The organism is Saccharopolyspora hordei (genome assembly GCF_013410345.1).
Lineage (GTDB): Bacteria > Actinomycetota > Actinomycetes > Mycobacteriales > Pseudonocardiaceae > Saccharopolyspora > Saccharopolyspora hordei.
Genome location: NZ_JACCFJ010000001.1, coordinates 3178205 through 3639577 on the forward strand (window position 1 = coordinate 3178205; position 461373 = coordinate 3639577).

Genomic DNA, 461373 nt, shown 5'->3' on the forward strand with positions numbered 1-461373 from the left:
ATGCCACCGTTCGCGGGGCAGGGGATGTGCTCGGGCTTCCGGGACGCCGCCAACCTGGCGTGGAAGCTGGACCTGGTCCTGCGCGGCCTCGCCGCTGACGCGCTGGTGGACAGCTACCAGGACGAACGACGTGCGCACGTCCAGCACGCGCTGCGGATGTCGGTGGACCTGGGCAAGGTCATCTGCCAGACCGACCCCGGCGCGGCCCGGGACCGCGACGAGGTCATGATCGCGGCGCGCGAGCGGGGGACCAGCGGCGTGCGGCCGCGCTCGTCGATGCAGCGGCTGACCACGGGGCTGCTGGCCAGGTCCGGTGGGCCGGCTGGTGGGCTCGTGCCGCAGGGGACCGTCGCACGGGCCGGTGCATCGGGGTGGTTCGACGACCTGGTCGGGTACGGGTTCGTGCTGCTCGTCGACGGAGGCGCGAGCGATGTCCTGGCCGACGGCCTACCGGCTCCGCTCCGCGACCTGGACGTGCGGGTGGTCCGCGTGCTGCCCGCCGGGACGCCGGTGGCGGACGTCGGTGACGACGCTGTGGTCGACGTCGACGACGTGTACCTGCCGTACCTGTCGCAGGCGGGTTCGCGAGCCGTCCTGGTCCGCCCCGACTTCTACGCGTTCGGCGGGGTCGACGACGCCGCGGGGCTCGCGGCCGTGGCGGACGAGCTGCACACCGGTCTGGCGGCCGCCGCGGTGACCGGCTGAACCGGGTGACCACTGGCCTCGACCTGGAAGGCACAGCATGATCCGACACACGTGGCCGGACACGGCACTCCCGCCGCCGGCTCCCGTGCCGCTGAGCACCTCCGACGAGCGGATCCCGCTGCAGCTGCGCCGCGAGCTCGACGCCGCGTGCGCGCGACCGGCCGCACAACAGCCCGCGTGGCCGGACGCCACCGCGGTGCACGCGGCGCGGGCACTGCTGGGCGCGGCGCCTCCCATCACCTCGCCCAGCGAGGTCCGGCTGCTGCGCCGCAGACTCGCCGCGGTCGCGCACGGACGGGCGTTCGTGCTGCAAGGCGGGGACTGCGCGGAGACGTTCGAGGAGAACACCGAAGAGCACATCTCCGGGACCGTGCGGCTCCTCGGTGACATGGCCGAGGAGCTGTCCAGCACCGGTCTTCCGGTGGTCACGATCGGCCGCGTGGCCGGCCAGTACGCGAAACCGCGCTCGAAGCCGGTCGACGTGCTCGGGTTGCCCGTCTACCGGGGCGACATCGTCAACGGGCAGGACCCCGTCCCGTCGGCGCGCCGGCCCGATCCGGACCGGCTCGTGCGCGCGCACTCGCACGCCAGCCGAGCCATGAACTACCTCCGGGCCCTGCGGCCGGTCACCGGGGACGTCTTCGTCAGCCACGAAGCCCTGCTCCTCGACTACGAACTGCCGCAACTGCGCGCCGATCACCCCAGCGAGGGCGGACCCGCCGAGGTCTTCGCCACCTCCGGCCACTTCCTGTGGATCGGGGAGCGGACCCGGCAGCTGGACGGGGCCCACGTCGCGGTGGCGGCGCTGCTCGCCAACCCGGTGGGCGTGAAGATCGGCCCCGGCACGACCGCCGAGGAGGTCGAGCAGTACGCGGACCGGCTCAACCCGCGGCGCGTGCCCGGCAAGCTGACCTTCATCAGCCGGATGGGGCGCGAGAACGTCGGTGAGGTCCTGCCGGGCCTCGTCGAGCGGATCAGGGAGTCCGGCCATCCGGTGGTGTGGGTGTGCGACCCGATGCACGGCAACACCCACGAGTCCGAGTCGGGGTACAAGACCCGGGACTACGACGACATCCGGGCGGAGGTGGAGGTGTTCTTCGAGGTCCACCGGCAGCTGGGCACCCACCCCGGGGGCGTGCACCTCGAACTCACCGCCTCCGACGTGACGGAGTGCCTCGGGGCCTCGTCAGGAGTGGCTGACGCGGATCTCGCGGCCCGCTACGAGACCGCCTGCGACCCGAGGTTGAACCACCGCCAGTCGCTGGACCTCGTCCGCGTCGTGGCCGCCCTGTTGGGAGGTGCTCGTCCCGGTCCACGCACCGTCCGGGAGGCTGCCCGACGTCGTGCGCGGTCTGCAGCTGATCGGCAACCTGGACGGCCTGCTCGTCACCGTGCCGCACAAGATCGCGGTGTGCGCGTTGGTCGACCACGTCAGCCCGGCGGTGGCGGTCTCGGGCAGTGCCAACGCGTTGCGGCGTGAGCCCGACGGGAGCTGGTCCGCGGCGAACTTCGACGGCACGGGCTTCGTCGCCGGCCTCGTCCACCGAGGACACGATCCCGCCGGGCGGACGGTGGCGGTGGTCGGAGCGGGTGGTGCGGGCAGCGCCATCGCGGTGGCACTGCTCGAGGCGGGCGTGGGCGGGCTCCGCGTCTGCGACCGTGACCCCGCTCGCCTCGCCGCTCTCCGCGACCGCGTGGCAGAGCGGTGGCCGCGACCCGTGGTGTTCAGCGACGAGCCCGACCTGCGGGGTGCCGACCTGGTCGTGAACGCCACCCCGCTCGGCCTGCGCGAGACCGACGAGCTGCCGTTCTCCCTCGACGACCTGGCACCGCACGCGGTCGTGGCCGACATCATCATGACCCCGCGGGACACCGAGCTCCTCGCCCTCGCGGCGGCCCGCGGGCACCGGGTGCACCACGGAATCCACATGCTCCGCCACCAGATCCCCGCCTACCTGCAGTTCTTCGGGTTCGGCGACGCTCTGAGCGCCCGGTCCTGACCTGGCGCGGTCGAAGGCGGCCGCAGCGGAGGTGGGAGCGGGCGCCGGTGGCGCACCGCGCCGGGGGCGGAGCCGGCCCGACACGCGACGGCCCCGGCCAGGGGGCCTGGCCGAGGCCGTCGCTTCCGGCGCAGCGGGGTCAGGTGCTGGAGGTCTCGGTGGAGCCTTCGATCACCTTGCGCTCGCCACCGTGGCCGACCTGGATCCGCCGCGGCTTGGCGTGTTCGGCGACCGGGATCGTCACGGTCAGCACGCCGTCCTTGTAGTCGGCGGCGATGCCGTTGAGGTCCACGCCCTCGCCCAGCATCAGCTGGCGGCTGAACGTGCCGCGCGGCCGTTCGGCGGCCAGGTAGCTCGGCTCGGTCTTCTCGCCGCCGCCGTGCGCGGTCGTCCGCTCGGCCCGCACCGTGAGCGTGTTGTTCTCCGTGGTCAGGTCCAGCGAATCCGGGTCCACGCCGGGCAGGTCGAACTCGATCACGTAGTGGTCACCGAGCCGGTAGACGTCCATCGGCATCGCCTGGGGTGCTCGTGTCGCGGCGAGCATCTCGTTGGCCAGGCGGTTGAAGTCCCGGAACGGGTCGAACTGCAGCAACACACTCCCCCCTTCCTGAAGGCAGACTGCGTCAGGCCCGCGATGCAGGGATCGTCGGAAGAGGTGTTCTCGAGCTCTGCGATCTCACCCCCCTCTCCAGAGGCGCTCGATCCAGGCACCACCATTCTGGCACCGGCTCAGACCCCGCTTCAACCATCTAAATCACCTGGTCGGGTGACATTTCGGGATGGCATCGGACGTGACAGGACGAAAGTTCTTGTCGCGGTACCAACAGTTTTCGTGAGTCGACACTCAAAAGCGAAACGGTTGCACGGGATCGCGAGCGAGTGAGATGAGAGTGGTCGTGTGGTGGTCGTTCTCGCGTTCCGGATTCGAAGATGGCCGGGTCGACCGCGTCGCGGTCGAGGTCCACTGCGGACCGGGCGGCGCCGGCGCTGCTCCGCTGGCGCCGCCGTCCGGAGGTCAGCTCGCCGCGGCGATGAGCTCGCGGACCTTGGCCAGCTGGTACCGGGACGTCTCGTCGGCGGACTCGTCCTCGGCGAAGACGTTCGAGCAGATGATCGCGCCCTCCCGCGCCAGGAACCCGGACGCCGCGAGCGCGGTGAACAGCTCGGTCCAGTCCACGTCGCCGTCGCCGATCTTGAGGTGCTGGTGCACGCGGGCCGGGTTGCCGGGCGGGTTGGTGATGTAGCGCAACCCGTGGGAACGCCGGTGGTCCATGGTGTCCGCGGTGTAGACGGCGCCCAGCCGGTCGCCCAGCTCGGGCAGCAGCGTGCTGGCGCGGTCGCCGTAGTGGAAGGTGTGGCTGGCCACGTACACGAAGCCGATCGCGGGGTTGTCCAGGCCGCGGATGATGCGCCAGGCCTCCAGCGCGTCCTCGACGAAGTCGTCCGGGTGCGGGTCGATGTTCACCTGCACACCCGCCCTTTCGATGACCGGCAGCAGCTCCTCCATCGAGCGGTAGAAGCCCGCCTCGGACTCCTCGGCCCGTTCCGGGCGGCCGGAGAACTCGGTGTTGATCACCGGGACATCCAGTTCCCCGGCGATCTCGATGATGCGCTTCCAGTTGCGCACCGCGGCTTCGCGGGGCAGCTCGTCCGGCCACGACCAGCGCTGCACCGGGAGCAGCGAGCAGATCCCGACGCCGGCGTCCGCGGCCCGCTTCTTGACCTTGGCCAGGTAGGCGGCGTCGACGCGTGGGTGGGAGAAGAACGGGATGAAGTCCGGGTGCGGGGTCAGCTGGATCCACTCGTAGCCGGCGGCCGCAGCGACGTCGAAGAAGTCGAGGAAGTCGTGGCTGGCGTGGTACGGCGTGGGGTCGAGGGCGATCTTCACCATCGCACACCTCCTGGGTCCGGTGATGTCGTTGCGGGAGCGCCGGGTCCGGTCGTCGGCCCGAGTGGTCGGTCGTCAGCGCGGCGGGACCTCGCGCGAGGTGGCGCCGACGTCACCCGTCGGCGCCCGCTGTTTGTCAGTTTGTATGGACAAAATCGCCGAGTCAAGTGCGGCGTCGCACCGGCGTGTCACTGGAAGCGGTCAGCCGGGCGGCGGGCGCGGTCCGAGGCGCGCACCATCCGCTGGCGTGCGGGGGCCGCCTCCCGGGTGTGGTCAGGCGTCGCCGCGGAGGGAGAGGTCGAAGGTGTAGCGGGAGGCGCGGTAGACGTGGGTGCCGTACTCGACGACCCGGCCGGACTGGTCGTAGGTGGTGCGCTGCATGGTCAGCAGCGGTGCGCCCACCGGTTCGTCGAGCAGTTCGGCGTCGGCTTCCTCGGCGACCCGCGCGCCGATCGACTGCTGCGCCGCGTGCAGCTGCACCCCGGCGGAGCGCAGGAGCTGGTAGAGCCCGTGCTCCTCGAGCTGGTCGTCGGTCGGTTCGACCAGTCCGGCGGGCAGGTAGTTGCGCATCCGGGCGATCGGTTCGCCGCGGGCGGAGCGGACCCGTTCCAGGTGCAGCACCTGGTCCTCCTCACCGATCCCGAGCAGGTGCGCGACCTCGGGGGAGGGGGTGATCACCTCGTTGACCAGGACCTTCGTGGTGGGTTGCTGGTCGACCCGGCTGAGGTCGTCGAAGAGGCTGCTCAGTTCCAGCGAGCGCTTGACCCGGTTGAACACCACCTGGGTGCCTGCGCCGCGCTTGCGGACCACCAGACCCTTGTCCACCAGGGAGCCGATCGCCTGCCGGATGGTCGGCCGGGACAGGCCGAGCCGGGCGGCCAGGTCGATCTCGTTGCCCAGGCGCGCGCCGACCGGGAGAGCGCCGGAGTCGATCGCCTCCTCGATCTGGCTGGCGACCTGGTAGTAGAGCGGGACCGGGCTGCGGTGGTCCACGGTGATCTGGGTGGCCGGGTCCCAGGTGGGTTCTGGGCCTCGGCGGCGCTGGCTCGCGGTCACCTCTGCACGATATCAGGACCATTCGACGTCTATAGGTAAGTATGTACTGACAAAGTCTTGACATGGGTTCGGCGCACCGAGTAGACAGGGAGCAGTCAGGTGCTCCGGCCGCACCCGCGGCCCGCGTCTTCCCCGGAGGTCTCCGCTATGGGCAGCCCGTTCGACGTCATCACGATGGGGCGGATCGGGGTGGACATCTACCCGTTGCAGACCGGCGTACCCCTGCCGCAGGTCGAGACCTTCGGCAAGTACCTCGGCGGCACCGCCACCAACGTCGCGGTCGCGGCCGCCCGGCTCGGCCACCGCAGCGCGGTGATCAGCCGCACCGGCGCCGACCCCTTCGGCGAGTACGTCCACCAAGCGCTGCGGGACTTCGACGTCGACGACCGCTGGGTCACCGCCGTCGAGCAGTACCCGACGCCGGTGACCTTCTGCGAGGTGTTCCCGCCCGACGACTTCCCGCTGTACTTCTACCGCCAGCCCAAGGCCCCGGACCTGGAGATCCACACCGACGAGCTGGACCTGGACGCGATCGCCGAGGCGCGCGTGTTCTGGATGACCGGCACCGGTCTGGCCGAAGAACCCAGCCGGTCGGCGACGCTGGCCGCGCTGCGGCACCGGGCCAAGCGTGGCATGACGGTGTTCGACCTGGACTGGCGGCCCATGTTCTGGCCGGACCACGACGAGGCCCGCAGCTGGTACCAGCAGGCCCTGCCGCACGTCACGGTGGCGGTGGGCAACCTCGACGAGGTCGAGCGCGCGGTCGGCGTCCGCGAACCCCGCGAAGCCGCCGCACGGCTGCTCGACGCCGGGGTGGAGCTCGCCGTCGTCAAGCAGGGGCCCGACGGCGTCCTCGCCCGCACCCGCGACACCGAGGTGGTCGCGCCCCCGGTGCCGGTCGAGGTGGTCAACGGGCTCGGCGCGGGCGACGCCTTCGGCGGTGCGCTCTGCCACGGCCTGCTGGAGGGCTGGGAGCTGGAGCGGACCATGCGCTTCGCCAACGCCGCCGGGGCGCTCGTGGCGTCGCGCCTGGCCTGCTCGTCGGCGATGCCCCACGAGCACGAGGTGGAGGCCCTGCTGTCCCCGAACCCCGACCGCTCGGCGCGCAGCGCCTGAGCGGCAGAGAGCGAGAACCGTTGTCTCCATTGACCATCACCGACCTCACCCGGGTGCGCGCCACCCACCCGGAGGCGATCGCGGAAGCCGCGGCCGCCCGGACCCGGCGGCCCCTGCTGGGCGAGCGCGGCCGCCTGATGATCGTGGCCGCGGACCACCCGGCGCGCGGAGCGCTCGCGGCCGGTGGCGACCCGCTGGCGATGGCCAACCGGGCCGACCTGCTGGAGCGGCTGTGCGTCGCGCTGCAGCGGCCCGGCGTGGACGGCGTGCTGGGCACCGCGGACATCCTGGAAGACCTGCTGCTGCTGGGCGCGCTGGAGAACAAGGTCGTCATCGGTTCGATGAACCGCGGCGGCCTGGCCGGGGCGGACTTCGAGCTCGACGACCGGTTCACCGGGCACCGCGCGGTCGACATCGAGCGGCTCCGGTTCGACGGCGGGAAGCTGTTGCTGCGCATCGACATGAGCGACCCCGGCTCGCTGAACACCCTGTGCGGGGCGGCGAACGCCGTCAACGAGCTCGCCGACCGCGGGCTGATGGCGATGGTCGAGCCGTTCCTGTCCCGCCGGGTCGACGGCAAGGTGCGCAACGACCTGTCGGTGGAGGCGGTCGCGCGCTCCATCGCGATCGCCTCGGGCCTCGGCGGGACGTCGGCCCGCACGTGGCTGAAGGTGCCGGTGGTCGACGACATCGACCAGATCGGCCGCGCCCTGGAGACGTCCACCCTGCCGACCGTGCTCCTGGGCGGCGAGGTCTCCACCGACCCGGCGGCCACCCACGAGCGCTGGCACAAGGCACTGCAACTGCCGAACGTGCGCGGGCTCGTCGTCGGCCGGACCCTGCTGTACCCGCACGACGACGACGTCGCCGGCGCCGTCGACGCCGCTGTCGACCTGCTGTGAGCTCGGGAGGAAGTGCTGTGACCAACGACCGCTTCTACTGCCCCGCCGGAACGACGGCGCGAGGCGAGTACACCACCTACGTGGACCCGGAGACGGCCGGCTGGGACTACTCGTCGCTGCGGGTGCTCGAGCTCGACGCCGGTGACGAGCACGAGCTGGCCACCGGCGACAGCGAGTGGATCGTGCTGCCGCTGTCCGGCGGCTGCACGGTCACCTGCGACGGCGAGACGTTCGAGCTGGCCGGGCGCACCAGCGTGTTCCACGGCGTCACCGACTTCGCCTACGTGCCGCGCGACGCGCAGGTGCGGATCACCAGCGCCGCGGGCGGCCGGTTCGCACTCACCGGAGCCCGCTGCGAGAACCGGTTGCCGGTCCGCTACGGCCCGGCCTCCGGGGTGCCGGTCGAGCTGCGCGGCGCCGGGCAGGCCAGCCGCCAGGTCAACAACTTCGGCGCGGCGCACGTGTTCGAGGCCGACCGGCTGATCGCCGTCGAGGTGCTCACCCCGTCCGGGAACTGGTCGTCGTTCCCGCCGCACAAGCACGACGTCGAGCGCGAGGGCGAGTCGCAGCTGGAGGAGATCTACTACTTCGAGATCGCCGACTCGCACGGCACGCCCGGCGTCGGCTACCAGCGCGTCTACCCGTCCGGCCCGGACCGCACCACCGACGTCCTGGCCGAGGTCCGCAGCGGTGACGTGGTGCTGATCCCGAACGGGTGGCACGGGCCGTCGATGGCGGTGCCCGGCTACGACATGTACTACCTCAACGTGATGGCCGGCCCGTCCCCGGAGCGTGCCTGGCTGATCTGCGACGACCCGGCGCACGCGTGGGTGCGCGACACCTGGGCCGAGCAACCCGTGGACCCGCGGCTGCCGCTGTACACGGCACCCGAGCAGACCGCAGTGGAGGGACGATGAGCACCCGGCGGTTGACCGTCGCACAGGCGTTGGTGCAGTTCCTGGCCAACCAGTACACCGAGCGCGACGGAGAGCGGCAGCGGCTGATCGCCGGCTGCTGGGGCATCTTCGGGCACGGCAACGTCGCCGGCATCGGCCAGGCGCTGCTGGAGTCCGAGGGCGCGATGCCGTACCTGCAGGGCCGCAACGAGCAGGCGATGGTGCACGCGGCCGTCGGCTACGCCCGGCAGAGCGGCCGGATGTCGACCTACGCGTGCACGACCTCGATCGGGCCGGGCGCGACCAACCTGGTCACCGGGGCGGCGCTGGCCACCATCAACCACCTGCCCGTGCTGCTGCTGCCCGGGGACGTCTTCGCGACCCGCCCGGCGGACCCGGTGCTCCAGCAGCTCGAAGTGCCGCACGCGCGCGACGTCTCGGTCAACGACTGCCTGCGCCCGGTGTCCCGCTACTTCGACCGGATCTGGCGCCCGGAGGCGCTGGTCCCGTCCGCGCTGGACGCGATGCGGGTGCTCACCGACCCGGTGGAGACCGGCGCGGTGACCCTGGCGTTGCCGCAGGACGTGCAGGCCGAGGCCCACGACTGGCCGGAGGAGTTCTTCGCCGAGCGGGTGTGGCGGGTGCACCGCCCGCAGCCGGACCCGCAGTCCGTCGCCGAGGCCGCCGAGCGGATCCGCGCCGCCGAGCGCCCGCTCATCATCGCCGGGGGCGGCGTGCACCACAGCGGTGCGGAGGACGCGCTGCGGGAGCTCGCCGAGAGCACCGGCATCCCGGTGTCGGAGACGCAGGCGGGGCGCGGGTCGCTGCGCTACGACCACCCGTGCGAGCTGGGCTCCATCGGGCACACCGGCACCGCGGTCGCCGACGACATCGCCCGCACCGCGGACCTGGTCATCGGCGTCGGCACCCGCTACTCGGACTTCACCACCGCGTCACGGACGCTGTTCGCCCACCCGGACGTCCGGTTCGTCAACGTCAACATCGCCTCGGTGGACGCGCACAAGCAGGCGGCCACCCCGGTGATCGGCGATGCGCGTGCCGCGCTGGAGCAGCTGACCGCCGCGCTCAGCGGGCACCGGGTGTCCGAGGACTACGTCCGGGAGTACCGCGCGGGTGCGCAGCGGTGGGCCGAGGTCGTCGAGCGGACGACCCGCGGCGCCGCCGGGGACGAGCGGCCGGGCCAGGCCGAGGTGCTCGGCGTGCTCGACGAGGTCCTCGACGACCGGGACGTGGTGATCAACGCGGCCGGGTCGATGCCCGGCGACCTGCACAAGCTGTGGCGGGCCAAGGACCCGCAGCAGTACCACGTCGAGTACGGCTACTCGTGCATGGGCTACGAGATCCCGGCCGCGATCGGGGCCCGGCTGGCCGACCCGTCGCGCGAGGTGTTCGCGCTGGTCGGCGACGGCACCTACCTGATGATGCCGACCGAGCTGGTCACCGCGGTGCAGGAAGGCATCAAGATCACCGTGGTGCTGGTGCAGAACCACGGCTACGCCTCGATCGGCGGGCTCTCGGAGCAGGTGGGCGGAGAGCGCTTCGGCACCGCCTACCGCTACCGCGCCGACGACGGCACCTTCACCGGCGAGCCGCTGCCGGTGGACCTGGCGGCCAACGCCGAGAGCCTCGGCGTGGACGTGCTGCGGGCCTCCACTGTGGACGAATTGCGGGACGCGCTGCGCGCTGCGCGGGCGTCCGAGCGCCCGACCGCCGTGCACGTCGAGACCGACCCGGCCAAGGCGTCGCCGCCGGCCGAGGCGTGGTGGGACGTGCCGGTGGCCGAGGTGTCCCGCCGCGAAAGCACCCAGCTGGCGCGCAAGCGCTACGAGGACCAGGCGCGAGCGCAGCGCCACCACCTGTGACCAGAGATCGTGAGGACATCCTTGTGAAGACCATCCAGCACTTCATCGACGGCGGGATCGCCGAGGGGACGTCGGGCCGCTACGGCGTCGTGACGAACCCGGCGACGGGGGAGCAGACGGGCCAGGTCGCGCTCGCGGACACCGCCGAGGTGGACCGCGCGGTCGCGTCGGCGGCGAAGGCGTTCGCCTCGTGGAGCAGCTCCTCGCTGGCGAAGCGGACGCAGGTGCTGTTCGACTACCGCGAACTGCTCAACGCGCACCGCGACGAGATCGCCTCGCTGATCACCGCCGAACACGGCAAGGTGCACTCCGACGCGCTGGGCGAGGTGGCGCGCGGACTGGAGATCGTGGAACTGGCGTGCGGGATCCCGCAGCTGCTCAAGGGCGAGACCTCCACGCAGGTCTCCACCCGGGTGGACGTGGAGACGATCCGGCAGCCGCTGGGTGTGGTCGCCGGGATCACGCCCTTCAACTTCCCGGCGATGGTGCCGCTGTGGATGTTCCCGCTGGCCATCGCCTGCGGCAACACCTTCGTCCTCAAGCCCAGCGAGAAGGACCCCTCGGCCACCCTGCGGCTGGTCGAGCTGGCCAGCGAGGCGGGCCTGCCGGACGGTGTGCTCAACCTGGTGCACGGGGACAAGCCGGCGGTGGACCGGCTGCTGGAGCACCCCGACGTCGCGGCGGTGAGCTTCGTCGGCTCGACCCCGATCGCCGAGCACGTGCACCGGACCGCCAGCGCCCAGGGCAAGCGGGTGCAGGCGCTGGGCGGGGCGAAGAACCACATGCTGGTGCTGCCCGACGCCGACCTCGACCAGGCCGCCGACGCCGCCGTGTCGGCCGCCTACGGCTCCGCCGGCGAGCGCTGCATGGCCGTCTCGGTGGTCGTCGCGGTCGACCCGATCGGCGACGAGCTGGTCGCCAAGATCGCCGAACGGGCCCGCAACCTGACCGTCGGCCCGGGCACCGACCCGGCCTCGGAGATGGGCCCGCTGGTCACCCGCGAGCACCGCGACAAGGTCGCCTCCTACGTCCCGAAGGCCCGCGAGCAGGGCGCCGAGGTGGTCGTGGACGGCACCGAGCTGGAGGTCGAGGGCCACGAGAACGGGTTCTTCGTCGGGGTGAGCCTGCTGGACAAGGTCACGCCCGAGATGGACGCCTACCAAGACGAGATCTTCGGTCCGGTGCTCTCGGTCGTCCGGGTCTCCAGCTACGAGGAGGGCCTGGCGCTGATCAACTCCTCGCGCTGGGGCAACGGCACGGCGATCTTCACCCGCGACGGCGGTGCCGCCCGCCGCTTCAAGCTCGAGGTCCAGGCGGGCATGGTCGGCGTCAACGTGCCGATCCCGGTGCCGGTGGGCTACCACTCCTTCGGCGGCTGGAAGGACTCGCTGTTCGGCGACCACCACATCTACGGCACCGACGGCATCCACTTCTACACCCGGGGCAAGGTCACCACGACCCGCTGGCCCGACCCCAGCGACGGCGGCGTCGACCTCGGCTTCCCCAGCAACAGCTGAGCCACGGGCGGACCTGCGCCGCGCCCGGCCCCACGGTCGGGCGCGGCGCCGCTGCGTCCGTTCAGCGGGCTGGGGGTGCGGTGGTTCCGCGGACGACCAGCTCGGGCCCGAGGACGACTTCCCGGGGTTGCCGCGCGGGGTCCTCGAGCCGCTCGACGGTCAGCCGCACCGCGTGCTCGGCCATCCGGTGGACGTCTTGCCGGATCGTGGTCAGGTCGACGTGGGCGAGGTGCGAGATGTGGCTGTCGTCGTAGCCGACGACCGAGATGTCGTCCGGAACCGTGACCCCGGCCTGCGCGAACGTGCGCATGAGCCCCAGCGCGCAGCGGTCGTTGCCGGCCAGGACCGCGGTGGGCAGCTGGTCGTCGCCGAGCAGCTGGTGCGCTGCCTCGATCCCGGCGTCCTCGGTGTGCGCTCCGGGGACCACGCGCGCCCCGTCGGCCAGTCCGTGCTCCCGCATGGCCGCCAGGTAGGCGCTGCGGCGTGCGGCTGCGCCCGGCCCGTCGCCGCCGTCGACGTGGACGATGCTGCGGTGCCCGAGCTCGACGAGGTGGTCGACGGCCCGCCGGACGCCCTCCTCGTCCGAGGTGCGGATGCTGTCCACGTGAGCGCCGCCGGCCGGGCGGCTGATGACGGCGACGACCGCGCGGCGCCCGAGCACGTCCAGCTGCTGGTCGTCGGCGCGCGGGCCGAGCAGGATCAGCGCTTCGCAGCGGTGGCTGAGCAGCGCCTCGACCGCCTTGCGCTCGTCGCGGGACGGCGCGGTCGCCGACAGCAGGACCTCGTAGCCGAGTCGTTCGGCCTCCGGGTAGACGGCCTCCACGAAGTCGGCCTGGAAGGGCTGGTGCACGGTGAGCATCACGCCGAGCGTGCGGCTGCGCCTGCGCGCGAGCATCTGGGCCGCGGTGTCCGGGCGGTACCCGAGCTGGTCGGCGGCGAGCAGCACGCGCTGGCGGGTGCTCTCGCTGGCGCCCGGCTGGTTGCGGAACACCAGCGACACCAGGGCGCGCGACACCCCGGCCCGCCGGGCCACGTCCGACATCGTCGGTCGGCGGCCTGGTGTGCCGTCGCGCTGGGTGGGCTCGTCGGTCATCCCCATGATCTTGCCGCATCGGGTCGGCCGCGGTTTTTGCCAGAACGTCTTGACATTTTCCTGTGATGGCCACCATAGTGGCCGGTACTAGAGCGCGCTAGTAGAGCGCGCTAGACCATCTCACCAGGGCGAACGAGCTCAAGACTGACCAGGTGGTGGGCCGGGGCGCGGGGAGCGCCGGGCAGCCCACGCCGATCGAGGAGGGCCCGATGACAACGACGTCCCGACCTGACGTCCGCACCGTGGCGGGCAACCTGTGCCTCGGCTCCGCGCCGGATTCGTGGGGCGTGTGGTTCCCCGAGGACGAGCACCAGGTGCCCTACACGCGCTTCCTCGACGAACTCGTCGAGGCCGGCTACCGGTGGCTGGAGCTCGGCCCGCCCGGTTACCTGCCGCTCGACCCGGAGCGGCTGGCCGACGAGGTCGGCTCCCGCGGGCTGCAGGTCTCCGGCGGCACCACGTTCGGCGCGCTGCACCGCCCGCAGGAGTGGGAACTGGTGCTGGCCGACGTCCGCAGGGTCGCCGCGCTCACCGCGGCCGTCGGCGCGCACCACCTGGTGTTCATCCCGCCGATGTACCGGGACGAGAAGACCGGCGCCTTCACCGAGGCGCCGGAGCTGTCGGCGGAGCAGTGGGACGTGCTGGGGAAGGCGGCGGACGAGCTCGGCAAGATCCTGTTGGAGGACTACGACGTGCGGTTGTGCGTGCACCCGCACGCTGACAGCCACATCCAGACCCAGGCGGAGATCGAGCGGTTCCTCAACGCGACGGACTCCCGGTACGCGAACCTGTGCTTGGACACCGGGCACGTGGCCTACGGCGGCGGCGACAACGTCGATCTCATCCGCCGGTACGCCGAGCGGATCGGGTACGTGCACATCAAGCAGATGGACCCGGACGTGCTCGCCCAGGTGGCCGCCGAGGGGCTGTCGTTCGGGGAGGCGGTCAAGCGGGGCGTGTGCGTCGAGCCACCCGCCGGCGTGCCGAACCCGGCGGAGGTCGTGCGGGAGCTGTCCGAACTGGACGCGGAGCTGTTCGTGATCGTCGAGCAGGACCTCTACCCGTGTGCCCCGGACGTGCCGCTGCCCATCGCGGTCCGCACCCGCGAGTACCTCAACGGCTGCGGGCTGACCGGCAGCGAACGGCCCCGGACCCGGTGACCCGCTCGGATCCCGGAGCCGCGCGCCGCGGCCCGGTTCCGCCCACGAAGGAGAACGACCCGATGCCCGAAGCGCACACCGACGTGCCGACACCGCCCTCGACCGCGCAGGACACGCGCCACTCGCGCCGGCTGAAGGTCATCACCGTGGTGGCGACCTTCGGCGGCCTGCTGTTCGGCTACGACACCGGGGTCATCAACGGTGCGCTGCCGTTCATGCAGTCCGACCTCGGCCTGACTCCGCTGACCGAGGGCCTCGTCACCAGCTCGCTGCTGCTGGGTGCCGCGATCGGCGCCGTCATCGCCGGCAGGCTGTCCGACGCCCGGGGACGCCGGCGCACCATCCTGGCGCTCGCGGTGGTGTTCCTGCTCGGCACCCTGGCCTGCACCCTCGCGCCCAGCGCGCCGGTGATGGTGGCGGCCCGGTTCGTGCTGGGCCTGGCGGTCGGTGGTGCCTCGGTCACCGTGCCGACCTACCTCGCCGAGGTCTCGCCGGCCGAGCGCCGCGGGCGGCTGGTGACCCAGAACGAGCTGATGATCGTCACCGGTCAGCTGCTGGCGTTCACCTTCAACGCCGGCATCGCCAGCGCCCTCGGCGACTCCGCGCACGTCTGGCGCTACATGCTGGTGATCGCCTCGTTGCCCGCGGTGGTCCTGTGGTTCGGCATGCTGGTCATGCCGGAGAGCCCGCGCTGGCTGGCCTCCCACGGCCGCATCGGCGACGCGCTCGACGTGCTCCGCCAAGTCCGCTCCGCGCAGCGCGCCGAGGCCGAGCTGGCCGAGGTGCAGCGGCTGGCGCAGGAGGACGAGCGGGCGCAGACCGGTGGCTGGGCGGACCTGGCCGTGCCGTGGATCCGGCGGCTGGTGCTGGTCGGGATCGGGATCGCCGTCGTGCAGCAGGTCAGCGGCGTCAACACGATCATGTACTACGGCACCCAGATCCTGCAGACCTCGGGGTTCACCACCAACGGCGCCATCGTCGCCAACATCGCCAACGGCGTGATCTCGGTGCTGGCCACCTTCGTCGGCATCTACCTGCTGGGCCGGGTCGACCGGCGGCCGATGCTGCTGGCCGGTCAGCTGGGCACGGTCACGGCGCTGCTGCTGCTGGCGATCGTGTCCTCGACCGTGCCGGAGGGGCTCACCCGGGGGCTGGTCGTGCTCGGCCTGACCGTCTTGTTCCTGGCGTTCCAGCAGGGCGCCCTCTCCCCGGTCACCTGGTTGATGCTGTCGGAGATCTTCCCGCTGAAGATGCGCGGGTTCGCCTTCGGCATCGCCAGCCTCACCCTGTGGCTCGCCAACTTCGCCGTCGGCCTCACCTTCCCGGTCCTGGTCGACGCGCTGGGCATCGCGCCCACCTTCCTGGTCTTCGTCGGGATCGGCGTCGTGGCGATCGGGTTCGTCGCGAAGTTCGTGCCCGAGACCCGCGGCCGGTCCCTGGAGGACCTGGAGACCGAACTGCGCGCCCGGTACTCGTGACCGCTGGCGGCAGCAGAGCAGTGCAGTGACGATCGCTGGTGCAGCGATCCCGACACCACGGATGCGAGGAACTCATGTCCGAGCACGACCTCCGCGTCGGCCTGGTCGGCGCCGGGAGGATGGGCGCCGACCACGCGGTGCGCGTCCACGAGCGGACCAGCGGTGCCCGGCTGGTCGCGGTCGCCGACCCCGACCTGGAGCGGGCGCAGCAGGTGGCCGAGGGCCTCGGCGCACGCGCCACGCAGGACCCGTACGACGTCATCACGGCGTCCGATGTGGACGCTTTGGTGATCGCATCGCCGGGCGCGGTCCACGAACCGCTGCTGCTGGCCGCGATCGAGCGCGGTCTGCCGGTGCTGTGCGAGAAACCGCTGACCCCGGACGCGGAGTCGTCGCTGCGCGTCCTCGAGGCGGAGGAGAAGCGCGGCCGGCACCTGGTGCAGGTCGGGTTCATGCGCCGCTTCGACGCGGAGTACGTCGAGCTGAAGCGGCTGCTGGGGTCCGGTGAGCTGGGGCGCGCGCTGCTGCTGCACTGCGCGCACCGCAACCCGTCCTCACCGCCCGGGTTCACCAGCCAGATGATGGTCTACGACTCGGTGGTGCACGAGTTCGACACCACCCGGTGGCTGCTCGACGACGAGATCGCCGCGGTGTCGGTGCGCGCCCCGCGGTCCACGGCGCAGGCGCCGGAGGGCCTGCTCGACCCGCAGCTGGTGACGATCGAGACGGCCGGCGGTGTGCTGGTGGACGTGGAGATCTTCGTCAACTGCGGCTTCGGGTACCAGGTGCGCTGCGAGGCGGTGGGGGAGCGGGGGACCGCGCTCGTCGGCGCGGACAGGGGTCCGTTGGTCCACCGGAACGGGCAGTGGGGCGGCGCGGTCACCGCGGACTTCCGCGATCGCTTCGGCGCGGCGTTCGACCGCGAGTTCCAGCGCTGGGCCGACGCCGCCCGCCGCGGTGAGGTGGACAACGCGGGCGCGAACGCGTGGGACGGCTACGCCGCAGCAGCAGCGTGCGAAGCCGGCGTGCGAGCGCAGACCGCCGGCCAGCGCACCGAGGTGGACCTCGTCGAACGCCCGGACTTCTACGCCAGGTCCTGACCACGGTTCCCGCGCCACCACACGAGGGCGTGCCAGTTCCCGGGCGGAACCGGCACGCCCTCAGCGTGCTTCCGGAGCGTCCACATCGGACGCGGAGCGTTCCGGGCGCTACTCCTGGAGGAAGCGGGCGTAGCGCCGTCGGTGCTTGGGCTGGACCAGACCGTGCAGCGCGAGCGAGAGCTGGGCGCGGACGTAGTCGTCGAAGCTGTAGGTGCGCTCGAAGTACCAGTGCTTCAGCGCCCAGGCGTGGGCGACCAGCAGCAGGTTGTAGGCGACCGTCTCCGGTTCCACCGGCCGGAAGACACCGGCCTCGATGCCGTCGCGCAGCAGCCTGCTCAGCGGCCGGCTGGTCTCCACCTCGAGCTCCTTGATCCGCTCGCGACCGGCCTCGTCGAGCGACTTGCTCTCCCGGTAGGTGAGCACCGTGGCGTGCCGGTGGCGGTCGATGACCTCGCAGTAGCCGCGGAACGCGGCGGCCAGCCGCTCGACCGGGTCGTCCCCAGCGGCGTCGATCGCGGCCGGCACCGCGACGGCGAAGTCCTCCAGGACGTTGACGATGACCGCCAGCAGCAGCTCGTCCTTGCTCCCGAAGTAGCGGTAGATGAGCCCGACGCTCACGCCGGCTTCCGCGGCGACGGCCTGCATCGACACGGCCTGCGACCCCTCGCGCTCCATCACCCTCGCGGCCGCGTCGAGCAGCTGCCGGCGGCGCTGCTCCTTGCGCGCGTTGCGGGCGGCGAGGTCGGGGTCGAGCAGCGTCGCGTCGTCAGCTGCGGCTGAGCTCATGTCCGGCACCTCCTCCAGCAGTCCCACGTCCATCCAATCACACGAATCGCGCTGTGACGGTTGACACCGCCGACCGTGATGAACCAAAGTTCACCACGAATGAACCGATGTTCACAACCGAGGAGCGAGCGGCATGGCTGTGGCGGAGCAGGAGTTCGACGACGTCGTCTACGAGGTCCAGGACGCGGCCGCGATCGTGACGATCAACCGCCCCGAGCGGTACAACGCGTTCCGCGCGCAGACGGTGGACGAGCTGATCACCGCGTTCAACCTGGCGTGGTCCGACCGCCGCGTGCGCGCCGTGGTGCTCACCGGTGCGGGCGAGAAGGCGTTCTGCACCGGTGGGGACGTCAAGCAGCGCGCCGAGACCGGCGACTACGGGCCGAGCGAGCTCAACCGGTTCCGCATCGGTGAGCTGCACAAGATCGTCCGCGACATCCCCAAGCCGGTCATCGCCGCCGTCAACGGGGTCGCGGTCGGCGGCGGCCACGTGCTCCAGGTGCTCTGCGACGTCTCCATCGCCGCCGAGCACGCCCGGTTCGGCCAGGCCGGACCGAAGGTCGGGTCGTTCGACGCCGGGTTCGGCTCGGCCTACCTCGCCCGCGTCGTCGGCGAGAAGAAGGCGCGCGAGATCTGGTTCTGGTGCCGGATCTACTCCGCGGCCGAGGCGCTGGAGATGAAGCTGGTCAACAAGGTCGTCCCCGGCGACGAGCTGATGGCCGAGGCCAAGCGGTGGGTGTCGGAGGTCGCGGCGCTCAGCCCCACCGCCCTCCGCTTCCTGAAGCAGTCCTTCAACGCCGACACCGACCACCAGGCCGGCTTCAGCAACATGGCGATGACCGCGCTGGACATGTTCTCCACCTCGCCGGAGGGCATGGAGGGCGCCAACGCCTTCGCGGAGAAGCGGGCCGCCGACTTCGCGCCGCACGTCCACTGGCACTGACGGCGCCGCGCACCGACGAGAGGCGAACATGGACTTCGGGTTCGACGACGAGCAGGAAGCCTTCCGCGCGGAACTGCGCAGGTGGGCGGAGAAGGTGCTCGCCCCGCACTACCAGTCTGACGACGCGGCGGCCGTGTTCCGCCCGCAGCTCGCCGCCGACATGGCGAGCATGGGCCTGACGGGGCTGCGCATCCCCGAGGAGCACGGCGGCCAGGGCGCGAGCGCGGTGGTCGCCGGGATCGCGGCGGAGGAGGTCGGCCGCGCCGACTTCAACGCGGGCTACCTCATCATCAACACCGCACTCATCAGCGACATCATCGTCCGCCACGCGACCGCGGAGCAGCAGGCCGACTGGCTGCCGCGCATCGCCTCCGGCGAGACCGTGCCGTGCATCTGCATCACCGAGCCCGACCACGGCACCGACGCGGCCGCGCTCGAGCTCAAGGCGGTGCCCGACGGTGACGGGTGGCGGCTGCACGGCGAGAAGACGTCGATCACGCTCGGCATGGCGGCCGACCGTGCCGTCGTGCTCGCGCGCACCGGCGGGCCGGGCGCCCGGGGCGTCAGCGCGTTCTGGGTCGACCTCACCGACCCGGCCGTCTCGCGGACGAAGTTCGACGACCTCGGCAGCCGGGCGATCGGGCGCGCATCGGTCCGCTTCGACGGCGTCCCGGTGACCCGCGCCGAGCTGATCGGCGCGGAGGGCGGCGGGTTCGTCTCCGTCATGCAGGGGTTCGACTACTCCCGCGCCATCATCGGCCTGCTCTGCCTGGGCGCGGCGCAGGCCTCGCTGGCCGAGGCGCTGCAGTGGGCGCGGGACCGGGAGGCGTTCGGCCAGCCGATCGGGAAGTTCCAGGGCGTCAGCTTCCCGCTCGCGGAGTCGGCGACCTACCTCCGCGGCGCGCGGCACGTCTGCTACGAGGCGCTGTGGCTGAAGGACCACGACCGCGAGCACAGCACCGAGGCGGCGATGGCGAAGTTCTGGGCGCCGAAGCTCGCGACCGAGGTGATCCACCAGTGCCTGCTCACGCTCGGGCACGTCGGCTACTCCGCCGAGCACGCGGTGGGGCAGCGGCTGCGCGACGTCATCGGCCTCGAGATCGGTGACGGCACCGCGCAGGTCTCCAAGCTCGTCATCGCGCGCGGGCTGCTGGGCCGCGCCCACGCGCCGTGACCGCCGGCCACGTTCGACGACCACACCAGGAGGGACAGCATGGGAAAGCTCGAGGACAAGATCGCGATCGTGACCGGCGCGGGCCAGGGCATCGGCGAGGCGATCGCGACCAAGCTCGCCGCTGAGGGCGCGACGGTGGCCGTCACCGACGTCGACGAGGCCGCGGCGACGGCGGTCGCCGAGTCGGTCGGGGGCGTCGGCATCCGTGCCGACGTCACCGACCGCGAGTCGGTGGACGCGATGGTCGCGCAGGTGGTGGAGCGGTTCGGCCGGATCGACGTCCTGGTGAACAACGCCGGCTGGGACAAGGGCGAGGCGTTCCTGGACTCCGAACCCGAGACCTGGGACCGCGTCGTCCAGATCAACCTCTACGGCGTGTTCAACACCTCGAAGGCGGTGCTGCCCATCATGGCCGAGCAGCGGTCCGGCCGGGTGGTCAACCTCGGCTCGGACGCCGGTCGCGTCGGTTCTTCCGGTGAGGCCGTCTACTCCGCGGCCAAGGGCGGCGTGATCGCGTTCAGCAAGGCGATGGCCCGCGAGATGGCGCGCTCGCAGGTCGCGGTCAACTGCGTGTGCCCCGGCCCGACCGACACCGCGCTGTTCGCCTCGATGGGCGGCGAGAAGCTGCGCGAGGCGCTGAAGAAGGCCATCCCGTTCCGGCGGCTCGGCCAGCCCGCCGACGTCGCCGCCGCCGTGGCCTTCCTCGCCTCCGACGAGGCGGCTTTCGTGACCGGCCAGACCGTCAGCGTCAGCGGCGGCCTCACCATGGCGTGACCGGGAGGTCCTCGTGTTCACAACCCTGCTCACCCCCGACCGGATCGCCCGCGAGACGGCGGCCGGCCACTGGCGCGACCGCACGATCACCGACTTCCTCGACGAGAACGCCTCCACCGCACCGGACAAGACCGCCTTCGTCGACAGCCGGGGGCGCATCAGCTACGCCGAGCTCAAGCAGCTCGTCGACCGCGTCGCGCTGGGCTTCCTCGAACTCGGCGTCGGTCCGGGGGACGTGGTCTCGTTCCAGATCCCCAACTGGATCGAGTGGGTCGTCGTGCACTACGCCGCCAGCCGGATCGGCGCGATCAGCAACCCGCTGATCCCGAACTACCGCGAGCGCGAGGTCGGGTTCATGGTCTCCCTGGCGCGCTCCAAGCTGGTGGTCGTGCCGCGGGCGTTCCGCCGGGTTCGACCACGCCGCGATGGTCGAACGCCTCCGCGGCGACTGGCCCGCGCTGGAGCACGTGCTGGTGATCGGCGAGCCCTCGTGGGACGAGTTCATCACGACACCGTGGGAGGACGTCCGCGACCCGGCGGTCCTCCCCGCCCTGCGGCCCGACCCCAACGACGTGACGCTGCTGATCTTCACCTCGGGCACCACCGGTGAGCCCAAGGGCGTCATGCACACGCACAACACGATGGTCGCGGCCAACGACCCGCTTCCCGAGCGGCTCGGCACCACACCGGACTCGGTGTTCCACATGGCCTCGACGCTGGCGCACCTGACCGGGTTCCTCTACGGCGCCCGGCTCAACGTGCAGAACGGCGCCACCTGCGTGCTGCAGGACGTGTGGGACCCGGTGGAGTTCGTCGACCTGGTCGAGCGGCACGGCATCACCTGCACCTCGGCGGCCACCCCGTTCCTGCACGACATCCTGCGCGTCCCCGACCTCGCCGAGCGGGACCTGTCGTCGCTGACCCGGTTCTGCTGCATGGGAGCGCCCATCCCGTCGGCGGTGGTCCGCCAGGCCCGCGAGCGGCTGCCCGGGCTCGCCGTGCTCGGCGGCTGGGGGCAGACCGAGGAAGGCCTGGTCACCCTCGGGATCCCCGGTGACCCCGAGGACAAGATCGTCGAGACCGACGGCCACCCCTGGCCGAACATGGAGGTCCGCGTCGTCGACCGCGAGGGCGAGGTGGTGCCGCCGCGGACGGAAGGCGCCCTGCAGGTGCGCGGACCGTTCTTGTTCGTCGGCTACGCCGAGCGGTTGGAGCTGACGCGGGAGCTGATGGTCCCGGCCGACGACGGCCGCGGCGACTGGTTCGACACCGGTGACCTCGCCCACCTCGACGAGGACGGCTACCTCCGGATCACCGGGCGCACCAAGGACGTCATCATCCGCGGCGGCGAGAACGTCCCCGTCGCCTACGTCGAGAACGTCCTCTACGAGCACCCGGCGGTCGAGGCGGTCGCCGTGGTGGCCGTGCCCGACCCGCGGTTGCAGGAACGCGCCTGCGCCTGCGTCGTGCTCAAGCCCGGAGCGTCCGGCTTCGAGTTCGCCGAGATGCAGGCCCACCTCGCTGAGAAGGGCGTCGCCAAGCAGTACTGGCCGGAGCGGTTGGAGGTGCTCGACGAGCTCCCGCGGACACCCAGCGGCAAGATCCAGAAGTTCCAGCTCCGCGCGCAGGTGGTCGACGGGCCGGCGGGGTGATCGCCGCGACGGCCCGCGCCTGACCGGAGCACGGGTTCCCGGGTCGGAGCCCGACGCCACGGACCGTCCGCATCGGACGATTCCCGGGCTCCGCCGGGGCACCGCGGGGACGGGTCTGCCACGGGCGACGCCGTCCCCGCACGGGGGGTGGGCGCGCGAGGAGGGAGTGGCTGGACACACCCTCCTCGCGCGCTGGTGACCGGGAGCTCAGGCCTCTCGCGCCCCCTCCTGGGCTCGGGCGAGGACGCGCTCGACCTGGTCGGCGGGGCAGCCCAGCGATTCCAGGACCTCCCTGGTGTGCTGGCCGAGGGTGGGCGGGGCCGTGCGCGGGCGGGGGCGCCGCCCGTCGAAGGTGAGCGGCAGCGCGATCTGCTCCAGCTCGCCGACGACCGGGTGGTCGACGCGGTCGACCATCCCCAGCGCCGCCGTCTGCGGGCACTGGTACACCTCGGCGAGGGTGCGCACCGGTGCCACCGGGACGCCGTGCTCCTTGCACACGGCGAGCCAGTGCGCGGTGCCGGCGGTCCGCAACCGCTCGCAGATCGCGTCGTTGACCTCGTCCCGGTGCTCGACCCGGTCCGCGTTGGTGGCGCAGTCCGGGTGCGTGGCGAGCTCGGGGCGCTCCAGGGCGGTGCACAGCGCCCGCCACTGCGCGTTGTTGCCCACCGCGATCACCAGGTGCCCGTCCGCGGTCGGGTAGGCCTGGTAGGGCACCAGGCTGGGGTGCCCGGAGCCGAGCCGCGGCGGGTTCTGGCCGGTGGCGAAGTACGCGGTCGCGAAACTGCCGTGGAAGGCCAGCTGCGACTCGTACAGCGAGGTCGAGACGTACTTCCCCCGCCCGGTGCGGGCGCGTTCGACGAGCGCGGCGAGCACCCCGGTCAGGCCCCACATCGCGGCACCGAGGTCGCCGAAGGCGAACCCGGCCTTGACCGGCGGGCCGTCGGGCTCCCCGGTCAGCGACATCAGGCCGGCGGCGGCCTGCACCACCATGTCGTACCCGGGTTCGTCGCGCAGCGGACCGGTCTCGCCGTAGGCCGAGAGGTGCAGGGCGACCAGCCGGGGGTACCGCTCGACCAGCTGCGGCCCGTGGAAGGCGCGCGCCAGCGAGCTGCCGGGCCGGAAGTTGTCGATGACGACGTCGCTGCGCTCGAGCAGCCGGTGGGCGATCGCCTGGCCGTCCTCGGTGGTGAGGTCGAGCGCGACGGAGCGCTTGTTCCGGTTGATGGCGAGGTTGTAGGTGGCGTCCGGGCCCCGGAACGGCGGCCCCCACGACCGGGTGGGGTCCCCGCCGTCGGGGTGCTCGACCTTGACCACCTCGGCACCCATGTCGGACAGCGCCTGGCTGACGTAGGGGCCGGCGAGGATCTTCGACAGGTCCAGCACGCGGATCCCGGCCAGCGGGGCGGTGCTGTCCTGCTCCGCGGTCACCGGGCCACCTCCGGGTCGACGCCGTCGACGATGGCGGGCAGCGCGTCGAGCGCGGCGGTCGGGATCTCCTCGGGCGTGAACAGCCGCTGCAAGAACGCCTCGGCGACCAGGGTCTTGCGCTTCCCCGACCCCGCCTTGGCCTCCCAGCCCGCCTGCTCCACGAGGAGCGTGGCCATCACGGCCTGGCACAGCGCCTCGGTGTAGTCGCCCACGGCCATCTCCTGCTCGTCGCGACCGCGCCCGAGCAGCCGCTCACCCCGCTCCCGCAGCGCGCGCCAGTGCTCGGCGAGACGGGCGACCAGCGGGACCTCGGCGAGACCGGCGCCGGTCAGGCGGTCCAGGTAGGTGTCGGCGAGGACGCGGTGGGCGGAGTGCAACCGCATGCAGCGCAGCACGTCGAGGGCGACGACGTTGGACGCGCCCTCCCAGATGGAGCCGAGCTGGGCGTCGCGGACCAACCGGGGGTTGACCCAGTCCTCGATGTAGCCGTTGCCGCCCCGGACCTCCATGGCTTCGGACGTCACCCAGCGACCCCGCTTGCACACCGAGTACTTCGCCGCGGGGGTGAGCACGCGGGCGAGGACGCGGGCCGTCTCGTCGCCCGCGTCGCCCTTCTCCAGCTGGTCCCCGATCTCCAGCACCACGCCGAGCGAGGCCTCCACGTCGAGCTGCAGGCCCAGCAGGGTGCGCCGCATCAGCGGCTGGTCGAACAGCGGCTTGCCGAACACGACGCGCTGCCGCGCGTGGCTGATCGCCTCGTGGACGGCGCGGCGCATCAGCGCGGTGGACCGCATGACGTTGGAGACCCGCGAGTGGTTGACCATCTCCAGCATCTGCTTCACGCCGCGGGTGAGGTCGCCGACCGGCTGCGCGTAGGCGTCGTCCAGAGTGACTTCACCGCTGGCCATGGAGCGGGTGCCGAGCTTGTCCTTGAGCCGGTCGATCCGGTAGCTGTTGCGGGTGCCGTCGGGGCGCACGCGCGGCAGCAGGAACATGCCGAGGCCTCGGGTGCCCTCGCCCTGCCCGGGAACGCGGGCGAGGGTGAGGATGACGTCCGCGGTGACGTTGGAGCAGAACCACTTGCGGCCGCGCAGGGTCCAGTGGGTGCCGTGGTCGGTGGCCACCGTCGCGGTCTGCCCGAGGTCGGTGCCCCCGTCGACCTCGGTCATGAACATCGCGCCGGTGGCGTGGTGCTCGGGGTCGGTGGAGGTGAGCGCCTCGATCTCGGCGCGGAAGGTGTCCGGGTCGAACATGCTCAGCACCCGGGCGGCCGAGTCGGTCATGTTGATGGGGCAGCCCAGCCCGTACTCGGCCTGGGAGAACAGGTAGGACAGCGCGTACTTGACGACGTGCGGGGCCGGCCCCGGCCAGCCGAGCACGCCGCGGTGCGGCAGCGCGGCGAGACCGAAGCGGCAGAACCCGATCTCCACCATCCGCTCGTAGGCGGGGTGGAAGACGACCTCGTCCACGCGGTCGCCGCTCGGCGAGAACGGCCGCAGCACCGGGGGGTTGACCTCCGCGGTCGCCGCGAGCCGGTCCAGCTCCCCGGCGGCGAGCTCACCGAGCTCGGCGAGCACCGGTTCGACGCGGGCCCGGTCGTCGGGTGCCAGGTAGCGGTCCAGCAGCGGGCGCAGCGCGGGGTCTGAGTCGGCGAAGTTCATCCAGTTCCCTCCACGGTTCGTGTCACTGCGCGGGAGCGCGCGCAGCGCTGGGGTGCGGGGTGGTGGTCCGGCGCAGCAGCGGCACCACAGCGGACAGGGTGATCGCCACGTAGAGCAGGCCGAGCCCGACGACGGACCAGATCGTGCCGGTGGTGGTGAGCAGCAGCTGGCAGAAGAACGGCGCCGTGCCGGAGAACAGCGTCGCGCAGAGCTGGTAGCACAGCGAGATCCCGGTGTAGCGGACCTCGGTGGGGAAGGCGGCGGAGAGCACGCCCGCCATGACCGCGTAGTACATCGCGTGCGGGACGGTGGCCAGCGCCATGCCGACGGTGGCCCACCAGAACGACCCGGTGTGGACCAGCACGAACAGCAGCGGCAGGAAGACGACCTCCGGCAGCAGCATCCAGAACACGGCCCGCCGCAGGTTGACCCGGCTGCCCAGCACGGCGCCGAACGGCTGCCCGACGACCTGCACGGCCAGCGCGATCGCGACGACCACCAGGAACGTGGAGCGGTCGAACAGCGGGGCGTCACCGCCGGTGGCCCAGGACAGCGCGAAGGTGCTCTTGACGTAGGTGAGCGCGACCCCGGCGATGCAGGCGCACGTCCCGAGGGCCAGCAGGCCCGGGTACCGCGTCAGGACCACCTTCGCGGGCAGACCCGTCGCCTTCCTCTGCTCCAGCAACCGGGCCATCTCCGGGGTCTCGCCGAGGCGGAGCCGGACGAACAGCCCGACGACCACGAGCACGGCCGAGGCCAGGAACGGGACGCGCCAGCCCCACGCGAGGAAGTCCTCGTCGGGCAGCTGGGCGACGGCGAGGAACGCCAGCGTCGCCAGCAGGTTCCCGACGGGCGAGCCCTGCTGGGCGAAAGCGCCGTAGAGCAGCCGCTTCCCGGGCGGAGCGTGCTCGGTGGCGATGAGCACCGCGCCGCCCCACTCACCGCCGACCGCGACGCCCTGCACCATCCGCAGGACCACGAGCAGGACCGGTGCGGCGGCGCCGATCTGGGCGTAACCGGGCAGCAGGCCGATGGCCACGGTGGCCGCACCCATCATCGCCAGGGTCACGATGAGCGCGGACTTGCGGCCGTGCCGGTCCCCGAGGTGCCCGAAGACGAGCCCGCCGAGCGGGCGGGCCAGGAAACCGACCCAGAACGTGCCGAACGAGGCGAGGACACCGACGGCCGCGGGCGCCCCGGCGAAGAAGACCTCCCCGAAGACCAGGGCCGCCGCGGACCCGTAGATGTAGAAGTCGAACCACTCGAGGGTCGTGCCGGCGAAGGCGCTGAGCCCGGCGCGGCGGGCGTCCCGGCTCATCCGGGACGCTGCTGGGTGCTCGACCATGGCGGCTCCTCTCTGAGCGCTGCCTCCTGGAGCACCGCCCGCCCGCGACCGGCGGGGGGCAGTGACCGGGAACACCATGGCACCCCGGATCAGGTTCGGTCCAAGTCCGATCGACAGCTCCAGTGAGTCGCGCTGCGACTCAATCCGCGGGGGTCGGCAGCACCTGCTCGGCGAGGTCGAGCACCGCGCGCAGCACGGCGGAGTCGTCGCCCTGCCGCCAGACGAGGGAGACCGGGAGGACCGGTGCCGGCTCGGCGAGCGGCACGAAGGTGACGTGGTCGAGCCGGATGCTCTGCGCCGCTTCGACGACGAGCGCGATGCCGACGCCGGCGCCGACCATGGCCAGCAGGCTGAAGGAGTCAGGGGCCTCCTGCACCACGGTGGGCATGAAACCCGCGTCGAGGCAGGAGCTGACGAACAGCTCGCGCACCTCGGAGCCGCGCCCGGCGGGGAAGGCGACGAACCGCTCCCCGGCGAGCTCGGCCAGCTCGATCTCGGACCGGCCGGCCAGCGGGTGCACGTCGGCGAGGGCGACCATCAAGCGGTCCCGCCGCACCAAGCGCGAGGCGAGTCCGCGGGTGCCCGACACGGTGGCGAAGCCCAGGTCGAGGGTGCCCTCGGCGATGCGCCCCGTGGGCTCGCCGGAGTACCAGGGGCCGCGCAACGTCATCTCCACGCCCGGCAGCTCGGCAGCGACGGCGCGGGTCAGCACCGGCAGGGTGACGGCGCTGCTCGCGCCGGCGAACCCGAGGGAGACCGCGCCGACCTCGCCGCGCCCGGCGGCCCGGGCGGCCCGCCGGGCGACCGCGGCGGCGGCCAGCGCGTCGCGGGCCGGTCCGAGGAACGTCCGGCCCGCCGCGGTCAGCTGCACGGACCGCGTGTTGCGCTCGAACAGCGCCACGCCGAGGTCCTTCTCCAGCTGCCGGATCTGCTGGCTCAGCGGTGGTTGCGTCATGTGCAGGCGGGCGGCGGCGCGACCGAAGTGGAGCTCCTCGGCGACGGCGACGAACGCGGAGAGGTGCCTCAGTTCCATCGCGACCCCCTGGCAGGTGCCGTAGTCACCTCGCTTCCATACCACTGACCACGTCCTCGTTCCAGGGGCCCTCGGCGCGGGGCGCGTCGTTCCGGTGCGGTTCCGACCGTGGCCCTTCCGGCGTCGGCGATCTAGGGTCGTCCCCGTGCGTGCCCGGCGATGGCCGAGCGCGCGGACGACGGACACGACCCTGGCGAGGAGCAGCTGTGGCGAACACCCGTACTCCCGAGCACGCGACGACCACTGTGGACGGCGACGGGATCGCCACGGTCACGATCATCGGCGCCAAGTCGCTGAACATCCTCAGCAGCGCGGTCATCGCCGACGCCACGGCCGCGGTGGAGGAGCTGGCGGGCTCCGACGGCGTCCGGGTGCTGGTGCTGCGCGGCACCGGCGACCGCGCGTTCGTCGGCGGCGCCGACATCGCCGAGATGGCCGCGCTGGACCGCGACAGCGCCGCGGAGTTCATCACCGGCCTGAGCGGGCTGTGCGAGGCGGTGCGGCGCTTCCCCGCGCCGGTGGTCGCCCGCATCGCCGGGTACGCCCTGGGCGCGGGCCTGGAACTGGCGGCCGCGTGCGACCTGCGGATCAGCAGCAGCGACGCGCGCTTCGGCATGCCCGAGGTCGCCGTCGGCATCCCGTCGGTCATCCACGCCGCACTGCTGCCCAGGCTGGTGGGCAGCGGCCGCGCCGCGTGGCTGACGCTGACCGGTGAGCAGATCGACGCCGCCACCGCGCTGTCGTGGGGGCTCGTGCACGAGGTGTGCGAACCGTCCGATCTGGACGCGGCGGTCGGCCGCCGCGCCGAACGGCTCGCGGGCTTCGGCCCGTCCGCGCTGCGCCAGCAGAAGCGGTTGCTGCGCGCGTGGGAAGACCTCCCGGTCGACGAGGCGATCGCGGCCAGCGTCCCGGAGTTCGCCGCCGCCTTCGACACCGGAGAACCGCAGCGGTACATGACCGACTTCCTCACCCGCAAGCGGTGACGACCGTCCGCCCGCGACGCGGTGGGCGCGCCGCGGGCGGACGTGCGCCGCGTCCGCTCAGCCGTCCCCGGCTCCGCCCGTTCGAAGGTGGTGCCCCACGCTCCCGGTGACACGGTGGCCGCGTCCCGGGTCGGTGACACCGGTGACCGGGAGACGTCGTGGCCGCGGCCCGGCTGCCCGACGCGCTCTGGCCGCCGGGTGGACGCGGACGCCCGGCCAGCCGTGCGGTGAGCCCCGGCCGTCGATATGGCGGGGATAACGCGGGCTGCCAGGCTGCACGCGCCGTGTGGCAACGCGGTCGTACGTCGTCGTTCGTGGGAGGTGCCATGGCAGCGCCCAGTTCGGTTCCCGTCGCCCAGCGCGGTGATCTCATCTCGCTGGCGGACCTGGACCTGGGGCAGATCAGGGAGATCGTGCGCAACGGGGTGGCGTTCGCGCGTGGTGAGCGAACGGGTGAGCCGCTGGCCGGTGCCGTCATCGGCATCTACTTCCGCAAGACCTCCACCCGGACCCGGACCGCGTTCTCCGCGGCGGCGCTGCGGCTCGGCGCGCGCACCGTCTCCTACGGGCCGGACGACCTGCAGACCAACACCGGGGAGACCATCGAGGACACCGCGCAGGTGCTGTCCCGGATGCTCGACGGGCTCGTCTGCCGCACCGCCGGCAGCACCGAGGAGCTCCGGGCCCTCGCCGCGCAGCCGAGGATGCCGGTCATCAACGCGATGAGCGCGCACGAGCACCCGACGCAGGCGCTGAGCGACCTCGTCACGATCGAGCGGCAGTTCGGCGGCGTGGACGGGGCCCGGGTGCTCTACGTCGGGGAGGGCAACAGCACCGCGGCGGCGCTCGCGTTGTCGCTGCCGCGGTTCGAGGGCACGGAACTGCACCTGCTGACCCCGCCCGGCTACGGGCTGCAACCGCACGTCCGGGCGCAGGCCGAGTCGTTCGCGGCGGGGTCCGGGTCCGTGCTGCGGGAGAGCCACGACGTGGCGGACCTGCCCGCCGGCGCCGACGTCGTCTACACGACGCGGTGGCAGACCACCGGCACGACCAAGGCGGACCCGGACTGGCGCGCGGTGTTCGAGCCGTTCCGGGTCGACGAAGCGCTGCTCGACCGGTACCCGGAGGCGCGGTTCATGCACGACCTGCCCGCGCACCGCGGCGAGGAGACGACCGCAGCCGTGCTCGACGGGCCGCGGTCGATCGCCTTCGACCAAGCTGAGAACAAGATGTACGGCGCCATGGCGGTGCTGGAGTGGGCGCTCAGGTCGCGAACCTGAGCTCCGCCTTGGCGGACCTGCCGACCAGGCGCGGTGGCCGGGCGGCTTCGGCCGCCCGCACCTCGTTGTGGTTCAGCTCCGCCGCGAACGTGCGCAGCAGCGGCGGGAACCGGTAGCGGAGGTCCTCGGTGTCGGGTCCGGGGACGCCGTCCAGCAGGTGCACGTCCACCAGGCTTTCGATGAGGCGTTCCGCCTCGTTCGGGTCCAGTCGCAGGAGGGCGCACACGTCGTGCAGACCGAACTCGCTGGTGTCCAGCCGGCCCAGCAGCCGGAACATGCGCGCCACGTCGGGGCTCAACCGCTGGTAGCTGGCGTGCATCCGGCTGCGCAGGCGCTCCCCGCCGTGCTCCAGGTGGTCCAGCCGGGTCCGCGGTTCGGCGAGCCGGTTCACCAGCCGCTGAACGGTCCAGTGCGGCTTGGCGATGAGCTTGTTGGCCGCGATGCGCAACGCCGCGGGGAGGCGGCCGCACAGCTCGGCGAGTTCGGCGGTGGCACGCGGTTCAGCCCGGGCCCGGTCGCCGAGCAGCTCGGTGAGCAGCTCCACCGCCTCCTGGTCGCGGACCGGCCGCAACCGCAACCACAGCGCGGTGCCGACCAGCTCGGTGATCTGGTTCTGGCTGGTGACCACCGCGGTGCTCCGCGGTCCCGGAGGCAGGACGCGGTGGATCTGCTGGTAGGTCGCGACGTTGTCCAGCAGCACCAGGGCCCGCCGCTCGCGCATGAGGTCCTGGTACAGCGCCGTGGCCGTGTCCAGGTCGTCGGGGAGGTCGGACGCGGTGGTCCCGAGCTGCCGGAGGAACTGCTGCACCGTCTCCAGGGCGTCGGACTCCTGCGGCTCGCGGCAGCACGCGTGCAGGTTCGCGTACAGCACGCCGCCGGTGAACTCCTCGGCCTTGCGGTGCGCCCAGTGCACGGTCAGCGCGCTCTTGCCGATGCCGGTGCAGCCGGTGATCAGCGCGACGGTCGGCCCCGGCGCGTCGGCGAGCTCGTCCAGCGCGGCGATCTCGGCCGCCCGGCCGTGGAACGAGACGACGTCGGCGGGGAAGGTGTTCGGCCGGGTCACCGGGCGGGTGGGTGGCCGCGGCCGGGTCGGTGCCTGGATCGCCGGGTCGTCGTTGAGGATCGCCTCGTGCAGTTCCTGCAGGATCGGGCCGGGTTCGAGGCCGATCTCCTCGATGAAGTGCTGGCGGCCCTGGCGGAACGTCTCCATCGCCTCCGCGCGTCGCCCCGCGCGGTACTGCGCGAGCATGAGTTGGGCGCGGGTCTGCTCCCGGAGCGGTTTCTCCGCGACCAGCGCGGTGAGCTCGCTGATCAGCTCTCGGTGCCTGCCGAGCTGGAGGTGCAGCGCGGTGCGCTCCTCCTGGACGGCGAGCTTCTGCTCCTCCAGCCGCTCGGCCTCCAGCTCGACGACCGCGGAGCTGATGTCGCACAGCGCCCGCCCACGCCACAGCGCCAGGGCTTCGTCGTAGCGCTCGGTGGCCCGCACGATCTCGCCGCGGTGGGTGAGTTCTCGCGCTTCCGCGACCTTCGCCCGGAACGACAGCAGGTCGACCTCGTGCTCGGCCCGGCGCAGCAGGTACCCCGGAGAGGAGGTCAGCAGCACGTCGTCACGGAAACCGGCGGCGCGGAAGGCCTTCCGCAGTTCCGCGACGCAGATCGCCACCTGGGTCCTGGCCGTCGCCGGAGGGTGCCCGTTCCAGACCGCTTCGGAGATCCGGTCGATGGAGACGACCCGGTCGGCGTTCAACAGCAGCATGGCGAGCACGATTCGTTGGCGAGGCCCGCCGATGGAAATCCTCCGTTCCGCGAACTCGAGGTGCAAGGGCCCGAGCAGCCCGAATTTGAGACGATCGGTCATGAAGACTTCTTCCTGTTGTCCGTGCGCCACGAACAACTTGCCGTACCAACGCATTCCCCCCCCCCTGGAGTGCCCTGGAAGGCACGTGTTGATCCTATCGGGTGGAAGTGCGCATCCATTGCGATTTCACGACGTTTGTGCCGCCGCAGTTCCTGCCGAACGGTTGCCGACGTTCCGGACGGATCGGTCATGTCGGTGCGTGGGGGCGGTTCGACCTGGGGGGATGCCGACCGGGCCGGTGTGGCGCCCGGGTGCCGGGACCGGCCCGGCGATAAGGCATCGATAACGAGACGAAAGAGGGAGTGGCGAAAAGTTGACAACCAGTGGCGAGATCGTCGACGATGTGGCACTCGCCGTAGCGTCGATCGACCAGATGCAGTCCTGGCAGTCGGCTGGTCGGTTCAGCGCGGTCGACCTCGTCCGGTTCCACCTGGACCGCATCGACCGGCTCAACCTGCGCGGGCCCGGGCTGCGGGCGGTGCTGGAGACCGACCCGCAGGCGGTGGCGATCGCCGAGGAGCGTGACGCCGAGCGGCGGCGCGGCGAGCTCCGCGGACCGCTGCACGGCATCCCCGTCCTGGTCAAGGACAACCTCGAGACCGTGGGCGAGCTGCACACCAGCAACGGCAGCACGGCGCTGCTGGGCCTGCGCCCGGCGCAGGACGCGACGGTGGTCGCGAAGCTGCGCGCAGCGGGCGCGATCGTGCTGGGCAAGACGAACAAGAGCGGGTGGACCAGCGGCTCGGCGGGGTGGAGCCCCCGCGGGGGCCAGGGTCGCAACCCCCACCGGCTGGACCGGTCCCCGCACGGCTCGAGCTCGGGGTCGGCCGCGGCGGTGGTCGCCGGGCTGTGCGGGTTCGCGCTGGGCACCGAGACGATCGGCTCGATCCTCAGCCCGGCCGGGGTCAACGGCGTCGTCGGTCTCAAGCCGACCGTGGGGCTGACCAGCAGGGCGGGGATGATCCCCGGCGTGCCGAGCCTGGACACCGTCGGGCCGCTGTGCCGCACCGTCGCGGACGCGGCCACCGTGCTGGACGTGCTGGCCGGGGCGGACCCGCGTGACCCGGCGACGGCAGCGGCCGCGGGCCGGCCCCGCGGCGGCTACCGGGCCTGCTTGGACGCGGACGCGCTGGTCGGCACCAGGATCGGCGTGGCCCGCGAGGCGTTCTTCGGGTACGACGACCACGCCGACGCCGTCGCCGAGGACGCGGTCCGGGCGCTGGCGGCCGCGGGCGCGACCGTCGTCGACCCCGTCGAGGTGCCGAGCCTGTCCCGGGCCACGTCCGACGAGCGCCTCGTGCTGGCCCAGTTGCAGGAGGTCAAGCACCACCTCGACGCCTACCTCGCCGGCGCACCGGGCGAGCACCCGCGCAGCATCCGGGAGCTGATCGAGTACAACCGCGCGCACGCCGACGTCGAGATGCCCCACTCCGGTCAGGAGACGCTGGAGATGGTCGACGAGCTCAGCGGGGACCTCACCGACCCGGCATACTCGACCGCCCTGGCCGCCATGCGCCGGTTGTCGCGGGACGAGGGCATCGACGCGGTCCTGCGCGAGCACCGGCTGGACGCCCTGGTTGCGCCGACCGGCGGGCCGGCGTGGAAGATCGACCTGGTCAACGGCGATCCGCCCGCACGGGGCAGTGCGCTGCTCCCCGGGCTCGCCGGGTACCCGGCGATCAGCGTACCGGCGGGCGCGGTGCGCGGGCTGCCGGTCGGGGTGACCTTCCTGGCCGGGGCGTGGTCGGAGCGGACCCTGCTGCGCATCGCGCACGCGTTCGAGCAGGTCCAGCCCGCGTTCTTCCCGCCCGCCTTCACCCCGCCGTCGGTCGGCTGAGGGGGAGGGTGGCTGGTCAGGCGGCGTCGGTGAGCAACCGTCGCAATTCGGAGATCTCCGTGGTGAGCGCGTTCAATTCGTCCCGGATCCGCTGCGTTTCAGCGGCCAGCTGACGGGTCCTCTCGTTCTCCGCGTGGATTTCTCGGGCGAGCCGATTTCGTTGAATGCTGGAATACCCGAACAGGGCGACCAGCAGGGTGGCGGACACGATCAGCAAAGAGAGGACACCGGTGTCCAGAGCGCCCATCCTCAATTCCTTTCCACGGTGGGTTCCGCGCCCGCCGCAGCGCCGTTGCGCGAGCAGCCGCATGCTACGCCCCGGCCGAGAGGGCCTCCGCGGGCGTGGTGCGCTGCAGAAATGCGCACGATAACGACCCGAAAAACGTGCTGCCTAGCCTCGCCGGGAAAGCGAGGACTGCGTGGTGCGAGGAGTTGTGGGTCGGCATGGATGATCTGGTGGACCGCGACCGGGACGGGCGTGCCACCCTGGCCGAGCTGGTCGAGCGCAGCGCGCGCCGCGTCCCGGACGCGGTCGCCGTGCGGTTCGGTGCGGAGGAGCTGACCTACCGCGCGCTCAACGAGCGCGCGAACCGGTTGGCGCACCGGCTGATCGCCTCGGGGGTGCGGCCGGGTGACGTGGTGGCGCTGGCGCTGCCGCGCACGCCGGAGTTGGTCGTGAGCCTGCTCGCCGTGGTCAAGTCGGGCGCCGCCTACCTGCCGGTCGACCCGGACTACCCGGCGGAGCGGATCGCCTTCATGCTGGCTGATTCCGCGCCCGCCCTGCTGCTCACCACCGACGAGACCGAGCCCCGGGTGCCGGGCTCGGCCGCGCGGGTGCTGCTCGTCGACGAGTCGGCCGACGCCGGGTTCCCGGACTCGGACCCGGAGCCGCTCGCCACGCCGCAGCACCCCGCGTACGTCATCTACACCTCCGGTTCCACCGGGCGCCCGAAGGGCGTCGTCGTGCCGCACGCCGGCGTGGTCAACCACATGCGCTGGCAGGCCGCGGAGTGGGGGCTGCGCGAGGACGACCGGGTGCTGGCGCGCACCGCGATCAGCTTCGACGCGGCCGGGACGGAGGTGTGGCTGCCGCTGTCCGTGGGTGCGTCGCTGTGCCTGGCGCCCGCCGACGTCGTCCGCGACCCGGAGCGGCTGCTGGACCTGGTCGTGGAGCACGAGGTGACCGTCGCGCAGTTCGTGCCGTCGCTGCTGGCCGTGGCCGCGGGCGTCGACCTCGGCGGTCGTCGGCTGCCACTGCGCCTGCTGTTCGTGGCCGGTGAGGTGCTGCCACCCGCGCTGGCGGCTCGGGTGGTGGAGACCTGGGGCGTGCGGCTGGCGCACCTCTACGGGCCGACCGAGGCGTCCATCGACGTCACCTCCTGGGACTACGACCCCGCCGTCGGCGACCGCCCGCTGCCCATCGGGCGTCCACTGTGGAACACCCGGGTGCACGTGCTGGACGAGGCGCTCCGGCCGGTCCCGCCCGGTGAACCGGGCGAGCTCTACGTCGCGGGCGTCCAGCTCGCGCACGGTTACCTGCACCGGCCCGGCCTGACCGCGGAGCGGTTCCCGGCCGACCCGTTCGGGGCGCCCGGGGAGCGGATGTACCGCACCGGCGACCTCGCCCGCTGGAACGGCGACGAGCTGGAGTTCCTCGGCCGGGCCGACGACCAGGTCAAGATCCGCGGTTTCCGCGTCGAGCTCGGTGAGATCGAGTCGCTGCTGACCGGCTTCCCCGAGGTGGCCCAGGCCGCCGTGGCGGTGCGGGACACCCCGGCGGGTGAGCGCGCGATCGTCGCGTACGTCGTGCCGCGCGCGCCGGTCGCGGTGGACGCCCTGCGCCGCCGGGTGGCTGCGGTGCTGCCCGAGCACATGGTGCCGGCGTCGTTCACGGTGCTGGACGCGATGCCGTTGGCGCCCAACGGGAAGGTCGACCGGCACGCGCTGCCGGACCCGTGGGCGCAGGCCGGTGACGCGGGGGAGGCGCCGCGCGACGCGCGCGAAGCGGCGCTGTGCGAGCTGTTCGCGGCGACCCTCGGCGTCGAGCGCGTCGGCGTGCACGACAGCTTCTTCGAGCTCGGCGGGCACTCGCTGCTGGCCACCCGGCTGGCCGGGGCCATCCGCACCGGGCTGCGGGTCGAGGTCGCGGTCCGCGACGTCTTCGAAGCACCGACCGTGGCCGCGCTGGCCGAGCGCCTCGCCGGCGCGGCGCGCACCGCGGCACCGGTCGTGCCGGTCGAGACCGGACCGGCGCTCTCCGCCGCGCAGCAGGGACTGTGGTCCCTGCACCGGCTGGAGGGGCCGAGCCCGACCTACAACATCCCGCTCATCGTGCGGCTGGAGGGACCGCTGGAGCGGTCCGCGCTGCGCCAAGCCGTGCAGGACGTGGCCGACCGGCACGAGACGCTGCGGACGGTGTTCCCGGAGGACGACGGGCGGCCCCGCCCGGAGCTCGCCGACGTCGCGGTGGACGTCGAGTTCCTCGACGTCGACGAGGACCGGCTGGAGCAGGAGCTCGTGCGGCAGGCCCGCCACGCGTTCGACCTCCGGACCGAGGTCCCGTTCCGGGTGCGGGTGCTCTCCCCGGGGCCAGGGCGGCACGTCGTGCTGCTGCTGGTGCACCACATCGCCGCGGACGGCTGGTCCGAGCGCCCGCTGGTGCGCGACCTCGCCGACGCCTACCGGGCCCGGCTGGTCGGTGAGGCCCCGCAGTGGGCCGCGCTGCCCACCGACTACGTCGCCGCGATGCGCGGCCGAGAAGCGGCGCTGGGATCGGCGGACGAGGCCGACAGCGCGCTGTCGCGGCAGCTCGCGTTCTGGGTGGACCAGCTCGCGGGCCTGCCGGAACTGGTCGAGCTGCCCACCGACCGGCCGCGCCCGGCGGTGGCCACGCACCGCGGTGACGTGCTCCGGGTGCGGCTGGACGCCGAGCTGCACCAGCGGCTCGCGGAGCTGGCGAAGGCCACCGGCACCAGCACGTTCATGGTCGTGCAGGCCGGCCTGGCCGCGTTGATGACCCGGCTCGGTTCGGGCGAGGACGTCCCGCTGGGCACGCCGGTGGCCGGCCGTGACTCGTCCGATGTGGACGACGTCGTCGGTTACTTCGTCAACACGCTGGTGCTGCGCACCCGCACGCACGGCGACCCGTCGTTCCGCGAGCTGCTGGAGCGGGTGCGGGACACCGACCTGGCGGCGTTCGCCCACCAGGACGTGCCCTTCGACCGCGTCGTGGAGGCGGTCAACCCCGCCCGGTCGCTGTCGCACCACCCGCTGTTCCAGGTGATGCTCACCTTCGAGACCCTCGCCGAGGCGCGCCCGCGGTTCCCGGAAGCGCAGGCCGAGGTGGACGAGGTGCCGATCGGCGTCGCCAAGTTCGACCTGGACCTCCGGGTGCGCGAGCACCGCGACGCGGCGGGCGCGCCGGCGGGCGCGGACGGGATCATCGAGTACAGCACGGACCTGTTCGACCGCGACGGCGTGGCGCTGCTGTGGCAGCGGCTGACCCGCGTGCTGCGCTCCGCCGTCCAGGACCCGGACGCCCGGCTCACCGAACTCGAGCTCCTCGCGCCGCAGGAGCGCACGCACTTCGTCGGACCGGAACGGATCACGGTCCGCGGTACCCGCGTCGACCCGCACCGCGTGCGGGACGAGCTGCTGGGCCACCCCGCGGTGCGGGACGCCGCGGTCGTCGGGCTGGACGACCGGCTCGTCGGCTACGTCGTCTCGGACGGCGTGCGGCTGGAGGACCTCCGCGGCTACCTCGAGCGGCGTGTCCCGTCGTACCTGGTGCCGGCCGACTTCGTCGCGCTCGACGAACTGCCGCGCGACAGCCGGGGTGCGGTGGACGTGGCCCGGCTGCCGGAACCGGTCCGCGAGGCGGCGGTCCGCCGACCGCGCACGCCGCGCGAGGCGCGGCTGGCGGAGCTGTTCGCCGAGGTGCTCGGCGTGCCGGAGGTCGGCGTCGACGACGGCTTCTTCGACCTGGGCGGCGACAGCATCGTCGCCATCCGGTTGGTCAGCCGCGCGCGCAAGGCGGGGCTGGTGCTCACCCCGCGCGACGTCTTCGAGCACCGCACCGTCGCCCGGCTGGCCGCGGCCGCCCGCGAGGACACCGGCCGACCGGTCACCGCTCCGGCGCCGGACGCGCACGGGGACGTGCCGCTGACGCCGATCATGCGGTCCCTGCTGGAACGCGGCGGGGACATCGACGGTTACCACCAGTCCGCGGTCTACCGCGCACCCGCGGAGATGACCGAGGAGCACCTCGTCACCGCGGTGGACGCCCTCGTCGCGCACCACGACGTGCTGCGCATGCGGTTGGCCGGGGACCGGTTGGTCGTCTCCCGCGACGTCGGACCCGGCCTGGTGCGCCGCGTCGACGCCCGGGGGCAGGACCTCGACGAGGTGGTGGCGCGCGAGACCCGGCGCGCGCAGGCGGACCTGGACCCGCGCGCGGGGCGGATGCTCCAGGTCGTGTGGCTGGACGCGGGCGACGAGCCCGGGCGGCTGCTCGTCCTGGTGCACCACCTCGCCGTGGACGGGGTGTCCTGGCACGTCCTCGGCCCCGACCTGCGTGCGGCGTGGGAGGCGGTGCGGTCCGGGCGGCCGGTGCGGCTGGACCCGGTCGGCACCTCGTTCCGGCACTGGGCGCAGGCCCTGCGCGAGGCGGCCGAGTCCCGCCGGCACGAGGTCCCGATGTGGACCGAGGTGGTCGCCGAGCGGTCCGAGCCGTTCGGCGAGCTGGCGCTGGACCACACCCGCGACGTCCGGGGCACGGCGCGGACGCTGACCCGCGAGCTGCCGGTCGACCTGACCCGGGCGCTGCTCACCGACGTCACCGCCGCGGTCCGCGGCCGCGCGAACGAGGTCCTGCTCGCGGGGCTGGCCGCCGGGCTCGGCGCGGTGCAGCACCGCTGGGGCACCGGCGAGGGCCGGGTGGTGGTCGAGCTGGAGGGCCACGGCCGCGAGGAGATCGCCGACGGGCTGGACCTGTCCCGCACCGTCGGGTGGTTCACCAGCGCCTACCCGGTGCGGCTGGACGCCGGGGTGCGCCGGCTCGAGGAACTGGCCGACGCCCGGACCCGCGGCCGGGTGCTCAAGCGGGTCAAGGAACAGCTGCGCGCGGTGCCGGACAACGGCATCGGCTACGGCGTGCTCCGCGACGAGCTCCCCAGCTGCACGCCGCAGATCGGCTTCAACTACCTCGGCCGGTTCAGCACGGGCGAGGCCGACGCGGACTGGGCGACCGTGGGGGAGGCGCTGGGCGGCGGTGCCGACGCGGGGCTGCCGCTGTCCTACCCGCTGGAGATCGACGCCGTCACCGAGGACCGCCCGTCCGGCCCGCGGCTGAAGGTCACCTGCACCTGGGCGGGAGAGCTGCTCGACGAGGCGCGCGTGGCGGAGCTGCTGGACGCGTTCGTCGAGGCCCTGCAGCTGCTCGGCGAGCAGCGCACGAGCGCCGGCCTCACCCCCTCCGACCTCCCGTTGGTGTCGTTGTCACAGAGCCAGGTCGAGCAGCTGGAGCAGTCCGGCCCGGTGCGCGACGTGCTCCCGCTCGCGCCGCTGCAGGAGGGGCTGCTGTTCCACGCCCTCTACGACGACCAGGCACCGGACGTCTACGCGGTGCAGGAGGTCTTCCGCGTCGACGGCCCGCTGGACGCGGCCGCCCTGCGCGAGGCGGTGGCGGGACTGCTGCGCCGGCACGACAACCTGCGCGCCGCGTTCCGCTACGAGGGGCTGCCGCAGGCGGTGCAGGTCGTGCCGGACGAGGTGGAGCTGCCCTGGCAGGAGGTCGACCTGTCCGATGTGGACGACCAGCTCGCCGAGGTCGAGCGGCTGACCGCGGCCGACCGGGCCCGGCGCTTCGACCTGACCCGGCCGCCGCTGCTGCGCTTCACCCTGCTGCGGCTCAGCGCCGACGAGCACCGGCTCGTGGTCACCAACCACCACATCCTGTTCGACGGCTGGTCCATGCAGACGCTGCTGGACGAGCTGTTCGCCATCTACCGCAGCGCGGGCGCCGAGCTGGGGCGGGTCACGCCCTACCGCGACTACCTGGCCTGGCTGTCCAGGCAGGACCGGACCGCGAGCACCGCGGCGTGGCGCGAGGCGCTGGCGGGCGCCGAACCGACCCTGCTCGGCGCCGGGGGCAGCGCCGTGGTCACCCCGGAGCAGGTCCTGCTGGACCTGCCCGCCGACTTCGCCGAGCGGCTCCAGCAGTGGGTCCGCGGTCGCGGCCTGACGCTCAACACCGTGGTGCAGGGCGCGTTCGGCCTGCTGCTGGCCCGCAACCTCGACCGGGAGGACGTGGTCTTCGGCAGCACCGTGGCGGGCCGCCCGTCGGACCTGCCCGGTGTGGAGTCGATGATCGGCATGTTCATCAACACCGTGCCGGTGCGGGTCCGGCTGCGCGCCGGGGAAGCGCTGGGCGAGCTGCTGACCCGCATCCAGGCTGAGCAGTCCCGGCTGCTCGACCACCACCACCTGGGGCTCAACGAGGTCCAGCAGCTGGTGGGCGCCGGGGAGCTGTTCGACACGCTGACCGTGATCGAGAACTACCCGCACGAGCCCGGCCAGACCTGGAGCCCGGCACCGGGCATCGAGCTCACCGGCCTGGAGGACCACGACGCCACGCACTACCCGCTGACCCTGTCGGTCATCCCGGGGCAGACCCTGCGGCTGCGCTTCGAGTACCGGCCGGACCTGTTCGAGCGGGCCGGCGTCGAGCGGCTCTCCGACCAGATGTTCGCGCTGCTGCGGGACTTCGTCGAGCGGCCGGACCAGCTGGTCGGCGACACCGGGGTGCTCCCCGAGGCGGAGCGGCTGCAGGTCGCCGGCGCGGCGGACGAGGCGGTCGAGCCGCAGCAGGCGGCCCGGGCGCCGCGCACCCCGCAGGAGGAGATCCTGTGCGGGTTGTTCTCGGACGTGCTCGGCGTGCCCGAGGTCAGCATCGACGACAGCTTCTTCGAGCTCGGCGGGCACTCGCTGTCGGCCATCCGGCTGCTGAGCAGGGTGCGGTCGATGTTCGGCGTCGAGCTGTCCCTGCGGCACCTGTTCGAGAAGCCGACGGTCGCGGCGCTGGTCGAGGAGTTCGGCACCGCCGACGACACCCGGGTGGCGCTCGAACCCCGCCCGCGGCCGGAGCCGATGCCGCTGTCGTTCGCGCAGTGGCGGCTGTGGTTCCTGCACCAGCTGGAGGAGAACAGCGCCACCTACACCGAACCGCTGCTGCTGCGGTTGTCCGGGCCGCTGGACCGCGACGCGCTGCAGCTCGCCCTCGCCGACGTGGTCGGCAGGCACGAGACCCTGCGCACCGTCTACCCGGTGACCGACGGCGTCCCGCACCAGGTGGTGCTGAGCCCCGAACGGTCCGCACCGGACGTCGAGTTCGTGCGCACCGACGAGGCCGGGCTCGCCGAGCACCTGCGCGACCTCGGCCGCTACAGCTTCGACCTGTCCCGCGAACTCCCGCTGCGCGTCTGCCTGTTCGAGCTCGGCGAGCAGGAGCACGCGCTGCTGTTGCTGCTGCACCACATCGCCAGCGACGGCTGGTCGGACGCGCCGCTGAGCCGCGACCTGTCGACCGCCTACGCGGCGCGGTTGCGGGGTTCGGCACCGGACTGGGCACCGCTGCCGGTGCAGTACGCGGACTACGCGCTGTGGCAGCGGGACCTGCTCGGCGACGAGGACGACCCGCAGAGCCTGGTGTCGCAGCAGCTGGCGTTCTGGTCGGAGAACCTGGCCGGGCTGCCGGAGCGGCTGGAGCTGCCCACCGACCGGCCGCGCCCGCCCGTGGCGTCCTACCGGGGCGACGAGGTCGAGTTCGAGATCAGCGCCGAGCTGCACCGCGGCCTGCTGGAGCTGGCGCGGCAGACCGGGACCACGTTGTTCATGGTCGTGCAGGCCGGGCTCTCGGCGCTGCTGACGCGGCTCGGCGCGGGCACCGACATCCCGCTGGGCAGCGTGATCGCCGGCCGTTCCGACGAGGCGCTGGAGGAGCTCGTCGGGTTCTTCGTCAACACCCTGGTGCTGCGCACCGACACGTCGGGGCGGCCCACGTTCCGGGAACTGCTCGGCCGGGTGCGCACCAACGACCTGGCCGCCTACGCGCACCAGGACGTCCCGTTCGAGCGGCTGGTGGAGGTGCTCAACCCGCCGCGCTCGATGGCGCACCACCCGCTGTTCCAGGTCATGGTGCTGTTCCAGAACAACGCCGAGGCGGAGCTGGACCTGCCCGGGTTGCGCGCCAGCTTCCACGACATCGGCTCCGGTTCGTCCAAGTTCGACCTGGACTTCGACTTCCGCGAGGACTACGGCCCGGACGGCACCCCGCTGGGCATGGCCGGGCTCATCGAGTACGCCACCGACCTGTTCGACCGCGACACGGTGCGGGCGATGGGCGAGCGGCTGGTCCGGCTGCTGTCGGCCGTCGTGGCGGACCCGGACCGCCGCGTCGACGACATCGACCTGCTCTCCGCCGCCGAGCGCCGGGCGCTGCTGCCGGCCGTGCCGGACAGCGAGCAGCCGGCGGCCACGATCCCCGAGCTGTTCCAGGCGCAGGCGCACCGCGTCCCGGACGCCACCGCGCTGGTCTTCGAGGACGCCCGGCTGACCTACGGCGAGCTCAACGCGCGGGCCAACCGGCTCGCGCGGGTGCTCGTGGAGCACGGCGTCGGCCCGGAGCACGTCGTGGCGCTGGCGCTGCCGCGCTCGGCCGACCTCGTGGTGGGCCTGCTCGCCGTGCTCAAGGCCGGTGGTGCGTACCTGCCGGTGGACCCCGGCTACCCGGCGGACCGGATCGCGTTCATGCTCGCCGACGCCTCGCCGACGCTGCTGCTCACCGACGTGGCGACCGCGCTGGACACCGACGTCCCGCGGCTCGTGCTGGACGAGCTCGACCTCACCGGGGGCGACGCGAGCGACCTCGAACCGGTCGCCGGTCCGGACAACGCGGCCTACATCATCTACACCTCGGGCTCCACGGGCCGCCCGAAGGGCGTGGTCGTGCCGCACCGCAACGTGCACCGCCTGCTCACCGCCACGGACCACTGGTTCGGCTTCGGCGAGCAGGACGTGTGGACGCTGTTCCACAGCTACGCGTTCGACTTCTCGGTGTGGGAGCTGTGGGGTCCGCTGCTGAACGGTGGTCGCCTCGTGGTGGTGCCGCACCTGGTCAGCCGCTCGCCGGGGGAGTTCCTGGAACTGCTGGTGCGCGAGGGGGTCACGGTGCTCAACCAGACCCCGTCGGCCTTCTACCAGCTCGCGCAGGCCGACCAGGAGGACCCGGAGCTCGGGGACCGGCTGGCCCTGCGGTACGTCGTCTTCGGCGGCGAGGCGCTGGAGCCGGCCAAGCTCGCGGGGTGGTACCAGCGCCACGGCGAGGACGCCCCGCGCCTGGTGAACATGTACGGCATCACCGAGACCACCGTGCACGTCACGTACTTCCCGCTGGCGGCGGCGCACACCACCGAGTCGCGCAGCCCGATCGGCGAGGGCATCCCGGACCTCGGGCTGTACGTGCTCGACGGGGCGCTGCAGCCGGTGCCGCCCGGTGTCACCGGTGAGCTCTACGTCTCCGGCGCCGGGTTGGCGCGCGGCTACCTCGGCCGCGCCGGGTTGTCGGCGGAGCGGTTCGTCGCCGACCCGTTCGGCGGGGCGGGGTCGCGGATGTACCGCACCGGGGACCTGGTGCGGTGGAACGCGGCCGGTGTGCTGGAGTACCTCGGCCGCGCCGACGACCAGGTCAAGGTCCGCGGGTTCCGCATCGAGCTGGGCGAGATCGAGGCGCGGGTGCTGACGCACCCCGCGGTGGCGCAGGCCGCGGTGGTCGTCCGGGAGGACAAGCCGGGGGACAAGCGCCTGGTCGGCTACGTGGTGTCCGCAGAGCAGGTCGACCCGGCCGACGTGCGGCGGCACGTGGCCGCGGCGCTGCCGGAGTACATGGTGCCCACCGCGGTGGTGCAGCTGGACGCGCTGCCGCTCACCGCCAACGGCAAGCTGGACCGCAAGGCACTGCCGGCACCGGACCTGTCGGTGCTGGCCGGTGGCCGCGCACCGCGCGACCAGCGCGAGGAGGTCCTCTGCGGACTCTTCGAGGACGTGCTGGAGGTCTCCGGGGTCGGCATCGACGACAGCTTCTTCGACCTGGGCGGCCACTCGCTGCTGGTGACCCGGCTGGTCAGCCGGATCCGCTCGGCCTTCGGCGTGGAGGTGCCGCTGCGCGCCCTGTTCGAGACGCCCACGGTGGCCGGGCTCGCCGACCGCCTGGACGCGGCCGACCGCGCCCGGGCGGCGCTGCGGCCGATGCCGCGGCCCGAGCGGATGCCGCTGTCCTACGTGCAGGAGGGGCTGTGGTTCCTGTCGCGGCTGGAGGGCCCGAGCGCGACCTACAACGTGCCGCTGGTGCTGCGGCTGACCGGTGAGCTCGACATCGCCGCCTTGCGCACCGCGTTCGCCGACGTCGTCGCGCGCCACGAGTCGTTGCGCACCGTCTTCCCCGAGCACGACGGTGCCCCGCACCAGGTCGTGCTGCCGCCGGAGCAGGCGCAGCCGGTGCTCGAGGTCGTCGAGGTCGACGAGGCCGAGCTGGACGAGGCGCTGCGCGAGGCGTCGCGGTACCACTTCGACATCACCGCCGAACTGCCCATCCGCGCCTGGTTGTTCCGCCTCGGTGAGGACCGGTACGCGCTGCTGCCGCTGATGCACCACATCATCAGCGACGGCTGGTCGGAGTCGCTGCTGGGCAACGACCTCGCCACCGCCTACGCCGCGCGCCTCCGCGGTGCCGCGCCGGAGTTCCCGCCGCTGCCGGTGCAGTACGCGGACTACACGCTGTGGCAGCGCGAGCTCCTCGGCGACGTGACCGACCCGGGCAGCGCGATCAGCCGGCAGATGGCGTTCTGGGCGGAGGAGCTGCGCGGGCTGCCGGAGAAGGTCGAGCTGCCCACCGACCACCCGAGCCCCCCGGTGGCCAGCTACCTCGGCGACGAGGCACCGCTGCGCATCGACGCCGAGCTGCACCGGGCCATCGACGAGGTGGCGCGCCGCACGGGGACGACGCAGTTCATGGTGATCCAGGCCGGCGTGGCCGCGCTGCTGACCCGGCTGGGAGCGGGCACCGACATCCCCATCGGCACCCCGGTCGCGGGCCGCACCGACGAGGCGCTGGAGGAGCTGTTCGGGTTCTTCGTCAACACGCTGGTGCTGCGCACCCGCACCGACGGCGACCCGACGTTCCGCGAGCTGCTGGAGCGGGTGCGGGAGACCGACCTGGCCGCCTTCGCGCACCAGGACGTGCCGTTCGAGCGGATCGTGGAGGCGGTCAACCCGACCCGGTCGCTGGCCCACCACCCGCTGTTCCAGGTGATGCTCACCTTCGAGAACTTCGACGAGGTCGAGGTGGAGCTGCCCGGGCTCGAGGTGGAGCTGGAGGACGTCGTCGCGGGCGTGGCGAAGTTCGCGATGGACATCCGGTTGCAGGAGCGCTACGCGCCGGACGGCGCGCACGCCGGGATCGTCGGCGAGATCGAGTACTCCACCGACCTGTTCGACCGCGCCACGGTCGACGCCTTCGGCGAGCGCCTGCTGCGGCTGCTGCGCAGCGCCACCGCCGACCCCGGACGACGGCTCGGGGACCTGGACGTGCTGGCGCCCGAGGAGGTCCCGGCACCGGACGCCCAGCAGCTCGTGCTCGACGAGGCCGGCCGCCCGCTGCCGCCCGGCGTGGTCGGCGAGCTGCACGTGGTCGGCCCCGACGGAGCGGTGCCGACCGGCGCCCGCGCGCGGCGCCGCGGTGCGGAGGTCGAGGTCGTCGCCCGCCCCGGCCGGTGGGTGCGGGTGCGCGGGATCGGGGTGTCCCTGGACGAGGTCGAGCGGGCGCTCTCCGAGGCGGCCCCGGTCGCGGTCATCACCGACGCCGACGGGCAGCTCGTCGCCTGCACCACCGACCCGGCTGCGGTCAGCGCGCACGCCGGAGCGGTGCTGCCGGAGTACGCGGTGCCGTCGCGGTACGTCGCGCTGGACGCGATCCCGGTCGACGCGGCCGGTGAGACCGACCACGCGGCGCTGCCCGCGCTGTCGCGCCGCGCCGCGCGCACGGCGCCGAAGTCGCCGCGCGAGGAGATCCTGTGCGGCCTGTTCGGTGAGGTGCTCGGGCTGGGTCGGCCGGTGGCGGTCGACGAGAGCTTCTTCGAGCTCGGTGGGCAGTCGCTGTCGGCGATCCGGCTGCTGAGCCGGATCCGCGCCACCTTCGGCGTGCAGCTGTCGGTGCGCGACCTGTTCACCGAGCCCACCGTGGCCGGTGTCGTCGGCCGCCTGGACGCCGCGGCGGACGCGCCCCGCGTCCCGCTGACCGCCAGACCGCGGCCGGAGCGCGTCCCGCTGTCGTTCGCGCAGCAGCGGCTGTGGTTCCTGTCCCGGCTGGAGGGCCCGAGCGCGACCTACAACGTGCCGCTGGTGCTGCGGCTGACCGGTGACCTCGAGGTCACCGCCCTCGAAGCCGCGGTGCGCGACGTGTTCGAGCGGCACGAGAGCCTGCGCACGGTCTTCCCGGAGGCGGACGGCGAACCGCACCAGGTCGTGGTGGACGCCTTCCCGGGGCTGCGGACCGTCCGGGTCTCCCCGGAGGAGCTGACCGAGGTGGTGACCGCGGAAGCGCAGCACGCCTTCGACTTCACCGCCGAGTGCCCGCTGCGCGCGACGCTGTTCGAGGTCGGCGAGCGGGAGCACGTGCTGCTGCTGTTGCTGCACCACATCGCCACCGACGGCGGGTCGGAGGAGCCGTTCGCCCGCGACCTGTCCGCGGCGTACGCCGCGCGGCTGCGGGGCGAGGCGCCGGGGTGGTCGCCGCTGCCGGTGCAGTACGCCGACTACACGCTGTGGCAGCACGAGCTGTTCGGTGCCGAGGACGACCCGGAGAGCCTGCTGTCGCAGCAGCTCGCGCACTGGCGGGAAGCGCTGGCGGGCTTGCCGGAGGTCCTGGACCTGCCGACCGACCGGCCGCGGCCGGCGGTGGCCTCCCACCAGGGCGAGGAACTGAGCTTCGTGCTGCCCGCCGAGCTGCACGCGGACCTGCTGGAGCTGGCGCGCAAGACCGACACGACGCTGTTCATGCTGGTCCAGGCCGCGCTGGCCGCGCTGCTGACCCGGCACGGGGCGGGCACCGACATCCCCATCGGCACGCCGGTGGCGGGCCGGGACGACGAGGCGCTGGAGGACCTGGTCGGGTTCTTCGTCAACACGCTGGTGCTGCGCACCCGCACCGACGGCGACCCGACGTTCCGGGACCTGCTGGGCCGGGTGCGCACGGCCGACCTGGCGGCGTTCTCGCACCAGGACGTGCCGTTCGACCGGCTCGTGGAGGAGCTGAACCCGGTGCGCACGCTCAGCCACCACCCGCTGTTCCAGGTGATGGTGGTGGTCGAGAACGACGCGGAGAACAGCTTCGCGCTGCCCGGCCTGCGCACCGAACCGGTCGACGTCGAGATGTCCGCGGCCCGCTTCGACCTCGTCTTCCACCTGCTGGAGCGCCGCGGTGGCGGGATCAGCTGCGACCTGGAGTACGCGGTCGACCTGTTCGACCGGTCCACCGCGGCCGCGCTGGCGCGGCGGTTGCGGACGCTGCTCGAAGCGATGGTCGCCGACCCGGACGCGCGGCTGAGCGAGGTGCCGCTGCTCGACGCAGACGACCTGGCGGTCGTGCTGCCCCCGGTGGCCTCCGCGCCCGCGGCGCGGGAGATCGCCGTCGCCGGCCTCGACCCGTCCATCGTGGACGGTGGTGTCCCGGCACCGGCGGAGGTCGCCGGCAGCGCCTCGGACCTGCTCGGCTGGCTGGACTGGGACGAGGTCGAGGAGGTCGTGCTGTCCCACGACCTGCTGGCGCAGGTGTGCCGAGTGGCGCTGGAGCAGGACTTCCTGCCGGCGACGCTGCGGCGGCTGGTCGGCGTCGGCTCGACCGGGGAGCCGGCCGACCTGGCGGCGTTCCGGGACCGCTTCCCGGGCGTCACCGTCGAGTCCTGGCGCGCGTGGCCGGAGACCGGGGTGGTCACCACCGGCGAGCACGGGGCCGAGCGCCCCGCCCCCGGTGTCGCGGTGTACGTGCTCGACGAGCAGCTCCGCCTGGTCCCGCCCGGGGTGTTCGGTGACGTCCACGTGAGCACCGCCGGGCTGCGCGACGGGGTGGAGAACCCCTTCGGCACGGGCGGTCCGCGGATGCTGCCGACCGGGGAACGCGCCCGCTGGCGCGCGGACGGGACGCTGGAGTTCCACGTCGAGCGGACCGTGGTCGAGGCGACGCACGAGGAGCGCGAGCCCACGCCGGAGGAGCAGGTCCTGCTCGGGCTGTTCGCCGAGGTGCTCGGCGTCGAGGAGATCGGCCTGCACGACAACTTCTTCGCCGCCGGCGGTCACTCGCTGCGCGCCACGCAGCTGACGGGCCGGGTCCGCGCCGCCTTCGGCGTGGAACTCCCGGTGCGCGCGGTCTTCGAGTCGCCGACCGTCGCCGGGCTGGCCGCTCGGCTGCCCAGCGCCGGCGGAGCCCGCCCGGCGCTGGAGCGCAAGCCGCTGCCGGAGCGCGTCCCGCTGTCGTTCGCGCAGCGGCGGCTGTGGTTCCTGCACCAGCTCGAGGGTCCGAGCCCGACGTACAACATCCCGCTGGTGCTCAAGCTCTCCGGGGAGCTGGACGTGGCACAGCTGCAGCGCGCGTTCGCCGACGTGGTGGCCCGGCACGCCAGCCTGCGCACCCTGTTCGCGGAGACCGACGGCGTGCCGCACCAGGTGGTGGTGGACCGCGAGCCGGTGTTCGAGGTGGTGCCCACCACGGCGCTGCAGGCGGACCTGGTCGAGGCCGCCCAGCACGCCTTCGACCTCGGGTCCGAGCTCCCGGTCCGCGCGACGCTGTTCCGCGAGGACGACACCTCGCACGCGCTGCTGGTGCTGCTGCACCACATCGCCGCGGACGGTGGTTCCACCGGACCGCTGCTGCGCGACCTGGCGACCGCGTACTCCGCCCGCGTCAACGGTCGGCAGCCGGACTGGGCGCCGCTGCCGGTGCAGTACGCGGACTACACCGTGTGGCAACGGGAACTGCTCGGCGACGAGGAGGCGCCGACCGCGCTCGCCGAGTCCCAGCTGGCCTACTGGCGTGAGCAGCTGGCGGGTGTCCCGGACCGGCTGGAGATCGCCGCCGACCGGCCGCGCCCGGCCACCGCGAGCCACCGCGGTGGAGCCGTGGACGTCCACCTCGACGCGGAGTTGCACCGGTCGGTGGTGGAGTTGGCGGTGTCGTCGGGTGTGACGGTGTTCATGGTGTTGCAGGCGGGTCTGGCTGCGGTGTTGTCGCGGTTGGGTGCGGGTGTGGACGTGCCGATCGGGACGCCGGTGGCGGGTCGGTCGGATGCGGTGTTGGAGGAGTTGGTCGGGTTCTTCGTCAACGACGTGGTGTTGCGGACCGATGTGTCGGGTGATCCGTCGTTCGCGGAGTTGTTGGCGCGGGTGCGGGAGACGGACCTGGCGGCGTTCGCGCACCAGGAGGTGCCGTTCGAGCGGTTGGTGGAGGTGCTCAACCCGGTGCGGTCGTTGTCGCACCACCCGCTGTTCCAGGTCATGATGACCGTCCACGACGCGGGCGCCGACGACCTCGACCTGCCCGGGCTGCGCGCGGAGGTCGAGGGCCTGGACACCGGCGCGGTCACCATGGACCTGTCGCTGGAGCTGCGGGAGACCTTCGACGCGGCGGGGGAGCCGGCCGGCATCGAGGGCGACCTGGAGTTCGCCGCGGACCTGTTCGACCCGAGCACGGCGCAGCGCATCGTCGAGCGCTTCCAGCGACTGCTGCGAGACGCCGTGGCCGACCCCCGGCGCCGGACCTCCGAGCTGGAGGTGCTGTCCAGCAGCGAGCACGCGCAGCTGCGCGCCTGGAACGACACCCGCCGCGCCGTGCCGGACCAGACGTTCGTCGAGCTGTTCCAGGCCCGCGCCCAGGAGACCCCGGAGGCGTGCGCGCTCCTCACGGCGACGCAGCGGCTCAGCTACCGCGAGCTCGACCAGCGCGCGAACCGGCTGGCCCACCACCTCGCCGGCGCCGGCGCGCAGCCCGAGACCGTGGTGGCGGTGGCCCTGCCCCGCACCCCGGACCTGCTGGTGACGCTGCTGGCGGTGGCCAAGACCGGGGCGGCCTACCTCCCGGTCGACCCAGGCCACCCGGCGGAACGGCTCGCGCACGTCCTGCACGACGCCCGGCCCGCGGTCCTGGTCACCGGCGGCGCCGTCCAGGTCCCGGCACCGGCGGGGACCCGGCGGGTGCTCCTCGACGCGGTCGACCTCACCGCGGAGAGCCCGGAACCGCTCGCTGTGGCGCGGGATCCGCAGCACCTCGCCTACGTGATCTACACCTCCGGCTCGACCGGACGTCCCAAAGGCGTGCAGGTGACCCGGGGGAACCTGGACAACTTCCTGGCCTCGATGCGCGAGGACGTCGGGCTCACCGCCGACGACCGGATGCTCGCGGTCACCACGGTGTCGTTCGACATCGCCGGGCTGGAGCTGTACCTGCCGCTGGCGGTCGGCGCCGCCGTCGTGCTCGCCGACGAGGACACCGTGCGCGACCCGCAGGCGCTCGGCACGCTGGTCGAGCGGACCGGCGTCACCCACGCGCAGGCCACGCCGTCGCTGTGGCAGGCGCTGGTCGCGGGCGCGCCGGAGGCGGTGCGCGGTCTGCGGGTCCTGGTCGGCGGCGAGGCGCTCCCGGCGCCGCTGGCCGAGCAGCTGGTCGAGCTCGGCGTCCGGGTCACCAACCTCTACGGCCCGACGGAGACCACCATCTGGTCGACGTCGGCGACCGTGGACCACGTCGACGGCGCACCGCCCATCGGGCGGCCGATCGCGAACACCACCGTGCGCGTGCTCGACGCCCACCTGCGGCCGGTGCCGGTCGGGGTGCCCGGTGAGCTCTACATCGGCGGCGCGGGCGTCGCGCGGGGCTACGCCCACCGCGCCGGGCTCACCGCGGAGCGGTTCGTCGCTGACCCGGCCGGTGCCCCGGGGGAGCGCATGTACCGCACCGGCGACCTGGTCCGGTGGCGCGCGGACGGCCGGCTCGAGTACCTGGCCCGCGTGGACGACCAGGTCAAGGTGCGCGGGTTCCGCATCGAGCTGGGCGAGGTCGAGGCGTGCCTGGCCGACCACCCCGACGTCGCGCGGGTCGCGGTGGCGGTGCGCGGTGCGGGCGCCGACCAGCGGATCGTCGCCTACCCGGTGCCCGAGCCGGGGGCGGTCCCGGACGTCGACGAGCTCCGCGACCTGGCACGGCGCCGGCTGCCCGAGTACATGGTGCCCGCGGCGTTCGTGGTGCTCGACGAGCTGCCGTTGACGCCCAACGGGAAGCTGGACCGCGCGGCGCTGCCGGAACCGGAGTTCACCGGCACCGGACGCGCGCCGCGCACCCGGCGCGAGGAGGTCCTCTGCGGACTGTTCGCCGAGGTGCTCGGCGTCGACGAGGTCGGTGTCGACGACAGCTTCTTCGACCTGGGCGGTCACTCGCTGCTGGCCACCCGGCTGATCAGCCGGGTCCGTGCGGAGTTCGACGCCGAACTGCCCATCCGGGAGCTGTTCGTGCACCCCACCGTCGCCGGACTGGCGGGCGCGCTGGACGCGGCGGGCGGTGCGCGTCCGCGGCCGGTCGCCGGGCCCCGCCCGGCGCGCGTGCCGCTGTCGTTCGCGCAGCACCGGCTGTGGTTCCTGCACCGGCTGGAGGGGCCGAGCGCGACCTACAACATGCCGTTCGTGCTGCGGTTGTCCGGTCCGCTGGACCTCCCGGCGCTGCGCGCGGCCTTCCACGACGTCGTCGCCCGGCACGAGAGCCTGCGCACCGTGTTCCCGGACGCCGACGGCACGCCGCACCAGCTCGTGCTGTCCGAGGCGGAGGCGGTGTTCGAGGTCCGGGAGGCCGGCCCGGAGCAGGCCGAGCGCGAGCTCGCCGACACCGCGCGGCGCCCCTTCGAGATCAGCACCGAGCTGCCGGTCCGCGCCACGGTGTGGCGGACCGGGGAGGACGAGCACGTGCTGCTGCTGTTGCTGCACCACATCGCCGCGGACGGCTGGTCGCAGGGACCGCTGCTGCGCGACCTGTCCGCGGCGTACGCGGCGCGCCGCCGTGGTGCCGCGCCGGAGTTCCCGCCGCTGCCGGTGCAGTACGCCGACTACGCGCTGTGGCAGCGCGAGCTGCTGGGCTCCGAGGACGACCCGGACAGCCTGCTGTCCGACGAGGTCGAGTTCTGGCGCGGCGCCCTGGCGGACCTGCCGGAGCGCGTCGAGCTGCCCACCGACCACCCGCGCCCGGCGGTCGCCTCGCACCGCGGTGACCTGCTCGAGTTCCACCTCGACGCGGAGTTGCACCGGTCGGTGGTGGAGTTGGCGGTGTCGTCGGGTGTGACGGTGTTCATGGTGTTGCAGGCGGGTCTGGCTGCGGTGTTGTCGCGGTTGGGTGCGGGTGTGGACGTGCCGATCGGGACGCCGGTGGCGGGTCGGTCGGATGCGGTGTTGGAGGAGTTGGTCGGGTTCTTCGTCAACGACGTGGTGTTGCGGACCGATGTGTCGGGTGATCCGTCGTTCGCGGAGTTGTTGGCGCGGGTGCGGGAGACGGACCTGGCGGCGTTCGCGCACCAGGAGGTGCCGTTCGAGCGGTTGGTGGAGGTGCTCAACCCGGTGCGGTCGTTGTCGCACCACCCGCTGTTCCAGGTCATGCTGGACCTGCAGGACGGCGGCGGTGAGGTGACCGTGCCGGGCCTGCGGGCCGAGCTCGAAGGCGCCGCGACCGGGGTCGCCAAGTTCGACCTCGCGTTCAGCCTCGAGGAGGGACCGCACGGACTGGACGGCGTCGTCGAGTACGCCACCGACCTGTTCACCGCCGACACGGTCCGGTCGATCGTCGAGCGCTTCGAGCGGCTGCTCACCGCGGTCGTGGCCGACCCGAGCCGCCGGATCGGCGAGGTCGACCTGCTCGGCGACGACGAACGCGAGCGCATCCTGACCGAGTGGAGCGGCACCGGGCGCCCGGCGGAACCGCGCACCTTCCCGGAGCTGTTCGCCGAGCAGGTGCGCAGGCAGCCCGACGCTCCCGCGGTGGCGTTCGAGGGCACCACCCTCGACTACACCGAGCTCGACCGGCGCGCCAACCGGCTGGCGCACTGGCTGGTCACCCGGGGAGCCGGGCCGGAACGGCTGGTCGGTGTCGCGCTGCCACGGTCGGCGGACCTGGTGGTCGCGCTGCTGGCGGTGCTCAAGACGGGGGCGGCCTACCTGCCGATCGACCTGTCGTACCCGCGGGAGCGCGTCGAGCACATGCTCGCCGACGGTGCACCGGAGTTCGTCCTCACCGACACGGCCGGCGCCGACGCCCTCGCCGGGAGCGGCATCCAGCTGGTCGTGCTCGACGGCGAGGACACCGCGGCGGCGCTGCCCGGCATGCCGAGCACCGAGGTCACCGCCGCCGACCGGGGCGACCTGCCGCCGTCGGCCGCGGCGTACGTGATCTACACCTCCGGCTCCACCGGCCGGCCGAAGGGCGTGGTCGTGACCCACGGCGGCATCGCGAGCCTGCTCGCCGCCCAGCGCGAGGCGCTCGGCGTGGGCAGCTCCAGCCGCGTGCTCCAGTTCGCGTCGCTGAGCTTCGACGCGGCGGCGTGGGAGATGTGCATGGGTCTGCTGTCCGGTGCCTGCCTCGTGCTGGCCCCGGCGCACCGCCTGCTCCCCGGCGAGGCGCTCGCCGAGCTCGTCGCCGAGCAGCGGGTCACGCACCTCACGCTGCCGCCGACCGCGCTGGGCGTGCTGCCCGACGACGCGCTGCCGCCGGGGACGACGCTGGTCGTCGCCGGTGAGGCGTGCCCGCCGTCGCTGGTGGCGAAGTGGTCGCCGCAGCGGCGGATGGTCAACGCCTACGGCCCGACCGAGACCACCGTGTGCGCCACGATGAGCGCGCCGCTGTCCGGGGAGGTCGCGCCGCCGATCGGACGGCCGATCACGGGCTCCCGGGTGCACGTGCTCGACGCGGGGCTGCGCCCGGTGCCGCCCGGCACGGTCGGGGAGCTCTACGTCTCCGGCGCCGGGCTGGCCCGCGGCTACGCGGGCCGTGCCGGGCTGACCGCGGAGCGGTTCGTCGCGAACCCCTTCGGGGCGCCGGGCGAACGCATGTACCGGACCGGTGACCTGGTCAAGTGGACCGCAGCAGGCGAGCTGGAGCACGTCGGTCGCGCCGACCAGCAGGTGAAGGTGCGCGGGTTCCGCATCGAGCTGGGCGAGGTCGAGGCCGTGCTGGACCGGCACCCCGGTGTCGCCCGCAGCACCGCGGTGGTGCGCGAGGACAGCCCGGGGGACAAGCGGCTGGTCGCCTACGTCGTGCCGGACGGTGCGCGGCCCGAACCCGCCGAGCTGCGGTCCTTCACCGCCACCCGGTTGCCGGACTACATGGTGCCGTCGGCGTTCGTGCTGATCGACGAGCTCCCACTGCTGCCGAACGGCAAGGTCGCGCGCGGGCAGCTGCCCGCCCCGGACTTCACGGCCGGCTCCGGCACCGCACCCCGCACACGGCGCGAAGAGGTCCTGTGCGGGCTCGTCGCGGAGGTGCTCCGGGTGCCGTCGGTGGGCATCGACGACGGGTTCTTCGAACTCGGCGGGGACAGCATCCTGTCGCTGCAGCTGGTGGCACGGGCCCGGCGCGAGGGCCTGACCATCAGCCCGCAGGACGTGTTCCGCTGCCGGACGGTCCGCAGGCTCGCCGAGGTCGCGGGTCCGGACCAGCACGCCGAGGAAGAGGCCGGCGCCGGGGTCGGGGAGTTCCCCGCCACGCCGATCATGCACTGGCTGCGCGAGCACACCGAGGACTTCGCGGGCTTCAACCAGTCCATGCTGGTCAGGGTGCCGGCCGACCTCGGTGCCGACCGGTTGGCCGCGGCGGTGCAGGCGCTGCTGGACACCCACGACGCCCTGCGGCTCCGGCTCGGCCCGGAGTGGCGGCCGGAGGTGCTGCCGGTCGGCGCGGTCCGCGCGGGCGACCTGATCGAGCGGGTCGACGTCGCGGGCCTCGACGCCACCGCTCGTGCCGAGGTCGCCCGGGAACGCGGCGACGCCGCCCGCGACCGGCTGTCCCCGGCCGACGCGGTGGTGGCGCAGTTCGTGTGGTTCGACACCGGACCGGAGGAGCCCGGGCGGCTGCTGGTGGTCGTGCACCACCTGGCGGTCGACGGGGTCTCCTGGCGGGTGCTTCTGCCGGACCTCGCGGCGGCCTGGTACGGCGGCGAGGGCGCGCTGGAACCGGTGCGGACCTCGCTGCGCACCTGGGCGCACCGGCTCGCCGAGGAGGCCGTCAAGCCCGAGCGGGTGCGCGAGCTGGAGCTGTGGAAGGACGTGCTCGGTGCGCCGGGCACCCGCCCGCGGCCGGGCACCGAGTCCGACGAGCTGGAACGTGCGCTGTCCACCGCGGACACCGAGGCGCTGCTCACCGCGGTGCCCGCCGGGTTCCACGCCGGGATCGACGACGTGCTGCTCATCGCGCTGGCCATCGCGGTGCTGCACGTGCGCCGCGCCTGCGGTGAGGCGGACACCGGCGTCGTCGTCGACGTCGAATCGCACGGCCGGGAACCCGTGGTGGGCGGCGACCTGTCCCGCACGGTGGGGTGGTTCACCACCCTGCACCCGGTGCGCCTCGACCCGGGACCGGTGCGCACCGACGAACTGCTCACCGGCTCGGCCGCCCTCGGCCAGGTCGTCAAGCAGCTCAAGGAACAGCTGCGGGAGGTCCCGGACCACGGCATCGGCTACGGACTGCTGCGCCACCTCAACCCGCGGACCGCGGGCGAGCTGGCCGGGCGGCCCACGCCGGAGATCGGGTTCAACTACCTCGGCCGCTTCCAGGGCGGGGACGACCCGCACGACTTCGCGATCGTCGACGACCTGCCGACACCGGCCGGGCGGGACCCGCGGATGCCGCTGCCGCACGCGCTGGAGGTCAACGCGGTCACCGAGGACACCCCGGACGGGCCGCGGCTGACCGCCACCTGGACGTGGGCCACCTCGCTGGTCGACCGCTCCCGCGTCGCGGACCTGGCGGACGCCTGGGCGGCGGCGCTGCGCGCCCTGGTCGAGCACGTCGCCGACCCCGGCGCGGGCGGCCACACCCCGTCGGACCTGTCGCTGGCCACCCTGAGCCAGGACGAGATCGACGAGCTGGAAGCAGAGCTGGGTCTGGAATGACCCCGCAGAGTCCCCCGCTGCCGGGGTGCCCGGCAGCGGGAACACTCCCCGCGGCTGCGGCCGGGGGCACGGGATTGGAGCATCGATGAGCCGGTCGCGGCTGGAGGACGTGCTGCCGCTGTCGCCGTTGCAGGAAGGGCTGTGGTTCCACGCCCTCCGCGACGCCGACGCCGACGAGGTGTACAACACCCAGCTCGTGCTGGAGCTGGCCGGGGAGGTCGACCCGGAACGCCTGCGCGCGGCGCTGCGGGGGGTGCTGGCGCGGCACGCCAACCTCCGGGTCGGGTTCCGGCAGCGCAAGGACGGTCAGCCGATCCAGTACGTGGTGCGCGACGTCGAGCCGGCCTGGGAGGTCGTCGACCTGACCGCGGCCGAGCTGCCGCGGTTCCTGGCGGCCGACCGGGTGCGCCGCTTCGACGTGCGCACCCCGCCGTTGCTGCGGTGCACCCTGGTGCGGTCGCCGGACCGGACGAGCCGGCTGGTGATCACCAACCACCACCTGCTGCTGGACGGCTGGTCGGCGCCGCTGCTCATCGACGAGCTGTTCGCGCTCTACCGCGGGGAGGACCTGCCGCCGGTCACGCCGTACCGGGAGTACCTGCGCTGGGTGTCCGAACAGGACCCGGCGGAGTCCGAGCGGGTCTGGCGGCGGGCGCTGGACGGGCTCACCGAGCCGACCTTGGTCGCCGCGCCCGGCCGGCGGCCGCGGCTGCCGGAACGGGCGTGGCTGGAGCTGCCCGCCGCGGACGTGGAGGCGCTGTGCCGGCGGCACGGCCTGACGGTCAACACCCTGGTGCAGGGCGCGTGGGCGGTCGTGCTGGGGCAGCTGACCGGGCGGCAGGACGTGGTGTTCGGCGCGACGGTGTCCGGGCGCCCGCCGGAGCTCCCCGGCGTGGAGACGATGATCGGCCTGTTCATCAACACGCTGCCGGTGCGGGTCCGGCTGGACCCGGCGGCCTCGGTGCTGGACACCCTCGTGCGCCTCCAGGACGAGCAGTCCGCCCTGCTGTCCCACCAGCACGTGAGCCTCGCCGAGGTGCAGCGGATCGCCGGGGGCGGCCCGTTGTTCGACACGCTGCTGGTGTTCGAGAACTACCCGCTGGACTCGCTGGCCGACGCGGACCGGTCCGAACCGCGCATCACCGGCGTGGACGGCGGGGGAGCGACGCACTACCCGCTCGGGTTGGTCGTGGCGAAGTCGGACGAGACGCTGCGGTTCCGGCTCGACCACCGGCCGGAGGAGTTCGACGCCGACGAGCTGCTGCAGCGCCTGCGCCGGTTCCTGGACGCCGTCGAGCGGGACCCGCACCAGCCGTTGGGACGGATCGAGCTGCTGTCGGCCGACACCCGGCACCGGCTTTTGCACGAGTTCAACGACCACGAAGCCGCCCCCGACGGTCCGGACCTCGTCGAGCGGTTCGAGCAACGGGTCCGGCAGGCCCCGGACCACCCGGCGGTCGTGCACGCCGGCGGCGAGACCAGCTACCGCGCCCTGTCGGAGCGGGTCGACCGACTCGTGCGGCACCTCGTCGCCGCGGGCGTCGGGCGGGGCAGCCTGGTCGCCGTGGCGGTGCCCCGCTCGCTCGACCTGGTCACCGCGCTGCTCGCGGTGGTCAAGTCCGGCGCCGCCTACGTCCCCGTCGAGCCGGACCACCCGGCCGAGCGCATCGCGCACGTCCTCCGCGACGCCGCCCCCGACCTGGTGCTCACCACCGGCGACGTCGACCTCCCGGTCCCCGGTGCGCTGCGCGTCGACCGGCTGCCCCCGGTGCCGGAGGGGGCCGGGAACGCGACGCCGGGGGGAACGGGGGACCCGATCCCCGCGGGAGACGCGGACCGGGCCACGGGCGCGGATCCGATGTACGTGCTCTACACCTCCGGGTCGACCGGGCGCCCGAAGGGCGTCGTGGTGCCCCGGAGCGCGGTGCTGCACCGGTTGGCCGGCATGCAGCGCGCGTACCGGCTCGACCCCACCGACCGGGTCCTGCAGAAGACCCCGGCCGGGTTCGACGTGTCGGTGTGGGAGTTCTTCTGGCCGCTGGTCGAGGGCGCCACGATCGTGCTCGCCGCCGACGGCGGGCACCGCGACGTCGACCACCTGGTGTCGGTGATCCGCGAGCGGCGGGTGACGACCGTCCACTTCGTCCCCCCGGTGCTGCGGATGTTCGTGGAGACCCCGGGAGCGGCCGAGTGCACGTCGCTGCGGCGGGTCTTCACCGGCGGCGAGTCGCTGCCCGCCGACCTCCAGCACCAGGTCCGGCAGACCCTGCCGGCCCGGTTGCACCACCTGTACGGCCCGACCGAAGCGACCATCGACGTCACCGAGTTCGACTGCGACGACGAGCCGCAGGACCCCGCGCCGATCGGCCGCCCGGTCCCGGGCGCCCAGCTGTACGTGCTGGACGCGGCGCTGCGGCCGGTCCCCGTCGGCGCGGTCGGTGAGCTGTACCTGGCCGGCACGCAGCTCGCCGACGCCTACCACCGGCGCGCCGCGCTGACCGCGGAGCGCTTCGTGGCCAACCCGTTCGGCCCGCCCGGCAGCCGGATGTACCGCTCCGGCGACCTCGCCCGCCGGCGCGACGACGGGGTGCTGGAGTTCGCCGGCCGGGTCGACGACCAGGTCAAGGTGCGCGGGGTGCGGATCGAGCCGGGCGAGGTCGAGGCGGTGGCCCGGGAGCACCCGGACTGCCGCCAGGTCGCCGTCGTGGTGCGCGGCGAGCGCGGCCGGGAACGGCTGACCGCCTACGTCGTCGGCCCGGCCGGCGCGGTGCGCGAGCACCTGCGGCGCCGCCTGCCCGACCACATGGTGCCGACCTCGTTCGTCGAGCTGGACGCGCTGCCGCTGACCACCAGCGGCAAGGTCGACCGCAAGGCGCTGCCCGCGCCGGACGAGGACCCGCGCGGCCGGGCGCCGCGGACGCCGCGCGAGGAGGTCCTCTGCGGGCTGTTCGCCGACGTGCTCGGCGTGCCGCGGGTGGCCGCCGACGACAGCTTCTTCGAGCTCGGTGGGCACTCGCTCCTGGCCACCCGGCTGGTGAGCCGGATCCGGACGGCCTTCGAGGTGGAGCTGTCGGTGCGCGCGGTCTTCGAAGCACCGACCCCCGCCGGCCTGGCGGCCCGGCTGGACGGCGCGGCCGACGCGCGCCCACCGGTGCGGCCGGTGCCGCGCGACGGTGGCGTCCCGCTGTCCTTCGCCCAGCAGCGGCTGTGGTTCCTCCAGCAGCTCGAAGGGCCGAGCGCCACCTACAACGTGCCGATGACGTTCCGGCTGTCCGGTCCGCTGGACCGGGCTGCCCTGGAGGCCGCGGTCGGTGACGTGGTGGACCGGCACGAGAGCCTGCGCACCGTCTTCCCCGAGGTCGGCGGGACACCGCGCCAGCAGGTGGTGGACCACCGCCCGGTGCTGCGCGTGCACGGGGCCGGCGACCTCGACGCCCAGCTGGCCGAGGCGGTGCGGGAACCGTTCGACCTGGCCACCGAACCGCCCCTGCGGGTGAGCCTGTTCGTGCTGGGCCCGGACGAGCACGTGCTGCTGGTGCTGCTGCACCACATCGCCAGCGACGGCCGGTCCGGCGGACTGCTGGCGCGCGACCTCGCCACCGCCTACGCCGCCCGGTGCGAAGGGCGCCGCCCGAGCTGGTCGGCGCTGCCGGTGCAGTACGCCGACTACGCGCTGTGGCAGCGCGACCTGCTCGGGCGCGAGGACGACCCGCAGAGCCTGGTGGCGCAGCAGCTCGCGTTCTGGCGGGACCAGCTCGACGGCGTCCCGGCCGAGCTGGAGCTGCCGACCGACCGGCCCCGCCCGGCGGTCGCCAGCAACCGCGGCGACGGCGTGGAGTTCGAGCTCGACGCCGCCGCGCACCGCGCACTGTCCCGGATCGCCCGGGAGCACCACGCCAGCGTGTTCATGGTCGTCCAGGGGGCGATCGCGGCGCTGCTGACCCGGCTGGGCGCCGGGACGGACATCCCGCTGGGCACCTCGGTGAGCGGTCGCGCGGACGAGGCCCTCGACGAGCTGGTCGGGTTCTTCGTCAACACCCTGGTGCTGCGCACCGACACCTCGGGCGACCCGAGCTTCGTGGAGCTGCTGGACCGCGTCCGGCGGACCGACCTCGCGGCGTACGCGCACCAGGACGTGCCGTTCGAGCGGCTGGTGGAGGTGGTCAACCCGGAGCGGTCGATGTCCCGGCACCCGCTGTTCCAGGTCATGCTCGACTTCCACCGCGACGACGGCGCGGAGTTCGCGCTGGCCGGGCTCACCGCGCAGCGCGAGCGCAGCAGCACCGACGTGGCGAAGGTCGACCTGACCTTCCACGTCGAGGAGTCCTGTGGCCCCGACGGTGAGCCGGCCGGGCTGCAGGGCGTGCTCGAGTACGCCACCGACCTGTTCGACCGGCGCACCGCCGAGGCGATCGCGGCCCGGTTGCTCCGCGTCCTGGACGCGGTGGCGCACGACCCGAGCACCCGGATCGGCGACCTCGACGTGCTGCCCGCCGACGAGCGGCACGCCCTGGTGCACGGCTGGAACCAGACGCGGCGCGAGGTGCCTGCGGCGACCCTGCCGGAGCTGGTCGAGCAGCAGGTCCGCCGCACCCCGCACGCGCCCGCCGTCGCGTTCGGCGACACCGTCCTGGACTACGCCGAGCTCAACCGCCGGGCCAACCGGCTGGCCCACCTGCTCCGCGCGCAGGGCGTGGGCCCGGAGCGGTTCGTCGGCATCGCGCTGCCCCGCTCGGTCGACCTGGTGGTCGCCCTGCTCGCGGTGCTCAAGACCGGCGGCGCGTACCTGCCGCTCGACCCGTCGCACCCGGCGGAGCGCCTCGAGTTCGTGCTCGACGACGTCCGCCCGGTGCTGACGCTGACCGACCGCAGCTGCGCCGAGAGGCTGCCGACCAGCGCTCAGTGCCTGCTGCTCGACGTGCTCGACCTGTCCTCGGTGGACGACTCGGACCCGGTGCGGGAACTGGACCCCCGCAGCGCCGCGTTCGTCATCTACACCTCGGGTTCCACCGGCCGTCCCAAGGGCGTCGTGGTCCAGCACGACTCGCTCAACCTCTACCTGGCGTGGGCCCGCTCGGCGTACCCGGCCGTCGCGGGCCGTGCGCTGGTGCACTCGCCGGTGTCGTTCGACCTCACCGTCACCGGCCTGTTCGCGCCGCTGACCACCGGCGGCTGCGCGCAGCTGGTGGAGCTGGACGAGTCCGCGCGGATCACCGAGCAGCCCACCTTCGTCAAGGCCACGCCCAGCCACCTGCCGGTGCTGTTGACGCTGCCCCCGGAGTGCTCGCCGACCCAGCAGCTGGTGCTCGGCGGCGAGTCGCTGATGGGGGAGGTGCTGGAGCAGTGGCGGGCCCGCCACCCGGGGGCGACCGTGGTCAACGAGTACGGGCCGACCGAGACCACCGTGGGCTGCACCGAGTACCGCATCGAGCCCGGGGACCCGGTGCCCAGCGGGGTGGTCACCATCGGGCGGCCGGTCTGGAACACCCAGATGTACGTGCTGGACGCCGCGCTGCGCCCGGCCCCGATCGGGGTGGCGGGGGAGCTCTACATCGCCGGTGACCTGGTGACCCGCGGCTACCTGAACCGGCCGGGGCTGACGTCGACGAAGTTCGTGGCCAACCCCTACGGCCCGCCCGGGTCCCGCTTCTACCGCTCCGGCGACATCGCCCGCTGGAACGCCGACGGGCTGCTGGAGTTCGTCGCGCGGGTCGACGACCAGGTCAAGGTCCGCGGGTTCCGGATCGAGCTCGGTGAGATCGAGAGCGTGCTCAACCAGCACGAGCACGTGCGGCAGGCCGCGGTGGTCGTGCGCGAGGACACCCCCGGCGACAAGCGCCTCGTCGCCTACGTCGTGCCGGACGGTGACTGCGACCCGGCAGCGCTGCGCGAGCACGCCGCCGACCGGCTGCCGGAGTACATGGTGCCGGTCGCGGTCGTGCTGCTGCCCGAGCTGCCGCTCACCGCCAACCGCAAGCTGGACCGCGCGGCGCTGCCCGCGCCGGAGTTCTCCGGTGACGCCGGCGGGCGCCGCCCGCGCGACGTGCGCGAGGAGCGGCTGTGCGCGCTGTTCGCCGAGGTGCTCGGGGTGGAGCAGGTGGGCATCGACGACGGGTTCTTCGAGCTCGGCGGGCACTCCCTGCTGGCCACCCGGCTGATCAGCCGGGTCCGCGCGGAACTCGGCGTGGAGGTGGGGATCCGCCAGTTGTTCGAGTCGCCCACGGTGGCGGGCTTGGCCGACGCGCTCGGCGCCGCCGAGCCGGAGCGCGCGCGGCTCGCACCGGTGCCGCGGCCGGACCGCGTCCCGCTGTCGTTCGCCCAGCGCAGGCTGTGGTTCCTGCACCAGCTGGAGGGGCCGAGCCCGACCTACAACGTCCCGCTGCTGCTGCGGATGTCCGGTGACCTGGACCGCGAGGCGCTCGCCGCGGCGGTCACCGACGTCGTCGCCCGGCACGAGAGCCTGCGCACCACGTTCCCGACCGTCGACGGCACGCCGCAGCAGCGGGTCCACGACCCGGCTCCGGTGGTCGTCCACGAGGTCGACGACCTGGAGGCGGCGGCGCGCCACTGCTTCGACCTGGCGCACGAGCCCCCGATTCGGGTGTCGGTCGCCACCGGCGGACCGGGCGAGCACGTGGTGCTGGTGCTGCTGCACCACATCGTCGCGGACGGCGGGTCGCAGGGCCCGCTCGTGCGCGACCTCGCCACCGCCTACGCCGCGCGGCTGGCCGGGCACGCTCCACAGTGGTCCCCGCTGCCCGTGCAGTACGCCGACTTCGCCCTGTGGCAGCAGCGGGTCCTCGGCGACGACGAGGACCCGCAGTCGGCGGCCGGGCGGCAGCTGGCGTTCTGGCGCGAGGCGCTGGCCGACGTCCCGGAGCGGATCGAGCTGCCCACCGACCGGCCCCGCCCGGCCGTCGCGAGCTACCGCGGGGACGCTGTGGAGTTCACCGTCGACGCGGCGACCCACGACGCGGTCACCCGGCTCGCCGCGGCGCACGACGCCACGCCGTTCATGGTCCTGCACGCGGCGCTGGCGGCGCTGCTGACCAAGCTCGGCGCGGGGGAGGACGTCCCGATCGGCACCGCGGTGAGCGGTCGCGGTGAACCGGAGCTCGAGGAGCTGGTCGGGTTCTTCGTCAACACCCTGGTGCTGCGGACCGACACCGCGGGCGACCCGGGCTTCACCGAGCTCCTCGCCCGGGTCAAGCAGGCGGACCTGGCCGCCTACGCCCACCAGGACGTGCCGTTCGAGCGCGTGGTGGAGGCGGTCAACCCGCCCCGGTCGCTGGCGCACCAGCCGCTGTTCCAGGTCGCGTTCGCGCTGCAGGGCGACGAGGCGGGCGAGGGGCTGGAGTGGCCCGGCCTGCGCGTCGAGGTCGAGGGCGCCGGGGCGGGCGCGGCGAAGGTCGACCTCGCGCTGAGCCTGCGGGAGGCCCGCGCTGCCGACGGCGCGCCCGCCGGCATCGACGGCGTGGTCTCCTACCGCACGGACCTGTTCGACGAGGCCACCGCGCGGTCGATCGCGGACCGGTTCACCGCGCTGCTGCGCCAGGTCGTCGCGGACCCGGGCCGTCGACTGTCCACGGTGGACTTGCTGACCGACGAGGAGCGGTCGAGGGACGCGGTGCTGCCCGCGCAGCCGTGGGACCAGCCGACCTTCCCCGAGCTGTTCGAGCGGCAGGTGGCCCGGACACCGGACCGCACCGCCGTGGAGTTCGACGGCGGCGCGTGGACCTACGTCGAGCTCAACGAGCGCGCCAACCGGTTCGCCCACCACCTCATCTCGCTGGGCGTCGGACCCGGTGACGTGGTCGCGCTGGCGTTGCCGAAGTCCGGTGAGCTGGTGCTGGCGATCGTCGCCGTCCTCAAGACCGGCGCGGCCTACCAGCCGGTGGACGTCGACCACCTCGGCGAGCGGACCGACCGGCTGCTGGCCGAGGCCACCCTCGTGGTGTCCACCTCGCAGGTGCGGGTGCCCGGGACACCGCTGCTGCTGGACCGCTACCTCGCCGGTCCGGGCTTCGCGGACCAGCCGGTCGAGGACCCGACCGACGCCGACCGCAGCGCCCCGCTGCTGCCCACCTCCCCGGCGTACGTCATCCACACCTCGGGCTCGACCGGACGGCCCAAGGGCGTGGTGGTCTCCCACGCCGGGTTCGCCACCCTGGCGGACAACCAGGTCCGCGGCTACGGGGTGCGCGAGGACAGCCGGGTGTACCAGTTCGTGTCGCCGGCCTTCGACGTGTCGGTGGCCGAGCTGTGCATGGCGCTGCTCTCCGGCGCCTGCCTGGTGGTCCCGCCGCGCACCACGACCGGCGCGGAACTGGCCGCCGAGCTGGACCGTGCGCGGATCACCCACCTGCTCATCCCGCCGTCGGTGCTCGCCACGGTGCCGCGGGTGCCGCTGCCGCACCTGCGCTGCCTCATCACCGGCGCCGAACCCTGCCCGGTGGAGCTGCTCGAGGCCTTCGGCCGCGACCGGACCATGATCAACGCCTACGGGCCGACCGAGGCGACCGTCGACGTCACCTGGGCGCACGCCACGGCCGAGGACCACCCGGTGCCCATCGGCCGCCCGCTGCGGGGAGTCGCGGTCCGCGTCCTCGACGCGCACCTGCGACCGGTGCCCACCGGGGTCACCGGTGAGCTGTACGTCGCCGGCCCCGGCGTCGCGCTGGGGTACCGCGGCCGGCCGGGGCTCACCGCGGAGCGCTTCGTCGCCGACCCGTTCGGCCCGCCCGGCGGCCGGCTGTACCGGACCGGTGACCTGGCCCGGTGGCGCGCGGACGGGCAGCTGGAGTACCTGGGTCGGGCCGACGACCAGGTCAAGGTGCGGGGCTTCCGGATCGAACCGGGCGAGGTCGAGGCGGTGCTGGCCGCGCACCCGGACGTCGAGCAGGCCCGGGTGGTGGTGCGCGAGGACCGGCCCGGCGACCGGCGCCTCGTCGGCTACGTCGTCTCCTCCGCCGCGCCGTCGGACCTGCGGCTGCACGTCCGCCAGGCGCTGCCCGAGTACATGGTGCCGTCGGCCGTCGTGGTGGTGGACGAGATCCCGTTGACCCGCAACGGCAAGCTCGACCACGCCCGGCTGCCCCGCCCGTCCGTCGCGGTCGACGGCGGCCGGACGCCGCGGTCGCCGCGGGAGGAGGTGCTCTGCGAGCTGTTCGGCGAGGTGCTCGGGGTCGAGCAGGTGGGCATCGACGACGGCTTCTTCGACCTGGGCGGGCATTCGCTGCTGGCCACCCGGCTGGTGGGCCGGATCCGCGAGGTGCTCGGCGCGGACCTGGGCGTGCAGTCGGTGTTCCGCTCGCCCACGGTGGCCGAGCTCGCCGAGCACCTCGACGGCGACGGCGACGGCTTCGACGTGCTGCTCGAACTGCGTGGGGGCGAGGGCGCCCCGCTGTTCTGCGTCCACCCCGCCACGGGCCTGTCCTGGTGCTACTCGGGGCTGCTGCGGCACACCGGGATGCCGCTCTACGGCCTGCAGCTGCGCGGCGCGGACGGCAGCGCACTGCCGCGCACCCTCGGCGAGCTCGCCTCGGACTACGCCGACCAGGTGCAGAAGGCGCGCCCGCAGGGCCCGTACCACCTGCTCGGCTACTCGCTGGGCGGCAACATCGCGCACGCGGTGGCCGTCGAGCTCCAGTCGCGCGGTGAGCGGGTGGGCCTGGTGGCGCTGCTGGACTCCTCGACGGCGGACGTCGGCCTGGACGAGCGGGAGGTGCTGGCGCGGCTCTTCGACGACGTCGTCGGGGACGCCGACCGCGGAACCGCCGACGACCAGCGCGCCCGGATCGCCGCGGCGCTGCGCGACGGGGCGCTCAGCGCGCTCCCCGCCGAGCGCGTTCCGTCCACAGTGGATGCGATCGTCAACGCCATCCGCCTCGCGGCCGGACACCGCCCGGCGTTGTTCGACGGTGACGTCCTGCTGGTGACCTCCCGGTCGAACCCGGACCTCAGCGCCGAGTGGGCGCCCCACGTCACCGGCCGGGTGCGGACCGAACGCCTGGACTGCACCCACGACGAGATGCTGGACCCGGGTCCGCTGGCGACGCTCGCCCAGCTGCTCGCCCGGCACCTGGACGCCGAGTAGCGGCGGTGCGGCAGGGCCCCGGCTCCGCGGGACCGGGGCCCTGCCGCACGCGTGCGGGCGGAAGGCGCTCGATATCGCGGCGATAAGGCCGGCGCCTAGTTTTCGGGGCATGCTCGACTCCTTCACCGTCGAGTCGCCGTTCGTGCGGCGCGCACGGCGCTCCGACCACCGGGTCCGGTTGTTCTGCTTCCCCCACGCCGGTGCCGGCGCGGCCGCGTTCGCCGACTGGCCGGACCTGCTCCCTCCCGAGGTCGAGCTGATCGCGCTCCAGCTCCCCGGCCGCGAGGACCGCATCGGCGAACCGCCGCTGACCGACTTCGCGAAGGCCGTGCGGACCCTGGGGCTCACCGTGCGCCCGTACCTCCGGGGACCGTTCGCCTTCTTCGGGCACAGCGGAGGCGCCCTGCTCGCCTTCGAACTGGCCCGGGCGCTGCACCGCCGTGGCGGTCCGCAGCCGCTGCACCTGCTGCTCAGCGGGCAGGCCGCGCCGGACGAACCACCGGTGGCCGAGCCGATCCACGAGCTCCCCGACGCGGAGTTCCTCGCCGCGCTCGGTGCGCTGGGCGGCACCCCGCGCTCGGTCGCCGACGACCCCGAGCTGATGCGGGTGCTGCTGCCCGCGCTGCGCGCGGACTTCACCCTCGGCGAACGCTACCGGTACGAGCCCGGACCACCGCTGGAGGCCGCGATGACGGTCTTCGGCGGCCACGACGACGACCGAGCCCCGGAGCACGCGTTGCGGCCGTGGCAGAAGCAGACGAGCGGCGCGTTCCGGGTCCGGACGTTCCCGGGCGGCCACTTCTACCTCAACGAGCAGGCCGCCGGGCTCACCGCGGAGATCGGGCGGGTCCTGCTCAGCGACGAGCAGTGAGGAGGTCCAGCTCGATGTCCGACGAGTTGATCGCGGAGCTCACCGAGGTGGTCCGGGCGCAGCCCGGCGTCACCGAGGTCGCCGGCGCGGTCCGCAGGGAAGCGCGGACCGCGGTCACCGAGCGTCCCGAGCGCACCGAGGCCCGGCCCGGGGCGGCCGCCGAGACCCGCGGCGACGACCTGCCGGTCGCCGAGGTGCACGGGGGCGAGCTGCCGGACGACCCGGACGCGCCGACGACGCTGGTGGAGGCCCTGCTGCTGGCCGCCGAACGCGCGCCCGGCCGGGGCGTGCACCACCTCGCCGCGGACGGCACCGAGAGCTTCCAGAGCTACGCGGACCTGTTCACCGGGTCCTGCGAACTGCTCGCCGGCTTGCGGGAGGAGGGCCTGCGGCCGGGTGACTCGGTGCTGTTCCAGTTCACCGACAGCCGCGCCTTCTTCACCGCGTTCTGGGCGTGCGTGCTGGGCGGCTTCGTGCCGACCCCGTGCGGCGTGCCGCTCGGCTTCGACCGGGAGAACGCGGGCCTGCGCAAGCTGCGCAACGCCTGGGAGCTGCTGGAGCACCCGGTGGTCCTCACCGACGCCGGGCTGCTCGACGCGCTCACCGGGCTCGACTGGGGGCTCACCGCGCGCAGCGTCGACGAGCTCCGCCGGCCCGGAGCGCGGCCCGAGCCCTTCGCCGCCGGACCCGACGACCCCGTCGTGCAGCTGCTCACCTCGGGCAGCACGGGCGTGCCGAAGTGCGTCCGGCACGCCAACGCCAGCATCATCGCGCGCACGCTGGCCAGCGCCGCGGCCAACGGCTTCGACGAGCACGACGTGTCGCTGAACTGGATCCCGCTGGACCACGTCGGCGCCGTCATCATGCACAACGTGTCCAACGTGGTGCTGCGCAACGAACACGTCAACGTCGAGACCGACGCGTTCCTGGCGGACCCGCTGGCCTGGATGGACTGGGTGCACCGGTTCCGTGTCAGCGTCACGTGGGCGCCGAACTTCGCGTTCTCGCTGTTCAACGACAACGCCGAGCGGATCGGCGACCGCGACTGGGACCTGTCCTGCCTGCGGCACGTCTGCAACGGCGGCGAGGCCGTGGTGACGCGCACCGCCCAGCGGTTCCTGGAGCTCCTGCGCCCCTTCGGGCTCCCCGCCGACGCGCTGCTGCCCACCTTCGGGATGTCCGAGATCGCCTCGGGCACCATCTACTCGACGCTGTCCGGGGACGACCCGGCGCAGGGCACCATCAGCGTGGAGAAGGCCTCGCTGGGCGGCAGGTTGCGGGTGGTCGAGCCGAAGGACTCCCCGGACGTGATCACCTTCACCGAGGTCGGCCGCCCGCTGCCGGGGCTGCGGCTGCGGATCGTCGACGACCAGGACCGGCCGCTGCCCGAGGACCACGTGGGACGCCTGCAGTTCTCCGGCAGCACCATGATGACCGGCTACCACCGCAACCCGGAGGCGAACCGGAAGGCCTACACCGCCGACGGCTGGTTCAACAGCGGTGACCTGGGCTTCGTCCACGAAGGACGGTTGACGCTGACCGGCCGGGACAGCGACCTCATCGTGGTGCAGGGCGTGAACTACCTCAACTTCGACATCGAGTCGGTCGTCGAGCAGGTCCCGGGCACCGAGGTGACCTTCGTGGCCGCCTGCGGTGACTCGGCGGGCGGCGCCGAGACCGACAAGCTCGTGGTGTTCTTCGTGCCCACCACCCCCGACGTGGCGGCCACGGTGGCGCGGATCAAGGCCCGGCTGGCCGAGGAGATCGGGCTGCAACCGCACCTGGTGGTGCCGGTCGAGCGCGACCGGTTCCCGAAGACCAACAGCGGCAAGATCCAGCGCTCCCAGCTGCTCAGCGACCTGCACGCGGGGGCGTTCGACGACGCGCTGCGCGACCTGGCCGACTCGCCCGACGAACCGGTGTCGCCCTCGGAGTGGTTCTTCGAGCGCGTCTGGACCGAGCAGCCCGCCGTCGAGTCCGGGCGCGGTGACGGCGTCCGCGTCGTCTTCGCCGACGCCGCGCACGAGGAGCGGTTCGGCCAGCACACCGCGGTGGTGGTGCCGGGCACGCGGTTCGCCCGGGACGGCGCGCGGTTCTCCATCAACCCGGAGAACTCCGACCACTACCGCGCGCTGTTCGAGGTGCTGGCCCGCGACTTCGGTCCGGTCGACACCGTCGTGCACGCCTGGGCCGCGGCACCGAGCGGGTCGCTGGACGCCGGGCTCCGCGTCGGTGTGCAGTCGGTCCGCCGGCTGATCGCCACGCTCGCCACCGTGCCGCACCGGCCGGACGTGCTGGTGCTCACCGCCGGCGGACTGTGGGTCCGCGACGGGGACGCGGTGGACGTGCCCAAGGCGGCGCTGCCGGGACTGGTGCGCACCGCCGTCGCCGAGGGAGCGGTGCGGTCGCTGCGGCAGGTGGACCTGCCCGCCGGAGCTCCCGAGGAGTGGGGCGAGATCGTGCGGGCCGAGCTGTCCGCGGCCCCGGACGCCGACGTGGTGGCGCACCGCGCGGGCACCCGGCTGGTGCCGAAGCTGAGCCCGGTCCGGTTGGACCTCGACACCGCGCCCGAGCTGGTCCAGGGCGGCGTGTACGTCATCACCGGAGGCCTCGGCGGCATCGGCCACCAGATCGCCGAGTACCTGTTGGCCACCTACCAGGCGCGGCTGCTGCTGGTCGGCCGCAGCGCGCTCGCCGAGGGCTCGGTGAAGGCCGAACGGCTCGCCGACCTGCGCACCCTCGGCGAGGTCGAGTACCGCTCGCTCGACGTGGGTGACGCGGTCGCGCTGCACAGCGCCGTCGCGCAGGCCGAGCGGCGGTGGGGCCGTCCGCTCTCCGGCGTCCTGCACCTGGCCAGCAACGACGTCTCGCACCAGTGGGAGCGTCTGGAGGAGCACACCGTCGCCCGCGCCTCGCGCCGGGAGTTCGCCGAGGCCTACCGGGCGAAGGTCCACGGGACGATGGCCATCGCCGAGGTGCTGCAGGACCGGCCGGACGCGCTGCTGGTGCTGTTCTCCTCGGTCAACGGTGAGTTCGGCGGCAGCTCCTTCGGCGCGTACTCCTCGGCGAACAGCTTCCTCAACGGCTTCGCCGACCACTGGGGGCGGGAGCGAGGGCGTCCGGTCCGCTGCCTGTCGTGGAGCATGTGGACCGACAGCGGGATGAACCGCGGCAGCCCGTCGGCGGCCGCGGCCTCCCGCGGGTTCCTGCCGATCGACGACGCCGGCGGGCTGGCCTCGCTGCTGGCCGCCCTGGGCCAGGACCGGGTGAACCTGCTGATCGGGCTGGACCGCCGCAACGAGCACATCGTCTCCGAACTCGCCCCGGAGCACCTGCGCAGCGCGGAGGTCGTGGTCGCCCACGCGGGCGAGCCGCAGGACGAGCAGGCACTGCGCGCAGCGGCGGCACCGGTGCTGGCGCGCTGCCCCGTCCCGGTGCGGTTCCTGCACGTCCCGGAGGTCCCGCGAGACCCCGCCGGCGAGGTGGACGAACCCGCGCTGCTGGCGATGGCGCGGGCCGCGGCCGAGCGGGGGCGCCGCCGGTACGTCGAGCCGGAGACCGACCTGGAGCGCCGACTGGCCGAGATCTGGGGCGAGGTGCTCGGCCGGGACCGGGTCGGCCGGGACGACGCGTTCTTCGAACTCGGTGGCAACTCCCTGCGCGCGGCGCAGCTGGTCGCCCGGATCAACGGAGCGCTGCCCATCCGGGTCGCGGTCCACCAGCTCTACGACCACCCCACGGTCGGCGGCCTGGCCCGGGTCCTGGAGAGCACGCACTGACCGAACACGTTTCGCAGAGAGGGAAGCAAGACATGACGAACCCGTTCGAAGACCCCGACGGCCGCTACCTGGTCCTGGTGAACGACGAGGGCCAGCACTCGCTGTGGCCGACGTTCGTCGAGGTGCCCGCGGGCTGGACGAAGGTCTACGGCGAGGACACCCGGGACGCGTGCCTGCAGTACGTCGAGGAGAACTGGACGGACTTGCGGCCGAAGAGCCTCATCGAGGCGATGGGCGGCTGACCGGGGCCAGCCGCGGCGATGCGCCGGGGCCCGGGGCGTTGGACCCCGGACCCCGGCGTCCTGCTGTCCACCGGATGCGAGGGCCTCGGGTCCGCGATCCCCGTTGGGGTCGCACGTCCGGTCCCGGTGGGAAGCGCGCGACGGGGCTCGGGGACCGGCGCGCGGGGTCCGGGCCCGTCGCGGACGGGCGCGGGCGCGCGGTTGCCCGGAGGGGATGCCCGCTCGCGCGGTGTCAGCGTTGGGTCGCGAGCTCGTCGGTGGGGTCGACGTGGTAGACCTGCTGGACCCAGCTGGGTTGGTAGAGCGAGTCGAGGTAGCGCTCGCCGAGGTCCGGGGCGATGGTCACCGCGGTGACGTCCGGGCCCACGTCGTTGGCCGTCAGCCACTGGGTCGCGCCGCTGATCACGGTGCCGGTGGAACCGCCGAACAGGAAGCCCCGGCGGGCCAGCCGGTGGCAGGTGCGCACCGTGTCGATCTCCTCCACCAGCACCACGTCGTCCACGAAGGACTCGTCGAGCAGCGCCGGCCGCACCCCGGTCCCCAAGCCCGGGATCATCCGCGGCGCGGCCGGGCCGCCGAAGGTGACCGAACCGACCGCGTCGACCGCCACGATGCGCACGCCCGGGCGGAACCGCTTGAAGTAGCGGGCGCAGCCCATCAGGGTGCCGGTGGTGCCCGCGCCCACGAACAGCACGTCGAGGGTGGGGAAGGCCCGGTCGATCGAGGGCGCGGTGGTGCGGTAGTGGGCCGTCCAGTTGTCCTGGTTGGCGTACTGGTTCAGCCACACGTACCGGTCGTCGTCCGCGCAGAGCTCGCGCACGTGGGCGATGCGGGCCGCGAGGTAGCCGCCTTCGGCGGCGGGCTCGGTGATGGTGTGCACCTGGGCGCCGAGGGTCTCCATCAGCTGCTTGGTCGCGAGGTTGCACCGAGCGTCGGTCACGCACACGAACTGGTAGCCCTTGCTGGCCGCGAGCACGCTCAGCGCCACGCCGAGGTTGCCGGACGAGGACTCGACCAGGATGGAGCCCGGGCGCAGCGCCCCGGAGCGCTCCGCGGCGGCGACCATCGACTCGGCCGCTTTGAGCTTGATCGAGCCGGCGAAGTTGAACCCCTCGCACTTCAGGTACAGCGGGACGCCGACGGAGGGCCGGAGGTCGACGTAGAGGTCGTCCTCGTTGAATTCGTGCGGCTGCGAGATGATGGGCACCGAGCTGTCTCCGTCTTGTCCGAACGAACCTGTGTTGCGGGTGCGTGGAGCGGCGCGGGCGGTGCGAGCCGCACGCCGCGCCCAGCGGGCGCGTGGAGGCCCGGCGGTGCGGGGCCGCTGGGGCCGCACCGCCGGGCACCCGGTGCCGTCATCCGTAGCGGCGGAGCTCCGAGAAGAAGTCGGGCACCACGGTGGGCTCTCCGTGCGCCATGACCTGGTCGTAGACGAACTTCCCCACCGCCAGGTCGAGCACGCCGAGGCCGAACGGGGAGAACACCACCGGCCGGTCGGCGGGGACCTTGAGCTCCCCGGCGAGCACGTCGTTGATCGTGCCGTCCACGAAGTCCCGGTTGCCGGTCCGCTGCTCGGCCAGGTGCGGCGAGGTGTCGGCCTTGAGGCAGTGGTCGACGTCGTCGACGACGTTCACCGACGACAGGACGACCTCCGGGGACAGGTCGCGCAGGGACACGTGCAGCACCAGCGGGGCGTGCTCGAACCACGCCGGATCGTGCACGTGCGGCGTGCCCGCCACCGTCGCGAACACCACGAGGTCGGCGGACCGGATGAGCGACTCAGCGCTGTCGTGCACCACGACCCGCGGACCGTCCTCGACCCGCTCCAGGTAGGAGGTGAAGCCCGCGGTGTGCTCGGCGGAGAGGTCGTGGACCCCGATCTCGTCGAAGGTCCAGCCGGTGCCCTGCAGGTACTCGTGGATGTAGCGGGCGATGAGGCCGACGCCGATGAACCCGATTCGGCGCGGGCGCCCCCGGTCCCGGCTCAGGTGGTCGGCGGCCAGCGCGGCCGAGGCCGCGGTGCGGGTCGCGCTGATCACCGAGCTCTCCAGGCAAGCGAACGGGTAGCCGGTGTCGTGGTCGTTGAGCACCAGCACCGCCGAGGCGCGCGGGATGCCGGCCGCGACGTTGTCCGGGAAGCTGGAGATCCACTTGATCCCGTCCACCGCGGTGTCACCGCCGAGCGAGGCGGGCAGCGCGATGATCCGGGAACTGGGCCGGTCGGGGAAGCGCAGGAAGTACGACGGCGGGTTGACCGTCCGGCCCGCGCCGTGCAACCGGTAGGCCTGCTCGACGATGTCCACGACCTGCTCGTGCCGCCCGGCGAGGGCGCTCTGCACCTGGGCCCCGGAGATGACGGTGAAGGCCGGTACGTTGGCTGATGTCGACATGGTGCTCCGCTCGGGTTCTCGTGGTGGTTCAGGACGGCGACACCGTCGGCGAGCAGCTCGCGAGGCTGACCGGTTCGCCCATGGCGACCAGCACCTCGCGCGCCCCCTCGTACGGTTCGCGGCTGTGCGCCTGCGCGATGTTGTCGACCAGCATCAGGTCGCCGGTCTGCCACGGCTCCCGCCGCGTGTGCTCCTCGTAGACCTTGTTGAGCAGCGCGACCACGTCGTCCTCGATGGGCGCGCCGCTGCCGTAGCGGCTGTTGAACGGCAGGCCGTCCGGGCCGAACTCCATGAGCAGGTAGTCGCGCACCTCGGGGTCGATCGTCCACTCGTTGAGGAACGCGACCTGGTTGAACCACACCCGCGCGCCGGTCTTCGGGTGGGTGATGACGGCCGAGCGGCGCTGCTTGGTGCGCAGGCCGTCCATGGCGTCCCACTCGAACTCGATGGCGTTGTCCCGGCAGTAGCGCTCCACCTCGCCGCGGTCGTCGGTGCCGAAGGCCTCCTGCCACGGCACGCCGACCATCTCGTTGTAGTTGCGCACCAGCTGCCAGCCCTCCCGCTCGAAGCGCTCGACCAGGTCGGCGGGCAGCGCCTCCAGCACCGCGGCCGCGTCCGCGACCCCGGTCACCCCGCCCGAGGCCGGCGCGCCGAGGCAGCCGAACACCATCAGGCCCGGGAAGGTCAGCGTGTAGCTGAGCTCGTGGTGCATGCACATCGGCTGGTTCGGCGGCCACTTCGAGGACGAGTAGACGCCGTCCTCGTAGCTCCAGCGGCGGGCGAACGCCTCGCGCTCGGGCAGCAGCGGGCCGGCCACGTCCCGCGCCACCCGGCCGAAGGCGGCCGCGTCGGCCAGGTGCAGGCCGCGCACCAGCAGTGCGCCGTGCTGGTCGACGAGCGACCGGATCCGGTCGCGGTGCTGGGCCACCCACGTCGTGGCCTCGGGGGTGCCGTCGACGTGCACGACGGCCGGCCTTCCGTCGGCGAGGTGGACGTCGAGTTCTGCGGCGGACATCGCTGGTTGCCTCCCAGGGTGGTCAACGGACGGGGTGGACGGCGGTCACCGCCTCGGCGGCGTGCGTGGCGAGGAAGTAGTGGCCACCGCCGGAGATCTCGTGCCGGTCGACGTGCTCGGCGACCACGTGCCAGCGCCGGTGGTCGACACGTCCGGCGTCGTCGCGCGCGGTGACGACGGTGAGCGGCGCGGACAGGCGTCGCGCCGGGGGAGCGGTCTGCAGGTCGGCCAGGTATTGCGCGGCGACGCGCACGTCGTGCCGGTAGGCCTCGGCGACGTGGGCGGCGTGCTCCGGGCGCAGCTGGTCGAGCTCGTGGAACGCGGGCTGGGCGCTGAGCCGCCGCTTGAGCTCCTCGGTGGACAGCTCGCTGATCTCGGCGACGTCCGCCTGCAGCACCTCGACCGGGTCGAGGTCGCGGGCTCCGACGAGCACCTGGTGCACGCGGGTGCCCTGCTCCTCGAGCTGCAGCGCGGCGTGCACCGCGAACGCGGCGCCCGCGGAGTGGCCCCACAGCGTGACCGTCTCCAGGCCGAGCTCGCCGATCTCGGCGACGACCTCCTTGACGGTCTGCTCCAGCCCGGCGAAGGACCCCGCGTCCGCGCCGACGTCGTGCCCGGGCAGCTGCACCGCGTGCGTGCTGATCCCCGCGGCCCGCAGCGCCTGGGCGAACGCGTGGAAGTTGACCGGGCCGCCCCCGGCGTAGGGGAAGAGCACCAGCCCGTGCCGCGAACCGTCCGCGGTCGCCAGCCGCTGCAGCACCCCGGAGCGCTCCTCGCGGCGCCCGTCGATGAGCGCGGCCAGGTCGGCGAGCACCGGGGACCCGGTGACGTCCCGGAGCGTGATCGTGCGGCCCAGCTTGAGGATCAGCTTGACCGCCGACAGCGAGGTGCCGCCGCGCTCGAAGAAGTCGGCGTCCCGCCCGATCTCGTCGACCGGCAGGCCGAGCACCTCCGCCCACTGCTGCGCCAGGTGCCGTTCGGTCGGCGTCCGCGGCGGGACGTGCCGGGTCACCGGGGTGCGTTCGGCGGCGAGCGCGGTCAGCGCCTTCTTGTCGGTCTTGCCGTTGCCGGTCAGCGGCAGCGCCTCGCAGTGGTGGAAGTGCTCGGGGACCATGTAGTGCGGCAGGCTGCGGCGCAGGAACTCCTTGAACTCCTCCGCGGAGAGCCGGTCGGCGCCGGTGTGGAAGGCGACCAGGTGCTTGCCGGCGGCGTCCTCGGTCACCACCACCGCGCCGTCGCGCACCCCCGGCGCGCGCAGCAGCTGGTTCTCGATCTCGCCGATCTCGATGCGGAACCCGCGGATCTTGACCTGCGCGTCACGCCGGCCCAGGAACTCGACCTTGCCCTCCGGCAGCCACCGGCCGAAGTCACCGGACCGGTACAGCCGCCGGCCGGGCCGGTGCGGGTCGGTGCCGAACGCGGCGGCGGTGCGCTCCGGGTCGTTGATGTAGCCGCGGCCGACGCACACCCCGGACAGCACGATCTCGCCCGGTGCCCCGAGCGGCACCGGCTGCAGGTGCTGGTCCACGACGTAGACGTGGGTGTTCTGCACCGGCGGGCCCAGCGGCACCCGGTCGCGGACCGGGACCGCGGTCATCACCTCGTGGTTGGTGTCGTCGGAGGTCTCGGTGAGGCCGTAGACGTTGGCGAGCGCCACCCCCGGGTAGGCGGCGAACCAGCGCTCGGTCAGCTCCTTCTTCAACGCCTCCCCGGTCACCGACACGCACCGCAGGTCCGGCAGCTCCCGCGGCGAGTCCTCCAGGTAGGACAGCACGGTCTCCAGGTAGGACGGCACGAGCTGGGCGATCTGCACGCGGTGCTCGACGAGCGTGTCCACGAACCGCTGCACGTCCAGGATGACGTCCTGCTCGACCAGCACGGTGCGTCCGCCGACCAGCAACGCGCTGACCAGCTGCCACAGCGAGATGTCGAAGCACTGCGGGGCGGTCTCGCTGACCACGGCTCCCTCGCCGATCCCCAGGTCGTGGACCTTGGCGAAGAGGTGGTTGAGCATGCCGGCGTGCTCGCACATCGCGCCCTTGGGCTCGCCGGTGGAACCCGAGGTGAAGTAGACGTACGCGAGCTGGTCGGCGTCGACCGGCACCCGCGGGTCGGTGGTGTCGCCGTCGACGTCGCTCAGCAGCAGCACCTCGGCGGTGACCTCGGCGCGGTCGAGGTGGGCGGTGCGGCCGGCCTCGGCCAGCACCCACCGGCACTCGCTGCGGCGCAGCGTCCGGGCGATCCGCTCGGCGGGGAAGTCCGGCTCCACGGGGAGGTAGCAGCCCCCGGCCTTGAACACGCCCAGCACGGACGCCATCCAGTCCAGGTTGCGGTCGGTCACCACCGCGACGACGTCCTCGCGGCCCAGGCCGCGGTCGAGCAGCGCGTGCGCGATCTGGTTGGCGCGCTCGTTGAGCTGCCGGTAGGTCCACGCACGGTCCCGGTGGACCGCGGCGATCGCGTCGGGGTGGCGGCGGACGCGCTCCTCGACGAGCTCGTGCACCCGCGCGTCGGGCAGCTCGCGTTCGGGGCCGGCCAGCTCGACGAGCTGGAACCGGCGTTCCTCGGCGGACAGCAGCGTTCCTCCGGCGTGCGCGGCGTCGAGGTCGGTGGCCATCAGCTCCAGCGCCGCCCGGTAGTAGCCGCTCATGCGGTGCACCTGGTCCGCGCTGAGGCGGTCGGTGCGGTACCGCAGCGACAGCACGGCCGATCCGGCGTCGAACCCGACCCGCAGCGCGAACTCCCCGACCTCGCCGGAGGTCCCGGTGAGGTCGAGGACGGTGTCGAACAGCTCGGCGGGGTCCTGTGCCAGCTCGGCGGGCAGGTGCGCGCGGAGGTCGTTCTCCGCGCGCCGCGCGCGGTGCACCAGGTCTCGCCACGAGCCGGTGGGCAGGTCCAGCGAGCACGGCACGGGCGAGTCGGCGAGGTACCCGGTGACCACGTGCTCCTCACCGGTGACGGCGGCCAGCACCTTCACGTGCGCGGCCAGCACCACGGTCCCGACCGGCACGCCCAGGGCCTCGGCGGTCTTCCGGAGCGCCGCTCCGGGCAGCTCGCGCTCGTGCACCTCGACGCCGGGCTGCGGGTCGGCGTCGGGGAGGAACCAGGGTGGGATCGGCGTGCAGGCCCCGCTCTCCAGCGTCCGGGACCAGAATGCGCGCCGTTGCGCGGACGACCGGTTCAACCGAGGTTCTCCCTCCACTCAGGACTGGCCAGTCGACGCTCGCCGCGTGGCCTGTTCGCCGCTCCGCCGGGGCTGCCGGCGGGTCAGTCGAGGACGTAGCCGTCGTCCGCGCGGTGCCGCCGCGAGGCGCGGAAGTCGGCCAGCGAGAAGCTGCGCTGCAACCACCGGTCGCGGCCGTCGTAGCGCGGCCGGAACGCGGTCCGGCCGTGCACCGTGACCCGGTTGTCCACGATGGCCATCGAGCCGGGGGTCAGGTAGTGGGTGTGCGCGTGCTCGCCGAAGAGCTCCTGCAGCTCGTCCATGGCCGCGCGGGCCCGGTCGGTCAGCGGTTCCGTCGCGGCGAAGTCGATCTGCAGGTCGGGGTCTTCGGGCGCGCCGGTCAGCGCGGCGTGCGGCGTGGTGTCGCCGCTGGTGGACCCGAACGACGGCGGCGGCGCGGTGACGAACTCCGCGCTGGACAGCGCTTCCCGCGCCGAGGGGGTGAGCAGGTCGAGCACCTGCCGGATGCACGCGGTGCGCAGCCCGGCGACGCCCTCGTGGTCGGAGCGCAGGCAGGACAGCATCACGAAGTCCGGCCGGTGCGGGTGGAAGGCGTTCTCGGTGTGGAACGACAGCAGCGCCGAACCGGCGTTGCCCTGGAACTCCTCCTTGCCCGGCACCGGGACCACGTCCTGCACGAGCGCCCCGGACTTCTCCGGGCGGAACGAGGCCGGGTCGCCCAGGCCGGCGGCGAACATGATGAGCACCGCGGCGGGCACGGTGGCGGTGCGCTGCACCGAGCCGTCCCGGGTCGGGGTGTCGGGCACCCCGTCGGGGCCCAGCGGCAACCCGCTGACCACGAGCGCGCCGGTGGTGCCGGTGTCGCGGCGGAACCGCCGGAGGGTGGTGCGCACCGAGACGGGCAGGTGCTCCCACGCGTCGCGGGCCGCCGCGATCCACGCGGCGTCGTCGACCTTGCCGTCGGCGACGGGGAGCAGGTCGAGGGCGACCCGTTCGATCTCGCGCGCGTCGTGCGGTTCGATCACCGCGGTCTGCGGCGGGACCTCCGCGCGGACTGCCATCGACATGATCCACCTCCGGTTCGGCAACGATCGCCGGTCCGCACTTCGCGGCGACGCGCCAGCGAACCTAGGCAGGCCGCGTTTTGGCTCGATATCGAATCCTTTTCCGATATCGAGCCGATAAGCCGGGTCGCTACGCTCCAGCGGCGGAAACCGCAGTGTCCTGGGGGTGTCGTTGCTGGACGTGAACCGAGACGGGCTGCCGAGGCCCGGCCGTCGACCGGCGGAGCCGGCGTCATGACGGCGGCGGTCGAGGTCGAGGGGCTGGTCAAGGAGTTCGGCGACCGGCGGGTGGTCGACGGCGTCGACCTGACCATCCCGGAGGGCACCGTGCTGGGTCTGCTGGGCCCCAACGGCGCGGGCAAGACCACCACCGTCCGGATGCTGTCCACGCTGATCCGGCCGGACGGCGGCCGGGTCCGCATCGGCGGCTACGACCTGGTCAAGCAGGCCAACCAGGTGCGCAGGCTGATCGGCCTGACGGGGCAGTACGCCTCGGTGGACGAAGGCATCTCGGGGCGGGAGAACCTGTACATGATCGCCCGGCTGCTGGACTTCCCGCGGCGGCGCGCCCGCGAGCGGGTCGACGAGCTGCTGGAGCGGTTCGACCTGGTCGAGGCCGCGGAACGGCCCGCGGGCAAGTACTCCGGCGGGATGCGCCGGCGGCTGGACCTGGCCGCGAGCATGGTCGGCGACCCGGCGCTGCTGTACCTGGACGAACCGACGACCGGGCTGGACCCGCGCAGCCGCAACAACCTGTGGGACGCCGTCCGCGACCTGGTGCAGACCGGGACGACGGTGCTGCTCACCACCCAGTACATGGAGGAAGCCGAGGCGTTGGCGGACTCGATCATCGTGATGGACAGGGGAAGGGTGATCGCCTCCGGCACCAGCGGTGAGCTCCGCGCCCGGGTGGGCGGGCAGGTGCTGCGCGTCCGCACCGCCCGGCGGGAGCACCTGGACGAGCTCGTCCGCAGGCTGTCCGCGATGCGTGTCCGCAACTTCCGGGTGGACCAGGAGAACCGGCTGGTGTCGGTGCCGATCGTCAACGAGGCCGAGCTGACCGGGGTGGTCCGGCTGCTGGCCGCGTCACGGCTGCCGATCGCCGGGCTCGACACGCACCTGCCGAGCCTCGACGAGGTGTTCCTGACGCTGACCGACCAGCCACGCGAACCCGACCCGGACGCGACGGTCGTGCTGCGGAGGGTGTTCTGATGGCCACGCCCGTCGGCGGCCCGCCGCCCCGCCGTCCCCCGGTGCCGCCCGGCCGGCCGGGGCCGCCGCGTCCCGGCCCGCCGCCACCCAGGCCCGGGCCGCCCCCGGCACACGCCCAGCCCGCCCACCGGCAGCCGGGACCGCGCCCGCCGCGCGGCGCGGCACCGCCGCCCCCGCCGGAGAGGCCGTCGCGGATGCGGGAGGTCTCCGGTCGGGTCGGTCCGCGCGCGGCGCTCCGGCACACCGGCGCCATCGCCCGGCGGAACCTGCTGCAGGTCGTGCACGACCGGGGCGCGATCCTGGACGCGACCCTGATGCCGATGATCTTCACGCTGATCTTCGTGTACGTCTTCGGCGGCGCCATCGCCGACGACCACGGGGACTACAAGCAGTACCTGCTGCCGGGGATCATGGTGCAGACGGTGTCGTTCGCCTCCCGGCTCACCGGGGTGACGCTCAACGTGGACGCCAGCCGCGGGGTGATGGACCGCCTGCGCGCGCTGCCGATCGCGCGGTCCGCGGTGCTGTCCGCGCGCATCTCCGCGGACATGTGCCGGATGCTGCTCGGCCAGGTCGTCATGTTCGTGTTCGGGCTGGTCATCGGCTTCCGGGTGCAGACCGACGTGCTGTCCGCGCTCGGCGCGATCGGAGTGCTGCTGGCCTACGGGTTCGCGCTGTGCTGGATCTCGGCGTTCATCGGGCTGACCATCAAGAGCCCGGAGACGGTGCAGTCGGTGGGCTTCATCTGGACGATCCCGCTGCAGTTCGGCAGCTCGATGTTCGTGCCGCTGGACACGATGCCCGGGTGGCTGCGCGCCTTCGCGCAGGTGAACCCGACGACGCTGGTCACCGACACCTGCCGCGGCCTGTTCCTGGGCGGCCCGGTGGCGCCGTCGGCGCTCGGCGCCTCCCTGTGGATCGCCGGCATCCTGCTGGTCTTCGTCCCGCTGTCGGTGTGGAAGTACCGGCGCTACACCTGACCGACGGGCGCGACCGCCCTGTCAGCACTGAGAAGAGGAGGACGACGTGGCGCCAGCCATCCGACTGTTCTGCTTCCCGCACGCCGGCGGCGGGACGGCGGCGTACCGACCGTGGGTGGGTGCGCTGGGGCCGGAGATCGAGGTGGTGCCGGTGGCGCTGCCCGGCCGCGAGGCGCGCATCGCCGAGCCGGCGCACCGGAGCATGGACACCCTGGCGGAGCTGGTCACGCGGGAGCTCGCGAGCTCCCTCGACCGCCCGTACGCCTTCTTCGGGCACAGCATGGGCGCCGGGCTGGCCTGGGAGGTCGCCCGCCGGACCGGGCCGTTGGGGGTGATCGCCTCGGCTCGGCGCGCGCCGCAGCTGCCGACCCGCCGCCGCCTGGTGTCCGACCTGCCCGACGAGCAGTTCGTCGCGGCCCTGCGCGGCCTCGAGGGGACGCCGCAGGCGGTGCTGGACGACCCCGAGCTGGTGGAGCTGCTGCTGCCGACGCTCCGGGCGGACTTCGCGGTCAGCGAGTCGTTCCAGGCCCCGGAGGGCCGGAAGCTGCACTGCCCGGTGGTGGCGATGGCCGGTGAGGACGACTCCGAACTGGACCGCGACGAGCTGGAGGCCTGGCGGGACGCCACGACCGGACCGTTCCGGTCGCGCTGGTTCCCCGGCGGCCACTTCTACCTGGCCAACGGCGCCCCGGACGTCCTCGCCGAGGTGCGGGCGGCCGTCCTGGAGTTCGCCGGACGCGCGCAGGCAGTCCGCCACGGCTGAGGCTCGGGCGTCCCCGCCACGGTCAGTCCGGGCGGTGGCCGAGGGCTGCGGAGATGCGCTGGGCGGCCCTGCTGACCACCTTGACCAGGCCGCGCATGCGGGCCGCGGGCATGTACGGGCGGGTGGCCGAGACGCTGATCGCGCCCACCAGGGCTCCGGTGGCGTCGCGGACCGGGGCGGCCACGCAGCGGATGCCCGGCTCGTTGTCCTCCACGTCCATCGTCACCTGCGACTCCGCGTACTCGCGCATGCGGGCGACGAAGGCCTCGACGTCGCCGGTGGCCAGCGCGGGCTCCACCGGGGTCTCGGCCTGGTAGAGCTGCTCCCACTCGTGCGGTGAGTCCAGCAGCAGGGCCATGCCGACCCCGGTGCGGGTGAGCGGCATCCGGTGCCCGATCCGGGACCGCATCTCCGCGCCGCGGGAACCGGGCAGCTTGTCGAGGTAGAGCACCGAGGAGCCGTCGCGGACCGCGAGGTGGACGGTGTCGCGCAGCTGCTCGGAGAGCTCTTCGAGCACCGGCCGGGCCACCACCGGCAGCGGGTTGCCGTGCAGCGCCTGGAACCCGAGCTCGATGAGCGTCGGCCCGAGCGCGTAGCCGTCCCGCCCGGACCGCAGGTACCCCTCGCGGACCAGCAGCTGCACCAGCCGGTGCGCGGTGCTGCGGCCCAGGCCGGTCCGTTCGACGAGGCCGCGCAGGTCGGTGGCGCCGTCGGCCACCGCGCGCACGACCGCCAGCCCCCTGGCCAGCGTCTGGGTGCCCGGAGGCGGGGGAGGGTCCTCGGTGGTCATGGCCGCGATCCTACATATCGGGACCGTGTTCGCATAATCGGGAACTGTTCCGCACAGTGGTCGGCCATGACCGACACCCGCCGCACCCCGAGCCTGATCGCGCTCGACTGGGGGACGTCCGCACAGCGTGCCTGGCTGCTCGACCGCGCCGGCGGGATCCTCGACGTCCGCCGGCCGGACCAGGGCCTGCTGGCCACCACGGCGGGCATCGACGTGCGCGACGCCCGCGCCCGCGAGCGCGCCTACGAGGCGGCGTTCTGGTCGGCCTGCGGCGACTGGGTCACCGCGCACCCGGACCTGCCGGTGCTGGCCTGCGGCATGGTCGGCAGCGCGCAGGGCTGGGCCGACGCCGGCTACCGCACCGTGCCCGCCGACCTGCGCTTCGGTGCCGACGCGCTCGTGCGGGTGCGGCACCGAAGCGGCGTCGCCCACCTCGTGCCCGGCCTGCGGGTGCCGTCCGCGCACGGCGCGCCCGGCGACGTGATCCGCGGCGAGGAGGCGCAGGTCATCGGCGCCCTCGACGCGCTGGGCGAGCCCACCGCGGCGCTCACCCTGGTGCTGCCCGGCACGCACGGCAAGTGGGTTCGGGTCGAGGAGGGCAAGGTCCTCTCGTTCAGCACGGCGATGACCGGCGAGCTGTTCGGCCTGCTCACCGAGCACGGCATCCTGGCGCGCACCGCAGCGGAACCGCGCCGCGACGACGCGGCGTTCGCCCGGGGGCTGCGCGCCGGGCGCTCCCGCGGCCTGGCGACCGAGCTCTTCGGCGCCCGCCCGCTCGCGCTCGACGGACTGCTGGACCCGGCGTCGGTGCCCGACTACGTCTCGGGCGTGCTCATCGCCGACGAGGTCGCCCACCACCTGCCGGCCACCGACCGGGACCGGGTGCTGCTGTGCGGCGCCGAGGACCTGTGCCGACGCTACGAGCAGGCGCTGGCCGCGCACGGCGTCACCCCGACCGTGCTGACCGAAGACGTCGCGGCGCGCGGGCTGTGGCAGATCGCGCGCTGGACCGGACTCCACCACGACGCACAGGAGCAGCAATGGCAGTGAACGGCAGCGGTCTGATCGCGATCCTGCGCGGGGTCACCCCGGACGAGGTGCTCGCCGTCGGCGAGGCGCTGGTCGAGGCGGGCATCGACGCGATCGAGGTGCCGCTGAACTCGCCGGACCCGTTCGCCTCGGTCGAGCGGCTGGCCGGCTCGCTGGGCGAGCGCTGCGCGGTGGGCGTCGGCACGGTGGTCGACGTCGCCGACGTGCCGCGGGCCCGCGACGCGGGGGCGCGGATCGCCGTCGCCCCCAACGCCGACCCCGAGGTCATCACCGCGGCGCTGGAGGCGGGCCTGCGGCCCTACCCCGGGGTGGCGACACCGACCGAGGCGTTCGCCGCGGTGAAGGCCGGGGCCCGGCACCTGAAGTTGTTCCCCGCCGACGCGGTGGGGGTCGCCGGGATGAAGGCGTGGCGGGCGGTCCTGCCCCCCGATGTCGAGATGCTGCCGGTCGGCGGGGTCGACGAGACCAACCTCGCCGAGTGGGCGGCGGCCGGGGCGGGCGGCGCCGGGCTCGGTTCCTCGCTCTACCGGCCCGGGGACACCCCCGAGCAGGTCGGCGCCCGCGCGGCCGCGATGCGACGCGCGTGGGACAGCGCCACCGCCTGAACCCCAGAAGGCGTGCTGAGAGAAGGAAAACGCACCAGATGAAGATCACGTCAATGACGACACACCAGGTGCCGCCGCGCTGGCTGTTCCTGAAGATCGAGACCGACGAGGGCGTCGTCGGGTGGGGCGAGCCGGTCCTGGAGGGCCGCGCCGACGCGGTCGCCGCCACCGTCGCCGAGCTCTCCGACTACCTCATCGGCCAGGACCCGACCCGCATCGAGGACATCTGGACGGTGCTCTACCGCGGCGGGTTCTACCGGGGCGGCGGCATCCACATGAGCGCGCTCGCCGGGATCGACCAGGCGCTGTGGGACATCCGCGGCAAGTCGCTCGGGCTGCCGGTGCACGAGCTGCTCGGCGGCCGGGTGCGGGACCGGATCAAGGTCTACTCCTGGATCGGCGGCGACCGCCCGGCCGAGACCGCGCGGGCCGCGCGCGAGGTGGTCGACCGCGGCTTCACCGCGGTCAAGATGAACGGCACCGAGGAGCTGCAGTACCTCGACAGCTGGGCCAAGGTCGACCAGTGCGTGGCCAACGTCGCCGCGGTGCGCGAGGAGGTCGGGCCCGACATCGGCATCGGCGTCGACTTCCACGGGCGCGTGCACCGGCCGATGGCCAAGGTGCTGCTGCGCGAGCTGGAGCCCTACCGGCTCATGTTCGTCGAGGAACCGGTGCTCTCCGAGCACCTGGACGGGGTCGCCGACGTGCTGCGGAACTCGCCGATCCCGATCGCGCTGGGCGAGCGGCTGTACTCGCGGTGGGACTTCAAGTCGGTGCTGGCCTCCGGCGCGGTGGACGTCGTGCAGCCCGACGCCTCGCACTGCGGTGGCATCACCGAGGCCCGCAAGATCGCGCACATGGCCGAGGCCCACGACGTGGCGCTGGCGCTGCACTGCCCGCTGGGCCCGATCGCGCTCGCGTCCTGCCTGCAGATCGACGCCGGCTGCTACAATGCGGTGATCCAGGAGCAGAGTCTGGGCATCCACTACAACACCTCCAACGACCTGCTCGACTACCTGGTCGACCCGTCGGTGTTCCGCTACGACGACGGGCAGGTCGCCATCCCGACCGGCCCGGGCCTGGGCATCGAGATCAACGAGGAGTACGTGGTCGAGCGGGCCGCCGAGGGCCACCGCTGGCGCAACCCGGTGTGGCGCCACGCCGACGGCTCCGTGGCGGAGTGGTGAGCGCGATGACCGAGACCACGACGACCCCGACGGCGCGGGCCGCCACCGCCACCCGCGCCCGGGTGTTCATCGCGGTGCTGCTGTTCGGCACCGTGGTGATCAACTACCTGGACCGCTCGAACCTGTCGATCGCCATGCCGGCCATCGCCAAGGAGCTGGAGCTGTCCACGGCCCAGCAGGGCCTGCTGCTGTCGGCCTTCGGCTGGACCTACGCGGCGATGCAGCTGCCCGGCGGCTGGCTGGTGGACCGGGTCCGGCCACGCCTGCTCTACCCGCTGTGCCTGGTGCTGTGGTCGCTGGCCACGTTGTTCATGGGCGTGGTCGGCGGGTTCGTCGCGCTCATCGTGCTGCGGCTGCTGGTCGGCGGCTTCGAGGCGCCCGCGTACCCGATCAACAGCCGGGTCGCCACGGTGTGGTTCCCGGAGCGGGAGCGCGCCACCGCCATCGGCTTCTACACCTCCGGCCAGTTCATCGGCCTGGCGCTGCTGACCCCGGTGCTGTCCTGGTTGCAGGCGGAGGTGTCGTGGCACTGGGTCTTCATCCTGACCGGCCTGGTCGGCATCGCGTGGGGCGCGTTCTGGTACGCCAGCTACCGGGAACCGCGCGAGTCGCGGGCCAACGCCGCGGAGGTGGAGCTGATCCGCTCCGGCGGCGGCCTGGTGGACCTGGTCGACGAGCAGCCGCGGCGGGCCCGGATCACCCGCGGCGACCTCGCCACGGTGCTCGGCAGGCGGAAGCTGTGGGGCATCTACCTCGGCCAGTTCTGCCTGACCTCGACGCTGTGGTTCTTCCTCACCTGGTTCCCGACCTACCTGGTGGACTACCGCGGGATGGACTACATCGAGACCGGGTTCCTGGCCTCGCTGCCGTTCGTGGCCGCGCTGGTGGGCGTGCTCGCCTCGGGCGTGCTCTCGGACGTCCTGCTGCGGCGCGGCGCCTCGCTGGGCCTGGCGCGCAAGGCGCCGATCATCGTCGGGCTGCTGCTGAGCACGCTGATGGTGGGCGCGAACTACACCGACTCGACGGCGCTGGTGATCGTGTTCCTGTCGGTGGCGTTCTTCGGCAACGGGCTCGCCTCGATCACCTGGTCGCTGGTCTCGGCGCTGGCGCCGGAGCGCCTGCTCGGGCTCACCGGCGGGATGTTCAACTTCATCGGCAACCTGTCGTCGATCGCGACGCCGATCGTGATCGGCTTCCTGGTCACCGAGGACAGCTTCACCCCGGCCTTCGGCTACATGACCGCGGTGACCGTCGCGGGCATCCTGTCCTACGTCCTGCTCGTCGGCCGGGTCGAGCGCGTTTCCGAGCGCTGACCGGCAGTTCCGGGGCCCGCCCGCGCGGGCCCCGGAACCCGAGGGCCCGCGACAGGACGATCTGCGCGGCGGAGCTCGCGAGCTCCGCTCCCGGTCGCCGCAGTTCCCGGACAGCGGCCACAGTGGACGAACCCGGGCGAATTCTTCGCGGTATCAAGGAAAGACCCGCTGCGCGAGCTGGCGCGGCGAGGCGTTCATGTGCTCCCTCCTGTTGACGCCCTGAGGCTGTCCGGAAGGGTCAACGTTCCTTCTGGGGCTGATCGGCGCCCAGAAGTCCTTTTGTTCAAGCGGTCTGCGCCGCTTCACGGCTACCCGCCGTCATCCAACCCGTGCAGCTGCCGGCTGATCGCGCTGCCGGGTCAGGTCTGCGCGACATCCCCGCCGGATCGAACCGCCTTCCTCCTGTCGAGCGCCTCCCGCCGGAAATGATCTGTTGACCATCCTCTCACCTTGTGGCAATACTATCCGCACATTGAGAGTAGTTACCACGGTATGAAAAGGATGCTGCATGCGCGCGTCAGTGCTGGGGCTCGGCGAGGCCGGGAGTTTGTACGCGATGGGCCTGGTCAAGCAGGGGTGGGCCGTCTCGGGCTACGATCCGGCCGACCACGCCACGCCGCCCGGGGTGGTCAGGGCGAGCACCCCGGAGGAAGCGGTCGACGGCGCCGAGGTGGTGCTGAGCCTGGTGGGCGGATCGGCAGCGCTCCCGGCGGCGGAGTCGGTCGCGGCGTTCCTCCGGCCGGACGCGGTCTACGCGGACATGAACGCGGGCGACCCCGCGGTGAAGAGGCAGGTCGCGGCCGAGGTCGGGGAGGGCCGGTTCGCCGACGTCGCGGTGATCGGTTCGGTGCCGACCCGCGGCGCGGCCACGAACGTGGTCATCAGCGGAGCGGGTTCGCGGGCGGCCGCCCGCGCGTTCGCCGCTCTCGGCGCCGAGGTCGAGGACATCGGAGGCGGGCCCGGCGAGGCCACTGCGCGCAAGCTGCTGCGCAGCACGTTCATGAAAGGTCTTGGCGCGTTGATCGTGGAATCCGTGGCCGCGGGCCGCGCGGCCGGGGCGGAGGAATGGGTGCGCGAGCAGATCGCCGCCGAGCTCAGCGGCGGAGCTGGTGCGCTCGACCGGCTGCACGGAGGCACGTGCAAGCACGCCGCGCGGCGCACCGTCGAAGCCGATGCCGCGGCGTCGCTGCTCGACTCGCTCGGCGTGCGGCCGGTCCTCACGCGCGCCACCGCTGAGCTGCACCGGGGGCTGGCCGATGCGGCGCTCGCCCCGGTCGAGGACGTCCTGGCCGAGTACGCCGGGCTCGCGGTGGCCAACATCGGCGACGCGCGGGACCGGATGGGCGTGCTGGACGGTGCGATCCGCTCGCTGTGGAAGGGCGCGCGGCTGGTCGGGCGGGCTCGCACGGTCTGGGTGCGCAGCGGCGACAACTTGGCCGTGCACCGGGCAGTTGCGGCCGCCGAGCCCGGCGATGTGCTGGTCGTCAACGGGCAGGGCGACACGAGCCGGGCGCTGATCGGCGAGCTGATCGCCGAGCGCGCCAAGGCCCGCGGGGTGGTCGGCATGATCATCGACGGCGCGGCGCGCGACGTCGTCGAGCTGGAGCGCATCGGCTTCGGCGTGTGGGCGCGCGGTGTCTCCGCGGCCGGGCCGTACAAGCACGGTCCGGGGCAGATCGACGTGCCCGTCGCGGTCGGGGGTGTGGTGGCCCGCCCCGGTGACGTGGTCGTGGCCGACGACGACGGGGTCGTCGTCGTCCCGGCCGCCGAAGCCGTGGCGGGTCTGCTCGGGGGCCGCGCGGTGGAGGCCGACGAGGCGCAGCGCCGCGCCGCGATCCTCGCCGGGACCGCGTGATGACCGGGGTGTGGGCGCTGGTCGCGTTCGTCGGCGTGATCATCGTCTGGAACGCGGTGTTCAAGCGGAACATCGGCGAGGCGATGATCCTCGGGTTCCTCGCCGTCTGCGCGTTCGCCCTGATCGGCGGGGTGGAGGACGGCGGCTCCCCGCTGGGGGCCATCGGTGCCGCGGTGCTCGAGGCGATGCAGGAGGAGGTCACCTTCGCCGGGCTGGCGTTCGTGTCCATGAGCTACCTGCTCACCAGGACGCCGGTGCTGGACAAGCTGATCGACCTGCTGAACTCGGTGCTGGGGCGGCTGCGCGGCGGGCCGGTCTACACCGCCACCGTCGCGGGCGGCATCTTCGGCGCGATCGCCCACGTCGGTGCCGCGGTGACCGCCGCGGTCGGATCCGTGACCGTGCCGTGGATGAAGCGCTCCGGCGTCAAGCCGGAACTCGCCGCCACGGTCGTGGCGGGCGGTGCGGGCATGGGTGTGACCTTCCCGTTCTCCTCGACGATGTTCATCCTCGTCGGCGGTCTCGCCGCCCAGGGCATCATGCAACCCGACGAGATCGTCAAACCGCTGGCGCTGGCCGGGCTGTGGTGCCTGGGCTACCGCCTGGTGCTGGTGTTCTTCCTGGTGCGCCGCCACGGCATCGAACCGATCGCGGCCGCGGACCGGATGCCGTTCGGGCGCAGCCTGCGCAGCGGGTGGACGTCGCTGCTGCTGTTCGTGCCGATCCTGATCCCGCTGCTGCTGACCCGCGGCCCGATCGCCGAGCTGCTGGGCGCCCACTCCGGCGTGGGTGACGAGCTCAAGAAGCCGGTCGAGCTCGCCGACGGCACCACGCTGCCCGCGCAGCCCTACGAGATGCCGGACGTGATCAGCCTGATCACCTGGATCCCGGTGCTGATGATCGCCCTGGTGCTGGTCCTGGGCCGCAAACACCTGCCGCGCAGCGCATCCGCGTGGTGGTCCACAGTGGCCAGAGCCGCCCCCTCGTTCGGCGTCATCGGCATCACCATCGTCGCGGCGTTCTCCGCCTCCAACCTGCTCGCCGACCTCGGCCTGGCCGACCAGCTCAAGGCCGTGCTGTCCGGCCTGCAGGCACCGGCCTGGATCATGGCCATCGCGATCGGCCTGATCATCGTGGCCATCGCCATCCCGCTCACCGCCAGCGCGACCATGGCAGCGGTGGGCCCGGTGGCGGTCGCCGCGCTGGTCGGGGCCGGGATCCCGGCACCCATCGCGGCCGCCGCGGTGCTGATCTTCGCCTCCACGGAGGGCGCGTCGCCGCCCTCCGGCGCCCCGATCTACGTCGCGTCCGGCATCGCCCGCGTCGACCCGGTCAAGACCTTCCTGCCGCTGCTCAGCTACTACTGCCTGCCGATCCTCGGCATGGGTGTGCTGATCGCCATCGGCGCACTGCCCGTCTGACCCCGATCCTGTGGAGCCCTCATGAGTTCGACGACGAACGCGCAGGCACCGGCACCACCGGCGTCCCGCCCGACGCGCATCGCGACCGCCCTGTTCGTGGTCTCCGCGGTGTTCTTCCTGCTCGCCGGTGCGGCCATCGTGATCGGGCAGATCGCGACCCTCGCCGTCGGCGACGCCGCGGCGGCCCGCCACTGGGCCTCGGCGCTCGGCCCGTACGCGTTCGGCGGTGCGTCCGTGGCCGGCCTGCTCTCCTTCGCCCTGTCCTACCGGAGCGCGGTCGACGGCGGGAGCGAGGCCGACGATGCCTGAGGTGAATCCGGGTGCGCCCGCGTACGCGCAGCTGCGCGGGAACACCCCGCCCGGGTCCAGCTGGGGCGTCTTCCGCGACGACCCCGAGCGCGGGATGGCCAACTTCGCCGGTCCCGCGCAGGTGCTGGACGCGGTCGCCGCGGTCGATCGCGGGGCGGTGTTCTCCCTCGACCACGCCCTCGACGCGTTCGACCCGCCCATGGCCCGGGCCCGCAAGGCCCCGCACCACGAGCTGCTGTCCAGCCACCCGGAAGCCCGCGACGACGTGCTCCGCGAGTTCTACCCGCAGGCCAGCTCGCAGGTGGACGGCCTGCGCCACCGGCGGGCGTCGGGCCACGGCTTCTACGGCGGCGTGGCCGACGAGGACATCCGGCCCGGCAGCCCGGCGCTGGGCGTGCAGCGCTGGGCGGAGAAGCCGATCGTCGGGCGCGGCGTGGTCATCGACGTCGAGGGCCTGCTCGCCGCTGAAGGTCGGCCCCTCGACCACCGGGCCGGGCCCGCTCTGGACGTCGAGCTGCTGGATCGAGCGCTGCACGCCCAGGGCGAGCGGGTGCGGCCGGGCGATCTCGTCCTGGTGCACACCGGATGGGCGCGCTGGTTCCTCGATGCCGACCGCGACGTGCGCGGCGAAGTGCGCGCTGCCCGGCGGGCGACCGGGTTCCGGCAGAGCGCGGACCTGCCCGCCTGGCTGTGGGACCACCAAGTCGCCCTGTTCGCCACCGACACCTTCGCGGTGGAGGTCCTGCCGGTCGTCCCGGACAGCCCGTACCGGGACTCCGCTCCCGAGGACGCCGGGATGATGCACCAGGAGCTCATCGCCAAGCTCGGTGCGCCGCTCGGGGAGCTCTGGAACCTCACCGACCTGGTCGCCGACAGCCGCCGCACCGGCCGGTGGGACGCGTTGCTGGTGGTGAAGCCGCTGCACCTCGTCGGCGGCGTCGGCTCGCCGCCCAACGCGACCGCCCTGCGGTGATCCGGCGTTCGCGGGCATGTTCACCACTGTGTGGAAAGATGGGGAGGAGGTTCCGACCGAGGGGAGCGCCCACCCGCCCATGGAAACGGCGAAATCACCGGCGACCAGCATGCGATCGCTCGAGCGGGCCATCGACGTCCTGGAGGTGCTCGACACCAGTCGGCACGCCTTGCGGCTCAGCGACATCGCCCGCCGCGCCGACCTGCCCGTCGCGACCACCCAGCGCATCCTCAACGTGCTCGAAGCGCGCGGCCGGGTCGAGCGGGACGCCACCGGTTACCGCCCCGGGGTCGGGTTGATCTTCGGGGCGCACGCCTACCTCACCAGCAGCCCGCTGATCACGGCCGCCCGGCCGGTCCTGCAGGACCTCGCCGCGGAGACCGGCCTGACCGCCTCGCTGTTCAAGCGCATCGGCTGGTCCCGCGTCGTCCTCGCCCGCGTCGACGGGGCGCGCCCGCTGCGCTACGAACTCCCCATCGGAGAACGGCTCCCCCTGCACCTCGGCGCGGGCAAGGCCCTCGTGGCCAACATGGACCCGGACGAGCTCGACCAGTTCCTCGCCCAGCTCGGCGACCGCACCCGAGCCGACGGGACCGCGATCGAGCAGGACGAGTTCCTCGACGACCTCAAGCAGATCCGCGACCGCGGCTACTCGCACGCCCGCAACGAACGCGAACCCGGGATGGCCTCCGTCGCGGCACCGGTCGCCGAACCCGACGGCAGCACGACCGCCGCGGTCCAGGTCTCCGGCCCGCAGGACGCCATCCCGTCGGATCGCCTCCCCGGCCTCGGCATCGAGGTGCAGCGCGCCGCCTACGCCATCGCACGCCGCGCCTTCTGACCGGCCGTTCCGGGGCCCCGCCCGCGCAGGGCCCCGGGGCGATCACGCGAAGCCCGCCGTGTTGTGCGGGGCGTAGGCCTCCTCCAGGTGCTTGGCCTCGTCGTCGTCGAGGGTCACGTCGACGGCGGCGATCGCGTCCTGCAGGTGCGCCAGCTTGGTCGCGCCCACGATCGGCGCGGAGACCACCGGGTTGCGCAGGACCCACGCCAGCGCGATCTGCGCGGCGGAGATCCCGCGCCGGCCCGCCAGCTCCTGCACCCGCTCCACGATCGTCCGGTCGCTGTCCAGGTAGAGGGTCTTGCCGAACTCGTCGGTCTCGGACCGCGCCGTCGAGGCGTCCCACGGGCGGGTCAGCCGCCCCCGGGCCAGCGGGCTCCACGGGATGGAACCCACGCCCTGGTCCGCGCAGAACGGCAGCATCTCCCGTTCTTCCTCGCGGTAGAGCAGGTTGTAGTGGTTCTGCATGGTGACGAACCGCGTCCAGCCGTTGCGCTCGGCGGTGAACTGGGCCTTGGCGAACTGCCAGGTGTGCATCGAGGAGGCCCCGATGTAGCGGGCCTTGCCCGCCTTCACCACGTCGTGCAGCGCCTCCATGGTCTCCTCGATGCGCGTCTCGTGGTCCCACCGGTGGATCTGGTAGAGGTCGACGTGGTCGGTGCCGAGCCGGCGCAGGCTGTTGTCGATCTCGGCCATGATCGCCCGGCGCGACAGCCCGGCGCCGTTCGGCCCGGGGCGCATCCGGCTGCGCACCTTGGTGGCGATCACGACGTCCTCGCGCGAGGCGAAGTCCTTCAGCGCCCGGCCGACGATCTCCTCGCTGGAGCCGTTCGAGTAGACGTTGGCGGTGTCGAAGAAGTTGATCCCGGCCTCGAGCGCGGCGCGGATGATCTCGCGGCTGGGCTCCTCCGGGAGGGTCCAGGTGTGGGTGCCGCGGTCCGGCTCCCCGAAGCTCATGCAGCCCACGCAGATCGACGAGACCTCCAGGCCGGTCGTTCCGAGTCGGGTGTAGCGCATGGTCGTCCTCCTGCTGTCGAGAAGTTCTGCTCCAGTACCTACCGCTGCGCGGGCCCCCGTTCAACTCGCTTCCGGCCCCTGCGGGGGAGGGGTTGACTTCGGCCGCGAGCCCTGCACCGTTTCCGGTGCGCACGAGGTCGGTGCACTCGTTGGGCATACCGCGCGATTCGGGCGGCTCGGCGCGCAGGTGCGTCCGAAATGGACCGATCGGGCGGAAGGCGTCGAACGACGTCGTGTTCATCCGATGTGGACCAACCGCGGACGTCGGGGCGGAATCGTCGACCTATGAGTAATGCCACTCTCCGCCGGGCGTTCGTGGACGTGCGTTGCCGGCGCAGGCAGGGTGGCGGACGGGAAGAGCACCACGTTCGATGCGCTGGCGCCGGTGAAGGCGTCGCGGGAGGTACGCAGCATGGCCGAACCGGGTCGGGACGAGTCGGCGGGCGAAGACCCGGTGCGCGGGGAGAACCCCGAGCAGGAGGGCGCGGCGCAGGCCGAAGACCAGGTCGAGGCGGGCCAGGCCGAATCGACTGAGGCGGGCCAGGCCGAATCGACTGAGGCGGGCCAGGCCGAATCGACTGAGGCGGGCCAGGCCGAATCGACCGAGGCGGCCCAGCCCGGGACGGCCGAGGAGGCGCCAGCCGCCCCGAGCCGCGGCGGCAAGAAGGGACTGCTCGTCGGGCTCGGCAGCGGTCTGGTCGTGGGGGCCGTCGCCGGGCTGGCGGTCGCCGGGCTCGCCAAGCCGGACTTCCTCGTCGGACCGGGCGCACCGGACGACACGGCGTCCGCGGTCACCGCGGCACTGGCCAGCAAGAACGCCAGCGGCCTGGCGGAGAACTCGTGCCGCAGCACCGACGGCAAGCTGGCCCCGCAACTCCCGCCGCAGGCGTTGCAGCTGATCCAGTCCGCCGAGCAGTCGGGCCCGCCGCGCCGCTCGCTGGACAGCGAGGCGCTGACCCCCGTGGACCTCACGCTCACCGCGCAGGGCCAGACCCAGACCGTCCCGATCGACGTCGTCCTCGGCGTGACCGACGGCGAGTGGTGCATGAAGGGCATCGCCGACCGCCAGCAGTAGCTGCTGGTGCGTCCGCCGCCCGCACACCTAACGTGTGCGCGTGGAACGACGTCAGCTCGAGTACTTCCTCGCCGTGGTCGACCACGGCGGCTTCACCGCGGCGGCCGCCGCGCTGCACGTGGCGCAGCCGTCGCTCTCGCACTCGATCAAGGTGCTGGAGCGGGAGCTGGGCGCGGAGCTGTTCCACCGGCTGCCGCGCAGCGTGCGGCTCACCTCCGCCGGTTCCGCGCTGATCGACTTCGCCCGTCGGGCGCTGCGCGAGATGGAGACCGGGCGGGCCGCGGTGCGCGAGGTGACCGGGCTGATGGCGGGCCGGCTGGACCTGGTCACGCTGCCCACGCTCGCGCTGGACCCGCTGGCCCGGGTGATCGGCCGGTTCCGCGCCCGCCACCCGCAGGTCCGGGTGCGGCTGAACCAGCCGGAGTCCGAGGACGACGTGCGCGCCGCCGTGCGCACCGGGGAGGCCGAGCTCGGCCTGGCCGACGCGGTGCCGCGCCCGGTCGACGACCTGGAGAGCGTCCCGGTCGGCGAGCAGGAACTCGTCATCACGATGCCGCCGGGCAGCACCCCGCCGCCGGACGGGCGGATGACCGTCGAGGAGCTGCTCACCAAGGAGGTGGTGACCGGGTTCGAGGGCACCCTGGTGCGCGATCTCCTGCGCGCGGAAGCCGCGCGCCGGGGCACCGAACCCAACGTCGTGGTGGAGGTGGGTCACCGCGAATCGGCGCTGCACCTGGTGGTGGCCGGTGCCGGGTGCGCCGTGCTGCCGCGCCCGCTCGCGCGGCTCGCCGAGCTCGAAGGGGCGGTGCTGTGCTCGATGGACCCGGTGCTGAACCGCCGCATCGACCTGTTCCACCGCCCGGGGAAGCTGTCGCCCGCCGCGCAGGCGTTCCTGGAGATGCTGGCATAGCCGGTTTCTATCGCCAGGCGTGAAATTCGGTATTGGTGTCGATGGGTGGTGTGGTTTCCAATCGTCGGCATGACCCACACCACAAGCTTCCCCGCCGATCCGCGCCCGAGGGTCGTCACCCTCGGCACCGCAGGAGGGCCCCGCTGGTGGTCCGGCGAGGACGCGGGCAAGCGCGCGGGCATCGCCACGGCCGTCCTCGTCGGCGACCGCGCCTACCTCGTCGACGCCGGGCACGGTGTCGGACGGCAGCTGAACCTCGCGGGCATCCCGATCAGCTCGCTGCGCGCGGTGTTCCTGACCCACCTGCACTCCGACCACACCGTCGACCTGGCGAGCCTGGCGATCTTCGGCATGTTCGCGCTGGCCGAGGACCAGCCCGCGATCCGGATCATCGGACCGGGCGACCGGGGAGCGCTGCCGCCCGTCGCGCCCCGCGCGGTGGTGCCGCCGTCCCCGGTGTTCCCCGAGCAGCCGACCCCGGGCACGGCGGCGATGTTCCACCACCTGATGGCCGCGCACGCCACCGACCTGAACGACCGGGTGCTCGATGCGCTGCGGCCCAGCCCGCTCGACCGCTTCCGCGCCGAGGACATCCGCATCCCCGAGGGCATCGGCTACCACCCGAACGACAACCCGACGCCGGAGGGCGTGCAGCCGTTCGAGGTCTACGCCGACGAGCTGGTGACCGTCACGGCCACCCTCGTGCGGCACCCGCCGATCGCCCCGGCGTTCGCCTTCCGCTTCGACACCGCGCACGGTTCCGCCACGATCTCCGGTGACACCGCGCCGTGCGAGAACCTGGTCCGCCTCGCCCGCGACACCGATCTGCTGCTGCACGAGGCGATCGACTTCGACTGGGTGCACCGCACCTACGCGGGCGGCGGTCCGACCGCGCAGGCCTCGATCGACCACCACACCAAGTCGCACACCAGCCCGGAGCAGGCGGTGGGCATCGCCAACGCCGCTGGTGCGCGAGCGCTCGCCCTGCACCACCTGGTGCCCGGGACCGCGCCCCGATCGGTGTGGGAGGCCGCGGCCGCCCGGTGCCGCGGCGCCTTCTTCGTCCCCGACGACCTCGACGTGCTGCCCTTCGGCGCTATCTCGCGCGAAGGGGTGGTCGCATCGTGAACCCGCAGACCGCCGAGCCGACCCGCGAGTCCACATCGGACAGCCTGAACACCCGGGAGATGCGGCGCATCCTGGCGTCGAGCTTCATCGGCAGCGCCATCGAGTTCTACGACTTCATCCTCTACGCGACCGCCGCCAGCCTCGTGTTCGGCAAGCTGTTCTTCGCCGGGATGCCGCCTGCGGTGGGCCTGTTCGCCTCGTTCAGCACGCTGGCCGTCGGCTACGTCGCCCGCCCGCTCGGCGGCGCGATCTTCGGCCACTTCGGCGACCGCCTCGGCCGCAAGGGCGTGCTGATCCTGTCGATGGTGCTGATGGGCGCGGCGACCACCGCCATCGGCCTGCTGCCGACCAGCGCCCAGATCGGCGTCGTGGCGCCGACCCTGCTGGTCGTGCTGCGGCTGGTGCAGGGTCTGGCCGTCGGCGGCGAGTGGGGCGGCGCGATGCTCGTGGCGCTCGAGCACGCCCCGGCGAAGCGGCGCGGGTTCGCGGCGAGCTTCGCCAACATGGGCGGGCCCGCCGGTGCCGTGCTCGCCACGCTGGTGGTGGCCGCGTTCTCGGCGCTGCCGGACGCGCAGTTCCTCGGCTGGGGCTGGCGGGTGCCGTTCCTGCTCAGCGCGGTGCTGATCGGGATCGGCCTGCTGATCCGGGTGAAGGTGGCCGAGACGCCGCTGTTCCTGGACCTGGAGGACAGGGCCGAGCGGCGGAAGATCCCGCTGCTGGAGGTCGTCACGCAGTACCCGCGCAACCTGGTGCTGGGCATCGTCGCCGGGATGAGCTCCTACACTGTGCAGGGCTTGATGACGGTGTGGGCGGTGGCGCACGTGATCGAGCTCGGCGTGGACCGGACCGGCGTGCTCAACGTCAAGGCGGTCGGGGCGGCGCTGACGGTCGTCGGGATCTGGTTCGCCGCCCGCCTGTCCGACCGGTTCGGCCGCAAGCCGGTGATGCTCGCCGGGATGGTCGCCGGGGCGGTGCTGGCGTACCCGATCGTCCTGCTGCTGCAGACGGGCGAGCTGTGGGGGTTTGCCATCGGCCTCTTCCTGGCCAACGGCATCGTCCAGGGCGTCATCTTCGGGCCGTTCGGCGCGTTCGTCGCCGAGCTCTTCCCGACCCGGATGCGCTACACCGGCGCGTCGCTGGCCTACCAGACCGCCTCCACCCTCGGCGCCGGGTTCACCCCGGTGATCGCCTCCGGGCTGGTGCTCGCGGCGGGCGGCGACCTGTGGCTGGTCGCGCTGGTGTGGGCGCTGTCCTTCCTGGTCTCGGCGGCCTGCGTGCTGGCCGTCCGGGAAGGCCGCGACGTCGACCTGGCGGGCGAGACCAAGTAGCGGAGCCGCCCCGGGCGACCAGCTCGGGGCGGCCGCCTACGCCTGGTCGCGGTGGTCGTGGTCGCGCTGGAACTGGCGGAGGGCGTCGAGGGTGGCCGTGCGGTGGCGGCGGGCCGCGAGCTCGATGTCGAGGGGGTCGGCGCCGTTCTCGATCAGGGTGATCAGGCGGTCGTGCTCGGCCACCGATTCGACCGCGCGGCCCGGGACGAAGCTGAAGGTCGAGTTGCGCAGCAGGCGCAGGCGGCTCCAGCCGCGGCGCACCAGGTCGGTGATGTGCTCGTTCGGGCAGCGGGCGAACAGGACCGCGTGGAACTCCTCGTTGAGCTCGGTGAAGCGGCGCGGGTCGAAGTGCTCGAGGCACTCCCGCATCCGCTGGTTCACCGCCCGGGCTTCGGCGAGGTCGGCGGCGGTCAGCAGCGGGGCGGAGAAGCCGGTGGCGGCGCCTTCGACGACCGCCAGCGTCTGCATCGTGGTCACGTACTCGCCCTCGTCCACCAGGGCGACCTGGGCGCCGATGTTCTTCTCGAAGGTGACCAGGCCTTCGGCCTCCAGTCGGCGGATGGCCTCGCGGACCGGGACGACGCTGACGCCGAGCTCGCCGGCGATCTGGCTCAGCACCAGCCGGTAGCCGGGCGTGAAGCGGTGCGTGACGATCCGCTCGTGGAGCCACTCGTACGCCTGCTGGGACTTGCTGGTGACGCGGCCGGTGGTCATGGTTCCTCGCTTCGCTGATGTCCGCTCCATCTTGCCCGAGGCGCCTCGTGCGTCCCGCTCCCTCCGCGCGCTTCGGCGTTGATGTCAGATACGTCATCATATACGATCCTCGGCATGACGCACGACGATGTCCGTTCTGCCAGCGATGGACTCGCCCGGCACCCGCTGGTCGGGCGGCCCGGCAAGGTGATCGCGCTGCACCTGAACTACCCGTCGCGGATCGCCCAGCGCGGCCGGGCGCCGGCCAAGCCGTCGTACTTCCTCAAGCCGGTGACCTCGCTGGCCGCCTCCGACCAGACCGTGCAGCGCCCGCCGGGGGCGGAGCTGCTGGCCTTCGAGGGCGAGATCGCGCTCGTGATCGGCACGACCGCCCGCCGGGTTCGGCCCGAGGAGGGGTGGAAGCACGTCTCCGCGGTGACCGCCGCCAACGACCTCGGCGTCTACGACCTGCGGACCGCGGACAAGGGCTCGAACCTGCGCTCCAAGGGCGGCGACGGCTACACGCCGCTGGGGCCCGCCCTGCTGCCCGCCGCCGAGATCGACCCGGCCCGGTTGCGGGTGCGGACCTGGGTCAACGGCGAGCTCGTCCAGGACGACTCCGCGGGCACCGTGGTCTTCCCGTTCGGCGAGCTGGTCGCCGACCTGTCGCAGCTGATCACCCTGGAACCGGGCGACGTGGTGCTCACCGGTACCCCCGCCGGGTCGTCGGTCGTGGGCCCGGGCGACGTCGTCGAGGTGGAGGTGGACGTCCCGGGCACCGAGCACCGCACCGGCCGGCTCCGCACCACCGTGGTCGAGGGCCGCACCCCGCTGCCGGACTTCAGCGCCCAACCCGCCGTCGACGACCACCAGCGGGCCGAGGCGTGGGGCAGCCGCGAGGCCGCCGGGCTCCCGGCGGAGTTCGAGCTCACCGACGACCTGGTGGCCAAGCTCCAGCAGGTCTCGGTGGCCACGCTGTCGTCCCAGCTGCGCAAGCGCGGCTACGACCAGCTCTCCATCGACGGCGTGCGCACCAACACCCCCGGCCGCAAGATGGTCGGGCGCGCCCGCACGCTGCGCTTCGTGCCCGCCCGCGAGGACCTGTTCCGCAGCCACGGCGGCGGCTACAACGCGCAGAAGCGGGCCTTCGACGCGCTCAACCCCGGTGACGTGCTCGTGGTGGAGGCCCGCGGCGAACGCGGCAGCGGCACGGTCGGCGACATCCTCGCGCTGCGGGCCCAGGTCCGGGGCGCCGCCGGGATCGTCACCGACGGCGGCGTGCGCGACTGGGCCGCCGTCGCCGAGCTGGACATCCCCACCTTCTCCGGCGGCCCGCACCCGGCCGTCCTCGGGCGCCGCCACGTGCCGTGGGACAGCGACATCACCATCGCCTGCGGCGGCGCGACCGTGCAGCCCGGCGACGTGGTCGTCGGCGACGACGACGGGGTCCTGGTCATCCCGCCGCCGCTGCTGGCCGAGGTGCTCGACGCCGCGATCGAGCAGGAGGCCGAGGAGGCGTGGATCGCCGCCCGGGTCGCCGAGGGCGCCGCGGTCGACGGCCTCTACCCGCTGACCGGCGAGTGGCGGGAGCGCTACGAGGCCGAGCGCCGCACCGACCGACCGAACACCGACGCCTAGTCCGCAGGAGGACCGACATGACCCACGCTCCGGGTGCCTGGCGCACCCGCCCGGAGGAACTGACCGGATCGATCGCGCCGGTGGTCACCCCCTTCACCGCCGAGGGGGAGGTGGACCACGCCTCGCTGGCGAACCTCGTCGAGTGGCAGCTCAAGCAGGGCTCCGACGGGATCTCCATCGGCGGCTCGACCGGGGAGCCCAGCGCGCAGACCATCGCCGAGCGCGCGGAGGCGATCCGCACGGTGGTCGCGACCGTCGACGGCCGAGCTCCCGTCGTCCCGGGCACCGGCTCGGCCAAGCTCGACGAGACCATCGAGCTCACCGGCGCCGCCCACGACGCGGGCGTCGACGCCGCGCTGGTCATCACGCCCTACTACGCGCGCCCCACCCAGGAGGCGCTCTACGTCTGGTACAAGACGGTCGCCGGCGAGTACCCGGACCTGCCGATCATCGCCTACAACGTGCCGAGCCGGACCGCGGTGGAGATCGCCCCGGAGACGGTCGCGCGGCTGCACCGCGACGTGCCGAACTTCGTCGGCATCAAGGAGACCACCAAGGACTTCGAGCACTTCTCGCGCGTGATCAAGGCCGCCGGCCGCGACCTGCTGGTGTGGTCCGGCATCGAGCTGCTGTGCCTGCCGCTGCTGGCCCTCGGCGGCACCGGGTTCATCAGCGCCACCGCCAACATCGCCCCGGCCGCCACCAAGAAGATGCACGACGCCTACCGGGCCGGCCGGGTGGAGGAGGCGCTGGACATCCACTACGGCCTGCACCCGCTGGTCGACCTGATCTTCGTGGAGACCAACCCGGCGCCGGTGAAGTGGGTGCTGCAGCAGCGCGGCTTGATCAGCTCCGGGCACGTCCGCCCGCCGCTGGTCACCCCCACCGAACCGGGCCAGGACACGATCCGCGCGCTGCTCGCCGAAGGCGCGGAGCACCTGTCGCCGGTGGACGAGGACGACACCATCGCGGCCCGCGCCGCCCGCACTCCCGCAGGAGCCTGACCATGACCCACCAGCACGTGCCGCAGAACCTGCCGAAGCGCATCCAGCACTTCATCGACGGCGAGTTCGTCGACAGCGTGGACGGCGCCACCTTCGACGTCCTGGAGCCGGTGTCCAACCAGAACTACCTGGAAGCCGCGGCCGGCAAGCAGGCCGACGTGGACCGCGCCGTCGCCGCCGCGCGCAGGGCCTTCGACGAGGGGCCGTGGCCGCGGATGCTGCCGCGGGAGCGCGCCCGCGTGCTCAACCGGATCGCCGACATCGTCGAGACCCGCAACGAGCGGCTGGCCGAGTGGGAGACCTTCGACTCCGGGCTGCCCATCACCCAGGCCCTCGGGCAGGCGAAGCGGGCCGCGGAGAACTTCCGGTTCTTCGCCGACCTCATCGTGGCGCAGTCCGACGACGTCTACCAGGTGCCGGGCAAGCAGGTGAACTACGTGCACCGCAAGCCCAAGGGCGTGGCCGGGTTGATCACCCCGTGGAACACGCCGTTCATGCTGGAGAGCTGGAAGCTCGCCCCGGCGCTGGCCTCGGGCTGCACCGTGGTGCTCAAGCCCGCCGAGTTCACCCCGCTGTCGGCCAGCCTGTGGCCGGAGATCTTCCGCGAGGCCGGCGTGCCGGACGGGGTGTTCAACCTGGTGCACGGCATCGGCGAGGAGGCCGGTGACGCGCTGGTCAAGCACGAGGACGTCCAGCTGATCTCGTTCACCGGCGAATCGGCGACCGGCAAGCTCATCTTCGCCAACGCCGCGCCGACGCTGAAGGCGCTGTCGATGGAGCTCGGCGGCAAGAGTCCCGCCGTGGTCTTCGCCGACGCCGACCTCGACGCCGCGATCGACTCGACGGTGTTCGGCGTCTTCTCGCTCAACGGCGAGCGCTGCACGGCAGGCAGCCGGATTCTCGTGGAGCGGCCGATCTACGACGAGTTCGTCCGCCGCTACGTCGAGCGCGCCAAGAACGTCAAGGTCGGCGACCCGCGCGACCCGGCCACCGAGGTCGGCGCGCTGGTGCACCCCGAGCACCACGAGAAGGTGGTCAGCTACATCGAGATCGGCAAGACCGAGGCCACGCTCGCCGCCGGTGGCGGCCGTCCGAAGGGCCTGGAGACCGGCAACTACGTCGAGCCGACGGTGTTCATCGACGTGCCGCCGACCGCGCGGATCTTCCAGGAGGAGATCTTCGGCCCGGTCGTGGCGATCACCCCGTTCGACACCGAGGAGGAGGCGCTCCGGCTGGCCAACGACGTCAAGTACGGCCTGGCGGCGTACGTGTGGACCTCCAACCTGGAGCGCGCGCACACCTTCGGGCAGCGCATCGAAGCCGGCATGGTCTGGCTGAACTCGCACAACGTCCGGGACCTGCGCACGCCGTTCGGCGGCGTGAAGGCCTCCGGGCTCGGCCACGAGGGCGGCTACCGGTCGCTGGACTTCTACTCCGACCAGCAGGCCATGCACATCACGCTGGCGCCGGTCCACACCCCCAAGTTCGGCGCCTGACGGCGTCACGCACGTGAAGGAACGGTCAACGATGAACAACTCGGAGCTCACCCCGCCCGACATCGTCCGCTGCGCCTACCTCGACCTGGTGGTCACCGACCTGGCCGCCTCCCGGGAGTTCTACGTCGACACCCTCGGCCTCGTGGTCACCGAGGAGGACGACGAGACGATCCACCTCCGCACGTTCGAGGAGTTCATCCACCACAACCTGGTGCTGCGCAAGGGACCGGTGGCCGCCGCGGCCGCGTTCGCCTACCGGGTGCGCACCCCCGAGGACGTGGACCGGGCCGAGCAGTGGTTCGCCGCGCGCGGCTGCCGCACCGAACGCCGCGCCAACGGGTTCACCAAGGGCGTCGGCGACTCGGTCCGGGTCACCGACCCGCTGGGGTTCCCGTACGAGTTCTTCTACGAGGTCGAGCACGTCGAGCGGCTGGCCTGGCGCTACGACCTCTACAACCCGGGCGCGCTGGTGCGCCTGGACCACTTCAACCAGGTGACCCCGGACGTGCCTGCGGGCCGGGCGTACCTGGAGGACCTCGGGTTCCGGGTGACCGAGGACATCAAGGACGCCGAGGGCACCACCTACGCGGCGTGGTTGCGGCGCAAGGCGACCGTGCACGACACCGCGCTCACCGGGGGCGACGGGCCGCGGCTGCACCACGTCGCCTTCGCCACCCACGAGAAGCACAACATCCTGGCCATCTGCGACAAGCTCGGCGCGCTGCGCAAGTCCGACGTCATCGAGCGCGGACCCGGCCGGCACGGCGTGTCCAACGCCTTCTACCTCTACATCCGCGACCCCGACGGGCACCGGGTGGAGATCTACACCCAGGACTACTACACCGGCGACCCGGACAACCCGGTCGTCACCTGGGACGTGCACGACAACCAGCGCCGCGACTGGTGGGGCAACCCGGTCGTCCCGTCCTGGTACACCGAGGCCTCCCCGGTGCTGGACCTCGACGGCAACCCGCAGCCGCTGCGCAAGCGCACGGAGGCCAGCGAGATGGCCGTGACGATCGGCGCCGACGGGTTCTCCTACACCCGCAAGGACGACACCGATGCGGGTTTCAAGATCGGCAACTCGCTCTGAACGCCCCCGCGCCGCCAGGCTGAACCCCGCCGGGACCCGCGGACCGGCAGGGCCCACCCCGCTGGGCCCTGCCGAGACCTGCCGCGTCCCGGCCTCCCGCCCTACCATCCTTCCCCTGCGTGCGAGCCGCGCTCGCACACCGCATGCGCGCTGGTCACGCGCAGCACCCCACAACGATGTGAGGAGGAACCGTGCAGTTTCACCACCACGGTTACGTGTCCGGGGACCCGCGCGTCCAGCCGGCCGCGGGCACCGGAGTGGACCGTCCCGAGGACCTGCCGGACGAGGTCGACGTCCTCATCGTGGGCAGCGGCCCCGCCGGGATGATCGCGGCCGCGCAACTGGCCCAGTTCCCCAACATCGTCACGCGCATCGTCGAACGCCGTCCGGGCCGGCTCGAGATCGGGCAGGCTGACGGCATCCAGGCCCGCAGCGTCGAGACGTTCCAGGCGTTCGGCTTCGCCAACCGCATCACCGAGGAGGCCTACCGGATCACCGAGATGGCCTTCTGGAAGCCGGACCCGGAGAACCCGAAGAACATCGTCCGCGCCGCGCGCACCCCCGACGACCCGACCGGCATCAGCGAGTTCCCGCACCTCATCGTCAACCAGGCGCGCGTGCTCGACTACTTCGCCGAGGCGGCGCGCAACGCCCCGGCCCGCGTGGTGCCGGACTACGGCTGGGAGTTCCTCACCCTGGAGATCACCGACGAGGGGGAGTACCCCGTCGTGGTCCGCCTGCGCCGCAGCGCGGGCGAGGACGAGGGCGCGCAGCGCACGGTCCGCGCCAAGTACGTCATCGGGTGCGACGGCGCGCGCAGCAAGGTGCGCGAGTCCATCGGCCGCGAGCTCAAGGGGGACTCGGCCAACCACGCGTGGGGTGTGATGGACGTGCTGGCCGACACCGACTTCCCCGACATCCGCACCAAGTGCGCGATCCAGTCGCACGACGGCGGCAGCATCCTGCACATCCCGCGGGAGGGCAACTACCTGTTCCGGATGTACGTCGACCTGGGGGAGGTGCCCGAGGACGACAACGGCGCGGTGCGCAACACCCCGCAGGAGGAGGTCGAGGCCCGCGCCAACAAGATCCTGCACCCGTACACGCTGACGGTGAAGAAGGTCTGCTGGCGCAGCGTCTACGAGGTGGGGCACCGCCTGACCGACAAGTTCGACGACGTGCCCGAGGAGCTCACCGGCACCCGCAGCCCACGGGTGTTCATCACCGGCGACGCCTGCCACACGCACAGCGCGAAGGCGGGGCAGGGGATGAACGTGTCGATCCAGGACGGTTGGAACATCGCCTGGAAGGTCGCGCACGTGCTCGACGGGCGCGCCCACGAGTCGCTGCTGGACACCTACTCGGCCGAGCGCCAGGTGATCGCGCAGAACCTCATCGACTTCGACCGCAAGTGGTCGAGCCTCATGGCGGCCAAGCCCGAGGAGATGGAGGACCCCAGCGAGCTGGAGGACTTCTACGTCAAGACCGCGGAGTTCCCCGCCGGGCTGATGACCCAGTACCAGCAGTCGATGATCGTCGGTCCGGCGACGCACCAGGAGCTGGCGACCGGGTTCCCGATCGGCAAGCGGTTCAAGTCCAACCACGTCACGCGGGTCTGCGACGCCAACCCGGTGCACCTGGGCCACCACCACCGCGCGGACGGGCGCTGGCGGATCTACGTGTTCGCCGACCGGCCGGCCGCCGGGCAGCCGTCGAAGGTGACCGACTTCGCCGAGTGGGTCACCGGCTCGCCGGACTCGCCGGTGCTCGCCTACACGCCGGCGGACGCCGACGTCGACGCGTGGTTCGACGTCAAGGTCATCTACCAGCAGGACCACACCGGCGTCGACCTCTCGGTGGTGCCCCGGGCGTTCCTGCCGAAGGTCGGCCCGTACTCGCTCGTCGACTACGAGAAGGTCTACGCCGCCGACCCGAACGACGACATCTTCGAGGCCCGCGGCATCGACCGCGACGGCGCGCTCGTCGTCGTGCGCCCGGACCACTACGTGTCGCACGTGCTCCCGCTGACCGCGACCGACGAGCTGGCGGAGTTCTTCGCCGGGATCTTCGTCGCCAAGCGGCCTGTCGGGGTCTGAGAGGTCACGCGCGAGCCGACGTCGTCCCCGGCGACGTCGGCTCGCGCGTGCTCTGGGGGAGGCCCCGGCACACCGACGCCGCAGCCGACCGCTCGCCCGGGCGAGTCATCCCGTGCGACCTCAGTGGAAGTCGCACGTCTGGTTTCCCTTCAAGGGGCGGAAGACCGGGGCGACCGCCGTCGCGACGTGGGATCGGCGACGGCGGCGAGAGGGCGTGCGCCCACGGCGCACTTGGGCGAGGGGTGGCGTCGGCTCGTGCGTTCCCGGGCCGGGGGCGGACGATCACCGGGTTCTGGCGTCGGTCGCGGTGTGCCCGTGCGCGCGGGGGCCTCGTGCCGGACGAGGCCGTGGGCGAGATCCAGCACGCGGTGTGTCCGTGGGCGTCCCCCAGGACGCGGTCCTGGGGCACGCGCGGTTCAGGCTGAGGCGCTGTCCGGGCGGGAGGTGACGTACTCGGTCATCGTGCGGAGCTTGTGCTCGCGGGAGATGCGCTCGATCTCCTCCTGCGAGGCGCCCGCCCGGATGAGCGCGACGATCCGGTCGTGCTCGTCCACCGAGGACGCGGTGCGGCTGGGCACGAAGGTGAAGCTGGAGCGCCGGATGCCCGACATCCGCTGCCACTCGCGGTGCACCAGGTCGAGCAGGTGCTTGTTGGGGCAGCTCTCGCACAGCACCCAGTGGAAGCGGTGGTTGAGCTCGGTGAACCGCACCGGGTCCAGGGTCGTCTCGCACATCCGCCGCATCTCGTCGTTGAGCGACGCGGCCTCGGCGAGCTGGTCCGCGGTGACGTGCGCGGCGGCCAGGCTGGTGGCCGCGCCCTCGAGGTAGGCGAGCGTCTGCATCGCGTCGGCGTAGTCGGAGGTGTTGATGCCGGCGACCTCGGCGCCGACGTTGCGGGTGAAGGTCACCAGGCCCTCGGCCTCGAGCCGCCGCACCGCCTCCCGGACGGGCACGGGGCTGGTGCCGAACTCACGGGCGATCTGGTCGAGGACCAGCCGGTACCCGCTGGCGTAGCGTCCCGACAGGATGCGGGCGTGGAGCTCCCGGTAGACCTTCTCCGACTTCGACAGCGCCTGCGCCCCGGCTGTGCTCGGCATCTCCCCCTCCTCGGGCCATGACACCTGCGATCGTATACGGTGCGGTGGGGCGGTCGTCCGGACCACCCCACCGCTGAGGCGTCACCGGCGGGCCGCCGCGGAGAGCTCGGCCGCCCCGGGGATGTCGAGGGCGTCCGCACCGAGGGGGCCGCCGGTGCGGTCCTTGATGGTGAACGTGGCGACCAGGCCGATCGCCGCGAGCGCGAACAGGTAGCCGGACACGGCCATCGAGCTGCCGAACGCGGCCTGCAGCCAGGTCGCGATCATCGGGGCGAAGGCGCCGCCCAGCACCGCGCCGAAGGCGTAGGACAGCCCGGCCCCGGAGTAGCGGACCTGCGCGGGGAACATCTCGGCGAGCATCGCCGCCTGCGGCCCGTAGGTGAACCCGATGCCGACGCTGAACACCAGCAGCGCCACGGCGAGCAGCACGGGGTCCTCGGTGTCGACCAGCCAGAACATCGGGAAGACCCAGACCAGCAGGGTGAGGAACCCGATCTTGTACACCGCGGTCCGCCCGATCCGGTCCGACAGCACCGCCGCCGACATCGTGGTGACCACCCAGGCGGCGCTGGTGAGCGTGACCAGGTTGAGGATCGTCGAGCGCTCCATGCCCAGCACCGAGGTGGTGTAGGAGAGCACGTAGCCGCCGGTGACCATGTACCCGGCCGCGTTGTTCGCGGCGAACGTGAGGGTGCCCTGCACCACCTGCTTGCCGTTGAAGCGGAACATCTGCACCAGCGGGAGCCGGACGCGCTCCCGTTCGCCCTCGCCGGAGAACACCGGCGACTCGGCGATGCCGAGCCGGATCACCATGCCCACCACGATGAGCACGACGGACAGCAGGAACGGCACCCGCCAGCCCCAGTCGAGGAACTGCTGCTCGGTGGTCGTGGCGGTGACGACGCTGAGCACCGCGGTGGCGATGAGCATGCCGACCGGGACCCCGATCTGCGGGAAGCCGCCGTACCGCCCGCGCCGGTTCGCCGGCGCGTGCTCGACGGCCATGAGCGCCGCCCCGCCCCACTCGCCGCCGGCGGAGAAGCCCTGCAGGACGCGCAGCAGGATGAGCAGCACCGGCGCCCAGACCCCGATGGCGGCGTAGCCGGGCACCAGGCCGATGAGCGTCGTGGACGCGCCCATGAGCAGCAGCGTCAGCACCAGCATGGCCTTGCGCCCCAGCTTGTCGCCGAAGTGGCCGGCGACCACCGCGCCGAGCGGGCGGAAGATGAAGCTGACGCCCACGGTGGCGAAGGAGACCAGCCGCCCGGCGAGCTCCCCGTACGAGGCCACGAACGGCTCGAAGAACATCGGGGTCAGGACCAGCGCGGCGGCGTTGGCGTAGATGAAGAAGTCGTACCACTCGATGGTGGTGCCCACCAGCGTGCCCAGCGCGACCCGGCGGTGCTCTCGCCGGGCCCGCTCCTGGGTGGGGCCTTGTCCAGGCATGACAGCTCCTTTGCTGTGTCGGTCGGCTCGACCTCCTGCGGCCTGCCCGTCGAGGGCTCACCCCCGCTCGCCGGAGCGGGGAGAGGGGCAACGGTGTCTCCCGAGATCAACTACGAAATCGAATACGATCAGGAATACTGCGGTGCCCGAGCACCGTTGTCAACGGTTCCCCGGCCGTCCGCCCGACGCAGTGCGTCCGCGCGCGTGAGACGGCCTCTGTGGGGATCGCGCGTCGCGCCGGGGCGCGCTGGCGGTCGTATACGTTCTCCGCTTCCCTCGCTGCCTGCCCGCTGGTCGCCGCCGACCGCGTCGAACGCGTGAGCCCCGCCGTCCGACTGGTCAGGTTGACCAGTGGATGCCGTGTTCGGTCGATCAGATCGAGCAGAGTGAACAGTGCCGAGGGTGAGTGTTGCACAGCGGGGTGGTGGCTGTTCACGCTTCGGGCATGGACACTGCTGATCTCCGCGCGTTGCACCGGCTGATGGTGGTGGCGCGGCGCCTCGACGAGGAGGCCATCGCGATGCAGCGGCAGGGCGCCCTGCCCGGCTACGCGCCGGCGAAGGGCCAGGAGGCCGCTCAGGTGGGCAGTGCCGCCGCCCTGGACCTGAGCCGGGACTTCGCCTTCCCCGGCTACCGCGACCTGGGGGCGGCGGTCGCGATGGGCGTCGACCTCGTCGGCTACATGGCCTCGCACCACAACGTCTGGCACGGCGGGCTCTACGACGCGAAGGCCTCGCGGCTGGCCCCGTTCAACGCCGTCGTCGCCGGCCCGGTGACGCACGCCGTCGGCTGGGCGCTGGGCGCGAAGCTGGACGACACCGGCGGTGCCGCCATCACGTACTTCGGTGACGGCGCCAGTTCGGAGGGCGACGTGCACGAGGCGATGAACTTCGCCGGGGTGTACCGGCTGCCGGTGGTGTTCTTCTGCCAGAACAACGGCTGGGCGATCTCGGTGCCCACCCGCGAGCAGGTGGCCGGTGGGTCGGTCGCCGCCCGCGCCGCGGGCTACGGCATCGAGGGGCACCGGGTCGACGGCAACGACGTGCTCGCCGTGTTCGAGGCGACCCGGGCCGCGCTGGACCGGGCGCGCGACGGCGGTGGGCCGACGGTGATCGAGGCGATGACCTACCGGATGGGCCCGCACTCCACGTCGGACGATCCCGGGCGCTACCGGACGCTGGCGGAGGAGCAGGAGTGGAGCGAGCGCGACCCGCTCGCGGTGGCCGCGCGGCAGCTCTCCGCCGAGGACGTCGCGGCGGCCGAGGAGCACGCCGCCGCCGTGGTGCGCGAGGTCCGGGAGGGCCTGCTCGCGCTCGAGGCGCGGCCGGTCGAGGAGCTGTTCTCGTTCACCTACCGCGAGCCCACGAAGGCACTGCTGGAGCAGCAGCGGGTCTGGGAGGAGTCGCTCGATGCCTGAGCTGTCGTTGCAGCAGGCCCTCAACCTGGCGTTGCAGCACGCGTGCGAGGACGACGACCGCGTGCTGGTGTTCGGCCAGGACGTCGGCACGCTCGGCGGGGTGTTCCGGGTGACCGACGGCCTGCGGGAGAAGTTCGGCGAGCGCCGCGTGTTCGACACGCCGCTGGCCGAGTCGGCGATCATGGGCACCGCGGTCGGCCTGGCCATGCACGGCTGGCGACCGGTGCCGGAGATCCAGTTCGACGGGTTCAGCTACCCGGCGGTCGACCAGATCGTCAACCAGGTGGCGCGCATGCACTTCCGCAGCCGGGGCGCGCTGCCCATGCCGATCACCCTGCGGCTGCCCAGCTTCGGCGGCATCCGCGCGCCGGAGCACCACGGGGAGAGCCTGGAGGCGCTGTTCGCGCACGTGCCGGGCCTGAAGGTGGTGTCGCCGTCCACGCCGTCGGAGGGCTACCACCTGCTGCGGCAGGCGATCGCCGACCCCGACCCGGTGATCTTCATGGAACCCAAGTCCCGGTACTGGCACCGGGAGTCCTTCGACCCCACCGAGCCGGTCCCGGCCGTGCCGCCGGGCACCAGCCGGGTCGCGCGCGAGGGCGAGCACGCCACGCTCATCGCGTGGGGTGCGATGGTGTCCCGCTGCCTCCAGGTCGCCGAGCTCGCCGCCGAGGACGGGGTGGAGCTGGAGGTCGTCGACCTGCGGTGGCTCAAGCCGATCGACGTCGACGGCCTGGCCGCCTCGGTGGCGAAGACCCGCCGCGCGGTGGTGGTCCACGAGGCCCCGCTGACCGCCGGGCTCGGCGCCGAGGTGTCCGCCCTGGTCACCGAGCGCTGCTTCGCCGACCTGCGCGCGCCGGTGCAGCGGGTCACCGGCTTCGACGTGCCGTACCCGTCGGGGGCGCTGGAGGACGAGTACCTGCCCAGCGTCGACCGCATCCTGCTCGCCATCCAGACCACTTTGGAGTACCGCCGTGGCTGACGTGACGTTCCCGCTGCCCGATCTCGGTGAGGGCTTGATCAGTGCCCGCGTGCTGGAGTGGCTGGTCGCCGAGGGCGACTGGGTGGAGCGCGGCGCGCCGCTGGTCGAGCTGGAGACGACGAAGTCCGCTGTGGAGGTCCCCTCGCCGCAGTCCGGCCGGGTCGCGCGCCTGCACGTGGGCGAGGACGAGGAGCTGAAGGTGGGGGAGCCGCTGGTGACCTTCACCGTCGCCGACGACCAGGCCGGCATCGTCGGTGCGGTTCCCCAGGAGCGCAAGCCGCAGCGGCGCGTCCGCCTGTCCCTGCCGGAGGACTGACCGTGTTCGCCACCGCCGAGGACGGCACGAAGATCTGGTACGACACCGCGCCGGGACCCGCTCCGGTGCTGCTGCTCCACGGCTTCGCCTCGGACAGCGAGAGCACCTGGGTGCGCACCGGCTGGGTGCGCGCGCTCGCCGACCGCGGGCACGTCCTGGTCGACCTGCGCGGGCACGGGCAGAGCGACCGTCCCGCGTCCGGCTACGCGCCCGAGTCGCTGGCGCGCGACGTCCTGGCCGTGCTGGACGCGGCCGGGGTGTCCACTGTGGATGCTGTGACCTACTCGATGGGCGGGCTGGTCGGCTGGGAGCTGGCGCGGCTGGCTCCCGGCCGCGTCCGGCGGCTCGCCCTCGGCGGCATCGGCGGCCGCGCCGTGGAGCGCGACGGGATGCGCCGGGTGGCCGAGGCGCTGTCCGCACCCGGGCTGGAGGCGTGCGTCGAGGAGGTGGCGGGCCACCGGCTCGACGGGCCGGCGCCCGTCCCGGTGCTCTTCGCCGCCGGGGAGCAGGACGAGGTCGCCGCGGACGCGCCGGAGTTCGCCGCCGGGCTCGACGCCCCGTTCGTCTCGCTCGGGCGGCGCACCCACGTCAACGCCGTGTCGAGCCGTCGGTTCAAGGAGGCCGCGCTCGGGTTCTTCGGCAGCTGACGTGCGTCGAGCTTGACGGTGGCGGTGTGTGGGGGCCGCCACCGTCTCCCATGTCCGCCGGGGGCGATGGTGCCGGGCACACCGGGAGGACGCGCGCCGCGCCGACTGGTTATCGTGGGTGTCGGTGGTGGGGCTCACCGGTCCGCTCAGCGGCGAACCGCGGCACGGTGCCGCCAACAGTCCCTGCTCGACCTGACCGATGTCGGGCTGCAGTGGGGAGACCTGTGTGAACACCGAGCCTGCCAAGATCGACCAGCGTGTCGCTCCGCAGCGGAGCGAGCGGGTCCGCAGTCAAGCGCCTGTCCTCGCCGCCATCTCGATCGGCGGCGGGCTCGGCGCGCTGGCCCGCTACGGGATCGCCCAGCTCGCCCCGAGCGTGCCCGGCCACTTCCCGTGGGGCACCTTCTGGACCAACGTCCTCGGCTGCTTCCTCATCGGGATCCTCATGGTGCTCATCACCGAGGTCTGGTCGGCCCACCGCCTGCTGCGCCCCTTCCTCGGCGTCGGCTTCCTCGGCGGCTTCACCACGTTCTCCACCTACGCCGTGGAGACCCACGCCTTGCTGCGACCCGGCTCGGTCGGCACTGCCTTCGGCTACCTCGCCGGGACGATGGTGGGCGCCCTCGTCGCCGTGGTCCTCGGCGTCTGGCTCACCCGCTGGGTCACGAGGCGCAGGGGAGGTGCGCGGTGAAGCAGGAGGGTCCGGCGCTGCGCCTCTCGGTGTTCCTCGGCGAGGGCGACACCTGGCACCACGAGCCGCTGTACCACGAGATCGTCCGGCGGGCGCGTCGCGCGGGCCTCGCCGGGGCCACCGTGCTCCGCGGCTGCGAGGGCTACGGCTCCCACTCCACGGTGCACACCACGCGACTGCTCGGCCTCGCCGAGGACCTGCCGGTGGTCGTGGTCATCATCGACGCCGAGGACCGCGTCCGCGCCTTCCTGCCCGAGCTCGACGAGCTCGTCACCGAGGGCACCGTGGTGCTCGAGGAGGTCCACGCCATCCGCTACACCAGGAGCCGCCAGCCGTGACCGCCGTGCTCGTCGTCCTCGGCGCCATGATCGGTGCGCCGCTGCGCTACCTCACCGACCGCGCTGTCCAGCGCCGCCACGACAGCGCGTTCCCCTGGGGCACCCTCACCGTCAACGTCGCCGGCTCCTTCGTGCTCGGCGCCCTCACCGGCGCCGCCCTCCCCGACCCGGTCGCGGCCCTGGGAGGCGTCGGCCTCTGCGGCGCGCTGACCACCTACAGCACCTTCAGCTACGAAACCCTCCGCCTCGTCGAAGAACGCGCCTACGCCTACGCCGCCCTCAACGTCACGACCAGCGTCCTCGCCACCCTCGGCGCAGCCCTCCTCGGCCACACCACCACCAGCGCCCTGGTCGGGTGACGCCCTCGGGGGCGAGGACCGGCGCTGGTGGGTGGTGACAGGCGCTGATCGACGAGCTCCAATACGACCCGGAGCTCTGGGCCTCAATGGGGACCGGCACTGATGGCCGGTGACGGTGCACAAGATTTCCAGGTGTGCTGGCCTGCGGTTCCAAAGATCGTCGCGAGCGGATCCGGTTGGTGAACGCCCGCGCGGCTCGTTCTGATCTCACATCCACGTGATAGGCCGGTGACCTGCGGTTTCGGGGTGCGAGCGGGGTGTGCCCGAGGGGTGTCGTATCGGGGTGCTCGCGTCGCTCTTCCGCGGCTGCGGCTGCGGTGCCCGGGTTCCAGACTGGGAGCATGCCGTTCGGTGGTCGTAGGGACGCGGGGCAGCGGCTGGCTGAGCAGCTGCTGCACCTGCGCGACGAAGCTCCGGTGGTGCTGGGCTTGCCGCGGGGTGGTGTTCCGGTCGCCTTCGAGGTGGCTCGGGCGCTGGACGCTCCGCTCGACGTCATCGTCGTCCGCAAGCTCAGCGTCCCGGCTCATCCGGAGCTGGGCATGGGCGCGATCGGCGAGGGTGATGTCCGGATCATCAACGACGAGGTGATGTGGCGGACCGGTGTGCCACCCGCAGAACTGGAGCAGGCCGAAGCGCGCGCCCGTGCCGACCTGGACAGGCTGGCGCACCTGTTCCGCGGCGACCGCCCCCGGGCGAACCTCCGGGGACGTACCGCGCTCATCGTCGACGACGCCTGCGCGACCGGCTCGACCGCAGCGGCCGCCTGCCGCGTCGCCCACGTCCAGGGCGCCACACACGTGGTCCTGGCCGTCCCCGTAGCCACACCCGGCGCGCTGCAGAGACTCCAGGAGTCAGTCGACGAACTGGTCACCCTCGAGACCGACGAAGACCTCCGAACTGCCGCCGAGTGCTACGCGGAACCCGCCCCGGTCCCGGACACCGAAGTGATCGACCTCCTCAACTAGGCCACACCACGCTCGTGAGTGCCAAGACCGGCTCCAGCCGGTTCACGCACTCACGACCCCCAGCCACAGGCGGAGCCGGGCAACAGCCGCTTCACCAGCTGCGCGCCCCACCAGCGCGTGGGGCGCTGGTGGGGCGGTGGTGGCGTCAGTGCTGGGTGCGGTTCAGGCGCAGGGCGGAGATGAGGAAGAACGTGCCGCCGAGGAGGGCGTAGGTGGCGAGGTTGCGGAGCGAGGCGTCCGGGGCGGTGGCCTGCAAGAAGAACGAGACACCGGCGACGGTGGAGATGGTGCCGCTGGCGATCATCGCCCACTGGCCGCCGAGGGTGCGTCGCCGGAGGAGGGCGACGACGAGCTGGACGAGGCCCGCCACGACGGCCCAGGTCCCCCAGACCCGCAGGACCGACGGGATGCCCGAGGTGATCGCGAAGGCCAGGCCCGCGGCGGCGAACGTGCTGATCGCGATGGTGGCGTAGAGGCCCGGAGCCGACCGGCCGGCCCCGGAGGAGCGGATGTCGACGACGGCGGCGGCCACGTCGAACAGCGGGTAGAGCACGAGCAGCGTGGCGCTCACCGGCCCGATGCGCGACGCCGTCAGGAACAGCCCGACGGCCCAGAGCAGCGCGAACCCGAAGCGCAGGAAGTAGAGCCGGCGCAGTGCTGGGGCGACGGTGGTGGCAGCAGGAGCAGTGGTCGTGGTCATGGGATGTCCGTCTCAAGAGGTGTCGGACGCGGCGCGAGCGGTCCGCCGCGGCGATGGGGAGAAAGACCGTTCTCTCTTGCTCCTCCAGAGTGGCACGCCCCGGCTGAGCACGCAAGACCGATCGTTCTTTCTGCTATCGTCGGACCATGACCACCACGACGCGTCCCGCCCGTGACGACTCGAACGGACGGTCGGCGCAGCCGGTCACGTCCGCGGCGCGGGAGCGGTTGCTGGCCACGGCCAGCGGACTGTTCTACCGCGAAGGCATCCGGGCGGTCGGTGTGGAGCGGATCCTCGCCGAGGCCCCGGCGACGCGGGCGACGTTCTACCGGCACTTCCCGTCGAAGGACGACCTCGTGGTCGCCTACCTGCGCGGTGTCGACGCCGGCATCCGCGCGCAGGTGCAGGCCGCCGTCGAGGCCGCGCCGTCCCCGGCCGACGCGATCCGCGCGATCGGGGACGCGGTCGCTGACGACCTGGCCTCGCCGGAGTTCCGCGGCTGCGCGTTCCTCAAGGCCGCCGCCGAGTACCCCGACCCGCAGGACCCGGTGCGCCAGGTGATCCTCGAACACCGGGCCTGGTACACGGACACCCTCACCGAGCTCTTCGCGGAGGTCTTCGGGGACTCACCGCGTCGCGGCAAGCCGGAGCACGCCGCGCGGCACTTCATGATGATGCGCGACGGTGCCATGAGCGGCGCCCACCTCGACGGCGTCGAGGACGTGGGCGAGGCGTTCCGCCGGGGCGTCGAGGGCCTGCTCACCATGCTGCACTGAGATGCCTCGATCTGGCCGAGTGGGAACCGCCCGTGACCGGCGCTGGCGTCCGGACGACCAGGTGCCGCGGGCCCGCTCGACCGTCCAGACAGGACGCTGAGGCGGCCGGTCACCGGGTGAGGGCGACGGCTGCTTGAGCGGTGGCGTCGAGGACTTCGTCCGCCGGGTCGCCTTCCAACGGTTCGGCTTCGGCGACGATGACGGTGCGACCCGTCGAGCGGGAGTCGTAGTGGTGACCGGTGAAGGGCACCACGGGCACCAGCGGGTGGATGTCGCCGGTGCCGTGCTCGTCCATGACGCGGCGGAACTTCCAGGCGTCCGACGACCGCCGCATGGTCACCGTGGACACCGCGACCACCATCGTGCCGCCCGCCTCGTCGAAGACCGGGTACTGCTCGCGGTCGAGGCGCTGGCACGGTGTCCGGAGGAAGAACTCCTGCACCTGCCCGTAGGAGAAGGCAGCGCACTCGAGGTCTTCCTTCCGGTTCGGCCTGCCCTTGCGCAGCCGCAACTGCCGCCACGCGCGGCGGTCCTCTCCCTTCCGCGCGGTCCGCTTCGCCTTGCCCAGGTTGGACTTGATGTTGCGGACGACGGCGGACTCGGCGGCGGAGAGGGCGGACGAGCCGCCCGTCGCTCCGCTGAGCGCAGCCGTTCCGGCCGTCCCGCCCGACGCGCCGAGCGCGATCGCGGTGCCCACCGCGACCGCGACCGTTCCACTCCGTCCCGTGGGGTTTCGCAACGGGATGCGGCGCCCGTCCGGCAACGTGCGCCATTCGTGTTCCGCCATCGTCCTCCCCTCGATCGCGAGGACGCATTCTCGATCGGTCGAGCGGGGAGCATCCGGACAACCGATCATCATCGACCGATCGGAGTACCCCAGCCGATCGCGTCGCGCCGGTCGAGGGCGGTGCGACGGCTCGGCGGGTGACGACGCGGCCGCTCCTCCGTTCGGTTGCGAATTCCCGTTTTCGTCGGGTCAGCCGCTGTACGTGGTCGGCGATCCCGTGCATGGTCGGGGCTGCCCGCGCAGGCTGCTCGACGAGGAGGACGGGTGAGCGATCACAGCACGCTTCCGGAGTCCCTTCCGCCGCTGGCGGCGCCACCACCGCCCGTGCAGTGGTCCGCGCAGTGGATCGGCAAGCGCACCGACCCCGCTCACCGCAACGCGCTGTCGGCGGACTCGGACCACGTGGCCTGGGCCGAGCCGGGGCACTGGGTGGGCCAGACGTTCACCGCGCCGGGACCGTTCGTCGCCGTGGGGCTCGACCTCGTCAGCGACGACGACGCGGTGCGCGGGGTGCTGGAGCTGTGCGACGCCGACGGGACGGTGCTGGCCGAGCAGGTCATCGAGCGGGGCATCGTGCGGTGGGACCGGTTCGCCCACTTCCTCGAACTGCCCGACGCCCTCGGTGCCGGGGAGTACCTGCTGCGGCTCCGAGTGGTGCAGGGCCGCATCGGGTGGCCCACCCTGTCCACGCCGCCGCCCGACCAGCCCGACGACGGCGTGTCACCGCTGCCGGTCACGGGACGGGCCGTGCGGGACGGCGGCCCGGAACCCGGAGTGCGGGTGATCGGCGTCGAGACGGTGCCCGCGCCGAACCCCGTGTTCCGCACCTCCTTCGTGGTGCCGGAGGGCGTGCGGGAGGCCGAGTTGAGCGCGGTCGGACTCGGGTACGGGGAGTTCCGGGTCAACGGGCAGCCGGTCACCGAGGACGTGCTCGAACCGGCGCAGACGACCTACGACCGCACCGTCCTGTACCGCACCTACGACGTGACCGCGCTGCTGCGGGCCGGCGAGAACACGCTCACCGCGGAGCTCGGCCGCGGCTTCTACGCCGCGCGCGGAGCGAACACCTGGGGCTGGAACTTCGCCCGCTGGCACCGCGAACCCGTGCTGCTCGCGCAGCTGGAGTACCGCGACGCGGCGGGGGAGCGGCACGTCGTCGCCTCGGGCGGCGACTGGGAAGCCGCCGAGGGAGCGGTGACCTCCGACCTGCTCTACACCGGCGAGACCACCGACCTCGCCCACGCCCGCCGCGCCGCGTGGGAACCCGCGCTGGTCGCGGCGCCACCGGGCGGTGCGCTGCGGCCGGCGACCGCCCCGCCCGTCCGGCGCAGCGAACCGCTCGCGCCCGTGGCGAGCACACCACGGGACGGCGTGGTCGTGCACGACTTCGGGGAAGTGCTCGCCGGTCGCGTCCGGCTCACCGCGGTGGGCGAGGCGGGCGCCGAGGTCGTGGTCCGCTACGCCGAACAGCTCGACGCCGACGGCGTTCCCCACTGCCACAACGCGCTGGCCGCCGGGGAGTCCCAAGTGGACCGTCTCGTGCTCGGCGACAGCGGTGCCGAGGTCACCTGGGAACCGCGGTTCAGCTACAAGGGCTTCCGGTACGTCGGCGTGGAGGTCCACGGGGGCGCGACGGTCACCGACGTGCGGGCCGTGCGGCTGCAGACGCAGGTGGCGCGGGTCGGTGAGTTCGCGTGCTCCGACGAGCTGCTGACCTGGATCGTCGACGCCACCGGGCGCACCTTCCGCAACAACCTGCACGGTGTCCCGACCGACACCCCGGTGTACGAGAAGAACGGGTGGACCGCGGACGCCCACCTGGCGACCGAAGCCGTGCTGCACCACTGGGACCTGCGCGCACCGCTGCGCAAGTGGCTGGACGACCACGTGGACGCGCGCGACGAGCACGGGGTCGTGCCGCAGATCGTGCCCTCCCCGGACTGGGGCCGGGCGGCCGACCCCGCGTGGAGCGGCTCGATGGTGCTCATCCCGTGGTACCTCTACCGCGAGTACGGCGACCGCGACGTCCTCGAGCGCTGCGCCGAGCCGATCCGCACCTACGCCGACCGGCTGCTCGCGCTCACCGCGGACGGGCTGTGGCCGCACCACAGCTGGGGTGACTGGCTGTCCCCGGGCCACCACTTCGCGCCGGAAGGGCCGATGCCGACCGCGACGATGGTGCTGCTGCACCTCGTGCAGCGGGTCGCCGACATCGGCGACGTGCTGGGGGACACCGGCGCCGAGCGCTACCGGGCCGCCGCAGCGCAGCTCGCGACCGCCTACCACCAGCGGTTCTTCGACACCGCCACCGGCACCTACCGGGCCCCGGGCGTCGGGTACCGGCAAGCCATGAACGTGCTGCCGCTGGCGTTCGGCGCCGTCCCGGCCGAGCACGTCACGAGCGTCGCCGAGGGGCTGTTCGCCGACATCGAGCACCGCACCGGCGGACACCTCGACTGTGGTGCCGTGGCGGCGAAGCACCTGCTCCCCGTGCTGGCCGCGCACGGGCGGCCCGACCTGGCGATCACCGTGGCCACCCAGCGGACCCGCCCCGGGTGGGGTCCGTGGTTCGAGGCCGGGGCCGCGACCCTGATGGAGTCCTGGGACGAGACCGCGCGCTCGCACAACCACTACTTCCTCGGTGCCGCGTCCGCCTGGATCCAGCAGGCGGTCGGCGGCCTGCGCCCCACCAGCCCGGGCTGGGCCACCTTCGACGTCGCGCCCCTCGCCGACGACCGCCTCACCTGGGCCCGCACCGCGCACACCACCGTGCGCGGACGCGCCGCCGTCGCGTGGCGGCGCACCGGCGACGCGTGGGAGCTGGACGTCGAGGTGCCGGAGACCGCGGTCGCCACGGTGCGGGTGCCCGGCCACCCGGAGACCTCCCTCGCCGGTGGGCGGCACGCGCTGCGGCTGCCGGCCACCGACGAAGCGCGCTCCGCTGCGCGGTGACCCGTCGCACTGGAAGGAGAACCGATGTCCGCGCTCGCGCCACCACCGGGCCGCACCTGGAAGGTCGCCGTGCTCGCCGGCATGGCCTCCTACCTCGACGCCGGCGCGCTGGTCACCTCCGGCATCGTGCTCGGCGGCTCCTACGCCGAGGTCCTCTCCCTCGACGCGGGGACGGTGGGCGTCCTGCTCGGAGTGCAGACGCTCGTGTTCGCCCTCGGCGCGCTGTGCGGGGGCCGGCTCGGTGACCTGTTCGGCCGGCGGCGGGTGTTCACGCTGTCGCTGCTGCTCTACGCCGCGGGCACCGTGCTGCTGCTCCTCGCCTCCCCGGTGTGGCTGCTGCACGTCGGTGTCGTCGCCGTCGGGTTGGCCATCGGCGCCGACCTGGCCGCCTCGCTGGCGCTGGTCAACGAGGAGTCTCCCGACGGGCACAAGGGGAAGATGGTCATCCTCTCCAACGTCTTGTGGATCGGCGGCATCGTCGCCGCGCAGGGCCTCAGCGCCGTGGTCGGGTCGTGGGGCCTCGTCGGCGGGCGCATCATGTTCGCGCACCTGCTGGTGGTGGCGGTGGTCGTGCTCGTCCTGCGGTTCACGCTGCGCGAGTCCGCCGAGTGGGTCGCGGCGCGGCGCGCCGTGGAGGCGCCCGGCGACGCGGAGGCCGTCCACTTCAGCCGCGTCGGCCAGCTGTTCCGCGCGCCGGTCGTCTTCCCCGTCGTCGCGCTCGGGGCGTACTACGCCACCTGGAACCTCGGTGCGTCCACGTTGGGCAGTTTCGGCACCTTCCTGTGGACCGACCTCACCGGCGGTGGGGTCGCGGAGTACTCCCGGCTGAGCCTGCTGGGGCTGCCGATCGGGTTCCTGGCCGGCCTGGTGTTCATGCGCGTGGTCGACCGGCCGACGCGGCGCGCGTGGTTCGCGGGCGGCTCGACGCTCATCCTCGTCGCCTGGGCGTTGCCCGCGCTGTTCGGGGCCGACCGGTTCACCCTGATCGCCGTGCTGCTGCTGTCCGGACTCGGCAACGCCTTCTGCGGCGAGGGCATGTACAAGGTGTGGTCGCAGGAGCTCGTCCCGACCCTGCTGCGCACCACGGCCAGCGGGCTCACCACGGCCTTCGCCCGGGTCGTCGCGGCGCTCGCCGCCTTCGGCACCCCGACGCTCGCGCAGGCGAACCCCGCCCTGCTGTTCTGGCTGCTGCTCACCTCCACCGCGGTCGCCTGCGCGATCGGCCTGTTCTGGGTGCCGCGGCTGCCGAAGGCGCGCGAGCTGGAGCCCGTGCCCGACGACGGCACCGCCGAGAGGAGCTCCCCGGCCTGATCCGCTCCACTGTGGACACCGGTCAGCGGGCCGGCACGGTGCTGCCTCCGGTGACCGGTCCGCCGTAGCGCTCCCGCTCGATCTGCTCCAGGCTCTTGCCGCGGGTGCGCGGCGTCCAGATCGTCCCGATCAACAGCGCCGCGACCAGCAGCCCGAGGATGAGCAGACCGAGACCGCGCAAGCCGATCTGGGTCAGCAGCACCGGGAACCACACGCTCAGCAGGCCGACGAGCACCCGCGCGGCCAGGAACAGCACGCCCTGCGCGCTGGCGCGGTAGCGGGTCGCGAACAGCTCGCTGGTCCACAGCCCGTAGAACGCCTGGGCACCGACACCGGCCGAGACGCCCCAGCCGATGGCGAAGAACAGCAGGGTCGCCGTGCTCGGCGGGGCGTAGATCAGCGCGGCCCACGCCGCGACGCCCAGCGCCGCGCCCGAGAAGTACAGCCAGCGGCGGCTCACCCGGTCCGCCAGCAGCATGAAGCCGAAGTAGGTGGCCGCGCTGGTGCAGCCCCACACCAGGACCTGCAGCAGGTACTGCTCGGTCTCCGAGGTCACGCCCGCCGCGTCGTAGACCCGCGGCTGGAAGATGCCGGCCTGCCCGGCGACGGCGTTCCACAGCGCGTACACGCCGAACAGCAGCAGCATCGCGGTGAGGTTGGCCTTCACGCCGAACAGCGCGCGCAGGTTGCCGCCGGTGGACAGCGTGCCGCCCTGGTCCGCCTTGCGGTCGCTCCAGATCCGCGACTCCGGCAGCCCGCGGCGCACCCACCAGGCGACCGCCGCGACGACGAACAGGTGCGCGAAGACCAGCCTGCTGCCGAGCAACCCCAGCGGTGCCACCACGACCGCCAGCAGGTAGCCGACCATCGGGCCGATCGACCACGCCAGCTGCGCCGTCCCCACGTGCGCGGCCCGCTTGTCCGGCGGGGCCTCCTCGGCGATGTAGGTCCACGACGCGGTCACCCCGGCGCCGACCGCGATCCCGGTGAGCACGAAGCCCGTCAGCAGCACCCAGTAGGACGTGGCGAAGACCGCCAGCAGCACGCCGAGCATGTAAAGCAGCAGGTCGTAGGTGTAGATGAACTTCCTGCCGTAGCGGTCGCACAGCGGGCCGCCGATCGCGGCGCCCAGGGCGGCGCCGAAGGCGTTGGCGCTCAACGACGCCAGCAGCCCCACCGCGAGGTCGTCGAGCCCGAAGCGCTCCTGCCACGCGCTGAGGCTGGTGGCGATCGCGATGATCGACCCCGCCTCGATGTAGTTCGACATGGCCACGGCGATCGTCGCCCGCCAGCCCGTCGTGCTCCTGCTGCCCAGTCGAATCCCCATGGGCCCTCCCGTGCATCGGCGTTGATGTGCGGCGAGCGGCAGCCCGCTGCCTGGGGGTGTGCCGGTTCCCGGGAACCGGCACGCAGCCTGCGGCGTGTTGAATCGTTTAAAAGGTGCGGTACACGGTAGGCGGTCCGTCACGGGCCCACAAGACCCACTCGGTCGAGTCGGGCCCCGAGGTCGTGGAGGCGCTCGGTCTGGGTGCCGAGTCTCGGACGGCGAGGTTCCCTGCCCTGCAACGGCGCGGCAGGCGCGTGGGCGGGAGTTCGGGCGCCGAGGGGAGCACGGCTCGACGGGCTGGTGTGGTGACGGACCGGTTGAAAGGTTTCGCCACGCGGATCCCGGTTTCGCCGAGGCGGATGAGGTCGCCGCGGCCGATCGGGTGCGTTCCTGCTGGCGCCCTGGACCGCTGGACCGTCGACCTGGTAGCGCGAACGGCGTGAAGCGCCGTGCGCCAGCCGGGTCGGCGAGAGGCGCCCTCCGCGCTTCCACCGGTCCGGTGGAGGTGGGGGCTTGTCCCTCCGGCCATCAGCCCCTACTCTGCATGAAACGTTTCAAAGGAGTGTCGATGGCGACGACTTCGGAGATCAAGCAGCAGCTCCGCGCGCAGCGGATCGAGACGCCGTCGTGGGCGTACGGGAACTCCGGAACCCGGTTCAAGGTCTTCGCCCAACCCGGCGTACCGCGCACCGTGCGGGAGAAGATCGACGACGCCGCGCAGGTGCACGCCTTCACGGGCGTGGCGCCCAGCGTCGCCCTGCACATCCCGTGGGACCGGGTGGACGACTACGCCGCGCTGGCCGAGTACGCCGAGGACGCCGGGGTGCGGCTCGGCGCGATCAACGCCAACGTCTTCCAGGACGACGACTACAAGCTCGGCAGCGTCACCAACCCGGACCCGCGCGTCCGCCGCAAGGCGCTGGACCACCTGCTGGAGTGCGTGGACATCATGGACGCCACCGGCTCCCGCGACCTCAAGCTGTGGTTCGCCGACGGCACGAACTACCCGGGGCAGGACGACATCCGGGACCGCCAGGACCGGCTGGCCGAAGCGCTGGCGGCGGTGTACGAGCGGCTGGGCGAGGGGCAGCGGATGCTGCTGGAGTACAAGCTCTTCGAGCCCGCCTTCTACACCACCGACGTCCCGGACTGGGGCACCGCCTACGCGCACTGCCTGCAGCTCGGCGAGCGCGCGCAGGTGTGCGTCGACACCGGGCACCACGCGCCCGGCACCAACATCGAGTTCATCGTCGCGGTCCTGCTGCGCGCTGGCAAGCTCGGCGCGTTCGACTTCAACTCCCGCTTCTACGCCGACGACGACCTCATGGTGGGAGCGGCGGACCCGTTCCAGCTGTTCCGCATCATGGTCGAGGTCGTGCGCGGCGGCGGGCTCGACCCGGCGGCGGGCGTGGCGTTCATGCTCGACCAGTGCCACAACGTGGAACCGAAGATCCCCGGCCAGATCCGGTCGGTGTGCAACGTCCAGGAGGCCACCGCCAAGGCGCTGCTGGTGGACCGCGACGCGCTGACCGCGGCGCAGCGCAGCGGTGACGTCATCGGCGCCAACGACGTGCTGATGGACGCCTACAAGACCGACGTGCGCCCGCTGCTGGGCGAACTGCGCGCGGAGATGGGACTCGACCCGGACCCGATGGCCGCCTACCTGCGGTCGGGGTACCAGGAACGGATCGCCGCCGACCGGGTGGGCGGCGCACAAGCGGGGTGGGGAGCCTGATGAGCACAGTCGACGAGCTGATCGCGCGGTCGAACCGGCTGGGCGCCGACCCGGCCAACACCAACTACGCCGGGGGCAACACCTCGGCCAAGGGCCGCGACACCGACCCGGCCACCGGGCAGCCGGTGGACCTGATGTGGGTCAAGGGCTCCGGCGGAGACCTCGGCACGCTGACGCCGGACGGCCTGGCGGTGCTGCGCCTGGACCGGCTGCGCGCGCTGCAGGACGTCTACCCGGGCGTGGAGCGCGAGGACGAGATGGTCGCCGCGCTGGACTACTGCCTGCACGGCAAGGGCGGCGCCGCGCCGTCCATCGACACCGCCATGCACGGGCTGGTGGACGCCGCGCACGTCGACCACCTGCACCCGGACGCGGGCATCGCGCTGGCGACCGCCGCGGACGGCGACGAGCTCACCCAGCGCTGCTTCGGCGACCGCGTGGTGTGGGTCCCCTGGCGGCGCCCCGGTTTCCAGCTGGGGCTGGACATCGCGGCGATCAAGGCCGCCCACCCGCGCGCCATCGGCTGCATCCTCGGCGGTCACGGCATCACGGCGTGGGGCGACACCTCGGAGGAGTGCGAGGCGCACTCGCTGGAGATCATCCGCACCGCCGCGGAGTTCCTCGCCGCCCACGGCAAGCCGGACCCGTTCGGCCCGGCCGTGCCGGAGTACGCGCCGCTGCCGGAGGCGCAGCGGCGGGAACGCGCCGCGGCGCTGGCGCCGGTGCTCCGCGGGCTGGTGTCCACCGACCGCAGGCAGGTCGGGCACTTCACCGACTCCGAGGTGGTGCTGGACTTCCTGGCCCACCGCGAGCACCCCAGGCTGGCGGCACTGGGGACCTCGTGCCCGGACCACTTCCTGCGCACCAAGGTGCGGCCCATGGTGCTGGACCTGCCGCCGACCGCGCCGCTGGACGAGGTGGTCGAGCGGCTGCGAGAGCTGCACGCCGAGTACCGCGAGGACTACCGCGCCTACTACGAGCGCTACGCTACCCCCGACTCGCCGCCGATGCGCGGCGCGGACCCGGCGATCGTGCTGGTCCCGGGCGTGGGCATGTTCTCCTTCGGCGCCGACGCCCAGACCGCCCGCGTGGCCGGGGAGTTCTACGTCAACGCGATCAACGTGATGCGCGGCGCCGAGTCGGTGTCCCGCTACGAGCCGATCGACGAGCGCGAGAAGTTCCGCATCGAGTACTGGGAACTGGAAGAGGCCAAGCTGCGCCGGCGGCCGGAGCCCAAGCCGCTCGCGACGCGGGTCGCGCTGGTCACCGGCGCGGCGTCGGGCATCGGCAAGGCCACGGCGCGCCGGCTCGCGGCGGAGGGGGCGTGCGTGGTCATCGCCGACCGCGACGCCGACGCGGCCGAGGAGGTGGCCCGCGAGCTGGGCGGACCGGACACCGCCGTCGCGGTCGACGTCGACGTCACCGACGAGGACCAGGTCGTGCGCGCCTTCCGGGCCGCCGCGCTGGCCTTCGGCGGCGTGGACCTGGTGGTGAACAACGCGGGCCTGTCCATCTCCAAGCCGCTGCTGGAGACCACTGTGGACGACTGGGACCTGCAGCACGACGTGATGGCCCGCGGCTCGTTCCTGGTGTCCCGGGAGGCCGCGCGGATGCTCGTCGCGCAGGGCCAGGGCGGTGACATCGTCTACATCACCAGCAAGAACAGCGTGGTCGCCGGGCCGAACAACATCGCCTACAGCGCCACGAAGGCCGACCAGGCCCACCAGGTGCGCCTGCTGGCCGCCGAGCTGGGCGAGCACGGCATCCGCGTCAACGGGGTCAACCCGGACGGCGTGGTGCGCGGCTCGGGGATCTTCGCCGGGGGCTGGGGCGCGCAGCGCGCCGCGGTGTACGGGATCGAGGAGTCCGAGCTCGGGGCCTTCTACGCGCAGCGCACGCTGCTCAAGCGCGAGGTGCTGCCGGAGCACGTCGCGAACGCGGTGTTCGTGCTGACCAGCGGCGAGCTCTCCCACACCACCGGGCTGCACGTGCCGGTGGACGCCGGGGTGGCCGCCGCGTTCCTGCGATGACCGCCTTCGCCGCGGTCGACCTGGGCGCCTCCAGCGGGCGCGTCATGGTCGGCCGCCCGGCCGACGGCGGGATCGAGCTGACCGAGGTGCACCGGTTCCCGAACCAGCCGGTGCGCACCGACGGACGGCTGCGCTGGGACATCGCCGCGCTGTACCGGGGAGTCCTCGACGGGCTGCGGGCGGCGGGCCCGGTCAGCTCGATCGGCATCGACTCCTGGGCGGTGGACTACGGCCTGCTCGACGCCGGCGGTGCGCTGGTCGCGAACCCGGTGCACTACCGCGACGCGCGCACGGACGCGGCGATCGAGCGGGTGCTGGCCGCGATCCCGCTCCCGGAGCTCTACGCGAACACCGGCATCCAGTTCCTGCCGTTCAACACGCTGTTCCAGCTGGCGGCGGACCCACCGCCGCCCACGGCCGCGCGGGCGCTGCTGGTGCCCGACCTCATCGCGCACTGGCTGACCGGGGTGCCGGGCACGGAGGAGACCAACGCCTCCACCACCGCGATGCTCGACCCGCGCACCCGGCAGTGGTCGCGGGAGGTCGCCGACCGGGCCGGTGTCGACGTGGGCCTGTTCCCGCCGCTGCGCCGGCCCGGCGACCCGGCCGGGGTGCTGCGGCCCGAGATCGGGCTCGGCGCCGTCCCGGTGCGCGCGGTGGGCTCGCACGACACCGCGTCCGCGGTCGTCGGCGTCCCGGCGGAGGGCGAGGACTTCGCCTACATCTCCTCGGGGACCTGGTCGCTGGTCGGCGTGGAGCTCGACGCGCCGCTGCTGTCGGAGGACGCCCGGCAAGCCGGTTTCACCAACGAAGCCGGGGTGGACGGCACCACGCGGTTCCTGCGCAACGTCACCGGCCTGTGGATCCTCCAGGAGTGCCAGCGGGTGTGGGGGTGCCGCGACACCGCGCGGCTGGTCCGGGAGGCCGCCGAGCTGCCGAGGGGGCCGGTCGTCGACGTCGACGACGCCCGATTCCTGCCGCCCGGCGACATGCCGTCCCGGATCGCCGGCGCCTGCCGGGAGACCGGCCAGCCGGTGCCGGGAACGCCCGCGGAAGTCACCCGGTGCGTGCTGGACAGCCTCGCGGAGGCCTACCGGCGGGCGATCGACGACGCCGTGCGGATCACCGGGCGCCGGGTCGAGGTGGTGCACGTCGTCGGCGGGGGAGCGCAGAACGAGCTGCTCTGCCAGCTCACCGCCGACGCCTGCCGGCGGCCCGTCGTGGCCGGTCCGGTGGAGGCCACCGCGCTGGGCAACGTGCTGGTGCAGGCGCGGGCGCACGGGGTGGTCAGCGGCGGGCTCGCGGACCTGCGGGCGGTGCTCCGGCGCGGGCGGCAGCTGCGCACCCACCTGCCGCGCTAGCCGCGGTCGGCCAGCGTGGACCGGCGGACGACGAGCTCCGGCTGGAAGACCACGCGCTCGTGGGTGTGGCCGGGTTCGCCGCTGGTCTCGGCCAGCAGCAGCTCGGCAGCCTTGCGGCCCAGCTGCCGCGCCGGCTGGCGGACCGAGGTCAGCGGCACGGCCGCGGCCGCGGCGAACTCGATGTCGTCGTAGCCGACGATCGCGACGTCCTCCGGCACGCGCACCCCGGCGGCGAACATCGCCTGCAGCACGCCGAGGGCGAGCAGGTCGTTGGCGCAGAACACCGCGGCCGGCCGTTCGGGCAGGCCCAGCAGCCGGGAACCCGCGTCCCGGCCCGCGGCGACGTCGAGCGTCGTGGTCTCCACGACCGCGAGCGCCTCCTCGGGCAACCCGGCCTCGTCGATCGCGTCGCGGGCGCCCGCCAGCCGGTCGCGGCACTGCGCGAGGCTCATCGGGCCGGTGACGTGGGCGATGCGCTCGTGGCCGCGCTCGACGAGGTGCCGCACGGCCAGCTGCCCGCCCACCACGTCGTCCACCGAGACCGAGCAGGAGTCCTCGTCGTCCGCGGCGACCCGGTCCACGTAGACGTGCGGGATGCCGTTGCGCCGCAGCGCGTCCAGCTGCTCGCTGGAGGTGCCGGTCGGGGTGATCAGCACGCCGCGGACCCGGTGCTCGGCGAACAGCGACAGGTACATCGCCTCGGCCGCCGGGTCCTGCCCGCTGTTGCAGAGCATCACCCCGACGTCGGCGGCGTGGGCGGCCTCCTCGGCCCCGCGCGCGACCTCGACGAAGAACGGGTTGCCCATGTCCAGCACGAGCAGGCCGAGGACACGGCTGCGCCCGGCGCGCAGCTGGCGGGCCGACTCGCTGCGCACGTAGCCGAGCTGGTCGATCACCGACAGCACCCGGCTGCGCGTGGTGGGGGAGAGCAGTTCGGGCCGGTTCAGCGCGTTCGACACGGTCGCGATCGAGACCCCGGCGTGCCGGGCCACGTCCTTGATGCTCACCGCACCGGGCCCACCGCGGCCCCTCCCCGCCATGCACGCCTCCGCAGACCTCGCCGGACCTCCTGCCGGCCGAGTCTACTGCCGCGGCGCCCCGCGACCCGGCCCCGGCGCTCGGCGCCCGGGTTGCTCCGGTGGGTGGAGCCGCGGCCCGCGGGTCCCGCTGAGCGGAATCGGCGTTCGGGGTGGGGTGGTGGTCTCCGCTAGGCATGGGGCGCGGTGGCCGTTCGGTCCCGGCCGGAGCGCCGCGGACCGGGGTGAGAGGGGTGCGGATGACGCGTTGCGTGGTCGTGACCGGGTCGGCGTCGGGGATCGGCGAGGCGCTCGTGCGACTGCTGCGGGAGCAGGGTGACGAGGTGATCGGGGTCGACCGGGACGTCGCCGACGTCCAGGCGGACCTGTCCACCGGCGACGGGCGCGACCGGGCGGTGTCGGGCGTGGCCGAGCGCAGCGCGGGCCGCGTGGACGCCGTGGTCGCCTGCGCCGGTGTCTCGCACCCCGAGCCGGTCACGGTGAGCACCAACTACTTCGGCGTGGTGCGGCTGCTCGAGGGGCTGCGGCCGCTGCTCGCCGCCGCGCCCCGCCCGCGCGCGGCGGTCGTCGGGTCCATCTCGGGCACCCAGCCGGTCGACCCCGGCGTGGTCGAGGCCTGCCTGCAGGACGACGAGCCGGCGGCGCTGGAGCGCGCCCGCGCGGTGGCCGAGCGCGGTGCCGGCCACGAGCTCTACTCCTCGTCGAAGTCCGCCCTGGCCCAGTGGGTGCGGCGGGCGGCGGTGTCGCCGGAGTGGGCCGGTGCCGGGGTGCCGCTCAACGCGGTGGCCCCGGGCGTGGTGCTCAGCCCGATGACCGCACCGCTGCTCGCGGACGAGGAGTGGCGGCAGGTCGTGGAGGAGGCGGTGCCGATGCCGTTGCACGGCTTCGCCGAGCCCGTGGTCATCGCCCGGGCGCTCCGGTGGCTGGTCAGCGAGGACAACACGCACATGGCCGGGCAAGTGATCTATGTGGACGGTGGCGCGGAGGCGACCCTGCGCGGGCCGCAGACCTTCTGAACCGGCGGCGCTCCCGCTGAGCGGGACAGCGGGCGCCGCGGTCGCGAGATCGCACCACTGTGGTGGGAGGAGCACCGAGCGGAGGCGACGGCATGGACGAGTTGCGGGGCACGGTCGCGCTGGTCACCGGCGCGGGGCAAGGCGTCGGTCAGGGCATCGCGCTCGCGCTGGCCGGTGCGGGGGCGTCCGTCGCGGTGGTCGGTCGCACCGCGGCGAAGCTGGACGCCACCTGCGCGCTGGTCCGCGAGCGCGGCGGCCGCGCCGAGCCGTTCCCCTTCGACGTCACCGACACCGCCGCCGTGCCCGGGCTGGTGGAGCGGGTCGTCGAGGCGATGGGCCGGCTCGACGTCCTGGTCAACAACGCCTACACCGGTCGCTTCGGCCCGCTGCTGTCGATGAGCGACGAGGACTTCCAGCGGGGCTTCCAGTCGGGGCCGTTCGCCGCGTTCGCGTTCATGAAAGCCTGCCACCCGCACCTGAAGGCCAGCGGGAACGCCTCGATCGTCAACCTCGTGACCTCGGCGATGGTGCGGTGGGACACCTCGACCTACGGCGCCTACGCCGCGGCGAAGCAGGCCCTGCGCTCGCTGACCAGGACGGCGGCCTCGGAGTGGGGGCGCGACGGGATCCGGGTGAACGCGATCGCGCCGCACGCGCTGTCGCCGAGCCTGGCGGCCTGGACCGAGCGCAATCCGGAGGAGGCCGCGGAGTTCGTCCGGTCCATCCCGTTGGGCCGCATCGGGGACTGCGAGGCCGACATCGGCCGCGCGGTCGTGGCCCTGGTCGGTCCGGACATGCGCTACCTGACCGGGGCCACGCTCGCCCTGGACGGAGGACAGGCCCTCATCAGCTGACCCGCAGCGACCCAGCGGAACAGGAGTGCTCGTGACCACCACGTCCCCACCAGTCCCGGACGTCTTCAGCCCCGGGAAGATCGGTCCCCTGACCCTGCGCAACCGCACGATCAAGGCGGCCACCTACGAAGGGCTCAGCCACCGCGGGAAGGTCACCCGGGACCTGGTCGACTTCCACGTCCGGTACGCGGCGGGCGGGGTCGGCATGACCACGGTGGCCTACTGCGCGGTCTCCCCCGAGGGGCGCACCGACAAGCACCAGGTCCTGTGGCGGCCCGAGGCGCTGCCCGGCCTGCGGGTGCTCACCGACGCCGTCCACGCCGAGGGGGCCGCCGTCTCCGCGCAGATCGGGCACGCCGGTCCCGTCGCCAACCCGACGGGGCGCGGGGTGGTGCTGGCACCGAGCCGGCACTTCCGCGGGCTCGGCTTCACCACGCCGGCGAGCCTCGGCGACCTGCACCGCATCGTGCGCGACCACGCCGCCGCGGCGCGCATGGCGATCGAGGCGGGGTTCGACGCGGTCGAGGTGCACCTCGGGCACAACTACCTGGCCAGCTCCTTCCTGAGCCCGAAGCTCAACCGCCGCACCGACTCCTACGGCGGCGACCTGGAGAACCGGGCGCGGCTGGCGCGGGAGATCATGACCGCGGTGCGCGAGGCGGTCGGCGACCGGATCGCCATCATCGCCAAGATGAACATGGACGACGGCGTGCCGGGCGGGTTCTGGCTCGACGAGGCCATCGTGGTGGCGCAGTGGCTGGAGGCCGACGGGTCGGTCGACGCGCTGGAGATGACGGCAGGCAGCTCGCTGCGCAACCCGATGTACCTGTTCAAGGGCGACGTGCCGCTCGACGCCTTCGCCGAGGTCATGCCGAAGCCGATCCGGCTCGGGGTGAAGCTGTTCGGCCGCGCCTTGCTGCGCGAGTACCCGTACCGGGACGGCTACCTGCTCGACGACGCCCGGCAGATCAGGGCCGCGGTGAAGCTGCCGATGGTCCTGCTCGGCGGCATCACGAACAAGGAGGTCATGGACCGCGGCATGGCCGAGGGCTTCCAGTTCGTCGCCATGGCGCGCGCCCTGCTGCGGGAACCGGACCTGGTCAACCGGATCCAGGCCGACCACCGCGTCCGGTCGCTGTGCAACCACAACAACCGCTGCATGCCGACGAACTTCACCGGCGCGCGGTGCGTGCTGGTCGACCGCGCCACCACGCGGTCGCAGACCTGGGGCACCGAGGCCGGTTACGTCGGTGCGTCCACTGAGGACCGATGAGCCGGCGGGAGACGGTCGCCGACCTGCTGCTGGACCGGCTGGGCGACCACCGGCCCGGTCTGCGGTCCCGGGAGCGGACCTGGACCTGGGACGAGGTGGTGCGCCAGAGCGCGGCGCGCGCGGCCGGTCTCCGGGAGCTGCGTGAGACGGACCGCCCGTTCCACGTGGGCGTCCTGCTCGACAACGTCCCCGAGTACGTCCTCTGGCTCGGCGCGGCGGCGCTGGCCGGTGCGACGGTGGTCGGCATCAACCCCACCCGGCGCGGCGCCGACCTCGCCGCGGAGGTGCGGCACACCGACCTGCAGCTGGTGGTGACCGACGCCGCGGGGCTGGAGCTGCTCGGCGAGCTGGACATCGGCGTCCCGCGGGACCGCTTCCTGCTGGTGGACTCCCCGGAGTACGCCGCGCAGCTGGCGACCTGGCCCGCCGAGCCGGTCCGGGACCCGGCGGTCACGGCGCGGACCCGGGTGCTGCTGCTGTTCACCTCCGGCACCACCGGGACGTCGAAAGCCGCCATCTGCTCCCAAGGACGCCTCGTCGGGCTGGCCCACCAGAACAGCGCGAAGTACCACATCGGCCGCGACGACGTCTGCTACTGCTGCATGCCGCTGTTCCACGGCAACGCGCTCATGGCGTTGTGGGCCCCAGCGCTGCTCGCGGGCGCGTGCGTGGCGCTGGCCCCGAGGTTCACCGCGTCGGGCTTCCTGCCGGACGTGCGCCGCTACGGCGCGACGTACTTCACCTACGTCGGCAAGGCGATCAGCTACGTGCTGGCCCAGCCGGAGCGCCCGGACGACGCCGACAACACGCTGACGCACGGGTTCGGCACCGAGGCCTCGCCCGAGGACCGGGCCGAGTTCCGGCGCCGCTTCGGGGCGACCCTGTACGAGGGCTACGGGTCGAGCGAGAGCGCCGGGATGGTCGAACGCGCACCCGGGGCACCACCCACGGCGCTCGGGGTCCCGGCGCACGCGGGCGTGCGCGTGGTCGACCCCGACACGCTCGAGACCTGCCCGCCCGCGGAGCTGGACGAGCACGGCCGGGTGCGCAACGCCGAGGAGGCCATCGGCGAGATCGTCAACACCGAGGGCGCCGCGACGTTCGAGGGCTACTACAACAACCCGGCCGCCAACGCCGAGCGCGTCCGCCACGGCTGGTACTGGACCGGGGACCTCGGCTACCTCGACCGCGACGGCCACCTCTACTTCGCCGGCCGCTCCGGCGACTGGATCCGGGTGGACGGGGAGAACCTTTCCGCGCTGCTGGTGGAACGGGTCCTGCGGCGGCACCCCGACATCGTCGCCGCCGCGGTGTTCGCGGTGCCCGACCCGCGTTCCGGCGACCAGGTCATGGCGGCCGTCGAGACCCCGGTGCGGTTCGCCGACCTGCACCTCGCCGAGTTCCTCGCCGCGCAGGAAGACCTGGGTCCGAAGGCGTTCCCGCGCTACGTGCGGGTGTCCGCGCAGCTGCCCACCACCGGCTCGGGCAAGCTCCGCAAGAAGGAGATGCAGGCGACCGGCTGGCGCACCACCGACGAGGTGCACTGGTGGGTCGGCCGCGGCGCACCGTCGTACGTGCTCATGACCGAGCAGGACGAGCAGGACCTCCGCGCGCAGTTCGCCGCGCACGGCCGGGAGCGCTTCCTGCCGTGAACCGGGCCGGTCAGTCGCGGAACGGGTCGTCGACGTGCTCGGCGATCTCGGCGACCGAGCCGATGACCTTGGTCGGCTGGTAGGGGTACCGCGCCGCGGTGCCGGCGTCGGAGAGCCCGGAGAGCACGAGGATGGTCTGCGTCCCGGACTCGATGCCGGAGCGCACGTCGGTGTCCATGCGGTCGCCGAGCACGATGGTGTGCTCGGAGTGCGCGCCCAGCGCCCGCAGCGCGTAGCGCATCATGAGCGGGTTCGGCTTGCCGATGAAGTACGGCGTCCGCCCGGTCACGCGTTCGATGAGCGCGGCGACGGCGCCGGTCGCGGGCAGGGACCCCTCCCAGCCGGGCCCTTTCTCGTCGGGGTTGGTGGCCAGGAACCGCGCGCCGGACTCCACCAGCCGGATGGCCCGGGTGATCGCCGCGAAGCTGTACGTGCGGGTCTCGCCGAGCACGACGTAGTCGGGGTCGTCGTCGGTGAGCACGTAGCCGACGTCGGTCAGCGCCGTGGTCAGCCCGGCCTCGCCCACGACGTAGGCGGACCCGCCGGGCCGCTGTTGGTCGAGGAACTGGGCGGTGGCCAGCGCGGAGCTCCAGATGGCCTCCTCGGGCACGTCCAGCCCGCAGGCCAGCAGCCGCGCCCGCTGGTCGTGCGGTGTCTCGACCGAGTCGTTGGTGAACACCAGGTGCGGGATCCCGTGGGCGCGCAGGGCGGCCAGGAACGCGGCCGCGCCGTCGGCGACGTGCTGCTCGTCGCGCATGAGCACGCCGTTGAGGTCCATCAGGTAGGTCCAGGCAGCTGCGTCGGTCATGGACCCGATGGTCCGCCACGCGCGCCGGAACGGCGCCCTGGCTCACGCCCGGTGCGCGACGGCACGGAGCTGGTGCAGCACGGTCCAGCCGACCACGACCGCCACCAGGGTCGTCGTGGCCAGGCCGAGCCCCGCGACGCCGACCGCGGTCAGCACCGGCCCGGCCAGCGCGCCCCGGCGGCACCCAGCAGGTTCACGGCCAGGTCGGAGGTGCCCCGCAGCGCGGGGCGGTCGCGTTCGGCCGCAGGACACGGACCCCGCAGCGGGCCCGCCGGGTGCCTGCGCCGTCGCCGCTCGGGGCGGGCGGGGTGAGCGACCGCAGCCCGACGAGGTGGACGACCGCCGCCGCGGTCTGCGCGACCACGGTGAACGCGAAGGCACCGGTCAGCGTGGGCATGCCCAGCCACCGCCCGACGGCCGCGCCCGGTTCGAGGAGGTGGGACCGGCCACCGCCCCGATCGTCGTCGCCCACACCACGAGGGACAGGTCGCGAGCGCGGGTGCCGGGAGTGGGCAGGTCGGTGGCCGCGAAGCGCGCCTGCAGGCCCACGGCGGTCCCCGAGCCGACGAGCGCGAGTCCGACGAGCAGGAGCGGGACGGTGGCGAGGGCGGCGGAGGCGATCGTGACGCAGGCACGGGCGCCGGACAGCGCCCCGCCGAGGGCCAGCGCGGTGCCGCGGCCGCGGGTGATGGCCACCCGCGCGAGCGGAACGGCGAACGCGGCGGCGCCGAGGGTGTTCATGGTGGCGGCCACCAGGAGCTCCGCCACGGCGGCGGGGGTCCGCGACGACCGACGCGCGGGGTCAGGGCAGGGTGCGGGCGATGAGGGCGGCGCGCAGGTGGGTCGCGTCGGTGGCGTCCGCCGGGTTGAGCCCGGTCAGCTCGCAGATCTTGCGCATGCGGTAGTCGACGGTGTTCGGGTGCACGTGCAGGCGGCTGGCGGTGCGGCGGCGGTTGAGGCCGGTGCCGAGGTGGGTGCGCAGCGTCTCCAGCAGGTCGGGTTCGCCCTCGAGGGGCCGCAGGCGCGCGGCCAGCACGTCGCGTGCCGGACCGGGGCGGGTCAGCTGGTAGTCCAGCGCGAGGTCGGCGAGCGTGTAGACCCCGGGCGGACGTCCCGCCACCGCCAGCCGGCGCAGCTCGTGCGCGGTGCGCGCGGCCTCGGGGATGCCGGGGACCGGGGCCGACACCGCCCCGACGGTCACGGCGGCGCCCGCCGCCTCGCCCGCGGCCAGCACGAAGTCGTGCACGCGCCGGTCCGGGTCGGCCGTGTCGTCGCGGGCGATGAGCACGACGCCGCCGTGCGCGGTGAGCCGGGACAGCAGCGGTTGCGGCGACCGCAGCTCCAGTTCGGCGCGGAACCGGCGGAGCTTGCGCCACCGCGCGACGTCGGCGTTGGTGCCGGGGGCGGACTCGTCCGGGTGCGCCGCGAGCTCCACGTCGAGCACCGCGTAGCTGCCGGCCAGGCTCACCCCCAACCGGGCCGCCGCGTCGGCCGCGTCACCCCCGGTCAGCAGCGCCGACAGCAGGTCCTGCTTCGCGGCGTGCGCGTCGGCCAGGAAGGTGTCCCGCTCCTGGAAGTACACCGAAGCGGCCACCGTGGTGATCTCGCGCAGGTAGCGCAGCAGCACCTGCACCACCTCGACGAGGGTGCCCACGTCCTCGGGCCCGGCCTGCTCGCTGAAGTGCTCCCACGCCACCCGGACGCCCACGTTGTGCGCGTTGAGCACCGCCTCGATCGGCACGCCCTCCTCGGCCCGGTGCAGGATGTCCTCGCGCAGCTCCGCCAGCGCGTGGGGGTCGGGGGCGCCGCCGCCGCGCAGCATCCGGCCGACCATCGCCAGGCCCCGCTCGATGATCCGGGTGATGTCCCCGCGCAGTTCCTCCTCCGGGAGTTCGGCGTAGGCGGGCAGTTCCGCGACCAGCTGTGCGAGCACCGCGGGCACCAGCTCGGGCGCGGTGTCGGCGATGACCTGGTGCAGCGGTCGGCCGCGCCAGTCGAGCCCAGCGTTGGAGTTGATCACAACGACGACCTCCCAAGACTGGAGAACTCACCATCCCCTTCCCGCGCGGGCGGGGTGCAGGATGGTAACCGGACTTCCTACTCGTAGGTAACTTGCTGCACGTCGTCGATCCCGGGGTTGCCATGGACTCTCCAGAGAAGGGCCGGATCAGCCGACGCTCCGTGCTCATCACCGGCGGTGCGGCCGCGGTGAGCGCCGCTGCGTGGCCGGGGACCGCCGCCGCCGCACCGGTGGGCGGTTCCGGCGCCGACGCCGACGCGATCGTGGTGGGCGCCGGACTTGCCGGGTTGGTGGCCACCTCGGAACTGGTGGCCGCCGGCCGCAAGGTCCTGCTGCTGGACCAGGAACCGGAGGCGAGCCTCGGCGGGCAGGCCTTCTGGTCGCTCGGCGGGCTGTTCTTCATCGACTCCGAGGAGCAGCGGTTGGCGGGGATCAGCGACTCGCTGGAGCTGGCCCGCGCGGACTGGTTCGGCAACGCCGGTTTCGACCGCGACCCCGACGACCCGCTGGGCGAGGACCACTGGGCCGCGCGGTGGGCCGACGCCTACCTGGAGTTCGCCGCGACCGAGAAGCGCGCTTGGCTGCACGGGATGGGCGTGCGCTGGGTGCCGTACGTCGGCTGGGCCGAGCGGGGTGGGCAGCTCGCGGACGGGCCGGGCAACTCGGTCCCGCGCTTCCACCTCACGCTCGGCACCGGGCCCGGGGTGGTGGAGCCGTTCGAGAAGAAGGTACGCGAAGCCGCTGAGCGCGGCCTGGTCTCGTTCCGCTTCCGCCACCAGGTGGACGAGCTGACGGTCACCGGCGGCCGCGTCGACGGTGTGCGGGGCGGTGTCCTGGAACCCAGCGACGCACCGCGCGGGACTCCCAGTTCTCGCACCAGGGTCGGGGACTTCGAGCTGCACGCCCCGGTCGTGGTCGTCACCTCCGGCGGCATCGGCGGCAACCACGACCTGGTCCGGCAGAACTGGCCCGAGTGGCTGGGAGAACCGCCGAAGCGCATGGTGACCGGCGTCCCGGCCCACGTGGACGGCCGCATGCTGGCGATCAGCGAGCGGGCCGGGGCCCGGCTGGTCAACCGGGACCGGATGTGGCACTACACGGAAGGCTTGATCAACCACAGCCCGATCTGGCCCGGTCACGGCATCCGGGTGCTGGCCGCGCCCTCGTCGCTGTGGTTCGACGCCCGCGGCCGCCGGTTCCCGAACCCCGGCATCCCCAGCTACGACACGCTCGGCACGCTCAAGCTCATCCAGGACACCGGCTACGACCACTCCTGGTTCGTGCTCAACAAGCGGATCATCGACAAGGAGTTCGTGCTCTCCGGGTCCGAGCAGAACCCCGAGCTGACCCGCAAGGACCTCGCGGGCTACCTGGCGAGCCGGCTGCTCAACGACACGCCGCCACCGGTGAAGGCGTTCCTGGACCGCGGCGAGGACTTCGTCACCGCCTCGACGGTGCCCGAGCTGGTGGCCGGGATGAACCGGTTGGTCGGGGCGGACCTCATCGACGCCGGCGAGCTGGAGCACCAGATCGTGTTGCGGGACCGCCAGGTGGACAACAACTTCACCAAGGACGACCAGATCATGGGCATCCGCAACTCGCTGGCCTACCTCGGCGACAGCGTCGTGCGCACCACGCCCCTGCACAAGGTCCTGGACCCGGCGGCGGGCCCGCTCATCGCGATCCGGATGAACATCCTGACCCGCAAGACGCTCGGCGGTCTGCAGACCGACCTGTCCGGCCGCGTCCTGGACGCGCAGGCCCAGCCGATCCCCGGCCTGTACGCCGCGGGTGAGGTGGCGGGCTTCGGCGGCGGTGGGGTGCACGGCTACCGCGCGCTGGAAGGCACCTTCCTCGGCGGCTGCCTGTTCTCCGGTCGCCAGGCGGGCCGGGCCGCGGCCGAGGCGACGGCCTGAGCGGGAGTCCACTGAGGACGGACCGGGGCGCCGCGGCGGTGCCTCGGGCGCGGTGCCTAGCGGGCCACCAGCGGACCGATGAGCAGCCGGGCCGCCCGCCGGATGTCGGCCTCGGCCTGCTCGACCGGGGTCTTGCCGCTGAGGCTGGAGACGAGCACCCCCCACCAGCTGTAGACGAGCAGGCGGACGGTGCTGCGCACGTCCTCGTCGGGCGCGACGCGGCTCAGGGTACGCAGGATCGCCCGGTACAGCGCCGAATCCCCTTCCGGGGCGCCGAAGGGCTCCAGCGCGTAGCGGGCGGCGGTGCTCTGCACCATCGCCGCGCAGAGCCGGGGCCGGCGCAGCAGCTCGTGGCACGACGACACCAGCACCTCCCCGATGTCGGCCACCAGGTCCTCGCCGCCGGCCGGGCTCAGCCGGTCCACGAACGCGCTGAGCTGCTCCTCGAAGACCGCGGCGAACAGGTGCGTCTTGGACGGGAAGTAGCGGTAGAGCGTGCCGATGGCCACCCCGGCGTCCTTGGCCACCTCGTTCATCTGCACGCGGTCGAAGTCCGCCGTGGCGCCGAGTTCCGCGGCGGCGTGGAGGATGCGGTCGCGGCGCGCGACCTGCCCCTCGGACACCGGCGATGCGGGAGGGCGTGGTCCGGCGATCCTCGCCACTCTTCCCCCCCCTGTTCCGGTCACGCGTGGTCTGCTCCCAGGGTAGGGCAGGCGCTGCTGCTGACCGCCCGGGAGGAGGGCTCCGCGCACCGGCTCGCCCGCACCGCGCCGCCGCACGGTGCTGGGGGGATCCGCCGGTCGTCCCGATCTGGCGGGGTCGCAACGCTGTTCCCGGGAAGGACCGTAGGAGCGGGCGAGTGCGTCCGGGCCGGTCCGTCCCGCCCAGCGGGACCCGGGGTGCACCGCTACGACTGGTCGTCGCTGACCGCGGCCAGGCGGCGCGCGGGCCCGCGCGGGAGGGTGACGTCCTCGCGCGGCGGGGCCGAGGACCCGAACAGCTCGGCCGACACGGCGTGGGCGGCCTGCACGACGAGGGGAGCGACGCGCTCCAGCGGCGCTCGCGCGTCACCGACGAGCGAGATCGCCGCGACCGGGCCGTCCTCGCCGCGCAGCGCCATGCCCACGCAGCCGACCTTCGAGAAGCACTCGCCGCGCTCGAACGCCAGCCCGCGGCGCCGCCGGATCCGGTCCAGCTCCTGGTGCAGGACGGCGAGATCGGTGATGCTGCGCGGGGTGCGGCGCACCGCGCCGGCGTACTCGGCGTCGACGCGTTCCGGTGGCAGCCACGCGAGCATCGCCTTGCCGAGCGCGGTGCAGTGCGCGGGAGCCCGGCCGCCGACGCGGGAGGGCACCTCCACCGCGGACCGGCCCCCGACCTTGTCGAGGTAGTACACGTCGGTGCCGGTGAGGACCGCGAGGTGCACGACCAGGTCGGTGCGGATCGCCAGGTCGTGGAGCACCGGTGCGGCCGCGCTGCGCAGGGCGTTCTGCGCGGGCTCGCGGCCGCCGAGGCCGAGCGCGCGCCCGCCCAGCCGGTACCCGGCGTTCGTGTGCTCGAGCCACCGCAAGCGGACGAGCTGGTCCAGGATCCGGTGCGCCGTGGAACGGGGGAGCCGGGTCCGCCGGGTGACGTCCTCCAGCGTCCGGTGGGTGTGCGGGTGCTCGAACAGGTCCAGGATCAGCGTCATCCGCTCCACCATGGACGGCGGGACCGGCCGCTCGACTGCCGACTCGGCACTCGTCCTCATCGTCGAGGCCATGCCACACCTCTCGATCGGCAGGATTGAAATCAATTCTAGTGCACGCTAGCAGCGACGGACGCGGGCCGGAAGCATCCGAACGGCGAAAACCCCTGTGCCGGACCGGGAGTCCGGTGACAGACGGTGGACAGGGTCCTGCTCCGTTCCGCTCAGCAGGACTGCGCGTTGCGCAGGCGGAGCCGTTGCCCTACCGTCGCGCGCGCCGGGGTGGTGACCGGGGTCCGGACCTGCGACGCGTCCACAGTGGACCACATGTTGTCCCGGGGTGGCTGGAACGGTTCCGCTGGAGGGAGTCCCATGCCCAGTGCGCAGGAGGTGTTCGGCGGTGGTCTCGCCGTGGTGACCGGTGCCGGGGAGGGCATCGGTGCCGGGGCGGTGCGCCACCTGGTCGGCGACCTCGGCATGACCGTCGTCGCCGCCGACTCCGACGAGACCGCGGTGCACCGGCTCGCCGCCGCGCTGGGCGAGCGTGTGGTGCCGCGCGTCGTCGACGTCCGCGACGCCGACGCGGTGGACCGGCTGGCCTGCCAGGTGGAGGAGGAGCTCGGGCCCGTCCGGCTGCTGCTCACCGGCGCCCAGGTCGAGCAGTCCAGCTACCTGTGGGACGTGCCGACGCTGGACTGGCAGCGGGTCGTGGACGTCGGCATCAGCGCCGCCTTCCACGGCATCCGGGCGTTCCTGCCGAGCATGATCTCCTCCGGGCAGCACGCCCACGTGCTCGCGCTCGCCCCGACCGGAGCCGTCACCGCGGTGCCCCGGCGCGGCCCGTGCACCCTGAGCACGCACGCGGTGCTGGCCATGGTCGAGTGCCTGCACCAGGAGATCGCCGAGGTCGGCGCGGACGTGGCGGTCTCCGCGGTGCTGCCGGGGCCGGTGGCGTCCGGTGACCCCCGTGAGGCCGCGGACCCGTCGGCGATGAGCGCCGACGACGCCGCGCGGACCGTCGTCGCGCAGGCCGCGCGCGGCGAGTTCTACATCGCCACCCACCCCGAGGTGCACGAGGCGCTGGCCGCGCGCGCCGGGCAGCTGGCCAACCGGCGCGCCCCGATCACCGCGCAGCACGCCGGGCTGCCCGGGTGACGGCAGCCGATCCGAGGAGGGACCTGTGCCGGAGCCGTCCGTGATCCGCGACGTCGTCGCGCGCTACGTCGAGGGACTGGCGTCGGGGAACGCGGCGGACGTCGCGGCGCTCTACGCGCCCGAGGCCACGCTCGAGGACCCGGTGGGCAGCGGGGTCCACCGCGGCCGGGACGCGATCACCGCGTTCTACGCCGACGTCGAGCGGGTGCGGATGCGCACCGACCTGCTCGCGGTGCGGGTGGCCGGGGACAGCGCCGCCTTCCACTTCCGGGTGCGCACCGAACTCCCGGACGGCGCGGTGGAGGTCGAACCGATCGACGTCATGACCTTCGACGAAGACGGGCGGATCACCAGCATGCGGGCGTTCTGGTCGCCCGAGGACGTGCACCCCGCCGCGTGACCGGGCGGGCGCCCGGCCTCGATCGGGAGTTCGGATGACCATCGCCCCTGGCGCGGGGCGGGCGAGCGCTCGAACAGTGGGGCACGACGGCGGACGCGTCCGGTGGGGGGATCGCATGCACTACTGGGACGGCTGGGGGATCTTCAGCCTGGTGGTGATGGGAGTGGGCACCGTGCTCTTCTGGGCGCTGGTGGTCCTGGCGATCGTCGCCCTCGTGCGCTACCTGCAGCACACCGGCTCCCGGGCCTCCGGGCCCAGCCCCGCCGAGGAGGTGCTGGCCGAGCGCTTCGCCCGTGGGGAGATCGACGAGGAGGAGTACCGGCGGCGGTTGCAGACGCTCACCGAGCACCGACGACGCTGACCAGGGGGAGGACCTGTGCGGTGGGCCGACGTGGTGGGCGTGGACGGTTCGGACGCGGCGCTGGCCGCGGTGCGGTGGGCGGCGGCTGACGCCGCGTTGCACCGGGTCCCGCTGCGGTTGCTCCACGTCGGACCGGACGCCGCCGCGGGGGAGCGGTACGTGTCCGCCGCCTGGAGCACCGCGCTCGAGGTGGCCGACGTCGAGGCGGTGCCGGACGTGCGCCCCGGCGATCCGCGCGAGGTGCTCGTCGAGGAGTCCGCGCAGGCCCGCCGGGTGGTCGTAGGCATCAGCGGGCTCGCCGAGCGCACCGGGTTGCCGGTCGGTTCCACCGCCGAGGTGGTCGCCATGCACGGGCGGTGCCCGGTCGTCGTGGTGCGCGGGCAGGAACCCGACCGGGGCAGCCCCGTGCTGGTCGGGGTCGACGGGTCGCCGGTGGGGGAGACGGCCGTGGCCGTCGCCTTCGCCGAGGCCGCCGCGCGCCGCGTCCCGCTGGTCGCCGTGCACGTGTGGGTCGAGGTCGAGCCCGACCCGTGGGTGCCGGTCGACGGCCGGGACTGGGCCGAGATCGCCGAGTCCGAGCGGGAAGTGCTCGCCGAGCGGCTCGCCGGGTGGCAGGCCGAGCACCCGGACGTCGAGGTGCGGCGGGTGGTCGAGCGGGACCGGCCGGTGCGCTACCTCGTCCAGCACGCCCGGGCCGCGCAGCTGGTCGTGGTGGGCAGCCGCGGTCGGGGCGGGATGACCGGGATGCTGCTGGGGTCGACCAGCCGCGCCCTGCTGCACATGGCACCGTGCCCGGTGCTCATCGCCCGCAACCGCGAGGAGCCGAGCGCGGGGTGAGGCACCTGGCCGCGCGACGGTGACCAACTCCCCTGGTCGCTGCCACCGCGGTGCGGGAACGTCGGTGTCGGTCGGTGCTGCGCCAGGTGAGCCGCTGACGGAGGAGGGGGAAGCAGATGAGTACTGCCACGGGAGGTGCCGCTCGCGGAACGGGTGAGTGGTCGGCCGCGGAGTCGGTGGTGCTCAGCCGAGCGGTCCACCACGCGCCGTCCGTGCACAACATCCGACCGTGGTCGCTGACGCTGCACGACCGGGCCGCCGAGCTGCGGGAACGACCGACCGTCCTCGTGCAGCACGACCCGGACGGCCGCGACCGGCGCATCTCCTGCGGCACGGCGGTGGCGAACCTGGTGCTGGCGATCCGCGGCCTGGGACGCACCGCCGAGGTGGTGCTGTCGTCGTCGGCAGGTCTGGTGGTCGCCACGGCCACCTCGACGGGGCGGGCCGAACCGACCGAGGCGGAGCGCCGTCGCGGTGCCGCGGTGCTCGAGCGCGAGAGCTACCGGAAGCCCTTCGCCGACGCGGAGGTGCCGGAGCAGGTCCGGGACGCGCTGCTGGAGGCCGTGGTGGACGGGGGTGCCACCGGCCGGTGGATCACCGGTGCCGACGAGTCGCTGGGCGTCGCGCAGCTGCTCTGCTACGCGGCGCGGGTCTTCCACGACAACCCCGACTACCAGCGCGAGCTGCACTCGTGGACGACCGCGGCCGGCGGCTCCCTGCGGTGGGACGCGCTGGGCGAACGGGGCCTGGCGGCGGTCGGGCTGACCACCTCCCGCACCCGGCTGCCCGACGAGGCGGTGCTGGCCTCCCGCATCGCACAGGAGGCGGTGCTCGTGGTGGGCACGCGCGCCGACCAGCCGTTGGACCAGGTCCGGGCGGGGACGGCGGTGCAGCAGGCGTGGCTGGAGGCGACCTCCCGCGGTCTGGTCGCCTCGGTCTCGACCCAGCCGCTGCACCTGGTGGAGGTGCGCAACGGCCTGGCGCACGGCCTCGGGTTCGCCGCGGCGCCGCAGATCCTGGTGCGCTTCGGCTACCCGGCCGAGCGCCGGTGACGGCTAGCTGCTGAGCTCGGTGGCGTCGAGCAGCAGCTCGGCCGGTTCCCGGCGCGGCGCGGGAGTGGTGGCGGTGCCGTGCCCGATCCGCAGCAGCGCCTGCGGGGTGGAGTGCCCGCCCAGCAGCTCCCGCACCTCGTGCCGGGTCTCCGGGACCTCGAGGACCTGGGAGATCATCGAGGCCGCCAGGCCCTGCGCGGTCGCGGTCAACCACACGCGCTGCAGCGCCTGCCCGGACTGCAGGTCGTCGGCCGGGTCGCCGCCGCGGGTGCACAGCAGCACCAGCAGCGGGTGCGACTCGAACTGCGTCCCGGGCGCCCGCTCGGCCAGCCCGGCGGTGAAGTCCCGGTGCACCCACTGGTCCTGGGGTTCGGGCTTGGGCCCCGCCGCCGACAGCGGCACACCGTCCGAGCTGTCGGCGTCCCGGCCCACCCACTCCGCCAGCTCGGCCCGGAACCGGCCGTCGGCCATCTGCGCGCGGTTGGCCCGGTGCACCAGGCCCTCGAGCGTGCCCCGCTCACCCGGCTCCACCACGTGCAACCAGCAGCCCTCCTGCTGCGCCGCGCGGATGAGCAGGTGCCGGTCCTCGGTCGAGACCGGGGTGCTCCCGAACGGCTGGCGGTGGCTGTGCCGCTTGCAGATCGCTTCGCAGAGCCGGACCTCCTCGGGGCGCGGGGACTCGTGCCCGCCGCAGCGGACCTCGGCCAGCGTGGTGGCTTCGGCCAGGTGCGGCAGCAGGGTCACCACCGGGCGGACCCCGGCGTGCGCCAGCGCGAGGCGGGTGTTGTACAGCGCTGCTCCGCAGGCCACCCGCAACTCCCGGTTGTCCGGGTCGGCGACGCGCAGGCGCCGCTTCGGGTCGGCGTGCAGCTCGATCAGGTGCGGCATGATCCGGAAGCGCCACGGCTGGCTGTTGTGCAGCGACGGCGCCATCTCGGCGAGCCGCACCACCTGCTCGACCTGGCCGGGCGTCAGCCCCAGAGCTGCGGGGAAAGTCCGCATCGTCCCTCCTGTCGGCGATCCTGACGCCACCATGCCCGCGGCGGGCGAGCAGGGACGAGGGTCCAACGGCCCGCCTTGCCCCGAGTGACCATCTCCTCTGACCGGGGGCACGCCGGCTGTCGCACCCTGGACGGCGTCCGGGGGAGAGGGGGACGGGATGGCCGAGGGTGTCCGCGCACCGGTGGTGGCCGGCTACGACTTGTCCGCACCGTCCCGCCGCGCGGTGTGGTGGGCGGCGCGCGAGGCTTCCGGCCGGCGGTTGCCGCTGTGGCTGGTGCACGTGCTCGCCTGGCCGTACGAGCGGTACGTGCCGCTCGCCGCGCCGGGCGGGGGTGACGTGCTCCGACCGCTGCAGGACGTGGTGCGGCGGGAGCTGGGCTCCGTGGCCGCGAGCTGCCGGGAGATCGACCCGGAGCTGGAGGTGCGCGACGAGCTGCGGTTCGGCGACCCGGCCGAGGTGCTGGAGGACCTGGCCGGGAAGGCGGCGCTGCTGGTGCTCGGCGGACCGCGCGTCGAGGAGGAGCTCGGCCCGCTGGGCGCGACGTCGGCGGAGTTGCTGACCCGCCGCACCGAGACCCCGGTCGTCGTGGTCCGCGGGGAGCACGACGAGCCGGACGGCCGACCGGTCGTGGTCGGTGTGGACGGGTCAGAGCACAGCCGGCAGGCCATCGGGTTCGCTTGCGACTTCGCCTCGCGCCACCACTGCCCGCTGGTCGCGGTGCACGCGTGGAGCGACCTGCCGCTGGACGCCTTCACCTGGGTGGAGCACTGGGACGTGCCGTGGCAGCAGGTGCGGGAGGAGGGCATGGAAGTGCTCGCCTCCTGCCTGGCCGGGTGGGGCGAGCACTACCCGGACGTCGAGGTGCGGCGCGCGGTGACCCCGGAGAAGCCCGCCGACGCCCTGCTGCGGGAGGCCGAGGGAGCGGCGCTGCTGGTCGTGGGCAGCCACGGCCGGGGGTTCATCCGCCGCAGCCTGCTCGGCTCGGTCAGCCACGCGGTGGTCCACCGGGCGCCGTGCCCGGTCGCCGTGCTGCACGTGGGCTGAGCCGTCACGACTCCCGCACCACGGCCACCGGGCAGGACGCGCGGTGCAGCACGCCCATCGCCACCGAACCGAGCACGAGCCCGGCGACCGCGCCGTGCCCGCGGTGCCCGACGACCAGCAGCCGCGCCTCCTCCGACGCCACGGCCAGTTCGGTGACCGGGCGCCCGCGCTGGGCGATCTGGCGCACCGGCACCTGCGGGTAGGACTCGCCCCAGCCCGCCAGCTGCTCGGACAGGCTCCGCCGCGCCTCGTCCTGCCACGCGGCCAGCTCGTGCTCCAGCGGCGGCACGACGGGGGTCGGCTCGGGGTCCTGCCACACCTGCTCGGCCACCAGCTCGCACCCGTAGCGGGCGGCGGCGTCGAACGCGAAGCGCAGCGCCCCGCGGCTGTGCGGGGAGCCGTCCAGCCCGACCACCACCGGTCCGCTGCTGCGGTGGGTCCGGACGACCACCACCGGGCACCGCGCGTGCCGGGCGACCTCGGCGCTGACCGACCCCAGCAGCGTCGCGGCCAGCTGGCCCCGCCCGCGCGAGCCGATCGCGACCAGCTCCGCGTCCTGGGAGAGCCGGACCAGCACCTCCGCGGGGTCGCCGCGCGCGACCTCCGCCGTCGCCCCCAGCCGCTCGGCGAGCGGGCCGACGGTGTCCCGCGCCTCGTCCTCCGCGAGCCGGCTCCCGGCGACCACCACGAACAGCGCCGGCCCGGCGTGCCGGACCCCGGCCTCCGCGGCGCCCCACTCGGCGGCCGCCAGCGACTCCGCCGACCCGTCCACGCCCACGACCACGCGTCCCATCGGACCTCCTCCGCTGCCGACTCCCCCTCGGGTACCCGCCTCGGCGCGGCCGCGGTCACGCCTCCTCCCACGGCCGCTGCTCGTGGGAGAACCACGCGGTCTCCCCGGGACCCAACCGGACGGTCCGGGACCCGCAGGTGCAGGTGATGGGCGTGCGGGTGGGGCCGGGCGCGGTCCGCACCGTCGCGCTGCGGCCGGTGACGGTGATGGTGAGCGGCTGGCCCCGGTACTGGATGCTCAGCTCCATCTCGCCGAGCTCGGTCGGCCACAGCGGGTCGAGCCGCAGCACGCCGCCGGTGACCTCGATGCCGGCGAAGCAGCGCTGCAGCAGGTCCACGCTGCCGGCCATGGCCCCGAGGTGGACGCCCTCGCGGGTGGTGCCGCGCTGGGTGTCGTGCAGGTCCGCGGCCAGCGCGTGGTCGAAGAACTCCAGCGCCCGCTGCCGCCGGCTGCGCGCGAGGACCCAGGCGTGCACCACCGCGCTGAGCGTCGACCCGTGGCAGGTGCGCTGCAGGTAGTGCTCGATGTTCTTCGGGATGGTGTCGGGCCGCATCGGGTAGCCGAGCCCGCCGAGCACGTCCGCCAGCTCCTCCGCCGACAGCAGGTAGAACAGCATCAGCACGTCGGCCTGCTTGGAGGCCTGGTAGCGGTTGGGGTCGTCGCCCTCGGCCTCCAGGATGCGGTCCAGCCGCTGGATGTCGCCGTAGCGCCGACGGTAGCCCTCCCAGTCCAGCTCGGCCAGCCGCTCGTAGCCCTCGAACTGGCTGATGATCCCGTCGCCGTGGAACGGCACGAACATCCGCTGCGCGATCCGCTTCCACCGGTCGACCTCGCCGTGACGCAGGTCGAGCTGCTCGACGAGCTCGTGGCGCCGGTCGGCGGGCAGCTCGCGCAGCACCTGCGCGGCGGTGCGGCACAACCAGGCGGTCATGACGTTGGTGTAGGCGTTGTTGTCGATCCCCTGCGCCGCCCGGCCCGGGTAGCCGGTGTGGTACTCGTCCGGACCGACGACGCCGCGGATGACGTAGCGGTCCCGGCTCCGGTCGTAGCGGGCCAGCGACGCGAAGAACCGGGTGATCTCCAGCAGCACCTCGGCGCCGTGCTCGCTGAGGAACTCCTCGTCGCCCGTGGCCCGGTAGTAGTGGTGCACGTTGTGCGCGATGGCGATGCCGACGTGGCGCTGCAGGTGCGTGTGGTCGGGCAGCCAGCGCCCCGAACGCGGGTTCAGGTGCACGGTCTGGCTCTCCTCCCGGCCGTTGCTGCCGCTCTGCCACGGGAACATCGCCCCGCGCAGCCCGGCTTCCGCGGCGGCGCGCCGCGCCCGGTCGAGCCGGCGGTAGCGGTACATCAGCAGCGACCGCGCCAGCTGGGGGCGGCGCAGCGTGAGGGTGGGCAGCACGAACAGCTCGTCCCAGAACACGTGCCCGCGGTAGGCCTCGCCGTGCAGCCCGCGCGCGGGCACCCCGACGTCGAGGTCGGCGGTGTGCGGCGAGATCGTCTGCAGCAGGTGGAACAGGTGCAGTTGCACGGCCCGCTGCGCGCCCTCGCTGGTCGACAGTCCGCAGTGGAACTCGCGGTGCAGCCGTGCCCAGGCCAGGGCGTGCGACCGGCGCAGCTCGTCGAACCCGGGGGCGCAGCGCACCCGGTCCACGACCTCGCTGACCGGTTCGGTGGTGGCCGCGTCGCGCGAGGTGTGCAGCGCGGCGACCTTCTCCACCTGCGCCTCGGACCGCCGGGTGAGGTCGAGGTCGATGTCGTGCGCGATGAGCTCGTCCTGCTGGAGCAGGGTGCGCGCGGCGTCGAGCGGCGCCCCGTCGGCGAACACCCGGGTGCGCGTGGCCTCGGCGATGTGGATGCCGGACTGCGAGGTGCGCGCGTGCAGCACCACGGTGTCCGGTGTGGACTCGAACGCCCGGTGGCCGGTGAGGTGCTTGCCGTTGAGCGCGCGGTAGCGCTCGACCCCGCTGTTGGTCACCCGCCCGTCGATGCCGGAGCGGACCGTGACCCGCCCGGACCAGTCCTCGGCCACCAGCGCGGTGTCCAGCCCGGCCAGGTGCGGATCACCGAGGTGCACGAACCGGCGCTGCACGACACCGGTGGTGCGGCCCCGCTCGTCGCGGAACCGCACGCGCCGCACCAGGATCCCGCGCTCGAGGTCGAGCTCCTGCTCGTGGTCGAGCACCTCGGTGCGCCGCAGGTCGAACCACGGCCCGCCGTCGATGCGGAAGGTCAGCAGCAGCCAGTTCGGCGCGTTGACCAGCGACTCGTCTTCGACCTCCCGGCCCGCGACCTCGCTGCGGAGCCGGTTGTAGCAGCCGGCGACGTAGGTGCCCGGGTAGTGCACGTCGTCGGCGGTGGACTCCGGGGCCGCGCCGCGGGTGGCGAAGAAGCCGTTGCCCAGCGCGCACAGCGCTTCCCGGCGACCCTCGTCGGCCGGGTCGAAGCCGGAGAACACGACCTGCCACACGCTCACCGCGGGCTCCCGGACGACCGGCGGGTCACCGCGGCCTCCCCGCGAGCCGGGACAGCAGCTCGATCAACGGGCCGGTGCCCGCGACGCTGACGTGCGCCCAGGTCAGGCGGTCACCGTGCTCGGGGCTGAGCACGACGACGCCCAGCCCCTCGTCGTGGACCTCCTGCAGCGCGTCCTCGTCGGTGTAGTCGTCACCCGCGTAGACCGGCACGAGCCCCGGGTCGGTGAGCCCGGCCTGCTCCAGCAACCAGCGCAGCGCGCGGCCCTTGTTCCAGTCGATGTCGGGCAGCAGCTCGACCACCTTGCGGCCGTGCGCCACCCGCAGTCCCGGCAGCTGCGCACCGACCTGCTGCGCGGTGGTGATGACGTGGTCGACCTCCTCCGGCCGCACGTTGCGGTAGTGCACGGCCAGCGAGAAGCGCTTGCGGTCGACCAGCGCGCCCGCCACGCCCGCGACCTGGGCGGACAGGCACTGCTCCGCGGCGTCGAGGTCGGGCAGCGCGGCTTCGCCGGCCCGCTGCGCGATCGGCTCGCCGCCGGGCCCGGCCAGCTCGAACCCGTGGCTGCCCGCGCACCACACCCCTTCGAGCCGCACCTTGCTGCGCACGTCCCGCAGGTCGCGGCCGCTGATCACGCCCACCGGGCAGTGCCGGGCCAGGTCCTGCAGCGCGGTGCGGGTCGACACCGACAGCGAGACCTTCGCCGGGTCCTCCTGGATCGGGGCGAGGGTGCCGTCGAAGTCCAGCAGCAGCACGGGGCGCCGGCCGCGCACGCGCGCGGCGACGGTGTCCCAGTGCTCCAGCCCGTCGGGGACCTCCGAGAGCCGCCGCTGCCCGGACGCGGCGACGACCACCTCGGCCAGGCTGGGCACCACCACGTCCGCCCCGGCTTCGACCAGCGCGCTCGGCGCACCGGTCCGGGCCACGCCGAGGACCAGCGCGAAGCCCCCGGCGCGGGCGGCCGCGATCCCGGCCTCGGCGTCCTCGACGACCACCGAGCGCGACGGCTCCGCGCCGAGCCGGCGGGCCGCCTCCAGCAGCAGCGCGGGATCGGGCTTGCCGGGCAGCCCCAGCTCCGCCGCCACGACGCCGTCGACGCGGACGTCGAACGCGTCGGCGAGGCCGGCCCGGGCGAGCACGCGGGCGCAGTTCCGGCTCGCGGAGACCACCGCCGTCGCGATGCCGCCGCGGTGCAGCGACTCCACGAGCCGCACGGCGTCCGGGAACGCCTCGACGCCCTCCTCGTCGACGGCGGCCGCGAACTGCTCGTCCTTGAGCGCGCCCAGCCCGTGGGCGGTCTCCGCCCCGGGGGCGTCGGTGGCGTCCCCGCGGGGCAACCAGATCCCGCGGGCGCGCAAGAAGTCCAGCACGCCGTCCACCCGCGACTTGCCGTCGACGTGGTGCCGGTAGTCGGCGTCGGTGAACGGGCCGTGGTCCTCCGCCGGGTTCGACGGGCGCTCGGCCAGGTACCGGTCGAACACGCGCTTCCAGGCCGTCGCGTGCAGGCGCGCGGTGTCGGTCAACACCCCGTCCAGGTCGAACAGCACTGCGCGGTGGCGGTTCGGGTCGATGAAGGTCGCGACCATGGCGGCTCCACGAGCGAGGTGCTCGCGGAGTACCCAGATCGTCGACCGTTCCCACCCACGTCCGGTCAGCGGTGCTGCCCGGGGTACCACCAGCCCGGGGGCGGCGGACGGTGGTCCGGCTCCCAGCTGAGGTCGGCGCTGGCGGGCAGCGACGCGGTGAGGCTGTGGTCGGCCAGCACGCGGGCGATGTCGGAGGGCGCGACGATGCCGTGGAGCCGACCGCCCGCGCAGACGAGGACGCGGCCCCGCGCGGCCCCGGACAGCCGCGGCAGGACCAGCGCCAGGGACTCACCGGGTTCGGCCGTGGTGACCTCCTCCAGCGGTTCGGCCACCTGGATGACCGCGGTCGTCGCGCGCTCGTGCTCCGGCACGGCGCGCAGGCGGTCCAGGGTCACCGCGCCGCGCACCTGGCCGCGCGAGTCGACCACCGGCAGCACCGGGTGCCGGTGCGACGCGGCGGGGTCGCGCGAGGACTGCGCCACCGACTGCTCCGCGGCCGCGGTCTCGACCGGGCTGGACATCACGTCGGCCACCGCGACCCCGGCCAGGGCGAGGCCGGTGCGGGCCTGCCGCTCCTCGGCGGCCGCCGTGTTCACCACGAACAGGCCGAGCAGCACCCACCACACCCCGGCGGCGCTGCGCATCAGCACCTCGACGACCCCGGCGGTGATCAGCAGGAACCCGAAGCCGCGGCCCGCCCACGCCGACCACACCGCGGCGCGGAACCGGTCGCCGCGCCACGCCCACAGCACGGCCCGCAGCACCCGCCCGCCGTCGAGCGGCGCCGCCGGGACCAGGTTGAACACCGCCAGCACGGCGTTGAGCACCGCCAGGTAGCTCAGCACCGCCACGACCAGCTCGTCGGCGCCGAACCGGATCGCCGCCACGACGCCCGCGCCGAGCACCAGCGCGAGCGCCGCGCTGGAGGCCGGGCCGACCGCCGCGATCCGGAAGTCCGCGCCCGCGCTGCGCGCCTCCCCGCGCAACCGGGCCACCCCGCCGAGCAGCCACAGGGTGATGCCGGCGACCGCGACGCCGTTGCGCCGGGCGACGACCGCGTGCGCCAGCTCGTGCACCAGCACCGAGCAGACCAGCAGCACGGCGGCGGCGGTCCCGCAGACCGCGTAGGCGATCGGCGAGCGACCGGGCATCTCGGTGGGCAGCACGAACCCGCCGAGGCCGACCGCCACCAGCGCGACGATGCCGAGCACGCTCCAGTGCAGGCCGATCCGCACCCCGGCGAACCGCCCGACCGGAACCGTCTCCTTCACCAGGCCCTCCCACCGTGCGCCCGTACCGCTCACCTCCACCATCCGGCCGAGACCGGCGACGACCAAGGGCCATCGGGACCTTCCCGGGCAGCGAGCGGGACGAAGGGCCCTTGGGCGCCCCTCGCGGACCGCACAGCCTGGAACCAACCCCGATGCAGGAGCACCCATGGGCATCCGCTGGTTCGCGCGAGCGGTGGGACTGACGTCGAACCCGCTGCGGCGCCGCCGGGACACGGTGGTGGCGGCGCTGGTGCTGGGTGTGCTGCTGATCGCGCTCGTCGGCGTCCCGGTCGTCGCCGTCGTGACCGGTCGGGCGTCCTACGAGGGCAGTGCGCGCGCTGCCGAGGCCACGGCCGCCACCCGGCACCAGGTGGTGGCGACCGTGCTCACCCGGCCGATGGCCCAAGCGGTGGTGGCGAACCCCGAGGTCACCGCGCAGCGCTCCACGGCCGAGGTGCGGTGGGTCGCGGCCGACGGCGCACCGCGCACCGGGCGGGCGCCGGTCGAGCCGGGCACCGCGGTGGGCGCCGAGGTCCCGCTCTGGGTGGACGCCGCGGACCGGATCACGGCGGCGCCGCCCACCGACGACCAGCTCCGCGCCGCGGCGGTCGGGCTGGCCCTCGGCGTCGTGGTGACGGGGGAGGGGCTGTGCATGGTGCTCCTCGTCGCCGTGCGCGCCGCGGCGGACGCGCTCGCGTGCCGCGCCTGGGCGCGGGAGTGGGAGGTCGTCGGACCGCGGTGGGCGCGCCAGCCCTGACTCAGCTGCCCGTCCAGCGCGGGGAGCGCTTCGCCAGGAAGGCCGCGACCCCCTCCGCGGCGTCGGCGGAGGCCCGGGCACGCTCCTTGGCGGCGGTGGTGGCAGCCCACCTGGCCTCGTCGTCGGCGGAGCAGGCGTCCTCGACGGCCCGCAACGTCTCGCGGACCGCGACCGGGGCCTGCGCGGCGATCCGCTCGGCCACGGCGATGGCCTCGTCGAGGGCCCCGCCCGGCTCGGTCAACCGGTTGACCAGGCCGAGGTCGTACGCGCGCTGCGCCGGGAGCCGTTCCCCGGTGAGCAGCAGTTCCCGCGCGATGTTCAGCGGCAGCGCGCGCGGGGCGCGGAACAGGCCACCGCACTCGGCCACCAGGCCGAGGCCGACCTCGGGGAAGGAGAAGTGCGCGGTGCGCGAGGCGACGATCATCGTGGTGGCCAGCGCGATCTCGAACCCGCCGCCGGCCGCGGCGCCTTCCACCGCGGCGATCAGCGGCTTGCGCAACCGCCGCCCGGCGATCCCGTACGGGCCGCCGCGCGCGGTCGGCTCACCCGCCCAGACGCGGATGTCGGTGCCCGCGGAGAAGGAGTCCGGGCCGCCGGTGAGGACCCCGGCGAGCACCGAGTCGTCGTCCTCGAAGTCGTTCAGCGCGGCGTCGAGAGCCCGGGTCATCGCGCCGTCGAAGGCGTTGCGGCGCTCCGGCCGGTCCATCGTGATGACCTGGACCGGGCCCTTCCGCTCCACACGCACGGTCACGGTGTCGCTCCTGTCGCTCGGCGCCGTCGATCACCGGATCCTAGGCGAGGCCGACCGCGTCGTCGCCCTCCGGCGCCAGGCAGAACCGGTCGTCGGTCTGCTCGCCCAGGCGGGTGCCGACGTGGCCGGGGGAGTCCTCGAGCGCGTCGAGCCGGCGGCGGATCTCGGCCTGGACGATGAGCATCTCCTGGCGGTACCGCTGCAGTGGGGCCCAGCACCGCTGTTCGAGCGCGAGGTTCATGCACGTCTCGGCGAGCTTGGCGCGGCGGTCGAGCTCGTCCAGGGAGCAGGTGGTCAGCGGCGCGGTCTGGGGCTGGAGGAAGGTCATGGTCACACCCCGTTCCTTCGGTGGTTGTCGGGTCTGTCGACCCCGGTGGAGGTGCTCCCACTGTGACGTCTGCCACCGGAGGAGAGGGCGAGGTGAACTACTCAATCATGGCTGCGCGATGGACCTGAGTAGCGCTCCGGGCGCTCCCCGTCCGGCACGCCCCGTAGGCTCCAGGAGGGCCGGACAGGAACGGGACGACAGGCTGCGAGGTGGGGTTGGAAGCACCGCAGATCACGATCGGTGAGCCCGGTTCGTTCGCGTGGAAGGTGTTCCACGAGCGCCACCCCGCGATGGTCGACCAGGTCTGCGCCGCGACGCCCTACGGGCCCGAGGTGCGCAGCCGGTTGGCGGGGCTGCTGCGCGAGTCGACGGCCGGGGTCGTCGCACCGCTCGACGACGAGGCGCCCGACCGGGAGCGCTGGGCGGCCTGGGCCGACGGCCAGGTCGGCAGGCCGTGGCGGGAGTGCGCGTTCCTGTGGGCGGAGAGCTACTTCTTCCGCAGGCTGCTGGCCGCCGTCGGCTACTTCACGCCCGGGGCGTGGTGGGGCGTCGACCCCTTCGCGCCGATGAAGACCGCGGAGCTGCACAGCGCCGCGACCACCGCGACGCTCCAGGCGTTCGACGCCCTGCCCGAGCTCTCGGCGGACGAGCGCGACGCCGCGGTGGTGCGGGCCGCGGTGTGGGGCAACCAGGCCGACCTCGCCTTCCAGCTGTCCACCGGGGTCTCCGGGACGGCGGGGCTGGTCGCCGGCAGCAGCCGGGAGTTCTGGTCGCTGTTCACCGGCGGCGGCCCGGTCCACCTGGTCGCCGACAACGCCGCGGGTGAGCTCGCCGCCGACCTGGCGCTGGTCGACCACCTGCTGACGACCCGCCGCGCGGACCGCGTCGTCCTGCACGTCAAGCCGACCCCGTACTACGTCTCCGACGCCACGCCCGCCGACGTGCTCGCCGTGCTGCGCCACCTGCTCGACCTGCCCGGCGAGGCGGGCGCGATCGGGCAGCGGATCTGGGCCGGTCTGCGCGACGGGCGCGTCGAGGTGCGCGCGCACCCGTTCTTCTGCGCGCCGCTGGACTACCGGGCCATGCCGGACGACCTGCGCCAGGAGTTCGCCTCCGCGGCGGTCACCGTGCTGAAGGGCGACCTGAACTACCGGCGCCTGGTCGGTGACCGGTACTGGCCGGCCACCACGCCGTTCGGGGGCGCGGTGTCGCACTTCCCGGGGCCGGTGGCCGCGCTGCGGGTGCTCAAGTCCGAGGTCGTGGTGGGCCTCGACGAGGAGACGGTGGCCGGGCTGGGCGACGGGGCGTGGCGGACCAGCGGGTCCCACGCGCTCATCCAGACCAACCCGCCCGCCTGAGCGTCAGCGGGCCCCGCGGAGCTTGTCGAGCATCCGGCGGTCCTTCTTCGTCGGGCGCCCGGCGCCGCGCTCGCGACGCGCCACCGGTGCCGCGGCCTTCGGCGGCGGGGTGGGCGTCCGGTCGAGGTAGCAGGTGACGGCCTCGGGGGCGCCGACGCGCCGCTGGATCACCTTGACCACCTCGACCGTGCGCGTCCGGCCACCGACACGCGCCCGCACCTCGTCGCCGGGGGACACGGTGGTCGCGGGCTTCGCGGGCCTGCCGTTGACGCGCACGTGCCCGCCGCGGCAGGCGGCGGCAGCGTCGGGCCGGGTCTTGGTCAGTCGCACGGCCCACAACCAGCGGTCGACACGCGTGGATTCCACAGCACCCCATGATGGCACGCCGCCCCGGGCCGGTCGGCCGACCGGCTCACGACCCGAGCCGCTGCCGTCGCCGGTAGACCTCCCGCATGCGCCTGCTGGACATGACGTACCAGGTCGCCAGGGTGGAGACCACGAAGTGGGCCGTGGCCACCCACACCGCGACCGTCTCGGCCACCCCGCCCTGCAGGTACGCGAAGACGCACCCGGCCAGCACCGCGGAGTGCCAGGACCACACCTCCCACTGGACGTAGCGGCCGGTGGCGCCCACCGCGAGCTGGTGGACGGCCAGGAACACCGTCCCCAGCAGCCACCGCGGGTCCTCGGTGACGGCCAGCCGCACGGACAGCACGAACGAGCCGAGGAACATGGCGACGAAGCAGAACACGCGCACGGCGAGGTCGAGGCGCACCCGCCCCGCGACGAACGCCGCCGACCTCGGCCGCTCGCCCCACATCCAGAAGACCAGGCCCGGGCCCTCCCGGTCGGGCCAGATGCCCGACGCCACCTCCGTGTCCTCGTCGGTCTCCTCGTCGTAGCGGAGGGCCTGCAGCCCCACACCGGGGCGCCAGCGGAAGGTGGTCGTCGGCGGGACCGAGACCAGCACGCGCAGGACCCGGAGGAGGTCGACCAGGGCGCGGGGGTTGCCCCACGTGATGGAGCGGAGCAGGAGGTTGCCGAGCGCGACGAGCAGCGGGCCGGCCGCGGCGGAGACGAGGAGCAGCGCGAGCCACGGGAAGGCGGGTCAGTCGAACAACCCGTCCAGGAAGTCGGACAGCACCTCGGTCGCGTCGATCGCGGACGAGCCGTCCGGCAGGTCGGTCACCGCCTCCTCGAACATCTGCTGGACGTGCGACTCCCGGTCCAGCACCGCGGCGAGCGCGGCGGCACCGCCCGCGACGCCGACGACCCACGAGAGCACCGTCCGGGCGTGTCCGGTCGAGGGCTTCGGCAGGCCGCCCACCAGTGCCATCGAGGTCAGCAGCGCACCACCGCGGCGGGGGTCGGCCAGGTCGTCGAACAGCGCGGACATCGCCGGGTACAGCGACCGGCGGGCCACCGCGCGGGCGAACTCCTCAGCCGCCCCGCCGGAGCGCCGGGTGCGCTCCACCAGCGCGGCGAGCCGCGGGGAGGTGATCTCGGCGAGCTGTCCCTGCCAGTCGCGGGGCAGCTTCCGCGCGGTGACCACCGGCCACAGCGCGAAGACGACGACGTCGAGCAGGACCTGCTCCGGCAACCTCGGTGGGGGTTCGTCCCCGGCGTGCGCGAGGTACCCGCAGACACCGGCCACGAGCAGGCGCCGGACGACGTCGCGCTGCTCCTCCGCGGCCTCGTCGTCGAGGGCGGCGCGCACGGAGCTCACCCGTTCGGCGTGGCCACGGTCCGCCTCGGCCCGCTCCCGGTGGTCCGCGGCGATCCGGTCGATCCACCGGCGCAGGGTCAGCAGGTCCAGCGGCGCGGTGCGCCCCCGGTAGTGGAAGTGGACCTGCCCGGTGAACGTCCCCGCCTGCACCACGCCGCCCGACACCACCGCACCCTCGGCGATCCGGTTGTGCGTCGTCCGCTCGGCGGGACCGTCCATCCGCACACCCCCTCGCTGTGGTTGCGAGCAGGCTAGCCGCCGAACGGGCGCCGCGAGCCGGGAACGACCCGATCCCCCACGAACGGACGCAGCGGGGGCGGGCCGAACAGCTGGCCGGGAGGACAGCAGCTCGTGGTGACGGCGGTCCCGCCAACATCGATCTGGTCGATCCCCCGCGCAGACGAGCGGCCACGGCCCCCTCGGCGTGAAAGCAAGCTGTCGGGTCTCCACCGTGCCGGCTGCGGATGTGCTTACGGTTCCCAGCCGTGTGATCACGTCCGGTTCACGCCCGGGATCCCGACCACACGGCTCCGACGCGACGGGACCCCGTCGCGGGGTCCGCACCGTTCCCAGTTCCGGCGCCCCTGCCCCGGTGGCACGTCCGACAGGAGTTCTCATGGCACACGACGAAGTTCGGCGCTCCACTGGCGGTGCGCTGACCAGCGGGTTGAAGAGCCGTCAGATCACGATGATCTCGATCGGCGGCGTGATCGGAGCGGGTCTGTTCGTCGGGTCGTCGGCGGCGATCGCCGAAGCCGGTCCCGCGGTGCTGGTGTCGTTCGTGCTCGCAGCGGCGCTCGTGGTGCTGGTGATGAAGATGCTCGGGGAGATGGCCGTTGCCAACCCCGACACCGGCTCGTTCTCCAGCTACGCCGACCGGGCGCTCGGCCGGTGGGCTGGGTTCTCGATCGGGTGGCTCTACTGGTGGTTCTACGTCTTGGTGGTTCCGATCGAGGCGATCGTCGCGGGGGAGATCATCGGTTCGGCTCTGCCGGTCCCCGCGTGGGGGCCGGCGTTCGCGGTGATCGTGCTGCTCGCCGGCTCCAACCTCATGGCCGTGCGCAACTACGGTGAGTTCGAGTACTGGTTCGCCTTGCTGAAGGTCGTCGCGATCGTCGGGTTCCTCGTGCTCGGCGTCCTCGCCATCTTCGGGTTGCTGCCCGGCTCGGGCACGAGCGGTGTGTCGCACCTGTGGGCCGAGGGTGGGTTCCTGCCCAACGGGGGGATCTCGATCCTGGCCGGACTGCTGACAGCGATGTTCGCCTTCCAGGGCAGCGAGATCGTGACCATCGCCGCCGCCGAGTCCGAGGCCCCGAAGCGCAACATCCGCAAGGCCATCAGCGCAGTGGTGTGGCGCCTGGCGCTGTTCTACATCGGCTCGGTGTTCGTCGTGGTCGCACTGGTTCCCTGGAACGCCCCGGACCTCGTCGCGCACGGCTCGTACCAGGCGGCGCTGGAGCGCATGAACGTCCCGGGCGCTGCCGTGGTCATGGACGTCGTCGTGCTCACTGCGGTGTGCAGTTGCCTCAACTCCGCGATCTACACGGCATCACGCATGGTCTTCTCGCTGGCGAAGCGGGGAGACGCTCCGCGGCTGCTGGGCACCACCGGGGGCAACGGGACCCCGCGGGCGGCCGTGCTCGCGTCGACCGTGATCGGTGCGGTCGCGGTGGTCCTGAACTACGTCGTCCCGGAATTCTTCGGTTACCTGTTGGCCTCCAGCGGGGCGATAGCCTTGATCATGTACTTGGTCATCGCCAGCACGCAGTTGGCCACTCGCCGTGCGGTGCGTGCCCGGGGCGCCGAGTCGGCTCTCGAATCGCCCATGTGGGCCTTTCCCCACTTGACAGTGGTCACCATCGTCAGCATCACCGGCATCCTGCTCACGATGGCGATCTTGCCCGGTCATCGTCTCGAGCTCTGGCTCTCGCTCAGCCTCGCCGCCGTCCTGGTGGTGGTCGGCGTCGTCCTCCAGCGACGTGACGGCCGGGCTGTGAGCGAACCAGGTCGCCCCTTGCAGGTGCGGTCGGGGGACGAGCGCACGAACACGCCTTGACCCGGCGCTCGGCCGGCCCGCTGGGCGACCAGAACGCAGCGCTGCCGGTGTCCGAGCCAGGAAGGTCCCATGGCTCTCGCCGGGTGCGTGGCCGCTCCGTCGAACGGCAGACGAGGTGTCTGCGAAGAATCCTTCCCCCTTTTCCGTTCTTCCGGTCCGCGTGTGCGAAATGCACGGGAACACGTGCAGAAAGGACGTGTCAAGACGTGGCACTCGGCTGGTAGTTTCAGGAGCGCTCCACGGCACGGGCCCGCCTGGTCATCCGCGAATGGGAGCTGATCGCCACAGGCGTCGGACCGTGCCGGAAAGCGGTGCGGTGATCGCGGACATCGACTCCGGTCGCACTCGTCCTGTCGGGAGAAAGCTCGTGTCGCCAAGACCGTGAGTGACGTTCTTGCGTCGAGTTGCGGGGCAGGGATCGCACGGTGCGCTGCGTCCCCCGCGGTGCCGCACCTGGGAGCGCCCGGCGACCGCTGTCGCTGGGCCGCTCGCACGTCCGCCGGGTGCCGCAATCATCGGGAAAGAGAGAAGGATGGGAACCAATGCCAGGTTATGACAACTTGTCCCGGCTGGATCTGTCGTACCGCGAAGACGCGCCGCGCATCCGTACCCGCGAGGGCGTGGAGCTCTACTACGAGACTCGTGGTGAGGGCATTGCGATCGTGCTGCTCAACCCGCTGTTCCTGCCTGCGCCGTCATGGCGGGTGTTCACCGAGGAGCTCGAGCAGCAGTACCGGCTCATCGGGTTCGACCTGTGCAACCACGGGGCTTCTTCGCACCACGACGAGGAACCGACCTGGGAGGAGCACGCGGCGGACGTCGTCGGGCTGCTCGACGCGCTGGGGGTCGAGTCCGCCTACATGATCGGTGCGTCGACGTCCACCGTCTTGGCCCGGGACCTCGCTCGCTGGTACCCGGACCGCGTCCGGGGTGTGGTGCTGGCGGGTCCGGTCTTCGGTCCGCATGGCATGCGGCGCCAGCGGCAGGTCCAGAAGGCGTGGCTGCGGACGTTGGAGAACCACGGCATCACGGCCCTGTACGAGCACATGTACCCCGAGGTGTTCAGCTCGGCGATGAACGAGGCGCTCGGCGCTCCGGGCTTCCTGGGCTTCCGCGAGGCGTTCTCCGCACTGTCCACGGTCGAGGACCTCAAGAACGGCATGAAGCGCGCCATGCAAGACGACCACAGTCCCGAGCTGCTGGCCCAGGTCGCGGTGCCGGCGTTGGTCGTCATCGGCGACGACGACTTCCTGATGGGGCCGACGGAGGCGAGGGAGCTGGCCGAGCAGTTCCCCAACGGCCGCTGCGAGGTCATGCCCAAGGCCGGCCACGTGCCCTACGTCGACGACGCCGAGACCTTCCAAGCGCTGGTCCGCAAGTTCATCGACGAAGTGGAATCGCATGCCTGATCAGGCGCTCGAGGTGCGGCGGCGCATCCGTGCGCTGCTGGTGGAGCTCTACGGCGGTGACGAGTTCGTCAGCACCGTGTCGGACTCCGCTTCGTTGCGGCAGTCCGGGGTCTCCTCCAACGCACTGGTCAGCCTGCTGGTGTCGATGGAGGACGCCTTCGGGTTCGAGTGGGACGACGACGTCGAGCCGGAAGCGCTGCGTTCGATCGAATCGCTGGCCGACCACGTGTTGTCGATCCGCGGTTGACGGGCCCGGTGGTCGTCGACCACCGGGCCGGGCGTGCGCGAAAGCCTCGCGCCGGTGCGATCCACGATCGCACCGGCGCGTTCTTGTCGGGAGGAGCGCACGCTTCCCCGTGCAGGGCGGTCACCGGGCAGTCGAGCAATGCTCGTCCGGCCGTGGAAATGTCCTCGGTGGAACCCGTGCGAATCATGTAGGAGCGTGTATTCTTCACGTTTACCGAGAACGTCCTCCTTGATAGCATCGATTTCACCGACGGGAAGCGCTCGACTTCCTTTTTTCGTTCCCGACTGGCCCTGCGCGGGAATTGCGGTGGTGCAGTTCCGCCAGTGCGTTGGAACGTTCGCGGACCGAATTCTCTGGCACGAGAGGTGTCCCATGGTCATGCACGTGGAGCGGCTGGCGGCAGGAGGTGGCCGAGGCGCCGCCGCGAACACGAACACCGCTTTCCGCTCCCCGCGCTCCGTCCTGGTGCGGACATCCGGTGATGCCTTCGGCGCGCACCTGTGCGCCGCGCTGTGCTCGGCCACCTCGGCTCTCGTGTACCGCCTCGAGGCCGGTGACAGCGTCGGAGACGCCCCAGGTGGGCACGACGTCCGCGACGAACGGCTGATCACCCTCTTCCGTGACGATCCCCGCACCGGGCTGGGACTCCCGGCGTCGGAGCGCGACGCGCTCGCCGAATCCGTCGAGGTGATCATCGACACCGAACCGGCGGAACACTTCGACCACCTGGTCTCCCTCGCCGAGAGGCGCGTCGAGCTCACCGGACGCCGTCCACTGATCTGCGCGGTGTTCCGCCCGGACTCCCCGCGTCGGGGTGCGGCGGCCGACGACCGAGCGGCCTGGGAGGGGCTTCAGGACGCGGTGGCGAAGGGGTTTGCAGCGGTCCGCATCCGGACTGGGCTCACCATCGACGGTTCGGTCGACTGGCGGTCCACCACGGCGCACCCGCTCGCCGCCCTGCTGGGGGTCGCTGCCGCCACCGGCACCCGGCCCCGAGACGTGGGCACGGTGGACGTCGAGGTGGCGGACGTCGCTGCCCGGGCGGTCGTCGCGCTGGCGCTCCGCGCAGACGCGGAAGGACAGGACTTCACCCTCGTACGCCGACAGCCGGTGCGGCTGGAGGACGTCTTCGACGCGCTGGAGCGCAGTGGCACGCCGCTGAGACCGGTACCGCTCGACACCTGGCTCCAGCAACTGGATGGCGGCATCGACGCCCAGCAGGCACGACTGCTGCTGAGCCGTGCTGCTGCGAACGACCCCGTCGAGGAGGGCGGAGTCCGGCTCTCGCCGTCCGATGTGGGGGTGCCCGAACGTCCGCTGGGGGCCAGTCTCTTCGACGGGCTGGTCACCAGCCAGGAACCCGGCGCTCTCCCGCGCATCCGCACGCGCGAGCGAGTTCCCCTGCCCGCGCGGGAAGGTCCGGCCGTGCACTTCGACGGTCACAACGCCCCCCTCGCCCTGGAGCACCGCGAGATCGACCCCGGCGGAGCAGCAGCGGCGAGTGAAGCCGTCGGCTACGGCACGTTCTGGGTGCCGGAGCAGCGGTCCGACCCCTTGCTGGCGCTGACGGTGGCGGCTGGGACCACCAAGGACATCGGCCTCGGCACGGCGGTGACGGTCGCGCTCGCTCGCACTCCCATGACCGTCGCCTGCGCGGCCAACGATCTGCACCGGCTCTCCGGCGGCCGTCTGGTGCTCGGTCTCGGCTCGCAGCTCCCGGTGCACTTGGCGAACCGGATGGCGATGCCCGGAAACCGCCCTGTCGACCGGATGCGCGATTTCGTCGCGGCGCTGCGGGCGATCTGGGGCAGCTGGAACGACGAGCGGCCGCTGTCCTACCACGGCCCGTTCTACCGCTTCACCTTGAGCTCCGAGTTCTTCACCCCACCACCCAACCCGCACGGCGCCCCGGCGATCTTCCTCGGAGCGGCGGGGCCACGGATGGCCGAGCTGGCGGGTGAGATCGGGGACGGGCTCATCGCACCGCCGTTCGCCAGCCGGCGCCACCTGACCGAGCTGCTCCTGCCGGCGGTGGAACGCGGTCTGGCGAAGGCCGGCCGGTCCCGCGAGTCCTTCACCGTGGTGGTCATGCCGCTGATCGCCACGGGGCGGACCCCGGACGAGCGGGAGTCCGTCGAGAGCCGGCTGCGGCGACTGGTCGCTTTCTACTGCAGCCCCAAGGACTACGGCCGCGTCCTCGACCTGCACGGGCTCGGCGAGTTCGGCGACACGATGCGGGAGCTGAGCTTGTCCGGTGACCCCGAGCGTTGGCGGCGCATGGGGGAGATGGTCAGCGACGAAGTCCTGGAGACCTTCGCCGTCCGGGCCGCCCCGGGGGACGTGGGTGCTGCGGTGCTGGCTCGCTTCGGTGGCCTGGCCGACCGGATCGTGCTGCCCGCTCCGCACGGCACCGAAGCGGGACTCTGGCACCCCGAGACCGTGCGGCTGGACACGCGCACCGGACAGGTGAGGACGATGTGACGGCCGCGGAAGGCGTGCACCGAGCCGCAGCGGAGGACCACCGGTCCTGGTCCGTCCGCTGCACGAGCAGGAGACGACCCAGGCGCCCACGGACCGCGCCACCGCGTGGACGCCGACCACGAGCAGTTCGGGCACGGCGGAACGGACGAACGCCACGGCACGGGCCGTCCGCACCGCTGTCGCACGTGGACCTACGGACCCGCACCGCTGAACGAGGACACGCGAGGACCGCATGAACTCCCAGAGATTCCAGCTCGACCAGGACAACGCGATCGCCATCATCGGAATGAGTGGACGGTTCCCGGGCGCACCGGACGTCGACGAGTTCTGGGAACTCCTGCGGCAGGGCCGCGAAGGTGTCGCGGACGCTCCGACCGACCGGTCGTGGATGTACGAGCTGCACGGAGAACCACGGACTCCCGGCAAGGTGCCCACGACCCGCGGTGGCTTCTTGCCCGGCGTCGGCGACTTCGACGCCGGCTTCTTCGGCATGTCCCGGCGGGAAGCGATCCGCGCGGACCCGCAGCTGCGGCTGCTCTTGGAGGTCGCCCACGAGACCGCTGAGGACGCCGGGGTCACTCGGCGCCAGCTGACGAGCTCGACGACAGGCGTCTACGTCGGCAACACCTACGGCGACTACTGGCTCCGGCAGGTCGGCGATCCCGAGGGCCTGGACCACCACGCCGAGTTCGGTGTCGCGCGCAGCTCGCTGTCCGGGCACTTGGCGTACGGGCTCGACCTGCACGGTCCGGCGATGTCGGTCGACGCCGCCTGCGCGTCCTCGCTCGTGGCCGTGCACCTGGCGTGCCAGGCGCTGCGAGCGGGCGAGTGCGAGCAGGCCTTCGTCGGGGGGACCAACCTCATCCTCGCCCCGTCGAACTACCTCACCTTCAACAGCGCAGGCGCCCTCTCGCCGGACGGGCGGTGCAAGTTCGGAGATGTCTCCGCCAACGGTTACGTCCGTGCCGAAGCGGTCGGCGCGGTGCTGCTCAAACCGCTGCGCCGGGCGCTGGCCGACGGCGACCGGATCCGCGCGGTGATCCTCGGCAGCGCCGTCAACAGCGTGGGGTTCACCGGTCGGGGTATCGCCGCGCCCTCTGTGGAGGGCCAGGCCGCGGTGCTCCGCGCCGCTTACGCCCAAGCCGGGGTCGATCCGCGCGAGGTCTGCTACGTGGAGGCGCACGGCAGCGGCACCCCGGTCGGCGACCCGATCGAGCTGACCGCCCTCTCCGAAGTCCTCGGGCCGCGACGTCCAGGTGATCCCACGTGCCTGGTCGGGTCCGCGAAGTGCAACGTGGGGCACACCGAAGGCGCCGCTGGGATCGTCGGGCTCATCAAGACCGTCCTCACCCTCGAGAACGGCATCGTGCCGGGCAACCCCCACCTGCGTGAGCTGACGAAGGCCGTGCCCGAGGTTGTTGACCAGCACGTCGACGTCGCCGGCCCGCTCCACGACCCGGTTCGCGCCGTCCTCGGTGGTCACGTCGGCCACGGCGGTGCGGACGCTCGCCTTCGGGAACTCCCGGCGGATCCGGTCCGCGGCCTCGTCGACGGTCCGCTCCGAGCGACCGTTGACCACGACGTCGGCGCCGGCGGCGGCCAGGCCGCGCGCGATGGCGAAGCCGATCCCCGCCGACGAACCGGTGACGAGCGCGGTCTTCCCGCTGAGGTCGATGTGCATTCCGTCGCTTCTCCTCTCGAGTCGCCGTCCGGAGCGATTCTGCTCCGCGGACCGACCCGTGGCGAACGCTCTCGGCGAGGTGGGCCGCAGCTGCCCGCGCTCCTCGCGAGAGCGCGGGTTCGGTCAGGCGAGCAGGTCCTGCGCGTCCGCCCACATCCGCTGCACGACCTCACCCGCCGGGGCAGCCTGGGCGAGGCCTGCGCTCTGCCCCGCCATGCAGTTGACCCGGTCGATCCCGGGCGCCTCGCCCCGGCGGTACTGCCCCACCAGGCGCCGCTGGACGGGGTAGGGGGCGGGCTCGGGCGCGTCGTCGCGCGTCCAGGCCGTCACGAACGGCGTGGGCACGGTACGGGCGAGCCGGCCGGAGTACGCGCGGGTGGTGACCGGAGCCTCCGGAGGCAGGCCTTCCAGTGCCGCCGACCAGTCCGGGTCGATGCCCGCCTCGGGTGTGCGCAGCAGGGCGGTCCCCACCTGGACCGCGCTCGCGCCGAGGGTCAGCGCCGCCGCCACGCCGCGGCCGTCGGCGATCCCGCCGGCGGCGATGACCGGGATCCGCAGCTGGTCGGCCAGGGCCGGCAGCAGGGCGAACAGGCCGACTCCGCGCCGCTCGTCGGCCTGCGGGTCGAAGCTGCCCCGGTGGCCCCCGGCCTCGATCCCCTGCGCGACGACGGCGTCCGCACCGGCCTCCTGGGCGGCCAACGCGTCGGCGAGGGTGGTCACGCAGGCGAACCACGCGATGCCCGCGCGGTGCAACCGCTCGACGTAGTCGGGAGGGAAGAGGCCCATGATCGAGGAGACGACCTCCGGGCGTGCCTGCAGCATCGCCTCGCACTGCTCGGCGAAGACCGGTGCCGGGGGCCCGGGCTCGCCGGGCTCACCGAAGCCGGCGAGGAACTGCTCGGCCGCGCGCTGCCGCTCGGGGTCCTCGACCGGTTCGTCCGGGACCCACACGTTGAGCTGGCAGGGGCCGGAGGTCCCGGCGCGGAAGCGCTCCACCCAGCTGCGGATGCGGTCGGGCTGGTCGAGCACCACGCCGCTGGCGCCCATCCCACCGGCCTCGGCCACCGCGATCGCCAGCTCGGGCGGGCAGGCACCGGCCATCGGGGCCTCCACGACCGGCACGCGCATCCCGAAGCGCTCGCAGAAGTCCCGGACCCGCTGCTGCGTCCGCTGTCCCGCCACGGCTGCTCCCCGTCGTCGATCCGATGCTGTGTCTGCAGAGCACGCTAAGCTCGACGTGGCATCGTGTCCAACGATCAGTGACGAACGCAGCCATCGTCACCGGCGAAACCTCGGGAGCGACCGCGTGGAGCTGGCAGACCTGCGGACCTTCGTCGCGGTGGCGCGCGCGGGCGGCATCACGCGCGCGGCCGCGCAGCTGCACACCGTGCAGTCCAGCGTCAGCGCACGAGTGGCGGGGCTGGAGCGGGAGCTCGGCGCGACGCTGCTCCGCAGGCACGCGCGCGGCGTCACCCTGACCGCGGCCGGCGAGCAGTTCCTCGGCTACGCCCGGCAGATCACCTCGCTCGCCGAGGAGGCCGCACGCGTCGTCCGGGGCGAGACGCCCGGCGGGCCGCTGCGGATCGGGGCGATGGAGACCACCGCCGGGTTCCGGCTGCCGCCCGTCCTCGAGGCCTACACCGCCGCCTGGCCGGACGTCGAGCTGTCCGTGCTGACCGGCCCCACCGACGAGCTGGTGGCGCGGGTGAAGGACCACTCCCTGGACGCGGCGCTGGTCGCCGGCCCCGTCGGTGACCGCGAGCTCCACGAGGAGGAGGTCTTCACCGAGGAACTCGCGCTCGTCACCGCAGCGCGCCACCGCCACCTGGACGACGCGCTCCGCGGACCCGGCGGCCCCCGGCTGCTCGTGTTCCGCGCGGGATGTTCCTACCGGCGCAGGCTCGAAGCCGTGGTCCGGGAGCGCGGGGTGGAGCCGAAGGTCCTCGACTTCGGTTCCGTCGAAGGCATCCTCGGCTGCGTGGCCGCCGGTCTCGGCATCACGATGCTGCCCCGGGCGTTGGTCGAGGGCTCCGCGCTGCGGCACCGGCTCCGCCTGCACCGCACGCCCTCCGGGGGCACAGCGGCGACGGTGTTCGTGCGTCGCCGGGACGCACCCGTCACCGCGGCCCTGGCGGAGTTCTACCGTCAGCTCCGCGACGCCCGCAGCACCCCGGGACGCGACGCCTCGTGTCCTCAGAGGACTGATCACGCTGTTGTGCTCGGTCCTGGCGGCGGTCACTGAGGGCCGGTCCGTGCTGACGTCGCGGGAGCGTGCCGCTGGGGGCCGAGGCGACGGTCCCGCCCTCGTCGTCGTGCCGGCGCGGCCGGGGCCGGGCGCCGGGTGGCACCATGTCGTGGCATGACGCGGTCGTTCACCCTGGTGCAGCTCCGGTACTTCTGCGCGGTGGCCGAGCTGGAGAACATGACCGCCGCGGCGGCCGCGCTCAACGTCACGCAGTCGACGCTGTCCTCCGCGGTCGCCCAGCTCGAGCAGGTCATGGGCACCCAGCTGTTCACCCGGCTCCCGCGCCGCGGGCTGCGGCTGACGTCCGCCGGCCGGCGCCTGCACGACAACGCCCTGCGGCTGCTGGAGGAGGCCGACCAGCTGCCGGGCGTGGTCCGCGAGGAGGGGCCGACGCTGGTCGGGGACCTCACCGTCGGGGTGTTCGGGCCGCTCGCGCCGTTCCGGGCCGCGGTCATCCTCGAGGAGTTCGAGCGCGAGCACCCCGGCGTCACGCTCTCCTTCCTGGAGGGCGACCAGGAGTTCCTGCGGCGGGCGCTGCGCGACGGGCGCTGCGAGGTCGCGCTGATGTACGACCTCGGCCTCGGGGGCGAGCTGCCGCGCCGGGTGCTCCGGCGCATCCCGCCGCACGTCATCGTGTCACCGGACCACCCGCTGGCGGCCACCCCGGACCAGCCGGTGAGCCTGCGCGAGCTGGCCGGCGAGCCGTTCATCCTGCTGGACCTGCCGCACAGCCGGGAGTACTACCTCAGCCTGTTCAAGCTCCTCGGCGTGGCCCCGCGCATCCGCCACCGCGCCAGCGGCTACGAGACCGTGCGGGCGTTCGTGGCGCGCGGGCACGGCTACTCGGTGCTCAACCAGCGGTTGCCGCACGACCTCACCTACGCCGGCAGCCCGGTCGTGCCGCTCCCGCTGGCCGAGGAGCTACCGCCGATCGAGGTACTGCTGGTGCGCCCGATCGGCTCCCGGCCGACGCTCAAGGCGCAGGCGTTCGAGGACGTCTGCCTGCGCGTCTACGGCGTGGCTCCGGAGTTTCCCATCGACTGAGTCGATCACACAGGTCCGCTCGATTCTGTTGGACAGCTCACGCCCGGCTGACCAGCATGGTCACACCCGCGGCGGCAATGTCGGCGTCGCCCCGCGACAGCTGGGAGCAGCCCATGACGACGAGTGCCCACCACGGTTCCGACACCCGCGGCAGGTCCCCGGCCACCACCGGGATCCAGAAGCGCGTCCTCGCGGGCGGCAGCGTCGGCCAGTTCATCGAGTTCTACGACTTCACCCTCTACGGGCTGTCCGCGGTGACCCTCGCCGGGCTGTTCTTCCCGGGGGAGAGCCAGCTGGCCAGCATGCTGTCGACCTTCGCCACCTTCGGCGTCGCCTTCTTCGTCCGGCCGCTCGGCGGTCTGTTCTTCGGCGCCCTCGGTGACCGGATCGGGCGGCGCAAGGTCCTCGCCACCACGCTGCTCACCATCGGCACCGCGACCGCGCTGATCGGGGTGCTGCCCACGTACGCGACGATCGGCGCCGCCGCGCCGGCCCTGCTGGTGCTGTGCCGGCTGGCGCAGGGCTTCTCCGCGGGCGGGGAGTCCGTCGGCGCACCGGCGTTCGTGTTCGAGCACGCCCCGCTGGACCGGCGGGGGTTCTGGCTGTGCCTCACCATCTCGGCGACGGCGCTGCCCTCGGTGGTCGGCGGGACCCTGCTGTTCGTGCTGTCGCAGCTGCTCAGCCCCGAGGCGTTCACGTCCTACGGGTGGCGCATCCCGTTCCTGCTGGCGTTGCCGCTGGCCTTCATCGGGCTGTGGATCCGCAGCCGCACCGAGGAGAGCCCGGCGTTCCAGCAGGTGCTCCGCAACGCCGAGCGCCGCGAGCACTCCCCGGTCCGCGAGGCGTTCCGGGAGAACAAGGTCCGGATGCTGCAGGTCGTCTTCGTGATGGGGCTGACCGCGCTGGGCTTCTACTTCCTCAGCGGCTACTTCGTGTCCTACCTGCAGGACTCCGGCCTCAGCCGGGAGTCGTCGCTGCTGGCCAACGCGGTGGCCATGCTGCTCTACGCGGTGCTGCTGCCGGTCGGGGGCCTGGTCGGCGACCGCGTCGGGCGCAAGCCCATGCTGGTGGCCGGCTCCCTCGCCCTGGTGGTGCTGGCCGTGCCGTCGTTCAGCCTGGTCACCAGTGGTTCCCTCGGGCTGGCGCTGCTCGGGCAGGCGCTGTTCGTGCTGGGCCTGACCACCTACGGCGGTGGGTGCTACGCGTTCTTCGTCGAGGTCTTCACGACCCGCACGCGGTTCACCTCCGCGGCGGTGAGCTACAACGTCGCCTACGCGGCCTTCGGCGGCACGGCACCGTTCGTCGGCACCTACCTGGTCGGCACCACCGGGCTGGCGGCGGCGCCGGGCTGGTACATGGGCGCCGCCGCGACGGTCGTGCTGGTCCTGCTGGTCACCACCCGGGTGCCGGAGACCCGGCAGCGAGTCGATGTGGAGGTTGTCCGATGAGCTCCGAAGCGTTCCTGACCGATTTCCACGAGGTGGCCCGGATCGGCGCCACGCCCGCGGGTGGCGTCGAGCGGCAGGCGGCCACTCCGGAGGACAGGGAGGTGCGCGACTGGTTCGCCGCGTTCGCCGCCCGGCGGGGCTGGCCGGTCCGGGTCGACTCCATCGGCAACATGTTCGCGCTCGTGGAGTGGCGGCCGGGCGCCGACTTCGTGCTGGTCGGCTCGCACATGGACAGCCAGCCGCTCGGCGGGCGCTTCGACGGCGCCTACGGCGTGATCGCGGCCCTGCACGCGGCGGACCGCATCGCCACCCGGGTGGCGCAGGGCGCCCCGCCGCCGGAGCACAACCTCGCGGTCGTCAACTGGTTCAACGAGGAGGGCAGCCGGTTCGCGCCCTCGATCATGGGCAGCTCGGTGTTCGCCGGGTTGATGGACGAGCAGGAGATGCTGCAGGTCACCGACCGCGACGGGGTCACCGTGGCCGAGGCGCTGGACGCCATCGGCTACCGCGGCACCGACGAGCGGCCCACCCCGGTCGCCTACGCGGAGATCCACATCGAGCAGGGCCCCGTCCTAGAGCGCGAGGGCATCCCGCTCGGCGCGGTGGACTGCAGCTGGTACACGCAGAAGCTCGACGTGGAGGTGCTGGGGGAGCAGTCGCACACCGGCGCGACCGCGATGGCCGACCGCCGCGACGCCCTGGTCGCCGCGTCCGAGGTGGTGCTGCTCGTCCACGACGTCACCGAGGAGTTCGAGCCGGAGTCGATGGTGTCCTCGGTGGGCTACCTGACCCTGGAGCCGAACTCGCCGATCGTGGTGCCGCGCCGGGTCCACCTGGTCGCCGACCTCCGCGCCAACCGGCCGGAGATCGTGCAGCAGGCCCGCGACCTGCTGCTGGAGCGGATCGCGGAGGTCGCGCGCAAGCGGGACCTGACCATCGACGTGCGGGACTTCGACGTCCGGCCGGTCCAGCGCTTCCCCGAGGAGGGGCTGGAGCTCAGCGAGAAGGTGGCCGCCGAGCTCGGCGCGGGCATCCGGCGGATCAACACCATGGCCGGGCACGACTCGGTGGCGATGAACCGCATCGTCCCGTCGGTGATGCTGTTCGTGCCGTCCGTCGACGGGGTCAGCCACTGCGAGCGCGAGTTCACCACCGACGAGCAGATGGTCGTGGGCGTCGACGCGCTCACCGAAGCCACCTGGAAGCTGCTGCACGGCGAGCTCGACGGGGTGCGGGAGGAGCAGCGGTGACCGACGCCGACCTCGCCCACCTCGACGCGGTCTCCGCGCTGCGGGCCTTCCGCGCCCTGGAGCTGTCGCCGGTGGAACTGCTGGAGGCCCTCACGGCCCAGGTCGAGCGGGTCAACGGCGACCGGGAGACCGGCGTCAACGCCTTCACCGAGACCCTGTTCGACGAGGCGCGGGCCGAGGCCGAGCGCGCCGCGGACGCCTACGTCCGCGCCGCCCGCGCGGGGGAACCGACCCCGCCGCTGCTCGGGATCCCGGTGGCCACCAAGGAGAAGCACCCCCTCGCCGGGCGGCGGATCGAGCAGGGGCTGGCCGCGCACGCCGGACGCGTGGCGGACGCCGACCACCCCGTGGTGGAGCGCGTCCGGCAGGCGGGCGGGATCGTCCACGCCCGCACGACCTCGCCGGAGTTCAGCTGCGCCACGGTGACGCACAGCCCGATGTGGGGCATCACCCGCAACCCGTGGAACCTCGCTGCGACACCGGGAGGGTCGTCCGGCGGGTCGGCCGCGGCCCTCGCCGCGGGCATGACCACGCTGGCGACCGCCTCCGACATCGCCGGGTCGACCCGCGTGCCCGCGGCGTTCACCGGGACCGTCGGGTACAAGGCGCCCTACGGCCGGATCCCGGGCCTGCCGCCGCTCAGCGCCGACTGGTACCGGGGCGACGGGCCGATGGCGCGCACCGTGGCCGACACCGCGCTGCTCGCCTCGGTCATGGCGGGACGGCACCCGGTGGACCACACCTCGTGGGGGCCGCACGGTGAACCGGTCCCGCTGCCCGAGGACCCGGTGGCCGCGCTGCGCGGGGTGCGGATCGGGCTCTCGGTGCGGTTGGGGGGCTTCGCGGTCGACCCCGAGGTCGAATCGTCCACACTGGACGTGGCGAAGCGGCTCGAGGACGCCGGGGCCGTGGTGGTGCCGGTGGAGCTGCCGTGGACCAGCGGCCAGGTGATGCGCACCATCTTCGCCCACTTCGGACAGGTCCTCGGTCCCGCCGTGGAGCGGGAGTCCGGGGGACTGCACCGGTTGGCGCCGTACACCCGGCGCTTCGTCGAGGACGCCCGCCGGGCGGCCGAGCGCGACGGCCTCCTCGACTCCCTCGCGCTCGACACCGCGATGCAGCGCGAGCTGGCGATCGCGATGTCCGGGGTGGACGCGCTGCTGTGCCCGACCAACGCGGTGACGTCGCTGGCGGCCGACAGCGACTACCTGGACGGCATCGAGATCGCCGGCAGCCACCGGGACCACTACTGGGAGGCGCACCTGACCAGCCCGTTCAACGTGGCCAACCGGTGCCCGGTGCTGTCGGTGCCCAGCGGCACGGCGAGCAACGGGGTGCCCATCGGGGTCCAGGTGGTGGCCCACCCGCACGACGAGCGGACGGTGTTCGCCGTCGGCGCCGCCGTCGAGGCTCTCGTCCCCCGGAAGCCGTGGCCGACGCTCGGGGCCGAGCAGGGCACCGGCTCCCCGACCTGACCCCGCGGCCCGCGCAGCGGGAAGACGCTGCGAGGGCTGCGGTCAGCGCATCCGGCCGACGGCTCCGTAGCCGTTGGTCGGTGGTTCGTCGGTGGCCTCGGGCCAGTGGTTGATCGGGGTGAGGCCGGGTTCGACGAGCTCGCAGCCCTCGAACAGCGCGGCGATCTCCTCGCGGGTGCGCAGCACCAGCGGTGTCGTCGTGCCGCGGTAGACCTCCTGGCCGCCCCGGGCCTCGTGCTCGCTCATGGTGATCCGCGCCGCGTGCGACAGCGCCAGGTAGCTGCCCGGCGGGCAGGCCTCGCGGTAGGCGCGCAGGACGCCGAGCGGGTCATCGGAGTCGGGCACGAAGTGCAGGATGGCCACGGCCAGCACGGCGACCGGGCGGGAGAAGTCGAGCAGCCCGGACACCCCTGGTGCGGACAGGACCGCTCGCGGCTCGCGGATGTCGGCTTGGGTGACGCTGACGTGCGGCTCGTCGGCGAGGAGCGCGCGGGCGTGCGCGACGGCGACGGGCTCGACGTCGACGTAGGCGACGCGGGCCTCGGGATCGTGCTGGTGGGCGATCTCGTGCACGTTGCCGACGGTGGGCACCCCGGAGCCGAGGTCGAGGAACTGGTCGATGCCCTGGTCGCACAGGTACCGCACCACGCGCCCGAGGAACCACCGGTTCATCCGGGCGAACCGGCCGATCTCCGGGGTGACCGCCAGCGCCTTCTCGGCGGCCTCGCGGTCGACGGCGAAGTTGGCCGCTCCGCCGAGGTAGTAGTCGTACATCCGCGCCACGTTCGGCGAGGACGTGTCCACCTGCGGACCGGTCGGCTGCGCGTCGTCGCGGTCAGGACGCTCCATCGTCACTCCTCCCCGTCGTCGGCGACACCCTAGCTCTTGCGGGGCCGAGGTGGTCCCCGGACGGAGCGGTCAGCGGCGGTGGGGCGGTGGCGGGTTCTCCAGCGGGATCCCGTCCGGGGACAGCGGCGGCGCGGGCAGGTCGGCGCTCGAGGTGAGCGGGGCGGCGCCCTGCAGGGCCCGCCCGGCCGGTTCCCGGACCAGCAGCGTGCTCACCACGCCGATCACCCCGGCGGCGACGAGGTAGTAGCCCGGCCAGTCCAGGTCGCCGGTCGTGGTCACCGCGACCCCGATGATCGTGGGTGCGGTGCCGGCGAAGGCCGACACGAACACGTTGAAGACGATGGACAGGCTGCCGTACCGGACGAAGGTGGGGAACAGCGCGGGCAGCGTCGACGGGGTCACCGCCGCGAAGCAGAGCAGCGCGAACCCCATGACCGCCAGGCCGAGCAGCTGTCCCTCCGGCCCGGCCCGCAGCAGCCACACCGAGGGCAGCCCGAGCAGCACCAGCACCGCGCTGCCGGTGAGCAGCACCGGTTTCCGGCCGATCCGGTCGCTGAGCAGGCCGGTGGGGACGATGGCGCAGAGCATCGCGAGCATGACGACCACCTGCAGCGCGGTCGCCAGCGCTCCGCTGGTCCCGCTCTGGCCGTGACCGGGCAGGGTGCGCGTCAGGTAGGTCGGCACGTAGTTGGTCAGCACGTAGTTGGTGGTGTTCCAGGCGACGACGAGCCCACCCGCCACCAGTGCCGCGGAACGGCACCGGGTGAGCAGGATCTGGAACACCCGCCGCAGCGCCATCGTGGCCATCGCCGGGGAGCGCTCCATCAGCTGCCGGAACGCGGGCGTCTCCGCCAGGCGCAGCCGGAGGTAGAGCCCGATGACCCCCAGCGGCAGGGCGAGCAGGAAGGGCAGCCGCCACCCCCAGGACAGCAGGTCGTCTCCCGGCAGCACGGCGACCAGGAGGGCGGAGACGCCGGCGCCGACCGCGTACCCGGTGATCGTGCCGAACTCCAGCCAGCTGCCGAGGAACCCGCGCCTGCGGTCCGGCGCGTACTCGGCGACCAGGGTCACCGCGCCGGTGTACTCGCCGCCCGCCGCGAAGCCCTGCACCAGGCGGATGAGCAGCACGATCGCCGGGGCCGCGGGGCCGAGGGCGTCGTAGCCGGGCACCACGCCGAGCAGCGCGGTCGCGACGGTCATCAGCAGGATGGTCGTGGACAGCACCCGGGTCCGGCCGATCCGGTCGCCCATCGGTCCGAAGAGGACACCGCCGAGCGGGCGCACCACGAACGCGGCGGCGAACGTGGCCAGGGTCACCACCGCCGCCCATTCGCCGGCGTCGGGGAAGAAGACCCGGTCCAGGGCGACGGCGGCGAGGTAGGAGTAGATGCCGAAGTCGTACCAGGAGGCGAAGTTGCCCAGCGTCGCCGCCGTCGTGGCGCGGCGGATGGTGCGAGCGTCCTCGATGGCCGGCTCGCCGCCCACCGGCACGGGCGGCCCGGTCACCCGGCGGCTCCGGCCCGACCGGTCCACGACGACCAGCAGAGCTGACGCATGACCACTCCTGATCGGTGAACTGATATATCTGAGCACGGTAACGGGGACGCCACGGGTGGTCAAGGGTCGGCTACGGGCCCGCGAGCTGCCGCAACCGCTCGTGGACCTCGTCGGCCGCTTCGGCGAGAACCCGTGCCACGTCGGGGAAATCGGCGGGGCGGAGGTGCTCGGGGCCGGCCGACACGCTCAGCGCGCCGGCCAGGCGGCCGCCCGGGGCGCGGACCGGCACCGCGACCGAGTGCAGGTCGGGTTCGAACTCGCCGCTGGAAGCGGCCCACCCCCGGGCGCGCACCCGGAGCAGGTCGGCCACCAGGGCCCCGCGCGAGGTGATGGTGTTCGCGGTGAACCGCTGGAGCGGGCCGCGCAGGACCTCGTCGAGGTCCTCGTGGGCGTAGTTGGCGAGCAACGCCTTCCCGCTCGCGGTGGCGTGCAGCGGCACGCGGAGCCCGATCCAGTTCCGCTCGGTGCTGGGCTCCTGCACGACCGCGGTCGCGCCGCCGCTCTCGCGGACGCTCAGGCTCACCGTCCCGTGCAGCTCGGCGGCGAGCCGGACGCAGACCGGGTGGCTCTCCCGGGCGATGTCCAGCTGCGCGGTGGTCGCCCCGGCCAGCCGGACGATGCCGAACCCGAGCTGGAACTTCCCGCGGGAACCGGACTGCTCGACGAACCGGTACTTCTCCAGCGCGGTCATCAGCCGGGACGCGGTGGACTTGTGCACGCCCAGTTCGCGCGCCAGCTCGGTGACGCCGGACGGGCCGCGGCGGGCCAGGAGGACGAGCATCGACAGGGCCCGGTCCACGGCTTGCGTGGGCGTCCGAGGCTCGGCTGCGGCATCGCCGTTGTTGTTCATCGTGCAACTCCGAACTGGTGGCGGGCTGATCTCGGTCCGGACGATTGACGGGCCGGGGCCGGTGCCTGATGCTCTGTTGCGAATCACACGTCGTGTTCCTCAATCAGCAACAGGAGCAGCGATGATCCCAGTTGGTCCGGTCTCCGCCATCCCGGTCGGAGAGTCTGTACGTGTGCAGGGCAGCGTGGCAATCGCGGTGTTCAACGTGGAGGGCGAGTTCTACGCGATCGACGACACGTGCACCCACCAAGACGCTTCGCTGTCGGACGGGTGGCTCGAGGGCTGCGCCGTCGAATGTCCGCTGCACGCCGCGTGCTTCGACCTGCGCACGGGCCGGCCCAGCGGGCCGCCCGCGCGGAAGCCGGTGCGCACGCACCAGGTCGTCGTCGACGACGGGCAGGTCTACGTGCTCGAGTCGGCGGGGGTCGAGGCCGGTGCCGCCGGAGCGGTCGCGGAAGAGGTCCGGTGATGCGGACGATCGCCGTCGTCGGGGCCTCCCTCGCCGGGCTGACCACCACCCGGGCCCTGCGCGACCAGGGGTTCGAGGGGCGGATCGTGGTGATCGGCGACGAGACCCACGCGCCGTACGACCGCCCGCCGCTGTCGAAGGAGTTCCTGGCCGGCACGGTCTCGGCGGACGACCTGGCGCTGTCGACCCCCGAGGACGACGCGCTGGCCGCCGAGTGGCGGCTGGGCCGCACCGCGGTCGCGCTGGACACCGCCGACCGGGCGGTGGTCCTCGACGACGGCGAGCGGGTCGTGGCCGACGCCGTGGTGCTGGCGACCGGTGCCCGGGCGCGCCGGTTGCCGGGGGAGCTGCCCCGGGGCGTGCACACGCTCCGCACCTACGACGACGCGGTCGCGCTGCGCGCGGACCTGGTCGCCGGAGCCCGGCTGGTGGTGGTCGGGGCGGGGTTCATCGGCTCCGAGATCGCCTCCACCGCACGGGGTCTGGGCGTCGAGGTCGACGTCGTCGAGACCGCGCGGGTGCCGCTGCAGAAGCCGCTCGGCGCCGAGATGGGCGCGGTGTGCGCCGGGCTGCACGCCACCCGGGGCGTGCGGTTGCACACCGGCGTCGGTCTCGCCGAGGTCCTCGGGGCCGAGCGGGTGACGGGCGTCCGCCTGACCGACGGCCGGGAGCTGCCCGCCGACGTGGTCGTGGTCGGCATCGGGGCCGAACCGTGCGTGGAGTGGTTGCACGGCTCGGGCGTCGACCTCGACGACGGGGTGGTCACCGATGCCCAGGGCGCCACCAGCGTGCCGGGCGTCTTCGCGGTCGGCGACTGCGCCCACTCCCACCGGCCCTTCCTCGGCGCGCCCCGGCGCCTGGAGCACTGGACCAACGCCGTGCAGCAGCCGGTCGCGGCGGTCTCGGCGCTGCTCGGCCGGGACCACTCACCGCCGCCGCACCACGAGGTGCCGTACTTCTGGTCGGACCAGTACGGCCACACGATCCAGTTCGCCGGCCACCGGACCGCCGGGTCCCGGATCGAGGTGCTCGAGGGCAGCCTGGAGTCCCTCGACTTCCTCGCGCTCTACCGGGACTCCGAGGGCACCCCGGAGGCCGTGCTCGCCATCGACCGCGCCCGCTCGTTCGGGCGGTGGCGCCGCCAGCTCGCCGGAGCCGTGCTGGCGACGCGCTGATCTCGACCGCAGCGGTGGCCCACCGGGCCCCGCGCCGACCCACCACCCGCAGAAGGGGAGGACCGTTCGTTGAGTTCCGTCGAAGTCCACAGCCAGCAGCCGGAACCCACTGGCAGCCTGATCCCGACCCTGCCGGGGTCGCACTACACCGACCCGGCGGTGTTCGAGCTCGAGAAGTCCCGCATCTTCCAGCGGCACTGGTTCGCCGCGGCCCGCAGCAGCGACGTGCCCACCCCGGGCAGCTTCCGCAACGTCGACGTCGGCGGCGAGAGCGTGCTGGTCGTGCGCGGCCGCGACGGTGCGCTGCGCGCCTTCCTCAACGTCTGCCGGCACCGCGGCGCACGCCTGTGCGTCGAGGAGTCGGGTTCGGTCCGGCGCTCCCTGCAGTGCCCCTACCACGCGTGGACCTACGGCCTCGACGGCAAGCTCGTCGCGGCGCCGAACCTGGGCTCGATGCAGGACGTCGACCGCGACGAGTACGGCCTCATCGGCGTCCACCTCCGCGAGTGGCTCGGCGCGGTGTGGGTGTGCCTGGCCGACGAGCCGCCGTCGTTCGAGGAGACCGTGCAGGGCGCGGTGACCGTCCGGCTGGGCGACGACACCACCATCGACCGGTGGGGCATCGAGGACCTGGTCGTCGGTCGCCGGATCACCTACGACGTGAAGGCGAACTGGAAGCTCATCGTCGAGAACTTCATGGAGTGCTACCACTGCGCGACCATCCACCCGGAGCTGACCGAGGTGCTGCCCGAGTTCGCCGACGGCTACGCGGCGCAGTACTACGTGGGCCACGGGGCGGAGTTCGCCGAGGAGGTCACCGGGTTCACCGTGGACGGTCAGGGTGGCTTCGGCGCCCTCGCGGGCGTGGACGCCGAGCACGACCGGCGCTACTACGCGATCACGATCAACCCGCAGGTCTTCCTCAACCTCGTCCCGGACCACGTGATCTTCCACCGCATGTACCCGGTGGCGGTGGACCGCACGATCGTCGAGTGCGACTGGCTGTACGCGCAGGAGGTCGTCGACAGCGGGGCTGACCTGTCCGCGTCCGTGGAGCTGTTCCACCGGGTCAACCAGCAGGACTTCGACGCCTGCGAGCGCTGCCAGCCGGCGATGTCCTCCCGGGCGTACGCGAACGGTGGCGTGCTCGTCCCGAGCGAGCACCACATCGGGCAGTTCCGCGACTGGGTCACGGCCGCTCTCGCCGACTGACCCCCCGCGAGCCCGGACCCGGGGCGCACTGCGCTCTGGACTGATATACCAGTGATGTGTCACCCTGCTGGCACACGGTTCCAGAGCCAGTGCTCCCGGTCCGGGCTCGCGCCCCGCCGCCCCACTCCCTCCGCATCCCCCCGAGCAGAACGACGAAGGAGAACCACCGCATGTCGCAGGAAGTCCGCGGAGTCGTCTCGACCGCCAAGGGCAAGCCCGTCTCCGTGGAGACGGTCGTGGTCCCCGACCCGGGGCCCGGTGAGGCCGTGGTGCGGGTGCAGGCCTGCGGGGTCTGCCACACGGACCTGCACTACCGCGAAGGCGGGATCAACGACGAGTACCCCTTCCTGTTGGGCCACGAGGCCGCCGGGGTCGTGGAGTCGGTCGGCGACGGCGTCGCCGGCCTCGCGCCGGGCGACTACGTGGTGCTCAACTGGCGCGCGGTCTGCGGGCAGTGCCGGGCCTGCCGCAAGGGCAAGCCGCAGTACTGCTTCGCCACGCACAACGCGACGCAGAAGATGACGCTGGCGGCGACGGGGGAGGAGCTGACCCCGGCGCTGGGCATCGGCGCCTTCGCGGAGAAGACCCTGGTGGCCGCCGGCCAGTGCACCAAGGTCGACCCGCGGGTCGCGCCGCAGGTGGCGGGTCTGCTCGGCTGCGGCGTGATGGCCGGGATCGGCGCCGCGATCAACACCGGCGGCGTCGGCCGGGGCGACTCGGTCGCGGTGATCGGCTGCGGCGGTGTCGGTGCCGCCGCCGTCGCCGGGTCCCGGCTCGCCGGCGCGACAACGATCGTGGCGGTGGACCGGGACCCGCGGAAGCTGGAGACGGCCCGGGAGTTCGGCGCCACGCACGTCGTCGATGCCCGGGACGCCGACGTGGTCGAGCAGGTCCGGGCCTGCACCGGTGGTTTCGGCGCCGACGTGGTGATCGACGCCGTCGGTCGCCCGGAGACCTGGAAGCAGGCCTTCGAAGCCCGCGACCTGGCCGGGACGCTCGTGCTGGTCGGGGTGCCGACCCCGGACACGGTGGCGCCGGAGCTGCCGCTGATCGAGTACTTCAGCCGCGGTGGTGCGCTGAAGTCGTCGTGGTACGGCGACTGCCTGCCCTCCCGCGACTTCCCGGTGCTGGTCGACCTGCACCTGCAGGGCCGGCTGCCGCTGGAGAAGTTCGTGAGCGCGGAGATCTCCCTCGACGACGTGGAGGGCGCCTTCGACGCGATGCACCGCGGTGACGTCCTGCGCTCGGTGGTGGTCCTGTGATCGAGCACCTGGTGACCTCGGGGACGTTCTCCCTGGACGGGGGCACCTGGGAGGTCGACAACAACGTCTGGATCGTCGGGGACGACCGCGAGGTCGTGCTCATCGACCCGGCGCACGACGCGGACGCGGTGGCCGCCCAGGTGGCGGACCGGCGGGTGACCGCGATCGTGTGCACCCACGCCCACGACGACCACGTCAACCAGGCGCCGGAGCTGTCCCAGCGGTTCGGGGCGCCCGTCCTGCTCAACCCGGACGAGGCGCCGCTGTGGGAGCTGACCCACCCGGACCGCCTCCCGGACGAGGAGCTGCGGGACGGGCAGGTCCTCTCGGTCGCGGGAACCGAGTTGCGGGTCCTGGTCACGCCGGGGCACTCGCCGGGCTCGACCTGCCTGCACGCCCCCGAGCTCGGGGTCGTGTTCACCGGGGACACCCTGTTCCGCGGCGGGCCCGGGGCCACCGGCCGGTCCTGGTCCAGCTTCGACGACATCATCGCCTCGATCCGGGGCACGTTGCTCGCCCTCCCGGCGGAGACGACCGTCCACACCGGACACGGGGAGTCGACGACGATCGGTGCGGAGGCCCCGCACCTGGAGGAGTGGATCGCGCGGGGGTGCTGACCTCGGCGCGGAGGACGGGATCCCCCTGAGCTGTCGACCGCGGTGGCGGCAGCTCCCTTCTTGGCCCATGACTGATGTACCAATCCGCGACCACAGGAGGTCGGCCGCATGCCCACAACGGTTGATCGGGGAGTGCCGAGCGCGCTCGGGTTGTCGCTGGCGGAAGCGGACCCGGAGGTCCACGCGGCCGTCAGCCGGGAGATGGCCCGGCAGCGCGGCACGCTGGAGATGATCGCCAGCGAGAACGTCGCGCCGCTGAGCGTGCTGCAGGCGCAGGGCTCGGTGCTGACCAACAAGTACGCCGAGGGCTACCCGGGACGTCGCTACTACGGCGGCTGCGAGCACGTCGACGAGGTCGAGCAGCTGGCGATCGACCGGGCCAGGGCGCTGTTCGGCGCCGACCACGCGAACGTGCAGCCGCACTCCGGCGCCCAGGCCAACGCGGCGGTCCTGGCCGCCCTGCTGGAGCCCGGCGACACCTTCCTCGGGCTGGACCTCGCGCACGGCGGGCACCTCACGCACGGCATGCGGCTGACCTTCTCCGGGAAGCACTTCGACGCCGTCCCCTACCACGTGCGCGAGGACGACCACCTCGTCGACATGGACGAGGTCGAGCGGCTGGCGAAGGAGCGGCGCCCGAAGCTGATCATCGCGGGCTGGTCGGCCTACCCGCGGCACCTGGACTTCGCGGAGTTCCGGCGGATCGCCGACGAGGCCGGGGCCTACCTGGTGGTGGACATGGCGCACTTCGCCGGTCTGGTCGCGGCCGGGCTGCACCCGTCGCCGGTCCCGCACGCGCACGTGGTCACCTCCACCACGCACAAGACCCTCGGCGGCCCGCGCGGCGGCCTCGTCCTCGCGCAGGGCGACCTCGCGGGACGACTCGACCGCAGCGTCTTCCCCGGGACGCAGGGCGGTCCGCTGGAGCACGTGATCGCGGCCAAGGCGGTGGCGTTCAAGCTCGCCGGGGAGGAGGCCTTCCGCGACCAGCAGGAACGGACCCTCGCCGGCGCGCGGATCCTCGCCGAGCGGCTGCTGGTCGAGCCGGGCGTGGGCGTGGTCTCCGGCGGCACCGACGTGCACCTGGTGCTGGTCGACCTGCGCGAGTCCGAGCTGGACGGCAAGCAGGCCGAGGACCGGTTGCGCCGGGTCGGCATCACGGTCAACCGCAACGCCGTCCCGTTCGACCCGCGCCCGCCCGCGGTGTCCTCCGGCGTGCGCCTCGGCACCCCCGCGCTGGCCGCCCGCGGCTTCGACGAGGAGGACTTCCTCGAAGTCGCCGACATCGTCGCGCTGGCGCTGCGCCCCGACACGCCGGAGGCCGGCCTCGACGCCCTCGCCGCGCGCGTCGCCGACCTCGCCGAAAGCCGTCCCCTCTACCCGGAGCTGCACGCATGAGCACCACGACCACACCCCCGGGCGCGGACCTGCCCGACCACCCCGACTTCCTGTGGCGCAACCCGGAGCCGAAGAGCTCCTACGACGTGGTCATCGTCGGCGGGGGCGGGCACGGCCTGGCCACCGCGCACTACCTGGCCAAGAACCACGGCATCACCGACGTCGCGGTGCTGGAGAAGGGGTGGCTCGCGGGCGGCAACATGGCCCGCAACACCACGCTGATCCGGTCCAACTACCTGTGGGACGAGTCCGCGACCATCTACGAGCACGCCCTGAAGCTGTGGGAGGGCCTCGAGGACGACCTCGGGTACCCGATCCTGTTCTCCCAGCGCGGCGTGCTCAACCTCGCCCACACCGAGCAGGACGTCCGCGACTCGATCCGCCGCGTCGAGGCGAACAGGCTCAACGGCATCGACGCGGAGTGGCTCACCCCGGACGAGGTCGAGCAGGTCTGCCCGATCGTCAACACCTCCGCGGACATCCGCTACCCGGTGCAGGGCGCCACCTACCAGCCCCGGGCCGGCATCGCCAAGCACGACTACGTCGCGTGGGGCTTCGCGCGGCGCGCCGACGAGGCCGGCATCGACCTGGTCCAGGACTGCGAGGTCACCGGTTTCGACGTCGACGGCGACCGGGTGACCCGGGTGCGCACCACCCGCGGCGACATCGCCTGCGGCACCGTCGCGCTGTGCGCGGCCGGGCACACCTCGGTGCTGCTGGACCAGCTCGGCGTCCGCACCCCGCTGCAGTCGCACCCGCTGCAGGCGCTGGTGTCGGAGCTGCTGGAACCGGTGCACCCGACGATCGTGATGTCCAACGCCGTGCACGTGTACGTCTCCCAGGCGCACAAGGGCGAACTGGTGATGGGCGCGGGCGTGGACTCCTACAACGGCTACGGCCAGCGCGGCGCGTTCCACGTCATCGAGCGGCAGATGGCGGCCGCGGTCGAGCTGTTCCCGGTCTTCGCCCGCGCGCACCTGCTGCGCACCTGGGCCGGGATCGTCGACGTCACCCCGGACGCCAGCCCCATCGTCGGGCGCACCCCGTACGACAACGTCTACCTCAACTGCGGGTGGGGGACCGGCGGGTTCAAGTCCACGCCCGGGCTCGGCTGGTGCTTCGCGCACACCATCGCCCACGGCGAGCCGCACCCGTACCTCGCCCCGTTCTCCCTGGACCGCTTCACCACCGGCGCGCTCGTGGACGAACACGGTGCCGCCGCGGTCGCCCACTGAACCCGAGGACTGCCATGCAACTCATCCACTGCCCCTGGTGCGGCCTCCGCGAGGAGGTCGAGTTCCACTACGGCGGCCAAGCCGACGTGCCCTACCCGGAGGACCCCGCGGAGCTCACCGACCAGGAATGGGCCGAGTACGTGTTCTACCGCGACAACCCGAAGGGACCGTTCGCGGAGCGCTGGTGCCACAGCACCGGCTGCCGCCGCTGGTTCAACGCGGTCCGCGACACCCGCACCTACCAGTTCCTCGCCACCTACCAGGTCGGCCACCCCGTTCCCGAGGCAGCGCTGGAGGTGGGGCGGTCATGAGGATCGAGGGGTACGGGCGCATCGACCGCAGCCGGACGCTCACCTTCACCTTCGACGGTCGCACCTGGACCGGGCACCCAGGCGACACGCTGGCCTCGGCCCTGCTGGCCCACGGCGTCCACCTCGTCGGCACCAGCGTGAAGCTGGGGCGGCCGCGCGGCATCGGCGCCGCGTGGACCGAGGACCCGACGGGACTGGTGCAGGTCGAGCGGCCGTTCCCGGAGCCGATGCTGCAGGCCGCCGCGGTCGAGCTGACCGACGGGCTGGTCGCCCGCGGGGTCAACGGGCAGGGCCGCCTCGCCGAGGAGCCCGACCCGGCCCGCTACGACCGCAAGCACACCCACGTCGACACCCTGGTGATCGGCGCCGGCCCGGCCGGGCTGCTGGCCGCGCGCCGTGCCGCACGGGCGGGCGAGAGCGTCGCCCTGGTCGACGACCGGGCCACCCCGGGCGGCAGCCTGACCGGGACCGAGTGCCTCGACGGCCTGCCCGCGCTGGAGTTCGTGGCGGACGTGGTCGCCGAGCTGGCGGCCAACCCGGACGTGCTGCACCTGCAGCGCACCACCGCGTTCGGCCACTACGACGACGGGTTCGTGCTCGCGCTGGAGCGTCGCGCCGACCACCCCGGGGCCGACCCGGCCGCGCACCGCAGCCGGCAGCGCGTGCACCGGATCCGCGCGGCGCGGGTCGTGCTGGCCACCGGTGCCCACGAGCGGCCGATCGTGTTCGCCGACAACGACCGCCCGGGCATCATGCTGGCCTCCTCGGCGCGGGACTTCCTGCACCGCTACGGCGTGCGCGCTGGCCGCGAGGTGGTGGTCTTCACCAGTGACGACTCCGCGTACGCCGCGGCCGTGGACCTCGCCGACGCGGGCGCGTCGGTGACCGTCCTCGACGCCCGAGAAGACCCGCCCGCGGAGTGGGCGAGGCGGGCAGCGGACCGGGGTATCCCGGTGCGTCCGTCCACTGTGGTCGTCGGGACCGAGGGGGTGGAACGCGTCCGCGCGGTGACCGCGCGCGGCGCCGGTGGCGACGAGCGGATCCCGGCGGACCTGCTGCTGGTCTGCGGCGGCTGGAACCCCGCCGTGCACCTGTTCAGCCACGTCCGGGGCGCGCTGACCTACGACGCCGCGCTCGGCGCCTTCCGCCCGGCCGGGAACCTGCCCGGCGTGACCGTGATCGGCGCGGCCGGCGGCACCTTCGACCTGGCCGACGTGGTGCGCGAGGCCGCCGGGGACGACGCGCCCGTGGTCGAGGCGGAGCCGAAGCGCACCCCGCCGGCGGTGCTCTGGCGCACCGACGGCGACCCGGGCCGGCAGTTCGTCGACATCCAGCGCGACGCCACGGTGGCCGACATCGGGCGCGCGGTCGGCGCCGGCCTGCGCTCGGTGGAGCACGTCAAGCGCTACACCACCATCGGCACCGCGCACGACCAGGGCAAGACCTCCGGGGTGATCGCCTCGGGGATCACCGCGGAACTGCTCGGCCGCCCGGTCGAGGAAGTGGGCACCACCACGTTCCGCCCGCCCTGCACGCCGGTGGCGTTCGCCGCGCTGGCCGCGCGGGAACGCGGCACCCTGTTCGACCCCGAGCGGACCACCGCCGTGCACCCCTGGCACGTGGAAGCCGGTGCGGTGTTCGAGGACGTGGGGCAGTGGAAGCGCCCCCGCTACTACCCGCGACCCGGCGAGGACGTGGAGACCGCGGTGCTGCGCGAGTGCGCCGCGGCGCGCAGCTCGGTGGGCATCATCGACGGCTCCACGCTCGGCAAGATCGACGTCCAGGGCCCGGACGCCGGGGTGTTCCTCGACCGGCTCTACACGAACGTGATGAGCACGCTCAAGGTCGGCCGGGTGCGCTACGGCGTGCTGTGCGGCAACGACGGCATGGTCTTCGACGACGGCACGGTGCTGCGGATCGACGAGGACCGCTTCCTGGTCACCACCACGACCGGGGGTGCGGCCGCGGTCCTGGACTGGATGGAGGAGTGGCTCCAGACGGAGTGGCCCGAGCTGCGCGTGCACCTGACGTCGGTCACCGAGCACTGGGCGGTCTTCCCGGTCGTCGGCCCGCGCTCGCGGGAGGTGCTCGCCCGGGTCTTCCCGGACGTGGACCTGTCCAAGGAGGGCTTCCCGTTCATGTCCTTCCGGGACACCACCCTCGACGGCGTCCCGGTGCGCATCGCCCGGATCTCCTTCTCCGGGGAGCTGGCCTTCGAGGTCAACGTCGACGCCCACCACGGCCTCGCGCTGTGGAAGCGCCTGCTGGCAGCGGGGGAACCCTTCGGCATCACGCCGTACGGCACCGAGACGATGCACGTCCTGCGCGCCGAGAAGGGCTACCCGATCATCGGGCAGGACACCGACGGCACCGTCACGCCCCACGACCTGGGCATGGACTGGGTGGTGTCGAAGAAGAAGGCCGACTTCATCGGCAAGCGGTCGTTCTCCCGGGCGGAGAACCGCAACCCGCTGCGCAAGCAGTTCGTCTCGCTGCTGCCGACCGACGGGACCACCAAGCTGCGGGAGGGCTCGCAGGTCGTGGAGCACTGCGGGAACGGCACCCTGCCGGAGCCCCCGGTCCCGATGCTCGGCCACGTCACCTCCAGCTACCGCAGCGCCGAGCTCGGCCGGCCGTTCGCCCTGGCGCTGGTGAAGGGCGGCCGCGCCCGCATCGGCGACCTCGTGCACGTGCCCATGGACGGCGCCCTCGTCGAAGCCCGGATCGGCGACACCGTCCTGGTGGACCCGGAAGGAGCGCGCCGCGATGGCTGAACCCCTGCACGCGACCCACCCGCTGGAGCCCTGGCGGGCCGCGCTGGCGGAGCTGACCTGGGCCGTCGACGGGCTCGTGGTCAAGCCGGAGGACCCGGTGGCCGCCACGGACCTGCGCACCGCCCCCACCGGGCCCGGGGCGGAGGCCGTCGAGCACGCGCTCGGCTCGCCGCTGCCCGTGCAGCCCGGCACCTGGACCGCCACCGCCGACGGTCAGGTCATCTGGCTCGGCCCGGACGAGTGGCTGGTGACCAGCGGGACCTCCCGCCCGCACGAGCTGGAGGAGGCGCTCCGCAAGGTCGTCGCCGAGCACGGCGGTGCGGCGGTGGACGTCACCGCGCAGCGCACCACCATCCGGTTGAGCGGCCGGCTCGCCCGCGAGCTGCTCTCCTTCGGTTGCTCGATCGACCTGCGCCCCGCGTCGTTCCCCCGCGGGTCGTGCGCGCAGACCACCGTCGGCCGGGCGGGCGTGCTGGTCGTCGCGCTCGGCGACGGCGACGACTTCCGGCTGTTCGTCCGGTCGTCGTTCGCCGGCTACCTCGCGGACTGGCTGCTCGACGCGGCCCAGGAGTTCCGCTGACCCCCGAACCGACTCCCGCAGGCCACGGTCACCGCGGACCGTCCAGTTAGGAGAGACGTCATGAGCACCACCCCACGCGTCGTCATCATCGGAGCCGGGATCGTCGGTACCAACCTGGCCGACGAGCTCACCCAGCGCGGGTGGACCGACATCACCGTGCTCGACCAGGGGCCGCTGCCCCTCGCCGGTGGCTCGACCTCGCACGCACCCGGGCTCGTCTACCAGACCAACGCGTCGAAGACGATGACCCAGTTCGCCACCTACACCGTGCAGAAGTTCTCCTCGCTCGACGTGGACGGCGCCTGGTGCTTCAACCAGGTCGGCGGCCTCGAGGTCGCCACCACGCCGGAACGGCTCGCCGACCTGCACCGCAAGCAGGGCTGGGCCACCGCGTGGGGAGTCCCGGGGGAGGTCGTCGGCCCGGAGCGCTGCGCCGAGCTGCACCCGCTGGTCGACCCCGAGCGCGTGCTCGGCGGCTTCCACACGCCCACCGACGGGCTGGCCAAGGCCTCCCGCGTGGTCACCGCGCTGATCCGCCGCACGGAGTCCCGCGGCGTGGTGTTCCGCGGCTCCACCCGGGTCGTCGACGTCCTCCGGCGGGGCGGCCGCGTCACCGGGGTGCGCCTGGACAGCGGTGAGGAGGTCCCGGCCGATGTCGTGGTCTGCTGCGCCGGGTTCTGGGGCCGCGCGCTCGGCGAGCTGGTCGGCATGAAGGTGCCGCTGGTGCCGCTGGCCCACCAGTACGTGCGCACCGGGCAGGTCGCGGAACTGGTCGGCCGCAACGACGAGGTCATCGAGGCGCGGTTGCCCATCCTGCGGCACCAGGACCGCGACCTGTACTTCCGCGAGCACAACGACTGCCTCGGCATCGGCAGCTACGCCCACCGCCCGATGCCCGTGCAGCTGTCCGAGCTGCCCGAGGCCAGCGGGGACGGTGCCGCGATGCCGTCGATGCTGCCGTTCACCGAGGAGGACTTCGCCCTCTCCTGGGAGCACAGCAAGGAACTGCTCCCGGCACTGCGGGACGCCAAGATCGACACCGGGTTCAACGGCATCATGTCGTTCACCCCCGACGGCGGCCCGCTGGTCGGCGAATCCCCGGACCTGGCCGGCTTCTGGGTCGCCGAAGCGGTGTGGGTGACGCACTCGGCGGGCGTGGCCCGCGCCGTCGCGCAACTGCTCACCGAGGGCCGCAGCGAGCTCGAGCTGCACGGCTGCGACGTCAACCGGTTCGACGAGGTCGAGACCACCGACGCCCACGTCGAGGAGACCGCGCAGCGCGGCTTCGTCGAGGTCTACGACGTGGTGCACCCGCTGCAGCCCAAGCTCTCGCCGCGCGAGCTGCGGGTCAGCCCGTTCCACGCGCGGCAGGAGGAGCTCGGCGCGTTCTTCCTCGAAGCCCACGGCTGGGAGCGGCCGCACTGGTACGGGGCCAACGGCCGGCTGGTGAAGGAGCTGCCGCCCGAGTGGCAGCCGCCGTCGCGCGACGCGTGGTCGGCGATGTACCACTCGCCGATCGTCGCCGCCGAGGCCTGGAAGACCCGCACCGCGGTCGCCCTGTACGACATGACCTCGCTCAAGCGGATCGAGGTCAGCGGGCCAGGTGCCGTCGACTTCCTGCAGCGGATGACCACCGGCAAGGCGGACAAGTCCGTCGGCTCGGTGACCTACGCGCTCATGCTGGACAGCGCCGGGGGCATCCGCTCGGACGTCACCGTCGCCCGGCTCGGCGAGGACCTGTTCCAGCTCGGCGTCAACGGCAACCTCGACCTGGTCCACCTCCGGCGCGAGGCACCGGACGACGTGCAGGTCCGCGACATCACCGGTGGCACGTGCTGCATCGGCGTGTGGGGACCGCTGGCCCGCGACCTGGTGCAGCCGCTGACCCGCACCGACTTCTCCCACGAGGCGCTGAAGTACTTCCGCCTCACCCGCGCCGAGATCGCCGGCATCCCGGTCACCGCCATGCGGCTGTCCTACGTCGGCGAGCTCGGGTGGGAGGTCTACACCAGCGCCGAGCACGGCCGGCGGCTGTGGGACGCGCTGTGGGAGGCCGGGCAGCCGCTGGGCGTCATCGCCGCCGGCCGGGCCGCGTTCAACAGCCTCCGGCTGGAGAAGGGCTACCGGTCGTGGGGCGCGGACATGACGACCGAGCACGACCCGTTCGAAGCCGGTCTCGGGTTCGCCGTGAACAGCGAGAAGACCGGCTACGTCGGGTGCGAGGCGGTCGCCGAGCTGAGCCGGCGGCCGGTCACCCGGCGGCTGACCTGCCTGACCGTCGACGACGGCCGCAGCGTGGTGATGGGCCGCGAACCGGTGTTCCTCGACGGCGAGCCCGCGGGGTACGTCACCTCGGCGGCGTTCGGCCACACCATCGGCAGGCCGATCGCCTACGCCTGGCTGCCCGCGTCGGCGGTCGAGGGCACCTCGGTGGAGATCCAGTACTTCGACCGGAAGGTGCGTGCCACCGTCACCGCCGAACCGCTCGTCGACCCGGAGATGGCCCGCATCCGCCGGTGACCCGGACCGGGGTGCGCGGTCCTGCGGCCGGTGTCCGCGCACCCCTCCCACCCCTGCGGGCCCAGCCCGCCGAGCAGGAAGACCGATGCCATGCGCAAGGACAGCCTCGAGACGTTCCTGGGCTCCCTCGCAGCCCGGCTCCCCGCCCCGGGCGGCGGGGCGAGCGCCGCGCTGCACGCCGCCCAGGCCGCCGCGCTGACCGGGATGGTCGCCCGGTACAGCGAGCAGGACGCCGAGCACGCCGCGACCGTCACCGCGGTGCGGGACACCGCGGACGAGCTCCGCGAGCGCGCGCTCGCGCTGGCGGAGGACGACGCCGCCGCGTTCGGCGCCGTCAGCGACGCCTACCGCCTGCCCCGGTCCACCGACGAGGAGAAGGCGGCGCGGTCGCGGGCCATCGCCGCCGCGCTGGTCGGGGCGGGCCGGGTGCCCGCGGAGGTGGTGGCCGTCGCCGGAGAGGTCGTCGCCCTGGCCGAGCAGCTGCTCCCGGTCGGCAACCGCACCGTGCTCAGCGACGTCGCCGCCGCAGCGGACGCCGCACGTGCCGCGGCCACCACGGCGCGGGTCAACGTCGAGGTGAACCTGACCGGGATCACCGACGACGCCGAGCGCGCGGAGCTGACCGCGGCCATCGCCGGCGTCGACGACCTCGCCGCCCGCGCCGACGAGGTCACCGCGGCGGTGCGGGAGGTGATCGCGCGATGACCCTCGTCTCCGACGCGGCGACCACGGCGGTGCTCAGCGGTGTCGAGCTCGCCCAGGAGATCCGGGCCCAGGTCACCGCGACCGCGGCGGAGCTCACCGACGCCGGTGTCCCGCCCCGCCTCGCGGTCGTGGTCGCCACCGACGACGAGTCCACCGCCTGGTACGTGCGCTCGATCGCCCGCGCCGCGTCGCGGACGGGGATCCGGTGCGACGTGGTGGACCTGGGCGCGCACGCGGCGCCCGACCGGATCCGCGACGAGCTGGCGGCCCTGAGCGAGGACCCGTCGGTCCACGGGATCGTGCTGCAGACCCCGCTGCCCGGTGCCGCCCGCGCCGAGGAGCTGGCCGCCGCCCTCTCCCCGGAGAAGGACGTGGACGGTGCCAACCCGGTGTCGCTGGGGCGGCTCAGCGCCGGACTGCCCGCGTTCGCGCCGGCGACCGCCGCCGCCGTGCTGGAACTGCTGGACCACCACCAGGTCCCGCTGTCCGGGCGCCGTGCCGTGGTGGTGGGCCGGTCCAACGTCGTCGGCAGGCCGGTGGCCCAGCTGCTGCTGCGCCGCGACGCGACGGTGACGGTGTGCCACCGCTGGACCCGCGACCTGGCCGCGCACACGCGGCAGGCGGAGGTGCTCGTGGTGGCCGTGGGCGAGGCCGGGCTCGTCGGCGCCGAGCACGTGGGCCCCGGCGCGGTCGTGGTCGACGTCGGCACCAACCCCACCGACGACGGCGGGCTGGTCGGTGACGTGGACGCCGGCGCGGTGACCGGTCGGGCGGCGGGGCTGACCCCGGTGCCCGGTGGTGTCGGGCCGGTGACGACGGCCCTGCTGCTCCGGCACACCGTCGACTCGGCGCGGCGGTGCACGACATGACCGGGCCGCACGCCACCGCGGAGCCGGCGACCGGGCGCCTGGTGCGGATGCTGCGCGGTCCGCGGCCGCTCGTGTGCGGGGTCCTCAACGTCACGCCGGACTCGTTCTCCGACGGCGGTGCGCACGCGGACCGCGACGCGGCCGTCCGGCACGGGCTCCGCCTGGTCGAGGAGGGGGCCGACGTCGTCGACGTCGGCGGGGAGTCCACGCGTCCCGGCGCGCGGCCACCGAGCCTCGCCGAGGAGCTCGACCGGGTCGTGCCGGTCGTCGTGGAACTGGCGCGGCGCACCGACGTCCCGCTGTCCGTGGACACCTCCCGCCCGGAGGTGATGACCGCGGCCGTGGCGGCGGGCGCGGCGATGGTCAACGACGTGCGCGCGCTGCGCTACCCGGGTGCGGTCGAGACGGTCGCCGAGCTCGGCGTCCCGGTCTGCCTGGCGCACATGCTCCGGCCACCGCACGTGATGCAGGACGACCCCCGCTACGTCGACGTGCTCGCCGAGGTGCTCGCGTTCCTGCGGGAGCGGGTGGAGCGCTGCGCGTGCGCGGGCATCCCGCGCGACCACGTGCTGGTCGACCCGGGCTTCGGCTTCGGCAAGACCCTGGAGCACAACCTCACCCTGCTGCGGTCGCTGCGGGTGTTCACCGAGCTCGGCGTGCCGGTGATGGCGGGGTTGTCGCGCAAGGCGATGCTGGGGCAGATCACCGGGCGGCCGGTGGCGCAGCGCACCGCGGCGTCGGTCACCGCGGCCGTCCTGGCGGCGCAGCGCGGCGCGAAGGTGCTCCGGGTGCACGACGTCGCGGCCACCGTCGACGCGGTGAAGGTGCTCGATGCCACCGAGGGCTGAGCGGGCCGGGCGGTCAGATGATCGCCCGGATCGCCTTCTCGAACCCGGTCACGTGGTCGCGGGCGATCTTCTCGGCCTTGCGGGCCTCGCCCGCGGCGACCGCCCGGAGCAGCCCGAGGTGCTCCTCGACGTGCCGGTCGAAGTGCGTGATCCGGTCCAGGAAGACGCAGAAGATGCGGGTGGCCAGGTTGTCGTAGCGCACCAGCGTGTCTTCCAGGTGGGGGTTCCCCGCCGCGCGGTAGATCGAGCGGTGCACCCGCAGGTCCCACCGCATCAGCTCGTGGCGCGACAGGGCCAGCACGTCGGCGTCCTGGAGCGCGTCGGCCAGCTCGGCGAGCTGGGTGCGCATCACCTTCGGCGCGTGCTCGGCGGCGCGGCGGGCGGCCAGCGGCTCGAGCTGCGTCCGGATCTCGGAGATGTAGGCGAGGTCGGTGATGTCCACACCGGTCGCGAACGTGCCGCGGCGCGGGTAGGAGATGACCAGCCGGTCGACCTCGAGGCGCTTGAGGGCTTCGCGGACCGGGGTGCGGCCGATGCCCAGGGACTCGCTCAGCGCCACGTCGTCGATCGGTGCCATCGGCGGGATGTCCAGCATGATCAGCTGGTCCTGGATCGCGGCGTAGGCGCGCTCGGCCAGCGACGCGGGCGGCGGATCGAGCTGCTGTGGAGCTGTGGACACGCTGCCCATCTTAGGGGGCTGGGATCCGGCGCGGAGCACACCGGCACTCCTCGGCCACACCTGTTGCACGCAACTGACACACCAACCCGAGGTCAGGGGAGCCGCAGATGACCATCTCGGTGTTCGACCTGTTCAAGGTCGGGATCGGCCCGTCGAGCTCGCACACGGTCGGTCCCATGCGGGCTGCGCACCTGTTCGTCACCCGGCTCCACGGGTCCGGGACCCTCGAGGCCACCGCGCGCGTGCGGTGCGAGCTGTTCGGATCGCTCGGTGCCACCGGGCACGGGCACGGCACCGTCAAGGCGGTGGTGCTCGGCCTGGCCGGCGAGCAGCCGCACCTGGTCGACCCTGCGGCCGCCGACGCGGTCGTGGCGGCGGTGCGCGACGGAGGGCGGATCAGCCTGGGCGGCGAGCACGAGATCGCGTTCGCCGTCGACGACGACGTGGTCCTGCACCGCCGCAGACGGCTGGACTTCCACAGCAACGGCATGGTGTTCGAGGCCCGTGACGGCACCGGCGCCGTGCTCGACCGCCGCGCGTACTACTCGGTGGGCGGCGGGTTCGTGCTCGACGAGGACGAGGCGGGCCGACCGGTCCCCGTCGACGACGACACCCCGGTCCGCTACCCGTTCCGGACCGGGGCCGAACTGCTGGCCCACACCCGCAGGACCGGGCTGCGGATCAGCGACGTCGTGCTCGCCAACGAGCTCTCCCGGCGCGGGGAGGAGGAGGTCCGCGCCGGGCTGCTGCACATCTGGTCGGTGATGCGCGAGTGCGTGGAGCGGGGCACGCGCACCGAGGGCACGCTGCCCGGCGGGCTCGGGGTCCGCCGTCGCGCGGCCGCGCTCCGCGCGCGGCTGGAGGCCGACACCGGCGGGCCCGACGCGCTGCACGCGGTGGAGTGGGTGACGCTGTTCGCCCTCGCGGTCAACGAGGAGAACGCCGCGGGAGGCCGGGTGGTCACCGCCCCGACCAACGGTGCCGCCGGGATCGTGCCTGCGGTCCTGCACTACGCCCAGGAGTTCCTGCCCGGCTTCACCGACGACGACGCGGTGCGGTTCCTGCTCACCGCAGGGGCCATCGGCTCGCTGTTCAAGGAGAACGCGTCCATCTCCGGTGCCGAGGTCGGGTGCCAGGGCGAGGTCGGGTCGGCCTGCTCGATGGCCGCGGGGGCGCTGACCGAGCTCCTGGGCGGCACCCCGGAACAGGTGGAGAACGCCGCGGAGATCGGCATCGAGCACAACCTGGGCCTGGCCTGCGACCCGGTCGGCGGGCCGGTGCAGATCCCCTGCATCGAGCGCAACGCCGTCGCGTCCGTCAAGGCCATCACCGCGGCGCGGATGGCCGTGTGCGGTGACGGGGCGCACCGCGTGTCGCTGGACGAAGCGATCAAGACCATGCGCGACACCGGCGCGGACATGCAGGACAAGTACAAGGAGACCGCCCGCGGTGGGCTGGCTCTCACCATCGTCGAGTGCTGAGGAGACCGGCGTGAGCGACACCTTCACCCTGACCCTGAGCTGCCCGAACCGGACCGGGATCGTGCGGGCGGTGAGCGGCTTCCTGTACGACCGCGGCTGTGACATCGGCGAGCACCAGCAGTTCGACGACAAGGTGCGCGGGCGGCTGTTCATGCGCACCCAGGTCACCGCGCCCGAGGGCACCGACGTGGCGCAGCTGTCGCGCGAGTTCGAACCGGTGGCCACCGAGTTCCAGATGACCTACGAGTTCAGCCCGGGCACCGGCGCCCGCATCCTGGTCATGGTCTCCAAGCTCGGCCACTGCCTCAACGACCTCATCTACCGGTGGCAGGCCGGCAGCCTCGGCGGCGACCTGGTCGCGGTGGTGTCCAACCACGAGGACCTGCGCCCGATGGCCGAGACGGCCGGGCTGCCGTTCATGCACGTCCCGGTCACGCCGGACACCAAGGAGGCGGCGGAGGCGCGGCTGCTGCAGCTGGTCGACGAGTACGACGTGGACCTCGTGGTGCTCGCGCGGTACATGCAGATCCTCTCCGACGAGACCAGCAAGGCGCTCCACGGCCGCGCGATCAACATCCACCACTCGTTCCTGCCGGGCTTCAAGGGCGCCAGGCCCTACCACCAGGCCTACGAGCGCGGGGTGAAGCTGGTGGGTGCGACCGCGCACTACGTCACCTCGGACCTCGACGAGGGGCCGATCATCGAGCAGGAGGTGATCCGCATCGACCACACCCACGACCCCCGCGCGCTGCAGACCGTGGGGCGCGACGTCGAGGCGCTGGCGCTGTCCCGCGCGGTGCGCTGGCACTGCGAGCACCGCGTGCTGCTCAACGGCAACAGCACGGTCGTCTTCCCGTGACGGTCGGGAGAACCCGTCCCGGCCGGGAAGTCGAGCGCTCGCGACTGTCCGAAGAGGACTCGCGCCGCGACGGGTCAGCCGGCGCCGCCGAGCCCGACGCGGGTCGCGAGGCGCGCGATGTAGGCGGTGACCTCGTCGGCGGGGGCGTCGGGGAGTCCGAACAGGACTTCGGTCACCCCGCTGTCCGCCCAGGCCTCCAGCGTGCCCGGGTCCGGCTTCCCCGCCAGCGCCACCACCTCGGGGTCACCCTCGCGCCCGGCTCCCCGCCAGAGCTCGCGCAGGCGCCGCACGCGGTCGTCGACGCCGCGTTCGCCGGGCGTGGTGATCCAGCCGTCGGCGTGCTGCACGACCCACGCGAGGTTGCGCTCCGTGCCGCCGGCGCCGAGCAGCACCGGGACGTGCCCGTCGCGCACCGGTTTCGGCCACGCCCAGCTGGGGCCGAAGCGGACGAGTTCGCCCTCGTAGCTCGCCTCCTCCTGCGTCCACAGCGCCCGCGCGGCCTCGAGGTGCTCGCGCAGCGCGGTCCTGCGCCGCCCGCCCGGGATGCCGTGGTCGGCCAGCTCGTCGGTGTTCCACCCGAAGCCCACGCCCACCCTGACGCGGCCGCCCGACAGGTGGTCGAGCGTGGCGATTGTCTTCGCCAGCGTGATCGGGTCGTGCTCGGTGGGCAGGGCGACGGCGGTGGACAGCGTGATCCGCTGCGTCACCGAGGCCGCGGTCGCCAGCGCGACCCACGGGTCGAGCGTGCGCCGGTACCTGTCGTCGGGCAGTTCCGCGGTGCCCGTGCCGGGGTGGGCGGCTTCGCGCCGCACCGGGATGTGGGTGTGCTCGGGGACGGCGAACGAGTCGAACCCCGCCGCTTCCGCGGCCTGCGCGGCCTGGGCGGGTGAGATGCCGCGGTCACTGGTGAACAGCACGACGCCGTGACGCACCGACCTGCCTCCGATCTTGCGACTGCACCGCCCTGATTAGAACATGTTCCACCTCTCGCGCGGAACGGCCGGACGGCGACCCGCGACCGCGCGCCCCTCGTCGGGGCGCTCGGCGGGTGTTCGAACGGACTCCTCCTCCGGGGAGGACGGCGGGTGCCCGACGTTCCAGGACCTGGTACCCCTCGCTCGGGTAGGCCGGCCAGCCGATCCTGCCGAGAACCGGCGTTCGACCGTGTCGGGCGCTCTCGTGTCCCCGGGGGAGGGGGTGGTGGCGGAGCGTGTGGGTGTGGCCTGGCGATTCATCCGATTCGTCGATGGGCGATCACTCGGACCCGCGTTCTCGCTGGTGGGAATTCGCCCACGGAGCGTGACCCCGGTCAGCTCGGCGGGTGCTCTTCGGCCGCTGTGACGGGACTGTGACGGCGTGGTGACGGCGGTGTGCCGTACTCGCCACCAGCGGCCAGAGCCGCTGTTGGTACGGAAGCGAACTAGGGGGAAGCATGTTCGAACACGAGTCGGCTGAACTGCTGCCGGAGCGCACGGCCCTCGGCGGTGGCTGGTGGGACGGCTTCGGCGGCGGCTGGTGGGGCGGCTTCGGCGGCTTCGACCAGAACCTGGACGTCTGGCAGGACGTCGACGTCGACGTCTGGAACGGCTCGTTCGCCGGTGACGTGAACGTGACCGCGTTCAACAACGCCAGCATCGACCAGCACTCCGGCTGGTAAGGCGTGTGAAGCGCTCCTGGCCGTCCACCGCGGCTGCGCGCGGTGGACGGCCAGGGCGTGCGTCCACTGTGGTCGCCGTTCGTGTCGTGGCCGACGGTGACCGTGCGCGAGCTTGATCAGCGGCGGGGTCCTGCCGCCGTGTGGACCGGGGACGGTCGTGTGTTGGTAGCGTGACCGCCGTGTTGATCAACGAGACCCGCAGCCGGATGCGGAGCCGCTCGCGCGCGCGGGAGCCGGAGGTGGCCGCATGAACCCGTGCCCGACGCTGGACAACCTCGACGGCAGCTCCACCGCGTTCGTCTTCGAGACCGTCGACCTCGGCGTGGAGCACGCCGAGCTGGAGAGCGGTTTCGTCCCGTTCGCCACCCTCCTCGGTCCGGACGGCGGGAGGCAGGTCTGGAAGCTCGTCGGTGACGAGGACGGGGAGTGGACGCAGGAGCAGTGCGTGGCCCTCGGCCGCGAACGGCTCCGCGACCTCGACGAGGACGCCCACTGCGTGACGCTGGTCTACGACGGCTGGTTCACCGGCGACGGCGGGCGGACCGAAGCGGTGTTCGTCGAGGCCTACGAGCTCGGCCGCCCGGCAGGGGTGCACCTGTGCCAGCGCTACGAGCGGCGCGACGGCCGCGTGGACCCCATCGGCGACCCGATGCTGGTCGACGACGAGGTGCCACCGCTGGTGTCGCCGGACCGGCAGCCGCGCGAGTACCCCCACCTCGGCCCGGACGCCACGGCGTTCGCCCTGGACGCGATCGGGTTCGGGTTGTCCGAGCTGGAACCGGGGGCGGCGGTCCTCAGCCCGGTCGCCGCGGTGCTGCGCGAGGACGGTGCCGCCGACCTGTGGCGGGTCCTGGACGAGGAGGACGAGCGCACGATCGGCGAGGGGCTGGAGCTCGGACGCCGGCAGCTCGCCTCGGTTGCCCCGACGTGCCGCTGCGTCGCGTTGGTCTGGGGCGGCGACCGCCTCGACGACGAGGACCGGGAGGGCGCGGTGTTCGTGGAGGCCCACGAACCGGGACGCCCCGCGAGCGTGCGGCTGGTGCAGCCGTACCAGCGGATCGACCACGACCGCCTCGCGCTCCTGGGCAGCGCGCAGGTGCTGGAGGAGGCCGAGCCGCTGGTGCCGCCCGCCGAGCCGGCCAGGTCCGAGGCCTTCACCAGGCTCCGGCAACTCGCCGAGCAGAAGCGGAGCTGAGCAGGGTGCGAGGGCGCCTTCCGGGCGCCCCGCGTTCTCCGCCCCACAATCCTTGCTTGGAAGAGGTCTTCGGGATAATCTCTTTTGTGTAAGAGATATGGGCGCACCGCGCCCGTCCCCGTGACACAGGAGCAGTCGCCGTGGGCAGCGTCAAGGTCAGCATCATCTACTACTCGTCGACCGGCACCGTCGCCGAGATCGCCAGTACCCTCGCCGCGGAGGCCGAGGCGGCGGGCGCCGAGGTCCGGCTGCGGCGCGTCGCCGAGCTGGCACCGGAGTCGGCGATCGACAGCAACCCGGCGTGGCGGGCCAACGCCGACGCCACCCGCTCGATCCCGGAGGCCACCGCCGACGACGTGCTCTGGGCGGACGCGGTGCTGTTCGGCTCGCCCACCCGGTTCGGCAACATCGCCTCCCAGCTCAAGCAGTTCCTCGACACGCTGGGCGGGGAGTGGGCGCAGGGACTGCTGGCGGACAAGGTCTACAGCGGCTTCACCTCGACCTCGACCGCGCACGGCGGCCAGGAGTCGACGCTGCTGGCGCTGTACAACACCTTCCACCACTTCGGCGGCATCGTGGTGGCGCCGGGCTACACCGACGGCGCGAAGTTCGCCGACGGCAACCCGTACGGCACCAGCCACGTCGACGCCCAGGGCGCGAACAAGGTCGACGACACCACCCGCGCGGCGGCGGCCGTCCAGGCCCGCCGGGTGGTGACCGTGGCGCAGGCGCTGACCAACGGCCGCGCCTGACCGACCACGCCCGGAGCGCACGCAGCGGACGCGGCCTTCCCCGTCCGGCCCCTCGTCGGACGGGGAAGGCCGCGCCGGAGGTTCACATCTTCTCGGCGCCCGCCTTGATCGCCTGGCGGATGCGGTAGTAGGTGCCGCACCGGCACACGTTGCGGATCTCGTCCAGCAGGGCGTCGTCGATCTCGCGGCCCTCGCGGCGGGCCTGGTTCACCTTGGCCACCGCCGCCATGATCTGCCCCGGCTGGCAGTAGCCGCACTGCGCGACGTCGTGCTCGAGCCAGGCCTCCTGCATCGGGTGCAGGTCCTTGCCGACCGTCTTGGGCAGGCCTTCGATCGTGGTCACCTCGTCGTCGGGGGAGAGGGCCCCGACGGGGACTGCGCAGGGGTTGAACGCCCGGCCGTTGATGTGCGACGTGCACGCCTTGCAGACGTTGATGCCGCAGCCGTACTTCGGGCCGCGGATGCCGAGCAGGTCGCGCAGCACCCAGAGCAGGCGCTCGTTGTCGTCGGCTTCGACCGTCACCGTCTCGCCGTTGACCTTGAAGGTGTGGGTGGGCATCAGCTGGGACCTCCAGGATTCGGGAACCGTTCGCCGGGATCGCGTCGTGCGGCGGCGCCGGTGCCGTGGGGCGACCGCGCGCCGGGGCGCGACCCGCTCAGTACGTGTGCTCCAGCCTGTCGGTCGGCGATGCCGGCACCGGGGGGATGAACGACTTCGGCTCGAAGTGCAGCGGGTCGTGGTGGTTGATCGGGAAGTACTGCGGCACCCTCCCGACCGCCCGGGCGTAGGCGCAGGCCGTCGCGGCGAACGCGGACGCGACACCGGCCTCGCCCGCACCACCGGGCGGGTTGTCGCTGGGCAGCACGAAGACCTGCATCTCGCGCGGGGTGTTCCACTGCCGCGTGTAGGCCGAGTTGTCCCAGCTGGCCTCGAGGAAGTGGCCGTCGACGAGGTGGCTGGAGTTGGTCAGCGCCAGCGCGATGCCGTCGCAGATGCCGCCCTGCATCTGCGCCTCCACGCCCGTGGGGTTGATGGCCAGCCCGACGTCGACCGCGAAGGTGACCTTGGTGACCAGCGGACCGGTCACCGCGTCGCGGACCTTGCGGTTCACCGTCTCCGGGCGGCAGTCGATCTCCACCAGGCAGGCCGAGGCGCCCTTGTACTCCTCGTGGATCGCGATGCCCTGGGCCATGCCGGCGGGCATCCGCTTGCCCCACTCGCCGGCCTCGGCGACCTTCTGCAGGACCCGCTTGACGCGCTCCTTGCACAGGTACGCCATCCGGAACTCGTAGGGGTCCTTGCCGAGCTTCTTCGCGAGCTGGTCGACCACCAGCTCGTTGGCGGTGCGGACGTCGGGGGAGTAGACGTTGCGCACCGCGCTGGTCGGGAACCGGTCGTGCTCGCCGGTCTCCATGAGCAGCTGGGTGATGACGCCGAAGTCGTACGGCATGAACTGGGTGGTCTCGAAGATGGTCTCCGCCAGGCTGAGGTTGCCTGCGATGGGCAGCTTGCCGGCGGCGGCGGTGATGGCTTCGCCGAGGCCGTGGGTGAAGTCGACGGCCACCCCGGTGTGCCGGTGCTCGAAGCTGAGCACCTGGTCGCCGAGGTGCGCGACGCGGACCCGGGCGGTGACCATCGGGTGCGACCGCCCGTGCCGCGGTTCGTCCGCGCGGTGCCACATCAACCGGACCGGCGCCCCGCACGCCTTCGACACCAGCGCCGCCTCCAGCGCGCCGTCGAAGAACAGCTTGCGGCCGAAGGAACCGCCGCCCTCGACGACGTTGAACGTGACCTTGCCGCTCGGCAGGCCCAGCACCCTGGCGATCTCCTGCTTGGCCGCGATCGGGGACTTCGCCGACGCCCAGATCGTGGCGCTGTCCTCGCGCACGTCGGCCACGGCGCAGTTCGGCTCCAGCGGTGAACCGCTGCGGAAGTAGAAGGTGAAGTCGAAGTCCATCGTCTCGGCCAGCGGCGGCACGTGGGGCACCGCCATCGGCAGTTCGGCGGACTTGATCTCCGCGCGGATGGAGTCGTCGGAGGCGCCCTCGGCGGTGCCGGGCTTCCACTTCACCCGCAGCGCGCGGATGGCGTCGATGCACTGGCCGAAGGTGTGCGCCCGGACGGCGACCCCGCTCGGCACCACCTCCACGTGCGTGACGCCGTTCATCGCCTTGACCTCGGCGGCGTTGAGCACGGCCTCCGGGCTGCCGCCGATCGTCGGCGGGCGGCAGATCATGGCCGGCAGCGCGCCCTCGACGTGCAGGTCCATCGCGAACTGCTTCTGCCCGGTGACCGCGGCCAGGGCGTCCTTGCGGTTCTGCGGGGTGCCGACCACGCGGAACTCCGAGGCCGGCTTGAGCTCCACCTCGCGCGGGGTGGTCTTCGGCACCGCGGCCCTCGGCACGAGCTCCCCGTAGGAGACCCGCCCGGTGCTGCCGATGATCTCACCGGCCTTGGTCGTCAGGTTGGCCACGGTGTCGCCGAGCAGCACGGCGGCGGCCTCCAGCAGCGCCTGCTTGGCCAGCGCGGCGGCCACCCGGACCGGGGTGTACATCGCGAAGATGGTGTTCGAACCACCGGTGAGCTGGTTGAACAGCAGCTCCGGCCGGGCGGGCGCGAGCGTGACGCGCACCTTCTCCAGCGGCAGGTCGAGCTCTTCGGCGATGATCATCGCGATGGAGGTGGTGATGCCCTGGCCCACCTCGGCGCGGGGCAGCTCGAACGACGCCGTGCCGTCCTCGTGCACCTCGACCTTGATCAGCTGGGACGTGGGTTGCGCGGCCGTGGTCAGCACGTCGTTGAGGTCGAGGAGGTCCGCCGGTACCGGTGCGGTGACGGCGGAGGCCTGCGTCGGTGAACCGAGCAGGCCCGCGTTGGCGGCGGCGACCAGCCCGGTACCGCCGATCAGGTAGCCGAGGAACTTCCGCCGGCCCATGCCTCCCGCTGACCCGCGGTGGTGTTCGGCCGTTGGCTGTGACATGGCGTCTCCCGTCGCGTCACCCGATGGATCTCACGCGAGCCGAGCCTGGCCGAACATCTCGCCGCTAACTGTTCAGATCTTGTACACCGGCGCTCCGCGCCCCGGCGCGAAGAAGGGGCCGCCCACCGCGCGCAGCAGCGGTGGGCGGCCCGGTCGTCGAGCGGGTCAGCGCGCGCTCTGGTCGATGTTGGCGTTGTTGAACGCGGTCACGTCGACGTCACCGAAGCAGGAGCTGTTGTCGACGTCCACGTCGACGTCCTGGTCGAGGTCGAGGCTCTGGTCGACGTCACCGAAGCCGTTCCACCAACCGCCGCCGAGGGCCTTGCGCTCCGGCAGCAGCTCAGCCGACTCGTGTTCGTACATGGTTCCCCCTAAGTTCGCGTTCTTTCCGTCAGCGGCTCGCGCCACTGCCGTGAGTACGCCAAACGGCCGTCACCGCCCCGTCACGACGTCATCACAGCGGCCCCGGAGGACTCCCGATCACCCGCTGTGAACGGCCCGTGACCAGGCAGGACGTGGGGTCACGACACCAGCTGTCAGCAGATCGGATGAATCTGGTGAAGAACACACGGCAGCGGTCGTCCGATCAGAGCCAGCCGGGCAGGACGAAGATCGCGCAGGTGAGCACCGGGGCCACCACGATCATGCTCATGCCCCACGCCATGAGGCCCTTGAACGTGGCGTCGCGCTCGGCCTCGGGGGTGTTCGCGACGACCAGCGCGCCGCTGGTGGAGAACGGTGAGGAGTCCACCACCGACGAGGAGATCGCCAGGGCGATGATCAGGCCCACCGCGCCGACCTGCCCGGTCTGCAGGAACGGCACCGCGAGCGGGATCAGCGCGCCCAGGATGCCGGTGGTCGAGGCGAACGCCGACACCCCACCGCCGATGAGGCAGATGACGAACGCGGCCAGCAGCGGGACGCCGATGCCGACGACGCTGTTGCCGAGGAAGTCGATGGTGCCCACGGCCTCCATCAGGCTCACGTAGGTGACCACGCCGCAGACCAGCAGCACCGTCGGCCAGGCGACCTCGGCCACGCACCGCTTGGTGATCCCGGGCCACAGCAGGATGATCACGGTGGCGATGCTCAACGACAGCAGCCCCACGTCGAACTCCAGCGCCAGCGCGCCGACCGCCAGCACCAGCAGCCCGACCAGCGTGGTGACCCGCTGCGCGTCCAGCGTGGTCGCGGTGGTCCGGGTCGCCGCCGCCGTGCCCGCCGTGCCCGTCGCGCCCGACGGCTCGTCCGGCTCCTCGCCCCCGGTGCTGACCCGGCGGCCCAGCAGTCGCTTGCCGCCGAACAGGAAGAACACCCCGACGCTGAGCAGCGCGTTGAACAGCAGCGAGCTGATCCACAGCAGCACCGGGTCGCCCGGCAGCCCGCTGCGCGCCACGACGCCGTTGGTGATGCTGCCGAAGATGCTGATCGGGGAGAAGCCGCCCGCGCTCGCGCCGTTGATGATGAGCAGTCCCATGAGCAGCGGGCTGATCCGGTAGCGGGCGGCGAAGTTCAGCCCGACCGGGGCCATCATGGCCACCGCGCCGGGGACCACCGCGCCGACCATCGTCAGCAGGCCGGTGATCACGAACATCACCCACGGGATGAGGGCGATCCGCCCGCCCACGGCCCGCACACCGCTGTGGATGAGCCAGTCGACCGTGCCGTTGGCCTTGGCGATGGCGAACAGCAGGGTCACGCCGACCAGCGTGACGAACAGGTCGCCGGGGAACCCGGCGAACAGGTCGTCCTCGGACTGGCCGAACACGAACGTGCCGAGCAGGAAGGCGCCCAGGAACGCGACCGCTCCCATGTTCACCGAGCGCAGGGTGGCCAGGGCGAAGATCAGCACCAAGCCGATGATCGAGACTACCTGTGTGGACATCGACACTCCTCGAGGCTGACAGTGGCTCGCAGGGGGTGGTGGATGTGTGAGTTCTCGCCGGTGCGGCACGGGTTCCCGCGCCGCACCGCCCGCCGCGCACGTCGACCGCTTCGCTCGCGGGTGGCCTGGCCCGCTCGAGGTGTCGTCGGACCTGCGGGGCACCACCTCCTCGGTGTGTCCGGTGTCCGGGTCAGCGCTCGGCCAGCGCCTCGCGCACCAGCTCCAGCGGGTGCCAGGCGGTGCGGCCCGCGCCGTGGAAGATCTGCTGCCGGCACGACACCCCGGTCGCGGCCACGACCGCGTCGGGGTCGGCCGCCAGCGCCGGGAACAACCGGTCCCCGCCGACGGTCATGGACGTCTCGTAGTGCTCGGACTCGAAACCGAAGGAACCCGCCATCCCGCAGCAGCCCGCGTCGATCTCCGTGACCTCCGCGCCCGGGACCCGGCGCAGCAGGGCCATCGTGGCGGCGGTGCCGACCTCGGCCTTCTGGTGGCAGTGCCCGTGGAAGACGATGCGCCGGCCCGCCAGCCAGGAATCCGCCCGCAGCACCAGCCGGCCGCTGTCGATCGCCTCGACGAGCAGCTCCTCGACCTGCCTGACGCGCTCGGCCACCGACGGCAGGTCGGGCAGCAGCGCGGCGTGCTCGTCGCGGAGCATCAGCACGCACGACGGTTCGCAGCCCACGATGGGCGAACCCGGTGCGGTGTCCCGGTGCAGCGAGGTGACCAGTGCCGCGGCCTTGTGCTTGGCGTCGTCGAGCATCCCCTTGGACATGCTCGACCGGCCGCAGCACCCACCGCCCGCGAGGTCGACCCGCCACCCGGCCCGTTCCAGCAGCTCGATGCCCGCGCGGCCGATGTGCGGTTCGGTGAACGTGGTGAAGGAATCGGCGAGCCAGGTGACCGCGCCGAGCTCCCCGCTCGCCGCGGGCGTCCGGCGCCGGAACCAGCGGAGCAGGTTGAGCCGCTGGAACTGCGGCAGCGGCCGGGCCGCGGTGATGCCGAGGGTGCGTTCGGCGAGCCGGCGCAGGGGGCCGATCCGGCCCGGCAGGTTCGACAGCGGCGCGGTGGCCGAGCCGAGCCGGTTGAGCGCGCGGATCGCGGAGAACACCCGGGAGCGCAACGGGGTTCCGTGGACGGCGTGGTGGTGCGCGAGCGCCTCGGCCTTGAGCGACGCCATGTCCACGCTCATCGGGCACTCGCTCTTGCACGCCTTGCACATCAGGCAGAGGTCGAGGACCTCGTGCAGGCGCTCGTCACCGAGCGCGGTGTGCGGGTCCGGTTCGGACAGTGCCTTGACCAGTGCGTTGGCCCGCCCCCGGGTGGAGTCCTCCTCGTTCTTCGTCGCGATGTAGGACGGGCACATCACGCCGGGGCCCGCCTTGCGGCAGGCGCCGATGTTCATGCAGCGGTCCGCGGCGCCGCGCATGCCGCCCACCACCTCGAAGTCCAGGGACGTCCGCAGCGGCGGCGCGGGCGGGAGCGCGTCGCGGTCGCGCAGGTTCTCGGTCATCGACGGCGCGTCGACGATCTTGCCGGGGTTCATCACGCCCGCCGGGTCGAAGATCCGCTTGACCTCGCGCATGGCCTCGTAGAGCTGGTCGCCGAAGACCTCCCGGTTGAACTCGCTGCGGGCGAGGCCGTCGCCGTGCTCGCTGGAGTTCACCCCGCCGTACTCGGCGACGAGGTCCTTGACCGCCTCCGCGACGGACCGCATCCGGGCGACCTCGGCGGGGTCGGTGAGGTCGACGAACGGCCGGATGTGCAGGCAGCCCACCGAGCAGTGCCCGTAGAACCCGGCCTCCATCCCGTGCTCGTCCAGGATCTGCTTGAACCGCGTGGTGTACTCGGCCAGGTGGACCGGGTCCACGGCGGTGTCCTCGACGAAGGCCAGCGGGCGGCGAGTCCCGCTGCCGGCGGCCATGAGCAGGCCCAGGCTGGACTTGCGCACCTTCAGCAGCGCGCCCTGCTCGGCCGGGGTGACCGCGCGGAGCGTGTGGTAGCCGTGGCCGTTGCGCTTCCAGGCCTCGTCGAGCTGGTCCAGCTTGGCGATGAGCTCCGCTTCGTCGTCCCCGGCGAAGGAGACGAACAGCAGCGCGCCGGGGTCGCCGACGAGCACGGTGCCGAGGTCGGCGAACTCGTGCTTCTGCCGGGACAGCTCCAGGATCGTGCGGTCCATCAGCTCGACCTGGTGCGGGTCGCACGCCAGCGCGTCCGTGGTGGCCGCGATGGCGCTCGGGGTGTCGGTGAAGTGGCCGACCGCGTAGACCGTGCGGGCGGGCTTGGGCACCAGGTCCACCAGCGCGCGGGTGGCGATGACCAGCGTGCCTTCCGCGCCTACCACGAACTTCGCCAGGTCGAACGGCTCCCCGTCGCGCGAGCGCGCCAGCCGGTCCAGCCGGTACCCGCAGGCACGGCGCCAGAACGCCGGCATCTTCGCCGCGATGACCCCGGCGTTGGCCTCCACCAGCTCCGGCAGCGCGCGGTAGATCCGGCCCTCGAGCGTGTCGGCTTCGGCCCGCCGGCGGCGTTCCGGCTCGTCCACCGGCTCGAACCGGGTGCGCGAGCCGTCGGCGAGCACCACGTCCAGCGCGCGCACGTGGTCGATCGTCATGCCGTAGGTCAACGATCCGCTGCCCGCGGAGTTGTTGCCGACCATCCCGCCGATGGTGGCCCGGTTGCTGGTGGAGGTGTCCGGACCGAACATCAGGCCGTGCTCGGCGGCGGCCCGGTTGAGCTGGTCCTGCACCACACCGACCTCGACCAGCGCGGTCCGCGCGACCGGGTCGATCTCCAGGACCCGGTTCATGTGCCGGGACATGTCGAGCACCAGACCGGGGCCGACCGTCTGGCCGACCAGGCTCGTCCCCGCGCCGCGGGGCACGATGGGCACGCCGAGCCCGGCGGCGACCTCCACCGCGGCGGCGACGTCGTCCTCGTGGCGGGGGAACGCGACGCCGAGCGGGGTGATCGAGTACATGCTGGCGTCGCGGGAGAAGAGGTGGCGGGTGTAGTCGTCGAAGGCGACCTCACCGTCCAGCCTGCTGCGTAGCGCGTGCTCCAGGCGGGAACCGAGGGTCTGGGACGAGGCGTTCGTCGTGGCGGTCATCTCTGCTCCTTCCCAGCGGTTCCGGGTCAGCCGCGCAGCACCTCGAGCGCGGCGGGGAGCCCGGCGGGGTCCACCGGCACCCCGGCCAGCTCGAGTCCCATGTGGACACCGGCCAGGGTGCCCGCCAGGGTGAGGTCGTTGAGGTCGCCGAGGTGCCCGATGCGGAACACCCGGCCGGCGAGCTTGCCCAGTCCGGCGCCCAGCGACATGTCGAAGCGGTCCAGGATCGTCTTGCGGACCGCGTCCGCGTCGTGCCCCTCGGGCAGCAGCACGGCGGTCAGCGAGCTGGAGTGCTCCCGCTCGTCGGCGCACACCACCTCCAGCCCCCAGCCCCGCACCGCGGCCCGGGTCGCCGCCGCGTGCCGGTCGTGCCGGGCGAAGACCTGCGGCAAGCCCTCGGTTTCGAGCAGCGCCAGTGCTTCCCGCAGCCCGAAGAGCAGGTTGGTGGGCGGGGTGTACGGGAAGGAGCCGCTCTCGTTCGCCTCGAGGTGGGGCGCCCAGTTCCAGTACGACCGCGGCAGCCGCGCCCGCTCGGCGGCGGCGAGCGCCTTGGCGCTGATCGCGTTGAAACCCAGCCCGGGCGGCAGCATCAGCCCCTTCTGCGAACAGCTGACCGTGACGTCCACGCCCCACTCGTCGTGCCGGTAGTCGATGGACCCCAGCGAGGAGATCGTGTCGACCAGCAGCAGCGCGGGGTGTCCCGCGTCGTCGATGGCGGCGCGGATCTCCGGCACGCGGCTGGTGACCCCGGTGGAGGTCTCGTTGTGCACGACCATCACGGCGGCGATGCCGTGCTGCTCGTCGGCGGCCAGCCGTTCGGCCACGACCGCCGGGTCGACGCCGTGCCGCCAGTCGCCCGGCACGAAGTCGACGACGAGCCCGAGCGATTCGGCCATGTCGCGCCACAGGGTGGCGAAGTGCCCGGTCTCGAAGGCGAGCACGCGGTCGCCGGGGGAGAGCGTGTTGACCAGCGCGGCTTCCCAGGCCCCGGTGCCCGACGACGGGTAGATGACGACGGGGCCGCTGGTGCCGAACACCGGCTTGATCCGGCGGAGCACGTCGAGCGCGAGGTCGGCGAACTCCGGTCCGCGGTGGTCGATGGTGGGTTGCGCGAGGGCGCGCAGGACCCGGTCGGGGACGTTGGTGGGTCCGGGGATCTGCAGGAAGTGCCGTCCGCTGCTGGCGGTCATCGCACACCGAGCCCTTCTGCGTCGCGAGAGCTGTGCCGTGAGGTGGTACGCTGTGCCGATTCGAAGCGCGGAGAGGTTAGGCAGCCGGAAGGGGGGAGTCAAGACCGTGCGCAACGTCCTGAACGCGCTGCGCGTCCTCGAAGAGGTCGCCGCGCGGCAGCCCATCGGGGTCGGGGAACTGGCCCGCGTGCTGGGCATGCCGAAGAGCACGGTGCAGCGCACGCTGCGCACGCTCGACGAGGCCGGCTGGATCCGCCCCGCCGCGGGCGAGGTCAAGCGGTGGGCGCTGACCACCAAGGCGCTGGCCATCGGCGGCCGCGCCAGCGGCGACCTCGGGCTGCGCGACGCGGCGCGGCCGATCATGGAGGACCTGCGGCGCCGCACGGAGGAGACGATCCACCTCACCGTGCCGGAGGAGGACCGGGTCGTGCTGATCGAACGGCTGGAGACCGCCAAGCCGGTGCGCATCAGCATGTCGCTGGGGCACGCGCTGCCCCTGCACGCCTCGGCCAACGGCAAGGCGGTCCTCGCGCACAGCGGCGCCGAGGTGGTCAAGCGCCTCCTGGCGGACGAGCTCCCGCGCTACACCGACAGCACGATCACCGACCCGGACCAGCTGCTCGCCGAGCTGGACCGGGTCCGGGAGCGCGGGTACGCCGTCAACCACGGCGAGTGGCGCGCCGACGTCGGCTCGGTCGCGGCGGCGGTGGTGGTCGGTCCTGACCGGCCGGTGGCCAGCCTCAGCGTCAACATCCCGATGAGCCGGCTGACCGAGGAGGCCGAAGCGGTGTTCGGCCACGCGGTCGGGGAAGCGGCGGAGCTCCTCGCGTCCCGCCTCGGTGAGGGCGCGGTCACCATGTGATGGGCAGCTCGTGGACGCCGTGGACCGGGCCGTCGTGCTCGAACTCGCGCCGGTCCAGGTCGGTGGCCAGCGCGAGGGCGGGAACACGCCGGTCGAGGGTGCGGTGGACGACCTCGAGCTCGACGGGTACCCGGCACGGGTGTGGTCGGCGACCACGTGGTCGTCAACGTGGCGTGCTCCGTTCGCGCGGCGCCCCTCCGAGGCACGCTGAGGCCACAGTGGACATCGATCGTCCACTGTGGCCTCGACTGGTGCCTCGCCCGTTCAGGGGCGGGTGAAGCCGCCCGGGCGGACGGGCCAGGGTGGCACCGGCACGGTGTCACGACCGGAGCCGGCGTCGGGCGAACCCGGCGACCCACCGGAGCCGATGACCTGGCTGATCCAGTCGGCGTGCGCGGAGACGCTGGTGTAGACGCCCGGCTTCTCCGTGCAGCTCTCCGCCAGTCCGCGGCTGGTCGCGCCGACCAGTGCGTAACCGCTGCCTTCCCGGACCACGGCCGGACCGCCGGAGTCGCCGTAGCAGGCGCTGGCCCTGCCCTGCTGGTTGTCGATGCACAGCTCCCGCGAGGCGTCGAAGGGTTCCCCTGAGCCGGTGCAGTTCGCCGGTTCGGTGGTCGTGGTCTCCAGCTCCTTCAGCTGCACGGGCGGCTCGCCGCACTTCGGGGTCGGGCAGGTCTGCCCCCAGCCGAGCAGCTGCAGGGTGGTGCCGGGCTGCGGTGCGGAGTCCGCGATCGCGATCGGCTCGGCCTGGACGGGGCGGGAAAGATGCACCAGGGCGAGGTCGTACCCGGCCTGCTGCTGCTTGGCCTGCGGGTGGACCACGAACTCGTCCGGTTCGACCAGTTCGCCCCCGCTGGTGCGGTCGGAGCTGCCGATCCGGTACTGGACGTTGCTGGGCTGCTGCCCGTCCACGCAGTGCGCGGCGGTGACCAGCCACTCCTGGTCGATGAGCGAGGCGCCGCAGTGGTGCTGGCCGTCGGTGGACTGCATGGACGCGATGAAGCTGTGGTCCTGGGGCGCCGGGCCGCCTCCGATGATGAGCGGGGTGGCCTTCGCGCCGGCGACCGGGGCGGCCAGCGCCAGCCCGGCCAGCACCGACGCGACGAGTGCGGGGATCCTTCGGGTCAGAGAACCTCGGGGCACGTTCTCTCCTTCCCGCTCGGCGCCGGAGAGGCGCCGTGAGCTGGGCGTTCGTGAGTTGTGGCGAAGATGTTGCCTGCTGGCAGGAGCAGACGCATTGCTCCGAACGGAGCAATCACGCGAGGTGCCTGATCCTGTGCGGAGAGTTCCGTGCGAGCGGTGAATTCCCTTGTGGCACGGGAGATCTTGGCGGAACGCGCGGCTGCCTTCTCGCGGTCCGGCGTGTGGATCGTCCACGGTGGTCAGCGTCGCCTCGGCTTCAGTGTCCACAAAGGACGATGATCGACCCGAGTGGGCCGTGAGCGGCCGGTGCGGGAGGCAGTGCCGCCACCTCGCTGCTCCCCGGGCAGTGCGGCCGCGCTCCCGAGCGGAACCGGTGGCAACCGGATCGGCGTCGCTGGCGTCTCCCAGGCGGAAGGGTCCACCGACTGAGAGGCAGTGATGGCGAGAACGAGCGCAGCGGCGTTGGTCGCGGGAGTGGTCGCGGTCGTCAGCGTGGCGGGCACGGCGCTGGCTGAGGGGACCTGGGGCAGCGAGGAGTTCCCGGCCAAGCCGGACCTGGTCTCCCTCGTGACCACCGTGTCCAGCGGGGGCGGGGAGACCTGGGCGTTCGGCACCCACAACCGGCCGAACGCCCCGGGGTCGCTCACCACGCAGGCGTTCCACCGCGAGGAGGGCGGGCGCTGGGTGGAGGTTCCGGTGCCGAACATCGGCCAGGTGATGTCGTCCGCGGTGACCGGCCCGGACGACGCCTGGGTGGTCAGCGAGTTCTCCAAGGTCCACTCCGGTGCCACGATGCACTGGGACGGGACGGCGTGGACCGAGGCCCCGCTGGAGGTGCCGGACGCGCCGCGGGTGTCCCCGAGCGACGTCCTCGCCGTCGGGTCCGACGTCTGGGCCATCGGCAGCGCCTACCGCGACGGCGAGGACCCGCTCTCCCGGAGCTTCGCCGCGCGCTGGGTCGACGGCGCCTGGCAGGGCGTGGCACTGCCGCAGGAGGCCGACCAGCAGCGCTTCACCAGCATCGGCGGTGCCGCTCCGGACGACCTGTGGATGGCCGGGACGACTGGCGAGCGGCCGCAGCAGGTCGTCACGATGCACTGGGACGGCGCGCAGTGGAGCCAGGTCCCGGTCCCGGCGCTGGACACCGGGGAGTCCGACTACCTCACCGTGCACGGGGTCGCGGCCTTCCGGCCGGACGACGTCTGGCTGTCGGCGACCCAGTCGCCCTACGACCCCCAGGGGAAGAGCCGACCGGTGCTGCTGCACTGGGACGGCGCGGCGTGGACCGAGCAGCAGCTCCCGGTGCCGGTGCAGCGCCTCGGTGAGCTGGTCCAGGCCGGTGGCGCGCTGTGGAACCTCGGCCCGGACGCGCTCCTGCGCTACGACGGCAGCACCTGGCAGCAGGTCGACGGGCCGCAGGAGGGGGCGATCACCCACGGTGCCGAGCTCCCCGACGGCCGACTGGTCGGCATCGGCAGCGGCGGCGAGGACCCGTTGCGGCCGCAACCCTTCGCCGTCGTGCAGAACCCCTGACGCACGGACCGACGCCGGGGACCGCCCCGGCGTCGGTCGGCTGCGGGGATCGGAGCCCGCCCGGGACTCGCACCCGGGCGGGCCGTGCGGTCAGCGGTTGTAGACCGCCACGTAGTCGACCAGCATCGGGTGACCCGGCTCGGTGGCCTCGGTCGGGGTCGCGAAACCGGCGTCCTTGTCCGGGAACGCGCCGCCCATCGCCACGTTGAGCAGCACGAAGAAGCCCTCGTGCGAGGTCATGGTCGCCCACGCCTCCGGGCTGACCTGGGACTCGCTCACCGAGTGGAACTGCTGGCCGTCGACGTACCAGCGCAGCTCCTCGACGTCCCCGGTGCGGTCCCACTCGAAGCGGTAGGTGTGGAACCCGGCCTGGCAGGTCTCACCGGGGCACGGGCTGCTGCCGCCCAGGCCCTCGGTCTCGTTGCACGAGCCGCCGGGGCTGACGTCGCAGTGCAGCACCCCGTGCGTCTCGTTCTTGCCGTTGACGTTCTCCATCACGTCGAACTCGCCGATGCCGGGCCAGTTCCAGTAGTCCCCGCGGTACGGCGCGCCCAGGGCCCAGAACGCCGGCCAGTACCCGAGCGCGGCGTCACCGGTGACGTTGGGGACCTGCAGGCGCGCCTCGATGCGCACTGCACCGCCCTCCTCGGCCTTGAAGTCGGCGCGCTGCGTCTCGATCCGCCCCGACGTCCAGCCACCCGCGTCGTCGCGCAGCGGCGTGATCTGCAGGTTGCCGTTGCCGTCGAGGGAGAGGTTGGCCGGGTCGTCGGTGTAGGTCTGGATCTCCCCGGTGCCCCAGTTCGCCGGCCCGCCCGGGTAGGAGGTGCCGGTGTCGATGATCCAGTCCGATGACGGGAGGCTGCCCGCCTCGCCGGTGAAGTCGTCACCGAAGGTCAGCGTCCAGCCCTCCTCCGGCGGCGGGATGTCGGCCGCGGCGGGCGGCGCGGTGATGCCGGCGATGCCCAGGCCGAGCGCGAGCGTGGTGGTCGCGACGCGGTGCCGCGTTCGTGGTCGTGTCATGGCGTCCTCCGCGATGACTCGTCGGTGGGTTGTCGCGCACGAGGCGCTGTGGGGACCACGGCGGCCGGCTCCTGCATCGTTCACGAGAACCCCGCCGTGCGGCGCAGTTCCGGTCGATCGGGCCAGCGGCACTGGGCTGGACGGGGCAACGCGGGACCCGCCGGAGCCCCTGCGGGAGACCGGCGCTGGCGAGTTCTCGCGCACGGCGGGTGGAGATCGTCGTACCGTGCGAACCTGGGACCGGGCCCACCGCGGCACGGGTGAACGGGGAGGCGGTATGCGCAGGACGATGGTGCTGGCGAGTGTGGTGAGCGCGGTGCTGCTGGGCACGCCCGCCGCGGAGGCCGCCCCGCCGCAGGCCGAGGTCGCCTTCCACGAGTGGAGCTCCGCCGCGGACTTCCGGTCCGGTTCCGCCGAGGGGACCGAGGTCGACGGGGAGGGCGTCCGGCTCGGCAGTTCGCTCGGCACCGTCCCGCACCCGGCGCCCGACGGCAGCACCCGGGAGTACGACCACGCCCGCTGGACCTCACCGCCGGCCCCGACCGGCTTCCCCGCCACCGAACTGGTGGCCTCGTGGAACGCCACGACGCCACCGGGCACCTGGGTGCAGGTGGAGATGCGCGGGCAGACCGTCAGCGGTGCCGAGACCGGGTGGTACGTGTTGGGGCAGTGGGCGTCCGGGGACGCCGACATCCTCCGCACCAGCGTCGACGGCCAGTCCGACGAGCACGGGAGCGTGTCGGTGGACACCTTCGTCGCCGCACCCGGTGCGGAGCTGACCGGCTACCAGCTGCGCGTCACCCTCTACCGCGCCACCGGCACGTCCGCGTCGCCCTCGGTGTCGATGGTGGGGGCGATGGCCTCGGCGGTCCCGGACCGGTTCGAGGTGCCCACCTCGGGACCCGGCGGCGCGTGGGGGATCGAGCTCCCGGTGCCGCGCTACTCGCAGAACGTCCACGCTGGACACTACCCGCAGTACGGCGGGGGCGGTGAGGCGTGGTGCAGCCCGACCTCCACGCAGATGGTCGTGGAGCACTGGGGGAAGCGCCCGTCCGACGAGGACCTGTCCTGGATCGACCCGGACCACCCGGACCGGGTCGTGGACCACGCCGCGCGGCACACCTTCGACCACGCCTACGACGGCACCGGGAACTGGCCGTTCAACGCCGCCTACGCCGCCACCTACGGCCTGGAGGCGCGCATCACCCGCCTGCGCTCGTTGACCGAGGCCGAGCAGTACATCCGGGCCGGCATTCCGCTGGTGACCTCGCAGTCGTTCCGCGAGGACGAGCTCGACGGCGCTGGGTACAGCACCGACGGCCACCTCATGGTCGTCGTCGGGTTCACCGAGAACGGTGATGTCATCGCCAACGACCCGGCGTCGCCCGACGACGCATCCGTCCGCCACGTCTACCGGCGCGACCAGTTCGAGACCGTCTGGTTGCGCACCCAGCGCTACGACGCCGACGGCGAGGTGGCCGGCGGTCCCGGCGGCATCGTCTACGTCATCACCCCGCCCGGGACACCGCTGCCCACGCTCTGACGCGGTCCGCCGCGCGCTCCGCTGTGGACGGACCGCGCGGCGGACGGAGCTGGCGGAGGTGGACGGGAATCGAACCCGCCTGACCGAGGTACTCGGCCACGTCGGTTTTGAAGACCGCGGGGACCACCAGGTGCCCTGACACCTCCAGCGCCGAGGATAGGTCCGGTGCGGCGATCCGGCGAGGTTGTGACAGAACCATGACACAGCGGGCACCGGGCGCGGACATCCCCGGCGGACGCTGGCCTCGTGATGCTGGAAACCTCTCGCCCGTCCCGAGGAGTGCGCGGTGACGCGGTGCTGGTGCCGGTCCTGCTGCTCGCCCTCGTCGCGACCTGCGCGCTGTTCGTGTGGACACCGTTCGGCCAACAGCTCGACCAGCACCTCTTCGACCGCGCGGACCGGGGCAGCGCCGCGCTGTCCTGGGCCACGTCGCTGCTGGCCGTGGTCGGCGACCCGCTGGTGCTGGTCGGCCTGCTCGCGGCGGTCGTCGCGGTCGGCGCGCTCGGCGGCCGGCTGCGCCCGGCGCTCGCCGGGGCGGCCGCGTTCGCCGCCACGGTGGCCGGCGCCCGGCTGCTCAAGGTGCTGCTGCCCCGACCCGACCTCGACGTCGCCGGTTCGACGACGCACAACAGCTTCCCCAGTGGGCACGTCGCCGCCGCGGCCGGACTGCTGGTCGCGGTGCTGCTCACGCTGCCGCCCCGCGCGCGGTGGTGGTGCGCCGTGCCGGGCGCGGTGGGCGTGGCCGCCGTCGGAGCGGCCACGGTGGTCGCGGGCTGGCACCGGCTCAGCGACGTCGTGGGTGCGGTGCTGTGGGCGGCCGCCTGCGGCTGCGCGGCGTCGTGGTGGTCGGGGCAGCCCGGGAGGCGGGTGTGATACTGACCGGCGTGCCGAGGGTGCTGCTGATCGAAGACGACCCAGCGGTGCGGCGAGGTCTCGAACTCGCGCTGACCAGGCAGGGGCACCGGGTGGACGCGGTGGGGACGGGCGAGCTCGGCCTCGAGCGCGTCCGCACCGACCGGCCCGACGTCGTGGTGCTGGACCTGATGCTGCCCGGCATCGACGGGTTCGAGGTGTGCCGCCGGGTCCAGGCCGAGAGCACCGTGCCGATCATCATGCTGACCGCGCGCGGGGACGACGTCGACGTGGTGGCCGGGCTGGAAGCCGGCGCCGACGACTACGTGGTCAAACCGGTGCAGGCCCGGGTGCTGGAGGCGCGGATCCGCGCGGTGCTGCGCCGCGCCGGGCGGAACGGGAGCGAGTCGGAGCAGCACGGTGACCTGGTGATCGACCGGGCGGGTCTGGTGGTCACCAAGCGCGGCCAGCGGGTCGCGCTGACGCCCACCGAGCTGCGGCTGTTGCTGGAGCTGTCGGCCACCCCGGGACGGGTGCACAGCCGCCAGCAGCTGCTGGAATCGGTGTGGGACCACGGCTACCTCGGCGACTCGCGCCTGGTGGACGCCTGCGTGCAGCGCCTGCGCGCCAAGATCGAGGACGACTCGTCGGCACCGGTGTACGTGCAGACGGTGCGCGGGTTCGGGTACCGGTTCGGGCCGCTGTGATCCGCTGGTGGGGGCTGCGCACCCGGTTGCTGGTCGCCTTCGCGATGCTGAGCGTGGTCACCGCGGCGGCCGTGGCCGGGGCGGACTACGTGCAGGCCCGCAACCTCGTCCTGCAGCAGTCCCAGGACGCCTCGGTGCGGGCGATGACGACCCGGCTGGAAACCCTGTTCCCACTGCGGGACCCGGCGCCCGGACCGGTCGAGCTGGACGAGATCGCCGACGTGGTGCGCGACCGCGACACCGCGGCGGTCGCCTTCTTCGGCGCGGCGCGCTCGACCGCCCACTTCCCGGTGGAGGTCGTCACGCCGGAGCTGCGGCAGGAGGTCGGCCGCGGCCACCTCGTCTGGCAGCGGGTGCGGCCGCACGGGGTGCCGCTGCTGGTCATCGGCGCACCGCTGGTCACCGTGCAGCCGGACGGCTCCACGCGGCCGTCCGGGATCGAGGTCTACACCGTGCGCGACCTGCTCGCCGAGCAGGAGAGCATCACCGAGCTCGCCACGCGGTCCTGGCTCATCGGCGGCGCAGCGCTGGTGCTGGCGGTCGTGCTGGCGCTGGTGGCCGCGCGCGGCGTCCTGCGCCCGGTGCACGAGCTCAGCGCGGCGGCGCGGCGGATGGGCCGTGGTGACCTGGGAGTCCGGATGTCGGTGCGCGGCAACGACGAGCTGGCCGAGGTGGCGCGGACCTTCAACGACACGGCGGCGGAGCTGGAACGGCACGTGGCGCAGCTGCGCGCGATGAAGGCCGACGCCCAGCGGTTCGTGGCCGACGTGTCGCACGAGCTGCGCACCCCGCTGGCCGCGGTGACGCCGGTGACCGACATGCTCGACGAGGACGCCGACCGGCTCCCCGACGACCTCGGCGCCGCGGCCCGCCTGGTCAGCCAGGAGATCCACAACCTGGGGCGGCTGGTCAACGACCTCATCGAGATCAGCCGCTTCGACTCCGGGACCGCGGCGCTCAGCGTGGACGAGGTGGACCTGGCCGACGTGGTCCGCGCGACGTTGCGGACGCGCGGGTGGGTCGACGTCGTGGAGGCCGACCTCGAGGCGGTCACCGCCGTGGTGGACCCGCGGCGGGTCGACGTCGTGGTGGCGAACCTGGTGGGCAACGCGCTGCGGCACGGCGCCGCGCCGGTTTCGGTGCGGCTGCACGGCGACCAGGACTGGGCCACCGTCGAGGTCCGCGACCACGGCCCCGGCCTGGACCCCGACGTGCTGCCGCACGTGTTCTCCCGCTTCTACAAGGCCGACACCGCCAGGACGCGGTCGGAGGGCAGCGGCCTCGGGCTGGCCATCGCGCGGGAGAACGCGGCGCTGCACCGCGACGGCGACCGCCGAGGGGACCTGACCGCGGACAACCACCCGGAGGGCGGTGCGGTGTTCACGCTGCGGCTGCCGCGTCGGGCGCGCGGCGGCGGAGGGGAGGACGCGTGACGGTCTCGCGGGGACGGCGGGTGCTGCTCGTCGCGGTCGCCTCGACCGCCCTCGCCGGCTGCGGGGTGCAGCCGAGCGGCATCATCCACGGCTCCTCGCCACCGAGCGGGGCGGTGGCCCCGGCGGCCAGCACGACGCTGTACTTCGTCTCCGGCGGCTGGCTGGAACCCGTTGCCCGCGGCCCGATGTCGCCCGCGGAGGCGCTGGGGGCGCTGGCCGGAGGGCCGACGGCGGAGGAGCGGGCTCGCGGGCTGACCAGCGAGGTGCCGCCCGCGGCCGCGCCCTTCACGGTGACCACCGACGTCTCCGGGCGCACCGTGGTCACCACCTCCGTCCCCGGCGGCGAGCTGTCGGCGCTGGCGGTGGAGCAGATCGTGTGCACGGCAGCCGCCGACGGCGGGCCGGTGGTGCTCGTCGGCGCGCGCGACGACTCTCCGGTGGGGTGCCCGCCCTGGTACTGACCCCGTCGCTCCACGTCGGACGACGCGCGCCGGCGTGGGTGGTGTCACTCGATCACCGGGCCTTGGGTTAGGTTAGGCTAACCCAAGTGGTCGGACGATCTCGCGGTGCCGACCGACTCGCGACGGAGGAGGAGCTCACCGGCATGGCTGGACCCGCGGTACCCCTCGACCTGCCCGCTGTCGCCGACGGACCCGGGTGGCCGGACGGCGTGGCGCGGGTGCTCGGGCCGCTGCCCACCCCCGCCGGACTCGCCGACCGGTTCCCGTGCGACGAGCGGCTGCGCCGCCAGGTGGCCGCGCACCGGCGGGCTGTGCGGGACGTCGTCGAGGGTGCCGACGACCGCCTGCTGGTCGTGGTCGGGCCGTGCTCGGTGCACGACCCGGACGCCGCGCTGCACTACGCGCGCGAGCTCGCCGCGGCGGCCGCCGAGCACGAGCGGGACCTGCTGGTGGTGCTGCGCGCGTACCTGGAGAAGCCGCGCACCTCGGTCGGCTGGAAGGGACTGCTGCACGACCCGCACCTGGACGGTCGCGGGGACCTGGTCGCCGGGTTGGCGATCGGTCGCGAGTTCCTGGTCCGCGCGGCGACCACCGGCCTGCCGCTGGCGTACGAGTTCGTCGACCCGTTCCTCGCGCCGTACGTGCTCGACCTGGTCTCGTGGGGCGCGCTCGGCGCGCGCACGGTGGCGTCCCAGCCGCACCGCCAGCTCGCCTCGGCGCTGCCGATGCCGGTGGGCATGAAGAACGCGGTGACCGGGGACGTCGACGTCGCGATCGCCGCGGTGCGTGCCGCGCGGGTGCCGCACACCTTCCCCGGGGTGGCGCCGAGCGGGGCTCCCTCCGCGGTCGTCGGCGCCGGCAACCCCGCCTGCCACGTGGTGCTCCGCGGCGGCCACCGGCCCAACTACGACGCAGGGTCCGTCGGGGCGACGCTCGACGCGCTCACCGCCGCGGGCGTGCGGACCGGCGTGGTCGTCGACGCCTCCCACGGCAACAGCGGGAAGGACCACCGGCGGCAGCCGGGCGTGGTCGAGGACCTGGCGAGGCAGGTCGCGGCCGGGAACCGCGGCCTGCGCGGGGTGATGGTCGAGTCCTTCCTGGGGGCGGGCAAGCAGGACATCGCGGCGGTGCCGCTGCGCTACGGCGTCAGCGTCACCGACGGGTGCCTGGACTGGCCCACGACCGCCGACTGCCTGCGCGTCCTCGCCGAGGCCGCGCGCCGCCGGAGGGGCCTGAGCGCGCGCGGAACCGGTGTGGGGGAGCCACCTTCGGCGTGACGGGATCACCCGGTCCGGGCCTTGCCCCGCGCGAGGCACCTCCGCGGAGTCGCACCGGGCGGACGCTCCTCCGGTGGGGCGCGACCAGGCCGGACGGGGTGATCTCTGCGATCCTGGGCGCGTAGAGCGGTGCTTTCGTCCGGTCAGTCGTACTCTGCTGCGACCTGGCACGAGGGGGTCGCGTGCGCACGGTGGAGCCCATCATCGCCGGTGTCGACGGGTCCGAGCACTCGGCCGTCGCGCTGGCCTGGGCGCTCGGCGAGGCCGAGCTCCGCCGGGCCGAGGTCCGCGTCCTCGTCGTCAACGACAACCCGACCCGGGACCGCGTGGTCGAGGAGGCGGTGGCGGACGTCGTCAACCGCTTCCGAGCGAGGAGACCGACGGCCGGGATCACCGCGACGATCGCGCGCGGTCGCCCGGCGGCCGAGCTGATCCGGAGCTCCGCTCGAGCGCAGCTCGTGGTGCTCGGAGCGCGCGGGCGGGGCGCGGCCGCGGGGATGCTGCTGGGCTCGGTCAGCACCAAGGTCGCCACCCACGCCCACTGCCCGGTCGTGGTCGTGCGGGAGCACCGGGAGCGAGGGCCGGTGCTGGTGGGCGTGGACGACACCCCGCACGGCCAGCAGGTCCTGCGGTTCGCCTTCGAGGAGGCGGTCGCGCGGCAGGCGGAACTCGTGGTGGCGCGGGTCTGGGAGGCGCCCGGCGCGGAGTACTCGGTCGTGCTGGCCCCGCCGGAGGAGCTGGCCGAGGCGCGCAGCCAGGCCGAGTTCAGCCTCGGCATGCAGCTCGCCGGGTGGCACGAGAGGTACCCGGACCTCCAGGTCCGCAGGCACACCCCGCGCGGCCACCCGGTCGAGACGTTGAGCGCGCGGGCGCGCCACGCGCAGCTGCTGGTCGTGGGGCACCGGACGCGACGCGGCTGGTTCGGCAAGCTGCTGCTGGGCTCGGTCGCCTCCGGGCTGCTGCACCGCGCCCACTGCCCGATCGCGGTGATCCGCAGCGGCGTCCACGTGACCTGAGCGACCCCGCGCTCAGCGGGGCAGGCCGAAGGCGCGCATCCGGTTGTACAGGGTGGTGCGGCTGATGCCCAGGTGCTGCGCGGCGTGCACCTTGTTGCCGCCCGTGATCCGCAGTGCTTCGACGATGGCGTCGCGCTCGGCGCGCTCCCGCCCGGTCAGCCGGGCGGCCCGCCCGGGGCTGCGGTACGCGGCAGGGAGGTCCTGGACGGTGATGTCCCCGGTGGTGCGGCGCTCGGCGATCGTGCGGAGCACCTCCCGCAGCTCCCGCACGTTGCCCGGCCACGGTTGCGCGATGAGCGCTTCGAGCGCGCTGGGCGCGATCCGCAGGTCGGCCCCGGGGCGGAGGTCGGTGAGCACCGCCCGCGCGATCCCGGCGAACTCGTCGTGGCGGTTGCGCAGCGCGGGCAGGTCGACGCGGGCCGGGCAGATCGCGGCGGCGCTGCGCACCACGTCGGGCAGGTCCGCTTCCGGGGCCGAGGTGAGCACCACGCGGGGACCTTCCGCGAGCCGTCGGACCAGCCGCGCGCACAACGTGCCGGGCAGCAGCTCGATCCGCTCGACGACCAGCGCGCCCGCCGTCACCGAGTCGAGCCGTTCGGCCCATGCCCGCTTCCCCAGCACGACCACGTCGGCGGCGTCGAGGACCTCCGCGCGGGGGCCGGCGACGAGCATCGCCGCCCGGGTGCGCCCGGAACCGGGTTCGCCGGTGATGAGCACCGGCTCGCGGCTGGTGCGCAGTCCCGCGAGTCGATCGTCCGGAGTGGACGATCGTGACCTCGCGGCCGCTCGGCCGCGCGGGATCCGCGTGCGGGAGCGGGGTGTCAGTTCGACGAGCACGCCGTCCGAGGTGCCGCCGACCTTCAGCGCGCGCAGGCTGACCGGCGCGCCGGAGTCGAGCACCAGGTCCCGTGCGAGTTCCCCGGACGAGGGGGCGGTGGAGGCGATGTCGCGCAGCACGGCGTGGTCGGTGGGGTCCAGCAGGTCGAGGGCGGCGCGGTTGCTGAGCACCAGCTCGTCGCCGAAGGCGACCACCGCCCGGCAGCGGTGCCGCGCGGTCTGCTGGAACGCTTGCAGCAGCCGCTTCTCGGACTGCCGGGCGCCTTCCCACAGGCGCTGCTCGATGTCCTCCACGGCGCGTTGCAGCAGCGGCGCGAACAGCGGGTTGGCCTCCGGGGCCACCCCGGTGATGTCCAGGACGCCCTCGATGCGCCGGGTCACCGGGTTGCGGATGGGGTGGCCGTAGCAGCTGAACTTCTTCAGCGCGTCGACGTAGTGCTCCCGCCCGTGCACGGTGACACCGCGCAGCACCTCCAGCGGGGTGCCCAGCGCGTTGGTGCCGACGTTCTCCTCGGTGAACTGCGCGCCGGGGACCGCGCTGATCCGGTCCAGCGCCCGCTCGGTGCGCAGGTCGGTGAACCTGCGGTCCACGATCCGGCAGGCGCTGTCGGCGAGCGCGACGCAGAGGGTGGTGCCGATCAGGCGCTCGGCGAGCGCGTCCAGCACCGGGGTGGCCGCCACCCGCAGTCGGCTGTCGGGGTCGAACTCGACGATGCTCAGCCGGTCCAGCCCCGAATCCGGTCGCAACCCGCTCATGCCGGCGCGCCGCCAGGACGAGGCGATCTCGGCCCGCATCGCACCGCTGACCTGGGCAGCGCCTGCGTTCACCGCGTCCTCCCAGCGATGCGCCGCGGGGGCCGACCGCTGCTCGGCCCACCTGTGTTAACGGAAGTTAACGACGGATTATGTGCAACCCCACCACGTGGATCAAGACCCTGCGTCCGTTCGCACGCCGGAACGCCAGGTCCGGTCGGCGAGGTGCGGCCCCTGGGCGGGCTCGGCGGCGGGGCGGGATCGCAGCCGGGTGCGTCCCCTCGGTGTCTCGCTGCGCCGAACGGGTGGTGGCGTCGCCGACCGGCTGCGCGTCCGCGTGCGCCCGGGAGGCTGGCCGGGGTCGCGCCAGGAGCGCGGAACCCGGTGCTGTGACGGGAGGTCCGCGGTGCAGCGGGGTTGACCGGGGGCGGCCCGCTGCGTAGCTTTCGAGCAAGCGCTTGGTCAGCACTCCGGGGGAGCGGTGGTGTCGATGGCGGTGCAGGAGCCGGTCGCTCCCGGGGCCGCGGGGCGTGGCGAGCGCGCGCGGCAGGTGCGCAGGGTGGCGTTCTCCGGGCTGCTCGGGACCGTCATCGAGTACTACGACTTCCTGCTCTACAGCACCATGGCCGCGCTGGTGCTCGGCACGCTGTACTTCCCCGGGGCGGACCCGGCGACCTCGACGATCGCCTCCTTCGGCACGCTCGCGGCCGGGTACGTCGCACGCCCGCTCGGCGGGGTGCTGTTCGGGCACTTCGGCGACCGGCTGGGCCGCAAGTCGGCGCTGGTGACGAGCATGCTGCTGATGGGGGTGGCGAGCGTCCTCATCGGAGTGCTGCCCACCTACGCCACGCTCGGGCTCGGCGCCCCGCTGCTGCTGGTGCTGCTGCGGGTGGTGCAGGGCATCGCGGTCGGGGGTGAGTACGGCGGCGCCGCGCTCATGGTCATCGAGCACGCCGACCCGCGGCGGCGCGGTGCGTGGGCGGGGATCATGCAGATGGGGTCCCCGCTCGGGGCGTTGATGTCCAACGGGGCGGTGGCGCTGGTGACCCTCCTGCCGCGGGAGGAGTTCCTGGCCTGGGGCTGGCGGATCCCGTTCCTGGCCAGCGCGGTGCTGCTGGTGCTCGGGCTCTACGTCCGCCTCAGCGTCGCGGAGAGCCCGCTGTTCCGCGAGGCCGTCGAGGCGGGGAAGCTCCGGGGGAGGACGCTCCCGCTGGTGCAGGTGCTCAGGGAGCCGCGCACCGTGGTGCTCGCCTGCGCGGCGGGCATCGGACCGTTCGCGCTGACCGCCCTGATCGGCTCGCACAGCGTCGCCCACGCCGCGAGTCTCGGCTACGAGCTGCCGGACATCATGCGGGCCCACCTGCTCATCAGCGTGACCGGACTCGTCGGCATCCCGCTGTTCTCGGCGCTGTCCGACCGGATCGGACGGCGGCCGGTGCTGTTCGCCGGCGCGCTGGGCGCGGTGGTCTTCGCCTTCCCGATGTACGCGCTCATCGGCACCGGGTCGGTGGCGGCGATGACCGTGGCGCTGGTGACCGCCCAGGTCGTGCAGAACCTGATGTACGCGCCGCTGGCCCCGATGCTGTCGGAGATGTTCGGCACCCGCGTCCGCTACACCGGCGTCTCCCTCGGGTACCAGGTGGCGAGCCTGCTGGGCGCCGGTTTCACCCCGATGGCCGCGACCGCGCTGCTCGCGGTCACCGGCGGATCGAGCCTGCCGCTGAGCTGGCTCATCGTGGTCGCGGTCGGCACCAGCACCGCCGCGGTGGTGCTGGTCTCCGAGACGCGCGGGCGCGACCTGCGCTCCAGCACCGGCGCAGCGAGGAGAGGAGAACCGTGGGACGGAACCAGCGCGCCGAGGTCGAGATGACACCGGAGGAAGTCGCGGCCTTCGTGGCCTCCCGGCGCACGGCCACGTTGGTCACGCTCGGACCGAGCGGCCACCCGCACGCGGTGGCGATGTGGTTCGCCGTCCTCGACGGCGAGCTGTGGTTCGAGACCAAGGCCAAGGCGCAGAAGGCGGTCAACATCCGGCGGGACCCGCGGGTCACCGTCCTCATCGAGGACGGCCTGACCTACGACGCGCTGCGCGGGGTGTCGATGGAGGGACGCGCGGAGCTCGTCGACGACCCCGACGTGCTGTGGCGGGTCGGGGTGGGCATGTGGGAGCGCTACCACGGCCCGTACAGCGAGGAGGTCGAGCCGCTGGTGGCGGCGATGCTGCACAAGCGCGTCGCGGTGCGCGTGCACGTCGAGCGCACGAGGTCGTGGGACCACCGCAAGCTCGGGCTGCCGCCGATGCCCCTCGGCGGCACGACGGCCGCCTCGTACCCGCAGGCCGGGTGATCGTCCACTGTGGTTTGTCCCGGCCCTCGGGGCGAGGGCTGCCGGGAGTGTGCCTGGTCCTCAGTGGACTTGCGTGGCGATCGCGGGTAGCCTGCTGGCCCAGCTCGTGAGCGGGCACCGCAGCCGTCGGGATCCTGGCCGAAAGTACGAGACGGCAGGTCACGACCTCGGCCGATCGGTTGATCACCGCTGACACTTCGGCCGATACGCCGGTCGCCCCGCGTGCCTAGCGTTGACCAGGTCAGGAGGACCGACCGGATCGAGGCTGATCACGATGACGTTTCCGGCCACTGCGGGCGCAGACCACGACCTGGGGCACAGCGCGGTGCAGCGCGCTCGCGAGCTCGTCGAACCGGTGCTGCGGGACCGGGTCGACCGCCTGGGACCGTCGCTGGGCGGCATCGGGCGCTACCACTTCGGGTGGAGGTCCGACGGGACCGGGGCGACGGGCAAGGGCATCCGGCCGGCGCTGGCCGTCCTCGCGGCAGAAGCGGTCGGCGGCACGGCTCGGGACGCGGTGCCCGCTGCGGTGGCCGTGGAGCTCGTGCACAACTTCAGCTTGATCCACGACGACATCATCGACAACGACGACCTGCGCCGCGGGCGACCAGCCGTGTGGAAGGAGCACGGCGTCCCGGCGGCGATCCTGGTCGGCGACGCACTGCACACCGAGGCGTTCGGGGCCCTGCTGGGCAGCGGGCACCCGAACGCGTCCGCGGCGGCGCTGCGCCTGGCCACCGCGATGCGGGAGGTGGTGGTGGGCCAGGTCGACGACATCGGCTTCACCACGCGGCCGTGGACGGGGGAGCAGGCGGTGCGGATCGCCGAGTACCAGTCGATGGCCGAGGCCAAGACCGGTGCGCTGCTGGCCTTCGCCGCGGCGGGCGGAGCGTTGCTGGGCGGTGCCGACGCCGCGGTCGCGGACTGCTTCGACCGCCTCGGCCGCCACCTGGGCCTGGCGTTCCAGTGCACCGACGACGTGCTCGGCATCTGGGGCGACCCGGCGCGCACCGGGAAGCCCGTGTTCGGGGACCTGCGCGAGGGCAAGCGGACCCTGCCGGTCATCGCGGCGCTGACCGCCGGGGTGCCCGCGAGCGAGCGGTTGGGCGCGCTGTTCGAGCGCGGCGTCCGCAGCGACTTCGAGCTGCGGCTGGCGGCGGACCTGGTGGAGGAGGCCGGCGGCCGGGAGTTCGCCGAGGGCGAGGCGGCCCGGCACCTCGCCGAGGTCGACAGCTGCCTGGCGTCGCTGGCGATGCCCGCGGAGACGCGTGCTGCCTTCGACTCCCTCGCCCAGTCCTTGATCGGCAGGTCCCGATGACCGGGGCGGAGCCCGAGACGAAGGCCCCACGAGGCGTCGGTCATTGTGCCGACACCCGTCACCAGGGCTGAGGGGGCGACACCGGAGACGGTCGTGGCCCTGGACGGGCTCGGGTGTGTCGCGGTCAGTCGTGGGCGTCGCGGAACTCCAGGCTGCCCCGGTCCCACCCGCCGGTGTTGGCGGCGGCCTCGTAGGTCGACTGCAGGAACTCCAGCAAGGTCCCCTCCGGGTCGCGGGACGTGCGCACGGTCTCGTACGGCAGGACGAACTCGCCGAGGGCATCGTCGTAGCGGGCGGACCGCGGCCGCACGGGGCGCGTGGCGTAGTCGACCGGTTCGGGATAGGCGTAGGAGTAGAAGGTGCCCTCGCTGCTGCCGCCGGGCCAGAAGCCGCAGCTGGACACCTCGTGCGAGTAGGCCTCCACCATGACCCAGTCAGCGCAGTTCGGCACACCTCCGGGGTGCGGCGGGGCGGTGCGCCCGGAGAACCGGGTGCAAGCCATGTCCATCGCGCCCCAGAAGAAGTGCACCGGGCTGGCCTTGCCGATGAACCGGGACCGGAACCGGCTCAGCACCCGGTGCGCGGCCACCAGCTGCCCCCAGAACCGCCGGGCGTGCTCCGGGTCGTAGGAGGCGTGCTCGGTGTCGTCGGTGAACGGGACGGCGCGCTCGACTTCGACCGGCCGCGCCAGGATCGGCACCGCGAGGTCGAGCGCGGCGAGCGCGGCCATGACCTCCTCGTAGAACGCCCGCACCGGTTTCGGCTCCAGAGCCACCTGGCGCCGGCCACCGTCGCTGGAGCGCACCTGCACCTGGTGGTCGAGGAAGTCGAACTCGATGTCGAACAGGCGGCCGTCGAGCGGGACCGCCGAGGTGGACAGGCCCCGCGAGGTCACGTACAGCGCCACCTGCCACCAGTGCGCGACCATCGGGGCGCAGGCCAGCCGGACCTTGCCGACGACCTGGGTCCACATGTGGAGGGTGTCCCGGGTGTCGACCCACTCGTCCACCGGGAGACTGGGCCAGGCCTCGGCGAGGCCGGGCTCGGTTCGACGGGTGCTGGTCATCGGCACGCCCCCCGACGTCGTGGCCCACGGGACAGCGCGGCTGCGGCCGCGCTCCGGCCTGGGCTACCCGGGTGAGGGCGCTCGCCATGCACGACCGAGCCGGCGAGCTGCCGCTCACCCGGCGAAGCGCCGCGCGACCTCCCGCGCCAGGTCGAGCAGGCCGGGACCGCGACGGGGCTCGCCCGGCTCACCGGTGCCCGGCGGTGGACAGCCGGGTCGAGGTGCGCTGCCGGCGAACTGCATGGCGCGGTACGGCCAGTTGCGCTGCGTGTTCCACTGGCTGACCACCAGGTGCAGGTCGTCCAGCGTCGACCCGGGCACGATGTAGCCGCCGTAGAGCTGGGCGATCCGGCCACCACCGTGGTCCTCACGGTCCCACGACGTGCCGTGCAGCACGGTGCCGCGGGTGGCCTCGTACAGGTTCGACGTGGGGTGGTCGAGGTTGAGCACGTCGATCCGGTAGTTGCCCGCGTCGAAGCAGCACAGCAGCCACCTGCCGTCGACGCGGCGCAGGCAGAGCTCGCCGAACGCCCCGGTGAGCGCGATCGTCGGCGGGTTGCCCCACGCCCAGGCACCGTCGCGGAAGCCCCAGCCCTCCCACGCGCCGGGATCCTCGACGCGGTCCGCCGGGACGCGCTGCAGGACAAGGCCCTTGTCGCGCTGGAACCCGGTGGAGAAGGCGTAGACGTAGCCGTCCTCGCCCAGTTCCCAGGTCAGCACCTGGAACAGGCCGCCGTGCTGGTCACCGGGCCACGTCGCGCCGGTGGGGTGCCAGGTCTCGCCGTTGTCGGTGGACCGGTGCACCTCCGTCCAGTGCACGTTGCCGATCCCCTCGCACACCATCACGTGCAGGTACATCGTGTCGCCGATGGTGATGACGTCGGTGGGGATCGTGGTGCTCACCCGCCGCCCGCGCACCACCGAGTCGTGCTCGTAGTCCAGCGCCTGCTCGGCGTAGTGCGACCGCGCACCGGCGGAACCGGTCCACCGGATCCCGCTCCGGACGGTCGTCGGGTCGCCGAACAGCACGACGGGCGATCGCCATCCCGGACCACCCACGCCGGCCCGCTCGAAGGTGTCGCCGAACACCGACACGAGTCGTCCGTCCGGCGCGAGCGCGGTCACCCCCAGATCGGTACCGCCCACCCCGAAGCGGTCCGTGATCCCCGGCCCGGTCAGGTCCTTCACCTTGCGCAACGGCAGCCACACCTTTCCCGCGCACCGCAAGCACTTCCCAGCGGCGCGTCGACTACGGCCGTCCACCTCGATCCTAACGACCGCACGACACGGCCCGAGCGCGTCGGCGGAACGCCAGCGCACCAGCCGGATGCGCCGGCGCACCTCCCCACGCCGCTGCCAGGACGGTGATCGCGGTCACCACCCAGGTCATCGACGCACGGGACACCGACCCGACACGAGCCTCGACAGTGCGTCGGGATCCTCGCGAGTGCACTGGGGTCCAGGCACACGACTCCCACCGGGATCGCCCGCTCCCGTCCCCGGCCGCCGCCAGTGGGGTCGGCATCGGAGGGCTCGCGCCCGCTCCGCTCCTCGGAGCCCCGGTCGCGGCGATGGTGGCACCTCGCCAGCGGTCGAGAACCTCGCGTCTCCCCGCGGAGCCGGCTGCCGCGCGCTCGCCGCGCGCACCGACGGCCGGACGCCTACCCGACCGGCGCGGTGAGGTCGGTGCGGACCCGGTCCGCTCCGGTGTAGACGTTCATGGACGTGCCGCGGAGGAAGCCGACCAGCGTCAGTCCGGAGTCCGCGGCGAGGTCGACGGCCAGCGAGGACGGGGCGGACACGGCCGCTAGCACGGGGATCCCGGCCATGACGGCCTTCTGCACCAGTTCGAACGACGCCCGGCCGCTGACCATCAGCACGGAGTCGCGCAGCGGGAGCCGGTGCGCGCGCAGCGCCTCGCCGATGACCTTGTCGACCGCGTTGTGCCGACCGACGTCCTCGCGCAGGCAGGTGAGCCGGCCGTCGGCGGTGAACAACCCGGCGGCGTGCAGGCCGCCGGTGGAGTCGAACACCCGCTGCGCCTCCCGCAGCCGGTCGGGCAGCACGGTCAGCGTCTCCACGTCGACGCGCGGCTCGCCCGCGTCGAGCGGCCAGGTGGTCTTCGTGCGCACCGCGTCCAAGCTGGCCTTGCCGCACAGCCCGCACGAGGAGGTGGTGTAGAAGTTGCGCTCCAGCGACGCGTCGGGCAGCGCCACACCCGGGGCCAGCGCGACGTCGACCACGTTGTAGGTGTTGCTGCCGTCGGCGGTGGCGCCCGCGCAGTAGCGGATGCCGACGACGTCCTCGGCCGAGCGGACGACACCCTCGCTGACCAGGAACCCGGCCGCGAGGTCGAAGTCGTGCCCCGGGGTGCGCATGGTGACGGTCAGCGGCCGGCCGCCGACCCGGATCTCCATCGGTTCTTCCGCGGCGAGGGTGTCCGGGCGGTGCGTCGGCACCCCGTCGCGGATGCGCAGCACACGCCGTCGTGCGGTGACTCGTCCCATGGGTGCGTCCTTCCCCGCTGTGGTCAGGCCCCGGTCGGCTCCAGTCTGACGACGATGCCCTTGGAGGTCGGGGTGTTGCTGATGTCGGCCACGCTGTCCAGCGGCACCAGCACGTTGGTCTCCGGGTAGTACGCGGCCGCCGCACCGCGCACCGTCGGGTAGCCGACCACGCGGAAGTCCCGCGCCCGGCGCTCCACTCCGTCGTGCCACACGCTGACCAGGTCGACCCGGGCGCGGTCGGCGATGCCGAGCTCCTCCAGGTCGGCCGGGTTGACCAGCACGACCCGGCGCGCGTTGTGGATCCCGCGGTACCGGTCGTTGGGCGCGTAGGGAACGGTGTTCCACTGGTCGTGCGAGCGCAGCGACTGCAGCACCAGGTGCCCGGGCGGCGCGGTCAGCATCTCCAGCTCGTTGGCGGTGAACCTCGCCTTGCCGGTCGCGGTGCGGAAGACCCCGCTGTTGACCGGGTTCGGCAGCACGAACCCGCCCGGCTCGGCCACCCGCGCGTTGAAGTCCTCGAAGCCCGGCACCACGCGCGAGATCCGGTCCCGGATCGTGCTGTAGTCGGCTTCGAACTCCTCCCACGGGATGTCGGGGTCCGCGCCCAGGGTCCGGCGCGCCAGCCGGCTGATGATGGCGACCTCGCTGAGCAGCGACTCCGAGGCGGGTTCCAGGCGGCCGCGGGAGGCGTGCACGGCGCTCATCGAGTCCTCGACGGTGACGAACTGCTCGCCGCCCGCCTGGACGTCGCGGTCGCTGCGCCCGAGCGTCGGCAGGATCAGCGCCGTGTCGCCGCACACCGTGTGCGAGCGGTTCAGCTTGGTCGAGATGTGCGCGGTCAGCCGGCACCGGCGCATCGCGCGCTCGGTGGCCTCGCTGTCCGGCGCGGCCCGCACGAAGTTCCCGGCGACGCCGAGGAAGAACGTCGCGCGGCCCTCGAGCATGGCCCGGATGGAGTCCACCGAGTCCCAGCCGTGCTCGGTGGGCGGGGTGAACCCGAACTCGCGCTCCAGCGCGTCCAGGAAGGACTGCGGCATCCGCTCCCAGATCCCCATGGTGCGGTCGCCCTGCACGTTGCTGTGCCCGCGGACCGGGCAGGCGCCGGCGCCCGGCTTGCCGAAGTTCCCGCGCAGCAGCAGGAAGTTGACGATCTCGCGGATGGTGGGCACGCCGTGCTTCTGCTGCGTCAGCCCCATCGCCCAGCACACGATGACGCTGCGGCTGGCCAGCACCCGGTCGCGGACCTGCTCGATCTCGTCGCGGGTCAACCCGGTCGCGGTGCGCACCTCGTCCCAGTCCAGGTCGCGGGACTGCGCGGCGAACTCCGCGAAACCGCTGGTGTTGGCCTCGATGTAGGCGTGGTCGAGCACGGTGCCCGGTGCGGCGTCCTCGGCTTCGAGCAGCAGCAGGTTCAGCGCCTTGAACAGCGCGAGGTCACCGCCGGGCCGGATGTGCAGGAACTGGTCGGCGATGGCGGTGCCGCGCCCGAGCACCCCGCGCACCTTCTGCGGGTTCTTGAACCGGAGCAGACCGGCCTCCGGCAGCGGGTTCACGGCCACGACCTGACCGCCGTTGCGCTTGGTCTCCTCCAGCGCGGACAGCATCCGCGGGTGGTTGGTGCCGGGGTTCTGGCCGACGACGAAGACCAGGTCGGCGTTGTGGATGTCGTCGAGGCTCACGGTGCCCTTGCCGACGCCCAGCGTCTCCTGCAGCGCCGAACCGCTGGACTCGTGGCACATGTTGCTGCAGTCGGGCAGGTTGTTGGTGCCGTAGGCCCGCGCGAACAGCTGGAGCAGGAACGCGGCCTCGTTGCTGAGCCGGCCCGAGGTGTAGAACAGCGCCTCGTTCGGGGAGTCCAGCGCGCGCAGTTCCGCGGCGAGCAGGTCGAACGCGGCGTCCCAGCTGATCGGCTCGTAGTGGTCCGAGCCGGGGCGCTTCACCACGGGTTCGGTGAGCCGCCCCTGCTGGTTGAGCCACTGGTCGGACTTCTGCGCCAGTTCGGAGACCGGGTGCTCGCGGAAGAAGTCGGCGGTGACCCGCCGCGTGGTCGCCTCGTCGTTGATGTGCTTGGCGCCGTTCTCGCAGTACTCGTTGAGGTGACGCTGCTTCGGGTCGCCTTCGGGCCAGGCGCACCCGGGGCAGTCGATCCCCCTGCCCTGGTTGACGTTGAGCAGTGTCAGCGCCGTCCGGCGCGGCGAGGTCTGGCTCAGCGAGTACTCCACGGCGTGGGCCACCGCAGGTACCCCGGCGGCCCAGGTCTTGGGTGGCGTGACCGAGAGCGCTTCCGCGTCCCCACCGTCCTTGACGCCCATGTCGTGCTTCACCCCTCGTCCTCCGCGCCGGCCTCCGCAGTTGCCGGACCACCGCCCGCCCACTCAAGCGCGCGGGCGCGGGCGCGTCAAAGAAGCGATGTCGATCACTCGATAGGCGCCGGTTATCGCCGCACGGCGGGACGTTCTTGGCGGCACGACGGCATGTCCAGCGTCACACGACGAGCCGTGCCCCTGGTCGGACGTGCTCGATCGGCGGCGTGGATCGACCGTTCGGTGCTGCCGTTTGAAACGGCAGCGCGGGTGGGGGAGGCTGGCGACGAGATCCCGAGGCGCCCGCGAAGTCCTCTGTGGACTCCCGTCGAGCGCCGCGACCGATGACCGGAGAACCCGATGGACCTGGCGAGGCTGAGCGGCGACCCGTCGAGCCCGGTGGAGACGCCGCCGGTGCGGACGTGGGAGCGGGCGAGGGAGATCGCCCGCACCACGCCCGGGCACGCCCTGCCCGCGGTCGAGCGGGACCTCCCCGATGCCCTCGGCCACGCGTTGGCTGGGGACCTGACCGCCCGCGCGGACCTGCCTGCGTTCGACACCGCCGCGATGGACGGCTGGGCGGTGGCAGGAGCGGGGCCGTGGCGGGTGCGGGACGGGCGCGTGCTGGCCGGGGACCGCGCCGGACCGCTCGCGGAGGGCACCGCGCTGGGCATCGCCACCGGGGCCGAGCTGCCGCCCGGTGCGACGGCGGTGCTGCGCCACGAGCACGGTCTCGTCGACGAGTCCACCGGGATCCTCTCCGAGCGCGCGCCGACCCCGCTGACCGCGGGCCGCGACGTCCGGCCCCGGGGACAGGAGTGCCGGACCGGGCAGCTCCTGGTCCCGGCCGGGACCACGGTCACGCCCGCGGTGCTGGGCCTGGCCGCGGCGGCCGGCTGGGACCGGGTCGCGGTGCACCGCCGTCCCGCGGTGGAGCTGCTGGTGCTGGGCGACGAGCTGCTCGACACCGGTCCGCCGCGCGGCGGTCGGGTCCGCGACGCGCTGACCCCGATGCTGGGCCCCTGGCTGCGCTGCGGGAGTGAGCCGCTCGGCAGCCACCGCGTCCCCGACGACGCCGCGCGGCTCCGCGACGCGATCAGCGGCTCGTCGGCCGACGTGGTGATCACCACCGGGGGCACGGCCGCGGGGCCGACCGACTTCCTGCACCGGGTGCTGGCCGAGCTCGGCGCCCGGCTCCTGGTCGACTCGGTGGCCGTGCGCCCGGGCCACCCGATGCTGCTCGCCGCGCTCCCGCCGACCGCGGACGGGCGGAGCCGGTGGCTCGCCGGGCTGCCGGGCAACCCGCTGGCCGCCGTCGCCGGGCTCGTGACGCTGGTCCACCCGCTGCTGAGCCGCCTCGGCGGCCGCGCGGACGAGGGAGCGCAGCGGCTCACCGCCGCCGCGGACCTGCCGGGGCACCCGCGCAGCACCCGGTTGCTGCCCGTGGCGGTGCGCGCGGGCGCGGCGACCGCGCTGTCCCACGACGGGCCCGCGATGCTGCGCGGGCTGGCGCGCTCCGACGGTCTCGCCGTGGTCCCGCCCGGCGGACTCCCCGCCGGGGCCACCGTCGAGGTCTTCGCGGTTCCGCACCCGTGGTGACCCGCGTCTGGCGCGGTCGCGCCGGGATCCCCGACCGTGGTGTCCCCAGTGGTCTCACCCGCGGACAGTGCCAGCATGGACAGCGCGGCCGCGTCGCCGGTCGCGTCCTCCGCGTGCGCGCGGGGGAGCGCCGAACAGGACCGCTCGGGTGGAGTCCGCTGTGGAGGGATCGAGGACGCGGGTGCTGACCTTCGGGCACGGCATCGCCGACGCGACGACGATCGCCGAGCTGCTGCACGGCGCCGGGGTCCGCGAGCTGGTCGACGTGCGCACCGCGCCCGGCAGCAAGCGCAACCCCGACGCCACCCGGTCGGCGATGCAGCAGTGGCTGCCCGAGGCGGGCATCGGCTACCGCTGGGAACGGCGGCTCGGCGGGTGGCGCACGGCGCACGCGGACAACCCCGACACCGCGCTGCGCAACCGCTCGTTCAGCGGCTACGCCGAGCACATGCGCTCCGCGGAGTTCCGGGCCGCGGTGGACGACCTGCTCGCCGGGGCGGCCACCGCGCTGACCGCGGTGATGTGCGCCGAGTCGGTCTGGTGGCGCTGCCACCGCAAGATGATCGCCGACCACCTGACCCTGGTCCGCGGGGTCGACGTCGGCCACCTGATGCACGACGGCGCCGTGCGCCCGCACCGGCCCAGCCCGGAAGCGCGGCTGGACCCGGACCGCGGGGTGCTCGTCTACGACGCCGGTCAGCCCCCGCTCGGCGCCGGGTGACGACCGCCCCGACCACCACACCTGGTCTGGTACCACGCCCGTGGTGCCGGGTTGGCCCGCCCGCCGCGGCGGAGCGGCCGCGGCCGTGCGGCGTGGTCGAATGAGGCATGCTCTTCCGCCAGCTCGAGTACTTCGTGGCGCTCGCGCGCGAGCGCCACTTCGCCCGCGCCGCTGCCGCCTGCTACGTCTCCCAGCCGGCGCTGTCCGAGGCCGTCCGCAAGCTCGAGCAGGAGCTGGGGGTGCCGCTGGTGCGGCGCGGGCGCAGCTTCGAGGGGCTCACCCCGGAAGGCGAGCGGCTCGTGCTGTGGGCGCGGCGCATCATGGCCGACCACGACGCGCTCAAGCAGGAGGTCGCGGCCCTGCAGACCGGCCTGACCGGCGAGCTCCGGATGGGGGTGATCCCGGCGGCCGCGAGCACCGTCGCGCTGCTCACCGACCCGTTCTGCGCCGAGCACCCGCTGGTGCGGGTGCAGCTGGCGACGAGCCTGCGCTCCGCGGAGATCATCGACCGCATCCGCCGCTTCGAGCTGGACGCCGGGGTGATCTACCCGCACGGGCTGGACACCACCGACCTCGTGGTCACCCCGCTCTACGAGGAGCAGCACGTGCTCCTCGCCAGCAGCGAGCTGCTCGCCGGGCAGGCCGACTCGCTCAGCTGGGCCGACGCCGTGGAACTGCCGATGTGCCTGCTCGTCGAGGGGATGCGCGGCCGCCAGCTGATCGACGACGCGCTCGCCGCCCACGGCCTGGCGGTGGCGCCGCGGCTCGAGGCCGACTCCGTGGTGTCGCTGCTGGCGCACGTCGGCACCGGCCGGTGGGCCAGCATCGTGCCGCACACCTGGGTCCGCACCCTGCGCCCGCCGGTCGGCGCGCGGGTGGTGGAGCTGCGCGACCCGACGGTGTTCGCCGAGATCGCGCTGGTCACCAGCGCGGTGGAGCCCGGGTCGGTGCTCACCCGGGCGCTGGTCCAGGCGGCGCGGACGCTCCGCGCCGCCGGCGGGTTCGACCTCGAGGCGCAGGCCGGGACCAGCTGACCGCGGTGCCGAGGAGCAGCGCGCAGCTCCGCGCCACCGCGCGCTGCTCGCCGGTCAGTGCAGCTTCTCGGCGGCGGCCTTGCTGAACGGGACGAGCTCGTCCAGGCGGTCGTTGAGGACCTTCTCCGCCCACTCCGGGTCGGCGAGCAGGGCGCGGCCGACCGCGACGAGGTCGAACTCGTCCTGCTCCAGCCGGTCGAGCAGCTCGTCGATGCTGGTCACGCTCGCGCTGGAGGCGTTGAGCGAGCCCGGCTCGAACACCTTGTTCAGGCCGACCGACCCGACGGTGATGACCGGCTTGCCGGTGACCTTCTTCGCCCAGCCGGCGATGTTGAGCGACGGGTCGGCCTCGGGGAACTCCGGCTCCCAGTAGCGGCGGCCGGAGGCGTGGAAGGCGTCCACCCCGGCCTCGGCCAGCGGGGTGAGCACCTCCTCCAGCTCGCCGGGGTTGTCGGCGAGCCGGGCGTCGTAGTTGTCGGCCTTCCACTGCGAGAAGCGCAGCACGACGGGGAAGTCGCGGGAGACCTTCTCCCGGACGGCGGCGACGACGTCCGCGGCGAACTTCGTGCGGGAGACCCGGTCGCCGCCGTAGGCGTCGGTGCGCCGGTTGGTGCGCTCCCACAGGAACTGGTCGATGAGGTAGCCGTGGGCGCCGTGCAGCTCCACGCCGTCGAAGCCGATCCGCTCCGCCGCCTCGGCGGCCTCGGCGAAGGCGCGGATGACGTCGTCGATGTCGGCGAGGCTCATCGTCTCGCCCGCGCCGGCCGTGCCGTCCAGCGCGATCCCGGACGGGCCGGTCGAGGGCGCCTCGGGGACCGGCGGCGCACCGGCGGGCCGCTGGATGCCCACGTGCCACAGCTGCGGCATGATCGTGCCGCCTTGGGCGTGCACGGCCTCCACCACCCGGGCCCAGCCGGCGAGCTGCTCCTCACCGTGGAACCGCGGGACGTCGTCGCTGAAGCCCGCGGACGGGTGGTCGACGGTGGTGCCTTCGGTGATGATCAGGCCGGTGCCGGCCGCGGCGCGCCGCGCGTAGTACACGGCCACGTCGTCCCCGGGTATGCCGCCCGGGGAGAACATGCGCGTCATGGGAGCCATGACGATCCGGTTCGGCAGCGTGGTCGAACCCAGTTCGAACGGTCGGGACAGCAGTTGAGCTGCGCGGGTGCTCACCGTGGGACTCTCCTGTCACGTGGTGCGACATAAACTGTGCGAGTCAACATTACAGTTTGTCAGCTCAAGTGCAACTGTGACCGTTGCTATTGTGGGGTCGGCTCCGATGTCGATCCGCGGGCGGGGGGTGGCAGCCGTGCTGGACGTCCGGTTCTCCCGTGCGTTGAAGTTGATGCTGTCCCTGGCGCTGGCCGAGGGCGGCACCGTCACCGCGGTCAGCTCGACCGAGCTCGCGCGCAGCCTGGACGCCAACCCGAGCCTGGTCCGCAAGCTGCTGGTGCCGCTGACCGAAGCCGGCCTGGTCGTGTGCGCGAAGGGCCGCGCCGGCGGGGCGCGGCTGGGGCGCCCGGCCGAGGAGATCACGCTGGCGGAGATCTACCGGTGCGCGGTCGGGGACAAGCCGCTGTGGGCTTGCTCCCCGGAGAGCGAGAAGGTGTGCCTGGTCAGCGCGCACGCCAGTGAGTACTTCGCCGAGCTCACCGCGGAAGCGGAGCGGGCGGTGCTCGCCTCGCTCGGTGACCGCACGCTCGCCGACAGCGTCCGCGAGCTCCGCCGCCGGGAGCAGGAGCAGGCCGAGGCGTGACGCCCCGGCGAGCGGTGTCCTCGACGGACGTCCACAGTGGCCCGCGTGCGCGCCGTCCCGGGCCACCCGCGACCGGTGCTCACCGACCGCACCCGCCGTCGCCCGCGGGGCCGGACACTTCCCTTGCGCCAGGAATGGGACGCTCCCGCAGGAAGCCGACCATCCGGACGCGCTCCGGGTGTGGGTGATCGGGGTGCGCGAGCCGGGTCCGGTGGGGGAGCGGCCGAGCTCGGTCGAGGCCTTTTTGGTGACACCCTACAAATCTTGGTCGTGAATGCTGGCGCGCTGCTCCTGACGTCGCGCGCCGGTATCAGGCAGGGTTGAGGTCAAGTTCGGCGACGCTCCGAGACTGGGGGGCCGTCGCCTTTCTCGTGCAATCGTCAGATGTGAGGCTCGGTGTTCAGTCGTATCGCCATCGTGAACAGGGGAGAAGCCGCCATGCGGCTGATCCACGCCGTCCGCGAGATCAACGCCGAGGGGGCGGCGCGGATCGAGACGGTCGCCCTCTACACGGACGTGGACGCGACCTCCACCTTCGTCCGCGAGGCGGACCTCAGCCACTGCCTCGGCCCGGCGTCCGCGCGGCCCTACCTCGACCTCGAGGTGCTGGAGCGGGCGCTGCGCGAGACGCGCGCCGACGCGGTGTGGGTCGGATGGGGCTTCGTCGCCGAGGACCCGGCGTTCGCTGAGCTCTGCGAGAGGCTGGGCGTGACGTTCATCGGCCCCAGCCCGGAGGCCATGCGGCGGCTCGGTGACAAGATCGGGGCGAAGCTGCTCGCGGAGGAAGCCGGGGTCCCGGTGGCGCCCTGGAGCCGCGGCCCGGTGGCGGACCTCGACGGCGCGCTGCGGGCCGCCGAGCAGATCGGCTACCCCCTGATGCTCAAGGCGACCGCCGGTGGTGGCGGCCGCGGCATCCGCATCATCCACTCCGACGTGGAGCTGAAGGAGGTCTACGACCGCACCAGCCTCGAAGCGGAGCGCGCCTTCGGCAGCGGGGTGCTGTTCCTCGAGCGGCTGGTCACCGGCGCCCGCCACGTCGAGGTGCAGGTGATCGCCGACGGGCAGGGCACCGCGTGGGCGCTCGGGGTGCGCGACTGCTCGGTGCAGCGCCGCAACCAGAAGATCATCGAGGAGTCGGCGTCGCCGGTGCTCGGCCCCGAGCAGGTGCGCGAGCTCAAGGCCGCGGCGGAGCGGCTGGCGCTGGCCGCCGACTACCGCGGCGCGGGCACCGTCGAGTTCCTGTACCAGCCCGAGGAGCAGCTGTTCGCCTTCCTCGAGGTCAACACCCGGCTGCAGGTGGAGCACCCGATCACCGAGGCCACCACCGGCATGGACCTGGTCAAGGCCCAGCTGCACGTCGCGGCGGGCGGCACGCTCGACGGCGAGGCGCCGGCCGAGGTCGGGCACGCGGTGGAGGCGCGGCTCAACGCCGAGGACCCGGACCGCGACTTCGCGCCCGCCCCCGGCCGGATCGCGCTGCTGGACCTGCCCGCCGGCCCCGGCATCCGCGTGGACACCGGGGTGAGCGAGGGCGACACCATCCCGGCCGACTTCGACTCGATGATCGCCAAGATCATCGCCTACGGCCGCACCCGGGACGAGGCGCTCGGCCGCCTGCGGCGCGCGCTGTCCCAGACCACGGTGATCATCGAGGGCGGCACCACCAACAAGAGCTTCCTGCTCGACCTGCTCGACGAGCCCGAGGTCGTCGACGGCAGCGCCGACACCGGCTGGATCGACCGGGTCCGCGACCAGGGCCGCCTGGTCTGCGACAGCGGCTCCGGCGTCGCGCTGGCCGCGGCCGCGATCGAGGCCTACGAGGACGAGACGCAGGTCGAGCTGCAGCGGCTGCTGTCCACCGCGCACGGCGGGCGCCCGCAGGTCCAGCACGAGGGCGGCCGGGCGATCGACCTCAAGCTGCGCGGCGCCGGCTACCGCGTGCTGGTCGCGCAGGTGGGCCCGCAGCGCTACCGGGTCGGCTTCGCCGTCGGCGACGACGTGCGCATGGTCGACGCGGAGCTGGAGCGGTTCGACGACGCCACCGGTCAGCTCGTCGTCAACGGGCAGCGCTTCCGCCTGGTCACCGGCACGCACGGCCCGATCCACCTGGTCGAGGTGGACGGCGTGACGCACCGGATCAGCCGCGACGAGGGCGGTGTGCTCCGCTCCCAGTCGCCGGCGCTGGTGGTGGCCACCCCGCTGGAGGTCGGCGCGGAGGTCGAGGCCGGGGCACCGGTGCTCGTCCTGGAGAGCATGAAGATGGAGACGGTGCTGCGCGCGCCGTTCCGCGCCAGGCTGCGCGAGTGCCTGGTCTCGGTGGGCAGCCAGGTGGAGACCGGAGCCCCGCTGCTGCGCCTGGAACCGATCGGCGAGGACGGCGACGACGCCGCGGGCGCGGACAGCGGCGCGGAGGTGGCGCTGCCCGCCGAGCCCACCGGGGTGTCGGCGCAGGACCGCGTGCAGCGCGGGCTGCAGGAGCTGCGCAGCCGCCTGCTCGGCTTCGACCTCGACCCGCACGACCAGCAGCGCGCCCTGGACGACTACCTCGCCGCCCGTGCCGAGGTGTCCGACGCGGGCGAGCGGCCGCTGCGCGGCGAGGTCGACCTGCTGTGGGTCTTCGCCGACCTGTCCGAGCTGAGCCGCAACAAGCCGGCCGCGCAGGACGCCGCCGACGTCCAGGTGCACAGCCCGCGCGAGTTCTTCCACACCTACCTGCAGAGCCTCGACGTCGAGCGCGCCGGGCTCCCGCAGGTCTTCCAGGACCGGCTCACCCGCGTCCTCGGGCACTACGGGGTCGACGGCCTGGACCGCACGCCCGAGCTGGAGGAGGCGGTCTTCCGCATCTTCCTGGCCCAGCAGCGCGCCGCCTCGGACGTGGTCGTGGTGACCACGCTGCTGAAGCGGTGGCTCACCGAACCGGTGCCGCCGGCCTCGGTGCGCGACGCCGTCGGCCACGCCCTGGAGCACCTCATCGTGGCGACCCAGGTGCGCTTCCCGGTCGTCGGCGACCTCGCGCGCAGCGTGGTGTTCCGCTGGTTCGCGCAGCCGATGCTGCGCCGCACCCGCGCCGAGGTCTACGCCGACGTGCGCCGGCACCTGCGCCACCTCGACGAGCACCCCGACGCGCCGGACCGGGCGGAGCGGATCGCCGCCATGGTGGCCAGCCCGGAGCCGCTGGTGCGCCTGCTCGGCCAGCGCATCGGGCGCAACGGCTCGGACCACGGGCCGCTGCTGGAGGTGCTCAGCCGGCGCTACTACCGGGACCGCGCGCTGGAGGACGTCCAGTGCCGCCGCAGCGGCGGCCGCTCCCTGGTCACCGCCGAGTACGACCTGGACGGCCGGCGCCTGCAGCTGGTCGCCACCGCCGCTGAGTTCACCGAGCTCGCCGACGCGGTCCGGGCGGTCGCCGAGGTGGCCAGCACCTCCGCCGAGCTCGTCGCGGACGTCTACCTGAGCTGGCCCGACCAGCCCACCGACCCGGACGAGGTGGCCGCCGCGCTGCGCACCGCGCTGGCGGAGCAGCCGCTGCCGGAGCGGCTGCGGCGCGTGACCACCACCGTGGCGGGCCGCCGCGGCACGGCGATGCACCACCACTTCACCTTCCGCTCGACCGGGGACGGGCTGGCCGAGGAGCGCATCATCCGCGGCCTGCACCCGCTCGTCGCCCAGCGGCTGCAACTGCACCGGTTGGAGAACTTCGACATCACCCGGCTCCCGTCGGCCGACGAGGACGTCCACCTGCTGCGGTGCGTCGCGCCGGAGAACCCGGCCGACGAGCGCCTCGTCGCGATGGCGCAGATCCGCGACCTGACGCCGCTGCGCGACTCCGACGGTCGCGTGCTGGCGCTGCCCGCGGCCGAGGCGGCGCTGGACGCCTGCCTGGACGCGATCCGCCGGGTCCAGGCCCAGCGCCCGGCCCGCAAGCGGCTCGACTCCAACCGGATCGTGCTGTACGTGTGGCCGTCGACCGACCTCTCCGAGCAGGCGCTCAACGAGGTCGCGGCCCGGGTGGCGCCGCGCGCGGCGGGGGCCGGGCTGGAGGAGGTCCTCTACCTCGGCCGGCGCCGGGACGCGGAGACCGGCGAGCACACCGACGTCGCGCTGCGGCTGACCTACGGGGCCGGGACCGGCCTGACCGTGGAGCTGACCGAGCCGCCGACCGAGCCGATCCAGCCGCTGGACGACTACGGCCAGAAGGTCCGGCGCGCCCGGCGGCGCGGCAACGTCTACCCCTACGAGCTGGTCGACGTGGTGGCCGGTGCCGGCGGCACCTTCGTCGAGCACGACCTCGACGACACCGGCGCGCTGGTGCCGGTGGACCGGCCGAAGGGCCTGAACGAGGCGGGGATCGTGGTGGGCGTGGCCAGCACGCCGACCGAGCGCTACCCGGAGGGCGTCACGCGCGTGGTGCTGCTCGGCGACCCGACCAAGGCGCTCGGCGCGCTCTCCGAACCGGAGTGCGCGCGGGTGATCGCCGCCCTCGACCTCGCCGAGCGGGAAGGCGTCCCGGTGGAGTGGTACGCGCTGTCCGCGGGTGCCCGCATCGCGATGGACTCCGGCACCGAGAACATGGACTGGGTGGCCGCCGCGCTGCGGCGGATCGTGCACTTCACCCAGGACGGCGGCGAGATCAACGTCGTGGTGGCCGGCATCAACGTGGGCGCCCAGCCGTACTGGAACGCCGAGGCCACGATGCTCATGCACACCAAGGGCGTGCTGGTGATGACGCCGGACTCGGCCATGGTGCTCACCGGCAAGCAGTCGCTGGACTTCTCCGGTGGTGTCTCGGCCGAGGACAACTTCGGCATCGGCGGCTACGACCGGGTGATGGGCCCGAACGGGCAGGCCCAGTACTGGGCGCCCGACCTCGCGGGGGCCTGGCGCGTGCTCATGGGGCACTACGACCACACCTACGTCGTGCCGGGTGAGTTGGCGCCGCGCCGGGCCCGGACGTCGGACCCGGTGGAGCGGGACATCTCCGACTTCCCGCACGCGGTGGTCGGCAGCGACTTCAGCACGGTCGGCGAGATCTTCTCCGCGGCGACCAACCCGGACCGCAAGAAGCCCTTCGACATCCGCACGGTCATGCGGGCCATCGCCGACCAGGACCACCCGGTGCTGGAGCGCTGGGCGGGGATGGCGGACGCGGAGACCGCGGTGGTGCAGGACGCGCACCTCGGCGGGTGGCCGGTCTGCCTGGTCGGCATCGAGTCGCGGTCGGTGCCGCGCCGCGGTTTCCCGCCGACCGACGGTCCGGACACCTACACCTCCGGCACCCTGTTCCCGCGGTCGTCGAAGAAGGTGGCCCGGGCGATCAACGCGGCCAGCGGCAACCGGCCGCTGGTGGTGCTGGCGAACCTGTCCGGCTTCGACGGCTCCCCGGAGTCGATGCGCAAGCTGCAGCTGGAGTACGGCGCCGAGATCGGCCGCGCGGTGGTGAACTTCGAGGGCCCGATCGTGTTCTGCGTGATCTCGCGCTACCACGGCGGGGCGTTCGTGGTGTTCTCCAAGGCGCTCAACCCGAACATGACCGTGCTGGCCGTGGACGGGTCGTTCGCCTCGGTCATCGGCGGGGCTCCCGCGGCGGCGGTGGTCTTCGCCGGTGAGGTCGACGCGCGCACGGCGAAGGACCCGCGGGTGCAGGAGCTGGAGGCCCGCGTGGCGGCCGCTTCCGACGTCGAGCGCGCCACGCTGGCCACCGAGCTGGCGGAGCTGCGGTCCTCGGTGCGGGCGGAGCACCTGGGCGCGGTGGCCGCGGAGTTCGACGCGGTGCACAGCATCCAGCGCGCGGTGGAGGTCGGGTCGGTGGACGCGATCGTCCAGCCGGAGCGGTTGCGCCCGGAGATCATCGCCGCCGTCGAGCGCGGGCTCGGCCGGCAGGGCTGACACGTGCCGGGGGCGGTGCGTCCGCACCGCCCCCGGTTCTGGTCCACTGTGGACTTGATGGCGTCGTCCGCGCGTCAGCCTGCGGGCTCCGGGTCCAGGAACCCGACCGCACCCAGGACGTTGCCGCGGCGCGCTGCCGCGTCGTCGACCGGGTGGTCCGGACGCCAGTACGCCGCGGGCACCACGCCCGGCTCGACGATCGTGTAGCCGGGGAAGAGCGCGGCGACCTCCTCGGCGTCGCGGATGTGCATCTGCGGCGTGGAGGTCTGGGACAGCAGCTCGCGCAGCGCGGCGATGTCCTCGTCGGTGCGGCTCAGCTGGGCGTTGTTGGACACCGCCAGGGCGCTGCCCGGCACGCAGGCGTCCCGGTACCGGGCGACCAGTGACGCGCCGTCCGGGCTCGGGATGATGTCGAGGATGCCGAACGCCAGCACCGCGATCGGCCGGGAGAAGTCCAGCAGCCCGGCCACTCCCGGGGCGTTGAGCACCGTGTCCGGGTCGCACACGTCGGCCTCGGTGACCGTCACCTTGTCGTTGTCGCCGAGCAGGTGCCGGGCGTGGTGGCAGGCGACGGCTTCCCAGTCCACGTAGGCCACCCGGGCTTCCGGGTTGTGCGCCTGGGCGATCTCGTGGACGTTGCCGACCGTCGGCACGCCGGACCCGAGGTCGAGGAACTGGTCGATCCCGGCCTCGGTGGTCAGGTAGCGCACGGCGCGGCCGAGGAAGGCGCGGTTGACGTAGCAGTAGTCGCGCTCCGTCGGGATGATCTCCAGCGCCTTCTCCGCCGTGATCCGGTCGATCGCGAAGTTCGCCGATCCGCCGAGCATGTAGTCGTACATGCGCGCGATGTTCGGGTTGTCGAGGTCCGCGTGCGAGACCCTGGCCGCCAGTTCCGCGTCTCGCGAGTTCTCGTGCATGTCGCCCACGGTAACCCGTCGATCACCGCTGTGGAGCGCCCTCGACGGATCTGCGCGCGGCCGAGACCCTTTCGCCCCGTCCGGTTCGCGCCGAGCCCGGCCGGGTGGTGACCTCTCCGGTGCGGACCGTCCTCCCCCCGGCTCGGTGGCGCGCTCCGCGGGACCACGGGGGAGGAGGTCCGGGGAGCGTGAGAACGCCTGCCGCGCACGGGGTTCCGCGCTGCGTCGCGTGACGGCTGCGTTGTTCACAGTGATCGATGGCTTCAGTGTGGACTGAAGATAACCGATCTGTGAACACACTTGATTCATTCCAGAAAGCCCGTCACACTTCCGCGCGTGCCGACGACAGCGGACTTCGAGCGCATGTTGCGCGAGGCTGCACTGCGAGTCACCCGACCCCGGGTCGCAGTGCTGTCCGCCGTGCACGAGCACCCGCACGCGGACACGGAGTCGATCATCGGTGCGGTGCGCGAGACGCTCCCGAAGGTGTCCCACCAAGCCGTCTACGACGTGCTCAAGGCGTTGACCGCCGCCGGCCTGCTGCGCCGCATCCAGCCGATGGGCTCCCTGGCCCGCTACGAAGCGAGGGTGGGGGACAACCACCACCACCTCGCCTGCCGGTCCTGCGGGGCGGTCGCCGACGTCGACTGCGCCGTGGGGTCCGCCCCGTGTCTGACCGCCTCCGATGCCAGGGGCTTCACCATCGACGAAGCCGAGGTCATCTACTGGGGTCTGTGCCCGGGGTGTTCGCCGGGCGAACCAGAAGCACCTGACGAAGCGAAAGGAAACCAGTGACTGACAGCACCGACGTCGGCCAGGCCGAGGCGCAGAGCGCAGGCGGGTGCCCGGTCGCGCACGGACGTGCGCCGCACCCGACGCAGGGTGGCGGGAACCGCCAGTGGTGGCCGAACAAGCTCAACCTGAAGATCCTCGCGAAGAACCCGCCGGCGGCCAACCCGATGGACGAGGACTTCGACTACGCCGAGGCGTTCCAGAGCCTCGACCTGGCCGCGGTCAAGCGGGACATCGAAGAGGTGCTGACCACCTCGCAGGACTGGTGGCCGGCCGACTTCGGCCACTACGGGCCGTTCATCATCCGGATGGCCTGGCACAGCGCTGGCACCTACCGGATCACCGACGGCCGTGGTGGCGCGGGCGCCGGGCAGCAGCGGTTCGCGCCGCTGAACAGCTGGCCGGACAACGTCAACCTGGACAAGGCCCGCCGTCTGCTGTGGCCGGTCAAGAAGAAGTACGGCCGGAAGCTCTCCTGGGCCGACCTGATGATCCTGGCCGGCAACGTCGCGCTGGAGTCGATGGGTCTGAAGACCTTCGGCTTCTCCGGCGGCCGCGAAGACGTCTGGGAGTCCGAGGAGGACGTCTACTGGGGGCCCGAGACCACCTGGCTCGGCGACGAGCGCTACAGCGGTGACCGCGAGCTGGAGGAGCCCCTCGCCGCGGTCCAGATGGGTCTGATCTACGTCAACCCGGAGGGCCCGAACGGCAACCCGGACCCGGTCGCCGCGGCCCGCGACATCCGCGAGACGTTCCGCCGGATGGCGATGAACGACGAGGAGACGGTCGCGCTCATCGCCGGCGGTCACACCTTCGGCAAGACCCACGGTGCCGCCCCCGACAGCCACCTCGGCCCCAACCCCGAGGCCGCTCCGCTGGAGGAGCAGGGTCTGGGGTGGAGGAACTCCTACGGAACCGGCAAGGGCGCGGACACCATCACCAGCGGCCTGGAGGTCACCTGGACCTCGACGCCGACCAAGTGGACCACCAACTTCCTGTGGAACCTGTTCAGCTTCGAGTGGGAGCTGACCGAGAGCCCGGCCGGCGCCAAGCAGTGGCGGCCGAAGGGTGGCGCGGGGGAGGGCACCGTCCCGCACGCGCACGACCCGGAGAAGCGCATCGCGCCGAACATGCTCACCACCGACCTGGCGCTGCGCTACGACCCGATCTACGAGCCGATCGCCCGCCGGTTCATGGAGAACCCGGACGAGTTCGCCGACGCCTTCGCCCGCGCGTGGTACAAGCTGACCCACCGCGACCTCGGGCCGAAGTCGCGCTACCTCGGCCCGGAGGTGCCGGAGGAGACCCTGCTGTGGCAGGACCCGCTGCCGGAGGTCGACCACGAGCTCATCGACGCGGACGACATCGCCGCGCTGAAGGGCAAGATCCTCGAGTCCGGTCTGGACACCGCGGAGCTGGTCTCCGCCGCGTGGGCGTCGGCCTCGACGTTCCGCGGCAGCGACAAGCGCGGTGGCGCCAACGGCGCGCGGATCCGCCTGGAGCCGCAGCGGAGCTGGGAGGTCAACAACCCCGACCAGCTGGCGCGGGTGCTGAACACCCTGGAGGGCGTCCAGGAGGCGTTCAACTCCGCCCAGACCGGCGGCAAGAAGGTGTCGCTGGCCGACCTGATCGTGCTCGGTGGCTGCGCGGCCGTCGAGCAGGCCGCCAAGGCCGCGGGCCACGACATCGAGGTGCCGTTCACGCCGGGCCGGGTCGACGCCTCGGCGGAGCAGACCGACGCGGAGTCCTTCGCCGCGCTGGAGCCCTCCGCGGACGGGTTCCGCAACTACCTGGGCAAGGGCAACCGCCTGCCGGCCGAGTACCTGCTGCTGGACCGCGCGAACCTGCTCACGCTGAGCGCGCCGGAGATGACCGTCCTCGTCGGCGGCCTCCGCGTGCTGGGCGCGAACTACGACGGTTCCCAGCTCGGTGTGTTCACCGACCAGCCGGGCAAGCTGACCAACGACTTCTTCGTCAACCTGCTCGAGCTGGGCATCACCTGGACGCCGACGTCGGAGGAGGCGCAGACCTTCGAAGCGCGCGACGCCTCGGGTGAGGTGAAGTGGACCGGCAGCCGGGTGGACCTGGTGTTCGGCTCGAACTCCGAGCTGCGTGCCCTCGCGGAGGTCTACGCCTGCGACGACGCGAAGGAGAAGTTCGTCCGCGACTTCGTGAAGGCCTGGGACAAGGTCATGAACCTCGACCGGTTCGACCTCGCCTGATCCCGCTGGACCGCTGACCGGGACCCCGTCCGCGCAGGGCGGGGTCCCGGTGCTCTTCCGAGGCATCCCGCCGGAGCCCGCGGCTCCGTCCACATGCGACCCTGCCTCCGGGCCGTCCGCAGGAGTCCGGCGGCCGCGGTGCGGGTCGTCCCCGTGCCCCGCCGCGGGCGTCGATAGTCTGGCCGATCGTGGACCGACCGACGTTGCCCGAGCACCTGCACCTGCTGCTGTCCGACGAACCCGTGCTGGACGTGTACGCGCACGGTCCGTGGCGGGTCCCCGACGGGTTGTACCAGGAGGTCTGGGAGCGCGCCGAGGAGCTCAACCGGGACCCGGCGGCGGAAGCGCTGGCGGTGGAGCTGCCGGAGTTCTACGCCGAGGGCACCACGGTGGTCGGTGCCGAGCTGTGGTGCCTGCTGGAGTTCCTGCTCGGCACGGCGGCGGTCCGCGGCGGCACCGCCCCCGACGTGCAGTGCGAGGCGCTGAGCGGGTTCGTCGCGCAGCCCTGGCAGCCCCACCGCGGCTGGGGGTGGGCCGCGACCGCCTCGCCGTTCCGCCCGCCCGCGGAGTGGTTGCTGACCGGGGCCGGTGACGACCCGGAACTGCGGGAGGCCGCGTTCGACCTGGCCCGCCGTTGCCTGGACGTCTTCGCCGGGATCGAACCGCTCGAGACCCGCAGGCAGGCACTGATCGCCCTGCACGACCTGCGCGCGGCCGACCCGGCGCTGGCCAAGCAGGACCTCGTCGCCCCGCTCGGGACGCTCCGCGACGTGTGGGCCGAGCGCGCGGACGAGTCGGTGCTGGCCGCGCTGCCCGAACTCGCCGGCCCGGCCGGGTACCTGGACTGGGCGTGCTCGGGGTTCCTCGCCGCGCACCAGCGGTTGCTGGAGCGGGTGCCGGGAGCGGCGGGCACCGGACCGGTGCCCGAGATCAGCCCCGCGGTGGAGCACGAAGCCGCGCTCGCCCACCTCATGCTGCACGCCGACCTGGTGGAGGTGCCCGCGGAGCTGGCGCTCACCACGGGCCGCCCGATGTTCGAGACCGTGCAGAGCATGTTCGCCAGCCTCCGCGAGAGCTTCCACGCCGAGCGGTGGCACAACCTGGTGCTCGCCTGGCTGGGGCGCGGGCTCCTGGCCGGTGAGGTGGACGTCTGCCGCGCCTGGCTGGACATGGCGATGCGGATCACCGGCGTGGTGCAGGGCCTGCCGCACGGCGTGGTGCCGCCGAGCTGCGGGGCGCTGGTGCAGGGCTTCCAGCAGCAGCTGCGGGCGCTGGCCCGGCCGCGCCGGGTGCTCAACCCGCTGGTGGCGAAGCTGTCCACCGGTGAACAGCTGCACGACGCGCCCGAGGACCCGGCCGCGGACCTGGTGGGCCAGCCGGACCTGGCGGAGGCGGTCCGCACCGAGCTGGCGGAGTTCCGGCAGGGCCGTTCCGGGGCGGTGCGGATGGTGCTGGCCGGGCCGGAGAGCACCGGCCGGGGCACGGCGGTCGGGCTGCTGCGCGGCGCCCTGCTCGCTCCCGGCAGGCAGGAGGTGTGGCTGTCCGAGTCGGAGTTCGTCAGCCTGGACGTCAGCAACGCCGTCGTGCACTTCCAGCAGCGGACCTACGGGCTCGGCGCCCGGGACCTGCTGGTGCTGCACGGGCTCGACCAGGTGGCGGGCCTGGAGTGGTCCGGGCCCGCGCTGCTGGAGGAGCTGCGGCGGCTGCTGCACCGGCTGCCGGACCTGCACGTCCTCGCGGTGTGCCGGGCCGGGGGAGCCGACCGGGTGGGCGAGGTGAACCCGGCGCTGCTCCACCGGTTCCGGGTCGTCGGCACGCGCCCGTTCACGCTCGACGAGCGAACGGAACTGTTCCGGCGGGCGGTGGTCCGGCGCGGTGCGGTCGTCGCGGACGAGGTCGCCCGGGAGGGCGCTCGGCTGGCGGGGGCCGGGCGGCAGAACCTGCGCGGCGCTCGCCTGGTCGAGCACCTCGCGGCGCGCGGCGTCGACGTGGCCCGGGCCCGCGGCGGCGACGGCCCGGTGGAGGTGCTGCGCCGCGACCTGCCGGCGGCACCGGGCCGCGGCGCGGACTTCGCCGACTGCGTCGGCCTGGAGTCGGTCCGCCGCGAGCTGGACCTGGTGCTGGCCGAGGCGCGCGCCGCCGAGCTGCGCCGGCGAGCCGGGATGCCGGGGGAGGTGCGGCCCCGGCACCTGGTGTTCACCGGATCACCGGGCACGGGCAAGACGACCGCCGCCGGGGTGCTCGGCCGGATGTGCGCCGACCTGGGGTTGCTGTCCTCCGGGCACCTGGTGGTGGTCGACTGCGCGGACCTGGCCGGGCGGCACCTGGCGGAGGCCGCGGTCGGCGTGCAGCGCGCGATCGACCAGGCCGCCGGCGGCGTGCTCTGCATCGAGGACGCGGGCACCCTCGCCCGGCCCGGCATCGACCTCGACCAGGCCCGCAACCGCAGCGTCATCGACGCGCTGCTGGCCGGCCTGCAGGCGCGGCGGCACGACCTGCTGGTGGTGCTGTGCGGCCCGGACGCGGCGGTCAACGGGCTGCTCAAGGCCAACCCGGAGCTGGCGGTGGCCTTCCCGAAGGTGGTGCGCTTCCCGGACCTCACCGACGAGCAGGTCGTGGAGCTGTTCGAGCGCAAGGCCGCGGACGCGGGCTTCACGCTGGGCACCGGGGTGCGGCAGGAGGTCGCGCGGCTGGTCCGGTCCGCCCGCCGCGACGCGGCGATGAGCAACGGGCGCCTGGCCACCCACCTGCTGGAGCGCACGGTCTCCCTGCAGTCCCGGCGGATCCTGGCCGCGGAGGAGCCGGGCGAGCTGGACCGGATCGAGGTCGACGACGTCCCGGACACCCCGGTGGACCAGGTGCGCGCGGAGCTGCCGGCGGACCCGATGGCGGCGATCGACGACCTGGTCGGCCTGGAGTCGGTCAAGCGCGAGGTCCGGCTGCTGGTGGCGGAGGCCGAGGCGGACCAGCTGCGCCGCGACGCGGGGCTGTCCCCGGGCTCGCGCATGCGGCACCTGGTGTTCACCGGTAACCCGGGCACGGCCAAGACCACGGTGGCCCGGCTGCTCGCGGCGGTGTACGCCAAGCTCGGCCTGCTGTCCTCCGGTCACCTGGTGGAGGTGTCGCACGCGGACCTCATCGCCCAGTACATCGGGCAGACCGCGCCGAAGGTGCGCGCCGCGGTGGAACGCGCGCTGGGCGGTGTGCTGTTCATCGACGAGGCGTACGCGCTGACCCCGCCGGACGGCAGGCAGTCCTACGGGCCGGAGGCGATCGCCGAGCTGCTGCGGCTGATGGAGGAGCACCGCGACGACCTCGTGGTGATCGCCGCCGGGTACGAGAGCCGCATGGTGGAGTTCCTGCGCACCAACCCGGGGCTGGCGTCCCGGTTCCCCTCGGTGGTGCACTTCCCGGACTACGACGAGGCGGAGCTGGTCGCGATCTTCGAGCGGATGGCGGCCGCTGCCGGGTTCACCCTTGACGAGGGGGTCGAGGCGGAGGTGCGCCGGATCCTGCGGGCGGCCAAGCGCGACGAGTCCTTCGGCAACGGCCGGGTGGTGCGCAACCTGCTGGACCGGGCCGTCGCGTTGCAGGGCGAGCGGATCACGGCGGGCGACGGGGACGCCGCAGAGGTCCGGCTGCTGCGCCCGGCCGACCTGGCCGGGGTGCGGGTCAGCCAGCTCGCCACCGGGGACGACCCGGTCGGCCAGTACCTCTGACGCCCGTCAGTGGCCGGGGACCTCGCTCTCGGTGCGGTCGCCGGACCACTGGGTGTGGAAGGTCCCCGGCCGGTCCACGCGCTGGTAGGTGTGGGCGCCGAAGTAGTCGCGCTGCGCCTGCACCAGCGCGGCGGGCAGGCGCTCGACCGCCAGCGAGTCGTAGTAGCTCAGCGCGGCGCCGAAGCCCGGCACCGGCACGCCGGACTGGGCCGCGGTGGCCACCACCCGGCGCCAGGCCCGCTCGCCGTCGGCGACCGCCTGCGCGAAGTACGGCGCCTCCAGCAGGGTCGCGACGTCCGGGTCCTCGTCGTAGGCCTCGGCGATGCGGTTGAGGAACTGGGCCCGGATGATGCAGCCCCCGCGCCAGATCTTGGCGATCCGGTCCTTGCGGATGTCCCAGCCGTACTTCCGGGCGCCCGCGGTGATCATGTCGAAGCCCTGCGCGTAGGCGACGACCTTGGAGGCGTAGAGCGCCTTGGCCACCTCGTCGGCGAAGGACGCGTCGACCCGCTGGGGCTGCGGGCGCGAGGCCACCACCCGCCGCACCGCCTCGCGCTGCGCCTGCTTGCCGGACACCGCCCGGGCGAACACGGCCTCGGCGATGCCACCGACCGGCACGCCGAGGTCGAGCGCGTTCTGCACGGTCCACACCCCGGTTCCCTTCGAACCGGCTTGGTCCAGCACCACGTCGACGAACGGCTTGCCGGTGGCGGCGTCGACGTGGCGCAGCACCTCCGCGGTGATCTCGATGAGGTAGGACTCCAGCGGCCCCCGGTTCCACTCCGCGAAGACGTCGGCGATGGCGGCCGGCTCGAGACCGCCCACGGTCCGCAGCAGGTCGAAGGCCTCGGCGATGAGCTGCATGTCCGCGTACTCGATGCCGTTGTGGATCATCTTGACGAAGTGCCCGGCGCCGTCGGTGCCGACGTGGGTGACGCAGGGCTCGCCCTCGGCGACGGCGGCGATGGAGGCCAGGATCGGGCCCAGCGTCTCGTAGGACTCCGCCGAACCGCCCGGCATGATCGACGGCCCGTGCAGCGCACCCTCCTCGCCGCCGGAGATCCCGGCCCCGACGAAGTGGATGCCGGTGGGCGCGATCCGCTGCTCCCGGGCGATGGTGTCCTGGAAGTTGGCGTTGCCGCCGTCGACGATGATGTCGCCGGGCTCGAAGCGCTCGGCGAGCTGGTCGATCACCGCGTCGGTGCCCTTCCCGGCCTGCACCATGATGATCGCGGTGCGCGGCTTGGCCAGCGAGGCGACGAAGTCGTCGATCGACTCGCTCGGCACGAAGCCCGCCTCGGGGTGCTCGGTGACGAGCTGTTCGGTGCGCGCGTAGGTCCGGTTGTGGACCGCGACGGTGTTGCCCTCGCGCGAGGCCAGGTTGCGGGCCAGGTTCGAGCCCATCACCGCCAGTCCGACGACCCCGATGTTGGCTCGTGCTGTGCTGCTGCCCATGCGGACCTCCGAACAGTGCGCGTGCGGTGACGACCGGGCGCCGGCGGTGGTCTCGACGTCGGCGTGCCGGACGCCGGCGCTTCCCCGATCATCGCCTCCCGGTCGCCGCGTCGCAGCGCGGCAGCGGTTCAGCGCTGCTCGTGGAGGGCGCTGCCGCGGACGTACTCCTCCCACGGGATCGTCCAGTCCGGGATGTCCCCGTCCGCGGTCGTCAGCGGCTTGTCCGAGCCGACGATCTCCACCGGGTCGCCGATCTGCACGAAGTCGAAGAACCACTTGCCGTCCTCGGGCGAGAGGTTGATGCACCCGTGCGAGACGTTGGAGACGCCCTGCGCCCACACGGTGGCGGGGTTGACGTGGACGAACTCGCCGTTGTTGGAGATGCGCACCGCGTAGGGCAGGACCTCGTCGTAGTAGCCGGGCTCGCCCTTCTGCGGCCCGCCCCAGGTGTCTGAGCGCATCCGGGTCGAGGTGTGCTTCTCGAAGGCCACGTGCACGCCGGACTGGGTCGGGTAGACGCTGCGGCCGTAGGAGGCAGGCAGCCGCCGGACCTCCTGGCCGTCCTGGTACACGACGAACTCGTGGGTGTTGACGTCACCGACGGCGCGCTGGTCCCGCCCGATGCGGAAGTTCGTCTCGTGGTCGGCGGTGCCCATGACGCCGCCCCCGGTGTCCACCCCGTACAACCGCGCGCGCACCCGGACGGTGGTGCCGGGCTTCCAGTACTCCTTGGGGCGCCAGTTCACCTGCTCGTCGCTCATCCAGTGGAACGAGCCCTCGGTGGGCACCGACGTCTCGACCGACAGGCGGCGTTCCACGGCGGCGCGGTCGGTCACCGGCCTGCTGAAGTAGATCGACACCGGCATGGCGATCCCGACCTCGTCACCGTCGCTGGGCCGGGTCCGCTCCACCACGACCTCGTCCACGGGCGTGGCGGTGGTGAACGTCGTGTGCGTCGGCGGGGCGGGGATGCGCTCGGCGTCCTGCGCGTGCGCCTGCACCCGGTAGGTCGTGCTGAACTCCAGCGGCGTGGTGGTGCTCCAGCGCCGCCCGCCGTCGATCATCTCGCCCGGCACCACGGCCCCGTCGTCGGTGGTCACGGTGACCGAGGTGAGCACGCCGCGGTGCGCGGTGACGACCAGCGGGTCGCTCGGCGGGACCTGCTGCGCCCGGTCCGGCACCGACGTCGTCACCGTCGCCTCGGAGACCTCCGGCTCCGGTTCCGAGCACGACGTCAAGGCGCAGGCCAGCACGGTCGCGATGATGAGTGGCCACCTCTTGACGCCCTGCATGCCGACCCCCCGAACCTCGACGCTGCGGCTCCCCGTCCTCACACTGTCGGTGCAGAACCGCCACTTCTCAACACGATCATGTTGAGGAGCAACCGCTTCCGCGTGCCCGGCGATCGGCTCCGCGGGTGACGGGTCCGTTGCGACGAACCGGGGATCGGTCCGTCGTCGTGATCGACACGCCCGTCCGGTCGAGGGCCGCCGGGCTGGGCTCGCGCGCACGGGGAGGCACGGCTGCGAGGTGGTGGACGGTGGCCGCGGCACGCAGGACGACCGCGCGCTGGGGCTCGCGCCGGCCGCAGACCAGACCGACCCCCATCGCTGGCCGCGACTCCGGTGCGCCCGGACCCGCCGCACCTGCAGCAAGTCCCGGCCCGCAGCGGTCGTCCCGTCGACGCCCGGCCCGGTTCCCGCCGCACCGCGGGGCGACGAGCCCCCGCCGCGGCCCCCACGGGTCGAGGAGACCCCCCCACGTCGCCGACGTGCGGGTGGAGGTCTCCCTACCGGTGCTCGGCGTGGCGGTCGAGCTCGACGTGGACCGGGACCAGGTCGGCCGGGACGCCGAGGTGGAGGCGGGGCCGCCGCGCTGGACGGCGGGCACACCTCATCCGTCGAGCAGCTGCTCCAGCCACGTCGTGTGCACGGGTCCGTGGCGCAGCTCCGGCTCGTCGAGCAGCCGCCGGTGCAGCTCGGCCGTCGTGGCGATGCCGTCGGCGTGGAACTCCCGCAGCGCCTGGCGCGCCCGCGCGAGCGCCTGCTCACGGTCGGCTCCCCAGCACACCAGCTTGCCGAGCAGCGAGTCGTAGAACGGGCTGACCCGGTCGCCGACGTCGATCCAGGTGTCGAACCGCACCCCCGGCCCGCCGGGCAGCTGGAACGCGGTGACCTCGCCGGGGGTCGGGGCGAAGCCGCGCTGCGGGTCCTCGGCGTTGATCCGCAGCTCCACCGCGGCACCGCGCACCGCGACGGAGTCCTGGTCGAACGACACCGGCGCACCGCCGCTGATCCGCAGCTGCTCGGCGACCAGGTCGACGCCCGTGACCTCCTCGGTGATCGGGTGCTCGACCTGGATCCGCGTGTTCATCTCGATGAAGTAGAAGCCCTCCTCCTCGTCGACGAGGAACTCGACCGTCCCGGCGTTGCGGTAGCCGACGTGCTCGGCCAGGCGCACCGCCGCGTCGGCCAGGCCGCGGCGCACGTCCTCGGACAGCTGCGGCGCCGGTGCCTCCTCGATCAGCTTCTGCCTGCGCCGCTGCACCGAGCAGTCCCGCTCGAACAGGTGCCGGACGCCGCCGTGCTCGTCGGCGAGCACCTGCACCTCGACGTGCCGGGCGCGGGGGAGGGCGCGTTCCAGGTAGACGGTCGGGTCCCCGAACGCGGACTGCGCCTCCGCCTGCGCGCTCGGCAGCACGTCGGCCAGCTCCTGCGCGTCGCGCACCGGACGGATGCCCCGGCCGCCGCCCCCGGCCGCGGCCTTGATGAGCAACGGGTAGCCCAGCTCCGCGGCGGCCCGCTCCGCCTCGGACTGGTCCGAGCACGGACCGCTGCCCGGCACCACCGGCACACCGGCCGCCTCCGCCGTGCGGCGCGCGGTCGCCTTGTCCCCCATCAGGTCGATGGCCTCCGGCGGCGGGCCGATGAACACCAGCCCCGCGTCGCGCACCGCCCGCGCGAAACCGGAGTTCTCCGCCAGGAACCCGTAACCGGGGTGCACGGCGTCCACCTCGGCCGCCTTGGCGGCCTTGAGCAGCCCCTCGACGTCGAGGTAGGACTTCTGCGCGGAGGAGCGGCCGATGTGCAGGGCCTCGTCGGCCATCCGGACCCACCGGGCGTGCTCGTCGGCGTCGGAGTAGACCGCGACCGCCTCCACCCCCGCGGTGTGGCAGGCGCGGACGATCCGCACCGCGATCTCGCCGCGGTTGGCCACCAACACGCGGCGCAGCCCGGTCATGACTCGTCCAGTTCGAACAAGGGCTGCCCGACCTCGACCTCGTCGCCGTCGTCCAGCAGCACCTTGGTGATCACCCCGGCGGTCTCCGCCTTGATCTCGTTGTAGGTCTTCATCACCTCGATGAGACCCAGCGTCTGCCCCGGTTCGACCTTGTCCCCGGGCTTGATGTACGGGTCGGCGTCGGGGGACGGACGGCGGTAGAACACGCCCGGCAGCTGGGCGTCCACTTCGGACATGGTTCCTCCCGGTTCAGCTGGGGTCCGCGTCGAGGGCGACGCGGGCCTTGGCCAGTCGCGCACGTCGTTCCTGCCGGGCCACCAGCGCGGCGTCGAGGTCGACGGCGGTGAAGCGCACCTTGCTGCCGGTCCGCGCCTGCGCGACGCGGTCGCGGTCCGCCGAGATCACCGTGCCGATCGTGGCGTAGCCGCCGCCGGTCACGGCGTCGTTGAGCAGGACGATCGGCTCGTCACCACCGGGGACCTGCACCGACCCCACCGGGTAGCCGAGGTCCACCACGTTGGCCGGGTCACTGCCCGCGCCGAAGGGCTGCTCCCGCTCGACGAAGTCCAGCGATCCGCCGCGCAACCGGTAGCCCACCCGGTCGGCGTCCTTGGTGACCCGCCACTCGGTGTCCAAGAAGGACCGCAGCGCGCCCTCGGTCAGCCGGTAGGAGCACAGCCCCACGACCACCCGCAGCTCGACGACGTCGGGGAAGTCCACGCGCAGTTCCGCCGGCAGCTCCGCGCCGGCCGGTGCCGACGGCGCGGCGCCCAGCGGCAACCGGTCGCCGGAGGCCAGCGCGCGGCCCTGGAAGCCGCCGATGCCGGTGAGCATGTAGGTGGACCGCGATCCCAGGTAGGGCGGCACGTCGATGCCGCCGCCGATCGCGATGTAGGGCCGGGCACCGCGGTGGACCCGCGTCGCCGCCAGCACGTCACCGGGCCCCACCCGCAGCGGCTGCCAGGTCGGGGCGGGCTGGCCGTTGATCGTGACCTCGCAGTCGGCGCCGGTGACCGCGACGTGGCGGGAGTCGGTGAACTCCAGCTCCGGGCCCAGGTAGGTCGCCTCCAGCACGGCGGCACCGCGCGGGTTGCCGACCAGGAGGTTGGCGATCTCGTAGGAGTACTGGTCCATGGCTCCGGACGGCGGCATGCCGATGGCGTACTGCCCGTCCCGCCCGGCGTCCTGCACGGTCGTGGACAGGCCGCCCGAGCGCACGATCACCTCGGTCATCGGTACAGCACCTCCATCAGCCTGTCGTTGACGCCGTCGGGGTCGGCGAGGAACTCCGCGGGCCGGAACGACACCTCCCGGGTGCGGTAGCGGAACGTGCCCGCCTCCACCTCGGCGCGGACGGCCTCGTACTCCTCGAGGTCGATCGACCGGTAGCGCAGCACGTCACTGGCCTGGGGGAACGCGATGCGGTCGGCGAAGTCCGGCAACCGCTGGGAGAGGTCGAACACCGGCGCGGGGGCGATGCCGAACAGCTGGTACCCGCCGGCCCCGCGCACCGGGTAGACGACGGCGAACGCGCCGCCGAAGCCGAACGCCCGCTCCGGGGTGTCCGTGCGCGGCCGCACGTACTTGGGCACCTCGATCTGCCGGTCCCGCGGCACCATCTGGTAGCAGAACGGCAGGCCGGGCACGAACCCGAGCATGGTGACGATGAACGGCGCCGAGGTGATCGCGTCGATGAGCGAACCGACGTCGGGGTGGCCGTTGATCCGCGCCGCGTACTCGAGGTCGGTGGCCTCCGGGTCCTGGTGGCGGTCCCGGAACCGCATCAGCGTCTCGCGGGTCCACGGGTCGTCGAAGAGCACCGGGACGTCGACCACGCGGGTGTGCACGGTGTAGTCCTCGGGGAGCTCGCCCGCGGAGTGCTCCAGCTCCTCCAGCCGCTCCACCAGCGCCGCGGGGTGCAGCCGGTCCGGGTCGACCCGGACCAGGTAGGAGGCGTTGGACGGGCAGATGTCGATGACGCCGTCCAGGTCGAGCTCCCGCAGCGCCCCGGTGATCGCCATCGCCTTGAAGTTCGCCTCGAGGCTCATCTCGCGGTCGAGCTCGACGAAAACGAACTCGTCGCCACCGAACTCGTACCGGGCGGGTGGTAGGTCAACCTTCGTCGCGGTCACGGTGCCCCTCCTCACTCACCGGCGGCAAGGAAAGGGTGCCCCTCCTCACCTCCTGGCGGCAAGGAGTAAGGATGCGCCGCGGACTCCCGGCGCGCATCGCCGTCGTGACCGCACGCCCCACGTTCGAGTGGGTTCGGCAGTGTGCTTCGGGGGCTGCACCGGGGATGGCCCGGGCTTATGATCGGTTCTTCAAGCCCTTCTTCCGGGAGGTGCAGGGACGTGCGCACGCTCATCGATCTCAACGCCGACGCGGGGGAGAGCTTCGGCCGGTGGCGGCTGGGGGACGACGCCGGGCTCATCCCGCTGGTGTCGTCGGTCAACGTGGCCTGCGGGTGGCACGGGGGAGACCCGGCGACCATGCGCCGCTCGGTGCAGCTGGCGCGCGACGGAGGGACGTCGGTGGGGGCCCACCCCGGGTTCCCCGACCTGGCCGGGTTCGGGCGGCGCGCGATGGCGATGAGCCCGCAGGACGCCGCCGACGCCTGCCTGTACCAGTTCGGCGCCCTGCGGGCGATCGCCGACCTGCACGGGGTCGAGGTGGCGCACGTGAAACCGCACGGGGCGCTGTACGGGCTCGCCGCCCGGGACGCCGCCGTCGCCGAGGCGATCGTCGAGGCGTTCGCGACCGCGGCACCGGGCGTGCTGGTGGTGCTGCTCGCCGGACCGGTCGCCGAGGGGCTCGCCGAGCGCGGGTTCCCGGTGGTGCGGGAGGCGTTCGCCGACCTCGACTACGACGACGACGGCCACATCATCATCGAGCCGGACCCGCAGGCCAAGCCCCCGCAGCAGTGCGCCGAACAGGCCGTCGCCGTGCTCCGCGGGGCGGTCACGTCGACCTCGGGCCGTCAGGTCGAGGTCGACGCGGACACCATCTGCGTGCACGGCGACCGCCCGAACGCGGTGGCGGTCGCGCAGGCGATCCGCGACCGGTTCGCCACCGAGGGCGTGACCCTCGCCCCGATGGCGGAGGTGGCGAGCAGCCGCCGGTGAGTCAGCCCGCGGGCAGCAACCGGTCGCCGACGGGCAGCCGCGAGTTGGTCAGGTGGTTGCCCTCCGGGCTGAACGGCGGTACCGCGTCCGGCACGCAGTCGGCCACCAGGAGCGCGTCCGCGGTCTGCTCGGCGGGACCGGCGCACACCACGGGCTGCCCGTCCGGGCCCCAGACCCCGGAGTTGCCCCGGTACTCCCACTGCCCGCGCTCCGAGACCTCCCAGCCCCGCCGGTTGGCGTAGGCGACGAACACCCGCCACACCGCGGCCATCGCCGGGATGATGTGCTCGGTGGCGTCCGGGTACGGCACCTGCGTCGGCGAGCCGTCGTGCAGCACGAAGTGCCGGTCGGCGGCGGTGGGACCGACGACGAGCCGCGCGCCGTGCCGCGCCAGGTGCTGGTACAGCGGCGGGAACTCGCACTCGTAGCAGTTGAGCACACCCACCCGGAACCCGTTGATCTCCACCACCGGCGGCAGCTCGTCGCCCGGGGTGAAGTTGGCGCGCTCGGCCGCGCCGTACAGGTGGGTCTTGCGGTAGTTGGCCAGCAACTGTCCATCGTGGACGACCGCCACGGAGTCGTGCAGCGCGCCGTCGGCGGCCTGCTCCACGTAGGGGAGCACGATGCCGATGTCGTGCTGCTGCGAGAGCTTCCGCGCCGCGCGCACCGACTGGCCGTCGCTGGGTTCGGCGAGCCGGGCGCACTCCTCCGGGCCGAGCGAGTACCCGGTGTTGTAGCACTCCGGGAACGCGCACAGGTGGCAGCGGTAGCGCGCGGCCAGCGCCACGGCCTGCTCCATCCTCGCCAGGTTGTCCACGACCGCCTGCGGTGTGCCCACGGGGTTCTCCGCCTGGAAGATCGCCAGCCGCAACCCGGTGCCGGGGCGGGGCGGTTCGCTGTGCACGAGCTTGCCGAGAACGCGGATGGGACGCATGGATTCTCCTCACTCGGGGGTTTCGGGACGGGGATGGTCGGAGCGGGGGGGCGGTGCGGGAGGTTCCGCGCACCGCTCACCCGCACCGGGGTCACACTGCGTGGGGACGGGTGAACTCGTCGACGGCGGCCGCGAACGCGACCACGTCCGACGGGCGCAGGTCGCTGCGCACCACGACGCGCATCGCGGTCAGCTCCTCGAGGTCCGGCGGCAGCTGGTACACCGGGACCGCCCAGCCGCACTCGCCGAGCCGCCGGGCCAGTTGGGAGAGCTTGAGGTCGGGCTCGGCGGTCACCGCCACCACGGGGAGGTCGCTGCCGTCCCCGAGGAACTGGAACCGTCCCGTGGCACGCAGCCGCGCGGCCAGGTCCTGCGCCAGGCGCCGGGAACGCGCGTGGAGGCTGCGGTAGCCGGCGAACCCGTAGCGGAGGAAGTTGTAGTACTGCAGCACCACCGGCGCGGCCGAGCGCGAGAAGGTGAACTCGTGGTAGGTGTGGTTGCTGCCCAGGTAGTTGACCGGGAAGCCGAGCCGCCCGCTGCGGTGGTCGCGGTCGCGCCACAGCACCCACCCCAGTCCGGGCGGCACCTGGCCGTACTTGTGGCCCGACGCGTTGATCGACACCACCCGGGGCAGGTCGAAGCCCCACTGCAGGTCGGGGTCGAGGAAGGGGGCGATGAAGCCGCCCCCGGCCGCGTCGACGTGCACCGGCACGTCGATCCCGGACCGGTCGGCCAGCTGGTCCAGCTCGGCGGCGATGTCCCGCACCGGTTCGTAGCGCCCGTCGAGGGTGCCGCCCAGGACGGCCACCACGCCGATGGTCGACTCGTCGCACAGCTCGGCCGCGACGGCTCCGTCGAGCCCGACGCACCCGGGCCGGGCGGGCGCGACCCGCGGTTCGACTCCCCAGTGCCGGCAGAAGTTCCGCCAGCAGGCGTGCACGCCCGCGCCCATCACCAGGTTGGGGCGCCGCGCGCCGGACCCGGTGCGTTCTTCCCAGCGGTGCAGCAGGGAGAGCCCAGCCAGCAGCGCGGCTTCGCTCGACCCGGTGGTCGCCGACCCCACCACCCGACAGCCGTCACCGCCCCAGAGCTCGCCGAGGATGCGCACGCACTCCTGCACCAGTTCGTCCGTGGCCGGGTACTGCTCGCGGTCGGCGAGGTTCCGGTTCAGGTAGGCGCTGTGCAGCTGCACGGCTTCCGGCTCGAACGACGTGGTCAAGAACGTCGCGAGGTTGCGCACCGGTTCGGCGTCGTCGCGCAACCGGTGCCGCACGGCCGCGGCCGCGGCGGCGGGGTCCATGCTGCAGCGGGGGATTCCGCCCGTACGGCCGGACCGATTGGGCCGTGCGGGATCCTCTTTCGCGCCTGGCGGGACTAGCATTCGTGGCTCCCCCTGTTCGTTGTGGGCCGACGAACGCGAACCTACGGTCGCGCGGAGATCGAAACCATGAACAATTCGGCCCAGGTCTTCTGGCAGGGGTACCGGATCGGGTGTGCGCTGGGCTGTTCGCGTCAATCTCCTCGGCATTCGAGGGAACAGCCGCTCGACCCAGCAACGATGCGCGCTGCGCGAACGAAACTGTGGGCGTCAGAACGGATTCGACCGCTGCGTGCTCGCGCACCAGCGATCACTCGCACAGGTGGAGTACCTCGATGGCCCTCTCGTACGATCAGGCGTTGGACCGGGCGATCACCGCACTGCTGCTGGAGGCCGTCGAGCACTCCCGCGCGCTGCGGCACGTCCTGGAACAGGTGGGACATCTGGTGATGCTGCGCGTCCAGCTCCACCACGCCGGCGCCGCGGCCGGATCGACCGAGGAGCCCGACGGTGAGGGCTTCCCCGAGCTGACGAACCGCGAGCACGAGGTGCTCGGCTACCTCGTGCGTGGCGGTACGAACCGGGAGATCGCGAAAGCTCTCGGGATCTCCGAGCGGACCGTGAAGAACCACATGCGCAACATCTTCACGAAGCTCGGCGTCGCCGACCGGACTTCGGCCGCGGTGAAGGCTCTGGAGAGTCGCCGATGATCAGGAGGTGAACGGTCACTGTGGACAGTGTCGCTCCGCGGCCGCCCGTCCGCACCCGCTAGGGCCGGCGGACCTCAGCGGCGGACGCCGCAGTGGCCCCGTCCGGCCCGGCGAACCCGGCCAGGACCCTCGCCGGGGTGCCCTCCGGCACCGCGATCGGCACGCTCCGCTCGCCGCGCTCGGCGACGTCGACCTGCCGGTCCGCGAGGACCGCGCCGTCCGCGTCCAGCACGAACAGGTGGACCCGGCCCGGGCCGTGCACGTCCACCCGGGCGTGCACCTCGCCCTGGTGCGCCTGCGCCCCGACCACCCGGGCCGCCGCGTCACCGGCCGGGGCCGCGCCGCCGAGCGCGGTGCCCGACCGGACCGCCTGCGCGAGGCTCGCCGGGGAGTCCACCGAGGACAGCGCGTCCAGCGGGAGCACCGGAGCAGGAGCCGGGGTGGGCTGCTCCGCGGGCCGGTCCTGGAGGACCGCCCGGCCCCAGCGGTACGGGTCGCCCTGCACGCCGGCCCAGGTGGACCAGCCGATCCGCGACTGGCCGGTCAGGTCCGGGGTGTCGGAGTCGTAGACCAGCACGTCGACCCCCAGCCGCTGGGGATCGACGGACCCGGGCAGCACCTGCAGCGGGATCGCCAGCTCGACGGTGTAGCCGCCGTCGCGCAGCGTGGACGCCACCTCGACGCCGGGCGCGGTCTCCTCACCCGGGCCCTGGTGGTTGTCGGCGTCCCTGGCGAAGCACGGCGTCCCGGCGCCCGCGGTGACCGGCAGCACCGCGAGCTTGAACGTGCTCGAGGTGTTCTCCGAGTCCGCCCGCGGGTCGAGGGCGATCTCGACGGCGTCCGTGCGCCAGTGCCGCTTGCAGTCGTCGGGGGACAGCACCGCGCCCTGCTGGTCGTCCACCACGTCGACCAGGGCGTGCAGCGTGTCGCCGTGCCACGACAACCACGCGGTGGCGGCGCAGTCCGGGGCGGTGCACTCCTCGCCCTCCCACAGCGACGACACGTCGAGCGGGGCGCCCGGGTACTCCTGCGGCCCGGCTTCGCCGTCCACCACCGGCGGCACCTCAGCCCGCGGGACGGTCGTGGCCGGGACCAGTTCCAGGGCGGCGCTGCTCGTCGCGGTCGTGCCGTCGTCGGCACGGGTGGTCAGCGTGTAGCGGTGATCGCCGCCCCGTGAGCCGGTGGGCATCGTGGGATCCGTGCTGCGGACCGGGAAGGTGAGCACCGCCTCCTGACCGGGAGCGAGGCCGGTGAAGCGCTGCGTGGCCTCCAGCACCTCGAAACCGCGCGGTGGGGCGAACTCCACCTCGCCGGACCGCCTCTGGTCGCTGTGGTTGCGCACGACCACCCGGACGTCCTGCGTCCCGAGGGCGGGGACGGTCTGGACGGGCGGGACCTCGTCCTGCAGCAGCGGGAAGCCGGAACGGGCCGCCCACCGCTGGAACTCCGCCACACCCGGCAGCGGTGCCTGGTCGGCGACCACCGGGGGCACGACGTCGACGCGCAGCTCGCTCTCGCCGCGCCCCTGCGGGGTCTCCACCCGGACCGGGACCGGGACCCGTCCGGCCCGCTCCCGGTCGGGGACCACCACGGACAGGTCCACGCGGGCCGCCGTCCCCGGCGCCAGTGGCCCGAACACGCCGTCGCCCTCGACGTCCCAGCCCGGCGGCACGTCCAGCGTGACGCGGCCCCCGTGCAACGCCCCGTCCGGCGGTGCGGTCACCTCGACGTGGACCTCGGTGCGCTGCCCGGGGGTGAGGCGCTGGCTGGCGGCGGTGGCGGCCAGCCCGGTGCCGACCGGCAACCCGCCGGGCACGGGCAGCAGCGCGCCGAGCAGGGGTGCGTCCGCGCCCTGCGCCCCCGGGACGTGCGGTGCGCGGTCGGCGAGCACGGTCAGGTGGTCGCAGCCCACCTGCGCGGGATCGTCCGGGACGTCCGGTCGGGACGCCCAGCCCTGGCTGCGGTACTCGCGCTCGGCCAGGCGCTCCCGCTGCTCCCAGTTGGTGTTCCCGTCGAGACCGTGCACGTGGTGCTCCGGACCGACGGATGTGGGCGGGGTGGTGCGCTGTTCGCAGTCCGGACCGGTGACCTCCTCCTCCGCTCCGGCCGCGTTGGACAGCACCCGCCGCACCGACCAGGGCGCCAGCCCTTCCTGCTGGAGCTGCTCGGGGAACGCCGCCGGGTCGGCGGCCCGGTGGTAGGCCTCGAGCGCCAACCGGGCGGCGTACTGGTGGTTCCCGTGGTTGCCCGGAGTGGGGGCCGGGTCCATCGTGACCACGACCTCGGGTCGGGTCTGCCGCACGACGCGGACCAGCTTGGCCAGCACGTCGTCGTGGTCCCAGGCTTGCTCGGTCAGCGGTGCGCTCACCGTGTAGTAGAGGTCGGGCTCGTCGAGGTTGTGGACGTCGGTGATGCCGAGGGCGCCCACGGCGCGCCGCTCCTCGTCCTCGCGCAGCAGGCCGAGCGCCGGCCCTTCCTCCGGGCCGACGGCGTTGCCGCCGCCTTCTCCGCGGGTGATGGTCACGACGCCGGTGCTGATCTGGTGGTCGTGCCGCCAGCGACCGAACGTCGACAGCAGGGAGGCCTCGTCGTCGGGGTGCGCGCCGACGAAGAGGGCGTCGAGGTCGGGCGCGGGGACCGGGTGCGCGACGCCGGTCGGCGCCAGGACTCCGGCACCGAGCGCCGCCGCGACCGCGATGACCGAACCGGGACGAACTGCGGGCACCGATCCACTCCTCGGGTAGGACGATCATGCGCACCTGAGCCTGGCACGGCTCCCGATCACCGCGCAGCCGAGCACACCCGGAAGCAGGGGGACTCCCACCGTCCGGGACGACGAGCCAGCACAGTTCAACTGCCTCGATCGCTTCAGATTGGAGTGAAATCAATCCCGACCGGAGGTGCCGCAGAAGTCGGTGTGTCACCCGAAGACCGGCTCCGGAGCCGCCGTTCGGCGGACCGCCACCCGGCTGCGCGCAGGCGGCTCCCCGGCGGTTGCCGGACGTCGTGAAGATCGGCAAGCTGATCACTCCGAGGCCACGACGCGACCCCGGGGGTGGGCATGGGCGGCACCCACGCCCGCGCCGACGACCGTCGGCATCCGTTCCACGGCACGTTCTGGGCGATGCTGCAGCCACCGGAGCGGGACCTGGTGCGGGGAGCGGGTGCGGTCCGGCGGTTCGCGCCCGGCGAATCCCTCTGCAGGCAAGGCGATTCCTCCCAGCACGTCTACGTCCTGCTCGCGGGCAGCCTCGAGATCGTCACGGACGTCCGCACCGGTTACGAGAGCGTGCTCGCCGTTCGCGGACCCGGTGACATCGTCGGAGAACTCGCCGCGGTGGACGGCAGACCGCGGTCGGCGACGATGCGGGCGCTCGAACACGTGGAGGCCCTCGTCGTCCCCGCCGAGCGGTTCGCCGCGCTGTGCCAGTCGAGGCCGGGGCCCGCGTGGGCGCTGCTGCTCGTCGTCACCGGCCGGTTGCGGGAGCTCAGCCAGCAGCACGCGGACCACGGCGGCCGCCCCGTCCTGCAGCGGCTGGTCGCGCTGCTGCTCGACCTCGCCGGTCGCTACGGCGTGGCCGCGGGGAGCGCTGTCACCATCGCGATACCGATCACGCAGAAGAGCATGGCCGGACTCATCTCGGCCTCCCGGGAATCGGTGGTGCGGGTGCTGGCCGACCTGCGCCGGCGGCGCCTGGTCACGACGGCTCGCCGGCGGTTGACGATCCTCCGCCCGGACGCCCTCGAACAGCTCCTGTCGTGAACTCGCCGCGGTGCGGCGGATCCCCAACTCCGTGCAATTGCAGCTGAATGAGTCACCTGACGCACTGCGCGGCGGAGAACTGCCGTACACGTGAGGTCATCGCCCTCGTGCGGAGGAGGTTGACGACCATGACGAAGACTCGTTCACCGCAGCGGAACCTGGCCGGCGTCCCGCGGACCACGACGGTGCCGACCGCAGTCGCGCCGGAACGCCCGAGCCGGTGGTGGGACCGGCCGTCGCTGGTGCTCAGCGTCGTGTTCAGCGTCGTCCAGGTGTGGGCGCTGGTCGTCGTGCTGGTGTCGGTGCAGCCCGAAGGCGCGGTCCGCGTGGCCCTGGCCTGCGTGATGGCCGCCGCCGTCCTGGCGGTCATGTCGGCGTGGGGGAGGGCGCGCACCTAGCGGGAGCTCCTGGGGGTCACCGGCGACACCGCCGGGCGGGCGGGAAGCGGCGCCTCTCCGCGCCGCTTCCCGCCCGTGTGCGTGGTGACCGCCCCCAGCCGGGCCACCAGGACGAAGATCAGAAAAGATCACTCGCGGGAGGGCGTTCGCGTACAGTACCTCCGAGATACCGGGTGACAGCGGTGCGATGTCCCGGGGCAGGCCACCAGCGACGACGGTGGCCTTCGGCGGGGCGGCGTGCGGGTATCGCGGTGCTGGGAGGGGGTCTCATGCCGCTGTACTCAGAAGCGCTCTACCGGAGCATCGTGCTGGTGGACGTCGCTCGTTTCACCGACCCGCGGCGGTCGTTCCAAGACCAGGTCGCCGTGCACCGGAGCCTCGCGGAGTTGCTGGAGCGAGCGTTCGACGACGCCGGCGTGGAGTGGTGCTCCTGCTACGTGGAAGACCGTGGTGACGGGAAGATGATCCTGGTACCGCCCGAGGTGCCCCAGTCCCGGTTGGTGGACAACCTGGGCAGCCGCCTGCTCGCGGAACTCCGCAGGCACAACGCGGTGCACTCCGACGCGGCGGCGATGCAGCTGCGGGTCGCGCTGCACGCCGGGAACGTCGCGCGGAGCTCCAACGGCACGGTCAGCCCGGCGATCAACTTCGCGTCCCGGCTCCTCGACGCGCCCGACGCGAAGGCCCGGTTGGCGCGAACGGGGAGCACACTGGCGCTGATCGCCTCGGAGGAGTTCTACCGCGACGTCATCAAGCACGACCACGCCGCCGAACCCGACGAGTTCCGGCAGATCCCGGTGGAGGTCAAGGAGACCAGCGCGGTCGCGTGGTTGCGGCTCTTCGGGGCCACGACCGCCGAAGCCGTGCCCGCGCCGTCTCGCGAGGTGCTCGACCTGCTGCCGTCCGGTGACCTGGAGGAGCTGCGGGACCCGCTGGAGCACCTCCACGTCCCACAACTGCCGACGCTGGTGCACCGCGCGGCCGGGCCGGGTGTTCTGCCCCAGCCTCCGGACGCGAACCCGTGGCAGGTGCTCAAGTACCTGGCGGACGTCAACGCCGGTGCGGACGGGTTCCCGCCGGCGCTGGCGTTCGTCGAGCTCCTGGCTCGGCAGGTCGCCGACAGTGCGGTGCGCACCAAGCTCGCGGAGTGGAGCGACCGGCAGGCGCGGCGGCTGCAGCTGGAAGCCCGGCTGGAGGAGTTCCGGGCGACGCACGCCCGGCCCGTTCCCGCCGACGCGCGGCTGCACCTGATGATCGTGATCCAGCACGACGGCCTCGACCCGGAGCTCTTCACGGTCTCGCACTGGCGGCAGGACGACCCCGCGGAGTGGCCACCAGCGCGCGGGCACGACCGCAGTGCCCGCATCGACGAGATCGAGCGGCACGTCGACGAGCTGGTGGTCGAAGCCGAGCGGGCCTGGTGCGGGCACACGGGCTCGGTGGCGCTGGAGGTCGTGCTGCCGAGGGCGCTGCTGAACCTGCCGGTCCACCTGTGGCACAAGGAGCACGACACCGGGATGCCGCGCCCGCTGTGCCTGGACTACCCGATCACCGTGCGGTCGCTGGAGCGGATGAGGTCCCCGCACTGGCACCGGATGTGGAACCGGAGGTGGCGGACGCTGTGGGAAGATCCGCGGAGCGCGGTGGTGCACTACGCCCGCCCCGCTCGCCCGGACAACCCGCACGCCCTCGACGCCGCGCTGGAGCGCGACCAGCGGTGCGCGGCGATCCTGCTCACCGCCGCGCCGTCGCGGGAACCGCGGCGTGGCGACCAGTTGATCTCCGCGTTGCGCGCGGGGCTGCCGGCGGTGTTCTGGCACCGCACCGACGCGGAGCCGGAGCGCGTGCGGGAAGTCGTGGAGTGGTTGGCCGAGGAGGGCGGCTTGACGGAACTGCCGGACCGGACGCACGCCGTCCGGCGGGACGCGCACCTCGACGCGCCGACCCGGTTCGACAGCAAGGTGGTACAAGAACTGGTGGTCCTGTGGGATGATCCGGACCGTTTGGTCGATCCCGAGGAGCTCGCTGGCTAGGCCGGGAGGGACACCGCGGAGATGAGCATCGACGAGCAACCCGACAACGACTCGTCGCGTGAGCGGTCGGCGGGCTTCGGAACGCCCGACTGGTGGATCTACCGGGGAACCGGCCGTCCGTTGCCGGACGTCCGGTTGACCGATCTCCTCCCCGCTCCACCGCCGTGGCGGGACTTCCGCGGCGGCCCGCTGCCCGAGCGCGACGCCCCGCCGCCCGACGACGGCGAGGCGCGGCGTCGGCTGGGTGCGGAATCGCACCTCTCCGAACGGGACGTCGACCCGCACGAGGTCGACATGGTGAACGCCGCGCTGTACCTGCGCCGTCCGCTGCTGGTGACCGGTCGGCCCGGCACCGGCAAGTCCAGCCTGGCCTTCCGGATCGCCCGCGAGCTCAACCTCGGTCGCGTGCTCCGGTGGCCGATCACCAGTCGCACCACGCTGAAGTCGGGCTTGTACGCCTACGACGCCATCGGTCGCGCGCAGGCCGCCGCGACCCGGCAAGCGCTGGCGCGGTGGGGCCCGGACCCCGATCGCCCGCTGCCGGACGCGGAACCGCCGGTGGGTGACTTCGTGCGCCTGGGGCCGCTGGGCACGGCGTTCCTGCCGACCGAGCTGCCGCGCGTGCTGCTCATCGACGAGCTCGACAAGAGCGACGTGGACCTGCCGAACGACCTGCTCAGCATCTTCGAGGACGGCCAGTTCACCATCCCGGAGCTGGAGCGGGTGCGGGACCGGTCGCCTGAGGTGTCGGTGCTGACCGACGATCCCGGTGCCACGGCCACCGTGGTCGACGGCCGCGTGAGCTGCCGGGCGTTCCCGGTCGTGGTGATCACCAGCAACGGGGAGCGGGAGTTCCCGGAGGCGTTCCTGCGCCGCTGTCTCCGGCTGACGATCAAGGAACCGGACGCCGAGCAGCTCGCCGCGATGGTCGCCGCTCATCTGTCCGGCACCGACGACGAGCAGCGACGGCGGATGATCCAGGAGTTCCTCGACCGCGGGGCCGAGGGTGGCGGCCTGCCGGCCGACAAGCTCTTGGACGCGTTGTACTTGGCGACGTCGGGCACCTACCGCGGCGACGACGAGTCGTGGGCGCGGTTGCGCGACGCGCTGTGGCGGCAACTCACCCCGGCCACGTGACGTGCGGGGCGGGGATGGCGGTGGAGCGGTCGGGCCGGTCGGCCCGGCCGCTCCGAACGGTTCCGCACCGGCGTTGGGGACGAGCGACCTCAGCTGGATGGAGGTCGCCGACGCGCTCTGGCTGACGGCTGCCACCCAGTTCGCCTGGGGCAGGTACCGCACCGGTGACGTGGAGCAGCGGCCCGACGAGCAGGACCCGGAACCGGCGCTGGCAGCCGTGGGATCCCCGCACGAGCCGGACCGCCCGGAGCCGCCGCTCGAACCGCCGCCGAGCGCGAGCGAGGACGACACCGACGCCTCGGCGCGGACCGTCGCTGAGCCGGACGCGGACGTGCCGGCGTCCGACGGACGCAGCGCGCGACCGTGCCCGGCTGAGGTGGTCAGCGTGCCGGCGGAGCCCCGCCGGCCGGCGCCGGGACCGAACGTCGTCCGGGCGCTCCGCCCGTTCAAGCAGGAAGTCCGTTCCCCGCACGACGAAGACGCACTCCTCGACGAGGACCTGACCGCGGAGCGCGCGGCTGAAGACGGGTTGTGGTTGCCGATGACCCGACCGGGCACGACGCGGTGGCTCGACCTGACACTGGTCGTGGACACCCATCCGTCGATGGCGCTGTGGCGCTCGACGATCACCGAGTTCACCCGGGCGCTGGAACGGCTCGGCGCCTTCCGATCGATTCAGCGGCGATCGCTGGACACCACCGGCGACACGCCGGTGCTGCGCGGCGGTTCCGCACGGACCCCGGTGCGCGACCCGGCAGAGCTGATCGACCCGTCGGGACGGCGGGTCGTCCTCGTCCTCACCGACGGGGTCGGTGCCTGCTGGCGACGTGGTTCGGTCGAGCCACTGCTGGCGCGGTGGGGCGCCTCGATGTCCGTGGCGGTGGCGCACCTGCTGCCGCAGCGGCTCTGGCGGCGCGGCGGGATGCGACCGCACCGCGCCAAGGTGACCACGCCGCGGCCGGTGGCCCCGAACCGGCAGTGGTGGGTGGAACTGCCCGACGCGTGGCTGGAACCTGACCCGTCGCCACCGCCCGGCTCGGTGGCGGTCCCGGTCCTGGAGCTGGAGACGCGGTGGCTCTCCCGGTGGGCGCAGCTGGTCACCGGCCATCGCGGGCGGTCCGCGGACGCCGTGGTGCTGCTGGCGAGTGGCGAGCGGGCGGAGACTCCGGCACCGACCGAGGGCAGGGCGGGGTCGCCGCGGCAGCGGGTGATGCGCTTCCTCAGCACGGCGTCGCCGCCCGCCTTCCGGCTCGCCACGCTGCTCGCCGCGGTCCCGGTGAGCGTTCCCGTCGCGCGGGCGATCCAGCACGAGCTGGTGCCGGGATCAGGACCCGACGACCTCGCCGAGGTGCTCACCAGCGACCTGCTGCGCCCGGTCGACGGGTCGGCGGCGGGAGGCTGGGAGGACGCCACGTTCGCCTTCGACCAGCCGGTCCGAGAGCTGTTGCTCAGCGGCGCGCGGCGCTCGGAGACCGCGCGGGCACTCCACATCGTCGCCGAGGAGTTCGGTGACCGCGTCACCGGCGTGCGGCACCTCACCGAGGTGCTGTCCGATCCCGACCACGCCCCGGAGTCGGGGGTGGAAGCCGATCCCGCGATCGAGCGCACCGTGCTGCGCGCCCTCTCCGGGCCGTACCTGGCCCGCGCGCGCCGATCGGTGCCGGGCGGCGACACCGGGCCACCTACACCTTCGGTGGAAGGACGCTTCAGCCCTCCGAGTCCGCAGGCCGATGGAACCGTGGGTACACATGAGACAACGGCGAGTGGGGACATGTCAGTTCAGAGCACTGGATCACCGAACGGCACGGGTTCAGCGGACGCACCGCAGTCGTCGCCTCGCCCCGCCGACACCGTGCGGGCGGTCCCGACTCCGTCCGCTGAGGACACAACCGCCCCCGCGGACCCGTTCACCCCACCGTCCACAGTGACCGCCCGCATCCTCCGCGAGCGGCAGATGGACGACGTGCCACCGATCTGGGGTGACGTGCCACCGCGCAACCCGATCTTCACCGGTCGCGAGGAGCCGCTGGCTGAGCTGGAGGCGCGGCTGAAGGACGCCGGCACCACCGCCATCCTGCCCTCGACGCTGCACGGCATGAGCGGCATCGGCAAGACCCAGATCGCCGTCGAGTACATCTACCGGCACCTCGCGGACTACGACCTGGTGTGGTGGGTCCAAGCAGGACAGCGGTCGCAGATCCGCGCCGGCCTGACCGAACTGGCGCAGGCGCTGCAGCTGCCGGGCAGCTCCGAAGCCCACACGGCCGTGCCCGCGGTGCGCGAAGCGCTGCGCTGCGGGCACCCGATCCGCCGGTGGCTGCTGGTGTTCGACGCCGCGGAGAGCCCGGAGGACGTGCGCCCGTTCTTCCCCGCCAACGGGCCGGGCGAGATCATCATCACCTCGCGGAACCCGGACTGGGCCGAGGTGGCCCGCCCGTTGGAGGTCAACCTCTTCGAGCGGTCCGAGAGCAAGGCGTTGCTGCGCAGCCGCGGCCCGGAGATCACCGAGGAGGAGGCCGACGCGCTGGCCGAGAAGCTCGGTGACCTGCCGCTGGCGATCGCCCAGGCGGCCGCCTGGCGGGCGGAGACCGGGATGACGGTCAGCGAGTACCTCCGGGTGTTCGACGAGAAGGTCGCCGAGATCCTCGACGTGTCGGCGCCCAACGACTACGAGGTCTCGCTGGCCGCGGCCTGGAACGTCTCGCTGGACCAGCTGGAGTCCCGGAACCCCGCCGCCTACCAGCTGCTGCAGGTGTGCGCGTTCTTCGACCCGGAACCAATCCCGCGCAGCCTGTTCTCCGGCGGGCGGGGTACCGCGGTCGCGCCCGAGCTGGACGCCGCCCTGCGCGACCCGATCCGGCTCGGGCGCGCCATCCGCGACATCAACCGGTTCGGGCTGGCCAAGATCGACCACCGCAGCGACACGCTGCAGCTGCACCGGCTGGTCCAGCTCGTCCTCCGCGACCGGATGTCACCGCAGCGCCAGACCGAGATGCGTCACGGTGCGCACCTGCTGCTGGCCAACTCGAACCCGGGCAGCCCCAGCGATCCCGTCCAGTGGCCCCGCTTCAAGGCGATCCTGCCGCACGCCTACGCGTCGAACGTGCTGGAGTGCGACGACCCGTGGGTGCGCCAGATGGTCGTCGACCTGATGGTGTACCTGTTCTTCTGGGGTGACCACCAGGAGAGCGTCGCGCTGGGCGAGAGGGCGATGAAGGCGTGGTCGGCGAAGCTGGAGGAGACCGACCCGCAGCTGCTCCAGGTCGCCGGACTGCTCGGCCCGTACCTGTGCACCTTGGGCCGCTACGCGGAGGCAGCGGAGCTCAACCAGCGGACCCTGGCGCTGCGTCGGCAGGTCTCGGGGGACAACAGCGAGGAGACGTTGAGCGCGCAGCTCAGCGTCGCCTACGACCTCAAGGCCAAGGGCGACTACCTGCGCGCCCGGGAGCTGAACGAGGAGGTCTACCACAAGGCCAAGACGCTCTACGGCGAGGACGACCCGGTCACGCTGAGCGCTGCGCACGACCTGGCCGTCACGCTGCGGTTGCTCGGGGAGTACCGGCGGGCGCGGGACCTGGGGGAGGTGACCCACCACCGGCAGGGCGTGGTCCGCGGGTTCGACAGCCCGAACGCGGTGAACTCGCTCGGCGGGTACATCCTGGACCGCCTGGAGCTGGGCGACTACGCCTGGGCGCACGCCGAGCTGGAGCGGTTGCTGGAGCGGTGCCAGAAGCTGTTCGGCAAGGACAAGGCGATCACCCTGTACCGCCAACACCGGTTGGCCATCGCCACCCGGAAGAACGGCGACCACCAGGGCGCGTTGAAGCTCTCGAGGCAGGCGCTGGAGCTGTACCGGTACCGCTACGGCGTCGACCACCCGAGCACCCTCGGCTGTGCCATCTCGCACTCCATCGATCTGCGGCAGACCGGTGACCTCAAGGCGGCGCGCGAGCTCGGCGAGGACACCTTCAACCGGTACCGGCGCAGCCTCGGGGAGAACCACCCGCACACGCTGGCGGCCGCGATCGACCTGGCGGTCACCTTGCGGCTGCTCGGGGAGGTGGGCAGCGCGCGGCAGCTCGACGAGCGTGCCGTCGAGCAGCTCCGCGCGCAGTTCGGCCCGGACCAGGCACACGCGGTGATCGCGACGATCAACCTGGCCAGTGACGTGGCCGCGCTGGGCGACATCGAGACAGCCCTGCAGCTGGGCAGGGAGGCGGCGCAGCGGGCGGAGCGGGTCTTCGGTGCCGACCACCCCACCACGATCGCGGCCGACCACAACGTCGTCCTGGACTTGCGTGCTGCGGGCGAGGGGGAGCAGGCCGAGGCCGAGCGCAGCGAGGTCCTCGCCCGCTTCCGCCGGGCGCTGGGCGAGAGCCACCCGGCGGTGGTGGCCGCGACCCGGGGCGTGCGGGCCAACTGCGACATCGACCCCGCGCCGCTGTGATCCCGGTGGCGGGCGTGGATCAGGTCAGGAAGCGCCCGATCCAGTCGGCCAGCTCGTCCGGGGCGACCTCGCTGGTCGCCTCGGACCGGACCCGCCGGTGCACTGCCCGGACCAGTTCCGGGCAGCTCAGCAGTGCCCGCGCGGCCGCGTGCGCACCGAGCCCGGACAGGGCCAGGCCGAGCCCGATCCAGGAGGCCGGGCGGTCGGGGTCGGCGGCCAGTTCGGCGCGGTAACCGTCTGCGGCCTCGTCGAGCCGACCAGTGGCGTAGGCCAGGTCCGCCGGAGTGGCGTCGGGCACGTTCTGCCACGTCTCCTGCACGATTCCCGGCGCGTCCTCGAAGAACCTGAGCCGCACGAGGTCGAGCCGCGCCTGCGACCAGGGACCGTCGGAGACCGGGGTGGGTGCCCGGTCGTCGGTCACGCGGACACCGGTCAGGCGCCGGTGACCGGCCAGCCACGCGTCCGACACGGCCCGCACGGTTTCCGGGTCCGGGCGGACGTGCCGGATCCGCCAGCCGGCGTGGTGGTCGGTGACGAGCGCCCGGGCCTGCTCGGCGAGGTCGGCGGACACCGGTTCGTCCTGCCAGGGGCCGAGTTCGGCGGCGACGCCGTCGACGAACCGGCGCCCGGCATCGGTGAGCGCCGAGTCCTGCCGCAGGGCCTGCAGGGTCTCCCAGGTGCCGAGCCGCCAGTAGGCGAACTCGAACTCGGCGCGCCGGTTCTCCGGCGCCGGGCTCGCCTGCGCCAGCGCGCGCCAGAACATCGTGACGCCGAAGAACGCGTAAACGCCTTGCAGCACACCGGCCACCGGCCGCGGGTCGTCGCGCCACGGGGTGTGGAAGCGCAACCGCGGGTCGTCCTCGCGCAGCCGGATGAAGTGCAGCAGTCCGCCCAGGCGGATGTGCTGGAACTCGTGGACGAGCATGGCGGCCAACTCGTACCCGTCGACCGGTCGGCTGACGATGGCGCTGCCGAAGGCCTCGCCGGTGGAGGAGCTGGGCATGCGGAACGGCACGGCCGGGCGCGGCACCAGCGACTGCAGGCCGGCCCGCAGCGCCGGGGCCATCGCGGGGAGGTGCGTGCTGATCAGGCGCCAGGCATCGGCGAGCAACTCCCGCCAGGCGCGCACCTCCGCGTCGCTGAGCCGCTGCGGCAGGACCGGTTCGCGCAGGCCCCGATAGGGGTCGACGTCGTCCAGGTGCACCGAGAACGCCTGACCGCCGGACCGGACCGACACCTGCCGCAGCGGCCACCACCCCGGCGCCTCTGCGAACCGGTCTTCGGGCAGACGCACGCACGTGGCACCGCTGCGCACGTCGACGTTCGTGCCGTCGCTGCGCACCTCGGCGACCGAGAACGGTGCGTCCGCGGGCAGTCGGACCAGGCCGAGCGTCGGAAGGGCAGCACCGCCGTTCCACACCGGCACCGACGTCTCGAAAGGCAGGTTCGCGTGGATCGCCGCGGCCGCGGCGAGCGCGTGCACGTGGCCGACGTGCACCCACAACGGGCAGACCCCGGTCGTCTTGTGGTGGAGCAGGCGGGTGGTGTAGCCGGCCCAGCTACCGGTGTAGGGGTGCGCGAGCATGCGGTCGAGCACTCGCGGCGCACGCGCCTGGACCCGGGCCAAGATCTCCCAGGCGTGTTCGGGGGACGGCAGCGGCCCGCACTGTTCCGGGGTCTTGGCGACCTCGTCGACCAGGCCGCGGAGCAGCAGCAGCCGACGGCTGCGCTCGGCGCGACGCAGCTGGCGCACCGTGCGCGCACCGCCCGTGCTGCGGGCGATCTCGTCGAAGTCGGACCAGGAGAGGCGGTGTGGTGCGAAGCCTCCCGAGGCGTTCTCACTGCCGACGGGCACGGGTCCTCCTCCGGCGTACGGCGTTTCGCGAACCGGCAGGCACGCACAGCGCGCGGTGGTGCGTCAGTCCACTCGCTCGCCGCCTTCGCTGCTGCCGGACGGCGAAGTCATGCCGACGTCGGCGGTCTGCTGGACCACGTGCTGCAGTGAGCGGTGCAGTGCCCCGTCCTCGAGACTGCGCAGCTCCGGTAACGAGATCGCGCCGAGGTCGATGAGCTGTGATGCGACGCCGGGTTCGGCGTCGAGTGGAGAGAAAGTCATGATGACGACGGCTCCCTCGTGGTCGGCACGCGTTGGGTGAGCGCGTGTTCACATGATGTCTCCTCGCGCGAAGGATGTGAAGATCTCTGCCTTCCCGTGCCCCGTCGTGGTCACGCCACCGCACCAGCGGCAGCACGCTCGTTGCGCCGATGAGAGCCGTTCTCCTGGTCTGAACGGACGTCGCCACGCCGCGCCGGAACACCGGCTCGCGGTCGTCACGAGCCGAACTCCCGACCTCTGCGAGGACTTGGCGGGTTCAGCGCGAGTCCTCGCCGGAAGCCTGCGCCTTCCACGCGGCGAGGAGGAGTTCGTAGGCGTCGACCACGACGTCGTCGGCGATCTCCTCCGGGGACAGCAGCTTCTGGACCATCAGGCCGTCCTCGAGGGCGTGCACGATGAGGCCGAGGAACGCCGGGTCGGCCGGTGGGTGCGGCAGCTGGGCGCTGATGCCCGACGCGATGGCGTTGCGGGCGAGCCGCTCGCGCTCGGCGAGACGCGGGCGGAGCTCGGGGTTGCGCAGCACGTGCAGGACGAGTTCCAGGCGCAGCGCCAGCCACTGGTCGAGGTGTTCGGCGCGGTCGCGGTTGAACTGGCGCAGCGGCCCGAGCGTGCTGTGGTCGAGCGCGCGGACCTCGTCGAGCTCGCGCTGGGTCCGGCGCAGCAGCAGTTCGACGGCGATCTCGTGCTTGTCGGCGAAGTTGCCGTAGAACGCACCCCTGCTGTAGCCGGCGCGTTCGGCGATCTGCTCCACGGACGTCCCGCCGACGCCGCGTTCGGCGAACAGCTCCGCGGCCGCGTCGAGCAGTCGCTCGCGGGTCCGCTGCCGGCTCTGCTCCCGGGTGAGGCGCTCACTCATATTCAGTAGTGTATCCGGATACAGGTCTGTATCTTCGCTCGGATGTGGCACGAGGAGAGCGCGGCGGACCTGGCGAGGCTGGTGGCCTCGGGAGAGGTCAGCGCCGTCGAGGTGGTCGAGGCGCACCTGGCGCGGATCGAGGCGGTCAACCCCGCGGTGAACGCGGTGACCGCACTGCTCGCCGACGACGCGGTGGCCGCCGCCGAGGACGTCGACCGGCGGCGGGCCGCGGGGGAGCCGTTGGGGCCGCTGGCCGGGGTGCCGTTCACCGTGAAGGAGAACATCCACGTCGCCGGGTCGGCCACGACGATGGGCGTGCCCGCGCTGCGCGAGTTCGTGCCGTCGACGGACGCGCCACCGGTGCGCAGGTTGCGGGAGGCGGGCGCGATCCCGCTCGCCCGCACCAACCTCCCGGACCTGACGATCGCCGGCATGCACACCACGAGCACGCTGCACGGCGAGACCCGCAACCCCTGGGCACCGCACCGCCGCAGCCCGGGCGGCACCAGCGGTGGGGACGCGGTCGCCACGGCGACCGGGATGGTCCCGCTGGGGCTGGGCAACGACTCCGGTGGTTCGCTGCGCATCCCGGCGGCCTTCAACGGGGTCGCGTCGCTGAAGCCGAGCACCGGCCGCTACGCCGCGGACCACCGGTTGGGCGGGCAGGAACCGACGTTGGCCTCGCAGCTGTTCCCGGTGGACGGGCCGATCGCGCGGTCGGTCGCGGACCTGCGGCTGGTGCACCGGGTGCTCGCCGGTCACGACCCGGGAGACCCGCGGGCGGTGCCGGTGCCGCCCGAGCCGGCGCAGCCCGACCGGCTGGTGCGGGTCGGGCTCGCGGTCGACCCGTTCGGTCAGGGCGTGCACCCGTCGGTGCGGTCCGGGATCGAGGCGGCGGCGGACGCGCTGGTGGAGGCGGGCTACGTCGTCGAGGAGGTCGAGGTGCCCGCGCTGGAGGAGGCGCTGGAGGTCTACACAGGACTGATCAGCACCGAGTTCTCGTTGTCCTGGCCTGCGATCCGCACCCTGCTCAGCGAGACCAGTCGCCGGCACGTGGAACTCACCATCGAGCGGCAGCCCCCGCTGGACCTGGCCGGGTACATCGAGGCGACCGCGCGCCGGCTCGGCGCGCAGCGCGCGTGGGCGAAGTTCTCCGCGCGGTACCCGCTGCTGCTCGGTCCCGTCTCGACGGAGCTGCCACCGCCGCCGGAGGTGCCGACCGACCCCGACGAGCACGAGCGCGCGACCGCACCGGTGCGGTTGTGCACGGCCAGCACGCTGGTCGGGGTGCCCGCGGTCGCCGTCCCGGTGGGGGTGGACCACGGGCTCCCGCAGGGGGCCCAGATCATCGGCGCCACCTACCGGGAAGACCTCTGCCTCGCCGCGGCCGACGCCGTCGAGCAGCGCCTCGGCGTGCTGACCCCGATCGACCCGGTCCAGGCTTGACCCCGGACGCCGGTCGGATCAGGCCTCGGGGAAGACGGGGCGCAGGACGTCGTCCGGCAGGCCGCGGCGCTTCCACTCCCTCGGGTAGCCGATCGAGACCTCCTCGAAGCGGACCCCGTCGTGGACGGTGGTGCGCGGGATGTGCAGGTGCCCGTAGACCACCGCCGCCGCGCGGTGCCGCAGGTGCCAGTCGGCGGTGCGCACCGTCCCGCACCACTGCGCGAACTCCGGGTACCACAGCACGTCGGTGGGCTCGCGCACCAGCGGCCAGTGGTTGACCAGCACCGTCGGCAGCTCCGGGTCGCACTCGGCCAGGCGGCGTTCGGTGAGCTCCACCCGCGCCCGGCACCACGCGTCGCGCGTCGGGTAGGGGTCGGGGTGCAGCAGGTACTCGTCCGTGCACACCACCCTCGCCCGGCGCGCGATCTCCAGCCCCTCCTCCTTCGTCGACGCGCCTTCCGGGAGGAACGTGTAGTCGTAGAGCACGAACAGCGGCGCGACGGTGACCGGACCGCCCCGGCCGGTCCACACCGGGAACTCGTCCTCCGGCGTGACGACGCCGAGTTCGCGGCAGCGCCGCACCAGTTCGAGGTAGCGGGCTTCGCCGCGCAGCTGGAGGGGATCCTTCGGGGTGGTCCACAGGTCGTGGTTGCCCGGTACCCACACGACCTTCGCGAACCGCTCGGCGAGCAGGCCGAGCGCCCACTCGATGTCGTCGGAGCGTTCGGCGACGTCCCCGACGACCAGCAGCCAGTCCTGGTCGGTGCGGGGACGCAGGTCACGGACGATGTCGGCGTTCTCGGGCGTCGCGACGTGCAGGTCGCTGACGGCGAGCAGTTCACCGGTCGAGGGGCGCATGGGTCCGGACCGTATCCGATCTCGGCACCGCGCGGGAGCTGATCGCTCGTGCCCCCAGCTCAGGAGGCGACCGGGGAGGTGCGGTCCACCGGGGCCTGCGCGGCGACCCGTGTCCCGTCGGTCCGCACCGGCAGCGCGGCGGCCCGGTGCGCGACCGCGGGACCGAGCGCGCGGCGGTGAGGGAGACTCGGTGGTCACCTCGCCCGGCGGGTGCGCCGCCCCGGTGCCGAGCTGCTCCACCCGGTCCGCCCAGCAGTGCTGGTCGTAGACCTGGGGAGCACCTGCGCGGGGAGGCCGCCGTGGTGCACCACGGCGGCGGCCCGCGGGAACAGCGCGTGGTTCCTCGAGCGGGTGCACGAGAACACCGCCGCCGAACTCACGCGCCTGCGCACCGGCTCGCTCGGCGAGGACCGAGCGTGCGGGCACCGGAGCAGTCGGTGAACGGGTCGGAGGAAGCGGGCACCGTCGCCGTGCAAGGTGAAGAACCCAGCAGGTCCACCGGTGGGACGGGGGCTGCGCCCGCCAGGGCTGGTCAGGGCGCCCCTGGGGACGGGACCGGGTCAGCGCGGGGCGGTCGCCTCGCTCGTCAGGGCCCCGCGCAGCAGCGCCGACCGGTAGGCGGCCAGTGACCTGTCGAGGCGGTCGCGGGCGGCCCGGGCCTCCCGCTCGTCGGAACCGATGCCGATGTGCGCGCACACGGCCTTCGTCGCGCTCGTCCGGAGGTGCTGCTGGTCGACCTGGTCCATGCCTCGCATGGTCGCAGAAGCCCCGCGAGCGCCGACGACCGGCTGCCCCGAACGGCGCACGGCCGGGTGGCGCGAGGCACACCACCCGGCCGCCACCGCTAGCCGAGCACCGACTCGATCGCCTCGCGGGTCGCCGTCGGGGCCTCCATGTGCACCATGTGGCCCGCGCCCTCGACGACGCGCACCCGCACCCCGTCGCCGAACACCTCCGGGGCGGCCACCGGGACGACCTGGTCCTGGTCTCCCCACACCACCGCGGTGGGCACCGACACCCCGGCCAGCAGCGACGCGGTGTCGATGGCCTGCTTGTCGCCGTCCAGCAGCGTGCCGAGCAGCGTCCGCAGGCAGTCCTGGACGCCGTCGATGCGCTTGAACTTCAGCAGGTCGTCCACGAGCTGGCGGGTGACCTGCGACTCGTCGGCGAACAGCGCGCGCAGGTGCGGCTTGAGCTCCCGGCGGGTGCTCGCCGCGACGAACCCGCGCAGGTACTCGGCGTTGATCTCGGCACCGCAGCCCGCCGGGGCCACCAGGGTCAGGGACCGGACCCGGTCGGGCTGCCGGGCCGCCGCGGCGGACACCACCGCACCGCCCAGCGAGTGGCCGACCAGGTGCGCCCGCTCGACGCCCAGCGCGTCCAGGAAACCGGTCACCGCGTCGGCCAGCACCTCGAGGCCGCCGTCACCGACGTCCTTGGTCGAGGCGCCGTGCCCCGGCAGGTCCAGGGCGTGCACGGTGCGGCCCGCGGCCAGCGGCTCCTGCACGAACAGCCAGGAGTCCTTGTCCCCGCCGAAGCCGTGGACCAGCACCACCACCTCCGGGCCGTCGCCCACCGTGGCGTAGGACAGGGTGCGACCGCCCACCTCGACCGTGCCGGTCGCGGGCCCGGTGGCCTCCACCACCTCGCCGCTGGCCAGCTGCTCCTCGGCCTCGGCGACCGCGGCCTGGACCTCGGCGTCGGGCACCTCGGCCGGGGCCACGATCGCGATCGTGCCGCCCACCGGGGCCGACCGCCCGGCGGGGACCACGATCCCGCGCAGCACCCCTTGCTCTGAGGACTCCAGAGTGCCGGCGATCTTGTCGGTGTCGATCTCGGCCAGCTCGGTGCCCTCGGTGACCTCCTCGCCCTCGCTGACCAGCCAGTCGGTGATGGTGCCGCTGGTCATGGACAGGCCCCACTTGGGCATCGTGATCCGGCGGATCCGCTCGTCGGTCATGCTCAGCGCTCCCAGCTCGTGACCTTCTTGACCGCGTTGACCACCTGCTGCGCGTCCGGGATGTAGAGGGACTCGAGCGCCTCGCTGAAGGGCACCGGGGTGTGCGGCGCGGTGACCATCTCGATCGGTGCGCGCAGGCTGCCGAACGCCTCCTTCGCCACCAGGGCGGCGACGTCGGTGGCGAGGTTGCAGCGCGGGGTCGCCTCGTCGACCACCACCAGGCGCCCGGTGCCCTCGACGCTCTCCAGGATGCTGTCGGTGTCCAGCGGGCTGGTGGTGCGCGGGTCGATGACCTCGCACTCCACCCCGGACTCGGCCAGCTGGTCGGCGGCTTCGGCGGCCACCGACACCATGCGCCCGAAGGCGACGATGGTGACGTCCCCGCCCTCGCGGACGAAACCGGCCTCGCCGAACGGGATCGCGTAGGGCTCCTCGGGCACCTCGCCGACGACGTCGTACATCGCCTTGTGCTCGCAGAAGATCACCGGGTCGTCGTCGCGGATCGCCTGGATCAGCAGGCCCTTCGCCTCGTACGGCGAGGACGGCAGGACGACCTTCAGGCCCGGGATGTGGGTGAAGATCGGGTACAGCGCCTGCGAGTGCTGGGCCGCGGCGTTGAGCCCCGCGCCGTACATGGTGCGGACGACGACCGGCGTGACCGCCTTGCCGCCGAACATGTACCGGAACTTGGCCGCCTGGTTGAAGATCTGGTCGAAGCACACCCCCATGAAGTCGATGAACATCAGCTCCGCGACCGGCCGCAGGCCGCGCGTGGCCGCGCCGATCGCGGCGCCGATGAACGCCGATTCGCTGATCGGGGTGTCCAGGACCCGCCCGGGGAAGCGGTCGTAGAGGCCCTTGGTCACACCGAGCACACCGCCCCAGGCGTCCTGCTCACCGGGGGCACCCGCGCCACCGGCGTTGTCCTCGCCGAGGACGACGACGCTGCTGTCGCGTTCCATCTCCTGCACGAGCGCCTCGTTGAGCGCTTCCCGGTAGCTGATGCTGCGTGCCATGTGAACCTTCCCGTGTCAGTAGGAGATGTAGACGTCGGTTTCCAGGTCCTCGCGCGTGGGCAGGGGAGCCGCCAGCGCCGCTTCGACGGACTCGTCGATCAGGGCCGCCACCTCCCGGTCGATCTCGTCGAGCTGGTCCCCGGTGAGCGCGCCCGAGGAGGTGACGCGGTCGCGGAACGCCTTCAGGCAGTCCTGCTGCTCGAGGGCGCGGGCCACCTCGTCGCCGCGGTAGGCCTGCTGGTCGCCCTCGAAGTGCCCGTAGTAGCGGGTGAACTTGACCTCGATGAGGGTCGGGCCGCCGCCGTTGCGGGCCCGCTCGATCGCCTCCCCGGCGACCTCGTGCACGGCGAAGAAGTCGAAGCCGTCGACGATGACGCCGGGCATGCCGAAGCCCGCGGCGCGGTCGGCGATGTTGTCCGCCGCCACCGACCAGGTGGCCGCGGTGGCCTCGGCGTAGCCGTTGTTCTCCGCGACGAAGATCGCCGGCAGGTTCCACACCGAGGCGAGGTTGAGCGCCTCCAGCGTGGTGCCCTGGTTGCTGGCGCCGTCGCCGAAGAACGCCACGCCGACCCCGCCGGTGCCCTGCTGCTTGGCGGCCAGCGCGGTGCCGCAGATCAGCGGCGGGCCACCGCCGACGATGCCGTTGGCGCCGAGCATCCCCTTGCTGAGGTCGGCGATGTGCATCGAGCCGCCCTTGCCGCGGCACGACCCGGTCCGGCGGCCGTAGATCTCGGCCATCATCTCGCGGACGTCGACGCCCTTGGCGATGCAGTGCCCGTGACCGCGGTGGGTGCTGGCGATCGAGTCGCGGTCGTCGAGGTGCTGGCACACCCCGGTCGCCGAGGCCTCCTCCCCGGCGTAGAGGTGGACGAACCCGGGGATGTCGCCCTTGGCGAACTCCTGGTGGACCCGGTCCTCGAACGCGCGGATGGTGCGCATCGTGCGGTAGGCAGCGAGCAGGCCGGCCTCGTCCAAGTCCCCGGCCGGTTTCGCTGACACGGTCTCGGTCATCAGTGGCTTCCTCCGTCGGTCGGTGGAACGCGCCACGCATCAACCCCGGTGGCGCCCTCGGGGACAGCGGTGGGCCCCGTGCGGAGCAGGCCGCGCGCGGCGGCGGCGTCGAGCACGGCCCGCACGTCGAGCACGCGCGGGCCTCGGTCGGTCAGCCGCACCGACACCGGATCACCCGGGCCGAACTCGCACTCGCGCTCGCCGTCCAGCGCGACCGTGCCCGCGGTGACGGCGCTGGTCGTCGGCGTGCCCAGGGGGAGGCGCTGCACGGCGGCGACGTCGAGGGCGGTGAGCTTGCCGGGCGTGATGGGGGCCAGCACGCGGTGCTGCGGGGTGCCGGAGCCCGCGAAGCGCACGGCCACCCCGTGCGGCTCGTCGCGCGTGGTCGGCAGCAGCTGCCCGGCGACGCTGGACAACCCGATCGCGTGGGGCTCGGCGAAGGCGCAGTACAGCTCGCGCAGCGTCTCGGGCTTCCACAGAGCCCGCGCGCCCACCCGCGTGCTCGCCGACACGCACACGTCGACCAGCGCCAGCTCGGCCACCGACCCGCACTGCACCTCGAGCGCCTTCGCCCGCCGCGTCGCGCTGCGCACGTCGACGTCGCCGCGCGCCACCAGCGCCGCCGCGACACCGGCCACCGTGGCCTCCCACACCTGCGGGAAGGCGTTGTTCGTCCCGGTGCTCAGCGGCAGCAGCGGGGTCTCGCCGACCTCGCTCGCGGCGGCCCGGACCGTGCCGTCGCCGCCCAGCACCACGACCACACCCGCGCCCGCCTCGCGCATCCGCCGCACGAACTGCCGGGTGTCCTGGGCGGTCCCGGTGAGCCGGTCGAGCTCGCAGAAGGTCAGCTCCGGCCACTGCTCGTCGGCGGCGTGCTGCCGGGCCCCGCGCAGGACGCCGGCGGCGACGCCGAAGTCGTCGGTGGACACCAGCACCCGCCCGAGGCCCAGCGCACCGGCGGCGGCGACCATGCGCAGCACCATGTTCGCCTTCTCGGCGTTCGGGAACACCGACGCCTGCGCCACCACGCGCCGGATGTCCCGGCCGGAGAGCGGGTTGACGACCACCCCGATCGCCGGGTCCCGGCGCTGGACCGTGATCGGTCGCCGGGGGTGGTGACCGTTGCCCGAGTCGCCCAGCTGCACGATCGCCTCCCTGCTGGTGGCCACGATGTGTAACCGGCGTCACATCGTGGGTCCCTTCAGCAGAACCCGTGCGGTGTCGCGAGGCAAGGGTTGCAGGGGGTTGCAGCCCGATCGAACGGGCGAGGAGTCCCGGCTCAGCCTCCTCGGGACCGCGTGCGGCACCTCATCGGGTGAGCGGGGCGGGGCCGAGCAGGTCCCAGCGGTTGCCCGCCACGTCCCGGAAGACGGCGACCCGCCCGTACGGCTCAGTCCTCGGCCGGGTCACGAACTCCACGCCCGCCGCCACCATCCGGTCGAAGGCCTCGTCGAAGTCCTCCACCCGCAGGAAGAAGCCCGCCCGGCCGGCGACCTGGTCGCCGACCGCGGCCGCCTGCCGGTCACCGTCGGCGCGGGCGAGCAGCACTCCGGTGCCGCCGCCGGGCGGCCGGACCACGACCCACCGCTTCGGGCGGCCGTCCCCGGTCAGCGACGGGGAGTCCTCGACGAGCTCGAAGCCCAGCGCGCGCACGAAGAAGTCGATGGCCTCGTCGTAGTCGTCGACGACGATCGCGACCAGGTCGATGCGCACCGCTCCACGGTACCGGTCGCGCGCACGGTGTCCGCCGCGAGTCGCCGCCGGGGGAGCTCCAGCGCTACCGTCGGCCCGGTGAGCACGGCGGTGGTGGTGGGCAGTGGCCCGAACGGGCTCGCCGCGGGCGTCGTCCTGGCCCGCGCCGGGGTCGAGGTCACCGTGCTGGAGGCCGCCGACGAGATCGGCGGCGGTGCCCGCACTGTCGAGGCGATCGTGCCGGGGCTGCGGCACGACCGGTGCTCGGCGATCCACCCGATGGCCGCCGCCTCACCCTTCCTGCGCGCGCTCGACCTGGGCCGGTACGGGCTGGAGTGGCGGCTGCCCGAGGTCGACTGCGCGCACCCGCTGGACGACGGCACCGCCGGGGTGCTGCACCGTTCGGTCGCGGAGACCGCCGCAGGCCTCGGTGCCGACGGGCCCCGCTGGTCGCGGCTGTTCGCCGGTCCCGCGGCGGGTTTCGACCGCCTCGCGGTGGACGTCCTCGGGCCGCTGCTGCGGGTCCCGCACCACCCGGTCCGGCTCGCCCGCTTCGGGGTGCCGGCGCTGCTCCCGGCCGCGGTGGTCGCGAAGGCCTTCACGGAGCAGCGGACGAAGGCGCTGTTCGCCGGGGTGGCCGCGCACGGCTTCCGCCCGCTGGGCCGCCCGCTGAGCGCCAGCATCGGACTGGGCATCCTGACCGCGGGGCACCGGTACGGCTGGGCCGTGCCCGCCGGTGGTTCCGGGGCGATCACCGGAGCGTTGGCCGCGCTGCTGCGCGACCTCGGCGGCCGCGTCGAGACCGGGGTGCGGGTGCGCAGGGCGGCGGACCTGCCGCGCGCGGACGTGACCGTGTTCGACCTCGCCCCGGCCGCTGTGGCCGACGTCCTGGGGGACCGGTTGCCCGCCCGGATCGCCCGCGCCTACCGGGGGTTCCGCCACGGTCCGGGTGCTTTCAAGGTGGACTTCGCGGTGGAGGGCGGCGTGCCGTGGACGGCCGGTGCGGCGCGCCGGGCGGGCACCGTCCACCTCGGCGGGACCTTCGCCGAGGTCGCCGCGGCCGAGCGCGCGGTCCACAGGGGACGGATGCCGGACCGGCCGTTCGTGCTCGTCGGCCAGCAGTACCTGGCCGACCCGCAGCGCTCGGTCGGCGACGTCCATCCACTGTGGAGCTACGCGCACGTGCCGCACGGGTGGGCCGGGGGCGCCACCGAAGCCGTCATCGCGCAGGTCGAACGCTTCGCGCCCGGTTTCCGGGACCGGGTCGTGGGCATCGCGGTGCGTTCCCCCGCGCAGATCGCCGAGGACGACCCGAACTTCGTCGGTGGCGACATCATGACCGGCGCGAAGGACGTCCGGCAGCTGCTGTTCGGCCCGCGCGCCACGCTCACCCCCTACGACGTCGGGATCCCCGGCCACTACCTCTGCTCGGCGGCCACCCCGCCCGGTCCCGGCGCGCACGGCATGTGCGGCGTGCACGCCGCGACCCGCGCCCTGGCGCACCTCCGCGAGCGCGGACGGTGAGCCCCGGCGCCGAGCGTGAGACGTCCACTGTGGATCTGTTGCCGCGTGCCCGGGCTAGCCTCCCTGGGTCCGGCGGGCGGCCGCGTGCAGCCGGGCCTTGGCCGGGTCGGTGTGGCGCCCCCGCGCCCGGGCCTGCCGCGCACTGCCGGGCGCGTGGCGGACGAACAGGGTGACGGTCACGCTGTCGTGGAAGCCGCAGCGCTGCATCAGCTGGGCGGACGCGGTGTTGGCCTGCTCGACGTCGGTGATGACCCGCGTGGCGCCCGCGGCGAACAGCGCCGCGCACGACTCCTCCAGCAGCGTCCGCGCCAGCCCCCTGCCCCGGTGCTCGGGGGCGACCGCGAGCCACTCGAGGTAGCCCCAGTCCGTCTGGTCGTCGTAGGAGAGCGACCCGAGCGCGAAACCGGCCACCTGCCCGTCCGCCTCGGCGACCCAGCAGGCGTCCGGCTGGGCGTCCAGGTGCACCGCCACGCTGGACAGCGACCACGAGGTGTAGGGCATCGCGGAGACGTCGAAGACCCGGTGCCCGAGCTCCAGCACCCCGGCGAGGTGCGCCAACCCCATCGGGACCAGCTGGACGTCCGGCTCACTCATGACTCGCCCATCCTGGTGCAGTGCCGGAGCCGACGCCACCGCACCCGTGATCGGGATCGCACGTGCCACCCCGGCTGCGAGCGGGGTGATCGGCATCGGGGTAGAACGGGTCCGACACCGCAGCGTCAGGAGGAGGAAGCCGATGATCTTCATCACCGCGAAGTTCCGGGTCAAGCCCGAGCACGCGGACCGGTGGCCCGAGATCGCTCGCTCGTTCACCGAGGCCACCCGCAACGAACCCGGGTGCCTGTGGTTCGACTGGTCCCGCAGCCTCGAGGACCCGAACGAGTACGTCCTGGTGGAGGCCTTCCGCGACGGGGACGCCGGTGCCGCGCACGTCGGCTCCGACCACTTCAAGGCCGCGCAGCAGGAGCTGCCGCAGTACCTCGTGGAGACCCCGCGGGTGATCAACACGACGGTCCCGCAGGACGACTGGTCGCCGCTGGGCGAGATGGCGGTCCCGGAGAGCGACTGAGCGCGCGCGGGCCCCGGCGCACCGCCGCCGGGGCCCGGACCCGGGAGCGCACGGCGTCCGTTGTGCGCCGGCACCGGCGCGACCTAGGTTGTGCCGGTGATCCTCCCCGCCCTCGTGCTGGTCGGGTTCGGCTGCCTGACCGGCGTGACCACGGTCCTGTTCGGGTTCGGCGGCGGCTTCGTCATCGTGCCGGTCGTGGACGTGGTCGTCTCCGCCGCGACGGGCGCCGACGCGATGCACACCGCGGTGGCCACCTCGACCGCGGTGATGGTCGTCAACGCCGCCACCGCCACGGTCGCGCAGGCCCGGTCCGGGCGCCTGCGCGCCGACCACCTCCGCCCGCTGCTCGTTCCCATCGCGGTCGGGGCCGTGCTCGGTGCCTTCGCCGCGACCTGGGCACCGGACACCGCGCTGCGCTGGCTGTTCATCGCCTACCTCGCGATCACGGTCCTCGACAGCGCGCTGCGCAGCGGGTTCCTCGACAACGCCCGGCGCCGCGCGGCAGGCGCCCGCCCGCTGGGCCCGGTCGCCTCGACGGCCGGCGGGGTCGGCATCGGGGCGATCGCCAGCTTCCTCGGCGTCGGCGGGAGCGTCCTCACCGTCCCGCTGCTGCGGCGCCGAGGCCTGCCCATGGCCGACGCCGCGGCGATGGCCAACCCGCTCAGCATCCCGGTCGCGGTCGCCGGAACGGCGGTGTACGCCCTGGCCGCGCCGACCACCGCCCACCCGGGCCAGCTCGGCCACGTCAACGTCCTCGTCACGGCGGCGCTGCTGTGCGGCTCGCTGCCCACGATCGCGGTGGTCAAGCGCCTCGTCGGCCGCATCCCCGACCGCCTGCACGCGCTCGCCTACCTCGCCCTCCTGCTGCTCGTCCTGGTCACCATGCTCGTGACCGCCCTCAGCTGACGCCCGGCCCGCGGCTCACCCCGGGCCGCGGGCTGCGTGGGCGAGCCGGGTGGCCAGGTCGCGGCAGCGGGCGCGGAAGTGCTCGGGCTTCTCGACGGTGAAGTCCGCGTCGAGGAAGGCGAGGTTGAGCACCAACCACTCGAAGGAGTCGACCCAGGTGGTGATCCGGCAGCGGTCGGTGCCCAGCGGCTCGATCGCGAGGTCGGCGAACTTGAGCGCGTCGGCGACCCGGTCCGCGGGGGCGTCGACGAGGACGACGGTGCGGTGCCGGGGTTCGGCGAGCTTGTCGCGCAGGTACTCCGCGGCGGACTCGGCGGGCAGCGGGCGCGGGTCGAACCGGGTGCCGGGGACGGTGATGTCGCTGATCCGGTCGAGCCGGAAGGTGCGCCAGTCCGCCCGGTCCCGGTCCCACGCCAGCAGGTACCAGCGCAGGTGCAGGTGCACCTGGCGGTAGGGCTCGACCCGCCGCTGGGACGTGCTGCCGTCGCGGCTGGTGTAGCGGAAGGTGGCGTGCTCGTGCCGCGCCGCGGCGGCGGCCAGCGTGGCCAGCGCGTCGGCGCCGACCGGTGGGACGGCCTGCGCGGCGGCTTCGACCGTGGCGCGCACAGCGGTGGCGCGGGCCCGCAGCCGCTTCGGCAGCACCTGGTCGACCTTGCCGAAGGCGCGGTCGGCGGCCGACCCGATGCCGCCCGCGTCGGGCGCGCTGGCGGCCAGCACGCCGAGGCCGACCACGGTCGCCACCGCCTCCTCGTCGTCGAACACCATGGGCGGCAGGGCCTGGCCGGCGGCGAGCTGGTAGTAGCCGCCCGGGCCCGGCTGGGTCGTGACCGGGTAGCCGTAGTCGCGCAGTCGTTCCACGTCGCGCCGCAGCGTGCGCGGGCTGGTCTCCAGCCGTGCCGCCAGCTCCCGGCCGCTGAAGCGGCGGCCGGTCTGCAGGTGGGCCAGCAGCTCGAGCAGTCGCCGCGTCACATCGCTCATGCCTCCCATCATCGCCGGATCGCGGTCAGGACCTGGCCGCATCCGTTCGTACCGTCGCGGCATGAGTCGAACGATCCGCATCCGGGGCGCCCGCACCCACAACCTGAAGGCGCTCGACCTGGACCTGCCGCGCGGCGAGCTGGTCGTGTTCGCCGGGGTCTCCGGTTCGGGCAAGTCCTCCCTGGTCTTCGACACGATCGCGACCGAAGCCGGGTACCAGGTCAACGAGAACTACCCGCCGTTCGTGCGCAACCGGCTGCCGCGGTGGAGCCGCCCGGACGCCGACGCGGTGGAAGGGCTGTCCCCGGTCGTGCTGGTCGACCAGAAGCGGCTCGGCGGGAACGCGCGGTCCACGGTCGGCACCGCCACCGACGCCTACACCTACCTGCGGCTGCTGTTCTCCCGGGTGAGCGAACCGCACGTCGGCGAGAGCAACCACTTCTCCTTCAACGACCCGGCCGGGATGTGCCCGACCTGCGCGGGACTGGGGGAGACGCTGACCACCGCCGTCGAACGCCTGCTGGACCTGGACAAGTCGCTGGAGCAGGGCGCGGTCCTGCTGCCCGGGTTCGGCAAGGGCCAGTACTGGTACCGGCAGCACGCCGACACCGGCGCCTTCGACGTGACCACCCCGCTGCGCGAGTGGCCCGCGGCCGACCGCGCGGCGCTGTTGCACCGCGAGGCGGCGATGCGGTGGTCCCGGCGGCTGCCGAAGGACTACGAGGGCGTGGTCGACCGGTTCGAGCGCGTCTACCTGCACACCGCCGACGAGCAGTCCGAGCGCAAGCGCGCCGTGGTGCGCCGGTTCACCCGCTCGGCCCGCTGCCCTGACTGCGACGGTGAGCGGCTGCGCGAAGCGGCCCGCACCGCCCGCGTGCTCGGGCGCACCATCGGCGAGCTCCAGCCGCATGGAGATCGACGAGCTGGCCGCGGTCGTCGAGCAGGTGCGGGACCCGCGCGTCGCGCCGGTGGTGGCGGCGCTGTCGGACAAGCTCCGCGCGCTCATCGACGTCGGACTGGGGTACCTCTCGCTGGCGCGGCCCACGACGACCCTCTCGGGCGGCGAGTCGCAGCGCATCAAGACGGTCCGGCACCTGGGCAGCAGCCTGGTCGAGGTGGTGTACGTGTTCGACGAGCCGACCGCGGGCCTGCACCAGCACGACGTGCGGTCGCTGATCGGGCTGCTGGAGTCGTTGCGGGACAAGGGGAACACGCTGCTCGTCGTGGAGCACGACCCGCAGGTGGTGCGCGCGGCGGACCGGATCGTCGAGCTCGGCCCCGGTGCGGGCAGCGCGGGCGGGCGGATCGTGTTCGAGGGCGGCTACGACGAGCTCGCGGTCGCCGACACGCCGACCGGGCGCGGCCTGCGGTCCCGGGCCCGGCAGCGCGAACCGCGGGTGCCGACGGGGAAGCTGCGCGTCGAGGGCGCCGACCGCAACAACCTCCGCGACCTGACCGTGGACGTGCCGACCGGCGTGCTCACCGTGCTCACCGGTGTCGCCGGGTCCGGCAAGTCCAGCCTCGCCGCGGAGTTCGTCGCCCAGCACCAGGCCACCGTCGTCGACCAGCGCCCGGTGAGCACCAACCGCCGCTCCTCACCGCTGACCTACTGCGGCATCGCGCCGGCGGTCCGCGCGCTGTTCGCGCGGCGCACCGGGACGAGCCCGGCGCTGTTCAGCGCGAACTCCGCGGGCGCCTGCCCGGTGTGCCAGGGCGCCGGGGTGGTCCACACCGGCCTGGCGTTCCTGGACGGGCAGGAGACGGTCTGCGAGGCCTGCGGCGGCCGCCGCTTCCGCGCCGAGGCCCTGGCGCACACCGTCGACGGGCTGTCCATCGCCGACGTCGACGACCTGACCGTGGCGGAGGCCGTGGACCGGCTGCCCGCCCCGGCGATCGGCCGCGCGCTCGGCCACCTGGTCGACGTGGGGCTGGGGTACCTGCGCCTCGGGCAGCCGCTGACCGACCTGTCTGGTGGGGAGTGCCAACGCCTGAAGATCGCCAAGGAGCTCTCCGCCGGGCAGCGGTCCACCTGCCACGTGCTCGACGAGCCGACCACCGGCCTGCACCGGTCCGACGTCGAGGTGCTGCTGCGGGTCCTGGACCGGCTGGTCGAGCGCGGCAGCACGGTGCTGGTCATCGAGCACGACCTGGAGGTGGTGCGCAGCGCGGACTGGGTGATCGACCTCGGTCCGGGGCCGGGTCGCCACGGCGGCCGCGTCGTGTTCTCGAGAAGCCCGCAGCAGCTGCTGGCCTGCGAGGAGTCGGCGACCGCGCGGGCGCTGCGGGCGTCGGTCAGCGCGTGAGCGCCTCGCCGGCCTTCGCCCAGTGGGCGCGCAACCTGTCCAGGTAGGACCGCGCCTGCGGGCCGGGGGTGGCGCCCCGCGCGACAGCGCGCATGGCGCCGGGGCCGGCGTTGTAGCCCAGCGCGAGCAGCTCGGCGGTGGTGTGGGCGCCGGAGCGCTCGTCCGGCAGGGACGCGGCGAGGTCGTGCAGGTACCAGGCCGCGGCCCGGATCGCCAGGTCGGGGTCGTCCGGGAGCTCCAGCCAGTCGCGGTCGGCGAAGCCGTGGGCGGACTTGACCTCGTCGAAGGCGGGCCGGTGCATGTTGGCCACACCCAGCGCGGCGTCCGGGTCGAGCCGCAGCCACGCGCGTTCGGCGTCCGGGTCGTGCGGCTTGTACGACTCGTTGTACAGGATCGCCATGAGCAGCTGCGGGTCGACGTCGGCTTCCCGCGCGCGGGCGAGGACCTGCGCGGCGAACCGGGCCGGGGCGTGGTCGGCCGCCTCCGCGGGGGTCGACGGCGGCTCGCTCGGCGCGGCCGGACCACCGCCGGCGTCGCGCACCGCGCCGCACCCCGTCGCCGCGGCCACGAGCGCGCACGCGACGACCCACCGCCACCCGGTCCTGCTCGTCATCCCGCCTCCTCACCGCGTGCGCACATCCCACCAGATCGCGGCGCCCGACGTGACGGGATCCCGCGACGGGCCCGGTCAGGACGCCACCAACGCCTCGACCACGTACGGCACCGCGGCGAGCAGCGCACCGACTCCGAGCACGGCGGTGTCCACCCGGGTCCACGGCGCCGGTTCGGCCCAGGTGCGCCGGTGGGCGCGGGCGAAGCCGCGGGCGTCCATCGCGATCGAGGCGCTGGTGGCCTCGCGCATGGTGGTGACCAGCAGCGCGAAGGTGACCGAGGCGGCGTGGCGGGCGCGGGAGACCGGCCCGCGCCCGGGGCCGAAGCCGCGTGACCGCCGGGCCCGCGAGAGGTGCTGCCAGGTCTGGCCGAGCTGCTCGAACCGCTGGAGCGCCGCGGCGAACGAGACCACGAAGCGGTGGGGCAGGCGCAGGCGCTGCCCGAGCTGGTCGGCCAGCGCCATCGGTTCGATGAGCGGAGCCACCGCCACCCCGGGCAGCGCCAGCACCACGATGCGCAGGCCCGCGGTGGCGGCGACGTCGAGCTGCCCGCCGCCGAGCAACCACGTCGAGTAGGCCACCGACAGCCCGCCCAGCACCACGGTGGCGAACCGCAGCGGGGGCCCGGAGCGCGCCGGGAGCACGACCAGCACGGCGAGCAGGTAGGCGCAGGCGGCGACCACCGCGGTGGTCAGCGACCGCACCCCCAGCGACGCGACCAGCGCCAGCAGCCCCAGCGCCACCAGCACCAGGGGGTTCGCCTTGGCGAGCACACCGGTCATCGCGCCAGCACCCGCCCGCCGGCCAGCCGCGTCTCGCGGTCGGCGAGGTCGATCAGCACCGGGTCGTGGGTGGCGGCGGCCGCGGTGGCGCCGCCACGCGCGGCGGCGCGCAGCCACCCGGCGATGGTGGCCCAGGTGTGCCGGTCCTGCCCGACGGTCGGCTCGTCGAGCATCACCGCGCTGGGCCGGTGCGCGAGCGCCGCGGCGAGCGCGACCCGACGCTGCTCGCCACCGGAGAGCCGGTAGGGGTTGGCGTCGGCCAGCGCGCCCAGCCCGAGCACCTCCAGGACCGCCTCGACCTGCACGGCGGTGCCCAGCCGCTCGGCGGTGCGGGCGACCTCTCGCCGCACCGTGGTGGTGAGGAACCCGTGCTCCGGGTTCTGCGGCACCCACCCGACCGTCCGCGCCAGCTCGACGGACCGCATCCGGTGCAGGGGCACCGGGGTGCCGCTGACGCTGCCGCGGTCGGGGCGGACCAGGCCCGCCAGCGCCGCGAGGAGGGTGGACTTGCCCGCCCCGGACGGACCGGTGAGCGCCGAGACCTGCCCCGGCGGCACGGCGGCCGAGACGCCGTCGAGCGCCACCACCGAGGACGTGCCGCGCAGCCTGCGGGTGGTGAGGTCCACGCGCAGGTCGCGAGCCTCGAGGAGCGGGCCGGGGGAGTCCGGGGCCACCAGCTCCGCAGGCACGTCCACCGGTTCGGGCGCGGGCAGGCCCGGCATCCACACCCCGGCGCGGCCGAGCTCCTCGGCGAGCTCGGCGCGGCAGGTCGCGGGGTTCACGTCGTGGGTGACCCGGCCACCGGCGTCGAGCACGACCACGCGGTGGACGAGGTCGAGCCACGGGCCGATCCGGTGGTCGACGACGACCAGCGAGGCACCGGTGCCGGCCAGGACGTCGGCCACGGCCGCGCGCACCCGGTCGGCGCTGTCCGGGTCGAGCATGGAGGTCGGTTCGTCCAGCAGCAGCAACGAGGGCCGCAGCGCCAGGACGCCGGCGAGGGCGAGGCGTTGCAGCTCGCCGCCGGACAGCGCCGAGGTCGGCCGGTCGACCGGGTAGTCCAGCCCGACCAGGTCGAGGGCCTCCGCCACCCGGCGCCAGATCTCCTCGCGCGGCAGCCCGCTGTTCTCCGGGCCGAACGCGACGTCGCGGCCGATCCGGTCGGCGACCACCGCCGACCCGGGGTTCTGCAGCAGCAGGCCGATCTGGCCGTCGACCCGGACCTCGCCGCTGCGCTCGCCCGGCAGCGCGCCACCGAGCACCCCGGCCAGCGCGTGGACGACCGTCGACTTGCCCGCTCCGCTGGGACCGGCCAGCAGGATCCGCTCGCCCGGGCGGACGCGCAGGTCGAGGTCCTGGACGGCGGGCACGCGGCGCCCCAGCGGCCGCCAGCCGAAACCCCGCAGCTCCGCGCGCAGCTCCGAGGCGGTCACACCGCCGTCCGCTCGTGGTGCTCCTGGCCCGGCCCGAACGCGTCCAGCGCCCCGGTCCCGGCCAGGCCGCGCACCAGCGCCCAGCCGCCGAGCCCGGCGATGACCACGCCGGAGACGACGAAGAACCCGAGGTGGGCGAGCTGGTAGGGCAGCGCCCAGTCCGGGTAGTAGACCTGCCACTCGTAGACCGACTCGAACGCGGCGGCGACGGCGGCGCCCAGCGCGGCCACCACCAGGCCGAACCGCTTCCACAGGAACACGGCCAGCACCAGCTCGACGCCGAGGCCCTGCAAGCCCCCGGAGACCACGGTCGACAGCCCCCAGCTGTTGCCCAGCAGCGCCTCCACCGACGCGGCGACCAGCTCGGTCACCAGCGCCGCCCCGGGCTTGCGGACGACCAGCCCGCCGACCACGCCACCGAGCAGCCAGGCGCCCCCGAACAGGCCCGAGGTCGGCGGGAACGCGAACGCGGAGAGGGCGCTCAGCACCTGGTACAGCTGGGACCAGCCCCAGAACGCCACGCCGATCGCGACCCCGAGCATGGCCACGGTCACGACATCGATCGTCCGGTAGCGGAAAGCAGCATCGCGCGCCACTGGAACTCCCTTCGCCGGTGCTAACCGGAGCAGGTTCGGAGGGTCTGCGGCTCACCCGCACTCTCAGCGCCCGTCACGGCGCTCCCCTGTCGTCGGCCACACAGCCTACCCTCCCGCCCGGCGGCGCTGCGCGCACCGGTCGCCTCTGCGCAGGGACGATGGGACCGCGAGACCACCCGCACCGGCCCCTCCGCGGTCAGCCGGGGAGGGGCTCGACGGGGGTTCGCGGCCTCCGGGACGACGGTCGCGGAGGAGCCGACGTCCGCAGTGGACGGTGGCGCTCAGCTCCTCGGCGACCGGAAGGTCAGGAGTCGGTGCGCGCCAGGTGCAGGTCGGCCGGGCGCACCGCCAGCGTCGCGCCCGCGCCGACGAGACCGGCGACCGCGAGGTACGTGCAGGCCCACCACGGCGAACCGCCGAGCGCCAGCAGCGCGGTGATCACCATGGGGGTCAGGCCCGAGGCGTAGATGCCGGAGAACTGGTAGACGAAGGACATCCCGGTGTAGCGCAGCTGCACGGGCGCCAGCTGCGCGTACAGGGTGCCCTGCGGCGCGTAGAGCACCGCGTGCACCACACCCAGCACCAGCACGACCACCAGCCCGGCCAGCAGCGGGTCGCGGGTCTGGAAGGCCAGGAACGCGGGGAAGACCGACGCCGCGAACAGCGTCGCGCCGACGGCGTAGGTGCGCCGCGGGGTCCAGCGGTCGGCGTACCGGCCGAACACCGGCAGCAGCAGGGCCAGCACGATCGCCGCGGCCATCACGGCCACCAGCACGTCGGTGCGCGGCAGGCCGAGCGTCGTCGTCGCGTAGGACAGGAAGAACACCGCCCAGGTGTTGAAGGCCGCGCCCTCCGCCCAGCGGGACAGCACGCCGAGCAGGGTGTTGCGCCGGACCACGCGGTCGCGGAACAGGTCCAGGAACGGGGCGCGGGACGGTTCCCGCGCCGCACGCATCCGCTCGAAGGCCGGGGTCTCGGCCACCCGCAGCCGGATCACCAGGCCGATGAACACCAGCACGATGCTGAGCCCGAACGCGATCCGCCAGCCGTAGCCGAGGAACTGCACGTCGTCGAGCACGTGGCCGAGCAGCGCGAACACCCCGGTTCCCAGGCCCAGACCGAGCGCCAGGCCGACCTGCGGCCAGGCGCCGTAGCGGGCCTGCTTGCCGGGCGGTGCGTACTCCACCGCCATGAGCACCGCGCCGGCCCACTCGCCGCCGATCGCCAGGCCCTGCACCACGCGCAGCAGCACCAGCAGCAGCGGTGCCAGCACGCCGATGTCGTCGTAGGTGGGCAGGGCGCCCATCAGCGCCGTGGCGCCGCCCATGAGCAGCATCGTGGTGACCAGCGTGCGCTTGCGGCCGATGCGGTCGCCGATGTGTCCGAAGAGGACACCACCGAGCGGTCGCGCGACGAACCCGACGAAGAAGGTCGCGAACGCCAGCACGGTGGACACCGTCGGGTTGTCGGCGGGGAAGAACAGCTCGTCGAAGACCAGCCCGGCTGCGGTGCTGTAGAGGAAGAAGTCGTACCACTCGACGGTGGTGCCCATCAGGCTGGACACGATCACCGTGCGGACGTCCCGCGTCCGCGGGGTCCCGGGTGCCTCGACGTGCGTGCTCGCGGTCATCTGCTGCCTCCTGCGGCGACGGCCGTGCCGGGCCACCGCGGCCGTGCGCCGGGGCGCGCTGCGGTGCCCGAGGTGTCCGGTTGCTGGGTCAGGAGCGCGAACAGGCCGCGGACGCCACGCGCAGCAGGTCCACGTGGGAGCGGCTGGTCAGCAACACCGGTCGGAGCACGCGGCGACGCTATGGAGGTGATCGACGCGGTGTCAAGCAGCAGGACGCCGGTTCCAGGGGGTGGGACGCGGTCGTTGACCGCGGCGTGCCGCGCCATGATGCTCGGCGAGGCGCAGGAGGTGCGCTATCGGTCCTCTGTGGACGCACGGTCCACTGGGAGGCAGCGCGACAGGAGAAGGACGTGAGCGAAGAACGGGACAGCGCAGCACTGCTCGACGGACCGCGGGGCGGTGCGGCCGTCCGCGCGGCGCAGGAGGTCGCGGCCGGCCGGGCCGTGGTGGTGCACGGCTGCGCCGACGGCGGCGGCGTCGTGTTCGCCGCGGCGCGAGCGGACGTCGAGCTGACGGCCTTCGCGGTGCGCTGCTCGTCGGGCTTCCTCTGCGTGGCGCTCTCCGGCGAGCGCTGCGACGAGCTCGTGCTCCCGCCCATGTCACCGAGGACCGGGCACCGCGGGCCGACCGCGTGCGTCACGGTGGACGCCAGCGCCGGGGTGAGCACCGGCATCTCCGCGGCGGACCGGGCCCGGACGGCGCGCCTGCTCGCCGCTCCGCACACCGCCCCCGAGGACTTCACCCGGCCAGGCCACGTCGTGCCGGTCGCGGTCGGCGATGCGGTGGGCGACCCGGCGCTGCTCGCCGAGGCGGCGTTCGCCCTGGTGGGGCTGTCCGGGCTCGCCCCGGCCGCGGTCTACGCCCACCTGGTCAGCCCGGTGGACCCGACCCGGATGGCCACCGACGACGAGCTGGAAGCCTTCGCGGTGAGCGAGGGGCTCGCCAGCGCCCCGGCGGACGGGATCGCCGCACTGCGGTCCGCAACGTGGGACGCCGCGACCGCTGGTTGACACCCGCGGTGCTGTTTGCTGCGATTGGTCCGTGCGAGCAGCGGCACTGTTCACCAAGCGCCGGCACGTGGACTTCCACCGCGTGTCGGCGCAGGCGTGTCGCTCCTGAACCAGATCTCACCCGCCGGACCGCGCGGCGGGTTCCCCTCTCTCGTCCACATCGGACATGACGGGTGCACGACCGCTCGCCGCGGGTCGGCGCCGCTTCCCCTGGAGTGACTGATGTCCTTGACGTTCCACTGGTTCCTGCCCACCTACGGCGACAGCCGCTACCTCGTCGGCGGTGGGCACGGCGTGGCCACCACCAACACCGCCTCGGGTTCCCGCCCGGCCACGCTGGCCTACCTCGGCCAGATCGCGCGCAGCGCCGAGCAGCTCGGGTTCGAAGGCGCGTTGACCCCCACCGGCGCGTGGTGCGAGGACGCCTGGCTGTCCACGGCGATGCTGACGGAGGTCACCGAGCGGCTCAAGTTCCTCATCGCGTTCCGGCCCGGGCTGCTGTCGCCGACGCTGGCCGCGCAGATGGCGGCGACATTCCAGCGCCACTCCGGCAAGCGCCTGCTGCTCAACGTGGTCACCGGCGGGGAGAGCGCCGAGCAGCGCGCCTACGGCGACTTCCTGGACAAGGACGCCCGCTACGCGCGCTGCGACGAGTTCCTGCACGTGGTGCGATCGCTGTGGCGCGGGGAGCGGGTCGACTTCAGCGGCACGCACGTCCACGTCGAGGGTGCCGAGCTCACCCGCACCCCGGACCCGGTGCCGACGGTGTACTTCGGCGGTTCCTCGCCCGCGGCCGGCACGGTGGCGGCCAAGCACGCCGACGTGTACCTGACCTGGGGCGAGCCGCCGCAGAAGGTCGCGGAGAAGGTTGAGTGGATCCGCGGGCTCGCCGCCGAGCAGGGCCGCACCCCGCGCTTCGGCATCCGGCTGCACGTGATCAGCCGCGACACCAGCGAGCAGGCCTGGGCCGAGGCGCAGCGGCTGCTGGACGCGCTGGACCCGGCGACCATCGCGCGGGTGCAGGAGGGCCTGAGCCGCAGCGAGTCCGAGGGCCAGCGGCGGATGCGGGAGCTGCACGGCGGCTCGACGGCCGACCTGGAGATCTACCCGAACCTGTGGGCGGGCGTCGGACTGGTCCGCGGCGGTGCCGGGACCGCGCTGGTCGGCAGCCACGCCGAGGTGGCCGAGCGGATCGAGGAGTACCACGCGCTGGGCATCGACGAGTTCGTGCTCTCCGGGCACCCGCACCTGGAGGAGGCGTACTGGTTCGGCGAGGGCGTGCTGCCGATCCTGGAGCGCAAGGGCCTGTGGCGGCACCCGGCGGGCGCGGTGGAGGCCGCCCCGGCCGGCATCCCGTTCGCCGACGGGGCGCGGGAGCCCGCCGCGGCGTCCTGACCGTTCTCCGGCGACCGCGGGCTCCCCGCTCGCGGTCGCTTCCGTCCGAAGTGGACGGTTCGGCCCCGGCGGCACCGGACCACCGGGAGAAGGGGGAAGGGGTTGTGGGCGCGCTGCCGGGCCCCACACCGGTCGCGCGCCCACGACCCGCGAGCGGGCTAGCCGCGGAAGGTGATCTGCGCGGTGGCCATGACGGTGTCCGGCGCGGTGCGCACCGCCATGGCCCCGTCGGGGCCGCCGGTCACCAGCACCGGGTCGCCGACGAAGACCGGACGGCGCAACCGGTAGTCGAGCCCGGCGATCGTGAGCTCGGGCGCCCGGTGACGAGCGAGCTCGGTCATCAGCAGCACCAGCAGCGGCCCGTGCACCACCAGTCCGGGGTAGCGCTCCACCTCGCGCGCGTAGGGCGCGTCGTAGTGGATGCGGTGCGCGTTCGCGGTCAGCGCGCTGAACCGGAACAGCCGGACCGGGTCGCCGGTGAAGGCCCGCTGCCACGGCGCGTCGGAGGACGGGGTCTCGGTGGGGCGCGCGGCGTCCGGGTCCTTGGCCGAGCTCTCCCCGCTGCGGTAGACGTAGTCCTGCTCCTCGACCACCCGCAGCTCGCCGTCCTGCCGGTACTCCTGGCGGACCGTCACGAACGCCATCTCGCCGGAACGGCCCTGCTTGACCACGACGCCCCCCAGCGACGAGGTGCGCTCGGCGGGCACGCCCAGCCGCAGGGGAGCGGTGACGGTGAGCCGTCCACCGGCGAACATCCGCCGCCGGTCGGGGATCGGCGGCAGGAACCGGCCGTCGGTCGGGTGCCCGTCCGCGCCGAGCTCGCTGTGCCCCGGCCACTGCAGGAAGTGCACCCAGTGCCACAGCGGGGGCAGCACGTCGCCGGGTGCGTCCGCCTCCAGCACCGCGGCCAGCGCGCGCGACGGCTCCGCGGTCAGCGCGTCGGTCTCGACCAGCGGCTCCGGCCGCCACTCCCGCAGGTGGGTCTGCAGTCCCTGCTCCGCCATGCCCGGCTGCTCCGTTCCGCTGATTGGGCCGTACAAACTCGTGCCAGTCTCGACGCGGAACCCGGTGCCGTCAATGCGCTCGGTGCGAGGATCCCGCGCACGCGGCGGTTCTGGTCCGGACGGGCGGTCTTGACCGCGCAGCGCATTTGGCCGTACAAACGGTGCGGACAGCTCAGCGGCGCCCCGCGCTGGCGGAAAGGTTCCCATGGCATCCATCGCCGAAGCCCTCGCGAACTGGGCGGCGGATCTCGAACCCGGCCCCGACGACCTGGCGCTGGCCCAGCGCTCGCTGCTCGACACCGCCGCGGTCGCGCTGGCCGCGCGCGGTGACCCGCTGGCCGGGATCGCCGCCGGACTGCCCGACGCGGCCCGCTGGGCGGCCGTCGGGCACGTGCTCGACTTCGACGACTTGCACGTCGACTCCACCACCCACATCAGCGTGGTCACCGTGCCCGCGGTGCTGGCCGTCGGCGGTGACGCCCGGGCCTACCTGGCGGGAGCCGGCGTGATGGCCCGCCTCGGCACCGCCCTCGGCTGGTCGCACTACTCGGCCGGCTGGCACGCGACCTGCACGGCCGGAGCGCCCGCCGCGGCGGTGGCGGCCGGGACCGCGTGGGGACTGCCCGCCGAACGGCTGGCGACCGCGATGGCGCTCGCGGTCCCGGCGGCCGGTGGCGTGCAGAACGCGTTCGGCACGCACGGCAAGTCCCTCCAGGTCGGCTTCGCCGCGCAGGCCGGGGTGCGGGCCGCGCAGCTGGCGCGTGCCGGGGCCACCGCCGACCCCGCGGCGCTGGACGCCTGGCTGGAGCTGGTCGGCGGCAGCGGCGAGCTGGACCTGTCCGGCCCCGCTGTGCCCGGAGGCCTGGCGATCAAGGTCTACCCCTGCTGCTACGCGATGCAGCGGCCGATCGCCGCGCTGCGCGAGGTCCGCCACCAGGTCCGCGGCCCGGTGCGGGCCGTGCGGGTGCGCACCCCGGAGGCGACGGTGAAACCGCTGATCCACGACCGGCCCACCACCGGCCTGGAGGGCAAGTTCAGCCTCCCGTACGCGGTCGCGACCGCGCTGCTGGACGACTACCCGGACTTCGCCGCCTTCACCGACGAGGCCGTGCGCCGGACCGAGGCGCAGGCGCTGCTCCGCCAGGTGCGGCTGGAGCACACGCCCGGCGCGGACGGCCTGCTGACCGGCGAGGTCGACATCGAGGTGGAGCACGACGGCCCGACGCTGCACGTGCGGCTGGCCCAGCCGCCGGGCGCGCCGTCCCGCCCACCGACCGACGCCGAGCTGGGCGAGAAGTTCGCCGCCTGCGGCGCGGACGTGCCCGACCTGCTGGCCGACGCCGACTGGGCGTCGGTCCGCGACCTGCTGCGCAGGACCTTCCCCCGCGCCACCTGACCACCGGCGCCCGCAGGTTCCGCGGTGGCGAGGGGGATCGGACCACCCACCGGAGCCGCGGACCGGGGCCCGACAGAACGGGAGCACAACGCAGTGAGCACACTGGACATCCTCAGCGCCGACGAGAAGCTCGCCGTGGAGACGGTGCGCGACTTCGTCGACAAGTCCGTCAAACCGGTGGTGCAGGAGCTCGAGCACACCAACACCTACCCGGAGTCCCTCATCGAGCAGATGAAGGAGCTGGGCGTCTTCGGCCTGGCCATCCCCGAGGAGTACGGCGGCACCCCGGTCTCCACGCCCTGCTACGTGCTCATCGTCGAGGAGCTGGCCCGTGGCTGGATGAGCCTGGCCGGGGCGATGGGCGGCCACACCGTGGTGTCCAAGCTGCTGCTGGGCTTCGGCACCGAGGAGCAGAAGCGCCGCTACCTGCCGAAGATGGCCACCGGCGAGATCCGCGCGACGATGGCGCTGACCGAACCCGGCGGCGGGTCGGACCTGCAGGCCATGACCACGACGGCCCGCCGCGACGGCGACGAGTACGTCGTCAACGGCGCCAAGACCTGGATCACCAACGCCCGCCGGTCCCAGGTCATCGCCCTGCTGTGCAAGACCGACCCGGACGCCGAGCCCGCGCACAAGGGCATCTCGATCCTGCTGGTCGAGCACGGCCCCGGCCTGACGGTCTCCCGCGACCTGCCCAAGCTCGGCTACAAGGGCGTGGAGAGCTGCGAGCTGCACTTCGCCGACCACCGGGTGCCCGCCGGCTCCCTGCTCGGCGGGGTGGAGGGCAAGGGCTTCGCGCAGATGATGAAGGGCCTGGAGACCGGCCGCATCCAGGTCGCCTCCCGCGCGCTGGGCGTGGGCATGGCCGCGCTGCAGGACGCGCTGCGCTACGCCCAGGAGCGGGAGAGCTTCGGCAAGCCCATCTGGAAGCACCAGTCGGTGGGCAACTACCTGGCGGACATGGCCACCAAGCTCACCGCCGCCCGGCAGCTGACCCTGCACGCGGCACGGGAGTTCGACGCCGGGCGCCGGGTGGACATGGAAGCGGGCATGGCCAAGCTGTTCGCCTCGGAGGTCGCCATGGAGATCGCGCTCAACGCGGTGCGCATCCACGGCGGGTACGGCTACTCCACGGAGTTCGACGTGGAGCGCTACTTCCGCGACGCCCCGCTGATGATCGTCGGCGAGGGCACCAACGAGATCCAGCGCAACGTCATCGCCGCCCAGCTCGTCAAGCGCGGCGGCCTCGACGCCTGACGCGCACCACCTCCTGCGGGGCAGGGGGCCTCTCGGCGTCGGGGCCGGTCGTGGTTCCGCTACGGTCGGGGTCGAGCAGCTGGGAGGTGGTGACGTGGCGCCGCGGGCGGACGGCAGGGAGAGCGCGTACCTGCGGCTGGCGCGCGAGTTGCGGTCGGCGATCCTGCAGCACGACTACCCGGAGGGCAAGCGCCTGCCCACCGAGGCCGAGCTCGCCCGCACCCACCGCGTCAGCCGGCAGACGGTGCGCCGCGCCTTCCAGGACCTCGTCGCCGACGGCATGGTCTACCGCATCCCGGGCCGTGGCACCTTCGCGGCGCCGCGCGAGGAGCAGTACCTGCGGCAGTTCGGCTCCATCGATGACCTGATGGGGCTGTCCATCGACACCACGATGCAGCTGCTCACCCCGCTGCACCGCAAGGTCGACGTCGACGCCGCCGGGCGGCTCCGGCTGGCCGCCGACCGGGTGCACGTGCTGGAGTTCCTGCGCCTGCACGACGACGTGCCGTTCTGCCTGACCACGGTGTTCCTGCCGCCCGAGGTGGGCAAGCTGCTCGAGTCGGTGCCCGAGCTGACCGAGGCCGGCGCGCGCAGCCGGGCCACCATCATCGGGCTGCTCGACGACCGGCTCACCGACCCGATCGCCGAGGCCGAGCAGAGCATCACGGTCGGCACCGCCACCCCCGAGGTCGCCGAGCGGCTCGGCTGCGAACCGCACCGCGCGCTGCTGCGCATCGACCGCATGTACCAGTCCACCACCGGGCAGCCCGTGGAGCTGGCCGTCAGCCACTTCCTGCCGGAGCACTACTCCTACCGGGTCCGCCTGCGCCGCAACGTCCGCTGACCGCTCAGCTCGCGTCGCCGGCGGCCACCTCGCCCGGGTCGGCCGGACGGTCCGGCGAGCGCACCGGGATCATCGTCACCAGCCCGACCACCAGGATCAGCACGATGCCGCCCATCCCGGCGCGCTGGCTGCCGAAGAGGGTGATGAAACCGCTGAAGGCCAGCGGTCCCAGGAAGCTCACCGCGCGCCCGGTGGTGGCGTAGAGCCCGAACACCTCGCCCTCCTTGCCGGGCGTGGCGATGCGCGCCAGGAACGTCCGGCTGGCCGACTGGGTCGGGCCGAGGAAGATCGCCAGCGTCAGCCCGCACACCCAGAACGCGGCCTTGCCCGACGGCAGCACCAGCAGCAGGCAGCCCACCACCACCAGGCCGAACAACGCGGCGACGATGACCGCCTTCGGCCCGAACCGGTCGTCGGCCCGACCGCCGAGGAAGGCGCCGAGCCCGGCCACCAGGTTGGCCGAGATGGCGAAGACGACCACCTCGCTGGGGCCGAAGCCGAAGGTGCCCGCCGCGATCACCCCGCCGAAGGTGAAGATGGCCGCGAGCCCGTCGCGGTAGATCGCGCTGGCCACCAGGAACCCGAGCGTGCGCCGCTCCTCGCGCCACATCCACGCCAGCCGCTTGCCGAGCACGACGTAGCTGCTGATCAGGGCGGCCCGCACCGGTTCGCCCGAGGACGGCGCCTCGGGCACGAAGAAGAACAGCGGCAGCGCGAACACCGCGAACCACGCCGCGGCGAACAGCGCGACGGCGCGGATGTTCAGCCCCTCGTCCGCGGTCACCCCGAACAGGCCGACGTCGGGCTGCACGAACCCGATCAGCACGACCACCAGCGCGATGAGCCCGCCGAAGTAGCCCATGCCCCAACCGAACCCGGAGATGCGCCCGATCGTCGCCGGGGTGGAGACCTGCAGCAGCATCGCGTTGTAGTTCACCGTGGCGAACTCGGCGAACACGCTGGCGATGGCCAGCAGCACCAAGCCCAGCACCAGGTACGACGCGTCGTCCTGCACGAAGAACAACCCCGCGGTGCAGGTGATGACCAGGGCGGTGTGCACGGCCAGCCACATCTTCCGCCGCCCGCCCGCGTCGCTGCGCTGACCGGTCACCGGAGCCACCAGCGCGATGCACACCCCGGCGACGGTGAGCGCCACGCCGAGCGCCTGCGAACCGCTCTCCGGGTCGGGCGCGACGCTCTCGGTCAGGTACACGGTGAACACGAAGGTCAAGATCACGGTGTTGAACGCCGAGGAACCCCAGTCCCACAGCGCCCAGCTGATCACCGCCCGCGCGCCACGATGGACCGCCGGCGGAGCACCAGGAGCACCCGTAGACACAGCCACGCCAGGATCACACCAGGCCGCCTGCGGTCCAGCCAGTCGAAACCGCCCCGTCCGAGCGGCGCCACCCCCACCGGGCGACCCGGGCGCGCTGCTGCTGGTGTCAGGGGTGGGTGGCCGCGGCCTGCTTCCAGGACTCACCGCGTCGCCGGGCCCGCCACCACCGCAGCCCGGTCGCGGACAGCCGCAGCGCCTCGCGCGCCGCGCGGTTCTGCGCCAGCCGGTGCGCCTGGTACCGCCAGGGCGGTTGCAGCCCGCTGCGCGAGGACATCGCGTAGCAGAAGTCCACCGCGTTCCGGTCGGTGTAGCGGTCGACGTTCTCGAACCAGGCCATGCTGGTGCGCGCGGCGGCCTGCACCACGCGCATCGCGGCGTGCCCCTCGCCGTCGTACTCCTTGAGCGCGTGGTCCAGCTGCTCGTGCTCCTGCAGCTTCTCGGCGAGCACCACGGCGTCGATCATCGCCAGCCGGGTCCCCGAACCGATGGTGAAGTGCGTGGTGTGCGCGGCGTCGCCGACCAGCACCGCGTTGTCGTGCCGCCAGGTCTGGTTGTAGACCTGCGTGAAGCGCTGCCAGGACGCGGGCTTGCCGCGGGCCGAGCTGATCAACGCGTGCCCGGCCAGGTGCTCGTCGAAGACCTCTTCGAGCAGCCGGGTGGTCGCCGCGTCGTCGAATTCGTCGAAGCCCAGCGCGCGCCAGGTCCGCTCCTGGCACTCGACGATGAAGGTGCTGACCCCGGCGGCCGACGGGTAGGCGTGGAACCAGACCCACCCCTGCGGGGTCTGCTCGAAGCCGAAGGTGAACTTGTCGAACATCCGGGTGGTGCCCAGCCAGAGGTAGGGGTTGTCGCCCTGGTCCAGCTGGGTGCCGAACTCGTCGGCCATGCGCTGCCGGGTCCGGCTGTTCGCGCCGTCGGCGACGACCACCAGGTCGGCGTCGTCGAACTCGGCGAGGTCCTCGGCCGTCCGCTCGTACTGCACGTCCACGCCGAGGTCGGTGGCGCGCTGGGCGAGGACGTCCAGCAGCGTGGCGCGGTTGACGCTGTAGCCGTACCCGTTGAGGTAGGCGCGCTGGCCGTGGATCGCCACGACCTGCTCCTGCCAGACCGTCGAGGCGGCGCGGACGCGCTGCGCGCTCTCCCGGTCGTTGATGTAGAGCGCGTCCAGCAGGTCGTCCCAGTACACGACGCCCCAGCCGTAGGTGGCGCCGGGCGGGTCGCGCTCGACGACGGTGATCTCGTGCCCAGCGTCCCGCAGCTTCGCGGAGATGGCGAAGTAGAGACCGGCGGGTCCGGCCCCGATGCACACGATCTTCATGCGGACTCCACGACGGACGGCGGACGACTCCTCGTGTCATACCCCGCCGGATGGCCCGTCGAACCTGACCGACTGCTCTTGCGCGCCGGGCCGGTCCGCACTCAGCCCGCGCTGCGGGCGCGCACGGTCCCGAGTTGGGTGAGGTGCAGGCTGGTGCCGGTGAACTTCTGCGACACCGCGTGCAGGACCTCGACCATCGCCGCGGCGGCCGGGGTGGGGGTGCGGCCGGCCGGGCGCGCCAGCAGGATCCGCCGAGTCGGCGCGGGCACGTCGGTGGCGAAGGAGACCAGTCGCACGTCGTGGCGCCGGTTGGTCAGGGCCAGCCGCGGGGCGATGGCGATGCCCAGCCCGGCGGCGACCATCGCCTGCGCCTCCTGGTAGTCGTGCGACTCGTAGGAGATGCGCGGCTCGAAACCGGCGAGGCGGCAGCTGCGGCGGAGGACCTCGGCGACGGGGTGGTTGTCCGCGCGGATGATCCACTGGTGCTCGGCCAGGTCGGCCAGCTCGATCGTCTTCTCCTCCAGCAGTTCGGAGTTGGCCGGCACGACGAGCACCGTCGGGTCGTCGAGCAGGTGGTCGACGACCAGCGAGGTGTCGTCGACCCGGTTCCACTCGTAGTCCCACAGCATCGCCAGCTCCACCTCCCCGGTGTGCAGCATGTCGACGAGTTCGGCGAACAGCGCCGAGCGCACCGTGGTGCGGATGCCGGGGTGCTTGCGGGAGAAGCGGGTCAGCGCCAGCGGCAGCAGCGAGGCGCTGGCGGTGGGGAACGAACCGAGCCGCAGCGTGCCACGGTCCACTGTGGCCAGCGACTTCAGGTCCGCTTGTGCGGCACGCAGTTCGCGCCGGATGGCGCGTCCGCGTTCGACCAGCGCTCGCCCGGCGTCGGTGAGCTGCACCCCGCGCGGCAGCCGGTGCAGCAACGGCTGGCCGACCTCGGACTCCAACCTGGACACCTGCTGGGAAGCCGCGGACGGCGTGATCATCAGTGCCTCGGCGGCGGCGGTCAGCGAGCCGCGCTCGGCGGCCTCCACCAGCACCAGCATCCGTCTCACGTCGAGCACCCGAACGCCTCCTGGACACGAGCTGTTAGCAGTGCTTAAGTCACGGTAAGAACTTGGACATTGTACTGAATCCTCCGCGCCGCCAGGGTGAACGCCGAGCAGATCCAGGGAGGAGGAACGGGTGCACGTACCCGCAACACTGGTGCGCGGTGGCACCAGCAAGTGCTGGCTGTTCGACCACGCGGCACTGCCCGCCACGGTGGACACCGCGCGGGAGCTGGAGGACCTGCTGGTCAACGCTTACGGGGCCGCCGATCCGGTCCAGCTCGACGGGGTCGGCGGCGCGACCCCGACCACGTCCAAGGCGGCGGTGGTCCGCGCTTCGGACACCCCGGGCATCGACGTCGACTACCTGTTCGGACAGGTCGGCATCGGCGTCCGGCGCGTGGAGTGGGGCAGCAACTGCGGCAACTGCGCCACCGCCATCGCACTGTGGGCGGTGGCCCGCGGTTTCGTCCCGGTGACCGGTGACCGCACCCGCGTGGTGCTGCGCAACACCAACACGGGCGCGGTGCTGGAGGCCGAGGTCGACACGACCGGCGGTCGGGTGCACGAGTTCGGCACCCGGACCGTGCCCGGCACCCGGGCCGGGGGAGTGGCCGTGGGGCTGACCTTCCTGGACCCGGCCGGACGCACCACCGGCTCGGTCACCCCGACCGGTCGGGTCGTCGACGACCTCATCGTCGCCGGGCGGCCCGCGGCGGCCACCATGGTCGACGCGGGCGCGCCGATGGTGCTGCTGGACGCGGCCGGGCTCGGCCGCACCGCCGCCGAGCCGCTCGCGGAGGTGCGCGGTCTCGTGGCACCGCTGCGCGCGGCCCGGCACGCGGCATCGCGGCGGATGGGGCTCTCCCGCCCCGGTGACGCCCCCGATGACGCGGTGCCCAAGGTCGGCATCGTCGGTCCGCCGGTCGCCTACCGGACCTCGCTGGGCGACGAGGTCGCCGCCGGCGACTACGACGTCTCGGTGCGGATGCTGTCGATGAACGCCCCGCACCCGGCCATCGGCCTGACCTCCGCAGTCGGGATCGCGGTCGCGGCGATGCTGGACGGGTCGGTGGTGCGCGCGGTCTCGACCGCGACCGGGCCGGCGGTGCGGATCGGGACCCCGGCCGGGGTCGTCGCGGTCTCGTGCAGCGAGCTCGCCGGGTCGCTGCCCCGCCGGGTCACGGTGGAACGCGCCGCCCGCATCCTCTGCGAGGCCGAACTCCTGGTGCCCGACCCGCTCCCCGCCTAGCCTTCCCCGAACACACACCACAGAGGACAACGATGTCTGCTGACATGATCTCCATCGGCGCCCTGGGCGTCATGTTCGTGGTCGCCACCGTGCTGCCGATCAACATCGGCATCCTCGCGTTCATCGGCGCCTTCGTCGTCGGGACCGCCTCGCTCGGGCTCTCCGAGGAGGAGATCTTCGAGGGGTTCCCCGTCTCGCTGTTCGTGACGATCGTCGGTGTCACGTACCTGTTCTCGGTCGCCCAGCGCAACGGCACCATCGACCTGCTGGTCCGGGCGGGGGTCACGCTGGTGCGGGGCAGGGCCGCACTGGTCCCGTGGGTGCTGTTCGCGATCGCCGCCGTGCTGACCGCGTTCGGCACCTTCACCCCGGCGGCGGTCGCGCTGCTGGCCCCGGTCGGCATGAACTTCGCGCACCGCTTCGGCATCAGCCAGCTCATGGTCGGCATGATGGTGATCAGCGGCGCGCACGCCGGGGCGTTCTCCCCGATCGCGGTCTCCGGCGCCCTGGTGCTGGGCATGGTCGACCAGACCCCGCTCGAGGTGGCACCGGCCGCGCTGTTCCTGGCCAGCTTCGGGTTCAACGTCCTGGTGTCGCTGCTGACCTTCGTCCTGCTGGGCGGGCCCCGCCGGGGTGGCACCACTGCCGGGGGAGAGGCCGAGCCGGGCGGTGCGTCGCGGCTGACCTGGCGGCAGGCGCTCACGGTGGTGGCGCTGGCCGGGCTGGTCGTGGGCGCCCTGGTGTTCCACCTGGAGATCGGGTTCCTCGCGCTGCTGGCGGCCACCGCGCTGACCCTGGTCGACGTGAAGAACCAGGCCAAGGCGGTCGACGGCATCAGCTGGTCGACGATCCTGCTGGTGGCCGGCATGGTGACCTACGTCGGGATCCTGGAGAAGGCGGGCACGGTCGACGCCGTCTCGCAGGGCGCCGCGGGCATGGGCGCACCGCTGTTCGTGGCGCTGCTGCTGTGCTTCGTGGTGGCCATCGTCTCGGCGTTCGCCTCCTCGACGGCGATCCTGACCGCGATCATCCCGATCGCCGTCCCGCTGCTGCTGGCCAGCCACCTCAGCGCGGCGGGACTGGTCGCCGCGCTGGCGATCTCCACGACCATCGTGGACACCTCGCCGTTCTCCACCAACGGAGCGCTGGTCCTCAGCAACGCCAGGGACGTGGACCGTGACCGCTTCTACCGGCAGATCGTGGGCTACACCGCCGGGCTCGTCGGCGCCGGACCGGTGCTGGCGTGGGGCTTCCTGGTGCTGCCCGGCGCGGTGTGAGGCCGGCGCGTCAGCGGAGGTAGACCCGGTCCGGGTCGACGTCCTCGCGCAGCAGCCGGAGCTCGGCCTCGGTGGGCGGTTCGACGGTGGTCAGCTCGTCGGCCACCGCCAGGTCCCACCCGGTGGCGGCGCGGACCTGCTCCACCGTCACGCCGGGGTGGGTGGCGACCAGGCGCAGCTCCTCGCCGGCGCCGTCGCGGGCCAGGATGCCGAGGTCGGTGATCACCCGGGTGACTCCCGCCCCGCGCGGCCGGATCCCGTCGCGCAGCGCGCGGTCCGGGCCGGGCGAGGTGCAGAAGTCGAGCTCGGCGACGAGCGAGCGCGGGTCGTGCCGGCGCATCACCACGAACACCTCGCGGGAGTTGGCCATCACCTCCATCGCGCCGCCCGAGCCGGGCAGCCGCACCTTCGGCGCGTGCCAGTCACCGATCACCGAGGAGTTCAGGTTGCCCCAGCGGTCGATCTGCGCGGCCCCGAGGAAGCCGACGTCGATGCGACCGCCCTGCAGCACGTACCCGAACAGCGCCGGCATCGACAGCACCGCCTCGGACCCGGTGATGAGCACCGAGTCGGCGATGGTCTCCGGCAGGTGCGTGGGGTGCGCGCCGCACACGCCCGACTCGTAGACGATCTCGATGTCCGGTGCGACGGTCCGCTGCGCCAGCGACACCGCCAAGGTGGGCAGCCCGATCCCGGCGAACACGGTGTTCTTGCCGACCAGTTCGCGGGAGGCCACCGCGGCGAGCAGTTCGGACGACGTGATCGCTCCGGCGTTCATCTGCACTCCTCCTGCCGGCGTCACAGCCGACGCCCGTAGTTGACCGGCTCGCTCCACGCCTCGCCGACCGCCAGCCGCTGCCGGGTCTCGGCGCCGAGCTTGGCCAGGTACTCGGCGTGGTCGGCGGTGCCCCGGACCCACTCGTCGAGCCACCGCTGGAGCCGGTCCGGATCCTTGCTGATGTGCGACCAGGCGCGGTAGAACTCACCGTCCCGGTCGTAGTAGCCCTGCACGAACGCCGGGTGCGCGCCGCCCGGGCACTCCACCACCGCGTCGACCGCGTGCGCGGGGATGACCGTGCGGTTCGGGTCGGAGCGGACCACCTCGTCGGCCACCACCTCCTCGACCACGACGATTGCGGTCCGCGCCGCGTAGACCGCCTCCGCCTGGATGCCGGTCAGGCCCCAGACCTGGGTGTTGCCGGCCCGGTCCGCGCGCTGCGCGTGCACGATCGTGACGTCCGGGTTCAGCGGCGGCACCACGTAGACCTGCTCCGGCTCGCCGTCCGGACCGGGGTAGGGCGAGGTGACCTTGCGGATGTCGGGGTTGACCGCCGGCACGTCGCTGCCCGCGTAGGAGCGCAGCGGGTAGAACGGCAGCCGCTGTGCCCCGGCCAGGTAGCGGCAGATCATCCCGTAGTGGCTGTACTCCTCGTACTCCAGCGGCTCGGGCTGCCCGGTCTCGATGCGGCGGCGCAGCTCGCCGAGCGAGCCCGCGGTGGAGTTGCCGACGAACGACGACACCAGCTTGCGCACGCAGCCGCCGGCGATCAGCTGGTCGGTGACGATGTCGGCGGTCATCCGGGCGATCGTGAGGTCCTTGCGGCCCTGCCGGATGATCTCGTGCCCGGCGGCCGTGGGGATCAGGTGCGTGAAGCCCTCCAGCGCGACCGTCGCTCCGTCGGTGACGTGGGTGGCGATCGCCTCCCGCATCGTCGTGGTCTTGTCCGCCCTGCGGGGGTCCGCCTCGGCGACCGGGTCGTGCATCGTCGGGCTCCTCGGTGTTCGATTCGGAGATCGGCTTCACATTGCCAGTCCGAATTGATAGCTGTCCAATACTGGATCGGTGTCGGATCAAGACCGATGCTTGATGGATCGACTGGGAACTCGAGGTCCGCCGTGGAGCTTCGCCACCTGACCGCCTTCATCGCGGTCGCCGAGGAACTGCACTTCGGCCGCGCCGCCAAGCGGCTGCAGATGGCTCAGCCGCCGCTGAGCCAGCAGATCCGCCAGCTCGAACGCGAGCTCGGCGTGCAGCTCTTCGAACGCAACACCAGGTCGGTGCGGCTGACCAACGCGGGGGAGTCGTTGTTGGAACCGGCCCGCACGGTGCTCGAGGACGTCGACACCGCGGTGCGGGCGGCCAAGGCGGCCGGCCGCGGCGAGTACGGGCGGGTCACCGTCGGTTTCGCCGGGGCCTCCAGCCACGAGTCGCTGCCGCTGCTGACCCGCGCGGTCCGCGCCGCGCACCCGGGGCTGGAGCTGGTGATGCGCGGGCAGACCTACGCCAACGTCGCGCTGGCCAAGGTCGCCGACGGCTCGCTCGACCTCGGCTTCGTCCGGTTGCCGGTCAACCAGCCCGGTGTGCGGACGCGGGTGATCGAGGTGGAGGAGCTGATCTGCGCGCTGCCCACCGACCACCCGCTGGCCCGGCAGGAGCGCATCCGGATCGAGCAGCTGGCCGACGAGCCGTTCGTCAGCTTCCCGGCCAACGCCGGCTCCACCCTGCGCGACGCGCTGGTCAAGGCGTGCGTGTCGGCCGGGTTCAACCCGCGCGTCGTCCAGGAGGCGCCGGACTCCTACACGATCCTCGCGCTCGTGGCCGCGGGCGTCGGCGTCACCCTCACCCTGACCTCCTGCCAGCACATCCAGCAGACCGGCCTGGTCTACCGCCCGCTCGCGGGCGACCCGATCCGGATGCACGCCGCGCTGGCCTGGCGCGCGGACAACACCTCCGCGGCGTTGCGCACCGTGCTGGAGATCGCCGAGGAGGCCCTGCCCACCCCGACGGGGCTGAAGAACGCCGATTGAGTCCTCCAGCGTCTTGCTGTCGCACCGATCCAGTATTGGACAGTCTTGGTGCGGAGTGACACCGTTGCACCCCATCACACCTCGGGTGGTGAGCGCGTCGGCTCACCGGCACCGGAGCTTCAAGGGAGAACGCATGGGTGCGATCAGTGCGCGCGAGCGGAGCCGCACGGCCAACCGCGCCGGGATCGGGGCCTTCATCGGCTCGACGATCGAGTGGTTCGACTTCTACATCTACGGCACGGCGTCGGCCTTGGTGTTCGACAAGGTCTTCTTCCCCGAGCTCGACGGTGCCGTCGGGACGCTCGTGGCGTTCGCGACGTTCTGGATCGGCTTCCTCGCCCGCCCGCTGGGCGGCGTCGTCTTCGGCCACATCGGCGACCGGCTGGGGCGGAAGAAGACGCTGGTCATCACGCTGCTGATGATGGGCGTCTCCACCACCCTGATCGGCGTGCTGCCCGGCTACGCCCAGATCGGGGCGTGGGCGCCGGTCCTGCTGGTGCTCATCCGCATGGTGCAGGGCATCGGCCTGGGCGGGGAGTGGGGCGGTTCGGTGCTCATCGCCTCCGAGCACGCGCCCAAGGGCAAGTCCATCCTCTACGGGGCCTTCGCCCAGCAGGGCTCGCCGGTCGGCAACACGCTGAGCACGGTGAGCTTCCTGGCCATCAGCCAGCTGCCGGACGAGGCGTTCCTGGGCTGGGGCTGGCGCATCCCGTTCCTGGCCTCCGCGCTGCTGGTGGTGGTCGGCCTGTTCATCCGGCTGCGGGTCACCGAGTCGCCTGCGATGGCCCACCTGATCGAGCGCAAGGCGGTCGCCAAGCTGCCGATCTGGGAGATCGTGCGCTCGCACCCGACGCTGCTGGTGCTCGGCATCGGCGCCTGCACGATCGGCCTGTCGGCCACCTACTTCAAGACGACCTTCGCGCTGTCCTGGGCCACCAGCGAACTGGACTTCGACAAGAGCTCGTTCCTGACCATCATCCTGGTCGCCAACATCGTGCAGATCCTCGTGCAGCCCTTCGGCGCGGTCATCGCCACCGCGATGCGCAGCTGGTCCCGCGCGGTGACGATCATGCTGCTGCCCGAGGTGGTCCTGCTGCCGCTGATGTTCGTGCTCATCAGCACCAACGACTACGTCCTGGCGATGGTCGGCGTGGCCATCGCGACGGTCCCGCACTGCCTGTACTACGCGGCGCTGGCGGGGATGCTGGCCAGCCGGTTCCCGGCGCAGGTCCGCTACACCGGCATCTCGCTGTGCTACCAGCTGTGCGGCACGATCCTCGGCGGGACCACGCCGATCGTGGGGCAGTTCCTGCTGAACCAGACCGGCTCGATCGCGGCGGTGATCGGGTACGCGATCTTCCAGGTGCTGCTGACCCTGGGCTGCATGCTGGTGCTGCTGCGCCGCCCGAACCACGACGACCGCGCGCAGGCCGAGGGCCCGCGCGCCGAAGCCGTCCCGGCCTGACCCGAGCGGGTGCGGCTCCTCGGCCGCGGGGAGCCGCACCCCGATCGCGTCAGGCGCCTTCGGCATCGGGCCGGGCGCGGATCGCGAGGAAGCCCGTCGGGGCGATGTGCTCGTACTGGGCTCCCCGGCCCACCGCGTCCCGCGTGGTGCTGGTCGTGGCGGAACGGGCAGCTCGAGGCCGGGCTCCCGCCTCGCCGTCTCCGGTCTGATGTGGACGGAGCGTCGCGCGGTCAGCGCACCGCTTGCTCTGTCCGCTCGTCGTGCCGGCCGGTCCAGCTGCCCAGCGTCCGGCGGGACTCGAAGCGCCGTCGCCGGCCGGTGATCGGGTCGGTGAACTCCAGGACCGTGGCCAGCAGCTGCAGCGGGGAGCTGAAGTCGTCGGCGGCCCGGGCGCGGACCACGGGGTACAGGTCGTCGCCGAGGATCGGCACGCCCAGCCGGTTCATGTGCACCCGCAGCTGGTGGGTGCGGCCGGTCCGCGGTAGCAGCCGGTAGCGGCCGAGCCCGCCGCGGTGTTCCACCAGCTCGACGCGGGTCTCGCTGTTGGGCTCGCCCGGCACTTCCTCGGCGCGCAGCACGCCGCGCTGCTTGCGGATCCGGCTGCGCACCGTGCGGGGGAGCTCGAGGTCGGGGTCGACACGGGCGACGGCCTCGTACTCCTTGTGCACCGACCGGTCGTGGAACAGGGACTGGTAGGCGCCCCGGTGCTCCGGGGTGATCACGAACATGACCAGCCCCGCGGTCAGCCGGTCCAGCCGGTGCGCGGGGCTGAGCTGCGGGAGGTCGAGCTCGCGCCGCAACCGGACCAGCGCGGTCTCCACGACGTGCCCGCCGCGCGGGGTGGTGGCCAGGAAGTGCGGCTTGTCCACCACCAGCAGGTGCTCGTCGCGGTGCAGCACGTCGACCGCGAACGGCACCGGCGTCTCCACCGGCAGGTCGCGGTGGAACCAGACGAACGCGCCCGGGACGAACGGCGAGTCGAGGGTCAGCGGGCCGTCGGTGGAGACGATCCGCCCGCTGGACAGCATCGCGTCGATGCGGTCGGGGGAGAGCTTGGGGATCCGGTCGACGAGGTGGTCGCGGACGGTGCGCCAGCGCCCGTCGAGGGGCAACCGCATCCGGACCGGGTCCACGCCGTGCCGCTGCGGCAGCGGCGAGCTGGGCTTGCGTCGCATCGCGCCACCAGCCTAGCCGGTGGTCACAGGGCGAGCTTGAAGCCCTCGTGGGAGGCGGTGAAACCGAGCCGCTCGTAGAACCGGTGCGCCTCCGGACGCTGCTTGTCGCTGGTCAGCTGCACCAGGGCGCACCCGCGACGGCGCGCTTCGCTGAGGCACCAGCGGACCATCGCACCGCCGAGGCCGTGGCCGCGGTGCTGCTCGTGCACCCGCACCGCCTCGATCTGGGCCCGCAGCGCGCCACGGCGGGACAGGCCCGGCAGGAACGTCAGCTGCACCGTCCCCACGACGTGGTCACCGCAGGTGGCGGCCACCAGCAGGTGCGCCGGGTCGGCGTCGATGGCCGCGAACGCCGCCCGGTACGGTGCCAGGTCCGCGGCCGACTCCCGTGTTGCCCCGAGCGGGTCGTCGGCCAGCAGGTCCACGATCCCGGGCAGGTCCGCGCTGGTCGCCCGGCGCAGCTGGTAGGTGGCCGGTCCGAGGGACACCGTCGCGAGCACGTTCACCACGACCTCCACTGTGGAACGTCGAGACCGGCCCGGCGGGGCGGGGGTCGGTGGCGGGTCCCGGCGCGGACGTTGGCATGATCACGGCGATCCTAGCCGGGAGGAGGCGGTCATGGCGGAGGTGGCCACGCGCAAGCCGGTCGCCGCGCGGCTGGCGGTGGCCGCGCTGTTCCTGGTCAACGGGGCGAGCTTCGCCAGCGTGGTGCCCCGCTACCCGGAACTGCAGGACTCGCTGGGTCTGTCGAACGCCCCGCTGGGGGCCGCGATCGCGGCGTTCCCGTGCGGCGCCCTGGCGGCCGGTCTGCTGGCCGGTCCGCTGCTGGCCCGGTGGCGCTCGGCGGACGTCGCGGTGTGGTGCTCGGTGCTGCTCGCCGCGGACCTCGTCGCGATCGGCCTCGCCGCGCACTGGTGGCAGCTGGCCGGGGCGCTGTTCGTGGCCGGCGCGATGGACGCGGTGGTCGACGTGGCGATGAACGCCCACGGACTGCGGGTCCAGCGGGCCTACGGCCGGTCCATCGTGAACTCCTTCCACGGCCTGTGGAGCGTCGGTGCGATCGTCGGCGGCCTGGGCGGTTCGCTGGCCGCGGGTGTGGCCGCGCCGCTGCCGCTGCACTTCGGGGTGGCCGCCGCGGTGCTCGGCGCCGTGGCCGTCGCCAGCCGGTTCTTCCTGCTGCCCGGCCCGGACGACAACGCGCACCGGGGGACCGCCCGCGTCCGCCCGGGAGCGCGCGCGTTGCTCGCGCTGCTGGCGCTCGGCGCCCTGTGCGGGGCGAGCGCGCTGGTCGAGGACACCGCTGCGTCGTGGGGCGCGATCTACCTGCGGGACTCGCTCGGCGCCGCGGCCGCGCTGTCCGGTGCGGTGTTCGTCGCGCTGCAGGCGGCCCAGACCGTCGGACGGCTCACCGGCGACCGGCTGGTGGACCGCTTCGGCGCCCGCGCCGTCGCGCGAGCCGGGGGCGCGCTGGTGGTCGTCGCCGTGGGCGGCGCGCTGCTGTGGCCGTCGATCCCGACCGCGGTCATCGGCTTCGCCCTGGCCGGGTGGGGGATCGCCACCGTCATCCCGGCCGGGTTCACCGCGGCGGACGCGGTGCCGGGCCTCCCGCCGGGTGCGGGACTGGCCGTGGTCGGCTGGCTCTACCGGCTCTTCGTGCTCGTCGGTCCACCGCTCGTCGGGCTGCTCGCGGACGCGGTGAGCCTGCGGCTCGGCCTGGTCGTGGTGCCGGTCGCGGGAGCGGTCGTCGTGGTGCTGGCCGGGCGGCTGCGGCGCTGACCGCGGCGTCAGCCGAGGAGCTTGGCGAAGAACCAGCCGATCCGGCTGACCTTGCGCACCCGCGGGTTGCCGGCCACCCCGTGGATCTCCCACTGCTGCCCGCAGACATCGCAGCGCCACAGTCCGATCCGGCTGGTGTCAGGTTCGCACGGGTGCCCTCGACGCCCTCTCCGCATGTCTCGATCCCACCACAACTGCACGCCACCGTGGTGCGGCCCACAGCGGGCGAATCGGGTGAAACCATGACTTTTGGCCTTACACAGCGTGCACGACTGCGCCGTACCGTCATCGTCGGTGACTCGGAGAGGGGATGTTGAGTGACTGCGCGAGAACTGGTCGACGAGATGGAACGCCGCTGGGAAGAGCTGATCGCCCTGCGAGCGAGTCCGGACATGTACGGCAGCGAGAGCCTCGACGGCCAGCTGGCCGAACTCGAACTGTGGTTGCTCCGCGCGCAGCGCATGGTGACGGGAGGGGTCCGAGCCGCATGAGTGGCGTCCGAATCAGCTGAATCGTCCCGCGCAGCGGGGGAGTGCGGAGGAGCGGTCCGATGCCGTTCATCGACATCAAGGTCATCGCCGGGGCGTTCAGCGACGAGGAGAAGCAGCGCTTGGTCGAGAGCGTCTCCGAAGCGGTCATCGCGATCGAGGGGGAAGGGTTGCGACCGGTCACGCACGTCGTGGTCACCGAGACGCCCAGCGGGGCGTGGGCGATCGGCGGCAACGCGGTCACCGCGGAGGACGTGCGGGCGAAGCGGGCCGCGGGCTGACCGGTGCCTCACCGGTCCGGATGGCCGGTGCAGGGGTCCTGGCAGGCGTGGTTGAGGCCGGGCAGGCAGTAGGTGTCCACGCGTTCCGCGCGGCCCACGGTGAGCCAGGCCAGGACCCCGCCCGCCGCGCACAGGCCCGCCGAGATGAGCAGCGCCGTGCCGAACCCGGGCCCCAGCGGCGCGCCGGCGCCGGTGCGGGACAGCCCGGAGACCACCGGCAGCACCGCCACCGCGAGCAGCCCGGCCAGGCGGGACACCGCGTTGTTCACCCCGGAGGCGACCCCGGCGTTGTCCTCGGTCACCGAGGCCAGCACCGCCGAGGTCAACGGGGCCACGGTCAGCGACAGGCCGAGGCCGAACACCAGCACCCCGGGCAGCACGCCGGAGGCGTAGCCGGCGCCGGGGACCGCGCGGGTCAGCAGCACCAGGCCCGCCGCGCACACTACCGGGCCGACGGTCATCGGCAGCCGCGGACCGGTGCGCTGCGCGACCGCGCCCACCCGGCCGGACAGCAGCAGCATGATGACGGTGATCGGCAGCGTCGCGATGCCCGCCGCGAGCGCGCTGTAGCCCATGGACTGCTGCAGCTGCAGCGACAGCAGGAACAGCGCCCCGCTCAGCGCGGCGTACACCGTCAGCGTGGTCAGGTTGGCGCCGGTGAACTGCGCCGAGCGGAACAGCGACAGCGGCAGCAGCGGGCTCGGGTGGCGCCGCTCGATCAGCGGGAAGGCGACCAGCCCCGCCACGCCGATGACGGCGGCGGCGGCCGCCAGCGGGGTCCAGCCCGCCGCCGGGGCCTCGATGAGCGCGAACACCGCCCCGGCCAGCCCGGCGGTCACCGCCAGCGCGCCCAGCACGTCCGGCCGGCCCACCGCCTGCGGGTTGCGGGACTCCGGGACGTGCCGCAGCGCCAGCAGCGCCGCCACCGCGATGGGCACGTTGATGACGAACACCGAGCGCCAGGACACCGCGTCCACCAACCACCCGCCGACGAACGGGCCGAGCGCCGAGGACACCCCGGTCAGCCCGGCCCACCGGCCCACGGCCTCACCGCGGTCGTCGTGCCGGATCGAGGAGTTGATCAGCGCCAGGCTCCCCGGCACCAGCAGCGCCCCGCCCACGCCCTGCAGCAGCCGCGCCACCACGAGCGCCTCACCGGTCGGCGCGAGACCGCACCCCAGTGAGGCGGCGGTGAACAGCACCAGCCCGATGACGTACACCCGGCGGCGGCCGTAGCGGTCGCCGAGCGCCCCGCCGAGCAGCAGCAGCGCGCTGAGGGTGAGCAGGTAGGCGTCCAGCACCCACTGCAGCACGCTGAGCCCGCCCCCGACCTCGCGGCCGATCGCGGGCAGCGCGACGTTGACGACCGACCCGTCCAGGAACGCCACCCCGGAACCGAGGATGGTGGCGACGAGGATCCAACGCCCCGACCGCGAGCGCAGCGGCGCAGCAGTGCTCATCCGCCGACGATAGGCCGAGCCGGGCGCCGGCTCAGTGCGGACCGGCGCCCCGGCGCGTCACGAGCCGACCCGCTCCTGCGCGGCGACCTGCGGCACGGCGAGGCCGTCGGCGGGCAGCTGCGAGGCCTTCGCCTCCGGCGCGTAGCGGTGCAGCAGGTCCAGCCCGATCCGCGCGCGGCGGACCCGTTCCCGGCCCAGCGCCACGGCGGTGGGCGTCAGGTGGGTGCCGCTGGGGTAGATGTTCGGGGCGTTGCGCAGGCCGAACTTGACGTACACCGGGGCCGCCACCCGCACGATCTCGGCGATCTCGAAGTGCCGGACGAAACCGCCCATGTCGTCCGGCGCCTCCACGTAGACGTCCAGCGGCAGGTCGGTCGCGGCGCGGATCGCGGCCAGCTGCCCGATGCTCAGGTCGGTGGGCACGTTGTAGGTGTCGGCGCCGAGGTCCTCGGCGAGGCGCACCGCGGCCGGGTTCGCCAGTCCCATCTGGACGCTGATCTTGAACTGCAGGTCCGGCGGCAGGTCGCCTGCTTCGCGCATCGCCGAGGCGACCTTGAGCACCCCGAGGTCGGTGATCAGCACGCTGCGGACGCCCGCTTCCGCGGTCCGCCTGATGTCCTCCAGCACGTGCACCAGCTGCTCGGTGCCGCGCGCCTGCGCGGCCACCGGCCCACCGCCCGCGGCCACGGCCATCGGGCTGGTGTCCCACCCGGCGACCGGGCGGGCGAACAGGCTCAGCTCCACCGAGCGGGCCGCGGCGGTGCCGGCCATGGTCCGCAGTTCCGCGTCGGTGAGCAGCATGCCACCGCTGCCCTGCGAGATGCGGTGCACGACGACCTGGCGGGCTTCGGCCTCGGCGAGCACGGCGTCGAGCACCTCAGGTCCTTCGGTGCTCGGGATCTCCACCCGGTACTGCGCACCGTCCGGGAACCGCTTCGTGCTGGTGGTCGGGGCATCGGTGTCCGGCAGGCCTTGGGACCGCAGGAACTCGCGTGTCTGGCGCACTCTTCCGCTCCGTTCGAGATGCCAAACAATGTTCGGGAGATCGTATGTTCGGTGTCGGCGGCCGGTCAAGCGGAGGCGAGCACCGTGGTCGGTATCGGGTACGATGTTCGAAATACCGGTCATCGGAACGGGCGGTAGGGGAGGAGCACCAGCGGTGGCACGAGCGGTACCTGCGGTGGAACGGGCATTCGACGTCCTGGAGCTGTTCCTGGACGCCCCCGAGCTCAGCGCGCCGGAGATCACCGCGCAGCTCGGCCTCCCGCGCACCACGGTGCACGAACTGGTCGGCACCCTCAGCGAACGCGGCTACCTGATGCCCGCGGGGCGCGGCAGCAACAAGTTCCGGCTCGGGGTGCGCGGGTTCCAGCTCGGCTCGGCCTACGCCGAACGCCTCGACCTGGCGCGGGAAGGCCAGCTGGTCGCGGAGGAGATCGCCGAGCGCTGCCAGGAGACGGTGCACGTCGGCGTCCGCGAAGGCACCGAGGTGCTGTACGTGGCCAAGGTGGACAGCAGCCACCCGGTCCGCATGGTCTCCGCGGTGGGCCGGCGCCTGCCCGCGCACTGCACCGCGGTCGGCAAGGCGCTGCTGTCCGCGCTGTCCCGCGAGGAGGTCGACGAGCTCTACGGCAACCGCCGGCTCAAGGCGATGACCGAGCACAGCATCACCACCCGCAAGGCGTTGCGCGCCGAGCTCGACCAGATCGCCGAGGACGGGGTGGCCCGGGAGTACTGCGAGTCCAACGAAGCGGTGGCGTGCGTGGCCTCCCCGGTGCGCGACCACACGGGCGCGGTCGTGGCCGCGATCAGCATCGCGGTGCCCATCCTGCGGTGGAACGAGGAGACCGAAGCGGCCCTGCGGGACCTGGTCCGCGAGGGCGCGAGCGACCTCTCCGAGCGCCTGGGCCACACCGGGAACAGCTGAGGCGCGCGCCGGCGGTCAGTGCCGGACGATGACGACCGGGCACTTGGCGTGCACGGCGCAGCGCTGGCTGACCGACCCCAGCAGCGCTCCGTAGAAGCTGCCGTGCCCGCGGCTGCCGACCACCAGCAGCTCGGCCTGCTCCGAGGCGTCCAGCAGCGCTTGGGCGGCGTGCCCGTGGACGAGCAGGCGCTCGATCGGCACCGGCGGGAGGTCGGCCTCGCCCTGGATCTGCTCGACGGTGTCGTCCAGCGCCTTGCGCGCGGCGTCCTCGAAGTCGTCGGGCGGCATCGGCCCGCCCTCCCAGCTGTAGAACGCCGGGAACTCCCAGGCCCCGACCGCGCGCACGGTGGACCCGGTGAGCGCGGCTTGCTTCACCGCCCACCGCAGCGCGCACGCGGCCGGTTCCGACCCGTCCACGCCGACGACGATCGTGCGTTCGCTCATGGCACCAGCCCTCCAGTCAGCTCCGGGCCTGCTCGACGAGCTCGTCGCTCAGCGCGCGCAACCGGGCCCGGGCCTGCTCGTCGTAGGCCTGGTCCAGCGCCCGGCACGCGCGTGTCCCATGGAAGTACTCGCCGGTGGTCGCGTCCAGACCGGGACCGGTGATCAGGTGCATCACCGCCTCGGCGCCCTCGCTCACCGTGCTCACCGGGCTGACTCCGGCCTCGCGGACCATCGCGGTGTTCATGTAGGTCGCCGGGTGCACGGCGTTGACCGTCACGCCGCTGCCGTCGAGCTCCGCGGCCAGGTCGACGGTGGACATGATCTGCGCCAGCTTGCTCTGCGCGTAGGCCCGCGTGCCCAGGTAGTCGTGGGCGAGCATCGGGTCGTCGAAGTCGATCGAGTGCTGGCCGGCCGAGGCGACGTTGACCACGCGGGACGGGGCGGAGGCCCGCAGCAGCGGGAGCAGCAGCCGGGTCAGGTGGTACCCGGCGAGGTAGTTGACGGCGAAGCGCAGCTCCACGCCGTCCGCGCTGAGCTCGCGCTGGGCGCCCGGCGGCCCGGAGCCGATGCCGGCGTTGTTGACGAGCACGTCCAGCCGGTCCGTGCACCGCCGGACCTCGTCGGCCAGCTGCGCGACCTGGCGCAGCTCGGAGAGGTCGGCGACGAGCGCGGTGTGCTCCTCGGAACCGGTCGCGGCCACCAGCTCGGCCCGGACCGCCTCCGCGCGTTCCGCGCTGCGGCCGTGCACGAGCACCCGGTGCCCGCATGCCGCGACCCGGTCCGCGAGCTCCCTGCCCAGACCGCTGGTCGCGCCGGTGATCAAGACGGTTCGCTGCACGTGGACCCCTCCGCTCGATGATTACCCCCAGTGTCGGACCGGGGGCCGCGGTTGTCATGCCCCGCCTGCGCGTGGTGCCCGGACTACCCCCGTCAGGTGTGACACGAAAGGGTTGTGTTCTGCGAAAACCAGTGTGACTCGTGGGTGGCAGGAGACGGAGAGGTGCGGTCCCTACCCGGCTGGGTGCTTGTGACTCAGCGTAATGCGCGATACACCTGGGACAACTGTGGCGAGGACCACCCGACCGACCGCCGAGGTGAGCGATCATGACCCCAGCCGGGGAGAACACCACCGGACGCTATCTGGTGCTGCTGGAAGACAACGCGACGATCATCGGAACCCGCGAGCTGTCCCGGCTCACCGGCATCCGGTGCGCCAACACGGCCGATGCGGCGGGGGCCGCGCCCGGTGAGCTGTTCCGCAGCGCCGGCGGCATCGTGCTGCACGACCTCGGCGTGGCGCTGGTCAGCGCGGACGAGGACCAGTTCGCCTCGTTGCAGCGCGCGGCGGGCACCGGGCCGATCGCGCGCGTGGAAGCGGAGCGGAGGGTGTTCGCCATCGGCGAGCCGTCGAGCTCCGCCGAGGACGGCGAAGCCACCTGGGGCCTGCAGGCGGTGCGCGCCAACCGCAGCGCGCCCACCGGCAAGGACGTGCGGGTCGCGGTGCTCGACACCGGCGTGGACCTGGAGCACCCGGACCTCGCCGGCCGCGACATCGTGACCGGCTCCTTCGTGGAGGGGCAGGAGGTCCAGGACGGGCACGGGCACGGCACGCACGTGATCGGCACCGCCTGCGGCCCCCGCACCTCCACGGAGGGCCCGGGCTACGGCATCGCCTCGGAGGCCAGCATCTACGCGGGCAAGGTCCTCGGCGACGACGGCACGGGCACCGACGGCGGCATCCTGTCCGGCATCCAGTGGGCCATCTCCAACAGCTGCGCGGTGGTGTCCATGTCGCTGGGCGCGCCCACCGAACCGGGCACGCCGTACTCCGACGCGTTCGAGAAGGTCGCGCAACGGGCGATGGAGCGCGGCACGTTGATCATCGCCGCCGCGGGCAACGAGAGCCAGCGGTCGGCCGGCACCATCGCGCCGGTCGGGCACCCGGCGAACTGCCCGTCGATCATGGCCATCGGTGCGGTGGACTCGCAGCTGCAGATCGCCGACTTCTCCTCCGGCACGGTCGACGAGATCGGGCAGGTGGACCTGGTCGGGCCCGGCGTCGACGTCTACTCCAGCTGGCCGGGTGCCGAGCGCTACCGCAAGCTCAGCGGCACCAGCATGGCCACCCCGCACGTCTCCGGGGTGGCGGCGCTGTACGCCCAGCAGTACGCGGAGCGGGCGTGGGGCCTGTGGGCCCGGCTGTCGCAGGCGGCGCGCCGCCTGCCGCTGCCCGCCACCGACATCGGCGCCGGGCTGGTCCAGGCGCCGTGACCAGCGCCCGCCCGGCCCGTTCCTCCCGCGGGCCGGGCGGGGCTCACTCCCGGTCGTGGATGGCCTGGGCGGCGACGCGCGTGCAGTTGCCCAGGTCCTCGGCGGCCGCGGCCGCCTGGTCGAGCGCGACGTGCGCCGCGGAGGGCTCGGTGGTGTTCGGCTGCTTGCAGGCCGAGGCCAGGCCGTCCAGCTGGCGGGCCAGCCGCGCGCTGGCCGCCGTGATGGCCAGCAGCGCCTCGCGCGCTTCCTCGATCGCCTCCGGCGAGGTCGTCAGGACCCGGGCACTGCGCTCCAACGCACGGCCCGGTTCGTCGAACAGCTCCGACGTGGTCCTGACGTCACGCCCGCGCGGAGTTCCGCTGCTCATCTGGTCGCTCCCCACAGCGTCCGGGAACCGGCCCGGTGCTCGACCGGACCGGAGCTCACCCGTCCCGGCTTCCCCGATCCGGAGATCCTCATGCCTCAGTGGGGAGTGCGGAAGCTCACCGCGACCACCGCGCCGACCGCTGCCGCCGCGACGCCGAACCGGCGGGGGCCGGACACCGCCACGCGGCGGCGGAACACGTCGTAGCCCGACTCCACGACGCGGTCCAGGATCTCGCCGTAGAGCGTGAACGCGGTCCGCACGCACGGGCGGGACCGGGGTGCGAGCAGCGCGATGCCGGGCTCCGCGCTCCGGTAGAGCGCCCGGGTGCGCGCGACCTGGTCGGCCAGCGCCTGGCGCACCCGGCGGTCGGGGCGACCGGTGCGACGGCACCACGCCAGCCGCTCGCGGTCCACGCCGAACGCGGCCAGCTCGTCCAGCGGCAGGTAGACCCGCCCGCGGTCGAGGTCCTCGGCGACGTCGCGCAAGAAGTTCGTCAGCTGGAACGCCTTGCCCAGCTCGGCGGCGTAGGGGGCGGCGTCGGCGGCGGGGCACACCGTGCCGAACACCGGCAGCAGCTGCAGCCCGATGACCGCGGCCGACCCGTGCACGTAGGCGTCCAGCGCGGCGCGGGTGGGGTAGTCGCGGACGGTCAGGTCCATCCGCATCGACGCCATGAAGTCGGTGAACAGCGCGGGGTCGATGCCGTGCCGCGTGGTGGTGTCGACGAGCGCGGCGAGGACCGGGTGCTCGCTGCGCCCGGAGCGCAGGCCGGCCCGCAGCTCGCCGTCGAGCTCGTCGACCGCCCGCCGGCGCTCGGCCACGCTGCGCGGACCGGTGTCGTCGACGATGTCGTCGACCCACCGGGCGAACCCGTACAGCGCGTGCACGGAGGGGCGCTGGGCCGGGGTCAGCAGGCGGGTGGCGAGGAAGTAGGTGCGGCCGTGCTGCGCGTTGAGCGCCCGGCACCGCCGGTAGGCGGCCCGCAGGTGCGTCGGGATGCGGGCGGCGTCGAGCTCGCGGCGCACTGCCGCCGACGCCCTGCTGCCCGTGTCCACGCCGGTCATCACAGCACACGGCGTGCGCGGGCGTGCGCACGGTGGCCGCCCGCGGTGAACCCCGTCACTCAGGACGTCCGATGAGGACGGTCGTCCGCCGTGCCCCCGGGACCTCACCGGTCGAGCCCGCTCTCGGCGATGGCCTCGTCCAGCCCGTCGAGCAGCACGACCCCGAGCGTGTTCGCGACCGATCCGGTCGCCAGCTCGGTGCGCAACCGCCGCGCCAGGGACCGGACGCGGTCGGTGTCCGGGGTCTGCTGCTGGGCGGCGTCGCGGAGCTCGCGGGCGGTCGCCTCGATCTCCACGGTGTCGCCGTAGCGGGCGTGCACCGTGGGCAGGGTCAGCAGCACCACCCTCGCCACCCGGGTCAGCCCGGAGCAGTCGACGCGTCGCGGCGCGGTCTCCACCGACGACCGGGCGCGCGGCACGGCGTTCTCGGGCGGGTCGTCGAGCACCGCCACCGAGTTCGACCGCGCCCACGACGAGATGTCCCCACCGTGCCGGCCGGCGCAGATCAACCCGGAGCCGGTGAGCCCGGCCCGCGCCGGGGCGCCCCGGTGCCCGACCCCGCTGGTGGCGACCAGGTCGCGCTCCCGCAGCTCCTCCACCACGTCGGCCAGCTCGCTCCACGACGGCTGGACCGCGGCGGCCTTCGCCGCCGGGCTGTCGAAGAAGTCCGCGACCTCCGGCCGGAACCGGTGGTCCTCGTAGAGGTACCGCAGGAAGGCGCGAGCGATCGAGTCGAGCCGGGACACAGTCGCCTCCAAGTGGGTGCTCGTTCGCGGAACCCGGGCGAGGGGGAGGGAAGTGCCGCGGCACGGTCGGACCGGCGGTCGGCGCGTCACGTCACCCCGCGAGTGCCTGCGCTGTCCCCAGTCCAGCGGATCCACCGCGGCGACCGCGGGCCTGGAATCGGCCACGACCCCACGAAGGGTAAGCGGGGGGCGGGCGAGATCGCAGGGGACTTTCGTCACCCACAGGCTGGTTCCCGCACCACGCGGGGATTTCCGCGCACCGCCGGCCGCGCGCGGGCGGGGACCGCCGGCCGCGACCACCCCGGCCACGGCCGGCGGCCGACGCGGGGGGATCCCCTCTGCGTCCCGCCCGCGTGTGGGTGCTCCAGAACACCCACGTGGTCGAGACCCACCGGGTCGGCGGGCGTGACGCGAGTCGGTGGGAGCTCTTTCAGGACGGGTCCGGCGACCCGGTGCGGAGGCCGTCGAAGGCGATCTTGGTCACCGCGTCGGCGACCTGCTCGGCGCGCAACCCGCGGCTCGGCTTGTACCACTCGATGATCGAGTTCACCATGCCGAACAGCAGACGCGTGGTCAGCGACGGGTCGACGTCGGGCCGGATGCTGCCCTCGGCCTCGGCCTGCTTGACCAGGTCGCTGACCATGAGGTCGAACTCGCGGCGGCGGGCCAGCGCCTGGCGCTCGACGCGGGTGTTGCCGCGCACCCGCAGCAGCAGCGTGACGAACGGCAGCTCGGCCACCAGCACCTCGATGCTGCGGCGCACGACGTGCTCGAGCCGGTCGATGGCCCGGCCGGTGGTGGAGGCCTCCTCCTCGAGGACGGCGAACAGCGCGTCCAGCGCCCGGTTGACGCTCAGCCGCAGCAGCTCGTCCTTGCCGGAGACGTGGTAGTAGATCGCCGACTTGGTGATGCCGAGGCGCTGCGCGAGGACCTCCATGCTGGTGCCCTCGTACCCGCGTTCGTTGAACACGCGCACCGAGACGTCCAGCAGCCTGCCGAGGTCGTAGCCCGGTCGACCTCGGCGGTTCCCCCGCGCAGCGCTTCCAGCCATGATCCGAGTATCGCAGTCGGCTCGACCGGACGTTCGGTCAGGACCGCCGCCGGTCGACGACGCGCCGCAGCTTGCCCACCGAGCGCTCCAGCGTGTCCGGGTCCTCCACGGCGACCTCGGTGCTGATCCCGACGCCGTCCTTGATCGCTCGCGCCAGCTCGGCGGCGGCCGCCTCCCGGCGGGGCGCGGGGCAGTCGGCCCGAGCCTCCACCCGCACCGTCATCCGGTCCATCCGCCCCTCCTTGGTGAGCACCAGCTGGAAGTGCGGGGAGAGCCCCTCGGTGCGCAGCACGAGCTCCTCGATCTGGGTGGGGTAGACGTTCACGCCGCGCAGGATGATCATGTCGTCGCTGCGGCCGGTGATCTTGGCGATCCGCCGCATCGGCCGCGCGGTGCCCGGCAGCAGCCGGGTCAGGTCGCGGGTGCGGTAGCGGATGATCGGCATGGCCTCCTTGGTCAGCGAGGTGAACACCAGCTCGCCCTCGCTGCCGTCGGGCAGCACCTCCTCGGTGAACGGGTCGATCACCTCGGGGTAGAAGTGGTCCTCCCAGATGTGCGGGCCGTCCTTGGTCTCCACGCACTCGTTGGCGACCCCCGGGCCCATCACCTCGGACAGCCCGTAGATGTCGACCGCGTCCAGGTCCAGCCGCTCCTCGATCTCCTGGCGCATCTGCTCGGTCCAGGGCTCGGCGCCGAGCACGGCGGTGCGCAGCGAGGTGCTGCGCGGGTCCACACCCTGCCGCTCGAACTCGTCGATGAGGGTGAGCAGGTAGGACGGCGTGACCATGATGATCTCGGGCTGGAAGTCCTGGATGATCTGCACCTGGCGGGCGGTCATGCCGCCGGAGGCGGGGATGACCGTGCAGCCCAGCCGCTCGGCGCCGTAGTGCGCGCCGAGCCCGCCGGTGAACAGCCCGTAGCCGTAGGCGACGTGCACCCGGTGCCCGGGCCGGGCGCCCGCCGCGCGCAGCGAGCGCGCCACCAGGTCCGCCCAGGTCCGCAGGTCCCCGTCGGTGTAGCCGACCACCGTCGGCGTGCCGGTGGTGCCGCTGGAGGCGTGCAGCCGGCGGACCTGGTCCAGCGGGACCGCGAACATCCCGTACGGGTAGTTCTCCCGCAGGTCCTGCTTGGTGGTGTGCGGGAACTTCGCCAGGTCGGCGAGGCTGCGGCAGTCCTCCGGCCGGACCCCGGCGCGGTCGAACTTCTCCCGGTACAGCGGCACGTTCTCGTAGGCGTGCCGCAGCGTCCACTGCAGCCGTTCCAGCTGCACCGCGGCCAGCTCGTCGGCCGAGTACCGCTCCGCCGGGTCGAGCTCGGCCGGGGACGGCGCGGTGCCGAGCCGGCGTGGTGCGGAGTGCGCCTCGGTGGTCGCGGTCATCGCAGTCCTCCCTCGGACTCGCTGGTCGGTGCTGCGCCGATCGATCGGCTGTGCCCGCGGAACTCGGCGATCAGCTCCTCGCCGCGGTGCACGGAGACGTCGTAGATGCCGCTGCGCCCGTAGCGGGTGCGCTCCACCGCGCGGGCAACGAGCTCGTCGCCGAGCCGCGCCGGGCGGACGAAGGTGATGTCCGCGCGAGCCGCGACGGTGGTCGGGCCGTGGCTGTTGCAGGCACAGGCGAAGGTCGTGTCGGCCAGCAGGAAGATGTAGCCGCCGTGGGCGATCCCGTGGCCGTTGACCATCGTCTCGGTGATCGTCATCCGGGCGCGGGCGGTGCCGCTGCCGACGTCGAGCAGTTCGATGCCCAGCGCCTGTGACGCGCGGTCGTCGTCGAACATCGCCTGGGCCGGGTCGCGCCTCGTCGCGCTGGGTTCCTGCACTCTGCACCGCCTCGGGACTGAACGAACAGTCAGTCATTAATCCCGCCCGGCACGGGCCTGTCAAGAGCGACCGCCCGATGCGGCGTTCCTGGTTCGGTCAAGGCCGATTCCGCTGCTGCGGGGCTTCTGCGCGACGGGCGACCGTGCTACTTTCCCGAATGAACGGTCGGTAAAACAATCGCGGCACCGGCGGTGTCCGGGCTGGAGGAGGTCGGGGTGCATGGCTGCCCTGCGGAGCTACGTCAACGGTGACTGGCACACACCGACAGAGGACGGCGTACCGCTGCACGACGCGGTGACCGGCGAGGAGGTCGCCCGGGTCTCTTCCGCGGGCGTCGACATGGCCGCGGCGCTGGAGCACGGCCGCACCCGCGGCGGTCCGGCGCTGGCGGAGCTGACCTTCCACCAGCGCGCCGCGCTGCTGAAGAGCCTCGCCTCCTACCTGCGCGAGCACCGGGACGAGCTCTACGCCCTGTCGGCGCGCACCGGCGCGACGCTCGGCGACTCCAAGTTCGACGTCGACGGCGGGATCGGCGTGCTGTTCGGCTACTCCAGCAAGGGGCGCCGCGAGCTGCCCAACAGCACCGTCTACGTCGACGGTGCGGTGGAGCCGCTGGGCAAGGGCGGCACCTTCGTCGGCCAGCACGTCTGCACCCCGCTGCGCGGCGTCGCGGTGCAGATCAACGCCTTCAACTTCCCGGTGTGGGGTCCGCTGGAGAAGTTCGCCCCCGCGTTCCTGGCCGGCGTGCCCAGCCTGGTCAAGCCGGCCAGCCAGACCGCCTACCTCACCCACCGGCTGGTGGAGCTGATGATCGGCTCCGGGCTGCTGCCCGAGGGATCGCTGCAGCTGGTCTGCGGCAGCGTGGGCGACCTGTTCGAGCACCTCACCGACCAGGACCTGGTGTCGTTCACCGGCTCGGCGGCCACCGGGCAGCGGCTGCGCACGCACCCGGTGGTGGCGGCGAACTCGGTGCGGTTCAACGTCGAGGCGGACTCGCTGAACTGCTCGGTCCTCGGCCCCGACGCCGAACCCGGCAGCGCCGAGTTCGACCTGTTCGTCAAGCAGCTGGTCACCGAGATGACGGTCAAGGCGGGGCAGAAGTGCACCGCCATCCGCCGGGCCCTGGTCCCGGCCGCCCGCGTGGACGACGTGATCGCCGCGGCCAAGGCACGGTTGGAGGAGGTCGTGGTGGGCAACCCGGCCAACCCCGAGGTGCGGATGGGCGCGCTGGCCAGCCTGGAGCAGCGCGAAGAGGTCCGGCGTTCGCTCAAGGCGCTGCTGGAGGCCGGGACCCTCGTGCACGGCGACCCCGACCACGTCGACGTCGTCGACGCGGACCCGGAGCGCGGCGCGTTCCTGTCCCCGCTGCTGGTCCGCTGCGACGACCCCGACCAGCCGCAGCCGCACGAGGTGGAGGCGTTCGGCCCGGTCAGCACGGTGATGCCCTACGACAGCACCGAGCACGCCGTCGAGCTGGCGCGGCGCGGCAAGGGCAGCCTCGCCGGGTCCGTGGTCACCGCAGACCGGGAGTTCGCCCGCGAGGTGGTGCTGGGCGCGGCGTCCCGGCACGGCCGGATGCTCGTGCTCAACAGCGACGACGCCGCGGAGAGCACCGGGCACGGCTCGCCGCTGCCCGCGCTGGTGCACGGCGGCCCCGGCCGGGCTGGCGGCGGCGAGGAGATGGGCGGCGTGCGCGGCGTGCTGCACCACATGCAGCGGACCGCGGTGCAGGCCGACCCGGCGACGCTGACCGCGATCACCGGCCAGTGGGTGCCCGGCAGCCCGCGCACCACCACCGACGTGCACCCGTTCCGCAAGCACCTGGAGGACCTGCGCATCGGCGACACGGTCGTCGCCGGGCCGCGCCGGGTGACCGAGGAGGACGTGGCGCACTTCGCCGAGTTCACCGGGGACACCTTCTACGCCCACACCGACGAGGAAGCCGCCCGGGCCAACCCGTTCTTCGACGGCAAGGTCGCGCACGGCTACCTGGTGGTGTCCTTCGCCGCGGGCCTGTTCGTCGACCCGGACCCGGGCCCGGTGCTGGCCAACTACGGGCTGGAGAACCTGCGGTTCCTCACGCCCACCTACCCCGGCGACGAGCTCACCGTGACCATGACCGCCAAGCAGATCACGCCCCGGGTCGGCGCCGAGCACGGCGAGGTCCGCTGGGACGTGGACGTCACCAACCAGGACGGTGCCTCGGTGGCCAAGTACGACGTGCTCACCCTGGTCGCGAAGCGACCGGAGAACCAGGAGTGACCATGACGACCACGGTGCAGTCCGAGCAGCTCGGCGAGGACGAGCTGCAGCGGCACTTCGACGAGCGGATCGCCCAGGACCAGCGCATCGAACCGCGCGACTGGATGCCGGAGGGCTACCGCAAGACCCTGGTGCGCCAGATCGCGCAGCACGCGCACTCCGAGATCATCGGCATGCAGCCGGAGGGCAACTGGCTGACCAGGGCGCCGAGCCTGCGGCGCAAGGCGATCCTACTGGCCAAGGTGCAGGACGAGGCCGGGCACGGCCTCTACCTGTACTCCGCCGCCGAGACGCTCGGCGTGGACCGGGCTGAGCTGACCGAGAAGCTGCTGGAGCGGCGGCAGAAGTACTCGTCGATCTTCAACTACCCGACGCTGACCTTCGCCGACATCGGGGTGATCGGCTGGCTGGTCGACGGCGCGGCGATCTGCAACCAGGTCCCGCTGTGCCGCAGCTCCTTCGGGCCGTACGCGCGGGCGATGGTGCGCATCTGCAAGGAGGAGTCGTTCCACCAGCGGCAGGGCTACGAGCTGCTGATGACGATGATGCGCGGCACCGAGGAGCAGCGGCGGATGGTGCAGGACGCCACCGACCGGTGGTGGTGGCCGTCGCTGATGATGTTCGGTCCGCCCGACGAGGACTCGCCCAACACCCAGCAGTCCATGGCGTGGCGCATCAAGCGGCACACCAACGACGAGCTGCGGCAGAAGTTCGTGGACATGACGGTCCCGCAGGCCGAGGCGCTCGGCGTCACGCTGCCCGACCCCGAGCTGCGCTGGAACCCCGAGCGCGGCCACTACGACTTCGGTGAGCCCGACTGGTCGGAGCTCAAGCGGGTGATCAGCGGTGGCGGGCCGTGCAACGAGCAGCGGCTGGCCCGGCGGCGGGCCGCGCACGAGGAAGGGCGGTGGGTGCGCGAAGCGGCGGCCGCCCACGCCGCCAAGCACGCCGCACGCGAGGAGGTCGCGCGATGAGTCCGGACGCCGAGGGGGGCGCGCCGCGCCCCTCGTGGCCGCTGTTCGAGGTCTTCGTCCGCGGCAAGCGGGGGCTCAACCACGTGCACGTGGGGTCGCTGCACGCCCCGGACGAGCAGATGGCGCTGCACAACGCGCGGAACCTGTACACCCGCCGCAACGAGGGCGTGAGCATCTGGGTGGTGCGGGCGGACGCGATCACCGCCTCCAGCCCCGACGAGAAGGACCCGTTCTTCGCACCCAGCGGGGACAAGGTGTACCGGCACCCGACGTTCTACCGGATCCCCGACGACGTCCCGCACATGTGAGGTCGACCCGATGTCGTTCGACAACGCCTACGAGGCGCTGACCACCGCCGAGGGCGAGTCCCGCTGGGCCTTCGGCACCGGCTTCGACGATCCGCTGTCCGGTGTGGACACCACGCTGCCGGACGGCGTGGACGGCGCGGAGTTCGGCCGCTACCTGATGATGCTCGGCGACGACGCGCTCATCGCCGCGCAGCGGCTGATCGAGTGGGTCACCCGCGCACCGGAGCTGGAGGACGAGCTGGCGCTGGCCAACATCGCGCTGGACCTGCTCGGGCAGGCCCGGCTGCTGCTGTCCCGCGCCGGCCAGGCCGACGGCACCGGGCGCGGGGAGGACGAGCTGGCCTACTTCCGCGACGAGCGGGAGTTCCGCAACGTGCGGCTGGTCGAGACGCCCAACGGCGACTTCGGGCACACCACCGCCCGGCTGCTGGTGTTCTCCACCTGGCGGCTGGCGCTGTTCACCCGGCTCGCCGACTCCCGCGACCCGGTGCTGGCCGCGATCGCGGCCAAGGGCGTCAAGGAGCTGGCCTACCACCGCGACTACGCGGCGCAGTGGACGGTGCGGCTCGGCGACGGCACCGAGGAGTCGCACGCCCGCGTGCAGCGGGGGCTGGACGAGGTGTGGCCGCTGGTCGGCGAGCTGTTCGTCCCGCACCAGACCGAGCTGCGGATGGCCGAGGCCGGTGTCGGCGTCGACCCGGCGCAGGTGCGCGCCGAGTTCGACGAGGTGGTCGACCAGGTCTGCGCGGCCGCGACGCTGCAGCGCCCGGACACCCCGCCGCTGGCCGGGGTCGGCGGGCGCGGCGGCCGCGACGGCATCCACACCGAGCACCTCGGCTACCTGCTGGCGGAGATGCAGAGCCTCGCCCGAGCGCACCCGGAGGCGACGTGGTGACGAGCACGCGATGCGACCTCGAGCGCGCCCGCGCGGTCGCCGAGTCGGTCACCGACCCGGAACTGCCGGTGCTGACGCTGGCCGACCTCGGGGTGCTGCGCGACGTCGAGCTGACCGCGGACGGCGGGGTGGTCGTGTCGATCACCCCGACCTACTCGGGCTGCCCGGCGATGCGCGAGATGCGCAGCGACCTGACGGACCGGCTGCACGAGGCCGGGTTCGCCGAGGTCGAGGTGCGGACGGTGCTGGACCCGCCGTGGACCACGGACTGGATCAGCGAGGCCGGGCGGCGCAAGCTCGCCGACTACGGCATCTCCCCGCCCGGGGCCGCCCCGCGCCGGCCCGCCGGTCCGGTGCCGCTGACGCTGGCCCCGCCGCGCCCGCAGGCCCGCTGCCCCCGGTGCGGGTCTCCGGACACCGAGCGGGTGGCGCAGTTCAGCTCGACCGCGTGCAAGGCGTTGCACCGGTGCCGCGCGTGCCACGAACCCTTCGAGCACATCAAGGAGATCTGAGTGGTCACTCCCGCCCCCGTCGACGCCCCGGTCGAGGGCCGCCGCCGTCGCACCGAGTTCCACCCGCTGCGGGTCAGCGCGGTGGAGCGGCTGTGCGAGGACGCGGTCGCGGTGAGCTTCGACGTCCCCCCGGACCTGGCCGAGGAGTTCGCCTTCCGGCCCGGGCAGTCCCTGACGCTGCGGCGGTTCGTCGACGGCCGCGAGGAGCGCCGGTCGTACTCGATCTGCGCGCCCCGCGGAGCGGCGCCGCGCATCGGGGTGCGCCTGGTGCCCGGTGGGCTGTTCTCCAGCTGGCTGGTGCGGGAGGTCCGGCCCGGCGACGAGGTCGAGGTGCTGCCGCCCACCGGCGGTTTCACCGCGGACCTGAGCGCGGACGAGCGGCACGTGTGCCTCGCGGCCGGCTCGGGGATCACCCCGGTGCTGTCCATCGCGGCCAGCGTGCTGCGCGACACCGAGGGCACGGTCACGCTGCTCTACGGCAACCGCCGCAGCGACACCGTGATGTTCGCCGACGAGCTGGCCGACCTGAAGGACCGCTACCCGGCCAGGCTGGAGCTGGTGCACGTGCTCTCCCGGGAGCCGCGGGAGTCCGAGCTGTTCACCGGCCGGCTGGACGCGGAGAAGGTCCGGGCGCTGCTGTCCACGGTGGTCGACCCCGGCGCGGTGGACCAGTGGTGGTTGTGCGGGCCGTTCGGGATGGTCACCAGCGCGCGGGAGGTGCTGCGGGACAGCGGGGTGGCCGCCGAGCGCATCCACCAGGAGCTGTTCTACGTCGAGGACACCCCACCGGAGCCGGCCCGCCACGAGGAACCGACGCTCGAGGGCCCGACCAGCGACGTCACGGTGGTGCTCGACGGGCGGTCCACCCCGATGACCCTGCCGCGCGACGTGCCGGTCCTGGACGCCGCCCAGCGCGTCCGCCCGGACCTGCCGTTCGCGTGCAAGGGCGGCGTGTGCGGCACCTGCCGCGCCAAGGTCACCTGCGGGTCGGTCCGGATGCGCCGCAACTTCGCCCTGGAGGAGTCCGAGGTGGAGCAGGGCTTCGTGCTCACCTGCCAGTCCCTGCCCACCAGCGACGAGGTCACGGTCGACTTCGACGCCTGACCGGCGGCGCCGCGCCCGGCGCGGCGGCGCCGGTCAGGCGCGGGCGCGGCGCTCAGGAGGCCTTCTCGCGGCGGCGACCGCCGGTGGGCTTCTCGGTGGTCGCGTCGGCGATGGCGCGTTCCAGGTCGGCGCGCTTCATCTTGGACCGGCCCTTGATGCCGAGCTCCTTGGCGCGGTCGTCGAGCTCGTGCTTGCTCAGGTCGGACAGGTCCGCGCCGCCGCTCGCCTTCCGCGGGCCGCGGCCCCTGCGGGCCTCGTCGACGCTGCGCCGCAGCGCCTCGGTGAGGTCGATGACGTCGGTCGGCTGCGGCGGGGCCTCCGCGGCCGCCACCTCGCCGCCGCGGGCCTTCTCCGCGAGCAGCTCCTCCACCCGGGCGGTGTAGGTGTCCTCGTACTCCTCGGGGTCCCACGGGCCGCTCATCGACTCGATGATCGTGGTGGCCATCTGCAGCTCCTTCTCCGACGGAGCCGCCTGCTCGGGCTGGTCGCCGATGATGTCGGCGGGGTCGCGGATCTCGTCGGCGAAGTACAGCGTGTTCAGTGCCAGCACGTCGGTGTCGGCGCGCACCGCGGTCAGGTACTGCTTGCCCCGCAGCACGAAGGTCGCGATGCCGGCCCGCCCGGTGTCCTGCATGGCCCGGCGCAGCAGGTTGTACGGCCGGAAGTGCTCTCTGCTGTTGGGCGCCAGCCAGTAGGTCTTCTGGAAGTGCACCGGGTCGATCTCGGCGAGGTCGACGAAGGTGGTGATGTCGATGGTGCGCGAGCGGCCCGGCGCGATCTCGTCCAGTTCGGACTGCTCGACGGTGATGACGCCGCCGTCGTGCTCGCGGCCCTTGACGATGTCGTCGTAGCCGACTTCCTCGCCGGTGCGCTCGTTGACCCGCTTGTACCGGATCCGGTCGGTGGTGCCGCGCTGGTACTGGTGGAACTGCACGGTGTGGTCCTCGGTCGCGGCGTAGAGGCCGACCGGGATGGTCACCAGGCCGAAGTTGATCGAACCGGTCCAGATCTTGCGCGGCATGGCAGCCTCCCATCGCCCTGCCTCCACGATGCGGTCGCGGCGGCAAGATCGCAGCACTCACCTGGTCGCCCCGGTGGGCCCCGGTCAGCGCGGGACGACCCGGTGGGTGCCGTCCGCGAGCCGCTCGGTCCGGCCCTCGCGGGCGAGCAGTTCGAGCAGCGGGACCGCCACGCGCCGCGAGGTGCCCAGCGCGCGCCGGGCCTGGCTGAGCGTGAACGGCTCGGGCAGCGTGGCGAGCCGGTCGAGCGCCGCCTGCTCGGCGCCGGGCAGCAGCACCAGGCCGGGGGCCACCCGCAGCAGGTGGCCGGTGCGCGCGGCGGCGGCCAGCTCGCGGTCCCCGAGGCCCAGGTCGCGCAGCTCCTCGGCGGTGGGCGCCTGGAAGGGACGGTCGCGCAGCGCGTCGCGGACGGCGGACACCGCGCGGTGGACGTGCTCGGGCAGGTCCGGGCGGTGCAGGCGCAGCCGACCGCCCCGCACCGCGATCCCGGCGGTGTCGGCGACCTCCGCCACCAGTGCGGCATCCGGCAGGTCCAGGGCGCGGCGGGCGGCCTCCACCGGCATCCCGTCGGCGAGCGGGTCGGTGCGGCGGTGCTCCTCGAGCAGCTCGGCGAGCCGGGTGGCGAGCTCGGCGCGGTGGTCGTCGGAGACCAGCCACGGGCCCGGACCGGGCGGGGTCGCGCCCATCGCCCGCAGCTCGTCGGCCCGGACCACGCGGCGCCGGCGCACCTCGGCGGCGCCGTCGGCGACCGCGTCCATGCCGGACAGCTCGGCGGCGCGGGCCCGCGCGGCGCCGCGCCGGGTCAGCGGCGGCGGTCGCACGTCGAGCACGTCCAGGCCGCTGTGGATCCGGTGACCGCCGGGGTCGCGCAGCAGCGCGCGGTCGCCGATGCGCACCGGCAGCGGCAGGCGCGAGGTGATCCGCGCGTGCTCGGCCCCGAGCGGGCGGACGCGCACCGGGGTGGACGCCGCGCCGAGGTGCAGCACGAGCTGCTCGGGCCAGCTCGTCGGCGGCCGGCGGAGGCGGACGTCGACGACCTCCGTGGTCAGCCAGCGGCCCGGGGTGAGCAGCGCGTCGCCGCGCCGGGCCCGCGCGGACTCCACGCCGCGGAGGTTCACCGCCACCCGGGCCACCGCGCCGACCTGTGTCCGGGGCGTGCCGAGCGCCTGCAGGCCGCGGACGGTGCAGGTGGTCCCCGCGGGGTGCAGCAGCAGCTGGTCGCCGACGTGCAGCGTCCCGGCGGTGAGGGTGCCGGTCACGACGGTGCCCGCCCCGCGGACGGTGAACGACCGGTCGATCCACAGCCGCACGTCGGCGTCGAGGTCGGGCGCCGGCAGCCGGTGCACCAGCGAGTCGAGCGCGCGCACCAGGTCCTCGACCCCCGCGCCGGTCGCCCCGCTGACCTGCACGGCGGGGATGCCGGCGAGCGAGGTGCCGGCCAGCCGCTCCACGGCCTGCGCGGTGGCGGGACCGGGGTCGGCCAGGTCGCTGCGGGTCACCGCGAGCACCCCGTGCCGCACGCCGAGCGCGTCGAGGGCGTCGAGGTGCTCGTCGGACTGCGGCATCCAGCCCTCGTCGGCGGCGAGGACGAACAGCACTGCGGGCACCGGTCCGATCCCGGCCAGCATGTTCGGCACGAACCGCTCGTGCCCGGGGACGTCGACGAACGCGACGGTGCAGCCGTCGGGCAGGTCGGTCCAGGCGAAACCCAGGTCGATGGTGAGCCCGCGGCGGCGTTCCTCCTCCCACCGGTCGGGGTCGGTCCCGGTGAGCCGGCGGACGAGCGTGGACTTGCCGTGGTCGACGTGCCCGGCGGTGGCGATGACGTGCAACGGGCTCCCACTCCTGTGCAGGCGGTGTTCATGACCACTACGCCACGGCGACCCCGTCCCCGCAACGGACCGGTCCCTCACGCGGCGGCCAGTACCGCGCGGCGCAGCACCTCGTCGTCCTCGGGCGCCACCGCGGCGAGGTCGAGCAGGCAGCGGTCGCGCGCCACGCAGGCGAGCACCGGCGGGTCCCCGCTCCGCAGCAGCGCCGCGAAGCGTTCGGGCAGCACGACGGCCGCGCTGGGCAGCGTCACCCCGGGCGCACCGCCACCGCCGACGGTCGCCTCGCTGGGTTGGGCGGACGCGGGGACGCCCGCGGCGCTGAGCTCCTCGGCCAGCCGCGTGGCGCGGCGCAGCAGGGTCGGCCGGTCCCGGCGCAGGGCTTCCTCGGTCGGCGTGCGGGGGCCGCGCAGCGTCGCTTCCAGCGCGGCGAGGGTGAGCTTGTCGACGCGCAGAGCGCGGGCGAGCGGGTGGCGGCGCAACCGCCGCACGATGTCCGCCCGCCCCAGCAGCAGCCCGGCCTGCGGCCCGCCGAGCAGCTTGTCCCCGCTGGCCAGGACCAGGTCGGCGCCGTCGGTGAGCGTGCTCGTGGCGTCGGGTTCCTGCGGCAGCACCGGGTGCGGGTGCAGCAGACCGGAGCCGATGTCGACCACCACCGGCACGCCGATGCCGCGCAGGGCGGCCACCGGCACCGAGGAGGTGAAACCGGTGATCACGAAGTTGGAGGGGTGGACCTTGAGCACGAACCCGGTGTCCGGCCCGATGGCCTCCCGGTAGTCGTCGAGCCGGACCCGGTTGGTGGTGCCGACCTCCCGCAGCCGCGCGCCGGTCGCGGTGAGCAGGTCCGGCAGGCGGAAGCCGTCGCCGATCTCGACCATCTCGCCGCGCGCGAGCACGATCTCGCGACCCTGCGCCAGCGCCGTGGCGGCCAGCGCGAGCGCGGCGGCACCGTTGTTGACCACGTGGGCGGCCTCGGCGCGCGGCACGGCGGCGAGCAGCGCGGCCAGCGCCGCGGCACCGCGGCGCCCGCGCTTGCCGGTGCTCAGGTCGAGTTCGACGTCGGTGGTCCCGGCGGCCCGTTCCAGCGCCTCGACGGCGGCGCGCGACAGCGGGGCCCGGCCGAGGTTGGTGTGCAGCAGGACGCCGGTCGCGTTGAGCACGGGCCTGGTGCTGGAGGCCGAGTCGGGCAGCGAGGCGAGGGTCTCCGCCGTGACCTCGCCGGCCGCGATCTCCCCGGCGCGGGCGCGCTGCTGGGCGGCGTGCACCGCCTCCTTGACCAGCTGGTGCCCGAGGCGGTGCGCTGCGGCGGAGACCTCCGGGTGGGCCAGCACCCGGTCGGTGCCGGGCACGTGCTGCCGCGGGTTGGTCATGGTCAGCACTGTAGGAGCCCCGCGGTGCCTCCGCCGGGTTGGACGACCCGGGCGGGTCGCCCGACGAGTATGACAACGTCCGATGTGACAATGGGCGTTGACGACGTGGGTACGCTCTGGGGCATGGCTCGCCACGCGGACACCGGCGGAGAGCTCCGCACCAGCGACGGACTGCGGCTGGCCGTGCGCGAGCACGGCGACCCGGCGGCGCCGACCGTGCTGGCGGTGCACGGCTACCCCGACGACCACACGGTCTGGGACGGCGTGGTCGACGCCCTCGCCGACCGCTGCCACGTGGTCACCTACGACGTGCGCGGCGCGGGAGGTTCCGACGCGCCCCGCCGCACCGAGGCCTACCTGCTGGACCAGCTCGCCGACGACCTCGTCCGGGTCGCCGACCTGGTCAGCCCGGACCGGCCGGTGCACCTGCTGGCGCACGACTGGGGCGCGCTCCAGGCCTGGCACGCGGTGACCGAACCGCGGCTGGCGCCCCGCTTCGCCTCGCTGACCTCGATCTCCGGGCCCTGCCTGGACCACGCCGGGCACTGGATGCGCGCGCAGCTGCGACCCCCGACCCCGCGCTCGCTGCGCAAGCTGGTCCAGCAGCTGGTGTTCTCCGGCTACATCTTCTTCTTCCGGCTGCCGGTGGTGCCGGAGCTGGCGTGGCGGACCGGGCTGGTGAAGCGGCTGATCGCCGTGCTGGAACGCCTGGACCCGCGCGCCGCCCGGAACCCGACCCGGCCCGCGGTCTCCGACGGCGTGCACGGGCTGCAGCTGTACCGGGCCAACGTCCACCAGCGGCTGAGCCGCCCGGGGCAGCGGCGCGCGACCCTCCCGGTCCAGGTGCTCGCGCCCACCGGGGACCCGTTCGTCTCCACACCGATGCAGACCGAGATCACCCCGTGGGTGGCCGACCTGCGGGTGCGCCGGGTGCCCGGCGGGCACTGGCTGCCGCGCAGCCGCCCGGAGCTCGTCGCGCGGTGCGCCGCGGAACTCGTCGAGCACGTCGAGGGCGGCGCCGAGCCCCGCGCGCTGCGGCGCGCCCGCGTCCGCCCGGGACGCCGCGAGTTCCAGGACCACCTCGTCGTCGTCACCGGGGCCGGCAGCGGGATCGGCCGGGAGACCGCGGTGGCGTTCGCGGCCGCCGGGGCGCACGTCGTCGTCGCGGACGCGGACCTGTCCGCCGCCGAGGACACCGCCGCGCTGATCACCCGCACCGGGGCGGGCGCGTCGCCGTACCAGGTGGACCTCACCGCCGGGGCGGAGGACTTCGCCGCACGGGTGCACGCCGACCTGGGCACCCCGGACGTGGTGGTCCTCGACTCCGGCACCGGAGCCGCGAGCCGTTTCCTCGACACCCCGGCCGCCGAGTGGGACCGGGTCGTCGACGACACCGTGCGGAGCGTGGCCCACGGCTGCCGGGAGTTCGCGCGGCAGATGGCCGACCGGGGCGAGGGCGGCCAGATCATCACCCTCGCGTCGTCGGCGGCGTACTCGCCGTCCCCGCGGCGCTCGGCCCCCAGCACCGCGGGCGCCGCCGTGCTGGCCCTCAGCCAGTCGCTGCGGGTCGAGCTGGCGGCCGACGGCATCGGTGTCACCGCGGTCTGCCCCGGCCCGGGCGCGACGCGGCGGCCGCGACGCGTCGCGGCCCAGGTGCTGCGCGCCGCCCGCCGCGGCCCCGCGCTCGCACCGGCCACCGCCGGCGCCGCGGTCGGACTGGTGCTCTCCCGCCTCAGCCCGGGCCTGCTGCGCGCGGCCGCCCGGGTCCAGTCGGCACCGTGGTGGAGGAGGTCGAGCCGTGTCCCACACCGATCCCGGCGAGCCGGACCGCGTCGCGCTCCAGGCCCGTGACGTGGCGTTCGACTGGTCGACGCTGCCGGTCCACTGGATCCCCGGCGAACCCTTCGCCACCCACGTGATCAACTTCCTGCACCTGGTGCTGCCGGAGGGCGAGCGCTGGTTCGTCCACGTGTTCAAGCAGGCCCTGCCGATGGTCGCCGACGACCGACTGCTCGAGGACGTGCGCGGGTTCATCGGCCAGGAAGCCGTGCACGCCGAGTCGCACCAGGGCGTGCTGGACCACTTCGACGCGCACGGCATGGACACCCGGCCCTACGTCGAGCAGGTCCGGTGGATGTTCCGCACGGTCCTCGGCGACCGCGCCCACGGCGGCCGGCGCGCCGAGAACTGGCTGGTGCAGCGGCTGGCGATGATCGCGGCCATCGAGCACGTCACCGCCTTCCTCGGCCAGTGGGTGCTCGACGCGCGCGAGCTGGACGCGGCCGGCGCCGACCCGACCATGCTCGACCTGCTGCGCTGGCACGGCGCCGAGGAGGTCGAGCACCGCTCGGTCGCTTTTGACCTGTACATGCACGTCGACGGCAGCTACCTGCGGCGCAGCCTGGCGATGGTGGTCGCGGTGGCGGTCCTGGCCGTGCTGTGGGTCCGCGGCGTGCGGTACCTGATGGCCGTCGACCCTGTGCTGCGCGGCCGCCGCAGGCCGCGCTGGCGGGACCTGCTGCGCAGCGGACGGCTCGGGCTGACCCCGAGCCTCGGGCAGGTGCTGCGCGCCGTGCCGTCCTACTTCCGCCGCGACCACCACCCCTCGCAGCACGGCTCGACCAGCCAGGCGATCGCCTACCTGGCGAAGTCCCCGGCCGCGCAGGCGGCGGAGCACTGATGACCGACGACCGCGCGGTCCCGCGGGCGCTCGACGGTCGCGGGCCGGACCGCTTCCTGTGGGCGCTGGACAAGGTGGCCACCGCCCTGGAGTGGGTGCAGCGCGGCAGCCGCCGCCGGGTCGTGCCGGTCGACCGAAACGTCCCGCTGGAGGTCGCCGAGGTCCGGACCGAGGCCGAGGACGTGGTCAGCCTGCGGCTGGTCGGGGAGGGGCTGCTGCCCGCGTGGCAGCCGGGCGCGCACCTCGACCTCGTGCTGCCCTCCGGGCGCACCCGGCAGTACTCGCTGTGCGGGGAACCGGGCGAGCGGCGGCACTACCGGATCGCGGTGCGGCGGCTGGCCGGCGGCGCCGGCGGCTCCCGCGAGGTCCACGACGAACTGCGCCCCGGCAGTCGCCTCACCGCCCGCGGGCCGCGCAACGCCTTCCCGTTCATCACCGCGGAGCGGTACCTGTTCATCGCGGGCGGCATCGGGATCACCCCGATCCTGCCGATGGTGCGCACCGCCGCGGCGCGCGGCGCGGACTGGCGGCTCGTCTACACCGGACGGTCGCGGGCGTCGATGCCGTTCCTCGACGAGCTGACCACCCTGGACCCGGCGCGGGTGTGGGTCCGCCCGGACAGCGAGTTCGGCGTCCCGGCCTCCGGGGCGGAGCTGCTCGAACACGCCCCGCCCGGTGCTGCCGTGTACTGCTGCGGCCCCGTGCCGATGATCACCGGCGTCCGGGTGGACCTGCCCGGCAGCGCGGCGGACTCGCTGCACTGGGAGCGGTTCTCCGCACCGCCGGTCGTCGGCGGCGCACCGTTCACCGTCGAGCTCGCCCGCACCGGGCGCACCGTGCGGGTGCCGGCGGACCGCTCGGCCCTGGAGGCCATCGCCGAGGTCCTGCCGCAGGTGCCCCACTCCTGCCGGCAGGGCTTCTGCGGCACCTGCCACGCCCGCGTCCTCGCCGGCAGCGTCGACCACCGGGCGCGGGACGCGGAGGGCCACATGGCGATCTGCGTGTCCCGGTCCACCGGCCACGTGGTCCTCGACCTGTGAAGCGCTCGGGAAAACCCGGTGACGACGCGCCCCGACACGCGTACCGTCGAGGTGCTGTCGATCTTCGGGAGGCGCCGTGGAACTCGCTGGGCTGGTCGAGGTCACGTCGGAGGCGGAGCTGCGCGAGGTGGTCGGTGAACCGCTGCCGCACGTGCGGGACAAGGTGCGCCGCGCGCTGCACGAGCTGGACCGGCAGTGGTTGGCGGCCTCGCCGTTCTGCCTCGTCGCGACGTCCGCCGCGGACGGCACCTGCGACGTCTCGCCCAAGGGCGACCCGGCCGGGTTCACCCTGGTGCTCGACGAGCGCACGATCGCGATCCCGGAACGCAAGGGCAACCGGCGCGCCGACGGCTTCCGGAACGTCCTGACCAACCCGCACGTCGGGCTGGTCTACTTCCTCCCCGGGCGCGGCGACACGTTGCGCGTCAACGGCCGGGCCCGGCTGGTGCGCGACGCACCGTTCTTCGACGACATGGTGGTCAAGGGCCACCGGCCGGTGCTGGCCCTCGTGGTCGAGGTGGAGGAGGTCTTCCACCACTGCGCCAAGGCCTTCCTGCGCTCCGGGCTGTGGCAGCCCGAGACCTGGCAGCCGGACGCGGTGCCCTCCCGGCCGCAGCTGGCCAAGCTCCTGGACCGCCCGAACGACTCGCTGGAGGAGCTGGAGCGCTACTACACCGAGCAGTACGCCCACCACCTCTACTGATCGGCCAGGACGGCGGGGAGACCAGCGTCGCGGGTTGCAGTCGGCGGCGATCGGGTTTCTCCTGGAACCACGCGTGCGAGGAGGGACTCGATGGCCGACTGGCTCGGCTGGCCGGTGCTCCGGCAGCTGACCGGAGCGGACCCGCTGGGCAGGGGCCCGGCGGCCCGGTCCAAGCACACCGACGCGCGGCGGGCGCGCACCGAGGACGCCGACGCGGTGGTCCGCTCGATCTGCCCGTACTGCGCGGTCGGCTGCGGCCAGCGGGTCTACGTCCGCGACGGCGCGGTCAGCCAGATCGAAGGTGACCCGGACTCGCCGATCAGCCGCGGCCGGTTGTGCCCGAAGGGCTCGGCCAGCCGGGAGCTGGTGACCTCGCCGCTGCGGCAGACCAAGGTCCGCTACCGCCGCCCGCACGGCACCGAGTGGGAGGACCTCGACCTCGACACCGCGCTGGACATGATCGCCGACCGGGTGCTGGCCACCCGGGCCGCCACCTGGCAGGACGCCACCGAGGACGGGCGTCCGCTGCGCCGCACCATGGGCATCGCGAGCCTCGGAGGAGCGACCCTCGACAACGAGGAGAACTACCTCATGAAGAAGCTCTACACCGCCCTGGGCGCGATCCAGGTGGAGAACCAGGCGCGCATTTGACACTCCTCCACGGTGCCCGGTCTGGGTACCTCCTTCGGGCGCGGCGGCGCCACGACCTTCCAGCAGGACCTCGCCAACGCTGACTGCATCCTCATCCAGGGGTCCAACATGGCCGAGGCGCACCCCGTCGGCTTCCAGTGGGTGATGGAGGCCAAGCGTCGCGGTGCCACGATCATCCACGTCGACCCGCGGTTCACCCGCACCTCGGCGATGTCCGACCGGCACGTGCCGCTGCGGGCGGGCAGCGACATCGCCTTCCTCGGCGGCCTGATCAACCACGTGCTGACCCACGACGCGCACTTCCACGACTACGTCGTCCACTACACCAACGCCGCGATGGTCGTCGGCGAGGAGTTCCAGGACACCGAGGACCTGGGTGGCGTCTTCTCCGGGTTCGACCCCGAGGCCGGCAGCTACGACACGAGCACCTGGCAGTACGAGGGCAGCGAGGCGGCCCCGTCGGCCGGCGACCACGGCCCGGACGGCCCGAGCACACCGCACGGCCGGGAGCGCGAGGCCAGCCGCCCCGAGCGCAGCGGGTCCGGCGGGCCCGTCTACCACGGCAAGGCCGGTCACGACCCGACGCTGCAGCACCCGCGCTGCGTGTTCCAGCTGCTCAAGCCGCACTACGCCCGGTACACGCCGGAGCTGGTGGAGGAGGTGTGCGGCATCCCGCGGGAGAAGTTCCAGTGGGTCGCCGAGCAGCTCGTGGCCAACTCCGGGCGGGAGCGCACCACGGCTGTGGTGTACTCGGTCGGCTGGACCCACCACACCGTGGGGGTGCAGTACATCCGCGCCGCCTCGATCCTGCAGCTGTTGCTGGGCAACATCGGCCGCCCCGGCGGCGGCATCCTGGCGCTGCGCGGGCACGCCAGCATCCAGGGCTCCACCGACATCCCGACGCTGTACAACCTGCTGCCCGGCTACCTGCCGATGCCGCACGCCGACACCGACGTGGACCTGGACTCCTACGTCGCGGCCGACGAGCAGGCCCGCGGCTACTGGGCCCACATGCGCTCCTACCTGGTCAGCCTGCTCAAGGCCTGGTGGGGCGAGCACGCCACGGCCGACAACGACTTCTGCTACGACCACCTGCCGCGGCTGACCGGCGACCACGGCACCTTCCAGACCGTCATCGACCAGATCGAGGGCCGCTGCCGCGGCTACTTCGTGGTCGGCGAGAACCCGGCCGTGGGCACCGCCAACGCCCGCCAGCAGCGGCTGGGACTGGCCAACCTGGACTGGCTGGTGGTGCGCGACTTCAACATGATCGAGACGGCCACCTTCTGGAAGGACGGCCCGGAGATCGAGACCGGTGAGCTGCGCACCGAGGACATCGGCACCGAGGTGTTCTTCCTGCCCGCGGCCGCGCACACCGAGAAGGACGGCACCTTCACCAACACCCTCGGGTTCTAGCGGTGGTTGCAACGCCTGATTTGTTCAGGGGTTGCGGTGTTCGAGATCCGTCAGGACAGGTCGCCTCAGGGGTGTAAGAAGTTGCTTGCTGAGCGCGAGGTCTATTTTGATCTTGTGGCGCGGGGTGTGGGCACGGTTGAGGCATGCCGGATCGTGGGGGTCAGCCGCACGACCGGGTATCGGTGGCGATTCGGCCGACGGGCGGGGCGTGGGACCACGTGTTCTTGCGCCCCGCCGTCACCTCCGGCTCGTGCCCGGCCCGAGGTGTCGTCCCGGTTTTTGTCTCAGGACGAGCGGCTGGTGATCGCTGACCTGCGTCGGGCCGGCCTGGGTGTGCGGGCCATCGCAGGCGAGCTGGGGCGTGATCCTGGCACGATCAGCCGGGAGCTGCGGCGCAACAGTCATCCCGGTAGCGGTGACTACCGGCCCTATGCCGCTCAGGCTCGCGCCGAGGCGCGCCGCGCCCGGCCGAAGACCGGCAAGATCGCCGCCCATCCCGAATTGCGTGAACGGGTGCAGGGCATGCTCGACGACCGGTACAGCCCGGAGCAGATCAGCCATCGGCTGCGCCGGGACCATCCCGACCGCCCGGAGCTGCACGTGACCCACGAGACGATCTACCAGGCCCTTTATGTCCAAGGTCGCGGCGGACTGCGTCGTGAACTGGCCCGGGCGCTGCGCACCGGCCGTACGGTGCGCCGACCCCGCCGGACCACCGAGCAACGCCAGTCCCGCTTCACCGCACCGATGCTGATGATCAGCGACCGCCCGGCCGAGGTCGCGGACCGGGCCGTGCCCGGCCACTGGGAAGGTGACCTGATCCTCGGTGCCGGCGGGGCATCCGCGATCGGCACACTGGTCGAGCGCACCACCCGCTACGTGCTGCTGGTCCACCTGCCAGAACGACACGACGCCGAAACCGTCCGCGACGGCCTCATCACCACCATCCAGACACTGCCCACCCACCTGAAACGGTCCCTGACCTGGGACCAAGGCGCTGAGATGAGCCGCCACCACGAGTTCACCCTCGCCACCAACATCCCGGTCTACTTCTGCGACCCTCACTCGCCCTGGCAACGCGGCAGCAACGAAAACACCAACGGCCTGCTCCGCCAGTACTTCCCCAAAGGCAGCGACCTCTCTGTCCACACCCCCGACGACCTCGCCGCCGTCGCCGCCCAACTCAACCGCCGACCACGCAAAACGCTCGGCTGGGACACCCCAGCCGAGCGCCTGACTAAACTCCTGACCCAAACCAATTGATCAACCGCGTTGCAACGACCCCCCGAAACCGCCACCCAGCGGCTGGTGCAGTGGCACCACAAGGCCGTCGAACCCACTGGCGACCAGCGCAGCGACCTGTGGTTCTTCTACCACCTGGGCCGGCGGCTGCGGGAGAAGGCGCAGGACTGCGAGCGCGACCGCCCGCTGCGGGAGCTGACCTGGGACTACCCGACCGAGGGCGAGATCGAGGAGCCGAGCGCGGCGGCGGTGCTGCAGGAGATCGGCGGCTTCGGGCCGGACGGGCGACCGCTGTCGTCCTACACCCAGCTGCGCGCGGACGGGTCCACCACCTGCGGGTGCTGGATCTACTGCGGCATCTACGCCGACGGCGTCAACCAGGCGGCCCGCCGCCGGCCGGGCCGCGAGCAGTCGTGGGTCGCCCCCGACTGGGGCTGGGCCTGGCCGGCCAACCGCCGCCAGCTGTACAACCGCGCGTCGGCCGACCCGGACGGCAAGCCGTGGAGCGAGCGCAAGGCCTACGTGTGGTGGGACGCCGAGCGGGGTGAGTGGACCGGGCACGACGTGCCCGACTTCGACCGGACCAAGCGCCCGGACTTCGTGCCCGCACCGGACGCGACCGGCCCGGAGGGCATCGCCGGCACCGAGCCGTTCATCATGCAGAGCGATGGTCGCGGCTGGCTCTACGTCCCGGCCGGACTGGTCGACGGCCCGCTGCCCGCGCACTACGAACCGCAGGAGTCGCCGGTCCCCAACCGGGTCCACCCGCAGCAGCAGCGCAACCCGGCGCGGCAGACCTTCTCCCGCCCGGAGAACCGCTACCAGCCCAGTGGCGCCGAGCCGGGCAGCGAGGTGTTCCCGTACGTGTTCACCACGTTCCGCCTCACCGAGCACCACACCGCGGGCGGCATGAGCCGCTGGGTGGCGCACCTGTCGGAACTGGCGCCCGCGATGTTCCTGGAGATCTCCCCGGAACTGGCGGCCGAACGCGGGCTGCAGCACATGGGGTGGGCGACGGTGGTGACCGCGCGCAGCGCCATCGAGGGCCGCGTGCTGGTCACCCCGCGGATGCGGCCGCTGCGGCTGGGCGACCGCACCGTGCACCAGGTGGGCATCCCGTGGCACTGGGGACCGAACGGGATCACCACGGGCGACGCCGCGAACGAGCTGGTCAACGTGGCGCTGGACCCCAACGTGCACATCATGGAGACCAAGGCCGGTGCCTGCGACGTCCGCCCGGGCCGGCGACCGCGGGGCGCGGCGCTGGTGCGCTACGTCGAGGACTACCGCAGGAGAGCGGGGATCACCGAGCAGACCGGCGTCGAGCACGCCGACGACCCGGAAGCAGAAGGGGAGTGAACCGCGTGGCCCGGAACCGGTTGAGCGGACCGCTGGCCGACCCGGCGGGGGAGGTCGGCTACCCGGCCGACCACCCCGAGCGCGTCGGGTTCTTCACCGACACCAGCATCTGCATCGGGTGCAAGGCGTGCGAGGTCGCCTGCAAGGAGTGGAACCTCCTGCCCGAGGACGGGCTCGACTTCACCGGGATGTCCTACGACAACACCGAGGACCTCAGCGGCACGACCTGGCGGCACGTGGCCTTCGTGGAGCAGGAGAGGCCCACGGTGGACCTGGGGATGCCGGCGATGGGCCGCGACAGCGACCAGGTGCGCTGGCTGATGTCCTCCGACGTCTGCAAGCACTGCACGCACGCGGCGTGCCTGGACGTCTGCCCGACCGGGGCGCTGATCCGCACCGAGTACGGCACGGTGCTGGTCCAGGACGAGGTGTGCAACGGCTGCGGCTACTGCGTGCCCGCCTGCCCGTACGGGGTCATCGACATCCGGCCGGACACCGGGGGCGCGGCGAAGTGCACGCTGTGCCAGGAGCGGTTGGGCGCTGGGTCGATGCCCGCGTGCGCGACGGCGTGCCCCACCGAGTCCATCCAGTACGGTCCGCTCGACGAGCTGCGCGCACGCGCCGAGCGGCGGGTGTCCGAATTGCACGAGCAGGGCGTCACCAGCGCCCGGCTCTACGGTCATGACCCGGACGACGGGGTCGGTGGGGCCGGCGCCTTCTTCTTGCTGCTGGACGAGCCCGAGGTCTACGGGCTGCCGCCGGACCCCGTGGTGACCACGCGCGACCTGCCGTCGATGTGGTGGCACGCGGCGGGCGCCGCGTTGACCGCGGCGGCGATGATCGCCGGCAGCTTCCTGGGGAGGAAGCGGTGACGGGTGGAGCCGACGCCTACTACGGCCGCCCGGTGATCAAGCCACCGGTGTGGAAGGTGCCGGACGTCCCGCTCTACCTCTACCTCGGCGGGGTGGCCGGGGCGTCGTCGACGATGGCGCTGCTGGCCGACCTCACCGGCCGGGACCGTCTCGCCTGTGCCGGGCGGCTGGCCGCCGCGGTGGGCGCGACCGCCAGTGTCGGTGCGCTGGTCCACGACCTGCACCGGCCGCTGCGGTTCCTCAACATGCTGCGGGTGATCAAGCCGACCTCGCCGCTGAGCGTCGGGTCGTGGATCCTGGCGCCGTTCTCGGGGCTGGCCGGCGCGGCCGCGGCCAGCCAGCTGACCGGCCTGCTGCCCTGGGCGGGACGGGCGTCGGCCACCGCCGCCGGGGTGATCGCGCCCGCGATGACCACCTACACCGCGGTGCTGCTGGCCGACACGGCCGTGCCGGGCTGGCACGAGGTCTACCGGGAGCTGCCGTTCGTCTTCGCCGGGAGCGCGGTGTCCAGCGCCGGTGCGGTCGGCATGCTCGCCGCGCCGCAGGAGTCCGCTCCGGCCCGGCGGATGGCGGTCGGGGGAGCGGTGCTGGAGCTGCTGGCGGCCCGCCGGATGGACCGCAACGCCGGGATGGTCGGCGAGGTCTACCGGCAGGGGAGGGCCGGTGCGGTGCTGCGCGCCGCCCGGGTGCTGACCGGTGTCGGACTGGGCGCCGCGCTGCTGGCCGGCCGGAGCCGGGTGGCGCGGGTCGCCGCGGGGGTCTGCCTCAACGCCGCGGCGGCGGCGACCCGTTACGGGATCTTCGAGGGCGGCCGGGAATCGGCCCGCGACCCGCGGTACACCGTGGTCCCGCAGCGCCCCGCCTGACCGGCGGGGCGGACGCGTTCACGATCACCGAGGACCCGCCCGGGAGCGCGGAACGGTGATCGACTCGTTCGTTTCGTCGCGTCTGTCGTTTCAGTGCCGAGTAAGTATCAATTTAGGCAACGACCGTCGAACCGGGCGCCTGGGGTGCCGCCACCAAGGGCAGGGAGGTGGCGGAGGCGCCGCGATCCCGCTACCGATCGAGTCTGCTTGATCGCGCCCAGTGTTCACTCACTTCGGTGAGTCGTGGCTCAGGTCTCACCGAGAGTGATCAGCTTCGATCGGCCATGGTGCAGAACCGCGACACCGTGAGCTGCGACAACGGCGACATCGCGCCGATCTTGGCAGCGTTTCTGTGGCCATGGTCACACTCGAACGGTTTGATCCGGCGATTTGCCGCTACGTAGCGTGTCGGCCAGTCGGCAGCCCCGAGCCGACTCAGGAACACCCCGGAAGCCCGCAGCGCCGAACCCTGTCCCGGCGGGCCTTCCGACCCCCGACACGCAGGGAGGGACAGGGACTCGACCGCGGCGGCAGTCCGCCCCGAGCCGGACCCCCGACTCGGCTCCGGTGCGCCGTCCCCGCGGCTCGGTGCAGGCGCTCTGGGAGACGAACCATGGCCAAGCATCGGAATTCCAGCCGCACCATCGCGCGGGCGGCCCTGGCCGGCGCGGTGGTCGCCGCCCCGTTCGCGGTCGCCGTCCCGGCCAACGCCGCGTCGGAGTCCACCTGGGACGCCGTCGCGCAGTGCGAGAGCGGCGGCAACTGGTCGATCAACACCGGCAACGGCTACTACGGCGGCCTGCAGTTCAGCGCCTCCACCTGGAAGGCCTTCGGTGGCACCAGCTACGCCTCGAACGCCGCGCAGGCCAGCAAGGCCGAGCAGATCGCGGTCGCCGAGCGCGTGCTCCAGGCGCAGGGCCCGGGTGCCTGGCCGGTGTGCTCGAAGAAGGCCGGCCTGACCAAGGGCAGCGGCGCCGAGCACCAGGACGTGACCGGCGAGAAGACCACCGCGAAGGAGACGAAGACCGAGGAGGCCCAGACCAAGCAGGTCGAGGTCGACGAGGCCGTGTCGGTCGAGGGCACCTACACCGTGCGGCCCGGCGACACGCTGAGCACCATCGCCGCCGAGTTCGGCGTCGAGTGGCAGCGGATCTTCGACGCCAACCGCGGTGAGATCAGCGACGCGAACCTGATCTTCCCCGGCCAGCAGCTGGCCGTGAAGTGACCCACCTGGTCCGCGCGACCAGGTGAAGCAAGGAACCCCGCCTGCCTCTCTCCGGCGGGGTTCCTTGTGCTTCCCGGGGCCGTCACAGCCTGCGCCGGCGCAGGTCGGAGCAGATGTCCCAGGCGGTCCAGCCGATCCCCCCGAGAGCGATGCCGCCCAGCACGAGCAGCAGCAGGACCTGGGTCACCTCGCCTCACCCCCTTCCCGCCACGCGGACGAGCGGGCGCAGTCGAAGCGTCACCGACGACCCCGGAGATCGCCGGTCGACGACGACGGCCTCCACGGCGTGTCGCGGGGGCGAACTGGCCCCGATGGGGCGACGCCCCGGCATGTTGGCACCCGGGTGGACCCAGCCCCGGACGGATCATGTGCGGCGACGCACCCGCACCCGACACGTGCGCACAGGAGGAGGGACACCACGATGACCACCGGTCACCACGCCGCGCTGGCGGAGCTGACCAGCACGGCGCACGGGTGGGTGGGACCAGCGGCGATCGCCGCCGGTGTCCTGCTGCTGATCGTCGCGCTGTTTCGCCGATCCCGCGCCACACTGGCGAAGAAGCGACGGACGGCGCGACCGAGTGCGGCCGAGTGGTGGTGACGCGCCCGTCCCGAGCCGACGCGGACGACCCGCCCGCAGCGGGTGCCGAGGGGGGAGGGATGCATGGTCGAGACCACGCGGGACACCGGGAAGGCCGAGCCGACATCCGCACCGGTGGAGCAGCAGCGCTGGCAGGTCGTGCCGGCGCCCGTGCAACCACCGCCCCGCAGGGCGCACCGGCACGACCTGCGCACCACGATCGCGATCGACCTGGGCCGCCTGGCCGCCACGATGTCCCGGCGGTTCGGCCTGGGCAGCGGCGCGATGATCGGTGGCCGGATCGCGCTCACCCTGCAACCGCGGGCGCTGCGCACGCTCGCGCTCGGCCGGCAGGTCGTGATGGTGACCGGCACCAACGGCAAGACCACGACCACCCGGATGGTCGCCGAAGCGCTGCGCTCCCGTGCCCCGGCCGTCAGCAACGCCACCGGGGCCAACATGCCCGACGGGCACGTCGCCGCGCTGATGACCGACCCCAGCGCGCCGTTCGCCGCGCTGGAGGTCGACGAACTGCACCTGGCGCAGGTGACCGCGCAGTTCGAACCGGCGGTGGTCCTGCTGCTCAACCTGAGCCGGGACCAGCTCGACCGGGTCGGTGAGATCCGCACGGTCGCCGAGAGCCTGCGCCACGCCCTCGCCCAGGCGCCCGGCGCGCACGTGGTCGCCAACCGGGATGACCCCAACATCGTGTACGCGGCCGCCGACCACCCCCGCGTCACGTGGGTCTCCGGCGGCTCGCGGTGGAAGGACGACGGTCTGAACTGCCCGCGCTGCGGGGCCTTCCTCGGCGACGCGGACCGCGCGTGGCGCTGCGAGTGCGGCCTGTCCCGCCCCGAGGCCGACTGGACCGTCACCGCCGACGCCGCGGTGGCCGCCGACGGCACCCGCCACGAGCTCGACCTGGCACTGCCCGGCCAGGTCAACCGGGTCAACGCGACCTTCGCGATGGCCGCCGCGCAGCACCTCGGCTGCGACCAGGCCGCCGCGGTGCACCGCATCCAGCGGATCACCCAGGCCGCGGGGCGCTACGGCACCGTCCGGCTGGCCGGGCGTCCGGTGCGGCTGCTGCTGGCCAAGAACCCGGCGAGCTGGCTGGAGATGCTCGACCTGGTCTCCACCGAGCAGCACCCGCTGGTGCTGGTGCTCAACAGCCGGGAAGCCGACGGCCACGACGTGTCCTGGCTCTGGGACGTCGACTTCGAGCTGCTGGCCGGGCGTCCGGTGCGGGTGGCCGGCGACCGGGCGCTCGACCTCGCGGTCCGCCTGCACTACGCGGGCGTCCCCGCCACCGTCGCCGACACCGTCGACGAGGCCCTGGCCGCCGCCGGCGACGGGGTGCCGGACGTGATCGCCAACTACACGGCGTTCCGCGACCTCCTCGCCCGGAGCCGGTCGTGATGCGCGACCCGGTCCGCCTCGCCCTGGTGCTGCCGGACCTGCTGGGCACCTACGGCGACCGCGGCAACGCCATCGTGCTGGCGCAGCGGCTGAAGTGGCGGAACATCGACAGCGAGGTCGTCACGGTGCCGTCCTCGTCCGAGGCGGTGCCGGAGTCCTGCGACCTGTACCTGGTCGGTGGGGGAGAGGACGTCGCGCAGGTCGCCGCGGTCCGGTTCCTGCGCCGCGGCCGGGGGCTGCGCAGCGCGGTGGACCGGGGCGTGCCGGTGCTCGGCATCTGCGGCGGGCTGCAGGTGCTCGGCACCAGCTTCGTCACCGGCGACGGCGTGCGGCACGAGGGCCTCGGCCTGGTCGACGCCGACACCGAACCCGGTGACCGCCGGGCCATCGGCGAGGTCACGACCCAGTCCACGCTGCTGGGCGTCGGGATGCTCACCGGCTTCGAGAACCACCTCGGCCGCACCCGGGTGGGCGGGGACTCCCGCCCGCTGGGGCGCGTGGTGCGGGGCATCGGCAACGGGCACGACTCCGCCGAAGGCGCGGTCCGCGGGCACGTGGTGTGCACCTACCTGCACGGCCCCGTGCTGGCACGCAACCCGCGGCTGGCGGACCTGCTGCTGGAGTGGGCGATCGGCGAACCGCTGGAGCCGCTGCCGGACCCGCCCGAGCTGCGCGCGCTGCGCGCCGAGCGCAGCAGGCCGCGGGTGCGCAACCGCAAGTGAGGGTCAGCGCCGCACCAGGCGGGCCAGCCGCTCCACCGCGGGAGCGAGCTCCGGTGCCCGCAGCAGCGCCAGCGTGGCGACGCTGACCCCGAGCACCACGACCGTGTGCACGACCAGCGCCAGCCACGCGTCCGCGGTGGTGCCGAGCGGGCCGGAGGCGCTGCGCGCGGCCGCGACCACCGCGGTGGAGCAGGCGCACCCGAACGCGGTGGCCAGCACGCTGCGACCGATCCCGGCGAGCGTGCTGCGGGTCCGCAGCCGGCCGAGCCGGCGGCGCAGCCAGACGTGCCCGAGGACCGCGCCGACGACGAAGCTCGCCGACATCGCCGCGGTCACCCCGACCACCAGGTCACGGGGGTCCGCGGTGGCCAGCACCAGGTAGCACAGCCCGCTGCGCACCGCGACCATGACCACGTTGATCCAGGTCGGGGTGCGCGCGTCGTGCATCGCGTAGAAGGCGCGCAGCTGCAGCATCGTGATGGCGAACGGCACCACCCCGGCCGCCGCCGCGGCGAGGGCGACCCCGAGCCGGTCGGCGGCGGCCACATCGCTGGCGCCCAGCGAGAAGAAGGCCACGGCGAGCGGGCCGCCCGCGACGACCAGCAGGGCGCTGACCGGCATCAGCAGCACCGAGCTCATCCGCGTGCCCAGCTCCAGGTCGGCGACGAAGGCGGGGGTGTCCTCGGCGGCGGCCGCCTTGCTGATCCGGGGCATCAGGGCGGTCAGCAGCGAGACGCCGAGCACCCCGTAGGGCACCTGCGACAGCAGCCAGGCGTAGTTGAACGTCGCGACGCTGCCGGGGGTGCCTTGGCTGGTCACGCGGGTGATCACCACCATGCCGGCCTGGCTGACCAGTGTGTAGAGCACGACCCACCCGGCCAGCCCGCCGAACTCCGACAGCCGCCGGTCCCACCCCCAGCGCCACCGGTAGCGGAAGCCGCTGCGCCGCAGCGACACCACCATGATCACCGCCTGCGCGGTGATGCCCAGTGCGGTGCCGATGCCCAGCACCAGCAGCTTCGGTTCGCCCATCCGCACCGGGTGGGTGGAGATCGCACCGGGCACCAGCGCGTACACCACGACGGTGGTGATCACGACGAGGTTGTTGACCACCGGCGCCCAGGCGGGCGTGCCGAACACCCCGCGCACGTTGAGGATCGCCTGCAGCAGCGCGGACAGCCCGTAGCAGACGATGCCCGGCAGCAGCAGGTAGGCGAACGCGGTGGTCAGCGCCGCGTTGGCCCGGGTGTCCGGGCCGAGGTAGAGCTCGGTGAGCAGGGGCGCGGCGGCCACCGCGGCCGTGGTGGCCGCGACCAGCAGCACCCCGCCCATGGTGATCAGCCAGCGGGCGTACTCGGTGCCCTGCTCCGGGCCGCGCTGCTGCGCGCGCACCAGCAGCGGCACGGCCACGCTGGTGAGCACACCGCCGAGCAGCAGCTCGTTGACCACGGTGGGCAGCGTGTTGGCCACCGTGTAGGAGTCGTTCACCACACCGAGGCCGAGCACCGCGACCAGCAGGACCTTCGCCAACAGCCCGCTGACCCGACTGGTGGCGGTGGCCACGGCCATCGTCGCGCTCGCGCGGACCAGCGAGGGTGACCTGGATTCGGCCTGGTCGACCACGTTCCTCCCCAGTGTCGGCGGCTCCCCGTGGGAGCCGGCCAGCTCTGCTGACGGTGCCACGGATCACCCGGATCCGCCGGACGAGCGCGGTCCGTGGCAACCTGATCGCACGGGCGTGGGAACGGGGGAACGACGATGGTCGTGGTCGGTGGCCTGCTGCTGGTGGCCGGAGCGGTGGTGGCGATCGTGCTCGGCGGCGACGCGCCGGGCGGCTGGTTGCTGCCGGTGGGGCTGCTCGCCGCCGGGCTGGGCGTGCTCGTCGCCGGGGCGGTGGCCGCGGTGCGGCGTCGGGTGCCGCTGCTGGCGGCGGTCCGCGCGCACCGGGCGACGCCGGTGGGCGGGCCGCTGCGCAGGGCGCGGGCGGTCCCCGGGATGCTGGTGGCGACGGCGCGCGGGCGCAACCCGGTGCTGCCGCGCTACCAGTTGCTGCTGTGGCTGGTGGCGCTGGCCTACCTGGTGTCGCCGATCGACTTCATCCCCGACTTCCTGCCCCTGCTGGGCATCGGCGACGACATCGGCGTGGGGGCCTGGCTGCTGACCGGCCTGTACGCCGAGTCGGGCAACTACCTGGCCGCGCTGGAGCAGCGTCGCGAGGCGGACTCGGAGTAGCGTCAGCTCTCGCTCGGCACCCGCTCGGTCCTGCGGGTGCGCAGGCGGCCGAAGAGCGCGTGGTCGAGGGACCACCGGCCCCCGTTGAACCCCAGCGCCAGGGCGGCGACCCCGATGGCCATCGGCAGCTCGAAACCCTCGGGGGAGAACAGGCCGTGGGGCAGGTGCACGAAGAACACCGCGCCCGCCATGATGAAGGCGATGAGGAGTCCGGCCAGCGGCAGCAGCAGTCCGAGGACGAGGAACGCCCCGCCGACCAGCTCCACCAGCGCGGTGAACCAGGCGGCCAGCTGCGGCAGCGGGATGCCGGTGGAGGCGAAGCCGCGTCCGACCGCCTCGATGCCGTAGTCGGCCAGCTTCTGCCACCCGTGCGCGACGAGGATGATGCCGATGCCGAGGCGGCCGATGAAGGCGAAGAAGTCGCTCACCGCGTGCATGGTTGCCTCCTGCTCTGCGGTGGACCCGTCAGGTCCGGGCACCCACCAGTCTGGGCGCTGGGCAGGAGGCGGACATCTCGGCGCGGGGGCCGGGCCGGTACGCGCGCCCGGCCCCCGCCGCGGGGTCAGCCCTTGAGCAGGGAGCGGGCCATCACCATGCGCTGGACCTGGTTGGTGCCCTCGTAGATCTGGGTGATCTTGGCGTCGCGCATCATCCGCTCGACCGGGAAGTCGCGGGTGTACCCGGCGCCGCCGAACAGCTGCACCGCGTCGGTGGTGACCTCCATGGCCACGTCGGAGGCGAAGCACTTCGCCGCGGCGGAGATGAAGCCGAGGTTCGGTTCACCGCGTTCGGCGCGCGCGGCCGCGAGGTAGACCAGGTTGCGGGCGGCCTCGATCTTCATCGCCATGTCGGCGAGCATGAACTGCACGCCCTGGAAGTCGGCGATCGCCTTGCCGAACTGCTTGCGCTCCTTGACGTAGTCCACCGCCGCGTCCAGCGCGCCCTGGGCGATGCCCACGGCCTGCGCGCCGATGGTGGGGCGGGTGTGGTCGAGGGTGCGCAGTGCCGTCTTGAAGCCGGTGCCGGGCTCGCCGATGATCCGGTCGGCCGGGATCGTGCAGTCCTCGAAGTACAGCTCCGCGGTCGGCGAGCCCTTGATGCCGAGCTTCTTCTCCTTGGGCCCCACCACGAAGCCGGGGTCGTCGGCGTGCACGACGAACGCGCTGATGCCGTTGGCGCGCTTGTCCGGGTCGGTCACCGCCATCACGGTGTACCAGGTGGACTCGCCGCCGTTGGTGATCCAGCACTTGCTGCCGTTGAGCACCCAGTGGTCGCCGTCCAGCCGGGCCCGGGTCTTCATCGAGGCGGCGTCGGAACCGGCCTCGCGCTCGGACAGCGCGTAGGAGGCCATCGCCTCACCGGAGGCGATCGAGGGCAGCACCTTCTTCTTCAGCTCCTCGGAGCCGGACAGCAGGATCGGCATGGTGCCGAGCTTGTTCACCGCCGGGATCAGCGAGGACGAGGCGCAGACGCGCGCCACCTCCTCGATGACGATGCAGGTGGCGACCGAGTCGGCGCCCTGCCCCTCGTAGGCCTCCGGGACGTGCACCGCGGCGAACCCGGCCTTGACCAGTGCCTCGCGCGCCTCCCGCGGGAAGCGCTCCTGCTCGTCCACCTCAGCCGCGTGCGGTGCGATCTCCTTCTCGGCCAGGTCGCGGATCGCCTCGCGGAGTGCTTCGTGCTCCTCGGCCAGCTGGTAGGTGCCGAAGTCGGGGTTCACCGGGTACCTCCTCGCTCCCGCCGCCGTGCCGGGTGGGAGTAGTCCGTCGCGGGTCCGCGCAGCTCGCGGACGCTCATTGCGAGCGCCATCGTAACGGCACTGAGTGCCACTAGCAACGCGCCCCGGTGTAGCATCCGGCCATGCCCGAGGTTGCGACACCTGCGCCCAGACCCCGCTCCGGCCGCACCGCGCACGGCCGCCGACGGGTGCGCAGTGCCCTGGCGCTGGCCGCGCTCGAGCTGTTCGCGGCGCAGGGCTTCGAGGCGACCACGGTGGACCAGATCGCGGACGCGGCCGGGGTCGGCCGCCGCACGTTCTTCCGCTACTTCCGGTCCAAGGAGGACGTCGTCTTCCCCGGGCACGACGAGCGCCTGGCCGAGGTGGTCGAGCTGCTCGACGGCGCCGACCCGCACGCCGACCCGTTGGCGGTGCTCGGGCGCACGGCCGAGCACGTGCTGGAGATGTACCTGGCCGAACCGGAGGTCTCGCTCAAGCGCTTCGAGCTCACCCGCGCGGTGCCGTCGTTGCGGGACAAGGAGATCGCGAGCATAGACCGCTACCAGCGGGTGTTCGCGCGCTACCTGCGCGCCCGCTTCGCGGGGGAGCCCGGTGGGGACCTGCGCGCCGCGGTGCTGGCGGCGGCGGTCGTGGCCGCGCACAACCACGTGCTCCGGCAGTGGCTGAAGAGCGGGGGAGAGCTGGACGCCCGGCGGCGGCTGCACGAGGCGGTCCAGCAGCTGACCACGACGCTGCCCGGGCGGCCGGCAGCGGAGCAGCCGGCGGCGGCGGGGGAGGAGACCGTGGTCGTCGGCGTGGTCCGCACCTCGGCCCCGGCGGACGCGGTGCGCAAGAAGATCGAGGAAACCCTCCGCGAACTCCGGTGACCGAGCGGCACTCAGTGCCGCTCGCGAGGACTGCGGCAGTTCGGGTCAACGATGTCCATCGCTTCAGTGTCGACCAAAATCTCACCACACGACGAGCTCGGCGCCCGGGTCTGCGCCTGACCTCCGCCTGGACGCACGAGCGCGGGGTCGCCGTAGTACTCGCCGAAAATCGGGCGGATATGCCTCGCTAGGCTGCTGAGCTGGTGATCGTCGGGTTCTGGCGGGAGGTACTGGTTGGCCACGCAGGTGTTCACCGACGCGGAGCTGGAGGGGCTGCGGAGGTTCCCGGAGATCGGCCGGGAGGAGCTGTTCCGGTTCTTCACGTTGACCCCGGCGGACGTGGCGTTCGTCGATCCCGGCCGTGGTCGGGGGCCGGCGGATCGATTGGGGCTTGCCGTGGCCCTGTGCTCGTTGCCCTGGCTCGGGTTCGTGCCGGATGACGTGGCCCTCGGCGCCTCGGGCGGCGGTGGCACGGCTGGCGGAGCAACTGGGCGTGGATGCGGATGCGATCGGCTCGTATGGGCGGCGTGCGAAGACGCGGACAGATCATCTGCGGCAGGTCGCGCAGTATCTGGGGTGGCGCCCGGCGGGCGCGCTGGAGCTCAAGGAGCTGGATGAGTTCCTGCTGGCGCGGGCCATGGAGCACGATTCGCCGACGTTGCTGTTCCGGCTGGCCTGCGAGTACCTGATCTCGGCACGGGTGATCCGCCCGGGCCCGGTGACGGTGGTCGAGCGAGTCGCGCACGCCCGCGAGGTTGCGCGGCAGGAGACGTTCGACCGGCTGGCCCGCGAGTTCACCGACGAGCGCCGTGCCGCGCTGGACGGTCTGCTGGTGGTGGACTCGACGATCGGGATGACGCGGCTGCGGTGGCTGTGCACCGGGCCGGTGGAGGCCTCGCCCGCGGCGGTGAAGACCGAGATCTCCAAACTGGAGTTCCTACGCGCCATGGGCGCGGAAACCCTGGATCTGTCGGTGCTGCCGGCGGAACGGCGGCGGTTCCTGGCCACGATGGGCCGTCGACTGACTGCCCAGGCATTACAACGTCGCGAGCCGGAGCGTCGGTATCCGGTCCTGGCCACGGTGTTGGCGCAGTCGGCCACGGAGGTGCTCGACGAGGTGGTGCAACTGTTCGACCAGGCGCTGTCGGCGCGGGAGAGCAAGGCCGGACACACCATGCGGGACGCGCTGGCCGAGCGCGCCCGCTCCGGGGAAGACCGCCAAGAGCTGTTGGACGACCTACTCGAGGTCATCTTCGATGTGGGGATCAGTGATGACCAGGTCGGCGGGTTGATCCGAGGCGAACGGATCGGGTGGCAACGGCTACGCGACGCCCAGTCGACTGCGTTGCCTCCGCTGCCGCGGGATCACGGGCATCTGGCCGCGCTGGACGGCTCGTACAGCTATCTGCGGCAGTTCACCCCGCAGGTGCTGGAGGCCGTCGGGTTTTCCGGCGGCACCGCCGCGGCCGAGCTACTGCGGGCGGTGGAGATCCTGGCCGAGCTCAATGCGACCGGCGCCCGCAAGGTCCCGGCGCACGCGCCGACGGGGTTCGTCCCGACCCGCTGGCGTGGTTACCTCGACGAGGCCGCCAAGACGGGCAGCAGCACCGCCTACCGGCACTATTGGGAGCTTGCCACGTTGCTGGCCCTGCGGGACGGGCTGCGCACCGGGGATGTATTCGTGCCCGGCTCGCGTCGCTACTCCGATCCGGCCGCCTACCTGCTCACGCCGGACACGTGGGCGGCGCAGCGGGGCCAGTTCTGCTCTCTGGTCGGCAAACCCGCGGATGCCTCCAAGGCGCTGGCCGAGGTCGAAGATGAGCTGCACACGGCGCTGGGCGACCTGGAAACCACGCTCGCCGACGGCGACGGCCCGGCGCGCCTGGACGACGACGGCGAGCTGGTGATCTCTCCGCTGTCGGCCGAAGACATCCCGGCCGAGGCTACGGCGTTGAAGGCCGAGCTGACCGAGATGCTGCCGTTCGCGCCGATCGTGTCCCTGCTCATCGAGATGGACCAGCGCACCGGGTTCCTGGACTGCTTCACCCACGCCGGCGGCAAGCAGACCCGCAGCCCGGAGCTCAAGCGCAACCTCATCGCGGTGCTGCTCGCCCACTCGACCAACCTCGGACTTACACGCATGGCCGATGCCTGCGGCATCTCCTACGACATCCTGGCCTTCACCGCCGAGTGGTACGTACGGGAAGAGACACTGCGCGCGGCGAACCTGGCGCTGATCGGCTACCACCAGCAGCTGCCGCTGACGGCGATCTTCGGCTCCGGCACCCTGTCCTCCAGTGACGGGCAGCGGTTCCCCACCCGCGGCAAATCGGTCACCGCCCGAGCCATGAGCAGGTACTTCGCGAACGAGGGCCTGTCGACCTACACGCACGTGACCGACCAGCACACCACCTACGGCACGAAGGTCATCGTGGCGACCAAGCGCGAAGCCCACTACGTGCTCGACGACATCCTCGGCAACGCCACCGACATCCCCATCACCGAGCACGCCACCGACACCCACGGGGTCACCCTGGTCAACTTCGGACTGTTCGACCTACTGGGATTGCAGCTGTCCCCGCGCATCCGCGACCTCGGCAAGATCACACTGCACCGGACCGAGGCGAAATCGCAGGTGACCTCAGCGTTCCCGCACGCGGGGCCGCTGTTGACCCGGCGGGCCAACCTCGATCTCATCGCCGCCCACTGGGACGATCTACTGCGGCTGGCCGGGTCGCTGAAGTTCGGGCACGCCACCGCCTCGCTGCTGGTCGGCAAGCTCTCCGCCTCCAGCCGGCAAAACTCCCTGGCCGCAGCGCTCAAGGAGTACGGAGCACTGCGCAGAACGATCTACACCGCCCGCTACCTGTCGGACCCGGCGTACCGGCGCAAGATCTCCCGCCAGCTCAACAAGGGCGAGTCGCTGCACGCCTTGAAGCGCGACCTGCTCTACGCCCACGAGGGCACCATCCGCGCCCGGCACCTGGAAGCCCAGACCGAGCAGGCGTGGTGTCTGACGTTGGTGACCAACGCGGTGGTGACCTGGACGACCGAGTACTACAGCCTGGCCGTGGAATCGATGCGCCGCTCCGGACGCCGCATCGACGACGAGGTCCTGGCCCACATCTCCCCAGCGCACAGCGAGAACATCAACTTCTTCGGCTCCATCGACGTCGACATCGACGGCGAACTCGCCCAACTCGGCCCCACCGGCTACCGGCCACTGCGCATCGGCGACACCCTCTTCTAAGCGCCAGACCGCCAAGACACCCGTACGCAAGCGGATCGCCTTGCGAACCAGTAAGGCATGAATTCCCCGGCAGGCATATCCGCCCGGGTTTCGGCGAGCACTACGGCCTCCAGGGAGCGGACGCTTGCTGCTGGAGGGAACCATCGGTGGAGTAACCGGTTATGTTTCTGCGGAACCGCCACGGCCTTCTTGCTGTTCACGTCGGGTCTGTGTGTCGTGCAGGACCTGGCGGCGTTCGCGTTCGCGGTAGCTGAAGGCGGCTTCGCGGATCGAGTTTTCACTTTCGAAGCCGGAACCGACGGCGCCGGCAACAGTGGCCGCCGCGGTGACCAGCAGCATGACGACGGCATAGTCACCGAATCCGAGTCCGGGCCCGATGTACTGGCCGAACACCTCAGGGGTGAGGACAACACTGGCCGCGATCAGGTTGACGACGTAGAGCGCCCCGTACATGCACCCCACTCCGATGATCAGGGTCAGCACCGTGGAAGCGTTGAACAACACCGCCTGCTCGCGTTCGTGCACGGGCCGGCCCATGGTCTGCTCCCACAGCCGGTGATAGGCGATGAGCCAAGCGACCATGACAGCCACCGACCCGAGCACCGCGGCCAGCAGGCGCAGTGGCCCCATCGTGCTGGCCAGTCGCCAGACCGACGTACTGATCAAGTAGAACGCGCTGAACGCGAACGCCCCCACCAGCGGCCCGGTCAATCCGAACACCAGCCGCCACGGACGGTTGTCCCGAACCATGCCGATCAACAGCCGCACCATGCCTCGCGAGGCCAGCACGCGCACGTCGACGTCGCGTTGCTCCGGGGTGACCCGCTGGAAGCGGTTGGCCAGCCAGGGCAGTCGGCGACGCCGGTGCTCCTCGGTCCCCTCCGAGGGAGTACCCCGGCTGCGCATGTCGACGACGAGCTGGGTCACCACACCTCGCACCCGGCGGCGCAACGCCATGCCTCCGAATGCCGGTAGCGACACCACCAGGACCCTGCGCTCGTTGCTCATATCGGCCACGATGGGCTGCCGGCCACTACGCAGCGGAAGATCCGTGATGCACGCAGCAAGATCCCACCCGTGCTGCCGCATCCGCTCGCTGGCGACGTCCATCATCTCGGTATGGCGGTCGTCACTGGGCGGTAACCGCTCGCGGTGCACATCCACGCGCCACACGCAGTTGTCCTCCAGCTGCTCGGACAACAGTCTCGGCAAATCATGGGCGAGCTGCTCAGCAATCTGCGCAGGCGCGGCCACCGGATCAGCCACCACCCCCACAGTCACCGTCTCGATCGAACCGTTCCTCGCATCTTCCGGCATCGTCATCGCAGCACTCCCCACCGTCGGTGACGCCCCACGACTACCCACCACAGCCCTATCCAACGACCCACGTAGCTCGAGCCCGCACCATCTCCGCAAACCATCGGTATGCGTACGCGGTGCCTCCGGCGGCGAGGAGGATTGGCCTCGATCAGCCGGGCGCGCCAGACCGGCGGGAAGAACCGGGCCAGGGCCGCGGCCAAGGTCTCGTCCAGCAGGTGGATCAGGCTGGGCCAGTCGGCCTGGTGGTAGTCACACGCCGCGCGGATCTGCCCACCGGCGCGGGGCAGGGAGGCGGCGGCGTGGGCTCCGTGCACTGTGCGGTCAGGGCAGTGCGGAGAGGGGCATCGACCGAACCCGTGTACGGATTCCAGCACCATGCGGCAGCACACCAACACCAAGCTCGCCGAGGTCGCCGCCGCGTTCGTGGCCCGGGTCCGTGACCGCGGTCCCGCCGGCCCGCGCAGACTGCCGGGTGGTCTCGGCGCTGCCGGGCAGGGGGTGAGCACCGTGGCCCGGTGCGGCCACCGCTGGCACCGCCCGCCGATCCGCGCTGACCGCCCACTCGCCGGCTGGTTTGACCCGGCCTGACCCGGGCAACCCTATGGTTCTCGCCACACTATGAGGAGGCGCGATTCCCATGGCAGATGAGCTGCGCGGCCGGCGGGTCGCGATCCTGGCCACCGACGGTGTCGAGCAGGTCGAACTCACCCAGCCCCGCCAGGCGGTGGAGCAGGCCGGGGCGCAGGTGACGCTGCTGTCGATCCACACCGGACAGATTCAGTCGATGAACGCCGACATCGACAAAGGCGACACCTTCACCGTCGACCAGGTGGTCTCCGACGTTTCCGGCGACGACTTCGACGCTCTGATCCTGCCCGGCGGGACGGTCAACCCCGACGGGCTGCGGGTCAACTCCGACGCGGTGGGTTTCGTGCGGGAGTTCGTGGGCTCCGGTAAGCCGGTCGGCTCGCTGTGTCACGGGCCGTGGACGTTGGTCGAGGCCGACGTGGTCCGGGGCCGCACGTTGACCTCGTTCCCCAGCATCCGCACCGACATCCGCAACGCCGGCGGCAACGTCGTCGACCAGGAAGTCGTCACCGACCAGGGCCTGGTCACCAGCCGCGACCCCGACGACCTGCCCGCGTTCTGCTCCAAGATCGTCGAGGAGTTCGCCGAAGGCCGCCACCGGGCCCCCACCCAGGCCTGAATCGAACCCATCCGCCAGAGGAGAAGAACATGAAGGCACTGGTCTACAACGGCCCCCACGACGTCAGCGTCTCCGACGTTCCCGACGCGCGTATCGAGCGGCCCAACGACGTCCTGGTGCGGATCACCGCGACCAACATCTGCGGGTCGGACCTGCACATGTACGAAGGGCGCACCGACTTCGAGCAGGGCCGCATCTTCGGCCACGAAAACGTCGGCGAGGTCATCGAGGTCGGCGACGGAGTCGACAAGGTCGCGGTGGGGGACATGGTCTCGGCGCCGTTCAACGTCTCCTGCGGACACTGCCAGAACTGCGAGCACGGACTGACCAACTACTGCCTGAGCGCCAACGTGGAGGGTATGGCCGGCGGCGCGTACGGGTTCGCCGACATGGGCGGCTGGGCCGGCGGCCAGGCCGAGTACCTGCGCATCCCCTGGGGTGACTTCCAGTGCCTGCGCCTGCCCGAGGACGCGGCCGACAAGCAGAACGACTACGCGATGCTCTCCGACATCTTCCCCACCGGCTGGCACGCCGTGGAGATGTCGGGCCTGAAGCCCGGCGAGACCATCGTCATCTACGGCGGCGGCCCGGTCGGGTTGATGGCCGCCCTCTCCGCGAGCGTCAAGGGCGCCGCGAAGGTGATGGTCGTCGACCGCCACCCCGACCGGCTGCGCCTGGCCGAGCAGATCGGCGCGATCGCGATCGACGACTCCAAGGTCGACCCGGTCGAGCAGGTCACCGAGCACACCAAGGGGGTCGGCGCCGACCGCGGCGCGGAGTGCGTCGGCTACCAGGCCCACGACCCGCAAGGCAACGAGGACAACGCCGACACCCTGAACAAGCTGGTCGCCTCCGTGCGGTTCACCGGCGGGATCGGCACCGTCGGGGTGTTCATCCCGCAGGACCCCGGTGGCCCGGATGAGCTGTCCCAGCAGGGCAAGGCCCGCTTCGACTTCGGCAACTTCTGGTTCAAGGGCCAGCAGATGGGCTGCGGCCAGGTCCCGGTCAAGCGCTACAACCGCCACCTGCGCAACCTCATCGCCGAAGACAAGGTCACCCCCTCCTGGATCGTGTCCCACAACCTGCCCCTCAAGCAGGCCCCGGACGCCTACAAGCATTTCGACGCCCGCGAAGACGGCTGGACCAAGGTCGTGCTCAACCCCGGTCAGGTCGGCTGACTTGTCCCTCGCGCGGCTCTGATCTGAACAGCACCCGTTTGAGTAGGAGGCCAGAGCATGGCAGAACCAGTGACCGTCGGGCTCCTCGTCCGGATCGAGGCGCTACCCGGACGAGAAGGCGACGTCGAGAACTTCCTGCAGCAGGGGCTCGGCATCGTGGAGCAGGAGCCGGGCACGGTGCGGTGGTTCGCCCTCCGCTTCGGGCCCTCGTCCTTCGGGATCTACGACGCCTTTCCCGACGACTCCGGTCGCCAGGCCCACCTCTCGGGCCAGGTCGCCTCGCGGAGAACACCGGGGTCTTGTTCGCCCAGTCGACCATCAAACCCGTGGACGTGATCGCCGAGAAACCCCGATCTGATCACCGATCGGCGGCCCGGGATGACAGGTGTCCGATGACCGAACCCCCACTGAGACAACACCGCCCGGCCGACACCGACGCGAGACGAAGCCGCGAGCTGGCGTTCCGCTGACCAGGGTTGTCTCAGATACCTGGTACGGTGAAACTCTCACTGAGGGGTGGCTAACCGTTACACTGCCGATCATGTCCGGCACCCTGGTTGGCTACGCCCGCTGCTCCACCGACGAGCAAGACCTCACCGCCCAACGCCAGCGCCTGGCCGAACTCGGCATCGCAGACGACCAGATCTATCTCGACCACGGACTCACCGGCACCAAGAGAACGCGGCCCGGCCTCGATCAGGCGCTGGCCGCCGTCCGAACTGGCGACACCCTCGTGGTGCCCAAGCTCGATCGACTGGCCCGGTCGGTGCCGGACGCCCGCGCCATCGGCGACGACCTCGCCGAGCGCGGCGTCGCGCTCTCGCTCGGCGGACAGGTCTACGACCCGACCGACCCCATGGGCAAAATGTTCTTCAACATCCTGGCCACCTTCGCCGAATTCGAAGTCGACCTCCTACGCATGCGCACCCGCGAAGGCATGGCCGTGGCGAAGGCGAAGGGAAAGCTTCGCGGCAAGCAACCCAAGCTCTCGCCGAAGCAGCAGACCGAACTGAGGCGCATGCACGACAGTGGCGACTACACGATCACCGACCTCACCGAGCTGTTCTCCGTCTCCCGGCCGACCGTCTACCGCACACTCCAGCGCGGCCAGCCGTCCCAGGCGGAGTGAAGCCATGCCCGATCAGCAGCCCAGACCTCATATCCGCCCGATTTTCGGCGAGTACTACGGCTACCCCAGCGCGGCGGCCGCTCGGGCGTCCAGGCGGGAGCGGTGGTCACAGTGGACGGCGGAGGTCCGGAGAGAGTTCGGGGGAGCGCGTCGGTGACGCCGCCGCCGGGACCTCGGCGCGCTACGAACCGCTCGTCGCGCGGACGCGCTCGATGACCGGGGCGAAGGCGTCCATGAAGGGCCCGTGCACCGCGTAGTAGGTGAAGCCGTAGCGCTCGTGGTCGCGCAGGACCTGCTCGGCCATCTCCTCGACCGTGCCGAGGAGGACGAACGGCGTCTCCAGCAGTTCGTCGACGGTCATGGTCGATCCGGCCCCGGCGAGGTACTTCTCGGCCGCGGCGCGGCGGTCGTCGGTGACCACCACGGCTTGGACCAGGGCCTGGAACTCCACGCGGTCGGCGCGGTCCCCGGCCTGCTCGCGGGCGAACCGGACCCGCTCGTCGGCTTCCTCGGCGGTGCCGAGTCGCAGCGTGCCGGGTGGTTGGCCCGGGACCTGGAAGCCCCCCGCGATGCCGATGACGTCCGCGGTGCGTGCGGCGATCCGCAGCACCCGCTCACCGGTGCCGCCGACGATCAGCGGCGGCCCGTACCCGCCGAAGCCGGTGCGCTGCACCGGGCGCAGCACGGGGATGCCGAACCGTTCGCGCAGGGTGGCCTGCTGGTCGTAGCCGCCGGCGGCGAACTGCTCGGCCAGCTGGTCGACCAGCCGCTCGAGCTGGTCGGCGCGCTCGCCGAAGGGACGCCACTCGATGCCGGCCTCGTCGAACTCCCACTTCATGTGCCCGGAGCCGAGACCGACCTCCAGCCGGCCGCCGGTGAGCACGTCGGTGGTGGCGATCTCGCGGGCCAGCAGCGCGGGGTTCCAGAAGGGCGCGTTGAGCACCAGCGTGCCCACCCGGAGCCGTTCCGTCGCCTGCGCCGCGGCGACGAGGGTGGGGAAGGGGGACGGCATCCCGAGGTGGTCGCCGGCGAAGACGGTGTCGTAGCCGTGCTGCTCCGCGCGGCGGCAGGTCGCGGCGAAGTCCTCGGGGGAGTGCACGCCGAAGACGTTGAAGGCGAAGCGGAATTCGGGCATGGCATGAACCTGCCGCACGCGCTCGGCCCGGACAACCGGGTTCGACCAGGAAGTCGGTGCGACGACCGGTTCTTCGCGAGCAGCGGAACGTCTCGGCGGTGAGGCCGTGACGCACTTCGGCTCGCAGCCCATTGGTTTCGATTGCGCTTTTCGCTTCAGTGCAGATCAAAATCAACACCGACGGCGACCACACCACCGACCGCGAGGGCGAGGAGGGCGGAGCCTCAGCCGTCGGCGCGCATGCCGCGCCACAGCAGGTCGACGAGCTGCTCGGTGGGGCCGCGCCAGTCACCGTTCGAGTCGAGGAAGACCAGGCCCTTCAGGCCGCGCACGACGGTCTCCGGGTCGAGGTCGGCGCGGACGTTCCCGGCTTCGGCGTTGGCGGCCAGGAGGTCGGCGACCGCGCCGACCATGGCGTCGTGAGCCTTCATCAGCAGGTCGCTGTGCGCGGAGGTGGCGGCGCCGAGCGCCTTGGCCAGCCCGCGCTTGGTCATCATGTAGCGGACCAGGTGGTCGGTGATCCAGAGCCGGAACGCCTGCTCCGGCGGGTGCTGGTCGAGCAGTTCCGGCACGACGTCGACGAGGTGCTCCAGTTCGCGCCGGTAGACGGCGATGATGAGCTCTTCGGGGTTGGGGAAGTGCCGGTACACCGTGCCGACCCCGACGCAGGCCTGCTTGGCGATGGCGTTGAACGAGACCTCGCCCGTGCTGGCCAGTGCGTCGGCCGCGGCGGTGAGGATGCGCTCGTGGTTGCGCCGGGTGTCCGCGCGCCGAGGGCTGACCGAGCCCGTCGTCATCATCCCTCCCCGGTTCGCCACGCCTTCCCCCAGGAATGTAGTGCACGGGACACGGGGACCACGGTGGTGGCGGGGGCCGCGTTTGCGAAGCGGATAGTTATCCGCTAACGTCTTCGGTGTGACCCGGACCGCATCGGGTCCGGAGTCCTCCCCGTTCTACCCATCCCACGTCAACCCCACTCCGCCGCGGGCCATTCCGCGGGAAAGGGATCCAGTGGACATCGAGATCGACATCAACGGCACGACCGAGCGGCTCAGCGTCGATCCCGGCGTGACGCTCCTGGACGCGCTCCGGGAGCGGCTCGGCCTGACCGGCCCGAAGAAGGGCTGCGACCGCGGGCAGTGCGGTGCCTGCACCGTGCACGTCGGCGGTCGGCCCGTGCTCTCGTGCCTGACCTTGGCTGCGACCGTGAAGCAGCCGGTGACGACCGTGGAGGGCCTGTCCTCCGAGGACGGGCAGCTGCACCCCGTCCAGCAGGCCTTCGTCGACCAGGACGCCCTGCAGTGCGGGTTCTGCACTTCCGGGCAGATCATGTCGGCCGTCGCGGCGGTCGAGCAGGACGTCGAGGACGTCCGCGAGTTCATGTCCGGCAACCTCTGCCGCTGCGCGGCCTACCCGAACATCGTCGCGGCAGTCGACCAAGCGAGGCGGATGCATGCGGCCCTTTGACCTGACGGCACCGGCGACGGTGGAGGAGGCCCTCGCCGAGCCGGGCACGCCCTTGGCCGGCGGGACCACGCTCGTCGACCTGATGAAGCTCAACGTCCTCACGCCGAGCCAGGTGGTGGACATCAACGCGCTGCCGCTGCGGGGCATCGACACCAGCGACGGGCTGCGGATCGGTGCGCTGGAGCGGATGAGCGACGTGGCCGCGCACCCCGGGGTGTACCCGGTGGTCTCGCGGGCGCTGCTGCAGAGCGCGTCGCAGCAGCTGCGGAACATGGCCAGCATCGGCGGGAACCTCATGCAGCGGACCCGCTGCACCTACTTCCGCGACGTCGCCACGCCGTGCAACCGCCGGGAGCCCGGCAGCGGCTGCCCGGCCATCACGGGGTCGAACCGGATGCACGCGGTGCTGGGCACCAGCGACGCGTGCGTGGCCACGCACCCCAGCGACCTGGCGGTCGCGCTGGTCGCGCTCGACGCGGAGGTGCGGCTGGTCAGCAGCGGCGGTAGCCGCGCGGTCCGGCTTGCCGACTTCTACCGGCTGCCGGGGGACACGCCGGAGGTGGAGACGGACCTGCGGCCCGGTGAGCTGATCAGCGAGGTCGTGGTGCCGCGGCTGGACTGGGCATCGCGCTCGACCTACGTCAAGGTCCGCGACCGGCAGTCCTACGAGTTCGCCCTGGCCTCGGCCGCGGTCGCGCTGGAGGTGCAGGACTCCCGCGTGGTCGACGCGCGGGTGGCGGTCGGCGGGGTGGCGACGGTGCCGTGGCGGCTGCCCGTCGTCGAGGACGCGCTGCGCGGCGCACCGGCGACGCGGGAGTCCTTCGAGAGGGCGGCGTCGCTGGCGGCCGAGGGGGCGCGTCCGTTGTCCCACAACGGCTTCAAGGTGCCGCTGCTGGAGCGGACGATCGTCCGCGCGCTGCTGGAACTGACCGGAGGGAGCGACCTGTGACCAGTCGGCTGGACGGCCCGCTGAAGGTCACCGGACGGGCCGAGTACGGGGCCGACCACGCCTTCCCGGGCCTGGTGCACGGGTACGTCGTGGTCAGCACCATCGCGCACGGTGAGATCGAGGCGGTGGACGTCACGGCGGCCAAGAGCGCACCCGGTGTGCTCGCGGTGTACACGCCGTTCGACCCCCTGGAGCTGAACACCCCGTCCCTGCCGGCGTTCGGTGAGACCTGGGTGCCGCTGCAGGACCGGGAGGTCACCCACTACGGCCAGCCGATCGGGTTCGTGGTCGCCGAGACCTTCGAGCAGGCGCGGGACGCGGCGATGCTGGTCGAGGTGGACTACCGCGAGCGGCCGGCGGCGACGTCGCTGGAGGAGGGCTTGGCGTCGGCCGAGGCCGCGCCGGGCACCGAGGACGTCGAGATCCTGGCCGAGGGTGTGGAGTCCATCGCAGACGCGCTGGCCGCCAGCAGCGTGGTGGTGGAGGCGACCTACCGCACCGCGCCGCAGCACCACGCCGCGATGGAGCCGCACTCCGCGGTCGCGGTGTGGGAGGGCGGTGCGCTGACCGTCTACAGCGGCAACCAGGGCTCCGACCTGCAGGCCACCGAGCTGGCCCAGGCGCTGGGCGTGGACGTTGCGTCGGTGCGGGCGGTGAACCCGTTCGTCGGTGGGGCCTTCGGCGGCAAGGGGCGCACGTCGGCGCCGGCGTTCCTGGCCGCGGCCGCGGCTCGCGCGCTGGGACGGCCGGTGAAGGCGGCGCTGACCCGCGAGCAGGTGTTCACCGCGACGGCGGGGCGCGCGGCGACGGTGCAGGAGATCGCCCTCGGGGCGGCGGAGGACGGCACGCTGGTCGCCGTGCGGCACGACTCCTGGTGCAGCACCGATGCGAACCGGTCCTTCGTGGAGCCGACCACGCGCGGGACGTCGCAGGAGTGGTACGCCACGCCGAACCTGAAGGCCACGCAGCGGATCGTGCCGCTGAACCTCCCGCCGACGACGTTCATGCGGGCGCCGGGGGAGGCGCCGGGCTCCTTCGCGCTGGAGAGTGCGATGGACGAGCTGGCGGTGGCGCTGGGCATGGATCCGATCGAGCTGCGGGTGCGCAACAGCTCGATCGCGCCACCTGGCAAGGACCTGCAGTGGTCCAGCAAGCACCTCGACGAGTGCTTCCAGGTCGGTGCGCAGCGGTTCGGCTGGGCGCAGCGGTCGCCGCGCGGCCGGGTGGACGGGGACTGGCTGGTGGGCATGGGCGTGGCCACGGCGATGTTCCCCGCGCTGCGGTTCCCGGCCACCGTCGAGGTCACGCTGCGCGAGGACGACACCGCGGTGGTGTCGACCAGCGGCGCGGACCCGGGCACCGGTCTGCTCACCGTGCTGGCGCTGGTGGGTGCGGAGTCGCTGGCCGTCCCGGTGGAGCGGGTCACGCCGCGGCTGGGCGATTCGGCGTTCCCGCCGGGCGGGATGTCCGGTGGGTCGACGGCCACCGCGAGCGCGGGCTCGGCGCTCATGGTCGCCGCGTCCGAGGTGATCGATGCGCTGCTGGCCCTGGCCTCGTCGCCGGGCGCGCCGTTCGAGGGTGCGGAGGTGTCCTACGAGGACGGGCGGGTGCTGGCCGAGGACGGGCGTTCGATGTCCTTCGGCGAGGTGCTGCGGGCGGCGGGCCGGGAGTCGCTGTCGGCGACCGGGTCGTCGGGTCCGGGCGAGGAGCTGACCAAGCACTCCTTCAGCTCGTTCGGCGCGCAGTTCTGCGAGGTGCGGGTGCACCGCTGGACGCGTGAGGTGCGGGTGTCGCGGATGCTCGGGGTGTTCGACTGCGGTCGGATCATCAACGAGAAGGCGGCGCGCAGCCAGGCGATGGGCGGGATGGTCTGGGGTCTGTCGGCGGCGCTGCACGAGGTCCTGGAGGTCGACGACAGCGGGCGGTGGGCCAACGGCGACTTCGCCGGCTACCTGGTCCCGGTCAACGCCGACGTCGGTGAGATCGACGCCGAGTTCGTCCGGTACCCGGACACGCTGCACAACGCGGTCGGGGCGAAGGGGCTGGGTGAGATCGGCGTGGTCGGCGTGGCGGCTGCGGTGGCCAACGCGGTCTACAACGCCACTGGGATCCGGGTCCGCCACATCCCGATCACGATCGAGGACCTGCTGGTGGAGTGATGGTCGGGGCCCACCGCCGGTGGTCGGCGGTGGGCCCCGTGTCACGGCTCGGACCGGTCGGCCGGGCGGTGGCGCCGGGCCGCGCGGGCGTGGGCCGCGGTGAGCAGCTGCAGGGCCTGCTCAGCGGTGCGCGGGCCCGGGTTGAGGATCGAGATCCACCCCTGGGGCGCGTAGACGGGGTGGGGCAGGACCTCGTCCACGGCGCTGTAGTCGTGCTCGTCGTGGTGGGCCGGGTGCTCGGCGGGGGTGTGGCCGAGGAGGCGCTGGAACTCGGCCCGGCCGACGTTGACGTTGAGGCGGTAGATGCCCGGACGGTCCAGCTTGGACTCGGTGTCGAAGCCGGGGTAGTCCTTGGTGACGATCGTGGCGAACGGGAGGTCCCGGTCGGCCGGGTCGCGGCCTTCCGGGGCGTGGTGGAAGAAGGTGTCGCCCCAGGCGATCTCCGGGGCGCCGCTGGCGGCGTCGGCGGTGATGGCCACGACGCCGGGCAGGGCCTGGGTGTGCTCGATGATCGCGGTCTCGGTCAGTTCCTGGCCGGTCCGCTCGGTGTTCTCGCCGGTGTCCACGGCGCCGACTCTAGCGTGGGCGCGGGTGGCGAGGTCCTCGCCGTTGGGCGGCGGGGTCAGTCGTAGCCGCGGACCAGGTGGCTCTCGTCGAACTCGTCGGGGTCGGGCTCGGTGCGGTCCTGGGTGGGGATGAGCAGTTCGTCGTGGTCCGGGTCGACGGGGTCCCAGCGCTGCTGGGCGGGGAGGGGGTCGGAGATCGTCATGTCCGGCTCCTTTCGACGCGGAAACGATTGTCTGATGGTGCTTCTCGCTGGTGGAGATCGCATCGCGACCCGCTGGGGAGCTGATCGGAATCGCCCGTCCGAGCAGGCGGATCATCCACAGTGGTCTCGATCGTTTCAGTGGCAGCCAAAAGCACTGCTCGACCGAGGAATTCCACACCCGAGCACCCACGAGATCGCCTGGAGGGCGGTCAGCTCCGCGGCGTGAGGCGGGTTCCGCTGCGGGAGCCCACGTACCGGCCGTCGTCGACGACGGTGCGGCCGCCCAGGCAGACCCAGGTGATCCCCTCGGGCTGCTGCATCGGGTCCTGGTAGTCGCCGCGGTCGCGGACGGTCGCCGGGTCGAAGGCGACGAGGTCGGCGACCTTGCCCGGGGCGATCAGACCGCGGTCGGGGACGTCGAAGACCTGGGCGGGCAGCCCGGTCATCCGGTGCACGGCCTCCGGCAGGGTGAGCACGCCGCGGTCGCGGGTCCAGCGGCCGAGGACGCGGGGGAAGGTCCCGGTCAGCCGCGGGTGCGGGGTCCCGCCGGTGCCGGGCGGCAGGCCGTCGGAGCCGATCGTGGTGTGCGGGTCGGCCAGGGCGAGCGCGAGGTCGTCCTCGTGCATGCTGAAGTGGATCATCGTGGCGCGCAGCCGTTCGCTGACCAGGACGTCGATGAGCGCGTCGACGGGGTCGCTGCCGGTGTCGTCGGCGATCTCGGCGAGGGTGCGGCCCTCGTGGCGGTGGCTGGCGGTGCCGGCGAGGAGGATGCGGTCCCAGCGCGTGGTGTCGGCGATCGCGGCGGCGATCTCGTCGCGGACGGCCGGGTCGGTCAGCCGGGTGAGGACCTCGTCGGTGCTGCCGGTGAGGTGGTGCGCGGGCAGCACCGCGGTGAGCGTGGTGGACGAGGCGGTGTAGGGGTAGACGTCCTGGTGGACCTGCTGGCCGCGCTGGCGGGCGCGGTCGAGCTCGTCGAGCGCGGCGCGCAGGCTGCCCCAGTTGCGGGTGCCGGTGACCTTGAGGTGCGAGACGTGGGTCTGCCCGGCCACCGCGCCGATGCGCAGGGCTTCGCCGATCGAGTCCAGCAGCCGGTCGCCCTCGTCGCGCACGTGCGTGACGTAGCGGCCGTGGCCGCCGAGGACGGTGGCCAGGTCGATCAGCTCGTCGGTGGTGGCGAAGGTGGCGGGTGGGTAGATCAGGCCACTGGACAGGCCGAAGGCACCGGCGGTCATGCCTTCTTCCAGCGCGGCGCGCATGGCGCGGCGGGCGTCGTCGTCGGGGGCCGCGTCGGTCATGCCCGTGGCGGCGATGCGCAGGGTGCCGTGGCCGACCAGTGGGCAGTGGTTGGTGACGTAGCCGGCGGCGTCGGTGGCGGCGAACAGCTCGTGGAACCCGGTCCAGGTGATCTCCAGGGAGGGGAAGAGCCGCTGCAGGTGACCGGCGAGGGTGTCGTGGTGCTGGTGGCTGCGCGGGGCGAGGCTGAAGCCGCAGTTGCCGACGACCTCGGTGGTGACGCCCTGGTGGATCTTGGTGGTGTCGTCGTACGGGAGCAGCGGTGCGTTGTCGGCGTGGGAGTGGACGTCGATGAACCCGGGGGCCAGCACGAGGCCGGTCAGGTCTCGGCGCGGCAGGTCGGCGGGGAAGGTGCCGGGTGGTTCGACGGCGGCGATGCGGTCGTCGCGGACCAGGACGTCGGCGGGGCGCAGCGGGGAGCCGGTGCCGTCGGCGAGCCGGGCTCCGGTGAGCAGCAGTTCGGTGCGGGTCACGGTGGTGGCCTCCGGGGTGCGGGAGTGGACGGGGCTTGTGCGATGTTGTCGGTGTCGGACGTCGATCCTCAGGGGTGTGCGGTGCACGGTGAGTACAAGGTCCCGGGCGGGAAGCTGGTCGTGGTCGACCTGGACGTGGTGGACGGCCGGTTGTCCGGGGTGCGGGTCAGCGGTGACTTCTTCCTGGAGCCGGACGAGGCGCTGGAGGCGATCAACGGCGCGCTGACGGGTGCGCCGGTGGACGCCGCGGCGGAGGACCTGGTCGCCCGGGTCCACCGGGGACTGCCGGAGGGCGCGCGGCTGGTGGGGTTCGACGCGGACGCGGTCGCGGTGGCGGTGCGGCGGGCGGTGGCCCGGGCGTCGGACTGGACCGACCACGAGTGGGCGCTGGTGCACGACGGGCCGCAGACGCCGTTGATGCACATGGCCCTGGACCAGGTGCTGGCCGAGGAAGTCGGGGCGGGACGCCGCTCGCCCACGCTGCGGTTCTGGGAGTGGGCCGCGCCGTCGGTGATCATCGGCAGCTTCCAGTCGGTGCGCAACGAGGTGGACCTGGAGGCTGCGCGGCGGCACGGCATCGAGGTGGTGCGGCGGATCACCGGTGGCGGGGCGATGTTCGTGGAGCCGGGCAACACGGTGACCTACTCGCTGTACGCGCCGGCGTCGCTGGTGGCGGGGATGAGCTTCGCCGAGTCCTACGCGTTCTTGGACGACTGGGTGCTGGGTGTGCTGCGCGATCTGGGGTTGAACGTGTGGTACCAGCCGTTGAACGACATCGCTTCGGACGCGGGCAAGATCGGGGGCGCGGCGCAGAAGCGGTTGGGCTCGGGTGCGGTGCTGCACCACGTGACCATGTCCTACAGCATCGACGCGGACAAGATGAGCGAGGTGCTGCGGGTCGGCAAGGAGAAGCTGTCGGACAAGGGCGTGGCGAGCGCGAAGAAGCGGGTCGATCCGCTGCGCCGGCAGACGGGGTTGGCGCGCGAGGTGGTGATCGAGCGGTTGATCGCGGGCTTCCGGGACCGGTTCGGTCTGGTGGACGGGCCGGTGACCGACGCCGAGCGGGCGCGGGCGCAGGAGTTGATCGAGTCGAAGTTCGCCACGCGCGAGTGGTTGATGCGGGTGCCGTGAGGGCACCGGCAGGAGGGGGTGCCGCGCGGGCGGGGCGGTCCCGCCCGGCGCACCGTCGTGGCTGTCTCAGGTGAGCAGCTCGGGGACCCCGGGGGTGTTGCGCTTGCGGCGGAGCCAGACCTTGCGGGTGCCGTCGGAGTAGAGCAGGACGCGGGAGAGCTCCCAGCCGGAGAACTCGGCGTGGATGCTGAGTTGCACCGCTGCGCTCAGGCGGGTGACGCCTGGGGGGAGGCGCAGCGGCCGGTACTCCCAATCGGTGTCGGTGCTGGTTCCTTCCGAGGTTGTGGTCATGGTGTCACCACCTGGTATCCGGAGCCGTTGGCGGAGGCGATGTAGAGCGTTCCGGTCTGGGGGTCGACTGCGATGCTGTTGGGTTGGCTGATGGTGGGCAGCCGGTGGCGTTCGCGTGGTTCGCCGCCGGCGACGTCGTAACCGACGACCTCGTTGGTCGCGGTCAGTGTGACCCAGGCTATGTCGCGAGTGGGGTCGTAGGCGAGGCCGTAGGGGCTGCCGGGCACGGGGTAGCGCTGCTTCATCACCAGGGGGTCGGTGCTGAAGGCGAGCAGTTCCTGGCCGCGGGTGTCGATGGCGAGGATGCGTCCGTAGCGGTCGGTGACGGCGTTGGTGGCGCCGCTGCCGGCGCGCAGACCTGCGCCTTTGCTGCCGTTGGCGGGGTCGACGGGGGTGACGGAGGTGGTGAGGCGGTCGAGGACGTAGACGTCGTGGGGGGTGGGCAGCAGCTGGGCGGGGTCCTGGAAGCCGTCGGCGGTGGCGGTGCGGGTGCCGTCGCGCAGGACGGTGACGGTGGCGGGGGTGCGCAGGGCGACGGCGGTGCGCTCGGCGTCGAGGTCGACGGCGTGCAGCGGCCCGCCCGGCACGGGTGTGGTGCGGACCTCGGCGGTGGCCAGGTCGACGCGGGCGATCTGGTCGCTGTCGGGCAGGGCGGCGAGGAGCGTGCCGGGGTCGTGGTGCAGCCCGGCGGGGGCGCTGGGCAGGGTGGCGGTCCGCTGGGCGCCGGTGGTGGTGTCGGTGAGGGTGAGCGTGGGGCCGCTGGCCAGCACGAGGGTGTGGGTGGTCGGGTCGTAGACGGTGTGCTGGACCGGCGGTGCGGGGTGGACGGTGCCTGCGGGCGCGGTGGCCGCCGGGGGTGAGGCGGCGGGCGTGGCGGCGACGAGGGTGTCGGTGACTTGGAGGGGGTCGCTGGCTTGGTCGGTCGCGCAGCCGGTGAGCAGGGTGGCGATCAGGCACGGGATGACCAGACGGCGCAACGAGGCCCTCCTTGGGTGGTGCTGGCCCGCGGGTGGCGGGTGGTTCGCCTTCCAGCATCCCTGATCGGTGTGCGCGGGGTGCGGTGTGGTCAGGGTTGGGGCGGGGTGTCGGTGGGTGCGCTGATGTCGTCGAGGGCGGCGCGGATGGCGGGTGGGAGGGTGAGGTCTTCGGCGGCGAGGGCGGTCTTGAGCTGGCTGGTGGTGCGGGCGCCGAGGACGGGTGCGGTGACGCCGGGCCGGTCGCGGACCCAGGCGAGCGCGACGTGGGCGGGTGAGGTGCCGAGTCCTTCGGCGGCGGTGAGCACGGCGTGCACGATGCGGGCGGCGCGTTCGGTGCGGTGGTGCTCGACGTAGCTGGCCAGGGGGCCGGCGCCGCGGGAGTCGGCGGGGGTGGCGTTGCGGTACTTGCCGGTGAGCACGCCGCGGCCCAGTGGTGCCCAGGCGAGCAGGCCGATGCCGTGGTGCTGGGCGGCGGGGATGACTTCGCGTTCGGGGCCGCGTTCGAGCAGGGAGTACTCGTGCTGGGTGGAGACCAGCGGGGTGCGGGTGGGGTGGGCGCGCTGGTGGGTGGCGGCGGTGGCCAGTTGCCAGCCCGCGTAGTTGGCGGTGCCGGCGTAGCGGACGCGGCCGGTGGTGGTGGCGGTGTCCAGTGCGGCGAGGGTCTCGTCGAGGGGGACGGCGGGGTCCCAGGCGTGGACCTGCCAGAGGTCGATGTGGTCGGTGCCGAGGCGGCGCAGGGACTCGTCGAGGGCGGCGAGCAGGGAGCCGCGGGAGGCGCCGCCGCCGAAGGGGCCGGGCTTGCGGCGGGCGGCGGCGGTGGTGGCCAGGACGATCTCGTCGCGGGGGACGTGGTGGGTGAGCAGGTCACCGAGGATCTGCTCGGCCTGGCCGTCCTGGTAGACGTCGGCGGTGTCGACGAGGGTGCCGCCGGCGTCGTGGAAGAGCGACAGTTGTTCGGCGGCCTGGTCGGCGTCGGTGTCGAGTCCCCAGGTCATGGTGCCGAGGGCGAGGCGGGAGACGCGGAGGCCGCTGCGGCCGAGTTGTCGGTGTTCCACGGTGGGGAGGGTATTCGCTGCCGGGGTGCGGGTCGGTGAGGCTGGGGCGGCGGGTCTGGCCGGTGTGCCGGATCACAGGGGGTTGTGCGGGCGGTGCGGGTGGAGTGCGGTTGACCTGGGGCGGGGTGCCGGTCGGGTGGTGTCGGGGTGGCTGCCAAGATGCGGGGCGACTCCTCGGCCTCCCCCTGGTCGACGGGGGTGTGCCGGTGTCGTCGCCGACTGTGGCTGGAGTGGGTTGCGTTGACGTGGTTGCAGGCCGTGGTGTTGGCCGTGGTCCAGGGGCTGACCGAGTTCCTGCCGATCTCCTCGTCCGGTCACCTGCGGATCGTGTCGGAGCTGTTCTTCGGTGACGACGCGGGTGCGTCGTTCACGGCGGTGACGCAGATCGGCACCGAGCTGGCGGTGGTCGTCTACTTCGCCCGGGACATCGCGCGGCTGGTGGCGGTGTGGTTCCGCGGGCTGGTCGACGCCGAGGTGCGGCGGTCGCAGGACTACCGGCTGGCCTGGTACGTGATCGTGGGCAGCGTCCCGATCGGGGTGCTGGGGTTGCTGTTCCAGGACCAGATCCGCTCGACGCTGCGGAGCTTGTGGGTCACCGGCGCGATGCTGGTCGTCTTCGGCGTGCTGCTGGGGTTGGCCGAGCGGTTCGGGCGGCAGGTGCGCGACCAGCAGCGGTTGACGCTGCGCGATGGTGCGCTGATGGGCCTGGCGCAGTCGCTGGCGCTCGTCCCGGGGGTGTCGCGCTCCGGGGGGACGATCACGGCGGGCCTGGCGCTGGGCCTGGACCGGCCGACGGCGGTGCGGTTCTCGTTCCTGCTGGCGATCCCGGCGGTGTTCGCGGCGGGGTTGTCGGAGGTCCCGCACGTGTTCGAGCCGTCCCCGTACGGTCTGCAGCCGTCGGTGGCGCAGATGGTGGTGGCCACGGTGGTGGCCGGTGCGGTGGGCTACGCGGTGATCGCGTGGCTGCTGCGGTTCGTGCAGCGGCACAGCGTGTACCTGTTCGTGTGGTACCGGATCGCGCTGGGGCTGCTGGTGTTCGCGCTGCTGGGCACCGGTGTCATGCAGCCGTGAGGCGGAGTCGTCGGTCCGCGCGGGTGGGCGGAGGCCGCGTCGCGGTGGGGTGGCCTACCCTCGGCGGACGTGGCGACTCTTCTCTTGGTGCGGCATGCGCGTTCGTCGGCGAACGGTTCGGGGATCCTGGCCGGCCGGTCGGCCGGTGTGGGGTTGGACGAGACCGGCGCGGGGCAAGCGGCCGGGTTGGTGGACCGGTTGGCGGGCGTGCCGCTGCGGCAGGTGGTGGTCTCGCCGCTGCAGCGCTGCCGGGAGACGGTCGCGGGGCTGGCGCGGGCGCGGGAGCTGGCGCCGGTGGAGGAGCCGGACCTGACTGAGGTCGACTACGGCGAGTGGACCGGCCGCAAGATCAGCGAGTTGACCCAGGAGCCGCTGTGGCGGGTGGTGCAGCAGCACCCGTCGGCGGCGGTGTTCCCGGCCGGTGAGGGCCTGGCGCAGGTGCAGGCGCGGGCGGTGGCCGCGGTGCGGGCGTGGGACCGCCGGCTGGCCGACGACGAGGTGTGGCTGGCGTGCACGCACGGCGACGTCATCAAGGCGGTGCTGGCCGACGCGCTGGGCATGCACCTGGACGCCTTCCAGCGGATCGTGGTCGACCCGTGTTCGGTGAGCGTGGTGCGCTACACCGAGACGCGCCCGTTCGTGCTGAAGGTCAACGACACCGGTGGTGACGTCTCGGGGCTGCTGCCGCCGAAGGACTCCAGCGGGTCGGACGCGGTGGTCGGCGGCACGGCCGGGACGGCGCAGAGCGCCTAGGCGCGCAGCCGCACCAGGTGGCAGGTGGCGTCGGCGCGCCGGGTCTGCCGGGTGCCGCCGGTGAAGTGCACGACGACGTGGTCGTCGGTGCTGGGGGTGACCTGCTCGACGATGCCGACGGGGCCGATGGGCCCGTGCAGGCGGATGGCGTCGCCGGGCAGCAGTTCGTCGGCGCGGAGGCGTTCGCGGTTGACCGCGGGCGAGGCCGGTCGCAGCCAGCGGGTGGTGGCGTACCAGGCGGTGCAGGTCAGCGCGGGCAGCGCGATCGGTAGCCACGCGGCGTGGTCGATCAGCGCCAGCCCGGGGGCGGCGCCGGCCAGCGCGGCCCACCACGCGGAGCTGATGGGGGTGCGGCCGAGTTGCAGCCAGCCGGTGGTGCGGATGGTGCCGTCGGGTCGCTGGCCGCGCGGCTGTGGGGCGGGCTCGTCGGGGAAGTCGAAGTCGTCGGTGTCGTCGAGGCGGGTGGTCTCCGCGGCGGTCTTGCCGAGGGGTTCGCGGGCGGCGTCGAGCTTGATCGCGGCGATCTCGGTGGTGGCCTCGGTGTCGTGCGCGGGCGGTGCCGCAGGTTCGCGGCGCGGCGGGGCGGGATCGGTGCGCAGGGGTGTGTCGAAGCGGGCCGCGCCGGGGTTGAGCAGGTTGGTGAGCATGGAGACCTCGGTGTCGCGGCGGTGCCCGCAGGTGGGGCAGCTCAGCGCGACGCCGGTGGGGGCGTGCTCGTCGGGGGTGGTGGTCAGCGGCCCGTGCCCGTGCGGGCACTGCGGCGCGTGGGGCCCGTTCTCGAGGACGCGCAGGGCGCTGGTGCGGGTGTGGTCGGTGTCGGGGTTCACCATCGTGTGGTCCACCTCAGCTCGCCGTCGGGGGCGGTTCGACATGTGGCGGCCGCTCCGCTGGGGGTGCGGGCGACGGCGCCTTCTTCGGAGCAGCGCTGGTTCTCCCTGACCACGGGGATCCCGTCCTCCTCCTCGTCGTCGTCGTCGTCGGAGGTGCTGGTCGGGGCCGTGGTGGGGCGCGGCTGGTCGTGGTCGGGTCGGGGGCGCGGCGGCGGGGGTGGGGCCTCCGGCGGCCGCGGGGTCGTCGAGGCCGTGGTCGGGGGTGCGGTCGGGACCGGGGTGCGGCTGGTGGTGCTCGGGGTGGACGTGGCCGGTCGCGGGCTGGTGGTCGGGCTGGTGGGCGCCGTCGTGGTGGGCGGAGCCACCGTCGTGGTGGGGGCGGCCGCCGCGGGTGCGGGCGCGGCGGGCGGGGTCGCCGGCTGGGCGAGCTTGTCCGGGCCCGAGGGCAGCGCGTGGAGGCCCGCGGCGGCGGTCGCGGCCACCAGCGCGGTGGCGGGCAGCAGCCTGACGGCCACCGGGCTGCGCCACCACCAGCGGCGCAGCAGGGCGGGGTGCTCGGCTGGCAACGATGACTCCTTCGTGGCGTTGGTGCCGTGCTGTCCCCGACTTGCGGGCGAGATCGTAGCGAATTCGTCATCCTCCTGTGTCCCCCGCGCGCCCCGGGTGTGCGCTTCGCGTGGCGTTTCCGGTGCGTACGACCACGGGAGCGGGCGAGTGTGATCTCCGTCGCGGGACCCGGCCGCGAGCGGGCGGTCACGGGTCGTGACCGACGATCGTGCTGTGTGGACGGTCAGCGTCCGGTGTCCGGGCGTGTGGTGTCCCGGCTGATCCAGTCCTGCAGGGCGTGGTGGCGGAACTGGATGGCGATCCCCGACAGCCGCAGCAGCCCGGCTTCGTAGGCCCAGTCCAGGAACGGCCCCAGCCGGCGGGGCGGGAACTGGTGGCGGGCGATCAGCACGACCACCGCGGCCGCGTACAGCGTCCAGGCCGAGTCGCAGGTCCGGCCGATGCCGATGGCCAGCCCCACGCACAGCCCGAACACCGCACCGTCGGAGAACGCCGTCCAGGACAGCCACGGGTAGGCCGCCAGGTTCGCCGCACCGAACGCGCCGCTGACCGCCAGCCCGTAGCAGGCCAGCAGCACCACCTGGAAGGCGAGCGCCCGCCGCAGCAACTGGCTCGGCCGGCTGACGGCCGCCGGCCGGTGGGCCACGGCGAACTCGCCTGCGATGATCAGCGCGACGGAGACGAACGCCAGCCCGTAGGCGTTGCCGATGCGCGGCCCGTACCCCTGGCTGAACCACAGGCCGTATGCGGAGCTGATCGCCAGCCCGACGACGAGACAGCCCACCGCGACCAGGAACCGCGTCCTCCCGGAGGAGCCGCGGAGCAGGGAGGTCGCCAGCCCGCGCAGGCGGCCCGCGGTCCTGCCCGACCGCACCACCACCCAGCCGATCACGCCCACCCCGGCCACCAGGAGCGCCCGGCCGGCCGGGTACGGCGGGACCCAGTACCCGGTGTTGCCGTGGTACTGGACCCACGCCAGCAGCACCAGCAGCGTGGTCAGCACGCCCTGCACCACCACCGACAGCACGTGGGGCAGGCGGCTGCCCGTCACCCGCCACAGCTGGTGGGCGTAGAAGTCCGTGCCCGAGCGGCCCCGCTGCCGGTCCCGGGCGAGGTGGCGGGCGAGGGTGCCCAGCCACTGCCGCACGTCGGTCTCCGAGTAGGTGGCGCCCGGACGCTGGTACTGCGCGGTGGTTTCGCGCAGCAGCCGGGCGAGCGGACTGCCCGGGTGCTCCGCCACGTGCGCGGTGACGGGGCGCCACCGGTCCTCGACCTCGGCGCCCGGACGGCGCGCGGGGAACCGGTAGGCCAGGTGCTGGCGCACGCGGTCGGGGTCGAGCGGCTGCACGGTGATCGCCGTGGCGTCCTGCAGCACCGGCACTTCCCCGCGGCGCGTGAGGGCGCCGACGGACCGCTCCAGGCGGCGGTAGAGGTCGGTGCGGCAGGTGACGACCACGGGTTGCTGGGCGTGGTGGCCGGGGGTGTTGAGCGCCCGGACCACCGCTAGCGCGCGGGTGGGGTCCTGGCCCTCGGGGTCCATCTCGTCCAGGCCGTCGAGGATCGGCAGCACCCACCCCGCCTGCACCAGCTGCCGGGCCTGCCGGCGGTTGAGCGGGTGCGCCTCGCCGGAGATCTGGCGGACGATCCACTCGTCCAGCAGCTCGGCCACCGTGGTGGCGGGCACCTCCGGTGAGGCGAGGCGGGGATCTTCGAAGGAGGGCAGGCTGAGCCGCACCGGGACGCCGCACCCGCGCTCGTCGGGAACCTGTTCCTGCGCGTCGAGCAGGTCGAGCAGCAGTTGCATCACGAGCACGGTCTTGCCCGCTCCCGCGTCCCCGAGCACGACGAGCCTGCCCCGGTGCAGGCTCCGGTAGAAGTCGGTGATGGTCGTCAGCGACCCGCTGCCGGGGCCTCCGTCGTCGCGCCAGCGCACCAGCTCGAGATCGGCCCGCTGGAACTGCAGGTCGGCCGCCTTCGGCGCGGCGTCGTCGGCGAGCAAGCGGACGCGGACGTCGGCTTCCTGGCGCCGCACCGAGTCGGCGAGCGCCCGCGCCCACCCCAGCATCGCCTGGTGCTGGGGTGCTGGGGCGGTGGCGAGGACGACGTCGCCCCGGACCTCGACGTTGTCGCTCTGGACCTGGAAGACGTCGCCCCAGACCGTTGATCGGTCGATGGACTGGGGCGCGTGGGTGCGTCGGCGTCGCGGACGGGAGCTGGGCGACATGAGCTAGTCGAGGTCGACGTCCTTCGCGCCGTCGATCTGGTGGATCGGGCCGGAGAACGAGCCCGTCACCGACTGGCTCCCCTCAGGAGGCGGTGCCGACGGTGGCGGGGGAGCCGCAGCGGGCGGGGCCGGTGCGGTGCTGCTGGTGATCCGCACCGTGCCGTCCGCGTTGCGCACCTGGTACACCGATCCCGCGGTGGCGGAGACGTGCTGGCCTCCCGTGCCGGCCCGGCGCTGCCGGACGATCCCCCAGACGGTGGCCACGAGACCGGCGATCGCGACGAACAGGCCGATGACCCCGGCCCGCTGGTTCGCGGCTTCCCACCCGCCCACGGTGGTGAAGTAGAGGACCAGGCCGCCGGAAGCGGCGACCGTGACCAGACCGCCTGTCCACGCCAGCACCGTGCCGTTCATGACCCCAGGGTCACGGCTGTGCCGGCCTCGCAGGGCGGAACGGCGCCACGCCACCCGATCTCCGCACGCGATCACACCCGTTCTGCGCAACAGCCCCACGCCCCGGTGGTGCGTTCCGGCGACGACGTCGCGCGAGGACGCTGCGGGCGTCCGGTGGCGGGGCTGGTGCGCCGGGCTAGGCGGGGATGCGGTGCTGTGGTGACTGCTGGCCGGTGGCGACCGTGCGGCGCAGCTCGTCGAGGGACAGGCCCACCGCGTCGGCCAGGGCGGCGACGGTGAAGAACGCCGGGGTGGGGATGCGGCCCTTCTCGATCTTGCGCAGCGTCTCGGTGGAGATCCCGGCTGCGGTGGCGACCTCGACCATGCTGCGCTGGCCGCGCGCGTCCCGCAGGGCCTGGCCCAGCAGCTCGCCCCGGCGCAGCTCGTGCTCGGTGAGCGGTTCACGCACCATGACCGTGATACTAATATCGGTATAGTTATCGGGCCAGTTCCCGCCGGAGCCCCCACGCCGTGATCGAGCTGAAGACCGCCTCCGAGATCGACGACCTGCGCGCCACCGGTCACCTCGTCGCCCGCACCCTGGACACCGTGCGCGCCCACGCCCAGGTGGGCACCGCGCTGCGCGACCTCGACGCCCTCGCCCGCGACGTCCTCACCGACGCCGGCGCGCACCCGGTCCACCACAGCCGGGCACGCGAGCCGTTCCCCGGTGCGATCAGCACCTCGGTCAACGACGCGATCGTCCGCGGCGTCCCCGACCACACCCGCCTGACCGACGGGGACCTGCTCAGCGTCAGCTGCGCCGCTCGCCTGCACGGCTGGGTCGCGGCCGCCGCGATCACCGTCATCGTCGGCACCGCCCAGCCCGGTGACACCGCGCTGGTGCGCACCGCCGACGACGCCCTGGCCGACGGCATCTCCGCCGCCCGCCCCGGTGCCCGGACCGGCGACCTCTCCCACGCCATCGGTGTGGTCGGGCGCAGCGCCGGCTACGGCGTCCCCGCCGGGCTCGGCGGCCACGGCGTGGGCCGCGACCTGCGCGAGCACCCGCCGGTGCCCAACGACGGCCACCCCGGCACCGGTGTGCCGCTGCGCCCCGGCGTGGTGCTGACCGTCGAACCGGTGCTGCTGGCCGGCGGCAGCGACACCACCGACCTCGATGACAACGGCTGGACCATGCGCAGCGGCGACGGCAGCCGCGCCGCCCACGTCGGGCACACCGTCGCCATCACCGCCGACGGCCCGCTGGTGCTCACCACCCCGTGAGCGGTGCGCGTTCCGGACCGCTGAGGACGAACCGGTCGTGCCGGCTGTGGCGAAGATCGTCCTGGCGTGCGGCGGAGGTCTGGCGTCCGGATACTGGGGAAGCGCCAGCCACCCCGTACCGTGCCGAGGTCCCATGAACGCCCACGTCGCCTTCGTCAACCTGCCCGCCGCCGGGCACGTCAACCCGACCCTGCCGCTGGTGGCCGAACTGCTGCGCCGCGGCCACCGGGTCAGCTACGCGGTGGGCCGCGCCCTGGCGCCGGAGGTGGCCGGGACCGGGGCGCAGGTGGTGGAACTGCCCACGGAGATGGTCAAGCCGGGCCGGGACACCGCGCTGGACGGCAAGCACATCAGGATGGTGCTGGACTTCTTCTGCGAGGACGTGCGCACCAGCTACCCGTTGCTGCGCAAGCACTTCCGGGACGACCCGCCGGACGTGGTGTGCGCGGACATGATGGCCCCGCACGGGCGCATGCTCGCCGAGGAGCTCGACGTGCCCGCGGTCGTGCTGCAGCCCAGCCTGGCCTCCAACGAGCACTTCTCGCTGCGCGAGGCCGTCCCGGGCGCAGGGCAGCGGTTCCCCCGCGAGGTCGTCGAGGAGATGTCCCAGCGCATCGACGAGGTCGCCGCCGAGCTCGGTGTGCGCCCGGTGCTGCCGCTCCAGGCCCCGCCCGGTGAGGCGAACCTGGTGTTCGTGCCGCGGGAGTTCCAGCCCGCCGGGGACACCTTCGACGGGCGCTACCACTTCCTCGGCCCGATGCTCGGCGACCGCGACCAGCAGCCCTGGCAGCCCCGCCGGGCCGACGCGCCGCTGCTCTACATCGCGCTGGGCACCGCCTTCAACGACCGCCCCGACTTCTACCGGACGTGCCTGAGCGCCTTCGCCGACAGCCCGTGGCAGGTGGCGATGTCCATCGGCGAGCAGGTCCAGGCTTCCGAGCTCGGGGCGATCCCGGACAACGTCGAGGTGCGCGCGAGCTTCCCGCAGCCGGCGGTGCTGCGCCACGCCAGCGTGTTCGTCTCGCACACCGGCATGAACTCCACGATGGAGGCCCTGCACGCCGGGGTGCCGCTGGTGGCCGTCCCGCAGATGCCCGAGCAGGCCGTCAACGCCGCCCGCGTCGACGAGCTCGGTCTCGGCCGCCGCCTGGACCCGGCCACCGTCACCGCCGAGCAGCTGCGCACCGCGGTGGACGAGGTCGCCGCCGACACCGGTATCCGCGCCAACCTCGAGCGGATGCGCCAGACCCTCCGCTCCTGCGGTGGTGCGGCCGCCGGTGCCGACGTGGTGGAGGCCCAGCTGGGGTGATCACCGCGCCGCCGCGGGAGTGCGGCGGTCCAGCCACCACTGGCACGCCAGCAGCGGCAGCACCCACCCCGTCCACGTGGTCAGCCCGGCCACGGTGGCGCCGAAGAAGGCCTCGTCGCCGCCGAAGGTCGTCGGCAGCTGCGGCGCCAGCACCACCGTCCACACCGGACCCCACAGGCGGTTGGTCACGATGGACATCGTCAGCACGAACGAGCGGACCATCCACCGCCGGTGCTGGCGGAACCGGCGCTGCCGCGCCGCGCGCCACCCCGCCACCGTGCAGCCGAACCACAGCAGGCCCAGCAGCACGTTGCTGACCGCCGCCACCGGACCGAACGGCGCGAACAACGCCACCGGCACCGCCAGCACCGACGCGGGCAGCACCCCGGCGACCACGTAGACCCGCCCGATGAGGCGGTGGGCCCGCGGAGAGCGGGCGCGGAAGGCCGGCCACACCTGAAAGCAGCAGGTCAGCATCGCCACCGCCCCGAACAGCACGTGCCCCACCAGCAGCGGGTAGTGCACCACGCCCCCGGACGGGACCTGCACCCGCGACAGCGCCGGGTCCCCGGTCAGGTAGGGCGGCAGCGAGTACACCAGGAACAGCACCGCCACCAGCGCCAGCGGCCCCACCCACGGCCGCCGCCACCACCGCACCGGCGACCGCTGCACCGCCGGTCGCACCACCGTGCTCACCACGAACCTCCTCGCGCACGCCGTACCAGGAACGCGTACACCGTACGGCCCGAGGTGGGGAAGACGGTCGTGATGAGGCAGGATCAGCGGGGACGACTTCGCAGTGCACTAGTGCGAGCGGGTGTTCGGCGTGGTGCACCACGCTCCCCGCCGCACGCGCACTAGTGCGACGACGACCGAGAGGAGAGCGTTGCCCGCCGCACCACCGCCCTACCTGCGCATCGCCGCCGACATCCGCGCCCGCATCGACTCCGGCCGGCTGCGCCCCGGCGACCGCGTCCCCTCCACCCGCCAGATCACCGACGAGTGGGGCGTGGCCATGGCCACCGCCACCAAAGCCCTCGCCGCCCTGCGCCGCGAAGGCCTCGTCCAGCCCGTCCCCGGCACAGGCACCGTCGTGGCCGAACCCACCACACCCCGGCGCCGCACCACCCGCGCCACCGACACCCCCATCGACCAGCGGCGCATCGTGCGCGCGGCCATCACCCTCGCCGACGCCGAAGGCCGCGCCGCGGTGTCCATGCGCCGCGTGGCCGCCGAACTCGGCGTCGGCACCATGTCGCTGTACCGGCACGTCCCCGACAAGGACGAACTGCTGCGGCTGATGGCCGACGCCGCCTTCGCCGAAACCCCCCTGCCCGAACCCAGCCGCCGCAGCTGGCGCCGCAGCCTCGAGACGCTCGCCCGCCGGCACTGGGCCACCTACCAGCGGCACCCCTGGCTGGCCCCGATCGCCCTGACCTCCCTGGCCGACCCGCCCGTGCTGCCCACCGGCATGGCCCACGTCGAGTGGCAGCTGGCCGTCCTCGACCGCCTCGGCCTGCCCCGGCGCACCGCCCTGCACATCGCCGTCAGCCTCAACGGCTACGTCGGCGGCATGGCCCTGAGCCGCTCCCTGGAGCACGAGTACACCCGCGAGACCGGCCTGACCACCCGCCAGCGCCAGGACACCGACCGCGCCGAGATCGACGCCCTGATGGCCACCGGCCGCTTCCCGCACCTGGCCGCCACCGTCGCCAGCGACATCACCCTCGACCTCGACCAGCTCTTCGAGTTCGGGCTGCAACGCCACCTCGACGGCATCGCCCACCACCTCACCCGACGACCCGCCCGCACCACCTAGCGCGCACACGGCAGCGCCGGGCGCGGACGCAGTCCGCACCCGGCGCCCGGAACACAGGTCAGCGCGAGGCCACCAGCTCGTCGAAGGACGGGAACCGCTCCGCGGTGTCGGTGCCGCAGAAGTCACCCACCCAGCCGTCCTCGTCGTGGAAGAACCGGATCGCCACGAAGTCCGGGCGGGTGCCCATGTCGAACCAGTGCGTGGTGTTGGCCGGCACGCTCAGCAGGTCCCCCGCCTCGCACAGCACCGCGTACACCTTGTCGTCCAGGTGCAGGTAGAACACCCCCGCACCGCGGGCGAAGAACCGGTCCTCGTCGTCGTCGTGGGTGTGCTCGGACAGGAACTTCTCCCGCGCCACCCGCGCCTGCTCGGCCCACTGCGGGTCGTCGCGCGGCACCATCACCGCGGCGTCGACCTTGATGTAGCCCTCGGAGTCGATGACCCGGTCGACCTCCGCGCGGTAGGCCTCCAGCACCTGCTCCGAGGTGACCTCCGCGGGCAGCTCCTTGAGCTCCCAGCGCTCGAACCGCACCCCGAAGGGCTTCAGCGCGGCGGCGATCTCCTCGGGGTCCTCGGTGCGCACCTCCACCGTGCCGGGATCGGTGTCCGGCCACACGGTCAGCAACGTCATGCCACAGCCTCCTGGAATCCGTTCGCGGCCAAGGTGAACTGGAACAACCAGTCCAAGCACTCCGTGCGGTGCCGGGCCTGCACCAGGTCCCGGCCCCACACGTACAACCCGTGACGGGCCACGACCACCGCCGGTGTCGCGGCGTCGAACGACGCCTCGAACGCATCACCCAGCACCCGCATGTCCTGGCTGTTGGGGATCACCGGGACCGTGACCACGTCGTCGTCGCGGCGCCCCAGGCCCTTGAGCATCTCCAGGTCCCGCAGCACCACGCCCTCCGGCCAGCGGTGCCCGGCCAGCACCGCCGACAGCATGTGCACGTGCACCACCGCGCCGGCACCGGCCACCGCCGCGATCCGCGCGTGCAGCCCGGCCTCCGCCGACGGCCGCTGGTCCGGGCGGGGCTGGTCGGGCACCGCCGCACCCGCCTCGTCGACCACCACCACGTCCGAGGCGGTCAGCTCACCCTTGTCCAGCCCGCTGGCGGTCACCGCCAGCCGCAGCGGGTCCCGCTGCAACGTCATCGACAGGTTGCCCGACGTGCCGCGCATCCAGCCCAGCCCCGCCATCCGCGCCGACTCGGCCGCCAGCGCCGCACCGGCCTGCTCCACCGCCGTGCTCATGCGATCACCTCGAGCTCCACCTCGTCGAACCTCGACACCACCGGGTGCGCGCCGAAGTCGGCCTCGGCGTGCGGTTCCCCGGGCCGCGCCAGGCCCACGGTGCGCCAGCCCGCTGCGGCCGCCGCGTCCAGCTCCGCGGGCACGTCGGAGAGGAACACCACCGCACCCGGCTCGGCCTCCAGGTGCTCGGTGATCGCCTCGTAGGAGGGGCGCTCCTTCTTCGGCCCGGCGTTGACCGTGTCGAAGTGACCGGAGAACAGCTCCCGCAGGTCACCCTCGGTGGTGTGGGAGAACGACGCCACCTGCGCGGCCACCGACCCCGAGGAGAACACCGCCAGCTGCGCCCCGCGCTCCCGCCACCGCCGCAGCGCCGGGACCACGTCGGGGAAGCACTCGGTGGTCAGCTCACCGCGCGCGTAGCCCTCGGACCAGATCAGGCCCTGCAACGTCTTCAGCGGGGTGGCCTTGCGGTCGGCGTCCATCCACGAGTGCAGCACCGACACCACCTCCGCGGTGCCCGCCGCCGCGTCCAGGCCCGCCTCGGCCTTGACCTGCGCGACGGCCTCGCGCACCACCGGGTCGTCGGGGTGCTCGTCGATCCACGGGCCCAGCCGGGGCCGCGCGTAGTCGTAGAGCACCACGTGCACCTGGCTGGTGGCCGTCATCGTCCCCTCGATGTCCAGCACGACCCACCGGGCCGTGACGGGCACGCTCACCTCGACTCCTCTCCGAAGTACTCCGACAACCGGTCCGGCGGGAACGCCCCGCGATCGGTCACCACCGTGGTCACGAACCGCGGCTCGGTGACGTCGAACGCCGGGTACAGGCCCCGCACCAGGTCGGTCGCGGTGCGCTGTCCCAGCGTGTGCAGCACCTCCTGGCCGTCGCGGTACTCGATCGGCACGTCCGCCCCGGTCGCCGACCGCGGGTCCGGGGCGTGGCACAACGCGTGGAACGGCACCCCGAAGGTCTGCGCGGCCACCGCGTGCTGCAGCGTGCCCACCTTGTTGATCACGTGGCCGTCCATGGTGACGCGGTCGCTGGCGGTCACCAGCGCGTCGACCTCCCCGGCGCGCAGCAGCGAGGCGGGCATCGCGTCGGTGACGACCGTGACCTCCACGCCCATCTCGGCCAGCGAGTGCGCGGTCAGCCGCGCGCCCTGCAAGTACGGGCGGGTCTCGGTGCAGATGAACGACGGCTGCTTGCCCGCCTCCAGCAGCGCCTCGACCAGGCCCAGCAGGTACAGGTCGCCCCAGCAGTGGGTGAGCACCCGGGCGCGGTGCGGCAGCAGCTGCGCCCCGGCGCGGCCCATCTCCCGGCTGCGGCGCCGGTAGTCGGCGTCCCCGGCCTGCGCGCCGGCCAGCGCCGCCGCGGGCACGTCGTCGGCCTCGGCCACCGCCGCCATCACCCAGTCCACGGCCTTGCGCGGCTGGTCGTTGGTGGGGCGGGTGGCGATCAACCGCTCCCCGGCGGCCGCCAGTCGCTTGCGCGCGGTGTCCGGGTCGTCCCCCACGGTCTCGCGGGCGGCCAGCACCATGCCCCACAGCACCGCGAAGTAGGGCCCGGACGACTGGGTCACCATGTCCTCGATCGCCACGGCGACCTCGTCGACGGTGCGGGCGTGCACCCAGCGGTGCTCGAACGGGAACACCCGGCGGTCCAGGATGTGCACCCCGTCCTCGGCCAGGCGCACGCTGTCGGCCAGCGTCGGCGCGCCGGGGTGCGCGGAAGGTGGTGGCATGAAGACCTCGAAGAACACGCTGTGCTGATCTCTGCCAGGCCAGCGTAGTCAGACCCGCCCGCACCTCGGCAAACCAACCCACATCGCGGGAGCCGCGACCAGCCGTTGCTAGGGTGCTGCCACCGCCTCATCCCACCCGCGCGCCGCGCTGGCCCGGTGACCCCGCACCACGCCGCCCGCGCCTCCCCGCAGGCACCGGAAAGGCACCCCGTTGATCGACTCCCGGCCCACCGACACCGGCCCCGTGCTGCAGGTCGACGACGTCGACGTCGTCCGCGACGGGAACCGCTTGCTGCAGTCGATCTCCCTGCAGGTCCACCCCGGCCAGCACTGGGCCCTGCTCGGCGCCAACGGCGCGGGCAAGTCCACGCTGCTGAGCCTGCTCGGCGCGGTCAACCACCCCACCCGCGGCACCGTGCGCGTCCTCGGCCACCAGCTCGGCCGGGTCGACATGCGGCGGCTGCGCTCCTCCGTCGGCCACGTCAACCCCCGCCACCCGCTGCGCAGCCCGCTGCGCGTGCGCGAGGTGGTGCTCACCGGCGCCACCGGCACCACCGAGGTCATGCCGCGCTGGGAACCCACCCCGCAGCAGGCCGCGCACGCCGACCGGCTGATCAGCACGCTCGGCATGAGCGAGAAGGCCCAGGCGCGCTGGGACACCCTGTCGCAGGGGGAGCGGGGCCGCGTCCTCATCGCCCGCGCCCTGATGCCCGAGCCCCGGCTGCTGCTGCTGGACGAACCGGCCACCGGGCTCGACCTGGCGGCCCGCGAACAACTGCTGACCAGCCTCGACACCCTGCGCGCCGAGCACCCGGAGCTGGCCACCGTGCTGGTGACCCACCACCTGGAGGAGCTGCCCGCCAGCACCACGCACGCCATGCTGCTGCGCGACGGCCTCTGCCTGGCCGCCGGCGAGGTCGACGAGGTGATCACCAGCGACCACATCAGCAAGTGCTTCGACCACCCGGTGCGCATCACCCGCATCGACGGCCGCTGGCACGCCCGCGCCGACCGCTGAGACAGGGGTGGCCGCGGCACCGGAGCACGGCCGCGGCCACCGGTCCTCACCGGTCGAACCAGCCGGCCCGGAACACCGGTGCCTGCCCGGCCACCGCCCGCAGGCACCAGTCGACGATCGCGGCCCCCACCTGCTCGGGGCTGAGCCGCGAGGTGTCCAGCACCGTCATCGCCCACTCCGGCCCGGGCTCGCGGCCCACCCAGCGCTCCCACCGCATCTGCGACCAGCCGTCGGTGGTCACCACCTCCGGCATGTGCCCGGGGTCGGTGGCGTGCGCCCGCATCCACTCGGCGAACCCCCGGTGGAACGGGACGAGCTCCTCCGGTTCGCCGCGCTGCGCCAGCCGCGCCAGGTGCGTCTGCTCGTCGACGTCGAGCAGGCAGGCGGCGACCTCGACCCGGTCGGCGCTGGGCGCGGCCAGCACCTCACCGAGCGGCACCGGGTCACCGGCGAACAGCAGGTGCCGTCCTTCGGCGTCCAGGGCGATCGCGCGGCGCACCGCCACCTCGGCCTGCTCCTGGCGCCAGGCGACGGTGGGGACGTCGGGGACCGGGCCGAGGGTGAACAGCTCCGCGGTCTCGAAGGTCCCGTCGAGCCCGCGGCGTTCGAACAGGTGGCGGACGTGCAGCCGCGCGGTGGTCTTGCCGACGCCGGAGGCGCCGGAGACGAGCAGCAGCATGGTCTTCCTCCCAGGCATGACTCGGATCGGTGCCGCACCCACCGCGCGGCACCAGGGGTTGCTGACGGCCGGGTCAGCCGAGTGGGAAGAAGAACTGCTGCATCACGCCCAGACGGTAGGGGCTGATCGATCAGCCGTCCACCGAATATCCGGTCCACCGGTGTGCTGCTCCCCGCAGCGCCGCACGCGACGGGCAGGCCCGGTGCGGTGCTGCCGAGCAGCACAGCGGACTCCTCCAGCGGAGGTGACCGTGCCCCGGCCGTGCCGGGGACCGGCCTGGCCCTCGAGCTCGCGAAGCGCTGGCCCAGCGGGGACCTCAGCGTCCACAGGCGACGGTGCGTGGCCCGGGCAACGGATCACAACGCGTGGCCGCCGGCGACTTGCAGGACCTGGCCGGTGATCCAGCGCGCCTGGTGGGAAGCCAGGAACACCACCGCATCGGCGATGTCCTCGGGCTCACCGACCCGTCCCATCGGCACGATCCCGGTCACCTGCGGCAGGACGCCCTCGTCGATCCACCCGGTCTGCACCGGCCCCGGAGCGACGGCGTTGACCCGGATCCCCCGGGGCGCCAGGTCCAGCGCGGTGGAGCGCGTCAGCGCCTCCAGCGCGGCCTTGGACGTGCCGTAACCGGTCTGGCCGGGGAACGCCCGGGCCGCGTCGGTGGTGATGTTGACGACCGACAGCGGGTCCTGATCGCGTCGCGCCCGCGCCACCTCGGCGATCAGCACCGCCGGAGCGACGGCGTTGACCCGGTAGTGCCGCTCCAACGACTCCGCGGTCAACGACTCCACCGAGTCCGGTGACTCGCAGTGCGCGGCGTTGTTGACCAGCACGTTGATCGCACCGGCCCGCTCGAGGACCGCGTGCACCAGCCGCTGCGCGCCACCCGGCTCGGACAGGTCGGCGCTGACGGCGAACGAGCCGTTGCCCAGCTCGGCGGCCAGCTCCTCGGCCGCCGAGCTGGGCGGAGTGACGTGCTCCCAGGTGACGTGCTCGGGCGCAGGGGGGTCCTGCGCGAGGTAGTGCACCGCCACCCGCGCCCCCTGGGCGGCGAACGCGCGGCTGATCGCCGCCCCGACGTTCGCGGCACCGCCGGTGACCAGGACGGTCTGGCCGGCGAGGCGGGGATCGATCATCGCTTGCCTCCTCGGTCACGTGTCTGCTCGGCACGGGGGGACGCCGCCCCCGGGCGGTCCACGCCCGCGCCGGCACAGACCCGCTGCACCGGCGCAGGACCCGCACGTGCCGGGTGCACGCCACGGCGAAGAGGAGAAGAGCACGAACACGATCCCGACCTGCCACGACTCGGCACCCCGCCGGGCACGCAGCCGCGGACGCGGGGGAGGACGAGATCAGCAACGCATGTCCCCACGCTACACGAGCCCGCCACGGGCCGGGACAGCGAGAGAGGGACGGCGTCGGTGAGCAGGTCGAGGAGCGCCTGTGACGCTCTCCGGTGCCGGCGCTCCCGCCGGAGGGGCGGCACCCGTGCCCCGCGCACCGGCGCCGCACCCTGCCGGGCGGCGGTGTTTGCCGCCGCACGACGCGGAACCCGGTGCGTGAGCGTCGTCAGCGCGAAGGACCCGGCCACAGCTGGCCGAGGCTCGACACACCAGCGGGGGTCAGGTGCGGAGACGACGGTGGCCTTGGCACTGGCGCAGGATGCAGGTCTGCGCCAGTGCCAAGGCCACCGCGGTGAGGGTCAGCGACGCTGCGGCTTCGGCGGGTCCTTGCGCAACAGGTCCGGACCGATGATCCGCCGCACCACGCGCCGCACCAGGCTGCGCTTCTTCACCGGCGCCGCCGGCGCTGCGGGTTCCGGTGCTGCGGGGGCCGCCGGTGCCTTCGCGACCGGCTGCTCGGGGGTGGGGTCAGGTGTGGCGACCGCCGGCTGCGGCCCGGTCAGCGCCGGAGACGGCGGCACGGGTTCGGGGTTGAGCCGCTTGGCGAACTCGGGCTCTTCGTCGCGGATCGCGGGGATGTAGGGCTGGGTGACTTCCACCCGATCCGGCGCGTCCGCCACCGGGGGTTGCGACACCGGACGAGCAGGAACGCTCACCTCGTCCAACGGCAGCTGACCGACGATGCGAGTGGTCGGCGGACCGGGGTTCGGGCGCGGTGCCTGCTGTGCCTCCGATGGGACCACCGGCTGGAACCACGGTCGAGCAATGTCGTCTTGAATAGTCATCCGTATCGACTCTGCGGGAGCAACGGCCAGTGTCACCGGAACGGGGTCTTCCCGAACCAGCGCAAGAGACCCTACCGGTCACGGACCGATAAAGCACACCCCCGTGTTCCCCACGTCTCCCTTGCGATCACAGTGAGTGTCGAAACCGCCGTTCGGAGCATGCATTTCATCCGTTCAGAGCATTGAGAAGAGCGAATTCGTCGCTCTCGCAGCACGTGTGGACACCGTCAGTGCACGACGACGCCACCACCGGGCTACTCGACCGCGGCCGTGCACGGTGCCGGTGCGCTCCGGGCGAGGAGGCCGCCGACCAGGGCGGCCGCGGTATCGGGCGGCAGACCGGCTTCCAGGCGAGCGGTGAACCGCTGCGCCCATGCGGTGGTGGGCAGCAGGCCCACCAGCAGCGCCGGCAGCAGGAGGCGACGCCCCAGCAGCTCCTGCGCCGAGGTCATGTGCGGGCGGCGCACCACCGAGACGGTGACCCGCGTCGCGTGCTCGTTGCCGCGCGGCACCCGGCCGGTCGGTCTCGGTCGCCGCGTAGCGGAACCCGTGCGCGAGGTCGCACGACGGGCAGCCCACCGGGCCCCGGCTGAGCCGGTCACCGCAGTCCGGGCAGGTGATCCGGTCCCGGGCTGCGTCCACGACCCGCCAGTCGTGCTGGTCCGGCTCGGCCACCACCAGACGAGCCGGCTCCTCCTCGGGCTCGTCGGCCCAGCCTCCGTCGAGGCGGAAGCGCTGCCACTGCTGCTCGACGAGGGCGTCCACCAGCCGGCGGCACCGCCCGCACTCGTGGCCTCCGCACCCACCGCGGCGCACCGACCTCCGGTCGCACCTTGACCGTCCGGGGCCCACCGGCGCGGCCCACCCGGTTCGGCGCGCTAGCCGACCGTGCCGTGGTCGCAGTGCTCCGGCATCGCCGCCTGCCGCAGCTGGCGGAACTCCGCAGCCAGCGTGCCCGCCGTCCAGTGCGCGTTGAGGCCGCTGGGGTTGGGCAGCACCCACACCTGCGCGCCTTCGAGCACCCGGTCCTGCCGGCCCACGGTGGCCCGTCGCTCACCGAAGGCCACGCGGTAGGCGGTGATGCCCACGACCGGCAGCCACTCCGGCCGGTACCGGCGCACCTTCGCGGCCAGCGCCGCACCGCCGGCCCGCAGCTCGTCGTCGGACAACTCCGCCGCCCGCGCGCTGGCCCGGTCGACGAGGTTGGTGATGCCGATGCCGTGCTGCAGCAGTTCGTCCTGCTCGTGCGGGTGCAGCAGGCGAGGGGTGAACCCGGCGGCGTGCAGCGCGGGCCAGAAGCGGTTGCCCGGGCGCGCGAAGTGGTAGCCGGTCGCGCCCGACCACAGGCCGGGGTTGATGCCGCAGAACAGCACCCGCAGGCCGGGAGCGAGGACGTCCGGGATCCTCGCGCCTTCGGCGGCGGCCAGCTCCTGCGCACTCGGACGGTTCCCCGACAACTCCCACCTCCGGTCCAGCGCCGAATCCACCCGGACCCTAACCGGGCCCCGCCGGCGCCCGCGGAACCGCCACCGGATCCCGGCCCCTCACTCCGCAGCACGGGTTTCGTGACCATGATCAAGTAACGTTACAACGCAAACGAAACAGGACGGCCACCCGGAGAAACGGACACAAAGGCACCGCGCATAATCGCGCTTATGTGCGGTACAGTGGCTGCATGGAGATCATGTCCGGCCCCGGGGCCGCGGTGCGGGCGAGCGGGGCGCAAACGGAATTGCTGGCGACCACCACCCGGACCGGCCACACCGTGAGCGCGCTGGTCTCGGCCTGGCTGGGTTCGTTCACCGACTCCGCCGACACCCGCGCCGCCTACGCCCGCGACCTGCGCGAGTACCTCACCTGGTGCACCCGGCGCGAGCTCGACCCCCTCGAGGTGCGGCTGCCCGAGGTGCAGATGTACGCCACCGAACTCGCCGCCGCGACCAACCCCCGCACCGGGCGCCCGTTCGCGGCGTCGACCCGCGCGCGCAAGCTGGCCGCGATCTCCAGCTGGTACACCTTCCTGGTGCGGGCCGGGGCGATCGACGCCAACCCGGCGCGTGACGCCGCCCGTCCCCGCTACGACCGCCGGCACTCCACGACGGCCAGCGTCTCCGAGCAGCAGGCCGCGCAGATGCTGGACCGCAGCCGCGACTACGCCCACCGCACCCTCGGCCCGCAGGCGGCGGCGCTGGCGATGATGCTGCTGATCGACCTGGGCATCCGCGTCTCGGAGCTGTGCAACGCCGACCTGGCCGACCTCGGGCAGCGCGACGGCATGCGGGTGCTGACGGTGCGGATGAAGGGCGGCAAGGTCCGCACCCGGCCCATCCCGGCGCCGCTGGAGCCGATCCTCGACGACTACCTGCGCACCCGGCCGTCCGATGCGGACACCACCGCACTGCTGGTCACCCGCACCGGCCGCCGCGTCAACCGGCACCAGATCTACCGGCTGGTGCAGACCCTGGCCGCGCGCGCCGGGGTGCCGGCACCGCAGCGGATCACCCCGCACTCGATGCGGCACGCCTTCAACACCATCGCCCGGGAGAGGGGAGCGGCGCTGGAGGACCGCCGCGACGCCCTCGGCCACTCCTCCGCGGCGATCACCCAGCTCTACGACCACGTCGCGCTGTCGGTGACCCGCGACCCGGCCCACCTCGTCGCCGGAGCGACCCACCGAGAACCCCCGGCACCACCGGGATCGCCGGAGTGATCACCAAGATCGCTTCCGTCACGGTGACGAAAACCCGTGCGGGTCGCCGTGATCCGTTCCCGCTGGTCACCGCTGCGCCGGCGACCCCTCGGGGGTGGATCGGCGTGGTGCTGCGGTGAGGTGGGCCAGCAGGTCGAGGCTGTCGGCGGAGGCCGAGCCCGGCTCGGTGGTGACCACGACGAGGTTCTGCTCCGGGGAGTGGGCGAGCCGCAGGCTCTGCTGGGTGACGGTGAGCTCACCGACCAGCGGGTGGCGCAGCCGGAACGTGTCGCCCACGCACGGCTTGACCCGGTGGTCGCCCCACAGCGCCACGAACTCCGGGCACTTCACCGACAACTCGCCGACCAGCGACGCCAGCAACGCGTCCTCGGGGTGCCGGCCCGCGACACCGCGGAGACTGGCCACCAGCCCGCGCACCTTGCGGTCCCAGTCCACGTAGAGCTCGCGGCAGTGCGGGTCCAGGAACAGCATCCGCACCAGGTTCGGGCGCTGGCCGGGCTGCTCCGGTGCGGCCGGGTCGAGGTGGCCGGCCAGCAGGGCGTGGCCCATCGGCGTCCACGCCAGCACGTCGGTCCGCCGGCCGACCACCAGCGCGGGCACGTCACCGAGCGCGTGCAGCAGCTGGCGGGTGGCGTCGGTGACCCGCTCCACCGGCGGCCGCTTGCGCGGGCGGGGCCGCTGGGTGGCCAGTTCGTGCAGGTGAGCGCGCTCGTAGTCGTCCAGGCGCAGTGCGGTGGCCAGCGCGTCGAGCACCCCCTCGGAGGCGTTGGTCGACTGGTTCTGCTCCAGACGCGTGTAGTAGGAGACGCTCACGCCCGCCAGCTGCGCGAGTTCTTCCCGCCGCAGACCGGGAACCCGGCGCCGGCCGGGCGGGGTGACCAGGCCGACGTCCTCGGGCCGCAGACGCGCGCGGCGGGCGCGCAGGAACTCGCCGAGATGACCGGAGCTGCTCATGGTTTCCACTATGCCGCTGCGCGCGGCGGCCAGCCTGACCCTGCCGGTGGTAGGAACAACCGTGGCTGGTAGCCGAGGCACGGTGGGCGCACGCTGGTCGCGAACGAGCCGACCGTGAACCTCGGAGAGAGCATGCAGGACATCACGTTGGGCGAGGTGGAGATCTCGCGGGTCGAGGAGTACTACGGGCCGATCGGGCTGTCGCCCGCCGCGTTCGTGCCGGACGCGCCGGAGCAGCTGTGGCGGGACAACGCCTCGTGGCTGGAACCGGACTTCCTCGACCTGGCCGCGGACCAGTGCGTGTGCGCGGTGCAGACCTGGGTGCTGCGCAGCCAGGGCCGCACGATCCTGGTCGACACCGGGGTGGGCAACCACAAGGAGCGACCGGGCAACCCGCTGTGGCACCACCTCGAGACCGACTTCCTCGGCAACCTGGCCGGTGCCGGGGTGCGACCGGAGGACGTCGACCTGGTGGTCAACACGCACGTGCACGCCGACCACGTCGGGTGGAACACGCGGCTGGAGAACGGGTCGTGGGTGCCGACCTTCCCGAACGCGACCTACCTGGTCTCCCGCGCCGACTTCGAGTACTGGAACCCCGCCAACGGCCACCCCTCGGCGCAGCGCCCCCACTCCCGCAACCTCTTCCACGACAGCGTCGAACCCGTGCACCAGGCGGGACAGCTGGTGCTGTGGGAGGACGAGCACGTCATCGACGACCACCTGCGGCTCAGGCTCGCCCCGGGGCACACGCCGGGATCGTCGGTGCTGCACCTGGACTCCGGTGGCGAGCGGGCGCTGTTCGTCGGGGACCTGCTGCACACCCCGGTGCAGGTGCTGGACCCCGAGGCCAACAGCTGCTTCTGCGAGGACCCGGTCCAGGCGCGGGCCACCCGGCGCTCGCTGCTGGGCCAGGCCGCCGACACCCGCAGCCTGGTGGTGCCCGCGCACTTCGGCGGGCACGGCGCGGCGGAGGTGGTGCGCGACGGCGAGAAGTTCGCCGTGAAGTCCTGGGCACCGTTCGCCCGGCTGTGACGGGAGCGCAACCAGTGTCCGATGTTGTCGTGACCACCGGTGGGACCGTGCGCGGGACGAGCAGCGGTGGTGTGCGGCGGTTCCTGGGCATCCCCTACGCCGCCGTGCCCCGGGACCGGTTCGCGCCTCCGGTGGCGCACCCGCCGTGGTCGGGGGTCCGCGACGCCACCCGGCCGGGGCCGACCGCACCGCAGCCGGCGCGAGGCGGGTTCGCCGCGCTGGACATGTCGCCGTTCTTCGGTCCCGGCTGGGTGCGCGGCCAGAACTTCCTCACCGTGAACGTGTGGGCGCCGCGGTCGGCTTCCGGCTGTCCGGTGGTGGTGTTCGTGCACGGCGGCGGGTTCGTCTCCGGCTCGGCCCGGGCGCCGCTGTACGACGGCACCGCGTTCGCCCGCGACGGCGTGGTGCTGGTGACGCTGAACTACCGGCTGGGTGTCGCGGGTTTCCTCGACGTGCCGGGGACGGTGCGCAACCGGGGTCTGCTCGACGTGGTCGCCGCCCTGCGGTGGGTGCGGGACAACGCCGAGGCCTTCGGGGGTGACCCGGGCACGGTCACGCTGGCCGGGCAGTCCGCGGGTGCCACGCTCGTCGCTGCGCTGCTGGGCTGCGAGCAGGCTGCGGGGCTGTTCCAGCGCGCGATCGTGCAGAGCGGCAACGGGCTCGGTGCCTTCACGCCCGAGCAGGCCGCGGTGGTGACCCGGGCTGCGGCGTCCGCGCTCGGTGTCGAGCCGACCGCCGCGGGGTTGCGCGCGGTGCCCGAGGAACGGCTGGTCGAGGTCGTCCCCGCGCTGACCGGCCTGGACCTGCGGACCGAGGGGGCGTTCGACCCGCTCGTGGGCTTGTCGCCGTTCAGCGTGGTGGGCGAGCGCCAGCCCGCCGACGGCCGGGTGGCCGGGGTCGACCTGCTGGTGGGGTCCACGGCCGAGGAGGGCAACCTCTACCTGGCGCCGCAGGGGCACCTGGACACCTCGACCGCCAAGGACGTGCGGGCGCTGGCCGCCCGGGTGCACCGGGACCCGGAGGCGCTCGTCGCGGCCTACCGGGCGCAGTGGCCGCACGCCAGCGACGGGGAGCTGCGGTCGGCGATCCTCGGGGACGCCCTGTTCACCGTCGGCGGGCGCCGGCTGGCCGAGGCCCACGGCGGGGCGTACGTCTACGAGTTCGCGTGGCGTTCGTCGGCTGTGGACGGTCGGCTCGGTGCGGCGCACGGGGTGGAGCTGCCGTTCGTCTTCGACGTGCTGGACCTGCCGGTGCTGCGTGGGGCGAACGCGCTGCTCGGCCCGGGGCGTCCGCCGGCGGCGCTGGCGGAGGAGGTGCACGGGGCGTGGGTGTCCTTCGCTGCCACCGGTGATCCTGGCTGGCCGCGGTTCGGAGCGCAGGGCCTGGTCCGGCGCTTCGATGCGGTGCCGGAGACGGTCCCGGCCCGGGACCTGTCGATGTGGTGACCGCGACCCCATGATCGTTTCGTCACCGTGACGAAACGATCATGGGGTTCGCAGCGGCCGTTCTCCGCCTCATCGGGGCAGGTCGTCGCCCCGGTAGGTGGCGGCCTTGAAGGCGACCTTCAGCGGCGACCAGCCGTTCTCCGTGGTGTGGGGCCCGCCGTCGGGGCCGTGGTGCCAGTAGCGCAGGCAGAAGCCGCCGGCGCCGGTGAGCTCACGCAGCCCGCCGTGGGTGACCTCACGGTCGGAGCAGCCGTCGGTGACGTCCTCGTCGAACCCGTACTTCTGGTGGGCGAAGTAGCCCTTGTCGATGGCGGAGGCGTAGGAGACCTTCTCGTCCTCGGCGGAGCCGACGAGGCTCCAGTCGATCCCGGCCGCCCACGGGTCGTCGAGCCCGCGGTCACCGCGGCCCGGGGCGGACTCGTGCAGCTTGTCGATGAACCCCGACCCGCCCTGGCCGGCCGGGGTCATCTGGTACCACTGCCAGGTGCACCCGTCGTCGGGGTCCTTCTCCGGGTCGCTGCACCCGTTGGCCACGCCCTGGTGCGAGGTGCCGAGCGTGACGATGTCCTCCACGGCCACCTCGGGCGGGAACCCGCTCCAGCCCTCACGGGTGCCGAGCACGGCGACGCGGGTGATCAGCCCGCCCATCGAGTGCGCGACGATGTCGACCGTCTGCCCCTTGAGCGTGTAGTTCTCGTAGATGTGCAGGGCGAAGTCCCTCGCGATGTCCTGGATGGGCCGGTCGGGGTCGGCCGCGCCGTCACCGATCACCTCGTCGCAGTGGTCGGCGTCCCCGGCGTAGTAGCCGATCGTGCGCATCGAGGAGCGGTCCCGGCCCCCGGCGTCCTGGTAGTACTCCAGGGCCTCGTCCCAGGTCTCGGTGTTGCACGGGGTCGGGGGGCCGCCGTTGTAGCCGTGCACCAGCAGCATCGGCTTCTCCGCCGCCGGGGCGGCGTGGGCGGTCGTCGGTGTCAGGGCGATTCCCGCGGTGGCGATCGCGGCAGCCACGGCGCGCCATCGTCGATCCCTCATCGAGCACACTCCCGTCGGTCGTGTCCGGCGCTTGCGAACCGCCGACCCTAGGCGCGCGCCGACGCCGTTCGTGCCCGCAACACCGGTCGTCCCGCTCGCATGGAGCAGCCTGTTTCCCTCGACCGGACCACGCCGAGCGCGCGGGAACGCAGCGGCCCGTGGTTCGGGCCTGGTGGCGACGCAGGCCCGGACCACGGGCTCACCTGGCATGCTCGCCCCGCGTGTCTCACGCCGGGTCGGCGGTGATGACGAGGTCGGCGCGGGCGCGGGTGGGGGCGATGAGCGCGGCGTTGCGGGAGTCGGTGCGCCGCACCCACTCCCGTGCCTGCTCCGGGGTCTTGCCGTACTCGATGTGGCGGCGGACCAGGCGCGCTTCGCGCTCGTCGTCGGGCGGGGCGAGGAACCACGCCTCGTCGAGCAGCCCGCGCACGTGCGCCCACGGGCCCTCGTCGAGCAGCAGGTAGTTGCCCTCGGTGATCACCAGCGGGACCTCCGGCGGGACCGCGATCGCCCCGGCGTAGGACTCCTCGACCTCGCGGTGGAACTGCGGGGCGTAGACCGTGTTCCCGTCTGGTTCGCGGATCCGGCGCAGCAGCGCCACGTAGCCGGCGGCGTCGAAGGTGTCCGGGGCGCCCTTGCGGTCCTGCCTGCCCAGCCGGCGCAGTTCGGCCCCGGCGAGGTGGAAGCCGTCCATGGGCACCACGACCGCCGCCGGCCCCAGCTCGCGGAGCAGCTTCTCCGCCACGGTCCCCTTGCCGGAGCCGGGGGCCCCGGCGATGCCGAGGACCCGGCGTCGCCCCGCGGCGGCCAGGGACCTGGCCCGCTCGACCAGGTCCGCCAGGTCGCCGGGGTGCTGCACCGGGGTGGTCACGAGGTGGTCTCCCCGCGCAGGGAGGACTCGATGTCCTCCAGGGTGCGGTTCTTGGTCTCCGGCAGCTTGCGGTACAGGTAGACCAGACCGGCCACGCCGAGCAGGCCGTAGAGCCAGAACAGCCCGGTGGGGGTCAGGGCGTTGATCAGCGTCAGCACCGAGATCGACACCAGGAAGTCCAGGCCCCAGTGGGTGACGGTGCCGACGCTGGAGGCCTTGCCGCGCACCGCGGTCGGGAACACCTCGCTGTTGATCAGCCAGATGGCCAGGCCGAGGCTGGCGGCGAACGCGGCCTCGTAGACCATCAGGCCGACGGTCAGCAGCAGCCCGAGCCCTTCGACGCTGGGCAGCAGGTAGAGCGCGCCGAGGCCGAACAGCACCACGATGACCACGCTCGTGCCGCCCAGCAGCAGCGGCCGGCGGCCGACCTTGTCGATGAACAGCAGCGCGATCACGGTGAAGATCATGTTGGCCGCGCCGATGCCGACCGAGGACAGGATCGCCCCGGTGGAGCCCATGCCCGCCTGCTTGAGGATGGTGGGCGCGTAGTAGATGACGGCGTTGACGCCGACGAGCTGGTTGGTGGCGGCCACGGCGAAGCCGAGCATGACCGCGGGACGCAGCTTCGGGCTGAGCAGGTCCCGGTAGCGGAACCGGCTCTCCTCCCGCATGGCCGTCGAGATCTCCTCCAGCGCCGCCTCGGCGTCCTCCGGCGAGTGCGTGCGCAGCAGCGCGGTGCGCGCGTCCTCGACCCGGCCGCGTGCCAGCAGCCACCGCGGGCTCTCCCCGAGCACGAACAGCCCGGCGAGCATCACCACGGAGGGCAGCACGGCCAGGCCGACCATCCACCGCCAGCCGCCGCTGTCGGCGTAGGCGTAGCCGACGAGGTAGGAGGCGAAGATGCCGATGGTGATCATCAGCTGGTTCATCGACACCAGCCGGCCGCGCAGCGTGGGGGGGGGGCGATCTCGGCGATGTAGGTGGGCACGACCAGCGAGGCGCCGCCGATGGCCAGGCCGAGCAGGACCCGTGCGCTGAGGAGGACCTCGGTGCCGGGGGCGAAGGCCGACAGCAGCGCCCCGAGGGTGAACACCGCCGACAGCACGATGAGGGTGACCTTGCGGCCGATGCGGTCGACCACCGGCCCGGCGCCGATCGACCCGACGATCGCGCCCAGCAGCAGCGAGGAGACCACGACCTCCTGCATGCCTTCGGACAACCCGAACTCCGGGGCGATGTAGAGCAGGGCCGCGGAGATGACGCCGGTGTCGTAGCCGAAGAGGAGACCGCCGAGCGCGGCGATGGCCGAAGCGCCGAAGATCGCCCCGCTGCGGCCGCGGACCTTGCCGGTCGCCTCCTCCTGGGCCAGGCCCGAGTGCGATGTGCTCATGAGTGCGTGTGCCTTTCCCGACCCGTCGCGCGGGTCGGTGCCGTGCGCCCGCAGGGCGCGGACTCGTCCTTGAGTGGTCGGCACCGTAAACCGGAGTTAAGCGCTTGCGCAAGCGTTTGCCTGATATCGTTCCGGCAACCGACCAAGACACAGAGGGGTGTGGGCGGCGATGGCGACGCTGGCCGATGTGGCGCGGCTGGCCGGGGTGTCCACGGCGACGGTCTCGCACGTCGTCAACGGCACCCGCACGGTGCGCGAGGAGACCCGCAGAGCGGTCGAGGCCGCCATCAAGGCCACCAACTACAGCCCGAACACCCTCGCCCGGTCCCTGGCCACCGCCAGCACCCGCTCGATCGCGGTGGTCATGTCGGCCATCTCCAACCCCTACTTCGGCCAGGTGCTGCAGGGCATCGAGTCCGAGGCGGTGCGCGCCGGCTACACGCTGCTGCTGGCCGACTCCCGCGACGACGCCGAGCACGAGCTCACCGTGGTGCGCAACATGCACGAACGCCGGGTGGACGGCATGATCCTGGCGCCCTCGGCCGACGCCGGCGAGGCGCTGGAGTACCTCAAGGCCCGGTCGGTGCCCGTGGTGCTCGCCGACCGCCTCATCGACGAGACCTACGACCAGGTCGGTCCGGAGAACGCCGAGCCCACCGCCCGCCTGGTCGACCACCTCGCCGAGCTCGGGCACACGCGCATCGCGCTGGTCTCCGGGCGCAGCGGCCTGGCCACCACCGACGAACGCGTCCGGGGCTACCGGGACGCCCTGCAGCGCAACGGGTTGGCCTTCGACCCCGAGCTGCTGGTCGAGGGACGCTCCGAGACCGGTTCGGCCGCGCGCGCCACGGCACGCCTGCTCGAGCACCCGGAGCGCCCGACGGCGATCATCGCGGCGAACAACAGCATGACGATCGGCGTGATGCAGGCGCTGCACACCGCCGGGCTGCGGGTGCCCGACGACATCGCGCTGGTCGGCTTCGACGACTTCCCGTGGGCGGACTGCTTCTCCCCGCGGCTGACCGTCATCGCCCAGCCCTGCGAGCAGATCGGCAGCACCGCCGCGCGGCTGCTGCTGCGCCGCCTGGCCGATCGCGACGCCGAACCCGAGACCCACCGCCTGCCCTCCCGGCTGGTGCACCGCGACTCCTGCGGCTGCACCTGAGCACCACCCCGCTGCGCGGGACGCCGTTCCCGGGCCGTGCGTGGAAGCCGTGGCTCGCACGCCGGCGAGTCTGCGTCCGCGCCCGCCGCGTCCTGGCCGGGGCCGCGGGCCTGGTGCTGGCGCGGACACCGGGTGAGCGTGGGCGCGTGTTCCACAGTGGAGCCCCCCGTGTCGGGGCTGCTGCGGTGCCCGCGTGGACAATGGCCGCGGCGAACCCGGCACGAGAGGCCCAGCACGATGATCGACCGCGACACCAGCCCGCTGGACGACCCGGTGGGCGCGTCCCTGCGCGGTCACCACGCGCACCTGGGCCGCGGGCTGGGCCGGGTCGCCACCTACCAGCCGCAGGTGGCGACGTTCGCCACGGTCACCCTCGACCCGGGTCCGCAGGAGTGGGCCGACCTCGCCCGGCTGCTGGGGCGTGGCGGGCTCGCGGACCTGTTCAGCAGCCCGGTGAGCCCGCCCCCGGACTGGGAACCGGTCTTCGACCTGGACGGCCGCCAGATGGTGTGGTGCGGCGACCGGCCCGCCGACGACCCGGACGACGGCGTGGTCGAGCTCGGGGCGGACAGCACCGCGGAGATGCTCGAGCTCACCGAGCGGACCCGGCCGGGCCCGTTCTGGGAGCGCACCCGCGAGCTCGGCACCTACCTCGGTGTCCGGGACCACGGTGCGCTGGTGGCGATGGCGGGCGAGCGGCTGCGGCCGCCGGGGTGGACTGAGATCAGCGCGGTGTGCACCGCGCCCGAGGCGCGCGGGCGGGGCCACGCCGCCCGGCTGATCACCGCGCTCGTCCGCCGCATCCTCGACCGCGGCGAACGCCCCTTCCTGCACGTGGTCGAGTCCAACACCGCCGCCCTCGCGCTCTACGAGAAGCTGGGCTTCCGCACCCGCACGGCGGTGACCTTCCGGGGTTTCCGCATCCCGTAGCCGATCAGCTCGGGGTGTCGGCGGGCAGGTGGTCGGCCAGCAGGTCGTCCACCGAGTACAGCAGGTCGCGGCGGCCACCGAAGAGGGCGTGCACGCGGGTGGCGTGCTCGCGCAGCGCGGTGTCGAAGTCGAGCCCGTCCAGCACGCGGGCGGCGCCGTCGAGCAGTTCGGGCAGGTCGGCGTCGATGCGGGCGGCCGACATGCTCGGGGAGCGGGGCCCGTCGTCGTCGACGGGGTCCGGGGTGTTGCCCAGCATGACGTAGCAGGGGAAGCGGTCCAGGTCGGGCAGCACGGAGTAGAACGGCACGCCGGGGTTGAAGTAGTACTCGGCCCAGTCGTTGCCCGCCAGCGCCAGCCACGGTGTGCCCGCGGCCATCGCGGCGAAGGCGAACCCGGTGTGCGGTGACAGCAGCAGGTCGCAGCGCTGCAGGACGGCCAGCTGCCGGTCCAGCGGCAGGTCGACCGCCCACGTCACCTGCGGGACGACCGAGGCGAGGGCGTCGAACTCGGCGCGGGAGAAGCCGGTGCTGGTGCGGCCGTCGTCGGCGTGCTTGCCGGTCAGCACGAACCGGGCCTGCGGCCAGCGCTCGACGAAAGCTTCGAGGACGCGCTGCCACGACGCCAGCGAGGGGTAGCGCCAGTGTTCGGAGCTGCCGGCGGGCAGCACCGCGATGGTGGGGCCGTCGTGGTCGGGCAGCAGGCCGCCCGCCCAGTCGCGGGCCTCGGCGGGCAACGCCAGCCGCAGCGGGTTGCGCCGCCGGTAGGACGGGCGGGGTGCGCCGACCTGCGTGTGCCCGCGCGTGGTGCGGAAGTGCTGGGCGGACAGCTCGTAGTAGCGCTGCAGGCCGGGGAAGATGTCGTGCTGCCAGCTCTGGTGGCCGCGCGGGTCGTCGACGACCCAGTCCCACTCGGGTGGGACGTGCGCCAGCATCCCGGGATCGCCGGGCTGGAACACGTCGAGGTCCACCGTGTGCACCTCGTCGATCGCCTCGCACCAGTCGGCCAGCTGCACCGCGGTCGCGGAGTTGAGCACCACCCCGATGCGCCGGTCGGGGTCGGCCGCGCGGTAGCCGAGGGCGTACTGCAGCGCCTCCACGGCGTGCCCGACCGGGTGGCAGTAGACGAAGTTGATCAGCAGCGACTCACCCACACCCGGCAGCCTAGAGGCGGCAGCAACGGGTTTTCCCGCGTCACAGGCCGCCGGCCACCCGCAGCACCGCCCCGGTGGTGTAGGTGGCCTCCGGGCCCAGCAGCCACCCGATGGCGGGCGCGATCTCCTCGGGCTCCCCGGCGCGCCCGACCGGCACCCGCGGCGCGGTGGTGTCGACGCGGTCGGGGGCACCGGCGTCGGCGTGGATGCCGGTGCGCACCAGGCCGGGCGCGACCGCGTTGACCCGCACCCCCTCCTGGGCGAGTTCCTTGGCCAGGCCGGCGGTGAAGGCTTCCACCGCAGCCTTGGCGCCCGCGTAGTGCACGTACTCGTGCGGAGCGCCCAGGGTGGCGGCGCTGGAGGAGACGTTGACGATCGCCCCACCGGCACCACCGCGCCGGGTCGACATCACCTGCGCGGCGCGGCGCGCGCACAGCACGGTGCCGAGGAAGTTGACGTCGATGACCTGCCGGATCGCCGACACCGGGGTGTCGGCCAAGTCCGCCAGGTGCGCGGTCAGCCCGGCGTTGTTGACCAGCCCGGTCACCACCCCGACCTCGGCGGCCGCAGCGAACAACCGGTCCACGTCGGACTCCTGGCTGACGTCGGCGCGCACCGGCACGCAGCGGACGCCGTGCGCAGCGGCCTCGGCGGCGACCTGCTCGGCACTGCCGCGGTCGCCGCGGTAGCACAGCACGAGGTCGTGGCCGGCGCGCGCCAGCCACAGCGCGGTGGCCGCACCGATCCCGCGGCCACCACCGGTGATGATCGTGAGAGGACGCACCACCGGATGATGCCACGCCCGGTGGACCGGGCCAGGTGAGCCGTCGGGTGATCTCGGTACGGTGCGGGGGTGATCAACTCAGCTTCGTGGGCGGACGGTCCACTGCTGGCCTTCGACCTGGAGACCACCGGCACCGACACCGTCCATGACCGGATCGTCACCGCCGCCGTGGTCGCCATCGTCCCCGGCCAGGCCCCGCGGGTGCGCACGTGGCTGGCCGATCCGGGGGTGGAGATCCCCGACGGCGCGGCGCGGGTGCACGGCATCACCACCGACCACGCCCGCCGGCACGGCCGCGACGCCGCCGAGGTGGTCGCCGACGTGGCCGAGGCGCTGGGCGAGTCGTGGTGCGCGAGCACGCCGTTGTGCGTGTTCAACGCCCCGTTCGACCTGTCGCTGCTGCAGGCCGAGCTGCGCCGCCACCACGACCGCGACCTGGACCTGGCCGGTCCGGTGGTCGACCCGCGCTGCCTGGACAAGCACCTGGACCGCTACCGGCGGGGCAAGCGCACCCTCGCAGACCTGTGCGCGCACTACCGGGTGCGGCACGACGCGGCCCACGAGGCCGCCGGTGACGCCCTGGCGTGTGCCCGCCTGGCGTGGCGGCTGGCCAAGGCCCACCCGGCCGCGATCGGCACCCGCCCGCTGGCCGAGCTGCACCGGGACCAGGTCGCCTGGCACCGGGACCAGCAGCTGGCCTTCGCCGACCACCTCGAGCGCCTCGCCGGGCGCGCCACCGACGCGGCCGAGGCCGACCAGTTGCGCCACCGGGCCGCCGGGGTGCGGGCCGACGCCGACGGCTGGCCGGTGAAGACCGCGGCCCGACCCGTCCCCGGCGGTGCGTGGCCGCGGCTGGAGGAACGCCTCAGCCGGGACCTGCAGGCGTGGATCGCCAGCGCCCCCACCACGGTCTGCCGCGCGATGCCTGCCGGCGCCGACACCCGGGCGCAGGTGACCGCCTTCTACGCGCTCGACCACCGCACCCGGTGCCCGGAGACCTCCCAGTGCCGCGTCCTGCTGGACCTGCTCGACCGGGGCCACGTCGCCGAAGCCCGGGCTCTCGTCGCCGACCTCGCCGCCGGGGCCTGAGCGTCACAGCAGCGACAGCTGCGCCGGCCGCGGGCGGCGGGCGGGAGTATCGGTCTCGGTCACCGCGTCCCCGAGGCCGGTCAGGAACGGCGAGCGGGTGCGGTCCTGGGTGCTGCCGCGGACGGTGCGGCGCGCCGCGTGGGTGAGGTAGAGGTGGTCCTGGGCGCGGGTCATGCCCACGAAGAACAGGCGCCGTTCCTCCGCGGTGTCGGCCTCGGTGGTCTCGGTGCCGGGCCAGCGCAGCGGCAGCAGCCCGTCCTCGCAGCCCACCACGAACACGACCGGGAACTCCAGGCCCTTGGCGGCGTGCAGGGTCAGCAGGGAGATCGCCTCGGCCCGCGGGTCGAGGGTGTCGACCTCGGCACCGAGCAGCACCTCCCGGCAGAACCGCGGCACGTCCTGGCCGCAGCGCTGCGCCAGCGGCCCGAGCACCTCCACGGCGGTGTGGATGTCGTCGCGCTGCTCGTCGGGCACGGTGTCGGCGACGAGCTTGGCGGCCGCGCGCAGCTGCTCGGTGACCGGGCCGGTGCGGTCGGCGACGTGCAGCAGCTCGGCCACCAGCAGCTCCACGCCCGGGCGGGACGAGAGCCGGTCGTGGGAGCGCTTCTGCACCGGCAGCCCGCAGCGGGTGAGCTCGTCGAGGACGGCGTGGGACTGGGCGTCGGTGCGGTAGAGCACGGCGATGTCGTTGAACCCGATCCCGCCGGGCCCGTCCCCGGTGACGCGGCCGCTGTCGAGGGAGTGGAACGACGACCCGCCGAGGAGCTGGTCGATGGTGCGGGCCACGAACGCCGCTTCGGCGCGTTCGTCGGCGGCCCGGTGCACCACGACGCGGTGGGCCTGGCGGGGCGCGGCGGCGTGCAGCGCCCGGTCCCGGACCAGTGTGGACGGTGCGATGGCGCGCAGCGCGCCGGTGAGGATGTGCGCACCGCTGCGGTAGTTGCGGGTCAGGGCCAGCACCGGGGCGCCGGCGTAGTCCTGCTCGAAGCGCAGGAAGAACCCGACGTCGGCGCCGCGGAAGGAGTAGATGGCCTGGTCGGGGTCGCCGATGGCGGTCAGGTTGGCCCCGGCGGGGGCGATCAGCCGCAGCAGCCGGTACTGCAGTTCGTCGACGTCCTGGTACTCGTCGACCACGATCCACCGGTAGCGCTGCTGGTAGTGCTCGGCGAGGTCGGGGCGGTCGGTGAGCAGCTGGACGGGCAGCGCGACCAGGTCGTCGAAGTCGACCAGGTCGGCCTGCCGCAGCGCGGTGAGGTAGTCGGCCAGCAGCGGGTGGTCGCTGCCGGTGCGGCGCGCCAGCGACAGCTGCGGGGCGGTCTGGCGGGCGCTGCGCTCGTCGCCGGTGAGACCGGTGAGGACCTGGTGCCGGCGGGCGGCGTCGGCCAGCCCGAAGTCGGCGCTGAGGCCGAGGTGCTCGTGCTGCTCCCGCAGCAGCTGCAGGCCGAAGGAGTGGAAGGTGGCCACGGTGATGCGCTCGGCGCCCTCGCCGATGAGGCCCGCCAGTCGCTCGGTCATCTCCTCGGCGGCGCGGCGGGTGAAGGTGATGGCCAGGCACTGGGCGGGGTCGACGTCGCGTTCCAGCACCAGGTGCGCCAGCCGGTGGGTGATGGTGCGGGTCTTGCCGGTGCCGGGCCCGGCCACGATCAGCAGCGGTCCGCCGGCGACCGCCGCGGCGGCACGCTGGTCGGGGTCCAGACCCGCCAGCACCCCTTCTCCGGAGGGCGCGCTGACCGGCTCGGGCTCGGCAGCCGCGGGCGCAGCAGCGGCCGGGGCTGGTGCCGGCGCGGCCGCGGGCTCGGGCTGCGGGGCGAACAGGGCGTCGTCGAACAACGCCGGCGCACCGCCGGTGCGCAGCCGGGTGAGCTCGGCGGGCTGGAACAGCCGGATCGTGCCGTACTCGCCGTCGTAGCCGGCCTCGCGCAGCACCTGCCCGCTGCGCAGCCGCTCGATGGCCTCGGCCACCGCAGGGTCGGTGCGGCGCAGGTCCTCCAGTGCGACGTCTTCGAGGATGGCCAGCTCCGGGCCGTGCGCGGCGACCAGGTCGCTGACGCGGCCGAACACCGTCTTGCTCTTCGGGCCCACGCCGAGGATCTCGCCGACGATCTCCGGCAGCGGGATGAGGTTGCGGAACCCCGCCGCGCCGTCGGGGCGGACGCCTTCCGGGCGGTCGGCCAACGCGTCGACGCGGTGCAGCACCCCGACGGTCAGCGGCTTGCCGCAGTCCGGGCAGCGGCCGCCGTGCGCGCGGGTGTCGCCGGGTTCCATGCGCACCTGGCACTTGCGGTGCCCGTCGAGGTGGTACTTGCCTTCCTCGGGGAAGAACTCCACGGTGCCGGCGAAGCCCTCGCCGGTCTCCAGTGCGCGCTTGACGGCGAAGTAGTCCAGGTCGGTGTCGAAGACGGTGGCCTCGCGGCCCAGCATCGGCGGCGAGTGCGCGTCGGAGTGGCTGACCAGCGTGTACTTGTCCAGCGCCGAGACCCGCCAGTTCATCTCCGGGTCCGACGACAACCCGGTCTCCAGGGCGAAGACGTGCCCGGCCAGGTCGCGGTAGCAGTCCTCGACGGCGTCGAAACCCGCCTTGGACCCCAGCACCGCGAACCACGGGGTCCAGATGTGGGCGGGCACCAGGTAGGCGCCGTCGCCGGACTCCAGGGTGATCTCCAGCAGGTCCCGGGAGTCCAGGCCGAGGATGGGGCGGCCGTCGGAGCCGAGGTTGCCGATCCGGCCCAGCCGCCGGGTGAACTCCTCCGCGGCGGCGAAGTCCGGCAGGTAGCACAGGTGGTGGACCTTGCGGGTGCGCTCGCCGTACTTGTAGATCGTCGAGATCTCACCCGACAGCATGAACCGCACCGGGCCCCGGCACTGCGCGGGCTGACTGCGCGCCATCTCCCGGTCCAGGTCCTGGCGCAACCGGAACACGCCGGGCTCGGCGGGTTCGAGGACCTCGCGCAGGTGCGCCGACCACGCGGGGTGGGTGATGTCGCCGGTGCCGACCAGGGTGATGCCCTTGCGACGCGCCCACCACGTCAGGTGCTCGACGTCGCAGTCCTTGCTGCACGCGCGCGAGTACTTCGAGTGGATGTGCAGATCGGCGTAGAAGCGCACGCGGCGATCTTGCCAGCACCACACCCCGCACCGGCCTCAGGGGTGGGCGCCGGTGGTCACCAGTGCGCGGGCCGCTGCAACCGAGCGGGGACCGCGGTGGCGGCATCGCCCCGGGCGGCGTTGACCTGCGCCTGGGTCAGGAACAACGCGTCCCGCAGATCGGCCCCGCGCACATCGGTGTCCCGCAAGTCCGCCCCGATGACATCAGCCGACCGCAGGTCCGCCCCGCGCAGATCAGCGGCGATGAGCAACGCCCCACGCAAGTTCGCGCCCCGCCACCGCGCACCGCGCTGGCACGCCCCCACCAAGTCCGCGCCACGGTGGTTCACCCGCCCACCGGCCTGCGCGCGCACCAGTGCACTGGTGCGCACCAACAGGGTGTCGACGTCCCGCCGCACCGCGGCCACGTCCAACCCCACCAGCTCCGCGGCCTCGCCCCGAGTCAGCGCCTCGACCTGGCGCACCGCCCGCCGCAGGTCGGCGTGCACCGCGGCGGCCTCCGGGCGGCTGAGCGCATCCACCAGGTACCACAGCAGTTCGTGCAACTGCCGCACCACGGCGAACGCGGCGAACATCGGCCCCCGCGCACCGCTGCGCCAGTCCCGGCCACCGAAGGTCACCTGCGAGACCTTCTGGCCCGCCCCGAAGCAGTCGAACACCGCGCACCCGGCGAACCCGCGCCGACGCAGCTGCGCGTGGATGCCGCAGGAGAAGTCGTTCGCCAGGTGCGTGCACGGTGTGCCGGCGTCCTTGTCCACGGCGAAGTCGGCCGAGGCGGCGAAGGGCAGCGCCACGCAGCACAGCCCGAAGCAGCGGCGGCAGTCGGCGTGCAACCCGAGATCAGCGGCGGTGGGGGTGCGGTCGGACAACGCGCATGCGCTCCCAGTCGGTGGGCGGGACCCGCCCCATTGTCCCCGAGCGCACCGCCACCGGCGCCTCCGGTACGGTCCCAGGCATGGGCGAGGCGGCAGCCGAACAGAGCGGGGTGTGCCGGTACCCCGGGTGCACACGCCAGGTCGTGCGCACCTCCGGCCCCGGCCGGCCGGCCGAGTACTGCGACCTGCCCGAGCACACCCGCTGGCGCGCCTGGAAAGAACGGCAGCGCCGGCAGGCCGCCCAACAGCAGCAGGCCACCGCCCCCGTCTCGACGGCCGAGTACGACGGAGCACGGCTGCGCGCCGAGGAACTGCTGCGCCAGTACCGGCTGCTGTCCGAGCAGCTGACCCGCAACCTGCGCGCCGGGCTGGACGAACTGGCCAAGATCACCGACCCCAGCGCGGCCGAGGCCCAGATCCAGGCGGCGCACGCCGAAGCCGCCCACCGCGTCGCCCAAGCCGAGCAAGCCCTGGCCACCGCGCAGCAGCAGCGCCGCGAGGCCGAACGAGCCCGCACCGCCGCCGAGGAAGCCGCCGAAGACGCCGCGGCCGCCGCCGAGCAGGCCGGCCACGAGGCCGAACTCGCCCGCAAGGAACGCGACGACGCCGTGGAAGCCGCCGAGGCTGCTCGCGAACAGGCGCGGCAGGACGTCGAAGCGGCCCGCAACGAAGCCGAGGTCGCCATCGCCGCGGCCCGCCGCGAAGCCGACCAGCAGGTCGCCGAAGCACGCGAGGCCGCCGAGCGAGCCAAGGCCGACGCCGCCGCGCAGGTCCAGGCCGCCCAGGAGGAAGCACGGCAGGAGATCGCCGAGGCCGCGCAGGCCAAGGCCGACGCCATCGAACGCGCGGCCCGGGCCGAGCAGGCCGCCGAAACCGCGCAAGCCCAGCTGGCCGAGCTCAAGCGCGCCGCCGAGGACGCCCGCGCCGAAGTGCGCCGCCAGCACGACGAACTCGCCGCCCTGCGGCAGCAGCAGGCCGAGGAACTGCGCCGACTGCGCGCCGAGGCCGCCGAGCGCCTGCAGGCCGAGCGCGACGCCGCCGCCCAGCAGCTGGCCGCGCTGCGCGAGGCGCAGTCGCACGCCCAGACGCGCGCCGACCGCGCCGAACGCCAGCTCGACCAGGTCACCGAGGAACTGCGCCGGTTGCGCGCGACCGGGCAGCAGACCACCGGGCAGAACTGACCCGCGCCACACCACCGCGGCCCGGCGCCCGGTCGTGGTGACCACGTCGGACCGTCCCGCGGCCACATCGGACACCGCACAGCGACCGGGTGCTGTCAGCGGGTCAGACGCCACACGAGGTCGATGCCGGCCTGGCCGGGCAGCGCTGGTTCCCGGGGCGGGCTGCGGCGCTCGACGCAGGTGAAGCCGAGACGCTCCGGAACACCCCGGCTGGCGGTGTTGCCCTCGTCGTGCCAGATCTCGACGTGGTCGATGCCGGGCAGCGCCAGCGCTTGCTCGACCAACGCGGCCGTACCGGTGGTGGCCAGGCCGCGGCCGGTGTGCGCCGGGTGCAGCCAGTAGCCGATCTCCAGCCCGGTGGGACCGATCCTGCGGTGCAGGCCGATGCACCCGGCGAGGACACCGCCGACGGTGATGGCGTAGACGTAGGCGTCCCCGCTGCGCCAGTCGCGCTGGCACTGCTGCAGGAACCGCGCCGCAGCGTCCAGGGGGTAGTCACCGGCCGCCCACGGCAGCCACGGCCGCAGGTGCGGCAGGGCGTCGCTGACCGTGCGGTGCAGCGCGGCCAGGTCGGTGCCGCGCCAGCGGCGCAGGACAGCTGAAGCCAGTGCGATCTGTTCAGCGGGACGCTCCACGCACCGATGCTGCAGGCCCCGCAGGCGCGGTGGCAACCGGGTTGATCCCACCCGGCGCCGCAGCAGCACGTCGGGGCCGCACCCCGGTGTGGGTGCGGCCCCGAACGGTGGGCTGGGTGCCCGTGGTCGACGCGCGACTCAGATCAAGCCGAGCTTGCGCACCGCGTCGCGCTCCTCGACCAGCTCGTTGACCGAAGCGTCGATGCGCGAGCGGGAGAACTCGTCGATCTCCAGGCCCTGCACGATCTCGAACTTGCCGTCGCGGGCGACGACCGGGAAGGACGAGATCAAGCCCTCCGGCACACCGTAGGAGCCGTCGGAGACCACCGCAGCGGAGGTCCAGTCACCCTCGGGGGTGCCGTTGACCCAGGTGTGGATGTGGTCGATCGCGGCGTTGGCGGCCGAGGCCGCCGAGGAGGCACCGCGGGCCTCGATGATGGCCGCGCCACGCTTGGCCACGGTGGGGATGAACTCGTCGGTCAGCCAGGACTGCTCGACCTGCTCAGCGGCGATCTTGCCGCCGACCTCGGCGTGGAACAGGTCCGGGTACTGGGTCGCCGAGTGGTTGCCCCAGATGGTCATCTTCTTGATGTCGGTGACCGGCACGTTGAGCTTCTGCGCCAGCTGCGTCAGCGCCCGGTTGTGGTCCAGCCGGGTCATCGCGGTGAACCGCTCCGCCGGCACGTCCGGGGCGTGGGCCTGGGCGATGAGCGCGTTGGTGTTGGCCGGGTTGCCGACCACCAGCACGCGCACGTCGTCGGCGGCGCCGGCGTTGATGGCCTCGCCCTGAGGCTTGAAGATGCCGCCGTTGGCCTCCAGCAGGTCACCGCGCTCCATGCCCTTGGTGCGCGGGCGGGCGCCGACCAGCAGCGCGACGTTGGTGCCGTCGAAGGCGGTGCGCGCGTCATCGGTGATGTCGATGCTCTGCAGCAGCGGGAACGCGCAGTCGTCCAGCTCCATCGCGGTGCCCTCGGCCGCCTTGACCGCCTGCGGGATCTCCAGCAAGCGGAGCTTGATCGGGGTGTCGGGCCCGATGAGCTGACCGGAGGCGATCCGGAACAGCAACGCGTAGCCGATCTGACCGGCCGCACCGGTGACGGTCACGGTGACGGGAGCTTTGGTCATGAGGTTTCGTTCTCCTGCTCGCCGGGTGATTGCCTAGCCCGGATGCTATCCCCACCGCCACTGCGCTGCGGCGGGCCCGCCACGGATCACAGTGGACCCCACGCAGGACCGATTCAGCCGCCCGAGTGACCACCACAGGAGAGGTGGTGCCACGACCGTGGTGCCCGCGACCTGCCGAACCCCGGTGCACGAGATCACAACGGTCACGGGCGGCCGGTGCGCTCGCGGTGCGTGCAGCCCGGCCAGCAGCACGGGCGACGCTTGCCCTCCAGCAGCTCCTCCCGCGTCCGCCGGATGCGACGCTGCCGAGTGGCCTCCTGCTTGGCGTCCTCGACCCAGCAGATGAACTCGTTGCGAGCCAGGGGAGTGATGTCGTGCCACGCCTCGAGCGCGGCACCCTCGGCGGTCAACGCCTCGCGCAGGTCAGCGGGCAGCTCGTGCACCACGCCACCCGGTACGTGCTGGTCGGTCACACCCGCCACGGTAACGACACCACCCCCGGAGCGCCGCACCCGCGCCGCTCAGAGCATCCGCTTGCCACCCCCGGCGAAGATCGTCTGACCAGTGACCCAACGAGCCTGGTGCGAAGCCAGGAACACCACCAGGTCGGCGATGTCCTCGGGGTGCCCCACCCGCCCCAGCGGGCTCAGCTCAGCGGCACGCGCCCGCGCCTCCGGCGACAGCCACCCGGTCTGCACCGGACCGGGCGCGACGATGTTGACCGTGATGCCCGCGGGCCCCAACTCCACCGCCGCCGACCGCGCCAGCGACTCCAGCGCGCTCAACGCGGCCGCGTGCGAGACCTCCCCGGCCGCCCCGCCGGCGGTGTCAGCGGAGACGGTGACGACCCGCCCCCAATCGGCCCCGCGACGCAGGTGACGCCGGTGGAACTCCGCCACCAGCAACGCCGGGGCACGGGCGTTGCGCGCGAAGTGGGCGTCGAGCCCCGCGGCGTCGAAGGGCACCTGCCCGCGTCCCGGGTCGGGCCGGAACGTGTCGGGCACGCGGTGCCCGACCGTGGTCACCAAGACCTCCACCGGCCCGGCCACCTCCTCGGCGTGGTCGAAGACCCGCGACGCCGCGGCAGGACCGGCCAGCTCGACGCTCAGCGACTCGGCCACAGCACCAGCGGTGCGCAGCGCATCCCGCACGTGGTCGGCCCCGCTCACCCCGTCCCCGGGCTCGCTGACCAGCACGACACGGCAGCCCTGGCGAGCCAGGGCGCGGGCGGTGGCCGCACCGACGCCCAGCGGCGCGTCGACACCGGTGACCACCGCCACCCGGTCACGCAAACGAGGGTCGATCACCAGGCGCTCCGGCCCGGACCAGGGCGTTCAGCCATCGAGCGGACCTCCACCACGGGCGAGCCCGGCCTGCCGCGACCAGGCGGGGGAATGCACACCGATGGGGTCGGGCCCTCTCCGCAGGCGGCCCGACCACCGACACTGCTGTTGATCTTATGCGCCGCCGCCTCGACCGCCCACCTCACACCGGCCTGAGCCCACCGGCGAGACCGAGTACAGTGGCAAACCGTGATCCGCAGTTCGTGCCAGGCGTGGTGGCGCTCCGCGTAGGAGCGGCCGCCAGCACGTGCACGACACCGTCCCGGGCCGTTCGGATGAACGGCCCGTTCCCACGCCTCCCCACGGCGCCGCCGTCACCCGAACCGGCCCGCCGAGCAGTTCGGGAGAGCCATGACCAGCGTGATCGAGACCGCCCCGGCCCACCGCCGCAGCGCCGAGCTCGACGACCTCATCCAGCAGCACCCCCACCGGTTCCGCGTGCTCACCGGTGACCGCCCCACCGGCCGGCTGCACCTGGGCCACTACTTCGGCACCCTGCACAACCGGGTCCGCCTGCAACAGCACGGCGTGGAACTGGTGGTGGTCATCGCCGACTACCAGGTGCTCACCGACCGAGACGTCGCCGAGCACCTGCCCCAGCACGTCGAGGACCTCGTGCTGGACTACCTGGCCGCCGGCATCGACCCGCAGCACGCCACGATCTTCACCCACAGCGCGGTCCCCGCGCTCAACCAGCTGCTGCTGCCGTTCCTGAGCCTGGTCTCGGTCGCCGAGCTCAACCGCAACCCCACGGTCAAGGACGAGATCACCCACTCCCGGCAAGCCGCGGTCAGCGGCCTCATGTTCACCTACCCCGCACACCAAGCGGCCGACATCCTGTTCTGCAAGGCCAACCTGGTGCCCGTCGGCCAAGACCAGCTGCCGCACCTGGAACTGACCCGCACCATCGCGCGCCGCTTCAACGACCGCTACCAGCCACTGTTCCCCCAACCCGACGCACTGCTGTCACCCGCACCGCTGCTGCTGGGCACCGACGGCACGAAGATGAGCAAGAGCCGCGGCAACGCGATCCTACTGTCGGCCACCGCCGACGAGACCGCCCGCCAGATCCGCGGCGCCAAGACCGACTCCCAACGCCACATCACCTACGACCCGCACAACCGCCCGGAAGTCGCCAGCCTGCTCCTGCTCGCCGGGCTGTGCACCGGGCGAGACCCGCAGGACCTGGCCGACGAGATCGGCCCGAACGGCGCGGCCGCGCTCAAGACGCTCGTCACCGAAGCGGTCAACGAACACCTCGCGCCACTGCGCGCCCGGCGCGCCGACCTTGCCACCGACCGCGCACACCTGCGGGAAGTCCTGCGCCGCGGCAACGCCACCGCCAACGAGATGGCCGAGACCACCCTCACCGAAGTCCGCGAAGCGATGGCCACCCACTACTGAAGGTCGAGCGCACCGCCGAGCGGTGCGGGGGAGAGCCGGGGTAGCGCTGCACCCGCACCGCTCGACGGACCTCAGCCCGAGACCTCCAGGAAGGCGCGCCCGCGCGCCGACAACCCGAACCCCGCACCGTGCGGCTCCACCAGCCCCAGCTCCCGCAACCGCCACAGGTCCGACTTGCAACGCGAGACCGGCCGGTTCTGCTCCGCGGCCAACTCCGCCGCACGAACCCCCGGACGCGCCGCCAACTCCGCCAGCACCTGCCGCGTCCACGGACCCCGCGGAGCCGACACGTCCAACCGCGCCAACTCGCGGTCGATCCGCTCCCGCTCCCGCGCACCCAGCACCACCGGCTCCGGCACCGGACCCTCCGCGGGCCCCTCGAAGTGCAACACCACCCGGTACACCTCGCCGCGCCCGTGCTTGTCCAGCGACGACCGCAACCCCGCCGCCGAACCGAACCCAGCGCGCCGCGCATCGGCGTCGGTGAGCTCACCAGGATCGACCCGGGTCACCGCACCGATGCCGATCGTCCCCACCGCTGTGCTCAACCGGCTGCCCGGCTCAGCCAACCGGCTGGGCCAGCGCAGATAGGCCTCGGTGATCTCACCGGCGGCCACACCCCGCAGGATCCGCTTGCTCAACACCCCACCCACGCTAGCGGCCCCCGACCGCCCGACCTGCGACGGGACGCCGCTGCGGGATGATCACGAAACGACGTCGTCAACTTCCGCTGACGAGCCCGACCAGGGGAGAATCACACCATGCTGCAGGTCTGCCTCAACGGCTCCCGGTCTCCGCGCGAGCACTTCCACCTGCCCGTGCGCCCGGAAGAACTGGCCAAAGCCGCCGCGGACGCCGTCGCCGCCGGCGCCACCGACATCCACCTGCACCCCAAGGCACCCGACGGCACCGACAGCCTCGACCCGCACCTGGTCGCCGCCACGCTGCGCGCGGTGCGCGCCGCCGCCCCCGGCATCCCGGTCGGTGTCACCACCACAGCCTGGACCGCCCCCGACGCGGCCACCCGCGTCCAGGCCATCCGCTCCTGGACCGTGCTGCCCGACCACGCCTCGGTGAACTGGCACGAACCCGGCGCCGACGACGTCGCCGCCGCCCTGCTCGAACGCGGCATCGGCGTGGAAGCCGGCATCCACTCCGGCACCGACGCCGACCAGCAGTTCCACCGCTCGCCGCACCGCACCCGCGTGCTGCGCATCCTCGCCGAGGTCACCGACCTCACCGCCCGCGGAGCGGCCACCACCGCCGAAGCGCTGCTGGACCGCCTGCACCCCGCACCCGCCCCGATCCTGCTGCACGGCGAAGCCGCCGGAGCCTGGCCGGTGCTGGCCGTGGCCGCCCGCCGAGGCCTGGCCACCCGCATCGGCCTGGAAGACACGCTGACGCTGCCGGACGGCCAGATCGCCGCCGACAACGCCGAACTCGTCACCGCCGCCGTCGCCGCGCTCTCCGGAGGCGCCCGGTGACCACCACTCCCCAGCAGCTGGTCTCCCTGATGCCCTTCGCCGAAGCCCTGGGCGTGCGCGTCACCGACGCCACCGCGCAGGAGGTCCGCGCCCACCTCGACTGGGCACCCGAGCGCTGCACCGCAGGCGGAGTGCTGCACGGGGAAGCGCTGATGGCCCTGGCCGACTCCGCCGGCGCGATCTGCGCCTTCCTCAACCTGCCGGCGGGCGCCGGCACCGCCACCACCTCCTCGACGACGAACTTCTTCCGCGCCCTGCGCGACGGGACGTTGCACGCGGTCAGCCGGCCGCTGCACGTGGGCCGCACCAGCATCACGGTGCAGACCGAACTGCTCGACGACTCCGGCCGCCGCATCGGCCACACCACCCAGACCCAGGCCGTGCTCACCGGGTGAGGCTCAGCCGAGGCCGTCGAGGAACGACACGATCGCTCCGCCGACAGCCTCGGGCTCATCCAGCGGCGCCAGGTGACCGGCGTCGTCGACCTCCACCCACCTCGCCCCCGGCGCCGACTCCGCCGCCCGCCGCACCACCGCCTGGCTGACCAAGGTGTCCTTCCGCCCGTGCACCCACAACGACGGCACCTGCAGCCGCCGCAGGCCGGGGGTGTGGTTGAGCACCATGCGCCGCGGCCCGTAGGCGGCGACCTGCCAGTCGTCCAGCGCCGGGTCACCGTGCTCGGCCCGCCGCCGCGCCTCGGCTTCGACCATCCGCATCAGCACCGCGAAGTCACGGGTGTGCTCGCCGTGGACGAAAGTGCGGGCCATCGAGCGCCGCAACAACCACGGCGAAACCATCCACCGCGACGCCCAGCGCAGCAGCGTGCTGCTCCGCAACGCCAGCCAGGTCAGCAGCTGCAGCGGGCGCTCGTCGTCCAACCCGCCCGGGTTGATCGCCACCAGCCCGGCGACCCGCTCCGGGCGCGACAACGCGTACCCGGTGGCGATCCCGCCACCCATCGACAACCCGACCAGCACGGCGCGGGAGATCCCGAGGTGGTCGAGCACCTCGTCGAGCACGGCCTCCATCCGCGCCTGGTCGAGCAGCCCCGTCCACGGGCGCGACCCGCCGTGCCGCGGCATGTCGACGGCGACCACGTCCCGGTCACGGGCCAGCACCGGCGCCAGGTGGTGCCAGGTGAACGCCGCGGTGTCCAGCATCGCCCCGTGCAGCAGCACCACGCTCAGCGCCTCGCGCGGGCCGGCTCGGTAGATCCGCAACGGTCCTTGCGGCAGCCGAACGTCCTGGTAGGAGGAGAAGACATCGGTGTTCATGACACTCCCTCGTCGGCTCCAGCGTGGCGGTCGAGTCCCGCGATGCCGGTGACCCTGCTCGAGCGCGGTCCCAGCACCACAGCCGCGCGGTTTCACTCCCGCAGGAACGGTTGCACGCGGGCGAGGACCTCAGCCGACCGGCCCCACCCGCCGAGGTGATCAGCACCGCGCAGGCTGAAGAACCCGGCACCGGACCGCTCAGCGAACACCCGCACCGGCTCGTGCCACGGATCACCGTCCCCGGCGTACAGCAGCATCTCGACACCGCAGCCCGCCAGCTCCGCGTGCACACCCGGCGCACGCGAGAACGCCTCGAAGTTCGCCCGCAACGCGGCAGGGTCCGCCGCCCCGATCACCGCAGCCAGCTCAGGGTCGGCCATCGCCCCCTGGACCATCAGCGGGAACGGATCGGCGTCAGCGGCGAGCCCGGACGCGCGCAGCATCGGGCCGATCACCGAACCGAACCCGTCGAGGGGATCGAAACCGCCCGCGACCAGCCGGGTCAGCCGCTCCGGCGCGTGCACGGCGACGGCGTACCCGGTCAGCGCACCCAACGAGTACCCCCAGTACGCGGCCCTGTCCGCGCCCACCGCATCGAGCACGGCGACGACGTACTCCGCGCGCCGGGCGAGCTGGTAGTCCGCGGGGTCCTGCGGCGCACCACTGGCCCCGAGCCCCAGTGGATCGACGGTGATCACCGTGTGGAACTCGGCCAGGGGAGCGGTGTACCCGGCCCGAGCCCAGTGCTCACCGACCTGGAACATCCCCGGGTGCAGCACCAGCGGCGGCCCGTCCCCGCACACCTCGAACCCGACCCGGAACCCGTTGCTGCGCGCGAAGAACACCCGTTCCTCCTCGACGAGACCCCGGCCCGCTGCGGCACCGGGGGAGAGGCGTACCAGCCGCGAGTCAACCATGCCGCAGATCGTGCCGGGCGCGGGTCTCGGCGAGTCCGCCTGCCGGTCGCGGTGAGGCCAGAGGAGCACGACGCCGAGCCGCCGGACCGATCGGTGTGACGGGGCGCTGGCGACGGGACCCGGTGCGTGCGAACGCGACGATGCGGCGTTCCCGAGACGGCACGGCCGACGTGGACCGGCTGCGGGTGCGGCTCGTTCGTGCGTCGCGGCGATGCCGCTGGTCGGCGACACGCTGCGGGTGCCGATGTCAGCGCGACACCCGGCTCGGAGGAGGGGCTCGCGCACCGCCCAGCCGCGTTGCTTGACATAATGTACATTATCGGCGTTGCGGCGACCTGCGGGAACGCTCGCGGGAGGGGCTTCGCGCGGACTCCCGTGGTGGCCACGTGCACCGGCACGTCGGTGGCGCCGCGACCGGCCACGGATGCGCGGCCCGCCGATCGGCTCGCCGGCGTGCCGAGCGGACGGCGCTCATCGAGGACGTGCGGGCGGTGATGGTGCCGAGCTCGGGTCGACGCGGCGCCGCGGTGCGCGTCGCGCCGGTGCCGACCGGCGTGGTGGCGACTCAGTCGTCTCACGCCCCCGGCCGGTCGAAACACGCGGTCGGCGCGGCCTGGTCCCCGGCGCTCATTACCGTCACTGTGACGAAAGTTGGGTGATGGAACCGGGCCGCCGATGTGCCGCTGCGGAGGACGCCGATCGGGCTCGGCGAGCTCCGCCTCGGATCAGGTGATCATGAACCGCTGGGCCCTCGGCTGCAGCCTGCGCCGACTCCGCCGCCCGCACGCACAGACGCTGGTGCGACGCCGACCGCCGAGCGACGAGGGCCCACGGACCGGCCGACCGACACGGTCGGGGTGTGCCTCGATCCCCCGGGAGCGGGCTCCGCTCACCACCGAACCACTTCTCCATTTGATGGATAATGTTGATTATCCATCAAATAGAGAAACTGACTGGTCACCCCAAGCGCTGGTCAGGTGACGGACTCGGCTCGTCCGCGACGAGTGCGAGCCCGCCGATCCCCTGCCCGGACTTTCCCCTGTGGAGCCTCAGTCCCTTCCCCTCCTGGGTGCGGGGCACCGAGCCCCTGCCCCGCCATGCGCTGATCCGCGAGGTCCGTTGTCACGGTCCTGTGTGCAGCCCCCTGCTCCCCTGCCCCGGTCAGCCACCGGCTGTGCTGGCCGGTTCGCCGATCCGCCAGCACCACGCGCGGCTGCACGCGACGCTGCGGGAGGCGGCGCAGACGCACACGCGCCCCCGGAGGGTGTTGACGGTCGTGCTGGTGGGGGGCGTCATCGGCGTGCACGCGCAGTGGCGGGTCGCGCCGGAGGCGGTGGACCGGGAGTCGGTCCGGGCGAACACGGGTGCGCTGCTGGCGGCGCACGCGGTGTGACTGCCCTGCCCCACGGGAGCAGCGGTCCCTGCGCCAGCCGGTCGCCTCGGCGGCTCCGCCGGGGAGCCGCAACGGCTCCTCCCCCTGGTGGTTCAGGGGCGCCAGCGGGAGGCGTAGCCGGGGCGGTCGGCGTAGGGCAGGCCGAGGAGCGCCCGGGTGGGGCAACCGCGTTCGTCTTCCGGTGGGTAGCTCTCCCCCAGTTCGTCGCAGGGGCCGTGGCCGGTGCCGCAGTGGCGGTGGGCGGCGAGCAGGCGGCTCTTGAGCTCGCACTCGCGGAAGCCGCGGATGGGGGTGATCAGGCAGTGGCGGTGGGTCCCGGTTTCGGCGTCCTGCCGGGCTTGGCGCAGCAGTTCCAGGTCGATGTCGAGCTGACGGCGCAGGAACTCGGCGAACCGGTCCATCTGTCGCACTCCCGTTGTCCGCTGTCGTGGTCGGTCCACAGGCAGGGACTCTGCGGCGGCCCGATGATGACGTCGGTGTGTCGGTGATCTTGCGGGTTCGTGGCTTGTTGTCGGATTGGTGGCGGTTTGTCGCCAAGAATTCCCGCGCGCCGAGGTCGCTTCCTAGGGTCGGCGCTGATCTGTCGTCGGATTGCGGGAGTTCGGCATGGTGTTGCGTGACGTTCAGGTGGCTCGTCGGGCGCTGCTGGCTGGAGGGCTGGCGGTCACGGCCGTGGGAGTGACGGGAGTTCCGGGGTGGGCGGCGTCGTCGCGGCGCGCGGCGGCACCGGACATCCTGTCGACCTCGGACTGGGGCGCGCGGGAGCCGAGCTCTCCGGTGGAGGTGCTGGACTCCAAGCCGGTGAAGATCGTGGTGCACCACACCGCGACGCCCAACAGCGACGACACCTCGCAGACGCACGCCGAGGAGCTGGCGCGCCAGATCCAGGACTACCACATGGACACCAACGGCTGGATCGACACCGGGCAGAACTTCACCAACACCCGGGGCGGCTACCTGCTGGAGGGCCGGCACAAGAGCCTGTCGGTGCTGAAGGCCGGTGATCAGCACGTCAAGGGCGCGCACGCGGGTGACCAGAACTCGGTGTCGCTGGGCATCGAGAACGAGGGCACCTACACCTCGGCGTCGGTGCCGAGCGCGTTGTGGAGCTCGCTGGTGGAGCTGTGCTCCTACATGGTGTCGCAGTACGGGATCGAGCCGGGCGAGATCTACGGGCACCGGGACTTCATGGCCACCGAGTGCCCGGGTGATGTGCTCTACGGGCGGTTACCGGAGCTGCGGGAGGCGGTGGGCGCCAAGACCGGCAAGCAGGTGCGGCAGCCGGTGGTGTGGCCGTTGCTGCGCGCGGGTGCGGAGGGCCCGCGGGTGACGGCGCTGCAGCTGCTGCTGCGGTCGCGGGGCGAGTCGGTGCCGGTGGACGGGGTGTTCGCCGGTCGCACCCGGGAGGTGGCCGGCCGGGTGGCCGGTGAGCTGGGTGCGGTGGGCAAGACGTGCTCGGCGACGCGGGTGGCGGAGCCGGGTCTGTTCGGTGGTCGCGGCTGGGACGGTCTGGTGCCGGTCGTGGGCCCGGGTGCCTCGGGGGATGCGGTGCGCGCGGCGCAGACGCTGCTGGTCTCGCGGGGTCGGTACGTGCCGGCGGATGCGCGGTTCGCCGACCGGACCGAGTCGGTGGTGCGGGAGTTCCAGGCGGCCAGCGGGCTGGCGGTCACGGGTGTGGTGGACCGGGCGACCTGGCAGCGGCTGCTGGCCTGATCCCGCCCGGGGCCCCCGGGTCCCGGGGGCCTGGGGAACCGGTGGGTGTCCTCGCGCGGCTGTGGGTGCGGGCCGCGCGAGGACACCTCGGGCGGAGGAGCCGGCGTCCCTCTCCCCTGGCCGTCGCGAAGAGGCGGCACCCGGCCGGTGGTTCAGTCTCCGAGGCGGCCTGCGTCGCCGGACGCTGCCGGCGTGAGCACGACCGGGTGGGGTTCGGCCGTCGCGGGGCGGCCGGACCCCACGCGCAGGGTCGGGGTCAGCGGGTGAAGCGCAGGGTGCGGATCTCGAAGGGCCGCAGCCGCAGGTCGAGGGCGTCGGTGGTGGCGTCGGGTTCGGCCAGGGGCCGCTCCAGCAGGTCGGTGCGGGTGACGGCGGTGGCTGCGAAGGAGGTGGTCAGGCGTGCGCGGGCGCGGCCGCCGCGGGACTCGTACAGCCGCACCACGAGGTCGCCGCTGCGGTCGTCGGCGAGCTTGACGGACTCGATGACGACGGCGTCGTTGTCGACGGTGACCAGCGGTGCCACGGTGCGCGAGCCGGGGACGGTGCGTTCGGGCAGGTTGAGCTGGTAGCCCTCGCGGACCGCGTCGCCGATGTCGGCGCCGACCAGCAGTGCGTAGCGCAGCCGGTGGTGGCCGTGGTCGGTGTGCGGGTCGGGGAACCGCGGGGCGCGCAGCAGCGACAGTCGCACCGTGGTGGTGGTGCCGCCGTCGTCCCGGGTGTCGCGGGTGACGTCGTGGCCGTAGGTGGAGTCGTTGATCAGGGCGTGGCCGTAGCCGGGTTCGCCGACGTGCAGGTAGCGGTGGGCGCAGATCTCGAACTTGGCGGCGTCCCACGAGGTGTTGGTGTGGGTGGGGCGCATGACGTGGCCGAACTGGGTCTCGGCGGCGGAGCGGTCGGCGTGCACGTCCAGCGGGAAGGCGGCCTTGAGGATCTTCTCGGTCTCGTGCCAGTCGATGTCGGTGGTGATCTCCACGCGGCGGGACTGCGCGGGCAGGGTGATGTGCTGGGTGATCGTGGAGCGGCCGACGGTGCGGCGGACGTGGACGGTGTGCTCGTCGGTGGTGATCTCGTCGACGTCGGTGAGGTCGTGGACCTGGTGGCGGTAGAAGCTGTCGAGGTCCCAGGCGTCCCAGGCGTTGGGGTGGTCGGGGTGCAGCTGCAGCAGGTTGCCGGGCGCGGCGAGCGCTTCGCGTTCGGCGGCGTGGTCGTAGACCGAGGTCAGCAGGCCGCGGTGGTCGATGGTGACGTGCAGCAGCCCGTTGTCCAGTGTGGTGGTGCCGTCGGGGTGGCGGGTCGGGCTGGGTGGTGTGGTGTGCTCGCCGGTGGCCGCGCCGAGGGCGGGGACGCTGTTGCGGCCGTGGGGTGCGGCGTTGAAGGTGATCGGGTGCGTCGGTGGGCCGGCGAGGGCCTGCTGGGCCTGGGTGATGATGGCGTCGAGTTCTCCGGCGACGCGGCGGTAGGTCTCCTGGGCTTCGCGGTGCACCCAGGCGATGGAGGAACCGGGCAGGATGTCGTGGAACTGGTGCAGCAGCACCTGCTTCCACAGCCGGTCGAGGTCGTCGTAGGGGTAGTCGCGGCCGGTGGTGATGGTGGCGGTGGCGCACCAGAGTTCGGCTTCGCGCAGGAGGTGTTCGCTGCGGCGGTTGCCCTGCTTGGTCTTGGCCTGCGAGGTGTAGGTGCCGCGGTGGAACTCCAGGTAGAGCTCGCCGGACCACACGGCGGGCCCGGTGTGGTCGGCTTCGGCGGCGGTGAAGAACTCCTCGGGGGTGTCCAGGCGGACCTTGGGTGAGCCTTCCAGGTCGGCGGTGCGGGCGGCGCGGGCGAGCATCTCGCGGGTGGGTCCTCCCCCGCCGTCGCCGTGGCCGAAGGGCAGCAGGGAGCGGGTGGCGCGGCCGTGTTCGGCGAAGTTGCGCTGGGCGTGGGCGAGTTCGGCGCCGGTGATCTCGGCGTTGTAGGTGTCGACGGGTGGGAAGTGGGTGAAGACGCGGGTGCCGTCGATGCCTTCCCACCAGAAGGTGTGGTGCGGGAAGTGGTTGGTCTGGTTCCAGGAGATCTTCTGGGTGAGGAACCAGCGGGAGCCGGAGGCGGCGATGAGCTGCGGCAGTGCGGCGGAGTAGCCGAAGGAGTCCGGCAGCCACACCTCGCGGGTCTCGATGCCGTACTCCTCTAGGTAGAAGCGCTTGCCGTGGATGAGCTGGCGGGCCAGGGCCTCGCCGCCGGGCATGTTGGTGTCGGACTCGACCCACATGCCGCCGACGGGCACGAACTGCCCGGTGCGGATGAAGGTGCGGACGCGGTCGTGCAGCTGCGGGTAGCGTTCCTTGATCCAGGCCAGCTGCTGGGCCTGCGACATCGCGAAGTGGAAGTCGGGGTGGGTGGCCATGAGCGTGGTGACGTTGGCCAGGGTGCGGGCGACCTTGCGGACGGTTTCGCGCAGCGGCCACAGCCAGGCGGAGTCGATGTGGGCGTGTCCGACGGCGGAGAGGGTGTGGGCGCTGGCGTGGGCGGGTTTGGCGAGGACGTCGGTGAGTTCGGCGCGGGCCTGGGGTGCGGTGCCGGCGATGTCGTGCAGGTCGAGGCGGTCGAGCATGTGTTCCAGGGCGCGCAGGATCTCGTGCCGGCGGGGTGAGTCGGTGGGCAGCTGCCGCATCAGCTGGTCGAGGACTTCGGTGTCCTGCACGAGGTGGAAGACCTCCTCGTCGAGGATGGCGAGGTCGGCGCTGCGCAGCACGTACAGCGGTGGCCCGTCGGGGGTGGGGCGGTCGCCGAGGTCGGTGGGCTGGAAGCCGTTCGGGCCGAGGATGATCGGGTTGGCGGCGGCTTCGACGTAGAAGGTGCGGGTCTTGCCGCCGCTGTTGCGGCCCAGCGGCAGGTGGGTGTTGCGGGGGTGCAGGCCCTTGACGATGGTGCCGTCGGGGGTGTGGGCGAGGCCTTCGCACTGGAACCCGGGGCGGTCGGCGTCGAAGCCGAGGTCGATGAGCATCTCGACGGTCTGGCCGTCCCAGTGTTCGGGGACGGTGGCGGTGACGCGGAACCAGCTGGTGCCCCACGCGGGGCCCCAGGGCTGGCCGGGGGCGGTGGGTGTGTAGTCGGCGCGCAGGGCTTCGGTGACGTCGACGGGTTCGCCGGGGGCGTGCCAGACGGCGATGTCGCAGGGGATGTGGTCGCGGTGCTGGGCGGGGCGCAGTCGTTCGGCCAGGACGCGGTCGAGGCGCTGTTCGACGATGTGGCGGTCGTCGTGCATGGTGCTCCCGGGTCGTTTCGCGAGTGTGATGCTGATCATGGTGACACATCGGTGGGGTGGGTGGCACCGGTCGAGCGCGGCGCGGTTGCCGGTTGGTCGGGGGGCTCGCATGCTGCGGGTGTCTGCCCGTTCGAGCGCGAGATGAGGCGAGCCATGGCGACCTGCGAAGTCTGCGGCAACGACTACTGGATGACCTTCGAGGTGCACACCACCGGCGGCGGGGTGCACACCTTCGACAGCTTCGAGTGCGCGGCGCAGCGGTTGGCGCCGGTGTGCGAGCACTGCGGGTGCCGGATCCTCGGGCACGGTGTGGAGGCCAGTGGCCAGTTCTTCTGCTGCGCGCACTGCGCGCGCAGGTCCAACGTGGCGGTGGCCGCGGAGCTGCGGGACACCGTGGGTGCGCACCCCGAAGCATGACGCGAGGTCTGTTGGAACCACCACAACTCCGCCGTTCGGGTGATTCACGGATGCTTGTGGTCGTCGTTGTGAATACGTTGTGAAGTGGGTGAAACACCCGGACCACCTGCGGCGACATGGCGGGTGAGACGAGCTTCCGAGGTCCGGTTCGCGCTGGTTGTCGGGAACCGGATTTGACAACCGAGGAGAGTCGTCGATTAACCCTCTCGGAGTAGTGGAGGATGCCCCGATGGCAAGTCTGGTTCGCTGGTTGGGCGAGATGGCCCGCGAGATGCAGCGGGCCCGCACGGTGATGCGGCACCCGCAGTCGAGCGTGCACCAGCGCAACGTGCGGGTCTGACCACCCGCGCACCGCTCCGGTGAGACCGGGCGGTGCAGGAACGGCAACAGGCTGGCGGCGTCCAGCCGCGACTGCAGCACCGGGGCACCGTGAACGACAACCGGGGCCTGTTGCCGGGACTCGCAGTACTGGGTCGTGACCACCCCGGTCACGACCCAGCGTCGTGTTCGCCGCACCCGCGCGGTGCGGCTCGATGAGGACCCGCGGGTTGCTAGGGTGCGGCTGGGGCATCTGACCAGCCGCACCGTCGAGAGGCGCTCGCGATTCGTCCGTCTTCTGCAGTGGTCGCCGCGTTGCGCGCGGCCGGGTGCGTCTTCGCCGAGGACGAGGCCGCGCTGCTGCAGGAGGCCGCGGATGGTCCTGTGCGGCTGCGCGAGCTGGTGCGCCGCCGCGTCAGCGGGGAGCCGCTGGAGCAGGTGCTGGGCTGGGCGCGGTTCTGCGGCCTGCGGATCGCCGTGGCCCCCGGGGTGTTCGTGCCGCGGCGACGCACCGAGTTCCTCGCCGAGCAGGCGATCGCCGTGACCGCAGCGGGCGCGGTGGTGGTGGAGCTGTGCTGCGGGACCGGTGCGGTGAGTGCCGCGGTGCTGGAGCGCTGCCCCACCGCCGAGCTCTACGCCACCGACATCGACCCCGCCGCCGTGGCCTGTGCCGCGCAGAACCTGCCCGGTGCCGCCGCGGTGGTGCGCGGTGACCTGTACCAGGCGCTGCCTGCTGGGTTGCGGGGCCGGGTGCGGGTGCTGGTGGCCAACGCCCCCTACGTGCCCACCGGCGAGGTCGGCCTGATGCCGCCGGAGGCCCGCGTGCACGAACCCGCGGTGGCGCTGGACGGCGGTGCCGACGGCCTGGCCCTGCAGCGGCGCGTGGCCGCCGGCGCACCGCAGTGGCTGGCACCGGGCGGGACCGTGCTGATCGAGACCAGCCGCCACCAGGCACCGCACACCGCCACCCTGCTCACCTCCGCGGGACTGACCTCCCGCGTGCTGCGCTGCGAGGACCGTGACGCCACCGTCGTCGCCGGGACCGCACCCTCCTGAGTGGACCCGCACCGCCCAGGCGCGCCGTGGACGTGATCCCCACGGGGATCGCGGGAGCCGGCAGTGCCGCGGTGAGGTCGATCTCGATCAGTTGGCCGCGGAAGCCCAGCCGGGCGCCGGCCTCCACGACGGTGACCTGGTGGCGTGTGCGGCTGCGGTGATGTTCCTGGTCGCCCGGCCGAGCATGCCCCGGCGACGCCACACGCACCCGGTTCCTCGATGCGCGGTGCCCCGTCCGGGCAGCCTCAGGTCGCCGGCCAGCCGGTGCGGGCGAGGACCTCGTCGACGACCTGGTCGACCGTGCGGGCGCTGGTGTCCACGCGCACGTCCCCGAGCTCGGCGCGCTCCAGCGCCTGGGCCTGCGCGGCGGCGTCCTCGGCGACGCGGTGCAGCTGCGCGGCCGCGAGACCGGGGAGCGGGTCGCCGGGTTGGGGCCAGCCCTCGCCCCGGCCGCGCAGCGTGATCCGGTGCGCCAGGTGCTCGGCGGTGGCGTGCAGGCGGCACACCGCGAACCGCGCCGCAGGGAGGGCCTGGGTGCAGGTGGTGATGGCGGTGGTGTTCTCGGCGGGGCCGGTGATGACCAGGTGACGGGCTCCCGCGCCGTGGTAGGTGTCCCACAGCGCGGCGAGGTTGGCGGCCGTGAGCCGGTGACCGCCGCGGGGGTGGAAGGCGAGTTGGTCGAGGTCGACGTAGGCCGCGGTGCGCCCGGCCCGCAGGGTGCGCAGGTAGACCGCGAACCCGGTGGCCGACTTGCCGACCCCGGTCGGTCCGCACAGCCACAGCACCTCTCCCCCGGCACGGCTGGCGCGCTGCGGCGCCGCACCGCTGCCCGCAGGCACTTCTGCCTCTGCGGGCCAGTTCCCGCAGCGCTGCCGGACCAGGGCGGCGGTCTCCTCGACGGTGCGGCCGGTGGTGTCCACGCACACCCCGATGCCGCCGGCGTCGAGGGCGTCGGCTTCCCGCAGCACCTCGCGCACCTCGGCGCCCGCGCCCTGGCGGTGCCGGAACCGGCGGGTGAGCTCGGCGTGGTCGGCCCGCAACCGGCACAGCAGCAGCCTCGCCCGCGGGAGGTCCTCGGCCGCCACGCCGCGCGCGGTGTCGACGACGCCGGAGACGAGCACGCACTGCGCCCCGGCCGCCCGGAAGTGGGCCACCACCGCACGCAGGTTCGCGGTCTTCACCCGGTGCCGTCCCGCATCGCCGGCGGGTTCGGGGTAGCAGATGCCGAGCTGGTCGAGGTCGACGTAGGCGCTGCCGATCCCGGCCTGGGTGAGCTGGGTGTGCAGCTGCCAGGCGACGGCGGTCTTGCCGACGCCGGGTGGGCCGCACACCCACAGCACCGGGATCGCTCGCTCGTCGGTCTCCGGGGTGGTGGGCACGAGCGAGATCATGACCCGCACCCCGCGCCAGGGCGAACGCATTTCCCGGCGGAGCCGGGGGTGCCCGGCACCCGCCGGACACCCCCGGCGACCGGGCTCAGCCGAGTGCGGTGCGGTGCTTGTCCGCCAGCTGGGTGTAGTGCTCGGCGGACAGCTGCAGCGCCTTCTGCTCGTCGGCGGTCAGCTCACGCCGCACCTTGGCGGGGGTGCCTGCGACCATCGACCCGGGCGGCACCTCGGTGCCCTCCAGCACCACCGCGCCCGCGGCCACCAGCGACCCGGCGCCGATGCGCGCACCGTTGAGCACCACCGCCCCCATGCCGATCAAGCAGCCCTCCTCCACGGTGCAGCCGTGCAGGACCGCCTTGTGGCCGACGGTGACCCCGGCGGCGATGTGCGCGGGGAAACCGGGGTCGGCGTGCACGACGCAGCCGTCCTGGATGTTGCTGGCCTCCCCGACGCTGATGTCCTCCTGGTCGCCGCGCAGCACCGCGTTGTACCAGACGCTGGCGCGGGCGCCCAGGCGCACGCGCCCGATCAGCGCCGCGCCCGGGGCCACGAACGCCTCCGGCGGGATCTGCGGGCTGATGCCGTCGACGGTCAGGGTGGTGGGGCCTGCGCTCACTGGTCCTCCTGTGCTTGACGTTGCTGCCGCAGCCACTGCAGCGCTTCCTCGGTGTGTCCGTCCACCTTGGTCTCGATGCCGTCGAGGAAGGTGCGGTCCCCGTGCACGGCGAGCTCGGCCAGCACCGCCTCGGGGTCACCGGCCTCGATGGTCTCCAACAGCCGCCGGTGCCGCGCGACGTCCTCGATCAGGCTCTCCCCGTCCTGGCGGGCCTTGCGGTTGAGCGCCATGGACAGCATCAGCTGCAGCTGCAGCGACCGGTAGGCCTCCTCCAGCCGCTGGTGCCCGGACAGGCCGACCACCGCGAGGTGGAAGGCGAACGAGCACTCCAGGAACTCGGGCTGGTCCCCGGCGTCGGCGGCCTCGCTCATCCGCTGCAGGGCCTGCCGGCACCGCCGCAGCCGTGACTGCTCCCGCACCGGCACACCCAGCCGCACGGCCAGCCGTTCGAACTCCGCGCGCAGCGTGCAGATCTCGTAGATGTCGTGCAGCGTCAGCGGGGTGACGATCACGCCCTTGCGGGGCACCTGCCGCACCAGGCCCTCGCGTTCGAGCACCCGCAGCGCCTCGCGCAACGGCGGGCGGCTGATGCCCAGTTCGCGGGTCAGCCGGTTCTCCACGATGCGCTGCCCGCACAGCAGCTCCCCGCCGACGATCATGCGGCGCAGGGTCGCCGCGGCCAACTCCACCAGGCTCGGTGGGCCGACGATGCTGGGCGCGCGCACCGCCGGGCTGTCTTCAACGGATCCGGTCACGACCGGCAGTCTCTCCTTCCGGTGCCGGGCGGCGGGGCGGGTTCGCGATTCCCGCCAGGCGGCTGGTCCACCCGGAGCAACCTCACCGACCAAGCTTGTCAGCTCCGATCAGACTGCTGTAGACAAAATTCAGGTGATGCCGATCACGGTACCCGGTTCCTCCCTCCGGACCCCCTGGAGCCGCGCATGACGACCACCCCCGCAACCGGCCCGCTCCCACTGCACGGGGTGCGCGTGCTGGAGATCGGCGCGTTCATGGCCGCGCCGTTCGCCACGATGCAACTGGCCGACCTCGGCGCCGACGTCATCAAGGTCGAGAACCCGGCCGGTGGCGACCCGGTGCGCCAGACCGGGCCGTTCCTGTCCGGCCACAGCTCCCCGTTCCTGCGGTTGAACCGCAACAAGCGGTCGCTGGCGGTGGACCTCAAGACCGACGAGGGTCGCGACCTGCTGCACCGGCTGCTCGACGACACCGACGTGCTGGTGGAGAACCTGCGGCCCGGCGCGCTGGCCGCCCTCGGCTTCGGCCACGACGCGGTGCGCGCCCGCAACCCGCGCCTGGTCTACGTCTCGGCCTCCGGGTGGGGCCAGGACGGGCCACTGGCCGACCAGCCCGGCCTGGACATCATGGCCCAGGCCCGCGCCGGGCTGATGAGCATCACCGGCCACCCCGGCGGGCCCCCCACCAAGGTCGGGGTGCCGATGTGCGACCTGGTGTGCGGCCTGTACGCCGCGCTGGGCGCGGTGGCGGCGCTGCGCGCCCGCGAGCACACCGGGCAGGGCCAGTACCTCGACGTCAGCCTGCTGGAGTCCGGGGTGTCGTTCGCGGTGTGGGAGGCAGGCACCTACTTCGCCACCGGCGAGGTGGGGCGCGCACACGGGTCGGCGCACCAGAACAGCGCCCCCTACCAGGCGCTGCGCAGCAAGGACGGGTGGGTGACGGTCGGGGCCACCACCACCAAGACGTGGCCGGCGTTCTGCCACGCCCTGCAGCTGACCGAGCTGCTCGACGACGAGCGCTACCGCACCTCCTACGACCGCTACCAGCACCGCGACAGCCTCATCCCCGCCATCGAAGAGGCCACCACGCGCCGCACCACCGCCGAGATCGTCGACGCGCTCACCACCGCTGGGGTGCCGTGCGCGCCGATCGCCACCACCGACGAGGTGTTCACCAGCGACCACCTGCTGCAGCGGGACTTCTTCTGGGACGCCCCGCACCCCGAGCTCGGTGACGTGCGCCAGATCGGCTCCCCGATGCGGCTGTCGGACACCCCGCCCCGCCGGGACTCGGCCGGCCCGGGGCTGGGCGCCCACACCCGCGAGGTGCTCACCGAAGCGGGCCTGGACGCCGACGAGGTGACGCGACTGCGCGACCGCGGGGTCATCGCCACCGGCGACTGACGCACCCCACCCCTCTCCCCTTTCCGCGACGCGAGCTCGAGGAGGAGCGATGCGCGCGATCTCCCGCGGCCGCCGGGTGCTGGCCGCTGTGAGCACCGTGGTGCTGCTGGGCGGGTGCGCGCTCGGCAGCGCCGGGGAAGACCAGGCCGGTGCGCCGCGCCCGCAGGGGGCGGTGACGATGGTGGTGCCCTTCGCCGCCGGCGGCGGCAGCGACATCTCCGGGCGCGCCACCGCCGACGGGCTGGTGTCGGTGCGGCCCGAGCTGCGCATCGACGTCGTCAACCGGGAGGGCGGGCAGGGCGCGGTCGGCTACTCCTACCTGCTGGCCAAGGCCGGGTCACCGAACTTCCTGCTGGCCACCGAGACCTCGCTGCTGGCGTTGCCGCTGAGCGTGGACGTGGCGTTCTCCCACCGCGACTTCACCCCGATCGTCAAGCTCGGCGAGGACCACACGCTGCTCGTCGCACGACCGGACTCTCCGATCACCAGCTGCGCCGACGCGGTCACCCACAGCCGGCAGCGGCGGGTGCTGGCCGGGGTCTCCGGGGCGGTGGGACCGGACGCGGTGGTGTTCGACCAGCTCGAACGACTCGCCGGAGCCGACGTCGACGTCGTGCCCTACGAAGGCGGCGGCGAGACGATGGCCGCGGTGCTGGGCGGGCAGGTCGAGCTGGCCTCGCTCAACCCCAGCGAAGTCATCGGCCAGCTGCGCGCCGGCAGCCTCAAGGCGCTGTGCGTGTTCGCCGACCAGCGCTACGACCACCCGCAGCTGGCGCACATCCCGACCTCCCGGGAACAGGGGGTGCCGGTGGCCTTCGCCCAGTTCCGCGGCGTGATCGCCCCCGGTGGGCTCTCGCCGCAGGCCACCCAGTACTGGATCGACGCCGCCCGCGACTTCACCGCCTCCCCCGCCTACCGCGACTACGTCACCTCCGAGTTCCTGCAACCACGGGTGGCCTTCGGCGCGGACTTCGCCGCCTACCTCGCCGACAGCGAACGTGCCCTGGCCGAGGTGGTGCGGCGATGAGCGACCACCGCGCGCACGTGCTGCTGTTCAGCGCCCTGGCGCTGATCGGCGCAGGCTTCGCCGTCACCGCCGTCGGCTACGGGGTGCTGCTGCCCGGCTCGCGCATCGGCCCGGGGTTCCTGCCGCTGGTGGCCGGGGGGCTGCTGACGGTGTTGTCCCTGGCGCTGCTGCGCCAGCACCTGCGCACGCCACCAGCGGCCCCTCCTGAGCCCGGGGTCGACGACGCCGGACGCACCCCGCAGCAGCGGGCGCAGATCCTGCGGCGGGTGTTCGTGCTGCTGCCGGTCGCGGTCGCGCTCGTGCCGCTGCTGGGCATGGTGGTCGCCTTCGGGCTGCTGGTGCTGGTGATCTCCACCTGGCTGGAGCACCGCCGCCTGCTGCCCGCGCTGCTGCTGTCCGCCACCGCCTCGGTGGTGATGCACGCCGTCTTCGCCGGGGTGCTGCAGGTGCCGCTGCCCACCGGCGTGTTCGGGTTCTAGGGAGGTGCGTGGCTCGTGCTGGACAACCTGCTGCTGGGCGCCTCCACCGCGCTGACCCCGGTGAACCTGCTGTGGTGCTTCGTCGGGGTGCTGCTGGGCACCGTGATCGGGCTGCTGCCCGGACTGGGCTCCAGCACCGGCGTGGCGGTGCTCATCCCGCTGACGCTGACCGTCGAACCGGTCACCGCGCTGATCATGCTCGCCGGCATCTACTACGGCTCCCAGTACGGCGGCACGATCACCTCCGTGCTGCTGTCCACCCCCGGCGAGGCCGCCAGCGTCGTCACCACCCTCGACGGCTACCAGATGGCCCGCCAGGGACGCGCCGGCGCGGCCCTGGCCATCGCCGCCATCGGCTCCTTCGTCGCCGCGATCGCCTCGCTGGTCCTGCTGGCCGCCGTGGCACCACCCCTGGCGTCGGTGGCCCTGCAGTTCGGGCCGCCGGAGAACCTCGCGGTCATGGTGCTGGCGCTGGTGACCATGGTCGTGCTCACCACCGGCTCCACGCTGCGCGCCGCGGCGATGGCCTGCGCCGGGGTGCTGCTGGCCTGCGTGGGCATCGACTTCGGCACCGGACAGGCCCGCTACACCTTCGGCAGCGTCGAACTGCTCTCCGGCGTTCCCTACGTCGAAGTGGTCATCGGCCTGTTCGCCGTCGGCGAGGTGCTGCACCAGATCCGCCTCGGCGCCGCCACCCCCATCCGCGCCCGCTTCCGCGACCTGGTCATCCGCCGCCGCGACATCCGCGACTCCGCCGGGGCCATCGCCCGCGGCAGCGCCGTCGGCTTCGGCCTGGGCATCCTGCCCGGCGCCGGATCCACCCTCGCCTCCTTCCTGGCCTACGGCGTGGAACGCCGCGTCTCCCGCAACGCCGCCCAGTTCGGGCACGGCGCCATCCAAGGCGTGGCCGCACCGGAGAGCGCCAACAACGCCGCGGCCAACGCCAACTTCATCCCCACCCTCACCCTCGGCATCCCCGGCGGCGCCACCACCGCCGTGCTGCTGGGCGCGCTGACCATCTACGGCATCCAACCCGGCCCGCTGCTGTTCGACGAACAACCCGAACTCGTGTGGGGCCTGCTGGTGTCGTTCTTCATCGGCAACGTCGTCCTGCTGGTGCTCAACCTGCCGCTGGCGCCGGTGTTCGCCCAACTGCTGCGCATCCCCTACGGCTACCTCTACCCCCTGATCCTGTTCACCAGCTTCGTCGGCGCCTACGCCATCGACAACGACCTCTTCAGCGTCTGGCTGGTGCTGGTCTTCGGCGTCCTCGGCTACGGCATGAAGCGCTTCGACCTGCCGATGGCGCCGCTGGTGGTCGGCATCGTCATCGGCGGGCTGTTCGAGAAAGCGCTCGTGCAGTCCTCGGCCCTGCTGGACGGCAACCTGTGGCTGCTGGCCACCCACCCCATCGCAGCGAGCATCCTCGCCGCAGCACTGCTGCTGCTCGCCGGCCCCGCACTCACCCGGCGCCTGCGCCGACGCACCACCCCGGAGGGAACGCATGTCCGATGAGCTGATCACCACCCGCGACGGCGCCGTGCTGCAGGTGGTGTTCAACCGCCCCGCACAGCGCAACGCCATGACCTGGCAGATGTACGACGGGCTGGTGGCCGCCTGCCGCACCGCCGACGCTGACCCCGACATCCGCGTGCTGGTGCTGCGCGGCGCCGGTGACGAGGCGTTCGTGGCCGGCACCGACATCACCCAGTTCACCGAGTTCACCAGCGGCGAGGACGGCGTGGCCTACGAGCGGCGCATGGAAGAGGTCCTCACCGAGCTCGAATCGGTGAAGGTGCCCACCATCGCCGCGATCTCCGGCTACTGCGTGGGCGCTGGCCTGGCGCTGGCGGCCGTGTGCGACCTGCGCGTGTCCACCACGACCGGCCGCTTCGGGGTGCCGGTGGCCCGCACGCTGGGCAACTGCCTGGCCATGAACACCTACTCGCTGCTGGTGTTCCACCTCGGCCCGGCCCGCGCCAAGGACATGCTGCTGCGCGCCCGCCTGTTCGACGCCAGCGAAGCGCACGCCGCCGGGTTCGTCACCGAACTCTGCCCACCCGACCAGCTCGACGCCACCGTGGCGGAGATGGCCGCGCGAGTGGCCCAGCACGCCCCGCTGACCATGTGGGCGGCCAAGGAAGCGGTGCGGCGACTGCGGCTGGCCGGCCTGCCCGACGGCGACGACCTGGTGCGCACCGTGTTCGGCAGCGAGGACTTCCGGCACGGGGTGCGGGCCTTCCTGGACAAGACCCCGCGCCGCTGGCAGGGCCGCTGAACCCACCCGGCCAGGGGGAGAGCATGTGCACCGCGCCGTGGAGGGCGGACCCGTCAGGTCAGCGACCGTTCCAGGTCAGGAACCGGTAGTGCAGCCCGGTCGAGGACTCCCGCCACGGACCCACCTCATCCGGCTCCCGCCCCACCTCCGGCGCGTAGGTGTCCCCCTCGAACACCTCCCGGATCTCGGTGACCACCACCCGCTCGGCCAGCGGCAACGCCGCCCGGTACACCGCGGCACCACCGATCACCCACACGTCCCCGGACGCCGCAGCCAACGCCCGCCCCAGGTCGCCGAAGGTCTCCGCCCCCTCCTGCGGGGTGCGGGAGAGCACCAGGTTGCGCCGTCCCGGCAGCGGCCGGAACCGCGGCGGCAGCGACTCCCACGTCCGCCGCCCCATGAGCACCGTGGCGCCCGCCGTCACCTCCCGGAAGTGCTTGAGGTCCTCCGGCAGGTGCCACGGCATCGTCCCGTCCCGGCCGATCACGCCGTTGACCGACTGCGCCCAGACCAGCCCGATCACACCGCCACCGGAGCCTTGATACCGGGGTGCGGGTCGTAGCCCTCGACCGTGAAGTGCTCGTAGGTGTAGTCGAACAGGCTCTCCGCCGGAGCCAACCGCAACGTCGGGAACGGCCGCGGCTCCCGCGCCAGCTGGGTGCGCACCTGCTGCTCGTGGTTGTCGTAGATGTGGCAGTCCCCGCCGGTCCAGATGAAGTCCCCGACGTCCAGACCGACCTGCTCGGCGATCATGTGCGTCAGCAGCGCGTAGCTGGCGATGTTGAACGGCACCCCCAGGAACAGGTCCGCGCTGCGCTGGTAGAGCTGGCACGACAGCTTCCCGTCGGCCACGTAGAACTGGAACAGCGCGTGGCACGGCGGCAGCGCCATCTGCGGCAGGTCGGCGACGTTCCACGCCGAGACGACGATCCGCCGCGAGTCCGGGTTCTCCCGCAGGGTGCGCAGCACCTCGCTGATCTGGTCGATGTGCCGGCCGTCCGGAGTCGGCCACGACCGCCACTGCACCCCGTAGACCGGCCCCAGGTCACCGTCCGGCGCAGCCCACTCGTCCCAGATCGTCACCCCGTGGTCCTGCAACCACGTCACGTTGGAGTCCCCGCGCAGGAACCACAGCAGCTCGTAGGCGATCGAGCGGAAGTGGACCTTCTTCGTCGTGATCAGGGGAAAACCGTCGGAGAGCCGGTAGCGCAGCTGGTGACCGAAGATCGAGCGCGTTCCCGTCCCGGTGCGGTCGTCCTTGCGGGCACCCGTCTCGAGAACCAGGCGGAGAAGATCTTCGTACTGCGTGTCCGGCATGTCCCCGAGCCTATCGAGCGGTCCCGGGCCGCCTCACACCCGCCGACCGGCACGCTGACCTCGAGGCGCTCAGCCGCACGCCTCGTCGATCGCCTCCGCGGCGTTGTCCCGGCACGCGAACCGCTCCCGCAGCGCCACGACCGACAACAACCGCAGCACCGCCCCGGTGCCCGGGACCACCCACAGCCCCACACCGCGGTGGTCGGCACGCCGCTGCACGTGCAGCAACAGCTCGACCGCAGCACTGCTGGCGAACGACACCTCGGACAGGTCCAGCACCACCGACCGCAACGCCGCCGCGGTCAACCGCTGCCGGATCAGCTCCGTCAGCCTCGGCACCGTGGCCAGGTCGATCTCACCGCCGATGCGCACCACCACGACACCCGGAGCGGGCCACTCCACCGCCAACCGCAACGCCGCCGGGCACTGGTGCCCGACCATCGGGTCCGCCGGCGCCCGCGGCGCGACGATCGCAGGGCCGCTGCCGGCCCTCGCGACCGGACGCATACTGGATCTGGAGACGATCACGCTACCTCCCCTTGGTTCCGCGCATCGACGGTCCGACTTCGGCCACGGGCCCAGAACTCGTCCGCTCTACGCAAGAGGTGCGCCGTGGTGCCTGCTCAACCGCAACTCCCACCGTAAGAGCCACTGGCCGACCCAACAAGGTCCACCACGTTCGTGTGACAGGCCCGCCGTGACCCACCACCCCCAGCAGTCACCAACCCCCCTCAAGGACACCCAACCCCCAGAGGCGCCAGGGGCACCGACCACGGCGCGTGACCACCTAGCCGAACACGCTGTGCCGCTGCACCGGTTCGCCGACCACCTCCAGCGGCTCGCTCGGCGCCGCGTGCCGCCCACCCGAGACCGGCTCCCACACCCGCGAGACCACCAACGACAACTCGTCGCCCACCACGTCCACCGACACCTGGTCCCCCGCCGACACCGTTCCCCCCAACACCATCGACGCCAACCGGTTGTCCAGCTCCCGCGCGATCACCCGCCGCAGCGGCCGCGCCCCGAACTCCGGCTGGTACCCGCGCTCCACCAACCAGTCCAACCCCGCGTCGGAGACCACCAACCGGATCCCCTTGGCCTCCAGCTGCTGCGCGGTCCGCTCCAGCAACAGCGACGCGATCCGCCGCAGGTGCTCACCCTGCAACGGCCGGAACACCACCACGTCGTCGATGCGGTTGATGAACTCCGGGCGGAAGAACGCCCGCAGCTCCTCCAACACCACCAGCGCCGACTCCCCCGCATCGGCCCCCGCGTCCACGATCCGCTCCGCCCCGATGTTCGAGGTCATGATCACCACGACGTTGCGGAAGTCGACCAGCCGGCCCTGCGCGTCGGTCAACCGCCCCGCGTCCAGCACCTGCAGCAGCGTGTTGAACACGTCCGGGTGGGCCTTCTCCACCTCGTCCAGCAGCACCACCGAGTACGGCTGCCGCCGCACCCGGTCGGTCAACTGCCCGGCCTCCCCGTAACCCACGTAGCCCGGCGGTGCCCCCACCAGCCGCGACACCGTGTGCTTCTCCTGGAACTCCCCCATGTCCAACCGCACCAACCGCTGGGCGTCCCCGAACAGCGCCTGCGCCAACGCTCGCGCCAGCTCCGTCTTGCCCACCCCGGTCGGCCCCAGGAACAGGAAGCTGCCGATCGGCCGCTCCGGGTCCGCTAGACCGGCCCGCGCACGCCGCACCGCCTCGGCTACCGACGCCACCGCCGCGTCCTGCCCCACCACGCGCGACCGCAGCTGCTCCTCCAACCCCAGCAGCCGCTCCACGTCCGCGGCACTGACGTCGGCCACCGGGATCCCGGTCCGCGACGCCACCACGTCGGCCACGTCGTCGGCCACCACCGTCGGCTCGAACACCGCCGACTCGCGCACCTCACCACCGCGCCGCAACCGCACCCGCGAACACGCCTGGTCCAGCAGGTCCACCGCCTTGTCCGGCAAGAACCGGTCCGTGATGTAGCGCTGCGACAGCTCGGCCGCCGCCGCCAGCGCCGAATCGTCGATGCGCACCCGGTGGTGCTTCTGGAAGCGCTCGCGCAACCCCTCCAGCACCACCACGGTGTCCGCCACCGACGGCTCGGCCACCATGATCGGCGCGAACCGGCGCTCCAGCGCCGGGTCCTTCTCCACGTGCTTGCGGTACTCCTCGACCGTCGTCGCCCCGATCAGGCGGATCTCGCCGCGCGCCAACGCCGGCTTGAGCATCGTGCCCGCGTCCATCGAGCCCTCACCGGCCCCGGCGCCCACGATGCTGTGCAGCTCGTCGATGAACACCAGCACGTTCTCGCGGTTGGCCCGGATCTCGGCCATCACCTCGCGGAACCGCTGCTCGAACTCACCCCGGTACTTCGCCCCGGCCACCATCCCGGCCAGGTCCAGCGACACCACCCGCACGTTCGCCAGCGACCACGGCACCGCGCCCTCGACGATCCGCCGGGCCAAGCCCTCCACGATCGCCGTCTTGCCCACCCCGGGATCACCCACGAACACCGGGTTGTTCTTCGAACGCCGCCCCAGCACCTCGATCGCCTGCTCGATCTCGGCGTCCCGGCCCACCACGGGATCCAGCCGGCCGGCCCGGGCCAGCTCGGTCAGGTCCAGCCCGAACTCGTCCAACCGCGGCGTCACGCTCAGCACCGACCCAGCCCCGCCCCCGTCGCCCAACTCGATCGCCCGCGCCAACGCCCGGCCCGCCACCGAATCCGCGTCCGCCGCCAGGCCCAGCACCACGTGCCGCGCCCCGACCACGTCAGCACCCTCGCTCAACGCCTGCTGGTAGGCCCCCAGCAGCGCCCGTCGCGCGGCCGAGGACAGCACCGGCCGCCCCTCCCGCGGCAGCTGCTGCCCGAGCACCGCCGACCGCACCGCCGCAGCCAGCTCCTCCACCCGAACCCCGGAGGACACCAGCAGCTCCGCCGTCGCCGGGACCTGCGTCACCGCCCACAGCAGGTGGGTGCTGTCCAGCTCCCGGCTGCCCCAGTCCACAGTGGCGCGAACCGCCTTCGACACCACCTCGTGCGCCTGCTCGTCCAGCAGCGAACCCAACGTCAGCGAGCGCTCCGCCGCCGCGGCCCCGTCCGCCCCGGAGAACACCTCGCTGAACAACGAATCGAAGGCGGCAGAGGAATCTCCGGCACTGCCGCGAACCACAGGGCACCTCCACACCCACACGCACCGGCCCCGCTCGCGCACCCCCAACACCGGTGAGCGGCGAACCGGCACAACTCGATCACCGCAGCCGCGATGCACGCACCAACATACTGAGCAGCCCGGCCTCGCCGAGCACACCCACCCCGCCGGCCGGGCCGCCGGTCAGCTCGCGCGCTGCTGCGCCTGCTCGATCGCCTCCGCCAAGCGGGTCAGCTCCTTGCCGATGTGCGCCAACCGCTCGGACATCACGCTCGCGTGCCCCGAGAGCGGGCCGACGTGCCCCGCGGCCCGCAACCACTCCGTCACCCCGCCGAGCCCGGTGGACATCCCCTCCACCGTCAGCGAGAACCCGCGCATGACCTTCTCGATCTCCTCCACGCTGTGCGGCACCGACGGGTCCCACAACCGCTCGCCCAGCGCCACGGTCGCCTCACCCACCTGCCAGGCGACCTCGGCGGAGTACCCCTGCTCGCTGGCTTCCTCGCCCCGTCTCGCCCCCGCCCGGCGAGGAGGCGCGTGCCTGCCTGCCTGCGACGGCGTGCTCTCGGAATGTCCAGCGGAAGTCATAGCGACCCAATCAACCCGAAACCGTTGCCCAACTCCACCCCGACGCGCCCGAAGCCCCCCGACCGGTGGCCGGCGACCACCCGTTCCGCAGGCTCCCGCGGCGCACGAGCAGGGTGCCGCTGAGGTTATCGCGTCGGGGCCGGAGTTGGTGAGGACCAATCCGCAGGATTCTTTTCGTTCTGCACTGAAACCAAAGAGATCGATGAAATCCATGACGGCGGCCGCCCAGGCCACCCGGCGGCCGGGACACGAGTCCCCCGGAGGCTCCACAGGAAGCCCTGCTCACACGGGGTCCCGGCGATCACGCCACCGGCTCGGCCCTCCTCGCGCGAACCCCCGCGGGCGGTGCCACGACCCGGCTCCCCCGCCGTCGACACCCCCGGACGTCGAGGTCGCGGAGAGCTCTGAGGGTCCTCTCCCCTAGCTCTGACCGTGCCTCTGAGCATTCAAGTTCAGTCGACACTGAAGCGACAAAGCACTGTGAAACGTGCAGTCCGTGCGATCCGGACGTCGGCGGGGTCGTGAGTGCGAACGCCGCCTCCAGGCGGTCTACGCACTCACGACCCCGGGACCAGGCGGGAGGTCAGTCGGACTCGGCGAGGACGTCGCGGATCTCCTCGTCCGTGGTCGGCCGGAAGTCGCGGTACCACTGCCCCACCGCGGCGAAACCCACCGGCTGCAGCACGCAGACCACCACGTCGGCCTCCGCCCGCAGCGCGGCCACCGAGTCCGGCGAGCCCACCGGCACCGCCAGCACGACGCTGCGCGGCCCGGACTCGCGCAGCATCCGCACCGCGGCCCGCGCCGTCGCCCCCGTGGCCAGACCGTCGTCGACCAGCACCACGTCCCGCCCGGCCAGCGACAGCGGCTCACCGCGCTGGTACAGCCGCTCCCGGCGCCGGGCCTCGGCCCGCTCGCGCTCGCAGGCGGCCTGCAAGGTCTGCTCGTCGAGGCCGAACGAGCGCACCAGCTGCTCGTCGAAGCTGGCCGGGCCCTCGGCCGTCACCGCACCCACCGCCAGCTCCGGCTGGCTCGGGGCACCGATCTTGCGCGCCACGCACACCCGCAGCGGCGCGCCGAGCGCGCGGGCGACCTCCGCGGCGACGGGCACCCCACCGCGGGCCAGGCCGAGCACGACCGGATCGACCAGTTCCAACCCGCCCAACCGCTGGGCCAGCACCCGCCCGGCGTGCCGTCGGTCGGCGTAACCGGTGGTGGTTCGTTGCGGGAATCTCATGCGAGGCATCGCTCGCCTCCCGTCCGCCGCGCACCGGCGCGGCAGCGATCGAGCAACTCCGCTCACCTCGATGATGCCTGCCCGACGCCGCCCGGCGAAACCCCGCCCACCGGGCTCAGGTGCGGAAGCCGGCGACCTTGAGCACGCGCAGCCGGTTCAGCGCCGCCGCCAGCTCGAAGGGGCGCGGCACCGCGAAGTCGCCGACGTGGTGCTCGTCCACCGCGGCCACCCCGCGCTCGGCGACGTCGGCGGCGAAGGCCTGCAGCACCTCGGCCACCGTCCGCCTGCCGTCCAGCACGCCCCGCCGGGCGCAGCTGACCAGCGCCAGCCCGATCCCGGTCACCTGCGCGGGGTCCACCAGCTGCTCCACCCCGCGCAGTTCCACAGTGGACTCCCCGAGGGTCAGCGCGTCCACGCCCCGGGCCCGCACCTTCGGCCGGTCAGTGGGGATCGACCGCGGGTCCACCACGCGGTGGCGCACCGGCGGGAACGACTCGGCCTCGGCACGCCGCCCGGTGGGGCGCGCAGCCAGCTCCCTGGCCCGCTCGGTCACGTCGCGCGCGTGGTAGGCGTCGAGCATGACCACCTGGTCGGCGACCTCCATGTAGTCCCCGGAGCCGCCCATCACCAGCACCGTCGAGACGCCGTGCTCGGCCCGCAGCGGGCGGATGAGGTCCACGAACGGTGTCAGCGGCTCGGCGGACTTGGCCACCAGCTCCTGCATCCGGGCGTCGCGGATCATCAGGTTCGTGGCCGCGGTGTCCTCGTCGACCAGCAGCACCTTGGCCCCGGCCTCCACCGCCTCCACGATCGCCGCGGCCTGCGAGGTCGAACCCGAGGCGTTGTCGGTGGAGAAGTCGGTGGTGTCGGCGCCGGTGGGCAGGTGGCTGACGAACGGGCTGACGTCGACCCGGTGCACCCGCCGCCCGTCCTCGGCGCGGATCTTCACCGTGTCCTCCCGGCACACCACCAGCTCCCGGCCGTCGCCGGGCACGTGGTCGTAGACGCCGAACTCCAAGGCGCGCAGCAGTGTCGACTTGCCGTGGAACCCGCCGCCGACGACGAGCGTGATCCCCTCCGGGATGCCCATGCCCGTCACCCGGCCGCGGTTGGGCAGCTCCACCTCGACCCGCATCGACTCCGGCGACTCGAACGGCACCCCGTCCTGCAGCGGCCGGTCGTCGACACCGCTGCGCCGCGGCAGCATCGCCCCGTCGGCCACGAACGCGATCAGCCCCAGCTCCGGCAGCTTCCGGCGCAGCGCGTCGGTGTCCTCCACCGACTCCACGAACTCGCGCACCCGCGCCTGGTCGGCCGTGGCCCACCGCAGCGCCACCTCGACCGCCTCGGGCAGCTCGTCGCACAGCGCCCGCTCGGCCTGGCGGCCGTCGATCGTGCGGCCCCGCCCCGGCAGGTCGATGCCCAACCGCAGCACCACCTCGCCGTCGACCACCTGGCAGGCGGAGCGGTCGAGCACCTGCTGGCGGCCGGCGTCGACCCGCAGCCTGCTGTCGCGCAACCGCCGGTGGGCGGCCCGCACCAGGTAGCCCGCCAGCGCGCGGGCGCGGACCGGTCCGCGCCACAGCTCCTCCGGGAACCCGGCCACCGGAGCGGGCACGCGCACCTCGCAGCGGCTGGCCGGGGCGAACGGGTCGGGCTGCACGCGCTGCACCTCGAGGGTGAACCCGTCGAACGACCACCGGCCGCGCAGCGACTTGTAGCGGCCGTAGCTGGAGCCGTGCATGGAGCGCAGCTCCTGCCGCAGCGCGTGCTCGTCCCCGCGGTCACCTCCGGCGGAGCCGCGGTCGTCCGGCCGCCGCCGATACCCCTGCCGCCCCGGTCCGGGGCCACCCGTTCGTCGTGCCATGCCCGAGACCTACCTGACCTCGTCGCGATTCTCCAGTCGGGAGACCTGCGTCACAATCGCCCACTGTGGACCGGTCGGGACGGGACGGACCGGCGCGTCGGAGCACGGCAGGGTCCGCGACACCGGGTTATCCTCCGATCGCCAGAAGATCCCCACGCCCCGCCGGTCCAACGGCCCGGCTCCGGTCGACGTTCACGCGTCGGTGAGGAGGCGAGTTCAGTGCGACGTCCGTTCGGCAAGCAACACCGGCGCTCCCGCACCCCCGGACGTCCACGTAGGACGTCCAGGCTGCTGGCCGCGCTGGTCACGGCGGCCACCGTGCTCACGGGTACCGCGCACGCCGCGCCCGAGAGCGGCCGCAGCGCCCCGCTGCTCGACCCGCAGGACCCCAACGGTGCCTGGGCGGGCTACAGCGTACCGGGCACCCGCAGCACCCCGGCGCCGCAGGTGCCCAAGGGCGCGGTGTCCGGAATGGACGTCAGCGGCCACCAGGGCGATGTGGACTGGGCGCGGGCGTGGGCCGACGGTGCCCGCTTCGCCTACGTCAAGGCCACCGAGGGCACCGGGTTCCGCAACCCCCACTTCGACCAGCAGTACCGCGGCTCGCACGCGGTCGGCATGGTCCGCGGCGCCTACCACTTCGCGCTGCCCGACCGCTCCAGCGGTGCTGAGCAGGCCCACTTCTTCGTCGACAACGGCGGCGGCTGGTCGAAGGACGGCACCACCCTGCCGGGTGCGCTGGACATCGAGTACAACCCCTACGGCGACGGCTGCTACGGGCTGGACCCCGTGGCGATGTCGCGGTGGATCGCCGACTTCTCCAACACCTACCACGCCCGCACGGGCCGCTTCCCGGTCATCTACACCACCACCGACTGGTGGAACCGCTGCACCGGCGCCAACCCCGACTTCGCGCCGAACAACCCGCTGTGGATCGCCCGCTACGGGCCCCAGGCCGGCGAACTGCCCGCCGGCTGGGACTACCAGAGCATCTGGCAGCACAGCGACCGGGGACCGCTGCCGGGTGGGCAGGACACCTTCAACGGCAACGCCAACCAGCTGCGGCGCTTCGCCTCCTGATCGTCCCTCCCAACGGCGGTGCGGGCCGCTCCCGAGGACTCGGGGGCGGCCCGCACCGTGTCGTGGCTCACTGCTCGAGCAGGTCCGGTGGGATGGGCTCGTCGTTGGCGATCGCGTCGAACATGCGCGAGGCGTCGTCGGAGTCCCAGACGATGACCGAACCGCCGTTGGCGTCCCGGCCGAACCGGCCGAACGGCACGCTGGTGGTCACGCCCTCGCCGCCGCTGATGTCCCCCAGCGCCAGCGCCAGCGACGCCAGGTGCCACAGGTGGTCGCCGTCGTTGACCAGGAACGTCTTGCTCGCCCCGGAGGCCAGCGGGAACAGCCGGAACGGGTTGAGCAGCGTGGCCGGGCTGGTGGCCTGGTCGACCAGGGCTCCCAGCAGCTTGCGCTGGTTCTCCGCGCGCTCCAGGTCCCCGCCCTGCAGCGAGTAGCGGGCCCGGACGAAGCCCAGCGCGGTCGGCCCGTCCAGCGTCTGGCAGCCGGCCTCCAGGTGGACGTTGGCCATGTCGTCGTTCATCGGCTCGTCCAGGCACATGTCCACCCCGCCGACGGCGTCGACCAGGTCGGCGAAGCCACCGAAGCCGATCTCGGCGTAGTGGTCGATGTGCACCCCGGTGGCTTGCTCCACGGTCTGCGCCAGCAGCTGCGGACCGCCGAAGGCGAACGCGGAGTTGAGCTTGGTCTTGCCGTGCCCGGGGATGGACACGTAGGAGTCGCGGGGCAGGCTGATCATCGCCGGCTGGCCACCGCCGTCGGGGATGTGCACCAGCATCATGGTGTCGGTGCGGCGCCCGCCGGCGTCACCGGCCGAGAGCTCCTCGCGCTGGGCGTCGTCGAGGCCCTCGCGGCTGTCCGAGCCCACCAGCAGCCAGTTGCTGCCCGCCGAGTCCGGCGCCTGGCCGCCGAACTCCAGCGCGGCGGTGCGCTGCAGGGTGCTGTCGAAGTAGAGCACCAGGCCGCCCAGCAGCAGCACCAGCACGACCAGCGTGACGCCGATGCGCCGGCCCCAGCGCTTCGTGCGGCGCGGTGGGCGGGGTGGCGGGCCCTCGTTGACCGGCGGCCGGTGCCCGCGCCGAGGCGGCGGTGGGGGCGGGCGGTGCCCCGCCCGGGGCCGGTCCGGGCCCTGCTCGCGGAAGCCCCGGTAGTAGTCGTAGCCACCGCCTTGCGGTCTCCGGCCTCTCGGCTGCTGATCAGCCGACCAATCGCTCATGCTCACACCTGCGTCGGTCCAATGCGGGTGCGTCCCGCACGCGGTCGATCGTCGGCGTGCAGCATCCCAGACCGGGGGCCGCCAGGCAGCCCCCGCTACCGAACGGTGACCGTCGAACCGCCGTTTGGGCTGGTGGTGGGTGCGAGTCCCAGCTCACACCCACCACCGACACCGCTGGTCAGACGGCGGCGGCGACCGCCTCGCCCCACAGCCGGAGCGCCTCGTCGACCTGGTCGGCGGTGACGACCAGGGGCGGGATCATCCGCACCACGTTGCCGTGCGGGCCGCAGGTGAGCAGCAGCAGCCCGCGCTCGGCCGCGGCGGCGTGCGCGCGGGCCGCGGTGGCGGCGTCCGGGGTGCCGTCGGCGCTGGTGAACTCGTTGGCCAGCATCAGGCCGAGACCGCGCACGTCGCCGATGACCGGGTGCTGCGCGGCGACCTCGCGCAGGCCTTCGCGCAGCCGCTGGCCCTGCTCGGCGGCGTTCTCCACGAGCTTCTCGTCGCGCACCACGTCGAGGGTGGCGATGGCGGCCGCGGCGGCCACCGCGTTGCCGCCGTAGGTGCCGCCCTGCGAGCCGGGCCAGGCCTTGCTCATCAGCTCCTCGGGGGCGGCGATGGCCGACAGCGGGAAGCCGCTGGCCAGGCCCTTGGCGGTGATCAGGACGTCCGGCCGGATGCCGGCGTGGTCGTGGCCCCAGAACCGCCCGGTGCGGCCCACACCGGTCTGCACCTCGTCGACGATGAGCAGGATGCCGTGCCGGTCGGCGCGCTCGCGCAGCCCGGCCAGGAACTCCGGCGGGGCGGGGATGTAGCCGCCTTCGCCCAGGACGGGTTCGACGATGATGGCCGCGGTGTCGCGCGGGGAGCTGACGGTGACCAGCAGCTGGTCGAGCTCCGCCAGGGCGAACCGCACCGCCTCGGCCTCGCTGCAGCGGTGCCGGTAGGGCTCGGGGAACGGGGTGAACACCACGCCCGGCATCATCGGCCCGATGCCGGCCCGCACCTTGGTGCCGGAGCTGGTCAGCGCGCCGGCGCCCATCGTGCGGCCGTGGAAGCCGCCCTGCATGGCCACGACGTTCTGCCGTCCGGTGGCCTGCCGCGCCAACCGCACCGCGGCCTCGACCGCCTCGCTGCCGGAGTTGACGTAGAACAGCCGGTCCAGCCCCTCGGGGAGGACCTCACCGAGCCGTTCGGTGAGTTCGAGCAGCGGACGGTGCATGACTGTCGTGTACTGGCCGTGGATCAGGGTACCCACCTGGCGCTGGGCCGCCTCGACGACCCGCGGGTGGCAGTGCCCGGTGCTGGTCACCCCGATCCCGGCGGTGAAGTCCAGGTACCGCCGGTCCTGCTCGTCGTAGAGGTAGACGCCTTCACCGCGGGCGGCCAGGACCGGCGTGGCCTGCTTGAGCACCGGCGAGAGCTCAGCCATGATCGTCTCCAAGCGTTGTGAAAATGTAGGATTGTCGACAATCTCGGTTGTCATGCAACCATCACCGAGCGTCGCTGTCCACCGTCCGAGCCAGAAGGGTTCGCGTGTCATGACCATTTCCGCCCCCCAGCACCCCCGAGAGGCCACCGTCGTCGACGCCGTCCCCAAGCAGCTGTTCATCGGCGGCAAGTGGCGCCCGGCCGAGGCTGACCGGACCTACGAGGTGGAGGACCCCTCCACCGGCCGGGCGCTGTGCTCGGTGGCCGACGCCTCCCCCGACGACGGGCTGGCCGCGCTCGCCGCCGCCAGCGAGGCCCAGGCGCGCTGGGCCAAGCACCCACCCCGCGAGCGCGGCGAGATCCTGCGCCGCGCCTACGAGATCATCATGTCCCGGCACGAGGACCTGGCGCTGCTGATGACCCTGGAGATGGGCAAGCCGCTGACCGAGTCGCGGGCCGAGATCACCTACGCCGCGGAGTTCTTCCGCTGGTTCGCCGAGGAAGCGGTGCGCATCGGCGGCGACTACGCGGTGGCCCCCAACGGCTCCGGCCGGTTCCTGGTGATGCGCCAGCCGGTCGGCCCGGCGCTGCTGATCACCCCGTGGAACTTCCCGCTGGCGATGGGCACCCGCAAGATCGGCCCGGCCATCGCCGCGGGCTGCACCTCGGTGATCAAGCCCGCCCACCAGACCCCGCTGTCGATGCTGGCGCTGGTCGAGGTCCTGCAGGAGGCCGGGCTGCCCGACGGCGTGCTCAACGTGGTCACCTCGCGCAGCGCCGGGCAGCTGATGGAGCCGATGATCCGCGACGGCCGCGCCCGCAAGCTGTCGTTCACCGGCTCCACCGCGGTGGGCCGCAAGCTCATCGAGCAGTCCGCCGACCAGGTGCTGCGGGTGTCGATGGAACTGGGCGGCAACGCGCCGTTCCTGGTCTTCCCCGACGCCGACCTCGACGCCGCGGTCGACGGCGCGATGCTGGCCAAGATGCGCAACGTCGGCGAGGCCTGCACCGCGGCCAACCGGTTCTACGTGCACGCCGACGTCGCCGAGGAGTTCTCCCGGCGGCTGGCCGAGCGGATGGCCGGCCTGCAGGTGGGCCGCGGCGTCAGCGACGACGTGCAGGTGGGCCCGCTGATCGACGACGCCCAGCTGAACAAGGTCACCGAGCTGGTCTCCGACGCCGTCGAGCGCGGCGCCGAGGTCGTCACCGGCGGGGCCGCCGCCGACGGCGAGGGCTACTTCTACCAGCCCACCGTGCTGGCCGACGTGCCCGTGGAGGCCCGCCTGAGCCGGGAGGAGATCTTCGGGCCGGTCGCGCCCATCACCACCTTCACCGACGAGCAGGCGGTCATCGCCCAGGCCAACGACACCGAGTACGGCCTGGTCAGCTACCTCTACACCCGCGACCTGCAGCGCGCGCTGCGGGTCTCCGAGGAGCTGGAGACCGGCATGGTCGGGCTCAACCAGGGCATCGTGTCCAACCCGGCGGCCCCCTTCGGCGGGGTCAAGCACTCCGGGCTGGGCCGCGAGGGCGGCAAGGTCGGCATCGACGAGTTCCTGGAGACCAAGTACGTCGCCATCGGCGGTCTGTGACCGGCACCGGTCGGTGGTGCGCGCCGGGCGCACCACCGACCGGCCGCTCAGCTGGCCATCGACCCGTTGAGCCGCTCCAGCGCGTCGGTCATGTGCGCTTCCAGCCGGGCCAGCAGCAGCTGCTCGTCCCCGGCCTCGATCGCGTCCACCAGGCCCTTGTGCTCGTCGACCAGGGCCTGCACGTCGGCGTGGTACTTGTCCTGCAGCGCGGTCAGGCACATCCGCTTCTCCACCAGCAGGGTCTGCGCCATGCGCTGCAGGCGGGCGCTGCCCGAGACCCGCACCAGGGTCTCGTGGAACTCCTGGTCGGCGTCGGCCAGGGCGATCGGGTCGCCCTTGCCCGCCGCGGCGACCATCCGGCTCTGCGCGGCGGTCAGCTCCGCCACCGCCTCCACCCGGTGGTGGCGCACGATCTGCTCGCACGCCGCGCGCTCCACGGCCAGTCTCGCCAGGTAGATGTCGTGGACGTCCTGCTCGTCGAGGTCCATCACGAACAAGCCGCGGTGCGGCTCGCTGCGCAGCAGCCCTTCGGCGACCAACCGCTGCATCGCCTCCCGGAGAGGCCCCCGGCTCACCCCCAGCCGGGCGGCCAGTTCGGCCTCGCCCAGCTGGCTGCCCGGCGGCAGCGACCCGTACATGATCGCCGCGCGCAGCTGGTCGGCCACGATGGCCGCGGTCGACTTGCGCTGCACCGGCTCCAACTCACCTGGCTGCTGGTTCTGCTCGTAGGCCCCGAGCACTGAACACCAACTCCCTAACCCGGGGAGCCACTGCGCTCCCCGTCCGCTCCTCGGCGGAACAGCTCTCCCATTCCGTCGCGCGCCTGCCGCGCACCGGCCAGCCGCAACGCCTCCCAGGCGCTGACCTGGTTGGCGGTGAGCACCGGCTTGCCCAGTGCGTCCTCCAGCTCGTCCAGCCACGCCGCGGTGTGCAGCGCGGTGTCGGGCATCAGCAGCGCATCGGCCCGGTCGTCGTCGTTGGCCTGGGCGAAGGCCAGCACCTCGTCGCGTCCGAGCGTGCCGACCTCGGCGGCGGTGATGATGCCCCGGCTGGACAACCGCACCACCTCCAGGTCGCCGGCCTGCAGGAACTCCGCGAACCTCGCGGCCACGTCGGCCGGGTAGGTCGCGGCCACCGCGACCCGCCGCAGGCCCAGCCGTGCGGCGGCGTGCACGAACGCGAACGAGGTGCTGGAGGTGGGCAGCCCGGTGACGGCCTGCAGCTTCTCCACCTGCTCGCGCGCGCCCTGCCAGCCGAAGACGAAGCTGCCCGACGTGCACGCCCAGATCACCGACTGCACGCCGTGCGACAGCAGCTCACGGGCCCCCTCGGCCAGGACTTCGTCGGAGCCGATGTCCAGCAGCGCGTCCACCCGGTGCGCGTCCTCGCGCATGAGGGTGTGCACCAGCGGGAGCCGGACGTCGTCACCGAGCAGGCGTTCGAGGACCGGGTAGTCGTCTTCGGCGCTGTAGCCGGGGTAGAGGATCCCTGCGGTGTGCGGCACGAGGTGCTCCATCCTTCTCGACGTCGGATCGTCACCGCCGCGAACCTTCAGGCGACCGGTCGATTGTTGACAATCTTAACGCACGGTTCGCCGCGGTCATGTGCTCGTGATGCAATCTTTGCGTTTCGCCACAGCCGGAAGGCCCGCCCCGCGCGACGAGCGCGCGGGCGGGCGATCACGCGGCAGGCGCGTCCACGGCCTGCAGCAACCGCTGCTCCGGAGCCACCGGGCGCAGCCCCATCATGCGCAGCGCGGCCCACAGGGTCACCTGGTTCGCCGTGAGCACCGGCTTGCCCAGTTCCTGCTCCAGCGGGCCGATGATGTCGTAGGTGGGCAGGTTGGTGCAGCTGATGAACATCGCCTCGGCCTCCGGTCGGTCCGCCGAGCGCACGATGTCGACCACCTGCCCGTAGCCGACCTTCCAGATCTGACCGAGGAGCCCCAGCCCGACGCTGGCGACCACCTCGATGCCGTACTCGCCGAGGAAGGCACGCAACCGGTCGGTCACGCTGACCACGTACGGGGTGGCCACCGAGATCCGGGTGATGCCCAGCGTCTGCAGGGCCTGCACCAGCGCACCGGAGGCGGTCACCGCCGCCGGTGCGCCGGCCTGCAGCATGACCTCGACCAGCGCCCGCTCACCGGTGGCCCCGTTGACGAAGCTGCCGGAGGTGCAGGCGTAGGCCACCACCTCCGGTTCCGGGACCAGCAGGTCGCGGGTCGCCCCGTGCACCGACGCCTCGTCGGAGACCAGGTTGGCCTGTTCCACGGTCACCGGCACCGGGACGAACGCGGTGCGCGTCAGGTACAGCGACACCTCCGGCGGAACCCACCGCCACAGCTCGCGGTCCAGCGCGAGGTCGAAAGGAGCGATCACGCCCACGCCGCGCTGCGGCTGCGGGCCGGACACCGCCCCGAGGAAGTCAGGCGGCATGCGGCGGCTCCCGTCATCCCTCGTAGCGGTCGTAGCGCAGGGTCTCCCCGACGCTGCCGGAGCGCCACACGTCGTTGCAGGCCTCGGCCATCCGGTCCAGGCCCTCGACGATGGTCGCGTAGACGTTGCCCGGCACCCAGCCGACGTCTCCGTTGAGCAGCAGGTTGTTGCGCCCGTAGAAGATGGCCAGGTCGATCACGCCTGGCAGCTCGTGGATGCCCTTCTCCTCCTTGAACGCCCGGTCGAGCATGCCGCCGGGGAAGGAGAAGTAGACGACGTCCCCCGGGATCGGGGTGACCGTGGGGTTCTCCTGGCCGGGTTCCTCCTCGGCGAACCGCGGCACCATCGTGTAGACCTCGTTGCGGGCGTACTTGGCGTGGTGCACGGGCCCGACCTGCGGGAGCGCCTGCCACACCGCTTCGCACGTCCGGGGGGCGTCCTTGTCCAACAGCTCGGCCACGCACGACACACCGCGCTTTTCCAGCGTGATCGACAGGTACCTGGGCATCGTGGATCTTTCCGTTCGCAGGAGTGGGGTGACTGGTGGTGCATCTCCTCCGGTCCCGGATCGAGCGGGCGGTCGTCACCTCGTCCGCCGAGGGTACCCGTGGATTGTTGACAATCCTACGAGCGCTCCATAGCGTGTCAATGCCTCCGGCCGAGTGTGCTTTCCCAGGCCTGCGGCGGGAAATCTGCCCGTAACGCGCCACGCCCACGCCCCACGGCGTCGGGCGCCCGGACCCACGAGCCCCTAAGGTCGGCACATGATCAACCGCACTCCCACCGTCGTCGCCCTCCACGGCGGCACCCCACCCGCGGAGCTGGAGCGCATCGGCGACCACGCCGAGCTCCGCTACGCCGAGGCCCACGAGCTGCCCACCGCGGTGGCCGGCGCGGACGTGCTGTTCGTCTGGGACTTCCGCTCCGGGGCGATCCCCGACGCCTGGCCGCACGCCGACGCCCTGCGGTGGATCCACTCCTCCAGCGCCGGGGTGGACCGCCTGCTGTTCCCCGCCCTGCGCGACTCCGAGGTCGTGCTGACCAACTCCCGCGGCGTGTTCGACCAGCCGATGGCCGAGTACGTCCTGGCCACCGTGCTCACCTTCGCCAAGGACATGCACACCACGCTGCGGCTGCAGGACCGCAAGCAGTGGCAGCACCGCGTCACCGAACGCATCGCCGGCAAGTCCGCGCTCGTCGTGGGCACCGGCCCCATCGGGCGCGCCATCGCCCGCCAGCTGCGCGCCGCGGGCCTGCGCGTCTCCGGCGCCGGGCGCACCGCCCGCGCTGAGGACCCCGACTTCGGCGACGTGCACGCCTCCGACAACCTCGCCCACGTCATCGGCGCCTTCGACTACGTCGTGCTGGCCGCACCGCTGACCGAGCAGACCAAGGGACTGGTCGACGCCGAGGTCCTCGCCCACTGCCGCCCCAGCGCCCGGCTGGTCAACGTCGGCCGCGGGGAGCTGGTCGTGGAAGCCGACCTCGTCGCCGCGCTGCAGGCCGGACAGCTCGCCGGGGCCGCGCTGGACGTCTTCGAGACCGAACCGCTGCCGGAGAGCTCGCCGCTGTGGGGGATGCCCAACGTGCTCATCTCCCCGCACATGTCCGGCGACACCGTCGGCTGGGTCGACGAGCTCGTCGACCTGTTCCTGGCCAACCTGCGCGCCTACGCCCAGGGCGAGCAGCTGCGCAACGTCGTGGACAAGCAGCGGGGATACCCCAGCGGAACGGAGAGTTGAATGGCCGACACCCAGCCCGCCGACCTCACGGCCCCCGACCTGCTCGCCGCCTACGCCGCCGGCGAGCTGTCCCCGGTGGAAGCCACCGAGGCCGTCCTGCAGCGCATCACCGAGGCCGACCCGTCCGTCAACGCCTACTGCCTGGTCGACGGCGAGCGGGCGCTGCAGCAGGCCCGCGCCTCCGAACAGCGCTGGCAGCGTGGTGAACCCGCCGGGCGGCTGGACGGGGTGCCGACCTCGATCAAGGACATCTTCCTGACCCAGGACTGGCCGACGCTGCGCGGCTCCCGCACGATCGACCCGGACCAGCGCTGGACCGTCGACGCCCCCACCGTGGCCCGCCTTCGGGAGCACGGTGCGGTGTTCGTCGGCAAGACCACCACCCCGGAGCTGGCGTGGAAGGGCGTCACCGACAGCCCGCTGACCGGGATCACCCGCAACCCCTGGGACACCTCCCGCACCGCAGGCGGCTCCAGCGGCGGCGCCGCGGCGGCCGTCGCGCTCGGCATGGCGCCGCTGGCCATCGGCACCGACGGCGGCGGGTCGGTGCGCATCCCCGCCGCGTTCTGCGGCATCGTCGCGCTCAAGGCCACCTACGGCCGCGTCCCCCACTACCCCGCCAGCCCGTACGGCACGCTCGCCCACGCGGGGCCGATGACCACCACGGTCACCGAGACCGCGCTGATGCTCGACGTGCTCTCCGGGCCCGACAGCCGCGACTGGTCGGCGCTGGAGCCGCCCACGAGGTCCTACCTGGACGGCCTGGAGGACGGGGTGCGCGGGCTGCGCATCGCGGTCAGCCTCGACCTCGGCTTCGGCACCGAGGTGCACCCGGACGTCGCGCGGGCCGTCACCGACGCCGCCCGCGCCTTCGAAGAGCTCGGCGCCGTGGTCGAGCAGACCGACCCGGGCATCAGCGACCCGGTGGCGGACTTCCACGTCCTGTGGTTCGCGGGTGCGGCCAAGTCGATCGAGCACCTCACGCCCGAGCAGCGCGAGCTGCTCGACCCGGGACTGCAGGAGATCTGCCGCCAGGGCCTGACCTACTCCGCGCAGGACTACCTGGAGGCCACCAACACCCGCATGCTGCTCGGGCAGCGCATGGGCGCCTTCCACGAGACCTACGACCTGCTGCTGACCCCGACCGTGCCGATCCCGCCGTTCGAGGCCGGGGTCGAGGTGCCGCCGGGGTCGGGCGCGGAGCGGTGGACCAGCTGGACGCCGTTCACCTACCCGTTCAACATGACCCAGCAGCCCGCCGCGAGCGTGCCCTGCGGGCGCACCGGCGAGGGACTGCCGATCGGGTTGCAGATCGTCGGTCCGCGGCACGCCGACGCCACGGTCCTGCGCGCCGCCCGCGCCTTCGAGCACGCCCGCCCCTGGCACCGCGCTCCTCACCCGACCAGATGAACCCGACGAGGTGGAGGGCACCTCGCACCCACCGGGTTGGCGAGAGGTGCCCTGCACTCCTCACCTCATCGAGCGGCGGGGTCGTGGTCAGTCGTCGTCCCAGGCGGACATGACGTGCTTGATGCGGCTGTACTCCTCCAGCCCGTAGCGGCCGAAGTCGCGGGCCGAGGCCGAGTGCTTGAAGCCGCTGTGCGGCATCTCCGCCGCCAGCGGGTGGTGGGTGTTGATCCACACCGTGCCCGCCTGCAAGCGCCGCGAGACCCGCATGGCCCGCCCGTGGTCGCGCGTCCACACGCTCGCCGCCAGCCCGTAGCGCACGCCGTTGGCCAGCTGCACCGCCTCGTCCTCGGTCTGGAACCGCTGCACCGTCAGCACCGGCCCCAGCAGCTCGTTCTGCACCAGCTCGTCGTCCTGCTCCACCCCGGCGACCACCGTCGCCTCGTGGAAGAAGCCCCGCTCGCCGCGGCGGTTGCCGCCGGCGAGGATCTCCGCGTGGTCGGGCAGCCGGGCCAGGTGCGCCTGCACCAGCTCCAGTTGGCCGAGGCTGTTGAGCGGGCCGAACGCGGCGTCGGGGTCCTGCGGCGGCCCCGGGCGCATCTCGCGCGCCCACCGCACCAGCTCGGCCAGCAGGTCCTCGTACACGCCCGGTCCGGCCAGCACCCGGCTGGCCGCCGTGCAGCTCTGGCCGGCGTTGCCGAACGCCGCCACCGCGATCCGCCGGGCCGCGCGCGCCACGTCGGCGTCGTCGAACACCACCGCCGGGGCCTTGCCGCCGAGCTGCAGGTGGGCGCGCTTGAGATCGGCCGCCGCCGAGCCCGCGACCTCCATGCCCGACCGGACCGTGCCGGTGATCGAGAACATGCCCGGCACCTCGTGCGCCACCATGGCGCGGCCGCTGTCCCGGTCGCCGCAGATCAGGTTCAGCACCCCGTCCGGCAGCTGCTCCCCCGCGATCTCGGCCAGGAGCACCGAGCTCACCGGGGTGGTCTCGGCCGGCTTGAGCACCACGGTGTTGCCCGCCGCCACCGCCGGGGCGAACTTGGCCGCGGCCAGCAGCAGCGGGTGCGTCCAGGAGGTGACCTGCGCGCACACCCCGATGGGCTCGCGGCGGGCGAACGAGGTCATCCCCGGCTGGTACTCGCCGGCGGCGCTGTCCTCCTGCACCCGCGCCGCCCCGGCGTAGAAGCGGATCAGGTCCACCGCCAGCGGCAGCTCGTCGTCGCGCACCACCGACCACGGCTTGCCGGTGTTGCGGCACTCGGCCAGCACCAGCTCCTCGGCGCGGTCCTCCAGCGCGTCGGCGACCTCCAGCAGCGCGTGCTGCCGCTGCCGCGGCGTGGTCTGCGACCACGACTCGTACGCCGAGGCGGCCACCGCCATGACCGCGTCCACGTCCATCCAGCGCGTCAGCGGACTGCTGCCGTACTCCTCGCCGGTGCTCGGGTCGACCAGGGGCAGGGTCTCCCCCGCCAAGGTCCCCGCAGGTCCGCCGTCGACGTAGTTGTGCAGTTCCAGCGCCGTGGTCACGACAACCTCCATCGCTGGGCCGACCGCCGCTGGCCGACCGGGTCCGCGTCCGCCGCTCGACCCTAACGGCACCACCGCGCCCGCGTGGCGCAACACGGCCCCGGCGCGGCCACCGCGCTCAGCCGGCGCAACGCCGGTCCCGCAGCCACCACTGCGCCACCGTGCCGACCGCCACCAGCACCAGCACCGGCGCGAACGCCCAGCGGTAGGCCTGCGCGGAGGGCAGGGACGACACGAGCTGCAGCACCACGCCCACCAGCAGTTGGATGAGCACCGAGGCGCTGAACCCGCCCATGTTGACCACCCCGGTGGCGGTCCCGGAGCGGTGCTCGGCGTTGGCCATCCGGGCCCCGTCGAAGGCCAGCATCGCCGCACCGCCGCCGAGGCCGATGACCACGAGCGCCACCACCAGCAGCGGCATCGGCAGCACACCGGGCCAGCCGACCAGCAGCGCCCACACCGCCACCACGGCGCAGGACAGGCCCAGCGTGAACCGGTCGCGCCGCACCGGGCGGCCGGAGATGAACTGCCCGGCGAACCAGGACCCGGCGATGAAGCCCACGACGCTGATCAGCAGCAGCGACCCGACCTCGGCCTGGCCGTGCCCCTGCGACTCGGTCAGCCACGGCCCGCCCCACAGCGTGGTCACCGCGACGAACTGCGCCATGAGCACGAAGTGCACCCAGAACGAGTGCTTGGTGCCGCGCTGGGCGCAGACGTGGCGCAGGGTGTGCGCGATCCGCTCCGGCTCCGGCGCGGGCTCGTCGGAGACCGCGGCCCGCGCGGGCCGGTCGCGGATCGCCAGCCCCGCCGCGGCCGCCAGTGCGGCGGTGAGCACGGCGGCCCCGGTGAAGGTGGGCACCCAGCCCAGGCCGTGCAGGGCCAGGCCCAGCGGCAGCGTGGAGACAACCTGCCCCAGCCCGCCGGCCAGGCCGGTGATCGCCGCGACCCGGCCGAACCGGTGCGGCGGGAACCAGTGCGCGGCCAGCCGCAGCACGTTGGTGAACATGAAGGCGTCGCCGAAGCCGATGAGCACCCGGCCGACGATCCCGCCGACGATCGAGCCGCTCACCGCGAACACCGCGGACCCGGCGGCCAGCGCCACCATGCCGCCGGTGATCACCTTCCGCGGCCCCAGCCGGTCGGCCAGCAGCCCGGACGGCACCTGCAGCACCAGGTAGATGCCCAGCTGCAGGGCGGAGAACAGCGAGAGCACCGCCGGGCCGATCGCGAAGCGGTGCAGCGCTTCGGGGGCGGCGACGCCGAGGCTGGCGCGGTGGAACAGCGCCGCGCAGTAGCAGAGCGCGCCCAGCCCCCACACGAGCCAAGCCGTGCGCGAGGGGCTGTTGACGTGATCGACCCGCGGTCCGGCGGGGTGCGGGGCGGTGGCCGTGCCGGACAACTCGTGACTCCTCTCCCAGAACTTGTATCCATCTTAGATACAAGTTGGGTGGAAGTACGATGACCCCGTGTCGAGCGCAACACCACGCGAAACCGTGTCCTCCACCACCGCGACCTCGGGCGCAGCGCCCGAGCCACCCGCCGCCGACCGGGCCTACCAGCACGTCAAGGCCGGGCTGCTGGACGGCAGCTACCCGGACGGCGAGCTGCTGTCCGAGGGCGAGGTGGCCGCCGCGCTGCAGATGTCCCGCACCCCCGTGCGCGAGGCCTTCCTGCGGCTGCAGACCGAAGGCTTCCTGCGGCTGTACCCCAAGCGGGGCGCCCTCGTCGTCCCGGTCACCCCGAACGAAGCCCGCGCCGTGGTGGAAGCCCGCCTGGCGCTGGAGAGCTTCGCCATCGACAAGCTCGCCCTGCAGGGCGGCGGGGCGATGACCGCCGTCGGCGAGGAACTGGCCGAGCACCCGGCCTGCGACACCACCGAGCTCAGCGACGCCGCCATGCACGAAGCCGACCGCGCCTTCCACGCCACGCTGGTCGCCGCGGCCGGCAACCCCGTGGTCGCGGACCTCTACAACGCCCTGCGCGACAAGCAGATGCGCATCACCGCCACCGCCCGCACCCACACCGCGCGCTCCCGCATCAACCACCAGCACGGCCAGCTGGCGGCCGCGCTGCGCGACGGCGACCCGGAGCTGGCCAAGACCCGCCTCCGTGAGCACCTGCTCGGCACGGTCCGCGCCTTCGGCATCGCCGGCGGCCCCTACCTCGATCCCGGCTCCGAGCTCTGACGATCGTTCCTGCGCCTCCGGTGCGACGCGCTCCCGAGCAGTAATTTCACTCGACACTGAAGCGATCGTGACGACAAAACCGTGAGAGCGGAGCGACCGGCGACGGACGGCCGCCTACCCTCAGCCCGTGGCCTCGTCGCAGTACGTCAGAGCAACGCCGCCTCCCCCGCTGCGCCCACTGATCACCGAGATCAGCGGCTACCGGCTGCACTCCGCGCCCGGCGTGCACCGCGGCCTGCCCTCGCCGAGCCTGACCGCGATCATCGCGCTGGACGAGACCGTGGACGTCACCTTCGACACCGGCCACCAGCTGTCCTGCACCGCCCTCGTCGGGGGCCTGCACAGCAGACCGGCGCACATCCCGTACGGCGAGCTCCAGCACGGCATCCAGCTCGAGCTCACCCCGCTCGGCGCCCGCGCCCTGCTCGGCGTGCCCGCCGCGGAGCTCGCCGGCACCGGCGCCGAGCTGGCCGACCTGCTCGGCCGGGCCTCCGCCGAGCTCACCGAGCGGCTGCGGCCGGCGGGCACGTGGAGCGAGCGGTTCGCGCTGCTCTGCACGGTGCTGCACCGCATCGCCGACCCCGCGTCGCTGCCCTCCCCCGAGCTGGACCGGGTCTGGCGGCGGCTGATCGAGAGCGACGGGCACGTGCCCATCGGCGAGCTGGCCGCCGCCGTCGGGTGGAGCCGCCAGCACCTCACCGCCCGGTTCCGCCGCGAGTTCGGCCCCTCCCCCAAGCTGCTGGCCCGCGTGCTGCGGTTCCAGGCCGCCCGCCGCCGCATCGTCACCGGCGCCCGGACCAGCCTCGCCGACATCGCCGCCGACTGCGGCTACACCGACCAGGCCCACTTCAACCGGGACTGGCGGGAGTTCAGCGGGATGGCGCCGTCGCAGTGGATCGCCGAGGAGCTTCCATTCGTCCAAGGCGCGCAGCACCTCGGCGACGCACCCTGGGTGGCATGACGACGAACGAGCCACCGATCGGGCTCTGGCCCGTGGTCCCCTACGCCGACCGGGAGGCGGGCATCCGCTTCCTGGTGGAAGCCTTCGGCTTCGAGGAGTCCCTGGTCGTGCCCGGCCACGACGGCGAGGTCGTGCACGCCGAGCTCCGCTGGCCGGAGGGCGGCGGCGTCATGATCGGCACCTGCGACCCGGCCAACCCGTTCGCCAGGCCGAAGGGGTCAGCCAACACCTACGCGGTCACCGCCGAGCCCGACGCGCTGCACGAGCGGGCCGTGGCCGCCGGTGCGGAGACCGTCTCCGCGCCGCACGACGAGGACTACGGCTCCCGCGAGTTCTCCGTCCGCGACCCCGAGGGCAACACCTGGAGCTTCGGCACCTACGCCGGCCACGTGCCGGGGTGATCGTCCACGGAGAGCAGTGGGGGCGCCCGCTCGTGCCAGCGGGCGCCCGCAGTCGTGCTCTCGGTCAGCCGGGCTGGCCCGGCCGCGGAGCCTGGTCGCCCAGCGTCGGGCCGGGCACCTCCTTGCGCGCGACGGCCTCGGCCTCGCGCACCGCCTCGGCGACCTCCGGCGGGGTGGAGGTGTCGAACCAGGACTTGACCGACTCCTCGTCCTCCTCCGGCGCCGTGCTCGGCGGCTCCTCCTCCGGCGGCTCGTAGCGGAACACACCGTCCTCGCCCGGGGCACCGAGCATCCGCGCGAAGCCCTCCAGGGACTTGCCGAACTCGCTGGGCACCACCCACACCTTGTTGGCGTCGCCCTGCGCCATCTGCGGCAGCGTCTGCAGGTACTGGTAGGCCAGCAGCTCCGGGGTCGGCTTGCCGCGCTTGACCGCCGCGAAGACCTTCTCGATCGCCTTGGCCTGGCCCTGCGCCTGCAGGTAGCGGCTGGCCCGCTCACCCTGCGCCCGCAGGATGCTGGACTGCCGCTCGGCCTCCGCGGCCAGGATCGCCGCCTGCTTCTGGCCCTCGGCCGCCAGGATCGCGGCCTGCTTCTGCCCCTCAGCGGTCTTGATCGCCGACTCCCGCTCGCCCTCGGCGTTGAGGATCATGGCGCGCTTCTCCCGGTCGGCGCGCATCTGCTTCTCCATCGAGTCCTGGATCGACGGAGGCGGGTCGATCGCCTTGAGCTCCACCCGCGCGACCCGGATGCCCCACCGGCCGGTCTCCTGGTCCAGCACCCCGCGCAGCTGCGTGTTGATCGCGTCGCGGGAGGTCAGCGTCTCCTCCAGGCTCATCGCGCCGACCACGTTGCGCAGCGTGGTGGTGGTCAGCTGCTCCACCGCGACGATGTAGTTGGAGATCTCGTACACCGCCGACCGCGAGTCGGTGACCTGGAAGTACACCACCGTGTCGATCGACACCGTCAGGTTGTCCTGGGTGATCACCGGCTGCGGCGGGAACGACACCACCTGCTCGCGCAGGTCGATGCGGGCGCGCACCCGGTCCAGGAACGGCACCAGGAAGTTCAGTCCCGGCTCGGCCACCGTGCGGAACTTGCCCAGGCGCTCGACCACGGCCGTCTGGGCCTGCGGCACCACCATCACCGACTTCACCGCGATGATCAGCACCAGCAGCACGACGACCGCCAGCACGATCAGTCCACTCAATTCCACACCCTCATCTCCTCACGGCTCGG

Annotated in this window: 384 protein-coding genes, 1 tRNA gene, 6 pseudogenes and 1 riboswitch (2 of these 392 only partly in view); of the genes and pseudogenes, 212 read left to right on the forward strand and 179 right to left on the reverse strand. The window is 73.1% G+C overall.

Annotated elements, in window-relative coordinates:
- The 3 genes in view from mhpA to HNR68_RS14750 are tightly spaced (at most 37 nt apart) and all read left to right on the forward strand, a layout consistent with a single transcriptional unit that may run on beyond the window.
- Positions 1-705 carry the final stretch of a bifunctional 3-(3-hydroxy-phenyl)propionate/3-hydroxycinnamic acid hydroxylase MhpA gene (gene mhpA, locus HNR68_RS14740; protein WP_179721371.1) on the forward strand. The gene continues 891 nt to the left of window position 1, outside the view, so only the last 705 of its 1596 coding nucleotides appear in the window; the start codon falls outside the window, past its left edge; the stop codon is at positions 703-705.
- A 37-nt stretch (positions 706-742) separates the two neighbouring features.
- Positions 743-2185 carry a 3-deoxy-7-phosphoheptulonate synthase gene (locus HNR68_RS14745; RefSeq protein ID WP_246330455.1) on the forward strand — a complete coding sequence of 481 codons (1443 nt, stop codon included), beginning with the start codon at positions 743-745 and terminating at the stop codon, positions 2183-2185.
- Positions 2067-2705 carry a shikimate dehydrogenase family protein gene (locus HNR68_RS14750; RefSeq protein WP_343050465.1) on the forward strand — a complete coding sequence of 213 codons (639 nt, stop codon included), beginning with the start codon at positions 2067-2069 and terminating at the stop codon, positions 2703-2705. The genes HNR68_RS14745 and HNR68_RS14750 overlap by 119 nt, the downstream gene beginning before the upstream one ends.
- A gap of 139 nt (positions 2706-2844) precedes the next feature.
- Here HNR68_RS14750 and HNR68_RS14755 read toward each other — a convergent pair whose 3' ends face one another.
- The 3 genes from HNR68_RS14755 to HNR68_RS14765 form a co-directional block, all read right to left on the reverse strand.
- Entirely contained in the window at positions 2845-3300 is a 456-nt protein-coding gene (locus tag HNR68_RS14755) for an Hsp20 family protein (protein ID WP_179721375.1), read from the reverse strand.
- A 420-nt stretch (positions 3301-3720) separates the two neighbouring features.
- A complete protein-coding gene (locus tag HNR68_RS14760; RefSeq protein ID WP_179721377.1) occupies positions 3721-4596 on the reverse strand; it encodes a sugar phosphate isomerase/epimerase family protein in 876 nt (291 codons plus the stop codon).
- Between the two features lie 270 nt (positions 4597-4866).
- Positions 4867-5649, reverse strand: coding sequence for a GntR family transcriptional regulator (locus tag HNR68_RS14765; RefSeq protein WP_343050158.1), 783 nt, complete (start codon positions 5647-5649; stop codon positions 4867-4869).
- 147 nt (positions 5650-5796) lie between these two features.
- Between HNR68_RS14765 and iolC the strand changes: the two genes are divergently transcribed.
- From iolC to HNR68_RS14790, 5 genes are read left to right on the forward strand one after another with little or no spacing between them, the layout of a single operon-like run.
- Positions 5797-6765: a 5-dehydro-2-deoxygluconokinase gene (iolC, locus tag HNR68_RS14770; protein ID WP_179721379.1), complete on the forward strand. Its 969-nt coding sequence runs from the start codon at positions 5797-5799 to the stop codon at positions 6763-6765.
- A 20-nt stretch (positions 6766-6785) separates the two neighbouring features.
- Positions 6786-7667 (forward strand): Cgl0159 family (beta/alpha)8-fold protein, encoded by an 882-nt coding sequence (locus HNR68_RS14775; RefSeq protein ID WP_179721381.1) that lies wholly within the window; start codon positions 6786-6788, stop codon positions 7665-7667.
- Positions 7668-7684: 17 nt separating this feature from the next.
- A complete protein-coding gene (gene iolB, locus HNR68_RS14780) occupies positions 7685-8584 on the forward strand; it encodes a 5-deoxy-glucuronate isomerase (RefSeq protein ID WP_179721382.1) in 900 nt (299 codons plus the stop codon).
- Positions 8581-10446, forward strand: a complete 1866-nt coding sequence (gene iolD, locus HNR68_RS14785; protein WP_179721385.1) for a 3D-(3,5/4)-trihydroxycyclohexane-1,2-dione acylhydrolase (decyclizing) — start codon at positions 8581-8583, stop codon at positions 10444-10446. Before iolB ends, iolD begins: the two co-directional genes overlap by 4 nt.
- Positions 10447-10469: 23 nt before the next feature.
- Positions 10470-11963, forward strand: coding sequence for a CoA-acylating methylmalonate-semialdehyde dehydrogenase (locus tag HNR68_RS14790; protein WP_179721387.1), 1494 nt, complete (start codon positions 10470-10472; stop codon positions 11961-11963).
- 61 nt (positions 11964-12024) lie between these two features.
- Here HNR68_RS14790 and HNR68_RS14795 read toward each other — a convergent pair whose 3' ends face one another.
- Positions 12025-13056, reverse strand: a complete 1032-nt coding sequence (locus HNR68_RS14795; RefSeq protein WP_179721389.1) for a LacI family DNA-binding transcriptional regulator — start codon at positions 13054-13056, stop codon at positions 12025-12027.
- A gap of 209 nt (positions 13057-13265) precedes the next feature.
- Here HNR68_RS14795 and HNR68_RS14800 point away from each other — a divergent pair, with 209 nt between their 5' ends.
- The 3 genes from HNR68_RS14800 (at position 13266) to HNR68_RS14810 (ending at position 16794) form a co-directional block, all read left to right on the forward strand.
- A complete protein-coding gene (locus tag HNR68_RS14800; RefSeq protein WP_179721391.1) occupies positions 13266-14216 on the forward strand; it encodes a TIM barrel protein in 951 nt (316 codons plus the stop codon).
- Between the two features lie 62 nt (positions 14217-14278).
- Positions 14279-15694, forward strand: coding sequence for a sugar porter family MFS transporter (locus HNR68_RS14805; RefSeq protein WP_179721393.1), 1416 nt, complete (start codon positions 14279-14281; stop codon positions 15692-15694).
- A 74-nt stretch (positions 15695-15768) separates the two neighbouring features.
- Positions 15769-16794, forward strand: a complete 1026-nt coding sequence (locus HNR68_RS14810; protein ID WP_179721395.1) for a Gfo/Idh/MocA family protein — start codon at positions 15769-15771, stop codon at positions 16792-16794.
- Between the two features lie 108 nt (positions 16795-16902).
- On the opposite strand, the gene HNR68_RS14815 is transcribed toward HNR68_RS14810, so the two are convergent.
- Positions 16903-17580 (reverse strand): TetR/AcrR family transcriptional regulator, encoded by a 678-nt coding sequence (locus HNR68_RS14815; RefSeq protein WP_179721397.1) that lies wholly within the window; start codon positions 17578-17580, stop codon positions 16903-16905.
- A gap of 133 nt (positions 17581-17713) precedes the next feature.
- On the opposite strand from HNR68_RS14815, the gene HNR68_RS14820 reads away from it, so the two are divergent.
- From HNR68_RS14820 to HNR68_RS27640, 5 genes and pseudogenes are all read left to right on the forward strand, one after another.
- Positions 17714-18523, forward strand: a complete 810-nt coding sequence (locus HNR68_RS14820; RefSeq protein WP_179721398.1) for an enoyl-CoA hydratase-related protein — start codon at positions 17714-17716, stop codon at positions 18521-18523.
- 28 nt (positions 18524-18551) lie between these two features.
- Positions 18552-19697, forward strand: a complete 1146-nt coding sequence (locus HNR68_RS14825; RefSeq protein ID WP_179721400.1) for an acyl-CoA dehydrogenase family protein — start codon at positions 18552-18554, stop codon at positions 19695-19697.
- Between the two features lie 39 nt (positions 19698-19736).
- Positions 19737-20471 carry an SDR family NAD(P)-dependent oxidoreductase gene (locus HNR68_RS14830; protein WP_179721402.1) on the forward strand — a complete coding sequence of 245 codons (735 nt, stop codon included), beginning with the start codon at positions 19737-19739 and terminating at the stop codon, positions 20469-20471.
- A gap of 13 nt (positions 20472-20484) precedes the next feature.
- Positions 20485-21610, forward strand: a pseudogene (locus HNR68_RS27635) (AMP-binding protein); the annotation flags it as partial.
- 90 nt (positions 21611-21700) lie between these two features.
- On the forward strand, positions 21701-22123 hold the full coding sequence (locus HNR68_RS27640) for an AMP-binding enzyme (RefSeq protein ID WP_380574015.1): 423 nt from the start codon (positions 21701-21703) through the stop codon (positions 22121-22123).
- 207 nt (positions 22124-22330) lie between these two features.
- On the opposite strand, the gene HNR68_RS14840 is transcribed toward HNR68_RS27640, so the two are convergent.
- From HNR68_RS14840 to HNR68_RS14855, 4 genes are all read right to left on the reverse strand, one after another.
- The gene (locus HNR68_RS14840) at positions 22331-23551 is read right to left on the reverse strand and encodes a CoA transferase (RefSeq protein WP_179721404.1); all 1221 of its coding nucleotides are present in this window, start codon (positions 23549-23551) and stop codon (positions 22331-22333) included.
- Entirely contained in the window at positions 23548-25212 is a 1665-nt protein-coding gene (locus tag HNR68_RS14845) for an acyl-CoA dehydrogenase family protein (RefSeq protein ID WP_179721406.1), read from the reverse strand. The genes HNR68_RS14840 and HNR68_RS14845 overlap by 4 nt, the downstream gene beginning before the upstream one ends.
- 22 nt (positions 25213-25234) lie before the next feature.
- Positions 25235-26557, reverse strand: a complete 1323-nt coding sequence (locus tag HNR68_RS14850) for an MFS transporter (protein WP_179721408.1) — start codon at positions 26555-26557, stop codon at positions 25235-25237.
- Positions 26558-26696: 139 nt separating this feature from the next.
- Entirely contained in the window at positions 26697-27590 is an 894-nt protein-coding gene (locus HNR68_RS14855; protein ID WP_179721410.1) for a LysR substrate-binding domain-containing protein, read from the reverse strand.
- A gap of 206 nt (positions 27591-27796) precedes the next feature.
- Here HNR68_RS14855 and HNR68_RS14860 point away from each other — a divergent pair, with 206 nt between their 5' ends.
- Both HNR68_RS14860 and HNR68_RS14865 read left to right on the forward strand, forming a co-directional pair.
- Positions 27797-28573 (forward strand): enoyl-CoA hydratase, encoded by a 777-nt coding sequence (locus tag HNR68_RS14860; RefSeq protein WP_179721412.1) that lies wholly within the window; start codon positions 27797-27799, stop codon positions 28571-28573.
- Positions 28574-28899: 326 nt separating this feature from the next.
- Entirely contained in the window at positions 28900-29853 is a 954-nt protein-coding gene (locus HNR68_RS14865; protein WP_179721414.1) for an ornithine carbamoyltransferase, read from the forward strand.
- Here the strand turns inward: HNR68_RS14865 and HNR68_RS14870 are convergent.
- Complete coding sequence (locus tag HNR68_RS14870) at positions 29837-31765, reverse strand: AfsR/SARP family transcriptional regulator (RefSeq protein ID WP_343050160.1); 1929 nt, start codon at positions 31763-31765, stop codon at positions 29837-29839. The genes HNR68_RS14865 and HNR68_RS14870 overlap by 17 nt on opposite strands.
- 289 nt (positions 31766-32054) lie before the next feature.
- Here HNR68_RS14870 and HNR68_RS14875 point away from each other — a divergent pair, with 289 nt between their 5' ends.
- Positions 32055-33548, forward strand: coding sequence for an amidase (locus HNR68_RS14875; RefSeq protein WP_343050161.1), 1494 nt, complete (start codon positions 32055-32057; stop codon positions 33546-33548).
- Between the two features lie 16 nt (positions 33549-33564).
- On the opposite strand, the gene HNR68_RS14880 is transcribed toward HNR68_RS14875, so the two are convergent.
- Positions 33565-33795, reverse strand: a complete 231-nt coding sequence (locus tag HNR68_RS14880; protein WP_179721420.1) for a hypothetical protein — start codon at positions 33793-33795, stop codon at positions 33565-33567.
- Between the two features lie 197 nt (positions 33796-33992).
- Here HNR68_RS14880 and HNR68_RS14885 point away from each other — a divergent pair, with 197 nt between their 5' ends.
- The 5 genes from HNR68_RS14885 to HNR68_RS14905 all read left to right on the forward strand — a co-directional run bounded on the left by HNR68_RS14885 (position 33993) and on the right by HNR68_RS14905 (position 70778).
- The gene (locus HNR68_RS14885; protein ID WP_179721422.1) at positions 33993-55790 is read left to right on the forward strand and encodes a non-ribosomal peptide synthase/polyketide synthase; all 21798 of its coding nucleotides are present in this window, start codon (positions 33993-33995) and stop codon (positions 55788-55790) included.
- Positions 55791-55875: 85 nt separating this feature from the next.
- Positions 55876-65886, forward strand: a complete 10011-nt coding sequence (locus HNR68_RS14890; RefSeq protein WP_179721424.1) for an amino acid adenylation domain-containing protein — start codon at positions 55876-55878, stop codon at positions 65884-65886.
- Positions 65887-65995: 109 nt separating this feature from the next.
- Positions 65996-66757: a thioesterase II family protein gene (locus HNR68_RS14895; RefSeq protein ID WP_179721425.1), complete on the forward strand. Its 762-nt coding sequence runs from the start codon at positions 65996-65998 to the stop codon at positions 66755-66757.
- 14 nt (positions 66758-66771) lie between these two features.
- Positions 66772-70536, forward strand: a complete 3765-nt coding sequence (locus HNR68_RS14900) for an SDR family NAD(P)-dependent oxidoreductase (protein WP_179721427.1) — start codon at positions 66772-66774, stop codon at positions 70534-70536.
- A 32-nt stretch (positions 70537-70568) separates the two neighbouring features.
- Positions 70569-70778, forward strand: a complete 210-nt coding sequence (locus HNR68_RS14905; protein ID WP_179721429.1) for an MbtH family protein — start codon at positions 70569-70571, stop codon at positions 70776-70778.
- A gap of 232 nt (positions 70779-71010) precedes the next feature.
- On the opposite strand, the gene sbnA is transcribed toward HNR68_RS14905, so the two are convergent.
- From sbnA to HNR68_RS14930, 5 genes are all read right to left on the reverse strand, one after another.
- Entirely contained in the window at positions 71011-71985 is a 975-nt protein-coding gene (sbnA, locus tag HNR68_RS14910; RefSeq protein ID WP_179721431.1) for a 2,3-diaminopropionate biosynthesis protein SbnA, read from the reverse strand.
- A gap of 148 nt (positions 71986-72133) precedes the next feature.
- The gene (gene sbnB, locus HNR68_RS14915; RefSeq protein WP_179721433.1) at positions 72134-73168 is read right to left on the reverse strand and encodes a 2,3-diaminopropionate biosynthesis protein SbnB; all 1035 of its coding nucleotides are present in this window, start codon (positions 73166-73168) and stop codon (positions 72134-72136) included.
- Between the two features lie 28 nt (positions 73169-73196).
- On the reverse strand, positions 73197-74183 hold the full coding sequence (locus HNR68_RS14920; protein WP_179721435.1) for a TauD/TfdA family dioxygenase: 987 nt from the start codon (positions 74181-74183) through the stop codon (positions 73197-73199).
- Positions 74184-74205: 22 nt separating this feature from the next.
- Entirely contained in the window at positions 74206-77367 is a 3162-nt protein-coding gene (locus tag HNR68_RS14925) for a non-ribosomal peptide synthetase (RefSeq protein WP_179721436.1), read from the reverse strand.
- 83 nt (positions 77368-77450) lie between these two features.
- Entirely contained in the window at positions 77451-78434 is a 984-nt protein-coding gene (locus HNR68_RS14930) for a TauD/TfdA family dioxygenase (protein WP_179721438.1), read from the reverse strand.
- A 231-nt stretch (positions 78435-78665) separates the two neighbouring features.
- On the opposite strand from HNR68_RS14930, the gene HNR68_RS14935 reads away from it, so the two are divergent.
- From HNR68_RS14935 to HNR68_RS14945, 3 genes are all read left to right on the forward strand, one after another.
- On the forward strand, positions 78666-79643 hold the full coding sequence (locus HNR68_RS14935) for an ATP-binding cassette domain-containing protein (RefSeq protein ID WP_179721441.1): 978 nt from the start codon (positions 78666-78668) through the stop codon (positions 79641-79643).
- 194 nt (positions 79644-79837) lie between these two features.
- Complete coding sequence (locus HNR68_RS14940) at positions 79838-80623, forward strand: ABC transporter permease (protein ID WP_179721442.1); 786 nt, start codon at positions 79838-79840, stop codon at positions 80621-80623.
- 46 nt (positions 80624-80669) lie between these two features.
- Positions 80670-81386, forward strand: a complete 717-nt coding sequence (locus tag HNR68_RS14945) for a thioesterase II family protein (protein ID WP_343050162.1) — start codon at positions 80670-80672, stop codon at positions 81384-81386.
- A gap of 22 nt (positions 81387-81408) precedes the next feature.
- Here the strand turns inward: HNR68_RS14945 and HNR68_RS14950 are convergent, their stop codons facing one another.
- Positions 81409-82176, reverse strand: coding sequence for an IclR family transcriptional regulator (locus HNR68_RS14950; protein WP_179721444.1), 768 nt, complete (start codon positions 82174-82176; stop codon positions 81409-81411).
- Positions 82177-82242: 66 nt separating this feature from the next.
- Here HNR68_RS14950 and HNR68_RS14955 point away from each other — a divergent pair, with 66 nt between their 5' ends.
- The 9 genes from HNR68_RS14955 (at position 82243) to HNR68_RS14995 (ending at position 91730) form a co-directional block, all read left to right on the forward strand.
- Positions 82243-83226, forward strand: coding sequence for a 2-dehydro-3-deoxygalactonokinase (locus HNR68_RS14955; RefSeq protein ID WP_179721446.1), 984 nt, complete (start codon positions 82243-82245; stop codon positions 83224-83226).
- The gene (locus HNR68_RS14960; RefSeq protein WP_179721448.1) at positions 83217-83831 is read left to right on the forward strand and encodes a 2-dehydro-3-deoxy-6-phosphogalactonate aldolase; all 615 of its coding nucleotides are present in this window, start codon (positions 83217-83219) and stop codon (positions 83829-83831) included. Before HNR68_RS14955 ends, HNR68_RS14960 begins: the two co-directional genes overlap by 10 nt.
- Entirely contained in the window at positions 83828-85018 is a 1191-nt protein-coding gene (dgoD, locus tag HNR68_RS14965; RefSeq protein WP_281377650.1) for a galactonate dehydratase, read from the forward strand. Before HNR68_RS14960 ends, dgoD begins: the two co-directional genes overlap by 4 nt.
- A gap of 5 nt (positions 85019-85023) precedes the next feature.
- Positions 85024-86331 carry an MFS transporter gene (locus tag HNR68_RS14970; protein WP_179721452.1) on the forward strand — a complete coding sequence of 436 codons (1308 nt, stop codon included), beginning with the start codon at positions 85024-85026 and terminating at the stop codon, positions 86329-86331.
- Positions 86332-86839: 508 nt separating this feature from the next.
- The gene (locus HNR68_RS14975) at positions 86840-88186 is read left to right on the forward strand and encodes an RraA family protein (protein ID WP_179721454.1); all 1347 of its coding nucleotides are present in this window, start codon (positions 86840-86842) and stop codon (positions 88184-88186) included.
- Complete coding sequence (locus tag HNR68_RS14980) at positions 88186-89607, forward strand: TRAP transporter large permease subunit (protein ID WP_179721456.1); 1422 nt, start codon at positions 88186-88188, stop codon at positions 89605-89607. The genes HNR68_RS14975 and HNR68_RS14980 overlap by 1 nt, the downstream gene beginning before the upstream one ends.
- Positions 89608-89628: 21 nt before the next feature.
- Entirely contained in the window at positions 89629-89916 is a 288-nt protein-coding gene (locus HNR68_RS14985; protein ID WP_179721458.1) for a hypothetical protein, read from the forward strand.
- Positions 89909-90889: a cyclase family protein gene (locus tag HNR68_RS14990; RefSeq protein ID WP_179721460.1), complete on the forward strand. Its 981-nt coding sequence runs from the start codon at positions 89909-89911 to the stop codon at positions 90887-90889. The genes HNR68_RS14985 and HNR68_RS14990 overlap by 8 nt, the downstream gene beginning before the upstream one ends.
- Before the next feature lie 109 nt (positions 90890-90998).
- A complete protein-coding gene (locus tag HNR68_RS14995) occupies positions 90999-91730 on the forward strand; it encodes an IclR family transcriptional regulator (RefSeq protein WP_218888311.1) in 732 nt (243 codons plus the stop codon).
- Between the two features lie 42 nt (positions 91731-91772).
- Here the strand turns inward: HNR68_RS14995 and HNR68_RS15000 are convergent, their stop codons facing one another.
- Positions 91773-92744, reverse strand: coding sequence for an aldo/keto reductase (locus tag HNR68_RS15000; RefSeq protein WP_179721464.1), 972 nt, complete (start codon positions 92742-92744; stop codon positions 91773-91775).
- A 412-nt stretch (positions 92745-93156) separates the two neighbouring features.
- Between HNR68_RS15000 and HNR68_RS15005 the strand changes: the two genes are divergently transcribed.
- The 4 genes from HNR68_RS15005 to HNR68_RS15020 all read left to right on the forward strand — a co-directional run bounded on the left by HNR68_RS15005 (position 93157) and on the right by HNR68_RS15020 (position 97185).
- Positions 93157-93819: a hypothetical protein gene (locus HNR68_RS15005; RefSeq protein WP_179721466.1), complete on the forward strand. Its 663-nt coding sequence runs from the start codon at positions 93157-93159 to the stop codon at positions 93817-93819.
- Positions 93820-93859: 40 nt separating this feature from the next.
- Positions 93860-94729 carry a LysR substrate-binding domain-containing protein gene (locus HNR68_RS15010; RefSeq protein ID WP_179721468.1) on the forward strand — a complete coding sequence of 290 codons (870 nt, stop codon included), beginning with the start codon at positions 93860-93862 and terminating at the stop codon, positions 94727-94729.
- Between the two features lie 69 nt (positions 94730-94798).
- Positions 94799-95857: an MBL fold metallo-hydrolase gene (locus HNR68_RS15015; RefSeq protein ID WP_179721470.1), complete on the forward strand. Its 1059-nt coding sequence runs from the start codon at positions 94799-94801 to the stop codon at positions 95855-95857.
- The gene (locus HNR68_RS15020) at positions 95854-97185 is read left to right on the forward strand and encodes an MFS transporter (RefSeq protein WP_343050164.1); all 1332 of its coding nucleotides are present in this window, start codon (positions 95854-95856) and stop codon (positions 97183-97185) included. Before HNR68_RS15015 ends, HNR68_RS15020 begins: the two co-directional genes overlap by 4 nt.
- 36 nt (positions 97186-97221) lie before the next feature.
- Here HNR68_RS15020 and HNR68_RS15025 read toward each other — a convergent pair whose 3' ends face one another.
- Positions 97222-97899, reverse strand: coding sequence for a GntR family transcriptional regulator (locus tag HNR68_RS15025; RefSeq protein ID WP_179721472.1), 678 nt, complete (start codon positions 97897-97899; stop codon positions 97222-97224).
- A gap of 114 nt (positions 97900-98013) precedes the next feature.
- Here HNR68_RS15025 and HNR68_RS15030 point away from each other — a divergent pair, with 114 nt between their 5' ends.
- The 5 genes from HNR68_RS15030 to HNR68_RS15050 all read left to right on the forward strand — a co-directional run bounded on the left by HNR68_RS15030 (position 98014) and on the right by HNR68_RS15050 (position 105205).
- Positions 98014-99516, forward strand: coding sequence for a fumarylacetoacetate hydrolase family protein (locus tag HNR68_RS15030; protein ID WP_179721474.1), 1503 nt, complete (start codon positions 98014-98016; stop codon positions 99514-99516).
- A gap of 17 nt (positions 99517-99533) precedes the next feature.
- Positions 99534-100520, forward strand: a complete 987-nt coding sequence (dapA, locus tag HNR68_RS15035) for a 4-hydroxy-tetrahydrodipicolinate synthase (RefSeq protein WP_179721476.1) — start codon at positions 99534-99536, stop codon at positions 100518-100520.
- Positions 100521-100522: 2 nt separating this feature from the next.
- On the forward strand, positions 100523-102016 hold the full coding sequence (gene hpaE, locus HNR68_RS15040; protein ID WP_179721477.1) for a 5-carboxymethyl-2-hydroxymuconate semialdehyde dehydrogenase: 1494 nt from the start codon (positions 100523-100525) through the stop codon (positions 102014-102016).
- A gap of 31 nt (positions 102017-102047) precedes the next feature.
- A complete protein-coding gene (hpaD, locus tag HNR68_RS15045; protein ID WP_179721479.1) occupies positions 102048-103109 on the forward strand; it encodes a 3,4-dihydroxyphenylacetate 2,3-dioxygenase in 1062 nt (353 codons plus the stop codon).
- Positions 103110-103300: 191 nt separating this feature from the next.
- Positions 103301-105205 carry an FAD-dependent monooxygenase gene (locus HNR68_RS15050; protein WP_179721481.1) on the forward strand — a complete coding sequence of 635 codons (1905 nt, stop codon included), beginning with the start codon at positions 103301-103303 and terminating at the stop codon, positions 105203-105205.
- 416 nt (positions 105206-105621) lie between these two features.
- Here HNR68_RS15050 and HNR68_RS15055 read toward each other — a convergent pair whose 3' ends face one another.
- Both HNR68_RS15055 and HNR68_RS15060 read right to left on the reverse strand, forming a co-directional pair.
- Positions 105622-106302, reverse strand: a complete 681-nt coding sequence (locus HNR68_RS15055; protein WP_179721483.1) for a GntR family transcriptional regulator — start codon at positions 106300-106302, stop codon at positions 105622-105624.
- An 81-nt stretch (positions 106303-106383) separates the two neighbouring features.
- Positions 106384-107748: an MFS transporter gene (locus HNR68_RS15060; RefSeq protein WP_179721485.1), complete on the reverse strand. Its 1365-nt coding sequence runs from the start codon at positions 107746-107748 to the stop codon at positions 106384-106386.
- Between the two features lie 445 nt (positions 107749-108193).
- On the opposite strand from HNR68_RS15060, the gene HNR68_RS15065 reads away from it, so the two are divergent.
- The 8 genes from HNR68_RS15065 to HNR68_RS15100 all read left to right on the forward strand — a co-directional run bounded on the left by HNR68_RS15065 (position 108194) and on the right by HNR68_RS15100 (position 113463).
- On the forward strand, positions 108194-109165 hold the full coding sequence (locus tag HNR68_RS15065; protein WP_246330457.1) for a thiamine pyrophosphate-dependent enzyme: 972 nt from the start codon (positions 108194-108196) through the stop codon (positions 109163-109165).
- Positions 109158-110147, forward strand: a complete 990-nt coding sequence (locus HNR68_RS15070) for an alpha-ketoacid dehydrogenase subunit beta (protein ID WP_179721487.1) — start codon at positions 109158-109160, stop codon at positions 110145-110147. The genes HNR68_RS15065 and HNR68_RS15070 overlap by 8 nt, the downstream gene beginning before the upstream one ends.
- Complete coding sequence (locus HNR68_RS15075; RefSeq protein WP_179721489.1) at positions 110140-110463, forward strand: biotin/lipoyl-containing protein; 324 nt, start codon at positions 110140-110142, stop codon at positions 110461-110463. Before HNR68_RS15070 ends, HNR68_RS15075 begins: the two co-directional genes overlap by 8 nt.
- Positions 110464-110465: 2 nt before the next feature.
- Positions 110466-111110 carry an alpha/beta fold hydrolase gene (locus HNR68_RS15080; protein WP_179721491.1) on the forward strand — a complete coding sequence of 215 codons (645 nt, stop codon included), beginning with the start codon at positions 110466-110468 and terminating at the stop codon, positions 111108-111110.
- A gap of 226 nt (positions 111111-111336) precedes the next feature.
- On the forward strand, positions 111337-111801 hold the full coding sequence (crcB, locus tag HNR68_RS15085; protein WP_343050165.1) for a fluoride efflux transporter CrcB: 465 nt from the start codon (positions 111337-111339) through the stop codon (positions 111799-111801).
- Positions 111798-112139, forward strand: coding sequence for a DUF190 domain-containing protein (locus HNR68_RS15090; RefSeq protein ID WP_179721495.1), 342 nt, complete (start codon positions 111798-111800; stop codon positions 112137-112139). Before crcB (HNR68_RS15085) ends, HNR68_RS15090 begins: the two co-directional genes overlap by 4 nt.
- Positions 112136-112498 carry a fluoride efflux transporter CrcB gene (crcB, locus tag HNR68_RS15095; protein WP_179721497.1) on the forward strand — a complete coding sequence of 121 codons (363 nt, stop codon included), beginning with the start codon at positions 112136-112138 and terminating at the stop codon, positions 112496-112498. The genes HNR68_RS15090 and crcB (HNR68_RS15095) overlap by 4 nt, the downstream gene beginning before the upstream one ends.
- 341 nt (positions 112499-112839) lie before the next feature.
- Complete coding sequence (locus HNR68_RS15100; RefSeq protein WP_179721499.1) at positions 112840-113463, forward strand: phosphoribosyltransferase; 624 nt, start codon at positions 112840-112842, stop codon at positions 113461-113463.
- 145 nt (positions 113464-113608) lie between these two features.
- Here the strand turns inward: HNR68_RS15100 and HNR68_RS15105 are convergent, their stop codons facing one another.
- Positions 113609-114163 carry a hypothetical protein gene (locus tag HNR68_RS15105; protein ID WP_179721501.1) on the reverse strand — a complete coding sequence of 185 codons (555 nt, stop codon included), beginning with the start codon at positions 114161-114163 and terminating at the stop codon, positions 113609-113611.
- A 146-nt stretch (positions 114164-114309) separates the two neighbouring features.
- On the opposite strand from HNR68_RS15105, the gene HNR68_RS15110 reads away from it, so the two are divergent.
- Complete coding sequence (locus HNR68_RS15110; RefSeq protein ID WP_179721503.1) at positions 114310-114939, forward strand: TetR/AcrR family transcriptional regulator; 630 nt, start codon at positions 114310-114312, stop codon at positions 114937-114939.
- A 109-nt stretch (positions 114940-115048) separates the two neighbouring features.
- On the opposite strand, the gene HNR68_RS15115 is transcribed toward HNR68_RS15110, so the two are convergent.
- On the reverse strand, positions 115049-115726 hold the full coding sequence (locus HNR68_RS15115; RefSeq protein WP_179721505.1) for a hypothetical protein: 678 nt from the start codon (positions 115724-115726) through the stop codon (positions 115049-115051).
- A 264-nt stretch (positions 115727-115990) separates the two neighbouring features.
- Between HNR68_RS15115 and HNR68_RS15120 the strand changes: the two genes are divergently transcribed.
- Both HNR68_RS15120 and HNR68_RS15125 read left to right on the forward strand, forming a co-directional pair.
- Positions 115991-118678: a family 78 glycoside hydrolase catalytic domain gene (locus HNR68_RS15120; protein ID WP_179721507.1), complete on the forward strand. Its 2688-nt coding sequence runs from the start codon at positions 115991-115993 to the stop codon at positions 118676-118678.
- A 24-nt stretch (positions 118679-118702) separates the two neighbouring features.
- Positions 118703-119989 carry an MFS transporter gene (locus HNR68_RS15125; RefSeq protein WP_179721509.1) on the forward strand — a complete coding sequence of 429 codons (1287 nt, stop codon included), beginning with the start codon at positions 118703-118705 and terminating at the stop codon, positions 119987-119989.
- 22 nt (positions 119990-120011) lie between these two features.
- On the opposite strand, the gene HNR68_RS15130 is transcribed toward HNR68_RS15125, so the two are convergent.
- Positions 120012-121316: an MFS transporter gene (locus HNR68_RS15130; RefSeq protein WP_218888312.1), complete on the reverse strand. Its 1305-nt coding sequence runs from the start codon at positions 121314-121316 to the stop codon at positions 120012-120014.
- 568 nt (positions 121317-121884) lie between these two features.
- On the opposite strand from HNR68_RS15130, the gene rhaI reads away from it, so the two are divergent.
- Genes rhaI through HNR68_RS15145 form a run of 3 tightly spaced genes read left to right on the forward strand, consistent with a single transcriptional unit; the run spans position 121885 to position 126442 of the window.
- Positions 121885-123051, forward strand: a complete 1167-nt coding sequence (gene rhaI, locus HNR68_RS15135; protein ID WP_179721511.1) for an L-rhamnose isomerase — start codon at positions 121885-121887, stop codon at positions 123049-123051.
- Entirely contained in the window at positions 123051-125081 is a 2031-nt protein-coding gene (locus tag HNR68_RS15140) for a bifunctional aldolase/short-chain dehydrogenase (protein WP_179721513.1), read from the forward strand. Before rhaI ends, HNR68_RS15140 begins: the two co-directional genes overlap by 1 nt.
- Positions 125078-126442, forward strand: a complete 1365-nt coding sequence (locus HNR68_RS15145) for a rhamnulokinase (RefSeq protein ID WP_179721515.1) — start codon at positions 125078-125080, stop codon at positions 126440-126442. Before HNR68_RS15140 ends, HNR68_RS15145 begins: the two co-directional genes overlap by 4 nt.
- Here HNR68_RS15145 and HNR68_RS15150 read toward each other — a convergent pair.
- Positions 126439-127482, reverse strand: a complete 1044-nt coding sequence (locus tag HNR68_RS15150; RefSeq protein WP_179721517.1) for a LacI family DNA-binding transcriptional regulator — start codon at positions 127480-127482, stop codon at positions 126439-126441. The two genes, HNR68_RS15145 and HNR68_RS15150, sit on opposite strands and share 4 nt — an antisense overlap.
- 236 nt (positions 127483-127718) lie before the next feature.
- Between HNR68_RS15150 and HNR68_RS15155 the strand changes: the two genes are divergently transcribed.
- The 4 genes from HNR68_RS15155 (at position 127719) to casI (ending at position 132274) form a co-directional block, all read left to right on the forward strand.
- Entirely contained in the window at positions 127719-128495 is a 777-nt protein-coding gene (locus HNR68_RS15155) for an SDR family oxidoreductase (protein ID WP_179721519.1), read from the forward strand.
- 92 nt (positions 128496-128587) lie between these two features.
- The gene (locus HNR68_RS15160) at positions 128588-129349 is read left to right on the forward strand and encodes an SDR family NAD(P)-dependent oxidoreductase (RefSeq protein ID WP_179721521.1); all 762 of its coding nucleotides are present in this window, start codon (positions 128588-128590) and stop codon (positions 129347-129349) included.
- Positions 129350-129374: 25 nt separating this feature from the next.
- The gene (locus HNR68_RS15165) at positions 129375-130622 is read left to right on the forward strand and encodes an NADH:flavin oxidoreductase (RefSeq protein ID WP_380573258.1); all 1248 of its coding nucleotides are present in this window, start codon (positions 129375-129377) and stop codon (positions 130620-130622) included.
- Positions 130619-132274: a steroid-22-oyl-CoA synthetase gene (casI, locus tag HNR68_RS15170; protein ID WP_179721525.1), complete on the forward strand. Its 1656-nt coding sequence runs from the start codon at positions 130619-130621 to the stop codon at positions 132272-132274. Before HNR68_RS15165 ends, casI begins: the two co-directional genes overlap by 4 nt.
- A gap of 10 nt (positions 132275-132284) precedes the next feature.
- On the opposite strand, the gene HNR68_RS15175 is transcribed toward casI, so the two are convergent.
- From HNR68_RS15175 to HNR68_RS15190, 4 genes are all read right to left on the reverse strand, one after another.
- Positions 132285-133082, reverse strand: coding sequence for an HAD-IIA family hydrolase (locus HNR68_RS15175; RefSeq protein WP_179721527.1), 798 nt, complete (start codon positions 133080-133082; stop codon positions 132285-132287).
- Between the two features lie 193 nt (positions 133083-133275).
- Positions 133276-133479: a hypothetical protein gene (locus tag HNR68_RS15180; protein ID WP_179721529.1), complete on the reverse strand. Its 204-nt coding sequence runs from the start codon at positions 133477-133479 to the stop codon at positions 133276-133278.
- Positions 133467-133850 (reverse strand): hypothetical protein, encoded by a 384-nt coding sequence (locus HNR68_RS15185; RefSeq protein ID WP_179721531.1) that lies wholly within the window; start codon positions 133848-133850, stop codon positions 133467-133469. The genes HNR68_RS15180 and HNR68_RS15185 overlap by 13 nt, the downstream gene beginning before the upstream one ends.
- A gap of 34 nt (positions 133851-133884) precedes the next feature.
- The gene (locus HNR68_RS15190; RefSeq protein WP_179721533.1) at positions 133885-135102 is read right to left on the reverse strand and encodes an RsbRD N-terminal domain-containing protein; all 1218 of its coding nucleotides are present in this window, start codon (positions 135100-135102) and stop codon (positions 133885-133887) included.
- 122 nt (positions 135103-135224) lie between these two features.
- Between HNR68_RS15190 and HNR68_RS15195 the strand changes: the two genes are divergently transcribed.
- Complete coding sequence (locus HNR68_RS15195; RefSeq protein WP_179721535.1) at positions 135225-137018, forward strand: FAD-binding dehydrogenase; 1794 nt, start codon at positions 135225-135227, stop codon at positions 137016-137018.
- 56 nt (positions 137019-137074) lie between these two features.
- On the opposite strand, the gene HNR68_RS15200 is transcribed toward HNR68_RS15195, so the two are convergent.
- Entirely contained in the window at positions 137075-137641 is a 567-nt protein-coding gene (locus HNR68_RS15200) for a TetR/AcrR family transcriptional regulator (RefSeq protein ID WP_343050167.1), read from the reverse strand.
- A gap of 284 nt (positions 137642-137925) precedes the next feature.
- The gene (locus tag HNR68_RS15205; protein ID WP_179721537.1) at positions 137926-138780 is read right to left on the reverse strand and encodes an IclR family transcriptional regulator; all 855 of its coding nucleotides are present in this window, start codon (positions 138778-138780) and stop codon (positions 137926-137928) included.
- A gap of 297 nt (positions 138781-139077) precedes the next feature.
- Between HNR68_RS15205 and HNR68_RS15210 the strand changes: the two genes are divergently transcribed.
- The 5 genes from HNR68_RS15210 to HNR68_RS15230 all read left to right on the forward strand — a co-directional run bounded on the left by HNR68_RS15210 (position 139078) and on the right by HNR68_RS15230 (position 142510).
- Positions 139078-139860, forward strand: a complete 783-nt coding sequence (locus HNR68_RS15210; RefSeq protein WP_179721539.1) for an SDR family NAD(P)-dependent oxidoreductase — start codon at positions 139078-139080, stop codon at positions 139858-139860.
- Between the two features lie 25 nt (positions 139861-139885).
- On the forward strand, positions 139886-140260 hold the full coding sequence (locus tag HNR68_RS15215; RefSeq protein WP_179721549.1) for an SgcJ/EcaC family oxidoreductase: 375 nt from the start codon (positions 139886-139888) through the stop codon (positions 140258-140260).
- Between the two features lie 115 nt (positions 140261-140375).
- The gene (locus HNR68_RS15220; RefSeq protein ID WP_179721551.1) at positions 140376-140621 is read left to right on the forward strand and encodes an SHOCT domain-containing protein; all 246 of its coding nucleotides are present in this window, start codon (positions 140376-140378) and stop codon (positions 140619-140621) included.
- Positions 140622-140636: 15 nt separating this feature from the next.
- Positions 140637-141458 carry a universal stress protein gene (locus tag HNR68_RS15225; RefSeq protein WP_179721553.1) on the forward strand — a complete coding sequence of 274 codons (822 nt, stop codon included), beginning with the start codon at positions 140637-140639 and terminating at the stop codon, positions 141456-141458.
- A gap of 116 nt (positions 141459-141574) precedes the next feature.
- Positions 141575-142510: a nitroreductase family protein gene (locus HNR68_RS15230; protein WP_179721555.1), complete on the forward strand. Its 936-nt coding sequence runs from the start codon at positions 141575-141577 to the stop codon at positions 142508-142510.
- Positions 142511-142513: 3 nt separating this feature from the next.
- Here HNR68_RS15230 and HNR68_RS15235 read toward each other — a convergent pair whose 3' ends face one another.
- Complete coding sequence (locus HNR68_RS15235; protein ID WP_179721557.1) at positions 142514-143512, reverse strand: Acg family FMN-binding oxidoreductase; 999 nt, start codon at positions 143510-143512, stop codon at positions 142514-142516.
- Positions 143513-143669: 157 nt separating this feature from the next.
- Between HNR68_RS15235 and HNR68_RS15240 the strand changes: the two genes are divergently transcribed.
- Entirely contained in the window at positions 143670-144557 is an 888-nt protein-coding gene (locus tag HNR68_RS15240) for a universal stress protein (RefSeq protein WP_179721559.1), read from the forward strand.
- A gap of 4 nt (positions 144558-144561) precedes the next feature.
- Here the strand turns inward: HNR68_RS15240 and HNR68_RS15245 are convergent, their stop codons facing one another.
- The 4 genes from HNR68_RS15245 to HNR68_RS15260 all read right to left on the reverse strand — a co-directional run bounded on the left by HNR68_RS15245 (position 144562) and on the right by HNR68_RS15260 (position 150679).
- Positions 144562-145350, reverse strand: coding sequence for a universal stress protein (locus HNR68_RS15245; protein WP_179721561.1), 789 nt, complete (start codon positions 145348-145350; stop codon positions 144562-144564).
- Between the two features lie 55 nt (positions 145351-145405).
- Positions 145406-147823, reverse strand: coding sequence for a glycosyl hydrolase family 65 domain-containing protein (locus HNR68_RS27430; protein WP_179721563.1), 2418 nt, complete (start codon positions 147821-147823; stop codon positions 145406-145408).
- Between the two features lie 25 nt (positions 147824-147848).
- The gene (gene otsB / locus HNR68_RS15255) at positions 147849-149408 is read right to left on the reverse strand and encodes a trehalose-phosphatase (protein ID WP_179721565.1); all 1560 of its coding nucleotides are present in this window, start codon (positions 149406-149408) and stop codon (positions 147849-147851) included.
- 65 nt (positions 149409-149473) lie between these two features.
- The gene (locus HNR68_RS15260) at positions 149474-150679 is read right to left on the reverse strand and encodes a site-2 protease family protein (RefSeq protein ID WP_179721567.1); all 1206 of its coding nucleotides are present in this window, start codon (positions 150677-150679) and stop codon (positions 149474-149476) included.
- A gap of 166 nt (positions 150680-150845) precedes the next feature.
- Between HNR68_RS15260 and HNR68_RS15265 the strand changes: the two genes are divergently transcribed.
- On the forward strand, positions 150846-151436 hold the full coding sequence (locus tag HNR68_RS15265) for an Rv1733c family protein (RefSeq protein ID WP_179721569.1): 591 nt from the start codon (positions 150846-150848) through the stop codon (positions 151434-151436).
- Between the two features lies 1 nt (position 151437).
- Here HNR68_RS15265 and HNR68_RS15270 read toward each other — a convergent pair whose 3' ends face one another.
- Positions 151438-152187, reverse strand: a complete 750-nt coding sequence (locus HNR68_RS15270; protein WP_343050168.1) for an enoyl-CoA hydratase-related protein — start codon at positions 152185-152187, stop codon at positions 151438-151440.
- 40 nt (positions 152188-152227) lie between these two features.
- Positions 152228-152515, reverse strand: coding sequence for a hypothetical protein (locus HNR68_RS15275; protein WP_179721571.1), 288 nt, complete (start codon positions 152513-152515; stop codon positions 152228-152230).
- 215 nt (positions 152516-152730) lie between these two features.
- Here HNR68_RS15275 and HNR68_RS15280 point away from each other — a divergent pair, with 215 nt between their 5' ends.
- A complete protein-coding gene (locus HNR68_RS15280; RefSeq protein ID WP_218888313.1) occupies positions 152731-153873 on the forward strand; it encodes a damage-control phosphatase ARMT1 family protein in 1143 nt (380 codons plus the stop codon).
- A 3-nt stretch (positions 153874-153876) separates the two neighbouring features.
- On the opposite strand, the gene HNR68_RS15285 is transcribed toward HNR68_RS15280, so the two are convergent.
- From HNR68_RS15285 to HNR68_RS15295, 3 genes are all read right to left on the reverse strand, one after another.
- Positions 153877-154239, reverse strand: coding sequence for a S4 domain-containing protein (locus tag HNR68_RS15285; protein ID WP_179721573.1), 363 nt, complete (start codon positions 154237-154239; stop codon positions 153877-153879).
- Positions 154240-154285: 46 nt separating this feature from the next.
- Positions 154286-154843, reverse strand: a complete 558-nt coding sequence (locus tag HNR68_RS15290; RefSeq protein ID WP_179721575.1) for a hypothetical protein — start codon at positions 154841-154843, stop codon at positions 154286-154288.
- A 138-nt stretch (positions 154844-154981) separates the two neighbouring features.
- Positions 154982-155818, reverse strand: coding sequence for a hypothetical protein (locus tag HNR68_RS15295; RefSeq protein ID WP_179721577.1), 837 nt, complete (start codon positions 155816-155818; stop codon positions 154982-154984).
- Between the two features lie 268 nt (positions 155819-156086).
- Between HNR68_RS15295 and HNR68_RS15300 the strand changes: the two genes are divergently transcribed.
- The 5 genes and pseudogenes from HNR68_RS15300 to HNR68_RS27645 form a co-directional block, all read left to right on the forward strand.
- Positions 156087-157655, forward strand: coding sequence for an amino acid permease (locus HNR68_RS15300; RefSeq protein WP_343050169.1), 1569 nt, complete (start codon positions 156087-156089; stop codon positions 157653-157655).
- 542 nt (positions 157656-158197) lie between these two features.
- Entirely contained in the window at positions 158198-159064 is an 867-nt protein-coding gene (locus tag HNR68_RS15305) for an alpha/beta fold hydrolase (RefSeq protein WP_179721579.1), read from the forward strand.
- Positions 159057-159311, forward strand: coding sequence for an acyl carrier protein (locus HNR68_RS15310; RefSeq protein ID WP_179721581.1), 255 nt, complete (start codon positions 159057-159059; stop codon positions 159309-159311). The genes HNR68_RS15305 and HNR68_RS15310 overlap by 8 nt, the downstream gene beginning before the upstream one ends.
- A 372-nt stretch (positions 159312-159683) precedes the next feature.
- Positions 159684-161792, forward strand: coding sequence for a TIGR03617 family F420-dependent LLM class oxidoreductase (locus HNR68_RS15315; RefSeq protein WP_179721583.1), 2109 nt, complete (start codon positions 159684-159686; stop codon positions 161790-161792).
- A gap of 232 nt (positions 161793-162024) precedes the next feature.
- A pseudogene (locus HNR68_RS27645) lies at positions 162025-163167 on the forward strand (beta-ketoacyl [acyl carrier protein] synthase domain-containing protein); the annotation flags it as partial.
- Positions 163168-163200: 33 nt separating this feature from the next.
- Here the strand turns inward: HNR68_RS27645 and HNR68_RS15330 are convergent.
- Together HNR68_RS15330 and HNR68_RS15335 are read right to left on the reverse strand one after the other, a co-directional pair.
- A pseudogene (locus HNR68_RS15330) lies at positions 163201-163473 on the reverse strand (SDR family NAD(P)-dependent oxidoreductase); the annotation flags it as partial.
- A gap of 123 nt (positions 163474-163596) precedes the next feature.
- Entirely contained in the window at positions 163597-164655 is a 1059-nt protein-coding gene (locus HNR68_RS15335; RefSeq protein WP_343050170.1) for an NAD(P)H-dependent flavin oxidoreductase, read from the reverse strand.
- Between the two features lie 124 nt (positions 164656-164779).
- Between HNR68_RS15335 and HNR68_RS15340 the strand changes: the two genes are divergently transcribed.
- From HNR68_RS15340 to HNR68_RS15360, 5 genes are all read left to right on the forward strand, one after another.
- Entirely contained in the window at positions 164780-165715 is a 936-nt protein-coding gene (locus HNR68_RS15340; protein WP_179721585.1) for a LysR substrate-binding domain-containing protein, read from the forward strand.
- Positions 165716-165832: 117 nt separating this feature from the next.
- A complete protein-coding gene (locus HNR68_RS15345; protein WP_179721587.1) occupies positions 165833-166762 on the forward strand; it encodes a LysR family transcriptional regulator in 930 nt (309 codons plus the stop codon).
- Between the two features lie 113 nt (positions 166763-166875).
- Positions 166876-168210, forward strand: a complete 1335-nt coding sequence (locus HNR68_RS15350) for an MFS transporter (RefSeq protein WP_179721589.1) — start codon at positions 166876-166878, stop codon at positions 168208-168210.
- Entirely contained in the window at positions 168207-169460 is a 1254-nt protein-coding gene (locus HNR68_RS15355) for a M20 family metallo-hydrolase (RefSeq protein WP_179721591.1), read from the forward strand. Before HNR68_RS15350 ends, HNR68_RS15355 begins: the two co-directional genes overlap by 4 nt.
- Positions 169457-170935, forward strand: coding sequence for an amidase family protein (locus tag HNR68_RS15360; protein WP_179721593.1), 1479 nt, complete (start codon positions 169457-169459; stop codon positions 170933-170935). The genes HNR68_RS15355 and HNR68_RS15360 overlap by 4 nt, the downstream gene beginning before the upstream one ends.
- A gap of 42 nt (positions 170936-170977) precedes the next feature.
- Here HNR68_RS15360 and HNR68_RS15365 read toward each other — a convergent pair whose 3' ends face one another.
- The 3 genes from HNR68_RS15365 to HNR68_RS15375 all read right to left on the reverse strand — a co-directional run bounded on the left by HNR68_RS15365 (position 170978) and on the right by HNR68_RS15375 (position 174191).
- The gene (locus HNR68_RS15365) at positions 170978-171784 is read right to left on the reverse strand and encodes an SAM-dependent methyltransferase (protein ID WP_179721595.1); all 807 of its coding nucleotides are present in this window, start codon (positions 171782-171784) and stop codon (positions 170978-170980) included.
- Positions 171785-171853: 69 nt separating this feature from the next.
- Entirely contained in the window at positions 171854-173290 is a 1437-nt protein-coding gene (locus tag HNR68_RS15370; protein WP_179721597.1) for an MFS transporter, read from the reverse strand.
- A 121-nt stretch (positions 173291-173411) separates the two neighbouring features.
- A complete protein-coding gene (locus tag HNR68_RS15375) occupies positions 173412-174191 on the reverse strand; it encodes an IclR family transcriptional regulator (RefSeq protein WP_179721599.1) in 780 nt (259 codons plus the stop codon).
- Between the two features lie 121 nt (positions 174192-174312).
- Here HNR68_RS15375 and HNR68_RS15380 point away from each other — a divergent pair, with 121 nt between their 5' ends.
- The 14 genes from HNR68_RS15380 (at position 174313) to folP (ending at position 190166) form a co-directional block, all read left to right on the forward strand.
- Positions 174313-174660 carry a bifunctional 3-phenylpropionate/cinnamic acid dioxygenase ferredoxin subunit gene (locus tag HNR68_RS15380; protein ID WP_179721601.1) on the forward strand — a complete coding sequence of 116 codons (348 nt, stop codon included), beginning with the start codon at positions 174313-174315 and terminating at the stop codon, positions 174658-174660.
- Positions 174660-175835 carry an NAD(P)/FAD-dependent oxidoreductase gene (locus tag HNR68_RS15385; RefSeq protein WP_179721603.1) on the forward strand — a complete coding sequence of 392 codons (1176 nt, stop codon included), beginning with the start codon at positions 174660-174662 and terminating at the stop codon, positions 175833-175835. The genes HNR68_RS15380 and HNR68_RS15385 overlap by 1 nt, the downstream gene beginning before the upstream one ends.
- A gap of 69 nt (positions 175836-175904) precedes the next feature.
- On the forward strand, positions 175905-177047 hold the full coding sequence (locus HNR68_RS15390; RefSeq protein ID WP_179721605.1) for an aromatic ring-hydroxylating oxygenase subunit alpha: 1143 nt from the start codon (positions 175905-175907) through the stop codon (positions 177045-177047).
- 170 nt (positions 177048-177217) lie between these two features.
- The gene (locus HNR68_RS15395) at positions 177218-178309 is read left to right on the forward strand and encodes an S-(hydroxymethyl)mycothiol dehydrogenase (RefSeq protein WP_179721607.1); all 1092 of its coding nucleotides are present in this window, start codon (positions 177218-177220) and stop codon (positions 178307-178309) included.
- Positions 178306-178926 (forward strand): MBL fold metallo-hydrolase, encoded by a 621-nt coding sequence (locus tag HNR68_RS15400; RefSeq protein WP_179721609.1) that lies wholly within the window; start codon positions 178306-178308, stop codon positions 178924-178926. Before HNR68_RS15395 ends, HNR68_RS15400 begins: the two co-directional genes overlap by 4 nt.
- A gap of 108 nt (positions 178927-179034) precedes the next feature.
- A complete protein-coding gene (locus HNR68_RS15405; RefSeq protein ID WP_179721611.1) occupies positions 179035-180324 on the forward strand; it encodes a serine hydroxymethyltransferase in 1290 nt (429 codons plus the stop codon).
- On the forward strand, positions 180321-181559 hold the full coding sequence (locus tag HNR68_RS15410; RefSeq protein ID WP_179721613.1) for a sarcosine oxidase subunit beta family protein: 1239 nt from the start codon (positions 180321-180323) through the stop codon (positions 181557-181559). The genes HNR68_RS15405 and HNR68_RS15410 overlap by 4 nt, the downstream gene beginning before the upstream one ends.
- 14 nt (positions 181560-181573) lie before the next feature.
- Positions 181574-181870 carry a sarcosine oxidase subunit delta gene (locus HNR68_RS15415; protein ID WP_179721615.1) on the forward strand — a complete coding sequence of 99 codons (297 nt, stop codon included), beginning with the start codon at positions 181574-181576 and terminating at the stop codon, positions 181868-181870.
- Positions 181867-184644, forward strand: coding sequence for a 2Fe-2S iron-sulfur cluster-binding protein (locus tag HNR68_RS15420; RefSeq protein ID WP_179721617.1), 2778 nt, complete (start codon positions 181867-181869; stop codon positions 184642-184644). Before HNR68_RS15415 ends, HNR68_RS15420 begins: the two co-directional genes overlap by 4 nt.
- Positions 184637-185224, forward strand: a complete 588-nt coding sequence (locus HNR68_RS15425) for a sarcosine oxidase subunit gamma (RefSeq protein ID WP_179721619.1) — start codon at positions 184637-184639, stop codon at positions 185222-185224. The genes HNR68_RS15420 and HNR68_RS15425 overlap by 8 nt, the downstream gene beginning before the upstream one ends.
- Before the next feature lie 60 nt (positions 185225-185284).
- A complete protein-coding gene (locus tag HNR68_RS15430; RefSeq protein WP_179721621.1) occupies positions 185285-187744 on the forward strand; it encodes a GcvT family protein in 2460 nt (819 codons plus the stop codon).
- 90 nt (positions 187745-187834) lie between these two features.
- Positions 187835-188449 carry a cyclodeaminase/cyclohydrolase family protein gene (locus HNR68_RS15435; protein WP_179721623.1) on the forward strand — a complete coding sequence of 205 codons (615 nt, stop codon included), beginning with the start codon at positions 187835-187837 and terminating at the stop codon, positions 188447-188449.
- A complete protein-coding gene (locus HNR68_RS15440) occupies positions 188446-189318 on the forward strand; it encodes a bifunctional 5,10-methylenetetrahydrofolate dehydrogenase/5,10-methenyltetrahydrofolate cyclohydrolase (protein ID WP_179721625.1) in 873 nt (290 codons plus the stop codon). Before HNR68_RS15435 ends, HNR68_RS15440 begins: the two co-directional genes overlap by 4 nt.
- Complete coding sequence (folP, locus tag HNR68_RS15445; RefSeq protein WP_246330458.1) at positions 189315-190166, forward strand: dihydropteroate synthase; 852 nt, start codon at positions 189315-189317, stop codon at positions 190164-190166. The genes HNR68_RS15440 and folP overlap by 4 nt, the downstream gene beginning before the upstream one ends.
- Before the next feature lie 13 nt (positions 190167-190179).
- On the opposite strand, the gene HNR68_RS15450 is transcribed toward folP, so the two are convergent.
- A complete protein-coding gene (locus HNR68_RS15450) occupies positions 190180-190854 on the reverse strand; it encodes a GntR family transcriptional regulator (protein WP_179725083.1) in 675 nt (224 codons plus the stop codon).
- Between the two features lie 98 nt (positions 190855-190952).
- Between HNR68_RS15450 and HNR68_RS15455 the strand changes: the two genes are divergently transcribed.
- Complete coding sequence (locus HNR68_RS15455) at positions 190953-192326, forward strand: L-serine ammonia-lyase (protein ID WP_179721627.1); 1374 nt, start codon at positions 190953-190955, stop codon at positions 192324-192326.
- Between the two features lie 10 nt (positions 192327-192336).
- Complete coding sequence (gene purU / locus HNR68_RS15460; RefSeq protein ID WP_179721629.1) at positions 192337-193185, forward strand: formyltetrahydrofolate deformylase; 849 nt, start codon at positions 192337-192339, stop codon at positions 193183-193185.
- Positions 193186-193259: 74 nt separating this feature from the next.
- Here the strand turns inward: purU and HNR68_RS15465 are convergent, their stop codons facing one another.
- Positions 193260-194117: a TIGR03619 family F420-dependent LLM class oxidoreductase gene (locus HNR68_RS15465; protein ID WP_179721631.1), complete on the reverse strand. Its 858-nt coding sequence runs from the start codon at positions 194115-194117 to the stop codon at positions 193260-193262.
- A gap of 500 nt (positions 194118-194617) precedes the next feature.
- Here HNR68_RS15465 and HNR68_RS15470 point away from each other — a divergent pair, with 500 nt between their 5' ends.
- The 3 genes from HNR68_RS15470 (at position 194618) to wrbA (ending at position 196789) form a co-directional block, all read left to right on the forward strand.
- Positions 194618-194842, forward strand: coding sequence for a hypothetical protein (locus HNR68_RS15470; RefSeq protein WP_179721633.1), 225 nt, complete (start codon positions 194618-194620; stop codon positions 194840-194842).
- Between the two features lie 247 nt (positions 194843-195089).
- Entirely contained in the window at positions 195090-196037 is a 948-nt protein-coding gene (locus tag HNR68_RS15475; RefSeq protein WP_179721635.1) for a hypothetical protein, read from the forward strand.
- A gap of 140 nt (positions 196038-196177) precedes the next feature.
- Positions 196178-196789, forward strand: coding sequence for an NAD(P)H:quinone oxidoreductase (gene wrbA, locus HNR68_RS15480; protein ID WP_179721637.1), 612 nt, complete (start codon positions 196178-196180; stop codon positions 196787-196789).
- 82 nt (positions 196790-196871) lie between these two features.
- Here the strand turns inward: wrbA and HNR68_RS15485 are convergent, their stop codons facing one another.
- The 6 genes from HNR68_RS15485 to HNR68_RS15510 form a co-directional block, all read right to left on the reverse strand.
- Positions 196872-197348 carry a (2Fe-2S)-binding protein gene (locus HNR68_RS15485; RefSeq protein WP_179721639.1) on the reverse strand — a complete coding sequence of 159 codons (477 nt, stop codon included), beginning with the start codon at positions 197346-197348 and terminating at the stop codon, positions 196872-196874.
- Between the two features lie 97 nt (positions 197349-197445).
- Positions 197446-199725, reverse strand: coding sequence for a molybdopterin cofactor-binding domain-containing protein (locus HNR68_RS15490; protein WP_246330459.1), 2280 nt, complete (start codon positions 199723-199725; stop codon positions 197446-197448).
- A gap of 210 nt (positions 199726-199935) precedes the next feature.
- The gene (locus HNR68_RS15495; protein ID WP_179721643.1) at positions 199936-200133 is read right to left on the reverse strand and encodes a hypothetical protein; all 198 of its coding nucleotides are present in this window, start codon (positions 200131-200133) and stop codon (positions 199936-199938) included.
- Positions 200134-200356: 223 nt separating this feature from the next.
- Positions 200357-201655 carry an SLC13 family permease gene (locus tag HNR68_RS15500; protein ID WP_179721645.1) on the reverse strand — a complete coding sequence of 433 codons (1299 nt, stop codon included), beginning with the start codon at positions 201653-201655 and terminating at the stop codon, positions 200357-200359.
- Positions 201656-201845: 190 nt separating this feature from the next.
- On the reverse strand, positions 201846-204764 hold the full coding sequence (locus HNR68_RS15505; protein WP_179721647.1) for an FAD-binding and (Fe-S)-binding domain-containing protein: 2919 nt from the start codon (positions 204762-204764) through the stop codon (positions 201846-201848).
- Between the two features lie 26 nt (positions 204765-204790).
- Positions 204791-205954, reverse strand: a complete 1164-nt coding sequence (locus HNR68_RS15510) for a pyridoxal-phosphate-dependent aminotransferase family protein (protein WP_179721649.1) — start codon at positions 205952-205954, stop codon at positions 204791-204793.
- A 106-nt stretch (positions 205955-206060) separates the two neighbouring features.
- Here HNR68_RS15510 and HNR68_RS15515 point away from each other — a divergent pair, with 106 nt between their 5' ends.
- Complete coding sequence (locus tag HNR68_RS15515; protein ID WP_179721651.1) at positions 206061-206816, forward strand: IclR family transcriptional regulator domain-containing protein; 756 nt, start codon at positions 206061-206063, stop codon at positions 206814-206816.
- 10 nt (positions 206817-206826) lie between these two features.
- Positions 206827-207027 (forward strand): hypothetical protein, encoded by a 201-nt coding sequence (locus tag HNR68_RS27650; RefSeq protein ID WP_179721653.1) that lies wholly within the window; start codon positions 206827-206829, stop codon positions 207025-207027.
- 53 nt (positions 207028-207080) lie between these two features.
- Here HNR68_RS27650 and HNR68_RS15525 read toward each other — a convergent pair whose 3' ends face one another.
- Positions 207081-207959 carry a trypsin-like serine protease gene (locus tag HNR68_RS15525; protein WP_179721655.1) on the reverse strand — a complete coding sequence of 293 codons (879 nt, stop codon included), beginning with the start codon at positions 207957-207959 and terminating at the stop codon, positions 207081-207083.
- A 438-nt stretch (positions 207960-208397) separates the two neighbouring features.
- On the opposite strand from HNR68_RS15525, the gene HNR68_RS15530 reads away from it, so the two are divergent.
- Positions 208398-209492: a beta propeller repeat protein gene (locus HNR68_RS15530; protein ID WP_179721657.1), complete on the forward strand. Its 1095-nt coding sequence runs from the start codon at positions 208398-208400 to the stop codon at positions 209490-209492.
- 90 nt (positions 209493-209582) lie between these two features.
- Here HNR68_RS15530 and HNR68_RS15535 read toward each other — a convergent pair whose 3' ends face one another.
- Positions 209583-210512 carry a glycoside hydrolase family 16 protein gene (locus HNR68_RS15535; RefSeq protein ID WP_179721660.1) on the reverse strand — a complete coding sequence of 310 codons (930 nt, stop codon included), beginning with the start codon at positions 210510-210512 and terminating at the stop codon, positions 209583-209585.
- A gap of 277 nt (positions 210513-210789) precedes the next feature.
- Here HNR68_RS15535 and HNR68_RS15540 point away from each other — a divergent pair, with 277 nt between their 5' ends.
- Positions 210790-212055, forward strand: coding sequence for a C39 family peptidase (locus tag HNR68_RS15540; RefSeq protein ID WP_179721662.1), 1266 nt, complete (start codon positions 210790-210792; stop codon positions 212053-212055).
- Positions 212056-212105: 50 nt separating this feature from the next.
- On the opposite strand, the gene HNR68_RS15545 is transcribed toward HNR68_RS15540, so the two are convergent.
- A tRNA-Sec gene (locus HNR68_RS15545) sits at positions 212106-212201 on the reverse strand.
- Between the two features lie 103 nt (positions 212202-212304).
- On the opposite strand from HNR68_RS15545, the gene HNR68_RS15550 reads away from it, so the two are divergent.
- The 6 genes from HNR68_RS15550 (at position 212305) to HNR68_RS15575 (ending at position 217801) form a co-directional block, all read left to right on the forward strand.
- Positions 212305-212928 (forward strand): phosphatase PAP2 family protein, encoded by a 624-nt coding sequence (locus HNR68_RS15550; RefSeq protein ID WP_179721664.1) that lies wholly within the window; start codon positions 212305-212307, stop codon positions 212926-212928.
- An 11-nt stretch (positions 212929-212939) separates the two neighbouring features.
- Positions 212940-213614, forward strand: a complete 675-nt coding sequence (locus HNR68_RS15555) for a response regulator (RefSeq protein ID WP_179721666.1) — start codon at positions 212940-212942, stop codon at positions 213612-213614.
- On the forward strand, positions 213611-215047 hold the full coding sequence (locus HNR68_RS15560; protein ID WP_380575180.1) for an ATP-binding protein: 1437 nt from the start codon (positions 213611-213613) through the stop codon (positions 215045-215047). The genes HNR68_RS15555 and HNR68_RS15560 overlap by 4 nt, the downstream gene beginning before the upstream one ends.
- The gene (locus HNR68_RS15565) at positions 215044-215508 is read left to right on the forward strand and encodes a hypothetical protein (protein ID WP_179721668.1); all 465 of its coding nucleotides are present in this window, start codon (positions 215044-215046) and stop codon (positions 215506-215508) included. Before HNR68_RS15560 ends, HNR68_RS15565 begins: the two co-directional genes overlap by 4 nt.
- 143 nt (positions 215509-215651) lie before the next feature.
- A complete protein-coding gene (locus HNR68_RS15570; protein WP_179721670.1) occupies positions 215652-216785 on the forward strand; it encodes a 3-deoxy-7-phosphoheptulonate synthase in 1134 nt (377 codons plus the stop codon).
- A 182-nt stretch (positions 216786-216967) separates the two neighbouring features.
- Positions 216968-217801 (forward strand): universal stress protein, encoded by an 834-nt coding sequence (locus HNR68_RS15575; RefSeq protein WP_179721672.1) that lies wholly within the window; start codon positions 216968-216970, stop codon positions 217799-217801.
- A gap of 12 nt (positions 217802-217813) precedes the next feature.
- On the opposite strand, the gene HNR68_RS15580 is transcribed toward HNR68_RS15575, so the two are convergent.
- A complete protein-coding gene (locus tag HNR68_RS15580) occupies positions 217814-219466 on the reverse strand; it encodes a sigma-54-dependent Fis family transcriptional regulator (RefSeq protein ID WP_343050172.1) in 1653 nt (550 codons plus the stop codon).
- Between the two features lie 415 nt (positions 219467-219881).
- Between HNR68_RS15580 and HNR68_RS15585 the strand changes: the two genes are divergently transcribed.
- The 3 genes from HNR68_RS15585 (at position 219882) to HNR68_RS15595 (ending at position 223055) form a co-directional block, all read left to right on the forward strand.
- Positions 219882-221261 (forward strand): MFS transporter, encoded by a 1380-nt coding sequence (locus tag HNR68_RS15585; RefSeq protein WP_179721674.1) that lies wholly within the window; start codon positions 219882-219884, stop codon positions 221259-221261.
- Positions 221228-221737, forward strand: coding sequence for a TIGR03618 family F420-dependent PPOX class oxidoreductase (locus tag HNR68_RS15590; protein ID WP_179721676.1), 510 nt, complete (start codon positions 221228-221230; stop codon positions 221735-221737). The genes HNR68_RS15585 and HNR68_RS15590 overlap by 34 nt, the downstream gene beginning before the upstream one ends.
- A 274-nt stretch (positions 221738-222011) precedes the next feature.
- Complete coding sequence (locus HNR68_RS15595; RefSeq protein WP_179721678.1) at positions 222012-223055, forward strand: polyprenyl synthetase family protein; 1044 nt, start codon at positions 222012-222014, stop codon at positions 223053-223055.
- A 124-nt stretch (positions 223056-223179) separates the two neighbouring features.
- On the opposite strand, the gene HNR68_RS15600 is transcribed toward HNR68_RS15595, so the two are convergent.
- From HNR68_RS15600 to HNR68_RS15615, 4 genes are all read right to left on the reverse strand, one after another.
- Entirely contained in the window at positions 223180-224121 is a 942-nt protein-coding gene (locus tag HNR68_RS15600; protein WP_179721680.1) for a DUF5996 family protein, read from the reverse strand.
- A 114-nt stretch (positions 224122-224235) separates the two neighbouring features.
- The gene (locus tag HNR68_RS15605) at positions 224236-225309 is read right to left on the reverse strand and encodes a glycoside hydrolase family 183 protein (protein ID WP_343050467.1); all 1074 of its coding nucleotides are present in this window, start codon (positions 225307-225309) and stop codon (positions 224236-224238) included.
- A gap of 473 nt (positions 225310-225782) precedes the next feature.
- Entirely contained in the window at positions 225783-226628 is an 846-nt protein-coding gene (gene fdhD, locus HNR68_RS15610) for a formate dehydrogenase accessory sulfurtransferase FdhD (RefSeq protein ID WP_179721684.1), read from the reverse strand.
- 23 nt (positions 226629-226651) lie between these two features.
- Positions 226652-228940, reverse strand: a complete 2289-nt coding sequence (locus tag HNR68_RS15615; protein WP_179725089.1) for an FdhF/YdeP family oxidoreductase — start codon at positions 228938-228940, stop codon at positions 226652-226654.
- Positions 228941-229291: 351 nt separating this feature from the next.
- Between HNR68_RS15615 and HNR68_RS15620 the strand changes: the two genes are divergently transcribed.
- The 3 genes from HNR68_RS15620 (at position 229292) to HNR68_RS15630 (ending at position 232285) form a co-directional block, all read left to right on the forward strand.
- Complete coding sequence (locus HNR68_RS15620; protein WP_179721686.1) at positions 229292-230530, forward strand: molybdopterin molybdotransferase MoeA; 1239 nt, start codon at positions 229292-229294, stop codon at positions 230528-230530.
- 148 nt (positions 230531-230678) lie between these two features.
- Positions 230679-231251, forward strand: coding sequence for a DUF488 family protein (locus HNR68_RS15625; RefSeq protein ID WP_179721688.1), 573 nt, complete (start codon positions 230679-230681; stop codon positions 231249-231251).
- A 107-nt stretch (positions 231252-231358) separates the two neighbouring features.
- Positions 231359-232285, forward strand: a complete 927-nt coding sequence (locus tag HNR68_RS15630; protein ID WP_179721690.1) for a LysR family transcriptional regulator — start codon at positions 231359-231361, stop codon at positions 232283-232285.
- Positions 232286-232339: 54 nt separating this feature from the next.
- Here HNR68_RS15630 and HNR68_RS15635 read toward each other — a convergent pair whose 3' ends face one another.
- On the reverse strand, positions 232340-233458 hold the full coding sequence (locus HNR68_RS15635; RefSeq protein ID WP_179721692.1) for an oxidoreductase: 1119 nt from the start codon (positions 233456-233458) through the stop codon (positions 232340-232342).
- Positions 233459-233594: 136 nt separating this feature from the next.
- Here HNR68_RS15635 and HNR68_RS15640 point away from each other — a divergent pair, with 136 nt between their 5' ends.
- Positions 233595-234041: an Rrf2 family transcriptional regulator gene (locus tag HNR68_RS15640; RefSeq protein WP_179721694.1), complete on the forward strand. Its 447-nt coding sequence runs from the start codon at positions 233595-233597 to the stop codon at positions 234039-234041.
- A gap of 396 nt (positions 234042-234437) precedes the next feature.
- A complete protein-coding gene (locus HNR68_RS15645; protein WP_179721696.1) occupies positions 234438-239927 on the forward strand; it encodes an ATP-binding protein in 5490 nt (1829 codons plus the stop codon).
- Between the two features lie 74 nt (positions 239928-240001).
- Here the strand turns inward: HNR68_RS15645 and HNR68_RS15650 are convergent, their stop codons facing one another.
- Positions 240002-240844, reverse strand: coding sequence for an SAM-dependent methyltransferase (locus tag HNR68_RS15650; RefSeq protein WP_179721698.1), 843 nt, complete (start codon positions 240842-240844; stop codon positions 240002-240004).
- Between the two features lie 363 nt (positions 240845-241207).
- Between HNR68_RS15650 and HNR68_RS15655 the strand changes: the two genes are divergently transcribed.
- The 3 genes from HNR68_RS15655 to HNR68_RS27435 all read left to right on the forward strand — a co-directional run bounded on the left by HNR68_RS15655 (position 241208) and on the right by HNR68_RS27435 (position 247577).
- A complete protein-coding gene (locus tag HNR68_RS15655; protein WP_218889242.1) occupies positions 241208-241639 on the forward strand; it encodes a Fur family transcriptional regulator in 432 nt (143 codons plus the stop codon).
- On the forward strand, positions 241636-243858 hold the full coding sequence (gene katG, locus HNR68_RS15660) for a catalase/peroxidase HPI (protein ID WP_179721702.1): 2223 nt from the start codon (positions 241636-241638) through the stop codon (positions 243856-243858). The genes HNR68_RS15655 and katG overlap by 4 nt, the downstream gene beginning before the upstream one ends.
- Positions 243859-244046: 188 nt before the next feature.
- Positions 244047-247577, forward strand: coding sequence for an AAA family ATPase (locus HNR68_RS27435; protein WP_179721704.1), 3531 nt, complete (start codon positions 244047-244049; stop codon positions 247575-247577).
- A 6-nt stretch (positions 247578-247583) separates the two neighbouring features.
- Here HNR68_RS27435 and gndA read toward each other — a convergent pair whose 3' ends face one another.
- The 6 genes from gndA to HNR68_RS15695 all read right to left on the reverse strand — a co-directional run bounded on the left by gndA (position 247584) and on the right by HNR68_RS15695 (position 254404).
- The gene (gndA, locus tag HNR68_RS15670) at positions 247584-249032 is read right to left on the reverse strand and encodes an NADP-dependent phosphogluconate dehydrogenase (protein ID WP_179721706.1); all 1449 of its coding nucleotides are present in this window, start codon (positions 249030-249032) and stop codon (positions 247584-247586) included.
- Positions 249033-249160: 128 nt separating this feature from the next.
- Positions 249161-250324 (reverse strand): L,D-transpeptidase, encoded by a 1164-nt coding sequence (locus HNR68_RS15675; RefSeq protein WP_179721714.1) that lies wholly within the window; start codon positions 250322-250324, stop codon positions 249161-249163.
- A gap of 601 nt (positions 250325-250925) precedes the next feature.
- Complete coding sequence (locus HNR68_RS15680) at positions 250926-252272, reverse strand: acetyl-CoA carboxylase biotin carboxylase subunit (RefSeq protein ID WP_179721716.1); 1347 nt, start codon at positions 252270-252272, stop codon at positions 250926-250928.
- Complete coding sequence (locus HNR68_RS15685; RefSeq protein ID WP_179721718.1) at positions 252269-252508, reverse strand: acetyl-CoA carboxylase; 240 nt, start codon at positions 252506-252508, stop codon at positions 252269-252271. Before HNR68_RS15685 ends, HNR68_RS15680 begins: the two co-directional genes overlap by 4 nt.
- Positions 252509-252521: 13 nt before the next feature.
- Positions 252522-253505 (reverse strand): 5-oxoprolinase subunit C family protein, encoded by a 984-nt coding sequence (locus tag HNR68_RS15690; protein WP_179721720.1) that lies wholly within the window; start codon positions 253503-253505, stop codon positions 252522-252524.
- The gene (locus tag HNR68_RS15695; protein WP_179721722.1) at positions 253502-254404 is read right to left on the reverse strand and encodes a carboxyltransferase domain-containing protein; all 903 of its coding nucleotides are present in this window, start codon (positions 254402-254404) and stop codon (positions 253502-253504) included. Before HNR68_RS15695 ends, HNR68_RS15690 begins: the two co-directional genes overlap by 4 nt.
- Positions 254405-254623: 219 nt before the next feature.
- Here HNR68_RS15695 and HNR68_RS15700 point away from each other — a divergent pair, with 219 nt between their 5' ends.
- A complete protein-coding gene (locus tag HNR68_RS15700) occupies positions 254624-255394 on the forward strand; it encodes a 5-oxoprolinase subunit PxpA (protein WP_179721724.1) in 771 nt (256 codons plus the stop codon).
- Between the two features lies 1 nt (position 255395).
- Here HNR68_RS15700 and HNR68_RS15705 read toward each other — a convergent pair whose 3' ends face one another.
- Positions 255396-256328, reverse strand: a complete 933-nt coding sequence (locus HNR68_RS15705; RefSeq protein WP_179721726.1) for a nitrilase-related carbon-nitrogen hydrolase — start codon at positions 256326-256328, stop codon at positions 255396-255398.
- A gap of 91 nt (positions 256329-256419) precedes the next feature.
- Entirely contained in the window at positions 256420-257856 is a 1437-nt protein-coding gene (gene gad / locus HNR68_RS15710; RefSeq protein WP_343050174.1) for a glutamate decarboxylase, read from the reverse strand.
- Positions 257857-257981: 125 nt separating this feature from the next.
- On the opposite strand from gad, the gene HNR68_RS15715 reads away from it, so the two are divergent.
- Positions 257982-258356: a LuxR C-terminal-related transcriptional regulator gene (locus tag HNR68_RS15715; RefSeq protein WP_179721730.1), complete on the forward strand. Its 375-nt coding sequence runs from the start codon at positions 257982-257984 to the stop codon at positions 258354-258356.
- A gap of 58 nt (positions 258357-258414) precedes the next feature.
- On the opposite strand, the gene HNR68_RS15720 is transcribed toward HNR68_RS15715, so the two are convergent.
- The gene (locus HNR68_RS15720; RefSeq protein ID WP_179721733.1) at positions 258415-261081 is read right to left on the reverse strand and encodes a sugar-binding protein; all 2667 of its coding nucleotides are present in this window, start codon (positions 261079-261081) and stop codon (positions 258415-258417) included.
- A 336-nt stretch (positions 261082-261417) separates the two neighbouring features.
- On the opposite strand from HNR68_RS15720, the gene HNR68_RS15725 reads away from it, so the two are divergent.
- The 5 genes from HNR68_RS15725 to fxsT all read left to right on the forward strand — a co-directional run bounded on the left by HNR68_RS15725 (position 261418) and on the right by fxsT (position 270134).
- On the forward strand, positions 261418-262119 hold the full coding sequence (locus HNR68_RS15725) for a Crp/Fnr family transcriptional regulator (RefSeq protein WP_179721736.1): 702 nt from the start codon (positions 261418-261420) through the stop codon (positions 262117-262119).
- A 128-nt stretch (positions 262120-262247) separates the two neighbouring features.
- On the forward strand, positions 262248-262517 hold the full coding sequence (locus HNR68_RS15730) for a hypothetical protein (RefSeq protein ID WP_179721738.1): 270 nt from the start codon (positions 262248-262250) through the stop codon (positions 262515-262517).
- Positions 262518-262786: 269 nt separating this feature from the next.
- Positions 262787-264550, forward strand: a complete 1764-nt coding sequence (locus HNR68_RS15735) for a VMAP-C domain-containing protein (protein ID WP_179721741.1) — start codon at positions 262787-262789, stop codon at positions 264548-264550.
- A gap of 21 nt (positions 264551-264571) precedes the next feature.
- Positions 264572-265687, forward strand: coding sequence for an AAA family ATPase (locus tag HNR68_RS15740; protein WP_179721744.1), 1116 nt, complete (start codon positions 264572-264574; stop codon positions 265685-265687).
- Positions 265688-265760: 73 nt separating this feature from the next.
- Complete coding sequence (fxsT, locus tag HNR68_RS15745; protein ID WP_246330461.1) at positions 265761-270134, forward strand: FxSxx-COOH system tetratricopeptide repeat protein; 4374 nt, start codon at positions 265761-265763, stop codon at positions 270132-270134.
- A 19-nt stretch (positions 270135-270153) separates the two neighbouring features.
- Here fxsT and HNR68_RS26850 read toward each other — a convergent pair whose 3' ends face one another.
- The 3 genes from HNR68_RS26850 to HNR68_RS15760 form a co-directional block, all read right to left on the reverse strand.
- Positions 270154-271989: an aKG-HExxH-type peptide beta-hydroxylase gene (locus HNR68_RS26850; RefSeq protein WP_179721747.1), complete on the reverse strand. Its 1836-nt coding sequence runs from the start codon at positions 271987-271989 to the stop codon at positions 270154-270156.
- 63 nt (positions 271990-272052) lie between these two features.
- Complete coding sequence (locus tag HNR68_RS15755; protein ID WP_179721750.1) at positions 272053-272250, reverse strand: hypothetical protein; 198 nt, start codon at positions 272248-272250, stop codon at positions 272053-272055.
- A 256-nt stretch (positions 272251-272506) separates the two neighbouring features.
- Positions 272507-273106, reverse strand: a complete 600-nt coding sequence (locus tag HNR68_RS15760) for a TetR/AcrR family transcriptional regulator (RefSeq protein WP_179721753.1) — start codon at positions 273104-273106, stop codon at positions 272507-272509.
- Positions 273107-273148: 42 nt separating this feature from the next.
- Between HNR68_RS15760 and HNR68_RS15765 the strand changes: the two genes are divergently transcribed.
- Positions 273149-274552: an amidase gene (locus HNR68_RS15765; RefSeq protein ID WP_179721755.1), complete on the forward strand. Its 1404-nt coding sequence runs from the start codon at positions 273149-273151 to the stop codon at positions 274550-274552.
- 18 nt (positions 274553-274570) lie between these two features.
- Here the strand turns inward: HNR68_RS15765 and HNR68_RS15770 are convergent, their stop codons facing one another.
- The 7 genes from HNR68_RS15770 to HNR68_RS15800 form a co-directional block, all read right to left on the reverse strand.
- The gene (locus HNR68_RS15770; protein WP_179721758.1) at positions 274571-275410 is read right to left on the reverse strand and encodes a metallophosphoesterase family protein; all 840 of its coding nucleotides are present in this window, start codon (positions 275408-275410) and stop codon (positions 274571-274573) included.
- A gap of 560 nt (positions 275411-275970) precedes the next feature.
- Positions 275971-276156: a hypothetical protein gene (locus HNR68_RS15775; protein ID WP_179721760.1), complete on the reverse strand. Its 186-nt coding sequence runs from the start codon at positions 276154-276156 to the stop codon at positions 275971-275973.
- A 98-nt stretch (positions 276157-276254) separates the two neighbouring features.
- Positions 276255-277370 (reverse strand): acetoin dehydrogenase dihydrolipoyllysine-residue acetyltransferase subunit, encoded by a 1116-nt coding sequence (locus HNR68_RS15780; protein WP_179721763.1) that lies wholly within the window; start codon positions 277368-277370, stop codon positions 276255-276257.
- A gap of 2 nt (positions 277371-277372) precedes the next feature.
- Positions 277373-278386 carry an alpha-ketoacid dehydrogenase subunit beta gene (locus HNR68_RS15785; RefSeq protein WP_179721766.1) on the reverse strand — a complete coding sequence of 338 codons (1014 nt, stop codon included), beginning with the start codon at positions 278384-278386 and terminating at the stop codon, positions 277373-277375.
- Between the two features lie 15 nt (positions 278387-278401).
- Positions 278402-279397, reverse strand: a complete 996-nt coding sequence (locus HNR68_RS15790) for a thiamine pyrophosphate-dependent dehydrogenase E1 component subunit alpha (protein WP_179721769.1) — start codon at positions 279395-279397, stop codon at positions 278402-278404.
- Positions 279397-280566: an NAD(+)/NADH kinase gene (locus HNR68_RS15795; protein ID WP_343050175.1), complete on the reverse strand. Its 1170-nt coding sequence runs from the start codon at positions 280564-280566 to the stop codon at positions 279397-279399. Before HNR68_RS15795 ends, HNR68_RS15790 begins: the two co-directional genes overlap by 1 nt.
- 139 nt (positions 280567-280705) lie before the next feature.
- Complete coding sequence (locus HNR68_RS15800) at positions 280706-281110, reverse strand: VOC family protein (protein ID WP_179721772.1); 405 nt, start codon at positions 281108-281110, stop codon at positions 280706-280708.
- Positions 281111-281188: 78 nt separating this feature from the next.
- On the opposite strand from HNR68_RS15800, the gene HNR68_RS15805 reads away from it, so the two are divergent.
- A complete protein-coding gene (locus HNR68_RS15805; protein ID WP_179721775.1) occupies positions 281189-282613 on the forward strand; it encodes an NAD(P)-binding protein in 1425 nt (474 codons plus the stop codon).
- Positions 282614-282667: 54 nt separating this feature from the next.
- On the opposite strand, the gene HNR68_RS15810 is transcribed toward HNR68_RS15805, so the two are convergent.
- Complete coding sequence (locus HNR68_RS15810) at positions 282668-283207, reverse strand: GNAT family N-acetyltransferase (protein ID WP_179721777.1); 540 nt, start codon at positions 283205-283207, stop codon at positions 282668-282670.
- Positions 283208-283349: 142 nt separating this feature from the next.
- Here HNR68_RS15810 and HNR68_RS15815 point away from each other — a divergent pair, with 142 nt between their 5' ends.
- Positions 283350-283682: a putative quinol monooxygenase gene (locus HNR68_RS15815; protein WP_179721780.1), complete on the forward strand. Its 333-nt coding sequence runs from the start codon at positions 283350-283352 to the stop codon at positions 283680-283682.
- A gap of 96 nt (positions 283683-283778) precedes the next feature.
- Positions 283779-284588, forward strand: a complete 810-nt coding sequence (locus HNR68_RS15820; RefSeq protein ID WP_179721783.1) for a TSUP family transporter — start codon at positions 283779-283781, stop codon at positions 284586-284588.
- Positions 284589-284603: 15 nt separating this feature from the next.
- On the opposite strand, the gene HNR68_RS15825 is transcribed toward HNR68_RS15820, so the two are convergent.
- Together HNR68_RS15825 and HNR68_RS27440 are read right to left on the reverse strand one after the other, a co-directional pair.
- Entirely contained in the window at positions 284604-285566 is a 963-nt protein-coding gene (locus HNR68_RS15825; RefSeq protein ID WP_179721786.1) for a helix-turn-helix transcriptional regulator, read from the reverse strand.
- 25 nt (positions 285567-285591) lie between these two features.
- Complete coding sequence (locus HNR68_RS27440) at positions 285592-286476, reverse strand: hypothetical protein (RefSeq protein ID WP_343050177.1); 885 nt, start codon at positions 286474-286476, stop codon at positions 285592-285594.
- Between HNR68_RS27440 and HNR68_RS27445 the strand changes: the two genes are divergently transcribed.
- On the forward strand, positions 286475-287869 hold the full coding sequence (locus tag HNR68_RS27445; protein WP_343050178.1) for an ATP-binding cassette domain-containing protein: 1395 nt from the start codon (positions 286475-286477) through the stop codon (positions 287867-287869). The genes HNR68_RS27440 and HNR68_RS27445 overlap by 2 nt on opposite strands.
- On the opposite strand, the gene HNR68_RS15835 is transcribed toward HNR68_RS27445, so the two are convergent.
- The 6 genes from HNR68_RS15835 to HNR68_RS27655 all read right to left on the reverse strand — a co-directional run bounded on the left by HNR68_RS15835 (position 287859) and on the right by HNR68_RS27655 (position 293090).
- The gene (locus HNR68_RS15835; RefSeq protein WP_179721789.1) at positions 287859-288482 is read right to left on the reverse strand and encodes a transglycosylase SLT domain-containing protein; all 624 of its coding nucleotides are present in this window, start codon (positions 288480-288482) and stop codon (positions 287859-287861) included. The genes HNR68_RS27445 and HNR68_RS15835 overlap by 11 nt on opposite strands.
- 75 nt (positions 288483-288557) lie before the next feature.
- Positions 288558-289262 carry an energy-coupling factor transporter transmembrane component T gene (locus HNR68_RS15840; RefSeq protein WP_179721791.1) on the reverse strand — a complete coding sequence of 235 codons (705 nt, stop codon included), beginning with the start codon at positions 289260-289262 and terminating at the stop codon, positions 288558-288560.
- The gene (locus HNR68_RS15845; RefSeq protein WP_179721794.1) at positions 289259-290695 is read right to left on the reverse strand and encodes an ATP-binding cassette domain-containing protein; all 1437 of its coding nucleotides are present in this window, start codon (positions 290693-290695) and stop codon (positions 289259-289261) included. Before HNR68_RS15845 ends, HNR68_RS15840 begins: the two co-directional genes overlap by 4 nt.
- On the reverse strand, positions 290692-291249 hold the full coding sequence (locus HNR68_RS15850) for an ECF transporter S component (RefSeq protein WP_218888317.1): 558 nt from the start codon (positions 291247-291249) through the stop codon (positions 290692-290694). The genes HNR68_RS15845 and HNR68_RS15850 overlap by 4 nt, the downstream gene beginning before the upstream one ends.
- A 46-nt stretch (positions 291250-291295) precedes the next feature.
- Positions 291296-291381: riboswitch (TPP riboswitch) on the reverse strand.
- Positions 291382-291595: 214 nt separating this feature from the next.
- Entirely contained in the window at positions 291596-292921 is a 1326-nt protein-coding gene (locus tag HNR68_RS15855; protein ID WP_179721797.1) for an MFS transporter, read from the reverse strand.
- An 88-nt stretch (positions 292922-293009) separates the two neighbouring features.
- On the reverse strand, positions 293010-293090 hold the full coding sequence (locus tag HNR68_RS27655; protein ID WP_425502920.1) for a putative leader peptide: 81 nt from the start codon (positions 293088-293090) through the stop codon (positions 293010-293012).
- Positions 293091-293271: 181 nt separating this feature from the next.
- On the opposite strand from HNR68_RS27655, the gene HNR68_RS15860 reads away from it, so the two are divergent.
- Complete coding sequence (locus HNR68_RS15860; RefSeq protein ID WP_179721799.1) at positions 293272-293931, forward strand: 3,4-dihydroxy-2-butanone-4-phosphate synthase; 660 nt, start codon at positions 293272-293274, stop codon at positions 293929-293931.
- A 222-nt stretch (positions 293932-294153) separates the two neighbouring features.
- Positions 294154-295326, forward strand: a complete 1173-nt coding sequence (locus HNR68_RS15865; protein ID WP_179721801.1) for an LLM class flavin-dependent oxidoreductase — start codon at positions 294154-294156, stop codon at positions 295324-295326.
- Positions 295327-295484: 158 nt separating this feature from the next.
- Here HNR68_RS15865 and HNR68_RS15870 read toward each other — a convergent pair whose 3' ends face one another.
- Positions 295485-296330 carry an HTD2 family dehydratase gene (locus HNR68_RS15870; RefSeq protein WP_179721803.1) on the reverse strand — a complete coding sequence of 282 codons (846 nt, stop codon included), beginning with the start codon at positions 296328-296330 and terminating at the stop codon, positions 295485-295487.
- Between the two features lie 205 nt (positions 296331-296535).
- Here HNR68_RS15870 and HNR68_RS15875 point away from each other — a divergent pair, with 205 nt between their 5' ends.
- From HNR68_RS15875 to HNR68_RS15885, 3 genes are all read left to right on the forward strand, one after another.
- Positions 296536-297726 carry an MmgE/PrpD family protein gene (locus HNR68_RS15875; RefSeq protein WP_179721805.1) on the forward strand — a complete coding sequence of 397 codons (1191 nt, stop codon included), beginning with the start codon at positions 296536-296538 and terminating at the stop codon, positions 297724-297726.
- Positions 297727-297819: 93 nt separating this feature from the next.
- Entirely contained in the window at positions 297820-298986 is a 1167-nt protein-coding gene (locus HNR68_RS15880) for an acyl-CoA dehydrogenase family protein (protein ID WP_179721807.1), read from the forward strand.
- A 94-nt stretch (positions 298987-299080) separates the two neighbouring features.
- The gene (locus HNR68_RS15885) at positions 299081-299830 is read left to right on the forward strand and encodes a UTRA domain-containing protein (protein WP_179721809.1); all 750 of its coding nucleotides are present in this window, start codon (positions 299081-299083) and stop codon (positions 299828-299830) included.
- A gap of 4 nt (positions 299831-299834) precedes the next feature.
- Here the strand turns inward: HNR68_RS15885 and HNR68_RS15890 are convergent, their stop codons facing one another.
- The 3 genes from HNR68_RS15890 to HNR68_RS15900 form a co-directional block, all read right to left on the reverse strand.
- Complete coding sequence (locus HNR68_RS15890; RefSeq protein WP_343050179.1) at positions 299835-301175, reverse strand: MFS transporter; 1341 nt, start codon at positions 301173-301175, stop codon at positions 299835-299837.
- Between the two features lie 100 nt (positions 301176-301275).
- The gene (locus tag HNR68_RS15895; protein WP_179721811.1) at positions 301276-302487 is read right to left on the reverse strand and encodes an FAD-dependent monooxygenase; all 1212 of its coding nucleotides are present in this window, start codon (positions 302485-302487) and stop codon (positions 301276-301278) included.
- Between the two features lie 101 nt (positions 302488-302588).
- Positions 302589-303551: a LysR substrate-binding domain-containing protein gene (locus tag HNR68_RS15900; RefSeq protein ID WP_179721813.1), complete on the reverse strand. Its 963-nt coding sequence runs from the start codon at positions 303549-303551 to the stop codon at positions 302589-302591.
- A 121-nt stretch (positions 303552-303672) separates the two neighbouring features.
- On the opposite strand from HNR68_RS15900, the gene HNR68_RS15905 reads away from it, so the two are divergent.
- Both HNR68_RS15905 and HNR68_RS15910 read left to right on the forward strand, forming a co-directional pair.
- Positions 303673-304788, forward strand: coding sequence for a PrpF domain-containing protein (locus HNR68_RS15905; RefSeq protein ID WP_179721815.1), 1116 nt, complete (start codon positions 303673-303675; stop codon positions 304786-304788).
- Positions 304789-304820: 32 nt separating this feature from the next.
- Positions 304821-306065: an SLC13 family permease gene (locus tag HNR68_RS15910; RefSeq protein WP_179721817.1), complete on the forward strand. Its 1245-nt coding sequence runs from the start codon at positions 304821-304823 to the stop codon at positions 306063-306065.
- 10 nt (positions 306066-306075) lie between these two features.
- Here HNR68_RS15910 and HNR68_RS15915 read toward each other — a convergent pair whose 3' ends face one another.
- A complete protein-coding gene (locus tag HNR68_RS15915) occupies positions 306076-306843 on the reverse strand; it encodes a CoA-transferase subunit beta (RefSeq protein WP_179721827.1) in 768 nt (255 codons plus the stop codon).
- 20 nt (positions 306844-306863) lie between these two features.
- Positions 306864-307829: a CoA transferase subunit A gene (locus tag HNR68_RS15920; RefSeq protein ID WP_179721829.1), complete on the reverse strand. Its 966-nt coding sequence runs from the start codon at positions 307827-307829 to the stop codon at positions 306864-306866.
- A gap of 132 nt (positions 307830-307961) precedes the next feature.
- Between HNR68_RS15920 and HNR68_RS15925 the strand changes: the two genes are divergently transcribed.
- Both HNR68_RS15925 and HNR68_RS15930 read left to right on the forward strand, forming a co-directional pair.
- The gene (locus HNR68_RS15925) at positions 307962-308873 is read left to right on the forward strand and encodes a LysR substrate-binding domain-containing protein (protein WP_179721831.1); all 912 of its coding nucleotides are present in this window, start codon (positions 307962-307964) and stop codon (positions 308871-308873) included.
- 133 nt (positions 308874-309006) lie between these two features.
- Positions 309007-310338 carry an MFS transporter gene (locus tag HNR68_RS15930; protein WP_179721833.1) on the forward strand — a complete coding sequence of 444 codons (1332 nt, stop codon included), beginning with the start codon at positions 309007-309009 and terminating at the stop codon, positions 310336-310338.
- Positions 310339-310568: 230 nt separating this feature from the next.
- Here the strand turns inward: HNR68_RS15930 and HNR68_RS15935 are convergent, their stop codons facing one another.
- Both HNR68_RS15935 and HNR68_RS15940 read right to left on the reverse strand, forming a co-directional pair.
- Positions 310569-311513, reverse strand: coding sequence for a pseudouridine synthase (locus tag HNR68_RS15935; protein WP_179721835.1), 945 nt, complete (start codon positions 311511-311513; stop codon positions 310569-310571).
- A 23-nt stretch (positions 311514-311536) separates the two neighbouring features.
- Positions 311537-312022: a GNAT family N-acetyltransferase gene (locus HNR68_RS15940; RefSeq protein ID WP_343050180.1), complete on the reverse strand. Its 486-nt coding sequence runs from the start codon at positions 312020-312022 to the stop codon at positions 311537-311539.
- A 109-nt stretch (positions 312023-312131) separates the two neighbouring features.
- On the opposite strand from HNR68_RS15940, the gene HNR68_RS15945 reads away from it, so the two are divergent.
- Positions 312132-313289, forward strand: a complete 1158-nt coding sequence (locus HNR68_RS15945) for an MFS transporter (RefSeq protein WP_179721837.1) — start codon at positions 312132-312134, stop codon at positions 313287-313289.
- 8 nt (positions 313290-313297) lie between these two features.
- Here HNR68_RS15945 and HNR68_RS15950 read toward each other — a convergent pair whose 3' ends face one another.
- Positions 313298-313465 (reverse strand): hypothetical protein, encoded by a 168-nt coding sequence (locus HNR68_RS15950; protein ID WP_179721839.1) that lies wholly within the window; start codon positions 313463-313465, stop codon positions 313298-313300.
- Between the two features lie 141 nt (positions 313466-313606).
- On the opposite strand from HNR68_RS15950, the gene HNR68_RS15955 reads away from it, so the two are divergent.
- Both HNR68_RS15955 and HNR68_RS15960 read left to right on the forward strand, forming a co-directional pair.
- Complete coding sequence (locus tag HNR68_RS15955) at positions 313607-313780, forward strand: hypothetical protein (protein ID WP_179721841.1); 174 nt, start codon at positions 313607-313609, stop codon at positions 313778-313780.
- Between the two features lie 59 nt (positions 313781-313839).
- Complete coding sequence (locus HNR68_RS15960) at positions 313840-314058, forward strand: tautomerase family protein (RefSeq protein ID WP_179721844.1); 219 nt, start codon at positions 313840-313842, stop codon at positions 314056-314058.
- 8 nt (positions 314059-314066) lie between these two features.
- Here the strand turns inward: HNR68_RS15960 and HNR68_RS15965 are convergent, their stop codons facing one another.
- Positions 314067-315518 carry an MFS transporter gene (locus tag HNR68_RS15965; RefSeq protein ID WP_179721847.1) on the reverse strand — a complete coding sequence of 484 codons (1452 nt, stop codon included), beginning with the start codon at positions 315516-315518 and terminating at the stop codon, positions 314067-314069.
- A gap of 57 nt (positions 315519-315575) precedes the next feature.
- A complete protein-coding gene (locus tag HNR68_RS15970; protein ID WP_179721850.1) occupies positions 315576-316523 on the reverse strand; it encodes a U32 family peptidase in 948 nt (315 codons plus the stop codon).
- Positions 316524-316677: 154 nt separating this feature from the next.
- On the opposite strand from HNR68_RS15970, the gene HNR68_RS15975 reads away from it, so the two are divergent.
- Positions 316678-317445 carry an IclR family transcriptional regulator domain-containing protein gene (locus HNR68_RS15975; RefSeq protein WP_179721853.1) on the forward strand — a complete coding sequence of 256 codons (768 nt, stop codon included), beginning with the start codon at positions 316678-316680 and terminating at the stop codon, positions 317443-317445.
- 15 nt (positions 317446-317460) lie between these two features.
- On the opposite strand, the gene HNR68_RS15980 is transcribed toward HNR68_RS15975, so the two are convergent.
- Together HNR68_RS15980 and HNR68_RS15985 are read right to left on the reverse strand one after the other, a co-directional pair.
- Positions 317461-317889, reverse strand: a complete 429-nt coding sequence (locus HNR68_RS15980) for a universal stress protein (RefSeq protein WP_179721856.1) — start codon at positions 317887-317889, stop codon at positions 317461-317463.
- Positions 317890-317905: 16 nt separating this feature from the next.
- Positions 317906-318727, reverse strand: coding sequence for an SDR family NAD(P)-dependent oxidoreductase (locus HNR68_RS15985; RefSeq protein ID WP_179721859.1), 822 nt, complete (start codon positions 318725-318727; stop codon positions 317906-317908).
- A 266-nt stretch (positions 318728-318993) separates the two neighbouring features.
- Between HNR68_RS15985 and HNR68_RS15990 the strand changes: the two genes are divergently transcribed.
- Entirely contained in the window at positions 318994-320160 is a 1167-nt protein-coding gene (locus HNR68_RS15990) for a S8 family serine peptidase (RefSeq protein WP_179721861.1), read from the forward strand.
- Between the two features lie 43 nt (positions 320161-320203).
- On the opposite strand, the gene HNR68_RS15995 is transcribed toward HNR68_RS15990, so the two are convergent.
- From HNR68_RS15995 to paaI, 6 genes are all read right to left on the reverse strand, one after another.
- The gene (locus HNR68_RS15995) at positions 320204-320527 is read right to left on the reverse strand and encodes a hypothetical protein (protein WP_179721864.1); all 324 of its coding nucleotides are present in this window, start codon (positions 320525-320527) and stop codon (positions 320204-320206) included.
- A 95-nt stretch (positions 320528-320622) separates the two neighbouring features.
- Entirely contained in the window at positions 320623-321591 is a 969-nt protein-coding gene (locus HNR68_RS16000) for a phytoene/squalene synthase family protein (RefSeq protein ID WP_179721865.1), read from the reverse strand.
- Between the two features lie 104 nt (positions 321592-321695).
- Positions 321696-322337 carry a hypothetical protein gene (locus HNR68_RS16005; protein ID WP_179721868.1) on the reverse strand — a complete coding sequence of 214 codons (642 nt, stop codon included), beginning with the start codon at positions 322335-322337 and terminating at the stop codon, positions 321696-321698.
- Positions 322338-322767: 430 nt separating this feature from the next.
- Positions 322768-323388, reverse strand: coding sequence for a TetR/AcrR family transcriptional regulator (locus HNR68_RS16010; RefSeq protein WP_179721870.1), 621 nt, complete (start codon positions 323386-323388; stop codon positions 322768-322770).
- 37 nt (positions 323389-323425) lie between these two features.
- Entirely contained in the window at positions 323426-324766 is a 1341-nt protein-coding gene (gene paaK, locus HNR68_RS16015; RefSeq protein ID WP_179721873.1) for a phenylacetate--CoA ligase PaaK, read from the reverse strand.
- Positions 324763-325164, reverse strand: coding sequence for a hydroxyphenylacetyl-CoA thioesterase PaaI (paaI, locus tag HNR68_RS16020; RefSeq protein WP_179725101.1), 402 nt, complete (start codon positions 325162-325164; stop codon positions 324763-324765). The genes paaK and paaI overlap by 4 nt, the downstream gene beginning before the upstream one ends.
- A 262-nt stretch (positions 325165-325426) precedes the next feature.
- Between paaI and paaZ the strand changes: the two genes are divergently transcribed.
- The 6 genes from paaZ to paaE are packed head-to-tail and all read left to right on the forward strand — an operon-like array spanning position 325427 to position 331262.
- Positions 325427-327469, forward strand: a complete 2043-nt coding sequence (gene paaZ, locus HNR68_RS16025; RefSeq protein WP_179721876.1) for a phenylacetic acid degradation bifunctional protein PaaZ — start codon at positions 325427-325429, stop codon at positions 327467-327469.
- Between the two features lie 2 nt (positions 327470-327471).
- Entirely contained in the window at positions 327472-328443 is a 972-nt protein-coding gene (gene paaA / locus HNR68_RS16030; protein WP_179721879.1) for a 1,2-phenylacetyl-CoA epoxidase subunit PaaA, read from the forward strand.
- Complete coding sequence (gene paaB, locus HNR68_RS16035; RefSeq protein WP_179721882.1) at positions 328440-328751, forward strand: 1,2-phenylacetyl-CoA epoxidase subunit PaaB; 312 nt, start codon at positions 328440-328442, stop codon at positions 328749-328751. The genes paaA and paaB overlap by 4 nt, the downstream gene beginning before the upstream one ends.
- A 10-nt stretch (positions 328752-328761) precedes the next feature.
- Positions 328762-329646 (forward strand): 1,2-phenylacetyl-CoA epoxidase subunit PaaC, encoded by an 885-nt coding sequence (paaC, locus tag HNR68_RS16040; RefSeq protein WP_179721885.1) that lies wholly within the window; start codon positions 328762-328764, stop codon positions 329644-329646.
- Positions 329640-330158, forward strand: coding sequence for a 1,2-phenylacetyl-CoA epoxidase subunit PaaD (gene paaD / locus HNR68_RS16045; protein WP_179721888.1), 519 nt, complete (start codon positions 329640-329642; stop codon positions 330156-330158). Before paaC ends, paaD begins: the two co-directional genes overlap by 7 nt.
- Positions 330159-331262 (forward strand): 1,2-phenylacetyl-CoA epoxidase subunit PaaE, encoded by a 1104-nt coding sequence (gene paaE / locus HNR68_RS16050; RefSeq protein WP_179721891.1) that lies wholly within the window; start codon positions 330159-330161, stop codon positions 331260-331262. It begins immediately after the preceding gene.
- 52 nt (positions 331263-331314) lie between these two features.
- Here paaE and ku read toward each other — a convergent pair whose 3' ends face one another.
- From ku to selA, 3 genes are all read right to left on the reverse strand, one after another.
- A complete protein-coding gene (ku, locus tag HNR68_RS16055; protein ID WP_179721894.1) occupies positions 331315-332283 on the reverse strand; it encodes a non-homologous end joining protein Ku in 969 nt (322 codons plus the stop codon).
- Between the two features lie 84 nt (positions 332284-332367).
- Positions 332368-334113, reverse strand: a complete 1746-nt coding sequence (gene selB / locus HNR68_RS16060) for a selenocysteine-specific translation elongation factor (protein WP_179721897.1) — start codon at positions 334111-334113, stop codon at positions 332368-332370.
- A 77-nt stretch (positions 334114-334190) separates the two neighbouring features.
- On the reverse strand, positions 334191-335480 hold the full coding sequence (selA, locus tag HNR68_RS16065) for an L-seryl-tRNA(Sec) selenium transferase (protein WP_179721901.1): 1290 nt from the start codon (positions 335478-335480) through the stop codon (positions 334191-334193).
- 123 nt (positions 335481-335603) lie between these two features.
- Here selA and HNR68_RS16070 point away from each other — a divergent pair, with 123 nt between their 5' ends.
- The 13 genes and pseudogenes from HNR68_RS16070 (at position 335604) to HNR68_RS16135 (ending at position 350255) form a co-directional block, all read left to right on the forward strand.
- A complete protein-coding gene (locus HNR68_RS16070; protein ID WP_179721904.1) occupies positions 335604-337331 on the forward strand; it encodes an SDR family oxidoreductase in 1728 nt (575 codons plus the stop codon).
- Entirely contained in the window at positions 337279-338160 is an 882-nt protein-coding gene (locus HNR68_RS16075; RefSeq protein ID WP_179721907.1) for a metal-dependent hydrolase, read from the forward strand. The genes HNR68_RS16070 and HNR68_RS16075 overlap by 53 nt, the downstream gene beginning before the upstream one ends.
- Positions 338160-339200: a PDR/VanB family oxidoreductase gene (locus HNR68_RS16080; RefSeq protein WP_179721909.1), complete on the forward strand. Its 1041-nt coding sequence runs from the start codon at positions 338160-338162 to the stop codon at positions 339198-339200. The genes HNR68_RS16075 and HNR68_RS16080 overlap by 1 nt, the downstream gene beginning before the upstream one ends.
- 76 nt (positions 339201-339276) lie before the next feature.
- Positions 339277-339903: an MSMEG_1061 family FMN-dependent PPOX-type flavoprotein gene (locus HNR68_RS16085; protein WP_179721912.1), complete on the forward strand. Its 627-nt coding sequence runs from the start codon at positions 339277-339279 to the stop codon at positions 339901-339903.
- Between the two features lie 90 nt (positions 339904-339993).
- Positions 339994-341958 (forward strand): annotated as a pseudogene (locus tag HNR68_RS16095) (molybdopterin-dependent oxidoreductase); the annotation flags it as partial.
- 48 nt (positions 341959-342006) lie between these two features.
- Positions 342007-343233 (forward strand): IS30 family transposase, encoded by a 1227-nt coding sequence (locus HNR68_RS16100; RefSeq protein WP_425502848.1) that lies wholly within the window; start codon positions 342007-342009, stop codon positions 343231-343233.
- A 27-nt stretch (positions 343234-343260) separates the two neighbouring features.
- Positions 343261-344571: pseudogene (locus HNR68_RS16105) on the forward strand (molybdopterin dinucleotide binding domain-containing protein); the annotation flags it as partial.
- Between the two features lie 5 nt (positions 344572-344576).
- Positions 344577-345443, forward strand: coding sequence for a 4Fe-4S dicluster domain-containing protein (locus HNR68_RS16110; RefSeq protein WP_179721917.1), 867 nt, complete (start codon positions 344577-344579; stop codon positions 345441-345443).
- Entirely contained in the window at positions 345440-346309 is an 870-nt protein-coding gene (gene nrfD / locus HNR68_RS16115; protein ID WP_179721919.1) for an NrfD/PsrC family molybdoenzyme membrane anchor subunit, read from the forward strand. Before HNR68_RS16110 ends, nrfD begins: the two co-directional genes overlap by 4 nt.
- Positions 346310-346922: 613 nt before the next feature.
- Entirely contained in the window at positions 346923-347534 is a 612-nt protein-coding gene (locus tag HNR68_RS16120) for a LysM peptidoglycan-binding domain-containing protein (protein WP_179721921.1), read from the forward strand.
- A gap of 421 nt (positions 347535-347955) precedes the next feature.
- Positions 347956-348135, forward strand: coding sequence for a hypothetical protein (locus tag HNR68_RS16125; protein WP_179721923.1), 180 nt, complete (start codon positions 347956-347958; stop codon positions 348133-348135).
- A gap of 63 nt (positions 348136-348198) precedes the next feature.
- Positions 348199-349533: a MurT ligase domain-containing protein gene (locus tag HNR68_RS16130; protein ID WP_179721925.1), complete on the forward strand. Its 1335-nt coding sequence runs from the start codon at positions 348199-348201 to the stop codon at positions 349531-349533.
- Entirely contained in the window at positions 349533-350255 is a 723-nt protein-coding gene (locus HNR68_RS16135) for a type 1 glutamine amidotransferase (RefSeq protein ID WP_179721927.1), read from the forward strand. Before HNR68_RS16130 ends, HNR68_RS16135 begins: the two co-directional genes overlap by 1 nt.
- A 3-nt stretch (positions 350256-350258) precedes the next feature.
- On the opposite strand, the gene murJ is transcribed toward HNR68_RS16135, so the two are convergent.
- Positions 350259-351878, reverse strand: coding sequence for a murein biosynthesis integral membrane protein MurJ (murJ, locus tag HNR68_RS16140; RefSeq protein ID WP_179721930.1), 1620 nt, complete (start codon positions 351876-351878; stop codon positions 350259-350261).
- A gap of 135 nt (positions 351879-352013) precedes the next feature.
- On the opposite strand from murJ, the gene HNR68_RS16145 reads away from it, so the two are divergent.
- Positions 352014-352487 (forward strand): YkvA family protein, encoded by a 474-nt coding sequence (locus HNR68_RS16145; protein ID WP_179721932.1) that lies wholly within the window; start codon positions 352014-352016, stop codon positions 352485-352487.
- 2 nt (positions 352488-352489) lie between these two features.
- Here HNR68_RS16145 and HNR68_RS16150 read toward each other — a convergent pair whose 3' ends face one another.
- Positions 352490-352924, reverse strand: a complete 435-nt coding sequence (locus HNR68_RS16150) for a DoxX family protein (RefSeq protein ID WP_179721935.1) — start codon at positions 352922-352924, stop codon at positions 352490-352492.
- A gap of 125 nt (positions 352925-353049) precedes the next feature.
- Positions 353050-354207, reverse strand: a complete 1158-nt coding sequence (locus HNR68_RS16155; protein WP_179721937.1) for an acyl-CoA dehydrogenase family protein — start codon at positions 354205-354207, stop codon at positions 353050-353052.
- A 140-nt stretch (positions 354208-354347) separates the two neighbouring features.
- On the opposite strand from HNR68_RS16155, the gene HNR68_RS16160 reads away from it, so the two are divergent.
- The 3 genes and pseudogenes from HNR68_RS16160 (at position 354348) to HNR68_RS16165 (ending at position 358341) form a co-directional block, all read left to right on the forward strand.
- Positions 354348-355091 (forward strand): TetR family transcriptional regulator, encoded by a 744-nt coding sequence (locus tag HNR68_RS16160; protein WP_179721941.1) that lies wholly within the window; start codon positions 354348-354350, stop codon positions 355089-355091.
- A 246-nt stretch (positions 355092-355337) separates the two neighbouring features.
- Positions 355338-355469: pseudogene (locus HNR68_RS27215) on the forward strand (DUF4158 domain-containing protein); the annotation flags it as partial.
- A gap of 58 nt (positions 355470-355527) precedes the next feature.
- Positions 355528-358341, forward strand: coding sequence for a Tn3 family transposase (locus tag HNR68_RS16165; RefSeq protein ID WP_281377458.1), 2814 nt, complete (start codon positions 355528-355530; stop codon positions 358339-358341).
- Positions 358342-358500: 159 nt separating this feature from the next.
- Here the strand turns inward: HNR68_RS16165 and HNR68_RS16170 are convergent, their stop codons facing one another.
- Positions 358501-359664: a GtrA domain-containing protein gene (locus HNR68_RS16170; protein ID WP_179721944.1), complete on the reverse strand. Its 1164-nt coding sequence runs from the start codon at positions 359662-359664 to the stop codon at positions 358501-358503.
- A 372-nt stretch (positions 359665-360036) separates the two neighbouring features.
- Here HNR68_RS16170 and HNR68_RS16175 point away from each other — a divergent pair, with 372 nt between their 5' ends.
- The 5 genes from HNR68_RS16175 (at position 360037) to HNR68_RS16195 (ending at position 363175) form a co-directional block, all read left to right on the forward strand.
- Entirely contained in the window at positions 360037-360249 is a 213-nt protein-coding gene (locus HNR68_RS16175) for a hypothetical protein (protein ID WP_179721947.1), read from the forward strand.
- Positions 360250-360298: 49 nt separating this feature from the next.
- Positions 360299-360868 carry a type 1 glutamine amidotransferase domain-containing protein gene (locus HNR68_RS16180; RefSeq protein WP_179721950.1) on the forward strand — a complete coding sequence of 190 codons (570 nt, stop codon included), beginning with the start codon at positions 360299-360301 and terminating at the stop codon, positions 360866-360868.
- Between the two features lie 29 nt (positions 360869-360897).
- The gene (locus HNR68_RS16185; protein ID WP_179721953.1) at positions 360898-362046 is read left to right on the forward strand and encodes a glutathione-independent formaldehyde dehydrogenase; all 1149 of its coding nucleotides are present in this window, start codon (positions 360898-360900) and stop codon (positions 362044-362046) included.
- Between the two features lie 57 nt (positions 362047-362103).
- On the forward strand, positions 362104-362382 hold the full coding sequence (locus HNR68_RS16190) for a putative quinol monooxygenase (protein ID WP_246330463.1): 279 nt from the start codon (positions 362104-362106) through the stop codon (positions 362380-362382).
- A 205-nt stretch (positions 362383-362587) separates the two neighbouring features.
- On the forward strand, positions 362588-363175 hold the full coding sequence (locus tag HNR68_RS16195; RefSeq protein ID WP_179721956.1) for a recombinase family protein: 588 nt from the start codon (positions 362588-362590) through the stop codon (positions 363173-363175).
- 181 nt (positions 363176-363356) lie between these two features.
- On the opposite strand, the gene HNR68_RS16200 is transcribed toward HNR68_RS16195, so the two are convergent.
- Together HNR68_RS16200 and HNR68_RS16205 are read right to left on the reverse strand one after the other, a co-directional pair.
- Positions 363357-364310 (reverse strand): LLM class F420-dependent oxidoreductase, encoded by a 954-nt coding sequence (locus HNR68_RS16200; protein ID WP_179721959.1) that lies wholly within the window; start codon positions 364308-364310, stop codon positions 363357-363359.
- Positions 364311-364534: 224 nt separating this feature from the next.
- A complete protein-coding gene (locus HNR68_RS16205; protein WP_179721962.1) occupies positions 364535-365107 on the reverse strand; it encodes a TetR/AcrR family transcriptional regulator in 573 nt (190 codons plus the stop codon).
- A gap of 214 nt (positions 365108-365321) precedes the next feature.
- Here HNR68_RS16205 and HNR68_RS16210 point away from each other — a divergent pair, with 214 nt between their 5' ends.
- The 3 genes from HNR68_RS16210 to HNR68_RS16220 are packed head-to-tail and all read left to right on the forward strand — an operon-like array spanning position 365322 to position 368885.
- Entirely contained in the window at positions 365322-365777 is a 456-nt protein-coding gene (locus HNR68_RS16210; RefSeq protein WP_179721965.1) for a 2Fe-2S iron-sulfur cluster-binding protein, read from the forward strand.
- Complete coding sequence (locus HNR68_RS16215; RefSeq protein ID WP_179721968.1) at positions 365764-366726, forward strand: FAD binding domain-containing protein; 963 nt, start codon at positions 365764-365766, stop codon at positions 366724-366726. Before HNR68_RS16210 ends, HNR68_RS16215 begins: the two co-directional genes overlap by 14 nt.
- Positions 366723-368885: a molybdopterin cofactor-binding domain-containing protein gene (locus HNR68_RS16220; RefSeq protein WP_179721970.1), complete on the forward strand. Its 2163-nt coding sequence runs from the start codon at positions 366723-366725 to the stop codon at positions 368883-368885. Before HNR68_RS16215 ends, HNR68_RS16220 begins: the two co-directional genes overlap by 4 nt.
- Positions 368886-368926: 41 nt before the next feature.
- Here the strand turns inward: HNR68_RS16220 and HNR68_RS16225 are convergent, their stop codons facing one another.
- From HNR68_RS16225 to HNR68_RS16235, 3 genes are all read right to left on the reverse strand, one after another.
- The gene (locus tag HNR68_RS16225) at positions 368927-369451 is read right to left on the reverse strand and encodes a DUF6194 family protein (protein WP_218888323.1); all 525 of its coding nucleotides are present in this window, start codon (positions 369449-369451) and stop codon (positions 368927-368929) included.
- Positions 369452-369507: 56 nt separating this feature from the next.
- Entirely contained in the window at positions 369508-369654 is a 147-nt protein-coding gene (locus tag HNR68_RS16230; protein ID WP_179721972.1) for a hypothetical protein, read from the reverse strand.
- A gap of 209 nt (positions 369655-369863) precedes the next feature.
- A complete protein-coding gene (locus HNR68_RS16235; RefSeq protein WP_343050181.1) occupies positions 369864-371420 on the reverse strand; it encodes an N-acyl-D-amino-acid deacylase family protein in 1557 nt (518 codons plus the stop codon).
- 81 nt (positions 371421-371501) lie between these two features.
- Between HNR68_RS16235 and lplAB the strand changes: the two genes are divergently transcribed.
- A complete protein-coding gene (gene lplAB, locus HNR68_RS16240) occupies positions 371502-372551 on the forward strand; it encodes a lipoate-protein ligase LplAB (RefSeq protein ID WP_179721974.1) in 1050 nt (349 codons plus the stop codon).
- A 66-nt stretch (positions 372552-372617) separates the two neighbouring features.
- Here lplAB and HNR68_RS16245 read toward each other — a convergent pair whose 3' ends face one another.
- From HNR68_RS16245 to HNR68_RS16255, 3 genes are all read right to left on the reverse strand, one after another.
- Entirely contained in the window at positions 372618-372842 is a 225-nt protein-coding gene (locus HNR68_RS16245) for a DUF5703 family protein (protein WP_179721976.1), read from the reverse strand.
- The gene (locus HNR68_RS27220) at positions 372839-373819 is read right to left on the reverse strand and encodes a YncE family protein (RefSeq protein ID WP_179721978.1); all 981 of its coding nucleotides are present in this window, start codon (positions 373817-373819) and stop codon (positions 372839-372841) included. The genes HNR68_RS16245 and HNR68_RS27220 overlap by 4 nt, the downstream gene beginning before the upstream one ends.
- 89 nt (positions 373820-373908) lie before the next feature.
- Complete coding sequence (locus tag HNR68_RS16255) at positions 373909-374874, reverse strand: aldo/keto reductase (protein ID WP_179721980.1); 966 nt, start codon at positions 374872-374874, stop codon at positions 373909-373911.
- A gap of 240 nt (positions 374875-375114) precedes the next feature.
- Here HNR68_RS16255 and HNR68_RS16260 point away from each other — a divergent pair, with 240 nt between their 5' ends.
- Together HNR68_RS16260 and HNR68_RS16265 are read left to right on the forward strand one after the other, a co-directional pair.
- On the forward strand, positions 375115-375945 hold the full coding sequence (locus HNR68_RS16260; protein WP_246330464.1) for an undecaprenyl-diphosphate phosphatase: 831 nt from the start codon (positions 375115-375117) through the stop codon (positions 375943-375945).
- Between the two features lie 69 nt (positions 375946-376014).
- Positions 376015-376698, forward strand: coding sequence for an MSMEG_4193 family putative phosphomutase (locus tag HNR68_RS16265; RefSeq protein WP_179721983.1), 684 nt, complete (start codon positions 376015-376017; stop codon positions 376696-376698).
- Here HNR68_RS16265 and HNR68_RS16270 read toward each other — a convergent pair.
- The 5 genes from HNR68_RS16270 to HNR68_RS16290 form a co-directional block, all read right to left on the reverse strand.
- Positions 376695-377528, reverse strand: a complete 834-nt coding sequence (locus tag HNR68_RS16270) for a hypothetical protein (RefSeq protein WP_179721986.1) — start codon at positions 377526-377528, stop codon at positions 376695-376697. The genes HNR68_RS16265 and HNR68_RS16270 overlap by 4 nt on opposite strands.
- Positions 377522-378094: a hypothetical protein gene (locus HNR68_RS16275; RefSeq protein ID WP_179721988.1), complete on the reverse strand. Its 573-nt coding sequence runs from the start codon at positions 378092-378094 to the stop codon at positions 377522-377524. The genes HNR68_RS16270 and HNR68_RS16275 overlap by 7 nt, the downstream gene beginning before the upstream one ends.
- Positions 378095-378318: 224 nt before the next feature.
- Complete coding sequence (locus tag HNR68_RS16280; RefSeq protein WP_179721991.1) at positions 378319-380319, reverse strand: NACHT domain-containing protein; 2001 nt, start codon at positions 380317-380319, stop codon at positions 378319-378321.
- Positions 380320-380322: 3 nt separating this feature from the next.
- The gene (locus tag HNR68_RS16285; RefSeq protein ID WP_179721995.1) at positions 380323-380733 is read right to left on the reverse strand and encodes a hypothetical protein; all 411 of its coding nucleotides are present in this window, start codon (positions 380731-380733) and stop codon (positions 380323-380325) included.
- 175 nt (positions 380734-380908) lie between these two features.
- Positions 380909-381184, reverse strand: coding sequence for a helix-turn-helix domain-containing protein (locus tag HNR68_RS16290; RefSeq protein ID WP_179721998.1), 276 nt, complete (start codon positions 381182-381184; stop codon positions 380909-380911).
- Positions 381185-381243: 59 nt separating this feature from the next.
- On the opposite strand from HNR68_RS16290, the gene map reads away from it, so the two are divergent.
- Together map and HNR68_RS16300 are read left to right on the forward strand one after the other, a co-directional pair.
- Complete coding sequence (gene map, locus HNR68_RS16295) at positions 381244-381999, forward strand: type I methionyl aminopeptidase (protein WP_179722001.1); 756 nt, start codon at positions 381244-381246, stop codon at positions 381997-381999.
- A 133-nt stretch (positions 382000-382132) separates the two neighbouring features.
- Positions 382133-383308 carry a macrolide family glycosyltransferase gene (locus HNR68_RS16300; protein WP_179722004.1) on the forward strand — a complete coding sequence of 392 codons (1176 nt, stop codon included), beginning with the start codon at positions 382133-382135 and terminating at the stop codon, positions 383306-383308.
- Here HNR68_RS16300 and HNR68_RS16305 read toward each other — a convergent pair whose 3' ends face one another.
- Positions 383309-384004: a DUF2306 domain-containing protein gene (locus tag HNR68_RS16305; protein ID WP_179722007.1), complete on the reverse strand. Its 696-nt coding sequence runs from the start codon at positions 384002-384004 to the stop codon at positions 383309-383311.
- Between the two features lie 190 nt (positions 384005-384194).
- On the opposite strand from HNR68_RS16305, the gene HNR68_RS16310 reads away from it, so the two are divergent.
- Entirely contained in the window at positions 384195-385127 is a 933-nt protein-coding gene (locus tag HNR68_RS16310; RefSeq protein ID WP_179722009.1) for a TetR/AcrR family transcriptional regulator C-terminal domain-containing protein, read from the forward strand.
- 58 nt (positions 385128-385185) lie between these two features.
- On the opposite strand, the gene HNR68_RS16315 is transcribed toward HNR68_RS16310, so the two are convergent.
- Genes HNR68_RS16315 through HNR68_RS16330 form a run of 4 tightly spaced genes read right to left on the reverse strand, consistent with a single transcriptional unit; the run spans position 385186 to position 388122 of the window.
- Complete coding sequence (locus HNR68_RS16315; protein WP_179722011.1) at positions 385186-385758, reverse strand: 1,2-dihydroxy-3-keto-5-methylthiopentene dioxygenase; 573 nt, start codon at positions 385756-385758, stop codon at positions 385186-385188.
- Complete coding sequence (gene mtnB / locus HNR68_RS16320; RefSeq protein ID WP_179722013.1) at positions 385755-386381, reverse strand: methylthioribulose 1-phosphate dehydratase; 627 nt, start codon at positions 386379-386381, stop codon at positions 385755-385757. Before mtnB ends, HNR68_RS16315 begins: the two co-directional genes overlap by 4 nt.
- Positions 386378-387097 (reverse strand): acireductone synthase, encoded by a 720-nt coding sequence (mtnC, locus tag HNR68_RS16325; protein WP_179722016.1) that lies wholly within the window; start codon positions 387095-387097, stop codon positions 386378-386380. The genes mtnB and mtnC overlap by 4 nt, the downstream gene beginning before the upstream one ends.
- A complete protein-coding gene (locus HNR68_RS16330) occupies positions 387094-388122 on the reverse strand; it encodes a s-methyl-5-thioribose-1-phosphate isomerase (protein ID WP_179725109.1) in 1029 nt (342 codons plus the stop codon). Before HNR68_RS16330 ends, mtnC begins: the two co-directional genes overlap by 4 nt.
- A gap of 211 nt (positions 388123-388333) precedes the next feature.
- Between HNR68_RS16330 and HNR68_RS16335 the strand changes: the two genes are divergently transcribed.
- Complete coding sequence (locus HNR68_RS16335; RefSeq protein WP_179722019.1) at positions 388334-389140, forward strand: ABC transporter ATP-binding protein; 807 nt, start codon at positions 388334-388336, stop codon at positions 389138-389140.
- A 46-nt stretch (positions 389141-389186) separates the two neighbouring features.
- Here the strand turns inward: HNR68_RS16335 and HNR68_RS16340 are convergent, their stop codons facing one another.
- The 5 genes from HNR68_RS16340 to mug all read right to left on the reverse strand — a co-directional run bounded on the left by HNR68_RS16340 (position 389187) and on the right by mug (position 393467).
- Positions 389187-389837, reverse strand: coding sequence for a DEAD/DEAH box helicase family protein (locus tag HNR68_RS16340; protein WP_179722023.1), 651 nt, complete (start codon positions 389835-389837; stop codon positions 389187-389189).
- Positions 389838-390175: 338 nt separating this feature from the next.
- Positions 390176-390958, reverse strand: a complete 783-nt coding sequence (locus HNR68_RS16345; RefSeq protein ID WP_179722026.1) for an SDR family NAD(P)-dependent oxidoreductase — start codon at positions 390956-390958, stop codon at positions 390176-390178.
- A 566-nt stretch (positions 390959-391524) separates the two neighbouring features.
- Positions 391525-391881 carry a hypothetical protein gene (locus HNR68_RS16350; protein WP_343050183.1) on the reverse strand — a complete coding sequence of 119 codons (357 nt, stop codon included), beginning with the start codon at positions 391879-391881 and terminating at the stop codon, positions 391525-391527.
- A gap of 383 nt (positions 391882-392264) precedes the next feature.
- On the reverse strand, positions 392265-392522 hold the full coding sequence (locus HNR68_RS26510; protein ID WP_218888325.1) for a hypothetical protein: 258 nt from the start codon (positions 392520-392522) through the stop codon (positions 392265-392267).
- A 366-nt stretch (positions 392523-392888) separates the two neighbouring features.
- Positions 392889-393467 carry a G/U mismatch-specific DNA glycosylase gene (mug, locus tag HNR68_RS16360; RefSeq protein ID WP_179722031.1) on the reverse strand — a complete coding sequence of 193 codons (579 nt, stop codon included), beginning with the start codon at positions 393465-393467 and terminating at the stop codon, positions 392889-392891.
- Positions 393468-393685: 218 nt separating this feature from the next.
- Here mug and HNR68_RS16365 point away from each other — a divergent pair, with 218 nt between their 5' ends.
- Positions 393686-394720: a tyrosine-type recombinase/integrase gene (locus HNR68_RS16365; RefSeq protein WP_179722034.1), complete on the forward strand. Its 1035-nt coding sequence runs from the start codon at positions 393686-393688 to the stop codon at positions 394718-394720.
- A gap of 66 nt (positions 394721-394786) precedes the next feature.
- Here the strand turns inward: HNR68_RS16365 and HNR68_RS16370 are convergent, their stop codons facing one another.
- Positions 394787-395674: a helix-turn-helix domain-containing protein gene (locus tag HNR68_RS16370; RefSeq protein WP_179722037.1), complete on the reverse strand. Its 888-nt coding sequence runs from the start codon at positions 395672-395674 to the stop codon at positions 394787-394789.
- A 132-nt stretch (positions 395675-395806) separates the two neighbouring features.
- Here HNR68_RS16370 and HNR68_RS16375 point away from each other — a divergent pair, with 132 nt between their 5' ends.
- The gene (locus HNR68_RS16375) at positions 395807-396709 is read left to right on the forward strand and encodes an MBL fold metallo-hydrolase (RefSeq protein ID WP_179725111.1); all 903 of its coding nucleotides are present in this window, start codon (positions 395807-395809) and stop codon (positions 396707-396709) included.
- 29 nt (positions 396710-396738) lie between these two features.
- Positions 396739-398154, forward strand: coding sequence for a carboxylesterase/lipase family protein (locus HNR68_RS16380; RefSeq protein ID WP_343050184.1), 1416 nt, complete (start codon positions 396739-396741; stop codon positions 398152-398154).
- A 69-nt stretch (positions 398155-398223) separates the two neighbouring features.
- Here HNR68_RS16380 and HNR68_RS16385 read toward each other — a convergent pair whose 3' ends face one another.
- From HNR68_RS16385 to HNR68_RS26860, 4 genes are all read right to left on the reverse strand, one after another.
- Positions 398224-399162 carry a lipase family protein gene (locus HNR68_RS16385; protein WP_179722043.1) on the reverse strand — a complete coding sequence of 313 codons (939 nt, stop codon included), beginning with the start codon at positions 399160-399162 and terminating at the stop codon, positions 398224-398226.
- 250 nt (positions 399163-399412) lie between these two features.
- Positions 399413-400057, reverse strand: coding sequence for a nucleoside/nucleotide kinase family protein (locus HNR68_RS16390; RefSeq protein WP_343050185.1), 645 nt, complete (start codon positions 400055-400057; stop codon positions 399413-399415).
- Positions 400054-400986 (reverse strand): sugar porter family MFS transporter, encoded by a 933-nt coding sequence (locus HNR68_RS16395; protein WP_246330465.1) that lies wholly within the window; start codon positions 400984-400986, stop codon positions 400054-400056. The genes HNR68_RS16390 and HNR68_RS16395 overlap by 4 nt, the downstream gene beginning before the upstream one ends.
- Complete coding sequence (locus HNR68_RS26860) at positions 400983-401447, reverse strand: MFS transporter (protein ID WP_246330466.1); 465 nt, start codon at positions 401445-401447, stop codon at positions 400983-400985. The genes HNR68_RS16395 and HNR68_RS26860 overlap by 4 nt, the downstream gene beginning before the upstream one ends.
- A 169-nt stretch (positions 401448-401616) precedes the next feature.
- On the opposite strand from HNR68_RS26860, the gene HNR68_RS16400 reads away from it, so the two are divergent.
- The gene (locus tag HNR68_RS16400; protein ID WP_179722046.1) at positions 401617-402612 is read left to right on the forward strand and encodes a LacI family DNA-binding transcriptional regulator; all 996 of its coding nucleotides are present in this window, start codon (positions 401617-401619) and stop codon (positions 402610-402612) included.
- Positions 402613-402849: 237 nt separating this feature from the next.
- Positions 402850-403542, forward strand: a complete 693-nt coding sequence (locus tag HNR68_RS16405; RefSeq protein ID WP_179722049.1) for a GNAT family N-acetyltransferase — start codon at positions 402850-402852, stop codon at positions 403540-403542.
- A 4-nt stretch (positions 403543-403546) separates the two neighbouring features.
- Here HNR68_RS16405 and HNR68_RS16410 read toward each other — a convergent pair whose 3' ends face one another.
- Both HNR68_RS16410 and HNR68_RS16415 read right to left on the reverse strand, forming a co-directional pair.
- Entirely contained in the window at positions 403547-404692 is a 1146-nt protein-coding gene (locus HNR68_RS16410; protein ID WP_179722052.1) for a glycosyltransferase family 9 protein, read from the reverse strand.
- Positions 404693-404732: 40 nt separating this feature from the next.
- Positions 404733-405479, reverse strand: a complete 747-nt coding sequence (locus HNR68_RS16415) for an SDR family oxidoreductase (RefSeq protein ID WP_380573668.1) — start codon at positions 405477-405479, stop codon at positions 404733-404735.
- 66 nt (positions 405480-405545) lie between these two features.
- Between HNR68_RS16415 and HNR68_RS16420 the strand changes: the two genes are divergently transcribed.
- Positions 405546-406565 carry an exonuclease domain-containing protein gene (locus HNR68_RS16420; RefSeq protein ID WP_179722057.1) on the forward strand — a complete coding sequence of 340 codons (1020 nt, stop codon included), beginning with the start codon at positions 405546-405548 and terminating at the stop codon, positions 406563-406565.
- A gap of 3 nt (positions 406566-406568) precedes the next feature.
- On the opposite strand, the gene HNR68_RS16425 is transcribed toward HNR68_RS16420, so the two are convergent.
- Positions 406569-409670, reverse strand: a complete 3102-nt coding sequence (locus HNR68_RS16425; protein WP_179722060.1) for a UvrD-helicase domain-containing protein — start codon at positions 409668-409670, stop codon at positions 406569-406571.
- 56 nt (positions 409671-409726) lie between these two features.
- Positions 409727-410539 carry a pentapeptide repeat-containing protein gene (locus HNR68_RS16430; RefSeq protein ID WP_179722063.1) on the reverse strand — a complete coding sequence of 271 codons (813 nt, stop codon included), beginning with the start codon at positions 410537-410539 and terminating at the stop codon, positions 409727-409729.
- An 86-nt stretch (positions 410540-410625) separates the two neighbouring features.
- Between HNR68_RS16430 and HNR68_RS16435 the strand changes: the two genes are divergently transcribed.
- Positions 410626-411726 carry a coiled-coil domain-containing protein gene (locus HNR68_RS16435; protein ID WP_179722066.1) on the forward strand — a complete coding sequence of 367 codons (1101 nt, stop codon included), beginning with the start codon at positions 410626-410628 and terminating at the stop codon, positions 411724-411726.
- 95 nt (positions 411727-411821) lie between these two features.
- Here HNR68_RS16435 and HNR68_RS16440 read toward each other — a convergent pair whose 3' ends face one another.
- The 4 genes from HNR68_RS16440 to HNR68_RS16455 form a co-directional block, all read right to left on the reverse strand.
- Positions 411822-412361: a GNAT family N-acetyltransferase gene (locus tag HNR68_RS16440; RefSeq protein ID WP_179722069.1), complete on the reverse strand. Its 540-nt coding sequence runs from the start codon at positions 412359-412361 to the stop codon at positions 411822-411824.
- A 138-nt stretch (positions 412362-412499) separates the two neighbouring features.
- Entirely contained in the window at positions 412500-413486 is a 987-nt protein-coding gene (locus tag HNR68_RS16445; RefSeq protein ID WP_179722072.1) for a malate dehydrogenase, read from the reverse strand.
- Positions 413487-413689: 203 nt separating this feature from the next.
- Positions 413690-413959 carry a YdeI/OmpD-associated family protein gene (locus tag HNR68_RS16450; protein WP_179722075.1) on the reverse strand — a complete coding sequence of 90 codons (270 nt, stop codon included), beginning with the start codon at positions 413957-413959 and terminating at the stop codon, positions 413690-413692.
- A 48-nt stretch (positions 413960-414007) separates the two neighbouring features.
- Positions 414008-414793, reverse strand: coding sequence for an SDR family oxidoreductase (locus HNR68_RS16455; protein WP_179722078.1), 786 nt, complete (start codon positions 414791-414793; stop codon positions 414008-414010).
- 387 nt (positions 414794-415180) lie between these two features.
- On the opposite strand from HNR68_RS16455, the gene trpS reads away from it, so the two are divergent.
- Positions 415181-416233 (forward strand): tryptophan--tRNA ligase, encoded by a 1053-nt coding sequence (gene trpS / locus HNR68_RS16460; RefSeq protein ID WP_179722080.1) that lies wholly within the window; start codon positions 415181-415183, stop codon positions 416231-416233.
- Between the two features lie 71 nt (positions 416234-416304).
- Here trpS and HNR68_RS16465 read toward each other — a convergent pair whose 3' ends face one another.
- A complete protein-coding gene (locus HNR68_RS16465) occupies positions 416305-416877 on the reverse strand; it encodes an ASCH domain-containing protein (protein ID WP_179722083.1) in 573 nt (190 codons plus the stop codon).
- A gap of 117 nt (positions 416878-416994) precedes the next feature.
- Between HNR68_RS16465 and HNR68_RS16470 the strand changes: the two genes are divergently transcribed.
- A complete protein-coding gene (locus HNR68_RS16470) occupies positions 416995-417717 on the forward strand; it encodes a 3-keto-5-aminohexanoate cleavage protein (RefSeq protein WP_179722101.1) in 723 nt (240 codons plus the stop codon).
- The gene (locus HNR68_RS16475) at positions 417714-418112 is read left to right on the forward strand and encodes a PaaI family thioesterase (RefSeq protein WP_380573677.1); all 399 of its coding nucleotides are present in this window, start codon (positions 417714-417716) and stop codon (positions 418110-418112) included. The genes HNR68_RS16470 and HNR68_RS16475 overlap by 4 nt, the downstream gene beginning before the upstream one ends.
- Positions 418113-418115: 3 nt before the next feature.
- Here HNR68_RS16475 and HNR68_RS16480 read toward each other — a convergent pair whose 3' ends face one another.
- Entirely contained in the window at positions 418116-418991 is an 876-nt protein-coding gene (locus HNR68_RS16480) for an alpha/beta fold hydrolase (RefSeq protein WP_179722103.1), read from the reverse strand.
- Positions 418992-419083: 92 nt separating this feature from the next.
- Complete coding sequence (locus HNR68_RS16485) at positions 419084-419908, reverse strand: alpha/beta fold hydrolase (protein ID WP_179722106.1); 825 nt, start codon at positions 419906-419908, stop codon at positions 419084-419086.
- 1174 nt (positions 419909-421082) lie between these two features.
- Between HNR68_RS16485 and HNR68_RS16490 the strand changes: the two genes are divergently transcribed.
- Positions 421083-421301 (forward strand): hypothetical protein, encoded by a 219-nt coding sequence (locus HNR68_RS16490; RefSeq protein ID WP_179722109.1) that lies wholly within the window; start codon positions 421083-421085, stop codon positions 421299-421301.
- A gap of 92 nt (positions 421302-421393) precedes the next feature.
- Here HNR68_RS16490 and HNR68_RS16495 read toward each other — a convergent pair whose 3' ends face one another.
- A complete protein-coding gene (locus tag HNR68_RS16495; RefSeq protein ID WP_179722112.1) occupies positions 421394-421702 on the reverse strand; it encodes a DUF6221 family protein in 309 nt (102 codons plus the stop codon).
- Between the two features lie 277 nt (positions 421703-421979).
- On the opposite strand from HNR68_RS16495, the gene HNR68_RS16500 reads away from it, so the two are divergent.
- The gene (locus HNR68_RS16500; protein WP_343050186.1) at positions 421980-423014 is read left to right on the forward strand and encodes a peptidoglycan recognition protein family protein; all 1035 of its coding nucleotides are present in this window, start codon (positions 421980-421982) and stop codon (positions 423012-423014) included.
- Between the two features lie 256 nt (positions 423015-423270).
- On the opposite strand, the gene HNR68_RS16505 is transcribed toward HNR68_RS16500, so the two are convergent.
- A complete protein-coding gene (locus tag HNR68_RS16505; protein WP_246330468.1) occupies positions 423271-426297 on the reverse strand; it encodes an alpha-mannosidase in 3027 nt (1008 codons plus the stop codon).
- Between the two features lie 114 nt (positions 426298-426411).
- Here HNR68_RS16505 and HNR68_RS16510 point away from each other — a divergent pair, with 114 nt between their 5' ends.
- Together HNR68_RS16510 and HNR68_RS16515 are read left to right on the forward strand one after the other, a co-directional pair.
- Positions 426412-426675, forward strand: a complete 264-nt coding sequence (locus HNR68_RS16510; protein WP_179722117.1) for a Prokaryotic metallothionein — start codon at positions 426412-426414, stop codon at positions 426673-426675.
- Between the two features lie 621 nt (positions 426676-427296).
- On the forward strand, positions 427297-428049 hold the full coding sequence (locus tag HNR68_RS16515; RefSeq protein WP_179722120.1) for a putative protein N(5)-glutamine methyltransferase: 753 nt from the start codon (positions 427297-427299) through the stop codon (positions 428047-428049).
- Positions 428050-428294: 245 nt separating this feature from the next.
- Here the strand turns inward: HNR68_RS16515 and HNR68_RS16520 are convergent, their stop codons facing one another.
- From HNR68_RS16520 to HNR68_RS16530, 3 genes are all read right to left on the reverse strand, one after another.
- Positions 428295-429440, reverse strand: coding sequence for an AAA family ATPase (locus HNR68_RS16520; protein WP_179722123.1), 1146 nt, complete (start codon positions 429438-429440; stop codon positions 428295-428297).
- Between the two features lie 85 nt (positions 429441-429525).
- Positions 429526-430053, reverse strand: a complete 528-nt coding sequence (locus tag HNR68_RS16525; RefSeq protein ID WP_179722126.1) for a gamma carbonic anhydrase family protein — start codon at positions 430051-430053, stop codon at positions 429526-429528.
- Positions 430050-430808, reverse strand: a complete 759-nt coding sequence (locus tag HNR68_RS16530) for a GntR family transcriptional regulator (protein WP_343050187.1) — start codon at positions 430806-430808, stop codon at positions 430050-430052. The genes HNR68_RS16525 and HNR68_RS16530 overlap by 4 nt, the downstream gene beginning before the upstream one ends.
- A 186-nt stretch (positions 430809-430994) precedes the next feature.
- On the opposite strand from HNR68_RS16530, the gene HNR68_RS16535 reads away from it, so the two are divergent.
- From HNR68_RS16535 to HNR68_RS16555, 5 genes are read left to right on the forward strand one after another with little or no spacing between them, the layout of a single operon-like run.
- Positions 430995-432212, forward strand: a complete 1218-nt coding sequence (locus HNR68_RS16535) for a CaiB/BaiF CoA transferase family protein (RefSeq protein WP_179722129.1) — start codon at positions 430995-430997, stop codon at positions 432210-432212.
- Between the two features lie 49 nt (positions 432213-432261).
- Complete coding sequence (locus HNR68_RS16540) at positions 432262-433239, forward strand: tripartite tricarboxylate transporter substrate binding protein (RefSeq protein WP_179722132.1); 978 nt, start codon at positions 432262-432264, stop codon at positions 433237-433239.
- Positions 433236-433718 (forward strand): tripartite tricarboxylate transporter TctB family protein, encoded by a 483-nt coding sequence (locus HNR68_RS16545; RefSeq protein WP_246330469.1) that lies wholly within the window; start codon positions 433236-433238, stop codon positions 433716-433718. The genes HNR68_RS16540 and HNR68_RS16545 overlap by 4 nt, the downstream gene beginning before the upstream one ends.
- Positions 433719-433733: 15 nt before the next feature.
- Complete coding sequence (locus HNR68_RS16550) at positions 433734-435233, forward strand: tripartite tricarboxylate transporter permease (protein WP_179722135.1); 1500 nt, start codon at positions 433734-433736, stop codon at positions 435231-435233.
- A complete protein-coding gene (locus tag HNR68_RS16555) occupies positions 435223-435996 on the forward strand; it encodes an enoyl-CoA hydratase/isomerase family protein (protein WP_179722138.1) in 774 nt (257 codons plus the stop codon). The genes HNR68_RS16550 and HNR68_RS16555 overlap by 11 nt, the downstream gene beginning before the upstream one ends.
- Before the next feature lie 58 nt (positions 435997-436054).
- Here the strand turns inward: HNR68_RS16555 and HNR68_RS16560 are convergent, their stop codons facing one another.
- From HNR68_RS16560 to HNR68_RS16590, 7 genes are all read right to left on the reverse strand, one after another.
- On the reverse strand, positions 436055-436519 hold the full coding sequence (locus tag HNR68_RS16560) for a dihydrofolate reductase (protein WP_179722141.1): 465 nt from the start codon (positions 436517-436519) through the stop codon (positions 436055-436057).
- Positions 436516-437313 (reverse strand): thymidylate synthase, encoded by a 798-nt coding sequence (locus HNR68_RS16565; protein ID WP_179722144.1) that lies wholly within the window; start codon positions 437311-437313, stop codon positions 436516-436518. Before HNR68_RS16565 ends, HNR68_RS16560 begins: the two co-directional genes overlap by 4 nt.
- A 69-nt stretch (positions 437314-437382) precedes the next feature.
- A complete protein-coding gene (locus HNR68_RS16570) occupies positions 437383-437754 on the reverse strand; it encodes an STAS domain-containing protein (RefSeq protein WP_246330470.1) in 372 nt (123 codons plus the stop codon).
- A 346-nt stretch (positions 437755-438100) separates the two neighbouring features.
- A complete protein-coding gene (locus tag HNR68_RS16575) occupies positions 438101-440440 on the reverse strand; it encodes an ATP-dependent Clp protease ATP-binding subunit (RefSeq protein ID WP_218888326.1) in 2340 nt (779 codons plus the stop codon).
- A gap of 207 nt (positions 440441-440647) precedes the next feature.
- Positions 440648-440923, reverse strand: coding sequence for a hypothetical protein (locus tag HNR68_RS16580; RefSeq protein ID WP_246330471.1), 276 nt, complete (start codon positions 440921-440923; stop codon positions 440648-440650).
- 712 nt (positions 440924-441635) lie between these two features.
- On the reverse strand, positions 441636-442289 hold the full coding sequence (locus tag HNR68_RS16585; protein ID WP_179725126.1) for a phosphoribosyltransferase: 654 nt from the start codon (positions 442287-442289) through the stop codon (positions 441636-441638).
- A 115-nt stretch (positions 442290-442404) separates the two neighbouring features.
- Positions 442405-444156 (reverse strand): ABC-ATPase domain-containing protein, encoded by a 1752-nt coding sequence (locus HNR68_RS16590; protein ID WP_179722153.1) that lies wholly within the window; start codon positions 444154-444156, stop codon positions 442405-442407.
- 219 nt (positions 444157-444375) lie between these two features.
- Here HNR68_RS16590 and HNR68_RS16595 point away from each other — a divergent pair, with 219 nt between their 5' ends.
- Positions 444376-445236, forward strand: a complete 861-nt coding sequence (locus tag HNR68_RS16595) for a lysozyme (protein ID WP_380573687.1) — start codon at positions 444376-444378, stop codon at positions 445234-445236.
- Positions 445237-445303: 67 nt separating this feature from the next.
- Here HNR68_RS16595 and HNR68_RS16600 read toward each other — a convergent pair whose 3' ends face one another.
- Positions 445304-446449 (reverse strand): LCP family protein, encoded by a 1146-nt coding sequence (locus HNR68_RS16600; protein WP_179722156.1) that lies wholly within the window; start codon positions 446447-446449, stop codon positions 445304-445306.
- Between the two features lie 178 nt (positions 446450-446627).
- Positions 446628-447878, reverse strand: coding sequence for an aspartate aminotransferase family protein (locus HNR68_RS16605; RefSeq protein WP_179722159.1), 1251 nt, complete (start codon positions 447876-447878; stop codon positions 446628-446630).
- Between the two features lie 109 nt (positions 447879-447987).
- Between HNR68_RS16605 and HNR68_RS16610 the strand changes: the two genes are divergently transcribed.
- Positions 447988-449469 (forward strand): NAD-dependent succinate-semialdehyde dehydrogenase, encoded by a 1482-nt coding sequence (locus HNR68_RS16610; RefSeq protein ID WP_179722162.1) that lies wholly within the window; start codon positions 447988-447990, stop codon positions 449467-449469.
- A 47-nt stretch (positions 449470-449516) separates the two neighbouring features.
- Here the strand turns inward: HNR68_RS16610 and HNR68_RS16615 are convergent, their stop codons facing one another.
- The 4 genes from HNR68_RS16615 to HNR68_RS16630 form a co-directional block, all read right to left on the reverse strand.
- Positions 449517-450209 (reverse strand): FCD domain-containing protein, encoded by a 693-nt coding sequence (locus HNR68_RS16615; protein ID WP_179722165.1) that lies wholly within the window; start codon positions 450207-450209, stop codon positions 449517-449519.
- A gap of 14 nt (positions 450210-450223) precedes the next feature.
- Entirely contained in the window at positions 450224-450973 is a 750-nt protein-coding gene (locus HNR68_RS16620; protein ID WP_446692587.1) for a maleate cis-trans isomerase family protein, read from the reverse strand.
- A gap of 175 nt (positions 450974-451148) precedes the next feature.
- Positions 451149-451907 (reverse strand): maleate cis-trans isomerase family protein, encoded by a 759-nt coding sequence (locus HNR68_RS16625; RefSeq protein WP_179722171.1) that lies wholly within the window; start codon positions 451905-451907, stop codon positions 451149-451151.
- Positions 451908-451920: 13 nt separating this feature from the next.
- Positions 451921-452415, reverse strand: a complete 495-nt coding sequence (locus tag HNR68_RS16630; RefSeq protein WP_179722174.1) for a DUF3830 family protein — start codon at positions 452413-452415, stop codon at positions 451921-451923.
- Between the two features lie 256 nt (positions 452416-452671).
- On the opposite strand from HNR68_RS16630, the gene HNR68_RS16635 reads away from it, so the two are divergent.
- Entirely contained in the window at positions 452672-453649 is a 978-nt protein-coding gene (locus HNR68_RS16635; protein ID WP_179722177.1) for a D-2-hydroxyacid dehydrogenase, read from the forward strand.
- Complete coding sequence (locus HNR68_RS16640; protein ID WP_179722180.1) at positions 453650-455059, forward strand: amidase; 1410 nt, start codon at positions 453650-453652, stop codon at positions 455057-455059.
- Positions 455060-455146: 87 nt separating this feature from the next.
- Here the strand turns inward: HNR68_RS16640 and HNR68_RS16645 are convergent, their stop codons facing one another.
- Positions 455147-456586: an aldehyde dehydrogenase family protein gene (locus HNR68_RS16645; protein ID WP_343050188.1), complete on the reverse strand. Its 1440-nt coding sequence runs from the start codon at positions 456584-456586 to the stop codon at positions 455147-455149.
- 118 nt (positions 456587-456704) lie between these two features.
- Positions 456705-457988, reverse strand: coding sequence for an MFS transporter (locus HNR68_RS16650; RefSeq protein ID WP_218888327.1), 1284 nt, complete (start codon positions 457986-457988; stop codon positions 456705-456707).
- Positions 457989-458082: 94 nt separating this feature from the next.
- Between HNR68_RS16650 and HNR68_RS16655 the strand changes: the two genes are divergently transcribed.
- The 3 genes from HNR68_RS16655 (at position 458083) to HNR68_RS16665 (ending at position 460137) form a co-directional block, all read left to right on the forward strand.
- The gene (locus HNR68_RS16655) at positions 458083-458775 is read left to right on the forward strand and encodes a GntR family transcriptional regulator (RefSeq protein WP_343050189.1); all 693 of its coding nucleotides are present in this window, start codon (positions 458083-458085) and stop codon (positions 458773-458775) included.
- A gap of 127 nt (positions 458776-458902) precedes the next feature.
- Positions 458903-459736: a helix-turn-helix domain-containing protein gene (locus HNR68_RS16660; protein WP_179722188.1), complete on the forward strand. Its 834-nt coding sequence runs from the start codon at positions 458903-458905 to the stop codon at positions 459734-459736.
- Positions 459733-460137, forward strand: a complete 405-nt coding sequence (locus HNR68_RS16665) for a VOC family protein (protein ID WP_179722191.1) — start codon at positions 459733-459735, stop codon at positions 460135-460137. The genes HNR68_RS16660 and HNR68_RS16665 overlap by 4 nt, the downstream gene beginning before the upstream one ends.
- Positions 460138-460201: 64 nt before the next feature.
- On the opposite strand, the gene HNR68_RS16670 is transcribed toward HNR68_RS16665, so the two are convergent.
- Both HNR68_RS16670 and HNR68_RS16675 read right to left on the reverse strand, forming a co-directional pair.
- Positions 460202-461350, reverse strand: coding sequence for an SPFH domain-containing protein (locus HNR68_RS16670; protein WP_179722194.1), 1149 nt, complete (start codon positions 461348-461350; stop codon positions 460202-460204).
- Between the two features lie 12 nt (positions 461351-461362).
- Positions 461363-461373 carry the end of an NfeD family protein gene (locus HNR68_RS16675; RefSeq protein WP_179722196.1) on the reverse strand. 421 nt of this gene lie beyond the right edge of the window, so the window shows 11 of its 432 coding nt (coding positions 422-432); its start codon lies beyond the right edge, outside the window; it ends in the stop codon at positions 461363-461365.

Excerpts from the sequence above, each read along its gene's own strand:
- HNR68_RS16635 (WP_179722177.1), top strand. The coding sequence starts at position 452,672 with ATGATCAACCGCACTCCCACCGTCGTCGCCCTCCACGGCGGCACCCCA.
- hpaE (WP_179721477.1), top strand. The coding sequence starts at position 100,523 with ATGACCCACCAGCACGTGCCGCAGAACCTGCCGAAGCGCATCCAGCAC.
- HNR68_RS16495 (WP_179722112.1), bottom strand. The coding sequence starts at position 421,702 with ATGGACCGGTTCGCCGAGTTCCTGCGCCGTCAGCTCGACATCGACCTG.
- HNR68_RS15230 (WP_179721555.1), top strand. The coding sequence starts at position 141,575 with ATGAGTACTGCCACGGGAGGTGCCGCTCGCGGAACGGGTGAGTGGTCG.
- HNR68_RS15980 (WP_179721856.1), bottom strand. The coding sequence starts at position 317,889 with ATGAGCGAACGCACGATCGTCGTCGGCGTGGACGGGTCGGAACCGGCC.
- HNR68_RS15495 (WP_179721643.1), bottom strand. The coding sequence starts at position 200,133 with ATGTACGAACACGAGTCGGCTGAGCTGCTGCCGGAGCGCAAGGCCCTC.
- HNR68_RS14975 (WP_179721454.1), top strand. The coding sequence starts at position 86,840 with ATGCGCGCGTCAGTGCTGGGGCTCGGCGAGGCCGGGAGTTTGTACGCG.
- HNR68_RS15630 (WP_179721690.1), top strand. The coding sequence starts at position 231,359 with ATGCTCTTCCGCCAGCTCGAGTACTTCGTGGCGCTCGCGCGCGAGCGC.
- HNR68_RS16630 (WP_179722174.1), bottom strand. The coding sequence starts at position 452,415 with ATGCCCAGGTACCTGTCGATCACGCTGGAAAAGCGCGGTGTGTCGTGC.
- HNR68_RS15715 (WP_179721730.1), top strand. The coding sequence starts at position 257,982 with ATGGCCCTCTCGTACGATCAGGCGTTGGACCGGGCGATCACCGCACTG.
- HNR68_RS15995 (WP_179721864.1), bottom strand. The coding sequence starts at position 320,527 with ATGAGCAGCGGAACTCCGCGCGGGCGTGACGTCAGGACCACGTCGGAG.
- HNR68_RS15570 (WP_179721670.1), top strand. The coding sequence starts at position 215,652 with ATGGCTGGACCCGCGGTACCCCTCGACCTGCCCGCTGTCGCCGACGGA.
- mtnB (WP_179722013.1), bottom strand. The coding sequence starts at position 386,381 with ATGAGCACGGCGGTGGAGCAGGCCGGTGCGGCGCTGGCGGCCGAGTCG.
- hpaD (WP_179721479.1), top strand. The coding sequence starts at position 102,048 with ATGAACAACTCGGAGCTCACCCCGCCCGACATCGTCCGCTGCGCCTAC.
- HNR68_RS15990 (WP_179721861.1), top strand. The coding sequence starts at position 318,994 with ATGACCCCAGCCGGGGAGAACACCACCGGACGCTATCTGGTGCTGCTG.
- HNR68_RS26860 (WP_246330466.1), bottom strand. The coding sequence starts at position 401,447 with ATGAGCACATCGCACTCGGGCCTGGCCCAGGAGGAGGCGACCGGCAAG.
- HNR68_RS16590 (WP_179722153.1), bottom strand. The coding sequence starts at position 444,156 with ATGGCACGACGAACGGGTGGCCCCGGACCGGGGCGGCAGGGGTATCGG.
- HNR68_RS15965 (WP_179721847.1), bottom strand. The coding sequence starts at position 315,518 with ATGAGCACTGCTGCGCCGCTGCGCTCGCGGTCGGGGCGTTGGATCCTC.
- HNR68_RS14985 (WP_179721458.1), top strand. The coding sequence starts at position 89,629 with ATGAGTTCGACGACGAACGCGCAGGCACCGGCACCACCGGCGTCCCGC.
- HNR68_RS15490 (WP_246330459.1), bottom strand. The coding sequence starts at position 199,725 with ATGGGCCGGCGGAAGTTCCTCGGCTACCTGATCGGCGGTACCGGGCTG.
- HNR68_RS14870 (WP_343050160.1), bottom strand. The coding sequence starts at position 31,765 with ATGCGTTGGTACGGCAAGTTGTTCGTGGCGCACGGACAACAGGAAGAA.
- HNR68_RS15295 (WP_179721577.1), bottom strand. The coding sequence starts at position 155,818 with ATGGACGGTCCCGCCGAGCGGACGACGCACAACCGGATCGCCGAGGGT.
- HNR68_RS16145 (WP_179721932.1), top strand. The coding sequence starts at position 352,014 with ATGGTCGTGGTCGGTGGCCTGCTGCTGGTGGCCGGAGCGGTGGTGGCG.
- HNR68_RS14955 (WP_179721446.1), top strand. The coding sequence starts at position 82,243 with ATGACCGACACCCGCCGCACCCCGAGCCTGATCGCGCTCGACTGGGGG.
- paaZ (WP_179721876.1), top strand. The coding sequence starts at position 325,427 with ATGGCTGCCCTGCGGAGCTACGTCAACGGTGACTGGCACACACCGACA.
- HNR68_RS16510 (WP_179722117.1), top strand. The coding sequence starts at position 426,412 with ATGGCGACCTGCGAAGTCTGCGGCAACGACTACTGGATGACCTTCGAG.
- HNR68_RS15025 (WP_179721472.1), bottom strand. The coding sequence starts at position 97,899 with ATGACCACCGGCCGCGTCACCAGCAAGTCCCAGCAGGCGTACGAGTGG.
- HNR68_RS16375 (WP_179725111.1), top strand. The coding sequence starts at position 395,807 with ATGCAGGACATCACGTTGGGCGAGGTGGAGATCTCGCGGGTCGAGGAG.
- HNR68_RS15595 (WP_179721678.1), top strand. The coding sequence starts at position 222,012 with ATGACGTTTCCGGCCACTGCGGGCGCAGACCACGACCTGGGGCACAGC.
- HNR68_RS15915 (WP_179721827.1), bottom strand. The coding sequence starts at position 306,843 with ATGAACGCCGGAGCGATCACGTCGTCCGAACTGCTCGCCGCGGTGGCC.
- HNR68_RS15725 (WP_179721736.1), top strand. The coding sequence starts at position 261,418 with ATGGGCGGCACCCACGCCCGCGCCGACGACCGTCGGCATCCGTTCCAC.
- HNR68_RS14850 (WP_179721408.1), bottom strand. The coding sequence starts at position 26,557 with ATGGTCGAGCACCCAGCAGCGTCCCGGATGAGCCGGGACGCCCGCCGC.
- HNR68_RS16125 (WP_179721923.1), top strand. The coding sequence starts at position 347,956 with ATGACCACCGGTCACCACGCCGCGCTGGCGGAGCTGACCAGCACGGCG.
- HNR68_RS15835 (WP_179721789.1), bottom strand. The coding sequence starts at position 288,482 with ATGACGAGCAGGACCGGGTGGCGGTGGGTCGTCGCGTGCGCGCTCGTG.
- paaB (WP_179721882.1), top strand. The coding sequence starts at position 328,440 with ATGAGTCCGGACGCCGAGGGGGGCGCGCCGCGCCCCTCGTGGCCGCTG.
- HNR68_RS16640 (WP_179722180.1), top strand. The coding sequence starts at position 453,650 with ATGGCCGACACCCAGCCCGCCGACCTCACGGCCCCCGACCTGCTCGCC.
- HNR68_RS15245 (WP_179721561.1), bottom strand. The coding sequence starts at position 145,350 with ATGGGACGCGTGGTCGTGGGCGTGGACGGGTCGGCGGAGTCGCTGGCG.
- HNR68_RS16330 (WP_179725109.1), bottom strand. The coding sequence starts at position 388,122 with ATGCCACCACCTTCCGCGCACCCCGGCGCGCCGACGCTGGCCGACAGC.
- HNR68_RS15385 (WP_179721603.1), top strand. The coding sequence starts at position 174,660 with ATGCGGACGATCGCCGTCGTCGGGGCCTCCCTCGCCGGGCTGACCACC.
- trpS (WP_179722080.1), top strand. The coding sequence starts at position 415,181 with ATGACCAGCGTGATCGAGACCGCCCCGGCCCACCGCCGCAGCGCCGAG.
- HNR68_RS15405 (WP_179721611.1), top strand. The coding sequence starts at position 179,035 with ATGCCCACAACGGTTGATCGGGGAGTGCCGAGCGCGCTCGGGTTGTCG.
- HNR68_RS15615 (WP_179725089.1), bottom strand. The coding sequence starts at position 228,940 with ATGGGCGTCAAGGACGGTGGGGACGCGGAAGCGCTCTCGGTCACGCCA.
- HNR68_RS15540 (WP_179721662.1), top strand. The coding sequence starts at position 210,790 with ATGCGCAGGACGATGGTGCTGGCGAGTGTGGTGAGCGCGGTGCTGCTG.
- folP (WP_246330458.1), top strand. The coding sequence starts at position 189,315 with ATGACCGGGCCGCACGCCACCGCGGAGCCGGCGACCGGGCGCCTGGTG.
- HNR68_RS15855 (WP_179721797.1), bottom strand. The coding sequence starts at position 292,921 with ATGACCGCGAGCACGCACGTCGAGGCACCCGGGACCCCGCGGACGCGG.
- HNR68_RS16555 (WP_179722138.1), top strand. The coding sequence starts at position 435,223 with ATGTCCGATGAGCTGATCACCACCCGCGACGGCGCCGTGCTGCAGGTG.
- HNR68_RS16520 (WP_179722123.1), bottom strand. The coding sequence starts at position 429,440 with ATGATCTCGCTCGTGCCCACCACCCCGGAGACCGACGAGCGAGCGATC.
- paaK (WP_179721873.1), bottom strand. The coding sequence starts at position 324,766 with ATGACCGCGACCACCGAGGCGCACTCCGCACCACGCCGGCTCGGCACC.
- HNR68_RS16505 (WP_246330468.1), bottom strand. The coding sequence starts at position 426,297 with ATGATCAGCATCACACTCGCGAAACGACCCGGGAGCACCATGCACGAC.
- HNR68_RS15355 (WP_179721591.1), top strand. The coding sequence starts at position 168,207 with ATGAGCTCCGAAGCGTTCCTGACCGATTTCCACGAGGTGGCCCGGATC.
- HNR68_RS15105 (WP_179721501.1), bottom strand. The coding sequence starts at position 114,163 with ATGACCACGACCACTGCTCCTGCTGCCACCACCGTCGCCCCAGCACTG.
- HNR68_RS14980 (WP_179721456.1), top strand. The coding sequence starts at position 88,186 with ATGACCGGGGTGTGGGCGCTGGTCGCGTTCGTCGGCGTGATCATCGTC.
- HNR68_RS15065 (WP_246330457.1), top strand. The coding sequence starts at position 108,194 with ATGGACACTGCTGATCTCCGCGCGTTGCACCGGCTGATGGTGGTGGCG.
- HNR68_RS16470 (WP_179722101.1), top strand. The coding sequence starts at position 416,995 with ATGCTGCAGGTCTGCCTCAACGGCTCCCGGTCTCCGCGCGAGCACTTC.
- HNR68_RS16610 (WP_179722162.1), top strand. The coding sequence starts at position 447,988 with ATGACCATTTCCGCCCCCCAGCACCCCCGAGAGGCCACCGTCGTCGAC.
- HNR68_RS15125 (WP_179721509.1), top strand. The coding sequence starts at position 118,703 with ATGTCCGCGCTCGCGCCACCACCGGGCCGCACCTGGAAGGTCGCCGTG.
- HNR68_RS14900 (WP_179721427.1), top strand. The coding sequence starts at position 66,772 with ATGTCCGACGAGTTGATCGCGGAGCTCACCGAGGTGGTCCGGGCGCAG.
- HNR68_RS15500 (WP_179721645.1), bottom strand. The coding sequence starts at position 201,655 with ATGTCCACACAGGTAGTCTCGATCATCGGCTTGGTGCTGATCTTCGCC.
- HNR68_RS15510 (WP_179721649.1), bottom strand. The coding sequence starts at position 205,954 with ATGACCGCCAGCAGCGGACGGCACTTCCTGCAGATCCCCGGACCCACC.
- HNR68_RS16165 (WP_281377458.1), top strand. The coding sequence starts at position 355,528 with ATGACGTGGCCCTCGGCGCCTCGGGCGGCGGTGGCACGGCTGGCGGAG.
- HNR68_RS14760 (WP_179721377.1), bottom strand. The coding sequence starts at position 4,596 with ATGGTGAAGATCGCCCTCGACCCCACGCCGTACCACGCCAGCCACGAC.
- HNR68_RS15550 (WP_179721664.1), top strand. The coding sequence starts at position 212,305 with ATGCTGGAAACCTCTCGCCCGTCCCGAGGAGTGCGCGGTGACGCGGTG.
- HNR68_RS16135 (WP_179721927.1), top strand. The coding sequence starts at position 349,533 with ATGCGCGACCCGGTCCGCCTCGCCCTGGTGCTGCCGGACCTGCTGGGC.
- HNR68_RS15235 (WP_179721557.1), bottom strand. The coding sequence starts at position 143,512 with ATGCGGACTTTCCCCGCAGCTCTGGGGCTGACGCCCGGCCAGGTCGAG.
- HNR68_RS15785 (WP_179721766.1), bottom strand. The coding sequence starts at position 278,386 with ATGGCACGCAGCATCAGCTACCGGGAAGCGCTCAACGAGGCGCTCGTG.
- HNR68_RS14960 (WP_179721448.1), top strand. The coding sequence starts at position 83,217 with ATGGCAGTGAACGGCAGCGGTCTGATCGCGATCCTGCGCGGGGTCACC.
- otsB (WP_179721565.1), bottom strand. The coding sequence starts at position 149,408 with ATGGTCGCGACCTTCATCGACCCGAACCGCCACCGCGCAGTGCTGTTC.
- HNR68_RS15000 (WP_179721464.1), bottom strand. The coding sequence starts at position 92,744 with ATGCGCTACACCCGACTCGGAACGACCGGCCTGGAGGTCTCGTCGATC.
- HNR68_RS16215 (WP_179721968.1), top strand. The coding sequence starts at position 365,764 with ATGCGGCCCTTTGACCTGACGGCACCGGCGACGGTGGAGGAGGCCCTC.
- HNR68_RS16600 (WP_179722156.1), bottom strand. The coding sequence starts at position 446,449 with ATGAGCGATTGGTCGGCTGATCAGCAGCCGAGAGGCCGGAGACCGCAA.
- paaC (WP_179721885.1), top strand. The coding sequence starts at position 328,762 with ATGTCGTTCGACAACGCCTACGAGGCGCTGACCACCGCCGAGGGCGAG.
- paaI (WP_179725101.1), bottom strand. The coding sequence starts at position 325,164 with ATGTTCGACGACGACCGCGCGTCACAGGCGCTGGGCATCGAACTGCTC.
- HNR68_RS14990 (WP_179721460.1), top strand. The coding sequence starts at position 89,909 with ATGCCTGAGGTGAATCCGGGTGCGCCCGCGTACGCGCAGCTGCGCGGG.
- HNR68_RS16245 (WP_179721976.1), bottom strand. The coding sequence starts at position 372,842 with ATGACCACAACCTCGGAAGGAACCAGCACCGACACCGATTGGGAGTAC.
- HNR68_RS14880 (WP_179721420.1), bottom strand. The coding sequence starts at position 33,795 with ATGGGCGCTCTGGACACCGGTGTCCTCTCTTTGCTGATCGTGTCCGCC.
- HNR68_RS27640 (WP_380574015.1), top strand. The coding sequence starts at position 21,701 with ATGGTCCCGGCCGACGACGGCCGCGGCGACTGGTTCGACACCGGTGAC.
- HNR68_RS15740 (WP_179721744.1), top strand. The coding sequence starts at position 264,572 with ATGAGCATCGACGAGCAACCCGACAACGACTCGTCGCGTGAGCGGTCG.
- HNR68_RS15760 (WP_179721753.1), bottom strand. The coding sequence starts at position 273,106 with ATGAGTGAGCGCCTCACCCGGGAGCAGAGCCGGCAGCGGACCCGCGAG.
- HNR68_RS15150 (WP_179721517.1), bottom strand. The coding sequence starts at position 127,482 with ATGGCGGGGAGGGGCCGCGGTGGGCCCGGTGCGGTGAGCATCAAGGAC.
- selA (WP_179721901.1), bottom strand. The coding sequence starts at position 335,480 with ATGACCAACCCGCGGCAGCACGTGCCCGGCACCGACCGGGTGCTGGCC.
- ku (WP_179721894.1), bottom strand. The coding sequence starts at position 332,283 with ATGCCGCGCAAGATCTGGACCGGTTCGATCAACTTCGGCCTGGTGACC.
- HNR68_RS15350 (WP_179721589.1), top strand. The coding sequence starts at position 166,876 with ATGACGACGAGTGCCCACCACGGTTCCGACACCCGCGGCAGGTCCCCG.
- HNR68_RS14825 (WP_179721400.1), top strand. The coding sequence starts at position 18,552 with ATGGACTTCGGGTTCGACGACGAGCAGGAAGCCTTCCGCGCGGAACTG.
- HNR68_RS15145 (WP_179721515.1), top strand. The coding sequence starts at position 125,078 with ATGACCGCCTTCGCCGCGGTCGACCTGGGCGCCTCCAGCGGGCGCGTC.
- HNR68_RS15960 (WP_179721844.1), top strand. The coding sequence starts at position 313,840 with ATGCCGTTCATCGACATCAAGGTCATCGCCGGGGCGTTCAGCGACGAG.
- HNR68_RS15920 (WP_179721829.1), bottom strand. The coding sequence starts at position 307,829 with ATGCACGACCCGGTCGCCGAGGCGGACCCCCGCAGGGCGGACAAGACC.
- HNR68_RS14795 (WP_179721389.1), bottom strand. The coding sequence starts at position 13,056 with ATGACCGACGAGCCCACCCAGCGCGACGGCACACCAGGCCGCCGACCG.
- HNR68_RS14830 (WP_179721402.1), top strand. The coding sequence starts at position 19,737 with ATGGGAAAGCTCGAGGACAAGATCGCGATCGTGACCGGCGCGGGCCAG.
- HNR68_RS14950 (WP_179721444.1), bottom strand. The coding sequence starts at position 82,176 with ATGACCACCGAGGACCCTCCCCCGCCTCCGGGCACCCAGACGCTGGCC.
- HNR68_RS15895 (WP_179721811.1), bottom strand. The coding sequence starts at position 302,487 with ATGAAGATCGTGTGCATCGGGGCCGGACCCGCCGGTCTCTACTTCGCC.
- HNR68_RS15345 (WP_179721587.1), top strand. The coding sequence starts at position 165,833 with ATGACGCGGTCGTTCACCCTGGTGCAGCTCCGGTACTTCTGCGCGGTG.
- HNR68_RS15770 (WP_179721758.1), bottom strand. The coding sequence starts at position 275,410 with ATGCGCCCCTCGACCGGTGAACTGCTCGCCGTCAGCGACCTGCACGTC.
- HNR68_RS16285 (WP_179721995.1), bottom strand. The coding sequence starts at position 380,733 with ATGAACGGCACGGTGCTGGCGTGGACAGGCGGTCTGGTCACGGTCGCC.
- HNR68_RS15505 (WP_179721647.1), bottom strand. The coding sequence starts at position 204,764 with ATGACCGCCACGACGAACGCCTCGTCCCAGACCCTCGGTTCCCGCCTG.
- HNR68_RS15730 (WP_179721738.1), top strand. The coding sequence starts at position 262,248 with ATGACGAAGACTCGTTCACCGCAGCGGAACCTGGCCGGCGTCCCGCGG.
- HNR68_RS14865 (WP_179721414.1), top strand. The coding sequence starts at position 28,900 with ATGGCAGCGCCCAGTTCGGTTCCCGTCGCCCAGCGCGGTGATCTCATC.
- HNR68_RS15780 (WP_179721763.1), bottom strand. The coding sequence starts at position 277,370 with ATGACCGACGAGCGGATCCGCCGGATCACGATGCCCAAGTGGGGCCTG.
- HNR68_RS15455 (WP_179721627.1), top strand. The coding sequence starts at position 190,953 with ATGACCATCTCGGTGTTCGACCTGTTCAAGGTCGGGATCGGCCCGTCG.
- HNR68_RS15415 (WP_179721615.1), top strand. The coding sequence starts at position 181,574 with ATGCAACTCATCCACTGCCCCTGGTGCGGCCTCCGCGAGGAGGTCGAG.
- HNR68_RS16405 (WP_179722049.1), top strand. The coding sequence starts at position 402,850 with ATGATCGACCGCGACACCAGCCCGCTGGACGACCCGGTGGGCGCGTCC.
- HNR68_RS15910 (WP_179721817.1), top strand. The coding sequence starts at position 304,821 with ATGTCTGCTGACATGATCTCCATCGGCGCCCTGGGCGTCATGTTCGTG.
- HNR68_RS15475 (WP_179721635.1), top strand. The coding sequence starts at position 195,090 with ATGAACCCGTGCCCGACGCTGGACAACCTCGACGGCAGCTCCACCGCG.
- HNR68_RS15870 (WP_179721803.1), bottom strand. The coding sequence starts at position 296,330 with ATGGCGGAGCAGGGACTGCAGACCCACCTGCGGGAGTGGCGGCCGGAG.
- HNR68_RS16605 (WP_179722159.1), bottom strand. The coding sequence starts at position 447,878 with ATGGCTGAGCTCTCGCCGGTGCTCAAGCAGGCCACGCCGGTCCTGGCC.
- HNR68_RS16480 (WP_179722103.1), bottom strand. The coding sequence starts at position 418,991 with ATGAACACCGATGTCTTCTCCTCCTACCAGGACGTTCGGCTGCCGCAA.
- HNR68_RS16290 (WP_179721998.1), bottom strand. The coding sequence starts at position 381,184 with ATGGTGCGTGAACCGCTCACCGAGCACGAGCTGCGCCGGGGCGAGCTG.
- HNR68_RS15100 (WP_179721499.1), top strand. The coding sequence starts at position 112,840 with ATGCCGTTCGGTGGTCGTAGGGACGCGGGGCAGCGGCTGGCTGAGCAG.
- HNR68_RS14995 (WP_218888311.1), top strand. The coding sequence starts at position 90,999 with ATGCGATCGCTCGAGCGGGCCATCGACGTCCTGGAGGTGCTCGACACC.
- HNR68_RS15685 (WP_179721718.1), bottom strand. The coding sequence starts at position 252,508 with ATGTCCGAAGTGGACGCCCAGCTGCCGGGCGTGTTCTACCGCCGTCCG.
- gad (WP_343050174.1), bottom strand. The coding sequence starts at position 257,856 with ATGCCGAGGAGATTGACGCGAACAGCCCAGCGCACACCCGATCCGGTA.
- dapA (WP_179721476.1), top strand. The coding sequence starts at position 99,534 with ATGACCCACGCTCCGGGTGCCTGGCGCACCCGCCCGGAGGAACTGACC.
- HNR68_RS15775 (WP_179721760.1), bottom strand. The coding sequence starts at position 276,156 with ATGGACCAGGTCGACCAGCAGCACCTCCGGACGAGCGCGACGAAGGCC.
- HNR68_RS15375 (WP_179721599.1), bottom strand. The coding sequence starts at position 174,191 with ATGAACAACAACGGCGATGCCGCAGCCGAGCCTCGGACGCCCACGCAA.
- HNR68_RS14895 (WP_179721425.1), top strand. The coding sequence starts at position 65,996 with ATGCTCGACTCCTTCACCGTCGAGTCGCCGTTCGTGCGGCGCGCACGG.
- HNR68_RS14890 (WP_179721424.1), top strand. The coding sequence starts at position 55,876 with ATGAGCCGGTCGCGGCTGGAGGACGTGCTGCCGCTGTCGCCGTTGCAG.
- HNR68_RS15130 (WP_218888312.1), bottom strand. The coding sequence starts at position 121,316 with ATGGGGATTCGACTGGGCAGCAGGAGCACGACGGGCTGGCGGGCGACG.
- HNR68_RS16080 (WP_179721909.1), top strand. The coding sequence starts at position 338,160 with ATGACCGACGACCGCGCGGTCCCGCGGGCGCTCGACGGTCGCGGGCCG.
- HNR68_RS14970 (WP_179721452.1), top strand. The coding sequence starts at position 85,024 with ATGACCGAGACCACGACGACCCCGACGGCGCGGGCCGCCACCGCCACC.
- HNR68_RS16370 (WP_179722037.1), bottom strand. The coding sequence starts at position 395,674 with ATGAGCAGCTCCGGTCATCTCGGCGAGTTCCTGCGCGCCCGCCGCGCG.
- HNR68_RS16435 (WP_179722066.1), top strand. The coding sequence starts at position 410,626 with ATGGGCGAGGCGGCAGCCGAACAGAGCGGGGTGTGCCGGTACCCCGGG.
- HNR68_RS15365 (WP_179721595.1), bottom strand. The coding sequence starts at position 171,784 with ATGGAGCGTCCTGACCGCGACGACGCGCAGCCGACCGGTCCGCAGGTG.
- HNR68_RS15305 (WP_179721579.1), top strand. The coding sequence starts at position 158,198 with ATGCCAGGTTATGACAACTTGTCCCGGCTGGATCTGTCGTACCGCGAA.
- HNR68_RS15680 (WP_179721716.1), bottom strand. The coding sequence starts at position 252,272 with ATGACCGGGCTGCGCCGCGTGTTGGTGGCCAACCGCGGCGAGATCGCG.
- HNR68_RS15530 (WP_179721657.1), top strand. The coding sequence starts at position 208,398 with ATGGCGAGAACGAGCGCAGCGGCGTTGGTCGCGGGAGTGGTCGCGGTC.
- HNR68_RS15015 (WP_179721470.1), top strand. The coding sequence starts at position 94,799 with ATGACCCACACCACAAGCTTCCCCGCCGATCCGCGCCCGAGGGTCGTC.
- HNR68_RS14855 (WP_179721410.1), bottom strand. The coding sequence starts at position 27,590 with ATGGAACTGAGGCACCTCTCCGCGTTCGTCGCCGTCGCCGAGGAGCTC.
- iolD (WP_179721385.1), top strand. The coding sequence starts at position 8,581 with ATGAGCACCCGGCGGTTGACCGTCGCACAGGCGTTGGTGCAGTTCCTG.
- casI (WP_179721525.1), top strand. The coding sequence starts at position 130,619 with ATGAGCCGGCGGGAGACGGTCGCCGACCTGCTGCTGGACCGGCTGGGC.
- HNR68_RS16160 (WP_179721941.1), top strand. The coding sequence starts at position 354,348 with ATGCCCGAGGTTGCGACACCTGCGCCCAGACCCCGCTCCGGCCGCACC.
- HNR68_RS16190 (WP_246330463.1), top strand. The coding sequence starts at position 362,104 with ATGGCAGAACCAGTGACCGTCGGGCTCCTCGTCCGGATCGAGGCGCTA.
- HNR68_RS16395 (WP_246330465.1), bottom strand. The coding sequence starts at position 400,986 with ATGAACCAGCTGATGATCACCATCGGCATCTTCGCCTCCTACCTCGTC.
- HNR68_RS15945 (WP_179721837.1), top strand. The coding sequence starts at position 312,132 with ATGGCGGAGGTGGCCACGCGCAAGCCGGTCGCCGCGCGGCTGGCGGTG.
- HNR68_RS15180 (WP_179721529.1), bottom strand. The coding sequence starts at position 133,479 with ATGCCCACGCTGACCGGTGCCTTCGCGTTCACCGTGGTCGCGCAGACC.
- HNR68_RS15585 (WP_179721674.1), top strand. The coding sequence starts at position 219,882 with ATGGCGGTGCAGGAGCCGGTCGCTCCCGGGGCCGCGGGGCGTGGCGAG.
- HNR68_RS15875 (WP_179721805.1), top strand. The coding sequence starts at position 296,536 with ATGGCATCCATCGCCGAAGCCCTCGCGAACTGGGCGGCGGATCTCGAA.
- HNR68_RS14885 (WP_179721422.1), top strand. The coding sequence starts at position 33,993 with ATGGATGATCTGGTGGACCGCGACCGGGACGGGCGTGCCACCCTGGCC.
- HNR68_RS15470 (WP_179721633.1), top strand. The coding sequence starts at position 194,618 with ATGTTCGAACACGAGTCGGCTGAACTGCTGCCGGAGCGCACGGCCCTC.
- HNR68_RS15535 (WP_179721660.1), bottom strand. The coding sequence starts at position 210,512 with ATGACACGACCACGAACGCGGCACCGCGTCGCGACCACCACGCTCGCG.
- sbnB (WP_179721433.1), bottom strand. The coding sequence starts at position 73,168 with ATGTCGACATCAGCCAACGTACCGGCCTTCACCGTCATCTCCGGGGCC.
- HNR68_RS15275 (WP_179721571.1), bottom strand. The coding sequence starts at position 152,515 with ATGACCTTCCTCCAGCCCCAGACCGCGCCGCTGACCACCTGCTCCCTG.
- HNR68_RS16280 (WP_179721991.1), bottom strand. The coding sequence starts at position 380,319 with ATGTCGCCCAGCTCCCGTCCGCGACGCCGACGCACCCACGCGCCCCAG.
- HNR68_RS16130 (WP_179721925.1), top strand. The coding sequence starts at position 348,199 with ATGGTCGAGACCACGCGGGACACCGGGAAGGCCGAGCCGACATCCGCA.
- iolC (WP_179721379.1), top strand. The coding sequence starts at position 5,797 with ATGGGCAGCCCGTTCGACGTCATCACGATGGGGCGGATCGGGGTGGAC.
- HNR68_RS15435 (WP_179721623.1), top strand. The coding sequence starts at position 187,835 with ATGCGCAAGGACAGCCTCGAGACGTTCCTGGGCTCCCTCGCAGCCCGG.
- HNR68_RS16010 (WP_179721870.1), bottom strand. The coding sequence starts at position 323,388 with ATGGCTGGAAGCGCTGCGCGGGGGAACCGCCGAGGTCGACCGGGCTAC.
- HNR68_RS16535 (WP_179722129.1), top strand. The coding sequence starts at position 430,995 with ATGACGACCACCCCCGCAACCGGCCCGCTCCCACTGCACGGGGTGCGC.
- HNR68_RS15220 (WP_179721551.1), top strand. The coding sequence starts at position 140,376 with ATGCACTACTGGGACGGCTGGGGGATCTTCAGCCTGGTGGTGATGGGA.
- HNR68_RS16150 (WP_179721935.1), bottom strand. The coding sequence starts at position 352,924 with ATGCACGCGGTGAGCGACTTCTTCGCCTTCATCGGCCGCCTCGGCATC.
- rhaI (WP_179721511.1), top strand. The coding sequence starts at position 121,885 with ATGGCGACGACTTCGGAGATCAAGCAGCAGCTCCGCGCGCAGCGGATC.
- HNR68_RS15110 (WP_179721503.1), top strand. The coding sequence starts at position 114,310 with ATGACCACCACGACGCGTCCCGCCCGTGACGACTCGAACGGACGGTCG.
- HNR68_RS15815 (WP_179721780.1), top strand. The coding sequence starts at position 283,350 with ATGATCTTCATCACCGCGAAGTTCCGGGTCAAGCCCGAGCACGCGGAC.
- HNR68_RS15195 (WP_179721535.1), top strand. The coding sequence starts at position 135,225 with ATGGACTCTCCAGAGAAGGGCCGGATCAGCCGACGCTCCGTGCTCATC.
- HNR68_RS15485 (WP_179721639.1), bottom strand. The coding sequence starts at position 197,348 with ATGCCCACCCACACCTTCAAGGTCAACGGCGAGACGGTGACGGTCGAA.
- HNR68_RS15600 (WP_179721680.1), bottom strand. The coding sequence starts at position 224,121 with ATGACCAGCACCCGTCGAACCGAGCCCGGCCTCGCCGAGGCCTGGCCC.
- HNR68_RS15840 (WP_179721791.1), bottom strand. The coding sequence starts at position 289,262 with ATGACCGGTGTGCTCGCCAAGGCGAACCCCCTGGTGCTGGTGGCGCTG.
- HNR68_RS16230 (WP_179721972.1), bottom strand. The coding sequence starts at position 369,654 with ATGACGATCTCCGACCCCCTCCCCGCCCAGCAGCGCTGGGACCCCGTC.
- HNR68_RS16565 (WP_179722144.1), bottom strand. The coding sequence starts at position 437,313 with ATGCCGGACACGCAGTACGAAGATCTTCTCCGCCTGGTTCTCGAGACG.
- HNR68_RS15620 (WP_179721686.1), top strand. The coding sequence starts at position 229,292 with ATGGACCTGGCGAGGCTGAGCGGCGACCCGTCGAGCCCGGTGGAGACG.
- HNR68_RS14745 (WP_246330455.1), top strand. The coding sequence starts at position 743 with ATGATCCGACACACGTGGCCGGACACGGCACTCCCGCCGCCGGCTCCC.
- HNR68_RS16195 (WP_179721956.1), top strand. The coding sequence starts at position 362,588 with ATGTCCGGCACCCTGGTTGGCTACGCCCGCTGCTCCACCGACGAGCAA.
- HNR68_RS15755 (WP_179721750.1), bottom strand. The coding sequence starts at position 272,250 with ATGACTTTCTCTCCACTCGACGCCGAACCCGGCGTCGCATCACAGCTC.
- HNR68_RS15655 (WP_218889242.1), top strand. The coding sequence starts at position 241,208 with ATGTTGCGCGAGGCTGCACTGCGAGTCACCCGACCCCGGGTCGCAGTG.
- HNR68_RS14920 (WP_179721435.1), bottom strand. The coding sequence starts at position 74,183 with ATGTCCGCCGCAGAACTCGACGTCCACCTCGCCGACGGAAGGCCGGCC.
- HNR68_RS15865 (WP_179721801.1), top strand. The coding sequence starts at position 294,154 with ATGTCCTTGACGTTCCACTGGTTCCTGCCCACCTACGGCGACAGCCGC.
- HNR68_RS16365 (WP_179722034.1), top strand. The coding sequence starts at position 393,686 with ATGGAGATCATGTCCGGCCCCGGGGCCGCGGTGCGGGCGAGCGGGGCG.
- HNR68_RS15440 (WP_179721625.1), top strand. The coding sequence starts at position 188,446 with ATGACCCTCGTCTCCGACGCGGCGACCACGGCGGTGCTCAGCGGTGTC.
- HNR68_RS16120 (WP_179721921.1), top strand. The coding sequence starts at position 346,923 with ATGGCCAAGCATCGGAATTCCAGCCGCACCATCGCGCGGGCGGCCCTG.
- HNR68_RS15705 (WP_179721726.1), bottom strand. The coding sequence starts at position 256,328 with ATGCGTCCCATCCGCGTTCTCGGCAAGCTCGTGCACAGCGAACCGCCC.
- HNR68_RS16545 (WP_246330469.1), top strand. The coding sequence starts at position 433,236 with ATGAGCGACCACCGCGCGCACGTGCTGCTGTTCAGCGCCCTGGCGCTG.
- HNR68_RS15425 (WP_179721619.1), top strand. The coding sequence starts at position 184,637 with ATGGCTGAACCCCTGCACGCGACCCACCCGCTGGAGCCCTGGCGGGCC.
- HNR68_RS14810 (WP_179721395.1), top strand. The coding sequence starts at position 15,769 with ATGTCCGAGCACGACCTCCGCGTCGGCCTGGTCGGCGCCGGGAGGATG.
- HNR68_RS15765 (WP_179721755.1), top strand. The coding sequence starts at position 273,149 with ATGTGGCACGAGGAGAGCGCGGCGGACCTGGCGAGGCTGGTGGCCTCG.
- HNR68_RS15380 (WP_179721601.1), top strand. The coding sequence starts at position 174,313 with ATGATCCCAGTTGGTCCGGTCTCCGCCATCCCGGTCGGAGAGTCTGTA.
- HNR68_RS15210 (WP_179721539.1), top strand. The coding sequence starts at position 139,078 with ATGCCCAGTGCGCAGGAGGTGTTCGGCGGTGGTCTCGCCGTGGTGACC.
- HNR68_RS16625 (WP_179722171.1), bottom strand. The coding sequence starts at position 451,907 with ATGCCGCCTGACTTCCTCGGGGCGGTGTCCGGCCCGCAGCCGCAGCGC.
- HNR68_RS15410 (WP_179721613.1), top strand. The coding sequence starts at position 180,321 with ATGAGCACCACGACCACACCCCCGGGCGCGGACCTGCCCGACCACCCC.
- HNR68_RS14905 (WP_179721429.1), top strand. The coding sequence starts at position 70,569 with ATGACGAACCCGTTCGAAGACCCCGACGGCCGCTACCTGGTCCTGGTG.
- HNR68_RS16340 (WP_179722023.1), bottom strand. The coding sequence starts at position 389,837 with ATGCCTGGGAGGAAGACCATGCTGCTGCTCGTCTCCGGCGCCTCCGGC.
- HNR68_RS15810 (WP_179721777.1), bottom strand. The coding sequence starts at position 283,207 with ATGAGTGAGCCGGACGTCCAGCTGGTCCCGATGGGGTTGGCGCACCTC.
- HNR68_RS15950 (WP_179721839.1), bottom strand. The coding sequence starts at position 313,465 with ATGCGGAGAGGGCGTCGAGGGCACCCGTGCGAACCTGACACCAGCCGG.
- HNR68_RS15265 (WP_179721569.1), top strand. The coding sequence starts at position 150,846 with ATGGGCATCCGCTGGTTCGCGCGAGCGGTGGGACTGACGTCGAACCCG.
- HNR68_RS16070 (WP_179721904.1), top strand. The coding sequence starts at position 335,604 with ATGGCTCGCCACGCGGACACCGGCGGAGAGCTCCGCACCAGCGACGGA.
- HNR68_RS15240 (WP_179721559.1), top strand. The coding sequence starts at position 143,670 with ATGGCCGAGGGTGTCCGCGCACCGGTGGTGGCCGGCTACGACTTGTCC.
- paaA (WP_179721879.1), top strand. The coding sequence starts at position 327,472 with ATGACGACCACGGTGCAGTCCGAGCAGCTCGGCGAGGACGAGCTGCAG.
- fdhD (WP_179721684.1), bottom strand. The coding sequence starts at position 226,628 with ATGGGACGAGTCACCGCACGACGGCGTGTGCTGCGCATCCGCGACGGG.
- HNR68_RS15935 (WP_179721835.1), bottom strand. The coding sequence starts at position 311,513 with ATGCGACGCAAGCCCAGCTCGCCGCTGCCGCAGCGGCACGGCGTGGAC.
- HNR68_RS15070 (WP_179721487.1), top strand. The coding sequence starts at position 109,158 with ATGCCTGAGCTGTCGTTGCAGCAGGCCCTCAACCTGGCGTTGCAGCAC.
- HNR68_RS15650 (WP_179721698.1), bottom strand. The coding sequence starts at position 240,844 with ATGCACGAGAACTCGCGAGACGCGGAACTGGCGGCCAGGGTCTCGCAC.
- HNR68_RS15395 (WP_179721607.1), top strand. The coding sequence starts at position 177,218 with ATGTCGCAGGAAGTCCGCGGAGTCGTCTCGACCGCCAAGGGCAAGCCC.
- HNR68_RS16300 (WP_179722004.1), top strand. The coding sequence starts at position 382,133 with ATGAACGCCCACGTCGCCTTCGTCAACCTGCCCGCCGCCGGGCACGTC.
- HNR68_RS15160 (WP_179721521.1), top strand. The coding sequence starts at position 128,588 with ATGGACGAGTTGCGGGGCACGGTCGCGCTGGTCACCGGCGCGGGGCAA.
- HNR68_RS16185 (WP_179721953.1), top strand. The coding sequence starts at position 360,898 with ATGAAGGCACTGGTCTACAACGGCCCCCACGACGTCAGCGTCTCCGAC.
- HNR68_RS16445 (WP_179722072.1), bottom strand. The coding sequence starts at position 413,486 with ATGACCAAAGCTCCCGTCACCGTGACCGTCACCGGTGCGGCCGGTCAG.
- gndA (WP_179721706.1), bottom strand. The coding sequence starts at position 249,032 with ATGGGCAGCAGCACAGCACGAGCCAACATCGGGGTCGTCGGACTGGCG.
- HNR68_RS27445 (WP_343050178.1), top strand. The coding sequence starts at position 286,475 with ATGGAGATCGACGAGCTGGCCGCGGTCGTCGAGCAGGTGCGGGACCCG.
- HNR68_RS16200 (WP_179721959.1), bottom strand. The coding sequence starts at position 364,310 with ATGCCCGAATTCCGCTTCGCCTTCAACGTCTTCGGCGTGCACTCCCCC.
- HNR68_RS16270 (WP_179721986.1), bottom strand. The coding sequence starts at position 377,528 with ATGGTGAACCCCGACACCGACCACACCCGCACCAGCGCCCTGCGCGTC.
- HNR68_RS15690 (WP_179721720.1), bottom strand. The coding sequence starts at position 253,505 with ATGACCGAGGTGATCGTGCGCTCGGGCGGCCTGTCCACGACCGTGCAG.
- HNR68_RS16205 (WP_179721962.1), bottom strand. The coding sequence starts at position 365,107 with ATGACGACGGGCTCGGTCAGCCCTCGGCGCGCGGACACCCGGCGCAAC.
- HNR68_RS15060 (WP_179721485.1), bottom strand. The coding sequence starts at position 107,748 with ATGCCTGGACAAGGCCCCACCCAGGAGCGGGCCCGGCGAGAGCACCGC.
- HNR68_RS15675 (WP_179721714.1), bottom strand. The coding sequence starts at position 250,324 with ATGCAGGGCGTCAAGAGGTGGCCACTCATCATCGCGACCGTGCTGGCC.
- HNR68_RS15315 (WP_179721583.1), top strand. The coding sequence starts at position 159,684 with ATGGTCATGCACGTGGAGCGGCTGGCGGCAGGAGGTGGCCGAGGCGCC.
- HNR68_RS16585 (WP_179725126.1), bottom strand. The coding sequence starts at position 442,289 with ATGAGATTCCCGCAACGAACCACCACCGGTTACGCCGACCGACGGCAC.
- HNR68_RS27440 (WP_343050177.1), bottom strand. The coding sequence starts at position 286,476 with ATGCGGCTGGAGCTCGCCGATGGTGCGCCCGAGCACGCGGGCGGTGCG.
- HNR68_RS15735 (WP_179721741.1), top strand. The coding sequence starts at position 262,787 with ATGCCGCTGTACTCAGAAGCGCTCTACCGGAGCATCGTGCTGGTGGAC.
- HNR68_RS16180 (WP_179721950.1), top strand. The coding sequence starts at position 360,299 with ATGGCAGATGAGCTGCGCGGCCGGCGGGTCGCGATCCTGGCCACCGAC.
- HNR68_RS14815 (WP_179721397.1), bottom strand. The coding sequence starts at position 17,580 with ATGAGCTCAGCCGCAGCTGACGACGCGACGCTGCTCGACCCCGACCTC.
- HNR68_RS14805 (WP_179721393.1), top strand. The coding sequence starts at position 14,279 with ATGCCCGAAGCGCACACCGACGTGCCGACACCGCCCTCGACCGCGCAG.
- HNR68_RS15140 (WP_179721513.1), top strand. The coding sequence starts at position 123,051 with ATGAGCACAGTCGACGAGCTGATCGCGCGGTCGAACCGGCTGGGCGCC.
- HNR68_RS14845 (WP_179721406.1), bottom strand. The coding sequence starts at position 25,212 with ATGAACTTCGCCGACTCAGACCCCGCGCTGCGCCCGCTGCTGGACCGC.
- HNR68_RS15175 (WP_179721527.1), bottom strand. The coding sequence starts at position 133,082 with ATGACCGACGCAGCTGCCTGGACCTACCTGATGGACCTCAACGGCGTG.
- HNR68_RS16665 (WP_179722191.1), top strand. The coding sequence starts at position 459,733 with ATGACGACGAACGAGCCACCGATCGGGCTCTGGCCCGTGGTCCCCTAC.
- HNR68_RS16175 (WP_179721947.1), top strand. The coding sequence starts at position 360,037 with ATGCGGCAGCACACCAACACCAAGCTCGCCGAGGTCGCCGCCGCGTTC.
- HNR68_RS15420 (WP_179721617.1), top strand. The coding sequence starts at position 181,867 with ATGAGGATCGAGGGGTACGGGCGCATCGACCGCAGCCGGACGCTCACC.
- HNR68_RS15825 (WP_179721786.1), bottom strand. The coding sequence starts at position 285,566 with ATGAGCGATGTGACGCGGCGACTGCTCGAGCTGCTGGCCCACCTGCAG.
- HNR68_RS16345 (WP_179722026.1), bottom strand. The coding sequence starts at position 390,958 with ATGATCGATCCCCGCCTCGCCGGCCAGACCGTCCTGGTCACCGGCGGT.
- HNR68_RS14820 (WP_179721398.1), top strand. The coding sequence starts at position 17,714 with ATGGCTGTGGCGGAGCAGGAGTTCGACGACGTCGTCTACGAGGTCCAG.
- HNR68_RS15450 (WP_179725083.1), bottom strand. The coding sequence starts at position 190,854 with ATGGGCAGCGTGTCCACAGCTCCACAGCAGCTCGATCCGCCGCCCGCG.
- HNR68_RS15930 (WP_179721833.1), top strand. The coding sequence starts at position 309,007 with ATGGGTGCGATCAGTGCGCGCGAGCGGAGCCGCACGGCCAACCGCGCC.
- HNR68_RS14800 (WP_179721391.1), top strand. The coding sequence starts at position 13,266 with ATGACAACGACGTCCCGACCTGACGTCCGCACCGTGGCGGGCAACCTG.
- HNR68_RS15205 (WP_179721537.1), bottom strand. The coding sequence starts at position 138,780 with ATGGCCTCGACGATGAGGACGAGTGCCGAGTCGGCAGTCGAGCGGCCG.
- HNR68_RS16400 (WP_179722046.1), top strand. The coding sequence starts at position 401,617 with ATGGCGACGCTGGCCGATGTGGCGCGGCTGGCCGGGGTGTCCACGGCG.
- HNR68_RS15055 (WP_179721483.1), bottom strand. The coding sequence starts at position 106,302 with ATGCCGAGCACAGCCGGGGCGCAGGCGCTGTCGAAGTCGGAGAAGGTC.
- HNR68_RS14940 (WP_179721442.1), top strand. The coding sequence starts at position 79,838 with ATGCGGGAGGTCTCCGGTCGGGTCGGTCCGCGCGCGGCGCTCCGGCAC.
- HNR68_RS15430 (WP_179721621.1), top strand. The coding sequence starts at position 185,285 with ATGAGCACCACCCCACGCGTCGTCATCATCGGAGCCGGGATCGTCGGT.
- HNR68_RS16570 (WP_246330470.1), bottom strand. The coding sequence starts at position 437,754 with ATGGTCGGGCACCAGTGCCCGGCGGCGTTGCGGTTGGCGGTGGAGTGG.
- HNR68_RS16540 (WP_179722132.1), top strand. The coding sequence starts at position 432,262 with ATGCGCGCGATCTCCCGCGGCCGCCGGGTGCTGGCCGCTGTGAGCACC.
- HNR68_RS16170 (WP_179721944.1), bottom strand. The coding sequence starts at position 359,664 with ATGACGATGCCGGAAGATGCGAGGAACGGTTCGATCGAGACGGTGACT.
- HNR68_RS16315 (WP_179722011.1), bottom strand. The coding sequence starts at position 385,758 with ATGACGTTGCTGACCGTGTGGCCGGACACCGATCCCGGCACGGTGGAG.
- HNR68_RS14935 (WP_179721441.1), top strand. The coding sequence starts at position 78,666 with ATGACGGCGGCGGTCGAGGTCGAGGGGCTGGTCAAGGAGTTCGGCGAC.
- HNR68_RS15310 (WP_179721581.1), top strand. The coding sequence starts at position 159,057 with ATGCCTGATCAGGCGCTCGAGGTGCGGCGGCGCATCCGTGCGCTGCTG.
- HNR68_RS15115 (WP_179721505.1), bottom strand. The coding sequence starts at position 115,726 with ATGGCGGAACACGAATGGCGCACGTTGCCGGACGGGCGCCGCATCCCG.
- HNR68_RS15155 (WP_179721519.1), top strand. The coding sequence starts at position 127,719 with ATGACGCGTTGCGTGGTCGTGACCGGGTCGGCGTCGGGGATCGGCGAG.
- HNR68_RS16485 (WP_179722106.1), bottom strand. The coding sequence starts at position 419,908 with ATGGTTGACTCGCGGCTGGTACGCCTCTCCCCCGGTGCCGCAGCGGGC.
- HNR68_RS15030 (WP_179721474.1), top strand. The coding sequence starts at position 98,014 with ATGACGCACGACGATGTCCGTTCTGCCAGCGATGGACTCGCCCGGCAC.
- HNR68_RS15790 (WP_179721769.1), bottom strand. The coding sequence starts at position 279,397 with ATGACCGAGACCGTGTCAGCGAAACCGGCCGGGGACTTGGACGAGGCC.
- HNR68_RS16000 (WP_179721865.1), bottom strand. The coding sequence starts at position 321,591 with ATGACCGGCGTGGACACGGGCAGCAGGGCGTCGGCGGCAGTGCGCCGC.
- HNR68_RS14930 (WP_179721438.1), bottom strand. The coding sequence starts at position 78,434 with ATGTCGATGGCAGTCCGCGCGGAGGTCCCGCCGCAGACCGCGGTGATC.
- HNR68_RS15005 (WP_179721466.1), top strand. The coding sequence starts at position 93,157 with ATGGCCGAACCGGGTCGGGACGAGTCGGCGGGCGAAGACCCGGTGCGC.